The following is a 364672-nucleotide window of genomic DNA, read 5'->3' on the forward strand; positions in this document are numbered from 1 at the left end:
GGGCACGCGGCGCATCAAAGAGAACCTGCCCCACGCCCGCGTCTCGGGCGGCGTCTCCAACGTCTCGTTCTCCTTCCGCGGCAACGAGCCGGTCCGCCGGGCGATCCACTCGGTCTTCCTCTACCACGCCATTGCGGCAGGGATGGACATGGGCATCGTCAACGCCGGCGACCTGCCGGTCTATGACGACATCGACCCCGAGCTGCGCGAGGCCGTCGAGGACGTGATCCTCAACCGCCCGCAACGCACCAACGTCTCCAACACCGAGCGGCTGGTCGACCTGGCCCCGAAGTACAAGGGCCAGAAGGGCGAGGCCAAGGTCGTCGACCTGGCCTGGCGCCAGGCCTCCGTCGCCTCGCGCCTCTCCCACGCCCTGGTCCACGGCATCACCGAGTATATCGACGCCGACACCGAGGAAGCGCGCCAGGCCGCCGAGCGCCCGCTGCACGTCATCGAAGGCCCGCTGATGGACGGCATGAACGTCGTCGGCGACCTGTTCGGCTCGGGCAAGATGTTCCTGCCCCAGGTGGTCAAGTCGGCCCGGGTGATGAAGCAGGCCGTCGCCTACCTGATGCCGTTCATGGAGGCCGAGAAGGAAGGCCAGCCGCGCACCAGCGCCGGCAAGATCCTGATGGCCACGGTCAAGGGCGACGTCCACGACATCGGCAAGAACATCGTCGGCGTGGTCCTGCAGTGCAACAACTACGAGGTCATCGACCTCGGCGTCATGGTCCCGGCCGACCGCATCCTCGACGAGGCCAAGGCCCACAATGTCGACATCGTCGGCCTCTCGGGCCTGATCACCCCCAGCCTCGACGAGATGGTCTATGTCGCCGGCGAGATGGAGCGCCGCGGCTTCACCATCCCGCTGCTGATCGGCGGCGCCACCACCAGCAAAACCCACACCGCGGTCAAGATCGAACCGGCCTACAAGGCCGGCGGCACCACCTATGTGCTCGACGCCAGCCGCGCGGTCGGCGTGGTCTCGGGCCTGCTCTCGCCCACCGAGAAGGACCGTATCGGCGCCGAAACCCGGGCCGACTACGCCAAGGTCCGCGAGAGCTACGCGCGGGGGCAGGGGAACCGCGCCCGCGCCACCCTGGCTGAGGCCCGCGACAACGCCTTCCAGCCGGACTTCGAAACCTACGTCCCGCCCAAGCCGAGCTTCCTGGGAACCCGCAGCTTCGTCGCCTACGACCTGGCCGAGCTCGCCCGCCACATAGACTGGTCGCCGTTCTTCGCCTCCTGGGAGCTGGTCGGCCGCTTCCCGCAGATCCTCGACGACGACGTGGTCGGCGAGGCGGCCCGCGACCTCTACCGCGACGCCACGGCCATGCTCGAGAAGATCATCGCCGAGAAGTGGTTCGAGGCTAGAGGCGTGGTCGGCTTCTGGCCGGCCGCCGCCGACGGCGACGACATCGTGCTCTATACGGGCGAGGACCGCTCCGCCGAGCTGACCCGCCTGCACAGCCTTCGCCAGCAGATGCCCAAGGACAAGAGCCGCGAGGACGGCGGCCGCGCCAACGTCGCCCTGGCCGACTTCGTGGCCCCGGTCGGCGGCAGGCCCGACTATGTCGGCGGCTTTGCGGTCACCGCCGGCCACGGCGAGATCGAGGTCGCCAAGAAATTCAAGGACGCCGGCGACGACTATTCCGCCATCCTCGCCACCGCGCTCGCCGACCGCCTGGCCGAGGCCTTCGCCGAAGCCATGCACCGCAAGGTCCGCACCGAGCTTTGGGGCTATGCTCCGGACGAAGCCTTCGACATCGACGCCCTGGTCGCCGAACAGTACCGCGGCGTGCGCCCGGCCCCCGGCTACCCGGCCCAGCCCGACCACACCGAAAAGGCGACCCTGTTCAAGATCCTGGACGCGCAGGCGGCGACCGGCATGGAGCTGACCGAAAGCTTCGCCATGAACCCGCCGGCCAGCGTCTCAGGCGTCTACTTCGCCCACCCGGAGGCGCATTACTTCGGCGTCGGCCGGATCGAGAAGGACCAGGTCGAGGACTACGCGCGCCGCAAGGGCTGGGAGCTGAAGACGGCCGAGCGCTGGCTGGCGCCGATCCTGAATTACGAACCGGGGTAAACTTTGGCCAACGTGGATCTCGGGCCGACCTTCCATAGCTTTACTTATCGGTTGAGATGCAGCCACAGGTGACCGCATAGCTAGCTAAAGCGCGCACTATCTCGCGGCCGAACGCTCCTCTCGCGCCACGTCTTCGGGCAAGCCGAGTGCATTTAACCGGGCCGGATCGTCAAACTCGCTTTCGCGAGATGCCACGAGTTCGGAGATTATTTCGATGAGCACCGGACGTGCTTCGAGTCCTCTTTCGAGCGCGAGTTCGGCCGCCCGGCAGACGAGGATTTCCAGGGCGTCGTTCTCGCGCTGCCCTCGATAAATTTTGCGCAGCACCGACGAGAATATTGTCGCGTCCGGTGCCATGAGGGCTTCCGCGTCCGTATCGCACTGACTCTGATCCGCCTGACCTGCGATCGCGCGGATGGCAGCAAGGGCGCGGGCCAGTTCGGGCGACGCGTCTCGCGGCGTCATCAGGTAGCGAGGATCGATATCCTGCAACGCTGACAGAGACTTTCGAGCGGAAAGCGGCAAGCTCCCGTAGATCGTTAGGGCCGCCCATTCTGCGGTTTGGGGCGACTGGAGCAGAGCTACAACACCCTCAGGAATGAAGCGGCGGGTCAATAGTGCCGTCAGAGCTTTTGAACTCGCTAGTTTTGCGCGGACTGGTTCGACGAGAGGAATGTTTTCGGTATCCGCTAGCGCAAAGTGCACCAGACCCGCCAACCGTCGCCGCATGGCTAAATCCCAATTTGATTCAATTAGGTCGTCCCGCATCCATTGGGCAACCTTCACCGCGTCGGCGGGCTGGGAAACGAAGAGCGGGAGAAGCGAAAGTAAGTCCAGGCGGGCCGCAGTGGGCCAGGTCGCAGAGGTGGTCAGGAGTTCGTCGAGTTCTGTCTCCGAGCGCGCGATCGGGCGAACACGCCGTACGGGCGGCCCTCGGTCGGCCACACACTTGGGATCATAGGCCCCGGACACCGCGAGTGGCGCATTAAGCATGTCAAGCCCCCGAGCTTTCCAGAAGTTCTCGGCGGCGAGCATCGTTTCGACGTCGCCATACTCGCCGGCGAGCAGGCGCGTAGCCGTCACCTCAGAGCCGTCGCGTCGGCCGATGCGTACGAAGGTCGCCACGGGCCACGGCAGTTCCAGCAAAAGGCCCTCCACGTCGTCCGCGTCAGACAACTGCACGGCCTCGGCTAGGGTCGTGAGATTTGGAGAGGCTGAGAAGCGCGCGGCGGCGGCGACCAATCTCCAACCTGACTTGGGTCCAACTCGCTCTGGAATGTCCAAGCCAAGGCCCGCGAGCGCCGTGATAGGTTTGTAAATGAGTTGAGCGGCCAGGAATGGGGTTCCAGCCTGGTGTACGCGGATTGGCGCACCTTCCACAAACAGGTGCTCTAGAACACTGTTGAATGGCGCGAGCACGGCCTCGCCGCGGGCGGACCACCGGCGAACCGACAGTGGCCCTGCCTCCCACACTAGGTTTCGGAGATAATCCGCACTTCCCGCCGTTAGTGTTTGCGGCAATGGAAGGGCCGTTAATGTGACCGCATCTCGACGCTGAATCTCAACAACCTGGTTGAGGCGTTCCTGTGCCCACTGTGCCAAGGGATGTTCGTCGTGAGTGAGGATCTGGAGCAGCCCCAACGTATTGACGAAGAGCGGCCCGCCCGTGTTCCGCAGGTTCTCTTCCACGACTAGGTTCAGGGCTTGGCGGGTGACCGTGTCGCATACGGCGGCGAGACCAATCAGTACATCGGCGCCTTTAAGCTCAAGCTCAAGCACGCGCAGAGCGCGATTCATCAGCTTGGCGCGGTCCGTCTCTCGCGCCCCCGCCGTACTGTCGGTGAGCAAAGCAATAGCCGTGCGGGCACCGGCGCGAATGGATTTGTAATCGATCCCAACGTCACCACAATCCAATCGGCCCAATATGGTGAGAATTTCTTCTCGAAATTCCTCAAGACTTGCCTCAGCGTAGACTTTACTACAGGCAATGCGGAAGACATGGGCCCAATGGGATCGGTAGGCTATGGCGGTTAGGCGAGCCTTGATCAGGGGTTCAGGGCTGACCATGATCCGGGCTGCTGCCATGAATTCCTGTAAGGAGCGTACGTCGAACGCGATGCGGCCCTCATTGCGATCGCCGAGGAATACGAGGCGATTGGTGGCCACGTCCATGATGCGAGCGGTCACCCGCTCGCATTCCGCCTCGTCCAAGATCGCCAGCTTCACATTTCGGCTAATCAAGTCTCTGAACTCGCCGAGAGTAAAGTGAGCGCTCGCGTTGCCCTGCTTCTCGGCTCGAACTTGAAGAATGAAGCCAGCGTCGTAGTGAATGCGGTCGATTTGTGACTTGTATTTTCGAATTAGGTCGCCGTTGCCACCGCCTTTGGCGATCTCTCGATCCCGAAGGGTTTCATAGTGGCGCTCAAATAGAGTCCAACGATCTTTCGGTATGTTGTTGCTGGTCTGGACTAGGCTGAATAGCAACGATACCTGCAGGGGACTAATCATTAGTGGCGCGGTCGAAGGGTCCTCCGCAGCCTCTGCCAGGATTGCGATGACCTCAGCCCGCCGGTGAGGATCTGTGATCAGTACGTCGCCGAGCCGTTCGGCGAAGCGCACGGCGTGGTGCGGATCGAGGTCGGCGAGGCTCCAGTGCATCCAATGCTTACGATCAAGGTCGTTCAAGTAGCCCTGGGGGCGGCTCGTGACGATTACTAGTGTATCGGCACCGGATTCGTGGATGTCGCCGACCAAGCGTTCAATCTGGCGGATTACTTCGCCTCGGTTGCCCGTGCGCGGGACTTCGTCCAGACCGTCCAGAATGATTGCGCTTGGGTAGTAACCAAGCCACTCTCGAAGCCGCTTTGTCTCGATTTCTTCTTCTGAGATGCGTGCGAAGCCGTCGGCCACGAACCGGAGCAGGGAGGGGGCCTCCTCGCCGGCCTTGCTGATTGTGTCGGCGTAGCGCGGCAGTGGGACATGGATCGGGAACCTTAGCGGCCCCGTCAAAGGAACGCCTTCTTCGGCCGCCCGCCGGATCGTGCTTTCCGCCACGGCTTCAATCTCAGCCGCGGTGCCGGGACCGGCCTGCAAGAGACGCGCTCGTAGCAGTTGTGCCAAGTACTGGCCGATAGTCGATTTCCCCTGGCCAGGTCCGCCGAGTACGACGAGACGCTGATAGGCAGTCGCCCGTGGCGTGGCGTGTGATTTGTCGAGGTGGCTGAGCTTGTCGGAGAGTTTCTCCATGACCGCCCGGACAATGTTCCAGTTGTCGACGAGATCATCCCATTCAGGCGTTTCATCCTCACCGTCTTCATGCTCGTCGGGCTCTTCGGAGCCTTCTTCGTCGTCCTCGTCTTCCTCGTCTAGGGTGGCAGCGTCTTCATTGGCGTCGGCCCAGTCAACCCGCTCAAACAGCGTGTGAGGATTGAGGGGGAGGTCAACGAATACATCGTCGACGTAGATTTGTTGGCCCGTCGTCCTACCTGAATCCTGGTTTTTCACTCCGCGTTGATCTTTTAACTCGTTTCGGACGACGCGATGAATGACGCTAGCGAACTCAGGGGCCTTGAAGCTATCGAGCATCGCCGACAGGACGTCGCCAGCCAGGGTCCATGCGCCGAAGGTCGTTCTCACTCCTGGGTGAAGGTCAAGCAATGCGGTCAGCACGTCCGCGTGCCAGATCCAAACGTCCTCGACGCCGAGGTCGCGCTTCCAGCTCTCCATGTGGGCGATCATTTGGTCGAGGGTGCCGCCGCCCTTACCCTTGGCGTTCTTGGCTCCCGGCGTCAGGGTCACATTCGTTACTAGGATGTAGAAGCCGGGAGTGCGCAGGCCGCGCCGCGGAGACTTGAACTTCCGGAGTTCAATATCCGCTTGCCGTTTCAACCAAGCCAGATCTTGAGCTGCGCCCTTCGACTTTGTTAGGAATTTCGCTTGGGCGACCACATAGCCGTTGCGCGCTTGGTCGGATCCAAACGGGGTGAAGTCACCTTCGAAGGTCGCCTCTCTAGCGCCGTCTGCGCCCGCCCCGAATATTTGGGTCGACGGTCCGAGTTGCGCGACCGCTAAGCTCTGCGCAAAGCGCTCAAATGACTGAGTTGAAAAGCGGGAGAGATCGTAGGTCATGGAAACTCGCGATCGGCGACGCCGAGTCCCAGTGACTCAGTCATTTTCAGATCAACCGGAGCGCGAACATATAGTCAAGCTTCGACACCGTGGCCGCGACTTGCCCGCTATGCGGGAGCCATCGGCGTCGCGGTAAGGGGGTGTTCCCAATTTGTTCTTGCGTCTCGCCGTGGCTGTGAGACACTGAAGCCTTCTCATTTGCTGTCGTGGGGGCGGGATGCCTTCGTTGTCGCCGGGCCCGGGGCGGGCCAGGGTTCGGGCGTCTGTGCGGTTTACGCCGGAGTTGGGGCGGGAGATCTGCGCGCGGGTGGCGGCCGGCGAGAGCCAGCATGCGCTGGCGCGCGAGCCGGGGATGCCGTCGCGGCGGACGTTTCGCGACTGGGCGCTGCGCGAGCCTGAGTTCGGGGCGGCGTTCGAGGCCGCCAAGCTGGAGGGCCGGCGCCGGCAGATCTTGGCCGACCGCGAGGCGGACCTGCGGCCAGGCAGCGGCAAGCTCTGGCGGCGGATGATGGCCCAGGCCTCGCCCGCGCGGCGCGGGGGCAGCGTCTCGATCCTGACGCCGCAGCTGGCCGAGGAAATTTGTTTGAGGATCGCCGGCGGCGAAACGGTGCTGGCGCTGTCGGCCGATCCGGACATGCCGTGCGCCGGCTCGATTTTTGGCTGGGCGCGGCGCGAGGACTGGTTTCGCGAGATGTACGTGCGCGCCAAGGAGATCGCCGCCGACCTGCATCGACCTGGCCTACGAGGTGGCGATGGAGGCGACCGAGGACTCGGTGCGCGGCGACCGGCTGCGGGTGCAGGTGCTGCGCTGGCGGGTGGCGCTGATCGAGCCGAAGAAATACGGGCTGCGGCGGATGTTGGGGCCGGCGGGGGAGGCTGGAGAGGCCGAGGGGCGGCAGCCGTTTGGGATCGAGTTGGTGAACTTTGTGTCGGATCCGGATGGGGGCTGGCGGGAGGCGGGGTCTTAGGGCGGTTGTGGGCTGTGCGGCGGAGGGGCCCCCTCACCCTAACCCTCTCCCCCAAAGGGGGCGAGGGAATGTGTCGTGGGGGCGGCTCTGTCGTTCTCCGCTTCCCGAGATGGGCCTGATCCTCGCCGGGGGGCTGACCCCTTCTTCTCCTCTCCCCGCTTGAGGGGAGAGGTTGGGTGAGGGGTAGGCGGCGCGGAAGCGGCGCTCTGCGGGGCTAGCGTTATTGCGGCGGAGGGGCGGCTTGGGTCCCGGCTTTCGCCGGGATGAGCGGGGGAAGGGCGGCGCTTTTCTGACTGGCGGTTTTGCGGCGGAGGGGGCGAGCCCCCTCACCCTAACCCTCTCCCCCAAGGGGGCGAGGGGACCAAGTGTCGAACGCTCTCTCGCTCTGCGGTGGGGTTGGCCCTGTTCTTCTCCTCTCCCCGCATGAGGGGAGAGGTCGGGTGAGGGGAGGCGGCGCGGAGCGGCGCTCTGCTGGGGCGGCGGTTTGCGGCGGAGAGGGCGTGCCCCCTCACCCTAACCCTCTCCCCCAAGGGGGCGAGGGGACGTGTCGCTGCGCCGCTTGTCCCTGTTCCCCAAGCCGCGAAGGAAAATGGAGGGGCTGCGGCGTCCTTGGGGGTTGCCGTGTAATCGATTGTATGGACACTGGCGCGCGATGGCGGCGCCCGGGTTTTACGGGACGCGGCTGCGCGGGAGGAGGTGAGCGACATGGGCGTGCGGCAGAGTTTCGCTTGGTGGTCGTTTACGGCGGGGCGCGAGGTCGAGCCGGCGGGGTTCCTGCGCGCGGCGGCCCTGGCCGGGGCGCAGGGCGTCGAGATGCTGCCGGCCGAGCTGTGGCCGCTGGCCCGCGAGCTGGGGCTGTCGATCGTCACCGTCACTGGGCACAAGCTTGAGGAAGGCTTCAACGATCCGGCCCGGCATGCGGGGCTGCGGGACCATGTGCGGCGCACGATCGATGCGGCGGCGCAGGGCGGGGCCGAGGCGGTGATCGTGTTTGCGGGGAACCGGTTCGGCGACGGCGACGATGGCCGGGCGGTGGCCGCCTGCGTCGAGGGGCTGGGGCCGGTCGTGGACCATGCGCAAGGGTCCGGGGTGCGGCTGCTGATGGAGCTGCTGAACAGCAAGGTCGACCATCCGGGGCAGCAGTGCGACCGCACCGAGTTCGGCGCGCAGGTGGTGCGCGGGGTCGGCTCGCCGGGGCTGAAGCTGCTCTATGACGGCTATCATATGCAGTTGATGGAGGGCGACCTCAGCCGCACCATCAAGGCCAATTTCGAGCTGATCGGCCATGTCCATACGGCCGGGGCGCCGGGGCGGCGCGACCTGGACGACCGCCAGGAGATCAACTGGCGCGGCATCGCCGGGCTGCTGGACCATCTCGGCTACGACCAGTGGGTCGGCCACGAATTCATTCCGCGCGGCGAGCCGATCGCCGCGCTCAAGCAGGCGCTGGCGGTGTTCGACGCGCCGGGCGGTAAGGCGTAGGGTTTGACCATGCAGTTCGACGCGATCGTAGTGGGTTCGGGCATCAGCGGCGGCTGGGTCGCCAAGGAGCTGTGCGAGCGCGGCCTGAAGGTGCTGATGCTCGAGCGCGGGCCGAACATCGAGCATGGGGACGACTACAGCCACGAGGAGGCTGGACGGCTGCGCTGGCGCGACGACCAGATCCCGGAGGCCGAACGCAAGCTGCACTACCCGTACTATGAGGCGGTCAGCTATGCGATGTTCAACTCGAACAAGAAGTTCTGGGCCAGCGACCACGACTATCCGTACGAGCAGGCCGAGGGAAAGCCGTACCGCTGGATCCGCGGCTATCACCTGGGCGGGCGCTCGCTGACCTGGGCGCGGCAGTCCTATCGCTGGGCGCCGGACGACTTTGAATCCAACCTCAAGGACGGCCACGGGGTCGACTGGCCGATCCGCTATGAGGACCTGGAGCCCTGGTACGACCACGTCGAGGCGTTCGTCGGGGTCAGCGGCAATTATGACGAGGCACCGCAGCTGCCGGACGGCGACTTCCTGCCGCCGTTCCCGTTCAACTGCGTGGAGGAGGAGGCTCGCGACCGGATCGAGGCGGCGTTCCCGACCCGGCGGTTCCTGATGGGGCGCTGCGCCAACCTCAGCCGGGTGGCCAAGCCGCAGATGGACCTGGGGCGCAAGCGCTGCGAGGGCTATGTGCGCTGCCACCACGGCTGTCCGCTGGGGGCGGCGTTCTCGACCCAGGCCGCGACGCTGCCGGCGGCGCGGGCGACCGGCAACCTGACGGTGGTCACCGACGCCATCGTCGAGAGCGTGATCTATGACCCGGCCGCCAAGCGCGTCACCGGCGTGCGGGCGATCGACCGGCTGAGCAAGGCGGCGACCACCTACGAAGCCAAGATGGTGTTCCTCAACGCCTCGGCGATCAACTCGGCGGCGCTGCTGCTGAACTCGCGCTCCGAGGCGTTCCCGCGCGGGCTGGCCAACGGCAGCGACCAGGTCGGCCGCAACCTGATGGACCATGTCAGCTGCGGGCAGGTGATCGGGACCTATCACGGCTTCGAGGACCAGGCCTGGCAGGCCGACCGGCCGACCGGCGTCTATATCCCGCGCTATTCGGGGATCACCGAGACCGACAAGCCGTACCTGCGCGGCTTCGGCATGCAGGGCGGGGCGCGCAAGATCCGGCGCGGCGCGCCGGGGCCCGACGGCCAGGCGCCGCGGACCTGGGTGATGTCGCTGGGGCCGTTCGGCGAGGTGCTGCCCAATCCTGAGAACCGCGTCACCCTGTCGACCTCGCGGGTCGACAGCTGGGGCATCCCGCTGCCGCGCATCGAGGCCGCGCACGGGGCCAACGAGCAGGCGATGATGCGCGAGGCCGCGCGCGACGCCGCCGCCATGCTGGCCGCCGCCGGCTGCACCGACATCACCCCGTGGGAGGAGGCCGCCGCCTACATCTCGCCGCCGGGCGACCGCATCCACGAGATGGGCACGGCGCGCATGGGCCGCGACCCGGCGACCTCGGTGTTCAACGGCTGGGGCCAGGCGCACGAGGTGGCGAACCTGTTCTGCTCGGACGGGGCGGTGATGGCTTCCAGCGCCTCGATGAACCCGTCGCTGAGCTACATGGCGCTGTCGGCGCGGACCGCGAACCACGCCGCCGACCTGCTCGAGCAGGGAGCGATCTAGGCGCGGCGCATGGTCAGGATCGGCACCGGGGGCTTCAGCCACTGGCCGCGCTGGTCCTTGAACTTGGTCTCGCCGTTGGTCGGCAGCGAGAGGATCTTCTCGACGATCGGCATGCCCTGGACCACCTGGCCGAAGGCGGCGTAGCCGAGGTTGTCGCCCGACGCCTTGGGGTTGGCGTCGAGATAGGGCTGGTCGCCGACGCAGACGAAGAAGTTGCTGGTCGCCGTGCCGGTGGCGAAGCGGCCGAGCGAGATCGTGCCGTTGAGGTGCTTGAGGCCGGTCTTGGTGGTGCTCTCGTGGGCGATCGGCGGGAAGGGCCGGACCTTGGCGTCGGGGGCGCCGACGATGGTGCCGTCCTTGGCCACGCCGGGCGTGCGGGCGGCGCGGAAGAAGCTGCCGCCGTCATAGGACTTGGCGTCGACGTAGCGCAGGAAATTGGCGGTGGTCAGCGGCGCCTTGCGCGGCTCCAGCTCGACGATGATCGACCCGCGCGGGGTCTTGATGACCACCCGCGGCTTGCCCGCGGCGGCCAGCGCGGCGCGCGGGGCGGCGAGGACCAGGCCGCCGGCGGCGATCAGGCTGCGTCGAGGAAGGTCGCTCATCTGGGCTCTCCGGTAGGCCTGCGCCATAGCAGGGATTTCAGCCTTTCGGGCGCGTTTCTGCGCGGGCCTCGCGCATCGGGCCGCGGCCGTCCGAGCCGTGCCAGATCTGCAGGGTGATGCCCTGGGCGTCGGCCGCGTAGCGGAACTGGCCGCGGGTCAGGTCCGGGGTGCCGAGGATCTCCGCGCCCTCGCCGGCGAGCCCGTGACAGGAGGCGCAGTGCGCCTGGTAGAGCGGCACGGCGCGGATGATGGCGGCCTGGTCGCGCGGCGCGCCGGCCAGGGCCAGGACGTACTCGGTGAGGTCGGCGATCTCGGAGGGCCCCAGTTCGCCGTCGTCGCCGAAGCCCGGCATGTTCCCCGGCGCCGGCCAGGAGGTCAGGCGGGCGGTCTCGGGGCTGCGCGGGATCTGCTGAAGGCCGTAGGCGCCGAGCGCCAGGGCGCCGACCAGGCCGGCGCAGAGGAAAGCGGGAACGCGGGACATGGCGGCAGTTTAGGACGCGCGGGGCGGGCGCGCCTAGACCACCGTCAATTCGTCAGGCCGGGAAGGGGAGGGCGCCTAGCGCGGAGCCAGCGCCCCGGCGAAGTCGATCACGCACATGGCGCCATAGGCCGCGTGCGAGCCGCAGGCGACGCCGGCCAGGCTGTAGCCGGCGCCGAAGATGGTCTTGCGATGGCCGCGGCCCGGCACCCGACTGTCGACGATCAGCTGCGCCACCACTTCGCGCGCGCTGGCGTAACCGTAGGAGATGGCCTCGGCGCTGAGGCCGGCCCAAATATCCTGGTTCTTGAGCCGCGCGGCCAGGCCGCCGGCTCCGGCGCCATGACCCTCGGCCCCGCGGCGGGCCTGGGCGCGGACGTGGGCGCCGGCCGCGGCGGTCAGGCCCGGATGGGCCTGCAGCGGCGGCAGCGGCCGTTGGGCCAGCAGGAAGCCGATCGCCTCGTCGACCACGTACGGGTCCTCGTCGCGCAAGGCCCAGCCGCCACGGGCCAGCTCGTCGGCGTAGCGGGCAGGGTTGGCGCGGGCGTAGTTCAGTTCGGCCAGCACCTCGGCCTCAAGGCCGCGAGCCTGGGCGGGCAGGGGCAGGCAAAGCAGGGCGAGCAGCGCGACAAGGCGCGCGCGAAGGGACATCGTGACCACGCACGAACTCCAGTCATCAGATGTCCCCCGGCCAAGCTCTAGCGGGGTTCGCGGCGGCGACGCCCTGCGGCAAAGCGCGCAGGGTGTCGGAACGCGGGCGTCCCGTTCGTTCTTGAGGAAATAGGAGGAGACGACCGATGCCGCCGACCATCACCGCTTTCGAAGCCGCGCCCGACCGCGGCCGCGGCCTGGCGCGCGATATGCGCGTGCGTTGGGCGCTGGAGGAGGTCGGCCAGCCTTATGACGTGCGGCTGGTGTCGTTCGCGGCGATGAAGCAGCCGCCGCACCTGGCGCTGCATCCGTTCGGGCAGATCCCGACCTTCGAGGCCGGCGGGCTGGCGCTGTTCGAATCCGGCGCGATCATCCTGCACCTAGCCGAGGGCCGGCCCGGCCTGCTGCCGGCCGATCCGGACGCACGGGCCCGGGCGATCGGCTGGATGTTCGCGGCGCTGAACACGGTCGAGCCGCCGATCGTCGAGCGCGAGCAGACCATGCTCATCGAGCGCGACAAGCCCTGGTACGCCGAGCGCGCGCCGATGCTGGAGGCCCGCGTGCGTCGCCGGCTAGACGAGCTCTCGGCCCGGCTTGGCCCGGCCGAGTGGCTGGACGGGGCCTTTAGCGCCGGCGACCTGATGATGGTCAGCGTGCTGCGCCGGCCGGCCGGGGCCGAGCTGCTGCCCGACTACCCGAACCTTGCGGCCTATGTCGCGCGCGGCGAGGCGCGGCCGGCTTACCAGCGGGCGTTCGCCGATCAGCTGGCGGTGTTCCAGGCCGTCGCCGGCGAGGGCTAGAAGCCGACGAACACCGTGGCTTCGTCGACGGACTTGCGCTCGGACACCACGGCGTTGGCCGGGAAGCTCTCGTCGGGCCAGCCCAGGGCGACGGCCTTCATGATCACCTGGTCGTCGGCGATGCCGGCGTGCTCGCGGACCACCGGCGACTGCATGATGCCCTGGCTGTTGATCACGGCGCCCAGGCCGCGCGACCAGGCGGCGTTGACCAGGGCGGTGGTCACCGCCCCGCAGTCGAAGGGGGTGTCGTCGCTGGTGGCCAGCACGCGGTCATAGGTGATGATCACGCAGACCGGGGCGTCGAACTGGCGAAAGCCGCGCAGCACCCAGTCCTGGCGCATTTCCTTGTCCTCGCGGGCGATGCCCATGGCGGCGAACAGCTGCTTGGCGACGCCGACCTGGCGGTCGCGGTGCGCGCCGGCGAAGGCTTCGCCCGTGCGGAATTCGCGCGAGTGCGGCACGCCGGCCAGGTTGCGCTCGGTGTTGCCGGCGCGGATCTTGTCCAGCGGCTCGCCCGTGACGACGTAGAAGTTCCAGGGCTGGGTGTTCATCGACGAGGGCGCGCGCATCGCCAGGCCGATGATCTCCTCGATCAGTTTGCGCGGCACCGGATCGGGCTTGTAGCCGCGGATGCTCCGGCGGCCGAGGATGACGTCGTCAAACAGCATGATGGGGCTCAGGTTCGTTGGCGCAGAGCCAGAGAACTGCCAGCATTCCGCGGCGAAAGCCAATGGGGACCGAGACGTTGGCGACTATTGCGAAGCGGACGCGGCCAGCGCCGCCAGGCCTTCGCTGCGGGAGACGACCGGCGCGTAGCCGAGCTCGCGGCGGGCCTTGCCGATGTCGAGGCTGACTTCAACGGCTGAGCTGGCAAAGACCTGCAAGGTCAGGGGGGCGGGCTTGCGGCCGCCGCTCGCCTTGCCGATCAGATCGCCGACGGCAGCGATGGCGCGCACGACCGGGCGCGGGATGGTCGAGGTCGGGGCGGCTTGGCCCTGGGTCTCCAGCAGCGCCGAGATGAAGGTCCGGAAGGCCTCCGGCTCGCCGTCGGAGAGGAAGTAGATCTCGCCGCTGCGGCCGCGCCGCAGGGCCAGGTCCACGCCGTGGCAGAGATTATCGATGTGGGTGGTGGAGGTCAGGTAGCCGCCGCCGCCGATCCAGGCCAGCTGGCCGGCCTGCGCGGCCTGCAGGAGGGTCGGCAGGGCGGTGGTGTCGTCGCGGCCCCAGACGAAGCGCGGGCGGACCACCACGACCTCGAACTCCGGCGCGGCCATCGACAGCGCGACCTTCTCGGCGGCGATCTTGCTGCGGGTGTAGGAGCCGGCAGGGCGGGCGGGATAGGGGTGCGTCTCGTCGACGTTCTTGAGCGGGCGGCCGTCGCTGAGCACCGACTCCGTGCTCAGGTGCAGGGCGAGGCCGATCCCCGCTGCGCGGGCGGCGCGCAGGACGTTTTCGGTTCCGCCGGCGTTGGTTCGCATCTGCGCGCCGCCGCCGTGGCCGTGATCGGTGTCCGCCGCGGCGTGGACCACGGCGTCGCAGCCGGCCATCTGCATGGCGAGGTTCGGGTCGAGGATGTCGCCCACGACCGGGACCGCGCCGAGCGCGCGCAGGCGCTCGGCCGCCTCAGGCGTGCGGACCAGGGCGGTGACCGCCACGCCGTCGCCGACGAAGCTGCGGGCCAGGTTGCGCCCGACATAGCCGGCGGCGCCGGTCAGGAAGATTTGGCGCGTGCGCGCGCGGGCGCCCGCCGCCGCGGGGACGGCGGAGATGGGGTTCGTCATGAGCGTTGTCCTATGGGGGAGGGTCAGGTGCGCTGGGCGGCGTCGTCCGGCTGGGCGGTGGCGAGCCACTCGATCTCGCGGACGATCCTGTCGCGTTCGTCCGGGGGGAAGTGGTGGAAGTCGAGGAATTCGAGGAACTTCAGCCCCTCGACGGCGAGGTAGGCGAGCAGGGCGCCGCGCGGCGAGGCGGCGGTGCCGAGCACGCGGGCGATAACGTCGGCCTGGTTGGCCTGCATCTTCCGGCGCAGGGCGGGGTCGAGGGCGAGGGCGGCGCTGAGGTTCAGGGCGACGGCGCGGAAGTCTTCCGGAGGCGCGTGCGCGCCGCCGCGGATCCGGCCGCGGATGGCCAAGCTGTCCTGATCGCCTAGCTCGGCTTCGAGCGCCGTGTGACGGGCGTTGTCGGCCAGGAAGGAACGGTCCACGACCGCTTCGATCAGCGCCTGCTTGGTCTTGAAGTCGTAGATCACCGTCGCCTTGCCGACGCCGGCCTCCTTGGCGACGGCGTCGAGCGTGAGGCCGGCCGCGCCGTCGCGGGCGACGACGCGCTCGGCGGCGTCCAGGATGACCTGCTGATCGATGACGCGTTTGCGGCCCACGGGGTGTTCCTATTTATAACCGACCAGTCGGTTATAAATGAAAGCGACCGCATGTAAACACGCCAGGGCTCAGGCGCAGGGCCTAGTCGACGATGTCGACGACGGCCCCGACGGCGCCTCCGATGGCCGCGCCCTTGCCGGCGTTGCCTGACAGGCTGCCAATTCCCGCCCCGACGACGGCGCCGGTGGCGGTGGCGCAGGCGGCGAGCATCGCGCTCAGGGCGATCGCCGCGACGGTGAGACCGAGCTTCTTCATGTCGGCGGTCCTACTTGGCCGGAGGAAATTGCGGTTTGGCGATCTCGCGCCAGACCACGGAAAGGACGGGCTTGTTCAGCTGGGTCGGGTTGGCGCGGTACCAGCCGTCGACCACGCGGATGGCTTCCTCGAGATCGGTGTGCTTGAGGCCGCGTTGGGCGGTCCGCGAGAAGGTTTGCTCGGCGCCCGGCATGTTCTTGGCGTCCCATGCGGCGCCGACCGAGATCATGTTGGAGACGCCGGCGAGATAGGCGCGCTGCTGTTCGATCGAGGAGCGCTTCCAGTCGTTGCCGTCCGCGAGGTGGGTGAGGATCGGCTGGGCCGCGGCGGGCCAGGCCGCCAGCAGCGCGGCTGCGACGAAGAGGGGGATGCGGCGACGCATACGCAGTCCTTCCTTCAGGGCGACGGCTCTAGTCCCGCAGCTGTACGACGGCGTCGCTTGAAGGTGGATCGGGCGAAACCCGCAATGCGGGGCGCGGCGGGCCCGACGCCTTGGGCGGACGAGCGCGCTTAGGAGCGCAAGCCCGTGGCCCGGTAGGCGAACAGCCTGCCGAGGCGATCGCGCAGCAGACCGTCGGCGACCAGGAAGGCCCGATACGCGACCAATGCGACGGCGAAGCTCAGCCCCAAGGCCACGGCGATGTTGACTAGATCGTGGAGGTCGAGCGGGCGCAGGAAGTGGAGCACGAACGAGTGCAGCAGATAGACGTAGAGCGTCGCCATGCCGAGGGTGGCGGCCAAGCGTCCAAGCCAACGCGGCGCCGGGATCGACAGGCGCAGCGCCAGGATGGCCAGCGCCGCCGAGATGACGCAGAGGACCTGGGGCGTCAGGTCGATCTGGCCCAGCAAGGCCAGGGTCACGATCGCCATGACCACGGTGATGGCGGTCTGCCGCACGCCCTGCATGGTTTGCAGCAGCCAGCCGAGCACGAAGATGCTGAAGGCCTCCGGCAGGCCGCGTTGGCCGACATAGGGAAGGCCCGGCCCGTGCTCCACAAGCGCCAAGGCCGCCAGCGCCAGGGCCAGCAGCCCCGAGACCACCAGGCCTGATCGCCAGGGGTGCGTCGCCGCTTGCCGCCGCAGTGGTGGAACGGCCGTGACCAGCGCCATGGCCGCCACGATCTGGGCATAGAGGCTGACGAACCAGAACGGGCCGAGCAGGGAGCCGAACATCAGAGGCTCGTAGTTGCCGACCAGCAGGAGATAGCTGAGCGGCGGCGGTTCACGCAGCACTCCGTAGACCGCCAGCAGCAGGAAATAGATCGGCACGATCGGGTAGAGCAGGCGCTTGGCGAAGCCGACGGCGTCGCCCTCGGCGATCTGCCGCAGTTGGAAGCGGCCCATGGAAAAGCCCATGACGGCGATCAGCGCCAAGGTCCCGCCATACAGGGGATAGTCGCTGGCGTGCTGGGCGACGACGAGCGAGATCGCCACCAGCCGCAGCAGCAGGTCGGTGTCGATCCGGGCGCGCGGCGGCTTGGCGGTGTCGGCCGGGGCCAGGGCCTCGAGCTCTGCCAGGGGCATGTTCTCCCATCCGGCCGGGGCGCGGCCCAGCCGGTCCTCGAGCGCCATCTGCATGATCAGGTAGCTGAGCGAGTCGCCGCCCAGGCTGGTGAAGCTGTCCTGGGGGCCGACGCTCGCGCTGCGCGTGGCCTCGCGCAGGATCGCGGCCAGGCTGACGGAGGCCGCGGCCTGGCGGCGGGCGGCCAGCGCCGCGTCGGCCACGCCGGCGGCGATCTGCTCCAGCGCCTTGTGGTCGATCTTACCGGACGGCAGGAGCGGCGGTTCGGCCAGCGGCGCGGCGGCGATCTGCGCCGCCGGCAGGTCGTAGAGCCCGGCGATGAGCGTCCGCGCGGCTTCCACCTGGCCCTCGTCGCGCACCAGCAGCACCAGCCGGTCGCCGTCGGCGACGGCGTGGCCGCGAACACCGGCCTCGTTCAGGGCGAGTTCGATCTGATCCAGGCTGAGGCGCAGGCCGAAGAGCTTCACGAAGCGCTTCATCCGGCCGACGATACGGTAATAGCCCTCAGCCGTGCGCTCGGCGATGTCGCCGGTCCGCAGCTGCGGCGCGCCCGGCGGCGCGGCCAGCCCGGCGCGTTCGAGCGCGTAGCCCATCATCACGTTGGGGCCTTCATAGACCAGCTCGCCCGGCTGACCGGCGCCGGCGATCTCGCCGCCCGCTTCGTCCGCCAGCCAGATCCGCCCGCCCGGGATCGCCTGGCCGATGGTGTCGGCGGCGCCGGGCAGGGCCGAGGGCGGCACCCAGGAGATGCGCGGCGCAGCTTCGGTCTGGCCGTACATCAGCATGAGGTCCCAGCCGGCGCCGCGTCCGAGCGCCGAGAAGCGCCGGACTAGTTCTGGGGCGAGCCGGCCGCCGGCCTGGGTGACATAGCGCAGGCTCGGCAGTTCGGTCCCGGAGAAGGCCGCGGCGGCCAGCAGCTCGAATTGGTGCGGCACCAGGGCGAGGCTGGTCACGCCGGCCGCCCGCGCTTCGGAGAAGAAATCTGGATCCGACACCGAGCGGTCGGTCAGCACCAGGGCCGCCCCGACCGCGAGGTACGAGTTTAGGACCGACAGGCCGTAGGAGTAGAAGAGCGGCAGGGTGGCGGCCGCGCGGTCGTCGGCGGTCAGGTTCAGGTACTGCGCGATGGACGCGGCGTTGGCGGCGATGTTAGCGCCCGAAAGGCGGACGAGCTTCGGGTCGCCGGTGCTGCCCGAGGTCGACAGGAGTAGCGCCAGGTCGGGATGCGGCCGCGGCCAGGCTGCGTCCTGCCAGCCGGCGCGGACCTCGGCGACGAGCTTCCCGGCGGCGTCGGTCTTCAGGTGGATGTCGGGCTTCCACACCTCGTGGATGCGGCTGTCGGCCAAGCCGGGCTCTTGGAGCAGGATCGGAAAGCCGGCGCGCAGGGCGCCGAGATAGGCGGCGATCGCCTCGGCGGTGGTGGCGAAATCCAGCAGCACCAGCGGCACGGAGCACGCGGCTAGCGTCCGCAGGGCCTGCGCCCAGGTCTCGGCGCTCTGCGAGAGCGTCCGATAGCTTGTCTCGCCGTCCGTGGCTGAAATCAGCGCCGGCCGGTCTGGGTCGACGACATCCAAGGTCCAGAATGGCCGCATCGCTACCCCGAACTGCACCCCGCTGAAGCGCAACTCCACATTGGACCGATAATCCGTTCTTTGGCTAGGCGCCCCCTGGCGGCTGCGCCTCTCCGGGAATCGCAGCGCCCCCGAGATGCCTCGGGGGCGCTGTTCAGTTGGGCGCCGGCAGGACCTCAGGCGAGGTCGAAGCGGTCGGCGTTCATCACCTTGGTCCAGGCGGCGACGAAGTCCTTGACGAACTTCTCGCCGGCGTCGGCCGAGGCGTAGACTTCGGACAGCGCGCGCAACTGGGAGTTGGAGCCGAACACCAGGTCGGTGCGGGTGGCGGTCCACAGCTCCTTCTTGCTCAGCCGGTCGGTGCCGACGAACACCTCGTCGGCGTGGCCGTCGACCTCCTTCCAGGCCGTCTTCATGTCGAGCAGGTTGACGAAGAAGTCGTTGGTCAGCTTGCCGGGGCGGTCGGTGAGCACGCCATGCGCCTTGCCGCCGGTGTTGGCGCCCAGCACCCGCAGGCCGCCGACCAGGACGGTCATCTGCGGCGCCGAGAGGCCCAGCAGTTGGGCGCGGTCGACCAGCAGTTCCTCGGTCGGGACGTTGAAGGCCACCTGCAGGTAGTTGCGGAAGCCGTCGACCCGAGGTTCGAGCACCGCGAAGCCTTCGACGTCGGTCTGGTCTTGCGAGGCGTCGGTGCGGCCTGGCGTGAACGGGACCTCGATCTTGTAGCCAGCGTCGGCGGCGGCTTTCTCGACCCCGACCGAACCGCCGAGGACGATGAGGTCGGCGATCGACACGGCTTTGCCGAAGCCGGCCTTGATGTCCTCATAGGCCTTGAGGACCCGGGCGAGCTTGGCCGGATCGTTGACCTCCCAGTCCTTCTGCGGCGCCAGGCGAATGCGCCCGCCGTTGGCGCCGCCGCGGTGGTCGGAGCCGCGATAGGTCGAGGCCGAGGCCCAGGCGGTCGAGACCAGATCGGCGACCGAAAGACCCGAGCCGGCGATCTTGTCCTTCAGCGCCTTGATGTCGGCGGCGTCGATGACCGGGCCGCTCTGGGCCGGGATCGGGTCCTGCCAGATCAGGTCCTCGGCCGGCACTTCCGGACCGAGGTAGCGGGCCTTGGGCCCCATGTCGCGGTGGCAGAGCTTGAACCAGGCGCGGGCGAAGGCGTCGGCGAAGTGAGCCGGGTCGTCGCGGAACGCTTCGGAGATCTTCCGGAAGCCCGGATCGATCTTCAGCGCCATGTCGGCGGTGGTCATCATGGTCGGCACGCGGCGCTCGGGGCTGTGGGCGCCGGGGGCCATGTCCTCGGGCTTCTGGTCGATGGGCTGCCACTGCTTGGCCCCGGCCGGGCTGCGCACCAGCTCGTACTCGTAGTCGAGCAGCATGTGGAAGAAGGTGTTGTCCCACTTGATCGGCGTGGGGGTCCAGGCGCCTTCCAGGCCCGAGGTGATGGTGTGGTCGCCCATGCCGCTTTCGTGGCCGCTCTGCCAGCCGAGGCCCTGCTGGGCGATGTCGGCGCCCTCGGGGGCGGCGCCCACCTTGGCCGCGTCGCCGGCCCCGTGGGCCTTGCCGAAGGTGTGGCCGCCCGCGGTCAGGGCGACGGTTTCCTCGTCGGTCATGCCCATGCGGTGGAAGGTCTCGCGGATGTCGCGGGCCGAGGCCAGAGCGTCGGCGACGCCGCCGGGGCCTTCCGGATTGACGTAGATCAGGCCCATCTGGATCGCCGCCAGCGGGCTTTCCAGCACCATGTTCTTCTCAGGCTGGATACGGGTCTCGTTGCCTTCCTGGCCGACCCACAGCTCCTCGGTGCCCCAGTAGACGTCGCGCTCGGGCTCCCAGACGTCGGCGCGGCCGCCGCCAAAGCCGAACACCGGCCCGCCCATGGACTCGATGGCCACGTTGCCGGCCAGGATCATCAGGTCGGCCCAGGACAGGTTGGCGCCGTACTTCTGCTTGATCGGCCAGAGCAGGCGGCGGGCCTTGTCGAGGTTGCCATTGTCCGGCCACGAGTTCAGCGGCGCGAACCGCTGCTGGCCGGCGCCGGCGCCGCCGCGGCCGTCGCCGCTGCGATAGGTCCCGGCGCTGTGCCAGGCCATGCGGATGAAGAACGGGCCGTAGTGGCCGTAGTCGGCCGGCCACCAGGGCTGGCTGTCGGTCATCAGCGCGGTCAGGTCGCGCTTCACCGCCTGATAGTCGAGCGCCTTGAAGGCCTTAGCGTAGTTGAAATCCTCGCCCATCGGATCGCCGGTGCGGAGGATCTCGAGCGAGAGATGGTTGGGCCACCAGTCGCGATTGGTGCGTCCGAGCAGCGAACGCAGGGCGCCGCGTTCTTTGCGCGGGTCATTGAGCGGGGTTGCGTCATCCATGTCGAAGTCCTCCCGTAACGGCGATTTCCGGAAAGCGTAGGCCCTGGATTTCGCGCTGGCCAATGGGAAAACTTTGTCGTTTCCATCGAGACAATCAATGGAACCGAATAAATGCGCCGGGTTCGGTCAATATCCTTGCGGCCCGCCATGCGATCGCCGAAGGTCGGCGACCGAAGGTTGCGGATGCGCGTTGCTCGCGCGACGACGGGAGGTCAGGTCCATGGTGTGGCGACGCGTTCCGACGGCCATGGCGCTGGTGCTGGCGGCGGCATCACCGGCCGCCGCGCAGGAGGCTCCGACCATTCTCGGATGGACGCTCGACAGCGTCCGAGCCGGGGTGAGCTATGCGCCCGACTATCTCGGATCCGACGATTACAAGCCCTGGTTCACCGGCGCGGTGGTGCTGTCGCGGCGCGATGCGCCCCCGACCCCGAGCGGCGCGCCCGACGACGGGGTGAGCCTGGGCCTGTTCGACACCGGGCCGGTGACCTTCGGAGTGGTCGGACGCTGGCGTTCGGCGCGGGAGGACGAGGACGATCTGCGCGGGTTCGAGAAGATCGATCCGGCCGTGGAGGCCGGCGGCTTCGTCAATTGGTGGGCGACCGACTGGCTGCGGCTGCGGGCCGAGGTGCGCCGCGGGTTCGGCGGCCACGAGGCCTGGGTCGGCGACCTGGGGGCCGACGCCGTCATGCGCGGCGAGCGCTGGACGCTGACCGCCGGGCCGCGGATAGACTGGGGCGACGACGACTTCACCAGCACTTACTTCGCGGTCACGCCGCTGGACGCCTCGCGCAGCCCGCTTGGGCTCGCCGCCTATTCGCCAAGCGGTACGTCTTGGTCGCCCGGCCTGGTGGCCAGCGCCAAGTATCGGCTGACGCCGCGTTGGAGCGTCGAGAGCGTGGCCACCTACTACAAAATCACCGGCGACGCCGCCGACAGTCCGATCGTCGAGCAACTGGGTTCGGACGATCAATTCAGCATCAGTCTCAGCGGCCGCTACACGCTGGGCAACTGAAGCACCTTGCGCAGCGAGGCCTCGATCTGGCCGCCGCAATAGGCCTCGCCGTAGTCGCGGCGCGCACGGGCGGCGAGCTCGGCGAGCGGCGGTAGCGCTGAGACTCGCCGCGAGAGCGCCGCGGTCATCGGGGCGGCGTCCTCAAGCATCGCGCCGATGGCGGGAAAGCGGTCGGTCATAGTGGTCCAGAGGACGGCGGTGACGACGTCGGCGATCCCAGGGGCTTCGCCGCCCAGCAGATGGCCGGCCTCGGCGGTCAGGCCGTGACGGCGGCCGGTCTCCTCCCAGAACGACATCCACTTGCGCAGGCGCGGTTCGAACTCGCGCCAGCGGTCGGGCGTCCACATCAGCCGGCCCCCATCGAGGGTGAGGTCGTCGATCACGTCGTTGGCGTCGGCGACGACCTTCAAGGTGAGCGCGCGCAGGACGGGCGTGCGGGGCAGGAGGTCCAGGGTCTCGCCCAGATAGAGGACGATGGCCGGGGTCTGGGCGACGGCGACGCCGGCCGGGCGGTCGATCAGCAGCGGCGGGCCCATGAACGGGACCGGCAGGTCGCGGGCCGGCGAGTCCATCAGCCTGCCGATGGCGGCGTCGCCAGCCTCGGTCCAGTCCTGGCCAGCATGGGCGAGGATGGCGCGTATGAACTGGCCGCGGAACGGCACGGACCAGTAGTAGAGCTCATAGTCGGGCATGGCGGGGCTCCGAGGGCGTGACGGCTAGAACGCGGCCACGCCCGCTGCGGATGCGCTAGTCCGGCAGGGCGAAGGCCACGACCTGGTCGCCGCGCTTGGTGTCGCCCTTGGCGTGGCCGCCGGCGGCGATGACGACGTACTGGCGGCCCTTCCAAACGTAGGTCATCGGGGTGGCCTGGCCGCCGGCCGGCAGGCGGCCCTTCCAGAGTTCCTGGCCGGACTTGGCGTCGAAGGCGCGCAGGTAGTTGTCCATCGCCGCGCCGATGAACACCAGGCCCGAGGCGGTGGCGATCGGGCCGCCCATGTTGGGGGTGCCGACCCCGCGCATGACCAGCTGGGAGCCGGGCGCCAGGTCGCGGGTCGTACCGAGCGGGGTGCGCCACAGCACCTTGCCGGTGGTCATGTCGACGGCGGTGAGCAGGCCCCAAGGCGGCGGGTTGCAGGGCAGGCCCAGCGGCGAAACCAGCAGTTCGCGACGCATGCCGTAGGGCGCGCCGGCCTGAGGGCTGATCTCCAGATCGGGATGGGCCTGTTTCTCGCCGGCGACTTTTTCGGCCGGGATCAGGGTCACCTTGTGCAGGGCCGAGGAGGTGTTGAGGAACGCCACGCCGCGGCGCTGATCGAAGGCCAGCCCGCCCCAGTTCGAGCCGCCGCCGGTGAACGGGTAGAGGATCGTCCCCTTGGTGCTCGGCGGGGTGTAGAGCCCCTCGTTGCGGGCCCCGGCGATCAGCTTGCGGCAGGCGTCCTTGTCCCAGGGCGTCAGGCCGAAGGCGTCGTCAGGGGTGATGCGGTTGGGAGCCAGCGGCGCGGGCGCGACCGGGAAGGGCTGGGTCGGGGAGAGCACCTCGCCGACCTCGCCGCCTTGAGGGACCGGACGCTCCTCGACCGGGATGATCGGCTGGCCGGTCTCGCGGTCGAGAGTGAAGACCAGGCCCTGCTTGGTGGCCTGGATCACCGCCGGCCGAACCGGGCCGCCGCGGTAGCCGAGCATGGCCAGGGTCGGCTGGGCCGGGACGTCGTAGTCCCAGACGTCGTGGTGAGTGGTCTGGAAGGCCCAGGCGACCTGGCCGGTCGCGGCATGCACGGCGACGACGGAGTTGGCGTGGCCAGCGGCGCCCGGCCGCGCCGCGCCGTAGAAGTCCGGGCTGGGGCTGGAGGTCGGCAGGAAGACGAGGCCGCGGGCAGGGTCGGCGGACATCGGGGCCCAGACATTGGCGGCGCCGGCGACGACGCCGGGGCCGGCCGCCTGCAGCGGGTCATAGGTCCAGCGCAGGGCGCCGGTGACCGCGTCGAAGGCATGCACCGCTCCGGGCGTCTCGCGGACCCGCTGGTTGTCGTCGATCGACGAGCCGACGACGACGATCCCGTCGATGACCACCGGGGCCGAGGTGATCTGGGCGCCGCCCGGCCGCGCCAGCTGCGCGCCCGGCATGGCGTCGACCTGGCCGCCTTGGCCGAAGCTGGCGCAGGCCTGGCCGGTGGCGGCGTCGAGCGAGAACAGCCGCCGGTCATTGGTGGCCATGAAGATGCGCTCGGCGCAGGGGGCGTTCGCCGGCGCGGCCGGATCGCGCCAGTAGGCGACGCCGCGGCAGTTAAAGCTGTTGGGATAGCGGGCGGCTGCGTCGATCTTCGGGTCGAAGGTCCAGAGCGCCTTGCCTGTGCCGGGGTCGTGGGCGCTGGCGACATTGAACGGGCTGCAGAGGAAGAGCCGGCCGCCGGCCAGGATCGGGGTGGCCTCGAACGCGGCGCGCTGGACCGCGTCGGCGTGGCTCTGCATGTGGCCGGTGGAGTAGCTCCAGGCGACCTTCAGCCCCTTGACGTTGGCAGGGGTGATCTGGGCGGCGGGCGAGAACCGCTGGCCGCCGGCGTCGCCGCCGTAATAGGGCCAGTCGGCGTCCGGCGCCGGGGCGGTCGGGGCTGCCGGCGGGCTGCAGGCGACGAGGGCGAGGGCGGACAGGGCCGGGAGGGCGAAACGCTGGATCATGGGCCGAAGATCGGCTCGGCCCCGGCCTTGGGAAGCCCCCTGGGACGAGCGGCGAGCCGGGCGGGGCGAGCGGTTCGGCCAGGCGCCGGAGCGGTCGGGACAGGAACAGAGCTGGACGAGTTTTTCACGGACGGCGCGCCTAGGGTTTCTACCGATGGTGAGCGCTCGCCGATGGAGTGACAATCGTAGCCATCAGAACGGATCGGGCCGCCCGGCCCTTGCCGAACCGAGAGACCGACTATGCGGACCACTCCGGCCATCGTCAGTTCCATCGCGTTTCTACTTGCAGGGCCCGTCCTAGCGCAGCAGACGCCCGCGCCTTCAGCGGCCCCCGCCGCGGCGGCGCCGGCGGCCGGGGCGGAACTGCCGCCGCAGGAGGTCGAGGAGGACGCCCTGAAGGCGCTCAAGCGCATGGGGGCCTATCTGGACACCCTGAAGACGTTCGGGATCACGGCCAATACGACGATCGACGTCGTCACCAATGACGGCCAGCGCCTCCAGCTCGACGGGGTGACCAACTACAAGGTGCGGCGTCCCAACGGCTTCGTCATCGATATGAAGAGCGACATCAAGAAGCGGACGTTCTTCTATGACGGCAAGACGTTCACGGTCTCTGCGCCGGAGCTGAAGTACTACGCCACGGTCGATGCGCCGGCGACGAACGCCGCCACCCTGGACGCCATCTACGACAAGTACGGCATCGCGCTGCCGCTCGAGGATCTGTTCCATTGGAGCGGCGACAAGACGCGCGAGGACAAGCTGATCTCGGGCTTCGTCGTCGGGCCGGCGACCATCGACGGCGTCGAAACCCAGCACTACGCCTTCCGCGAAAAGGACATGGACTGGCAGATCTGGATCCAGCAGGGCGCCAAGCCGCTGCCGAAGAAGCTGGTCATCATCGACCGCACCGATCCGACCGGTCCGACCTATGTCGCGCGGCTGAACTGGGTCGAGAACCCCACCTACACCCAGCAGGATTTTGCCTTCACGCCCGCGAGCGACGCCAAGCCGATCAAGTTCATGGCGGCGCGTTGAGGAGGATGCGGCGATGACCAAAGCGCCTCTCTACCGAGCCACCCTCGCCACCGCGATCATCTCGATCGTCTGCATGGCGGCCTTCGACAGCTATGCCCGCGGCCGCGGCGGCGGCGGGGTCCGCGGCGGCGGCATGTCGAGCATGAGCCGCGGCTCGTCGATGAGCCGTGGCAGCATGGGCGGCGGCTCGCGCAGCAGCATGGGCTCGGCGCCGCGGCAGAGCAGCTCGATGAGCCGTGGCAGCGCTGGTGGCAGCCGTGGACAAGGCGCCTATTCCAGCGGCCGCACCGGAGGCGCGCAGGGCGCCTACGCCGGCAGCCGACCGGCAGGAGGTCAGCGCGGGGACGCCGGCAGCCGACCCGCGGTCGGCCAGGGCGGCAATGCAGGCTATCGTCCCGCCGGCGGCGAGGGGGCTTTTGCAGGCAATCGTCCAGCCGGCGGCCAGGGCGCCTATGCCGGGAACCGGCCCGGGGCAGGGCAAGGCGGCCGAGCGGACGCCGGCCAAGGGACGCGCGGCGACGGCATCCGCAACAGCGGCAACAACGTCAACCGGGGTAACGTCAACGTCGGCAACGACATCAATATCGACGGCGACAACGACTGGGGCTGGGGCGGCTGGGACGACCATCCGATCGGCGCCGGCATCGCTTTGGGCACCGCCGCGGCGGTGACCTCGGCGGCGATCTACGGGTCGATGTACTACTCGCTGCCCTACGGCTGCTCGCCCTACTACAATTCGTACTACTCCTGCGGCGGCATGTACTACGAGCCGCGCTACGAGGGCGATACGGTGGTCTATGTGACGGTGCCGGACCCGGCTCAGCCGCCGCCCCCGCCGCCCCCGCCGCAGTAGGTCGCCCATGGTCATCCATATGCTGCGGATCGCGCTGGCGGCCAGCGCCCTGGCCCTGGCGGCGCTGCCCGGCGTGGCCGCCGCGCAGGCGGCCCCGAAACCCGACCCGACCCCGCCGGTCCCGACGTTCAAGCGCAGCCTGGCGTCGTTTTCGAAGTCGAACGCCCAGCAGTGCTTCGACCGCAAGACCGAACCCTATACCGGCGTCACAGACGCCCACTTTCATCCGCGGCCATTCGGCGGCCCGGCGATCGAGCCGACGACGCTGTTCCAGTACTTCGACAAGGCCGGCGTACGGTTCGTGACCTATATGGGCATCGGTCAGTCGCTCGATATGAAGTCGGACTGCACCTACTACCTGAACTGTCCGGGGGTGGCGGCGCAGCCGAGCATCAAGAACGACTTCGTCAACGCCCAGGAGGTGAAGGTCTACCCGCACGACAACGTCCACATCACGCTGTCGATGACGTTCGTGGACCTGGCCCATCCCGAGGGCGCGGTGGAGACCATCAAGCTCTACGACCGGGAGTTCCCGGGCATGTTCGGCTGGATGGGCGAGGCCAACGTCATGAAGCAGGCCCTGGTCCAGAACGGCTTCGAGCCGCCGACGCTGGAGAGCATCGACCGCTGGGCCCCGTTCATGAAGGTGCTTCAGGAGCGCGGCATCCCGATCACGCTGCATGCCGACCTGGGCAACGACGCCAACCCGACGCAGTTCGTGCCGCTGATGCAGCACGTGCTGAAGACCTATCCGAACAACAAGATCGTCTGGGCGCACATGGGGCTCTCGAAAGAGCTGACCAAGATGGATCCCAAGCTGCATGTGGCGATCATGCGCAAGGCGCTGGATACCTATCCGAACCTCATGCTCGATATATCGTGGGACGTGATCTACAACGCCTACCACCAGTACGGGCAGGACTTCATCGACTTGTTCGACGCCTATCCGACCCGGATCCTGAACGGCACGGACTTCGTCGCCGCCGGCGACAAGACGTTCGAGCAATACTGGAAGGAACGGGAGATCACGAGCCGGGTGAACCGGCGCCTGAACGACGAGGCGTTCCGCAACATCGCGCTGGGTGAGAACTACTTCCGGCTGCTGAACCTGGATTACGTCGCGCCGCCGATCTGCCGCGCCAGCCGCTAGCCTCAGAACGCCAGCGAGAAGTCGGTGACGAAGGTGAAGCCGTTGCCGCCGACCGGGATGGGATAGGCCGTGTAGCCGACCGGCGAGTTCTTGACCCACAGGCCCATCATGTTCACGCGCAGATCGCGGCGCTGGAACGGGAAGTAGTTCAGGCCGAGGGCGAGGTCCCAGGGATCGCCGTACTGGCCGAAGATCTGCGACCCCGAGGCGTAGAGCATCAGCGTCTTGGGGATGACCATGGCCGAGGCTTGCAGCGAGTAGCCCTGGTCGAAGAAGTCGTCGCGGGGGAGGACGCCCTCGACCTTCAACGGATCCAGCCACCGGGCGTAATACTCGCCCTCGAGCGCGAAGCCCTTGTATTTGAAGGCCGCGTCCAGGGCCATCATCTGGTAGCGGACCTCGGTGATCCGCCCAGTCCCGAAGGCGGTGGCGTTGAAGATCAGGGTCCCGTCGGACAGCCGGATCTGGGTGTTCTCGATCGAGTCCGTGGCCGGCTGCGACTGCGGCGTCTCGGTGCTCTGCGTGAAGTGGGCGCTGAACAGGGTCGCGAGCTTCTGGTGATCCTCGAAGTCGCCCATGCCGTTCGCCGGGCCGAACTCCTTGGTCGTCGGCATCCAGGTCAGCGCGCCGGAGAAGGTGTCGATGTTGGCGTCGAGCTGGCGGGCCTGGACGCCGAGCGCGCTGAGGTTATTGGCGAGCATCACCCGGTATTCGAGACCGTCGATGATCTTGCCGTCGGCCCAGATGCCTTGCGTGTAGGACCCGCGGAAGAACTCGTCGGCGATGGGCCGATTGTCGTTGCGCAGCCAGTAGGGGAAGGTGCGGTTGGTCGAGCGGGTCGAGGGCACCGACTGGATCCCGAAATAGGCCCGGAAGTGCTCGTTGAAGGTCCAGTTGAGGTTGCCGGCGGCGACCACCTGGGCGCCGAGCCCTTGGCTGGCGTTGGACGTCCAGACATAGGCGTTGTAGCCGAACCGCGGATCGAACAGCCAACCGCGTAGGGTTATCTGCACCTTCGCCAACTGGAAGTCCTCGCGCGGGGTGACGTCGAAGGGCTGGCCGAAGCTGCTCGTATAGGTGTCGTCCATCCCGTCCTGGTTCAGGTAGCGCAGGTAGCTGACCAGGCCGAGGTTCACCTCGCCGATGTCGGAGCGCATCAGGATCAGGCCCTTGCCGGGCTCGAAGCCGCCCCACTTGGCGCCTTTCGGCGGCGCCTCGGCGCGCTGGCTGGGCTTGAGGTTCGGTTGCGTTTCCGGCGCCGCCAATTCCGCCGCGGGCGTCGCCGGCGACGGATCGCCGGCCACCAGGCTGAACTGGCGTGAGAGCGCGTCGATGCGCTGGGCCCGGACTTCTTCGGCGGCCTTGGCGGCGGCCGACTCCGCCTTCAGCGCCGCGATCTCGCGGCGGATGTCGGCCAGGGCCGCGTCCGAGGCGCCAGGCGGCGGCGGGGCGAGCGCCGTGGCCTGGGCTTCATCGGCCGCAGCTGCTGGGCTGCTGATCGCCAGGAGCAGGGACGCGCCGCAGCAACTGGCCGCCAGCGCCCTGCGCGTTCCTCCCCCGATACGCATGATTTTCTCCGACTAGACCGGGCGCACTGCGTACGGATTGCCGTCGAGGGCGTTGGAGATCGAGGTGATCGCGCGCTGGCCGCGGACGCTGTTGCCGGCCGCGTCGAGCGGCGGCGCAAAGGTGCCGATGCCGAACTTGCCGGGCGAGACCGCGATGATCCCGCCGCCGACGCCGCTCTTGGCCGGCAGGCCGGTGTGGAACAGCCACTTGCCGCTGTCGTCGTAGAGACCGGCTGTGGCCATCACCGCGAGAATGCCGGGCACGTGGCGCGGATCGATCACCTGCTTGCGGGTGACCGGGTTCTTGCCGCCGTTGGCCAGGGTGGCGGCCATCACCGCGAGGTCCTTGGCGTTCACCGCGATGGCGCACTGGCGGGTGTAGAGGTCGACCGCCTGGGCCGGGTCGCCAGGGAACCGCTCATAGGCCGACATCAGTTGGCCGATGGCGCGGTTGCGCTGGTTGGTGTCGGCCTCGGACTTGTAGACCACCTGGTCGACGTCGAGCTGGCGGCCGGCGAAGTCGCTGTGGATGCCGAGGATCTTGCGCCAGACCTCGTCGGCGCTCCCGCCCTTGACCATGCCGGTGGTGGCGATGGCCCCCGGATTGACGAAGGGATTCATCTCCTTGCCCTTGTACTGCTCGACGGCGGTGATCGAGTTGAACACCTGGCCGGTGGCGTCGACGCCGATGCTGTTCTCGATCAGCGCCTCGCCGGATTCCTGGAACACCAGGGCCAAGGTGAAGACCTTGGAGATCGACTGGATCGAGAACTTCGGCTCGATGTCGCCGACGAAGGACGACTTGTTGGTCGGGGTGACCAGGCCGATCCCGAAATAGTTCGAGGGCACCTGGGCGAGGGCCGGGATGTAGTCGGCGTTCTTGCCCTCGTTCAGGCCCTTGAACTCGGCGTGGGCGGCCTTGACGGCGGCGTCCACGTTGGCGGGGGCCGCGGGCGCCGACTGGGCGAGCGCCGGGCCGGCGGCGGAGGCGGCGGCCATGAAGGCGAAAGCCTTGGCCAGGTCCCGCCGGGAAGCGTTGGTTTGCATGATCGAGTGCTCCCAGATCAGCGGAAGTCGTTGCTGGAGAAGGCGTATTTGAACGAGATCTGGAGGCGGTAATCCTCGCCTTCCTCGCCGTCCTTGTCCTCGCGCGTGCCCCACAGGAACTCGCCGCCCATCATGATCTTGTCCGAGGGCGTGTAGAGCAGGTTCACCGAGGCGTACTGCGCGGTCTGGAAGGCGGTCCCTTCCTGGAAGTTGGTGTTGTCGACCTGGACGCGGCTGTAGCCGATCGACGAGCTGAACTGATCGTTCCAGTAGTGGTCGTAGTAGGCCATCATCCCGAACAGCGGGACGACGTCGCCACGCAGGCCGATCGGCGGAAGCTCGCCGGGCGCCGGCGGTGGCGCATTCAGGCGGTCGGCTTCCGGCGCCAGGTCGGTGCCGCCGTCGTTCATGTAGGTGGCGATGCCTTCGCCGTAGACGGCGCTGAGGTGGATGACGTCCTTCTCGAGCAGCTTGATGTTCGAGGAGAGGTTGACGCCCCAGCCGGTCTTGCTGTCGGAGGGCTCGTTGTTCGGCGTGCCGGCGGTCTCGAAGCCCACGCGGCGCAGGATGCCGGCGACCTGGACGTGGCCCCAGTCGGCCCCGTAGCGCCAGTGCGCGGTCAGGTCGGGAAGTTCCTCGTCGCCCTGCAGGCCGGAGGCGATATCGGAGTCGATCAGGCGGACGTTGCCAGGGTCGATGTCGTTGCTAGGCAGTTCCAGCGCCACGGCGATCTGATGGCCGCCGGTCTTGTAGGTGTAGCGGATCTGCGGGGTCCGCACGAACACCATGCCGTTGGGGCCCCAGTAGTCGATGGTGTTGGGGAAGGTGTCGCCGTCCATGAAGACCGAATTGGTCTGGCCGGCCAGGATCGGGCCCCATTCGCCATAGGCGTGGCGCAGGCGGAAGGTGGTCTGCCCGGCGTCGTCGCCGACCCCGTAGAGGTCGAACTCGAAGCGGACGAAGAGGTCGTTGCCGGCGATCGGCTGGTTGGCCCGGACCCCGAGACGGCTTTGGCGAGCGCTCAGGATGGCCTGGCCGTCGTCGCCGTAAATGCCGTCGACGGTGGGGATCTTCGATGGCCGCAGGGTCGCGTCCCAGTCGGGGTGAACCCGCTTGAAGTCCTGAACGTAGTCCAGTTGAGCGAAGCCATAGACTTCGAAATTCGGTGCGTCCTGCGCGTGTGCGGCGCCCGCGAAGCCAAGTCCGGCGGCAGCAGCCGCGAATGCACAGCGACTCAATGGTCGGTTCAAATACTGAACCATCACCAGCCCTCCAGTTGTCGCTCACCTGCCGAGCGCAGCCGGAACGTTGAAGCTCAGGTATCGCTGTGGCTATCAGGTGGATCACGGAGAAAGCTGTGCCTGGGCTGGGGAGAGGGCGCAGCTTCAGGCGTCTAGAACGAGTACCGAACGCGGATGGCCAGAATGTTGAAGGTCTGGCCGATCTGCACGCCGACCGGAGGCGTCGCCGGCGGCGGGCCGAAGGGCTCGGGATCGGCAAGGCCGGCGGGATTCAGTCGATCGACGTCGACGTGGAGATAGTTGGCCATCAGCCGGACCCGAGGCCGGGGGTACCAGAGCAGCGCCGCCCCGAGGATCTGCTGGCGGCCGCCGCGCACGCCGCCGGCGGGCGTGGGCTGGCCGGCCGCGCCCTCGTGGTCGTTGAGGTCCATGACGCTGTAGCGAAACGCCAGCTCCAAGGCGCCCCAGCCGCCGCTGCCGATTGGGGCGAGCGGCTTGGGAATGGCGAAGGCGGCGAGTGTTTGGTCGAAGCGCCGGGTCTCGCCGGTGAGGATCCAGCTGCCCTGCACGTAGTAGCCGCCGAAGCGGGGATCGCCTCCCGGGCCGTGGCGGTCGACGCCGAACAGGAAGCCCTCGGCCTGGAGGTAGAAGTTCCGGCGCTGGGCGGCGAACTCGAGTCCGACGACCTGGGCCCGGTCGGCGTTGATCTCGCCGGTGTCGATCAGCGGTGTGTCGTCGACGTCGATCTCCGGCGTGTTGAGAAAGCGGACCGGGAAGCGTTCGGGCCGGCCGGCGTCCTGCTCGCTGGCGGGCGCCAGGACGAACGTCCCGTTGACGCCGACGTGGAAGCGATAGTCGTTCTGCGCTTTGAACGCCCGGGTGTAGCGGCCAAGGATCGCCGCCCGCGGCGCGTAGTCCTCGTCGGCGTCGAGCTGGGGCCCGGTCAGGCTGAGCGCGATCATCGAGCCGGGCACGACGCGCCTCATCGTTACGCCGACGCGGCCGTCGCCGCCGCCGAGCGAGCGGGCGAGGTCCGCGGCGGTCGCCCGTTCGAGGAACAGGTTGCTGTCCGAGCTGGTCGCGCCCTCCATGTTGGTCGGTGGCGAGAAGGCCCCGACGCGGATCGAGTAGGGCTTGCGAAGGTAGCTGGCCCAGACCTCGGCGATGCGCGCTTCGCCGGCCTCGTCGGCGTCGCCGAACTCGAACATGGCGCGATAGGCGAAGTGTTCGCCGTGCGATCCCTCCCAGCCCAGGCGCGCGCGCCGCAGGTAGGAGCCGTCGTTGAGGTTGCGCGCGCCCAGCGGGTCGCCGAGATGCACGCCGCCGCGTCGGAAGTCGCTTTCCGGCGGGCCTTCGGCGGCCTGATCGTAGATCGCGCCGTCATACTGCAGATAGCCGTGGAAGGTCCAAGGCCCGAGCTGGAAATCGAGGTCGAGTAAGGAGCCCAGCGAGAAGCCGCCGCTGTCGGTGGTCTGCGCGTCGGCCGCCGGTTGGAGGGGCCCGGCCGCCGCCGCCGCGGGGGCCGCCGAAGCCTGTTCGCCCGCTACCACCGCTGCGAGCGCGGCGCTCGTCGTGGCAATGGCGTACACGATCGCCGCTCTCCGACTGGTGGAGGGCGAGCGTCGAGGAACCCGAGCGGGCGCGACATAGGGTGAATACCTGAAGGGGGTGCGCGAATAACCTCCAGCGTTCACGGCTGGCCGGCAGGGCGAACACCGGTCCCCCACCGTGCGGAGGCAGGCGAGCTGGGCCGGATTCGGGATGGCGATGAGTGGCGCCGATCCTGAACCAGCCGGTGGTGTGGAACGTTAACTGTCCCAGTCGCGAACGGTCCTGCCGGGGCGCACGTGGGCCACGCTCGCTCGGAGGGCTGTGGGATGAGCTATTGCAAGGCGGCGGTCGCCGCACTCGGTTTGGCGCTGTTGGCCAGTGGCGCGCAGGCCGCGCCGTTCGAAGCCGTCAGCTTCAAGAAGGGACAGAGCGCGCTGGTCTACGACGTCGGCAGCGTCCGGCGCGAAGGGGCGATCGCGCAGGCCTGGGTCTATCAGATCGTCGCCCACCCGATGGACGGGGCGAGCATGGTGGCGACCTACCGCGAGTTTTCGTGCGCCATGCGCCGCACCCGGGACCTGTCCCGTCGCTTCGTCTCGCCGGACGGCCAGACCCTGCGCGCGGTTGAGACGCCGGGCGAATGGCAGGACGTGGCGGCCGGAGACGAGCGCTACGACCTCATGCAGCAGGTCTGCATCGGCAGGCCGCAGCGCATCGCCGGCCAGCAGATGTCGGTGTTCGACTTCCAGACCGTCGTCCGCGACGCCCTGGGCGCCCGCTAGGCTTCACATTCCTGCACGCAGCGATGACCGATCCGCACGCGCGGTCATCGCGCGCTTGCGCGCCCGCGCCCGGCTGGCCACGGTGGCGCGATGACCACCTGGATCGACCAAGCCGAGCTGACGGCCATGGCCCAGCGCCAGTCGGGCCTGGAGATCCTGCGTCAACTCTATCCGCCCGAGCGCGTCGCCCACGTCGAGACGCTGGAGTTTCTGCCGGTCGAGGAGGGGCTGTTCTGCTCGCTCAACGCCTGGCGGACTGCGGCCCCGGCCACCGATCACACGGTGGTGCGCAATTCCATCGGGCTGCAGTTCGTACAGGCCGGATCGGTGCGCCAGACCCTGGCCGGGCACGGCCGCTACCTGCACGCCGGCGCGCGGGTCTGCCTGACCACCTTTCCCAAGGAGACGCGGCAGGTACGCCGCTACGGCGCGGGGTTGGACGTCAAGTACATCGGCGCCTGGGTGGCGCCCGATCTGCTGGTCGATAAGTTCGGATTGGAGATCGAGGCGCTGCCGGAGCCGCTGGCCGCGTTCTTCCGCGGCGAGACCAGTCAGCCGTTCTGCATGAGCCTGCCGCTGCCGCCGCGGCTGTGGCTGGCGCTCGACGAGGTGTTCGCCAGCGGCTTCTCCGGCAAGCTGCGCCAGACCTACCTGGCCACCAAGATGACCGAGCTGGTCTGCGAACTGACCGCCTCGCTGGGAGGGGCGCCTGCGCCGGCGGCGGGCGCGGCCGGACAGGCCGAGCTGTCGCCGCGCGAGCAGGTGCTGATCGAGACCGCGGCGATGATCTACATGCGCGAACTGGCCGCGCCGCCCTCGGTGGACGCGCTGGCCGCGCGCATCGGCCTGAACCGCAACCGGCTGTCGGCCGGGTTCCGGCAGGTGTTCGGCTGCACGCCGCACGACTATTCCAAGCGCCAACGCATGGACTGGGCCCGGCGGCTGATCCTGGATGGAACTATGCGGCTCGGCGAGGTCGCCCAGGCGGTCGGCTATGCGAGCCGATCGAGCTTCAGCCGCGCCTTCACCGACCACTTCGGATTTTCCCCCTCGGCGGCGCCGTCCGCCGGGCCTCTTGAGTAAAGGACCTGGCATGGCTGGCTTTGTGATCGTCAACGCGCGGCTGCTCGACCTCGAGGCCGGGGTGCTGCGGGGCGGCGCTTCGCTGCGCACCGAGGGCGACAAGATCGTCGAGGTGGCCGAGGGCGGGCGCGAGATCGCCGCCGGCGACGGCGTGACGGTGATCGACGCCGGCGGCCGCACCCTGATGCCGGGGCTGATTGACGCCCACGTGCACGCGGCCCTGACCACCATGGACTTCGCGGCCCTGGCCCGGCGGCAGACCTCGTGGCGGGCGATCGAGACCAAGTACATCCTGGAAGGCATGCTGGCGCGCGGCTTCACCACGGTGCGCGACGCCGGCGGGCTGGATCCGGGCATCGCCAATGCGCTGGATCGCGGGCTGGTGAAGGGGCCGCGGGTGTTCCGCTCGGGCCGGGTGCTGAGCCAGACCGGCGGGCACGGCGACAGCGACCTGCCGCAGGAGAGCCCGCAGCTCTGCGCCTGCTCGATCCGTTCGTCCTACTTCAGCCACGTGGCCGACGGCCCCGACGCCGTGCGCAAGGCTGCGCGCGAAGAGCTGAAGTCCGGAGCGCACCAGATCAAGGTGATGGCCGGCGGCGGGGTGGCGACGCCCTCCGATCCCATCGACATGGTGCAGTACACCGAGGAGGAAATCCGCGCGGCGGTCGAGGAGGCGCGGGCGCGTCGCACCTACGCCTTCGCTCACGCCTACATTCCCGAGGCGATCGAGCGGGCGGTGCGAGCCGGCGTGCGCTCGATCGAGCACGGCAACCTGATCGACGCGGCCTCAGCGCGGGCGATGGCCCAGGCCGGCTGCTACCTGGTGCCGACCCTGGTGACCTACGACCAGATCGCCGAAACCGGCAAGCAGCTGCGCTTCCCGAGCGAGAGCCTGCGCAAACTGGGCGAGGTGCTGCACGCCGGGGTCGGGGCGGTGGAGATCGCGCTGGAGGCCGGGGTGAAGGTCGGGTTCGGCACCGACCTGCTGGGCGAGACCCATCCGGCCCAGTCCAAGGAGCTGCTGCTGCGCGCCCAGGTGCAGAGCAACGCCGACGTGCTGCGCTCGGCGACCCTGGTCAACGCCGAGCTGCTGCAGCGCCAGGGCCAGCTGGGCGAGCTGGCGCCCGGAGCGTTCGCCGACCTGCTGCTGGTCGACGGCGACCCGTTGGCCGATCTCAACGTGCTGTGCGGGCAGGGCGAGCGCATCGACCTGATCATGCGCGGCGGCGTGCCGGCCAAGAACGCGCTGTGAACGGGGCGGTGCGCAGCGTGATCCGCTTCACCGTCAAGCCGGGGCGCGAGGCCGAGTTCGAGGCCGCTTTCGCCGCCTGCGGGATGCTGACCCGGCCGCGGGCGATCGAAGGGTTCGTCGAGGCCGAGCTGGCGCGCGGCCTGGAAAATCCGAGCGAATACCTGGTGATCGGCCGCTGGGCCGATGCGCTCGCCTACGCCGCCTGGCAGGCGCGTTCGCTGGAGGGCGTCACCGCGGCGCAGCGCCAGGCGCTGCTGGAGACCTTGGTCGATCCGAGGCCCGGCGCGGCCTATGCGGTGGTGGCGTAGAGGCGCTTGCCGGGTTAACTCCCCTGCATGGCGAAGACCAAACAAAGCGACGAATTCGAGATCGAGGTCGACGGGGAGCCCTATGTCTGGTGGCTCCACCGGCGGCCGCAATGGTCCAGCGACACTGCGAAGTGGCGCGGCATGGCGATCGCCGTGCGTCACCAGGAAGGCAAGCGCGAGGCGGTGCTGGAGTTTCCGCCGGGGCCGCAGCCCCGGTTCGGCGCACCGCAGCTGCAGGCCTCGCAGATCGCGCGGCCGCTCGTGGCGACGGCCATCGCCTCGGCCGTCGCCGCCGGCTGGGAGCCGCTGTCGCGCGGCAAGACTGTGACGATCGTCGTGGACGAGACCGGCGGCTGAACCACACGCCCCCGCCTAGGCGAGGGCGTGTCGTCAGAGATGTCGGGTCAGGCGACCACGCTGCGGCGGCGAGAGGTGCGGATCATCGCGCCCGCCGCCCCGAAGCCGACGATCATCATCGCCCAGGTCGCCGGTTCCGGCACCGGGGACAGCGGGGTCGAGACCGACACGTTGTCGACGAAGGTGTTGTACCTGTCGTTGTACGCGGTGAACACGAGCGCATCCGAGCCCGAGCCCATGACGACGGCGGAGATCTGCTGGAATCCGGTCGTGACCTGATCGGTCACGGAGAAGATGCTCACGCCGTTCCAGGTCACGTTGAACCCGTTGGCCGAATTGCCTTGGGCGTTGTACCAGAAGCTCAGGGCGTAGGACTGTCCGGACGCCGTCGCGAGGACCTGCGAGAGGGTGTTCGGGCCGAAGGAGTAGCCCTCCATCTGAGCGGAGTACGTTCCCTCCTGGACGGTATGGCTGACGATCGTCTGAGGGTAGGAGACGGCGTTCGTCGTCCAGCCGGAATAGTCGCCGGCCTCGAAGCCGCCATTGACCACCAAATTGGTGGCTGCGTCGGCGGCGCCTGGGGCCAGGGCGAGCGCCATGGCGAGGCCTGCGGCCGCATTTCTCAAAATCTCGAATCGCACGTGCAGCCCCTCCCGAGCATGGTGAACGCTGCCGCTACCATGCTAGGGCGAGAACTAAAACGGCGTTCGCCTAATGCGGGTGTGCGGAGGCGACGCCTCAGCTTTCCTGATGCAGGGTCTTGGCGGCCGGCTGGGCGGCGGCCAAGTCTTCGTGTTCGGCGTCGCGCACGGCGCGCGAGACGTTGAGGCGAGTGAACAGCTGGCCCTGAGCGTCCGCCAGGATCGCCTGGGCCAGTTGCTTGGCGCGCGACAGGTCGCTGCAGACGCCGAGCCCGACGATGGTCACCTCCGGACCTTCAAGCGCCAGCACGGCGAAGTTGCCCGCCGTCGGCGTGTGATGATCGCTCTCCGGCCAGGCCCGGAAGCGGTAGGCGGCGCCCGAAGCGCCCCGGAGTTCAACAAATTCACGCATCAACACTATCCAAGCGCCCAACAGGCGCCAATTTCCAGAACTATCGAACCGGTGAATCACCGATCCACGAACAGGAGCCGAACCGGCGCATGGCGGAGTCTATCGAGCGCTTTCTGCGCCGTCGCCCCACCATCTCCACACATGCGCCACTTGGCCGCGTGTTCAATGTGCTGCGCGAGACCTGGCGCCTGGACGACGACCCCAAACGCACGACCCCTGATAGCGGTTTCATCGCGACAGGGCGATCTGCTTCCGAGGCCGCCGATCTGGCCCGTGAGTGGACGGGGCGGTTCGCCCGGCACGGGTTCGACAAGGCCTCTGGCGCCTGGTGGGCGGTGGAAGGCCCGCACATACACCGCATCACCGTCGCGCCGCGCCGGCGCCGCTCGATCGGCCTGGCGCTGGGCCTGGGCGCCGCCGGCCTGGCGGCCGTGCTGGTCGCCCGCGGCGCTTCGGGGCGCCGCGGCGGCCGTTAGCAGGCGTAGCGCCGCTCAATGATCACCCGACGGCCGATGTACGGATCATAGACCCGCTCGCGGCTGACGCAGCTGCGCGGGGCGTAGCCGTAGCCATAGGCGTAGGGCTGGGCGTAGCCGCCGTTGTAGCCGTTGTCGTAGTAGCGCGAGCCGTACGAGCCGCCGCCATACGAGCCGCCAGCGTAGCCGTTGCTGTAATAGCCGTTGTTGTAGCCGTTGTTGTAATAGCCGCGGTTGTTGTTGGACCCGGCGATGGCGGCGCCGAGGGCCAGGCCTAGCACGCCGCCGACGATGGCCGCCGCCGCCGCGTCGTTGTTGTCGTGGCCGCGATGGTAGCGATAGGACTCGGCCTGGGCCGAACCGGCGCTCGAGACGACGGCGCCGGCCGCCATGACCGCCGCGATGGTCGCTGTCAGGAGCTTTTTCATGCTCGCCTCCTTCCGGCCTCGCTCCGAGATGGGGAGGCCAGGTTCAGGCGACAGAATCGCAAAATCACGCTGAACGCGGGCTGAATGGGCCAGCGCGGCCTTAAGACCGAGGCGCGGTCTCCGCTGGATGGGGCAGGGCGTGGGCGCTCCAGGGATCGCCGCGCGGCGTGACGACGGTGAAATCCGGGCCGGTGAGCAGCCACACCATCGCGCCGGCATGCGGCTCGGCCGAGGGGCTGCGGTTGGCGAACGTCGGCGTCTCGGCGGCCGGGGCCGAGGCGATCGCGACGATAAAGACGGTCGTTGCCAGAACCTTCATCTCAGAACCCTTGCTGTCCCGTCACCGGGTAATCATCAAGATTCCGTCCCTCACGCGGGGTTGTGCGAGATGCCGGCGCGGCAATCCAGTCAATTCAACTCTGTCATGAAAGTTTATCGCGACTGCGATGCTCAGAAGCGCGCAGTGACTGCTGATTGGGCGTCGCGCGTCCACGGTGACGGTTGCGGCGGCGATTGTGATTTCCCCGTCATCTGCTCGCCATGTTCGCACAGTTAAGCGTTCCGCCTTTGCGCTCGGCGTTTTCGGGCGCGTGTTGGACGGAGCAGACGGTGAAAGCATTTTCCATGGCGATCCTCGCGGCGGCGGCGCTGGGACTGGCGGCCTGCGGCGAGAAGACGGCGGGGGCGCAGGGCGGCGACCCGAACGCCGGCCTGGATGTCGCCATCCGCAGTTGGCACGCCGAGCTGAAGGCCAACGACCCGCAGTGCAAGGGCAAGCCTGACGGCGAGCAGTGCCGGGCGTTCGAGGTGGCTTGCAAGGGTCTGCGCGAGGTGAGCTCCGACGAGGCGGCCCACGGCATGACGGCGAAGATCGGCGCGGCCATCGGTTGGGAGGCCTGGGACGGCGCGCGGTCCGAATACCGCCCGACCTCGGCGACGGCGGAGTTCCAGAAGGTCGGCGGCGAGTGGAAGCGAGTGGCCACCGGGCCGGTCAACCTGTCGACCTGCGTGGCGTCCTAGAGTTCGCGCCGCGGGTAGTCGCGCAGGACCGGGTCCTGCGCGGCGCAGTCGAGGATCCACTCGCGGAAGGCCCTGATCTTGGGCGCGCGGGCGCGGTCGGCGCGATAGGCCAGCCAATAGGCGCCGCCATAGTGGGCGACGGTCTTGAACGGCATGACCAGGCGTCCGGCGTCCAGGTCGGCTTGGAAGAAGAAGGGGCAGGCGAGGGCGACGCCTTGGTCCCCGAGGGCTGAGGCGATCTCCACGGTCTGGCTGTCGCCGATGATGCGCGGCGTGCGGAGGTCGGCGGCGTCGCTGCCGCCGACGCCGACGGCCGCGAACCAGATCGCCCATTCCTGCGGCGAGCCGATCAGCGGCGCGTCGAGCAAGTCTTCCGGGCGCGTCAGGCCCCCCAACCGCTCGCGCATGGCCGGTGTGCAGAGCGGGGCGTGGATGTGGGGGAACAGGTAATGGCTTTCGATGCCGGGCCAGTCGCCTTCGCCTGAGCGCAGGGCGACGTCGAAGCTCTCGTGCGCGAGATCGACCAGGCGTGTCGAGGTGTCCAGGCGGACCGCGATCGACGGGTGCTTGAGCTGGAACGAGCCGATCCGCGGCGCCAGCCACTGGTTGGCGGCGGTGGCCAATGAGGTGATGGCGAGCACGCCTTCGCCGACCTCGGTGATGTCCTGCAGCGCCGTGCGCAGGACGCCGACCGCCTCGCTGGCGGCGCGCGACAGCCGCTCGCCGGCGGTGGTGAGCACGACCTCGCGCGGCAAGCGTTGGAACAGCGCCTGGTCGAGCCGCTTCTCCAGGGCCTTCACCTGCCAACTGACCGCCGCCTGGGTGATCCCCAGCTCCTGCGCGGCGCGCGTGAAGCTTCGAAGCCGGGCGGCGGCTTCGAATACGCGAATGGCGCTGAGCGGGATGGAGGCGAGGATGTCTGACATAAGGTGTGCTAATGCATAGAGCAGGAGGACGCGTTTGTCATCGATCATCGTTCCGCCGATCTTCCCCTTACGGAAAAGCGGTTGGAGCGGATCAGAACCATGGAAGAGCTGCACAGAATCCATAAGGACGTTCCCTTCGGCTGGGTCCTTTGGCTGCAGGAGATCTTTGGCCAGGCGGCGCGCAAGCGCGCCGTGCGTGATGGGCAGGTCGGAGCGCGGAAGGCGGCGGGGGGCGGCTATGTGCCGGGCGACCTGCACTGCCTGTCGGGGCCGCACTAGGCGGTTGACTGCTTGCGAACAAAGAGTGAACATGCTGGCGGTCCCGAAGGAGAACCGCCAGCATGAAAGCCAAGATCAGCCTGATCGGCTTGGGCGTGCGCGACTTCGCCGTGTCGCTGGCCTTCTACCGGGACGGCTTGGGGTTCCCGGTTCACAATCCCCAGGAGGGCGAAGACTTCGCCATGCTCGCTTTGGAGGGGACGTGGTTGTCGATCTATCCGCGTGACAAGCTGGCGGAGGACGCCATGGTTCCGGCGGGTGGAACCGGGTTCAGCGGCTTTTGCCTGGCGCACAACGTCGGCTCGAAGGCCGAGGTGGACGCGGTGTTCGCGCACGCAGTCGCAGTCGGCGCCAGGCCGGTGAAGACGCCGCGTGACGTCTTCTGGGGCGGGTATTCAGGCTATTTCGCCGATCCGGACGGCCACCTCTGGGAGGTGGCCCACAATCCGTTCACCGACCTGACGTGAGATCTTACTCGGCCAGGTCCTGGAAGTAGGGCTCGACCTCGCCTTGCAGCTTGACGGTCATGGCGTTGCCCTTGCGGTCGACGGTCTTGCCGACGCTGAGCCGCACCCAGCCCTCGCTGACGCAGTATTCGTCGACATTGGTCTTCTCGACGCCCTTGAAGCGGACGCCGACGCCGCGCTCCAGCGCCTCGGCGTCGTGATAGGGGCTGGCCGGGTTCACGGAGAGCCGGTCGGGCGGAGTGGTCGGGCGCGTGTCGCTCATCGCGCCCGATTAGCCTTCCTTGGCGAGATTGCCTAGTCCGGGAAAACCTTCGCCCAGTCGCGTTTGACGCTGACCAGCTGGATGCCGAACTCCTCTGCCCGGTCGAGGGTCTCGGTCAGCGGGCTGAGTTTGAAGTCGCGGTCGTAGGCGGTCTCGCGCTCGTTGTCGTCGTGATGGACGAGCAAGGCCATGCGTCGACCCGGCCCGTCCAGGGTGTAGCGCAGCATCGCCTGGTCGCCATCGGAGTTGCCGAACGCCAGGATCGGGCGGCGGCCGATGTGCAGGCCGATGTTGGCCGGCTTCACCGCGCGGTCGTCGAAGGTGTCGAGTTTCGCCAGCTTCATTAGGCTGAAATGGCCGCCGGACTCCTGCAGCTCGGTTTTCACGCTGGAGCCGATCACCTGCTCGGGCGGGATGCCGTACACCTGCTCGGCGAAGGCGCGCATGAAATCGACGCCGCCGCCGGAGACGATGAAGGTCTTGAAGCCGTGCTCGCGCAGATAGGCTAGCAGTTCGAGCTGCGGCTGGTAGACGACCTGGGGGTAGGGGCGATCGAGCTTGGGGTGGCGCGCGGCCGTCAGCCACTGGCGCACCTCGTCCTGAAACGCCTCGATGCTCATGCCGGCGTGCACGGCGAAGGCGAACTCGAAGATCCCCTCCTTGCCGAGCTCGTGAATGGCGGCCTGGTCGTGTTCAAGGAAGGCCTTGAACGGCTGGCGCTGGGCGAGCGAGGGGTCGGCCTTGGCCATCGCCGCGGCGCGGTCGAAGGCGAACAGCACCTGGACCTGCAGAGGCTGTTCGCACCAGAGGGTGCCGTCGTTGTCGAAGACCGCGATGCGCTCTGGGGTGGGCACGTAGTCGGGGCCGGCCGCGTCGGTCACGGCGGCGACGAAGTCGATGATGGCGCGGCGGGCCGCTCCGTCGGTCCAGGATGGCAGGGCTTGAGTCACGGCGTCCTCCGTTCGAACGCCAGCTTCGCGTGCCCGTCGCGGGCGGCCTATCGGGGTTTCCCCGCAACGCGGCGTCAGGGAGGCCCCGTCAACGCCCCCTTAAGCTGCGCGCCGACAGGATGGCCGGGCCCTCGCGCGACGGGGGTCTTGCGACCTGGGAGGTCGGCATGTCGGTGACCCGGACGTCCAGCGTGCGACGGTCCCACGACCATTTCGAGCCCGATGGCTCGCTCGACCCGCAGGCCCAGAAGCGCCTGCGCGGGCACATCGAGCAGATCGACTACACGGCCTACGCCTCCAATCGCGAGGTGATCGGCCAGATGCTCGGCCAGGCCGACGCCGCCAAGTTCCAGAAGCTGGCGGTGGCGGCGGCCGTCGCGCGCAGCCAGTGGGTGGCGCAGGCGCTGGCGCTGAGCGAGAATCCGCGCCCGCTGACCGTGCAGGAAACCGAGCGGCTCGGCGCGCTGCGCAGCGCCTACGAGGAACTGACCGAGGCCTATGAGGCCATGCGGCGCATGGTCGAGCGCGGCTACCTGACGTTTCCGGCGACCTAGGACCTACACCACCATCCGGCCTGTGGGTTCGCCGCCGAGGATGGCGGCGACGCCGCGCAGGGCCTGGGCCAGGACCGTCTGCTTGGCGGGGCCGCCCAGCGAGATGCGCAGGCCGGCGCGGGCGCCCGGCGCGGCGGCGAAGGCGTCGGCGGTGACCAGCGACAGGCCGCGGCTCTGGGCGGTATCGCGCAGTCGCTCGCCGGGCCAGTGCTCGGGGGTGTCCAGCCAGATGTGAATGGCTTCAGGCGAGCCCTTGGCGGCGGGCAGGATCTGGCGGGCCAGGGCCTGGCGCTCGACCGCTTCGGCGCGGACGGCGGCCAGCACCTTGTCGGCGGTACCCTCGCGGATCCATGCGGTGACGATGGCCGCGCCGAGCGGGGCGGGCATCAGGGTGGTGGCGCGCAGGGCCTCGGCCAGGCGCTGGGCAGCGCTGGCGTCGGGAGCGGCGACATAGGCGATGCGCAGGCCCGGCGACAGCGCCTTGGCGGTGGTGGCGAGATGCCAGACGTTCTCGGGCGCGAAGGCGGCGATGGCGGGCAGGGGGGCGGCCGGCAGCCGGCCATAGGCGTCGTCCTCGATGATCGGTACGGCGGCCGCGCGGGCGACCTGCGCCACCTCGCGACGGCGGGCCTCGCTCATGGTCACGGCGGTCGGGTTCTGCTGGGTCGGGATGCAGTAGATCGCCCGCGCCGCGGTCTCGGCGCAGAGTTGGGCGAGGGCGGCAGGGTCAAAACCCTGGTCGTCGACCGGGCAAGCGACGAGGCGCAGGCCCAGCAGGGCGGCGACTGATCGGACCCCTGGAAAGGTTAGCGGCTCGACTATGATCGCATCGCCGCGGCGGGCCAGCAGGGCGATGGCCGCCGCGAGCGCCGCCTGGGCGCCGGGGGCGACCACCACGCGGTCGGGGGCGACCTCGCCGAGGCAAGGCGCGAGCCAGGCCGCGCCGGCGGCGCGTTGGGCCAGCGAGCCGCCTGGCGGGTGATAGGCCATCAGCGCTTGCGGATCCGTGCGGTCGAGCACCGCGCCGGCGGTTTCCTTCAGGAGTTTTCCGAGGTTGAGGCCCTTGGGCGGCGGCGGCAGGTTCATCGACAGATCGACGAGGCCGGCCTCGTCCTCGGCCGCCCGGCCGGCGACGAAGGTGCCGCGTCCGACCGCGCCCTCGACCAGCCCGCGGGCGCGGGCGGCGGCATAGGCGCGGGTGACGGTGGTGAAGTCGACGCCGAGCGCGGCGGCCACGGCCCGCTGGGGCGGCAACTGCTCGCCAGCCTGCAGTTCGCCGTCGGCGATCGCCGCCTCGAGCGCGCGCAGGATGGCCAGATAGATCGGGCCGCCGCCGCGTTCGACGCGCCGCAGCCAAAGGGTCGCAGGGCCTGACATGCTTGCTATCTCACGCAGAAATCCATACATTGATATTCAATTGTAGGCATCAATGCAACGATTGTATGTAGGGACCTGGCCATGGCCGACGCCAACCAAACCTATGACCCGCCGCTGCCGATCATTTCGGGGCTGACCTGCCGCTGCCCGCGCTGCGGCAAGGGCAAGCTGTTCAGCGGTTTCCTGAAGATGGCGCCCAGTTGCGAAGCCTGTGGGCTCGACTTTTCGTTCGCCGACCCCGCCGACGGCCCGGCCTTCTTCGTGATGACCGCCATCGGCATGATCGTCATCGCCGTCTTCACCTGGGTGGAGGTGGTCTATCACCCGCCGATCTGGTTCCACATGGTGACGGTGTTCCCGGCCCTGATCATCGGCTGCCTGGGCACGCTGCGGCCTGTGAAGGCCTGGCTGGTGGCCTCGCAGTTCTTCCACAAGGCCGAGGAGGCGCGGTTCTCCAGCCTCGGCGGCCACGGCGAGGGCGGCTTCGGGCTGCGCGGCAAGGCGCGCGACCGCGCGGCGTAATTCGGCGCAGTTCTATCTGTGGTAGGGTGTTGTCGGCGCCACGCCCGCGCATTTTGTGGTGGCAGTACCGTCTGCAGAACAACTGCGACAAGAATGTTAATTGGATGGACTCATTCCGTCCGTCATAAAGGCGCCATCGTTTCGACGCGGCGCCGATGACGGCGACGAGGTCCGCCTGTGGGGACAGGCTAAAAGGGCGCTTCCAGCTTCGGTTGGGAGCGCCCTTTTCTTTGCCTGCTCTCAGAAGATGACGTGCTCGTGACCCCACCAGAGCGGCGAGCGCGCAAGATCGATGAAGCGCTTTTCGTCCTCCAGCAGCAGCGCGCCGGCCGCGCGGGCGGCCTGTGGCTCGGCGCTGGCCATGTCCTCGAAACTGTCCCACCAGAGCTGGGCGACGCCGTCGAAACCCTCGGGCCCGCCGCGGGTTTCGCGTAAGGGAGCTGAGGCCTCCGGCAGCAGACTGTGCAACTGCACGTAGCGCCTGATCCGCAGGGTCTCGCGGACGCTGGCGACCAGCGGGCCGTGGGTGTTCAGCCAGTAGTCCTGGAACTGCTCGCGGGTCAGTTCCGGGCGGCGGACGAGGGCGAAGGTGAGCTTGAGCATGTCAGGCCAGCACCTCGCCGAGGAAGCCGGCCATGGCGGTCCAGGCCCGATGCGCGGTGGCCTCATGATACTCGATGCCCATGTCGGGCATGTTCGCGCCGGGGTTCATGAAGGCGTGCTTGGCGCCGCCGAAGGCGTGGATCTGCCAGTCGGCCTGGGCGGCGGTCAGCTCCTGGCCCAGGGCGACGACGTCGGCTGGCGGGACCATCGGATCGTCCCAGCCGTGATAAGCGGCGATCTTTGTCTGGATCGGCGTAACGGTCGGCAGGCCCGGCGGGGTGAACAGGCCATGGAAGCTGGCCACGCCCTTCAGCGCGGCGCCGGCGCGGGCCAGGTCAAGCACGCAGAGGCCGCCGAAGCAGAAGCCGATCGCGGCCAGCCGGTCGGCGCGCAGCTCGGGCAGGGCGGCGACCACCTCAACGACGTGCAGCAGCCGCTGGCGCAGCTCGGCGCGGTCCTGAACCAGCGGGGTCATCAGCGCCTCGCACTCGGCCGGGGTCGAGCCGCGCTTTCCCTTGCCGTAGAGGTCGACGCAGAAGGCCCCGTAGCCGAGGCCGGCGAGGCGGTGGGCGAAGGCGTCCTGGCCCTCCGAGCGGCCTTCCCAGCCATGGAACACCAATACGCCCGGCAAGGGCCCCTTGGCGCCGTCGGGCAGAACCAGCGCGCCGTCGTGCAGCGCGTCGTCACGGTGGTACTCGATCGTGCGGATGTGACTTTCCATGCCTAGCTCCTCCCGTTTGGCGCGACGCTAGGCGCTGGGCGGCGGGTTTCGCAAGGCGGTCGCCACGTTACCTGGCGGGTAATCGCGCGGCCTTCGCGCCGCCGGCATGGTCGGGGCGTCAACAAGGAGCTGACCCATGACCACCGCCGCCGACATCGCCGAAATCTACATCGCCGCCTGGAACGAGACCGACGTCGCCGCCCGCCAGGCGATGATCGCCGACACCTGGACCGGCGACGCCGTCTACGTCGATCCGCTGGCCGCCGTCGAAGGCCATGCCGGGGTCGATGCGCTGATCGCCGGGGTGCAGGAGCGCTTCCCGGGCTTCCGCTTCGCCCTGATCGGCGAGCCGGACGGCCATGGCGAACACGTCCGCTTCTCCTGGGGCCTGGGACCGGACGGCGTCGCCGACGCGCCGATCAAGGGCACCGACTATGTGCGCGTCGAGGACGGGCGGCTGAAGAGCGTCACGGGCTTCCTCGACCAGGTCCCCGGCTGAGCCGAAGATCGGCGTTTCATCGTCCCAGGCGCGGCGGGCTGGAGCCTGTCGCGCCAGTCTGCATTGGGCCTGAGGCCCCCATCGGGCATCGACCCGATCTGTGCGGCGACTGGCCGCGGCGCCAAAATGTCCCGGCCGGAGCCTGTTCCGGCGACGCTTCCGAACGCTGATGCACAAGGATGCCCAGCTGGGCCCCGGCGCCCCTTCGCCGGTGGCGGTCCATCGACCGAGCGTGATTGCCATAACCCGAAAACGAGAGGGGATAAGATGACTCTCAAGCTTGTTTTGGCGGCCGCCGGCTGCGCCAGTCTGCTCGCGCCAGCCTCGGCGTTGGCCCAGTCGGACTATGATTGGACCGGCTTCTATGTCGGCGGAAACCTCGGCGCGAGCTGGGGCGACACTTCGATCAAGACCAAGATCGAGCGGGGCAACGGCGCTGCGCCGATCGACCCGCGCGACATCGCCGTGCTCAACGCGCCGATCTCCGACGACGACAACGACACGGGTTTCACCGGAGGCATTCAGGGCGGCCTGAACTACCAGACCGGCAGCTGGGTGTTCGGCCTGGAGACCGATGTCGGCTGGATGGACATCGGCCAGACACGCACCAACGCCTATACCCTCCCGTCGGTGCTCAATCCGCCGATCACCGCGGCGGTGAGCCAGGAGGTCAGCACCGACTGGGTCTGGACTCTGCGGCCGCGGATCGGCTGGGCGAGCGGGCCGTACATGATCTATGGCACCGCCGGCCTGGCGGTGTCCAAGGTCGAGGTGAAGGCCAGCTACGTCGACAATCGCGCGCTCGGCAACACCGGCAGCTTCAGCGACAAGGACACCAAGACCGGCTGGGCCGCAGGCCTGGGCGGCGCCTATGCGATCACCGACAACCTGTCGGCGCGCGGCGAGTGGATCTACACCGACTTCGGCGACGTGCGCGCCTCGTGGGTGACGCCGAACGGCTATGCGGCGTTCACCACCGAGGGCGATGCGCGGGCCAACCTGCTGAGGATCGGGCTGGACTACAAGTTCTGACCTCAGGCGGCCGGCTTACGGCCGGCCGCAACTTCCCCGCCGGCGCGGCCGTTCCTCCCTGTAACGACAAGGGAGGCCCGCCATGGCCGACGACAATGTCTATAAGATCCTCGAACTGGCCGGTTCGTCGGCCAAGAGCGTCGATGACGCCATCCAGACGGCGATCACCAAGGCCAGCGCCACAGTCCGCAATATCCGCTGGTTCGAGGTGATCCAGGTGCGCGGCCATGTGGAGAGCGGCAAGGTCGCCCATTACCAGGTGCTGCTGAAGGTCGGCTTTACGCTGGAGTAGCGGCGTCCGGCTCGGTGCCCAGCCATTGATGCAGGACCGAGAGCACCGCCGACCCCGGCTGGTAGCCGCGGTTGACGATGCCGTAGTGGCCTTCTTCGTTTGGGCCGCCGACCAGGGTCGGGAAGCCGGTGACGCCGGCGCGTTGGGCGGTGGCGTAGTCGTTCCAGGTTTCGTGCTTGAGGTCGTCGGTTTCGAAGTCGGCGAGGAACGCCTGGCGATCGACCCCATAGTCGGCGGCCAGATCGGCCAGGACCTCGGCCTGGGTGACGTCCTGCCCCTCGGCGTAGAAGGCGTGGTGCAGGCGGGCCAGGAAGAGCAGCGCCTTTTCGCCGTCCTCGCGCCGGACGCGGACGATGGCGCGGGCGGCCGGATCGGTGTCGTAGAGGAAGCCGGGCCGGTCGAGGATCGCGTCGTCGAACGGCAGGCCGGTGGCCTCGTGGACGTGCTCCCAGTGGATCTTCAGTTCGGTCTTGGCCTGCTCGGTGGTCGGCTTGTCGTTGCCGGGGCGCAGGCCGCCCATGACCAGCTGGATCGGCAGCGCCCGGCCGAAGGTGCGGCGGATCTGGCCGATCACCGGCGAGAAGCCGTAGCACCACGAGCACATCGGGTCGGCGAAGTAGATCAGGCGGGGCGTCTGCATGGCGGCTTCCTCTTGTTGGGCCTATGTAATGCGCAGCGGCCGCCTGGGCGAGCCGGATGGAGACCACGATCCTTGAAGGCCTGACGCCGCGTTCTCTGCGAACCCGCTGTCACCCGCGCCAGGTCGGCGCGGCGATCCCTCCTGCCCAGGCCTCCACATGACCCATATCCGCCCCGCCCGCGCCGACGAGATCGACCGCGTGCGCGAGATCGAACGTATCTCGGCGAGCCGCTTTCTCGGCACCGACCGGGCCGAGTTGGCCGATGACGAGCCGACCGACGCCGAAACGCTGGGCGCGCGGATCGGGGCGGGCGGCCTGCTGGTCGCCGCCGATGCGGAGGCGCCGGTCGCCTTCGTGATGTTCCGGGAGGTCGAGGGCTGCGCCTATGTCGAGCAGATCGACGTGCTGCCCAGCCATGCGCGGCGCGGGATCGGCGCCGACTTGCTGCAAGCGGTGGCGGAGCTGGCGCGGGCGCGCGGTTGGCCGGCGCTGACGCTCTCGACCTTCAAGGACGTGCCGTTCAACGCGCCGTACTACGCCCGGCTGGGCTTTGTGGAGGTCGGCGTGCTGACGCCGGGAATGCTGGAGATCCGCGCCGAGCACGAAGCGCGCGGCCTCGACGAGACCGCGCGCGTGTTCATGCGTCGGGAAGTGTGACCGAGGGGGACCGCCCATCTGGGCCGATGCGGGCGGCCCCCCTCTAGTCTCGGCGCGAGGCGCCGATCTCGTCAGGCCGGGATATTGGCCAGGGCGGCGCGGCTGTCGGCCACCGCCTGGTCGCGCGCCTCCGGGCCGTAACCGATCTTCTCGGCGCGGATGAAGGTCACGTCGGTCAGGCCGACGAAGCCGAGCAACTGGCGCAGGTAGGGCTCCTGGAAGTCCAGCGACTGGGCCGGGCCTTCGCTGTAGAGGCCGCCGCGGCTCTCGACGACGATCACCTTCTTGCCGGTCAGCAGGCCTTCCGGGCCGGCTTCGGAGTAGCGGAAGGTCTCGCCGGCCCGCAGCACGTGGTCGAACCACGAGCGCAGGGTGGTCGGGACACTGAAGTTGTACATCGGCGCGCCGATGACGATGACGTCGGCGGCGCGCAGCTCGCCGATCAGCTTGTCGGAGAGGGCGCGGGCCTCCAGCTCGGCCGGGGTGGTCGGCTGGGCGCGCACGCCGGCGACGGTCGAGGGCAGCAGGTGCGGGATCGGATCGGCGGCCAGGTCGCGGAACACGATCTGGGCCCCCGGGTCGCGGGCGGTCAGTTCGGTGACGGCGTCGGCGACCAGCAGGCGCGAGATCGAGGCCTCGCCGCTGACGCTGCTGTTGAGAACGAGAATATTGGTCAAGGCGCCCTCCAAGGCGTTGAGTGAATTCGACGCCGACAGAGGTGAGGCCTTGATCGGTGCAACAGTAGACCGATATTCCGCACTAGATTGTTGCATGATTGGGAACGCCAGTGATCGACCTCGAAGACATCCAGGCTTTCGCAGAGGTGGCGGAGGCGCAGAGCTTCGGCCGCGCGGGCCAGCGGCTGGGGCTGTCGAAGTCGATGGTCAGCCGGCGGGTGGCGCGGCTGGAGGCCGAGCTGGGCGCCCAACTGCTGAGCCGCACGACGCGCGGCGTCTCGATCACCGAGGCCGGGCTGGAGTTCAAGGAGCGGGCCGACCGGGTGCTGGCCGAACTGGAGGCGGCGCGAGACGACCTGGCGCAGCGCGGCGAGGACATGGTCGGCAGCTTGCGCCTTTCGGCGCCGCTGTCGTTCGGCATGACCCACCTGTCGGCGGTGCTGGCCGAGCTGGCCGTGCGCCATCCCAAGCTGTCGGTCGAGGTCTCCTACAGCGACCGCTATGTCGATCTGATCGGCGAGCGCTACGACGCGGCGGTGCGGATCGGGGTGCTGGAGGATTCCAGCCTGGTGGCGCGCAAGATCGCGCCGATCCGGGCGGCGGCGATCGCCAGTCCGGCGTTCCTGGAGGCGCACGGCGTCCCGACCCGGCCCGAGGATCTCGACAATCTGCCGGCGGTGATGAGCGGTTCGGAGGTGTGGCGCTTCCAGGACGGCAAGCGGACGATCACCGTGCGCCCGGAGGGACGGTTCAAGGCCGACAACGGCCCGGCGATCCTGGCGGCGGCGGCGGCGGGGCTGGGCGTGGCGATGCTGCCGACGTTCCTGGTCGGGCCGTCGATCGACAAGGGCGAGGTGGTCCCGCTGCTGCTCGAGTTCCCGGCCCCGCCGCTGGGGCTCTACGTCGTGCGCCCGCCGCCGGCCGCGCACATGTCGGCCAAGGTGCGGGCGCTGACCGAGCTGATGCTGGAGAAGTTCGGCGGCGAACCCTTCTGGGACGCCTGCTACGCGCGGCGGGTGGCCGCTGGCCTGCCGGCCTAGCCGCCAAAAAAAAATAGGGCGGCTCCCTTAGGAGCCGCCCCAGTCGTCGTTCTCGAGGGGGAAGACCTCTAGAACTTCTTGGTGACGCCGAGCTTGTAGTAACGGCCGAGCGGGTTGGCCGTGAACGGGTCGTAGCTGAGGTCAAGACGGGCGAACGACGGGTCTTGGTCGAACACGTTGATCACCGAGGCGGTCAGCGTCGTGTCCCAGGGCAGGAGCACGCGGTAGGCCAGGTCGTTGGTGATGAAGGCGTCGATCTTCATGCCGTTCTGGTTGGTGGCGAAGGTCGAGGAGCCAGCGCGGGTGTCGACCATGTCGTCGACGTAGCGGATGGTCCAACGGACGTTGTGGTCGCCGCGGGTGTATTCGGCGAACGCGCTGCCCTTCCACTGCGGCTGCGAGCCGTAGCCGAGGTAGTCCATCTTGCCGACGTAGTCGGTTTCCTTGGCGGTCGTGATGCCTTCGATCTTGGTCTCGGCGACCTTGAACTCGAGCACGTAGGTCAGTTCGGCGCCGAAGTTCATGTCGCCGCCGAAGACGTCACGGGCCGTGTAGTTGGCCGAGAAGTCGATGCCCGAGGTTTTGATGTCCGGGCCGTTCACATAGTACTGCTTCACGCGGTTGATGGTCGCCGCCGAGCAGGCGCCGGTGAACGAGATGCGGTTCTGCAGCGCGGCGTAGGCCGGGTTGCCGCAGTTGTTCGCGCCGGCAGCGCCGTTCGGGAAGATCGCGTTGACGATCTGGGCGCCGCTTTCGTTGTTGATCGGGCCTTCGAAGTCGAAGTTCCAGTAGTCGATCGAGGCGCGGAAGTCGCCGAAGTCGAACAGGGCGCCGAAGTTCAGCGTCTGCGCCTTTTCCGGCTCCAGGTCGGGGTTGCCCCACAGGTCATAGGCGCGATAGCCGCCGGCCGCCGTCGTGTAGGACAGGTTGGTGACCGAGGTGTTGGCGATCTGGGTCTGCGGCGGGGCGCGGAAGGTCGAGCCGGCCGAGGCGCGGAACGCCAGCCAGTCGGTCGCTTGCCACTTCAGAGCCACCTTCGGGTTGGTGGTGGCGCCGATGTTGCCGCCGTAGTCCTCGTAGCGGACCGCCAGGGTGCCGGTCAGGCTGTCGGTGAACGGCATCTGCGCTTCGATGAAGGCCGCGCCGACCGAGTAGTCGAGGTCGTAGTCGGCCGTGGCGCCGAAGAAGCTGAACGGACCGTTCTGAGCCACGCAGGTCGCGCCCGGGTTCACCGACGAGTCGGGGCAGGGGCTGACGTCGATGTTGGTGTCGTTGTTGTTCTGACGCTCAACGCCGCTCCAGCGGTATTGCGCACCGGCGGCCCAGGCCAGCGGGCCCGCGCCGAAGTCGACCGCACCCACTTCGCCGTTGAACACCAGGTCGGCGGTGAACATCTGCGAGCGCATCTTGTAGCCGTACTCGCCGAAGATGTAGTCGAGCACTTCGCGGCTGTTGGCCGTGGAGGCGACGTAGTTCGGGTTGGTGCGGCCGTCGATCACGTTGCCGGCGACGCCGGTCGAGAACGGGTTGAACCACAGGCAGCCATTGGCCCCCGCGGTCGTGCCCTGGCAGTTGTCACCGCCGAAGCCGCTCAGGGCGCGCTGCAGCTTGCCGACCAGGATGTCCGGGGTGGCGATCTCGGCGTTGGAGTCCATGTAGGTGACAGCGGCGTCCCAGCCGATGCCGCCGAACGCGTCGAACTCGCCCTTCAGGCCGGCCGACACGCGGTAGGTGTCGAAGTAGCGCTTGTCGTGCTTCGACTGGCCGCCGAACAGGGCGTTGCCGCCGACGCCGATCGGGCGCCAGGCGATCGAGGTGAAGACGCCTTGCGAGGCCGCCGCGGCCTGGGCCGGGGTCAGCTGGCCGAGCAGGGCCTGCAGGCCGGGGTTCGAGCCCGGGATGTAGAAGCCGTTGCTGCGCTCGTTGACGCCGGTGATCGCCGAGCTCGGATAGTTGTTCGGCGGATACGACGGCGAGGAGTGCTCTTGCTGCACGTCGTGGGCCGCGTACAGCACTTCAGCGTGGAACTTGGTCTTTTCGGTGAGGTCGAAGTTGATCTCGCCGTAGAGCTGCCAGTGATCTTCGTCTTCGATCAGGTTGTTGAAGCCGATGAACTGGAATTGGCAGCCGCTGGCGCTCAGCGGGCCGGAGATGGCGTTACAGCCCGGATCGACCAGGGTGCCCACGCCCGGGCCAAAGGTGCCGCCGGCGTTGCGGGTCTGATAGATGCCCGGGTTGCCGAAGGCCGACCAGCCGCCTTGCGGGTTGTCGGTCAGCGAGCGCATCGCGAAGTCGCGCTCGGTCACCGGCAGTTCGGTGCGCTTGCGGTAGCCGGCGGTCAGCAGGATGTCGGCGCGCTCGCCCTGCCAGCCATAGGCCGCGCTCAGGGTGTAGTCGCCGTCGGTGCCGTCGATGTACGAGTAGTTGCCCGAGACTTCGAGGCCGTTGAGGTTCTTACGGGTGATGAAGTTCACCACGCCGGCGACGGCGTCCGAGCCGTAGGTGGCGGCGGCGCCGTCCTTCAGCACTTCCACGCGGCCGATCGCGGCCGTCGGGAGCAGGTTGGTGTCGACATAGATCGCGCCGGGCGAGGTCGCCATGCGGCGGCCATTCATCAGCACCAGGGTGCGCTGGGCGCCGAGGCCGCGCAGGTTGACGTTGCCCGAGCCCGTCGATTGGGCGGCGGCGTATTGGTTGGCTTCACCGAGGACGCCCGAGACCGCCGGGATCGACTTCAGCAGGTCGACCGTGCTCGGCGAACCCTGCTTCTGCATTTCATCCTGGCCGATCACGTTGACCGGCAGGGCGGCGTTTTCGGGCGAACCGGCGATGAAGGAGCCGGTGACCACGATCTCTTCAACCGCCGTTTCGTCTTGGGCGTTGGCCGGAGCCGCAAGACCCAGCACCGCGAGGAGCGCCAGGGAGGAGGCTCCTGCAAGGTACTTAGAATGCAACATACGTTTCCCCTAATATAACTGCGTTACGCGTCAAATGTCGTCTGAACGTGGCGCAGGAAAGAGCGGCGGGGACCGCCCAAAGCAAGTCTCAAATCCGTCATGGTGAGAATAACGCCGGTATCCGCGGGGGTTTCGGGGCGAATAGATCAAAAAGCGCGCATCAATTTCTAATGTAAACGCAAAATCGTACCGAGGATTCGAATTTTGTGCCAATTTTCCTATAAAAATCAGACGTCAAATTTTCCCAGAACGTCGATTTGTGCGTGGCGCCCAGAAATGTCGCTTCGGCGCCACACAGGGGAGGGATTCTGATTCGAGCGATCGGTATGTCTGCAATCCGGCCAGGAAAACGACGTTCGTCCGCCTTTCGGACGGCCGGTCAGTCGGCGTTAGGCCGGAGAATTTGAGAGTTCGGTAGGTTTCTTCAGCAGGTCGAGAATCGACGACAGGTAGGCTTCGGCGTTGGCGCGCGCGGCGGGCACGCCGCTGACGCCGCTGGCCTCCAATTGGTCGAAGCCGCCGCCGATCGCGAACAGGATGCGGAACGCTTCCTTCTCGATCAGCGGGGTGGGCAGGATCTCGATGTCGCTGGTCCGCAGCTGGGCGACAACTTCCTTCAGCGAGCGCGGGCGCAGGGCGGCCGGCACGCGGGTCAGCAGGCAGCGGTGGGGCAGCGGACGTCCGGCGCGGCGGCCGAACTGGGTGACCATCTCGGCCGCCTTGATCGCCTGGATCGCTTCGAGCTGGGAGGCCGCGAGCGGCGTCACCACCAGGTCGAGGCGCATGGTCGTGAACGCCATCGCGCCGCGGATCGAGCCTTCGGTGTCGAGGATCAGCCAGTCGGGCTGCTTGCGCTGGGCCTCGCGCAGGGCGTCGCGCATGTCCTCCATGGTCGGGGCGGGGTGGATGCTCACCTTATCTGGGCGGCCGGGCAGCGAGGCCCAGTGCACCAGCGGTTTGTTGGGATCGGAGTCGATCATCGCCACGCGCTGCCCGCGTTCGACGAGACCAAGGGCGAGAAGAAGCGCCGCGGTGGTTTTCCCCGCGCCGCCCTTCGGGTTGACAAAGGCGACTGTCGGCAAGCCGGTCTCTCTTTGAGGGCGCCCCCCGGCGGGACCTAGGCGTAAACCATAGCGGTCCGGAGCCGGACTATCGAGCAGGTATACGGCGCTACTTTGTCCTAGGGGAGGAAATGCTCCCCCGGCGGGGAGCGGTCAGCCGCATGGCTGACCGAGGGGGACGTTGACGCTCTAGCTTGAGAGCGGTCCCCCTCCGTCTCGACGCGTCATGTCGATCCACCTTCCGCAAGAGGGGAGGTCTAGCGGTGTCCTAGCTGGTCGGGGCCTCCACCGGAGGCGGGGCTTCCGGCGTGGCGGCGGCTTCGAGGCCAGCGGTGGGATCGAAGGCGGCGCCCATCAGCTTGGCGTTCTTTTCCAGGCGCTCGGCCGTCGGGGCGCAGCGCACGGGCAGCGACCAGCTCATCCATTCCTGGGCGAGGCGGGCCTTGGTCAGGTTCGGCGCGCCGGCCCAGACCGCCTGGCCCTTCTTGATCGCCGCCGCGCCGATCGGCCCGAGCGGCCGGATGCTGGCCTTCTCGGCCGTCTCGATGGCGCGTTCAAACGACTTCAGATCCTTGCGGCTCTGCTTCTGCATGTCGGCGTAGACCTTGAGGTCCTCGGCCAGCGAGCGGCCCGGCGGGCGATAGGTGGTCTCGATGCGGGTGACCTCGGGCATCACCTGGTCGTGCAGCTCAAGGTATCCGCTCAGCGCCCCGTGGCACCAGGACACCAGCCCGTAGTCGTCGTGCGGCGCACCGACCGGCCAGGGAAGCTCTTCGGCGCCGGCCGGGGTCGCGGGCGTGGCGGCGGCCGGTTCGGCGGCCTGATCGACGGCCATAAGGGCGAGAGCGATGAGTAGCGCTGGCATGGAACCTCGTTGAAGACTGGATCAGGCGACGGCCCCGAAACCCCCGCCCCCGGGGGTTTCGATCTCGATGATATCGTTAGGCTCGACTGTAAGCGAAAAACAGCCCGGCAGTTCCTTTACCGCGCCGTCGGCGGCGATCAACCGCTGGGCGCCGGGCAGGGCGGCCCCGCCGCCGGCGATCCCCTGGGGCGCGTGTTGGCGGCGGGTGGAGAGCAGGGCGGCCTCCATGGGCGCCAGGAAGCGGATGCGGCGGAACGCGCCGTCGCCGCCTGGCCGGGCGCCCGGTCCGGCCGAGCCGTGGCGGATCGCGAAGCTCTCGACCCGGACCGGGAAGCGACGTTCGAGGATTTCCGGATCGGTCAGGCGCGAATTGGTCATGTGGGTGTGGACGGCGCTGGTCCCGGCCTGCTGGGCGGTGGCGCCGGCTCCGCCGCAGATGGTCTCGTAATACTGGCGGGCCTCGTCGCCGAAGGTGAAGTTGTTCATCGAGCCCTGGGCGTTGGCCATCACCCCCAGCGCCGCATAGAGCGCGTCGACCACGTGCTGGCTGGTTTCGACATTGCCGGCGACGACGGCGGCCGGGAAGCGCGGGGCCAGCATCGAACCCTCGCGGGTCAGGATCTTCAGCGGCTCCAGGCAACCGGCGTTGAGCGGAATGTCGTCGTCCACCAGGCTGCGGAACACATAGAGCGCGGCGGCGTCGACGATCGCCGAGGGGGCGTTGAAGTTCGAGCCCAGCTGGGCGGCGGACTCGCGGAAATCGAGCACCGCCTCGCCGGCGGCTGCATCGACCGTGGTGCGCACGACGATCTCGCCGCCGCCGTCCATCGGCGCCCGGGCCTGCCCGTCCTGCAGCTTGCCGATCGCCCGGCGGACCGAGGCGGCGGCGTTGGCCTGGACGAAGCCCATATAGGCCGCGACGGCCTCGCCGCCGAAGGTCGCGATCATGCCGCTGACCGCCGCGGCGCCCGCCTGGCAGGCGGCGATCTGGGCCTTGAGGTCGGCGATGTTGCGGTCCGGGGCCCGCGACGGGTAGCGCCCGGCGGTCAGGGCTTGCCGCACCGCATCCTCTAGAAACATGCCGCCGGTCATGATCGGCAGGGCGTCGAGCAGCACGCCTTCCTCCTCCAGCGTATGGGAGAAGGGCGGCATCGAGCCGGGCTGGATGCCGCCGACATCGGCGTGGTGGCCGCGCGCGGCGACGTAGAAGGCGGGGCGGCCTGCGTCACCCACGAACACCGGCATGACGACGGTGATGTCGGGCAGATGCGTGCCGCCGGCATAGGGGTTGTTGAGCGCGAAGGCGTCGCCTGACTTGAGGTCGGCGTGGCGGTCGCGCACGGCCCGCACGCTCGCGCCCATCGAGCCTAGGTGCACCGGCATGTGCGGGGCGTTGGCGACCAGGCCGCCGTCGACATCGAACAGCGCGCAGGAGAAGTCGAGCCGCTCCTTGATGTTCACCGAGTGGGCCGTGCGCTCCAGCGCCGCGCCCATCGCCTCGGCCACGCCCATGAAGCGCTTGTTGAAGAGTTCGAGGGTGACCGGATCGGGCTTGTCGAGCGCCAGGGCCGCGGCTTTGCGGCGGCCGGCCTGCTCCAGGCGGACCATGCCGTCGGGGCCGGGCGCGGCGGTCCAGCCGGGGGACAGCGCGATCTGGGTGTCGCGGCGGACGATGAGGGCCGGGCCCTCGGCGGCGGTCAGATCCTCGGCGGCGATGATCGGCGCGTCGTGCCAGGCGCGGTGGAAGAACATGCGGGTCAGGTTTCCTCTCCCCCCGTCTTGCGGGGGGAGAGGGTAGGGTGAGGGGGGACTCTCGGCCGCGCCGTCGATTGGGAGAGGTTGCGTGGCGTCGCCCGGCGACGCGCCCCTCACCCCACCCTTTCCCCATGAATGGGGCGAGGGAGTTTCGGCGCCGCTCACCGCTTCGGCCTCCACCGAGGCGATGACGATCGGCAGATTCGCCTCGACGAAGCCGAACATCCGCTTGTGGGCGGTCTCGAAGCCGGCGCGGACATCGGCCAGCGGCCCGAGAGGGACGGGCAACTCGGCGTCGGCGCCGTCGTAGCGCAGGCGCAGGATGCGGCGGACCTCGCTCGCCCGTGCGCCCTGATCGGCGAGCGCGGCGCGGGCGGCGGTCTCGGCTTCGCCCGCAGCGGCTTGGGCGCGTTGCAGCCCCGCAGCGTCGAGCCGCGCGCCGAGGCCGACCTGGCGCAGGCTGGCGAGCTGCGCCTGGCCGATGCCCCAGGCCGAGAGCACGCTGCCGTAGCGCGGGCAGATCACCTGCGAGGGGCCCAGCGCTTCGGCGACCTCGCAGGCCACTTGGCCGGCGGCGCCGCCGAAGGCGGTCAGGACGTGGTCGCGCGGATCGAAGCCGCGCTCGGTGGAGATCCGGTCGGTGGCCCGCGCCATCTGCTCGACGGCGATGGCGACGAAGCCTTCGGCGGCGGCCTCCACAGTGTCGGCGCCCATGGCGTCGGCGAGCGTCTGCAACGCGGCGCGGGCGGCGGCGACGTCCAGCGGAGCGTCGGCGTTCGGCCCGAAGATCGCCGGGAAGAAGCGCGGATCGAGCCGGCCGAGCACCAGATTGGCGTCGGTCACGGTGGCCGGGCCGCCACGGCCGTAGGCGGCGGGGCCAGGGTCGGCGCCGGCGCTCTGCGGTCCGACCCGGGCGCGCAGGCCGTCGAAGGCCAGGATCGAGCCGCCGCCGGCCGCGACGGTCTCGACGTCGAGCATCGGGCTGCGCAGCTTGACCCCGGCGACGCGAGCGCTGTCGCGGCGCTCCAGCAGGCCGGCGTAGCGGCAGACGTCGGTGGAGGTGCCGCCCATGTCGAAGCCCAGCGCCTGTTCGGCGCCGGCGATCTGGGCGGTGCGCGCGACCCCGACCACGCCGCCGGCCGGGCCTGAGACCACCGCGTCGCGGCCGCGGAACGCCTGGGCGTGCACCAGGCCGCCGGCCGAGGTCATGAAGTAGAGCGGCGCGCCCTCGACCGCGCTCGCCACTCTCTCGACATAGGCCTGCAGGATCGGGGTCAGGTAGGCGTCGGCGACGGTGGTATCGGCCCGCGGCACGAACCGGGGCAGGGGCGAGACCTCATGGCTGAGTGCGACGAAGGGGAAGCCGGCCTCGCGGGCGAGCTCTCCGGCGCGGCGCTCGTGCGCCGGGTTGAGGTCGGCGTGCAGAAAGGCGATCGCCGCCGAGGTGAAGTCCTCCGCGCGGGCTTGGCGCAGGGCGGCCATCAGCGCGGCCTCGTCGAGCGGACGCACCACCGTGCCGTCGGCGGCCAGCCGCTCGGCGGCCTCGATCACGCCGGAATAGATCGGCTCGGGCCGCTCGATGTTCAGGGCGAACAGATCGGGCCGGGCTTGGTCGCCGATCACCAGGGCGTCGGCGAAGCCCTCAGTGACGACCAGCAGCGTCTTGGCCCCGGCCCGCTCCAGCAGGGCGTTGGTGGCCACCGTAGTGCCCATCTTGATCGCCCGCACGCGCGCGGCGGGGAAGGGATCGCCGGGCGCGGCGCCCAGCACCCGGCGCATCGCCTCGACGGCGGCGTCGGCATAGGCCGGCGAGGCGGAGAGCAGCTTGAGGGAGACTTCCTGGCCGTCGTCGGCGCGGGCGATCACGTCGGTGAACGTGCCGCCGCGATCGATCCAGAAGCTCCAAAGCCTGTCCAAACTGTAACCTTTCGCGGGGGCGATCTGCATTGTCAGGACCGACTCCGGGCCTTACAGCTTGGATACTCCCATGAGCTTCTGGCGCAACATTGCTGGGCTCGCAGTCAAGAAGCCCGATGCGGGCGACTGCGCCGATTGTCCTGCCACCCGGCCGGGCGAGGATCCCGCCTTTTCCACCGCCGTCACCGCGCTCGGCGCGAAGCTGGCCAAGGCTGACGGCCGGGCCAGCATCGGCGAGTTCGACGCCTTTTCGCAGGTCTTCCAGACGGACGCCGCGTCCGAGCGCAACATCCACCGCCTGTACGATCTGGCTCGCCAGACGACGCGCGGCTTCGAGAGCTATGCGCGCCGCCTGGCCAAGCGCTACGCCGGCTGCCCGACCCTTCTGGAGGACGTGCTCGACGGGCTGTTCCACATCGCCGCCGCCGACGGCGTGGTGACGCAGGACGAGCTCGAATACCTGGAGCAGGTCTCGGACCTGTTCGGCTTCTCGCCGCTGGTGTTCCGCCGGCTGAAGGCGGTGCACCTGGGGATCGGCGCCGACGACCCCTATGGCGTGCTCGACGTGGCGCACGATGCGTCCGACGCCGAGGTTCGCGCCATCTGGAAAGCGGCCCTGTCGGAGGCCCACCCCGACCGGGCCCGCGCGCGGGGACTGCCCAGCGAGTTCATCGAGGTCGCCGAGGCCAAGTCGGCCGCCATCAACGCCGCGTTTGACGAAATCATGCGCGAACGGCGGGCGATGGCGCTCGAAGGGGCGGCATGATGCCGCCACTTTATTGTGTTCTGACCGGTTCTCGTTGACGTCGGGGATCGTCCGACCGAATTATCCGTTTAGCCGTAACAAGCGGCGCCCTTGAGGATGCTCATGGTTCGCGAATTCGCCAGGAAGCACGGGTCCACCCTTCGCGGTTTCGCCGCGGTCGGAGGGGCCTTGGCGACCGCCGCCGCCATCGCGGTTGGGGCGGTGCTCGCCGTCTTCTTTGCCGCTACGGTGGTGGTGATCGCGGTCATGGCTTCGGCGCTGCTGGCGCTCGCGGGGCTGGCCCTGCGCGCCAAGAAGGCCCGCGCGACGCATCGCGACGACGGCGTCATCGAAGCGCGCCACCTGGGCGGCCACCACTGGGTGGCCTATGGCTGGAACGAGCGCCAGGGCCGCTAGGCCAAACTCCATGTACATCCTGAGGCCCTTCCGCCCCGGCGACGACGCCGGGGTGATCGCCGTGCTGGACGACACCTTCGAGTCCACCTGGGGCCCGCAACTGCGTCCCGAGGTGCTGGCCCGGCGCCGGCGCGAGCAGCCGGCCAGGGCCTATGTCGCCGAGAAGGGCGCGGCCTTCGTCCTGGCGGTCGAGGGCGAGCAGGTCCTGGGCATGGTCCATTGGGCGGGCGACTTCGTGCACGCGCTGCACGTCGTCGGCGCGGCCCAGCGGCGCGGGGTCGGCAAGGCGCTGCTGGCCCATGCAGAGCAGGCTATGGCTGCGGCCGGCGAGACCTCGGCGCGGCTGGAAACCGACACCTTCAACACCCGCTCGCGGGCGTTCTACGCCGCGCTCGGCTATCGCGAAGTCGACAGCTATCCCGACCTGGAGTGGGAGAGCGGCCTGACGACCCTGCTGCTCGAGAAGCCGCTGAGTTGACCCTGCGTCGCGGCTTGCCCGACGGCCACGCCGCCTCTAGGCTCCCATTCAAACAATCGTTGGGAGAAACGGCATGATCGGCGTGGTGGCGACCCTCAAGGTCCAGGACGGCAAGCAATCCGAGTTCGAGGCGATCTTCACCGATCTCGCCAAGCAGGTCCGGGCCAATGAGCCGGGCAACATCGCCTACCAGCTGACCAAGAGCCGCACCGACCCGACGGTCTACAAGGTGCTGGAGCTCTACAAGGACGAGGACGCCTTGAAGGCTCACGGCGGCACCGACTACTTCAAGGCCGCCGGCGCCAAGATGGGCCCCTGCATGGGCGGCCGTCCCGAGATCGAATACCTCGACGCCGTGGAGTAGCGGCCATGGATCTCGAATTCTCGAAGGAAGACCTGGCGTTCCGTGACGAGGTTCGGGCCTTTATCGCCGAGGCCTTCGACGACGACATGCGCGCGCACTCTGCGCAGTCGAAGAACGCCCACATCGACAAGGCGGGCCAGGTCCGCTGGCTCAAGCGGCTGAACGACAAGGGCTGGATCGCCCCTGACTGGCCGAAGGAATACGGCGGCACCGGCTGGAGCCACGCCCAGAAGTACATCTTCGACATGGAGATGGCCCTGGCCGGCGCGCCCTCGACCTCGAACATGGGGCTGAAGATGTGCGCCCCGGTGGTGATGGCGTTCGGCACCCCCGAACAGAAGGCCCAGCACCTGCCGAGGATCCTCTCCACCGACGTCTGGTGGTGCCAGGGCTATAGCGAGCCGGGCTCGGGTTCGGACCTCGCCTCGCTGTCCATGAAAGCTGAGAGGGACGGTGACCATTACGTCCTAAACGGTTCAAAAATTTGGACAACTTACGCCCAGTGGGCCGACTGGATGTTCTGCCTGGTGCGGACCTCCAACGAGGCGATTCGCCAGCAGGGCATCTCGTTCCTGCTGCTGGAGATGAACACGCCGGGCATCACCATCGTGCCGCTGCCGACCCTGGACGGTCCGCCCGAGGGCGACCAGGAGATCAACCAGGTGTTCTTCGAGAACGTCCGGGTGCCGATCGCCAACCGCATCGGCGAAGAAGGCCAGGGCTGGACCTACGCGAAGTATCTGCTGCAGTTCGAGCGCGGCAATCCCTACGCCGCGGGTCTGACCAACCAGCTCAACAAGGTGCGCAAGATCGCCAGCCTGGAGCCGTCGGACGGCGGCGGGCGGATGATCGACGACCCTGACTTCCGCAAGAAGCTCAGCGAGATGCAGATCAAGGTGGACGTGCTCAACGCCACCGAACTGCGGATGTTCTCGGCGCGCACGTCCGGCGAGGCGATGGGGGCGGCGTCCTCCATGCTGAAGCTGGAGGGCAGCCAGGCGCAGCAGGCGGTGACCGAACTGGCGCTGGAAGCGGCGGGGGTCTACGCCCAGCCGTTCGTGCGCGACACCTGGGCCGAGATCCGCGGCGAGCGCAACGAACCGCGGGCCGGTCCGGACTACGCGGCGACCATCGCCCCGACCTACTTCAACTACCGCAAGACCTCGATCTATGCGGGGTCTAACGAAATCCAGCACAACATCATGGCCAAGATGGTGTTGGGTCTGTAGCAGACGGCTTCAAAAGGTTGCGGTTTCGGCCGCAACCTTTTGAATATGAACTAAAATTCTGTTGCGTACCGGTGGCGCCGTCGTGCACCGTCTACTGGCGATCCCCCTCCCGGCCTAGCTAGTTTCCCCGATATCGGCGCTCGGAGCCGGGACCTATCGTGCCGCTCGTAGGCGACCTGCGAGAAGGACGGGATCCGAATGCAACGGGTGTCTGGGGTAGTCCGCCTGATCTGGCTAGGCCGCCTTGCGGCCGCCGGCCTGAGTCTCAGTCTTGTCGGCGGCGCGCCGTCGCTGTCACAGCAGCCGGCGACGGCGCCGGCCGCGAGCCGGGTCGATCCGGCGGCGGTCAAGGCGCTCAGCCGGATGAGCAACTTCCTTCAGTCGCAGTCGACGTTTGCGCTCACCGCCAACACCAGCCTGGAAGTCGTCACCAACGACGACCAGAAGATTCAGCTGGTCGGTACGGCGACGTACAAGGTCCGCAAGCCCGACGCCTTCGTCATCGACGTGGTCAGTTCGAGCTGGAACCGCCGATACATCTATGCCGGCGGTCAGTTCACGGTCTACGCGCCGGAGCTGGGCTACTATGCCACCGTGCCGAGCCAGGCGACGATCCAGGCCACTCTCGCCGACGTGGCGACCCGGTTCGGAATTTCCATTCCGCTGGACGACCTGTTCCGATGGAGCAGTCCGGAAGCCGGCCGTGAGGAGGCGCTGGACTCCGCCTTTCGGGTCGGGACCGAGGCGTTCGACGGCGTCATCACCGACCACTACGCCTTCCGTGAAGGCCACATCGATTGGCAGGTCTGGATCCAACAGGGCGCGCAGCCGCTGCCGCGCCGGGTGGTGATCACCGATCGCCGCGACAAGACCAACCCCGCCTACGTCGCCGACCTGACCTGGACGCTCAATCCGCCGCTCACCGACGCGGACTTCGCGTTCCAGCCGGGCAAGGGCGCGACGCGGATCCGTATCGACCAGGCAGCGCAGGGAGGCGGACAATGAGCCATTTCAAGCGGCTGGGCCTAGCGACCGCTCTGATCGCGACCGGCGTCCTGATGGCTGATCAAGCGTTGGCCCGGGGCGGCCGAGGCGGCGGCGGTGGCTTTGGCGGCGGCGGCGGTCGCGGCGGCGGAGGCTTCAGCGCGGGCGGCGGCGGCGGCGTTCGCGGAGGCGGCGCGACCAGCATACGGGGCGGCGGTTACAATGGCGGCCGTGGCTCAAGCAGCTTCACCCGGCCCTCGGGCGGGATGGGCGCAGCCGGCCGACCCAGCGGCGGCGCGGGCATCGCCACGCGGCCCAGCGGCGGGCCGGGCGGACCCGGAGGCATTGGCGGTCCAGGAGGCGTCGGCGGTCCGGGCGGGGTTGGCGGCCCCGGGGGCGTCGGTGGTCCAGGCGGGGTCGGCGGTCCGGGCGGCATTGGCGGCGTCGGAGGCGTCGGAGGCGTTGGCGGTGTTGGAGGGGTTGGCGGTGTCGGCGGGCCCGGTCGACCGGGCGGGATCGGCGGCGCCGGCGGCATCGGCAACGGCGGCAATATCAACAGCGGCAACAACATCAATATCGACGTCGATGGCGGCTGGGGCGGCTGGGTGGACTATCCCTTCCTGGCCGGCGCGGCGTTCGCCTGGACGACCGCGGCCGTCGTCGGGTCGATGTACTACGCCCTGCCGGCCGGCTGCGGGCCCTATTCCTGGGGCGGCTATGGCTACTACTACTGCGGCGGCGCCTACTACGAGCCCCGCTACGAGGGCGACACCGTGGTCTACGTCACGGTTCCCGATCCGTCGGGCGGCAAGCAGCCGCCCCCCAGCGACGCGAGCGCTCCGGCCGCTTCGCCGCCGTCGCCGACCCCGACGCCCACTTCGCCGAAGGAGTAGGACGATCGTGCCATGGCCGCTGTCCCAATTCGCCGCGATGCTCCTGGCGCTGCCGGTCCTGGCGCAGGCTCCCGCCCAGCCGTTGCCCGATAGCGCCAGCGCTAGCCCGGCGGTGCAGGAGGCCCTGAAGAAGGTCGACGACGGCGACGTGGCGCCGCTGGTCAAGCTGGCCGACGGCGGCGACGCCGACGCCCAATACTATGCGGGGCTCGTCTATCTGTTCGGCCGCGGCGCGATTGCGAAGGATCCAGCGCGAGGCTGCGCCTACGAGGAGAAGGCTTCCGCCCGGCGCGGGGACGCCATGCACCTAGTCGGCATGTGCCACCAGAGCGGGGCGGCCGGGACGCCAGACAAGGCCAAGGCCGAAGCGGCCTATACGCGCGCGGCGGCGATGGGCTTCACCAAGTCCAAATGCGCGCTCGGCCAGATGCTGATGGCCGATCCGCAAAGCGCGGCGCGCGGCCTGCAGCTGTGCAAGGAGGCCGCGGACGCGGGGGACGCGGACGCCCAGGCGGCCGTGGGCAACGCCTACTTCAACGGAACCGCCGGCGAGCGCGACCTGAAGGCGGCGCGCAGCTGGTACGAGAAGGCGGCCAAGCAGAACAACCTCGATGCCTCGCGGCGGCTGGGCGAGATGTACGCCAAGGGCGACGGCGGGCCGAAGGACGAGAAGAAGGCCATGGAGCTGTGGACCGCCGGCGAGAAGGCCGGTGATCCGCTGGTGTCGATCCTGGTCGCCGACCAACTGTTCTCGGAGATCTCGGGCGGCCGCAAGCCGGGACCGGGGACCTACGCCTTCCGGGGCGGGGTTCCAACCAAGGACATCGAAGTGATCGAGGAGTGGTATCGCCAGGCCAAGACAAAGGATCCGCGCCCGGACGTGCAGGCGCGCGCCGACTATGCATTGTCGATCCTGGCGGGGCTCAAGTCGGCCTCTAACGTCAAGAAGCGCTAGCAAGCACTGCAGGCCAGCTTCGGCGCTTGGGCATCGCTCGCCGGGCGGATAACTGTGGTTCCATGAGCACGGTCCCGCGGCGCCCCCGCCGCACACAGCAACAGAGGTCGGCCGATACGCGCCAGGCGCTGCTGGAAGGGGCTGTCCGCGCCATCTACGAGCGGGGATACGCCGGCGCGACGACGGCGGTGATCGCGCAAGAGGCCGGGATCACTCGCGGCAGCATCATCTTCCATTTCAGCACCCGCGCCCAGTTCATGGCCGAGGTGCTGCGCGCGATCTTCGAGGAGGAGCGCGAGGAGTACGCGCGGCTCGAGCATGACCTCAACCTCGGCTTTCAGGCCGAGGACTGGATCGAGATGTGCTGGCGCGTGTTGAGCCGGCCGTCAGGCGTAGCCTTTCTGGAAATCCAGATGGCGGCGCGCAGCGACCCCGAACTCGCCGAACAAGTGGCGAGCGTCAGCTCCGGCCTTGAGCAGATCGGCGTTGAGTTCCTCAGTGAAAGGTTCAAGGGCGACGTCGAAGGCACGCTTGCGGCGATCCGATTGGTCGTGTGGGCGATCCGCGGCTTTTCGATCGGCAAGATGATCCTTCCCGACTGGGATGCCCAGGATCGGCCGGTGGAGATGTTCAAGGACATGTTCCGGGCCGGCGTAAAGGCTGGCGCCTTCGGCCCGCGGCCGGCCGCCAAGGCCTGACCGTCGCCTGGCGCTGCGCTAGGCTGAAATTCACCCGGGCAGGCCGTTCCGTGTTGAACGGACGCGCGACATATGACTAGAGTTGATTGCATCTGAAGAAAAATGCGCGCGGCCAATGTAGTCGGCGCGCCAGCGGAGAAAACGTCGATGGTCCTCGGGCTCATGCAGCCGACGCAGCTGCAGATCGCCAGCATCCTTCGGTATGCGCAGCAGGCGCATGGGGCCCGCGAGATCGTCTCGCGGCAGATCGAGGAGCCGGTCTGGCGCTATGACTATGCGCGCTTCGCCAAGCGGGTGGAGCGGGCGGCCAAGGCGTTGCAGCGCTTGGGCGTCAAGCCGGGCGACCGGGTGACGTCGCTGGCCTGGAACACCCATCGGCACCTGGAGCTGTTCTATGCGGTGACCGGCCTGGGCGCGGTGCTGCACACGGCCAACCCGCGGCTGTTCGACGAGCAGATCGCCTACACCGTCAATCACGCCGAGAGCGGGGTGCTGCTGTTCGAGCGCAATCTGGCGTCGGTGGTGGAGCGCCTGGCGTCGCAGCTGGCCACCGTGCGGACGCTCGTCAGCCTGACGGCCGAACCGATGGCCGGCGCGCTTTGCTACGAGGACCTGATCGCGGCCGAGGAAGACGGTTTCGACTGGCCGGTCTTCGATGAGAACTCCGGCGCGTTCCTCTGCTACACCTCAGGCACCACGGGCGACCCGAAGGGGGTGCTCTATTCCCACCGCGCAGTGGTGCTGCACGCGATGGGCGCGGGCCTGAACGCGGCCTTCGGGTTCACCGCGTTCGACGTCGTGCTGCCGTGCTCGTCGCTCTATCATGCCACCGCTTGGGGCCTGCCGTTCGTGGCCCCGATGTGCGGGGCCAAGCTGGTGCTGCCCGCCGACAAGATGGACGGGGTCAACCTGCAGGAGCTGATCGCCCAGGAGGGCGTCACCTTCACCGGCGGCGTGCCGACCATCTGGACCATGTACCTGGCGCACCTGGAGCAGACCGGCGAGACGCCCGGTGCGCTGAAGCGGGTGATGATCGGCGGATCGGCCGTGCCGCGCGCCATGGCCGAGGCGCTGAAGAGCCGCTACGGCGTCGACACCCTGCAGATCTGGGGCATGACCGAGACCGCGCCGATGGGCGTCATCTCTTCGCCGACGCCGGCCCTGGCCGAGTTGGGCGAGGAGGAGATGCTGGAGACCATCTGGTCGCGCCAGGGCCGCCTGCAGTACGGCGTCGAGCTGCGCATCGTCGACGAGGCGGGGCAGGTGCTGCCGTGGGACGGCGAGACGCCGGGAGCGTTGCAGGTCCGCGGCCCCTGGGTGGTGCAGCGCTACTTCCGTCAGGATCACGATGCGGCGGGCCCGGATGGCTGGTTCGACACCGGCGACGTGGCGACCATCGACGCCAACGGCTTCATGCGGATCACCGATCGGACCAAGGACGTCATCAAGTCGGGCGGCGAGTGGATCAGTTCGATCGACCTGGAGAACGTCGCCGTCGGCTGTCCGGGCGTGAAGATCGCCGCGGTGGTCGGCGTGCATCATCCCAAGTGGGAGGAGCGGCCGATCCTGGTCGTCGAGCCCCATGACGGCGCCGAGGTCACCGCCGATCAGATGCGCGAGTACCTGGCGCCGCGGATCGCCAAGTGGTGGACGCCAGACGACGTGGTCTTCGCCCGCGTACCGCTGACCGCCACCGGCAAGATCGACAAGAAGGTGCTGCGCGAAGCCTACCGCGAGCATCTGACCAACAAGAAATCCTGACCGCTTCTCGGGGGCACTCATGAAAAAGACCATCCGCCTGGGCGCCGGCGCGCTCGGGGCCGCCGCGGCGCTCTGGCCGCTCGCCAGCGCGCAGGCCGCGGGCTGTGAAGACCTGGTCGGCAAGAAGGTCGGCGGCGGCGTTGTGACGTCGGCCGAACGGCTGCCCGCCGGGGCCAAGCTCTCGCTTTCCGGCGCGTGGGCCGCGGCGCCGATCGCCCCCCTGCCGGCGGCGATCTGCCGGGTGAAAGCGCAGATCTCGCCGGTCGCCGGTTCGCTGATCAATGTCGAGGTCTGGCTGCCCGAGACCTGGAACGGCAAGTTCGTCGGCCTGGGCGGCGGCGGCTATAGCGGCGGCCTCGACACGGCGGCGATCATGTTCCCGCCGTTGACGACCCAGGGCTACGCCACCGCCGCCACCGACGTCGGCCACCCGAGCAGCGAAGACGCGAAGTGGTCGAACGGACAGCCCGAGAAGCTCATCGACTGGGCGCACCGCGGCAACCACGTCACCGCGGTGTTCGCCAAGGCGCTGATCGCCTCGCACTACGCCAAGGAGGCCCAGCGCTCCTATTTCCACGGCTGCTCCAACGGCGGACGCGACGCGCTGATGGAGGCCTGGCGCTATCCGCAGGACTATGACGGCATCGTCGCCGGGGCGCCGGCCGCGCCCTGGACCCGGGCGATGACCGGCTTCGCCTGGAACATGCAGGCCCTGGACGGTCCGCCGAAGGTGACGTTCACGCCGGCCAAGCTGAAGCTGGTGACCAAGGCGGTGATGGCGCGCTGCGACGCGCTGGACGGCGTCAAGGACGGGGTGCTGGAAGACCCGCGCCTCTGCCGCTTCGATCCGGCCGAGCTGCAGTGCAAGTCGGGCGACAGCGCCGACTGCCTGAGCGGCGACGAGGTGAAGGCGCTGCGGGCGATCTATCAGGGCCCGCGGACGCGCGACGGCAAGCAGATCTCGGCCGGCTTTGCGCCGGGCGGCGAGGCCAGCGACTGGCCCGCGTGGATCACCAACGCCAAGTCCAACCAGCGCAACTTCGCGACGGAAACCTTCCGCTGGTTCGTGCATCGCGATGAGGCCTGGACGCTGGATCGCTTCGACCTGGACCGCGACTTCGCGCTCGGCCTGAAGCGGATGGGGCCGGTGATCGACTCCGACAACCGCGACCTGCGCCCGTTCCTGAAGCAGGGCGGCAAGCTGATCCTCTATCACGGCTGGAACGACGCGGCGCTGCCGCCGGAGAACACCATCGCCTACTACGGACAGATGTCGAAGCTGGCCGGGCCGATGGCCGATCAGGCCCGCCTGTTCATGGCCCCGGGCATGGGCCACTGCTTCGGCGGCGAGGGGCCCAGCAAGTTCGACATGGTGGCCGAACTCGACCGCTGGTTCGAGAGCGGCGCGGCCCCTGAGCGGGTGATCGCCAGCAAGCCCGACAACATGCTGGCCATGCTCGCCGGCTGGCCGACGCAGACCGTGCAGTCGCGACCGCTCTGCGCCTTCCCCAAGCGCGCCCGCTGGAACGGAACCGGCTCCACCGACGAGGCGGCGAACTTCAGCTGTGTGGCGGCGGAATAGAATTTTGTATCTGAGAGGAAACGCCATGAAGGCCGTCTCGATGTCGCTCGCCGCGGGGCTCGCCGCGATCCTGTTGGCGGGATCGCCCGCCCTGGCGGCCACCCCGCGTCCCGGCGCCGAACTTAAGTCGGTCGAAACCATCCGGCTCTATCCGGGCGTCGCCCCGGGCTCGGAGAGCTGGAAGCAGGTCGAGCGTACGACCCCGCACATGGCCGGGCAGGGCAGCCGTCTGACCCGCAACGTCGTCTCCCCGACGCTGGAGGTGTTTCTGCCCGACCCGGCCAAGGCGACCGGGGCCGGGGTGATCATCGCCCCGGGCGGCGGCATGCGCTTCCTGTCCTATGACACCGAGGGGGTCTGGGTCGCTCAATGGCTGGCCGAGCGCGGCGTCGCGGCCTTCGTTCTCAAGTACCGGACGGTCGAGACCCCGGCCGGCGACCTGGAGTTCCTGCAGTCGCTGCAGGCGATGTTCGCCAAGCTGGGGGCGAGCCCGACCGGGGCCGGGCTGCTGGAGGGCGCGGACTTCGCCACCGCCGACGGCGTGCGGGCGCTGCAGGTGGCCAAGGAGCACGCCAAGAGCTGGAAGGTCGATCCGAACCGCATTGGGATCATGGGGTTCTCGGCCGGCGCGCGGGTGACGGTCGGGGTGGTTGGTGCGGGCGCGAAGCCCGCCTTCGCCGCGCCGATCTACGGCGGCGCGTTCGGCGAGGACCTGAAGCTGGACGACGCCCCGCCGATGTTCCTGGCCGTCTCGTCGGACGACAAGCTGGCGGCGCCCACTGTCATCGACCTGTTCACGAAGCTGCAGGCGGCCGGCAAGTCGCCGGAGCTGCACGTCTACCACACCGGCGGCCACGGCTACGGGCTTGAGGCCAAGGCCAACAGCTCGGTCCACTGGATCGACGAGTTCTACTGGTGGCTGGAGTCGGCCGGGTTTCTGAAGGCGCGCTGACGTCGAGCGGCCGCCTCCCCATCGGAGGCGGTCGTCTCACTCGGCGATGATCAACTGAACGCCGGCCTTCTCGACGACGCGGCGCTCGTCGTCGGTGACGCCGCTGTCGGTGATCACGATGTCGATTTCTTCGAGGCCGCAGACCACGTTGCCGGACGGGCCGCGGAACTTGGAGCTGTCGACCAGCAGGACGAGCTGCTCGGCGCGGTCGATCAGGCGGCGTTCGGCGGCGACCAGCACCACGTCGGCCTGCATGATGCCGTGCGGACCGACGGCGGCCGCGCCCATGAACAGTTTCGGCGCATGGAAGCGCGGCATGCTCTCCTCGCCGGCGGCCGAGAGGATGATGTTCTGTTCGCGGAAGACCGATCCGGCCGGGACCAGGACGCGGGTTCCTGGCTGCGGCAGCAGGGCGTCGACGATGTGCAGGGAATTGGTCAGCACCTGCAGGTTCAGGCCTTCCAGGTGCGGGCACATTTGCAGGGTCGTCGATCCGCCGTCGATCATCACCGCCTCGCCAGGCGCGCAGAGCGCGGCCGCGGCCTTGCCGATGGCGGCTTTTTCCTTGCGGTGATGGGCGATGTTCTCGTGGAAGGGCACGCCGCTGAGCATCGGCACGGCGCCGGCGCCGGCCTGGCTCGGCAGCTTCGCGCCGCCGCGCACGCGCACCAGCTGGCCTTCCTGGGCCATGCGCTCGAGGTCACGCCGAATGGTGGCCGGCGAGGCGTCGAGGTTGGCGATGAACTCCTGGTAGGACGCAAAGCCTCGCGGCCGCATCAGCTCCAGGATCAGCCGCTCGCGCTCCGTGGCGTGCATTCGGTCGAATCTCCCCCTTCAGATGGGCAAGGACACTTCTTTCCGCCGCTTCGTGAACAAGCAAGCAATATCAATCATCATGCGTCGTGATGGTCAGACGATGCCGGCGCCGAGGCCCACCGGGCGACGCTCCTGCGCTTTGCGCGCGCGCCAGCCGCTGTCGCGATAGGCGGCGAGCACGTCGACGGCGCCGCCGGCCCGGACGCGGGCCATGGCCAGGATCGGAGTGACGTCGGTCCGGTAGCCGCGGCGCAGGGCCTGGAAGGCCATCATCACGTCGTCGGCTTCCTGAGCCGCGCTCAGGGCGGCGCGGTCGACCAGCAGCGCCTTGGCGTAGGCGCCGAGGATCGCCTCGGCCGAGGACAGCATGCTCTCGATGGGATCGGTGACATTGTGCGACTGGTCGATCATGTAGGCCGGATCGAAGCCCTCGCGCGGGTTCAGCTCGGCCTGCACCAGCTCGTTGAACACCAGGAACAACTGGTGCGGATTGATCGACCCGGAGTCGAGGTCGTCGTCGCCGTACTTGCTGTCGTTGAAGTGGAAGCCGCCGAGCTTTCCGAACCGGTGCAGGCGCGCGACGATCTGCTCGATGTTCACGTTCGGGGCGTGGTGGCCAAGGTCGACCAGGCATTGGGCCTTGGGGCCGAGCTGCTGGGCGGCCAGGATGCTGGAGCCCCAGTCCTGGATCACGGTCGAATAGAAGGCCGGCTCGTACATCTTGTGCTCGAGCAGCATGCGCCAGTCGTCGGGCAGGGCGGCGTAGATGTCGGCGGCGCTGTCGAGGTAGCGGTCGAGCGAGGCGCCGAGGTCCTGCTGGCCCGGAAAGTTCGTGCCGTCGCCGAGCCAGACGGTGAGGGCGGTGGAGCCGAGCTTCCGGCCGATTTCGATGCACTCGACGTTGTGGGCGATGGCCTGGGCGCGGACGGCGGGATCGCGGGCGGTCAGGCTGCCGCTGCGATAGGAGTGCGGCTGGCCCGGCTGGTCCTGGAAGGTGTTGGAATTGACCGCGTCGAAGCCGAGGCCGAGCGCGGCGGCTTCCTGGCGCAGGCCGGCATAGTCGTCGACGAAGTCCCAGGGGAAGTGCGGCGAGACCCGTGGGGTGGCGCGGCTGAGCTGGTTGACGACTGCGCAGTCCTGCAGCTTCTCGTGGATGTTGGTCGGCTCGCCCGGGATCGGGAACTTGGCGAAGCGCGTGCCGCCGCGCCCCGAGCCCCACGTGGGCAGGGCGACGGCATAGGCCTGGACGCGGGCGGTGATCGCCTCGATGTCGACGCCGCGGCGGTCGAGCGCGCGGCCAAGGCTGTCGTACTCGTCGGCGAGGGCCTCGCGGCGCGCGTCGTTGTGGCTCTCGATCGCGTCCTGCGAGAGGGGAAGGCCGCTCATGTCGTTTCGTCCCGGTACTGTCGTCTTCTGATTAGATCACGGCCGGAGCCTCCAGGGCATCGGCGACCCCGGCCGTGACAGGCTGACGGAGGGCTCGACCTCCTCCTGGCCTAGCGGGTGAACGCCTGCGCGTTGCCGGCGTCGACGTTGAGGATGTTGCCGGTGGACTTGGCCGAGGCCTCGCCGGCGAAGAACCAGACCGCTTCGGCGATGTCCTCAGGAAGCACGCTGCGCTTGAGCATCGAGCGGTTCTTGTAGAACTCCTCCAGCTCCTCGCCTGGATCGACGCCATAGGCGCCGGCGCGCTCCTGGCGCCAGTCGCCGTCCCAGATCCGCGAGCCGCGGATCACCGCGTCGGGATTGACCACGTTGACCCGCAGCCCGTCCGGCGCGCCTTCCAGCGCCAGGCAGCGCGCCAAGTGTAGCGCGGCGGCCTTGGCCGAAGCGTAGGCCGAGGCGTTCGGGGTCGCGGCCAGGGCGTTCTTGGAGCCGATGAAGACGATGCTGCCGGCCTTCTGCAGCTTCATCAGCGGGAAGGCGGCGCGCGAGGTCAGGAAGTAGCCCTCGGCCAGCACGTCGTAGTTCTTGCGCCAGAGCGCGACGCTCGTCGCCTCGATCGGGGCCGAGGAGGCGATGCCGGCGTTGGCGACCAGGATGTCCAGGCCGCCGAACTCGCGGGCGCAGGCCTCGAAGGCGGCCGCTACCTGGGCCTCGTCGGTGACGTCGCAGACCGCGGTGCGGACGAGGTCGCGGCCGAAGGTCTGGGCCAGGGCGTCCTTGGCGCCCGCGAGCGTCTCGGCGTCGAGATCGAGCAGCATCACACAGGCGCCGTCGGCCAGCAGCCGGGCGGCGGTGGCGCGGCCGATGCCGCCGGCCCCGCCGGTGACAATCGCGACCTTGCCGACCAGCGCCTTTGGCTTGGGCATGCGCTGCAGCTTGGCTTCCTCCAGCGCCCAGTACTCGATGGCGAAGGCCTCCTGCTCGGGCAGGCCGACATAGTCGCCGATCGCCTCGGCGCCGCGCATCACGTTGATGGCGTTGCCATAGAACTCGCCGGCCAGGCGGGCGGTGGTCTTGTCCGCCGCGAAGGTGAGGCGGCCAAGGCCCGGGACCAGGATCACGACCGGGTTGGGATCGCGCATCTTGGGATCCGCGGGACCCGCGCAGCGCTCGTAGTAGGCGGCGTAGTCCTGGCGGTAGGCGGCGAACTGCTCGGACAAGTAGGCGTCTTCGTCGAGCCTGGCGGGGTCGAGCGTCAGCGGCGCGATCTTGGTGCGCAGGAAGTGGTCGGGGCAGGAGGTGCCGATGGCCGCGAGCCGCGCGAAGTCGTTCGAGCCGACGAACTCCAGGGCTTCAGCGTCGTCCGAGAAGTGGCCGACCTTGGAGCGTTCGCCCGGCATGTTGGCGCGCAGGCGCGGCATCAGGCGGGCGGCGGCGGCGGCGCGGTCCGCCGGCGGCTGCGGCGGCTGAGCTTGGCCGCCGAACGCCGGGCGCCCGGCCATGCGGGCGTTGAGGTGATTGGCGGCGTCGGCGATGAGGTCGATGGTGTTCTGGTAGCAGGCCTGCGAGCTGTCGCCCCAGCAGATGATCCCGTGACCCGCCAGCATCACCCCGCGCAGCCCCGGATGGGCCGCCACGTAGTCGCGGATCTGCACGCCGAGTTCGAAGCCCGGGCGTTTCCAGGGCAGCCAGCCGACCGCCCCGCCCCAGATCTCGCGGGTCGCCGCCTCGCCGCCGGACGAGGCGGCCAGGGCGATGAGCGCGTCCGGGTGGACGTGGTCGATGTGCGCAAAGGGCAGGAGGCCGTGCAGCGGCGTGTCGATGGAGGCGGCGCGCGGGTTCAGGTTGAAGGTGCAGTGGGGCAGGTAGCCCACCATCTCGTCTTCGAACGCCACGCCGCGGTAGAGCTTCTCGGTGGCGCGGAATTTGTCGAGGTAGAGCGTCGAGAAGCCATCGAGCTTCATCGAGCCGATGTCGCCGCCCGAGCCCTTCACCCACAGCACTTCGACCGGTTCGCCGTTAAGCGGATCGACGCCGGCGAGCTTGGCCGAGGTGTTGCCGCCGCCGAAGTTGGTGACGGTGAGGTCGGAGCCCAGCAGGTTCGACCGATAGAGCAGCAGCCCCTCCGGCGACATTGTCGCCGCCGCAGCGTTGTCCCACCGGCTTTCGGGGACCGCGAACGGGAGGGCCACGGCCTGGTCGGCCACGGGGCCGGCTTCACTCTTCATAAAAGGGGTCCTTCCGCGGACGCGGCGCTTTGGTGCAATTCGCTGGTCTTATATGATCAATTTCGCTAACTATCAATCAAACGAATTCAGGAGGGGGCGTTTGCAGTCTGGGCTGACCGTGGTGCTGGACGTCGGTAAGACGCTGACGAAGCTCAGTCTTTGGGGGCCGTCCGGCGTCGTTGTGGTGCGCGAGTCGCGGCCCAATCAGCGGGTCGACGCCGGCCGCTACGCCGCGCTCGACGTCGAAGGCGTCGAGGCGTGGGTCGCGAGCGTGCTGAAGGAGTTCGCGCGGCAGGGGCGAATCTCCCGGATCGTGCCGGTTGGGCACGGGGCGGCGTTCGCGGTGCTGCGCCGGGGCGCGCTGGCCTGCCCGCCGCCCGACTATGAGGAGCCGCCGCCCCAGGCGATCGGTCAGGCCTACGATCAGGCGCGCGACGCCTTCGCGCTGACCGGTTCGCCGCGACTGCCGAACGGCCTGAACTTCGGCGTCCAGCTGGCCTGGCTGCAAGCGCTGCACCCGGACCTGCTCGACGACGACGCGGTCATCGTCACCTGGCCGCAGTACTGGGCATGGGTCTTCAGCGGCGTGGCGGCGAGCGAGGTCACCAGCCTGGGCTGTCACAGCGATCTGTGGCGGCCGATCGAGGGGCGGGCGAGCGAGCTGGCGCAGGCGCGCGGCTGGGCGTCTCGTCTGGCGCCCTTGCGGCGGGCGGGCGAGGTGCTGGGCGTCGTGCGGCCGTCGTGGGCCGAGCGCACGGGCCTGCCGGCTGACACCGAGGTTCACGTCGGGCTGCACGATTCCAATGCCGCCCTCTTGGCCGCGCGCGGTTTCGTCGAGATCGCCGACCACGAGTCGACCGTGCTCTCGACCGGTACCTGGTTCGTCGGGATGCGGTCTGCGGCTGACCGCTCGACGGTCGACCTCGGCGCCCTGCCCGAGGCCCGCGACTGCCTGGTCAATGTCGACGCCTATGGCGCGCCGATTCCGTCGGCCCGATTCATGGGCGGGCGGGAGGTCGAGCTGCTGTCAGGGATCGATACCCGGCGGATCGACATCAAGCCTGACCAACCGCTGCTGCTGGCCGCCGCCGACGAGGTGGTGCGCGCCGGAGCGCGGGTGCTGCCGACCATGACGCGGGGCGTCGGTCCGTTCCCGAATGGCCACGGGCGCTGGATCGCGATGCCGACCGACCCGGTCGAGCGGCGCTCGGCGGTCTGCCTCTATCTGGCGATGACCGCCCACGCCTCGCTCGGTCTGATCGGCGCGCGCGAGCGGATCGTCGTCGAGGGGCGGTTCGCCGAGGCGCAGGTGTTCGTGCGGGCCTTGGCTTCGCTGCGGCCGGCCGATGCGATCTATGTGTCCAACGCCGAGCACGATGTCTCCTACGGGGCGCTGCGGTTGCTCGACCCCGAACGGCGGCCGTTGTCGTCGCTGACGCGGGTGAAGCCGCTGGAGGTCGACTTGCGCGACTATGCCCAGCAGTGGGAGCGCGAAGCCCAGCGGATTGAGGCGGCGGCGTGAAGGCGGCGTCGACGTCGGACTACCGCGAGCTCGCCCGCCGGCGCCTGCCGCGGTTCCTGTTCGAGTACATCGACGGCGGCGCCTATGACGAAGTGACGCTGGCCGCCAATCTCGACGACCTGCGAAGCTTGGCCCTGCGCCAGCGCGTGCTGCGCGACGTCTCAGCGGTCGACACCTCGACGACCCTCTTCGGACGCAGTCAGCGGCTGCCGGTGGCGCTGGGGCCGATCGGCCTAGCGGGCATGAACGCGCGGCGCGGCGAGGTGCAGGCCGCGCGTGCGGCCGAGGCGGCCAGCGTGCCGTTTACGCTCTCGACGGTGTCGGCCTGCAGCCTCGACGAGGTCGCCGCCGGCGTCAGCGCGCCGTTCTGGTTCCAGCTATACATGATCAAAGACCGCGGCCTTATGCGCGCGATGCTGGAGAAAGCTGCGTGGCTCGGCTGCAGCGCGCTGGTGTTCACGGTCGACATGCCAGTGCCGGGCACGCGCTACCGGGATTATCGCTCGGGACTGGCCGGAGCCGCGGGACTGGCCGGGGCCGCCCGGCGCGCGTGGCAGGGCGCTTGCCGGCCGGCCTGGGCGCTCGACGTCGGTCTGCTGGGCGGCCCGCACCAACTGGGCAATGTCGCTCCGGTGCTCGGGCGCGACACCGGGCTGGAGGATTTCTTCCGTTGGATGCGGGAGAACTTCGACCCGACCATCACATGGCGTGACCTGGAGGCGGTGCGCGAGGCCTGGAGCGGGCCGCTGATCCTCAAGGGCGTGCTCGACGCCGACGATGCGCGCAACGCCGCCAGCCTGGGCGCGGATGGGGTGGTCGTCTCCAATCATGGCGGACGCCAGCTCGACGGAGCGCTGTCGACGGCGCGGGCGCTGCCGGAGATCGCCGAGGCGGTCGGCGAGCGGCTGACGGTGCTGGCCGACGGCGGCGTGCGCTCGGGGCTCGACGTGGTGCGGCTGATGGCTCTGGGGGCTAAGGGCGTGCTGCTCGGGCGGGCCTGGGCCTATGCGCTGGCGGGCGGTGGCGGCAAGGGCGTCAGCCACGTTCTGCAGTTGATCGAGGCCGAGATGCGGGTGGCGATGGCGCTAACCGGCGTCACGCGCGTCGAGGATATCTGTGCGGAGATCCTGGCGGGCGCGCCTAGGGATCGCGCCGCGGCTTAGCCGCGCGGCTTGTTCGAGTTCTGGGGGTACATCAATGCGTAGCGGCGGCTTTCGAATGACGCGCAGGTCTCTGATCGCTTCCGGCGCCGCGCTGGCCCTGACGCCCGCCGCCGCCGGCGCTGCGCCGGGCGCGGGCGACCTGCTCGCCGGCTTTCGCGCCCCGCCGCAGGCCGCGCGGCCGCGGACCTGGTGGCATTGGCTGGCCGGTAACGTCACCGCCGAGGGGGCGCGGCTCGACCTCGAATGGATGCGGCGCGTGGGCCTGGGCGGCGTGCACACCTTTTCCGGCCAGCTGATCGGCGAGCCGGCCCTGGCTGATCCGCGCGCGCCGTTCATGAGCCCGGTGTGGCGCAAGGTGTTCCGCGACTCCGCTGAGTTCGCGCACGGCGCCGGCATGGAGGTCGGCATCGCCGGCTCGCCCGGCTGGAGCCAGACCGGCGGGATCTTCGTGGAGCCGCAGGACGGAATGAAGAAGTACGTCTGGAGCGTCACCGAGATCGAGGGCGGAACGACGATCTCAGGACCGCTGCGGGCGCCGCCGCGGGCGACAGGTCCGTTCCAGGGCATGGCCAAGGCCAGCCGGGCGCGGCAGCTGAAGGGTGATGTCTACAGCGAGGCTTTCGTAGTGGCGTTTCCGACGCCGGCCTCAGAGGAGGGCGCGAGCGTCCCGGAATATGTCGCCGACTCCGGGCCGTTCGACCTGACGCCGCTGGCGGCCGGCGACCTGTCGGCGTCGGTCAAGCTGCCGATCCGGGCGCCGGCCAAGTCGGCCTGGATCGAGGCGCGCTACGCCGCGCCGACCCGGGTGATGGCTTTGACCGTCGGCTTGAAGGACGGGGCGGCGGTCGAGGTTCTGGCCAGCGACGACGGGGTCACGTTCCGCAAGGTGGCCGAGGAGGTGGTCATTGCGACCTCTGGCGTCGATCATCCCGCCCCGCAGCAGACGCTGTCCTTCGAAGCTGTCACCGCCCGGGTGTTCCGGGTCGTGCTGACCGAGCTCGCGCCGCCGCCGCCGCTGCCCGGTCTGCCGCCCGGTTTTGGCCGGCCGCGGCCGCCGCTGAAGGCGTTCGACATCGCCGCCTTCGGCCTGGAGCGGTCGGGCCGCGTCCATCGGTTCGAGGCCAAGGCCGGCTTCGACACCACCATCGGCGCAGCCGGGTCGACGCCGGCGGTCGCTAAGGACGCGCTGGTGCGGCGCGCCGACGTCATCGACTTGACCGCCAAGCTTGGGGCCGACGGGACGCTCGATTGGACGCCGCCGCCGGGGCGCTGGACGGTGCTGCGCTTCGGTTGGTCTCTGACCGGCGCCAGCAACGGGCCGGCCGAGCCGGAGGCGACGGGCCTGGAGGTCGACAAGCTCGACGCCGCGGCGGTGCGCCGATACGCCGACGCCTATCTCGGGCTCTACGACGAGGCGACCGGATCCAAGGTCGGCGCGAACGCCGTCACCACCTTGCTCACCGATAGTTGGGAGGCCGGGTTCCAGAACTGGACGCCGGCCTTATTCGACGAGTTCCGTCGTCGCCGCGGTTATGAACCGACGCCCTATGCCCCGGTGCTCGCCGGCCGGGTGGTCGATAGCGCCGAGACCAGCGACCGGTTCCTCTGGGATCTGCGGCTGACCCTCAAGGAACTGCTGGCCGACGCCCACTATGGGACCTTGGCCAAGGCGCTGCACCAGCGCGGCATGACCTATTACACCGAGGCGTCTGGCGACAATCCGCGCATCCTCGGCGACGGCATGGCGATCAAGGGGCGGTCCGATATCCCGACGGCCGAGTACTGGTACCGCGACTTCGCCTCGGGGCCCGGGCAGCTGTCACTGAAGGCCGACCTGGAGGAGGCGGCGTCCGCCGCGCACGTCTATGGCAAACGCCTGGTCGCGGCGGAGTCGCTGACGGTGGCGGCCGGTCCCGATCCCTGGGCGTTCTCGCCGCGTATGCTGAAGCCGGTGGCCGACGAGATTTTCGCGCGCGGGATCAACCGGATCATCATCCATGACTCGCGCCAGCAGCCGCTGGTCGACGCCAAGCCGGGGATGACGCTGGCGATCTTCGGCCAGTACTTCAATCGCAACGAGACTTGGGCCGAGGACGCGGGCCCATGGGTCGACTATCTGGCGCGGACTTCACACTTGCTGCAGCAGGGCGATTACGTCGCCGACGTCGCCTACTACTACGGCGAGAATCGCAATCTCTCGGAGCTGTTCCGGCGCCGGCTGAACACCGACGTGCCGGTCGGTCACCGCTACGACTACGTCAACCGCGAGGCGCTGCTCGACCTGCTCTCGGTGCGGGGCGGACGCATCGTCACCCCCAGCGGCATGAGCTACCGGGTTCTCTACCTGCCCGACCATGTGACCCGGCACACTGAGCCGGCGCTGCGCAAGATCGGCGCGCTGATCCGGGCTGGTGCGGTCGTGGTCGGGCCGCGGCCGGTCGGCGGCCTTGGCCTGACCGCGGCGGACGAGGCGATCGAAGGCCTGGCGGGCGAGATCTGGGGCGCAGAGCCGCTGGCGGCGAGCGGCCGCAAGGTCGGGCGGGGCAGGCTCTTTGCGACGCTGGCCGATGCGTTCGCGGGGGAGGGCGTGGCGCCGGACTTCAGCTTTGCCGGTGCGGGCGACTCCGAGCTGCTGGCGCTGCATCGGCGCACGCCCGAGGCCGACATCTATTTCGTCACCAACCAGAAGGACCGCGCGGCGGAAGTCTCGGCGGCGTTCCGGGTGACCGGCCGTGCGCCCGAAATCTGGCGGGCTGCTGACGGTTCGACCGAGCCGCTCAGCTATTCGATGGAAGGCGGGCGGACCAAAGTTGCCCTAAAGCTCGAACCGCACGAGGCGCTGTTCGTCGTGTTCCGCAAAGCGACGCGTCAGGCTGGCTGGCAGGCGCCGGACCGGAAAGTCTCGGTCGCGGCGACCATTGAGGCGCCCTGGAGCGTGAGCTTCGGGCCGGGGCTGGCGGCGCCGGCCCCGACGACCTTCGGGGCGCTGACCTCGTGGGCGGAGTCGAGCGATCCGCGGATCCGTTACTATTCCGGCTCGGCGACCTATCGCTCGAGCGTAACAGTGGAAGGCTTGGCGCGCGGTGAGCGCTGGCTGCTCGACCTGGGGCGGGTGCATGAACTGGCCGTCGTCGAGGTCAACGGCCGGCCGGTGGGCACGGCCTGGCATGCGCCCTACCGGCTCGACGTCACCGACGCCTTGAAGGCCGGCCGCAACGAGATTGCGGTCCGCGTCGTGAACCTGTGGCCCAATCGGCTGATCGGCGACAAGCAGCCGGGGGCTAAGCCGGTGACCTTCGCGCCGATGTCGACCTACACCGCGCAATCACCGCTGCTGCCGTCCGGCCTGCTGGGGCCGGTGCGGCTGCTCGTCTCGCGCGATGCCTTGAAGTGATCACGAGCGAGCGAGCCGGCGCATCGCCCCGCGAGGCGTGAGGCGGCTTCCTTTTTGTGGGGCAACATATTGTAAATAAAGGGCTATTTTGGTCGTATGCCGGTGGTTCGCCCTTAGAAAACCGGCCGGCCGCGCGTGAAGCGGTATGATCGAAAATGATCGCAATAGTTATAACTTGCCCAAAGCTGCGCGCTGACGTAAAGATTCACGCAAGAACGTAAGAACAATTTCCTGGGGGGAATTCATGCGCCGTCGTTCCAATCGCGCTGTCCAATTGCTCGGCGGAGCCGCGCTGTCCGCAATCCTCGCCTCGCTCGCATCGCCGGTCCTGGCGCAGGGCGCCCAGGCCGAGACGGTCGAGGAAGTCGTCGTCACCGGGACCATGATCCGCGGCGTCGCGCCGGTCGGCACCAACGTCATCGGCGTCAACGAAGAGCAGATCCAGAAGCTGGGCGCGGTCAGCACCCAGCAGGTGCTGGCGCAGATCCCGACCATCACCAGCCAGTTCAACCGCACGCCGTCGACCGTGACCGGCATCGGCGCGACCACCCAGCGGCCGAACATCCGCAACCTGGGCGGAGCCGGCGGCAACACGACCCTGGTGCTGATCGACGGGCGCAACGTGGTCGGCGCCGGCATCCTGATGACCACGCCGGACTCCAGCATCCTGCCGCCTAGCGTGCTGCAGAGAGTCGAGGTGATGGCCGACGGCGGCTCGTCGCTCTACGGCGCCGACGCAGTGGGCGGGATCATCAACTACATCACCAAGCGCAAGGCCGACGGCTTCGAGGTGTCCGGCCACTATGGCGTGGCCGATCCTGGCTACTGGGCCGGCGACCTGAACCTGACGGCGGGGACCAGCTGGACCGGCGGCTCGGCGTACATCGCGGCGTCGTATCGCGAGAACAGCAACCTCACGGCTTCCAAGCGCAGCTATCCGCGCCAGGACCTGCGTCCGCAGGGCGGCGACGACTTCCGGGTCACCAACTGCGCCGCCCCGAACGTGACGGTCGGCGCCGTGACCTTCGCCGCGCCGGGCTTCGCCGCCGGCTCGCTGAATCGCTGTGACACGTCGCTGTTTGACGACATCGTGCCGGAAGAGCGCCAGTGGGGGCTGTTCGGCTCGTTCAGCCAGGAACTCTCCGATAGCTTGAGCTTCAACGGCACGGCCTATTGGAGCGAGCGCAAAACCACCCAGGCCAACGCCCAGCTGACGGCGTCCGGCGTGGTGGTGCCGCAGACCAACCCGTTCTTCGTGCGTCTGGCGCCGGGGACCAGCGAGACGCTGGCCTTCAGCTTCTCGCCGGTGCTGGGCGACTACGCCTATTCGAACGCGTCGCTGAAGCAGTGGGGCGTCACCCCCGAGCTCACCGCCAAGCTGGGCGGCGACTGGCAGCTGAAGGCGATGTTCAACTACGGCCGCAGCGAGACCGAGACCTTCTCGCCGTTGGTCAATCCGCTGGCGCTGGCGCTGGCGGCGGCGGGGACGACGACCACGACGGCGCTCAATCCGTTCAATCTCTCGCAGACCAATCCGGCGGTGATCAGCGCCATCACCAACTATGGCAAGGACGCCAGGGCGATCCAGTCGCTGACCGACCTGCGCGCCATCGCCGACGGCCCGCTGTTCTCGCTGCCGGGCGGCGACGTCCGCATGGCCGTGGGCGCCGAGCACCAGATCCAGACCTCGCGCGCGAGCAGCGTCGACGGCCCGCCCGGCGGGTTCGGCGACCTGACCATCAAAGACGCCGATCGCAACGTGACCTCGGTGTTCGCCCAGGTGGTCGTGCCGGTGATCGGTGCGGATAACGCCCTGCCGCTGGTCCGGTCCTTCATCCTCGACGCCTCGATCCGCTACGACGATTACAGCGACTTCGGCGACACCACGAACCCGAAGGTCGGCTTCACCTGGGAGGTGGGCGCGGGCTTCAGCGTGCGCGGCAACTACGGCACCGCCTTCAACGCGCCGAGCCTGGCCGACACGACCGGCGCAGTCGACAGCCGCGCCCAGGTGCTGCCGGTCAGCCCGATCCGCGCCCCGACCTCGCCGATCACCGATCTGTTCCGGCCGACCATCGTGCTGGCCGGCGGCAATCCCGACCTGAAGCCGCAGACGGCCGATACCTGGTCGGTCGGCGTCGACTGGAAGCCCGACTTCCTCCCCACGCTCGAGGCCGGCCTGACGTATTGGAACGTGGAGCTGGAGGACGCGATCACCGTGGTGCCGCCGGGCTTCCCAGCCTCGCTGTTCACGGTCCCGGCGTTCCAGAAGTTCATCACCATCAACCCGACCCTGGCGCAGGCGCAGGCGGCGACCGCCGGCCTGGTCATCGACGGCGCGCCGAGCGTCGCGGCCCTCTACTCGCCGTTCTCCAGCCCCTACGCGATCATCGACGCGCGGCGGAAGAACGTCGGCTCGCTCTACGTCTCGGGCCTGGATTTCTACGCCAACTACGCTCAGCCGGTGTCGTTCGGTACGGTGTTCGCCAGCGTCAGCGGGACCTACACCCTGAACCGCGAGAGCGAAGCGTATGACGGCGCGCCGAAGACCGACCTGCTGGACGCCAATGTCAGCCGCCTGCAGCTCGGCGCCACCCTGGGCGCGACCTGGGACAAGCTGACGGCGTCGGCGACGGTCAATCACAGCGAGGGCTATGACGTGACCGGGGCCGGGACCCAGACCCGCACCGACTCCTTCTCGCCGGTGAACCTGGCCTTCGTCTACGACTTCGGCGGCGAGACCTGGGACCGCGACCTGACCCTGACGCTGAACATCGACAACGTGTTCGACGAGGAGGTCCCGTTCCTCAACATCACCCCGGGCGTCGGCGCGCCGGTGAACGGTTCGACCCTGGGCCGGTTCGTGAACCTGGGCGTGCGCAAGCGCTTCTGAGCCGCCCGGCGGACGACGCCTGAGGAGAGACCGCGTGCGCCCTCCCTGCCGACCAGCGGGGAGGGCGCGACGTTCGAGGCAAGAGGGAAGAAACATGGGCTCCGAGCGAACGTCCGCCGCGACCGCCGATGTCGCCGTCGAGGCGTCCGAGACGCGCGAGGATTGGAAGAACACCATCCTTGCGGGGCTGGCGAACTACATCGACGCCGGTTCGATCGTCGCCGGCTCGGCGGCGCTTGCGCTGTGGGCGAGCGCCTATGGGCTCAGCACGACGTTTATCGGCCTGCTCGGCGCGTTCAGCGCCAACGCGATCTCGGCGGGCGTCGGAGCGCTGATCGGCGGTCGGCTCTGCGACCGCTTCGGCCGCAAGCGCATCTACCAGTACGACATGCTGTTCTACGCCTTCGGCATGCTGTGGCTGGTGTTCGCCACCGCGCCCTGGATGATCGTGGTCGGCTTCGTGCTGGTCGGACTGGCGGTCGGCGCGGACATTCCGGCCTCCTGGTCGCTGATCGCCGAGCAGGCCCCCAAGGGCAAACGCGGCAAGCACAGCGGCGTGGCCCAGGTGCTCTGGTACCTCGGCCCGGTCGTGGTGATGGTGATGTTCTTCGTGCTGGCGCCGCTGGGCCTGCTGGGCGCGCGGATCGTGTTCGCCCACCTGGCGATCCTGGCGCTGGTGCTGACCCTGCTGCGCTCGCGCATGAAGGAATCGGAGCGCTGGACGCAGGCCCAGGAGGAGGCCAAGCGCGCCAAGCTGGCGGGCGAGGCTTCTGCGACGGTGTCGCCCTGGCGCGAGCTGATGCAGCCCAAGAACCTGAAGGCCATGGCGTTCCTGATCGGCATGTACGGCATGTGGAACCTGTGGGCCGGGACCAACGGTTTCTTCTTCCCCTACATTCTGAGCACGGTCGGCAATCAGACCCAGGCGGTCAGCGTGGCGGTGCAGGCGCTGAACTTCGGCCTCGGGATCGTCTCGATCATCTTCATCTTCATGAAGTTCGCCGACCGGGTGAACCAGCGGCTGCTGTTTGCGATCTCGGCGTTGATGCAGGTCGTCGCCATGGCGCTGTTGGCGATCTTCCCGCTAACCCTGCCGGTCGCGCTGCTGCACGTGGTGCTGGGCGGCATCGCTGTCGGCTTTGGCGCGCAATCGTTCTTCCAGCTCTGGAGCTCGGAGCTGTTTCCGACCAGGATCCGCAGCACCGCGCAGGGCGTGACCTTCGCCGTCGTGCGGTTCGGACTGGGGATCTGGAGTTTCTTTGTACCGATGTTGACCGCGACCGGCTTCCACACCCTGGCCTGGATCCTGACCGGCTTCCTGATGGTCAGCGGCCTGATCGGGACCATCTGGGCTCCGCGCAACGAGGGCAAGTCGTTGGAAGAGATCGAGGCCGAACGCGACGGCGCGACCAGGACCGCCTGACCGATGTCGGCCGAAGCGCGCGACGACACGGTTCGCCCGGTCGGGCTGCTCGCGCAGGACAGCGCGGACGGAGCCATGGTCGGCATGGCGGCGCCCCGGCTCAGCTGGCGGCTGGAAGCTGATCGCCCGGCGGTGCGGCAACTGGGCTACGAGATCCAGCTGGCCGGCGATGCGGGGTTCTCAAGCGGCGTCGAGACGTCGGGTCATGTCGCTTCAACGTCCCCGGTCGCGGCCGGCTGGCCTGGCGTTCCGCTGAGCAGCCGCGAAGCGCGCTTCGCCAGGGTTCGGGTCTGGACCGAGCGCGGATCGACCGACTGGAGTCCGCCCCTGCGCCTCGAGGCGGCGCTGCTTGATCCGTCGGACTGGACGGCGCGGCCGGTCTCGCCGCGCTTCAACGTCGCGATGCGCGAGCCCGGCCCTGCGCCGTTGCTGCGGCGCGGGTTCGTCGTCGACCGGCCGGTGGAGCACGCGCGGCTCTACGTGACCTCGCTCGGGGTCCATGAGACCTGGCTGAACGGCGAGCGGGTGGGCGATGCGGTGCTCGATCCCGGCTGGACCGCCTATCAACAGCGCCTGCTGTATGCGGCCTATGACGTCACCGACCTGCTGCAGCAGGGCGAAAACGTCGTCTCGGCCGCGGTGGGCGACGGCTGGTGGCGTGGGCATCTGACCTGGTTCAAACGCCGCGCCGTCTATGGCGACACCACCGCGCTGCTGGCCCAGCTGGAAATCCGGTTCGCCGACGGCACGGAGCAGGTGATCGGCACCGACGGGGCATGGCGGGGCGCGAGCGGGGCGATCCTGGCCGCCGATCTCTACGATGGCGCCAGCATGGACCTGCGCAAGGAGCTGACCGATTGGCGCCGCGCCGGGTTTGACGATCAGGCCTGGGAAGCCGTCGAGACGCTGGCGCAGCCCAAGGGGCTGGAGCTGCGCGGGGCCCCGCCGGTGCGGGTGGTCGACAGCTGGCCGCTGGAGCTGCACGCCAGCAGTTGGGGAACCTGGATCGCCGACTGCGGGCAGAACCTAGCCGGCTATGTGAAGCTGCGTGTCCGCGGGCCCAGCGGATCGACGATCACGGTGCGCCACGCCGAATTGCTGGGGCCAGAGGGGCGGCTCTTTACCGAGGCGCTGCGGACCGCGGCGGCGACGGACCGCTACGTGTTGGCCGGAGAGGCGGTCGAGCTGACTCCACCGTTCACCTTCCACGGCTTTCGCTACGTCGAAATCGAGTGCGACCCGGGCGTCAAGATCGAGGCGGCCGAGGTCTGCGCGCTGTCGTCCGACTTGCGCCAGACCGGCGAGTTTGCGTGCAGCGACCCGCGGTTGGACAAGCTGTTCCAGAACGTCCGCTGGTCGCAGCTTGGCAACTTCCTGGCGCTTCCGACCGATTGTCCCCAGCGGGACGAGCGGATGGGATGGACCGGGGACATCCAGGTGTTTGCGCCGACCGCCTGCGCGAACGCTGACGCCAGGACCTTCCTGAACGGCTGGCTGAAGGACCTGGCGATCGAGCAGCGGCCTGACGGTTGCGTGGCGGTGACGGTTCCGCATGTGCTGGGCGATCATCCTATGGCCTGGGGCGCGGTCGGTTGGGGCGACGCGGCGACGCTGACGCCCTGGGTGCTCTACGAGGCCTACGGCGACATCGGCGTGCTGGAGCGCCAGTATCCGAGCATGTCCCGTTGGGTGAACTGGTGCGCCTCGCGCCGCGGCGCGGACGGGTTCTGGACCGGCGACTTCCAGTTCGGCGACTGGCTCGATCCGGGCGCTCCGCCCGACAGGCCGCAGAAGGCGACGACGCGCAGCGACTACGTCACCAACGCCTATCTCGCCCATAGCGCCAGGACGCTGTCGCGGGCCGCGCTCCTGCTCGGCAAGATCGGCGATGCCCAGGTTTATCGGAGGTTGGGTGACCAAGTCGCCGATGCGACCTGGCGGCGCTGGCGCGAACATGCGCTCACCACCCAGGCCGGCTGCGCCATCGCGGTGATGTTCGACATCTGTCCCGAGCCCGAGGTCGCGGCCGTCGCCGCGCAGCTCGCCGCGCTGGTCGAGGCCGGCGATGGGCGGATCGCCACCGGTTTCCTGGGCACGCCCCTGTTGTTGCCGGCGCTGACCCGCGGCGACCAGATCGACGCCGCCTATCGCTTGCTGCTGAACGAGGCCTGCCCAGGCTGGCTCTATCAGGTGAAGCTGGGCGCCACGACCATGTGGGAGCGCTGGGACGCGATCCGTCCCGACGGTTCGATCCATCCCGGCGCCATGGCGAGCGGCGAGGGCGCATCCATGCTGAGCTTCAACCACTACGCTTACGGCGCGGTGGCCGAGTGGCTGTACCGATCGGTGGCCGGCCTCGCGCCGGTAGCCTCCGATCCGGGGTACGGGCTGATCGCCTTTGCACCCCGGCCCGGAGGCGGGCTTTCGCACGCGCGGGCGAGCATCGAGACGCCTTACGGCCGGGCCGCAATCGCCTGGCGGGTGGACGAGGACGCTTCGCTGCGGGTCGAGCTGGACATCCCGCCCGGTGCGCGGGGCCGGTTCGATGTCCCGCGCGGCTGGGAGTTGGCCGCTGGCGCCGGGCCGCTGGCGCTGGCCTCCGGCAGGCATGAGCTGGTGCTACGCCGCACGCCTTAGGTGCTTGGCCGCGCGTCCCGCTTCCTCTAGGGCTTGGAGCCAAAGAACAGGCGAAACAGGGAGGAGCGCCATGATCAAGACCCGCATTACCGAGATGTTCGGTGTCGAGACGCCGCTTATCATGGGCGGCATGACCGGCGTGGGCTATGCGCCGCTGGTCGCCGCCGTGGCCAACGCTGGCGCGCTCGGCTTCATCACCGCGCACCACTCGCCGACCGCCGAGGCGCTTTGGGAGGAGATCAAGCGCTGTAAGGAGCTGACCGATAAGCCGTTCGGGATCAACCTGACCCTGCTGCCGTCGCTGAACCCCATCCCCTATGACGAATACCGCGAGGCGATCATTGAGAGCGGCATCAAGATCGTCGAGACCGCCGGCCGCAACCCGACCGACCACCTGCCGCGCTTCAAGGAGAACGGGGTGAAGGTGATCCACAAGTGCACCTCGGTCCGCCACGCGGTGACCGCCGCGCGCCACGGCATCGACGTGATCTCCATCGACGGCTTCGAATGCGCCGGCCACCCGGGCGAGGACGATGTGGGCCTGGTGGTGCTGCTGCCGGCCACGGTGGACGCCGTGGACGTGCCGGTGATCGCCTCGGGCGGCATGGCCGACGGCCGCGGCCTGGCCGCCGCCCTGGCCCTGGGCGCCGAGGGCGTCAACATGGGCACGCGCTTCATGGCCACTCAGGAGTGCGCCATCCATGAGAACGTGAAGAAGAAGATCGTCGAAAACACCGAGCGCGACACGCTGCTGACCAACCGCACGCTGCGCAACACCAGCCGCGTGGCGCGCAATGCGGTCTCCGAGGAAGTCGTGCGCATCCAGCAGGACCCGACCAAGACCATCGAGGACGTGCGCCACCTGGTCGCCGGCGTCCGCGGCCGGACCAACGTGATGGGCAAGGGCGACACCGACGACGGCATCTGGACCGTCGGCCAGAGCCAGGGCCTGATCCACGACATCCCGACTGTCGCCGAAATGGTGCGCAACATCATGGGCCAGGCCGAACAGGTGCTCGAGCGCAGCGCTCGCCGGTTGCAGACCGCCTAGGAGCGTGAAGGGCCCGCGCGATGTGCGGGCCCTCTACGCGCCGGCCAGCCTGAACGTCCGCGCCTGCTCGGCGATGTTGGCGACGGTGCGGTGGGCCGAGGCGACCGCGCCTTCCTGCCAGCTCGGCAGATGGCTGAGATGCGCGCCGGCCAAGTGGATGCGGCCCTGGGGGGCGAGCAGCTGGCGATAGGCGGCGAGGTTGTTGCCGTCGGCGTTCCAGTGCAGCCATGGCCCGAGGTTGAACGGGATCTTGTTCCAGTTGACGACGATGGGCGCCGTCAGCTTGTCGCTCTGGCCCGGATGCAGCCGCTCGACGGCGGCGCGGGCCAGGGCCACCTGTTCGTTCAGTGGGCGGGCCTGGAAGGCGGCGGCCGGCTTGGCGACCATATAGGCCGCGACCAGCAGGCCGCGCGGGGCGTTGAAGTCGTTGCTCGGATACCAGACCGCGCCGGTGCCGCCGCTGGGGAACGACAGTCCGCCATAGATCTGCTCTGCTTCCCAGAACCGCGGGGCGTCGAACGCCACCTTGGCCGCCTGGTCCTGCACGGCGCCGGAGATGGCCGCCTTGAAGGCCGGATCGAAGTCGGTCTCGACCTGGGCCAGGGTGCTCAGCGGCAGGGTGACGACCAGATAGTCTGACGCCAGGCGCCGCACGGCGCCGGTGCGCCGCTCGCGCCAGGCGACCTCCGCCGCGCCGGGCGTCTGGCGGATCGACAGCACCTCGGCGCCCAGTCGCACTGGGCCTTTCAGCGAGCCCGCCAGGGCGCGCGGCAGGCGGTCCATGCCGCCGGCCGGCTGGAACATCGTCGCCTGCATAAGGATGTTGTCCTCGAACAGGATGTTCGGGGTCGACTCGCCGCGCAGCAGGTCGCGCAGATCCAGCGGCGGGCGCCGCGTCCCGGCGTCCTCGCCGGCGCCGGGCGCGGTCACGTAGCCTGAGCGCTCGGAGCCGCGGTAGGCGAGGTCGGGCTGCAGGTCGCCGTAGAGCTTGAGGAACGACAGCAGCCGTTCGCGGTCGTCGGTGGTCAGATCGGCATTCAGCGCGCCGCGATCGGCGGCCTTGGCCAACAGTTCGGAGATCTGGCCGCGGACGTCGTTGACCACCTGACGCTGCTGCACGGGCCGGCCGGCTAGGGCGCCGTCCGACTGCAACAGGGCGCTGCGGCTGGTGTTGACCTCGACCTCCAGTGGCACGCCGAGCGCCTTGCAGTAGTCGAGCACGCCCTGGTGATGGCTGGGGATCCGGGCCGGGCCGGCGTTGAAGTAAAGCCCCTTGGAGAGCCGGGCGACCTGGTCGTTCTCGCCGCGCATCTCGACCCGGTCGCCGTCGCGGATCGTCCAGGTGCGTCCGCCGACCCGCTCGCGCGCCTCGAGCACGGTGACCGCAAAGCCGGCCTTCTCCAGCTGGTGGGCGGCGACGAGGCCGGCGATCCCGGCGCCCAGCACGGTGACCTTTCGCCCGCCGCCGAACGCTGCGGGCAGGGCGGGCGCGGCCTGGGCCGGCGCGGTCGAGAGCAGGCCGAGCGCCTGCATGCCCGCATAGGCGGCCCCGTAGCCGCCGCCGGCGGCCAGGCGGCTGATGAAACGACGACGGCTGAGCCCCACGCGCTGACCTCACAGTTGCGAGCCTCAGGCATCGACCGCCGGCCGGCGGGGGCGGAACCCAGATTTTCTAGTTCAGCGGCGCCTTTTTGCTAGGGCGGGGCCGCGATCCCTGGCGGTGTCCGGGTTCGGCCGCGCGGTGGGCGCATATGAATTCTTCTGATGGGTTCGATGAGCGCTGCAAAGGTCGCGAAGATGACTTCGGCTCATGAGTTATATTGTTGATTTAGATATAGAAAAATCTCTTCGGTTCGGCAGAAATTGTTGGTCGCTGGGCGTGGCCGCCTGTTGTTCCTGTGATGGGCGTCCATCACCAGGGAGAGCCCGATGAGCTCCGCCGTACTTGAAGCCAGCGACCTGCAGCTGACGATCGACCGCCTCAACCCGACCATCGGCGCCGAGGTCGGCGGCGTGGACCTGACCCGTCCCTTGAGCGCCCAGTTGCGCGAGCAGCTTCGCGAGCTGCTGCTGAAGCACAAGGTGCTGTTCTTCCGCGACCAGGACATCACCCGCGACCAGCAGGTCGCCTTCGCCCTGAACTTCGGCGAACTCTACGCCCACCCGACCGGCGGGGTGGAGACCCATCGCGTGGTCCAGCCGATCGCCGCGGAGAACATCAAGAAGTACACGGCCAGCAACGAGAGCCACTGGCACACCGACACCAGCTGGCGGATCGATCCGTCGTTCGGCGCGGTGCTGCGGGCGGTGACCATTCCCGAGGTCGGCGGCGACACGATCTGGGCCGACGGGGCGGCGATCTACCGGGGGCTGCCCGAGGACCTGAAGGCCAGGATCGACGACCTCTACGTGATCCACGACTACCAGGACGCCCTGCGCCGCTCGGGCGTGAAGTACCCGCTGGTCGCCCATCCGATCGTGCGCACGCACCCGGAGACCGGCGAAGACATCTTCTGGGTCAACTTCGGCCTGAAGCCGCGGATCGTCGACCTCGACAAGGCCGAGAGCGATGCGCTGCTGGCGCGGCTCTACGAAGAGGTGAAGCGGCCCGAGTATCACGCCCGTTTCCGCTGGCGGAAGAACTCGGTGGCCTTCTGGGACAACCGCGCGGGGCTGCATTTTGCGGTCCGCGACTATGGCGACTTCCCGCGGGTGATGGAGCGGGTGCTGATCGCCAGCGACGACATTCCCTACCGCGTCCGCCGCTAGCCGGCCCTGGGCGCCGGCGGAGAGACGGCGCCCGACCTTCTTTCAGATCAAACCAACAGGCGGCCGTCAGAGCCGCCGGAGTCCTCATGCGCATTGTTTCCCTTCGCGCGGCGCTGATCGCGTCCGCCGCGCTTGTTTCCACGCCCGCCCTGGCCCAGTCGGGCGCGCCCAATGCCAGCCAGTCCGGAGTGGACGCGGCCGACGACGCCGTCGCCGAACTGGTGGTCACCGGCCTGCGGGGGCAGGCCCGGAGCATCGTCGACAGTCCGGCCCCGATCGACGTGGTCTCGGCCGAGCAGCTCACCGACACCGGCAAGCAGGGCCTGAAGGAGGTGCTGAACACGCTGCTGCCCTCGTTCAACCTGCCGGGCGTCAACGGGGGCGGGACGTCCTGGACCGTCCGGTCGGTGACGCTTCGTGGCCTGAACGGCGACCAGGCCCTGTTCCTGGTCAACGGCAAGCGGCGGCACACGACATCGCTGATCAACAACCTGGCGCGGGTAGGACGCGGCGGGGTGCCGGTCGATCTCGACCTGATCCCGGCCGCCTCGATCGCGCGCATCGAGGTGCTGCGCGACGGCGCCGCCGCGCAGTACGGCTCGGACGCCATCGCCGGCGTCATCAACATCATCCTCAAGAGCGACGACGAGGGCGGCCAGTTCGGAGTGAACACCGGCCGCAATTATCTTGGCGACGGCGAGACCATCGGGGCCTCGGCCACCTACGCGCGGCCGCTCGGCGAGGACGGCTTCGTCGATTTCGGGATCAACTGGAAGAACAGCCGCGCGGCCTCGCGCGCCATCCAGTCGACCGCCAAGTACATCTATCCGGCCCTGCCGGGCGGGGCGGCCGACCCGCGTGATGCGACCATCCCGCGGGACTTCTGGGGCCAGAGTTATGGACCTGGCGAAGAGGACGTGATCGCCACCTCGGTCAACGCCGAGCTGCCGATCTCGGACAAGACCCAGCTCTATGCGTTCGGCACGTTGAGCCACCGCAGCTCGAAGAAGAACACCGGCAGCTATCTGCCCAACAACGTCACCCGGCCGAATACGACCACGGCGCTGCCCGAGGTCTATCCGGAGGGCTTCAACGCCCTGCGGCGGATCTTCCAGCTCGACACCCAGGTGGCGTTCGGGGCGCGGGGCGAGCGCGGCGACTGGCGCTGGGACCTGTCGACCACCGTCGCCCACGACAACGCCCAGCTGGACGGACAGAACACGCTGAACGCGACGCTGGGCCCGTCCAGTCCGACCTATTTCCACCTCTCGACCCACGTCTTCGATCAGGCGACGACCAACTTCGACATCGCCCGTGAGTACGAGGTGGGTCTGGCCGGGCCGCTGACCCTGGCGCTGGGCGCCGAGCACCGCTTCGAGCAGTTCGAGATCCATCCGGGCGACGAGGCGTCGTACGTGATCGGCGACTATGTCATCCCGGCCGGGCAGCCGTTCGCCGGTCGCCCGCCAGCCCCGGGCCTGTCCTCCTATGCCGGCACGACGCCGGACGATGCGGGCAAGATCAGCCGCAACAGCTATGCGGCCTATGTCGACGTCGGGGGCGACGTGCTGGAGAACTGGTACGTCGGGGCCGCGGCGCGGGCCGAGTACTATACCGGCGGCGTCGGCTCCACCGTCAGCGGCAAGCTCTCGACCCGCTGGGAGTTCGCGCCGGGCTATGCGGTCCGTGCGACGGTCTCCAACGGTTTCCGCGCGCCGTCGCTGGCGCAGACGATCTTCGGCTCGTCGACCTTCTCGAGCATCCAGTGCCCGCCGCCGGCCGGCGTGGTCGCCAACTGCCAGCCGGGCGTCCCGTACGTCTCGGCGCCGACCAAGGTGCTGCCGACTTTCAGCCCGGCGGCGATCTCGCTGGGGGCCGAGCCGCTCGAACCCGAGACCTCGGTCAACTACAGCTTCGGGATCACCGCCGAGCCGTTGCCGAAGCTGCGGGTGACCGTCGACGCCTACCAGATCGAGATCGACGATCGCATCGTCGACGCCAGCGTGATCCGGGGGCCGGTCGTCGGCGCCATCCTGGCGGCCAATGGGCTGCAGAGCGACCTGTCGGTCTCGTACTACACCAATGCGGTGAACACCCGGACCCGCGGGGTCGACGCCGTGGTCGAGTACGCTGTCGACCTGGCTGCTTACGGCGACCTGCGGCTGTCGGCGGCCTATGCCTGGAACAAGACTGAGATCACCCGGATCAAGCCGACGCCGGCGGTGCTGGCCAACCTCGGCTATGCGCTGTTCGACCGCCAGAAGCAGGCCGACCTGACCATCGGCACGCCGCGGGACAAGTTCTCGCTCTCGGAGATCTGGAGCCTGGACCGCTGGAAGGTCAGCCTGCGCCAGACCCGCTACGGCGAGTACACCGAGGCCGGGTCCCAGCCGGTCAACGACCGCACCTACAGCCCCCAGTGGGTCGTCGATCTCGACGTTTCCGTCGACCTGGACGCCAACACCACCCTGGGGATCGGCGCCAACAACCTCTTCGATCAGTACCCCGACGAGATCGGGCTGCTGAGCCCGGACACCGGCACGGGCCGGTTTGGGAGCTTCTCTCCGTTCGGCATCACCGGCGGCTACTACTACGCCCGGTTCGAGCGGCGTTTCTGATGGAGGGCCGCATGGATCGCAGGCGCATTCTGCAACTGGGCGCGGGGTTGATGCTGGGGGCGGCGCTGCCGGCCTGCTCGCCCGCCGGCGACAAGGGCGCCGTCCTCAAGGTCGGCAGCCAGAAGGGCGGCGCCAAGGCGCTGGTCCTGGCCTCCGGCGTGCTGGAGGGCGCGCCCTATCGGGTGGAGTGGAGCGAGTTTCCCGCCGCCCAGCACCTGCTGGAGGCGATCGGGGCGGGCGCGGTCGACCTGGGCGCGGTGGGCGACGCGCCGTTCCTGTTCGCCTACGCCGCCGGGGCGCCGATCAAGGCGGTGCAGGCCTCGCGCTCCTCGGGGGGCGGGGCCTCGACCGCCGTGCTCGTGCGGGGTGACTCGCCGCTCACCAGCGCCGCCCAGCTGAAGGGCCGGCGCGTCGCCACTGGCCGCGGCTCGATCGGCCACTTCCTGCTGCTCAAGGTGCTGGAGCGCGAGGGGCTGAAGCGCAGTGACGTGGATCTGGTCTTCCTCGCGCCCGGCGACGCCAAGGCCGCCTTCGCGACGGGGGCGGTGGACGCCTGGGTGACCTGGGGTTCGTACGTCGCGCTGGCCATCGAGCATGACGGCGCGCGGGTGCTGAGCGACGGGCGCGGCCTGTTGAGCGGCTATGGTTTCGAGGTCGCCGGCGACCGGGCCATCGCCGGCAAGTCGGCTGAGCTGACCGACTTCCTGCGTCGGCTGGCCCAGGCCAAGCGCTGGGTCGGCGGCCATCGCGACGAGTACGCCAAGGTGCTGGCCAAGGAGACCGGGCTGGAGCTGTCGATCGCCGCCTACACGGTGGCCAACACTCGTGGCGAACCGGTGCCGATCGACCAAGCGGTGATCGGCGAGCTTTCCGAGGTGCTGGCGGTGTTCCGTGCGGCCGGGGAGCTGAAGGCGGCCCCCGAGGTCGGCGCGGCGTTCGCGCCGGCGTTCAATGCGGCGCTGACGTCATGAACGACCCGCTGCGGTTGGAGGCGGACGTGCTGGTGATCGGCGGCGGGCTGGCCGGCTGCTGGACCGCCGCGGCCGCGGCGCAGGCAGGGGCCAGCGTGATCCTGGCCGAGAAGGGCTATTGCGGGACCAGCGGCGTGACCGCCACCGCTGGCCCTTCGCACTGGTGGGTCCCGCCCGAACCGCCCGCCGCCCGCGAACAGGCGATCGCCGAGCGTCACGCCCGCGGCTTTGGCCTTTCGGACCCGGCCTGGATGGCGCGGATCCTCGACATCACCTGGCGGACGCTGCCGACGCTGGCGCCGTTCTATCGGTTCTCAGTCGACGACCAGGGACAGGTTCAGCACCGCGGCCTGCGCGGCCCGGAATACATGCGGGCCATGCGCGCGCTGGTCGAGCACCTGGGCGTGACGATCCTGGACCAGAGCCCGGCTCTTGAACTGCTCACCCGCCACGACGGGACGGTCGCGGGAGCGGCCGGGCATCGTCGGCAGGAGGGCCGCGACTGGATCGTGCGAGCCGGGGCAGTGGTGATCGCCACCGGCGGCTGCGCCTTCGCCTCGCATCTGCTGGGGGCCGGCAACAACACCGGTGAGGGGCTGCTGATGGCGGTCGAGGCCGGCGCCGATCTCTCGGGCATGGAGTTCACCAACTACTACACCGTCGCCCCGGCCGGCACGACGATGACCCGGTCGATGGCCTACACCTTCGGCCGCTACTTCGACGCCGATGATCGCGAGTTGGGGATCCATCCCGGGCCGGACATGAACCGGGCGTTGGGCGAGGCGCTGCTGAAGGGGCCGGTGTTCTGCCGTCTGGACCGCGTGCCGCAGGACATCCGCGAGCGCATGCCGCAGGTGCAGCCGAACTTCGTGCTGACCTTCGCGCGGCAGGGGATCGATCCTTATCGCGACCGCTTCGCGGTGACGCTGCGCGCCGAGGGCACCGTGCGCGGGATCGGCGGCCTGCGGCTGCAGGACCAGGACTGCCGCACGCGCGTGAGGGGGCTCTATGCGGCCGGCGACGCGGCGACCCGCGAGCTGGTGGCGGGCGCCACCTCCGGCGGGGGCAATCAGAATTCGGCCTGGGCGCTGTCGTCCGGCCAGATCGCCGGGGCGGCGGCGGCCGGCCTCGCCCTGCGCGAAGGCCGCGGCGTGCAGCGCATCGCCTATGTCGCCGGCCGCGCCGGCCTGCGGCCGTCAGCCGGGGCGCGCAGCTTCGATGTTGGCGCGGCGGTGGAGCTGGCTCGCCGTGAGATGGGCGATCTCGACAAGAACATGTTCCGTCGCGGCGAGGACCTTGCGGCCTCGCTGGACCGCCTGAGTAGCGCATTCGCCGAGCTGGCGACGCATGGCTCGGCGCTTGGGGGCGAGCGCCAGCGGCTGCGTGAGGCGGCCGGGATGCTGGCCGCTGCTCGCTGGAGCAAGGCCTCGGCCCTGGCGCGGGCCGAGAGCCGCGGCATGCACCACCGCTCCGACGCGCCGGCTAGCCGCGCGCAGTTCGCCAGCCGCCAGCGCTCGGGCGGGCTGGAGAGCGTCTGGACCCGTTTCGAGCGCCAGCCGGCGGAGGCCGTCCCATGATCTCGTTCGTCGCCGAGGACCGCTGCGAGCCATGCGGCGCCTGTGTCGCCGTCTGCCCGGCGAATGTCTTCGAGGCGGGGCCGGGCGGGCGCCCGGTCATCGCGCGCCAGACGCAGTGCCAGACCTGCTTTCTTTGCGAGCTCTACTGTCCCGCGGACGCGCTCTACGTCGACCCGGACTGCGAGACCGTCCGGCCTGTCGACCCGGCGCAGGCTGCGCCGCTGCTCGGCCAGTACCGACGCGAGTCCGGCTGGGGCGAGTGGGCCGACGTTTACGCCAACGAGCACTGGCGGATGGGCGAGATCTTCGCCCGCGCCCGCGCCTTGGCGACGCCCCGCACCTGAACCCCCGCAAAACAAGGAGAAGCGGCATGGCTGTGCAAGATACATTGAGGAGCCGGCTGGCGGCGCTGCACGAGGAGCGCAAGCGGACCTGGGAGCCGGCGGCGCTGCAGGCCAACATCGACCAGCGCCGGCGGCTGGTGGAGGCGGCCGATCCGGGTTCGTGGGTGAGGGCCGGCAACGTGGTCGCCCCGTTCACGCTCAGCGAGGTCGACGGGCAGGAACTGACGCTCGATGGTCTGCTGGTCAAAGGGCCGCTAGTGCTGGTGTTCTTCCGGTTCGCCGGCTGCCCGGCCTGCAACATCGCCCTGCCGTACTATCAGGAGCGGCTGGCGCCCGGCCTGGCCAAGCTGGGCGCGACCCTGGTCGCGGTCAGCCCGCAGGTTCCGGAGAAGCTGGCCGAGATCAAGCGTCGTCACGACCTTACGTTCCTGGTCGCCTCCGACCGCAACGAACTCGGCCGGCGGTTCGGGATCCTCTACGAGCCGGACGAGGCGTCGAAGGCCGCATCGCGAGCCAAGGGCTCGTTCATCGGCGATACGACTGGCCTGGGGACCTGGGAGTTGCCGCAGCCGGCGGTGGTGGTGATCGGGCAAGACCGGGTCGTACGGTTCGCCGAGGTCAGCCCCGACTGGCTGGTCCGCGCTGAGGCCGAGACGGTGCTCGAGGCGCTGAGCGTTCCGGCGATCTGAGCCGAAAAAGAACCCCCTCTCCACGGCGTGGAGAGGGGGCGGAGGCTACGCCAATTGGTGGAAGCCGCGCTCGAAGTAGAGCAGGGGAGCGCCGCCCTGGGTCCTGGCGTCGCTGACGTCCAGAATGAAGACCGTGTGGCTCGCCGCGTCGATACGGCAGCAGACCGGGCCGGCCAGCGAAACCAGCGCTTGGCGATAGGCCGGCGGCGATTGCGGCTGCAGGGCCCAGCGATCGGCCGCGAAGCGCTCGCCGGCGCGGTCCGGGCGGGAGAAGCGCTCGGCCTCAGCCTGGTCGTCGTCGGCCAGGATCGACAGGCTGACAGCGTCGGCGTGCAGCAGCGCCTGGTGGGCGCTGGCCGCCTTGCGCACGCAAAACAGAATTCGCGGCGGATCGCTGGAGAGGCCGGTCAGCGAGCTGACCAGCAGCCCGCGCGGACCCTCTGGCGTCCAGCAGGCGACGACCGCCACGCCCGAGGCAAGCTTGGCCAGCCCGTCGCGGAACGCGGCCTCGTCCACCGGCGGCCAGAGCCGGACGACATCGCAGGTCCCCTCGGCGGCGCTCGCCGCCCGCACGCTACCGTCGGCCATGGCGCGACCCCTTAACTGGCGACCGCGGCGGCCCGCGCGTCGCGTTCGGCGACGAGCTGGCGGACGAGAGGCAGCAATTCGGCGCCATAGGCCTTGGCGTCGTCCAGCGGGTCGAAGCCGCGGATCAGGAAGGTGCTGACGCCGAGGTCGTAGTAGTCGAGCAGGCCTTCGGCCACCTGTTCGGGCGTGCCGACCAAGCCCGTGGAGTTGCCGGACGCGCCGGTGACGGCGGCGACGCCGGTCCACAGACGCTTGTCGATCCGGTGGCCCTGGGCGGCGGCCTGCAACAGGCGCTGGGCTCCGACGTTCGGCGGGGCGTGGCCCTCGGTCGCCAGGCCGGCGGCCTTCCGCAATTCGATGGTGCGCGCGACGATGTCGTCGGCGCGTTTCCAGGCCGCCTCTTCGGTGCCGGCGATGACGGGACGCAGCGACAACGAGAAGCGGACGTCGCGGCCGTGCTTGGCCGCAGCGGCGCGGACGCGGGCGATGGTCTCGCGCACCTGGGCCTGGCTCTCGCCCCACAGCGCGAAGATGTCGGCGTGCTTGCCGGCCACTGGAATGGCCTCGTCCGACGAGCCGCCGAAATAGATTGGAATGTGCGGCTTCTGCAGCGGCTTCACCGCGCCGTACGCCTGGACGACGTCGTAGTAGTCGCCCTTGTAGTCGAAGGGCTTTTCGCTGGTCCATTCCTGCCGGACGATGTCCAGGTACTCGCTGGTGCGCGCGTAGCGCTGGGCCTTGGTCAGGTGGTCGCCGTCCTTCTTCATCTCGTCATCGGCGCCGCCGGTGATGATGTGGACCGCAATCCGCCCCTTGCTGAAGTGGTCGAGGGTGGCGAGCTGGCGCGCGGCGATGGTCGGGGCGGTGAAGCCCGGACGGTGGGCGATCATGAAGCCCAGCTTCTCGGTTACGCTGGCCGCGTGCTGGACGATCCCGACGCTTTCGGGCGAGGTCGAACCGAAGGCCACCAGGGCCCGATCGAAGCCGCCGGCGTCGTGGGCCTTGGCGACCTCCTCGACATAGGCGACATCCAGTACCGGCCCTTTGGGCGGATGGATTTCCGATGAATGGTTGGCGCCGATGTAGCCGATGAATTCGACGGGCATGCCGGTCTCCGATCAGGGTGTTCTTCAATTCCGAGTGTAGTGCTGGGAATTGCCGGATCAGGAACGAATTGTTCTCATCGGCCCTATCAGCGACGCTGAAGTCAGGCGCGGACCAGCAGCCGGTCGGGCGAGGTTTCGCGGGCGATGGCCCGGCCTACGGACGGCCGCGCCAGGGTCCGCCGAGCATGGGTGTCGAAAGCTGGGAAATCTGAGGTCGTAATGTCGAGCCGCGGCGCCCAGCGATGGAAGACCAGGGCATAGGGATCGAGCAGGCTGAAGGTCTCGCCGAGCAGCCAGGGCCCGCCGTGCGACAGCCGTTCGTCCAGCTCGGCGAAGGCGGACAGCACGTTCTCGCGGCCGCCGGCGCGGAGCGCGGGCCAGGCGGCCTCGTCGCGGGTGAAACGCTCGGGCCGGAACACTTGGGCGAACGAGACATGCACCGAACTGGAGAACCAACCGATCAGCTCATAGGCGCGGCCGACGGCGATCAGGTCGCCGGCCGGGAGCAACCGAGCGGAAGGATAGGCCTGGGCGATCAGCGTGAGCACCGCGGCGTTCTCGCCGATCGCTTGGCCGTCGATCGCCAGGGCCGGGACGCGGCCGCGCGGGTGCAGGGCCAAGTACTCGGCCGAGCGCTGATCGCCCTCGGCGAGCACGAGGCGGACGGCGTCGAAGTTGGCGCGCGCCTCCTCCAGACCCACGAGAGCGGGCAGGGAGCAGGAACCGCCGGCGAAGTAGAGCGTGAGCGACATGGCGGACCTCAGATGACGTAAAAGCCGTGCGCGCCGTCGCGCGCCAGTTGGTCGACCAGGCCGAATTCCCAGTCGAGATAGGCCTGCATGGCCTCGGCGGCGTTGTCGGTGCCTTCGTAGGGACGGCGATAGACGTCTTCGGGGGCGCTAGCGGCTTGAGTGAATCCGTCTTCGAGCGGCAGGCGTCCGACGATCCACGCGGCCGTACCGCCTTCCAGCACCGCCGGCGTGCGGCCGGTGAGCGCGCCCAGATCGTCGGCCGCGAGGCGGGCCAGAGCTCCGTCCGGCGAGGTCAATACGAGTTCGCGGTCTTGCGGCAGCTGTGTCAGCGCCGCCTCCAGGCGGCTGCGGATCGCGAACCAGGCGCCGGGGATGTGGCCGCGGCGATAGGCCGGGCTGGGGGCCAGGTCGATGACGGTCACCTCGCCGAGGCGGGCATGGAGTTCGGCGGCGGTCAGGGTCGGGGTGTCGGGCAACGCTGGGGCGGCGGCGCGCCAGGGGCCCTTGGCCAGCTCCCCGTCGAAACCGCCGTCCAGCACGTAGACCCCCCAGCCCATCTGGGCGAGCCAGGAGGCGCTCATGTGGGCCCGCACGCCACGGTCGTCGGCCAGCACGATCCGCGCACCGCGGACTGGGGCGAAGACGTCGGTCTCCTGCACCAGCTGGCCGCCGGGGGCGCTGCGGAACCCCGGAATGTGGCCGCTTGCGTAGTCCTCGGGCGGGCGCACGTCGAAGCGGTAGAGGGTGCGGGCCGCATCGCGTCCCAGGATCTCCAGCCCGCGCACGTCGATCACCTTGACCCCGGCGCGGTAGGACACCGCCTGCGCGGCCTTCAGCGCCTCGCCGGCGCGGCCCTCGGAGACCTCCGGGAAGCGATCCTGGCGACCATGTTCCAGGGTCTGGCCGGCCAGCGTCCAGCCGATGGTGCCGTTGCGCAGGGCGAAGACCTTGTTGGGCAGGCCGGCGTTGATCAGCGACTGGGCGCCGATGATGCTGCGGGTGCGGCCGGCGCAGTTGACGATGATGGTGGTCGAGGGATCGGGCGCGATCTCGCGCGCTCGCAGCACCAGTTCTGCGCCCGGCACGCTGACGCCGCGCGGGATGCTCATGGTGTTGTATTCCTCGAACCGGCGCGCATCGAGGACGACCAGGTTTTGTTCCTGTTCGATCAACGCCTTGGCGTCGGGGGCGGGGACCGAGGGCGTGTGCCGCCGGCTCTCGACCAGCTCGCCGAAGGCCTTGCTGGCCGAATTGACGTCCTGGAAAAGCTCCAGGCCGGCCTGGCGCCAGCCGGCAAGGCCGCCGGCCAGAGCCGAGACCTGGGTGTAGCCGAGGGCGCGCAGCCGCTCGGCCGCCTTAGGAACCAGGCCTTCGTCGTTGTCGTAGAGCACGATCTTGGTGGCGCGCCGCGGAACCCGGTCGAGGATCTCCAGCTCCAGCCGGCTGAGCGGCAGTTGGGCGGCGAACAGCGGATGGTCCTTGGCGAAGGGGTCTTCCTCGCGCAGGTCGATCAGCGCCACCTCGCGGCGGGCGATCCAGTCCAGGCGAACGTCGGCGGGTGAGGTTTCCGAGATCATGCTTCAGAGGCTCTTGGAGGCGTCCCAGAGATTGGGCAGCACGCTGTTGGAGTAACCGGAGATGAAGGGCTTGGGCCGCCCTTCGGCGTCGTAGGTCGAGCGCCGCACCGCGCCGATGTTGGCGCCGTAGACGTGGATGCTGACGGAGTCGCGGTCGTCAAAGGCGTTGGACACCTGGTGGATGTCGCCGATGGTCGGGGACACGGTCTCAACCTCGCCGGGCTCCAGCCGGTGCGGCGGGCCGTGGGGCGCGAGCAGGCCGTCCGGTCCCCGCTCGAAAGCCTGGGAGATCTCGGCGCCGCGCAGGACGCCGACCAGACCCCAGACGGTGTGATCGTGGACCGGGGTCTGCTGTCCGGGACCCCACACAAAGCTGACGATCGAGAACCGCTGGCGGCTGTCGCAATGCAGCAGGTGTTGGCTGTAGCGCTCGGGATTGGACTGGGCGAAGGCGTCCGGCAACCAGTCGTCGTGGGCGACCAAGTCGGCCAGCAGGGTCTTCCCCGCCTCCAGCACCTGCGCCTCGGCCGCGTTTGCGTCCAGGAGTGCGGCGATGTCGGAGACGAAGGTGCGGAGGCGGGGAAGGTTCACAGGGCGTACCTCAGCGTCAGGAGGACGGTCCGCGGGTCGGGGAAGTTCTGGTAGTAGACCCCGGTGCTGGGCGTGTAGGTGGCGCTCACTGGCTTGTCAGAGTCCAGCAGGTTGCGGCCCGAAAGCACCAGCGACCAACGTGGATCGGGCGACGTCCAGGTCGCGACGGCGTTCAGGAAGCCCTGGGCCGGGATCGTGTGCTGGCCCCCGGGCGAGGGGATCGCGTTCGAGTAGGTCTTGGTCTGGTACTGGGCGTTGACGCCCAGCCGCAGCGCACCAGGGATATCGACCGGCACATCCCAGGTCAGGCCGCCAGACAGGCTCCAGCGCGGCGAGTTGGTCAGCCGATTGCCGTCGGCGTCGACCCCGGCCCCGCCGGCGCCCTTGTACTCGTCGTAGATCGCAAACAGGTAGCCGGCCGAGAACTGGGCTGAGAGCTGCTCGCTGAGCCGCGCGTCGGTCTCCAGTTCAACGCCATAGCTGTGCGCCTGGCCGGCGTTGCCGCGGCGGCTGCCGACATAGGCCGGGTCGTAGAAGGCCACCTGCAGGTTCTGGTAGTCGTTGTAGAACACCGCCAGGTTTGCCCGCAGGCGGTGGTCGAGCCACTCGCTCTTGAGGCCCGCCTCGTAGGTGATCACGTCCTCGGGCGCGAAGGGCAGGGTGGCGAGGTCGAGGCGCGTGGCGCGGTTGTCGAAGCCGCCCGACTTGAAGCCCTTGGAATAGGTCAGGTAGCCGAGCACGTCCGGCGTCCAGGCGTACTGCACCGACAGCTTCGGCGTGATCGCCGACCAGATCTTCTGAGCCTCGCCCTTGATCGAGGGGGCGACGACCTGGCCGGCCAGGTTCAGCACGGCGTTGTCGAAGGTGAAGGTCTTCTCTTCGTTGGTCCAGCGCAGGCCGCCGGTCAGCTTCAGCTTGTCGCTGACGCTCCAGGTCGCCTCGCCGAACACCGCATAGGCGTCCGTGTTGGTGACGTTGTGGGCGCGTAGGAAGTTGTAGTTGCCCGGCGTCGTGACCGGGTCGGTGTTCAGGGCGTTGCGGCGGCTGTAGCCGTCGCGCTCCACGAAGAAGCGCTCGTGCAGATAGAAGAGCCCGGTGGTGAAGGTGACCGCGCCGTAGTCGCCGTTCAGCTGGATTTCCTGGGTGTAGTACTGATCGTTGTAGTGGATCAGGTTCTTCTGGATGAGGGCTGCTTCCCCGTCGTTGTCGTAGTTCACGGGGTTGAGGTTGAAGCCGCCGTAGGCGCTGATCGACTTCAGTTGCAGGCGGTCTGAGAGGTCGTAGGTGATCCGCAACGAGCCGGAGATCTGGTCGAGGTCCTGGGTCGGCGGGACCTCGGAATAGGACTTGGTCTTGTCGAAGACGCCGCCCGGCTGGCGGACCGGGATGTAGGAACGTGTGTCGCTGCGGTCGCGCAGGGCGTTGATGGTCAGCAGCGCGTCCAGCCGATCATTAGGCGTCCAGCGCAGCTTGGCGCGGTAGGCGTCAAGGTTGATACGGTTGACGTCGTGGCCGAGGGTCGGGTCGTCGGTGACGCCGTCGCGCTTGTGGTGGATATAGGAGAAGCTGCCCGACAGCGTGTCAGTGAGCGGCCCCTCGACCAGGGCGCGGACATCGACCGCGCCGTAGTTGCCTAGCCCCACTTCGCCCTTCAGCCGCAGGTCGCGGCCGGGATCGCGGGTGATGATGCGCAGGGCGCCGGCGCTGGAGTTGCGGCCATAAAGCGTGCCCTGCGGACCGCGCAGCACCTCGATCCGCTCCAGGTCGTTGAACTCGACCATCGAGCCGATCTGGCGTGGGATGTAGACGTCGTCGACATAGACGGCGAGCACCGGCTCCTGGATCGGATCGCTCTCGCCGACGCCGCGCAGCGAATAGGTCTGGGTCGTGTGGCTGATCGTGACCCGGCTCACCGAAAGGTTCGGCACCGAGCCGGCCAGATCGCGGATGTTGTCGATCTTGCGGTCCGCCAGCGTCTGGGCGCTGAAGGCGGAGATCGCGATCGGGGTCTCCTGGAGGTTGGTCGCGCGCCGCTCGGCGGTGACGATCAGTTCCTCCACCGACGGCGCGTCTGCAGCGGCGTCCTCCGCGGCCGCGCTTCCGGACCAGGCGACCGCGCCGGCCAGCGCGACCGAGGCGAGCAGCGCCGGCCGCGGATTTCGATGTTCAGGTTTCCAAAGCATTCTGACGCCCCGTGTTGAGATGAGGGCGTTGAATAGCTTCGAGTGAAGCGCGGCAACGTACATTAGCTGTTTTTGCGTATAGGTGATCTATTATCGAGATGGCGAATACTATAGATCATGAATATTCAATACTTGGGGGCGAGGTCGGTATTCAGGTCTTGAGTCCAGAGTTTGCTGACGTCGACTTTGGCGGGGATCGCGCCGATCTGGGCGAAGACATCTGCGACTGTCTGCTGCGAGGCGATCGCTTCCTCGTTGACGGGGGCGAGCTCTGTCCGGGCGCTGCGCTCTCGGTGCTGTTGCTCGTAGACCGCGACGGGCACGCCGGTGGCCTTGGACTGGGCCGCGGCCCAGAGCGATGGGTTGGCGTCGGCCCAGTCGTAGGCGCGGCGCACGCGCTGCAGGTGGTCGACGATCGCGGCGCGGCGTGGCGGGTCGAGGAGGGCCTCGTCGAGGGCGGCGTGCAGGTAGTTGCCAGACAGCCGGCCAAGCCCGGTGGTCAGCACCCGTGCGCCGAGCTGAGAGCGGGCGAGGTTGCCCTGCACCCCATAGATGACCCAGGCGTCGAGCGATCCTTGGCTGAAGGCTGACAGCCCGTCCTGCGGCGAGAGCGCGATCGGCGAGACGTCGGCCAGGGTCAGGCCCTGCTCGGCCAGCAGCCGCACGAGGAAGTACTGCGCGGTCGTGGCGCGGACATAGCCGATGCGCTTGCCCTTGAGATCAGCCGGGGTGCGGATCGGCGAGTCCTTGGGGACCAGCGTCACCTGCGAATTGACGTCGCCCTTCTGCACCGCGACCAAGCGCAGATGAGTGGGCCGGCCAGCCACGAAGACGGGCGGGATCTCGCTCATTGAGCCGATGTCGATGGCGCGCGCATCGATGGCCTCGGTGATCAGGTTGCCGCCGGCGAACTCGGCCCACTGGACCTTGTAGGGCGTCTGATCGAGACCGGCCGCCTGCAGCAGGTGATGCACGCCGCCCTTGTAGGTGGCCACGCGCAGCACGTCGGCCGAGGCTGCGCCGCGCGGCGCGCAGGCGGCCAGCGCCGCGCCGGCCGCCAGCAGCCCGCGGCGCGAAAAGCTGGTCACGCTCATCAGTCGAACAGGTCCGGCTCTTCTTCGCTGACCACGTCCCAGTAGGGCTGGAAGGCGTAGATCCCGCCGACCTCGCTGCCGACCTGGCCGGCGGTGTGGCGGGCGACTTCGGGGGGCATAGGCCGGGTCTGACCGGCCGCCTCGGCCAGCAACTGCACCTGGCAGGCGTTTTCCATGGCCAAGTAGCGCCAGACCGCCGCCTCGACGCTTTGGCCGACGGTCAGGATGCCGTGGTTCTGCAGGATCACCGCCTTGCGGGGGCCGAGCGCCTCGGCGATCTTTTCGCCCTCGCTGGTGTCGAGCACGACGCCGGAGAACTCCTCGAAGAGCGAATGGTCGTCGTAGAAGGCCGCGGCGTCCTGGGTCAGCGGGTCGAGCAGGCGGCCGAGCGCCGACCAGGCCTTGCCATACAGGGAGTGCGAGTGGGCGGCGGCGATCACGTCGGGCCGAGCCTTGTGCAGCTCGGAGTGAATGGCGAAGGCCGCGCGGTTCAGGCGCGGCTTGGCGTGGGCCGGCGGCTGGACGATCTCGCCCTCATGGCTGACCAGCATCAGGTCCGAGACGGTGATCCGGCTGAAGTGGACACCCGCCGGATTGACCCAGAAATGGTCGGGATGCTCGGGATCGCGGGCGGTGATATGGCCGGCGCCGCCCATGTCGAAACCGTTGCGCGCAAACAGTCGGTAGCCAGCGGCCAGCCGCTGCTTGCGATAAAGGCGCTCGGCTTCCAGCGTCGGCTGCTGGGGCACGACGCCGGGCGCGCCGAACGCGCGCTCGGGCAGGGCCGTCTCGATCTTGTCCGGATGGGACGCCCGCAAGGGGCGCTGAAGGGGCAGGTTCATGCGGGCTCCTGGCTCAATAGCCGCGGACGGTGTCGACCAGGTCGGCCAGCGGCGCGCCCTCGCGGAACCGAGCGAGGTTGGCGGCGAACTGGGCGGCGAGGTTGCGCCGGGTGTCGGGGGTGTGGACCGAAGTGTGCGGCGAGAGCCGGACCTTCGGGTGATTGTAGTAGCGGTGATTGAAGGGCAGCGGCTCGGGGTGGGTGACGTCGAGACTGGCGCGCGCCACCCGGCCGTCGTCCAGCGCCTCCAGCAGCGCGGCGTCGTTGATCAGGGCGCCGCGGGCGATGTTGATCAGGTGCAGGCCGGGCTTGGCGCGGGCCAGCACCTCGGGGCCGATCAGGCCGACGGTTTCCGGCGTCGCCGGTGCGGCCAGCACGACATAGTCCGAGCGGGCGAACAGATCGCCAAGGTCCTGCAACTGCTCGACGCCGGGGACGCCGATTGGGGCGGTGGAACGGCGGACCGCGACCACGTCCAGCCCCAGCGCCTGGGCGCGCGGGGCGAGGGCCTCGCCGATCGAGCCAAAGCCGACCAGGCCAAGGGTCTTGCCGGCGACGAGGCTGAGCGGGGTCGGCGCCCATTGCTCGAACCTGTCGATCCAGATCTCCGGCAGGCGCTTGGCCTCGGCGAAGATCGCAGCCAGGGCGAACTCGGCCAGGGCCACCGCCGACGACCCGCGCGCTGAGGTCACCGCAGGACCGTCGAACAGCCACTCCGGATAGAAGTCGATGCCGACCGAGACGAGCTGCACCCACTTCACATTGAACGGCCATCCCGGCGGCGGGGCGACCGGCAGCGAGCCGCCGGCCTTGCGGAAGGGCGCGGCGATCAGCACCTGGGCCTCGCGCGGCAGGCCCGCCGGGGTTCCGACTGGAACCCCGACGATGTCCACGTCGGGAAGCTGTTCGGCGAAGGCGGTGTTGAACGCCTCGTTCAGCTGGCTGGCGACGACGAGCCGGCTCATGGCTATTCGGCCGCCAGGATTTTCGGCGCGCCGCGCTGGGCCACCGCCGCGCGCAGCTGCGGCAGCAGTTCGCGGCCGTACTCGATCGCGTCCTCCAGCGGGTCGAAGCCGCGGAACAGGAACTTGGTGATCCCGAGGTCGTAGTAGTCGAGCAGGGAGTCGACGACCTGCTCGGGCGTGCCGACCAGCGAGGTGGAATTGCCCTGCGCGCCGGTCAGGGCGGCGATCTCGGTCCAGAGCCGCTTGTCGCGCACCTTGCCGCCGGCCGCGGCCTCCAGCAGGCGCTGGCCGCCGCGCGCGGTGGCGTAGCGGGTCGGCGCCCCGCCGCCGGCGGCCTTCAGCGCCTTGGCGTCCTCCAGGATCCGCTCGGCGCGGGCCCAGGCGTCTTCCTCGGTGCGGCCCAGGATCGGGCGCAGCGACAGCGAGAACTTGATCTCGCGGCCGTTTTGCGCGGCCGCGGCCCGGACGCGTCCGACGATTTCGCGGACCTGCTCAACCGTCTCGCCGAACAGCGCGTAGACGTCGGCCTGGCGGCCGGCGATCTCGAGCGCCTCGTCCGAAGAGCCGCCGAAGAACACCGGCAGGTGCGGCTGCTGCAGGGTCTTCACAGCCGCCGGCGCGCCCTTCACCCGGTAATGCGGGCCGTCGTGGTCGAAGGGGCCGTTGCTGGTCCAGGCCTTCTTGAGGACGGTGATGTAGTCGTCGGTGCGGGCGTAGCGCTCCTCCTTGGTCAGGAAGTCGCCGTCGCGCTGCTGCTCCTCGTCCGAGCCGCCGGTGATGATGTGCACCGCCAAGCGCCCATCGCTGAGATGGTCCAGCGTCGCCAGCTGCCGGGCGGCCACGGTTGGGGACGTCACGCCCGGACGATGGGCGAGCAGGAACTTCAGCTTCTCGGTCTGTTGGGCGGCGTAGGCTGCGACCTGGAAGCCGTCGGGCGAGGCCGAGTTGTAGCCGATCAGCACGCGGTCGAAGCCGGCGTACTCATGGGCCTTGGCGTGGGCGGCGAGGTAGGCCTTGTCGATCAGGCCGCTCTTCGCCGGGTGGGTCTCGGACGCGTACTGGGTCGAGATCAGGCCCAGGATCTCAAGGTCGGGCGTATCGGTCATGGGGAGTGCTCCGGGGAGGGAGGGGAAGGGATCAGCGGGCGAGCGCGGCGAAGGCCGCCTTGCCGGCGCCGGCCAGGACGACGTCGGCCTGGGGCGTGTGGACGCGGCCGCAGAGGACGTCGCGGTAGTGGCGCTGCAGCGGGTTGTGACGCGAGAGGCCGGGATTGCCGCTGGCGGCGATGGCCTTCTCGACGGCGGCGATGGCGTTCTCGGTGACCAGGTGCTTGACCAGGCCGCCGTACGGCGCGCCCAGCCTGCCCTCGGCGGCGGAGTCGAGCAGCACGCGGTTCTGCAGCAGCAGGCCGTCGATCTCGCCGACTAGTTCCTGGAAGCGCGGCAGGGTGGCCAGCGACGCGCCCAGATTGGCCGGCTTGCGGTCGACGACGAAATGCACGAACCAGTCGCGGGCCGAGCGGGCGGCGGCGTCGTAGATCGCGGCGGTGAGCACCGGCGACCAGACGGCCATGGCGGGGTCCGGCGGCTGCGGCGAGCTTGGCGGCCGCGGCGACAACGCATGGTGCTCGGGGATCGGGGCAGCCTCGAAGATCACGTCGTGGCTGCCGCTGGCGCGCAGGCCGGTGTGGTCCCAGGTCTCTTCGATCCGTCGGCCGGGGGCGTCCTTGTGCACAAGGAAGCCTCCGACGCGGGGCTCGTCCTCGTCGGTGCGCGCCCAGACGATCATCCAGGTCAGGGCCGGCGAGCCAGTCGAGTAGATCTTGCGTCCAGACAGGCTCCAGCCATCGGCCGTGCGCCGCGCCACGGTCGCGGGGAGGCCGCCCCGCGCGGGGGTGCCGAGATCGGGCTCGACCCGCAGGGCGTTGATCAGCGCGCCATTCTCGACGGCGTCGCGGACCACCTTGGCCTTGAGGTCGTCGGTGAAGCCCGCGCGGCCGTCGAGCGACGCGTGGAACAGGTACTGCATCGTCAGCACCAGGGCGGTGGCGGGCTCTCCTCTCGCCACGGCCGCGACCACCTTCAACGTCGTCGGCAGGTCGGCCGCGCGGCCGCCGAAGCGGGCCGGGGCGGTCAGCGCCAGCAACTGCTCCTGATGCAGCCGCGCGAAGTTCTCGAACGGGAAGCTGGAGTCGCGATCATGCTGCTCGGCCCCGGCCGCGAAGGCCGCGGTGAGCTCGGGCAGCAGGGCGTCGAGATCCTGGTCCGGCGCGATCGCCGTGGCGGCAAGCGCGCTCACGCGACCACCTCGCCGCTCGGGAACGAGATCAGCGCGCCCTCTTGGGCGACCGGACGCAGGTTCTGCACGCCCAGATGCCCGAGCAGCCGCTGGCGGACGGCTTGGAAGGCGGCGTCGGCCTCGCGCGGGCGGGGCAGGGCGATCACCTCCTCGGCGGCGATCTGGCCGTGATCGAGCACCAGCACGCGGTCGGCGAGGGCGATGGCCTCGTCGACGTCGTGGGTGACCAGCAGCACCGCCGGGGCATGTTTGCGCCACAGCGACAGCACCAGCTCGTGCATCCGCAGCCGGGTCAGGGCGTCGAGGGCGGCGAACGGCTCGTCGAGCAGCAGCAGGCCGGGCTCGCGGATCAGGGCGCGGGCCAGAGACACGCGCTGGCTCTCGCCGCCGGACAGCGTCGCCGGCCAGACATCCAGCCGGTGATCGAGGCCGACCTCGCCGAGCGCGGCCTCGGCGCGGGCGCGGACGTCCTTGCCTTTGAGGCCCAGGGCCACGTTGCGCCACACCCGCTTCCAGGGCAGCAGCCGGGCGTCCTGGAACACGACGGCGCGGGCCGCCGGGGTGACGACGTCCTGGCCGGGCGCGGGGTCGAGCCCGGCGAGCGTGCGCAGCAGCGTGGTCTTGCCCGACCCGCTGCGGCCCAGCAGGGCGACGAACTCGCCCGGGGCGATGTCGAGGTCGAGGTCTTTCAGGACCACGGTGTCGCCGAACCGGCGGGTGAAGCCGCGAACCCGGACGACCGGTTCGCGGTCGTGCGTGGCGGCGGAGCGAAGAGGCGAGATGGACACGGGTCGCGGCCTTTCGTGCGGAGGTCGGAGCCGAGGCTCAGGATTTGATGAGGGCCGGCCGCCAGGCGAGCGCGCGTTGCTCGACGGTGCGGACGATGAGGTCGGCGGTCAGGCCCAGCAGGGCGTAGACCAGCAGGCAGACGACGATGATGTCGGTGCGCATGAAGTCCCGGGCGTTGTTGATCAGGTGGCCGAGCCCGGCGGAGGCGTTGATCTGCTCGGCGACGACGAGGACCAGCAGCGCGACGCCCATGGAGTAGCGCAGGCCGACCAGGAACGAGGGCAGGGCGCCGGGCAGGATCACCTGAGTGATCTGCTGGGCCGGGCTCAGGCCGAAGCTGCGCGCGGCCTCGACCAGTCGGACGTCGACGCCGCGGATGCCGGAGAACAGGTTGAGGTAGATCGGGAACACCGTCGCCACGGCGATCAGGGTGATCTTCGGCGCCTCGCCGATCCCGAACCAGACGATGAACAGCGGGGTGAGGGCCAGGCTGGGGATCGTGCGCTTGATCTGCATCAGCGGATCGACCGCCGTCTCGCCTGCGCGCGACAGTCCGGCGATCAGCGCCAGGGCGGTTCCGGCCACCACGCCGATCGCCAGGCCGACGCTGGCGCGCGCCAGCGAGACCAGCAGGTTCGACGGCAGTTCGCCGCTGATCGTCAGCTCCCAGAGCGCGCCGATGACTGTCGAGGGCGCAGCCAGGATGCGCGGCGGAATGACCCCGGTGCGCGAGCCCAACTCCCACAACAGCAGCAGCAGCACCGGCGACAACCAACGAGCATTGCTAATGCTCAGCCGTGGCAGGCGAAGCTCGATAGGTTTTCTGGCGGCGGTCGATAGAGACACTGAAAAGGCTCCGAACGTTTGCCGCACAAGGGAAAATTCCGCTTGGCGTTTCGTCAGAAAGCCCATTAATTCCTATCAACTCAATAGACTTATATTCAACTGAGCTATCAGAGAAACTCATAGGTAAGCCCTTGGCTGTGAACTTGCCGACCGAGCTGCTGCGAAGCTTCGCCGCCATCGTGGATTCCGGATCGATGCTGCGCGCGACCGAGCGGGTCTATGTCACCCAGTCGGCGCTGAGCCTGCAGATGAAGCGGCTGGAGGAGGCGGTCCAGGCGCCGTTGTTCCACCGCGACGGCCGCCGTCTGGTGCTGACGCCGGTCGGTCAGAGCCTGCTGGGCTTCGCGCGCGAAATGCTGGCCACCAACGACCGCGCGGTGGCCGCCCTGACCGGCGGAGCTTTGGCGGGGCCGGCCCGCGTGGGCTTGGTGCAGGACTTCGCCGAGACGCTGCTGTCGGGCGTGCTGGCGCAGTTCGCCCAGCTGAACCCCGACGTCCAGCTGCAGGTGCGGGTGGGCGGGTCGCAGGAACTGCTGGAGCTGCTGAAGTCCGACCGCCTGGACGTGGTGCTGTGCATGGGGGCCGGCGATGACCCGTCGGCCGTGCGCGTCGCGCCGACGATCTGGATGGGCGATGCGGCGCTGCTCGAGCAGGAGGTGCTGCCGTTGGCGATTCTAGAGGAGCCTTGCCGCTTCCGCGATGCGGCGCTGGCGGCGCTGAAGGCCGCCGGCCGGCCGTATCGGGTGGTGCTCGAGACCCCGAGCCTGTCGGTGCTGCGCGCGGCGGTGACCGCGGGACTGGGCGTCACCTGCCGCACCGAGATGTTCTCCGACCGGACGCTCGAGGGCGTCGGCCTGCCGGCGCTGCCGGCGGTCGGCTACGCGAGCCATACGCGGCATGAGCCGCACCAGACGATCTCTCGACTAGCCGATCTCATGCAAACCGCGGTCCTGAAACTATGAGCGAACACGACGCCCTTTCCGATCCCGCCCTCGATCAGCTGTTCCGCAGCGCCAGGTCGGCCAACGCCTGGACGTCGGAGGCGGTGCCCGAGAGCCTGCTGCGGCAACTCTATGATCTCGTTAAACTCGGCCCGACCTCGGCCAACGTCTCGCCAGCCCGGTTCGTGTTCCTGGTCACGCCGCAGGCCAAGGCCCGGCTCGCGCCGCACCTGTCCAGCGCCAACCGCGCCAAGTCGCTGGCCGCCCCGGTCACTGCGATCATCGGCTATGATCTGAACTTCGCCGAGAAGATCCCCGAGCTGTTCCCGCACAATCCCGGCGCCAAGGCGTGGTTCGCTGATCCCGAGCTGGCGGCGATCACGGCGCTGCGCAATGGCACGCTGCAGGGCGCATATCTGATGCTGGCCGCCCGCGCGCTGGGCCTGGACTGCGGGCCGATGTCCGGTTTCGACCATGCCGGCGTTGACGCCGAGTTCTTCGCCGGGACTTCGCTGGTCAGCAACTTCGTCTGCAACATCGGCTACGCGGACCACAGCGGCGCCTTCGCCCGACTGCCGAGGCTGTTGTTCGAAGACGCCTGCCGGATCGAGTAGGAGTCAGGCGGTCACGGTCACCTTGAGGAAGGTGGCGGGGATCTCGGTGCGTCCTGCGTCGCCGCGGTTCTGACTTTCGAACAGGGCTGAGAGTTCCGACTGCAGCTGCGCCTCGCGGCCGTCGTCCTTGGCGGCGGCGAAGGCGTTCATGGTCGGGCCGTAGTAGTCGCGGAACACTGCCAGGAAGCTGTCGGGCGAGCCCGGGTGGCGGAAGGTGTAGGTCGCCCGCTCGCAGCTGATCCGGTCGGCCGGCACGCCGGCCTGGCCGAAGCGGTCGCGGACATTGTCCTCCAGCCCCCAGGTGACGGGGCTGATGAAGCCCTCCGGCGGCGGCGGCGTATAAGCCGCGCTGGTCTGCAGGATCTTGGCGATCAGGGTCGGGTCGCCGGGAATCCAATTACCCATGACGATGCGGCCCCCCGGTCGGGTGACGCGGACCATCTCGCGCGCGACGTCGAACGGGCGCGGCGCGAACATCGCCCCGAACATGCTGACCACCAGGTCGAAGCTGTCGTCGGCGATCCCTTCGAGGTTGGAGGCGTCGCCCTCCTCGAAGCGCAGGTTTGACAGGCCGGCGGCCTTGGCGCGTTCGCGGCCGGCGGCCACGAGGTTGGATGCGATGTCGACGCCGAGCACGTTGGCGCCTCGCTGGGCTGAGGGCAGGGCGGTGGTGCCGTCGCCGCAGCCGAGGTCGAGGACGTCCATCCCCGCCTTGACGTCCAGGCCGGCGACCACTTCGTCGCCGCTTTCACGCATGGTGGAAGCCAGGCGCGTGAAGTCGCCTTTCTCCCACAGGGCCTTGTTAGGATTCATCTGGCGCTCTCCGAGATAACGTCGTTCTCGATACTATCTTCGGAGCGCGCGCGCCATCAGGCGTGCACCGCAGGGCCGGTCAGCGCAGGACGGTGCCGATGAAGTTGTCGATGTAGCGCGCGACGGCGGCGTCGACCTGCGGGCGCGGCGGCATCTCGGTCGTGGTGGTGAAGTGCTCGCGGCGGATCAGGGTCAGGCCGGCGGCGAACATCCGCGCAGTTTCGCGCGGGTCTGGGGCGATCAAGCCGTGCGCCTGCGCGAAGTGGGCGCAGTAGTCGGCGAGCAGCTGGATCTCCTCGCGGTAGAGGGCGTCGTTGAATCGCTGTTGGCCGGGGCCGCCGGGGCCTTCCTTGCTGATCATCGCCATGTAGCGGTGCTCGCGCGGGTCGATCCAGCGATCGACCAGATGCCGACCGCAGAGCCGGAAGAAGGCAGGCGGGTCGTCGGCCAGGGCGCGATATTCCGGGCTCTTCAGGCGCTGGACGAATTCAGCCGGGCCCCATTGGGCGATCAGGGCGTTGTAGAGGTCGTCCTTGCCCGCGAAGTGGTTGTAGAGGCTGCTCTCGCGCAGGCCCGCCGCCCGGGCCAGCATCCGCATCGAGGTTCCGGCGAAACCATGCTGGGCGAACAGCTCCAGCGCGGCGTCCATGATCCGCCGCCGCGTCGTGCCTTCCTCAGCTCTGTCCATCACCTGCATGGCCCGGTCGTACGCTGAAACCACCCGGCTCAACAATCGCCCTTGTGACACGAACGAACGTTCGTTACGAGTTGCGTCAACGCGGCGAACGATCGTTCGTGGACCGGCGCGTAAGCCGCCGGCGACAAGCTCCAGGGAGGAACCATGAGCCGGATTTTCGGGAAGGTCTGCCAGAACGGTTACGTCGTGCGCGACATCCAGGCGGCCATGAACCACTGGATCGACGTCATGGGCGTTGGCCCCTGGTTCTACATCGAGGACGTCAAGACCGACTGGTTCAAGCACCGCGGCGTCGACTCCGACGTGAAGATGTCGATCGCGCTGGCCAATTCCGGCGACCTGCAGATCGAGCTGATCCAGCAGCGCAACGACGCCCCCTCGATGTACAAGGAGTTTCTGGACGCAGGGCTCGAAGGCCTGCAGCACATGTCTTACTGGACCCACGACTATCAGGGGCTCTACGACAAGGCGCTGGGACTGGGCTACGTCGTCGGCCACGAGGGCGCGATCGGCGGCGAGAAAGGCCGCTTCGCCTATTTCGACACCCAGGCGCACCCGGGCACCATCGTCGAGATTTCCGACATCAGCGGCACGAAGGGCCGCACCTTCGAGCACATCCGCAAGGTCGCCGAGGGCTGGGACGGGACCGACCCGATCCGGATCATCAAGTGAGCGGCCCGACCATGCGCGCGCTGCTGCCGTCGGCCGAAGGTCCGAAGCTGGCGCAGGCGCCGCGGCCGGAGCCGGGACCTGGCCAGGTGCTGGTGCGAGTGCGCGCCGCGCCGCTGAACAGAGCCGATCTGGCGATGCTGCGCGGGGCCTCGCACGGCACGGTCGGCGGCAAGGGTGCGCCGCTGGGCCTGGAGTGGGCGGGCGAGATCGCAGCGCTCGGCGAGGGAGTCAGCGGCTGGAAGATCGGCGATCAGGTGATGTCTGCGGGCGGCGGCGGCTTCGCTGAGTATGCCCTGGGCCATTCGGCGCTGATCCACGCGATCCCCGAGGGGCTCGACTTCGCCCGAGCCGCGGCGATGCCGGTGGCGATCCAGACCATGCACGACGCCATCACCACGCATGGCGCGCTGGCGGCCGGGCAGAGCGTGCTGATCCTGGGGGCAAGCTCGGGCGTCGGGCTGATGGGCTTGCAGATCGCTCGCGAGCTGGGCGCTGGGCTGGTGATCGGCACCTCGAGCTCGCCCGACAAGGCCGCGCGTCTGCCGCAGTTCGGGGCCGACGTCGTGGTGTCGACGAGCGAGCCGGGCTGGGTCGAGGCGGTGCTGGCGGCGACCGACGGCAAGGGCGTCGACCTCGTCGTCGACATGCTGGCCGGGCCGCTGTTCAACGACACCCTGCGAGCTACGAAGATCGGCGGCCGGATCGTCAATGTCGGCCGCATGGCCGGCGAACGCGGCGAGGTCGACTTCGACCTGCATTCGATGCGGCGGATCACCTATGTCGGCGTCACCTTCCGCACCCGCAGCGGGCGTGAAGTGATCGAGCTGGTTGGCAAGGCGCGCGCTGCACTGGCCCCGGCCCTGGCCGCGGGACGGCTGACCATCCCCGTCGACGCCTGCTTTGACCTGGCCGACGCGCCGGCGGCCTTCGCGAAGATGTCGGCCAATCGGCACTTCGGAAAAATCGTCCTGACCATCGACTGAGCGGCCGGAGGCCCAAGATGCACTATCCCGACCTCGAAAATCTGTCGCCCGAGCTCAAGGAGATCCTGGCCGGCAAGCGTGACGCCAACGTCTACAAGATGCTGATGCACTCGCCGAACCTGGCCCCAGGCTTCACCGCCCTGGCCGACGCGGCGATGTGGAGCAAGAAGTGGCCCGCGACCTGGCGTGAGCTGGCGATCGTCCGGGTCGGCCGGCTCTACAACTCTCCCTACGAAGTCCATCAGCACGAACAGATCGGCCGGCTGATGGGTTTGAGCGACGAACAGCTGGCGGCCTGCGCTCTTGGCGCTGATCAGTCGGCGCTATCGGACGACGAGCGCACGATCCTGCGCCTGACCGACGCCCTGGTGGAACGCCACACGCTGAGCGCGGCCGAGCGGGACGAGGGGCTGAAGATCCTCGACGTCAACGGCTTTGCGGACTTCGTGATGACCGTCGGCTTCTACCAGCTGGTCAGCAACTTCCTGAATGTCTTCGAGGTCGAAATCGAGCCGCATGACCTGTTCCCCAAGCCGGACGGGCGCCGCGCCCAGGCGGTGAAGGCGTGAGCGGGCTGGCGGGCAAGGTCGCCGTCGTCACCGGCGGCGGCACCGGCATCGGACGGGCGATCAGCCTGCGGCTGGCGCGCGACGGCGCCGACGTGGTCGTGGTCTCCAATGTCGCGTCGCAGGCGCAGGCGGTGGCCGACGAGGTCAGCGCTCTCGGGCGAAAGGGCGGGGCGCGCGTGGTGGACGTCACCGACGCTGCTGCGGTGGTCGAGCTGGCCGCAGCAGTCGAGGCGGAATTCGGCCGGGCGGACATCCTGGTGACCAGCGCCGGCGTTATGGGCGCACGCGCCTTCCTGACCGACACGCCGGTCGAGGAATGGCGCAAGACGATCGAGGTCAACCTCAACGCCGGCTTCTACTGCATCAAGGCGTTCCTGCCGGGCATGCTGGCGCGCGACAGCGGCCGGATCATCACCGTCTCGTCGATTTCCGGGAAGCTGCCGGCGGCGATGAACAGCGACTATGCGGCCTCCAAGCACGGGGTGATCGGCCTGACCAAGGCGCTGGCGCTGGAACTGGGGATCCTGGGCAAGAACGGGATCACCGCCAACGCCTTGTGCCCTGGGACGACGGACACTCCGATGATGGACCAGATCACCGACCACATGCTGCCCAAGAGCCGGATGACGCGCGACGAGTTCATCAAGAAGGCGGTGGCGTCCAAGAGCATTCAGCGCCGGTTGCTCGACCCAGAGGAGATCGCCGACATGGCTGGGTTCCTCGCTTCGGACCAGGCGCGCGGCATCACCGGTCAGGCGCTCAACGTTTGCGGCGGGGCGGTGCTCTTCTAAGCGTCAGTCGGTCTGGCCGCCGCCAAGGGCGATGTAGAGCGATACCTGGTTGCGCAGGTTGGCTCCGCGCAGTTGGAGCAGCGATTGCTGGGCCGAGAACAGGTTCCGTTCGGCGTCGAGCACTTCGAGATAGATGGCGATCCCGTTCGCGTAGCGCAGGTGTGCGGTTTCGGCGAGCCGCTCCTGGGCGGCGACGGCGAGCTCCTGGGCGGTGATCTGGTCGGCGATGTAGCGCCGGCCGGCCAGTGCGTCGGCGACATCCTGGAAGGCGCCTTGCACGGTTCGTTGGTAGGTGGCGACGGCGATGTCGCGCTGAGCCCGAGCGGTGTCGAGCTGCCCGCGGCGGGCGCCCCAGTCGAGCAGCGGCAGGACGATCCCGACGCCGTAATTCCAGGCCTGGCGGTCGGCGCCGACGAGGCCGTCGAGCTCGCGGGAGGCGTACCCGGTGGCGCCGGTCAGCGAGATGCGCGGGAAATACGCGGCCCGCGCCGCGCCGATATCGGCGTTGGCGGCGCGCAGTTCGGCCTCGGCCTGCATGATGTCGGGGCGGTTGATCAGCAGCTCGGACGGCAGGCCGACGTCAAGCCGGTCGAACATCTGCTGCTGGGCCAGCGGCAGGGCCCGCGGGAGCGTCGAGGTGTCGATCGGCCCGCCGACCAGGACGGTGAGCAGGTTGATGGCGACGGCTTCTGTCCGGCGCAGTTCGGCCAGCTGGGTCTGGGCGTCGGTCAGCAGGGACACCGACTGATCGTAGTCGGCCGAGGAGGTGACCCCGGCCTCGAGGCGCAGGCGGGCGATCTCGAGCCCTTCGCGGCGCGAGGCGAGCGTGCGTTCGGCCAGGGCGATGCGCTCGCCGTTCTCGCGCAGGGTCATGTAGGCGATGGCGACCTGGCGGATCAGCGACAGGCGGAAGGCGCGCTGGCCCTCGACGCTGGCCAGATAGCGGTAGCGGGCGGCGTCCGAGAGGTTGCGGACCCGGCCCCAGAAGTCGAGCTCGAAGGCCGTTATGCCCAGGTCGAGGTCGTAGGATTCGGCGGTGATCGGCTGGCCGGTCGCGGTGATGTCGCCGGGCTGGCGGGTGCGGCCCCCCGAAGCCTCAAGGTCGACGTTCGGCAACTGGGCGGAGCGGGCGATGCGATACTGCGCGCGGGCCTGCTCGACCTGGGCGACCGAGACGGCGAGGTCGCGGTTGTTGGCCAGCGCGGTGGCGATGACGATCTCCAGGCGCGAGTCATTGAAGAAGTCGCGCCAGCCGAGCTGGGCCGCTTTCACGGTATTGTCCGGGGTGACGCCGTAGGTCGGGAAGGTCTGGGCGACCGGTAGGACCGGCTGCTCATAGCGCGGGGCCAGCGAACAGGCGCTCGCGGCGAGGGCGAACAGCAGCGGCCAGCTACGCATGGGGCGGCTCCTGCGGGGCCTGACCGGCGTGTATGCGCCCGCGGGTCAGCCAGCGGCGGGCCGAGAGGTAGAACAGGGGGGTGAGGAAGACCCCGAGCAGGGTCACCGCAATCATGCCGCCGATGACCCCGGTGCCGACCGCTTGACGGCTGGCCGCGCCGGCGCCGCTGGCCGTGAACAGCGGGACCATGCCGAGGATGAATGCCAGCGAGGTCATGACGATCGGGCGCAGGCGCAGCCGCGCCGCCTCCAGGATCGCCTCGCGCGTGCTCTTGCCGGCCTCTTCCTGCTCAATGGCGAATTCGACGATCAGGATGGCGTTCTTGGCCGACAGCCCGATGATCGTGATCAGCCCGACATTGAAGTAGATGTCGGCCGACAGGCCGCGCAGCAGGGTGAACAGCACCGCGCCCATCACCCCGATCGGCACCCCCAGCAGCACCGAGAGCGGGATCGGCCAGCTCTCGTAAAGGGCGGCGAGCACCAGGAAGACGATCAGCATCGACAGCGCCAGCAGCGAAGCGACCTGGGAACCGGCCTGCTTTTCCTCGAAGGCGATGCCGGTCCACTCGTAGCCGAAGCCGGCGGGCAGGACGCGGTCGGCGATCTTCTCCATCTCGTCCAGGGCCGCGCCGCTGGACTGGCCGGGGGCGGCGGCGCCGGAGATGGTGAGCGAGGGATAGCCGTTGTAGCGCTGGAGCTGAGGCGGTCCCGCGGTCCACTTGGTGCGGCTGAAGGCGGAGAACGGCACCATCTGGCCGCTGGAGTTGTGGACCTGGAGATTCAGCAGGTTCTCCGGGGTCATGCGCTGCTCAGCCGACGACTGGATCAGCACCCGGGCTATGGCCCCGTTATAGGTGAAGTCGTTGGCGTAAGATGAGGCCAGCGCGATCGAGAGGGTGTTGTTGATGTCGCCGATGGCGACGCCGAGCGCCCGGGCCCGGACCCGGTCGATGTCGAGATAGAGCTGCGGCGCGTCGGGCTGGCCCTCGGGGCGCACGCCGACCAGTAACGGACTTCGCGAGGCTTCAGCCAGCATCTGGTCGCGCGCGGCGGTGAGGTCTGCGGCGTCGGCTCCGCCACGGTTCTGGATCTTCATGCTGAAACCGCTGGAGGTGCCGAGTGCGGGGATCGGCGGCGGGTTCAGGGCGAAGATGTTCGCGCTTTTCACCCCAGATAGGGCGGCCATGGCGCGGGCGCTGAGGGCGTCGACGCCGTGCGCGGCGCCGGGGCGTTCCTCCCAGGGGTGCAGGGCGATGAACCCCATGGCGGCGTTTTGACCCTGACCGAAGAAGTTGAAGCCGTGGATCATCACGATGTTCCGCACTTCAGGCTGGGCCTTGAAGAAGGCGCTGGCCTGGTCGATGGCGGTTTGGGTGCGCTGGGCCGTGGCGCCGGGCGGGGCGTCGATGGTGACCAGCATCACCCCCTGGTCCTCGGACGGCAGGAAGCCGCCGGGCAGGCGCATGTAGAGCAGACCGGTGACCAGCACCGCGACCAGGAACACGACCAGCCAGCGCAGCGGCGCGCTGAGGATCCGGCCGACCCCCGCCTCGTAGCGGTGGGTGACGTTGTTGAAGCCGCGATTGAAGCCGCCCAGAAACCGGTCGATGAACGCGAAGTAGGGGAGCTTCGGTGCGGCGTGCGCCCGGTGCGGCTTGATCAGGGTCGCGCAGAGCGCCGGCGTCAGGGTGAGGGCCAGCAGGGCTGAGAAGCCGATCGACACCGCCAGGGTGATCGAGAACTGCCGATAGATGCCGCCGGACGTGCCCGGAAAGAACGCCATCGGCAGGAAAACGGTCATCAGCACCAGGGTGATGCCGATGATCGCCGAGGTTATCTGGCCCATCGCCTTCACCGTCGCCTCGCGCGGGGAAAGGCCCTCTTCGGCCATGATGCGCTCGACGTTTTCGACCACGACGATGGCGTCGTCGACCAGGATGCCGATGGCCACCACCATGCCGAACAGCGAGAGGATGTTGATCGAGTAGTTGAAGATCAGCAGGCCGAAACACGCCCCGGCCAGGGCCACAGGCACAACGATGGTCGGGATCAGAGTCGCCCGCCAGTTCTGCAGGAACAGGAACATCACGATGAAGACGAGGACCATCGCCTCGATCAGCGTCTTCACCACTTCGTCGACCGATGCGCGGATGAACGGCGTGGTGTCGTAGGGCGTCGACCAGGCGATGTCCGCGGGGAAGGTGCGGGACAGCTCGTCGAGCCGCGCGCGGACGCCCTCGGCGGTGGCCAGGGCGTTGGCCCCGGTCGCCAGTTGGATCCCGATGCCGGCCATGGTCGCCCCGTTCAGGGTTGACCCGGTCAGATAGTTGTCCGCGCCCAGTTCGACCCGGGCGACGTCGCCGAGATGGATGGCCGAGCCGTCAGGATTGGCGCGCAGGATGATCTGGCGGAACTGCTCGGGGTTGGTGAACCGGTTCTGGGTGATGACGGTGGCGTTGAGCTGGGTCTTGCCTGAGGTGGGCTGATCGCCGAGGCTGCCCCCGGCGGTCTGGCTGTTCTGCTCCTGCACGGCGGCGAGCACTTCGGAGGCCGAAAGTCCGTAGCCCGCCAGCTTCTGCGGATCGAGCCAGATGCGCATGGCGTACTGGGTGCCGAACAATCGCACGTCGCCGACGCCGGCCACCCGCCGCAGTTCGTCGACGACGCTGTTGGAGGCGAAGTTGCCCAGGCCGAGGCTATCGGTGCGGCCGCTCTTGGAGGTCAGCGCGACCAGCATGAGGAAGCCGGTGTTGGCGGCGTTGACCTGCACGCCTTGGCGGCGGACCTCTTCGGGCAAGCGCGGCTCGACCCGGCTGAGCCGGTTCTGGACCTCCATTTGGGCGACGTTGATGTCGGTCCCCGACTCGAAGGTCACGGTCAGCGAGGCGGTGCCGTTCGAGCGACTGGTGGCCTCCATGTAGAGGAAGCCGGGGACGCCGTTCATCTCCTTCTCGATCACCGAGGTGACGTTCTGGTCGAGGGTGGCGGCGTCGGCGCCGGGATAGGTGACCGATAGGGTGAGCGAGGGCGGTGCGACGGTTGGATACTGTTCGATCGGCAGCGAGCGCAGGGCGATCAGCCCGGCCAGCAGAATCCCCAGGGCGATGACCCAGGCGAAGACCGGGCGATGGGCGAAGAAGCTGCTGTTCATGGCCCGCCCTCCCTGGTTCTAAGGCTTGCCGGCCGGGGCCGTTGCGGCCTTCGGCTTGGCGATCGTCACCTTCTGGCCGGGCTTGATCTTTTGCAGGCCGTCGACGACCACCCGCTCGCCCGCCTTGAGGCCGGAGCCGACGACGAACTGGTCGCGGATCATCGCCCCCAGCTCCACCGGACGGGCCTCGATGGTCCCGTCGGGGCCGACGACCATGACGCTCGCCTTCTCGCCCGACATCTGCACGGCCTGCTGCGGCACGGTCAGGGTGTTGGGGTTGGGGGCGCCGGCCAAGCGGGCGCGGACGAACTGTCCGGGCAGCAGCAAGCGGTCGGGATTGGGAAATTCCGCCCGGAGCAGCAGGCCGCCGGTCGATGGATCGACCGCCTGGTCAAGGAAGTTGAGGTGCCCCACCGGGCCATAGGTGCTGCCGTCCTCAAGCACCAGCCGGACCTCGACCCGGCTTAGCTGCGGCAGGGTGAGTTTGGCGTTGGCGGCGCGGCGGCGCAGCTCGAGGATCTCGACGTTGGGCAGCGAAAAACGGACATAGATCGGGCTGAGCTGCTCGACCCGGGTCAGCAATGTCGCCTGGGAGGCCGAGACCAGCGCGCCTTCTGTCACCTCGGCGCGGCCGACGCGGCCCCCGATCGGAGCGGTGACGGTGGTGTAGCTGAGGTCGAGCTTGGCCTTTTCGACCACCGCCTCGGCGGAGGCGACGTCGGCCTCGCCCTGGCGAACCGCGGCCTGGGCGGCGTCGAACTCCTGAGCGCTGATGGCCTTGCGCTGAACGAGCGGGGTGTAGCGGGCAAGGTCCTTGCGGGCGTTGTTCAGCGTGGCTTGCGCTCGCTGGAGGGCGGCGCGGGCGCTGGCCTCGTTGGCGCGCATCTCACGCGGGTCGATGGCGAACAGCGGGGCGCCTGCGGGCACATCAGTGCCTTCGTCGTACAGTCGCCGTTCGACAATGCCGTCGACACGGGCGCGGACCTCAGCGGTGCGGACGGCCTCGACCCGACCGGGAAGCCCGACGCTCTCGTCGACCGTGCGCGGGGTGAGGGTGACGGCGTCGACCTCTGGCGGGGGCGGCGTCGCGGCTGTCTGGCCGCCGCGGCTGCAGCCGGCCAGCAACGCCAGGCCCATACTGACGCTTATGACTATAGCCCAAGCGCTGCAGCGTGGATGACTACCGACCATGGCCGCGCGCCCCCAATCGTCCGGTTCAGCTTGCTGTGAACGCGGGAGCGGGCGATCGGGTTTCGAAGATCGGCGTTCGCGGCGTCTGGCCTAGCCGCCAGAAGACGCCGGCGAGGCGCCCGTGCGCCAGTCGGCGCCGGTCGCGGCGAACAGGCGGACGGCGTCGGCGAGGCGCTGTCCTTCCGCGCGGGCCAGGGACGAGCGCCCCTCATTGACCCGCCGCTGGGCGTCGAGCACGTCGAGAAAGGCCCCGCCGCCGCGTTCGTAGGCGACCTTGGCCAGGCGCAGGTTTTCGTCCGCCTGAGACAGGCTGCGCTGGTGCGCGGCGCGCGATTCCTCGTCCGCGGATAGGGCCGAGAGGGCGTCGGCCACCTGGGCGAAGGCGGTCAGCACCGTCTGCTGATAGCGGGCCGAGGCGGCGCCGGCCGCCTCGCGGGCCTGCTGACGGCGAGCCTTCAAGGCGCCGCCGTTGAAGAGCGGGGCGGTCAGGCCGGCGCCGATGTCCCAGCCGGTGGCGCCGTAACCAAACAGGTTGGCGCCCTTCAGCGAGCCTTGGGCGATCGACGAGGTCAGCTGCAGTTTCGGATAGAGGTCGGCCGTCGCCACGCCGATGTCGGCGGTGGCCGCATGCAGGTCGGCTTCGGCGGCCAGGATGTCGGGACGGCGGCGCACCAGCTCGGAGGGCAAGGTGACGGGGATCGGCGCGGCGAGCGTCAGGTGCGTCAGCTGGAAGTCCGGCGCCGTCCAGTCGGCCGGCGCCTGTCCGACCAACACGGCCAGGGCGTGGCGGGCGGCGGCGAGCTGGGCGCGTAGCGGCGGCAGCAGGGTGCGGTCCTGTTCGAGCTGGCTCTGGGCGGCGACGCGCGCAGTGCTGGTCGATCCGCCAAGTTCGTTGGCCCTGCGGACCAGTTCGACATTGGCCTCGTCGGCGGCGAGCATCTGCTCGGTGGCCTCGATCTGGGCCTGGAGCGTGGCGATGGTCACCGCCTGCAGCGCGACATTGGCGGTGAGGGTGAGGTAGGCCGCTTCGGCGCGGCGGGCCTGAGCCTCGGCGCGGGCGCCTGCGCCCTCGACGCGCCGCCGCTCGCCGCCGAACAGGTCGAGATCGTAGCCGACGCCGCCGCCGACCGAGTAGAGCGTGAAGGTCGGGTTCTCCAGCTGCACGTCGCCGAAGCCGGTGAAGCCGAAGGCCTGGAGGTTGGCGCGCTCGCGGTGGAGGCCGGCGTTGAGGTCGGCCTGGGGGCCAGCCTCGCCGCGGGCCTGAGCCAGGGCGGAGCGGGCTTGGCGCAGGGTGGCGTCGGCCTCGGCCAGGGTCGGGCTGCCGGCGATCGCTTGGCGGACCACGGCATCGAGTTCGGGCGAGCCGAGCGCGATCCACCAGGGGCCGCTGGCCGCGGTGGCCGGATCGAGCCGGGCGGCCTGCGGCGCGGAGTCGCCGGCCATGGCGTAGCCGTTCGCGCTCGGCGCGTCGGGCGACTTGAAGTCGGGGCCGACCGTCGCGCAGGCGGCCAGCAGAATGGAGAGGCTCGCGCCGAGCAGCGCGCGCCGACGAGCGTTAATCGACAGCGACATGGTGGTCCGTCTCAGTCCTGGTCTTGGGGGAGCGCATCAGCAGGATCAGCGGCGCGCAGAGGATGGTGATGCCCAGCATCAGCCGGAAGTCATCGATGTAGGACAGCATCGCCGCCTGGCGGGTGATCATGCCGTTGAGGCCGGCGATGGCGCTTTGGGTATGGAAGACGAGCGGCGCATAGGCCTGGTAGAGCGGGTTGTCCGGACGCGCGTGCTCGACCAGGGTCGAGTGGTGGACCTCAATGCCGCTGACGAAGCGAGCCTGCATGATCGAGATGCCGGCGGCCGAGCCGATGTTGCGGATCAGGGTGAAGAGGCCGGCGCCCTCGGCCCGGTGCTCCGGGCGCACGGTGGCGAAGGCGATGGTCGACAGCGGCACGAAGATCAGGCCCGTGCCGACCCCTGAGAGGAAGCCCGACACGATGATCAGATGGGTGTCCATGCCCAGGCTGAAGTGGGTCATCTGCCAGAGCGAGATCGCGCTGATCGACAGCCCGACCATCAGGATGACCTTGATGTTCACCCGGCCGATCAACTGGCCAACCGCAAACATGGCGATGAACGAACCGATCCCGCGCGGCATGCTGACCAGGCCGGTGAACGCGACCGGGTAGCCGAGCAGGGTCTGCATCATCGGCGGCAGCAGGGCGAGCGTCGAGTAGAGCAGGATGCCGATGAAGAAGCCGAACACGCAGCAGGTGATGAAGTTGGCGTCGGCGAGCAGCGCCCGGGCCACAAAGGGCTTAGGCGCAGTGGCCATCTGGACGGCGAACATCCAGACCGCGATCACCGCCACGACCAGATAGGTCCAGATCTCGGCCGAGCCGAACCAGTCCTGGCCGGGGCCGCGGTCGAGCATCATCTGGAAGGCGCCGATCGCCAGGGCCAGGGTGGCGAAGCCGATGGCGTCGAAGGGCCGCTTCTCGGCGCTCTTCTTCTCGGAGAGGAACAGGAAGACCCCGGAGAAGGCGAGGATGCCGATGGGCAGGTTGATGAAAAACACCCAGCGCCAGTCGAGATTGTCGGTCAGCCAGCCGCCGAGCGCTGGGCCCAGGATCGGGCCGAGCACCGCGCCGGCGCCCCAGACGGCCATGGCCTGGCCGTGCTTCTCAGGCGGATTGATGTCGAGCAGCACTGCTTGCGACAGCGGGATCAGCGCGGCGCCGAACAGGCCCTGAAGCAGGCGGAAGAGCACGATCTCCACCAAGTTGCCGGCGATGCCGCAGAGCATCGAGGCGACTGTGAAGCCGGCGATCGAGACCAGGAACACGGTCTTGCGGCCGAGCCGATCGGACAGAAATCCGGTCAGCGGCGTCATGATCGTGGCCGCGACGATGTAGGAGGTCAGGACCCAGGTGATCTGGTCGGCCGAGGCCGAGACGCTGCCCTGGATGTGCGGCAGGGCGACGTTGGCGATCGTCGTGTCCAGCGAGTTCATCACCGTCGCCAGCATGACGGAGATGGTGATCGCCGCCACGTTGGCGCCATCGCCCTTGTTGGCGGCGGCGTTGGTCATTTCCCGAGCGCCGAGCGGACGTCGACCTTGGCGGTGGCGCTGAGGCCGCCGCTGAGATTGGGGGCGGCTTCGTCGAGCGCCAGGCGCACGGGCAGGCGCTGGACGACCTTGACCCAGTTGCCGGTGGCGTTTTCGGCCGGGAGCAGCGCGAAGCTGGAGCCGGTGCCGGGGCTGAAGCTGACCACGTGGGCCTTCAGCTCGTGATCATAGGCGTCGACCTTGACGCTCGCCGGCTGGCCGACCCGCATGTGGGCGAGCTGGTCTTCCTTGAAGTTGGCCTCGATCCACGGCGTGCCGGAGATCAGCCAGAACAGGGTCTGGGCGGTGGCGACGCGGTTCCCGGCCTGGAGCTGTTCGACCTTGGCGACCACGCCGTCGGCCGGGGCCACGACGGTGGTGTAGGAGAGGTTCAGGCGCGCGCGTTCCAGCTCGGCCTTGGCCTGCAACACCTTGGGGTGTTCGTCCGGCGAGGCGCCGGCGCGGCCGCCGATGTCGGCCAGAGCCGAGGCCATCTGCTGGCGCACGACCGCGACCTGGCGGCGGGCCTGCTCGGCCTCGTGCGCGGCCTGGTCGGCCTGGGCCTGGGTCGACACGCCAGCGGCGGCCAGACCCTTTTGGCGGACGGCCTCGCGCTCGGTGTAGCTGACCCGCTCCTGGGCGGCGGCGAGGTCGGCGCCGCGCTGGGCGTAGGTCCCTTGCGTGCTCTCGACATCGAAGCGGGCGGCGGCGAGGGCGGCCTCGGCTTGGGCGACGGCGACTTGATAGTCGGCCGGGTCGAGCTTGAAGAGCACCTCGCCCTTGCGGACTTTCTGGTTCTCCTTGACGTCGACCTCGATTACGCGCCCGTCGATGCTGGGGCTGATCGCCGTGCGGGCGGTCTGGACATAGGCGTTGTCGGTGGTCTCGAACCGTCCGCCCGTCAGCACGAAATAGCCGACCGCGGCCAGCACCACGACCGGGCCGCCGATCATCAGCGGCAGTCGCAGTTTTTGGCCAAGGGTGCGTTCCGGCGGCCGATGGCTCGCCGCTTCCTGTTCAGCCTCGGCGATCGCCTGATAGCCTTCCGCGTCGCTCACGCGCTGCTCCAACGTCTGTGCGCGGCCGGTGGTCGCCGTCCGCGCAGGGTTCTGACTTGTGATGAGGGGAGGGCGGGGAGGCCCAACCTGGAGCGCGGCAGATATGCCTCCACATGCCATGAGCCAAATGATAGTTTGGCACTACAGATATGAATGATGCGCATTTCAATACGCTCGACCTGAACCTGCTGCGGGTGTTCCAGGCGCTGCTCGAGGAGCAGAGCGCCACTCGCGCGGGCGAGCGGTTGGGCCTGACCCAGTCAGCGGTCAGCCATGCACTGGGACGACTGCGCGCCTCGCTGGGCGACGAGCTGTTCGAGCGCGGCGCGGCGGGCCTGCAGGCCACGCCGCGCGCGCTGGAAATGGCGCCGGCGATCAGCGCAGCCTTGAAAATGCTCGAAGATGCGGTGTCGCCGACCCGGTTCGACCCGGCGACGACCGAGCGGCTGTTCCATGTCGCGGCCAGCCCCTACGCCAGCTCGGTGGTCATGCCGGCGGTGGTTCGGCGGCTGCTGGCCGAGGCGCCCGGCGCCAAGCTGCACCTGGTGTCGCCGACCTCGAACGTGGTCGACGATCTCGACCGCGGGCGGCTGGACGTGGTGATCGGCGCCTTCGACCATGTCGACGACCGGTTTGAGCATGTCCCGCTGTTCGACGAGACCGGGGTGTGGGTGATCCGCGCCGGGCATCCCGCGCTGTCGTCCGGGATCTCCGACGAGGTGCTGGCCAAGCTGCCGCGACTGTTGATTTCCGGGGCCGAGCCGCGCGAGCCGGCGCGCGGCCGCGGACTTGGCCTGCAGCGGTTGTCCAACTGGCATGACTCCTATGCGCTGGGCGGGGTGGCGCTGCGCGAGGTCGACAGCCCGATCAGCGTGCCCGACGCCTATTCCGCCCTGGTCATGGTGGGGGAGACGGACGTCGCGGCGCTGATGCCGCGGCGGCTCGCGATGCTGGCCGAGCAGGCGGGCCGGGTGGTGGTGATCGAGTCCGACGGCGCTTCGCCGCCGTTCACCCTGGGGGCGGTCGTGCGGCGCGGCGAGCGCGGGGCGGTCGCCTGGCTGCTGGCCCTGATCAGCGAGGTCGGGCGGAAGATCTAGGCGCCGCGACGATTAGATCGCGCGGTCCGGTGCTGAGACCTTGATCTGCTGCGTCTTATGGACGAGCAGGTACGCCGGCTGCGGCGGGGCTCAGAGTCGAGCAGGCCGCTGGGGAGTGTCGTCATTTTCAAGTTTTCAGCAGCCGTGGCCTGCGCCGCTGGGCTTGCGGCCTGCGCCGCGCCCGCCGCGGCCTCGGACGTGGATTTCCATTGGGACGGCCGCCAGTTCGTCACCGCCGACGGCGGCTTCAGCCTGCGGCCGAAAGGCCGGCTGCTGGCCGACGCCTCGACCACGGGCGGTTCGGCCTTCAGCGAGCGTAACCTCGTCGGCGACGAGATCCGCGCCCTCCGCTTCGGCGTCGAGGGCATGGTCGGCGATCATCTGTTCTACACGGCTGAGGGCGACTTCGCCGGCGGCAAGGCGATCCTGCGCGGGACGTATCTGGCCTGGCGCGATCGCTGGGCCGGCAAGGACGTCGAGCTGGTGCTTGGCAATCGTCTGAGCGAGCGCGGACTGGACGGGTCGAGCAGCTCGGACGGCACGCCGTTCCTGGAGCGTAACGCCGTGGCCCAGGCGGTGATCCCGCTGAAGGGCTACTACGGGTGGGGCGGCATCGCCAAAGTCTACGGACCCGACTGGCACGTCACGACCCAGGTGGCGGGGGACGATCCCGGCAATCTGGGCGTGGCCAAGGACGTGACCACCTATCTGGCCCGCGCGCACTGGAACCCGGTGAAGTCGGCGGCGGGCGTCATGCACCTGGGAGCGTGGGGTTTTTACGAGGACTTCCCTCCCGAGCTCGACAGCCACTCGCGCAACACCGCCTGGGCCGGGCATCTCAACAAGGAGGTCCAGGTGCCGCTCGGCGCTCTGACCGATCCGGTCTACGGGGCCGGCTACGGGGTCGAACTGGGCGGCGCGCGCGGGCCGGTCTGGGGGTTCTTCGAGGCGGGCCGTCGGGTGATCGACACCCGCACCGACCATGTCACGGCCGACGCGACGGCCTGGACCGCCGGCTGGATGATCACCGGCGAGAACTCGGCCTACTCGAGCCGGGGCGGAACCTTCGTCAAGATCGGGCCGCGCTCGCCGGTGTCGGAGGGCGGGCCGGGGGCCTGGGAGGTGGCGGTGCGCTACCAGACCCTGGACAACACTGACGCGCCACTGGGCGGCAAGGGCCAGGAGGCTGAACTCGGCGTCAACTGGCGGCTGGAGGACTGGCTGCGGCTGATGGTCAATCTCAGTCACTGGGAGGTCACGCACCGGGCGGGCAAGTATGCCGGCGTCGACGACGGCGACAGCCTGGCCGGGCGGCTGCAGATTTCGTTCTAAGAAAAAGTTCAGGGGGCCGGGACCGGCCCCCTGAGCGACGATCAGTAGCGCGAGGGGATGACCACCTTCAGGGTCTCGTAGCCCTTCACGAAGGACGACAGGACGCGCTTGGGCTCCTCGACGACCTCGATCGCGGGGAAGCGCTGGAGGATCTCTTCCCAGAGGATCTTGAGCTGCAGTTCGGCCAGGCGGTTGCCCACGCAGCGGTGGATGCCGAAGCCGAACGACATGTGGTTGCGGGGGCGTTCGCGGTCGATGATGTAGTCGTTCGGACGCTCGATGACTTCGTCGTCGCGGTTGCCCGAGACGTACCACATGATGACCTTCTCGCCCTTCTTCATCTGCTTGCCCTGGAACTCGAAGTCCTGGGTCAGGGTGCGGCGCATGTGGGCCAGAGGCGTCTGCCAGCGGATGGTTTCCGACACCATCGACGGGATCAGCGCCGGGTTGTCGTAGAGCTTCTTCTTCTGGTCGGGGTTCTGGTGCAGGGCCAGGACCGAGCCGGTCATGGTGTTGCGGGTGGTGTCGTTGCCGCCGACGATCAGCAGGATCAGGTTCCCGAGGTATTCCATGCGGTCCATGTTCCGCGTGGCCTCGCCATGAGCGAGCATCGAGATCAGGTCGCCCTTCGGCGGTTCGTTGACCCGCTCGTTCCAGAGGCGCGTGAAGTAGTCCACGCACTCGAACAGCTCCATCTTGCGTTCCTGGTCAGCGACCTCGGGATCGTTGGAGCTGAAGAGGCCCGACTCCGGACCGGCGGTGGCGACGTCCGACCAACGGGTGAGCTTGCGGCGCTCTTCCCAGGGGAAGTCGAACAGAGTGGCCAGCATCTGGGTGGTCAGTTCGATCGAGACCTTGTCGACCCAGTCGAATTCCTCGCCGATCGGCAGACTGTCCAGCGTGCGCTGGATGCGCTCGCGGATCAGCGGCTCAAGCTCGTGAAGGCTGGTCGGCGAGACGATCGGGCTGACGGTCTTGCGCTGGATGTCATGCTTGGGCGGATCCATCGCAATGAACATCGGCAGCTGGAAGTCGTCTTCCGGGTCGAAGATCGTGATCGCCGGCTCGGACGAGAACACCTCGTGATTGGTGTCGACGGCCATGATGTCGTTGTACTTGGTCACCGACCAGTAGGCGCCGTGCTCGTGCAGCTCGGCCTTGTGGTAGTGGACCGGGTCCTCCTTCCGGAGGCGCTCGAAATAGGGCCACATGGTGTCGGAGCGGAACAGCTCCGGATCGGCCACATTGATTTCGTCCAGCGGCAAGGCGTAGGCCTTGGCGCGAGCTTCAGACTTAAGGTCGACGGCGCCGTCGCTCATCACATTTCCTCCGAGGTCCGGCCTTGGGTGACCGCTGTTCACCTGACAATGGCGCCGGAATGGCTTCAGGGGAAGTTGCTGGCGTGCAACAGAAAATCTGAACTGACAAAACGACCGGTCGTGCGTAAATCCGAAATCTGCGAACACCTGTTTGAAACCGGAGCGACCATGTCGGCCGACGTCCTCTTCAAGCCCTTTGAATTCAAGGGGCTGCGCCTTCCCAACCGCATCGTCATGGCGCCGATGACTCGTTCATTTTCGCCCGACGGCGTGGCGACCGACGAGGTCGCACAATACTACAAGCGCCGCGCGGCGGCCCAGGTCGGCCTGATCGTTTCGGAGGGGACGGGCGTCGATCGGCCAGCTTCCCTCAACGACAAGAACGTTCCGCGATTCCACGGCGAGAAAGAACTGGCCGCCTGGAAGCACGTGATCGACGAGGTTCACTCCGTCGGCGGCGTGATGGCGCCGCAGCTCTGGCACGTCGGAAACGTTCGGACCCGCGACCCGGAGTGGAACCCGCCGGGCCCCTATGACAGCCCGTCCGGCCTGTCGCGGCCGGGCAAGGAATTCGGCGCTCCGATGACCGACGAAGAGGTCGCCGACGCGATCCGCGCCTTCGCCGAGGCCGCCGCCGCCGCCAAGGCGCTGGGCTTCGACTCCATCGAGCTGCACGGCGCCCACGGCTATCTGATCGATCAGTTCTTCTGGGACGGCACCAACCTGCGTGAGGACGCTTACGGTTCGAAGGACCTGCCCGGCCGGGCACGGTTCGCCGCGGACATCCTGAAGGCGGTCCGCAAGGCGGTCGGGCCGGACTATCCGGTGATCATCCGCATCAGCCAGTGGAAGCAGCAGGACTACGACGTGAAGCTGGCCCAGGACCCGAAGGCGCTGGAAGCCTGGCTGGGCGCTCTGGTCGAGGCCGGCGCCGATATCCTGCACTGTTCGCAGCGTCGGTTCTGGGAGCCGGAGTTCGAGGGCTCGGATCTCAACTTCGCCGGCTGGGCCAAGAAGCTCACCGGCGTGCCGACGATCACGGTGGGTTCGGTCGGCCTGTCGGGCGAATTCATCGCCGCGTTCGCGGGCGAGGGCTCCAAGCCTGCGTCGCTGGAGGAGCTGGAGCGCCGCCTGGACCGCGGCGAATTCGACCTGGTCGGCGTCGGCCGCGCGCTGCTGCAGGATCCGGAGTGGGTCGTGAAGATCCGCGAAGGCCGCACCGGCGACCTGAAGAACTTCGAGCGCGACGCGCTGGCGAAGCTCTATTGATGACGGACGAGATCCTCCCCTCATTGGGGGAGGTGGATCGGCGCGCAGCGCCGAGACGGAGGGGGACTGCTCTCAAAGAAGAGCTCCAAGTCCCCCTCAGTCAGCCATTCGGCTGACAGCTCCCCCAGAGGGGGAGCATCTGATCCCTATGCGTTGAAGTTCAGCTTCAGACCTGACCGCGGCCAGGTGGTCTTATAGAGCTTGCCGGTCGACGAGGCGGTGATCCACGCCGTCTTCATGTCCGGTCCGCCGAAGCAGATGTTGGTCGTGATCAGATCAGGCACCGGATAGTGCTCGACCGTGCCGTTCGGGTCGAAGGCGGTGATGCCGCCGTTGAGGATGGTGGCGACGCAGACCTTGCCCGAGGCTTCGACCGCCAGGCTGTCGAGGAACTGCACGCCCGGCAGGTTGCAGACCGAGCGGCCCGCCGCGAAGCCGAGCGGCGGCGAGAGCACGCCGGGCTCAACGACGTCGAAGGCCCACAGGCGGCCCAGCTGGGTGTCGGCGAGGTAGACGGTCTTCTCGTCCGGCGAGAGGCCGACGCCGTTCGGCGAGATCAGGTGGTCGCGCTGGCGGCTGACATGGCTGCCGTCGATCTTGGCGTAGTAGAGCGCGCCGAACCGGCGGCCGTCGACCGTGCCCGAGCCGTGGTCGGAGAACCAGAAGCCGCCCTGCTTGTCGAACACCAGGTCGTTGGGGCCGACGAAGGGCCGGCCTTCGCAGCTGTCGTAGAGCGTCTTGAGTTCGCCGGTGGCGAGGTCGAAGCGCTGGATGTAGCCGCCCTTGTGGGTGTCGGGGGTCGGGCCGGGGATGGTCAGGCCGTCCTGCTGGGGCCAGGTGAACGAGCCGCCGTTGTTGGTGATGTAGATGGCGCCGTCCGGGCCGATGGCCGCGCCGTTGGGGCCGCCGCCGGTTTCGACCACCGTTTCCTTGCGCCCGTCAGGATAGACGCGGGTCAGGCGCTGGCCCTTGATCTCGGTGAGGATCACCGAGCCGTCGTTCATGGCGATCGGGCCTTCGGGGAATTCGAAGCCCTCGGCGACAAGTTGCATGTCCATGGTCGTTCCTCCTGGCTCGCCACTCGGAACGGTGGCGTTGAAGGCTCGACTATGACCCGATCAACGGCGTTCCAACACCCGAATATTAAACGCGTGTTCGTCGCCCTCGCCGGCGGGGTAGGAGACGCTGCTGACCTCAGTCCAGCGGGCCTCGTCGATGGGCGAGAGGGTGACGTCGCCGGGAACCTCGGCGTCGACCTCGGTCAGGTAGATGCGCTGGGCGCGGCTGAGCGCCAGCTCGAACAGCGAGGCGCCGCCGATGACGCAAAACTCGTCGACGCCGTCCTCCGCCGCCTGTTCGCGGGCGATGGAGACCGCCTCGCTGAAGTTGTCGCAGACCACCGCGCCCTTGGCCTCGAACGAACCGTCGCGGGTCAGCACGATGTTGGTGCGGCCGGGCAGCGGCTTCTTGGGCAGGCTCTCCCAGGTCTTGCGGCCCATGATCACCGGCTTGCCCATGGTCACGGCTCGGAAGTTGGCGAGATCGGTCTTCAGCCGCCAGGGCAGGGCGCCGTCCTTGCCGATGACGCCGTTGCGGTCGCGGGCGATGGGCCCGGCGGTGAGGATCGGGATGCTCATCCCCCGCTCATATCAGAGTCTGTCCTTGCACGGGCAGGTCGATCACGGCGCGCAGGCCTGGATGGGCGTCCTCCAGCTCCAGCGTCCCGCCGTGCAGCTTGGCGCAGGCGGCGGCGATGGCGAGGCCAAGGCCCCCGCCAGGCTTGGAGCGGGCCGCGTCCAGGCGCACGAAGCGCTCGCGGACGCGGCCGCGATGTTCGGGCGCGATGCCGGGACCGGTGTCGGCGACCACGATGCGCAGGCGGCCTGGAGCTTCCTCGATGGCCAGGCGGACGAGCGCGCCTTCGCCGGCGTGGTGGGCCGCATTATGCAGCAGGTTGCCGACCGCCTGCCGCAAGATCAGCTCGTGGCCGTTCATGACCAGGGGCGGGCGTGGGGCGGGCGCCACGAAGGTCTGGCCGGCGTCCTCGATCACCGGGGCGAACAGCTCGCCGACCTCGGCGACCAGGGCGGCGAGATCCAGCGGGGCCATCATGTCGCGTGACAGGCCCGCCTCGGCGCGGGCGATGTCCATCAGCGCCGAGAGGGTCGAGAGGGCGCGGTCAGCTTCGTCGTGGGCCTGTTCGATGGCGTCGAGCCGAGCGTCCTCGGCCAGGTCCGGCTGCATGGCGCGGGAGAGGTCGGCGCGCATGCGGGTCAGCGGCGAGCGCAGGTCGTGGGCGAGGCTGTCGGTGACGGTGCGCATACCGGTCATCAGCTCTTCGATGCGGTCGAGCATGCCGTTCATGGCCTCGCCCAGGCGGTCGAAGGCGTCGCCCTTGGGGTGGGTCTCGGTGCGGGCCGAGAGATCGCCGTCAGCGATGCGCCCCGCGGTGGCGGCCAGGGTGTCGATGCGCCGGAGCAGCAGGCTGTTGAACCACAGGGCGGCCAGCAGCACCGCGCCGACCGCCGCCAGCAGGGCGACGCCGGCGCTGGCCACGAGCGCGCGGCGGAAGGCGATGCGCTCGCCGATATCCTCATAGACCACCAGGGAGCCGCCCATGGAGAGCGGCTGAACCAGGACCCGCCAGGGCGAGCCGCGGCCATCCTCGAAGATCTTCAGTCGCGCGGCCCCAGAGGCAGGCAGCGGCTGCTTGGATTCCAGCCGCGCGCCGCCCAGCAGGCGCCCCTCGGCGTCGTAGAGCGCGTATCGGAAGCCGCCGCCGGGATCGGTCTTTTCGCGCAGATCGAGAGCTCGGGCGAGGGGGGCGACCCCCTCCTCGTGCGCGAAGGCGACGAAGTAGTCGCGGGCGGCCTCGGCGACTTCGCGTTGCCGCTTGCCGATGATCGCCTCGCCGATGCCGTCGACCATCAGCAGGCCGACGGCGAGGGCCGAGAGCGCCACCGCCAGCAGGACGAAGAACACCGCGCCAGGTCGCAGGCGCGAGCCGAGCGGCCTCATGGCTCCTGCGACAGGCGATAGCCCGTGCCGCGCAGGGTGTGGAGCAGCGGCTGGGCGAAGCCCTCGTCGATCTTCTTGCGCAGGCGGCTGATGTGGGTGTCGACGACGCTGGTGTGAGGATCGAAGCGGTAATCCCAGACCTGTTCGAGCAGCATGGTGCGGGTGACGACGCGGTCTTTGTGCCGCATCAGGTACTCCAGCAGCTTGAACTCGCGCGGCAGCAGGTCGAGCGTGCGGCCGTCCCGGCTGACCCGGCGCGAGAGCAGGTCGATGGAGAGGTCGCCGCAGGCCAGCCGAGTCTCGATCTCGGGGCCCGGTCGGCGGCGCATCAGGTTTTCCAGCCGCGCCGACAGCTCGGAGTAACCGAAGGGCTTGGTCAGATAGTCGTCGCCGCCGGCCCGCAGGCCCTTCACCCGTTCATCGAGATGGCTGAGGGCAGAGAGAATGATGATCGGGGTGGAGATGGAAGCCGCGCGCAGCGCCTTGATGACGCTGAGGCCGTCCATGCCAGGGACCATGCGGTCCATGATGATGGCGTCGAAACCTTCGCCGGATGCGGCGTAGAAGCCGTCGCGGCCATCGACGACGTGCTCGGCCGTGAAGCCTTCCTCGCGCAGGCCCTTGAGGATGTAGTCGGCCGTCTCGGCGTCATCCTCGACCAGCAGGATACGGCGGCTCATGGAGGCGCTCCGTCATGCTCGGCGGCGAGGATGGCCCGGTTTTCACAAGGCTCCAAGACGGTCGGGCGGCCGCGGGAGACCGGCCGCCCGACCAACGCGCCAGGGGAGGTGGGGATCACCCCTTGGCGACGCACGCCTTGACGAAGGCGGCCTTGTCGCCGGTGTGCGTCTTCTGGCTGGCCCAGGACTTTTCGCACTCGGCCTTCTTGGCGGCCGGGGAGGGCTTGGCGGCGGCCATGGTGGATTTCGCCGGGGCGCTGGGGGCGGGCGTCGCTGCGAAGGCGGCCGAGCCGGCCACCAGGCTGAGGGCGAGGACGGCAGGGGCGATGAGATTGCGCATGAGGCTCTCCTTGAAGTGTCGGCCGGATCGTTCCGGACAAGGAGAGAAAACCGCCCCGGCCCCTCAGGCGCCGGTCGGCGAACTCGCAAATCTGTAAGGTTGGCTAGACCGCGATCGGGGCGGCGATCTTGTCGTGGGCCTTGTAGCCGCGGAGCTTGAAGTCCTCGAACTCGAAGGCGAAGAGGTCGCGCTTGTCGGCGATTTCCATGACCGGCAGCGGCAGCGGTTCGCGGGCCAGCTGCTCACGGGCCTGGTCGAGGTGGTTCATGTAGAGGTGCGCGTCGCCCAGGGTGTGTACGAATTCGCCCGGCTGCAGCCCGGTCACCTTGGCGACCATCATGGTCAGCAGGGCGTAGGAGGCGATGTTGAACGGTACGCCCAGGAAGACGTCCGCCGAGCGCTGGTAGAGCTGGCATGACAGCTTTCCGTCCGCGACGAAGAACTGGAAGAGGCAGTGGCAGGGCGGCAGGGCCATGTCGTCCACGTCGGCCGGGTTCCAGGCCGAGACGATGTGGCGGCGCGAGTTGGGCATGGTTTTCAGCCCCTCGACCACGTTGGCGATCTGGTCGATCACGCGGCCGTCCGGCGCGGTCCAAGAGCGCCACTGTCTGCCGTAGACCGGGCCAAGCTCACCCTCGGCGTCGGCCCATTCGTCCCAGATGCTGACGCCGCGCTCCTGCAGCCACTTCACATTGGTGTCGCCGCGCAGGAACCACAGCAGCTCGAGAATGATCGACTTGCGGTGCAGCTTCTTGGTGGTGAGAAGCGGGAAGCCCTTGGCCAGGTCGAAGCGCATCTGGCGGCCGAAGACGCCCAGGGTGCCGGTGCCGGTGCGGTCGCCGCGCTGCGCGCCGTTGTCCAGGATGTCCTGGAGCAGATCGAGGTATTGCCGCTCGGGGTGATCGGCGGCGCCCGACGTTTCGGCGATGGCGACATGCGCGTTCATGCGGGGGACCCAGAGCTCATGACTGCGGCCGATTCGCGACTGAGTCGTGGCGCCTGTCGAATCACTCGAGCATGTTCTCCACATCTGGACGGCCAACCCCAAATAGCGCAGATATCCAGGACAACCCTCACAGTTGCGTCGACGTGCGGCGCAATCTTTCCGACGGACAAGTCGATGCTCGTTTCGATCGCCATCGCCGCCATGCTCGCGGCATCCAGCGCGCCGGCCGCTGAGGCCACGCCGGCTCCGGTTCCCCCCGCCGCAACGCCAGCGCCGGTCATACCGCCGGCGCCCGCCAAGGCCGCGCCCAAGGAAGAGAAGGTCGTCTGCAAGTACGAGGCGGAGACCGGCAGCCGGTTCTCCAAGAAGGTCTGCCTGACGCCGTCGCAAATGAAGATCCGCCGTGACGAGGCCCGCAAGGCGCTGTCCGACATCCAGACCAACGCCGGGATCGCGCCCTAGCCGGCGAAGCCTCCGTCGGCCAGGAAGGCCAGCTCTTCGGTGGTGCTGACGCGTCCCAGGCAGATGTTGCGATGGGGGAAGCGACCGAAGCGCACGATGATGTGGCGGTGCAGGTCGGCCCAGCGCAGCGATTCCGCGTCACCCGCCTCGTCCTTCAGCCGGGTGAACAGGCGCACGGCCTCGTCTTGGTCGGCGAGATCCTCGGAATGCTCGAACGGCAGGTAGAAGAACTGGCGCAGGCCAGCTTCCGTCGCCCGGTCGTGGCCTGAGGCGACGGCGTTGCGGGCGACGTGGCGCGCCTTGGCGTCGGTGGCGAAGGCGTGGCCGGAATTGCGGTAGAGGTTGCGCGGGAACTGATCGAGCAGGATCAGCAGCGCCAGCGACCCCTCGGCCGAGGCCATCCAGCCATCGTACTCGCCACGGGCGGCGGCGTGGTGCACCGGTTCGAACCGCAGCGCGATCGCCTCGTCGAACTTGGTGCTCTTGGCGAACCACTTTTCGGGCCCGGCGGCCGTCCAGAAACCGACCACGTCCTTGGGTGTCGCCGCCATTTATCGCCCTCCAGTCTGGATAGACTATGTCCGACGGCGACGGATTCGGCTCAAGGGCGACCGCGCACATTCAGTTTTTCCGGCGAAACGCCGCATCGCCGCGAGCTTCCCTTGACCTCCGCGCAAAATTCCCCTCCATAGCCCGGCCTTTGCTGCGGCGCCGTTGCGCGGAACCGTGGCTACCTTCGACTTCAGGAGAATGATCATGCGCGTCTACTATGACCGCGACGCCGACCTCGCCCGCATCCTGGACAAGAAGATTGCGATCGTAGGCTATGGTAGCCAAGGTCGCGCTCACGCGCTGAACCTTAAGGACTCCGGCGTCAAAGACGTAGTGGTAGCGCTTCGCCCCGGCTCGGCGACCGCCAAGAAGGTGGAAGCCGACGGCCTGAAGGTGATGACCGTGGCCGAAGCCTCGGCCTGGGCCGACGCGATCATGGTGCTGGCGCCCGACGAACTGCAGCGCGGCATCTACGCCAACGAAATCGCTCCCAACATCAAGGACGGCGCGGCGCTTCTGTTCGCGCACGGCCTGAACGTGCACTTCAACCTGATCGAGCCCAAGGACAGCATCGACGTCCTGATGATCGCGCCGAAGGGCCCGGGTCACACCGTGCGCGGCGAGTATCAAAAGGGCGGCGGCGTGCCGTGCCTCATCGCCATCCACCACAACTCGACGGGCAACGCGCTGGACTTCGGTCTGGCCTACGCCTCGGCGATCGGCGGCGGCCGTTCGGGCGTCATCGAGACGACCTTCCGTGAAGAGTGCGAGACCGACCTGTTCGGCGAACAGGCCGTGCTCTGCGGCGGCCTGGTGGAACTGATCCGCGCTGGCTTCGAAACCCTGGTCGAGGCGGGCTACGCGCCCGAAATGGCCTACTTCGAGTGCCTGCACGAGGTGAAGCTGATCGTGGACCTGATCTACGAAGGCGGCATCGCCAACATGAATTACTCGATCTCGAACACGGCCGAGTACGGCGAGTACGTCACCGGTCCGCGCGTCGTGACCGCCGACACCAAGGCGGAAATGAAGCGTGTGCTGGAAGACATCCAGTCGGGCCGCTTCGTGCGTGACTTCATGCTGGAGAACGAGGCCGGCCAGCCGAGCCTGAAGGCGACCCGTCGCCGCGCCAGCGAGCACCAGATCGAGGAAGTGGGCCAGCGTCTGCGCGCCATGATGCCCTGGATCACCAAGAACAAGCTGGTCGACCAAGCCCGCAACTAAGGGCGCTCAGCTTTCAGAGACGAGAAAGGTCCGGACTCGCGTCCGGGCCTTTTTCATGTGTCCGGCTTGGTCGCGGGTCCGGCGCCGTTCACCGCTGCGGCGGGCCGATGGTGCTGAGCGGCGTGCGCCTGCCGCCGCAAGGGCTAGGCGCCGAAACGGGTGACGTAGCGCTCGGACAGCACGGCGGTGGCGTCCATGCGCTTCTGGTTCGGGCCCATCAGTTCCAGGTGCACGTGGTCGGTCATGCCGTCCGGGTAGCGGGTCTGCAGGCCGTGGGCGGCGCCGATGTCCTGGCCCAGGCGCACGACGTCGCCCTCGGCGACACTGGGGTCGATGTAGAACACCCGTGCCACGTACTTGATGGCCGGGTTGGTGATCTCGACGAACTTCAGATGCTTGTCGTCGGCATAGGCCATGCCGACCTTGGTGACATAGCCGGAGATCGGCGCGGCTACCGGCTGGCCAGCCTGCGCCATGAAGTCGACGCCCTCGTGCTTGCGCGAGCCGCCGTCGCGCGAGGCCCCGAACGCGCCGAAGCCATAGGCGTCATGGGTGCGCGGCGACTGGCCGGTCGGATTGACGAAGTCGGCCGCGCCGTCGCCGTCGACGTCCTTGCCCTGCCAAACCAGAACCTTCTCGCCGGTCGCGGGCGGCGCGACGGGTTCGAGCGCCAGCGCCAGCGGCTTGGCGCCGTGCGCGCTGGTGAAGTTGGCGCGCGCGGCCGCATGGGCGCCGGCCTGGAGGAAGCCCGCAGCGAGAACGGCGGCGCCCAAGGTCAGCCAGGTCTGAGTCATCCAGATCTGGAACTTGTCGGGAGCAGGCGTCGTCGTGGCGCGGAACATGCGTCTGTCGTTTCCTCTGCGATGGCGGCTGATCGGCGTTCGGCGCCGGGCCCGGTCTCGCCCCTTGGGTGTCCATATGGAGACTCGCGCCGCGATGCAGCATGTGACCGGGTGTCGCTGGTCTAATTGCGCAAGGTCACGGTTGCGTGAGCCTGGGCGACGCGCGCTTGAGGTGTGTTACGATGTGATCGCGAGTTGTTTGCAGTATCGCCCCGATTTTGATGAGGGCGTGCGGTCGGGCCGCTGATTTCGATCTGACCTATTAGAGCCTTGCGTGTCAGTTATTCTGATCGTGGCTAAGGAAAGTCTCAAATTCTGTTCGTAATAGTCAAATCTATACCCGTGCCCGTCCGCCATGCGGCGAGGTGCGCACGATGAGTCGTCTGATCGTGGTGTCCAACCGCGTGCAGCCTCCGGGCGACGGCGGCGAGGGCGCGGTCGGCGGCCTGGCCATGGCGCTGGCGGCGGCGCTGCGCGAGCATAGCGGCGTGTGGTTCGGCTGGAGCGGCCAGACGGTCGACGAGTACTCGGGCCAGATCGCCATCCAGAAGGTCGGCGGCGTCACCGTGGCGACGGTGGATCTCGAAGAGCAGGACCGCCAGGAGTACTACAACGGCTATGCCAACCGCACGCTCTGGCCGCTGTTCCACTATCGCGTGGACCTCAGCTCCTACGAGCGCTCGTTCAGCGAGGGCTATGCGCGGGTCAATGCGCGCTTCGCCGATGCATTGACCCCGCTGGTGGGGCCGGACGACGTGATCTGGGTGCACGACTACCACCTGATCCCGCTGGCCCAGGAGCTGCGGCGGCGCGGTGTGCGCAACCGCATCGGCTTTTTCCTGCACATCCCCTGGCCGGCGCGGCGGCTGCTGCTGACCCTGCCCGAGCACGAGGCGCTGGTGGAGGCGCTGTTCGATTACGACCTGCTGGGCTTCCAGACCGAAGACTCGGCCAGCGCTTTTCGGGACTATGTCACCGCCGAGGTCGGCGGCAGCGTCGAGCCGGACGGTCTGGCTCATGCCTTCGGCCGCACCGCGCGGGTCGGCGCCTTTCCGATCGGGCTGGACGTCGAGAGCTTCGAAGCGGCCGCGAGCGGCGAGGTCGCCAAGGCCGAATTCGACCGGATGCAGGCCAGTCTCAATGGTCGGGCGATGATCGTCGGTGTGGACCGGCTGGACTACTCCAAGGGCCTGGAGGAACGCTTCCTGGCCTATGAGCAAGTGTTGACCGACCACGAGGAGCTGCGCGAACAGGTCTTCCTGCTGCAGATTGCGACGCCGAGCCGTGAAGAGGTGGACGCCTATCAGGAGATCCGCGCGCGGCTGGACGCGGTGACCGGGCGCATCAACGGGGCGTTCGCCACCGTCGACTGGGTGCCGATCCGTTACGTGAACCGCGGCTACCGGCGCGATGAGCTGGCCGGCGTCTACCGCGCCGCGCGGATCGGCTTGGTGACGCCGTTGCGCGACGGAATGAACCTGGTGGCCAAGGAGTATGTTGCAGCCCAGGACCCGCAGGACCCGGGCGTGCTGGTGCTGTCGCAGTTCGCCGGGGCCAGCGAGCAGATGCAGCAGGCGCTGATCGTCAATCCATTCAACCGCGAGGAGGTGGCTGAGGCCATCGTGCGCGGATTGGCCATGGACAAGGCCGAGCGGATCGAACGTTGGAGCGCCTTGATGGACGGCCTGCGTCGCACCGATGTGGCGGCTTGGCGCGACGACTTCGTTACGGCGCTGATGACCACCGCGCGTGGCTGATTAGACCGGCCAGATCCCCTGGTGGAGGACCACGCGATAGCCGTCTGGGTCCTCGTAGGTCACGCCCTCCCGGTCCCAGTAGGGATTGAACGACTCGACGGGCTCGTGGCCGCGTCGCCGCATGACGCCGATCATCCGACTCCAGGCGCGGGCGTCGGGCATGTAGACCACGAGCAGATTGTCTGGCGTCGGCGCGCGGCCGGCGGCGTGCCCACGCGCGCTGGTGAACTCCAGATGATAGGGCGCGCCCGGAAAGCCCAGGATCACCCCGTCGAAGCCGTCGTGATCTGAAAAGCGTGTCAGTTCCGGAAAGCCGAGACCGTCGCGATAGAAGGCGACGACCGCCTCCATCTGGTCGGTCGGCCGCGCCACCCGCAGGATGCAACCGGCCAGCGGCGGTCGTTCGAGGGTGATGGGCGACATCGCGGCCTCCTGATTTGGAAAGGAGTTCCTTTCCTAAAATAGCCGACCAATTTTGTAAAATAATGGCTTTGCAAAAGGCGATGACCTGCGAGGTCATCGACGCTGCGGGAAAGGCCGTCCATGCTGCTCCGATGACTGATGCCCTGAGCGCCTTGCACCCCCTCGATGAGGCCGTCCGCCTGGAGCCTGCCGGCCCTGGCGCCTACCGCGGCGCGACGTCGGCCCCTTACTGGAACATGGCCGGGCCGTTCGGCGGGACGACGGCGGCGATTCTGATGAAGGCGGTGCTCGACCATCCGCAGCGGCGCGGCCGGCCGGTGGCCCAGACCGTCAACTTCTGCGCGGCGGTCGCCGAGGGCGCGTTCGAGGTCGTGGTGCGACTGGTGCGCGACGGGCGATCAACTCAGCACTGGCAGGTGGAAATGCTGCAGGCCGGGGTGGTCGTGACCACCGCCAGCACCGTGACCGGTCCCGACCGCGAGACCTGGAGCCATGCCCCGGCCGCGCCGCCAAGCGTGCCGCCAGCGGCCCAGACCCCGGTGCTCGACACCTCCGGGCGCACCGGCTGGCGCGGTCGCTACGAGTTCCGCTTCGAGCGCGGCGAACCGATCCCTGGGGCCGCGAGCCCGCAGGCGCCGGGGGCGGCGCTGTCGCACAGCTGGGTGCGGGACGAGCCGCCGCGGCCGCTGGACTACGTCTCGCTGGCGGCGATCTGCGACACCTTCGTGGTCAAGATCCTGCAGGTGCGCGGCGACATTCCGCCGGTCGCCACGGTCTCGCTGTCGACCTATTTCATGGCCGACGAGGCGGCGCTCTCCCGGCAGGACGCGCGCCCGGTGCTGGGCGTGGCCGACGCCCGCGTCTTCCGCCACGGCTTCAACGACCAGAGCGCGGAGATCTGGTCGGACGACGGCGTCCTGCTGGCGGTCTCGCACCAGGTGGTGTGGTTCAAGAGCTAGAGCCAGCCGAGCGCCGCCTCTCCCCGTAGGATCGTTTCGGCCTCGTTGGTGTGCTTGGCGCCGTCGCGGGGGTGCAGGACCAGGGGCGGCAGTAGTTGCAGCGGGGCCTTGCCGGTCTTGAGCGCGCGGACCAGCACGCGCTTGGCCGGGGCGTCGGCGTGGGAGTGGATCGGGCGAATCTGGAACGATCCGGCCTTGGGCGCGAGCAGGGCGAGGATGTCGGCCAAGCGATCGGCCCGATGAATTACAGTGATCGAGCCGCCCTCGCGCACGGCCTTCAGCAGAAAGCCGATCCAGGCGGCGAGGCCGCCGTCGGCCATCCACGCGCCGAGCTTTTCGGGCGTGGGCGCGCGCAGGGCGCCGGGATCATCGAAGAACGGCGGGTTGGCCATCACCGCATCGAACGGCTGCAGGGCTAGGCGCTTGAAGGGGAGGGCGACGTCGGCCTCCACGATTTCGACGCGATCCTGCAGGCCGTTGGCCTGGACGTTCTGGTGGGCGAGGGCGGCGGCGGCGGCGTCGCGCTCCACGCCGACGAAGCTCGCCCCCGGACGGCGTGTCGCCGCGGCGAGCAGCGCGCCGCCCGCGCCGCAGCCGGCCTCCAGCACGCGCGCGCCGTCGGGGGCGTCGCAAGACGCTGCAAGCAGGGCCGCATCCATGCCTGCGCGGTAACCTCGCACACCCTGGCGTAGCAGGACTCGCCCGCCGAGCAGCCGGTCCTCAGAAAATGCGGGGTCTGTCAGGTCTGACACTGGTTCCATTTGCGCTCGGAGACGGCTAAGCCCGCCTTGACCCTGGTCTATCCCGTGACCATTGTCCCCCGCAAACGCCGGCCCCCTCGCGAGGGGCGTCGAACGCCTTGGAGTTTCGGTATTTTGGACGCCGCCAGCGCCGCGATCGCCCGCGAAAAACCCGTCTCGATCGACGGGCTCCTGGAGCTCGCGAAGCCCGACATGGCCAAGGTCGACGCCCTGATCCGTGATCGCATGCAAAGCCCCGTGTCGGTGATCCCGGCCCTGGCCGAGCACTTGATCGGCGGATCGGCCAAGCGGCTGCGGCCGTTGCTGACCATCGCCGCGGCCCGTGTGGCCGGGGCGCAGGACGACGCCTGCCTGAAGCTGGCGGCGGCGGTCGAGTTCATTCACACCGCCACCCTGCTGCACGACGACGTGGTCGACTCCTCGCAGCTGCGCCGCGGCAAGGTCGCCGCGCACCTGATCTGGGGCGCGCCGGCCAGCGTGCTGGTGGGCGACTTCCTGTTCGCCCGCGCCTTCGAGCTGATGGTTGAGGCCGGCTCGATGCAGGCGCTGGAGATCCTGGCCCGCGCCAGTCGCGTGATCGCCGAGGGCGAGGTGCTGCAGCTGACCCGCGCCCACGATCTGAACCTGTCGCAGGATCTCTATCTGGAAATCATCCGGGCCAAGACCGCCGAGCTGTTCGCCGCCGCGGCCGAGGCCGGCGCGGTGTCGGCCGGCGCCAGCCCCGAGCGCCGCGAGGCGTTGCGCAAATTCGGGCAGGACTTGGGCCTGGCCTTTCAGCTGGTCGACGACGCCCTCGATTACAGCGGTGACGCGGCCACCCTGGGCAAGAACGCCGGCGACGATTTCCGGGAAGGCAAGGCGACCCTGCCGCTGCTGCTGGCCATCGCCAAGACCGGCGCGGCCGAGAAGCCGTTCTGGGATCGGACGGTCGGCCGCCGCGAGCAGACCGACGAGGATTTCGAGCGCGCCCGCGGACTGGTCGCCTCGACCGGCGCCGACGGCGCGACCTTGGCGCTGGCCGGCGACTACGCCGCGACCGCCAAGGCGCAATTGGCGGACTTTGCGGCCAGCAACAGCTGGCGCCCGGCGCTGGAAGACCTCGCCGACTTCGCAGTCCAGCGGAAGGCGTAGCGGCCTCGAACCCCAAACACAAAAAAGGCCGCCCCGGGGGCGGCCTTTTTACGTTCAGGGCGTCGATGATCAGCCCGGGCTGATCATCTTTTCCGGGCGGACCAGGGCGTCGAACTCTTCGTTGGTGACATAGCCGCCGCCGACCGCTTCGTCGCGCAGGGTGGTGCCATTCTTGTGAGCGGTCTTGGCGATCTTGGCGGCGTTGTCGTAGCCGATCTTGCTGTTCAGGGCGGTGACTAGCATCAGCGAGCGCTCGAGCGCGGCCTTGATGTTGTCTTCGCGGGCCTCGATGCCGACCACGCAGTTGTCGGTGAACGAGATCGAGGCGTCGGCCAGCAGGCGGCAAGACTGCAGGAAGTTGTAGGCCATCACCGGGTTGAAGACGTTGAGCTCGAAGTGGCCCGACGCGCCGGCGAAGGTCAGCGTGGCGTTGTTGCCGAACACCTGGGTGCAGACCATGGTCAGGGCCTCGCACTGGGTCGGGTTGACCTTGCCCGGCATGATCGACGAGCCCGGCTCGTTCTCCGGCAGGGCCAGTTCGCCAAGGCCCGAACGCGGGCCGGAGCCCAGGAAGCGGATGTCGTTGGCGATCTTGAACAGGCTGCCGGCGATCGTGTTGATCGCGCCGTGGCTGAAGACCATGGCGTCGTGGGCGGCGAGAGCTTCAAACTTGTTGGGCGCAGTCACGAACGGCAGGTGAGTGATGTCGGCGATCTTCTTGGCGACCAGTTCGGCGAAGCCGACCGGCGCGTTGAGGCCGGTGCCGACCGCGGTGCCGCCTTGGGCTAGCTCATAAAGGCCGTAGAGGCTGTCCTTGATCCGGCGCACGCCGTTGGCGACCTGCTGCGAGTAGCCGGAGAACTCCTGGCCGAGGGTGAGGGGCGTGGCGTCCTGGGTGTGGGTGCGGCCGATCTTGATGATGTGGTCGAAGGCCTTGACCTTGACCTTCAGGGCCGCGTGCAAGTGCTCCAGCGCCGGCATCAGCTCCTTGGCCACCTGTTCGGCGCAGGCGATGTGCATCGCCGTCGGATAGGTGTCGTTGGACGACTGGCTCATGTTGACGTGGTCGTTCGGGTGCACCGGGCTCTTGGAACCCATGACGCCGCCCAGCATCTCGATGGCGCGGTTCGAGATCACCTCGTTGGCGTTCATGTTCGACTGGGTGCCGGAGCCGGTCTGCCAGACCACCAGCGGGAAGTGGTCGTCCAGCTTGCCGTCGATGACTTCCTGGGCGGCGGCGACGATGGCCGCGCCGATCTTCGGGTCGAGCTTGCCGAGCTCCATGTTGGCTTCGGCGGCGGCGCGCTTGACGATGCCCAGGGCGCGGATCACCGGCTTGGGCTGGCGTTCCCAGCCGATCTTGAAGTTGCCGATCGAGCGCTGCGACTGCGCGCCCCAATAGACGTTGGTCGCGACCTCGATGGGTCCGAAGGTGTCGGTCTCGGTGCGGGTCGCGGTCATGGTGTCTTCAGCTCCGGTGAGTTCGCAGCGCCGGTTTAGCGAACGCGCGCGAGACTGCAAGGCGCGCAGGCCCTAAGGAGGGTCATGGACGGCGATTGGATATCCCACGGGAAGGTGCGGGCGCGCGAGGCCGAAGGCGTCGTCGAGGTGGTGGTCGACGGCCTGACCACCCAGGCCAAGTACTACAAGCCGCTGGTCTACGAGTTCTTCCGCAAGGCTTGGCGCGGCTCGCGACCCAGTTGGGGCGAGTTCGGCGTCGACATCGTCATGGAGTATGTCGGCGACCCGCCCTGGATCGACCTCGACAACCTGGCCAAGGCGATCCTCGACGCGATCAAGGGCTACACTTTTCATGACGACGCCCAGGTGGCGCGGCTGTTGGTGGAGCGGCGGGCCGGCGAGCGCGAGCAGATCACGGTCACCGTGCGCAAGCTGTCGGACGTGAACCTGCTCGGGGCCGCCTACCAGCGCTGAAACGAAAGCGGCCGCGCCCTGGAGGGCGCGGCCGCGGTTCGCAATTCCCGGAGGGGTCTACGGGATCAGCGGTACTGCTGGATACGCGTGGTGCGCAGGCCGGCGAGGCCGTGGCGATCGATCGACTTCTGCCAGGCGAGGAATTCCTCGTTGGTCAATGAGTAGCGCTCGCAGGCGTCGTCGAGCGTCAGCAGCCCGCCGCGGACAGCGGCGACCACTTCGGCCTTGCGACGGATCACCCACCGACCGGTGTCGGCCGGCGGCAGATCCTTAAGCGTCAGGGGCGCACCCGTCGGACCGATGACGTACGCCTCGCCGCGGCTGTTCGTGCGCGTCTGCTGTTGTTGCAACATGGCTTTACGCCTTTCCGACCATCACTGTTCGGGAAGAATGTAACGGGTGGGGCATAACGGCCGGTGAATCACGATAGTAAACAAATCCTTGCTCATGATTCGTCGTTGTCCGTTTTTGGTACAGTCTAAGTTATCGAGTGATGTTGTGAGTTGTTAACGACCAATATTACCTCTTAATATTGATCAACTCCTCAAGCATCTGGTCTGCGGTGGTGATGATCTTCGAAGATGCTGAGTAAGCTTTCTGCGTAGTGATCAGGCCGGTGAACTCTGCCGACAGGTCGACGGTCGAGGCTTCCAGTGTACCGGCGGCGATTTCGCCGGCCCCGCCGATGCCCGGCTGCTTGATCACGAACTCACCCGAAGGGATGGTGGCGCGATAGGCGTTACCGCTCACCGCCGCCAGGCCGTCAGGATTGGCGAAACTGGCGAGGCCGATCTTCGCGATCTGGCGAACTTCAGAGTTGTCGAAGATCGCCGAAACAACGCCGTCCTCGCTGACTTCAACGCCGACCACGTTACCGACGTTGGCGCCGTCGGAATTTGCGGAGTTCAGGGTCGAGGGCGAGGCGTACTGGGTGACCTTGCTCCAGTCTAGGGCGATGTCCGAGGCCTGGACGCCGAGACTGTCGGCCCAGCGGGGCGTGCCGGCGGTGCCCGAGGCTCCGAGGTTCAGGGTTGCGGTCGGGCCAAACAGGGTGGTGTCGGCGTGAGTGAGGTCGAGCTGACCGTCGGCGGTGAACATGACGTCGCCCGAGGCGATCAGGCCGTTGGTGGTCCCGTCGTCGATGTCGGTCGCCGGAACAGCGTACATTTCCGCCTTCCACTTGTTCGGCGTCGCGTCGTCCTTGATGAAGGCCACCGCAACCTTGTGGGTGGCGCCGACCGAGTCGATGACGTTCATTTCAAAGGTGAAGTCGGGCTGCACTCCGGTGGCCGGATCCTGGTTGAGAGCCCAATCGGCCATCATGCCGGGCGTGGTGTAAGATGTGTTCTTGGCCGGGTCGGCCACCAGGCTCTTGTTGAGGTTGGCGTTGACCACGATGTTGCCGGTGGCGCGGACGGCCGCGCCCAGGTTCTTCACGTTGATCGACTGCATCATGTTCAGGTCGGACGGGTTCGTGTTGAACGTGCCGTCGTTCTGGACCGGCCAGCCCTGCAGGTAGAGCTTGGCGTCGTTGACGAGATAGCCGTCAGCGTCGACGCTGAACGAGCCCGAGCGGGTGAAGACGCGTTCGTCGTTCGCGGTCAGGGCGCCGCCCTTTGTCGCCACGACGAAGAAGCCGTCGCCCGAGATGCCGAGATCGGTCGGCGAGGTCGCCGACTGGATCAGGCCCTGTTGGCTGATGAACTGGCGGGTGACCGCCTGCACGCCGCCGGCCGAGTAGCGGCCCTTGACCGCCTGGGCGGTCACGACGTTGGCGAAGTTCACCTGGTTGCGCTTGTAGGCGGTGGTGTTGACGTTGGCGATGTTGTCCGAAATCGCCGCCAGGGCCGACGAGTTGGTGATCAGCCCGGAAACGCCGGAGAGCATGGCGCTGTTGATGCTCATGGGTGTCTACCTTTCTATACGAATGCTGGGATCAGGCGCCGTCAGACGGCCTGTTGGGACGACGTGTCGTCGTCCTGCTTGTCGGGATCAGGGGTGGTGTCGGTGGAGGCCGTCTTCGGCACGTCGGCGATGGAGGTGACTTTCTCCCAGCCGATCTGGACGCCGTTGACGGTGATGAAGGTCTTGCCGTCGCTTTGCTCGACGCCGGTGACGACGCCCTTCAGGAAGTTGGTGACGCCCACGGCGGCGCCGGCGGAGTCCTTGGCGGTGATCCGCAGGGTGTAGGTCTCGCCGTTCGGCAGCTGGGCGCCGGTGCGGTCCTTGCCGTTCCAGGAGTAGGTGTGGTCGCCGGCCTTCAGGTCGTCGCCACTGGTCTTCTCGACCTGAACGACCTTGCCGAGGCTGTTGACCACTTCGATGGTCACCTCGGTCGCTTCGCGGTCCAGCTTGTAGGACCAGTCGGCCTTGCCGGCCGTGAGCTTGGCCTCGTTGTGGACCGCGCGGACTTCGCGGCCGAGCAGACTGACTGAGGTCTGGATGCCCGAGCCGGTGTTGGTGACCAGTTTTTCCAGCAGGTCGTTGGTCAGCAGCTGCTGCTCCACGCCCGTCATCTGCACGAGCTGCTGGGTGAACTGGGTGGAGTCCATCGGCGACAGCGGATCCTGGTTTTTGATCTGTGCCGTCAGGAGGTTCATGAACGTCTCGTAGCTGTCGGCCAGGCGCGTGCGCCCGGTGCCCGAGGCGCCGGCGCTGCTTGCAGCTGCGGTAGGATCGATCGCCATGACGGCCCCCTAGATCCGGATGTCGACGCCGGTGTCGGACCGGCGGGCGTATTGAAGCGCGGCGATGGCGGCGGTCTCGGCCGCTTCCCCGGCGGTGCCGAGCACCGCTTGGAAGGCCCGGCCGCGCCAGGCGCCGTCGTTCTGCTGTTGCTGCTGGGCCAGGCCGCGGCCGTCGCCGCCGCGCTCGCCGTTGACGTCGAAGGAGAGGCCGCCCGTCAGGTCGAAGCCGGCCTGTTCCAGGGCGCGCTGCAACTCGTGCGAGCGGGCGCGCAGCTCGGCGGCGGCCTGGGGCGAGTCGAACGACATCGCCGCGGTCATCTTGCCGCTGGCGGCGATCTCGACCGAGACGCTGACATGGCCAAGGCCGGCGGGAGCCAGCTCAACCTCGAATTTCGTAGTCCGGCCTTCCAGCTTCTTGCTGATCTGGGCGGTCAGATTGGCGATGGTCTCGGACGTGGCGCGCACGGGCGCGGCCGCGGCGGGCGCATGAGCGTGCGCGGCCGGGGCGGCCGGCGCGGGGGCCGGAACGTCGGGCGTGTCGGCGGCGGCCGCCGGTTCGCTCTTGGCGTCTTTGGGTGCGAGCGGCGCGGCCTCGGTCTCGAGCGCGGCGGCGGTCTTGCCAGCATCGCCGGCGCTGGCCGCAGCGGTCACCGCGTTAGGCGCGACAACGCCGTCGTCGGCAGGGGCGGCCATGCCGGGCTGGGCGGCGGCGTCGCGGCGGCGTGCGGCGTCAGCGTGGCGCGCGGGCCGTGCGGCCGACTGGGGCTCCTGCGGCTTGACCTCGTCCGCGGCGGCCGGGACGGCGGCCTCGGCCTGAGCGAGCTGAGCCTGCGGGGCTTCGGTCGCGGCGGCGGCCGCGGCGGGCTGGGGCCTCGCAGCGGTCTGCGGTTGCGGCGTCGGGGCGGCTGGCGTGGCCGTCTTGGTCTGCGCCTTGGCGGGCGCGGGCGCGGGCTCGGCGGTGGTCGCCGGCTTGGCCAGCGGGGCGGCGGCGTGAGCGGTCTCGGCGAGCGGCGCCTGGACGTCTTCCGGCAGGTCCGACGGTGCGACCGCCTGCGCCACGGCCTTGGGCGGGGGGGCGGGCAGGGTCTCGCCGGCCGGCGGGGCCGGGGCGAAGGCGGCGGTCGGTGCGGTAGGCGTCTGAGCCGGCGCGTCGCCAGAAACCCCGCCGTCTTCCGCGGGCGCCGCCTGGATCGGTTGGGGGACAACCTGCGGCGCAACCAGCAGCGCGGCCATGGTCATGGCGTCAGCGGGCATGGCCGGCTGCGCCTGAACTGCGGGATCGGCTACCCCGACGTCGCCCGCCAGCTGCTGATCGCCCTCGGCGCCCTCAGGCGTCTCGCCGTCAGCGGCCGCGGCGAACAGGCCCGCACTGCCGGCGACGCCGGCGGCCGCGGACTGGTCAGTCGGTCCAAAGAACGCGGCCAGCAGCGCATCGAATCCGCCCAGCGCGCCCTGGCCGCCGTTCGTGGCGGCGGAGGACCCGACGATCGGGTTCGTAATCGGCAAATTGAACAGAGGCGCTGTCATGGCTTCCGATGAATCCGCCCGGCGCTCGGCTGGGCTTATCGATGGGAGCGCTTCTGCGCCGCGTACATTCGACGGGGCCTGAGCAACCTTCGCGCCAACTGATCAAGTATTTGAAATAAAATAGAAAAGACGATTTCCGTCGGGCGGCGAGTACGGCGTGCGTGGCGTTTTTTGCCGAGCCGAAGCTGCGCGATGGGTCGTCCCTGCCGCCCTGACCGCATCGATGCGCGAGGCGCCCGCCAGCGCGCGCTTCGGAACTGGCGCCGGTCTTGCGCCGTGTTTCCGCGGTTCGGCGAGCTCCAAAACGGATTTCGTTGAAAAGATTGGATTTTTGCATGGCCCTCGCGCGGGCGTTCACCAATATCTCGGCAGATTTCGCCGGGTCGCGCGTCAGGCTTTGCCGGGCGGAGGGTAAACCTTGTCACTGACGGCTATGCTGAAGACGGCTTCGTCCGGGCTGAATGCGGCCCAGATGAACCTGCGCGTCACGTCGGATAATATCGCCAACGTCAACACGTCCGGCTATGTCCGCAAACAGGTCGACCAGATGCCGCTGGTCGTCGGCGGCCAGGGCATGGGCGTCGACATCCAGGGCGTGCGGCGGATCACGGACCAGTATCTGCAACTCGCCTCGCTGACGTCGTCTTCGGACGCCTCGCGCTGGGACGTGTTCTCGCAGTACCTCGACAACGCCCAGAGCCTGTTCGGCAATCCCGGCAAAGAGACGTTCTACTTCTCGCGGCTGGATCAGATTTTCACGGCCTTCGCCGCTGCGGCGGACGATCCGTCGTCGAGCCTGCTGCGCAGCCAGGGGATCTCCAAGGTCGAGGACTTCCTGACCGAGACGGGCCGCATCAACACCCAGATCAACGAACTGGGCGAGACGGTCGACGCGCGCATCTCCTCGAACGTCAACCGCATCAACGACCTGCTGCGGCAGATCAACCAGATGAACGCCGACATCAGCCGCGCCAAGCTGACCAGCGGCGATGCGTCGGGCTCGGAAAACATCCAGAGTCAGCTGGTCGACGAACTGGCCACGCTGATGAACGTCCAGGTGGCGCAACGCACCAACGGCGGGGTGACCATCCGCTCGGCGGAAGGCCTGCTGCTGGCCGGCGACGGCAAGGCTGCGACGCTGAGCTACAACCGCACCGACGCCACCAAGGGCTACATCGCGGTCGAACCGGAAGGGGGCGTGGGCTTCCCGCAACCGATCCAGATTTCTGGCGGCGAAATCCGCGGTCTGATGGACCTGCGCGACACCACCTTGCCGGGGATGGCCGACCAGTTGGGCGAGTTCATCTCGCGCACGGTCGAGCAGATTAACGCGGCGCACAACAAGACCACGGCCTCGCCGCCGCCGAAGGTGCTGAACGGCCGTGACACGGGCCTGGATCTGCCGACCGCAGTGGGCGGGTTCACCGGCAAGACGACGGTGGCGATCCTCGACAAGGACGGCGTGGTCCAAAGCCGCGTCGACATTGACTTCGACGCCGGGACCATGGTTCCGGGCGGCGCCTTCACCCCGGCCAGCTTCCTGACCAGCCTGAACACCGCAATGGGCGGGGCGGCGACGGCCAGCTTCACCAATGGGGCGCTGAGCATCGCCGGGACGGGCGACAATCGCATCGCCATCGACGAAGGCACCTCGACCAAGGCGGGGCGCGGCTTCTCGCACTTCTTCGGGCTCAACGACCTGGTCCGCTCCGGCGACATGATGAGCTACGAGACCGGGCTGCGGGGGACAGACCCGCACGGCTTTACGCCCGGCCAGACCATCAGCTTCCGGCTGGCCCAGGCGGACGGCAAGCCGATCCGCGACATGACGTTTACGGTGCCGGGACCGCCGGTCACCTCGATGGACGATCTGGTGGCGGCGCTGAACGACCCGGCGTCCGGCGTCGGCGTCAACGGCGCCTTCAGCCTGGATTCCAAGGGCGCGCTGACATTCACCGGCTCGGCGCCGCAGAACGCCACGCTCTCGATCACCCAGGACCAGACCCAGCGCGGCGCGACCGGGCCGTCGATGAGCCAGCTGTTCGGCCTGGGCGTGATCGTGCGCAGCGGCCGTGCGAGCAGCTATCAGGTGGATCCGACGATCGCCCAGGACCCGATGAAGCTCGGCCTGGCGACGCTGGACCTGTCAGTGGCGGCCGGGAAGCCGGCGGTCACTGCCGGCGACGGCCGCGGCGCCCGGCTGCTGGCCGCGTCGGGCGACGCCACCACCACCTTCTCGCCGGCCGGCACGCTCGGCACGGTGACGATGACGCTCTCGCGCTATGCGGCCGAATTCGGCGGCTCCATCGGCCGCCAGGCCGAGGCGGCGGAGAACCGCAAGAGCGCCGCGGAGTCGGTGTCGAACGAAGCCCAGGCGCGCCGCGACGCCGTCGAGGGCGTGAACGTCGACGAAGAACTCGTGCGACTGACGACTTATCAACAGGCCTTCAACGCTTCTGCCCGCATGATCCAGGCGGCGAAGGAGCTGTTCGACGTCCTGACGAACATGGTTTAGCGGAGCCTGACGATGTATCGCGTCACGACCGGCGGCAATTACAGTCTGGTTCTTCGGAACATCATGCTCGCCCAGCAGAAGCAGATGAGCGCGGGCGACCGCGTGGCGACCCAAGAGAACGGGGCGAACCTCAAGGACTATTCCCGCAACGCCGAGATGCTCACGGCCATGCGTTCGGTGGAGACCCGCATCGGTGGCTATCTCGACCAGAACAAGCTGATCGCCGACAAGCTGACCACCCAGGACTTTGCGATGACCCAGCTGGGCGACGCGGCGGCCGGGACCAAGCAGGCGATCGAAGAGGCCATCGCCACGGGCCGCACCGACACCCTGATGCAGGAGATCGAGGCGCAGTTCCGCAACGCGGTGTCGTCGATGAACTCGCGCTACGGCGGCAAGTACCTGTTCGCCGGCGGCAAGATCGACACCATGCCGGTCACCGCCCAGGCTCTGTCGGACCTGACCAATCCGCTGACGCCGGCGATCGCCGACTTTTTCCAGAACGACGACTTCATCACCGAGCACAAGGTCGACGACGCCACTACGGTGAAGACTGGACTGCTGGCCGACGACCTGGGGACCCAGATGCTGCAGGCGTTCAAGACCCTGCAGGCGTTCCACGAGGCGACGCCGTTCGGCGGCACCATGACCGATGCGCAGCGGACCTTCCTGACCAACGAGCTCGCCAACTGGGACACCGTTTCCAGCGACGTCATCGACAAGACCGCCCGCAACGGGATGGTGCAGGCGCGGGTGGACGATGTGAAGGTCGACCTGACTGCGCGTCAGAACAGCCTGAAGGGCATGATCGGCGACATCGTCGACGCCAACATGCCGCTGGCTTCTGTCGAGCTGGAGAAAGCGACTCTGGCGCTGCAGGCCTCGACGCAGGTGTTCATCACTTTGCGGGATTCTTCGCTGCTGAACGCGCTGAAGTAGGGCGCTGACGCCGGTGGCCTCGCAAATCCGGGCGCCAACCGCTACATAGCGCGCCATGAACGCGCTTTTCACAGACGCCGCCGTGGAAGCCGCGCGCGCCGCCGTGGGCCTGAGGCCCGGCGCGCGGGTCGTCGCGGCCATGTCCGGCGGTGTGGATTCCACCGTCACCGCCGCCCTGCTGGCCAGGGCCGGCTACGATGTCGTGGGCGTGACCCTGCAGCTCTACGACCATGGGGCGGCGATCCAGAAGAAGGGCGCCTGCTGCGCGGGGCAGGACATCCATGACGCGCGCACCGCCGCCGACGTCATCGGCATCCCGCACTACGTCCTCGACTACGAAAGCAAGTTCAAGCAGCAGGTCATCGAGGACTTCGCCGACGCCTATCTGCGCGGCGAGACGCCAGTCCCTTGCATCCGCTGCAATCAGACCGTGAAGTTCCGCGATCTGCTGGACGTGGCGCGCGACCTGGGCGCCGAGGCGATGGCGACCGGGCACTATGTCCAGCGCGCCGAAGGCCGCGACGGGGCGCAGTTGCTGCGCGCGACCGATCCGGCCCGCGACCAAAGCTACTTCCTGTTTGCGACCACCCGCGAGCAGCTCGACTTCCTGCGCTTTCCGCTGGGCGGGCTGCCCAAGCCCGAGGTGCGCCGGGTGGCGGCCGAGCTCGGCCTGGCGGCGGCGGACAAGCCCGACAGCCAGGACATCTGCTTCGTGCCGGAAGGCCGCTACACCACGGTCATCGATCGCCTGCGCCCGCAAGGCGCGGAAGCGGGCGACGTCGTGCACATGGACGGCCGGGTGCTCGGCCGCCACGAAGGGGTGACTCGCTACACGATCGGCCAGCGCCGCGGCCTGAACATCGCGGTCGGCGATCCGCTGTTCGTGGTGAAGATCGACGCCGACAATCGCCAGGTGATCGTCGGGCCGCGCGAGGCGCTGTTGACCAGCGCTCTGACGCTGAAGGAAACCAACTGGCTGGGCGAAGGCGACGACATGGCCGGCGCGGTCGGGCGGCCGGTGCTGGCGCGCGTGCGCTCCACCCGCGAACCGGTCCCGGGACGCCTGGCCCTGCGCGACGGCGTGGCGGCGGTCGAGTTGGACACCCCGGAAGAGGGCGTCGCGCCGGGTCAGGCCTGCGTTCTCTATGCGCCTGAGCAGCCGGAGCGGGTGCTGGGCGGCGGTTTCATCGACACGACGGAACGCGCCGCCGGCTGACGCTGGGACAGCATTCCAATTCGCCAGGCGGCGAATTATATCGTTGGCATGACCCAAGCCGCCGATCCCGTCGTCATAGCCTCCTACGCCCGCACCCCGATGGGGAGCTTCCAGGGCTCGCTGAGCGCGCTCAAGGCCACTGAACTGGGCGCCGCCGCCGTGCGTGCCGCGGTCGAGCGGGCAGGGGTGTCGCCCGAGGCGGTCGAGCAGATATTCATGGGCTGTGTGCTGCCTGCCGGCCTTGGCCAGGCGCCGGCCCGCCAGGCGGCGCTGGGCGCTGGCCTGCCGACCTCGGTCGAGGCCACCACGCTCAACAAGATGTGCGGTTCAGGCATGCAGGCCGCAATCATGGCCCATGACGCCCTGGCGGCCGGCAGCGTCGACATCGTGATCGCCGGCGGCATGGAGAGCATGACCAACGCCCCGTACCTGCTGAACAAGCACCGCGGCGGCGCGCGCATCGGTCACGACACGGCCTTCGACCACATGTACCTCGACGGTCTGGAGGACGCCTATGAGCCCGGCCGGTTGATGGGCTCGTTTGCCGACGAGACGGCGCGGACCTACCAGTTCACCCGCGAGGCGATGGACGAGTTCGCGATCTCGTCGCTGGCCCGCGCGCGCGCGGCCACTGAGAGCGGCGCCTTCGCCCGCGAAATCGTTCCGGTCGAGGTGGTGAGCCGCAAGGGCAGCGAAACGGTGTCGACCGACGAGCAGCCGCTGAAGGCCGATCCGGCCAAGATCCCGAGCCTGAAGCCGGCGTTCGGCAAGGACGGCGCGATCACCGCGGCCAACGCCTCGTCGATTTCGGACGGCGCGGCGGCGCTGGTGATGACCCGCGCCTCGGTGGCCGAGAAACTGGGGTTGAAGGTGGTCGCCAAAGTCGTGAGCCACGCCGCTCATGCCCACGAGCCGGGCCTGTTCACGACGGCTCCGGTCCCGGCGATGCAGAAGGCGCTGAAGAAGGCCGGCTGGAGCGTCGACGACGTCGACCTGTTCGAGGTCAACGAGGCCTTCGCCGTGGTGGCGATGATCGCTGAGCGTGAACTGGGCATCGACCGCACCAAGCTGAACGTCAACGGCGGCGCCTGCGCGCTGGGCCACCCGATCGGCGCCAGCGGCGCCCGCATCTTGGCGACGCTGCTCTCGGCCCTGGAAGCTCGCGGCGGCAAGCGCGGCGTGGCCAGCCTGTGCATCGGCGGCGGCGAAGCCACCGCGATGGCGGTGGAACTGGTCTAGGCCCCCTAGCGGCCGGCGGCGGGAGCTGCCGCCCCGATGGCCGCGGCGTCGTAGCGGACGCCGCTGGGGATCGACATGTCGCCGGGATGCCATTCCTTGGGGCAGGCGCCCTTCCAGGCGGCGTCGACCTTCACTGCTCGCTCGCCGTTGGCGATCGGCAGCTGGGCCCCGGTCGTGACCTGGGTTCCCTCGGCCTCGTAGCGCAGCGAGATGTCGCCGCGGGCGACGCCGCGGGTGACGACCTGGCCGCGAGCGCCCATGTCGCAGACCGAGGCGAAGCGCAGCGAGTTGTCGTCCTGGCGGGTGACGGCGTTTTCGCTGCAGTTGCCCCGCGTGCCCTGGGCGCCCATCCAGTCGACCTTGCGATCGACCTTCTCGTCGAGGCAGACCATCGTGGTCGTGACGGTGTCGCCGATGGTGAGGCGGGTTTCCCAGAGGCCGGGCTGGCGCGGGGGCGGGCGCTGGAGGTTGGTGCGGGCGACGCCGTCAGGATCGACTACGGTCGCGGGCTGGCAGCCGGCGAGCGCGCCGATGGTTACTGCGGCGCCGAGAAAATTCCGGATTGCGTACATGCGTCCCCCTCGACACCGTACGGTTGACGGGCCGAACCCATACTTTCGTACAAACGTTAAATTGCGGGCCATGAGCAGCGAACTTCGCGACAACAAAGCCGAGCAGCGGTTCGAGATGACCGAGCAGGGCATGACCTCCTGGGCCGACTACCGCCTTTCCGGCGACCGGCTGTTCATCGACCACGTCGAAAGTCCGGTCCCGTTGCGGGGCACCGGCGCGTCAGGCCGATTGATGGCGGCGCTGGCCGCCGACGCTCGCGCCCGCGGCCTGAAGATCGTGCCGATCTGCGGGTTCGCGGCCGCTTGGTTGCGACGCAGCCACGAGTTCCGCGGCCTGTTGGCCTAGGTTCGGCCGGCGAGGGCCTTGATCGTATTGCCGCTGGCCTCGCACTCGGCCGCCAACCGTCGGGCGATCTCTCGCACCCCGACCGGGTAGGCCTCGCCGCCGTCGGCGATTTCGCCCGACAGGCGTTCCACCTCGGCCATGGCGGTCTCCAGCGCCGCGATATGCTCGCGGGCAAGGTTCCGCGCCTGAGCCTGCAGACGCCCGATCCTATCGGCGAGGCTGGGCGCCGCCGCGGTTTGATGTCCGGCCACTACGCTGAGGGCCGCTGACGCACGCATCCGACTCACCATTTGACGCTCCCAATGCTGCACAGTCTGGAAGCGCTGCTGCAGGATGCGCGCCAGTCGCCCATCAGACCCGCGAGGAAATCGCCTCTAGCGTCTGCACCTTCGCCTCGCAGTCCTCGGCCATACGCCGGGCGAGGTCGCGGACGCCGGCCGGATAGGCCTCGCCGCCGTCGGAAATCTCGGCCGACAGACGTTCGACCTCGATCAGGGCCACGCTCAGCGCGTGGATATGCTCGCGGGCCAGGGACTTGGCTTCGGCCTGAAGCCGCCGAATGCGTTCGGACAGCTCACGGCCAGAAAGCGGCTTGGACTTGTCGGCCGAGTTGTCGGCCACCACCGAAAGCGGAGGCGTCATGGGTTCTTTCCCAGGCAGAGCGTCTTGCCCGCGGCCCCCGTCGGACCGCCTCGACAGCGCTCCCCCAATCGACAGCATTACGCACGAAGCGGGGCCGTGGTTCCGGCGTCCCGCGACTTAACGATATCGGCCTGTCGCACTGTGGAGTTTGGGTGACAGGCGTAAGGCCAAGCTGGCGCCACGCTCGGTTGTTTTCCGAGCGTGAACAAGGGGTTGTCCCTATTGCGACGCTAGCGTTTGCCCTTTCGGAACCGTTCCTGGCTCTCGGCGCGGGCTTCGGCTCGGACCTTCTTGACCACCTCGCGGTCGGCGGTCTCGCCCTCGCCGGTGAGGGCGTCGTTGGCGAACTCCAGGTCGAGCAGCTTGAGGCGCTTGATCTCGTCGCGCAGGCGCGCGGCGGTCTCGAACTCCAGGTCCGCGGCGGCCTGGCGCATCTTGGCCTCGAGGTCGCGCAAGGTGGCCTTGAAGTTGTCGCCCAGGAACGGCTTGCCGGCGTCTTCGGCGACGCCGACCGGGACCAGCACGCGGTCCTTCTCGTACGGGCTGGCGAGGATCTCCTTGATCTGGCTCTTCACGCTCTCAGGCGTGATGCCGTGCTCGAGGTTGTAGGCCTCCTGCTTCTCGCGGCGGCGTTGGGTCTCGGCCATGGCCCGTTCCATCGAGCCGGTGATGTGGTCGGCGTAGAGGATGACCTTGCCGTCGACGTTCCGGGCCGCGCGGCCGATCGTCTGGATCAGCGAGGTTTCCGAGCGCAAGAAGCCTTCCTTGTCGGCGTCGAGGATGGCGACGAGGCCGACTTCGGGAATGTCGAGGCCCTCGCGCAGCAGGTTGATCCCGATCAGCACATCGAAGGCGCCGAGCCGCAGGTCGCGGATGATCTCGATGCGCTCCATGGTGTCGATGTCCGAGTGCATGTAGCGCACGCGCAGACCCTGCTCGTGCATGTACTCGCTGAGGTCCTCGGCCATCTTCTTGGTCAGGACGGTGATCAGGGTGCGGTAGCCCTTGGCGATGGTGTCGCGGGCCTCGGCGATGACGTCGTCGACCTGGCTGTGATTGTCCTTGGAGACCGGGCGCACCTCGACCGGCGGATCGATCAGGCCGGTGGGGCGAATGACCTGCTCGGCGAAGACCCCGCCGGACCGCTCCAACTCCCAGGCCGCGGGCGTCGCCGAGACATTGACCGTCTGCGGCCGCATGGCGTCCCACTCCTCGAACTTGAGCGGGCGGTTGTCGAGGCAGGAGGGCAGGCGGAAGCCGTATTCGGCCAGGGTGAACTTGCGGCGGTAGTCGCCCCGATACATCGCGCCGATCTGCGGCACCGCCTGGTGGCTCTCGTCGATGAAGAGGAGGGCGTTTTCGGGGATGTACTCGAAGAAGGTCGGCGGCGGCTCGCCGGTGCGGCGGCCGGACAGGAAGCGGCTGTAGTTCTCGATGCCAGCGCAGGAGCCGGTGGCCTGGATCATCTCCAGGTCGAAGGTGGTGCGCTGCTCCAGCCGCTGAGCCTCCAGCAGCTTGCCGTTGGCGACCAGCCAGTCGAGCCGTTCCTTCAGCTCGTCGCGGATCTGGATGACCGCTTGGTTGAGGGTCGGGCGCGGGGTGACGTGGTGGCTGTTGGCGTAGATCTTGATGCCTTCGAGGTCGGCGGTCTTTTTGCCGGTCAGAGGATCGAACTCGCTGATCGCCTCAACCTCGTCGCCGAACAGCGAGATGCGCCAGGCGCGGTCCTCGTAGTGGGCGGGGAAGACCTCGATGGTGTCGCCGCGGCGGCGGAACGAGCCACGTTCGAAGGCGGCGTCGTTGCGCTTGTATTGTAGGGCCACGAGGTCGGCCATCAGCTGCTTCTCGTCGAGCCGCTGGCCGGGCTCGATGGTGAAGGTCATGGCGGTGTAGGTCTCGACCGAGCCGATGCCGTAGATGCAGCTCACCGAGGCGACGACGATGACGTCGTCGCGCTCGAGGATCGCGCGGGTGGCCGAGTGGCGCATCCGGTCGATCTGCTCGTTAATCGACGAGTCCTTCTCGATGTAGGTGTCGGTCCGCGGCACGTAGGCCTCGGGCTGGTAGTAGTCGTAGTACGAGACGAAGAACTCGACGGCGTTCTCGGGGAAGAAGGCCTTGAATTCGGAATAGAGCTGGGCGGCCAGGGTCTTGTTGGGCGCGAGGATCAGCGCCGGGCGCTGGGTCTCCTCGATCACCTTGGCCATGGTGAAGGTCTTGCCCGAGCCGGTGACGCCCAGCAGCACCTGGTCCTGCTCGCGCCCTTCCAAGCCGGCGACGAGGTCGGCGATGGCGGTCGGCTGGTCGCCGGCCGGCTGGAAGTCGCTGACCAGCTTGAACCGCTTGCCGCCTTCCGACTTCGCCGGGCGGGCGGGCCGGTGGGGCTTCCACAGCATCGGCATGGCGGTTTCGTCGTAGTCGAAGCTCGCCGACATGTCGGCGACGCCAGGACCGGGATCGGCTGAGCGGGGCATGAGCGTCAAGGTAGGATCGATCATGCCCCGACGCTAGCGCGGGCGCGTGCCAGAACTTGTCAGCAGGGTGTCAGTCGCGCTTAGCAGCGGCAGGTTTGCCTTGAGCGCCTCCAGGAACTTGTCGGGCATCAGGAGGATGGCGTTGTGGCCGCCGCCCGGCAGCGTCGCCCAGCGTTTGGCTGGGGCCTTGATCTTCTCGAAGTAGGCTGCGGCCAGCGAGGTCGGGGTCTGGATGTCCTCGTCGCCCTGGATAATCAGGACCGGCACGGGAATCTCCGGCGCGGGGCCGTCGTCGCTGTAGGCCATCAGGGAGGCCAGCATCCGGGTGGTGGTGTGCTGCCCCGCGGCCACCCAGTCCGAGACCTGGCGCAGGCCGTAGCCCGGGGCCAGCAGTAGTCGGCCCAGCATGGTGCGCATTGTGCCGCGTTCACTAGCCGGCGGATGGGCCATGAGGATCTTGCGTTCGGCCAGCAGCGGCTTGACGCCGTCATAGGGCGGGGGGCCGATCTCGCGCAGGCGAACGAGGGCCTTGTGAGCGCCGCGCGCTTCGAGGCGCTCGGCCAGTTCCCGATAGCCGACGGCTTCGTTGGCGGCCATGTCCACGACCTGGCCGGCCCCGACATAGGCTTCGAAGAGGTCGGGTCGGCGGCGGGCCATTTCGATCCCGAGCACCGAGCCCCAGGAGACGCCCAGCAGGATCGCACGCTCTTGGCCCAGGCGGCGCAGGGCATGGGCGACCACCTCAAGCCCGTCACCCGCGATGCGATCGAGGCTGAGGTCGCCGCCGTCGCCGCCCCGGCTGCGGCCGAAGGTGCGGCCGGCCCCGGGCTGATCCCATTGAACGAGGGTGAAGTCGCGCTCCCAGGCGCGGAAGCCCTCATAGCCGAGCGGCAGGAACGACGTGCCAGGCCCGCCATGCAGCAAGACCAGGACGGGGTTGGCGACGTCCTCGCCGCGGATCGAGACCCATTGCTCGGCGCCGCCGACCGAGACGAAGCCGGTCTCGTCGATTCCCGCGGGCGAGCGGATGGCCTGCCGATGGCGGATGCCGGCGCGGCGCGCAGCCAGCCAGAGCGCGGCGGCGCCCAGCGCCAGCGCGAGCAGCAGGATGATCGTCAAAGCTCCCTCCCAGCCGTTATGGCCTAGCTTGTACGACGGGACGGATCGGGGAGCGAGGGCTAGCGCTCGGCGCGTTGGGCCCGGCGCTCGAGCGCCTCGCACTTGGCGGGCGTCACTTGCGGCCAGGGGCCGGGATCGGAACCGATGCGCCGGAGCGCCTCGTCCTGGCTGATCCGCTCGCGGGCCGCCAGCTGCTCGGCGGCGCGATCAGCGAAGGCGCGACCTGAGCGCATGGCGGTGTCGAACTGGGCGCGGGCGGCGGCGTCTTCGCGGCGGGCGAGGGCGACCCGAGCGCCTCCGGTCGAGACGTTGGTGGCCTCGCGACCCCAGGCGGGGCTCGGGAAGGCGGGGGTGGCGCGCAAATAGCGTTGCATCGCGCACGCCTGTTCCACCCGCCAGGACGGCGCGGCGACGGCGGGCGTGGCGAGCCCGGCCGCAACGGTCAGCAGGATGACGTGCTTCAGCATCAGCGTCAGTTTGAGATCAGAATTGGGGCGTGTCCGTGGCGAACCGCGCCTTTGCGCGGCGCAAGTTGGCATGCGTGATCGCCGTTAACCAGATCTCGTTCGTCGAACGCCGGTCAAAAGTGGTGCGCGCCGCGTCAGGCGGGAGGCCCCGCCCTCGCGGCGCGCTGGTGATCCTATCCGGGGGAGAGGATCCTGTCGGGGACTACTTGTCGGCGGCCTTGCTGACGGCGGTGCCGGCGGCCGCGCCGGCGACGGCGCCGACCGGGCCGCCGACCAAGGCGCCCGCCGCCGCGCCGGTGGCCGCACGCTGCTCGACACTGTGCCCGCAAGCCGCCAGCAGCAGGGCGATTCCGGCCGCGGCGAACAGGGCGAAGGACTTGCGCATCAGGTGACGTCTCCGCGTTTGAAAGCTGCGCAGCGGGAACGGCGGGGCGTCATGGTGGTTCCCTGCGCGAGTTCGCGTCGTTAACGAAACCTGAAAAAAATCCCGTGCTGCGACGCAATAGCCCATTGCGAATCCGCTCGGCGATCGTCATAAACCACATCAACTTCGCCGTAGCCTGTCACTCCACGTGTACTCGACAGGCTCTTAGTCGCGCCGCCGCCAGCATGAGCAGGGGCCTCCGCGACGACGATGTCGGGGGGCGATATCGCCCTCGCCACGCAGGACACGATCTTCTTGAATTTCAATGGTAAGGCTCGCGCCGACTGGCGCGCGCCCGCATGCGCCGCATTGATCGGTTCAGGCATTGGCCTGGCCTTGGGCGCGACATACATGGCTGGCGGTATGGCTCGTACGGCCGCCGATGACGCTCGGAGCGCGCGCATTGCCCGCGCCGCGGAGGGCGGCTTTTCGGAAGCCACGCTGCAGGCTGCGGTGACGGATCCGGGCGTGCTGCGCGTCGCCAGCCGGCACGATCCGCTCAACGCCAGCGGCGCAGACCAACGCGACCGCCAAAGCGCCATCTTCGCCGCAAGGCCGGAGACGGCGTCGAACGCGGCGGCTGACATTCCCCTGCGCGGCGCGATCAACGCGGCCCTGCCGGCGGCGGCCCCGTTCCGGATGGCTGGAGCGCTGGCGAGCTCGCGTGAACTCGAATGCCTGACCCAGGCGGTCTACTTCGAGGCTCGCGGCGAGACCCCGGCGGGTCAGGCCGCGGTCGCCCAGGTGGTGCTCAACCGCGTCCGCCACCCTTCGTTCCCCAAGAGCGTCTGCGGCGTCGTCTTCCAGGGCGCGGGCAAGCGCGTCGGTTGTCAGTTCAGCTTCGCCTGCGACGGCTCGATGCGGCGCGGCCGCGAAACCGCGGCGTGGAGCCGCGCCCAGAGGGTGGCCTCCAAGGCCCTGTCGGGCTCGGTGATGAGCGCGATCGGCGATGCGACCCACTTCCACACCACCAACGTCGCCCCAAACTGGGGCCCGCGCCTGGTGCAGACCGCCGAGGTCGGCATGCACGTCTTCTATCGCTTGGGGCGCGGCGGCGGCGCTGCGCCGAAGGCCCAGGATCGCGTCTACTACGCCAGCTATGCGGCCACGCCCCCGCCGGCGTCGATCGACGTGACGAGCGACATGCGCGCGGCGCTGATGAAGACCGAGCGCACGCCCGACGCCGTCGTCCAAGCTGATCAGAAGCCCGAACTGGTCAAGGAAGCCGACACCGCCGCGCCGAAGCTGCTGCCGATCGCGGCTCATCCGGCCAAGGCGCCCGCGCCGCGGCCGGTCGCCGAGGCCGACGCCATGGTCGGCGACGACTGATCGCTCGGGCCCTGCGGGGCCCGTTCTCCTCGGCTTCGCCTTGCGCCATGCTCCGGTCACCTGGGGCAAGGTCAAGGCGAGTCGAGCGAGGTGGCGTGATGAGCGATGCAGCGGCGCGAGACGAGTTGGCCCGGGGCCTGCTCAACTGCAGTTATGACGACCTAAATCCGATCCAGAAGAGCGTCATCGACCTCATCGTGACCGAAACCCCGAGCCGGGCGCCGGGGCTGACGCATGACGACCGGCGCTTCGGCGAGCGGCTCGCCGACCGGGTGGCGGCCTTCGGCGGCTCCTGGGCGTTCATCATCGGCTTTGGCGTGGCGCTGCTGCTGTGGATGGGATGGAACCTCGCCACCAGATCGCTGCATCTGGCCTTCGACCCTTATCCGTTCATCTTCCTGAACCTGATGCTCTCGACGCTGGCCGCGCTGCAGGCGCCGGTGATCATGATGAGCCAGAACCGGCAGAGCGTGACCGACCGCAAGGCGGCCGAGTACGACTATGTGGTCAACCTGCGCGCCGAACTGGAAATCCTGCGGCTGCACGACAAGCTCGACGCCCTGCGCGGCGAGGGACTGATGGCGCTGCTGGTCGAGCAGGGCGACCGGATCGAGCGGCTGACCCACGAGGTCGCCGCGCTCTCGCAACAGCGCCGCTAGGCGCGCGCGGCGCGCCGCAGCGCCTGAGGCGGCTGGCCGAAGGCGCGTAGGAACGCCCGGCGCATCCGCTCGGGATCGCCGAAACCCGTATCTGCGGCGACCCGGTCGATCGGTTCAGCCGAACTCTCCACCCGCTCGCGCGCCGTCTCCAGGCGTAGGCGCTCGACCGCCTTGGCCGGGGTCATGCCGGTCTCGGCCGCGAACGCCCTGGCGAAGTGACGAGGGCTCATCGCCGCCCGGTCGGCGAGACGCTCGACGCTGAGCGGCTCGGCCAGACGCTCGCGCATCCAGTCGAGCAGTGGCGCGAACCGGCCGCCCTGGCCGCCCATTTCCAGCAACGCCGAGAACTGCGACTGGCCGCCAGGCCGGCGATGGTAGACCACCAGCTGCTGAGCGACCGCACGGGCCAGGTCCTCGCCGTGGTCGTCGGCGACGAGCGCCAGCGAAAGATCGATGCCGGCGGTGATCCCCGCCGAGGACCAGACCTCGCCGTCGCGCACGAAGATCCGGTCCGGCTCCAGCCGCACCTTGGGATAGCGGCGCGCAAAATCGGGACATCGTTGCCAGTGGGTGGTGGCCCGCCGCCCGTCGAGCAGTCCCGCCTCGGCCAGGATGTAGGCGCCCGAGCAGACGCTGGCCGTGCGCCGGGTCCGGGCGGCGGTCTGGCGAACCCAGTCGAGGGTGCGGGGGCAGATCGCCGGGCCGCGCGTGCCCTCGCCGCCGGCGACCAGCAGGGTGTCGAGCGACCCGCCCTCCATCGGCGCCGCGACGACCTGGACGCTGGAACTGGACGCGACCGCCCCGGGATCGCGCGCCATCACCTGCAGTGAATAGGCGCCCGGCACGAAGCGGGCGGCGATTTCGAACACAGCGATCGGCCCGGTGGCGTCAAGGATCTGGAAGTCCGGAAAGATGAGCAGGCCGATGGCGCGGGTCATGACGTAAAACGAGGTATCTTTGTCATTTCTGCCAGAAGCTAGGTCGCGCACAGTCAGTCGTCAAATCCTTCGGAGGCCGCCGTGTCCAAGCTGCAGATCGTCATCGCGCTCTATCCGGGCGTCACCCACCTCGACTTCACAGGGCCGCATCAGGTCCTCTCGCGCCTGCCCAACGCCGAGGTCGTGGTCGCCTCGAGCGGTGGGCGGGATATCGAGGCCGAAGGACTGACCTTCACGCGGCTGGCGGACCTGGCGGCGGTCGGACGCTGCGACGTGCTGTGCGTGCCCGGCGGGCTGGGCACGACCGACGCCATGCTGGACGAGGCGTTCATGGCGCAGATCAGCCGGCTGGGCGCGCAGGCCAAGTACCTGACCAGCGTCTGTACCGGATCGCTGATCCTGGCCGCTGCGGGCTTTCTGAGGGGCAAGCGCGCGGCCTGCCACTGGGCATGGCGCGACCTGCTGGTCCCGTTCGGAGCGATCGTCGACGACAGCCGGGTGGCGCGCGACGGGAACATCATCACCGGGGGCGGGGTGACCGCCGGCCTCGACTTCGCCTTCGTGCTCATGGCCGAGTTGGCGGGCGAGACCCTGGCCAAGTCGGTGCAGTTGGGCCTCGAGTACGCGCCGTCGCCGCCGTTCGCCTCCGGGCGGCCGGAACTGGCCTCGCCCGAGATCCTGGCCGCGGTGAAGGCGCGGATGGAGCCGTTCGCCCAGTCGCGGCTGGACGCGGTCAAGCAGGTCGCGGCCCGTCTCGAGACGGCGCGGTAGGCCCGTCTAGGCGGCCAGCGCCCGGACCAGAGCCGAGGGTTCGATCGGCTTGCTCAGATAGCCATTGAAGCCGAGCGCCAGGAGGCGCTCGCGCTCGCCGGTCATGGCGTCGGCGGTCAGGGCGACTACCGGCAGCGTCTCGCGTCCGGCCGCGCGGATGGCGGCCAAGGTCTCGATGCCGCTCATCTCCGGCATGTGGATGTCCATCAGCACGACGTCGAAGTCCGCGCCCTCGAGCCGGGCCAAGCCTTCGGCGCCGCTGGATGCGGTGGCGACGCTGGCCCCGATCGCCTCGAGCAGGGCGCGGGCGACCTCCTGATTGGTGGGGTTGTCGTCGACGACGAGCACACGCAAGGCGGCCTCCAGGTCGCCCGGGCCGTCGGCGAACTCCTGCTCGGCTTCGACCTCGATCAGCGGCAGGTCGAGGGTGAAGCTGGCGCCTTCGCCGAGCCGGCTCTCGACGGTCAGGTCGCCGCCCATCAGTCGGGCGAGCTCGCGCGAGATGGCCAGGCCCAGGCCGGTGCCGCCGAAGCGGCGCGAGATGCTGCTGTCGGCCTGGGTGAAGCCCTGGAACAGGCGGGCCTGGGTCGCCTGGTCGAGGCCCGGGCCGGTGTCGGCGACGGTGAATGCGACGCCCGACGCCGAGCGGCTGATGGACAGGCGCACCTCGCCCGAAGCGGTGAACTTGACGGCGTTGGAGAGCAGGTTCTGCAGGATCTGGCGCAGGCGGGCCTCGTCGCCGCCGACCCAGCGCGGGATGTCCGCGGGAAGTTCACAGGTCAGCGCCAGACCCTTGTCCTCGGCCGTGTGCGTCCAGAGGTCGACGGTGCGCGCAACGGCCTGGTGGAGGTTGAACGATCGGCTGTCGATGTCGAACTTGCCGGCCTCGATCTTGGCCAGGTCGAGAACGTCGTTGAGAATGGTCATCAGCCCGCCGCCGGAGCGCAGCAGGGTCTTCACGTACTGCGACTGGCGCGCGTCGAGAGCTGTGCGGTCGAGCGCGTGGGCCATGCCGAGCACACCGTTCATCGGCGTGCGCAGTTCGTGGCTCATCATGGCCAGGAAGGTCGATTTCGCCTCGCTGGCGGCGCGGGCCGCACGGGTCTGGTCCTCCAGGTCGGTCAGGGCGGCGCTCAACTGGCGCGAGGCGGCGATGCCGCGGGCCGCCGAAATGATCGCATAGCCGACATAGACGATGACCCCCAGGGCGACGAACGCCTGCTGGGCGCCGTGGAAGCGGGGGAAGAGCAGCGGGGCGAGCAGGATGCAGATCCCACTCGGCAGGCCGAAGACGAGCGAGGCCAGCGGTGAACGGTAGGCGTGGCTCATGCCGTTGAACAGCAGGGCCGACCAGACCAGCAGTGCGAAGTACTCGGCGCCGGGGAAGTCGGCCAGCCAGTAGGCGACCCCGAGACCGACCCAGACGCTGTTGATGGTCAACGCCGAGCCCAGATACGAAATACGCTGGCGCCGGGTCGGCACGCCGCGGGCGTGCGGGGCGGTGGCGATCATCGTCCAGGCTTCGCCGAAGGCGAAGAAGGCGACCCATCCGATCGCAATGGCCGGCGACAGGGTCCAGCCGACGAGGATCGCGTAGACCGCCACGGTGATCCAACGCGACGGAGCCATCCTGCGCGCCGCGCGCGCGACGCCGTCGAAGCCCTCGTCAAACTCGAAAACCGGTAACTTCATCACGCCGCCCGACTGTTGCGGCGCAGGTTGTACGGAAATTACGCAAAGAGACTTAACGTCTCAGGGGTGGCCTTCGGCTAACGATGCTATCCCAGGGTGTGCTCAGCGATCCTGGGTGCGAGCATGCACGGTGTCGACATTCTGATGGATATTGCCCTGCCGGCCCTGGCTCTTGGTGTTGAAATCGTCGCCGTGGCCGGCCGAGTGGACGCCGGTCTTGGCGTCGCGGCGGTCGCGACCCTCGCCCTGGATGTCGGGGCGTTGGCCGCGGAAGGATCGTTGTTCCTTCGGGATCGGGGGCGCCTTGCTCATGGGGAGCTCCTTTCCGGTGGTCTGGAAGGAACCGCCCCAGGGGCGGCTTGTTCCCGGCTCAGACCGCGTCGAGGCCGATGTCGAGGACGCTGGCGGAGTGGGTGAGGGCGCCGACGCTGATCACCTGGACGCCGGTCTCGGCGATGCCGCGCACCGTCTGCAGGTTGACGCCGCCCGAGGCTTCGAGCGTGACGGCGCCGCCGGTCATGGCGACGGCCTTGCGCAGGTCATCAAGGCTGAAATTGTCGAGCATGATGACGTCGGGGCGGTGCGGCAGCGCCTCTTCGAGCTGGGCCAGGCTGTCGACCTCGACCTCGATCTTCATCAGATGGCCGGCCGCGGCGCGTGCGCGGCGGAGGGCTTCGCCGACCCCGCCGCTGGCGGCGACGTGGTTGTCCTTGATCAGGATCGCATCATCCAGCCCGAAGCGGTGGTTGAGCCCGCCGCCGCAGCGCACGGCGTACTTTTCCAGATGCCGCAGGCCCGGCGTGGTCTTGCGGGTGTCGGCGATGCGCGCGCCGGTCCCGGCGACCGCCTGGACGTAGTCGCGGGTCAGGGTGGCGACGCCGGAGAGACGGCCCAGCAGGTTGAGGGCGGTGCGTTCGGCCGAAAGCAGGGCGCGGGCGTTGGCCTCGACCTTGGCCAGCACCTCGCCGGGCTGAACCTCGTGGCCGTCGGCGACCATCGCCTCGAACTTGGCGTCCGGATCCAGCGCCAGCACCGCCAGCCGCGCGCAGGCCAGGCCGGCGACGACGCCGTTCTGGCGGGCGGCGAACACGGCGTCGAGACGCGCATGCGCCTCGATGCAGGCCTGGGCGGTCACGTCGCCGGCGCGGCCGAGGTCTTCGGCCAGGGCGGCGGACACCACCGGGGCGATGAGCAGGTCAGGAATCGGAGCGATCATTCGGCGGCCAGGCTGGCGGCCGGGGAGGCCAGGTGGACAAAGGTGCGGGCGGGGGCGGCGTCGGCGGGGCCGTCAGCGCGGAAGTGGGCGCCCAGGCTGGCCGGACGGTCGAGCGCGGCCCGGGCGACCAGGCGGGCGGCGACCAGAGGCAACGCCCGGCCATGGGCGGCCTCCATGGTGTCGAGCAGGGCGAGCAGCCGGGTCAGGCCTTCGGCGTCGCGCACCACGCCGGCGTCGCGGCTCATCGCGGCGCGCAGTTGCGCCAATGCTTCGGGCGGCAGGTCGGGGGCGGCGGCGGCGCGCAGCGGGCGGGTCTTGGGATCCTCGATCGCCGCGGCGGCGCGGCCGGCGCGGGCGCCGAACACGGCGGCCTCGAGCAGCGAGTTCGAGGCCAGGCGGTTGGCCCCATGGACGCCGGTCGAGGCGCATTCGCCGGCGGCGAACAGGCCCGGCAGGCTGGTCGCGCCGTCGGCGTCGGTGACGATGCCGCCCATGTGGTAGTGGCAGGCTGGCGCGACCGGGATCGGCTGCACCCGCGGATCGACGCCGCCGGACAGGCAGGCGGCGAACACCGCCGGGAACTCGTCCGGGAAGTGAGCGCCCACCGCGGCGCGGGCGTCGAGGAATGCGCCGCGCCCGGCCTCGCGCTCGGCATGGATAGCGCGGGCGACGACATCGCGCGGCGCCAATTCGGCGTCGGGATGATAGCGGGCCATGAACGCCTCGCCGGCCCCGTCGATCAGCTTGGCGCCTTCGCCGCGCAGCGCCTCGGTGGCGAGCGGCGCCGGATCGCGGCCGATGTCGATGGCGGTTGGGTGGAACTGCACGAACTCGGGATCAGCGATGGTAGCGCCGGCCAGGGCGGCCAGGGCCAGGCCCTCGCCCTTCAGTTCGGGGGGAGTGGTTGTCACGCCGTAGAGGCCCCCGACGCCGCCGGTGGCCAGGATGACAGCCGGGGCGACGAACTCGACCAGTTGGCCGTCCGCCTCGGCCAGCACCCCGCGCACCCGGCCGTCTGCGTCGCGCAGCAGGCCGCGCAGCCGACAGCCGGCGCGCACCTTCACATGCCGAGACGACAGGGTGGCGGCGATCACAGCGTCCATGATCGCGCGGCCGGCTTGGTCGCCCTTCACCCGGGCGACGCGCGAGCGCGAATGGGCGGCCTCCAAGCTAGTGGCGAACTCGCCGTCGGCGGTGCGGTCGAACGGCGCGCCGAGCGCGGCCAGGTCGCGGACCGCCTGCGGGCCTTCCTGCGCCAGGATGGCGGCCATGGCCGGATCGACCAGCCCTGCGCCGGCGGCGACCGTGTCGGCGGCGTGCAGTTCGGGGGCGTCCTCGCCGCCGAGCGCCGCGGCCATGCCGCCCTGCGCCCAAGCCGAGGAACAGCCCTGGCTCAGCGGGGCGCCGGTCAGGACCAGGGCCTTTCGCGGTCCGGCGGCCAGGGCTGCGGACAGCCCGGCCAAGCCGGCACCGACGATCAGCACGCCGTCGTGCTTGATCCGCTCCATGGTCAGATCAGCTCGACGTCCACGTGGTGACGGGCCTTCACGAGGTCGTAGCGGGCCGGAACCGCCGGCGGCGGCAGGTCGATCATCCGTTGCACGGCCAGGCGGGCGCGTTCGGCGATCGCCGGATCGACAGTGACCTCATAGCGGTTGTGAAGCAGTGCGTCGTAGATGTTCTGGAGGCTGATCTTCTTCATGTGCGGGCACAGGTTGCACGGGCGCACGAACTCGGTGAACGGCGCATCGGCGGCGACATTGTCGGCCATCGAGCACTCGGTGATCAGCACCACCTGCTTGGGCTTGCGCTGCAGGACGTAGTCGTTCATCGCCGCCGTCGAGCCGGCGAAGTCCGACACTTCCAGCACTTCGGCCGGGCATTCCGGGTGGGCCAGGATCTCGGCGTTCGGATAGGACGCCTTGAGCTCCAGGATGTCGTCGGCCGTGAAGCGCTCGTGCACCTCGCAACGGCCCTGCCAGGCGATGATCTTGATGTCGGTCTGACGCGCGACGTTGCGGGCCAGGAATTCGTCCGGGATCAGGATGACCTTGTCGACACCCCACTCCTTGGCGACATGCTCGACCACCTGCACCGCATTGGCGCTGGTGCAGCAGACGTCGGTTTCAGCTTTCACGTCGGCGGTGGTGTTCACGTAGGTGACCACCGGCAGGCCCGGATAGCGCTGCTTGATCAGGCGCACGTCGGCGCCGGTGATCGAGGAGGCGAGGCTGCAGCCGGCGCTCAGGTCCGGGATCAGGATGGTCTTTTCAGGCGACAGGATCTTCGAGGTCTCGGCCATGAAGTGCACGCCGGCCTGGACGATGATCGCCGCGTCCGACTTCGCCGCTTCCTTGGCCAGGCCCAGGCTGTCGCCGACATAGTCGCCGACCCCGTGGAAGATCTCGGGCGTCATGTAGTTGTGCGCCAGAATGACCGCGTTCTTCTCGCGCTTCAGGCGATTGATCTCGGCGATCAGCGGCGCGTGGAGGCGCCACTCCATCGGAGTGACGTGATGCTTCACCTTCTCCCACATGGGCGAGGTGGCGGCTTCGACAGCAGGCGTGAACGCGAGTTGCGAACCGTCAGCCATTGTATCCCTCCTTATGCTCAATTTGAGCATTTCGTCGGCCTCAAAAAACGCCGCGGGAGGTCTGCAGCGCCCCGTCGGCGTCTTGATTATGCTCAAAACGAGCAAAACCGATGGCTGTTGATATAGACCCCCGGCAGGGGCCGCACAAGCCCACATTATCTTGAAGCCTTGTGAGGGAAGCGCTCAGGCGGCCTGGCTGCGCGGATCGACGTTCTCGGCCAGGGCCCGGGCCAGGGCGTCAGCGGCGTAGGGCTTGCGCAACAGCGGCCAGGGCGTTTCGGCCGCGATCGGCTGCGCTTCGCCCGCATAGCCAGTCGACAGGATCACCGCCAGGCCGGGGCGCCGCTCGGTGACTGCGGCGGCAAGATCGAGGCCGGACCGCCCACCCGGCATGACCAGGTCAGTGAGCACCACATCCAGCTCCGCATGCCGGTCCAGGGCGGCCAGGGCCTGTTTGACGTCGACCGCGCGCACGACCGTGTGGCCGAGCTCAACGAGCATGGCGCTGACCATCTCCCCGACCTCGGCGTCGTCCTCTACGAGCAGCACGTTCAGCCGTCGGGCGGTCGGCGGCTGTTCGTGCTCGGCGGCCGCCGGGGCGGGCAGCGCCGGCGCCTCGCCGCAGCGGGGCAGGTAGAGGCTGACCGCCGCGCCCTGGCCGGCCGTGGTCTGGATGGCGACGCCGCCGCCGCTCTGGCGGGCGAAGCCATAGGCCTGGGAAAGGCCCAGCCCCGTGCCCTTGCCGATCTCCTTGGTGGTGAAGAACGGCTCGAAGGCGCGGGCAAGCACGTCCGGGGCCATGCCGACGCCGTTGTCGCGCACTTCGACATGGACGTAGTCGCCGGCCGCGACGTCCTGGATCTGGCCGTCGGCGAGAGCGCAGGCCTCGGTGCGGATCTCAATGATCCCGCCCAGGCTGACGGCGTCTCTGGCGTTGACCACCAGATTCATGATCGCCGCGTCGAACTGGCCCTGGTCGATCATGGCCACGGCCTGCGGCGCGCCGGCGGTGAGCGTGAACTGGACGGCCTCACCGACCGCGCGGCGCAGCAGGGGTTCGCTCTCGGCCAGCAGGTCGTCGATGCGCACCGCCTCGGGCTTGAGCGCCTGGCGGCGCGAGAAGGCCAGCAGTTGGTGGGTCAGGCGTTCGCCGCGCCGCGCTGCGCCCAGCGCCGCCTCGATCATCCGGTCGCGCCGCTCGACGTCGTCAGGCCGGCGCTGGATCAGGTCGAGCGCTCCGGTGATGACCGTCAGCAGATTGTTGAAGTCGTGCGCCACCCCGCCGGTGAGTTGGCCGACGGCTTCCAGTTTCTGGCCGTGGTGCAGGCGGGCCTGGGCCTCGTCGCGCTCGGCCAGGGCGGCGGCGACGCGCTCGGCCAGCAGTTCGTTGATGTCCTCCAGATCGTGCTCGTGCTCCTTGGCGTCGGTGATGTCGATGCCGATGCCGATGAAGCCGGAGAACGCGCCGTCCGGCCCATAGCGGGGTTGCGAGACAGAGCGGATCCAGCACCATTCGCCAGTCTTGCGCAAATAGCGCGCTTCGAGGCGAAAGGGCCTGCGGGAAGCTTCCCCCGCCACCTGCTCCTTGAGGATCCGCTGCAAATCGTCGGGGTGCAGCGCCTCGCGCCAGTCGAACTCGAGCGCCTGTTCGTAGGGCAGGCCCAGATAGTCGACGTAGGCCTGGTTGACGAAATCTCGGCGGCCGTCGGGCTTGGAGAGCCACAGCAGAGCTGGGGCGCTGTCGGCCAGGGCCCGGAAGCGTTCCTCGCTTTCTCTAAGTTTTTCAAAAGCATGTCGGCGGTCGGTGATGTCGATATTGACCCCGACCGCGCGGACGGCCCGCCCGGCGCCATTGACCAGCACCTCACCGCGCGAGAGCAGCCAGCGCACCTCGCCGTCCGGTCGGACGATGCGGTACTCGCAGGGCGCCATCTGGCCGTTGCGGATCGCGGCGATGTTATTCTGGCGCACCCGCTCGCGGTCGTCGGGATGCACCACGTCGAGCAGCTTGCGCACGCCCGCCCGGGTGCTGATCGGCAGGCCCAGATTGCGATAGAGGGCCGGCGACCAGAAACCTTCGCCGCTCTCGGCGTCCCAGTCCCAGAGCCCGACGTCGCCCGCGTTCTGGGCCATCTGCAGCCGCGCCTCGCTGCGGTCGAGGGCGGCCTGCGCCTCGTCCAACCGCAGGACGATCTCGCGCAGGGTGGCGGCGACGAACACGGTGACGGCTCCGGAGAGCGCGTAGAGGACCACCCCGGCACGGGCGGCCTGATCAGACGGGACGCCGCCGCGCAGCAACAGTGAGGTCGCCAAGGCCGTGGCCAGGGTGATCCAGCCCCAGCGCTGCCCAGCGAACAGGGTGGCGACGATGAAGGCGGGGAAGTGCGTGACCGACAGGGCGAAGGCGGTGTCCCAGCCGGCGAGCAGGCCGCGCACGACGACGGCGGCGGCCATCGCGCCCAGGCTGATCGCCAGCGCGACGAGCAGTGGCGGCGAGCGTCGCGGTATGAATCGCAGCGGTGATCTGGCGGGCGTCATGTCTTTGGACGCTCTGCTGATTCCGGCCCCAGGCGGGTCGTTCTGAGGACCATGCGAGCCTCAGCGCAGAGGTGCAACACTCGATCTTGGCGGGTTTGGCCCCTATCTTGCCAGTTTCTGGCTGCATGGAGCCGGTACTGAAACAGATTGGGACGTCGCCGCTGCCCCTGTCGCAGATCATCTCCCAGCGTGGCCTGATTACGGCCCTGGCGACGACTTGCGGGTTGGCGGTGATCCTGCTTGCCTGCGTCAATCCCCGTTACGCCGATGGGAGCGACGGGAAGACGCAAGGGTTGGCGCAGGTGGCGCGAACCTTCTCTCACCGCGGGCTGACGCGGCTGACCGCGGACATGGACCCGGCGATGCTGGCCCTGGCCAAGCGGCACGATCCGCTGGTGAGACAGGCCGATCCGTGGGGGCGGACGGTCGGCTGGACCAGCCTCGACATCTCCAAGATTCCCGACCTCGGCCTCGACACCAGCTCGGTGGAGGCGGCCGAGGAGATCAACGCCATGCGCGCGTTCTCGAAGTTGCCGATCCGGCCGATGCGGCCGTTCGTGCTGCACGCCGGCGGCCAGGACGCGAGCCGGGCGCAGAAGTGCCTGTCTGAAGCGGTCTATTACGAGAGCGCCCGCGAACCGCGGCTCGGTCAGGAGGCCGTAGCCCAGGTGGTGCTGAACCGCGTGCGCCATCCGGCCTATCCCAAGTCGGTCTGCGGGGTGGTTTATCAGGGCTCGGCCCGCACCACCGGCTGCCAGTTCAGCTTCACCTGCGACGGCTCGCTGCGCTACGCGCCGGAACCCGGCCTCTGGCGGCAGGCGCAGGAGGTGGCGCGTCGCGCCCTGGCCGGGCACGTCAACAAGTCGGTCGGCTCGGCCACCCATTATCACGCCGAGTACGTCGCCCCGTACTGGGCCCCGACCCTGGTCAAGATGAAGCAGGTCGGGCTGCACATCTTCTATCGCTGGACCGGTCCCTGGGGGGAGCCGCCGGCCTTCACCGGCCGCTACGCCGGCGGCGAAGCCTTTATCTCGCCGGCGATCCTCGGCGGCCTGGACGCGCGCACCAACGGGTTGCTGGATCCGGAGACCCAAGGGATCGGCGGCGGCCGCCAGGTCACCCTGGCCGTGGCCGGCGAGGTGCGCACCTACAACGTCGCCGACGCTTCGGCCGCGGGCGGTGAACGCACCCGGGTGCTGGGCACCCTCTACGCCCCGCGGCGCAAGCCGACCTCCCAGGAGATCCAGGAGATCAACCGCTCACTGGCGGCGATGGAGGCCAAGGACGACGCCGCCGCGCCGGCCGACGCCCCCGCGCACGCGCCGGACACTGGCGCAGGCGCGCTCCAGGAGTAAGCTCGGCGGTTATGACCGCCGTTCTCGCGATCCACGCGCACCCCGACGATATCGAAACCCTCTGCGCCGGGACGCTCGCCGTGCTGGCCGCGGCGGGGCATCAGATCCGCATCGCAACCGTGACCGGCGGGGATCTCGGATCGGCGGCGACCGCGCCGCAAGAAACGTCGCGCATCCGCCAGGCGGAGGCGGCGCGGGCGGCGGCGCTGATCGGTGCGGAGTACCGCTGCGGCGAGGTTCCCGATCTCGGGGTGTTCAACGACGACCCGACCCGCCGCCGGGTGACCGAGCTGATCCGCTGGGCGCAGGCCGAGGTGGTCATCACCGCCTCGCCCGCCGACTACCATCCCGACCACGAGGCGGTGAGCCAGCTGGTGCGCGACGCCTGCTTCGCCGCCTCGGTGCCGAACTACGCGACGGGCGAAGCCCCGCCGCTGGAAGCCATTCCGCATCTCTACTTCATGGACCCGATCGGCGGTCGCGACCGCGAGGGCGTCTGGACGGTTCCTGACTTCGGCGCCGACGTCTCGGCCGTGTTCGAGGCTAAGAAGGCGATGCTGGCCTGCCATGTCAGCCAGGACGCCTGGGTGGCGCGACAGCACGACATTCCCGACCATCTGGCCTCGATGGAGGCCTGGACCCGCAAGCGCGCCCGCGACTTCGAGGCGGAACTGGCCGAGGGGTTCCGCCAGTACCGGCATCATCCCTATCCGCGGACGCCGCTGCTGCAGGAGCTGCTGGGCGCGAGCCTGCTGGCCCCGCGCGCCTAGGCCCCGCGGGCGGCGTCGTAGCGGGCCCACATCGGGCCGCAGTCGAGCATGTCGCCGGTCTGCATCGCCTCGTCGATGGCCATGACCGTGAGGCCCGCCTCCATCGACTCGAACGGCGTCACCGGGAAGTCCTGCCGCCCCTCCAGGGTGGCCAGCAGGTCGCGGGCCATGGCCTGGTCGGCGCCGTTGTGGCTGTCCTCGGTGCGGTCGCCGTAGTCGATGCGCTCGGGCTTGCCGCGGTCCATGGCCCGGCGGACCATCAGCTTGTTGCGGACCAGGTCGGCGATCAGCGTGCCTTCGGTCCCGGCGACGTACCAGCGGCGCTCGGGCAGGGCGACGTGGCTATTGGCGTGGAACGATAGCCGCACGCCGTTCTCGTACTGCACCAGGGCGTTCTGGTGGTCGGTGACGTCCATGTCGGAATGAAAGGCGTCGTTGGCGCTGGCCCAGCCGGCGTCGCGCAGGGCGTAGGCCAGCTGGCCGTCGCTGTAGGCGTAGTGGCCGGCGCGGTCGGGCGTGAAGATGTCTCGGCCGCCGAAACTGGCGACCTTGGCCGGCCGCGAGCGGGTCAGGCGACCGAAGATATCGAAGTCGTGGCAAACCTTGTCGAGCAGGTAGGAGCCGCCGTAGGCCTGCTTGCGCCGCCAGTTGCGGGCCAGATAGCCGCCGTGCTCGGGCGGCAGGTGCTCGGTGGCGTCGATCGAGATCACCTGGCCAAGCTGGCCGCCGTCGACCCGGGCGATGGTCTCGCGCACGATCGACATCGAGCGCATCACCAGGCCGATATAGAGCGGCGGACCGCCGCCGGCGGCCAGGCGATGGGCCAAGGCGAGGGTTTCGGACTGCGTCCGCACGATCGGCTTCTCGGCGAAGATCGGATAGCCGGCGTCGAGAGCCTGGTTGATGTGCTCGAAGTGCAGGTGATTGGGCGAGCCGATCATCACCAGATCGTACGGCCCCTGGGCCAGCAACTCGGCGGCGTCGGCCATCGCCGGGCCGGGATCGATCCCAGCCTCGGCCAAAATCGGCGCGCCGACCGGGGCCGGATCGACGTGCGCGGCGACCTGCAGGCTCCAGCCGACCTCCTTCATCGCCGCCAGCACGTGGGCGATGCGTTGGCCCAGTCCGATGACGCCTATGCGGTAGGTTTTCATGGCCGCCTTCCAGAAAGCTGACGGCGTGAGCTTAGCGCGGGCGGGGCGCTTCGCTAGTGGCCTTCGCCGCCGCCGAACGCATCCGGATAGGCGACCAGGATCGGCGCATCGAGGGCGCCGTCCTCGAGCGCCAGGGCCATGAAGGCCGGGCTGGCGGAATAGGGCGACTTCACCTTGGCGGCGGCGTCGCGGCTGAAGCCGAACTTCGGGTAGTACTCCGGGTGACCGAGAACGATGACCGCGTGGGCGCCGAAGTCCTTGGCGGTTTCGATCGAGGCGGCGGTCAGGCGCTTGCCGACCCCGGCGCGTTGGCGGTCGGGCCGTACGGCCAGTGGGGCGAGGGCGGCGTAGAGGTTCACGCTGTCGGCCCAAAGCCGGCTGTAGAGGATGTGGCCGACGACCTCGCCGTTCTCCTCCTCGACCAGCTCGAACATCACGTCGCCGTCCGCGCGCAGCCTCTCGACGAGATCGGCCTCGTCGACTTGCCCGAAGGCGGCGGCGACGATCTCGCGGATGGCGGCGTGGTCGGCAGGGCGGGCGTGACGGATCATGCCGCGAGCATAGGCCGAGGCCTATTCCGCGGCCAGGGCCGCGGGCGCGACTTGCGGGCCGCGGATCAACTTGCCAGGCAACTCGCCGGTGGCCTCGCCGTGCTCGAAGGTGACGACGCCGCTGACGACGGTGGCGCGATAGCCGCTGGCCTTCTGGATCAGCCGTCGGCCGTCGGCCGGCAGGTCGAAGACCATCTCCGGCGCATGGATCGCCAGGGCGTCGAAGTCGATGACGTTGAGGTCGGCCTTCATGCCCGGCGCGATGATCCCGCGGTCGTTCAGCCCATAGAACTGAGCGGTCTCGCGGGTCTGCATGGACACGACCTTTTCCAGCGGCATCCGCTGGCCGCGGGCGCGGTCGCGGACCCAGTAGGTCAGCATGTAGGTCGGGAAGCTGGCGTCGCAGATCACGCCGCAATGGGCGCCGCCGTCCGACAGGCTGAGCACGGTGTTCGGATCGTGCATCATCTCGACGATGTGGTCGAAGCTGTGCTCGGCGTAGTTCAGCAGGGGCAGGTAGATATAGCCGGCGCCGTCGTTCTCCATGAGCATGTCGTAGACGACCGCCTCCGGCGTCGCGCCCTGGCGTGCAGCCTCGGCGGCGACGGAGTCTTCGGCGCGGGGCTCGTAGTCGAGCTGGCCGTCGCGCTCTAGGCGGAACATGTTGCCGAAGTCCTGCAGCAGGGCGCCCATGGCCGGCGCCTGGGGCGTCACCTCGGTGATGATCGCCTCGCGCACGGCCGGATCGCGCAGCCGCTCCAGCCGCTGCGCGAAGGGCAGGGCGGCGATGGCGCGGTAGGCGGTCTTGCGGATGAACGGGTGAACCGTGGACTGCCAGCCCAGCACCATGCCGGTCGGTCGGCAGGCGATGCCGGCCTTGATATTGGCGCCCTGCGCTTGGGCTTCGGCGGTCAGGGCCAGCATGTCGCGCCATTTGTTCGGCTGGAACGGCGACTGCAGCAGGCTGTAGTTGACGGGCAGCCCGGTCTCCTTGGCGAACGCGGCCATCCAGGCGAATTCGTCCTCCGGGATGGTCATGTCGGAGGCCAGTTCGAACACGCCATGGCCGGCTTCTCCCAACGCCCGGCCGATGCCGATCATCTCGTCGGCGCCGGCGAAGGTGCCGGGGATGACCTCGCCGTCCTTGGTCCGGTGCAGGGCGGTGCGGGAGGTCGAGAAGCCCAGCGCGCCGGCCTGCACCGCCTCGCGGGTGATGCGGGCCATCTCGGCGATGTCCTCGGGCGTCGCCACCTCGTTGCGCGCGCCGCGTTCGTCCATGACATAGGCGCGGATGGCGCTGTGCGGGGCCTGGGCGGCGACGTCGAGGACGCGCGGCTTGCGCTCCAGGCTGTCGAGATACTCGGGGAAGGTCTCCCAGTCCCACTTCATGCCCTCGGCCAGGGCGGAGCCGGGGATGTCCTCGACGGCTTCCATGATGCCGATCAGCCATTCGTGGCGGTCGGGGCGGGCCGGGGCGAAGCCGACGCCGCAGTTGCCCATCACCACGGTGGTGACCCCGTGCCAGCACGACGGGCTGAGATAGGCGTCCCAGGTGACCTGGCCATCGTAGTGGGTGTGGATGTCGACCCAGCCCGGGGTGACCAGCAGACCGCCGGCGTCGATCTCGCGGCGGCCCCTTTCGGGCACCGCGCCGACCTTGGCGATGACGCCGCCGGACACCGCCACATCGGCCTGGCGCGGCGCTGCGCCCGTGCCGTCGACCACCAGACCACGCCGAATGACCAGATCGTACATGGCTTCCTCCCAGGAAATTTTTGGAAGGCTAGGTACGGTGACGTTGCGTCACTCAAGAGGCTAGCCGTGGGCGTGACGGCTGAACCAAGCCCTGCTCGGCGCGTTCCCTTAGACCCGTGCAACTCGAGAGGGGTGACCATGTCCATCAACAACCGCCGCGAACTCAGCCTGCTCAATCACGAAGAGGGCGAGCTGATCCGCGCCTCGCACCATCCGGCCATCGCCCAGCTCGACGCCAAGGATTTGGCCGAGACCCGCAAGCGCCTGCGCGCCATGCGCGATAAAGAACGCACGCTCGCGCGCCAGAAGGTCCGTGAAGTGCGGGGCAAGGGCGAGCCGCGCGGCAGCGGCACGGCAGAGCACCTTCAGGAGCGTAAGCAGGTGTTCGCCAGCGCCCTGCGCCGGGTGAACAAGCAGTCCCACCGCATGCAGGTCGACGAGGCGCGGGCCGCGCACATCGAAGCCTCCAAGAAGGCCCTGGCCATGCGCCGGGCCGCCGGCGCCGCTTCACGCCCGGCGCCGGGCAAGACCGCCAGCGAGGGGATGAACCCGGTGCAGAACGCCAAGACGACCTCGAAAGTCGCGCCAGCCAAAGTCGGCAGCGTCTCCCAGGCGACCAAGAACGCTCAGGCCAAGCGGGACAATTAGCGATCCAATTGCTCCCCTTCTGGGGGAGCTGTCAGCCGAATGGCTGACTGAGGGGGCTTGCTGACTCAGCTGGCCCCCTCCGTCGCGCTTTGCGCGCCACCTCCCCCTAGTGGGGAGGAATTAGGTGGGGGTCAGTCCCCCGCGACCCAGCTGACGTCGGCGCCCAAGGCGTTGAGGTTCTCGACGAACTTCGGGTGGGCGCGCTGGATCGGCGAGGCGTTGAGGATGGTGCTCTCGCCCTCGATGCTGGCGGCCAGCATGAAGAGCGCGATGGCCACGCGGATGATGTAGGGGCTCTCGACCGTCGCCGGGGTCAGCGGCTTGCCGCCCCAGGTGATCAGTCGGTGCGGATCGCAGAGCAGGGCGTGGGCCCCGAACTTGCCCAGTTCGGAATGCCAGCCGAGCGCGCCGTCATAGACCTTGTTCCAGAACATCACCTGGCCTTCGGCGCGCACGCCCAGGGCCACGAAGATCGGCAGCAGGTCGGCCGGGACGTAGGGCCAGGGCGCAGCCTCGACCTTGGTCAGGATGTTCGAGGTGAACGGCTCGCGGACCTTCAGCTTGCCGTCGACGCGGGCGCGGCTGAAGCCGTTCTCGTGGGTCACCTCGACGCCGAACTTGGCGAAGGTGCGGTCCAGCAGCGGAAACTGTTCGACCGAGCCGTTCTGCACGGCGATCTCGCCGCCGGTGATCGCGCCCATGGCGAGGAAGGTCGCCACCTCATGGAAGTCGTCGGCGAAGGTGAATTCGACGCCGCCGAGGCTGTCGACGCCCGAGACGGTCAGGCGCGAGCCGCCGACGCCCTGGATGCGCGCGCCCATGCCGGCCAGGAATTCGCAGAACTCCTGGACGTGCGGCTCGCAGGCCGAGTTGGTCAGCCGCGACAGGCCCTTGGCGGTGGCCGCGCAGAGCACGAAGTTCTCGGTGGTGGTGACCGAGGCGTAGTCCAGCCAGTGCTGGGTGGCGGTGAAGCCCTTGTCGGCGGTGATCACGGTCGCGCCGGGTTCGCTGGTGACCTCGGCCCCGAAGGCGCGGAACACCTCGATGTGCGGATCGATCTCACGCGAGCCGAGGGTGCAGCCGGTGACGTCCTCTTCCAGGCTGGCGCGGCCGAAGCGATGCAACAGGGCCGGGATCAGCATGATCGAGGAGCGCATGCCCAGCGGCAGGTGCGCGGCCTTGGGGTCAAGGTCGCGGCCGTGGTGCAGCCGCAAGGTCCCGGTGGCGTAGTCCATCTCGACCGACGAGCCGAGCTTTCCGAAAAAATCCAGCAGTTTGCGGACGTCGGTGATGTCCGGCACCCGGTGCAGGACGATCGGCTCGTCGCTGAGCAGCGTGGCGCAGAGCACCGGCAGGACGGCGTTCTTGTTGGCGGACGGCGTGATGGTCCCACGCAAGGCGCGGCCGCCTCGCACGATCAGGTTCGTCATGGCGGCGCGTGGCCTCGTCTTTCGGGAAGGGGCGGCGATCAGCCGCCCGCTAAGTTGAACTCGTCGACGCTCTCAGAGGTCACCAGGCGCCGATGCGCTGGGCCTCGTGATGGCTGATGGGGTGCTTGGCCTGCTCGTGATCTTCTTCAGCCAGCAGTCTTACCGCTTCCAGCGCGGCCATGCAGCCCATGCCTGCGGCGGTGACGGCCTGGCGGTAGACGTCGTCGGTCACGTCGCCGGCGGCGTAGACGCCCTTGATCGCGGTCGCGGCGCTGCCGGGGATGACCTTCAAATAGCCCGAGCCGTCCATCTCCAGTTGGCCCTTGAAGAGCTCCGAAGCCGGGGCGTGGCCGATGGCGATGAAGACGCCGTCGGCGGCGATCTCGCGGACCTCGCCGGTGCCGACGTCCTTCAGCTTCACGCCGGTGACGCCGAGCGGATCGGCCGTGCCGACCACCTCGTCGATGGCGACGTTCCAGATCACCTCGATCTTCGGGTGGGCGAACAGGCGTTCCTGTAGGATCTTCTCGGCGCGGAACTCGTCGCGGCGGTGCACGACGGTGACCTTGGAGGCGAAGTTGGTCAGGAACAGCGCTTCTTCGACCGCGGTGTTGCCGCCGCCGACCACGACGACTTCCTTGCCGCGATAGAAGAACCCGTCGCAGGTGGCGCAGGCCGAGACGCCGAAGCCCTGGAACTTCTGTTCGGTCTCCAGGCCCAGCCACTTGGCCTGGGCTCCGGTGGCGATGATCAGAGTCTCGGCCAGCCAGACGTCGCCGCTGTCGCATTCCAGGCGGAACGGACGCTGGCTGAGGTCGGCCTTGATGACGATGTCGTTGATGATCTCAGTGCCCACATGCGCGGCCTGGGCCTGCATCTGTTCCATCAGCCAGGGGCCTTGGATGACGTCGGCGAAGCCCGGGTAGTTCTCGACGTCGGTGGTGATGGTCAGCTGGCCGCCCGGCTGGATGCCGGCGATCAGCACCGGTTTGAGCAAGGCGCGCGCGGCATAGATGGCGGCGGTGTAGCCGGCCGGGCCGGAACCCAGGACGAGGCAGCGGGTGGTGCGAGGAGCGTTCTGCGACATGGCGTCTATGTAGGGGAGATTCTGAGCCGTTGCGACAGGCGCCGGGCGCGGTCGGTCAGCGCATGGGCTCGCGTCGTCAGGCGCCGGGATCGCGAGCGGCCAATCGCGGGGCGGAGATGACTTCCAGCAAAGCGCTGGCGGCGCGTTCAGCGCCCAGGCCGTCGCAGAGCAAAAGGCTGGAGGCGGTCAGGCGGGTGCGGGTCGCGGTGTCGGTCAGCAGTCGCACCGCAGCCCGGTCTAGGGCGGCTGCGAAGTCCTCGCCGGCCGCGTCGACAACGAGCGCGGCGTCGCGATCGGCCAGGGCGCGGGCGGCCGGGCGCTGGTTCTCGGCCAACACCACCAGCACTGAGGGCAGGCCAAGGGTGCAGCGCTCCCAGGTGGTCGATCCGCCGGCTCCGAAGGCGACGTCGGCCTCCAGGGTCAGGCGGGCCATGTCCTGGGCGTCGACGTGCAGGGTCACGCGCGGGTCGTGAGCGGCCACCCGGGTCAGGCCGGGCAGGCTGGGGGCGTTGGCGCCCAGCACCACGTCGAAGGCCAGGTGGCCGTTGCGCTGGCGCAGGCGGTCGAGCACCCGCGAGGTGACGCCGCCGACGTCGGTCAGGCCAAGGGCGACCAGCACCCGCTCCACCGGTCCGCCGCGCCGGGCGATCGCCGCATCGCGCAGGGCGGCGAATTCCGGCCGCAGCGGCGCATAGCGCGGTCCAAGCAGCAGGCGGGCCTCGCCGGCCAGGGAGGCGTAGTCCGCCTCGGTCCGCGCGGGACCGGAATCGAGCACGATGTCGGCGGCCAGGGGGCGATCGGCCAGATCGTCAATGACCAGCGTCGGGCGCCCCTGCGCAATGAACTGGTGATCGACGCGCCCGAGATCGTAGTGATCGAAGACGACGGCATCGAAGGTCAGGCCGGCGACGGCGGTCGGCAAGTCGGCCGGGGCGATCGAGATGACGTGCTCGCGGCCCATCTCCGGCGCGAAGGCGTCGAGGATGCCGGCGACGGCGGGCGGGGCCAGGAACACGCACTCCGCGCCGTGTTCGCCCAGCGCCCGCGCCAGGCTGAGCGAGCGCATCACATGCCCACCGCCGACCGCCGGGCCGGCGTTGGCGACGAAGAGGATGCGAGGCCGCAGAATCATCTTGCAGCCATGGGACGCCGAAAGCCGCAGCTTGGAAAGGGCTGGCTCAGCGCGGCAGGCGCACGAAGAACAGCTCGGGGTCGCCGGGGTCGAGGTGGTCGACCTGGCCGGCTGGCAGGTAGCCGCGGGCCGGCAGCAGCTTGCGCATGATCGCGTTCGACACGTTGGTCGAGACGAACAGCTTCTGGGCCGCGTGCGCTTGCTCGATCTCGTCCAGCAGCGCGCTGGCCACGCCCCGGCGCAGCGCGCGCGGGTCGGTGACGATCAGATCGAGGAACGGATTGCTGAAAAACCAGCCGACGACGGCGAAGCCCGCCGGCTCGCCGTCCAGCAGGGCCAACCGCGCGACCCTGCCGTGCTCGCCGGCGAAGGCGCGGCGCAGCCAGGCGGCGCGATGCGGGCTGGTCGCCGCGGCCGGGTCCATCGCCAGGGCGATCTCGACATCGTCAGGGCCGGCCAGGCGGATCGCGATCGTCACGGCCTAGGTTCGTCGGGCGTCGAAGCGGCGCAGGACCTCGTCGGCGGCGCGTTCGGTCTCGGCCAGCGGCTCGTAGGTCCAGCCGTGGAAGGCGCCGCCGAATGGGCGCGCGGCGCCCAGGCGCTCCAGGTCTTCGTGGAACAGCCGGAACTTCAGGCTCTCGCCGTCCATCTTCATCACGAACACCGGCTTGCCGGTGGAGGCGGCGTCGGTGGCCAGATTGGTCGAGTCCTCGGTGACCAGGATGTAGTCGGCCGCCGCCAGATAGGCGAAGTAGGGGTTGTCGCCTTGGCCGTCCCAGATCACCCCAGGCAGGTGCTTCAGCCGCGCCTGCAGGATGTTCTGCGCCGGCTGCGGCGTGCGGCGGGTGAAGCTGACCATCACCGAGCCGCCCTCCTGGACGACCGGCAGCTCGATCTCGCGGGCCATGGCGGCGGCGCGTTCGGGCGAGATGTCGTGGGCCTTGGACTTGCCGCCGATGATCACCGCCACGCGCGGGCGGGGCAGGGCGTCGAGCTGGGCCTGGAACCGCCGCAGGTCGCCGGCCATGCGCTCGGCGTTCACCCGGCCAGGCGAGCCGGTGATCGGAAAGACGTTGTCGCCCTCCAGCCGGTCGTGCTTGGGCGGAATGACCAGGTCGAACAGCCGTGTCGGCATGCGCGGATCCTGGACCTGGACGACATAGGTCTTGCGGCCCGACCAGCGCCTCATGCGGATGGAGAGGGGCAGGGTGGCGCGGCCGGCCGCGATCCAGATGTCCGGCCAGGGCGGGGCGATGTCGCTCTGCGGGGTCAGCAGCTGGCGCGGAAACAGGGTCAGCCACCAGGGCAGGCGGCCGATCCAGCTTTTCCAGCCGATCTGCTTGACGACGATCTGGGCAGGACGCTTGCGCGCGATCGCGTTCGCCAGTCCGACGACCTGGGCCTCAATGCCCGCGCGCCCGTCCGACACCGCCCAGATGATGAGCGGCGCGGCGGACGGCGGGTTTTGAGCTGACAAGCCGGTGGTTCCGGAGCCTAGATCCACTCGACCTTGAGGATCTCGTAGGCCTTGCCGCCGCCGGGGGTGTTCACCTCGACGACGTCGCCGGTTTCCTTGCCGATCATGGCGCGGGCCAGGGGCGAGACGATGGAGATCTTGCCCTGTTTCACGTCGGCTTCGTGTTCGCCGACGATCTGGTAGCGGGCTTCTTCCTCGGTGTCCTCGTCGACCACCGAGACGGTGGCTCCGAACTTCACCTGGCTGCCGGAAAGCTTGGATACGTCGATAACCTGGGCGCGGGCCATCCGGTCCTCGATCTCGGCGATTTGGCCTTCGATCCAGCCTTGCCGCTCTTTGGCGGCATGGTACTCGGCGTTCTCCGAGAGGTCGCCGTGCGAGCGCGCTTCCGCGATCGCAGCGATCACAGCAGGACGCTCGGCGGTCTTCAAACGCTTCAGTTCATCGTCGAGAGCTTGCCAGCCCTCGGCGGTCATCGGGACTTTTTCCATCGTGGATGAGGACTCGGGTTCGCCCTTTTGGGAGTTCGTTGCCGGCCGCGGGCGCAGGCGTCCGGGGGGGTAGAGATTAGATGTCGCAGCAGAAAAACTCAAGGGCGCGCCGGCAGGCGGCCCCAGGAGCTGAGTTCGAAAGCTGTTGAGGGCCTGGAGACGTCGTGTCGTCAGGCGCTTTCGGAGACGATCGCGCCTTGCAGTTCGCTTGCGTCGGGCGCCTCGAAGACCCCCTCGATGAAGTCGAACATCTCCGGCGTCACGCCGATCGCGAAGGTTTCACCTCGGACTTCGTTGCGTTCGAGAACGCGCGCGCGGCGCACCTCGGCCGGGGCGGTCACAAAGTGGAACTGCAGCGGCAGGTCGACGGCCTGGGCGATCTCGGCCACGCGGCCGCGGTCGGAGCGGCGCAGCAGGCCGAGGTCGAGCACCACAGAGGTGCCGGCGGCGATTACGCCGGCGGCGGTGGACCAGATCTGCGCCTCGCAGCGCTCGACCCGCTCCATCATCCACTGGTACTCGATGGGCTCGGGCATGTCGGCGGCGAACAGGCGGGCCATCCAGTCGTCGATGGCGAAGTGGACCGCCGGCTCGCGCCGGGCCAGTTCCTTGGCGTAGGTGGACTTGCCGGCGCCCGAGGGGCCGAAGACGACGTGCAGCATGGCGGTCATGCCCCGCCCCCTAGAGCATTTCCGCGAGCGCGGAAACGCCCAAGAGGGCTGGCGGGCGCGGCTATTTCACCGACAGGCCGCCGTCGATGACGATCTCGGCCCCGGTCACGTAGCGGCTCTCGTCCGAGGCCAGCCACAGCACGCCGTTGGCGATGTCCTCCGGGTAGCCCTTCACGCCCAGCGGCACGCCTTCGGCGCTCATCGCGTCCAGCGCCGCGCCGCGCGGCGGACGGGCGTTGTCGCCGACCTCGCCGGTGCCGACGATGGTGTCCCAGATCGGGGTCTCGATGATGCCCGGGTGGACGGAGTTGACCCGCACGCCGTCCTTGGCGGCGGCGCATTCCATGGCCACGGCCTTGGTGAACAGCCGCACGCCGCCCTTGGTGGCGCAGTAGCCGGCCAGGATCGCCGAGCCCTTCAGCCCCGCCACCGACGACATGTTGATGATCGAGCCGCCGCCGTTTTCACGCATCAGCGGGATTGAATGCTTCACGCCCAGGAAGACGCCGTCGAGATTGACGGCGGTCTGCTTCTGGAAGTCGGCCAGGGTCATGGTCAGAACCGAGCCGCCGATGCCGATGCCGGCGTTGTTGACCAGGATGTCGAGGCGGCCGTGCTTGGCCTTTACAGCGGCGACGGCGTCGATCCAGGCCTGCTCGGAGGTGACGTCGTGGTGCAGGTAGCTGGCCTTGCCGCCCATCGCCTCGATCGCCGCGACCGTCTGGGCGCCCTTGTCGTCCTGCAGGTCGGTGACGACGATGGTCGCGCCTTCCTGCGCCAGGCGCTCGGCGCAGCCGCGACCAATGCCGCTGGCTCCGCCGGTGACCAGCGCAACCTTACCCTCGACCCTTCCGGCCATGCTTTCATCTCCCTAAGTGATCGTTGTTTAGTTTGTCCTACGCCTAGCTCAGCTTGGCGATTGAGGCCAGCCTTCAGCGTTTGCGGATTCGGAGTATCGGTATGTCGACCATCATTCGTCCCTGCGTCCCGGGCGACGAGGCGGCGCTCGCCCTGGTCGGGCAGGCGACGTTCCTGGAGACCTATGCCGGGGCGCTGCCGGCCGGCGACATAATCGTCCATTGCCGCACCCAGCACGGCGAGGCGCTTTACGCCGATTGGCTGAAGAAGCCCGGTTATCGGCTATGGCTGGCGGAGATGGAGGAGGGCGCGGCGCCGGTCGGCTATGCGGCGCTGACGCCGCCTGACCTGCCGGTCGCCACCGGCGACGGCGATGTCGAACTGAAGCGGATCTATCTGCTCAACCGCTTCCACGGCGGCGGTCTGGGCGCGCGGCTGATGGAGACGGCGCTGGAAAGCGCGGCAAAGGCCGGATTCACCCGCATGCTGCTGGGGGTGTTTGGAGGAAATGCGCGCGCAATCGCCTTCTATGCCCGCCAGGGCTATGTCGAGGCGGGCGTCCGGAGGTTTCGCGTAGGCGCCAACGAGTACGACGACCTGGTTCTGGCTAGATCCCTATAAGGCCGCCGTACCCGAGGCTGGCGTCCTACCAGGTGACTTTTCCGTTCGCGGTGAGCAGGCCAATCAGCATGGCCGCTCCAAGGGCGATGATCAGACCCACGACGATAAGGTCTGTGTACCCCTCGAAGCGCTCTAGCAGGTGCCTGTTCTTGTGATGGTGGACCTCACCCTCGTGGTGTCCGGTTTGCATGACTTTTCCTTCGCACACTGAATCAGAGGACACGTCCTCGCCAGACTGCGACAGGCGCCCATGCGGGCCGACCGGCTGGTCATCAGGGGCCGCCGGAACTCGCCCACTTTGCGCCTGCGTACAGCAAGGCGACGCTCTGAGGTTGCGCCCGCAAATAACGCCGGTCAATCAACAATTTGCAGCTAAGTCGTTCACAAACTTGAGGTTGCGAGGCGCTCGCATGGCAGCGCCTTCGCGTTCTGATAGAAGTACGTCTGGCGCGGCGGCCTCTGCTTTGATCTGGCCAAGGGCGGGATCGACACCGTCGTCGCTGCGCTTGCCGAGAAGGGGCGACGATCGTGACGCCGGTCAGCCATGCCCCCGGCGGATCGTCCGCAGAGATCTCAGACCCCGACGGGCACGTGCTCTCGATGTGCCAATCCGAAGAGGCGCCCAGGGCTTAGGGCGGCGGCGCGAGAGGCGTCATCCGCCTCTCGCGCGCCTTGTCAGGCGTAGCTTTGCAGCGGGCGCACATCGAGGGTGTCCTCGACGGTCGCCACGATGGCCTGGGCCGCGGCCAGGGCCCCGGCGGCGGTGGTGAAGTAGGGCGTTTTCATCATCAGCGCGGTGCGGCGGATCTCGAAGGAGTCGGCCAGCGACTGCTTGCCTTCGGTGGTGTTGAAGACCAGCTGCACTTCGCCGTTCTTCATCGCGTCGACGATGTGCGGACGGCCTTCCAGCACCTTCTTGACCTGCTCGACCTCCAGACCCTGTTCGGCCAGGTAGTCGCCGGTGCCGGAGGTGGCCAGGACCTTGAAGCCTTGGCTCAGCAGCAGCTTCACCGGCTCGACGATCCAGGGCTTGTCGCTGTCCTTGACCGAGACGAAGACGCTGCCGGTCTTGGGAAGCTTCACGCCGCCGCCGAGCTGGCTCTTGGCGAAAGCGCGGGCGAAGGCCGGGGCGTTGGTTTCGCCGGGCCGGATCCAGTCGAGGCCCATGACCTCGCCGGTCGAGCGCATTTCCGGGCCCAGCACCGTATCGACCCCGGCGAAGCGGGCGAACGGGAACACCGCCTCCTTCACCGCGATGTGGTCGTAGGGCTTTTCGGTCAGGTTGAAGCTGGCGAGCTTTTCGCCGGCCATCAGCTTGGCGGCGATCGAGGCCAGCGGCTGGCCGATGGTCTTGGCGACGAACGGCACCGTGCGGCTGGCGCGCGGGTTCACTTCCAGCACGTAGATGCGCGGATTGTCGGAGTGCGGCTCCTCGATCGCGAACTGCACGTTCATCAGGCCGCGGACTTCAAGCGCGCGGGCCATGGCCTCGGTCTGGCGCTTCAGCTCGGCGATGGTTTCCGGCTTCAGCGAGAACGGCGGCAGCGAGCAGGCGCTGTCGCCCGAGTGCACGCCGGCTTCCTCGATGTGCTCCATCACCCCAGCGACGAACACCTGGCCCGCATCGTCGCACAGGGCGTCGACGTCCACCTCGGTGGCGCGGCTCAGGTATTGGTCGATCAGCACCGGGCTGTCGCCGGACACCTGGACGGCGGTGTTGACGTAGCGCTCGAGCTGCTCGTCGTCGCGGATGATCTCCATCGCCCGGCCGCCCAGCACGTAGGAGGGGCGGATGACGATCGGGTAGCCGACCTTGTGCGCGCCGGCGAAGGCTTCGTCGCGCGAGCGGGCGATGGCGTTGACCGGCTGGGCGATCTTCAGCTTGTGCAGCAGCTGCTGGAAGCGCTCGCGGTCCTCGGCCAGGTCGATGGCGTCGGGCGAGGTGCCCAGGATCGGGATGCCGGCGTCTTCCAGCGGCTTGGCCAGCTTCAGCGGGGTCTGGCCGCCGAACTGGACGATGACGCCCAGCAACGTCCCGCGCGCCTGTTCGACGGCGATCAGCTCCAGAACGTCCTCGGCCGTCAGTGGCTCGAAGTACAGGCGGTCGGAGGTGTCGTAGTCGGTCGAGACGGTTTCCGGGTTGCAGTTGACCATGATCGACTCCACCCCGATGTCGTCGAGGGCGAAGGCCGCATGGCAGCAGCAGTAGTCGAACTCGATGCCCTGGCCGATCCTGTTCGGACCGCCGCCCAGGATGATCGCCTTCTTGCGGTCGCTCGGCTCGCTCTCGCACTCGGGGATCTGGCCCAGCGCGCCGGTCTCGTAGGTCGAGTACATGTACGGCGTGGCGGCGCGGAATTCGCCGGCGCAGCTGTCGATGCGCTTGAACACCGGGCGCACGCCGTGGGCGCGGCGCTGCTCGCGCACTTCGGCTTCGGTGGTGTGGGTCAGCTTGGCTAGGCGGGCGTCCGAGAAGCCCTGCGCCTTCACGGCGCGGAACTCGGCGGCCGTGGCGGGCAGGCCGCGGTCGCGGATCCCGGCCTCGACGGCGATCAGCGCCTGAATTTGGCGCAGGAACCACGGCTCGTACGAGCAGGCGGCGTTGACCTCTTCGACGCTCAGGCCGTGACGGAACGCCTGGGCGATCACCAGCAGGCGGTCCGGGGTCGGCTGGCCCAGCGCGCGGATTACCGCCGCGCGGCCGGTCTCGGCGTCGTGGGCGCCTTCGATCTCGACCTCGTCCAGGCCGGTCAGGCCGGTTTCCAGCCCGCGCAGGGCCTTCTGCAGGCTTTCGGCGAAGGTGCGGCCGATGGCCATGACTTCACCGACCGACTTCATGGCGGTGGTCAGGGTCGGCTCCGAGCCCGGGTACTTCTCGAAGGCGAAGCGCGGGATCTTGGTGACGACGTAGTCGATGCTGGGCTCGAACGAGGCCGGCGTCGCGCCGGTGATGTCGTTCATCAGTTCGTCGAGGGTGTAGCCGACGGCCAGGCGCGCGGCGACCTTGGCGATCGGGAAGCCGGTGGCCTTCGAGGCCAGGGCCGAGGAACGCGACACCCGCGGGTTCATCTCGATGACGACCATGCGGCCGTCGGCCGGGTTCACGGCGAACTGCACGTTGGAGCCGCCGGTTTCGACGCCGATCTCGCGCAGCACGGCGATCGAGGCCGCCCGCATGCGCTGATATTCCTTGTCGGTCAGCGTCAGGGCCGGGGCGACGGTGATGGAGTCGCCGGTGTGGACGCCCATCGGGTCGATGTTCTCGATCGAACAGACGATGATGCAGTTGTCCGCCTTGTCGCGGACGACCTCCATCTCGTACTCCTTCCAGCCCAGCACGCTCTCCTCGATGAGGACCTCGGTGGTGGGGGACAGGTCGAGACCGCGTTCGACGATCTCTTTGAATTCCTCGACATTGTAGGCGATGCCGCCGCCGGTGCCGGCCAGGGTGAAGGACGGACGGATGATCGCCGGCAGGCCGACGAACTCCAGGCCTTCCATGGCCTCGTCCATCGAGTGAGCGGCCTTGGACTTCGGGCTCTCGAGGCCCAGTTTGTCCATGGCGTCGCGGAACTTCTGACGGTCTTCGGCCTTGTCGATGACCTCGGCCTTGGCGCCGATCATCTCGACGCCGTACTTGGCCAGCGCGCCGGAGGCCTCGAGGGCGAGCGCAGTGTTCAGCGCCGTCTGGCCGCCCATGGTCGGCAGCAGGGCGTCGGGACGTTCCTTGGCGATGATCTTTTCGACCATCTCCGGCGTGATCGGCTCGATGTACGTGGCGTCGGCCACGTCCGGGTCGGTCATGATCGTGGCCGGGTTCGAATTGACCAGCACGATGCGGTAGCCCTCGGCGCGAAGCGCCTTGCAGGCCTGGACGCCGGAGTAGTCGAATTCGCAGGCCTGTCCGATGACGATCGGGCCAGCGCCGATGATCAGGATCGAGGAGATGTCTGTGCGTTTCGGCATGTCCACTCGCGCGCATGGGCGGTCGCACATTCAAGCGCGCCCGGTCCCGGTAAAACTGCAGGTTAAGGGGGCCGTTTAGAGACGGAGTCGCCCGCACGCAAGCGGCGATGGCGGCAATCTCGCCGCAGGGGCGGGCCGGGCGGCGGCTGAGGAGGCCGCCAACGAAAACGGGCCGGCGTTTCCGCCGGCCCGCAGCCGTTTCGATGCAAGGGCCAAAAGGCCTTTTGCCGAACTGCTTAGACTTGCAGGTTGCCGGCGGCCATCTTGCCGCTGCGACGGTCCTGCTCGAGTTCGTAGGTGATCTTTTGGCCTTCGTTCAGGCTGCGGAGTCCGGCGCGTTCAACGGCCGAGATGTGAACGAAGATGTCCGCGCCGCCATCGTCGGGTTGGATGAAGCCATAGCCCTTGGTTCCGTTGAACCATTTAACAGTGCCGGTAGCCATAGAAGTGTCGTCCTTGGGTAAGTCGTTCCGCAACCCAAGCCTTTTGAGTCACGCATCAAATTTCGGGAGGGTCGGGGAGCAGGTTCGGTGCGCCAGAAAATGTGGAGCGTCGAAAATCAGCCGAACCATACGAGTTTGACGAGCTAAACGTAGCGCGCTTCAAAGCCCCTCGCAAGGCGCTCCATGGAACGGCGCTCTGCGGCGTTAGGTGCAGCGCAGCAAGCGTTCCCGGCGGGGCGCGGGACGGCGCAAGCTGTCGCCTCGAAGCGCGCCATCGGCCCTTTCCTCGGGCGGCGAAGTGCGGCAGCTTCCCTGTCTGCACGGTATGGGACCGCCCTCGATCGCCACGCTCGACCCCTTGGCCGAATTGATGTCGCAGATCGCGGCGGGCGATCGCTCGGCGATGCGCCGGCTCTACGACGCCACCTCCGCGAAGCTTTTCGGCGTCTGCCTGCGTATCCTCTCGGACAAGGACGAGAGCGAAGACGTGCTGCAGGAGGTCTATCTCACCATCTGGCGACGGGCCGACCGCTACGAGGCGGAGCGGGCCAGCGTCATGGCGTGGATCTCGACCATCGCCCGTAACCGGGCCATCGATCGGCTGCGGGCGCGCGGACCGCTTGCCTACGCCGAGCCGGTGGACGAACTCCAGATCGAGGACGAGGCCCCGCGGGCCGAGGCGCTGCTGGAGGCGTCCCAGGACGGCCAGGCGCTGGCGCGCTGTCTCGACGAACTGGACGCCAGGACCCAGGGGGCGATCCGCACGGCCTTCTTCGAGGGGCTGACCTATGAAGCCCTCGCCCGGCGGCTGGATGCGCCGCTGGGGACGGTGAAGAGCTGGATCCGCCGCGGCCTGCTGAAGCTGAGGGGGTGTCTGGAGCGATGAGCGACATCGGCCCCGAATTGCCGGACGACGAAGCCCTGGCGGCCGAACACGCGCTCGGCGTGCTGACGGCTCAGGAGCGGGCCGCCGCCGAGCAGCGCATGGCGCGTGACCCGGTCTTCGCCGCCGAGGTGCTGGCCTGGCGCGCGCGTCTCGCGCCGCTGGCCGAGGAAATCGCGCCGGTGGCCGCGCCGGCCGGCCTGTGGCCGCGGATCGAGCGGATGCTGGCGGCCAACGACAACAGCCAGGGCGTGCGACGGCGGCTGCGGTTCTGGCGCGCGGCGACTCTCGGCTCGCTGGCGGTGACGGCCGCCAGCCTGGCGGCGGTGGTGTTCCTGGCCGCGCGCCCGCCGGAGGTGATCACCCAACCGCGCCCGCCGATGGGGCCGATGATGAACGCTCGGCTCATGAGCGACGGCGGCCAGCCGCTGTTCCTGGCCGCCTACGACCCCGAACGGAAGTCCATCCTGGTGGCTTCGCTGGTGCCGCCGGGCGCCGATCCGGACCATAGTCACGAACTGTGGCTGATCCCGGCCGACGGCAAGCCGCGCTCGCTGGGGCTCATCGACCCCGGCGCCTCCAAGGCCATGCCGATGTCCGAGCCGATGGCGGAAATGACCACCGAAGGCGTCTCGCTGGCGGTTTCGGTCGAGCCGCGCGGCGGTTCGCGCCAGGAAGGGCCTTCGGGCCCCCTGGCGGCGGTCGGCAAGCTGGCGCGCCTCTAGCCGCTCGGCTGGCGCGGGCGGCGCGAAGCGCCCTATGCTCCACGTCCAGTTGAGAGGTTTCTAGTCCATGAGAACGAGTCTGCTTGCGGTAAGCGCTGCGGTTCTGCTCCTGTCGGGCGGCGCGGCGTCGGCGGCCCCTGAGCCGCACAAGGACGGCATGACCCTGAAGGAGATCCAGTCCTGGCTGCTCGAGAGCGGCTACAAGGCCGAGCTCAAGAAGGACGACGGCGAGGGCTACATCACGAGCTCGGCCGAGGGAGTCAGCTTCGAGATCTATCCCAACGACTGTCGCCAGGACCGCTGCGCCTCGATGCAGTTGGTCGCCGCCTTCAACGTGAAGCAAAAGCTCAACGCCGAGAAGGCGAACGAGTGGAACTCAGGCAAGCGCTACGTCGATTGCTACATCGACGACGAGGGCGATCCCTGGTTCACCTACGACATCAATGTCAGCCCCGGCGGCACGCGCGCGGCGCTCGACGACAATTTCAGCGTCTGGCTGAGCTTCCTGCCCGACATCAAGCAACACATCGGGTGGTAGAACGAAAAAGGCCGGCGCTGGGCGCCGGCCTTTTGTCTATTTCTTGGCTGCGTCCATGTAACCCGCGAAGCGCTCGAACAGGTAGAGCGAGTCCGTCGGGCCGGGCGAAGCCTCCGGGTGGTGCTGGACGCTGAACACCGGCTTGTCCTTCAGGGCGATGCCGGCGTTGGTGCCGTCGAACAGCGAGACATGGGTCTCGACCACCGGTTCGGGCAGGCTGTCGCGGTCCACAGTGAAGCCGTGGTTCATCGAGACGATCTCCACCTTGCCGGTGGTGATGTCCTTGACCGGGTGGTTCGCGCCGTGGTGGCCCTGGTCCATCTTCACGGTGCTGGCGCCCAGGGCGCGGGCCATCATCTGGTGGCCCAGGCAGATGCCGAACACCGGCACGCCGCTGTCGACCAGTTTCTTGATTTCCGGCACGGCGTATTCGCCGGTCGCGGCCGGGTCGCCGGGGCCGTTGGACAGCAGAACGCCGTCCGGCTTGCGGGCCAGGACGTCCTCGGCGCTGGTCTTGGCCGGCACCACGGTGACGCGCGCGCCGATCGAGGTGAGGGCGCGCAGGATGTTGCGCTTCACGCCGTAGTCCAGGACCACGACCTCATACTTCGGTTGCTGCGCCGGTTTGGCGTAGCCCTCGGGCCAGTCCCACAGGCCCTCGTCATAGACGAACGGCTGCAGGCACGAGGCGTCCTTGGCCAGGTCCAGGCCCTCAAGGCCGGCCCAGGCCTTGGCCTTTTCCAGCAGGGCGGAAATGTCGAATTCGCCGGTGGGCGAGTGGGCGATGACGCCATGCGGCATGCCGTTCTCGCGGATCGAGCGGGTGAGGGCGCGGGTGTCGACCCCAGCCAGGCCGATGACGCCGCGGCGCTTCATCCAGGCGTCCAGGTCGCCGTCGGCGCGCCAGTTGGCCGGCGCGGTGGGCGCGTCGCGGAAGATCGCGCCGCGGGCCGCAGTCTCGGCCGAACCGGACATCTGTTCGATGTCTTCGACGTTCACCCCGACATTGCCCATGTGCGGGAAGGTGAAGGCCACGATCTGCGACATGTAGGAGGGGTCCGTGAGGATCTCCTGATAGCCGGTCATCGCGGTGTTGAAGCAGACCTCGCCGACCGCGTCGCCGGTCGCGCCGACGCCGATCCCTTGCAGGACGGTCCCGTTCGCCAGGACCAGAACGCCCGTCACACCTTGGAGAAGTTCTACAGTCATCTCGGCGTCTCCATCAGAGTGTGCATGCTCGCAAAAAGGCGGGCCAGGGTGAACCCCGCCCGTTCCTTGACTCGTCCGCTTGTTCGGCAAACGGCGGCTACCTAATGACTACCGGAGGCCGGGTCAATGCGGCGCTGAGGGAATCTGGCCGCGGGGCCGCCGGCGTTCAGTCGGCCAGAACGCCCGAGATCGCCTCGAACAGCGCGTCGGCCCTGACCGGCTTGCCGATATGGCGGTCGGCGCCCGCTTCGGTCGACGACTTCAGGTCGTCGGGCGAGGTGTTGGCGCTGATCACGATGATCGGCGCGCGCGGCAGGCCTGCGCCCTCGGCCTTGCGGATCGCCCGGATCGCGGTCAGCCCGTCCATCACCGGCATGCGCAGGTCCATCAGCACCAAGTCGAAGCCGCCCCGCCGCCAGGCCTCCACCGCTTCCTCGCCGTTCTCGACGCTGGTCACCTCGGCCCCCGCCGCGCCGAGCATCAGCTCCAGCACCTTGCGGTTGGTCGGGTTGTCGTCGGCGGCCAGGATCCGCAGGGGCGGGGCCTCGCCGTCCTGGATCGGCTGATGGGCGGCGTCGGCCTCGTGCGCGGCGTCGCCATAGTCGAGCAGGCCGGCGACCAGCCGGTCGAGCTGGCCGGCCGATCCCTGGATGTCGGCCACCAGGCCGCGCTGCTCAGCGGTCAGCGCGGTGCGCTCCAGCGCCGCGATCAGTCCGACCACGCCGTTGAGCGGGGTGCGCAGTTCGTGGCTCATGTCGGCGACGAACTCGGTCTTGGCGCGGCTGGCGACCTCGGCCCGGTGCAGGGCGTCCTCCAGAGCCGCGGCCTGGCGCTTCATCTCGGTGATGTCGACCCGCAGGCCGATGACGCCGCCGTCGCCGGTGCGGCGTTCCTCGATCATCAGCCACCGGCCGTCGGCCAGCCGCTGTTCGTGCCGCTCGCCGGTCGGGTTCTTCAGCTTGTCGAGCCGCGCAGCCAGCCACGTCTCCTCGCGCCCGACGGCGTCCGGATAGTCGCCGCGGGCCACGCCAGTGCGCAGGGTGTCGGCCAGGGTGACCTGCGACGAGAACAGGTCGGCCGAGCGGTGGTAGATCTCAGCGTAGCGCTTGTTCCAGAGCAGATAGCGGCCGTCGGGGTCCAGGAAGACGATGCCTTCGGGCAGCAGGTCGAGCGCCTCGCGCAGGCGCTGGCCGGCGACCTCGGCCTGGGCGTTGGCTGCAGCCAGCGCCCGCCCGCCCAGCAGGCGGGCGATCCGTTCCCGAAGCCTGACCTTCGGCATCTCGCTCCCCGACGATTCGCCCCAAGGTGCTCATGAGACGCTGATCGCGTTGCGGCCACGCCGACAGAGGCGCCGGGAGCGCGGGATCGCGCGTTAAGCTCAAGCTTTAGGCGCCGGGGTTCGCATTTTGCCCGCTTGCGTCTATTTCGACGGCCATGAGCATCACCACGGTCGGCCTCGATGCCGACGACACCCTCTGGCACAACGAGACGATCTTCCGGCTGACCCACGACCGGTTCAGCGAGCTGCTGTCCGACGTCGCCGACAAGCAGGCGCTTGAGCAGCGCCTAGCTGAGGTCGAGAAGCGCAACCTGCGGCTCTACGGCTATGGGGTGAAGGGCTTCACGCTGTCGATGATCGAGACGGCGATGGAGATGACCGGCGGCGAGCCGCCCGGCCATGTGATCCGTGAGATCCTGGCGGTCGGCCGCGAGATGCTGAGCGAGCCGGTCGAGCCGCTGCCCGGCGTCGACGACACCCTGGCCGAGCTTTCCAAGCGCTATCGGCTGGTGCTGATCACCAAGGGCGACCTGCTGCACCAGGAGCAGAAGCTGGCCGCGTCGGGCCTCGGCGACCTGTTCGCCGCGGTCGAGATCGTCAGCGAGAAGGACGCCTCGACCTACAGCCGCGTCTTCGCCCGTCACGGCACCGGCGCAGAGCAGGCGGTGATGTGCGGCAACTCCATGCGCTCGGACATCCTGCCGGCCATCGAGGCGGGGGCTTACGGCGCCTACGTGCCCTATCCGCTGATCTGGGCCCACGAGATGGCCGACGCCCCGGAGGGACATGCGCGGTTCGCTGAGCTGGCCAGCATCCGTGATCTGCCGGCCTGGATCGACGGGCTGAAGTGACGATTTCTCCGCCGGCGATGTCACAGCCGGCGCCGCCGAACCGTCCTTGGGGGCGATGGTTCGGAGAAATCAGATGTCGCGCGTCCTCGCCGCCGCCCTCGGCCTGCTGCTGGGGCTGAACGCCCTGGCCATGCTGTTGGCCTCGTTCTGGTGGTACAACGCCGTTCCGGGCGTGATCGCCACCGGCCCCTACAATCCGCACTTCGTCCGCGATATCGGCGCGACCTATCTGGTCGTCGCCGGCGGCCTGGTCTGGTTCGCCGCCCGCCCGGCTCAGGGCTGGCCCGCGCTTGTCGCCGGGGCGAGCTTCCTAGTGCTGCATGCCGCGATCCATGTGTTCGACGCCAGCTGCTCGGCCGATCCGGTCGCCAATCTGATCCGCGACCTGCCGGGCGTCTTCGTCCCGGCCCTGATCGCCGCCGCCATCGCCGTGTTCAACCGCCCCGCCAGGACAGGAGCCGCCTGATGCTGAAAGCCCTGCTCGCCCGCCAGATCGACAAGATGGAACGCCGCTGGGGCTACGACGCCAGCTATATGCGGCATGTGCTGGCGGCCAGCCCCGGCAGCTTGCTGCGCTTCGGGCTGGTCAGTTCGATGGTCGACGCCAGGGCCGCCCCGGCCGCGGCGATCGCCGCCGCCAAGCTGGTCGGGACCCTGGCCGAGGACTGCGGGCCCTGCACCCAGATCGTCAGCGACATGGCCGCCGCCGAGGGCGTCGCGCCGCAGATCCTGCGCGGGGTTCTTGCGGGCGACGAGGCGGCGATGGGGGAGGACGCCGCCCTGGCCTGGCGGTTCGCCCGCGCCAGCCTGGCCCGTGACATGGCCGCCGCCGATCCGCTGCGGGACGAGGTCGTCCGCCGCTGGGGCGACCGCGGCCTGGTGGCCCTCGGCCTGGCCCTGACCAGCGCGCGCATGTACCCGACGCTCAAGTACGCGCTCGGCTACGGCAAGGCCTGTTCGAAGGTGATCGTCGACGGCCAGGCCGCCCCGGTGGCCCGCGCCCCGCTGGCGGCGTAGGATCGCGCGCATGGCCGCCGACGTCGAAACATTCGAGAGCCAGCGACAGCGTCTGACCCGGCTCGCCTACCGCATGCTGGGGTCGGTCGCCGAGGCCGAAGACGTGGTCCAGGACGCCTGGCTGCGTTGGAACCGGACCGACGAGGAGGTCCGCGATCCGGCCGGCTGGCTGGTGCGGGTGACGAGCCGCCTCTGCATCGACCGCTTGCGCTCGGCCAAGGTCCAGCGGGAGGCCTATCGCGGCCCCTGGCTGCCGGAGCCGCTGATCGAGGAGCTGAGCGTCGATCCGGTCGAGCGCGCCGAGGACGTGTCGGTGGCCTTCCTGCTGGCGCTGGAGCGGCTCTCGCCGCTGGAGCGGGCCGTGTTCCTGCTGCACGACGTGTTCGACGAGGACTACGCCTCGGTCGCCGAGACCCTGGGCCGCAACGAGGCGGCGGTGCGCCAGCTGGCCGCCCGGGCGCGGACCCATGTGCGGGACTCCCGGCCGCGCTTCACGGTCAGCGAGGCCGAGGCCGCCAAGCTCGCGGCCGCGTTCATGGCCGCCGCCGCCCAGGGCGACATGAAGGCGCTGTCGGCCGTGCTCGCCGAGGACGCGGTGCTGATCTCCGACGGCGGCGGCAAGCGCTCGGCGGCTCTGCGGCCGATGAGCGGGCGCGAGGACATCATCCGGCTGCTGGAGGGGCTCGCCTGGCGCACGGGCGGGGCCGAACTGTGGCCGATCAGCTTCCGCGCCGTGCGGATCAACGGCTATCCGGGCGTGATCATGGAGCGCGAGGACGGGCCGATGACCGTGGCGTTCCAGCCGGGCGAGGACGGCAAGCTCGCCGCCATCTATCTGGTCCGTAATCCCGATAAGCTGGGACGTCTGCCGCTGGATCAGTGAGCCTTGCGGTGCGGCAGCAGGTGCAGCACCCCGGCGATGACGCCGCCGATCACCAAGCCGACGATCGCCGAGCCGACCGCGAAGGTCACCCAGCCGGTGACCGGCCCGATCGCGGGAACCTGCCCCGCCCAGTGCGAGGCGCCTTCGACCCAGACCGGGATCGGCGTCAGGTGGAAGTGCTCCAGGCCATGGACGATGATGCCGCCGCCGACCCACAGCATGGCGGCGGTGCCGATCACGGTCAGCCAGTTCATGACCACTGGCATGCCCTTGACCAGCATGCGGCCGATGGCCTGGGAGGCGCGCGCCGGGCGCTTGGCCATGTGCAGGCCGATGTCGTCCATCTTCACGATCAGGCCGACCACGCCATAGACGGCGGCGGTGATCGCGACGCCCACCAGCAGCAGCGCGCCAGCTTGGACGAAGAGCGGTTGGTCGGCTACGTCGGCCAGGGCGATGGCCATGATCTCGGCCGAGAGGATGAGGTCGGTGCGGATCGCGCCGCTGACCTTCTGGTCTTCGAGCTCCGTGGCGCTGAGCGCCAGCTCCTCGGGCTCATCGGCCTCGTCCTCGCCGCGGATCGCCTCGATGATTTTCTCGGTGGCCTCGAAGCAGAGATAGGCGCCGCCGGCCATCAGCAGCGGCGTCACGCCCCAAGGGGCGAAGGCGCTGAGCAGCAGGGCGCCAGGCAGCAGGAACAGCAGCTTGTTGCGCAGCGAACCGATGGCGATGCGCAGGACGATCGGCAGTTCACGCTCGGGCGAGAAGCCCATCGCGTAGCCAGGCGTCACCGCGGTGTCGTCGACGACCACCCCGACCGCCTTGGTTCCGGCCTTTCCGGCGGCGCCGGCCACGTCGTCCAGCGAGGCGGCCGCCATCTTGGCGATGCCCGCGACATCGTCGAGCAGCGCAACAAGTCCGGAAGCCATCGGGAACCTCTGCTGATTGAAAGACTTGAGCCAATACCACGGGTCGGCGAGAGCTAGCGACGCGAGCCTAGTGCCGCATTGCTCTTCCGTCCCAGACTGCCTGTGGATGGGAACGGGGTCAGATGCAACGGCCCAAGAAGGAAGCGGCCCCTGCGCCATTCGTGGACGGGGAGGGCCGAATGATCCGGCTGGTGCGCAGCTTCGACTGGGCCTCGACGCCACTGGGCCCGGCCGCCGACTGGCCGCCCGAACTGAAGACCATGGTCAACTTCATCCTGGAATCGCAGTTTCCGGCGGTGATCATCTGGGGCGAGCACCTGCTCACCATCTACAACGACGCCTTTCTGCCGATCCTCGGCGACAAGCCCGAGGCGCTGGGCCGGTCCTTCGCCGATGTCTGGTCCGAGGCCTGGGACAAGATTGAGCCGGTGGTGCGGCGGGCCTTCGAGGGCGAGGCGACCTTCATCAAGGACTATCCGTTGACGGTGGTGCGCTCGGAGCAGCCGGAACACGCTTGGTTCACCTTCTGCTTCAGCCCCCTGCGGCTGGCCAGCGGCGACATCTGCGGCGTGGTCGACACGGTGGTGGAGACGACCGCCACCGTCCGCGCGCACGCCGACTTGGATACTCTGGCCCAGGAGATGAGCCACCGGCTCAAGAACACCATGGCCACGGTCCAGGCGCTGGCCGCCCAGTCGCTCAAGGAGGTGGTCGAACGCAGTGTGGTCGAGGAGTTCCTCGACCGCATTGTCACGCTCGGCAACGCCCACGACGTGCTGTTCCGCCAGAACTGGCAGGCGGTGCCGCTGCGGCGGGTGGCCGAGGCGACGCTGTCGCCGCTCGACGGCCTCGGCCAGATCCACCTGAGGGGCCGCGAGGTGCAGATCGGCGTGCGCACCACCATGTCGCTGTCGCTGCTGCTGCACGAACTGGCCACCAACGCGGCCAAGTACGGGGCGCTGTCGACACCGAAAGGCCGGGTTGATCTGGAATGGAGCGTGCGGGCGGGGAACTTCCGCTTACGTTGGCGCGAGTGCGGCGGCCCGCCGGTCAGCCCTCCGCAACATACGGGATTTGGCAGCCGCCTCATCAACCTGGGACTGTCGCCCGAGGGGGCAGTGGTGCGGCGCTACGGGTCCGAGGGCGTCGAGGTCGACATCGAGACGCCGGTCTCGGGCCTGCTTGATCGTTGAGGGGGCTACGCCACGAGCGCGGACGCTGTATCATCTGCGTGGTGCGCGTCGACGAACACTTCCTTGATGAGATCAAATCCCGCCTCCGGCCCTCCGATGTGATCGGGCGGACGGTGAAGCTGCGCAAGCAGGGCCGGGAGTATGTCGGCCTGTCGCCGTTCAACAAGGAGAAGACCCCTTCGTTCTACGTGAACGACGAGAAGGGCCAGTTCTTCGATTTCTCGTCCGGCAAGAACGGCGATCTGATCACCTTCCTGCAAGAGACCGAGCGCCTCACCTTCATGGAGGCGGTCGAGCGGCTGGCCGCGGAAGCTGGCCTCACCATGCCGGAGGCCGATCCCCGTTCGGCCGAGCAGGAGCGCCAGCGCCAGGGCCTGTCGGACTGGATGGACGCCGCCGCCCAGTGGTTCGAAGGCGCCCTGCGCCGGCCGGAGGGCAAGGAGGCGCGCGCCTATCTGGAGCGCCGCGGTCTGCCTGAGTCGGAGTGGGCGCGGTTTCGGCTCGGCTTCTCGCCGCCGGGCCGCACGGCGCTGAAGGACTACCTGGTCACCAAGGGCGCCCGGCCAGGCGAGCTGGTCGAGGCCGGGCTGCTGATCGCGCCCGAGGAGGGCGGCGCGCCCTATGACCGGTTCCGCGACCGGATCATCTTCCCGATCGCCGACCATCGCGGGCGGATCCTGTCGTTCGGCGGTCGGGCGATGGATCCGCAGGCCCGCGCCAAATACCTGAACGGCCCGGAAAGTCCGCTCTTTCACAAGGGTCGAACGCTCTACGGAATTGGCGAGGCGCGGAAGATCCTGGGCGCGGCGCCCAGCAACGAAACCCCGCCGCTGGTGGTGGTCGAGGGCTATATGGACGCCATCGCCTGCCAGCGCGCCGGCGTCGCCGCTGTCGCGCCGCTCGGTACGGCTCTGACCGAAGAGCAGATGGAGATGCTCTGGCGGCTGCACGGCGAGCCGACCCTCTCGTTCGACGGCGACCGCGCCGGTCGCCAGGCGGCCTCGCGCTCCATCGACCGGGCCCTGCCGCTGCTCAAGCCCGGCAAGAGCTTCAAGTTCGCGATCGTCGAGGGCGGCAAGGATCCGGACGAGGTGCTGCGCGAGCAGGGGGCCGTGGCCCTCCGCGCCCAGTTGTCGCAGACCACGGCCTTCGTCGACGCGCTGTTCACCCGCGAACACGATTTGGAACCGCTGGATACGCCCGAGCGGCGGGCCGGTTTCAAGAACCGCCTGCGCAACGCGGCCGGCCAGATCGCCGACAAGGATTTGCAGCAGGCCTACCGCGAGGCGCTGATGGAGCGCTTCGACGCGACCGGCCCCAAGGCCCGCTCGCAACCCGAGCAGGGCGGCCGTCCGCAACGCGGAAGCGCAGGCGGATCAAGGGGTTGGCGCGGGGGCGGGCGCGAGTGGATCGATCCGGCGCCCACCGAGGCAGGGCGAGCCGCCGCCCAGCGGCTGGCCCAGTCTATCGACCCGGTGGCCGCGGCCCTCGCCAAGTATGCGATCGGTGATCCGAGCGTTCTGGACGAACATCTGGAGAACTCGTTCCTCGCCAAAGGCTTCGGTGTCGAAGCTCTAGCGAAGCTGACGGGGGAGATCATCGGTTTCAGATTGGATGCTGATCATCTTGACACCGCGACTCTCGCACGCCATCTGGCGTCTTGCGGGTTTAATGCGCTGCTGACAGACATCGACCGGGCCGCTGCGAAATCGGGCGCGCCCATTTTGAAACCGGATGTCTCCCTCGACGTCGCTAGATCCCAGTGGTCGCAAGCTTTCGCGGGCCTTTCACGGCTCGTGGCGCTCGACGAGGCTATTGCGTCCGCAAAGGGTAACCTTAGCGGTCGTTCCGATATGGAAGCTCTCGAGCGTCTGAAAGGCGAACGCGACACACTGAAACGCGCGATCAGAACGGGAACGATTTGGGCGGGAGAAGGGTCGTAAGGGAATACGACCGTCTGTTCGCTATTGGAGCATCTTCGGCCCGCGCCTTGCATGGCGCGGCCGAAATCCGGAGACCTAGATGAGCACGAACACGGCTGAAGCGGAAACCACGGAAACGACTGGCGGTGATGGTCCGCTGCTCGACCTCACCGACGCCGGCGTAAAGAAGTTCATCAAGCAGGCCAAGGCCCGCGGCTACGTCACTATGGACGAGCTGAACAAGGTCTTGCCCTCTGAGGAAGTCACCTCCGAGGCCATCGAAGACACCCTCGCCATGCTTTCGGAGATGGGCGTCAACGTCGTCGAGGCTGAGGAAGACGCCGAGGGCGGCGAAGTCGCCGTTCGCGAAGAAACCGCCGTCGTCGAGACGACCAAGGAACCGGCCTACGACCGGACCGACGACCCCGTGCGCATGTACCTGCGCGAAATGGGTTCGGTGGAGCTGCTCTCGCGCGAAGGCGAAATCGCCATCGCCAAGCGCATCGAGGCCGGCCGCGACACCATGATCCGCGGGCTGTGCGAAAGCGCCCTGACCTTCGAAGCCATCATGGTGTGGCGCGAGGAACTGGGCTCTGGCCGCATCCTGCTGCGCGAGGTCATCGACCTCGAACAGACCTACGGCGGCGCCAACGCCGCGGCGGCCGAGCTGGCCGGCGAGACGGCGGCCGAGAGCGAAGAAGAAGAGACCACCGAAGACGGCGAGGCCGTCGCCAAGGCCGAAGGCGCCGAGGACGACGACGACTTCGACGACGGCGCCGGTCCGACCATTAGCGCGATGGAAGGCGAACTGCGCGAAGGGGTCATGGCGACCCTGGACGCCATCGCCTCGGAGTTCGACTCGTTCCGCTCGCTGCAGGAGAAGCTGGTCGGCAAGCGCCTGAAGGGTGAAGACCTCTCGGACGCCGACCGCAAGGCCTACACCAGCGCCTCGCTGGCCATCGTCCAGCATCTGAAGACGCTGAAGCTGAACAACAACCGCATCGAGGCTCTGGTCGAGCAGCTCTATGCGATCAACAAGCGTCTGATGGGCCTGGAAGGCCGCCTGCTGCGTCTGGCCGACAGCTACGGCATTTCCCGTTCGGAGTTCCTCAAGGCCTACTTCGGCCAGGAGCTGTCGCCGAACTGGACCGACCAGGTGAAGCCGCTGGGCGTGCGCTGGACCAAGTTCGTCGAGAACGACGCTGGTCAGATCGGCGACATCCGCTCGGAAGTGGCGGCGCTCGCCACCGAGACCGGCGTGCCGATCGACGACTATCGCCGCATCGTCCAGACCGTCCAGAAGGGCGAGCGCGAAGCCCGTCAGGCCAAGAAGGAAATGGTCGAGGCCAACCTGCGCCTCGTGATCTCCATCGCCAAGAAGTACACCAACCGCGGCCTGCAGTTCCTGGACCTGATCCAGGAAGGCAACATCGGCCTGATGAAGGCGGTCGATAAGTTCGAGTACCGCCGCGGCTACAAGTTCTCGACCTATGCGACCTGGTGGATCCGTCAGGCGATCACCCGCTCGATCGCCGACCAGGCGCGGACCATCCGGATTCCGGTGCACATGATCGAGACGATCAACAAGATCGTCCGCACCAGCCGCCAGATGCTGCACGAGATCGGCCGCGAGCCGACCCCGGAAGAACTGGCCGAAAAGCTGGCCATGCCGCTGGAGAAGGTCCGCAAGGTCCTGAAGATCGCCAAGGAGCCGATCTCGCTCGAAACCCCGATCGGGGACGAGGAAGACAGCCACCTGGGCGACTTCATCGAGGACAAGAACGCGATCCTTCCGATCGACGCGGCGATCCAGTCGAACCTGCGCGAGACCACCACCCGCGTGCTGGCGTCGCTGACGCCGCGCGAGGAGCGCGTCCTGCGCATGCGCTTCGGGATCGGCATGAACACCGACCACACCCTCGAAGAGGTCGGCCAGCAGTTCAGCGTCACCCGCGAGCGGATCCGTCAGATCGAGGCCAAGGCGCTTCGCAAGCTGAAGCACCCGTCGCGGTCGCGGAAGCTGCGCAGCTTCCTCGACAGCTAAGACTCTTCGGCGCTGTCAGCGTCATGGCGCCCCCGACCGGAAGCGGTCGGGGGCGTTTTCATGTTCGGCTATCGGCAGCGGTGACAGAACGCCGATAGGCGAGCAAGCTGGGCCCATCAGGAAGAGGTGGGCGATATGCACCGGATGCTCCTCGGGCTGGCTTTGGGATTGGCGCTGGCCGTGGGCGCGCTGGCCCAGACGGTCGTCCCGCCGCCGAAAATGAGCCAGGCCGAAGGCGTCCAGCTGTTCGAGGCTGGGGGTTTCAAGGTCGCCGGCGGCAAGGCGATCAATGTCTGCGGGACGGCCTCGCAGCCGAAGTTCGCTTTCATGGACTTGAACGGCGATGGCGCGCTGGAGGCCGCCGCCGTCGACAAGAACCCCTCCTGCTACGGCGGCGACGGACTGTGGTTCACCCTGCTCGCCAAGGGCGGCGACGGCCGCTGGCGGGCTATCGCGAGGGATAGTGGAGCCCTGGGGTTCGAAACCTCACGATCGAACGGCTGGCTGGACGTCCGCGTCACCGGCGATTGCGTGCGTATCTGGAAGTATGCCGGCGACGGCTATCAGCGTCCGGCCGCCTGCGCGCCGGCCTCGTTCGCCAAGGCCCAGGCCGCCACCAGCGTCACCGCCGCCGACCGCGCGGCGGCCTTGCGGGCGGCAGGTTTTGTCGCCAAGGGCGGCCGATGGCTGAACGGCGAAGGCGAATGTGAAGCTGCCGTTGAGCCCAGCGACATCCGCGACCTCAATGGCGACGGTCGCCAGGAGATCGTCATCACCGAGACCGGGACCTTCTGCTACGGCAATACCGGTCAGGGTTTCTACATCATGGAGCGCGCCGGAAGCGGCTGGCGCACGCTGTTCCAATCCCAAGGAATACCGGAGTTCCTACCGACCAAGGGCGTTGGCGGCTGGCCCGACATCGTCCTGGGCGGTCCCGGCTTCTGCTTCCCGGTGGTGCGCTACAACGGCAAGGCCTACGCCAATCACCGCCAGAAGGAAGAACAGCCCGGCGCCTGCGCGCGCTGATAGCGTCTAGAACGGAGGGGATGCTATCAGGGGTTGATGAGCACCCCCTTCCAGGCCGCGCTTGAAGCTGGCGACCTAGCTGCCATCCGAGCTTGCCCAAAGGCTGATCTGCACATCCACGCCATCATGGGCGGGTGCAGGGAGTTCGTTCGCGAGCGCCTAGGGCTCGATGTCGCTCCGCTCGATGGCGTGCTGGGCTCGATGGACGAGATGCACGCCTGGGTCGACGCGCAATCTCAGGGCTGCTTCCGCGACGCGGCCGGCCGGGCGGTGGCTTTCGAGGCGACCTTTGTCCAGGCCCGCAACGACGGCGTCACGCGCCTGGAGGTCGGATCCGATGTCTGGGAGATCACTCTGCATGACCACTCGGCGCAATCTGTCTGGAGCATGTTGACCACCGCGCACGCCAACGGCGGTCCTCAGATCGATTGGATCCCCCAGATGTCGTTCTCGCGGCACTGTCCGGTCAGGGCGTTGGACTATTGGATGGCGCCGCTGCTGGAGTTGGGACGGTTCCTGACCCTCGACCTCTCTGGCGACGAACTTATCCAGCCAATCGAGGTGTTTGCGCCGTTATATCGCCGCGCCAAGCGGGCGGGCTTGCGGCTCAAGGCCCATGTCGGCGAATGGGGAACGGCCGACGACGTTTGGCGCGCTGTCGAGGTGCTGGAGTTGGACGAGGTCCAGCATGGAATCGCGGCGGCGGACTCGCCGCAGGTCATGCGAATGCTGGCCAACGCCGGCGTGCGGCTAAACCTCTGCCCGACCTCAAATCTGAAGCTCGGCAGGGTGGCGCGGCTGGAGGATCATCCTATCCGCCGGCTCTATGACGCCGGCGTGCGGGTCACGGTCAACACCGACGATCCGTTGATGTTCGGCGCCACCGTCTCGCAGGAGTTCCTCAATCTCTTCCAGGCGGGGGTGATGAGCGCCGCCGAGCTCGACGAGATCAGGCTTGAAGGGCTCCGCTAAGCGCTAGCGCCAGGCGTAGTTGAAGCTGACCGAGATCCGTTCCTTGCGCGCGGCGTTGGCTGGCACCTCGTGGCGCAGCCAGCTTTCCCACATCAGCACCGTGCCCGGCTCAGGCTGCAGGTAGACGAAGCTGCGAGCGTCCTCGGGGGCGTCGGCCTCGCGCGGCGGGGCGGCCATCATCAGCGGCAGCCGCGGGTCTTCCAGCTTCAGCGCGCTGGCCCCCTTGGGGATGGCCACATAGACCGTGCCTGACAGCACGCTGTGCGGGTGGATGTGGCCCGAGTGCGCCGCGCCGGGCTTGAGGATGTTGACCCACAGGCTGTCGAGCTTCAGCCGTCGGCGGCCGAGGTCGAGGTGCAGCGCCTTGGCGTAGGCGGTCGCATGCTTGTCGAGCTTGCGCTTTAGGTCCTCGAAGATGCTGGCCCGCATCGGCAGGTCGTCGAGCGAGGCGTAGGAGGTGTAGCCGCCGTAGCCGTGCTCGCGGCACCAGGCTTGGCCGGCCATGTCCTCGTCGGCCAGCATGCGGCAGGCGTCTTCAAGCTCGGCGTTGAAGTCGGCGAAGCCGCGCTCCCCGGCGAGGCTGGCTTCATAGACCTGGGTGACGAAGAGGGGGCGCAGGCTCATGGCCCGGCGCTAACGCCCCGAGGCCCCGATGTCAAAGCCGCTAGGCCAGGACGTCGAGCAGTTTGCCGGTCATGTCCTGGGCGCTGCGGATCACCGCGGCGTTGGCGGCGAAGGCGGTTTTGGCGGTGATCTGCTCGACGATCTCGGCCGGCAGATCGACGGCTTCGCCTTCGACGCCCATGCGGGCGACGCGGCTGGCCGAGGCGTCGAAGCGCCGGCTGGCGGCCAGCATGCCGTATTGTGCGGTGGCGATCGGATCCATGGCGGGCCCCTTCCACCGTGGATCATGCGCCGTGCGCGGTTAAGCCTTCGCGCAGCGACATGATGAAGACATCGCTCACCATGCGGCGCCTGAAACCGGCCACGCCCGGCGCGTGTTATGGTTAAGTCGAACTGGAGGTTAGTCCGATGATCCGTTCCGCCCTGATCGCTGTTGCGACGCTTGTCGCCTTCGCCGGCGCGGCCTCCGCCCAGGCGCCGCTGTCGCAGAATCCGCCGACCCAGACCATCATCTGCCTGGACGTGGGCGGCCAGACCCTGCCGGTGTCCTGCAAGGTCCCGGCCAGCCGTCTCGACAAGCGCGAGGACTTCTGCACCTGCCGCACGGGCACGCAGGTCGACATCGGGATCTGCCCCGATGGCGTGAAGCCGCCGGCCGAAAACCGCGCCTACGAGAAGGCCCGCAAGGCGGCCGTCAAGAACGGCAGCCTGCTCGGCGCCACCTATGAAGGGCGGCCGATGTGCGTCACCGGCCGCAACACCTACTAGAGCGGCTTGCCGAGCGCAGCATAGGTGAGCTTCTGGAAGACGGGCAGGGCGGCGCGTCCGCCCATCCGCTGCCCGGTGGCCAGCTGCGAGGCGGCTTCCGGCTCCAGCGGGATCGAGTTCTGGATCAGGTAGATCATCACCATGTCCTCGACGGGGTCGGCCTGCCACCAGGTGCCGAACGCTCCGGGCCAGCCGAACGAGCCCTCTGAGCCGGCGCCCATCCAGGCCTGCTTTTCCGGGTCGGTGATCACCGAGACGCCGAGGCCGAAGCCTTGGCCCAGCCAGAACGGAATGCCCATGAACGGCACCTGGCGCTGCTCGGGCGTCAGGCGGTTCTCGCGCATCGCCTCGAGCGTCTCGCGCTTGACGTAGCGCACCCCGTCCAGCTCGCCGCCGTTCAGCATCATGCGGGCGAAGCGCAGGTAGTCGTCGGCCGTCGAGATCAGGCCGCCGCCGCCGGCGCAGAACTCCGGCGGGCCCGGCAGGTGCGGGAAGGAGATGTCCTCCATCGCATCGGTTTTCGGGTTGATCCGGTAGAGCTTGGCCATCCGGTCGCGCTTCTCCGGCGGACACCAGAAGTCGGTGTCGTTCATGCCGAGCGGCGTCAGGATCCGCTCCATGATGAACTCGCGATAGCCCTGGCCCGACACCCGGCCGACCAGGAAGCCGAGCACGTCGGTGGCGTGGCTGTAGTGGAAGCGGTCGCCCGGCTGGTAGGAGAGCGGCAACTGGCCCAGCGCCTTCAGCCACTCGTCGGGGCTGAGATGGCCGCCCAGCGGCGAGCCCAGCGCGGCCTCGTGGGCCTGGGCGATCGGCCCCATCGAGGTAAAGGCGTAGGCCAGGCCCGAGCGATGGGTCATGAGGTCGTCGACGGTGATCTCGCGCGCGGCGGGAACCGTGTCGTCGACCGGACCGGTCGCCGATTTCAGGACCTGCATGTCCTTGAACTCGGGCATCCACTTGGTGATCGGGTCGTCGAGGCGGAGCTTGCCTTCCTCCATCAGCATCAGGATGGCGATCGACGTGATCGGCTTGGTCATCGAAGCGATGCGGAACAGGGTGTCGCGGGTCATCGAGGCTTTGGCCGCCACATCGCGGTAGCCGAGCGTGTTGACCTGGGCGATCTCGCCCTTGCGCCAGAGCAGAGTGACGAAGCCTGACAGGTCGCCGGCGTCGACAATCGGCTGGAGGGAGGCGGGGATCGCCGCCAGACCGTCGGAAGAGAAGCCGCCCAGAGCCAGATCGCCGTCCATGTCGCCTCGCCAGAATGTCCGCCGAGGTCCCATGCCAGGGCGTTTTCGCAGCTATGGCCTGGCTGACGTAGAGCCCGTCAACATACTTTTTGTTCGAACTATTGGCGGCGCGGCGCCTCGTAGGTGGCCATCATCTCGCCCTGGGCGATGGTGTGGCCCTTGAGGATGTTCAGCAGCTCATGCAGCGGCGTGTCGGGGCCGACCTCCAGGTTCTGGTCCAGCGCGAAGACCTGGAAATAGTAGCGGTGCACGCCGTGCCCGACCGGAGGACGTGGCCCGAACCAGCCGTAGTCGCCGGCGTCGTTGCGGCCCTGGATGATCGGATGCGGCGGATCGATGTACTGAGCCTGGGGCACGCCTTCAGGCAGGCCGCCGGCTTCGGCCGGGATGTTCCAGATCATCCAGTGGACGAACGGCTTCTCCATCGGCGCGTCGGGATCCTCGACGATCAGCGCGTAGCTCTCGGCGCCCTCGATCTCGGTCCAGGTCAGGGGCGGGGAGAGGTTCTCGTGGTAGGCCGAGTGGCGGTCGGCCAGGCGTCCGTCCGGGGCTTGGGAGGGCGACATGACGACTAGGCCGCTCTGGTCGCGCGGCTCGACCTTGAAGATGGTGATGGTTTCACCTGAATGGGCGGGCGTGGACATTGGGGTGCTCCTTGTCCCCCGGTGGGAAGCGCGTCGTCCACGGCTTGGTTGCGGCGATCCGGAAAAGGCCCTAGCCGGTGGTGCATGATCCCGCGTCGCGTGTCCGCTTCGGTTCGCCTTGTCGTTATCGCCGCCATGGCGGCGCTTTGCGCGGCCTGTACGCCGCTCGGCGTGTTCGCCACCTTCACGTCCCGCGATCCGGCGATCCTGACCGCGCATGACCAGCCCTATGGTCCGGGCGGTCGCCAGAGCCTGGATGTCTATGCGCCTAGGCGGATGGATGTGGCGCGGCCGGTGGCGGTGTTCCTGTACGGCGGCGGCTGGGAGCGTGGCCGCAAGTGGGACTATGGCTGGGTCGCCCAGGCCCTGGCCGCCCGCGGCTACGTGGTGGTGCTGCCCGACTACCGGCTCTACCCGCAGGTGCGGTTTCCGGCATTCCTCAACGATAGCGCCCAGGCTGTGCGATGGGCGGTCGATCACGCCGCCGCCTACGGAGGCGATCCCTCACGCATCGTGCTGCTGGGGCATTCGGCCGGCGCCTACAATGCGGTGATGCTGGGTCTGGAGCCGAGCTATCTGCGGCAGGCGGGTGTGGATCCTGCCCGCATCGCCGGCTTGGTCGGCATCGCCGGCCCATACGACTTCCTGCCCCTCAAGGGCCACATGGCCGACGTGTTCGGGGGCGGCGAGCCGGCCGCGACCCAGCCGGTGCGGTTGGCGCGGGCCGATGCGCCGCCGATGCTGCTGGTCACCGGCTCGGCCGACGCGATCGTCGATCCGCAGGAGACCGCCGCGCTGGACGCGGCGCTGCGCGCGGCCGGCGCCCGCGTCGAGAGTCGCAGCTATCCGGGGGTGGGCCACAACGAGATCATGGCGGCGATGTCGCGTCCGTTCCGCGATCGCGCGAGCGTGCTCAGCGACATCACCGGCTTCATGGAACAGGTCACTGACGCCCCGTCAGCTCACGCGTTTGTCACCCAGGGCGCACCATGATCCGGAGCCCGAGTTTTGGGGTGTAAGCGACTGAATTATCAGCCGTAATGTTCATTCAGAGAGCGCTGTTCGGCCGCGACATATTGCCCTTAGGTCAACCTTGCTGCGCCGCCGCAATTGTGGTGATCCCCATTCAACGCTATATCCGGCGGCCCTTCGTTTCCGAAGGATTGTGCGCCGCAGTTAGAAGGACCGCCCATGCTGGTGACCCTGATGAAGGCCAAGCTTCACCGCGCGACGGTGACTCAGGCCGATCTCGAGTACGAAGGCTCGATCGCGATCGACCGCGATCTGCTGGACGCCTCGGGCATCCTTCCCCATGAGCAAGTCGACGTTCTGAACATCACCACCGGCGCGCGGTTCACCACCTACGCCATCGAAGCGCCGCGCGGATCCAAGGTGATCGGCGTCAACGGCGCCGCCGCCCGCCTCGTCCAAAAGGGCGACAAGGTGATCGTGGTCACCTACGGCATGCTGCCGGCCGAAGAGGCTCGCAACTATTCGCCGAGCGTGGTGCTGCTCGACGACGGTAACGAGATCAAGCAGGCCGCCTGATGCGCGCCCTGGCCGCGCTCGGCATTTCCGCCGCAGTCCTGGCCGCCTGTGCGCCGGCCGCGCCCAAGGGCGTGGACAAGGCCGTCCTCGACGAGGCCGTCTCCAGCGCCATCGGCGATCCGGGCACCTGCGTGCTGATCGCCGAGGGCGGCAAGACCGTCTACCAGTACGGAACCCACGTGGTCTGCGGCCGCACGCTGCCGACCTGCGAAGGGCAGGGCGTTCAAACCCTAGAGCAATTGCTCAAGGCGACGCCGGCCACGGCTGAGCGCAAAACCGCCAGCTGCCGCAGCAATCCCGAAGGCACCCGCATCGTCGCCTGGGCCAGCGGCCCAGTCGCCGGCCGCGAGGGCATGACCTATGCGGCGGTCATGGAGGCCAGCGAGGCGCCGCCCGGCATCGTCATCGCCGACAAGCTGACCTCGGCCTTCGCGCGGGCCGGCCTCGGCACGAAGTAAGCCCTCCCCCGAAGGGGAGGGCCGATCGCTTACCGCGACAGTTCGTAGAGACCGGTGATGTCCACCCGGACGTTCAGTTCGCCGGCGGAGATCGGCGCGCCGCCGTCGGCCATTTCCTTGCGGGCGTAGGCCATCATCGGAACCGGGGGCGGCGAGGGCATGTAGCTGCCGCCTTCGCTGAGGTTGACCAGCCGGTTGACGCGGTGACCGGTCGCCCGGGCGTAGAGGTCGGCCTTGGCGGCCAGCGCCTTGACCGCTTCCTGGCGGGCGGCGTTTTCGGCCGCGCTCGGGTCCTTCAGGCCGAAGGAGATGCCGTTCACCTGGTTGGCGCCGGCCTTGACCGTGGCGTCGACCGCCCCGCCCAGCTTGGTCAGGTCATTGACGGTGATGGTCACCTGGTTCGAGGCCTGGTAGCCGCGCAGCTTCGGCGGCTCGTTCTGCACGTAGTCGTACTGGGCGTTGAGGTTCAGGCCCGAGGTCTGGATGTCCTTCTCGGCGATGCCGGCCTTGCGCAGCGCGACGATCACCGAGTTCATCTTCTCGTTGTTGGCGGCCAGGGCGCCGGCGGCGGTCGGGGCCTCGGTCACGACGCCGAGGTTGATAGTCGCCTTGTCGGGAGCGACGCGGGTCTCGCCGTACGCTGAGAGGTTGAGCGTGGTCGTCTGGAACATCGAACCTGCCGAGGGTTGCGCGGTTTGAGCGAAGGCGGCGGGCGCGGCGGCGGTGGCGAGCAGCAGGGCCATGGCGCCGGCGCGGACGAAGGTCTTCATCGAAATCTCCACAAACGCCCCGGGGGTAGGGCGGGATCGAGGTCTCCAAACGTCGGATGACGGTGGAGGTTGCAGTTCTGACAAAGCCAAGCTGAACGGCAGCTTTAAGGCGCGTGCAGGTCGTGGTAACCCGCAGCCCTGCGTCGCTGCAGGGGCCTGTAGCTCAATGGTTAGAGCCGACCGCTCATAACGGTCTGGTTGTAGGTTCGAGTCCTACCGGGCCCACCAGCGATGCGTACGAGGACGTCCAGGCGAGCTGCGCCTTTCCTGAAATCGGGTTCCGCGCTGCTGTGTCCATCCAACTGGACCTGCGCCCTCGAGTGCGCGCGGCAGGCTATTGCTCCATGGCCCACTTTGCGGTGGCGCGTTGGACCGCGGCGATCAGCAGCGCGGTCGTGATCCCGAACATCATCAGGCCCGTCGCGGCCTGCAGGGGCGCCAGCAGCCTGATGCGGCCGATCAGGGTCTCGTCGCCGTATCCTAGCGAGGTGAAGGTTACGCCCGAGAAGTACAGCGCGGTTTCAAGATCATCGAAGGCGCCGAACACCTGATAGAGCACCGCCCAGATCATGACCTGCGCGAACGAGCCCAGCATGAGCACCAGCATCAGGACGGAAAATTGAAGGATGATCTTGCGCCAGGGCCTTGGCCCCAGCGGGAGCCGTGACGTGCGGCCGAAATAGTTCGCGCCGATGACGGAGGCTGCGACCTGCAGCCCCAGGCAGGCCAGCATCGCCAGCAGGCCAAAGGCGGCGACGACGATCACTGTGGCGGGGCGCCGACTTGGGTGGCGCTGCCGTCGGCCGAGTGAACATCCAGCCATTCCATGAAAAGCACGTAGCCTACCGCCAGGACCACAGGCCCGACAAAGAGGCCTAGCAACCCGTCGGCGATCATTCCGCCGATCACCCCGATGAGGATCACTGGCATCGGCACCTCCAGGCCCCGTCCCAGCATCAGCGGCTTGAGGAAGTTGTCGCTGAGACCGGCGAAGAGAGACCAGATCATGAAGATGACGGCCGGCACGGTCGGCTCGGTCGCGAAGACATAGACAATGACCGGTAGGGTAATCAGCGTCGCGGGCACCTGAATGATGCCGAGCAGCAGCGTTGCGAGCATCAGGAGGCCGGCGGTTGGCAGGCCGATTGCGAAGAAGCCTGCTCCGACCAGCGCCGATTGGATCGCCGCTACGCCGACGACGCCGATGGCCACGCCACGCACGGTCGCTGCGGTCAATGCGGCTAGCGCAGGCCCGCGACCGCGATTTCCCGTCATGATTTCCAAGAGGCGCTGGGCGAACGTCGCCGCGCCCTTTCCGTAGGCGACCAGCACCGCTGCGATGGCGAATGACAGCACGAAGGCTAGCTCGCCGGCGACCAGACGACCGGAGAAGGTTGCGATCCAGACCGCCGTCGCGCTCAACTGCCCCTTGTACTTGACTAGCGCCGCGGGAACATCGGTCGCGGCGAGGGTCCAGGCCTCCGCTAGCTTTTCGCCGACGACTGGCAACTCGATCAGTCGGGGCGGGACCGGGGGAATGACGAGGGTTTGGTTCTGCAGTCCATCAATCAACCACCCCGCCGATGACGCGATGGAGGCCCCAACGGCGATGGTCGGGACGATGATCAATGCAACGCCAACGACGCCGATGAGCACTGCGGACCATCGATTTCCCACCTTACGAGCCAGGCGGACATGCAAGGGGTAGAGCATCACCGCGAGGATAACCGACCAAAGTAGGACGCCGGCGAAGGGAAGCACGACGCGCGCACAGGCAAAGAGCAGCAGCGCTAGGAGTCCGAGCTGCAGCGCTGCGTCCAACACCTTCGAGCGTGCAGGCGCGCCAGGCGCGATCGGTTTCATAGGTCATCCCAACGAGGCGTTCATGGCCAGAAGAGACGCGCGTACACAGTCCGCGGACAACCGCCCGCGCGAGCTACAGCTTCGTGAGGATTTCACCGAGCAGGCCTTCCTTCTATTGGGCAAAACCCGCACGAGCTCCGGCGGAAACGTTCATGTCGTCGGCGCTTGAGCCGCCAGTTCTTCACTTCCCCGTCGGGCGCGTCGCCGTTGACGGCGCCAGGCCCCAGACCAGGATCATCATGCCGACCGCGAACACGCAGGCGAGCGCGAACTGGAAGAGGCGTGTGAGCCAGATTCCCGAGTTGTCCGGTCCCGCCGCCAGTGCGGAACTCAGGATGATGAGGTGCGAATTGCTGGCGATCACGGCGACTGCGCCTCTAGGTCCGCCCCTGTCGATCTGGACGGCGAACATGACCGCGACCAGGAAGCTCAGCAAGGCCAGCACGATCAGCGAGGGGGCGATCCCGACCAGCAGGTAGACTGTCACCGCCGTCAGTCCGCCCACGAGATTTGCGAGCATCATCGCCAGGCCCTGCATCGCGCCCTGTCGCACGTCGAAGGTGAGGACCAGCAACGCCGTGGTGACGAGGACGGGTAGGGCGTCGGCCAGACCGAACATCAGGTAGATCAACATGAGGGGCATGACGACGCAGGTTCCCGCCAGCGCTGTCATCGCTGGCGAGGCGACCGCCCCCGCAGCCGGCGGCGTCCGCGGCGCGACGCGCGGCCACGCTGCGAAGGTCAGCCATAGGGTGCACACGGCGAGCGCCATCGACCGCACCATCGCCAGCGGCAGCAAGCCGGCCTGGTTCGGGGCCACCATGACCACCACCGGAATCGTCGACATGGAGATCAGCAGCAGCAGGGCCGGCAGCTTGGCGCGCTGCTGTGCGCTGGCGAGCAGAGCAAAGAAGACAAGCAGCCCCAGGACGCCGACCATTACGATCGGCGTGCCGCGCAGCAGCGAGGGGAGGACGAAGGCGACGCTCGCGGCCGCCGTCATCACCACGACCAGCATCAGGCCCGTCCTGAACGGCGGCGCGGCGGGCAGGGCGGTGATCAGGATGGTGAAGAATAAGGGCGCGAGAAAGGTGGGCTGCCATCCCATCAGCTCCGACAGCGTGAAGGCCAGCGTGACGCCGACGGCGAGCCGAAGCATCGTGTCGCGTCTGGCGAGCGCGGCCGGGTCGCTGGGCTTGGCGTGGGGCGCTGTCGACGTCGAGATCATCGCAGGTAGCTGAACCAGGAGACCAGGCGCATCCACAGCCGTCCTAACGGATTGAGGATCGACTTATCGCTGGTGAGCACGATGACGTTGGCCTGGGCGCCGCTTCGGCCAAGGGCCAGCGCTTCGCCGTCATCGGCGGGGATCATCCGGATGCGAACCGGAAAGCGCTGCGGCACGCGCAGCCATCCGGCCGCAGGTTGGACGTCCGGCAATTGGCCGGTCGGCGCCTCGCCGCCCTGGGTGACGCCCCAGCCGATGCTCTCGACGCGACCTTCGAAGATGCGCCCAGGGCTATGGTCCAGCACGATCAGCACCCGATCGCCAGGCGTTACATTGCCGAGCTGATTTTCGCGCATGTCCGCCGATATCCAGCGCGGGCCTCCGCGGATGAAGCTGAGCACCGGTTGGCCCTTACTGAGGAACTGGCCGGGCGCCAGCCGCAGATTGGTCACCACGCCATCGGCCGGCGCGACCACATCGGTGTTGCTAAGGTCGAGCCGCGCCTGCTCGACCGCCGCCAGGGCCTGCTGCACCGCTGGGTTCCGATAGCCAATTTCACCCAATTGGCGGCGCGCCTGCTCGACCTCCGCCGTGCCACGACTGACATCGGCTTCCGTCTTGGCGATATCGGCGCGGGCCCGGATGGCGTTGGTCTGCGCGAGCGCGCCCTGGTCGACAAGGTCGAAGACGATCCGGCCAAGCTCCCGGCTGGCGGCAAGATCGACGCGCTGGCGCCGGAGCCGAGCGAGCGCCACGTCGACCTCGACGGATGAAACCTGGTTGGCTTGCAGGGCCGAGGCAAGGTTGGCGTCGGCCGAGCGGAGGGCGATCTCGAAGGGGCGCCTGTCGATCCGGAACAGCAGTTGCCCTCGCTTCACCGGTAGATTGTCCGACACCCCGACGTATTGGACCTGGCCGGTGACCTCAGGCGCGATCTGGACCAGGAAGGTGTCGACGGTGGCCTGCGAGGTGTAGGGCGTGATGCGGTCGGCAACCACGTTGTAGGCATAGATCGCCAGGAGCAGGCCGAGAACGATCAGGACGATCTTGCGCACGGGGCTGGCGGGGGCGGGGCGCTTTTCGGCGGCGTCAGGCGACTCGGGCGTTGCTGTCATGGCGCTTGCTCCAGACCTCGCCCAGGCGCCGCGCTTGCTACGGCCACCGCCTCATCAGGTTCATCGATCCAGTCACCGCCAAGGGCGCTGTACAGATCGACCAATGCGCGGAACCGATCTCCGTGCGCCGCGGCCAGCGTCAGCTGCGCCGAAAACAGACTGCGCTCGATGTCGAGAACGTCGAGGGAGTCGGAATAGCCGTTGTCGTAGCGCGCCCTCGCAAGCGTCAGGGCCCGTTCCAGCGTCACCACGCGGCGTTCCAGCGGGGCTACGGTTTCGCCCGACGTCTGCAGAGCGATGAGCGCGTCATCCACATCCTGGAATGCATGTTGGATCGTGCGTTGGTAGGCCGCGAGCGCCTGAGCCTGCTGTGCTTGGGCCTGACCTGTGGCCGCCGTCAGGCCGCCGCCGGTATAGATCGGGCCGCTGACCCCGCCGGCGAACGACCAGGTGCGGGCCGAGCCGGCGAACAGATCGCCCAGCTCAGCGCTGGCGAAGCCCGCGGCCCCGGTCAATGAGATTCGAGGAAAGTACCGCGCGCGCGTCGCGCCGATCAGTGCGTTGCTCGCGATCAGCTGCTGCTCGGCCTCGAGAATATCGGGCCTGCGGGTGAGCAGTTCGGCCGGAAGTCCGGCCGGGACCTTGGGGGTGGTCAGGCCATACAGCGTCCGTCCGCGCTCGATCGGCCCGGGATTGCGCCCGAGCAGAACCGAAAGCGCGTCCTCCTGCTGAGCGACCAACGCGCGCAGCTCGGGCTCCGCCGCAACGGCGGCTTCGTAGTCGGCCAGGATCTGCGCCATCTCGAATTCGGAGATGAAGCCGCCATTGAGGCGCGCGCGATAGAGGCCCACGGATCGCTTGCGGCTGGTGATTGTGGCCTTCGCGATCTCCAGCTGGCTGTCGAGATCGAGCAGGGTGACATAGCTGCGGATGACGGAGGCGATCAGCGTCAGCTCAACGCCGCGCCGGGCCTGCTCGCTGGCCAGAAGGTTGGCGCGGGCCGCCTCGGTCTCCCGCCGTATCCGGCCCCAAAGATCGATCTCCCAGCTGGCCTGCAGGGCGGCGCCGAAGATCGAGCGCGTCTGTCCGCCGTCTGAAGGTAAGACGCCGCCCTGCGGCGCGGTCCGTTCGCGAGTGGCGCTGGCCCCGTAGCCGATCTGCGGGAGCCCCTGCGACCGGGTTCCCATGAGCACGGCGTCGGCTTCCTCAACACGCGCCGCGGCGATGCGAAGGTCGTGACTGCCCGAAAGGGCTTCGCGGACCATTTGGTCGAGGACATCGTCGCCAAAGCCTTGCCACCACGCGGACTCCGACAACGCCGGCGAGGGCGCCGCCGTCGCTGGGGGGCTAAAGCGGTAGGCGGCGGGCGTCGGCGAGATCGGCCTCTCATAGTCGGGCCCCAGAGTGCAGGCCGTGCAGAGGCCGAAGCAGGCGGCCGCCAGCGCGCCCTTGCGTGCCCTCATCCATAGCTGCGTGAGCTTGCTCACCCCGCTCGTTCCCGCGCGCCAACAGGCTTCCCTCAAGCGACAGGCTACAGCTTGGGGCGCGGACGCTCCTATCAGGGTGAACCCTCTGATACGCGGGGGCGACTGCGGAGGCGCCCGGCGCCCGCAGGGGGCTCGATTGCGCGCTGCCCAAGGAAAATCGGGCGCGGTGGTCGGGGCCGATTTAGATCATCAGCGGTCGCAGCCTGGGGAAAAGACCCGATGTGCCGCGACCTCCCGTTCGCCTAGTACCGTCATCTGACGAGCAGCGTCGGCGGAGCCGGCGAGCGCAGAGGATCAGTCGACCCAGTTCAGGAGGGAGGCGCTATGGCGGACAAGATCCATGGTTTCCTTCCCGCGGCGGCGGAAATGCCGACCGATCGTCAGCGGCTCTTCCTGCGCTACTTCACCGGCGTGCTGATCGATGTCGTGATCCTGAACCTGTTCGATGAGTACTCGGACAGCGTGTTCGTCGAATCCTTCACCCTGTCGCTGCTGGCCGGGCTGCTCATGCAAGCTCTCCTAAAGGCCACGATCGCGGTGGAGCACTACGTCGCCGAGTACTTCAAAGCCCGGCGAGGCACGCTCATGAAGGTCATGCGGTTTCTCGGCGCCTGGCTCGTACTGTTCGTCTCGAAGTTCGTGATCCTGGAGGCGCTTTCCTTCGTGTTCGGCGACAAGGTTCGCTTCGAAGGCATCCTGCACGGCTTGGTGCCGCTGATCATCGTCGTGGTCGTTATGGTCGTCGTCGAGGAGGCGATCGCGCGCATCTATCGCTGGTTCCGCTAAAGACGGTTGGCGGAGGAGGGGCGCCTCAGTCCCATTCGGGGTTCTTCTTCCTTCGCGGCGCGAACAGGCCCGGATAGGGACCCTTGCCGATGCGGTACTCACACCAGACGTCGTCCTTGGGACATTCGAAGACGCCGTCGAACTGCTTCTTCAGCTTGGGGCTGACCACGGCGTAGGCCGGGCCGTCCTCTGCTCCCGCCGCCAATTTCCGGTTACAGGCCTCTTGCTCGGCCTTGGTGAGGGCCAGGAAGTCCGCTGACTGGCAGCCGACGCCGGCGCGGAGAGATTGGCGCAGGCCGTCCCCCTCACGGGCTTGTCCAGGCCGTACGCGCCACGCGCCGTTGTCTGTCGCTAGCGGCGAGGCGGGCGGGCCGCTGGACGGCCGGTCGGCCGGCCGTACCTGGTGAGGACGAGATGAAGCCTCGGCGGGAGGAGGGCCCGGCGGTTTGGCCGCGTGCAGCGGCGGCGCTAGAAGGACGTCGATGACGGCGTCGTCCTCTGGGAGCGGATCTTGCGGCCTCAGCAGCAGACCCGCGACGATCAAGCCGTGCAAGCCGATCGCCAACAGGATCGCCGTGACGGGGCGCAGGCCGGACATCTTTCGCACAGCAGAACCTTACAAGGAGGTCCGGCGGACCCTCGGGCGTCAATCGAGGGGCCGGCTGCGGCGGCACTATGGCGTGTCCGTGTCGATCCGATGCGGTTTGCTGCGTCCTCGTCACAAAGCTGAGCTGTCAGGCGCGGCCGGCCTGAACGAAGCCGAGCGGCAAGCCCGCGTCGGGTGCGGGACGTGCGCTAGGGGGCCGATCTAAGTCTTGACCGCCGTTGCGTAACGGGCGGAGCGTGGCCCCCAAAATTTGGGAAGGACGCTCCGCCATGACTGATACGCCTGACTTCAAGCTCCTGATCGGTGGCCAGCTGGTGGCCGGCGACGCCACGATGGACGTCATCAACCCCGCGACCGAGCAGGCGGTCGCAAGCTGCTCGCGCGCCTCCAAGGCTCAACTGGATCAGGCGGTGGCCGCCGCCAAGGCCGCTTTCCCGGCCTGGGCCGCGACCTCGATCGACGAGCGCCGCAAGGCGCTGCTGGCCATGGCCGACGCGATCCAGGGGGCGTTGCCCGAGCTGTCGCGGCTGTTGACCCAAGAGCAGGGCAAGCCGTTGCAGGCGGCGATGGGCGAGGTGTTCGGCGCCGCCGCCTTCTTCCGTTACTTCGCCACTCTCGACCTGCCGGCCAAGACGGTCCAGGACGACGACAAGGGACGGGTCGAGATCCGCCGCAAGCCGCTGGGCGTGATCGGGGCGATCGTGCCCTGGAACTTCCCGCTGATCCTGATGGCCTTCAAGGTTCCGGCCGCGCTGCTGGCCGGCAACACCATCGTGCTGAAGCCGGCGGCGACGACGCCGCTATCGACCCTGAAGATCGCCGAGCTGGTCAAGGATCTGGTTCCGCCGGGCGTGCTCAACGTCATCGCCGACGCCAACGATCTGGGCGCGGCGATCACCGCCCATCCGGATATCCGCAAGATCAGCTTCACCGGCTCGACCGAGACCGGCAAGCGGGTGATGGCCGGCGCGGCCGATGCGCTGAAGCGCGTGACGCTGGAACTGGGCGGCAACGACGCGGCCATCGTTCTGGGCGATGTCGATCCCAAGGAGACCGCGCCGAAGATCTTCGCCGCCGCGTTCCAGAACTCGGGCCAGGTCTGCATCGCCGCCAAGCGCGTCTACATCCATGAGAGCATCTATGACGCCATGTGCGACGAGCTGGCCAAGCTGGCCGACGCCGCCGTGGTCGGCGACGGGCTCGAGCAGGGCACCGAGTTCGGGCCGCTGCAGAACAAGGCCCAGTTCGACAAGGTGCTGGGCTACATCGAGGCCGGCAAGCGCGACGGCAAGGTGATCGCCGGCGGCGAACGGGCGGGGGACACCGGCTATTTCATCCGCCCGACCATCGTGCGCGACATCAAGGACGGCTCGAAGCTGGTCGACGAAGAGCAGTTCGGTCCGGTGTTGCCGTTGATCAAGTTCTCGGACGCCGCCGACGCGGTGGCCCGCGCCAACGCCTCGGACTACGGCCTGGGCGGGTCGATCTGGGCCAAGGACTCCGAGCGCGCCTGGGACCTGGCGGCGGGCATGGAGTCCGGCACGGTCTGGATCAACAAGCACGCCGACCTGCAGCCGCACCTGCCGTTCGGCGGGGCGAAGCTCTCGGGCGTCGGCAGTGAGCTGGGCGAAGAGGGCCTGAAGGAGTTCACCCAGGTCCAGGTGCTGAACATGGCGCGCTGAGCGGGCCTCAAAGAAAGCGCCCATCCCGCGAGGGATGGGCGCTGAGGTCTTCCGGGGAGGACCGGCTTCACTGCCGCCGCCTCCCGTCGACTAGGAGTTGCGCCGGGGGTTGTCCCTCGATCGATATAGTGGCACGGTTCGTGTCAATATAAGATCGGGAGGCGACGATGAAGCGGCGCTGGAAGTGGTTGGGCGCGTCGGTGCTGGTGCTGGCGGCCGGGACCGGGCTGGCGGCGGCCAATCGCACGACCATCCTGTCGATGATCGCCCGCGCGCAGATGCCGCCGGTCGAGGACAACCGCGCGGTGACCTGGGCCCAGGGTCCGCAGGCGCCGGCCGAGGGCGAGCGGCCGCCGAACGTCGTGTTCATCCTGGCCGACGACCTTGGCTACAACGATATCACCATCAATGGCGGCGGGGTGGCGAACGGCGCGGTGTCGACGCCGAACATCGACGCCATCGGCCAGCAGGGGGTGGTGTTCGCTGCGGGCTACGCCGGCAACGCCACCTGCGCGCCCTCGCGGGCGGCGATCATGACCGGCCGCTATCCGACCCGCTTCGGGTTCGAGTTCACGCCCGCGCCGGTGGCGTTCGAGCGCATGGTCGGCACCGAGGCCGAGCCTGGCGCGATCGTGAAGCCGAAGTTTTTCGCCGACCGCATCAAGGACATGCCGCCTGGCAGCACCGCGCGCAATCCGGCCGCGGTCAACGAGCTCAGCATGCCGTCCAGCGAGATCACCATCGCCGAGGTGCTGAAGGCCAAGGGCTATCACACCGTCCATCTGGGCAAGTGGCACCTGGGCGGCAAGAAGGGCTCGCGCCCGGAGGACCAGGGCTTCGACGAGAGCCTGGGCTTCATCGCCGGCGGCTCGATGTTCCTGCCGGAGAAGGACCCCAACGTCGTCAACTCCAAGCAGGACTGGGACGCCATCGATCGCTTCCTCTGGCCGAACCTGCCGTATGGCGTGCAGTTCAACGGCTCGCCGATGTTCCGGCCGCGCGGCTACATGACCGACTATCTGGGCGATGAGGCGGTCAAGGCGATCAAGGCCAACCGCAACCGGCCGTTCTTCCTCTACTTCGCGCCGAACGCGATCCACACGCCGCTGCAGGCCACCAAGGCCGACTACGACGCGCTACCGCAGATCAAGGACCACCGCACGCGGGTCTACGGCGCCATGACCCGCAACCTCGACGCCAACATCGGCAAGATCCTCCAGGCCCTGAAGGACGAGGGGTTGGACGAGAACACGCTGGTGATCTTCTCCAGCGACAACGGTGGGGCTGGGTATGTCGGGCTGCCGGACGTCAACAAGCCCTATCGCGGCTTCAAGTCGACCTTCTTCGAGGGCGGGGTGCGCACGCCGTTCTTCATGCGCTGGCCCGGCGCGATCCAGCCGGGTTCGACCTACGGCTATCCGGTCGGGCACATCGACATCTTCGCCACCGCGGCGGCCGCGGGCGGAGCGGCGTTGCCGACCGACCGGCCGATCGACGGGGTCGACCTGCTGCCGCACGTCCAGGGCAAGAACCCGGCGCGGCCGCACCAGACGTTGTTCTGGCGCTCGGGCCAGTACAAGGCGGTGCTCGACGGCGACTGGAAGCTGCAGGTCAACGGTGCGCGCGACAAGGCCTGGCTCTACAACCTGGCCAGCGACCCGACCGAGCAGCGCGACATGGCCGCCGCCCAGCCCGAGAAGGTCAAGGCGCTGAAGGAGCTGATCGCCCGCCAGGACGCCCAGAGCGTCAAGCCGATCTGGCCCTCGCTGCTGCAAGGGCCGGTGCTGATCGACAAGCCAGGCGGCGTTCCTCAGAAGGCCAGTGACGAATACATCCTGTGGGACAACTAGCCGGCGTCTAGCCGCGGCGGGCGATCAGCCCGCCGATCACCTCGACGATGGCCTCGGGGCAGTCTTCCTGCAGGAAGTGACCGCCGGGCAGAGTGACGTGCGGCTGGCCCTGGGCGCCCGGCACGCGGGCCTGGAACGGGGCCTCGCCGCCCTTGGTGATCGGGTCGGCGTCGCTGAAGGCGGTGACCAGGGGGCGCTCGAAGCGCTCCAGCACCTTCCAGGCCTCGATGTTCTGTGCGACCGAAGCGTGTTCCGGCGTCACCGGCACCAGGGCCGGGAACTGGCGGGCGCCTTCCTTGTAGCTCTCGTCGGGATAGGGCGCGTCGTAGGCGGCGACCTCTTCGGGCGACAGGTCGCGGACCGTGCCGCCGTTGATCAACATGCCGATCGGCATCTGCGGGATCGACTGGCTGAAGTTGAGCCAGGCCTTGAAGCCGTCGGTCATGCCGCCGCCGGTCGGCAGGCCGGTATTGGCGACGACGACGCCGGCGAAGCGCTCGGGAATGGCCGCGACCAGCCGCAGGCCGATCAGCCCGCCCCAGTCCTGACAGAACAGGGTCAGGCCGGTCAGGTCGAGGTCGGTCAGCCAGGCGCTCATCCACGCGACGTGCCGCTCGTAGGTGTAGTCGGCGCGCTCGGCCGGCTTATCGGAGCGGCCAAAGCCGATCAGGTCCGGCGCGATCACCCGGCAGCCCTTGGCGACCAGGCCGGCGATGACCTTGCGATAGAGGTAGGCCCAGGACGGCTCGCCGTGCAGCAGCAGGACGGGGGCGCCGTCGCGCGGGCCCTCGTCGACATAGTGCAGGCGCAGGGACGTGCCGTCGGCGTCGGTCAGCTGGTGATAGCGCGGCGCGTAGGGCCAGTCGGGCAGGTCGGCGAAACGGTCGTCCGGAGTGCGCAGGATCTGCATCGGGGCCTCGGGGCTAGTCAGTCGTTGAAACTAATGACACTATGCGTGTCATTATAATCCGAGCCGGTCAAGGCAGGGGAGGGACGCGATGGCGCGTGGATGGAAGATCGGCCTGGCCGTGTCGGCGGCGGTCGTGGTCGCGACGCTCGCGGCGTGGGCCTTCCGCGGCCAGATCGCCGTGGCGGGGATGGAGCGCATCTTCGACAAGGCCATGGCTCCCGATCCCTATTCGGACCTGCCCGACGGCCTGCATGTCGGGCTTTGCGGCTCGGGCTCGCCGATGCCCGATCCGGGGCGGGCCGGGCCCTGTACGGTGGTGCTGGCCGGCCGCCAGCTGTTCGTCATCGACGCCGGGGCGGGGGGCACGAAGAACCTCGCCCTGATGAACCTGCCGCCCGGCATGGTCGACGCGGTGCTGCTGAGCCACCTGCATTCCGATCACATCGACGACCTGGGCGAACTGATGCTGCAGCGCTGGGCCGGCGGCGGGCGCGATGCGCCGGTTCCGATCTATGGCCCGCTGGGCGTCGACAAGGTCGTGGCCGGGTTCCAGGACGCCTATCTGATCGACCGCGGCTACCGCATCGCCCACCACGGCGAGAAGGTCACGCCGCCGAGCGGCTTCGGGGGGAGCGCCCGTCCGTTCGAGGCGACGCGCAACGGCCCGGACGTGGTGCTGATCGAGACGCCGGACCTGAAGGTCACGGCCTTCCCGGTCGAGCACGCGCCGGTCGAACCGGCGGTCGGCTACAAGTTCGTCTACAAGGGCCGCAGCGTGGTGATCAGCGGCGACACCGCCGTCTCGCCGCGGGTCGAGGCGGCCTCCAAAGGCGTCGACGTGCTGGTGCACGAGGCCCTGGCCCCGAACCTGGTCGCCATCCAGAATAAGGCCGCTGCCGAGCATGGGCGCGCCAACCTCGCGGCGATCACTCACGACATCCTGTCGTATCACGCGGCCCCGGAGGATGCGGCGCGGATCGCCGAGCGCTCAGGCGCACGCTACCTGCTGCTGACCCACATCATTCCGCCGCTGCCGGTGCGAGCGCTGGAGGGGCCGTTCCTGGGGGACTCGCGCAAGCTCTATTCGGGCCAGCTGCGGGTCGGCCACGACGGCGACCTGATCAGCCTGCCGGCCGGGACCGACGATATTCGCTACACTAACCGCCTGGCGATCTTCCGATAGGAGGCGTTCGAGATGAAGGACCCCATCGCGCTCTCGGGCGCGCCCGGTTCGCCCTACACCCGCAAGATGCTGGCGGTGCTGCGTTACCGCCGCATTCCCTACCGCTTCCTGCCGCCGTCGGGGCCGGCGCTGGCCGGGCTGCCGCAGCCGAAGGTCTCGCTGCTGCCGACCTTCTACCTGCCTGACGAGAACGGCGAGCTGGCGGCGGTCACCGACTCCAGTCCGATCATCCGCCGGCTGGAGCGCGAACACGGCGGGCGCAGCCTGATCCCAGGCGATCCGGCCCTGGCCTTCCTTGACGAGCTGATCGAGGACTTCGCCGACGAGTGGCTGACCAAGGCCATGTTCCACTACCGCTGGGCCTATGAGCCCGACATCGCCAAGTCGGCGGCGATCCTGCCCTGTTGGCGCGGCTTCTGCGTCACCGACGAGGAGCTCGCCGAGCGCGGCCGGCAGTTCGCCGAGCGCCAGATCGGTCGGCTGCGCTACGTCGGCTCCAACCTGGTGACCGGGCCGCTGATCGAGGCGAGCTACCAGCGGTTCCTCGACGCGTTCGAGGCGCATCTGCGCCACTGGCCCTATCTGCTCGGCCGTCGGCCCGGGGCGGGCGACTTCGCGGTGTTTGGACAGCTAACCCAGCTGGCGGCCTTTGATCCGACGCCGATGGCCCTGACCCTGCGGGCCGCGCCCCGGGTGGCGGCCTGGGTCGGGCTGATGGAGGACCTCTCGGGCCTGGAGCCGGGCGAGGGCGACTGGATCGCGCCCGCCGCGCCGCCGCCGACCCTGGCGCCGCTGCTGGCCGAGATCGGGCGCGGCTACGCGCCGGTGATGCTGGCTAACGCGCGGGCGGTGATGGCCGGCGCCGAGCAGGTCGAGGCGGTGGTCGAGGGACGGTCCTGGAGCCAGCAGCCGTTCCCATACCAGGCCAAGTGCCTGCGCTGGCTGCGCGAGTCGCACGGGCGGTTGGACCCTGGCGCGCGCGGCGCGGTCGACGCGTTGCTGGCCGGGACCGGCTGCGAAACGCTGTTCGCCCCTGGAGCTTGATCCCCGCAGGCCTTAGTCAGGGCGCAGAGAGACTGCGGGGGCGAGGCGCTTGAGTCAGGAACGGTCGGCGGACGGACGGCGACGGCGCGGGGAGGACAACCGCGCCCGCATCGTCGCGGCCATGCTCGAGATCATCCAGGAGGGCGAGGTCTCGCCCGGCGCCGAGCAGGTGGCCGAACGCGCCGACGTCGGCCTGCGCACCGTGTTCCGGCACTTCAGCGACATGGACAGCCTCTATTCGGAGATGTCCGAGGCGATCGAGCAGGAGATGCAGGCCGCGGTCGACCAGCCGTTCAAGTCGGCCGATCAGCGCGAGCGCGTCGTCGAGCTGGTCGCCCGGCGCGCGGCCGTGTTCGAGAAAATCGCGCCGTTCAAGCGCGCCTCAGACGTGCTGCGGCATCGCTCGCGGTTCCTGGAGGCCGGCAGCGAGCGGCTGGTGGCCGCGCTGCGTGCGATCCTGATGCGCGAGCTGCCGCCCGGCGTCGATCCGCTGACGGTGGAGAGCCTCGACCTGCTGCTGAGCTGGGAAAGCTGGGCGCGGTTGCGGCGCGAGCAGGGGCTTGACCCCGCCCGCGCGCGCCTGACGCTTGAGGCTGCGGTGCGCCGGCTGCTGGCCTAAGGCCGCGAACGCTCCGCGAGGAAGTTGCGGATGTCGGCGGCCAGCAGGCGGGCGCTGTCGTCGCCCAGATAGGGCATGTGCCCGGACGGATAGACCTTCATGGTCAGCCGATCGCGCGCTAGGCCCGAGTGGCGGGCGACAGCCTCGGCTGCGCCGAAGGTGGTGACGAGGTCGTAGTAGCCCGAGCCGACGAACACCCCGAGCGCCGGGTTGCGGCGCATCGCGGTCGCCAGATCCTCGGCGTAGTTGCGGGGCCCGGCCCCCCAGTTCCAGCGCGAATTGACGTCGGCGAACGCGATCGACTGATAGGTCGAGGGCGCCTTCACCTTCAGGTCCTGCTCGACGTACTGGTTGAGGCCGGCGACGAACGAGGGCGTGTACTGGCCCATGGCCGGATCGTCGGCGACAGGATCGCCGCCGCTGGCGGCCAGCGGCAGGGTGTAGCGGCCGTCATAGGCGCCGATCTGCAGGCCCTGGTCCTTGAGCAGCAGCTCCCCGAACTTGCTGAGCGAGATGCGCAGGTCGGCGTCCAGCCAGGCCTGGGCGGGCAGCCCGGTCAAAGCAGCGAGGCTTTCGGCGACCTTGGCCTTTTCGGCGGCCGGCAGGTCCTCGCCGACGTAGAGCGCGGGCAGGTAGACATCGCGGGCGAACTTGCGAGCGTCGTCGGCCGCGCTTTGCGGCGTGCGCCCGGCCTGCGGGGTCTTGCGGTGGACCCAGGCGGTGGCGGCCATGGTCGGCAGGCTGGTCAGCGCGCCGCGGTCGTCGCCGGCGCCGCCGCCGCGGTTCATGTCGAAGGAGGGGCCGAGGATGATGACGCCGTTCAGCGTCGTGGCGCCCAGCGCGCCGGCCGGCGACATCGGCCCGCCCATCAGGTTGGTCGCGACCACCGAGGCGCGAACGGTGCCATAGCTCTCGCCCATCAGGAACTTCGGCGAGTTCCAGCGGCCGTTGGCGGTCAGCCAGCCCTGGATGAACTCGCTGGTGGCGCGGGCGTCCTGGGTGACGCCGTAGAAGTCCTCGGCCTTGCCGCCGGGCAGCAGGCGGCTGTAGCCGGTGCCGATCGGGTCGATGAACACTAGGTCGGCGACGTCGAGCAGCGAGTAGGGATTGTCCTCCAGGGCGAAGGGCGGAACCGTCGGCGGCTTGACCGGATCGGCCATGGCGATGCGGCGCGGACCGAGCATGCCCATGTGCAGCCAGACCGACGACGAGCCGGGCCCGCCGTTGAACACGAAGACCACCGGGCGGTCGGGCTTCGCGCCCTTGGCGACATAGGAGAAGCTGAACAGGCTGGCGGCGGGCTGGCCATTCGCGCCCTTCAGGATCGTCTCCTGCAGGGTCGTGCGGTAGGCGACCTTCTTGCCCATGAAGACGCCCGCGTGATCGCTGGCGAAGACGCGCGGCGCAGCGGAGACCGGGGCCGGGTCCTGCGCGGCCTGGGCGGGCGCGGCGGCCGAGGCGAGGAGCAGGGCCGCGAGGCCGGCCGACATCAGATGGCGCATTGGCTGTCCGGAACTTGCGTGCGGGTCCAGCGGTAGCCGTCCTGGGCCTGGCCGCGGGGCAGGTAGGTGATCGTCAGATCCATGCCGCCGCGGCGGATCTTCAGGGTGATGGTCTGGTCGGCCTTGGCCTGCACGGCGTCGAGCACGACCGCCTCGGTCACTTCGTCGCCGTCGCGGACGCCGGCGATGGCGGCCTGCGATCCGGCGACGAGGCCCTTCACGATCCGGGGGCTGGAGGTCAGCGAGGCGCTGTCGAAGCCGAGCTCGAAGGCGCGGAAGCTGGCGGCTTCGCGCTTGAAGCAGGGGCCGTAGGCGTCCGACGGCGGGACCAGCAGCGCGCCGGCCATCATTGCGGCGTGCTCGTCACGCGCCTGCGGGCCGAGTTCGGCGGTGACCATTTCCAGCCAGGCATCGGTGTCGTGGGATTGGCCGGCCTCGCGCCGGGCGATCATCGCCTTGACCAGGTCGTCCAGCCGGCGCTTGCCGCCCGACTTGTCGCGAACCTGGGCGTCGACCATGGCCATGTAGAAGGCGCCGCGGTCGTAGGGCAGCTTGCGCACGCGGGTGTCGCTCCAGAACTTGGCGGCGATCTCGCTGGCCGGGGCGGTGCGCACCGGGTTGCCGTAGTAGCTCTGCGCCCGCTCGTTGATCTGGGCCAGGAAGTCGTCGGTCGAGATCAGGCCCGCGCGCCAGGGGATGGTCGCCGAGTAGAACTCTGCCAGCCCTTCGCCGTACCAGGAGACGACGCCGTTCGGGCCGTCCAGGCTGCCGGGCCAGTTGTGGACGATCTCGTGCGCCAGGTGGTGGCGCATGCCGTCGACCGTCGGGGGCGGATCGTCGCCGAAGCCGGACATGAACGAGTTGATCAGCCCGGCGCCGCCCGTGCCCGGATAGGGATTGTGGCGGAAGAACACCCGATAGGACTTGCCCGGCTCGCCGAAGAAGGTGGCGATGGCGGTTCGGGCCTTTTCCGTCCAGCTGGCCACGGCCGGCACGTCGAACGGCGGAGTTCCGAGCCAGTAGATCGCAAACGGCTGCCCGCTCGAGGCCTCCGGATAGCTCTTCATCGGGCCGGCCATATAGAAGGTGTGGGCCAGCAGATCGACCGGGCCGACCAGCTTCAGCTGGCCTTCGCCGAGGCTCTGGGCGCCGCGCGAACCGGCCGGCATGGCGGCGAGGTCCCAGTCGAGGCCGAGGTTGTAGGGGCGGCTGTTGTCGGGCAGGGCCAGGAAGGTCACGCCGGCGCCGTTGAGGCCGCCGGCCTCAGGCCGTAGGTCGAAGGGCGGGCCGGAGCCGAGCTTGGGTCGGAACGCGGCGGCGTTCGCCGTGTAGCGGACGGTGACGTCGCCCTGCGTCGGGCGCGCGACCTGCCAGCGGCGGAAGTACATGAAGTTCGATTGGTCGGCCGGATCGTCCTTCTGGACCAGCGGCACCGCGCCCTTGGCGTCGGTCACCTGGATCTGGGCGGCCTCGTAGCGCTGGGTCTCGACCGAGGCGAAGACCATCGGCAGGCGCAGGAAGGGCTCGCCCGGCTTGGCGTCCGGCGCCTGCAGCTTGAGGGTGACGGCGACCTTGTCGACCGCGCCGCTGCTCTGATGCGGGGCGAGGGTGAGGTTCAGGGCCGGGGGCGCGTTCTGGGCCCCGGCGCTTGAGGCGAGCGCCAGGGCGGCCGCGGCGGCGGCCAGCAGGGTCTTGGTCTTCATCAGGCGGGCGGGGTCCGTGGCAGCGCCGACAGCAGGCGGTCGACGTCGTTCATGTCGTTGAACACCGCCAGCGAGACCCGGAATCGGTTCTGCGAGACGGTCAGGCGAATATTGGCGGCCTTCATCAGGTCGCCCAGCTTGGCGCGTGCGTCCTTGAGCGCGAAGGCGACGAGGGCGGTGCGGGAGTCGAGCGGGGTCATCGGCTGGTAGCCGCGGCCGCGCAGTTCGGTCTGGACGGCCTTGATCAGCGGCTGGCGTGCGGCCTCGATGGCCGGCACGCCGAGGTCCTTGATCAGGCCCAGCGAGTAGTCGAGTTGCACGACGCCGGTCCAGGAGGTGGTGCCCATGGCGAACTTGCCGGCCGCGTCGGGCGACATGCCGTAGGTGGCCGCGCCGGGCCCGGGTTCGTCGTAGGGAAAGACGTGCGACTTGAAGGCGTTGACCTGGTGGTAGCCCCACCACGGCCGCTTGACCTTGTCCTGGATCTCCTTGCGCACATAGAGGAAGCCCAGGCCGAAATCGCCCATCAGCCACTTGTAGGAAGATGCGGCGGCGAAATCGACGCCGGCCGCGCGCAGGTCGATCGGCGAGATCCCAGCCGCGTGGACCATGTCGACATAGACGTAGGCGCCATGGGCGTGGGCCAGGTCGCAGACCGCCTTGAGGTCGTGCGCAAAGCCGTTGGTGGTCGAGACGGCGCTGATCGAGACCAGCTTGGTGCGGTCGTTCACCGCCGCCGCCATCTGCCCCATGTCGATGCGGCCATCCTTGGTCATCGGCAGGGTGACGACGTCCATGCCGGCCTTGCCGAGCTCGCCGTAGGTGTAGAACGAGCCGAAGAAGTGCAGGGCGTCGGTGACGATCCGCCCGCCGCTCTCGGGGATGCCGAGCGCACGGATCACCAGGTTCTCGCCCATGGTGGTCGACTGGATCAGTGACAGCTCGTCGTGCGCGGCGCCGACCAGTTTGCCGAACTTGGCGATCATCGCCGTTTCCTTGGCCCCGACGCTGTAGTTCGAGACCGTGCCATCCTGGGTCTTGTAGCGGAGGTACTCCTCCAGCGCCTTGCGTGCGCCCAGCGGCATCGGGTGGGTCGAGCCGGCGTCCAGATAGGTGAACGGCATCTTGGCGAAAGCGTCCTTGGCCGGCAGCCGGCCAGGAGCTGGGGAGGCCTGGGCCGCGGCGGCGGCCGACTGGGCCAGCGCCCCGCTCGTGGCGGCGGCGGCGACGAGGGCGCGGCGCGTCAGCTTCATGGTGATCTCGCACTCTTGCGGCCATGGCCGGCCGTGCTCGAAACGCTATGGCTCGGCCGGCGGATTTTCTTGTCGTTCTCCACGGCGAAGGTCGCCGCGGCGGCTTGGATTATGCGACGTCGAGCCTACCCGCTGCATTACTCATGCGCCGTTGGGGCGATCAGCGGAACTTGCGCGCCCGCATCGGGATAGCGGTGGTGCTCTTGGACTCGGTCAGGGTCACGATCGAACGGACGTCGATGACCCCGGGCAGCTTCAGCAGCGTCGAGAAGATGAAGTCCTGATACCAGATCACGTCCGGCGCCAGGATCTTGAGCATGGCGTCCATCTCCCCGAAAACCGTATAGCATTCAAGGATTTCGGGGATGTCGTTGATGGCCTTGTGGAACTTGGCGCGGTCCTCGTCGCTCAAGGTCGTCATCTTCACCTGGGCGAAGATCTGCATCTTGAAGCCGAGTTTCTCGCGATCGACGATCACCACCTGGGCCTTGATGTAGCCCTCCTCGCGCATGCGCTGGATGCGGCGCCAGCAGGGCGACTGCGACAGGCCCACCCGTTCGGCCAGTTCGGCGGTCGAGAGCGATGCGTCGCGTTGCATCAGCTCCAGGATCTTCATGTCGATGGCGTCGAGCTCGGCGGGCATAGCTTATGTCCTTGGTTCGATATGGGCGCATAGCGGATGCGGCTATCGACGATGTCAAGGCCGAGTAAGGCAAGATAATCCCATGTGGCGGAATAGGCTCACTCCATAGTCAGCAACTGTCGCCGCACGGCGCAGGCAGCGCCTTGGGGGCGACGAAGTGAACATGCCGAGTAAGTCGCCCAAGGCTGAGGGGACGCACGTGCCGCCGCCAGAGGACTATTCCAACTGGGTGCGGACGATGATGCGCAACATCGCCGCCGCGCCCGATGCGGCGGTGCTCTACGACTCCACCATCCGTGAGCCGACCGAGTTGCTGGCGCAGGTGGTGCGCGGGGCGTTCGGCGGCGAGATCACCGATCGTTACGAGAGCGTCTTCGCGAACGGCAACCGCTTCGTGGCCGCCGCCGTCGCCGGCCGCTACGGCGTGCAGCCGGCCAACGTGCTCTGCACCACGGGCGCGACGAGCGCCATGGGCCTGGCGATCCGCGCTTTCGTGCGGCCCGGCGACCACATCATCGTCGAGACGCCGTGCTTCGACCTTCTGCCGGGCCTGGCTGCGGCTGCGGGGGCGAGCATCAGCTATCTGTCCCGCCGCGCGCCGGACTTCGCCATCGACACCGCCGAACTGGAGAGCCTGATCCAGCCGGAGACGCGGCTGGTGCTGCTGACCGACCTGCACAACCCGTCCGGGGCGGCGCTGGGGCAGGGGACGCTGTTGGCTCTGGCCGCCCTGGCCGGCAAGAGCGGCGTGCGCATCGTGATCGACGAGGTCTACGGCGACTTCGCCGGGCCGCGTCCGGCCGCGGCCACCTATTCGCCGGAGATCATCAGCGTCGGCAGCCTGACCAAGGTCCAGGGCCTGTTCGCGCTCAAGTGCGGCTGGGCGATCGCGTCGCCCGACAAGATCAAGGCGATCCTGGCGGCCAGCGAGCAGGGCGACCTCGGGGTCTCCAAGCTATCGCATGCGGTCGCCGCGCGGGTGCTGGAGGATATGGCCCCGTTCGACGACTACTGGCGCGGCCTGCTGGCGCGGACGCGCCCGGTGCTGGAGCGGCACGCCGCCAGCATGATCGCCGAGGGCCTGCTGGCCGGCGACGTCCCGCCGCAAGGCTGCATGTACTTCCCACGGGTGGTTGGTGTGGCCGACACCTACGCCCTGGCCCAGTGGCTGTGGCGCGAGCATCGCGTGGCCGTCGCGCCCGGCGAGTTCTTCGGCCTGCCGGGGCATGTGCGGATCGGGTTCGGTGGCGACGCAGAGCAGCTTGACCGGGCGCTTGGCCGCTTCGCCGACGCCCTGCGCCGCTATCGGCCGTCCTGATGGCCGCCTTGTGCGCCTCGTCTGCCCGCGCCGCATCGGCCATGCAGGGGCATGTCGCCGGGCGCATAAACAATCTGCGACGCTTTGGCGTCGGTTTGAAGAACGAAAAGAAAAACCGCGTTGCGGCGCCTAGCTTTTCCACAAGCGCCACAACGCAAAAGCGGACTTTGCGGCCCGCCCCGAACGGGGAGCGGCGGGTCGCGTCGGAGCCGGAGGGGCTCCGCGACAAAAGGGGGATTTAAGATGGTTCAGTCAGTTCGCGGGCGCATGCTCGCCACCAGCATGATGGGCGGTCTGGCGATCGCAGCCTCGATGGCGGCTCAGCCCGCCTTCGCCCAGAACGACGTGGCGGTCGAAGAGATCATCGTCACCGGCTCGCGCATCCGCCGCGTCGAGACCGAAACCTCGGCGCCGGTTTCGGTGGTCACCGAGCAGACGCTGACCGATCGCGGCGTGGTTCAGGTCGGCGATATGCTGAACCAGATCAGCTCCAACGTGCCCTCGTTCGCGATCGCGGACGGCACCGGCAACGAAGCCGGTAGCGGCCAGACCTTCCCGAACCTGTTCGGCCTGGGCGCTGGGCGCACCCTGACCCTAGTCAACGGCCGCCGCATGGTCACCACCTCGCAATCGCGGGCGGTGAGCGGCGTCGATGGCCTGGGCGACCGCGTGGTCGACACCAACATCATCCCGACCGGCCTGATCCAGCGCATCGACGTGGTGCAAGCGGGCGGCGCGGCCGTCTACGGCTCCGACGCCATCGCCGGCGTGGTCAACTACGTCCTGAAGGACAGCTTCGAGGGCTTGGAGCTAGACGCCCAGTACGGCATCTCCTCGCGTGACGACTATCCGACCCAGGCGCTGCGCGCGACAGCGGGCAAGAACTTCCTGGACGGCCGCGCCAACATTGCGGCGAACCTGGAGTGGTCGAAGACCGACTCGCTTCTCGACTACGACCGGCCGCGCACGAACCTCGGCCGCGTGACCGTGTCGAACCCAGCCAACCGGACGCCGACCGACGGCATTCCGGCGCTGGTCGAGAACCTCAACACCCGCTTCGTGACCTTCAACGCCAACGGCGTGATCTCGCGCGCCGGGCCGCCCTTCGCCAGCCAGATCGGCGCGGTCGCCGGCCAGCCGATCCAGAGCAACGCCACGGGCGACGCCTTCATTTTCTATGACGTCGGCGCGTTGAAGAACCCGACGGTCCCGCCGTTCACCAGCGGCGGCGACGGCCTGCCGTACCAGGAACTAGCCGCCCTGCAGGTCGGCATCGAACGCTGGGTCGGCAACGTCATCGGCCACGTGGACCTGACTGACAATGTCCGCCTGTCGGGCGAGTTCATGTACGCCAAGGTCGAAGGCCGCGACCCCTACGGCCAGCAGGCCAGCAACACAGTGTTGAATAACGCCGCGTCCGGCGCCGGCGCCATCGCGCTGTCGCGCACCAACCCGTTCCTGACGCCGGCCATGTCGGCGGCGCTGGGCGCAGGCGGTCCGCCGCTGTTCGTGTCCAAGTTCTGGACCGACCTGCTGCCGACGCGCGAGAACGTCAGCACCACCAACACGGCCCGTGCGGTCGTCTCGCTCGACGGCGACTTCGACTTCGCCGATCGCAACTTCTACTGGAGCCTCTCGGCCAGCCGCGCCGAGACCGACGGCGAGAGCACCGGCTGGGGCGTGATCACTTCGCGCTTCAACAAGGCCGTCAACGCCGTCCGCAACAGCTCGGGCGCCATCGTCTGCGCGGTCAACGCCAACGCCAGCACGGCCGATGACGACGCGGCCTGCACCCCGCTGAACCCGTTCGGCGTCGGCAATGTCACCCAGGCCAACCGCCTGTACCTGACCGCGCCGATCGGCCAGGACTACCTGAACACCCAGGACGACTACCTGGCGACTATCGGCGGCGACATCTTCAACCTGCCGGCCGGCGCCGTGAAGTTCAGCGCGGCCTACGAGCACCGCCGTGAAGAGGCGAAGTACACGCCCTTCGTCGCCAACCAGCAGGGCATCGTCGGCTCGCAGGTGGCCACCTCGGCCACCAAGGCGGCCTACAACACCGACGAGTTCTCGGGCGAACTGCTCGTGCCGATCTTCGGCGGCGACTTCACTCTGCCGGGCGTCCGCTCGCTGGAGTTCGACGGCGCCTATCGCCGCGTGAAGCACTCGATCGCCGGTTCGGAGAACATCTGGGGCGCGGGCCTGCGCTGGGAAATCTTCGAGGGCCTGACCATCCGTGGCTCGCGCAGCCGCAACTTCCGGGCCCCGACCCTGGACCAACTGGCCGCGCCCTCGCGGACCGATCTGTCCAACGCCGGCAATGACCCCTGCGACGCCGACCGCATCAACTCGGGTCCGAACCCGGCGGTGCGTCTGGCCAACTGTCAGGCGCTGTTCGCCGCCAATCCGAGCTTCGGCCCGCTGGCGACGTTCCAGAACCCGTCCGAGAACTTCTCGAACACCCTGGTCACCTCGGGCGGCAACCCGAACCTGCGGAACGAACTGTCGGACACCAAGACCATCGGCTTCATCTATCAGCCGACCTTCGTGCCCGGCCTGACCATCGTGGTCGACCGCATCGACGTGGACCTGACGGATGGTCTGTCGCCGTTCATGCCGCAGGACTTCATGGCCGCCTGCTATGACTCGACCAGCCCGTCGGCCGAGATCTGCGGCACCTTCACCCGCGACTCGACCGGCGCCATTGCGACCGCGCTGTCGACGACCTTCAACGCCGGTACCGTGGCGTTCCGCGGCGAGACCTACAACGTCAACTACCGCTTCCCGGTGGGCCGCTTCTTCAACGACGCGGACTACGGCGAGCTGGAGCTGGCGGTCGACGCCACCCACACGACCCGCTTCGAGCAATCGGTCACCGGCTTCGACGTCAATCGCTACGACGGCACCACCCGTCAGCCGGATTGGGTGGTCGACTTCGACGCCACCTACTCCAACGGTCCGCTGCGTCTGTACTACTCGCTGCACTACCTGCCGGAGGCCAAGGTCAACAGCTTCGACACCATCGAGAGCACCCCGACCCCCGAGATCAAGGAAAACTACCGCCACAACATCTCGGCGCAGTACGCCTTCGACAAGTACACGGTGCGCGCGGGCGTCATCAATCTGACCGACGAGCAGCCCTCGTTCCCGACCCGGAACTACGGCGACATCCTCGGCCGGCGGTACTATGTCGGCCTGAACGCGCGGTTCTAAGCCGGGCCAAACCGTCGCGCGGAACACTCTCGTCCGCGCGCGGCAGGCGGCGCTGGTCTGACCCACGGGCCGGCGCCGTCACGCATTTCGGGGCGTAAGGACATGAGCTTGGCGAAGGATGATCTTGGCGACCTGGTCGTGCTCGACGCCGACGCCGTCCGCGCCCGGCTGACGTTCGCGGCGGCTATCCCGGTCGTCCGCGAGGCGATGATCGCGCTGTCCGATGGACGGGTTCGCCAGCAGCTGCGCAGCTTCCTGCCCTGGGGCGAGGGCAAGACCTTCGCCATCATGCCCGCGGCGATGTCGGACCGCGGCGTGTTCGGGGCCAAGCTCGTCAGCGTCTTCAAGCGCCCCGATGGGGCCAAAGCCCACGAAGGCGTGGTGCTGTTGTTCGACCCGCAGAGCGGCGCGCCGGTCTGCCTCGCCGACGCCGGCGAGGTGACCGCCATCCGCACCGCGGCGGCCAGCGCCGTGGCCACCGACGCCCTGGCCCGTCCCGACGCCGCCGTCCTGACCCTGCTGGGGGCCGGCAAGCAGGCCGCCGCCCACGCCCAGGCGATCGCCCAGGTTCGCGCCTTGCGCCAGATCCGCGTGTGGGCCCGTTCTGACCGGCAGGCCCAGGCGCTCGCCGCCCAACTCGCCGCGACGCTGGGCATCGAGGCCCACGCCGCGCCGATGGACGTCGCCCTGGCCGGGGCGGATATCGTCTGCACGGTCACCGCCGCCGTCGATCCGATCCTCTCGGCCGCGCAGGTCGACCCCGGAACCCACGTCAACGTCGTCGGCTCCAGCGGGCCGGCCCAGGCGGAGATCGCCGGCGACCTGGTCGCCGCCGGCCGCTTCATCGTCGACCATCGCGAGCACGTGTTGGCGCATGGCGGGGAGTTCCTGCGCGCCAAGGCCGCCGGCCTGGTCGGCGACGATAACATCGCCGCCGAGATCGGCGAAGTGCTCGCCGGTGCGCGGCCGGGCCGCACCCGCGCCGACGAGATCACCCTCTACAAGTCGCTCGGCCACGCCGCCCAGGATCTGGCCGCGGCGGCCTGGCTCTATCGAGACGCTACCGGGAAGACCCTATGACCGATCAGACCGCCCGCATGCACAAGGGCGTCGACCTCTGGGCCGTGGTCGCGCTTGGCCTCGGCACCGCCGTCGGCGTCGCGATCTTTTCGGTCATCGCCCCGGCCACAGCGCTGGCCGGTCCTGGCATGCTGCTGGCGGTCGTCGTGGCCGCCGTGCCGATGTTCGTCATCGCCATGACCTACGCGTTCATGGGTTCGGCCCTGCCGACCTCGGGCGCGTCGTTCGAGTGGTCGCGGCGGTTCGTGCACCCGTTCGTCGGCTACCTGATCGCCTGGATGCGCATCGTCTCCAACGTCGGGGCCATGCTGATCCTGGCGCTGGTCATGGTCCGCTATTTGTCGATGGTCATTCCGCTGCCGACCAAGCCGACCATGCTGGCGGCCTTTGTGATCTTCTTCTTCGCCAACTATTTCGGCGTCGGCCTGGCCGCGCGGCTGCAGGTGATCCTGATGGGCGCGCTGGTGGTGCTGTTCATCGTCTTCTCGGCCTGGGGCGCGCCGCACGTGCAGGCTGCCCAGTTCGAACCGTTCCTGCCGAACGGGACGGCCGGGATGCTGGCGGCGATCCCGCTGCTGATCGGGCTGTTCTTCGGCATCGAGGCGGCGACCGAGATCGGCGATGAGGTCAAGGACAGCAAGAAGACTATCCCGCTCGGCATCGGCCTTTCGATCCTGACGGCGGTGGTGCTTTACCTGATGGTCGGGGCGGTCGCGATGGGCGTCATCGGCCCCGAGGCGCTGGCCAAGAGCGAGACCCCGCTGCTCGACGCGGCCACGCCGTTCATGGGCCCGGTCGCCAAGCCGCTGATCGTCTGCGCGGCGGTGATCGCCATCGCCAAGTCGATCAACTCGCTCTACCTCGGCTTCTCGCGCAGCCTGTTCGCCATGGCCCGCGAAGGCATGCTGCCGGCGGCGCTGGCCAAGGTGCACGAGAAGCACGGCACGCCGCACATGGCGCTGCTGACGATCCTGGGCGCCACGTGCCTGGGCCTGTTGGCGCCGATGAACCTGACCAGCCTGTTCCTGGCTGTGAACATCCCGACGTTGCTGAAATACGCCGCCACCTGCATCGCCGCGACCGTGGTGGTGCGCAAGCATCCGGAGATCTACGAGGGCGCGCGCTTCAAGCTGTCCAAGCGCGCGACCGTCGGCTGGGCCTATGCCGGCTGCGCGGCCTCGCTGGTGGTCGCCGTGCTGGGCTTCTCGGCCGACTGGACGCCCTATGCGGCGCTGGCGGTCTGGGCGGCGATCGGCGTCGCCTACTATGCGATCTCGGGACGCCAGCGCGCGGCGGCGGCCTGATGCGGGTCATCGACCGCCAGGAGGTCGCCCAGCGGCTGACCTACGAGCTCTGCATTCCGATCGTCCGAGAGGCGATGATCGCGTTCTCGACCGGCCAGACGCGTCAGCTGCTGCGTTCGATCATCCCGCTCGCCGAGGGACGGATGTTCGGCCTAATGCCTGGGGCGATGGGCGCGGACGCCCCGTTCGGGGCCAAGGTCATCAGCGTCTATCCCGAGAACTTCGCCAAGGGCCGCCAGTCGCACCAGGGGCTGATCGTGCTGTTCGACCCGGCGACCGGCGCGCCGGCCTGCGTGGTCCACGCCGGCGAGGTGACCGCCATCCGCACCGCCGCGTCCAGCGCCGCGGCCACCGACGCCCTGGCCCGTCCGGATGCGCGCCGGCTGGCGCTGCTCGGCTATGGCGAACAGGCGGCGACCCATGCGCGGGCCATCGCCCAGGTGCGGCCGCTGGAGCAGATCACCGTCTGGGGCCGCTCGCTGGACCGCGCGCAGGCGTTCGCCGCGAGCATCGGCAAGGAACTCGGCGTGCCGGCGACGGCCTTCGCCGAGGCCAAGGACGCGGTCGCCCAGGCCGACGTCATCTGCACGGTCAGCGCCGCCAAGGAGCCGATCCTCAAGGGCGCCTGGGTCGCGCCGGGGACCCACGTCAATGTGGTCGGCTCGAGCTATGCCGGGCCGGTCGAGATCGACGACGAACTGGTCGTGCGCGCCCGCTTCATCGCCGACAGCCGCGAGGGCGTGCTGGCCCAGGGAGCGGAATATCTGAAGGCCAAGGAGGCCGGCCTGATCGACGAGCGCCACGTGGTCGGCGAAATCGGCCAGGTGTTCGCCGGCGACCTCGAAGGCCGCCAGAATCCGTTCCAGGTGACGATCTACAAGTCCCTCGGCCACGTGGTGCAGGACCTCGCCAGCGCCTGGGCGCTGTACCAGGCGGCGAACGGCGATGCGTAACCTGGCGCGCCTGATGGCCGGCGCGGCCATGGCCCTGGTGTTCGCGACCGCGGCGCAAGCCAAGGACTTGGTCGTGCATGCCGGCCGCCTGATCGACGGGGTGTCGGCTAGCCCGCGCAGCCAGGTGTCGATCCTCATCCGCGACGACCGCATCGTCGGAGTCGAGCCCGGCTTCGTGCGCCCGCAGGGGGCGCAGGTCGTCGACCTGTCGCAGGCTACGGTGCTGCCTGGCCTGATCGACGCCCACACCCATGTCGTCTATCGCCGCGGCGGGATGGCCGAGCGGCTGACCGGTTCGGACCTGGAGGACGCGCTGCGCGGCGTCGGCGCGGTGCGCAAGCTGCTGATGGGCGGCTTCACCAGCATCCGCAATGTCGGCGCGGACGGCGGGACCGACCTGGCGCTCAAGAAGGCGATCAATCGCGGCGACATCGAGGGGCCGCGCATGTGGGTGTCGCTCGAGTACCTGGGGCCGACCGGCGGTCCGACCGATCCGCGCAACGACATCGACGGAAGCTGGCACAACGACGGCTGGGGCGCGAGCGTCATCGACGGCGCCGATGAGGCGATCCGCGAGGTGCGCGACCACAAGCGGCGCGGCGCCGACCTGATCAAGATCCTGCCCAGCGGAGCGGTGGGCAATCCCGGCGACTCGACCAATCCGAACGCCAAGCTGATGACCGACGCCGAGATCAAGGCCGTGGTCGACACCGCTCACGCCCTGGGCATGAAGGTCGCGGCGCACGCGCACAGCAAGGCGGCGATCGACGCCTCGATCCGGCTGGGCGTGGATTCCATCGAGCACGGGACCTACGGCGACGCCGAGAGCTTCAAGCTCTACCGCAACCACGGGACCTACCTCGTGCCGACGGTGCTGGTGCCGCAGCTGGTCGCCGAAATGGTCGCCAAGCGCCCGGCTCTGGGCGGTCCGTCGCCGGCCGAGAAGGCTCAGGGCATGGTCTCGACCATCCGCCGGATGTTCCGCGGCGCCCATGGCGCCGGCGTGAAGATCGCCTTCGGCACCGACGTCAGCGGTCTCATTCCCTATGACGGCAGCGCCCGCGAATTCGCGGTGATGGTCGGGGAGGGGATGAGCCCCGGAGACGCCATCTTCACCGCCACCCGCAACGCCGCCGACCTGCTGGGGGCGAGCGGCGACGTCGGATCCATCCAGCCGGGCCGCTACGCCGACATCGTGGCGGTGGCCGGGGACCCCCTGCAAGACATCACGGAGCTCGAGCGCATGAAGTTCGTCATGAAGGGCGGGGTCGTCTATCGCGACGACCTGAAGGCGGCGGCGCAATGAAGCGGCTGTTCCTCGCGCTGGCCCTGACGAGCGTCGCGCCTGCGGCCCTGGCCGCGCCGCAGATGGAGGTGCTGCTGGCGCCCGGCCCGTTGGCCGCCGACGCCGAGCAGGGGCATCTGGACGTCACCCTGAAGCTCTCGGGCGTCGACGCCGCCGCCGGCCAGCCGCTGCTGGCCCTGCCGGTGGTGATCGCCAATACCGCCACCGTCGCCACGACCCTGCAGAACCTGCGCGCCGTCGACGCCGCGGGCGAGGTGCCGCTGACCTTCAAGGACGATCCGGTGGCTATCGCCTATGCGCGCCACTGGATCCCGGGACGGGCGGTGAAGGGCGACCTGACGGTCAGCTACCGCGCGCCGATCGACAACACCCCGCCCAAGCGCGGGTCGGGTCCGCCCTATCAGCTGCGCACCGAGGGCGGTGGGCTGTCGGGGGTGGGCAACACCTTCGTCCTGATCCCCGAAGGCCAGCAGGCCTACGACATCAGCCTGCGTTGGGACCTGTCGCAACTGCCGGGTTCGGCGGCGACCTCGAGTTTCGGCGACGGCGATGTCTCGCTGGGTGTCGGGCCGGCTGGGCGGCTGATGTCGACGGTGTTCATGGCCGGACCGATGCACCGCTATCCGCAAGTCCCCAAGGGCGGCTTCTCGGCCGTTTGGCTGGGCACGCCCCCGTTCGATCCGGCCCCGGTGATGGACTGGACCCACCAGCTCCACACCTGGATGATCAAGTTCTTCCGCGATCCCAGCGAGCCGCCGTACCGGGTGTTCCTGCGCTACAACCCGATCAACGCCGGCGGCGGGGCGGCGCTGACCAACTCGTTCCTGACCACCTATGGCAAGACCGGATCGGGCGAGGCGCTGAAGGGCACCCTGGCCCACGAGATGATCCACACCTGGACGTCGGTCGACGGCCCGGGGCAGTGGTTCGGCGAAGGGAATGCTGTTTTCTATCAAGCGCTTCTGCCGATGCGCGCCGGCCTGATCACGCCTGACGATTACCTGGCCGATCTCAACGAGACGGCGCGGCGCTATTATTCCAACCCGTTGAACGACACGCCGAACGACCAGATCGCCCCGCGCTTCTGGGAGGACACCCGTGTGCGCGTGCTGCCCTATGACCGCGGCGCGATGTACTTCGCGGTGCTGGACGGCCAGATCCGCAAGGCCTCGGGCGGCAAGCGCTCGGTGGACGACCTCGTGATCGAGATGGTCGAGCGCAACCGCCGCGGCCAGACGACCGGCGAGGCCGACTGGCTGGCGCTGCTGGACAAGGAGCTCGGCGCGGCCGGGGCCAAGACCCACGCGGCGATGCTGGCGGGCGGGCTGATGCTGCCGGAGGTCGACGGCTTCGGGCCGTGCTTCACGCGCACGATCGGCAAGGTCCGGCGCTTCGAGCTGGGCTTTGAGCCCAAGTCGCTGGTCGGCGACGTCAAGACGATCCGCGACCTGCAGCCGACCTCCGAGGCGGCCAAGGCCGGGCTGCGCAACGGCGACGTGGTGACCTACGGCCAGGCGCTGGACGCCCTGCAGGGCGATCCGCAGCTGCAGCTGACGCTGCAGGTCACGCGAGACGGAAAGACTTTCCCGATCAGCTACTTGCCGCGCGCCGAAGAGGTCGAGATCTATCAGTGGAAGCGCGTGCCGGGCGTGCCCGACACGGCGTGTGGACGGGGCGCTTAGCGCCCCGTCACGAACGCCCGCACGTCGTTGCTGAACGCCTTGAGGGCGTCCTCGTTGGTATAGGCCATGTGGCCGCCTTCGTAGTCGTGCAGCACCACGCGGTCGGCCGGCAGCGTCCCGTGGGCCTTCAGGTAACGAGCCGGCCCGATGGTGGTCGTGGTGTCGTAATAGCCGGTGCCGATCATCAGCCGGAACTTCGGGTTGGCCTTCAGGGCCAGGCCGAAATTGGCTTGATAATCAAAGTCGTTGAACGGTCCGCCGATGCCGCTGGTCGGCGACCAGCCCCAGCCCAGGGTTTCGGGCGCAAAGGAGCGGTACTCGGCCATCGGCCAGGTCACTTTCAGCTCGCCGGCGAGATAGGCGTCGAGGCTCGGCTTGACCATGTCGGAGACCTTGCCGAACGGATCGGCTGGGCGCGCGCCGGGGGCGGCGGCGGGCCCGGCGTAGCGGGCGTCGTACATCCCCAGCACCTGGCCCTTGTCCTTGAGCAGCTCGCTGACGAAGTCGACCTTGGAGATGATCAGGTCGTGGGTCAGGTAGTAGTCGGCGCTGATGCGGGTGAAGGCCTGGAGCTTGCGGGCGATGGCCTGGCGCTCTGCGGCCGGCAGGTCCTGGCCCTTCACAAGCGCCGGGAGATATTCATTCATTCCAAAGGCATAGGCCTCGTCGACGAAGGCCGCGATGGTCTTGCCGCCGGTGTCGGCGCGGCCGTGATAGGCGGCGACGGCGGCCAGGGCGGTGATGTTGGTCGCGAATGAGACGGGGTTGCCGGGACGCTGGCTGGTCTCGATCATATTCACCGCCTGGCCCATCAGGATCACCCCGTCGAGGGGCGTGGTCTTGGCCAGCTGCCCGGCCATCACCGCGGCGCGGATCGTGCCGTAGCTTTCGCCCAGGACGTACTTCGGCGAGGCCTCGCGGCCGTTGGCCTTGAGCCAGGTCTCGACGAAGCCGGAGACCGAGCGGGCGTCGCCGTCGACCTGGTAGAAGTCGGCGCGCTTGCCGGCCGGCTGGACGCGGGTGAAGCCGGTCTCGGCCGGGTCGACGAACACCAGGTCGGCGACGTCGAGCAGCGAGTAGGCGTTGTCCACGACCTTGTAAGGCGTGGGAACTTCGGCGGTCACGTCCTGCGGCGGGGCGATCCGGCGCGGCCCGAAGGCGCCCATGTGCAGCCAGGCCGAGGCCGAGCTGGGGCCGCCGTTGAACAGGAAGACCACCGGCCGCGAAGCCTTGTCCTTCAAGCCGTCGCGCACATAGGAGGTGGTCACGAAGCGGATCGTCGGCTCGCCGGCGGCGTTGCGCAGCACCGTCTCGCCGACGGTGGCGACGTACTTCACCTTCTGGCCGTTGAAGGTCCCCGTGTGACGGGTGACGAAGCTCTCGGCGGCCGCAGCGGCGGCCGGGGCAGGGGCGGCCTGAGCATAGGCCTGCGGGGCGCCGGCGCAGAGGAGGAGGAGGGCGAGGGCGACGGGCTTCAGCGGCACTTTGACGGGCTCCGATGGCGGTTCTAGCGGCAGGTTAGGCGGCGCAGGCCGCATTATCTTGCCGATGTTCGGATGAGCGCCCGGTCAAGGCGGGGTCTTTATGCAAAGGCCGAGGTTGGCCGTGCATGGTCCATGCGACGGCGAGGCGCTCGGCAATCAAGCTATCCAACGCCCCGTTTCGCCTTCGGCAGCTATCGGCGCGGCGGCATAAGCTATCGGCGCCCTTGCAGGAACCTGACTAGCCTATGTGCGGCCAAGGGTCCGCGTCCGACAGTTCGAAAAGATATTCTGCGCGGTACGGCTATCCTATGTCGAGATCATCGGGGGAACGGATATGCGCGCCAGCCTGCGGGCCATGCTCTTGGGAGCCTGCCTGACCGCGATCAGCGTCGGCGGAACCGCCGCCGCCAGCGCCGAGCCGACGGCCGCCAGCGCCGCCCGCGCGCCGGTCGTCGCTGTGACCAAGCACACCGGAACCTTCAATGGCCAGAAGGTCGCCTACAAGGCCATCGTCGCCGAGACCCTTCTGACCGACGCGGCCGGCGCGCAAACCGGATCGCTGGTCACCACCGCCTATGTCCGCGAGGGCGTCGCGGCGGCTGAGCGGCCGGTGCTGTTCCTGTTCAACGGCGGGCCGGGAGCCTCGACCACGCCGCTGCACTTCGGGGCGTTCGGGCCCAAGAAGCGCACCGAGGACGGCCCGAACCAGCTGATGGTCGACAACCCCGACAGCATCCTCGACGCGGTCGACCTGGTGTTCATTGATCCGATCGGCACCGGCTACAGCCGGCCGCTGCCCGGCGTCGACGGCAAGCGGTTCTGGAGCCGCGATGGGGACGCCGCCTCGGTCAAGACGGTGATGGCGCAGTGGCTGAAGGCTAACGGCCGCGAGGCCTCGCCGCGCTACATGCTCGGCCAGAGCTATGGCACCACCCGCGCGGCGCTGGTCGCCGACATCGGGGCGGACCTGAAGCTCGACGGCGTGCTGCTGTTCGCGCTGGTCGGCTATCCGCCCGGGCGCGAGATGCCGTTCGTGACGACCCTGCCGACTTTCGCGACCACGGCCTGGTATCACGGCAAGGTCGACCGGGCCGGGCGCAGCGTGCAGCAGGTGCATGACGAGGCGGTCGAATTCGCCCGCACGGCCTATGTCACCGCCCTGATCAAGGGCGCGAGCCTGCCGGCCGCCGAGAAGCGCGCGGTGGCCGAGAAGATGTCGGCGATGATCGGCCTGCCGGCCGAGTTCATCCTCGCCAAGGACCTGCGGCTGAGCCGCGAGGACTTCATGTTCAACCTGCTCAAGGACCAGGGCCTGCGCACCGGCCAGCTGGACGGGCGGGCCACGGCGCGGCTCGACGCTCCGGCCAAGCGGCCGCCCTATGACGATCCGGGCATGAACTACGCCGCGCCGCGGGAGCCGGGGCCGGCGCCGACCGGGGCGCTGAAGGTCGCCAAGGGGATGAGCGCGCTGGAGTCCTACTACAAGGACACCCTAAAGTTCCGCACAGCCGAGACCTATAACTCGCTGAACCTCGACGTGAATTCGGCCTGGGACCACCAGGGCATGGCCGACGTCAATGGCCTGCTCGGCAAGGCCATGCAGGCCAGCCCGAAGATGCGGCTGTTCTGGGCGGCCGGCTATTACGACGTCACCACGCCGCCCTATGGCGCGCGCTACGCCCTCGATCAGGCCGGCGTGCCGGGCGAGCGGCTGACCGCGGCCTATTTCGACGGCGGCCACTCGGTGTTCACCGATCCCGGCAACCACGCGGCGCTGAGCGCGGCGGTGCGCAAGTTCGTCCGGCCGTAGGCGTGGCCTGGGGCATGCATCAGCTTTCTTCTCCCCGTCGGGGAGAAGGTGGCCCGCGCAGCGGGTCGGATGAGGGGCAAGGGCCTCTCGTCAGCGCGGCGCTCGCCAGGCGCGCCGGAACCCCTCATCCGGCGGGCTTCGCCCGCCACCTTCTCCCCAGAGGGGCGAAGGAAATCGTTGCTCGTCAGAAGAAGTCTCCCCCGATGGTTTCCACTCGCGTTTCGTTTCTCGCCCTGGCGCTGGCCGCCGGTCTCGTCGGTCCGGCCGCGGCCGAGGTGCAGAACTTCGTGGTCATCGCCAACGGCGAGAAGGTCGGCCACCTGACCGCCGACGTGCAGGGCCGCAAGGTCGCCGTCGACTATGCAGTCAGCAACAACGGCCGCGGGCCCAAGGCCAAGGAGGCGATCGAGCTGGACGCCTCGGGCGTGCCGGTGAGCTGGTCGATCGACGGCTCGTCGCTGTTCGGCAGCCCGGTGCAGGAGCGCTTCGCCTGGAGCGCGGGCCAGGCGCAGTGGACCAGCCAGGCCGACAAGGGCCAGGTGGCGGCCGCCAAGCCGATCCTCTACGCCGCCAACGACGCCAGTCCGTGGATGCTGGGCGTCTATGTGAAGGCGCTGCTGAAGGCCCCGAACAACACCTTGCCGCTGGCGCCGTCGGGCGAGATGCGGCTGAAGGAGGTGCGCAAGCTGACCCTGGGCGAGGGCAAGGCCGCGGTCCCGGTCACGGTCTATGAGCTGTCGGGCATCGACCTGTCGCCGAGCTACGTGCTGATCGACAAGAAGGGCGAGCTGTTTGGCACGCTGGACGGCGGGCTGATCCGCGAGGGCGCGGAAGCCAACATCCCGCAGCTGCAGAAGGTGAGCCGCGAGGTCGATCTGCAGGAAGCGGTCGAGGCCCAGGCCAAGCTGGCCCACCGCTTCGAGACCCCGGTGCGCATCCGCAACGTCAAGGTCTTCGATCCCAAGACCATGACCGTCGGCGGGCTCTCGACCGTGACCGTGTTCAAGGACCAGATCACCAGCGTCGAGCCGGAGGACGCCAGCCGTCCGGTTCCGAAGGGCGAGACGGTGATCGACGGGCAGGGCGGCACGCTGGTGCCCGGCCTGCACGACATGCACTCGCACACCACGCTGCAGTCGAACCTGTTCAACCTGGCGGCCGGGGTCACCGCGGTCCGCGACCAGGGCAACTACAACGAGGAACTGCTGGGCTGGATCGACGGGCTGGAGACCGGCAAGCTGGCCGGGCCGCGCATCGTCCGCAACGGCTTCCTCGAAGGCCGCAGCCCCTATTCGGCCCGCCACGGCTTCATCGCCGACAGCCTGGAGGGCGCGCTGAAGGACGTGCGCTGGTACGCCGACCACGGCTACTGGCAGATCAAGATCTACAACTCGATGAACCCCGACTGGGTGGCCCCGATCGCGGCCGAGGCGCACCGCCTGGGCATGGGCGTGACCGGTCACGTGCCGGCGTTCTCGAGCCCTGACAGGGTGATCAAGGACGGCTACAACGACATCGCCCATATCAACCAGCTGATGCTGGGCTGGATCCTCGATCCGAAGGAAGACACCCGCACGCCGCTGCGGCTGACCGGCATGGCGCGGGCCAAGGACCTGGACCTGAACGCCCCGAACGTGCAGGCGACGATCGCCCTGATGAAGGAAAAGGGCGTGGCGTTGGACACCACGGCGATGATCCTCGAGCGGCTGATGCTGTCGCGGTCGGGCCAGGTGCAGGAGGGCGACGCGCCCTATATCGACCACGTGCCGGTCGGCTATCAGCGCTACCGCAAGCGCAACTTCGTCACCATCTCGGGCCCGGCCCAGGACGCCGAATACCAGGCCGGCTTCGCCAAGGTGCTGGAGACCCTGAAGCTGCTCGACGATCGCGGCATCCAGCTGCTGCCGGGCACCGACGACGGCACCGGCTTCTCACTGCTGCGCGAGCTGGAGGTCTATGTGAAGGCCGGCATTTCGCCGGGCAAGGCGCTGCGCTTGGCGACGCTGGACAGTGAGAAGTACTTCGGCCGCGACCACCAGCTGGGCTCGATCGAGCGCGGCAAGCTGGCCGACTTCTTCCTGGTCGAGGGCGATCCGACCGCCGACATCAGCAACGTGCGCAAGATCCGCATGACCATGCGCGGCGGCGTCGCCTACTACCCGGCCGAGATCTACCAGCACCTGAACGTCAAGCCGTTCAGCGCTCCGCCGCCTGTCAGCGTGGCGAAGTAGGGGGCAAAGCACTCCTCCGGGGGCCGAACTCTGGCGCGGCTGTCGCCTGCACGGCCCTTAGAGGAGCATGTTTGCCGGTCAGCCGAGTTCGGCGACGGCCTGCGGGACGGGGCGCCGCAGAAGCAGCGACTTCCAGCGTAGCGCGCGCTTTTCGAGGAGGTGCCAGGAGGCGTAGCCGAGCAGCGCCGCGACGAGCGTGCTGAGCGCGAAGAGGGCGTTCCAGGAGATCGCGCCGACGCCGCCGGCCAGCGCCACAAAGGTCTGCTGGACGGGCCAGCCGTAGAGATACATGCCGTAGGAAATGTCGCCGAACCCATTGAGGTCAGGCAGGCGCCAGCGCTGGGCAGTGGCGAACATCAGCAGCGGATAGGCGCCATAGAGCGGGAAGAGGCCGAATCCCTGGTTCGTCGCGATCGCGACGGCGAGGACAGCGGCGCAGGGCAGCAGCGGCCAGGCCGGCAGGTGCTGCTTTTGCGTCCAAACGAAGAAGACCAGCGAGCCGGCGAAGAACGAGGCCGCGACCAGCAAGAAATTGCCGATCGGTTCGGGCGCGGCGTCGATGTCCAAGAGGCCGAACGCCGGCAGGGTCAGCAGTAGCAGCAGCAGGACCATCACCGGCCAGCGCAGCAGGCGAAGCACGAGCAGCAGTCCGATGATGACGTAGCAGGCCAGCTCCTGGGGGATCGTCCATAGAGAGCCGTTGAACGTTCGACCCATGCCGAGGGCGTCTGGATAGAACCGCACGCTGACGAGGTCGTAGGGCGTGCCGGGATGCAGGATCGTCTTGATCGTGTGCTTCAGCGGAATGAGGTCGGCGAGGAAGCGGGCGGGCTCCATGCTGGTGAAGCTGACGCCAAGAACGAAGCTGGTCAGGGCCGCGCACGCCGCCAGCGCCGGATAGATCCGTAGCGCTCGCGCCGCGGCGAAGCTGCGCAGCGTCCTGCTGTTGAAGGCGCTGCGGGTGATCAGGAAGCCGCTGATGACGAAGAAGACGCCGACCCCGTAGATGCCGAGGATCGTCCCGGTCAGCTGACGCCAGGGCTCGTTTTCCTCAGTTCCCTGGGCCAGCAGGAACGCGTGCGAGAACAGGACCGCCGTGGCCGCGGCGATACGCAGCCAGTCGAAGTTTGGATACCGAAACGGACGCGCGGCTTCGCCACGCGACTCGGCTGCGCGATCGCTCGTCACCAGCTTGCTAGCCCCCATCACGCCCCCGCGCCTCCACAATCATCATCGGCAATCTGGCATGTCGCAACTTAAGGAGGCGTTGCTGTGCTGGCGCTCTAATTTGACCCGCTGCATGGCCACTCTCTCTCGCGAGGGGAGTAGGGCCCGAGCCGGTGTCGTGACGTGGATGCCGCGAGCGAGCGCCCTTTAGACGCTATGGCCTTCGAGGCCTGAGCGGACCGCGGCGAGGTAGGTTCTGCCGACCGGCACGGTCAGGCCGCTGGTCAGCTCGATGAGCGTCTGAGGTCCGTCGCGGCGCAACCTGGCGATCTCGTTGCGGGCCACCCACCAGCCCCGGTGCGCTTGAAAGCCAAGCTGGGGCGGCAGGATCTGTACGGCTTCGCTGAGCCGCATGTGAATGAGCGCCGAGCCGCGGCGTGTGTGGACCAGCAAGTAATGGTCCTGCGCCTCGAGCGCCAACAGGTCCCGTCCCAGGCGGTCGGGAACGCGGTCGAAAAACTGATCGGTGTTCACGTCGTCGGCAGGGGGCGTTGGTTTCTGCGGGGCCAGAAACCGCCATGTCGCAATGGCGGCGATGACCAGCTGAACCGACACGACCGAGAGATAGAGCGACACCAGCTGAGCCGGCGGTGTCGAGCGTCCGAAGACCACGTCGAGCGTCCAGGCCACGACGAACATCATCGGCAGGGTCGAGACCAATCCCACGACCGCGATCGCGGCGACCTTGGGCAGGCGAGCGAACGCCGCCAGGGGACGAAGGATCTGCACGGTGGCGATCGCCAGCACGTAGCCCATCGTCACAAGGCCGAACCAGTAGGCGTAGCGTTGCGGGGACGCCAGCGACTGAAAGGAGCCGAACGGCCCAGCGAACCCCAGAAACACCACCAGAGCGATCGCGCCGTAGACGCTGATGAAGAACGGAGAGGTCCAGGTTCGGCGGGGAATCGAGATCATCGTTCGGCATTGGCGAAAAGCGAACGCTATTCGCGGAAACCGGCGTTGTCGAGCCGGCCGGATGCGCGCTTCAGGGACCTATTCCGTCGCAGCATTCCCGGCCCCCGATGACCTTCGCCCTTCGCATAAACGGCCAGACCCGACGGGTCGACGCGCCGCCCGACCAACCGCTTCTGTGGGTGCTGCGAGAGCAGCTCGGCCTCAAGGGGCCGAAGTACGGCTGTGGCATCGGCGCCTGCGGGGCGTGCACGGTTCATATCGATGGCCAGGCCGTTCGCGCCTGCGTCACTCCGGTCAACGCCGTTGGCCAGAGCTTGGTCACCACCATCGAGGGGCTCGCGGCGAAGGGAACGCTCCATCCCGTGCAGCAGGCCTGGATCGAAGAGGACGTCGCCCAATGCGGGTACTGCCAGGCCGGCCAGATCATGGCGGTCGCCAGCCTGCTGGCTGAAACGCCGAGCCCGTCTGACGAGCAGATCGACGCCCAGATCACCAATCTTTGCCGGTGCGGCACCTACACGCGCATCCGGACCGCCATCCACCGTGCGGCCAAGCTCATGAAGCAGGGCGCCGCATGAGCGCGTCGCCGCTGACGACCTCCCGGCGCGACCTGCTGAAGGCGGCGGCCGGGGCCGGGGCCCTGCTGGTGTTCGCCCGCCCGCAGGCGGCCAGCGCGACCGCCCGTTTCGTCGGTGAGATCGGGCCCTTCGTTCGTATCGACGCCGACGGCGCGGTGACGATCGGCTGCCACGTCGGCGAGATGGGGCAGGGGGTGTCGACCGCCCTGCCGATGCTCATCGCAGAAGAGCTGGATGTGCCCTTTGAGCGGGTGTCGATCCAAGCCATGCCCCTGCATCTGGCGCGTAACGCGCGGGGACAAGCGCGCTCTCACCTGGGCGCGGGCCAGAGCACGGCCGGCGGCTCGAACAGCGTGAGGGTCGGCTTCATGCCGCTCAGGCAGGCCGGCGCGCGCGCCCGGCTGATGATCCTCGAGGCGGCGGCCGAGCGTTGGCGTCTTCCGGTGGGCGAACTCAAAACCGAGGACGGCGTCGTGCGGCATGCTGCGTCCGGCGCCGCCGCCACCTATGGCGAACTCGCCGGCGAGGCTGCGAAGCGCCCTGAACCGATCGGTGAGATCGTCCTCAAAACGCCGGACCGGTTCTCGGTCATCGGCAAGCCGCAGCGTCACCTGGATGCGGACCGGATCGTCCGCGGCGAGGCGCTGTTCGGGATCGACGCGGAGATGCCGGGCATGCTGCATGCGGTCGTCGCGCGCTGTCCCTATCTCGGCGGCAAGGTCGCCACCCTGGACGAGGCCCACGCCCTCAAACTTGCGGGGGTTGTCGCGATCGTGCCGATCCCCGTCGCCGATGCGCCGGCGCCGCCCCTGGCCCCGCAAAGCACGCCGTTGGCGGCGGGCGTCGCCGTTGTGGCCATGTCGTTCTGGGAGGCGTTGCAGGCCAGTGACGCGCTCAAGATCACCTGGAGCCGGGGGGCGGGAGCGGCGGCCGACGAAAGCTCGGCGCGCGCCTATGCCGACACCTGGGCGAAAATGGAGTCGACCCCCGGCGACGTGGTCCGCAAGGACGGCGACTTCGCCAACTTGCGCTCCCTGAAAACGGTCAGCGCCCGGTATGAGGCGGCCATGGTCGCCCACGCCTGCATGGAGCCGCCGAACGCCATCGTTTCGGTCGATCCGGACGGCAAGCGCGCCTGCGCGATCCTGGCGACCCAGGCGCCGGACGTGGCCGCGGCGACGATCGCAACGGTCACCGGCATCGACCCGTTGCAGATCGACGTCACGCTCGCCCGCATGGGGGGAGGGTTCGGCCGGAAATTCGACCAGGACATGGTCGCTGAAGCGGCCATCATCGCCAACGCGGTGAGGCGCCCGGTCAAGCTCGTCTGGACCCGTGACGACGACCTGCAGCACGATCTCTACCGACCTGGGGCCTGTCACATCCTCGATGCCGCGGTGGCCCCTGGCGGCCGCATTCTGGGTTGGCGGCACCGCCTGGCGACGCATTCACGGCTGGCGGGGGCGGCCGGCGACCTGGCGCCGCGGCTGACCGAGTACTATCCCGACGGCTTTCCGGCGGGCCACGTCCCGAACATGGAGGTCGAATACCACCTGTTGCCGTCGGCGGCCCCGCGCGGCGCCTGGCGCGGGCCAGGCCACGTCGTCAACGCTTTCGCGATCGAGTGCTTCCTTGATGAGATCGCGGTCGCGTCGAACCGAGATCCGGTCGAGCTGCGCCTTGACATGATCGGGACCGGCGGCGCCCACAGCTACATGTATCTGCCGCAGATGCCGCGCCGAACCTTCGACACTGCGCGCTACGCGGCGGTCATCCGCCGGGCGGCCGAGGCGTCCGGATGGGGCGAGCCGATGCCCAAGGGCCGCGGGCGCGGATTTGCGGCGCACTTCACGTTCGAAAGCTATGTCGCTGAGGTCGTCGAGGTGAGCGTCGAAGGGGGCCGCTTGCGCATCGACCGGGTCACCGCGGCGGTCGACGCCGGCCTGATCATCAATCCAAACGGAGCGCGCGCGCAGATCGAAGGCAGCATCAACGACGGCCTGTCGGCGGCGCTGGGCCAAGCGATCACCGTGCGCGACGGCCAGGTCGAGCAGCGGAACTTCAGCGACTACGAGATGCTGCGCATGGACGGCGCCGCCCGGCGCATCGACGTGAGCTTCATCGAGTCGCCTGAGCCTCCCAATGGCCTGGGCGAGCCGGGCGTGCCGCCGCTCGCGCCGGCCCTGGCCAACGCGATTTTCGCCGCGACAGGCGTGCGCCTACGCCGGACGCCGATGCTGCCTGACCTGCAAGCCGCGCTCGCGGCGGTCTAGCCCCCGGCCGCCTCCACCAGCCGCCGCACGCCCGGCGTGACCATGATCAGCAGGTCGGCGGGCGGGCGCTTGCCGAAGAACGAGAAGATCGGCCGGGCGGAGGCGGCCTCGAAGGCGTCGGCGCGGTCGAGGACGGCTTTCGCACGGGCCGCGACGTCGGGCGAGAGCGGCTTGCCGGCCTCCAGGGCGTCGAGGGCCGCGGTTCCGACGGCGGCCATTTCGGCGATGTCGGCCGAGATCGGCAGGGCTTCGCGCACGGCGGGGTGATCCTGCGCGACCGCGACGATGCGCTGATGGTTGGCGCTCCAGACTGCGAAGTCGGCGCGGACGGCGGCGCGGTCGGCGGCCTCGCCGGCGGCGGCGCGCTCGGCCCCGGCGACGAAGGCGCGGGCGACGAGGCTGTCGACCGGGGCGGCGTCGGCCAAGGCGGTCAGGTGCTGCACGATCTTCTTGCCGGCGATGGCGGCGGGCACGCGCTTGTCGTGGGCCATGTGGCGGACCGGGCCGACCAGGTCGAGGAAGACCATCAGCGGCTCGGAGGCGCCCGGGGCCAGGCGCGAGGCCATGCGGGCGCGGGCGGCCTGGTCCTGCAAGCCGAGCCGGCGCAGGCGGTCCTGCTGAACGGCGAGGCGAAGGTACATGTCGGGGACGTCGCGCACGTCCTTGGGCGACCAGAAGCGCTCGGCCAGGGCCGCGGCGCGAGGCCAGAGGCGATTGTCGAGCATCTCGTCGCTGATCAGCTCGGCCCAGATCGGGGCCTCGCCGCCGATCACCAGGGCTTCCTGCTGCGGGGTGAGCGGGGCCATCGGCTGGACGATGACGCCGTCGGTGACGAAGCGGCCGACCAGCGGGTGCAGCTTGCGGGCGGCCTCGGCGTCCGCCGGGCTCATGCCGGCGGTCGAGGTGTCGAGCGGGTCGAAGCCGTAGTGGAACGCCGCGGTGTTCAGGAGGTCGAGATAGGAGCCGGCCGAGACGATGGTCCTGTGGCCGAGCGCGGTGGCGCGGCTGGTGGCGTTGGAGGTGCGCCAGGCCTGGACGACGATGTCGCGCGGCAGGGTCCCGGTGTCGATGACCTCTTCCCAGCCGACGACGATCTTGCCGCGGCGGGTCAGGGCCTGGTGGATGCGGCGGTGGGAGTGCGCCTCGACCTCGGCTTTGGTCTTCAGGCCCTGGGCGGTCTTCAGCGCCTCGACCTCGAGATCGCCGGCCCAGGCGTCGTCGGGGACCTCGTCGCCGCCGATGTGGAAGTAGGCGTCGGGGAACAGGCCGGCCATCTCGTCGAACAGCCGGGTGACGAAGCGGTAGGTGTCTTCCTTGGCGGGGCTCAGCACCTGGGCGCCCGCGGCGGCGGCGGTCGGGTTGGAGGCGAGCTCCGGATAGGCCAGGGTCATGGCCCGGGCGTGGCCGGGAACGTCGAACTCCGGCACCACGCGCACGCCGCGATCGGCGGCATAGGTGATCAGCTCGCGGATTTCAGCCTGGGTATAGAACTGGCCGTGGCCGGCGACCTCGTGCAGGCGCGGATAGCGGCGACTCTCGACGCGGAAGGCCTCGTTGTCGCTGAGGTGCAGGTGCAGGACGTTGAGCTTAACCTGCTCCATGGCGTCGATCTGGCGCTTGATGGTCGCCACGCTCATGAAGTGGCGGGCGGTGTCGATCATCACCCCGCGCCAGGCGAAGCGCGGCTTGTCGTCGATGGAGACCAGGGGGAGGGAGGCGGCGCCGTCGGCGTCGGTCTCCAGCAACTGGCGCAGGGTGGCCAGGCCGCGCAGCACGCCGACCGGGCCGTCGGCCTGCAGCGCCACGCCGCGCGGCGCGACCTGAAGGCGATAGCCCTCGCGCGCCTGCAGGGTGAGGGCGCCGGGATCGGCGGCGGCGCAGGATATCTCGAGCGTGGGACCGCCGGCGGCGAAGGTCTCGATGCCGGTGAGGCGGCCGAGGTCGCGCTGGAAGCGCTCGGCGGCGCGCTCGAGCATCGGGTCGCGGCAGCCGGTCCAGGTGATGGCGAAGCGGCTGGCGACCGGCAGGGCGCCCTCGTGCTCGGTCACCGACTGCGGCAGCGGAGTCAGCGAGACGGCGCCGGCGGGCCCGGCGCCCAGCAGGGCGAGCACGCAGGCGGCGGCGAGGGCGGCAGGGCGGATCGGCATGGACGGCCTCTGGTGAAAATAACCCTGGCGGCGGTGCAGGGGAGCAACCGCCGCCAGGCGGTCCGGGGGCATGGCCGGACCAAGGGCAGCGCGTCGGGGGAAGACCCGCCGCGCCGCTGTCAGGGACGGGCGGGAGCTAGTAGTTGGCGGTGAATCGGACCCCGAAGTAGCGGGTGTTGTCGCGGCTGATGCCGGTGCGGGTGCGGATCACCGTGCCGGCCGGCGGCAGGAAGATCCCCAGCGTGGTGCCGTAGGTCTCGGCGCTCTCCTCGAAGAGATTGTTGGCCAGCAGGTCGAGCTTGTAGGTCCCGTTGGTGAAGCTGACGCCGGCGTCGACGAAGGTGGTGGCGGCGAGGTTCTTGGCCGGGTCGCCGAGCAGGTCGGTGTTGGACTTGCTCTGGGCGCGGACCGTGCCGTTCAGCACGATGTCGTAGTCGCCCAGCACCTGGCGGAACGTGTACGAGCCGCTGACCGTGCCGCGCCACTCGGGAGCGCTGGCCAGCTGGTGGCCGGCCAGGTCGCGCTGCACCGGACGCGCCACCGTCTCGCCCGGCACCACGATGGTTTCGCAACCCTGGGCCGCAGTCTGGCCGGTGTAGCAGGGGGCGTAGGGGAAGGATTCGATCTTGGCGTCGGTGTAGGAGACCGCCGCGTTGAGGCGGAAGTCGTCGGTGACGACGGCGGCGGCCGAGACTTCGACCCCATGGGTGCGGACCTCGCCGACCGACGCCAGCTTGAGCACCGGGATCGTGTTGGCCTGGGTGGCGTCGTAGAGGATCGTCTGCAGCTGGTAGTTCTCGTAGCGGCTGTCGAAGTAGTTGACGTTCAGCGTCATGCGCCGATCGAACCACTCGGTCTTCAGGCCCGCCTCGACGGCTTTCACCTTTTCCGGATCCAGGGTCTTGAGCGTGCCGACCATGGCCACGGTGTTGTCCTCGGCGTCGTAGACCGGCCCCTGCGAGGCCTTGCCGTAGGTGACATAGGCCATGACGTTGTCGGTCAGGTGGTACTGGACCGAGGCGTCGTAGTTCACGTAGTCGCCGCTGTCGTCGCCCTTGGAGACGATCAGGTCGTTGATCTTCGGGAACGGGATGGTGATGCCGTTCTCCAGCCGGCGGCTGGTGGCCAGGATCGGGTTGAAGACCCAGGTGTAGTCGACCTTGTCCTTCTCGTAGCGCAGGCCGCCCATGACGGTGAGCTTGTCGGTGACGTTGTAGGAGGCGTGGCCGAAGAGCGCGAAGGCCTCCTGGCCGAACACCCGATGCCAGTCCACCGGCAGCAGGAAGCGGGTGTAGTCGTAGGTGTTCTCGGTGTTCGAGTAGAACGCGCCGGCCACGTACTGCAGCGGACCGTCGCCGCTGGAGGTCAGGCGGACCTCCTGGGTCACGTACTTGGTCTTGTTATAGATGTGCGCGAAGCCGTCGAAGTCGGGCCGCATGGCCATGTTGACCAGGGTCGAGGCGGTCAGGTCGGTGGTGGCCGGGTTGGTCTCGCGCAGGAACGAGGTGATCGAGGTCAGGGTGGCGGGGCCAAGGTCGTAGTCGAAGCGCAGCACGCCGCCGTCGTCCATGGTGCGGCTCTTGGAGTCGCGCGGCGAGACGAAGCCGTCGAGGTCGAACGACAGCGGGGCGGGGCGCAGCTCCGAATAGGGCCGCTTGGGGAAGTTGAAATCGTAGGGCGTGAAGATCTGCGAGGTCGGCACCGACGAGTAGCCCAGGATCAACGCGCCCAGGCCCTGTTCGACGGCGTTCCGCTGCTGGTGGAAGCCGGTGATCGTGATGGTCAGTTCCTCGGTCGGGGTCAGCTCCAGCTTGCCGCGGATCCCGTTGACCTCGGAATAGGTGTCGGTCCCGGTGGTCAGGTTGGTCAGCACGCCCTTGGTGTGGCGCGAATAGGCCGAGAGGCTGAACGCGGCCCAGTCGTTGATCGGGCCGGAGACGAAGGCGCCGAATTGCCGCTCGCCGTCGTCGGTGATCATCGCCGTGCCGAAGCCGGTCCAGGTGCTGGACGGCGAGCGGGTGACCAGGTTGATCAGGCCGCCGGTGGCGTTGCGGCCCGACAGCGTACCCTGCGGACCGGGCAGCACCTCGACCCGCTCGATGTCGATGAGGTTGTTGGCCAGGGTGGCGCGCGAGGGCTGCGGCACGTCGTCGAGGGTGACGCCGACCTTGTTCTCGGCCCCGATGCTGGAGGCCGAGGTGGCGACGCCGCGGATCGAGAGGCCCGTGCCGGAGATCGAGGGCACCAGCTTCTTGAGGTCGGCGATCTCGGTGACGTTGTTCTGGGCCAGCTCGCCGGCGCCGACGACCTGGACCGGCTTGGGGATGTCCTGGACGTTCTCGGCCCGCTTCTGGGCGGTGACGACGAGTTCGGCCAGCAGGCCGCTGTCGTTCGACTGGGCGGCGGCCGGCGAGGCGGCCAGCAGGACGAGCGCAGAGGACGCCATGAGGGCGCGGCGTGCAGAGATCAGCATGTTTTCTCCCCAAATTTTCTTCGTGGCGGCCAACCCGGTCGCCGTGTGGTGTTCTTGTGTAATCGTTATCATCACTGGCCGAGCGCGGGCGCGCAGGGGGTGACGACGACGTCGCTGTACTGGGACGTGCGGCCGCGCAGCGGCGGCGCTGTCTTGGAAGCCCGACCCGATGCCCCGGAGTCGCCCTGAACCTAAGCTGGCGACTTACATCCGGTCAATACTGCATGTAAGTGACGGCCGAGCCTTGCCGAACGCCGGGCGGCGCCCGGATAGTGCGCCGCTGATCCGTCCAGAATCACGAGACCCGATGACCGACCGTCCGCGCCGCATGACCCAAGCCGAGCGCACCGCCAGGACGCGGGCCAAGGTGCTGGCGACGGCGATCGACTGCCTGCACACCGAGGGTTATTCGGCGACCACCACATCGCTGGTGGCCCAGCGGTCGGGCAGCCGCGGGGCGATGCTGCACCAGTTCCCGACCCGCGCCGATCTGATGGTGGCGGTGGTGGAGGCGGCGTTCGAGGAGGAGATGGATCTCTATGACGCCCGGTTCGGCGCCATCGCCGACCCGAAGGCGCGGGTGTTCGCGATCCCCGAGGCGATCTGGGAGACGCTGAGCCGTCCGGCCGGGGTGGCGGTGCTGGAGATCCTGCAAGGTTCGCGCAGCGACCCGGCGATGACCGAGCGCCTGGCCCCGGTGCTGGCGCGGATCTCCAAGGAGTCGCGGCGGCGGCTGATCAAGTGGTTCGACCGGAGTTACGCCGCCGCGCCGGCGGAGATGCGCCTGATCGTCTGGGCGGTGCGCGGGCTGTCGATCTCGCAGGTGTTGGAGCCCGATGTCGGCGACGTGCGCGAGTCGATCCTGCTGCTGCGCAAGCTGATGGAAACGCTGCACGGGGGAGAGACGGCATGAGGCTGCTGCTGGCCGGGGCGATAGCCCTGGCGCTGGGAGGCGGCGCGGCCGCCGCGCCGATCGGCATGGTCGCCGATCCATGTCCGCCGCCCGCCGCGCCGGACCCGCTGGGCAAGGATCTCTCCGAGGCGATGGTCGCCGACGCGCCGTTTCCGCCAGCGCTGCTGGCCAAGGTGATGGACCCGGCGCGTGGGGCCGCGAACGAGAAGGCCAAGGCCGAGCAGGCGGCCCGCGATTGGGCCGACCTCTGCCGCTACCGCGCCGAGAACGCGGCGGCGCGCAACGTCGAGGCGGTGTTCATGGGCGACTCGATCACCGAGCTCTGGATGGTGGCCGATCCGGGCTTCTTCAGCGCCGCGCGGCTCGACCGCGGGATCAGCGGCCAGACCAGCGGCCAGATGCTGTTGCGGTTCTCGGCCGACGTCGTCGCGTTGAAGCCGAAGGTCGTGCACATCCTGGCTGGCACGAACGACGTGGCGGGCAATCTGGGGCCCAATCGACCCGAGGATTTCAAGAACAATATCAGGGCGATGGCGGACATTTCTGATGCGAACGGCATCGCCGTGGCGATCGGCGCGATCCCGCCCGCCGACCGCTTCCTGTGGCGCGCGCAACTGAAGCCGGCGGCGCAGATCGGCGAGCTGAACGCCTGGCTGAAGGCGTTCGCGGCCGAGCGCGGCTACGCCTTCGCCGACTATCACAGTGCGATGGCGACGGAGGCGGGGGCGATGCGCCCGGCCTTCAGCAAGGACTTCGTGCACCCCAACCGCGCCGGCTACGCGGTGATGGCGCCGATCGCGCAGGCGGCGCTGGACGAGGCGCGGCGGCGCGGTCCAAGAAAGACCGGGCTGGGAGGACGCTAGCCATGAAGATAAGGTTCGCGGCGCTGACTGCGCTGGCCGCGCTGTCGGTGGGGACCGCCTGCGGAGCGCAACTGTTGCCCAAGGACACTGAAGTCTGGACGCCTGTACCGCCCGTCGTGGCGCCGGGCGCGCAAGCCGGGGCGGCGCCGGCCGATGCGCTGGTGCTGTTCGACGGCACGGACCTGTCGCAATGGGTGGCGACCAAGGACAAGTCGCCGGCCGGGTGGACGGTGGCCGATGGCGTGCTGACCGTGAACAAGGCGGCTGGCAACATCGAGACCAAGCAGAGCTTCGGCGACTACCAGCTGCACATCGAGTGGCGGGTTCCGGCGAACATCACCGGCGAGGGCCAGGCGCGCGGCAACGGCGGCCTGTTCCTCGCGTCCACGGGCAGCGGCGACGCCGGCTACGAGATCCAGATCCTCGATTCCTACCAGAACCCGACCTACGTCAACGGCCAGGCCGCCAGCATCTACAAGCAGCGTCCGCCGCTGGCCAACGCCATGCGCAAGCCGGGTGAATGGCAGACCTATGACGTGATCTGGCGCGCGCCGGTGTTCGGCGCGGACGGGGCGCTGGTTAAGCCCGCGCGGGTCACGCTGCTGCACAACGGGGTGCTGGTGCAGGACCATGTCGAGCTGACCGGCGAGACGGTGTTCATCGGCAAGCCCAAGTACAAGGCGCACGGCAAGTCGCCGATCAAGCTGCAGGCCCACCGCGACCCGAGCGAGCCGATCAGCTTCCGCAATATCTGGGTGCGGGAACTGGCCCCGGCGGGGTAGCCGCGATGGTGCGCGTCGCCGCGGCGCAGACGCCGGAGTTCGTGGACGATCTCGACGCGGCTTTCGCCTACCTGCTGGAGGTGACCGAGCAGGCGCGGGGCGCGTCGCTGCTGTGTTTTCCCGAAGGCTTTCTTCAGGGCTATCTGACAGACGCCGAGCGCGCCCGGGGGGCGGCGCTGGATCTGGCTGGATCGCGGTTCGCGCGGCTGTTGGCGGCGCTGCCCGAAGACGGCCCGATGCTCGTGGTCGGTCTGATCGAGGCCGAGGGCGAGGACCTCTACAACACCGCCGCGGTGCTCCATCGCCGGGCGTTGGTGGGGCGCTATCGCAAGCGCCATCTGCTGGGGCGCGAGCGCTGCTTCCGGCCGGGCGAGGGCGCCGCGACCTTCGAGGTCGATGGGCTGCGCTTCGGGATCAACATCTGCTTCGACACCAACTTCGCCGAGGCGGCGGCGGAGGTGGCGCAGCAGGGCGCTTCGCTGTTGCTGTGCCCGGCCAACAACATGCTGCCGCGTCCGGCGGCGATCGAGTGGCGCGACAAGCACAATGCGGTGCGCGGCGAGCGCTGCCGCGAGACCGGCCTATGGCTGCTGTCGGCCGACGTCACCGGCGAGCGCGACGGGCTGGTCGGCTGGGGGCCGACGGCGGTGCTGGGCCCGGACGGCGTGGTGGTGGCGCAGCTGCCGCTGGACGCGCCGGGGCTGCTGGTGTTCGACGTGCCGTTAGCTTGAGTTGTGGTTGGCCATTTGTTACCCGCATAGGTAACGTTCCCCGAGTTTGGGGAGAATATGATGAAGCGCTTGCTGTTGGGATTGGCCGTCGCGTCGTGGGGCATGGCGTGCGCGAGCGTCGCAAGCGCGGCGACCTTGGTCTTCGATGTATCGGTCGACGAGCGGCGCGGTGTGGGGGGTGTTGATCCGTCGTGCTCGCCGTTTCACTTCCAGCAAAACTGGGAAGTCGCCCCAAACCCTGGCTTCTTCCAGGCCAGCAATGGTCCGGGTCATACGGCCTATATGCACTATGACTTCGGGACGGGCGCGCCCGGGTACTCGCCGCTGACCGCTCCCATCATGGACCTTGTGGGACTAACCGGACCCCACAGTTCGTCGTATGGTGTGACAAAGACCTTTGAATACGATGGCGTATCTGCGCCCGTCGGATCGTTCACCTTTTCGATTGGAGATGAGGTCAGGACGTCCGTTGATCTGGGCGGCGGGAAGTTCCTTGAAAAGTACTACATCCGGGCGATGAGCGGGCATGGCGCCTACCCGATCGACGACACGGGTTTGCTGGACGAAGCAGGGGTCGCGCGGCTGCTCATGCATGCCGGGCCTCTCTACTGGGTCGAGTGGGGGAGCGCCTCGATCCACGACACGGTGACGGGGACCTACAACCCGGTCGCACAGGTCAACTACTTCGGGACGGCCCAGTTCGTGGGTCTGGCGAGCCCGGTTCCCGAGCCGACGACCTGGGCGTTGCTGATCTGCGGGTTTGGCGCAATGGGCGCGTGCTTGCGCCAGCGCAGGTCCAGCGCGGCTTGAGTCAGGTTCGGCGGCGGGGCGAAACGCTCTGATGGCCTTCCAACCGTTCGGATACGCCGTCGACATCCGATCTCAGATGACGCCGCGCGCCGTGCGAAGCGCGATCCGTCGTCGCTGGAGGGGATGGTTCGATCCGATCGACGGCTCGCGCGGCTGGATGATTGGTCCATTCATTTGCCTCTGGCGTTCGGCGCTCGACAGTCGAGGGCCGATCCTGTTGGCCGTGATCTCCAGCGACGGTTTCGGGAGCAGGATTTCGGGGCGGGCCGGCTCTGACCTGAACGGGATCGCACTGATGGTCCTGCTCGGCCCAGCGATCTTGATCAGCATGATCGGCGCGGTGCAGGCCGGGCAAGGTACGACCACCTGGGCGGTGGGCTGGGGCATCGTCCTGATGCTGGGCTTGGGCTTGACGCTCTGGTGGGGGCACGCCGATCGCCGCGAGGCCGAGCCGCTTGTTCGATTTCTGACTGATGTGGTCACCGTGTCCGGCCAGTCCGCGCGGATGAGCCGGCTTCTGGAGGACGCCGCCATCGACATCACGCTCGATGTCGATGGACACAGACGAAAAGGGCCGGTGACGGCGGCGACTCTCTACGACCATTTGCTCGAGATGGCGGATGGCGGCGTCCTGATCCTCGAGCGGCGCTCGGAGGTCTGCATGCAGGCGACCGCGCGCGATGGCGGCTTCGCCCTGGAGAAGCGCGAGGGCGGTCGACGGGAGCATTTCCGTGCGGTGAGGTCGGGCATGCCGCCGGGCGGCGGCGACAGGCTCCTTTTCTCCTTTGAGGAGGCGGTCGACGCGTGCCTCGACTACGCGGAGGGCGGTGCGGTTCCGAGCACCGTTGGTTGGGAGCCGATGAAGCCATGACGCCGACCGGCGTCGTCCTGTCGGCGCAGGACGTCACCGGGCCGCCGCCTAGCAGCCCGCGCTAGGCCGTCGCGGCGACGCCCCGCGCGCGGCGCAGGCCGACGCCGGCGCCAAGGAAGCCGACGATCATCAGCGCCCAGGTCGCGGGCTCCGGGACTGGGGAGGCGAGGCCCGTGACCTGCTCCAACCGTACGTCGTCGAGCAGCACGTCCCAGGCGTTGCCGTTTCCGGTTCCGTTGAGCCGCAGGGTGTAGGCGCCTGGGGCGAGCGCGGCGCTCCAGGTCTTCTGCGACCAGGTGCGGGCGCCGTCCTCGTGGGTGAACAGGCCCGACTGGGCGACCACGTTCTGGCCGGCGTCGAGGACCTGGACCTGCAGGGTCGAACCGTTGAAGCCGGACTCCACGCCCATGGCGACCGCGAAATCGAAACCGGTGGCGCCGGCGCCCAGCACGAAGTCCTGCGAGATCGAGTTGAAGAGGGTGACGCCGCCCAGCGGCGACCAGTTCAGCGACAGGAACTGCGAGCCCTCGGCGGCGGCAGCCGGGACCAGCGAGTAGACGACCGGGGCCCGGTAGAGGTCCGACACGGTCGGATCGCCGAGCACCCAGCCGGGCACGTACTGAGCGGCGACGGCTGGGGCGGGGTAGTGCTGGATGTGTCCGCCGGGGGCGTAGCTGTCGTAGTAGAACGGCTGGGTCGGGGTCGCTTCGAAGCCGCCGTTGACGAGAAGATTGGCGGCGAGAGCAGGTCCCGCCGGAACCAGAGCCGCGGCGATGGCGGCCAGATACTTGAAGGACAAGGTCATTTGCTCCTGAACGGTTCGTCCGGTTGAGCTTGTTCTAGGAGCGAGCGTCGCGAGCACTTTGTAGAAATTCGCCAATCGGCGCAGGCGACGTTGAACGGGGCCGGATCGGCGCCTAAGCTTGCCCATGATCAGTCGGGCGGATCTGATGGAAGACCCCCAGCCACCTGCGCCGCAGGTCCGGTTCTATCCGCCGAGGCCAAGCCTGCGCGGCCTGATCACCGCCTATTACTTTGTCGAGGTGCCGGCCGGAGCGCACCTTGATCACCTGCATCCGGAGTGGGCCAATGTTCGGTTCGTCATCGACGGCGACTGGAGCTGGCGGTTGAGCGAGGACGCGCCGTGGTTCGCCGCCCCGGCCGGGCTGTGGGGGCCGACCGACCGCACCGGGACCATCCGCACCGACGGCGGCCTGGTGATCGGCTTTGGGCTGACGCCGCTGGGCTGGAGCCGGCTGATCGGCGAGAGCGCCGAGCCCTACGCGAATGCGGCGGTCGATTTTGGGGAGCTCTGGGGATCGGCGGCGGGCGAGATGCTCGTCGACCTGCTCGAGCGATCCGACGATGCGGCGCGGGTGGCGGTGCTGGAGGCGCGGCTGGAGGCCCGCGCGGCGGCCGCGCCGATCGTCGATCCGGCGGTGCAGCGGGCGGCCAATGCGCTGTTCACCGGTGATCTTCGCAACATCGCCGTGTTCGCAGGGCAGGCCGGGGTCTCGACCCGGACGCTCGACCGGCTGTGCCGCCGGGTGTTCGGCTTTGCGCCCAAGCGGCTGCTGCGCCGCCAGCGGTTCCTGCGCACCCTGGAGCAGATCGGCGGTCAATTGGACCGGCCGCTGAACACCCTGCTCGACGAAGGCTATGTCGACCAGGCGCACTTCACCCGCGAGTTCCGCGCCTTCATGGGGATGACGCCGAGCGCCTACTACAACCTGCCGCGGGAGGTGCTGCGCCGCGCCGCCGAGAGCCGGCGCGCAGTCATCGGCCAGCCGTTGCAGGGGTTGCACGGGCATGCGTGAAGCGGACTCAGGCGCGGCCGAACTCGGCGGCGCGCTGCTGGCGCTCTTCGATGTAGGCCGGGTTGGGCCAGGGCTGGGCTTCGCCCCATGGGACGGTCATGGCGCATTTCGGGCAGCGGTAGTCCAGGTCGAGCTCGGTGCTGCAGGCGCGGTGGAACATGCGCACGGCCAGGCCCTCGTCCGGGGTCTTGCACCATTTCTCGCCCCAGGCGCGCAGGGCCAGGATCACCGGCATCAGATCGCGGCCCATCTGGGTCAGGCGGTACTCGTAGCGCAGCGGCCGTTGGGAATAGGCTTGGCGCTCGACCAGGCCGTCGGCCTGCAGGCGCTTGAGGCGGGCGGTCAGCAGCTGCGGCGTGGCGCCGGTCTGGGCCTGGAGGTCGTGGAAGCGCGAGAGACCCATGAACAGCTCGCGGATGACCAGCAGCGACCAGCGGTCGCCCATCAGGTCGGTGGAGCGGGCGATCGGGCAGAGGGTGGGGTGTTCCAGCGCGCGCACTCCTGTCTCGGCTCCACACTAGTCGGGTCGCTATGAAGTTCATAGGCGATTGACACTATGATTATCATACTAACAGATGGCGCCCGAAGAAACCGAGGCGCCGAAGCGCGCCCGGGGGCAAGCAGGGAGCGGAGCCATGGGCCAGTCGTCGGGAATCCTGATCGAGGCGGAGGACTTCGCCGACCATGGCGGCTGGGTGCTGGACTCCCAGTTCGAGGCGCAGATGGGCTCGCCCTATCTGCTGGCGCACGGGCTGGGCAAGCCGGTGGCCGATGCGACGACGCGCGTCGAGATCGCGCAGGCCGGGGAGTACGAGGTGTTCGTGCGGACCCGCGACTGGGCCGCACCGCACAATCCGGGGCGGTTTTCGCTGTCGATCGACGGCGTGGTGCTGGAGGCTGCGTTCGACGCCCCCGAGTGGAGCTGGCAGTCGGCGGGCAAGGTGACGCTGGCCAAGGGCGAGACGGCGCTGGCGCTGCATGACCTGACCGGCTTCGACGGGCGCTGCGACGCGATATTTCTCAGCCGCGACGGCACGGTCCCGCCCAACGAGGCAGGCCCAGCCGGCCGGGCGTGGCGCAAGACGATGCGCGGCCTGCCGGCCGATCCGGTCGACGGCGGCGCGTACGACGTGGTGGTGGTCGGCGGCGGGGTCGCCGGCTGCGCGGCGGCGCTGACCGCGGCGCGGCTGGGCCAGAAGGTGGCGCTGATCCACGACCGGCCGGTGCTGGGCGGCAACGCCAGCAAGGAGATCGGGCTGATGCCGCGCGGCACGCAGGGCAAGCTGCTGTTGGAATTGGCGGCGCGGACCCCGGACGGCGACCTGGCGGCGCTGTCGCTGCTGCAAGCCGAACCGACGGCCAACGTGTTCCTCGAGCACCGGATCATCGCCGCCGAGCGGGTGGGCGACAGGATCGTCAGCGTCGACGCGGTGCAGGCCAAGGGCGAGGCGGAGACGCGCTTCAGGGGCAAGATGTTCATCGACACCAGCGGCGTGGCGATGCTGGGCGTGCTGGCGGGGGCGGAGACGCTGTTCGGTCGCGAGGCGCGCGCGGAATACGACGAACCCTATGCGCCGGAAGTCGCCGACGACATGCACCACGGCAACACGCTGTTCTTCCGCACCAAGATGGCCGACCAGCCGGTTCCGTTCCCGGACGTGCCGTGGGCGACCGAGATCTCGAAGGACTACGCCAATCTCAGCGGCCAGCTGACCCAGCCGGGCCAGGAGAACGGCGCCGGGCCGAACGCCAATCCCGACAACGCGACCTTCCAGTTCAGCGCCGATCCGAGCCAGGCCTGGATGATGCAGTTCCCGGCCACCCACTATTGGGAGTACGGCCAGTGGCTGGACCCCTACACCTCGGGCGAGCTGGTCCGCGACTACCTGATGCGGGCGCTCTACGGGACCTTCTCGAACGTCAAGAACGCGGACCGCGAGCAGTACGCCAACCTGGAGTTCGACTGGATGGCGTTCGTCGCCGCGCAGGGCGAGTTCCGGCGGTACAAGGGCGACCACGTCCTGACCGAGAACGATATCCGCGATCACACCCGCTACAACGACATGCTGGTCGCCAACGACGGGTTCTTCTGCATCCACTGCGCGTGGGGGCCGGGCGAGGGGAAGTACGACTTCCGCCTCAAAGACTGGATCATGGATGTCCGCGACCAACAGCCGTACGGCATCCCGTTCCGCTGCCTCTACTCGGCCAACATCGACAACCTGCTGATGGCGGGAAAGCACATCAGCGTCACCCACGTGGCCGGCTCGTCGGTGAAGCTGATGGGCAACGGGGCGCAGCACGGGGTGGCGACGGCGGCGGCGGCGTTCCTGTGCAACGAGCACGGCACGACGCCGCGCGGGCTCTACGACGCGCACCTGGACGAGCTGATCGGACTGGTCGACCGGCTGAACGGCCACGAGCATGCGCCCGGCGGTCGGTTCGTGGCCGTGCCGGGCTAAAATGCTCTAGCGCGCCTCGACGGTGAGGTGCGCCAACTCGTGGACCGGGGCCAGGCGGCGGCGGACTTCGGCCGCGTCCAGGCCGCCGACCACGCTGACGATGGCGGCGTGCGCCTGCGGTCCGACGCGCCAGACGTGCAGGTCGCAGATGCGGACGTCGCCGGGTCCTTCGAGCAGCTCGCGGACCTCGGCGGCGACGTGCGCGTCGGTGGCGTCGAGCAGTACGCCGGCGGTGTCGCGCATCAGGGTCCAGGACCAGCGGCCGATCACCAGGGCGCCGACGATGCCCATGACCGGATCGAGCCAGACCCAGCCGAGCAGCCGCCCGGCCAGCAGCGCCACGATCGCCAGGACCGAGGTCAGGGCGTCGGCCAGCACGTGCATGTAGGCCGAGCGCAGGTTGTTGTCGCCGCTCTGGTGGACGCCGTGATGGCTGTGGTCGTGGTGGCTGTGGTCGTGGTGATGATCGTGGCCGTGGTGATCGTGGGCATGATGGTCGTGGCCATGGCCGTGGTGATGGTGGCCGTGGCCGAGCAGCAGGGCGCTGACCAGGTTCACCGCCAGGCCGACGACGGCGACGATGGTCGCCTCGCCGAAGGCGACGGTGGTCGGCTCGAGCAGGCGCTTGACCGACTCCACCCCGATGCCGAGGGCGACCATGCCGAGCACCAGCGCCGAGGCGAAGCCGGCCAGGTCGCCGACCTTGCCGGTGCCGAAGCTGAACCGTTCGCTGCGGGCGTGCTTGCGAGCGTAGGCATAGGCCGCGGCGGCCACGCCGAGCGCGCCGGCGTGGGTGGCCATGTGGAAGCCGTCGGCCAGCAGCGCCATCGAGCCGGTCCAGTAGCCAGCGATGATCTCGGCGACCATCATCAGGGCGGTCAGGCCCACCACCCACAGCGTGCGCCGTGCATGGTCGTCATGAGCCGCGCCGAGGAACACGTGGTCGTGGGCGAGGTCTTCGAGGTCGGCGGCGGTGGTCATGGGCGAGTTCACTTCGAATAGCGGCGGATGGCGGCGATGACTTCGTCGGCGGCCTGGGCGCGGGCGGCGTCGTCAAGGCCGGGCGCGGCCACGTGCTCGCGCAGGTGGGCTTCGACCACCTCGTCCAACAGGCCGTTGATGGCGCCGCGGGTGGCGGCGACCAGGTGCAGGGTGTCGGCGCAGGCGGCGTGGCCGGCGATCGAGCGTTCGATCGCCTCGACCTGGCCCGCGATGCGGCGGACGCGCTTGAGCAGCGCCTCGTTGTGGGAGGAGAGGTGAGCCATAGGATACCCCCCTAGGGTATATGAAGTGTGTCGGCAAGCGGGGCTGTTGTAAGCGTCACCTTAACCTTACCACCCGACGTTGCGGTTGGCTGGCTCGCCGCCAGCCGTTTTCGTTGTCGCAGCAGTGGGTGGGTGTGCGCGTGCAGAGTGGTGAAGCGGCCGAAGTTCGGTCGGAAGTTGTGTTCGTCGACACCCGCATCGAGGATTACGAGACCATCGTCGCCGGGGTCGCCCCAGGCGCCGAGGTGGTGCTGATCGACGCCAGCGGCGACGGCTTTGCGCAGATGGCGCAGGCGCTGGCCGGTCGCACCGACCTCGCGGCGATCCACATCGTCGGGCACGGCCAGGCCGGCGTCCTGATGCTGGGCTCGGCGACGCTGGGGGCCGGCGACATAGAGGCCTATGCCGGCGAGCTCGGCGCCATCGGCGGCGCGCTGGCGCCGGATGGGGACATCCAGCTGTGGGGGTGCGAAGTCGGCGCGGGCCCCGAGGGCGCGGCCTTCATCCAGGCCCTGGCCGACGCCACCGGCGCCGACATCGCCGCCTCGGACGATCTGACCGGCGCCGGCGGCGACTGGGTGCTGGAGGTACAGACCGGAACGATCGAGACCTCGGCCGCGATCACCCCGGCGGGGCAACAGGCCTTCGCCGGCACGCTGGCCATCGGCAGCGAGAACTTCGACTCGCTGGGACTGATCACGGACTTGGGCACGACGCTGACCGCAGGCAATTGGCAGTTCACCAGCGGCAGCGCCGCGGATCACGCCGTAGCGTCCTCACCTGAATTCGCTGTCTGGCTCAACAGTGACGAGGGTGCGAGCGACCGCGCCGTCGTCCTCAACTACAACGGCGTTCACATCACGAACTACACGATGAAGTCGGCCGACGGGACCAACTTCGAATTGGAGTCGTTCAAGATTGGGCAGAGTTTCGGTGCGACCCAGACTCTGACGATCGCCGCCTATTCCAATGGCGTTCAGGTCGTCGCACCGGAAGCGGTCAACCTAACCGCGTCCGACTCCACGGGGGGCATCAACTACGCGCTTGGGGGGAACGATGGGAGCGGGGCCTACGGCACGCTGACGTTCAGCAGCGCCTATGCGAACATCGATGAAATCCGCTTCGTCTTCGGCGGCACTTCGGACCTGCATATCGATCAAATCGTCGTCGCGCAGGTCGACGTCACGGCGCCCGTCTTCGTTTCCGCGGCGGTCAACGGCGCTACGCTGGTGATGACCTACAACGAGGCGAGCCCGCTCGACGCCGTCAATGCGCCCGCTGTCGGCCGCTTCGCGGTTATGGCCGACGGCGCTTCAGTCACCGTCAACTCCGTCGCCGTGAACGCCGCGGCCAAGACGGTCACACTGACGCTGCAGAGCGCGGTGACCGCGGGCCAGGCGGTGACGGTGGCCTACAGCGACCCGACCGGCGGCGACGACGTCAGCGCCATTCAGGACCTCAGCGGCAACGACGCCGCCTCGCTCCCCGCCACGAGCGTGACCAACAACACTGTGGACCCGGCGCCCTCGATCAGCGGCAACATCGCGGTTCCGGCCAATGGCAGCTATGCGGCGGGCCAGACGCTGAGCTTCACCGTCACCTTCGACGAGAACGTGACCGTGACCGGGACCGACAGCGTCCTGGGCCTGACCGTCGGCAGCACCGCGCGTGACGCGGCGTTCGTCTCCAAGACGGCCAACTCGATCACCTACGCCTACACGGTGCAGGCGGGCGAGACCGACGCCGACGGCATCGCGGTCGGCGGGATCACGCTGGGCGCGACCACCATCCGCGACGGCGCGGGCAACAACGCCAACCTGACCCTCAGCGGCCACGTGCCGTCGACCGTGGGGGTCCTGGTCGACACGACCGCGCCCGAAGTCGCCAGCGTCGGCGTGCCGTCGGGCGGCACCTATGCCGCCGGCCAGGCGCTGAGCTTCACCGTCAACTTCGACGAGAACGTCACCGTCGCCGGGACCGACAGCACGCTCGCCCTGACGATCGGCGCCACGGCGCGCACCGCCACCTATGCGTCGAAGACGGCCAACTCGATCACCTACAGCTACACGGTCCAGGCGGGGGATGCGGACGCCGACGGCATCACCGTGGGCGCGCTCTCGAAGGGCGCTTCGACCATCCGCGACGCGGCCGGCAACGACGCCGTCGTGACCTTGAACAGCGTGGGCTCGACTTCCGGCGTGCTGGTCGACGCCACCGTGCCGAGCGTCAGCGGCAATATCTCCGTTCCGACCGGCGGCATGTACATGGCGGGTCAGACGCTGAGCTTCACCGTCACGTTCGACGAGAACGTGACCTTGAGCGGCTCTCCCAGCACGCTCGGCCTGACCATCGGCGGCGCTGCGCGTAGCGCCGACATCACGGGCACGACGGGCAATTCGATCACCTACAGCTACACGGTGCAGGCAAGCGACAACGACGCCGACGGCATCTCCGTCACGGGCATCTCGCTGAACGGCGGGACGATCCGCGACAGCGCCGGCAACAACGCCAACCTGAGCCTCAGCGGCCACGTGCCGTCCACCGTGGGTGTCCTGGTCGACGGCGGCCCGCCCGCGGTCAGCGGCAATATCGCCGTCCCGGCCAATGGCAGCTACGGCGAAGGCGAGACCCTGACCTTCACCGTCACCTTCGACGAAAACGTCACGGTCACCGGCAGCGACAGCGTGCTGGGCCTGACCATCGGCAGCACCCCGCGCGAGGCGACCTTCGCCTCCAGCAGCGGCGCTTCGGTCACCTATACCTATACGGTGCAGCCGGGCGAGACCGACGCCAACGGCATCTCGGTCGGCGCCATCAATCTCAACACGAGCACGATCAAGGACGCCGCCGGCAACGACGCCAACCTGGCCCTCGGCGGCCACCTGCCGGCGACCAGCGGGATCCTGGTCGACACCTCGGCTCCGGGCGTCGCCAGCGTCAGCGTGCCGTCGAGCGCCACCTATGTGGCCGGGCAGAACCTCGACTTCACCGTCAACTTCGACGAGAACGTGACTGTCACCGGGACTGACAGCTCGATCGCCCTGACGGTCGGCAGCACGACGCGCAGCGCCGACTTCCATTCCAGCACCGGCTCCACCGTCACCTACCGCTATGTGGTCCAGGCCGGCGAGACGGACGCGAACGGCGTCACGATCGGCGCCCTGACGCTCGGCGGCAGCACGATCCGCGACGCCGCCGGCAACAACGCCGACACGACGCTGAACAGCGTCGGTTCGACTGTCGGCGTGCTGGTCGACGCCACCGTTCCGACGGTGAGCGGAAACATCTCCGTTCCGGCCAACGACTCCTACGTCGTGGGCGAGACGCTGAACTTCACCGTCACGTTCGACGAGGACGTGATCCTGAACGGCGCCCCCAGCACGCTCGGCCTGACCGTCGGCGGCGCGGCTCGTAGCGCATCGATCACCGGCACGACGACCAATTCGATCACCTACAGCTACACGGTGCAGGCCGGCGACAACGATGGCGACGGCATTGCGGTCAACGGCATCTCGCTGAACGGTGGGACGATCCGCGACGGCGCCGGCAACAACGCCAACCTCGCCCTTACCGGCCACGTCCCCGCCACGACCGGCGTGCTGGTGGACACCGCCGCGCCGTCCTTCACGAGCGCGACCGTCAACGGCGCCACGCTCGTCATGACCTATTCCGACGCCGGTCTGCTGGACGCGGGTCATGCGCCTGCGGCAGGCGCCTTCACCGTCATGGTGGGCGGCGCTCCGGTTTCGGTGAGCGCGGTCGCGGTCAATGGCGCGGCGCACACCGTCACCCTGACGCTGGCCTCGCCCGTCGCCGCTGGAGCGGCGGTCACGGTCGGGTATGTCGATCCGACCGCCGGCGACGACGTCAACGCCATCCAGGACGCCGGCGGCAACGATGCGGCGAGCCTCGCCGCCACAAGCGTCACCAATACGACAGCCGCGCCGCCGACGACGACGCCCACGACGCCGCCGGTCACGACGACGGTGGACGGCGTGCCGGTGCAGACGCAGACCAGCACGGCGTCGGACGGTTCCGTGAGCCAGATCGTGACCGTCCCGGTCGTCCAGCCCGGGCGCGTGGAGCAAGTCGGGAACAACACGGTCGCCGACATCCCGCTGGTGAAGGACAGCGCCGGCCAGGCGCTGCTCGCGCTGCAGGTCCCCGTCGGCTACGGCTTGCAGGCGAGCGGCTCGCCTCAGCCGAAGTCGGCCGGCGATGCGCTGACCGACCTGATCCGCGAGATCAGGGCGCACACCAACAGCGGCTCGCAGGATCAGGGACAACTGGGCGGCGCCGGGACGGACTTTGTGAACGGCCTCGGCGCCGGCACGCCCCTGCTGGTGCAGACCATCGTCACGACGGGCGCTGACACGACCCCGGGGGCTCAGCCGCTGACGATCAGCGGCCAGCCGCAGGCGGCGGGCCAGCCGCAGACCGCGCTGGTCATCGACGGCCGCTCCAACCCGGGCATCCACATCGAACTGCAGAACGTCGAGTTCGCCGCCATCATCGGCAGCGCGACCGTGACCGGCGGAGCGGGCTCCCAGCACGTCTGGGGCGACGGCGCGGCGCAGACCATCTTCCTGGGGGCGGACGACGACGTCCTGCACGGCGGCGGCGGCAACGACACGGTGGGCTCGGCCGGCGGCGACGACGAAGTCTACGGCGACGACGGCGACGACGTCGTGTTCGGCGGCGAGGGCGCGGACTTCGTGCACGGCAACGCCGGGAACGACACCGCCCGGGGCGATGCGGGCGACGACCTTGTCTATGGCGGCAAGGGCGACGACCAGGTTTTCGGCGGGGCAGACAACGACCTGCTGTTCGGCGACCTGGGCCAAGACACCTTGCAGGGCAACACCGGCCACGACACGCTTGATGGCGGCGCCGACAACGACCTGATGTTTGGCGGTCAGAACAACGACCTTCTGCTCGGCGGCGAGGGCGATGATCGTCTCAACGGCGATCTTGGGGACGACACCCTGCAGGGCAATGCCGGCCGCGATACGCTCGAAGGCGGCGCTGGAGCCGATTTCCTTTACGGTGGGCAGGATAATGACGTTCTGTCCGGTGGGGAGGGCGCTGACACCCTGTTCGGCGACCGCGGCGACGATACGCTGATCGGCGGCGCCGGCGCCGACCTCTTCGTGACCGCCGGCGGCAGGGGCGAGGACCAGGTCCTCGACTTCGCCGCGGGCGATCGTGTCGGCCTGCTGGCCGGGACCACCTACAGCGCAGCACAGGTGGGGGCGGACACCGTGATCACGCTGTCCGGCGGCGGGCACATGACCCTGGTCAATGTCCAGCTGTCGGGCTTGGGCGAGGGGTGGATCACGACGATCTGAGGCTAGCCGTCCGGAGCGGGCTCGAGGGCGCTGACATTGCCAAGCTTGGCCGGCGCGCCCATGGTCAGGGCATGGGAGACGGGCCTGAGCTGGACGCGGAGACCACGCAGCCTGCGCTGCGCGCCGAGTTGTTCGTTGGCGATGTCGGGCGATCGGTCGCCTTCTATCGGGACGTGCTCGGCTTCGACGTTCTGCGCGAGGCGCCTGGCGGCTATGTCTCCATCGGCCGGCGAGGAGCCGTCCTGGGCCTGAGTGCGGCGTCTCAGCTTCCAGCCGACCATCCGGTTCGCCCGGAGCCTGGCCACAGGGTCGGGCTCGGCGTTGAACTGGTCATTGAGGTCGAAGACGTCGCGGCCAGCCACGCCCGCGCCGTCGCCAGCCGGCAGCCGGGGATCTCGGGACTGGTCGAGCAGCCTTGGGGGCTGACCGACTTCCGCGTCCTGGATCCCGATGGGTTCTATGTGCGGGTCACGGGGCGATCAGCCTAGCGATCGCGCCAGCATCCGACTTTTGGCGTTTTCTTGAAGGCTGGAACGTCGGCTCTGCGCACGGAAGGCCCGCAATCGACCCATGGCGGACGTTCAGTGTCGCCAATGGATGGGCGCTGATAGACGAGCTTGCGCAGCCGCCTTGGCCTCACCGATGGTCAGGTAGCCGGCGGAGTCGATAGAAGTGAAGCTCGCATAGTAGAGAACCCCTAGCGGCCCCAGTGGACTGGGCTCCTCGCCCGGCGCCAGTTGGTCGTCTGCTTTCCCAAGCTCGTACCAATAGTCGAACGGGAGCGAGATGATCGCCACCGGCTTCTCGGCCGCGCCATCGTACAGCCAAGTGCCTTCGGCCACTTTCACCGCGTGATCTTCCCAACTCATCTGAGCAAGTTCGAAGTCCATGCCTGTGATGGCAAGGGTCCACCCTTCGCTGACATTCACGCGGACCGCATTCGGTCGATCCTGTACTGTCGACCCGACCCGTTAAGCACCGTCGCGGAAGCGTTGCCGGTCGCGGCGCCGCTCAGCAGAAAGGCCCTCGGCCATGGCCCGCACACCGCCCACCACAAAGCCCACCACGGATGAGCCTGCCCGGGTCGAGGGCATTTTCCGCTCGGGCTCGATGACCGCGATCGGGGTGGTGCTCGGCTTCTCGCTGGCCTTTCTGGTTCGCTGGAGCGGACTGCCTGGGCGTTGGGAGACTTCCGATCTGTTCGCCGTGACGGCCATCACCCTTGGCGTCGCCCTGCAGATCAAGGCGCTGGTCGATCTGCTGGCGGTGAAGTCGGTGTTCGTCGTCAACTACGAAAGGGCGGTGCGCATCTTCGTGGTCGGCCTGGTGTCGGTCGCCGTCGGTGTCATAGCGGCCATCTTCGGCCATATCGCCGGCTACGGCGGACTCGTTCTGCACGGCTGACGCCGGCTACGTCCGATTTCGACCCTAAGCGGACGTTCGCTTTGGTCCGCTCTCAGGTGGATCGCCGCCCGTGCTCAGGTATCGGCGCGCATGACTTTGCAATTGCCGAAGGGTGTAACGCGGGCAGGGAACAACATCCGCTGAGGACCTCCATGCGTGCTTTTCTGCTTGCGCTCGCCACCATCGGCAGCTTGGCCGCTGCAGCGCCGTCTCTCGCCCAGACCTTGAAGGTGAACCAAGATATCAGCATCGACGTCACCGGATTTAGCGGCGATCCGAAGATCCTGTCCGACATGGTGACCAAGATCGAGTCCCTGAACGGAGGTCGAGTGGCTGCGGTAACTTTTGACAACGTCGGCGGCGCGCCGGGCTACTCGGCCATCGTGTTGAATGGAGCGGACGTCAGGTTTTGGCGGCTCGACAGTCCGACCAGTGACGCAGTTGAGATTATCGGTGCGTCCGTTCCGTCGTGGATGTTGAACTGGAAGGCCCAACGGCGCGCGACCGCCGTCAAGGACGCCAAGGTTTCGCTAGCCGACGCGATCCGCACGGCACAAGCGGCACGGAAGGGCGCACCGGCGGTCGTGGCCGGCATTGCGAGAAGCGCCTCCAACCCGACCTCGGAGGTCCACGCCTACATGGTCGGAATCCTCAAAGACGGCCGGCTGGAGCGCGTCGCCGTGGACTCGCAATCGGGAAGGCCGATCGAGAATCCCGAGGCCCTGGAATGGTGACGGCTTCCTTCCACCCGTTGCGGACGTGCTGGCGGCAGAGCCGCCTATAGCTCCAGGAGGTAGGTCCGCGACCGCGATCGATCCGGACCTGCAGCCGGGGATCACGGGCGCGGCGCCAGGACCTTGGACCACCAGTAGGACCGGTCGAGCGGATGGAACGTGCTGGAATAGGCCGAGATCGCCGCGGTGTTGAAGTGAGCCGTGGAGATCCGCGCCCGGCGGAGGCCCAGACCGCGCATGCGCCGCAAGCCTTCCGCCAACAGGGCCCGAGCCAGCCTGCGCCCGCGAAAGTCGGGATGTGTTCCCATCGGCTCAAATATCCCGACACCCGAGCGTTCATCCGCCCAACAGATGCAGTTCGCGGCCAGAGCGCCGTCGGGCGCCAACGCTATGAGGTCGAGATCGGGCCGATAGATGGGCGATGTGCGCAGGCTCTCATAGGCGGTGGCCGAGAAGGTGGAGCGAGCGTTCGCGATGCCGATGTGGTCGAGCGCGCTCCAAGCGTCCCGATGAGAGGCGGCCCGCTGCTCGGGATCGACGCCTGAGCTGTCGCGCACCATGAAGCCGGGAGGGAGCTCGACGTCTGGGCCGGCCTGGGCGAGGTCGAGTTCAAAGTGGACGCTCTCCGGCCCGCCGCGCTCAAAGCCCAACCGCGACAAGCCGGCGATCCGCACCGGGTCGCCCTGGAACGCCCGGACCGAAAGCGTCGTGGTCTGGCCTGCGCCTCGGCTTCGCAGGAGCGAGTCCTCCGCCCACGCGATAATGTCCGGCAGCCAGAGTTCGCCGGTGGGCGTGGCCTCAAGCCAAAGCTGCCCGGGGCCGACGAACCAGGCGATCGCTTCAACAGCGCCTTGCCGATCCCAAAGCCTGATCGGACGCCGCGCGTCATACTGGTCGCGAAGCGCCCAGGCGACGTCGCCGGGATGCCAGGTGGAAGCTAGAGAAGATCGCTCGGCTAGCGACCGGCTGGCGAACTGCAGCAGGGCTTCCAGATCGCTTGCGCCGAGGTATGGCCGGCTGGTGGGCGCGACTGAGCGCAGAGGCCGCCCGACGCCGTTCGCTTCGAGATGAGCGCGCAAGACGGTCGCCGTCTCGACGATCTGACGCCAGCCATCGTCACCCAGGGCCGCCGCGCCGAATTTCTGAAGTTGCTCTCCTAGCCGATCGAGCAGCGGCTCTTCATTCGGGAACAGCCAGCTCCCCGCGCCTTGGCGCGGGTCATCGTGGATTTCCATATCGACGAGCAGGACATGGCGGGCCACCGCGAGGCGGCCTTCGGTGAGCCGATGATGGGTGAGCACCAGCAAGGCGAGATAGAGCCAGCGACGGTCGGGTTCGAGCCAAGCAAGCGGATTTACGGGTAGCTTCGCCATCGGGCCAAGCTGCCCTGCGAACGGCGTGGAATCCACCCGTGGCTGACGGGGCGCGGCTCGGTCGGCGTAGCTACGCTCAACTCCATCGGCGTCCGCTTCCCCGGCCGTGGGCTCACCTTGCCTAACCCGCGAGTGCTTCGGCCACGAGGTCAGGATGGGTCATCGCCAGGAAGCGGCCTCCCTCGCTTACGATCTCGAAATCGGCCCCAGGCAGCAGCTGACGCCAGTAGGTCAGGACCACCTCGGGCTCGTAGAGCACATCCGAAGCGCCAAGCAGGATGCGCCAGCCACGAGCGCCCTCGAAGGGCGGCGGCTTGCCAGCTCGAGAGATGGCGGCTTGCTCCCGCAGGAAACCCTCCCAGCGGCCGGTGGCGAACATGCGCACCGAGCGGAAGAAGTCCGCAACGATCTCAGGATCGCTGCTGGCCTTCTGGTCCGGCGGACTGCCGCGGGTCCACTGGATCATCATCTTGGAGAGCCGTTGGTGAGTGAGCTGGCCGGCCAGGAATGGCGCCAATACGCGGCCCACGGCTGGATTGCGGACCAGGGCGGTCTTGATGACGCCGAGCGGGCCGACACCGCGGCCGCTCAGGCGGTACGGCGGGCCGGGGTTGACCAGGACCACCCGTCCGATGGCGTCCGGCAGGGCGTGAGCCAGAGCGACCAGGAACTGGGCGGCGCCGCGAGAAACGATGTCGACCCGCCGGATCTTCAGGTGTGCAAGCACCTGGGGCACGTCGCCCACGGCCGCGCCGAAGGGGTCAGCGGCGGCCTCATGGTACGGCAGGGAATCAGACAGGCCGAAACCGGGCCGGTCGATCGAGATTGGTCGGTAGCCGGCCTGGTGGAGGGCGCGCAGCAGTTTCCGCGACACGATCCGGCTGGTCATCGAGGAATGGAGCACCAGCACCGGCTTGCCGGATGAGGGCCCGTAGTCGGAGAACGCAATCCGGCTGCCGTCCGGACGAAGCACGAAGCGCAGCGGTTCGGACTGATCCTCTACGTAGCCGACGCCACCGGCGGTGGCGTGGGTGAGCCATGACAAGGCGCGGGCTTCCACCAGCTTGCGCGCCAACTCAGCGCCCGAAGTGACCTGGAGGAGGGAGAAGGCGGCGTCGAGCTCCTTTTTCACCAGGGCCAGGCTGACGCCCATCAGCTCGGCGGCCTCTTCTCGCGTCGCGCCCTCGGCCAGCATGCCGGCGATCGCAATCTGACGTTCGCTGAGCCCCCAGACATCGGCCAGCACGCCGCTGGCTGCGCCCTGGCCAGGGAAGACCCCAAAGGCAAGCGTGGTCAGGCGGGTGACCAAGCCCGGCAGTCGCTGGGCGCCGACGCGCCTCATGGCCTCGGCCAGGGCCTCACGGGCGGTCTGGTAGGAAAGACCCAGATTCTCGGCCGCCGCCTTGATCGCCCCGGCCCGGATCGTCTCGAGAGCGACGCGGGTTTGCAGGCCATTCAAGCCATAGGCGACACAGGCGTCACGGAGGGGCGGAGCGTCGCTGTCGAGCGCGGTGGTCAGAACCACTACCGCGCGTGGGTGCGCCGCGGCGGCCTCGTGTATCTGGCGCGGCACTCGCCAGGTGGTGACGCGGTCGGCCGGCGCATAGGCGACAAGGCAGGTGGCGGGTTCGTCGTCGCGTTCGATGCAGACCCAAGCCGGGTCCGCGCCCGCAGCGAAATCGGCCAAACGGAGCTTGTCCACCAGGTGTTCAAAGCCGCCGTCCTCGAAGGCGGGGGTGGCCGCGCAACGGTGTCCCCGGGAATCATACACCGCCGCCGCGACGGTGCGCGCATCGATGATCGGAAGGCCCACGACGTCCAGATGACCGAAGACTGGGGCGGCGACCTCGCGGGCCCAGGAAGGCGATGTCTCGTCCGCCAGCGCCTGTTCGAGCTCGTCGACCCAAACGCCCAGAGTGCGGCCGAGGGCATGCGCCTCCAGCGGCAAAATCCTGCCTGACTCCAAAGCCAACTGTCGCCCCCCACGCGAACCCTGCAAGGCCGTTCGCCGGAGGCGCGAAGCGCCCCCAAAGAGGACCCTACAAACGGATATTGCGGCTCAGGCCGCGATTTTGACAACTTGGCCCGAAGGCCTGCCACCGCGGATCGCGACAGCACGAGGGGGTTTCAGGCTACACGGGGGGAGTTAATGACGAATTTCAAAAATCGATTCATCGGCCTGCTGGCCACCACGGCGGTGGTCACTGGCGTGACCGCGACTGGCGCGGCTGCAGCGGAAGAAGACACTCTGGCCTGGAGTTCGGCGTACGCGGGGGTGGGCGTCTGCCAGGTCGGCGTGACCTGCGGACAGCCGAACGGCGTCAATTGGGTCGCGCGGCGACAGGTTTCCGACAGCGACGTGCTCACTTACTCGACCACCGTCGGGCCGCAGGACTACCTCGGCGTCACGAACGGCGGCTACTTCGGCAATGCGTGGGCCTCCGCCGAAGCCGGCCAAGGGCTGCTGGCGCTGCCGGAGTTGCACGCCTACGCCGAGAGCCGGTCAATCGGACTTGGGTACATGAGCAATCCCTTCATCGGGGTCGACGTGGCCCTGGTGCAAGCGGTGCAGGCCTACACCAACACCTCTGGACGCGATCTCATCATCCCGCTGAGCGCCTTTCAGGGCGTGGTGGATTTCGGCATGAGCGGCGCCCCCGGCACTGTGTCGGCGGGGATTGCGGTCCTGACTGATGTGATCGCGCGCGACCCTGCCGTCGCGAGTCTGTGGTCGGCGGCGGGCGGAATTGGCCACTTCGGCGAGTTCTCCGCTGGTTGCGGCACGGCCGGCGCACTGGCCTTCGGCCAGTCGGGCGCGATGAACTTCAATCCTGGCCCTCAGACCCAGTATCTGAACGTCGCGGCCAGCTCCTGCGGCGGCGACTCCTTCACCCTGGCGGCTGACGAGACATTCTATGTCTGGGCCCGCCTCGGGGTATCGCACAGCGCTCAGGGCGCGACCGACGCGTCCCATACTTTCAACGTGTCCATCGCTCCCGTCTACCAGGACGAAGTCGAGCAGAACCTCGCTCCGGCCCTCAGACTCGCCAGCGGCGCTAACCTGGACATCCCGATCTCACCCGTTCCTGAGCCAAGTACGTGGGCGCTGATGATCACCGGCTTCGGTGCAGCCGGCGCGGCCCTGCGCCGTCGAAAGAGCTTCGCGGTCTGAGCAAAGCGGACGCCTCCGCAAGGTCCGGTCAACGGATCGCGGAGGCTACCAAGCCTAGCTCAGTGGTTCGCCACGCTGGAAGGCGGCGACGCGGGGGGCGTGGTAGGCGCTGACCACGTCGTTGCGCGGGGTGGCCTGGACGTAGACGTCGATCTCGGCGAGCAGGGCGTCCCAGGCCTGGGCCAACGGCGGGGTGAAGGCTGGGCCGAGCACCTCGCGGACGGCGTCGCGGACCACGGTGAAGAAGGTGGCGAACACGTCGCGCGGGACGTCGTAGCCCTCGTGGGTGATGATCTCGGTCTCGATCATGTGGTCGGCGTAGCGGCGCTCGCCGATGAAATCGAGGATCGCGGCGAAGGTGCGCGACAGCATCTCGCCCTTGATGGCGCCCGTGGTGTCGCGCCAGAAGTAGGGCTCCATGTGCGGCTGGAGCTCGAACAGCCGCTTGTAGACGATGGGCGTCGGGTCTTCGCAGAGCTCGGCCAGCTGTTCCAGGCTGGCCTCGATTTCCGCGGCGCGCGCAAAGGCAGGGGCTTTCGACATCTGTTTCTCCCGTGGGTCTCTGAGGACCTTGGCGAGGAGCCTAGACCGGTCGCGGGCGGCTCGAAACGGATGATCTTGGAATTCACGACATAACCAGGTGTTATGTCCGTGATGGCCGAACATGCGAAAACGAAGGGTGCCGGCGCGGCGCGGCGGCAGGTCGCCCAGACCCTGCGGCAGACCAACCTCGACCTGCTGCCGATCCTGCTGTCGCTGCTGCGGACCCGCAGCGTGACGGCCAGCGCCCGCGAGCTGGGCATCAGCCAGCCGGCGGTCAGCAAGGCGTTGCGCCAGTTGCGCGAGGCGTTCGCCGACGACCTGATCGTCTCCCGCGGGCGGGAGGCCAAGCTCACCGAGCGCGGGCAGGCGATCCTGGGACCGCTGGGGGCGATCCTCTGGGACCTGGAGCTGCTGTATGAGCCGCCGCGGGCGTTCGAGCCGAAGAGCGAGGCGCTGCGCATCGTCATCCGCACCGCCGACTATGTGACCGTGCTGCTGGCCCCGCAGCTGGCGAGGCTGTGCGCCCAGGAGGCGCCGCGGGTCGACCTGCGGTTCCTGGAACAGACTCCGGGCGAGACCGAGGACCGCGACCAGATCGACTTCTTCATCGTGCCGCGCCCAGTCGGGCGGACCTTCGGCAAGCGGATGGAGCGGATGGCGCTGTGGCGTGACGAGATGGTCTGCATCGCTGCGCGCCGCGACGCGCGGTGGGGCGAGGTGATCACCCCTGCCGAGTTTCGCGCCGCGCGACAGGTGGTCTACCAGGTCGGCGAGCGTAGCGCCCTGGCGCGGGCCGGGCTGATCCAGCCGACCTCGGTGCTGGAGGTCGCGCCGGTCTGCGAGGTGCCGAACTTCCTGGTGATGGGAGCGATCGTCGAAGAGGCTGAAGGTCTGGCGCTCGTGCCCCGCAAGCTGGCCCAGGAGCTGGCCCGCTCACGCGACATCCGGCTGCTGGAGATCGAGTTTCCTGACCGGCGGCTGGACATCGACGCCTTCTGGAGCCAGGCGGCGGGGGCGCGGCGCGGTCACGCTTGGTTCCAGGGGCTGCTGGCCCGCGCCGCCGCGCAGCTGCCGGCCTAGGGGCGGGAGGCGACCAAGGCGGAGGCCCTGGTCGCCGGTTCGCGCCCTACTTGGAGGGGCTGGTGTCCGGAGTGTTGGCCGTCGTCGCGCCGCCGTCGGCGTTGCCGGCCTGTTGTTCGATAGCATCGGCCTGGGCGTTGAGTTGCTTTTCGGCCGCTTCGTTGTGGGTGGCGGCGGCCTGCGCTTCGAGGGCGTCGGCCTGCTTCTCAGCCACCTTGTCCTGGGGGCTGTTGCAGGCGGTAAGCATCAGCGCCGCGGCGCCGGCCGTAATGAGCATCAGGTTTCGCACGGGGTTACCTCTCGATTTCGTTACCTGAGTGATAGCGCCGGGCTGGCGCAAAGGTTCACTCGAACGTGAGCGGCGCCCCCCGTGGGCCTAGAGCTTTCGGCCGAGGTGCTTCTCAACTTGGCGGCGTTCCCACGCCCCGTCGAGGAACGGCACGAAGGAGAATACGCTGGCGCCGTGGGCCAGGAGGCCTAGGCCCCAACCGAGCGCCGGCCAGACGAACCACAGGTACTGCGGGTAGCCCATCAGGTTGATGACGGCGAGGATCGGGATGACGATCAGGTACTGGGTCAGGTGGACGTAGAACGCCTTGACCTTGCGCACGTGGGCGAGGGCCAGGGCTTCATCGGGCCGGACGTCTTGCATGATATCGGGGCGGGTCGTGTCCATGGACGGCTCCTTCAAGCGGTCGAGGTCTGTTTCAAAGACCGCCGCGAGGGCGTTCATGGTCTCGAGGCTGCCGGGCTGGCCGCGCTCGAGCCGCTGAACGGTGCGGACGCTGAGGCCCGATACTTCTGCGAGCTGTTCCTGGGACCAGCCTTTTTGCAGTCGCAGCTTCTGGATCAGCATGTCCAAAGTCCTCGTCGGAGATCGCCCCGACCGTGAAGGATGAAGGCCTGTCGGCTCCACGTCAGCAACCCGCCAGCCGCCCGCCAGCAACGCGACGGCAGGGCGACAGGACCCCGACAGACTAGGCCGAGCAAGCCGCCGCGCCAACTTGTCGCGACCCTGGACAAGGCCGCGGCGGCGGGTCAGACGTTGACCGGGGCGCAGAGCGTTTCGCACGAGGTGAGTTTGAAGACGTTGGCGGTCATCGCCCTGAAGGGGGGCTCGGGGAAGACCACGGTGGCGACCCACCTGGCGCTGGCCGCGCACCTGCGGGGGACGCAGGCGCTGCTGGTCGACACTGATCCGCAGAACTCGGCGCGCGACATCCTGGAGACGCGCGAAGGCGGCGGCCCGGAGGTGGTGAGCGCCACCGCGCGCAACGTGCTGGCCGCGCAGTTCGGGGCGCTGTCACAGGGCAAGGAGCTGCTGATCATCGACACCGCGGCCGGCGCCGTGGAATCGGTCGGCGAGGCGGTGGTGCTGGCCGACTTCGCGCTGATGGTGGTGCGCCCGACCCTGATCGACCTGTCGGGGCTGGCGCGGACGCTGAGCCTGGTGCGCAAGATCGGCAAGCCGTCGGCGGTGGTGATGAACCAGGCCCCGGTGGCGCGCGGCAACATCGAGGCGCCGCTGGTCAAGCGGGCGATGAAGGGACTGGACTACATGCGCGCCGACGTCGCCCCGGCGATCCTGCGCTCGCGCTCGATCTATCAGACGGCGCTGGAGCGGGGCCGTTCGGCCGAGGAGTCGCCCGACCGCGCCGCGGCGGGTGAGATCGCCGCGCTGTGGGACTTCGTCGACGGCCGGCTGCGCGCCCTGCCGGCGGCGCAGGTCAGGGACGGGCTCAGCGCCTGACCGCGCGCAGCAGGAATCGCGAATAGGTGAAGCGCAGCGGGCCGCCCTGGCGATGCAGCCCGAGCAGCGTTTGCGCGTGGGTCTCGACATCGAAGCCTTCGATCACCCAGGGGATGGCGGTCAGGAAGTAGGCCAGGGCCCCGACGTCGGCGAAGGTCACCGGGCCGCGCCAGGCCTGCGCCAGTTCGACCTCGCAGCCGAGCTCGGTGAAAGCCTTGGCGGCGGCCTCGAGCGTGTTGCCTGGATAGGCGAGCTGCGCGCCGAACGCGGCGGCCAGGTCGCCCAGATTGTCGCCGCCGACCTGCTGGGTCAGGAACACGCCGCCGGGTTTCAGGACCCGGCGCATCTCGGCCGGGCGAAAGCCCCCGTGGCGGTTGAGGATCAGGTCGAAAGCGGCGCCTTCGAACGGCATGCCCGAGGCGGTGTTGGCCCGGTGGACCTGGACGCCCAACGGCTCCAGCCGTGCGCGGGCGACCGGCAGGTTGGGCGCATAGCCCTCGACCGCCGTGGCGCGGCCGGGGAACGGGGCGAAGGACGAAAACACCTCGCCGCCGCCGGTGGCGATGTCGAGGATGTCGTGGGACCGGGCGACCGCGGCGCGGGCGAGGTCCGGATAGGACCACGGCGGATCGGCTTCGATCATGCGGCCGTCGAGATAAGAGAAGTCCCAGCCGGCGAACGGCGCGGCGGCGTCGCGCTTCCACTGTTCGATGAGGGCGTCGGAGGTCATGGCGAGCACTGTGCTGGGGGTGGCGCTGCGGCGCAACGGCCCCGCTCGGGCTTTGTTTTTCCAAGCTTCAGCATGTATGCCGGTCGCGCCCGGGGAGGGGCGCGTGCACGATGTCGCGGATGCTGCGGGCATTCCTGGAGAACGAGAGCGGCATCCGGCGCTTCCTGTCGCGGCTGGTGCGCCGGCCGCAGGACGTGGACGACCTGACCCAGGAAACCTTCCTGCGGGCCTATGCGGCCGAGGGCGATCAAGACGTCGCCGCGCCGCGCGCCTACCTCTATCGCGTGGCCAAGAACCTGGCGCTCAACGAGAAGGTACGGCACGCCAACACCCGCACCTCGTCGCTGGAGGACGAGGCGCAGCCGCCGCAGGACGTGCAGGCGCCGTCGGGCGAGGCCCACGTTTATGGCCGCCAGAAGCTGGAGCTGTTCGCTGAGGCGGTCGACACGCTGCCGCCGCAGTGCCGCGAGGTGTTCCTGCTGCGCAAGGTGCATGGGCTGTCGCAGAAGGAGGTGGCGCGCCGGCTCGGGGTCTCGGAGGGGACGGTGGAGAAGCACGTCGCCGCGGGGCTCGTGAAGTGCGCGCAGTACCTGCGCCAGCGGGGCTATGATGCGGGACGGGTCAAGGCCCCCGAAGCGGCGCGGGCCCAGGCAAGGAGCGGCCGCGATGTCTGACAAGATCGTCCGCTTGGTCCATTCCAACGTCGTGCAGGAGGAAGCTGCGGCCTGGATCGCGCGCCTCGACCGCGAGGGCCCGCGTCCTGAACTGGTGGCGGAGTTCGAGGTCTGGCAGGCGCAGAGCCCGCGCCATGCGCAGGCCGCCCAGGACCTGGCCGCGCTGTGGACCGATCTCGACGCCCTGGCCGAGACTGCGCCAGCCCCTGCCGTGAAGGCGAGCGGGCGGCGGCGGGTTCTGGCGGCGGGGGCGGCGATGGCCGCGAGCGTGGCGCTGGCCGCTGGTCTGTGGATGGCGCAACGGCCTGCCGCGGCGCCGACCCTCTATGACGCGCCGGTCGGGACCCACCGGCTGATCGCGCTGGCGGATGGATCGAAGATCGACCTCAACACCGGCGGTCAGGTGGAGGTGCGCTACACCGGCAAGTCCCGTGACATCCGGCTGCTGAAGGGCGAGGCCTATTTCGAGGTGGTGCCCGACGCGGCGCGGCCGTTCTCGGTCTACGCCCAGAGCGGAGTGGTGCGGGCGCTGGGCACCGCCTTCGCGGTGCGGCTCGACGGCGGCGAGGTCGAGGTGACCCTGACCAAGGGCGTGGTCGAACTGGCCAAGCTGGACGCGCCCGCGAGTCTGGAGCAGGCCGCCGCCGCCCCGCGTCGGCGGCTAGCGACGCTGTCGGCGGCGATGGGAGCCGAGAGCGCGACGATCGCCCCGGACGGCGCGCTCAGCCGCGAGGCCGGAACCGAAGAGGCCGACCGCAAGCTGGCCTGGCGGCGAGGAATGCTCGTGTTCGCCGGAGAGACCCTGCCCGAGGTGGTGGCCGACGTCTCGCGCTACACCGACGTCGATATCGAGATCGCCGATCCGGCCCTGAACGATCTGCGGGTGGCGGGCAATTTCAAGGCCGGCGAGGTCGAGGCCATGCTCGAGGCGCTGCAGACCGGGTTCGGGGTGCGCGTCGAGCGGGCCGGCGACAAGCGCGTGAGGCTGTCCGCAGGTTCGTGACCGCTTCGCCAGTCCCCGCGTTCGGCCCGTCGCGCCCGCGCCGCAAAAAAGTTTCGTCGGCCGCTGGGGGATTTTCGGCGCTGATCTGTCCTTCCCGCCATGGCCGGTGGCCAGGCGCAGCTGTGAGCCGAACACCAGGCCAGGACATGGGGGCCGTGCGGCGCCTGGCCTGCGGCGTCCTGCTGGCGGGCCTGGCGCTGGCTGCGGTGTCGTCGGGGACAGCGGCTGCACAGACGCGGACCTCGGGCTCGGCGGCGCGGTGCGACGTGAAGATCGCCGAGCCGACGTTGGGCCAGGCGCTCGCGGCGCTGTCGCGCCAATGCGGCGCGCCGCTGCTCTACCCCTATGACCTGGCGATGACGCGGGGCGTGAGCCCCGTCCGTGGACGCTACACAGTCGACGAAGCCCTGCGGGTGATGCTGCAGGGACTGCCTCTCACCGGTGAACAAACGGCCAGCGGGACCATCACGGTCTCTCGGTCGGACAGCATCGGGGAGAGAAACATGTATCGAGCAGGATCCTGGATGGCGGGCGTCTCGGCGCTGGCCATGGCGTTCGGCGCGGCCCAGGCGCAGGCGGCGGAAGAGGCACCGACCACGGTCGATGAGCTCATCGTGACGGCGACCAAGCGGGCCGAGCCGCTGCAGAAGGTGCCGCTGAGCATCTCGGCGATCAGCGGCGAGCAGTTGTCGGACCGCGGGGTGGAGAGTTTCGCCGACCTGGCACGGACCGTCCCGGGCGTGGTGCAGACCGGCAACGCCAGCTTCGCCAAGTTCGCGGTGCGCGGCATCTCGACCTCGAACACGACGTCCAGCCCCGGCGAGCAGAAGGCGGTGGCGGTCTATATGGACGACCTGCCGCTGACGTCGTTCTCGATCCTGACGCCGGAGATCCGGCCCTACGACATCAGTCGGGTCGAGGTGCTGCGCGGGCCGCAGGGAACGCTGTTCGGCTCCGGCACCCTGACCGGGGCGGTCCGCTTCATCACCAATAAGCCGGACGCCGGCGGTTTCGACGCCAGCGTCGACGTCGATCTGGGCGACACCCAGGGCGGCGGCGGTCGCGGCCGCTACAACGGCATGATCAATTTGCCGATCGTCGAGGACGAGCTGGCGGTGCGCCTGGTCGGCTACTACCGCGACGAGGGGGGCTACATCTCCAACGACGTTCGCGGTGAGAAGAACGTCGACAACGCGCGCGGCTGGGGCGCGCGCGGCGGCCTGCGCTGGACGCCGAACGACCTGTTCAGCGCCACCCTGACGGCGACCTACGACAAGAACGAAATCGGCGACGCTTCGGCCTTCGACCCGGCGGCGGGCTTCCGCAAGGCGACCTCGCGCATTCCGTTCGAGGCCGACATCGAGCTGACCAGCGTCAACGCGGTGCTGGCCTATGACCTGGGCTGGGCGGACCTGAGTTCGTCGACGACCTTTGCACGGGCCGACACCGCCTGGCAGCTGGACGTCGACACGGTGCTGGCCCCGCTGGTGCAGTTCTATTTCGGCGAACAGATCGTCACCGACAGCTTCGTCGAGGACCTGCGGCTGGTCTCGAAGGGCGGCGAGCGTTTCGACTGGGTGGTCGGGGCCTTTTATCTCGACCAGAAGTCCGACTTCCTGGATGTGACCTTCGCCTCGCAATCGTATCTGAGCGCCATGGGCATCAGCGGCCTGCCGGCGACGCTGAACCGCTTCAGCCCGGGCGGCGACTACGCCCGCGATGTGCGCAAGCGGAAGAACTACGAGGCGGCGCTCTACGGCGAGGGCACCTACAATTTCACCGACACCCTGTCGCTGACCGGCGGCCTGCGGATCACCAACTACGAGTACAGCGACCGTGCGCTGGACGGCTACAACGCCACCACCAACTTCCTGACCGCGGTGTTCACCGGCGGGAACCAGGCGATCGAGCTGACCCCGACGCCGGCGGCGTACCTGACCACCGGCCGCAAGACCAAGACCACCGGCAAGGTCAGCCTGAACTGGCGGCCGACCTCGGAGGCGACGCTCTACGCCCTGGCTTCGCAGGGCTTCCGGCGCGGACATCCCAACGGTGGCTCGTCGCTGAACGGCGGCAAGAGCGCCGTGGACCCGAGCGACCCGACCATCGTGCCGGCGGCGGCCGAGGCGGACTCGCTGTGGAACTACGAGCTGGGGGCCAAGACCTCGTGGCTGAACGGCCGGCTGATCGCCAACGTCGCGGCCTACTACATTCCCTGGGGCCCGATGCAGGTCAGCCTGGTGCGCCAGTCCGACAGCGCCCCGTTCGTCGGCAACATCGGGAAGGCGGTATCGCAGGGCGTTGAGGTCGAGCTGCGCGCGCGGCCGACCTATGGGCTGGACCTGGGGCTGAACCTGACCCTGCAGGACGCCAAGGTGACGTCGGTCAATCCGACCGAGGCGCTGATCTCCGGCGCCGTCGACGGCGCGCGGCTGGCCTCGCCGAACTTCCAGGCCCAGGGCTTCGCACGCTACACCTGGGAGCTGGCCGGCGGCGACGAAGTCTATGTGCAGGCGGCCGCCCAGCACGTCGGCTCGTATCCGAACTCGTTCCCGAACACGCCCGGCGTCGGGACCCCAAGCCCGAACTTCTTCAAGGTCCCGTCCTACGAGAACCTCGACCTGGCGGCGGGCTGGAGCCGCGGCGACCTGAAGCTCGTCGTCTATGGCGAGAACGTGCTGAACAACGACACCTACGTCGGGATCAACGCGTCGGGCTCGGCGACCAGCCGCTACTCGATCCTGCGGCCGCGCACGCTCGGCGTGCGGGTCGGCTGGAAATACTGACCGGCAAGGCCCGTCCCGGCCGCCGAGCCGGGACGGGCGCTTCCCAAAAATTCCAAGGAACACCCGATGGCTGACACTTGCCTGCGCGCCAAGCGCGCCTGGAGCGCCGCCGTGGCCGGCGCGAGCCTCGCCCTGGCGGCGACCCCGACCCATGGCGCCGACCTCCTGCGCCAGACACCGCTGGGCGCTCTGCGTGGGCAGAGCGACGGGGCGGTCGAGAGCTACAAGGGCGTGCCCTACGCTACGCCGCCGGTCGGCGAACTGCGCTGGAAGCCTCCGGTGGCTCAGACGCCTTGGGCCGGGGTGCGGACGGCCAGCGGGTTCGCGCCGGCCTGCCTGCAGCCGTCCTCGCCGATCGCATTCTACAAGGACGATCCGCCGAGCCAGAGCGAGGATTGCCTCTACCTGAACGTCTGGGCGCCGGTGGGCGCGCGCAAGGCGCCGGTGATCGTCTGGATCCATGGCGGCTCGCTGATGATGGGCACGGCGAGCACGCCGCACCACGACGGCCGGGCGCTGGCCGCCAAGGGCGCGGTGGTGGTGACGATCAACTACCGACTCGGCGTGTTCGGCTATCTGGCTCACCCCGAGCTGACGGCGGAGTCGGCGCAGGGCGCGTCGGGCAACTACGGCACGCTGGACCAGATCGAGGCGCTGCGATGGGTGCGGCGGAACGTCGAGGCGTTCGGCGGCGATCCCGAGGCGGTGACGGTGATGGGCGAGTCGGCCGGGGCGCTCAGCGCCGCGCAACTGATGGCCAGCCCGCTGGCGCGAGGGCTGTTCCAACGAGCCATCGCACAGAGTGTCTATCTGCCGGCCATGCCGGAGCTGAAGGCGGCGCGGTTCGGGATCCCGGCTGCCGAGGAGGCGGGTCAGGCGTTCGGGGAAAAGGCTGGCGACGGGCGGTTGGCCGCCCTGCGGGCGATGCCGGCGCCGGCGCTGCTGGCCGCGGCGGCGAGCCAGTTCTTCATGCCGCAGGGAACAATCGACGGCTGGGTGCATAAGGGCCAACTGGTCGATGTGTTCGAGCGTGGCGAGCAGGCGCCGGTCCCGCTGCTGGTGGGCTTCAACAGCGGCGAGGTGCGAGCGTTCGACGGGCCGTTCGGACCGCCGGTCCCGGCCGACGCGGACGCCTATCGGGCCGCGGTACGTGCCCGTTACTGCGAGCAGTCGGAGGAGTATCTGAGGCTCTATCCGGCCGAGCGGCCGCGGGACGGGGCGTTCGATGCGGCCCGCGACGCCTTCTACGCTTGGGCGGCGATGCGGCTGGCGAGCGACCAGGCCGGCAAGGGCGGCGCTTACCTCTACTACTTCGATCACGTCTATCCGTCGGCCGCCGAGCGGGGGCTGGGCGCGTTTCACGCCAGCGAAGTGCCGTTCGTGTTCGGCGAGGTCGGACCGGGGGCCACGGTTCCGGAGAACTGGCCGGCGCCGCCGAGCAGTGCGCGGGACGTCGCCGTCTCGCAGGCGATGATGGACTACTGGGTGGGCTTTGCGCGCACGGGCCGGCCGCAGGCGGCGGGGCGGGCCGACTGGCCGGCGTTCAGCGCCAAGGCGCGCGGCTACATGCGGTTCGGCGACGACGGGGCGAAGGCCGAGGGCGACCTGCTGCCGGGCGTCTTCGAGTTCCTCGACGACGTCGTGCAGAGCCGGCGGCGCAGCGGCGATGCGAGCTGGGAGATGTGGAACACCGGCCTGGCCGCGCCGGTCGCCAAGGACTGCGCCGGGGCCTAGGCCGCCGGCGGGGCGGCGGTGCTGGCGCGGACGACCAGGCGGTGGGGCAGGGTGACCTGCTGCAGGGTGGTGGCGCGGCCCTTAAGGATGTCGAGCAGCAGGCGCACGACTTCGTGGCCGATGGCGTCCATCGGCTGGCTGACCGTGGTCAGTTGCGGGGCCAGGTACTCGGCGAAGCGGATGTCGTCGAAGCCGACCAACGAGACGTCGCGCGGGCAGACGAGGCCGGCGCGGCGGATCGCCTCCAGCGCGCCCATGGCCATTTCGTCGCTGAAGCAGAAGATCGCGGTCGGGCGCAGCGGCCGGGCCAGCAGCTCGGTGGCCTGCAGCAGGCCGGACTCGATGGTGAAGTCGCCAGTGATGACTTGCAGCGCGTCGGCCTGGCCGTGACGTTCGGCGGCGGCGCGCACGCCGGCCAGGCGGTCGGCGCTGAGCGGGCTGGCCAGCGGGCCGGTGATCACCCCGACGCGGACGTGGCCGAGGCCGTAGAGGTGGTCCATCACCTCCTGGGCGGCGGCGGTGTTGTCGATGTGGGCGCTGGCGACGCCGAGGTCGGGCGCGAACTCGCAGCCGTTGACGATCGGGGTGCGCGGGCCCATCGCCGCGACCATGTCGGCCAGGGTGTCGGGCAGCCGGTGGCCGAGGAAGATCAGGCCGTCGGCCTCCTTGCGGCGGAGCATGGTGGCGTACTGCTCCTCGCGCTCCTCCTGGTGGCGGGTGTCGCCGAGCAGCACCGAGTAGCCGGCCGCATGGGCGGCTTCTTCGACCCCGCGGATGACCCGCGAAAAGAATGGGTTGGAGATGTCCGGCACGGTGACCAGGATCTTCTCGGTGCGCAGGGTGCGCAGGCTCTTGGCCGCGAAGTTCGGCTCGTAGCCAAGGCGGGCGACCGCCTCCATGACCTTCTGCCGGGTGCCTTCCAATACGAGGTCGGGGGCGCTGAACACCCGTGAAACCGTCGCGGTGGAGACCCCCGCGTCGCGCGCGACATCTTGAATGGTAGGCATCGGCGCGACACTGGCGAGAAGCGCCCGTCATTACAAGGCGGAGGTTGGCCAGGGGCCGCTGCACAATGCAGTTGCCGCGCGAAAGGGCGGCTGTTACGGATGATTTCGATTACATCAGCGCGAGCGCGGGCCGATTCAGGGCCGTAGACGCCGCCGCGAAAGCCGGTCGGGGAGGGCCAGGAAGATGACGACGAACGTTCGGCTATTCCTGATGATGGTGCTGCAGCTGGCCATCTGGGGCGCCTGGGCGCCGAAGCTGTTCCCCTACATGTCGATGCTGGGCTTCGAGGCCTGGCAGCAGTCGCTGGTCGGCAGCTCGTGGGGCGTGGCCGCGCTGGTCGGCATCTTCTTCTCCAACCAGTTCGCCGACCGCAACTTCTCGGCCGAGCGGTTCCTGGCCGCCAGCCACCTGATCGGCGGCCTGGCGCTGGTGGGCGTGGCGTTCTCGACCAGCTTCTGGCCGTTCTTCGCCTGCTACCTGATCTACAGCCTGCTCTATGTGCCGACCCTGTCGGTGTCGAACTCGATCGCCTTCGCCAACCTGCGCGACCCGGCGGCCGACTTCGGGACGGTGCGGATGGGCGGCACGGTCGGCTGGGTGATGGTCAGCTGGCCGTTCGTGTTCCTGCTGGGCGCGCACGCCACGGCCGAGCAGGTGCGCTGGATCTTCCTGGTCGCGGCGCTGATCTCGTTCGCCGCCGCCGGCTATTCGCTGACCCTGCCGCACACCCCGCCGCGCAAGGAAGCGGCCGGGATCGACAAGCTGGCCTGGCGTCGGGCGTTGACCCTGCTGGGCACGCCGTTCGTGCTGGTGCTGTTCATCGTCACCTTCATCGATTCCGTGATCCACAACGGCTACTTCGTGGTTTCGGACGCCTTCCTGACCGACCGCGTCGGCATCGCCGGCAACCTTTCCATGGTGGTGCTGAGCCTGGGCCAGGTGGCCGAGATCCTGACCATGTTCCTGCTGGGCCGGGTGCTGATCCGGCTGGGCTGGAAGGTGACGATGATCGTCGGCATCCTGGGCCACGCGGCGCGGTTCGCGGTGTTCGCCTTCTTCGCCGACAGCATCCCGGTGATCGTGGCCGTGCAGCTGCTGCACGGGATCTGCTACGCCTTCTTCTTCGCCACCGTGTACATCTTCGTCGATGCGGTGTTCCCCAAGGACGTGCGCTCGAGCGCCCAGGGGCTGTTCAACCTGCTGATTCTCGGGGTCGGCAATGTGGTGGCGAGCTTCCTGTTCCCGGCGCTGATGGGCCGCCTGACGACCAGCGTCACCGGCGCGGACGGCGTGGCGCGCAACGTCGTCGACTATCCGGCCCTGTTCATGGTCCCGACCGGCCTGGCGCTGGCGGCGGTCGTGCTGCTGGCCCTGTTCTTCCGGCCGCCGACCCGCGGACCCGTCGCCGCCGACAAACAGGCGAGCGACCAGCCCCTGACCACTAGCGTCGCCGCGCCGCGCTGACGGCTGCGCGAGAAGGAGACCCGAGATGACACAAGGATTTCAGCGGCGCAGTGTGCTGGCGGGATTGGCAGGAATGGGAGCGGCCATGACGGGAATTGCGAACGCCAATGCGGCGGGCGGTAAGTTGTTCTTCCAGCGGCACGGCCTGCCGATCGGGCTGCAGCTCTACACGCTGGGTTCGGATGCGGCGAAGGACCTAGACGGCACGCTCGCCCAGGTCGCCAAGATCGGTTACCGCAACATCGAGCTGGCCGGCCTGCTGGGCAAGACGGCGGCGGAGATGAAGGCGGCGATGGACCGCGCCGGGCTCACCTGCACCAGCGCCCACGTTCAGGGCCGGGCGATGGGGCCGCAGACGTTCAGCGGCGACCTTGGCAAGCTGGCCGACGATCTGAACGTGCTGGGCGTGAAGTCGGCGGTGATGCCGCTGTTCTACCTTCCCGACCGCTTCGAGCTGAAGCCGCTGGCGGGCGAGGACGGTCCGACCTTCCTGAGCCGGCTGGCCGGGCAGATGACGCTCGACGACTGGAAGTGGAACGCCGACTTCCTGAACCAGAAGGCTCAGGCGCTGAAGAGCGCCGGCATCGCGGTCGGCTATCACAACCACAACAACGAGTTCGCGCCGATCGACGGCACGACGGGCATGGACGTCCTGCTGAAGGAGACCGATCCGTCGCTGGTGACCTTCGAGATGGACGCTGGTTGGGTGACCGCGGCGGGATACGACCCCTTCGCGCTGCTCAAGGAGCACAAGGGCCGCTTCACCCTGATGCACGTGAAGGACATCAAGGCGACCACCAAGTCGAACTTCGTGCTCAAGCAGGACCCGACCGAGGTCGGCAGCGGCATGATCGACTGGAAGAAGCTGCTGCCAGCGGCCTACGAGTCCGGCGTGCGCCAGTTCTTCGTCGAGCAGGAGCCGCCGTTCGCCCATCCGCGCATCGAGTCCACGAAGATCAGCCACGACTATCTGGCGAGCGTGGCGGCCTGATGACGCGTGGAGTTCCCCTGCGGCTGGCTATGGTCGGCGGCGGACCCGGCTCGTTCATCGGGCCGGTGCATCGGATGGCGGCCGAGTTGGACGGCGCCATCGAGCTGGTCGCGGGCGCGTTCAGCCGCGATCAGCAGAAGAACGCCCAGGCCGCTCAGGCCTGGGGCGTGGCGGGCGACCGGGCCTATGGCGACTATCGCCAGATGCTGGCGGCCGAGGCCGCGCGCGCCGACGGCGCGCAGCTGGTCGCGGTGGTGACGCCGAACCACCTGCACTTCGAGGTCGCGGCCGCGGCGCTGCAGGCCGGCATGCACGTGATCAGCGACAAGCCGGCGACCCTGAACCTGGCCCAGGCGCAGGACCTGGCCGGCGTGGTCGCGGGGGCGGGCAAGCTCTATGGCCTGACCTTCGTCTACACCGGCTATCCGATGGTCCGCGAGGCGCGTGAGATCATCGCCCGCGGCGACCTGGGCGCGGTGCGCAAGGTCATCGTCGAATACTCGCAGGGCTGGCTGTCGCGGCCGATCGAGCGTGACGGCGACAAGCAGGCAGGCTGGCGGGCCGATCCGGCCCAGGCAGGGATCGGCGGGGCGATCGGCGACATCGGCGTGCACGCCTTCAATCTGGCCGAGTTCGTGAGCGGCGTGCGGGTCGAGCGGCTGTGCGCCGACTTGGCCGCCGTAGTGCCGGGCCGGACGCTGGACGACGACTGCAACGTGCTGCTGCGCTTTGGCGGCGGCGCGCGCGGCGTGCTGATCGCCTCGCAGATCTCGGCCGGGGCTCGCAACGGCCTGACCATCAAGGTCTATGGCGAGAAGGGCGGCCTGACCTGGTCGCACGAGCGCCATACCGAGCTCACCGTCGACTGGCTGGACGGGCCGACCCAGATCCTGCACGCGGCCTCGGGCTATCTGAGCCCGGTCGCGCAGGCCGGGTCGCGCATTCCGACCGGACATCCCGAAGGCTTCATCGAGGCCTTCGCCAACATCTACCGAGACTTCGCCGAGGCGGCGGCCGCGGGCCGAGCCGATGCGGGCCTGGTGCCCGACATCGCCGAGGGCGTGCGCAGCATGGCCTTCGTCGAACGCGCGGTGAGCGCCAGCGCCGCGGGCGAGGGCTGGGTCGCGCTGTCAGGAGACGCCGCATGAAGACGCTCAAAGGCCCCGGGATCTTCCTGGCCCAGTTCATCGGCGCCGAGCCGCCGTTCGACAAACTGGAGACGATGGCAAAGTGGGTCGCCTCGATGGGCTATGTCGGCGTGCAGATGCCGACCGGCGGGGCGGACTCGTTCTTCGACCTGGCGCGGGCCGCCGAGAGCCAGACCTATTGCGACGAGGTCGCCGGGGTGCTGGCCGAGCACGGCCTGGTGATCACCGAGCTGTCGACCCACCTGCAGGGGCAGCTGGTCGCGGTGCATCCGGCCTATGACGAGCTGTTCGACGGCTTTGCGCCGCCGGAGCTGCGCGGCAAGCCGGCCGAGCGCCAGGCTTGGGCGGTCGAGCAGGTGAAGGCCGGCGCGATCGCCAGCCGCCGGCTGGGGCTGAAGGCGCATGCGACGTTCTCCGGCGCGCTGGCCTGGCCGTACTTCTATCCGTGGCCGCAGCGGCCGGCGGGCCTGGTGGAGGAAGCCTTCGCCGAGCTGGGCCGGCGCTGGCGGCCGATCCTCGACGCCTACGAGGAGCAGGGCGTCGACGTCTGCTACGAGATCCATCCGGGCGAGGACCTGCACGACGGGGCCACCTTCGAGCGGTTCCTGGACGAGGTCGGCGGCCACAAGCGGGCCAATATCCTCTACGACCCGAGCCACCTGATCCTGCAGCAGCTGGATTATCTGGGCTATATCGACCGCTATCATGAGCGCATCCGCGCCTTCCACGTGAAGGACGCCGAGTTCCGGCCGGACGCGCGATCGGGCGTCTATGGCGGCTATCAGGGCTGGGTCGAGCGGCCGGGCCGGTTCCGCTCGCTGGGCGACGGCCAGGTCGACTTCAAGGCGATCTTCTCGAAGATGGCGCAGTATGACTACGACGGCTGGGCGGTGCTGGAGTGGGAGTGCGCGCTGAAGCATCCCGAGGACGGCGCGCGTGAAGGCGCCCAGTTCATCCGCGACCACATCATCCGCGTCACCGAGCACGCCTTCGACGACTTCGTCGGCAGCGCGCCGGACGCCGGCCGCAACCGGCGGCTGCTCGGCCTGTAAGCCTGGAGTAACTCAGTATGAAGTTCGCGATCATCCTGGCCGCGAGCCTGGCGGCGGCCGGCTCGGCGTCGGCCGCGCCCTCGGGCGAGGCGGTGTTCAAGCAGCGCTGCGCGGTCTGCCACTCGATCGCGCCGGCCCCGGGCAAGATGGGGCCGCCGCTGGCGGGCGTCGCCGGACGTAAGGCCGGGACGCTGCCGGGCTATGCCTACAGCAGCGCGATGAAGGGCTCCAAGCTGACCTGGGACGCCGCCACCCTCGACACCTATCTGAAGGCGCCGGGCAAGAGCGTGCCGGGCACCAAGATGCTGGTCGGCGCGCCTGACGCCGAGCAGCGCGCGGCCCTGGTCCAGTACCTGGGGACGCTGAAGAACTAGACGGCGAGGCCTCGTGGCTGGACCGCCCCCGGATCCGCTCATCCCGGCGAAAGCCGGGACCCAAGCTGAATCGCAGATAGACCGGCGGTGCTCGACCATGGACCAAGCCCCGCTTGGGTCCCGGCTTTCGCCGGGACGAGCGGTGGTTGAGGTCACCGCAGCTCCTGCACCTCGATGTCCTTGAACTCGATCGGGTGGCCTTCGCTCTGCAGGGCGATGTAGCCCTCGGTCGTGGTGTGGGTCTCGAAGTAGGGCTTGGCGACGGCGGCGAAGTTGTCGGTCGGGTCGAGGGCGACGTCGGCGTAGCGGTGGACGACCTGGCCGTTGATCTTCTGGGTCACCTGGCCGCTGGGCAGGACTTCCAACTCCAGGCTGGTCCAGGTTCCGTTGGCGATGGTGGGGGCGGTCGTCGAGGGGATGCAGTGCTCCTTGGCCTTCACCCCGCCGAAGGTGATGCTCGTCCCCGGCGTGCAGACTGCGCCGGTGGGGCGGGGGGCCTCGCCGTCGCGGCCGAGGATCTGGAACTCGACCGACATCGGGAACGACTGGCCCAGGCTCATGCTCTGCGGGCTTTGGCTGTCGAACATCAGCCCGCTGTTGCTGCGCGCCCAGGCCGGGGTGTCGGGCAGGGCCGGATCGAGCACGCGGTAGTTCAGCCGCAGGCGATAGGCCTTGAACGGGGTCTTGTAGAATAGGTGGCCGAACTTGCCGCCGAACTTGCCGTCGTAGCCGGCGTAGGAGACGGCGATCGCGCCGTCGCGAACCACGAAGGTGTCGGCGTAGTTTTCGCCCGCCGGGAAGCCGGCGATCTTGGGCGTCCAGCCGTCGAGCGTGCGGCCATCGAAGATCGGACGCCACTTGCCGGCCTCGGCGTGGGCGGGGGCGGCGAGCAGCGCGAAAACGGCCAGCGTCGCGAGCGCGGCGGCCGGGCGGCATGAGGGCGTGGGGATGTCAGTCTCCTCCCGGAAGGTGTGGACGCGCGTTTCGGCGTTCCCTTGTCTGCTTGCAATGTAACCCATTTCATGAAACCTGGGAGCCGCAAAGCGCAGGTCGGCGCAGATGCGGATTCGCGTCCGCAGCCGACCCGCGACAGAACCAGGCGGATCGCGCCGCCGAACCGAGACCGGGGGAAATGATGGCCAATCTGAACGGCCGTTCGCGCCAGGAAAACACCTATGACGCCATCGTCGTCGGCAGCGGCATCAGCGGCGGCTGGGCCGCCAAGGAACTGACGCAGAAGGGTCTGAAGACCCTGGTGCTGGAGCGCGGGCCGATGGTCCGTCACCTGGAAGACTATCCGACGGCGATGACCGATCCGTGGGACACCAAGTACCCGCAGGGCAAGCTGCCGGCCGCCGAGCTGAAGGCGCAATATCCGGTGCAGTCGCGCACCGGCTACACGGTCACGGAATACACCAAGCACTTCTTCGTCCGGGACGACGAGAACCCGTACACCGAGGAAGAGCGGTTCGACTGGATCCGCAGCTATCAGGTGGGCGGGCGCTCGCTGACCTGGGGCCGCCAGAGCTATCGCCACAGCCCGATGGACTTCGAGGCCAACGCCCGCGAGGGGATCGCGATCGACTGGCCGATCCGCTACGCGGACCTCGCGCCGTGGTACGACTATGTGGAGCGCTTCATCGGCGTCTCCGGCCAGAACGAAGGGCTGGCGCATCTGCCGGACGGCCAGTTCCAGCCGCCGATGGAGATGAACTGCGTCGAGAAGGCCTTCAAGTCGCGGGTCGAGGGCCGGTTCGGCGAGCGCCGGATCACGATGGGCCGCGCCGCGCACCTGACCGAGCCGACCGAGGAGCAGCTGAGCCTGGGCCGCAGCAAGTGCCAGCACCGCAACATGTGCATGCGCGGCTGCCCGTTCGGCGGCTACTTCAGCTCCAACTCGGCGACGCTGGTGGCGGCCGAGCGGACCGGCAACCTGAACCTGCGGCCGAACTCGATCGTCACCTCGCTGATCTATGACGCCAAGGCCGGCAAGGCGAGCGGCGTGCGGATCCTCGATTCCGAGACGATGAAGGAAGAGGAATACTACGCCGAGGTGATCTTCCTCTGCGCCTCGGCCCTCAACTCGACCTGGATTCTGATGAACTCGACCAGCTCGCGGTTCGAGAACGGCTTCGGCAACGGCAGCGACCAACTGGGCCGCAACGTGATGGACCATCACTTCCGCGTCGGGGCCAAGGCGGACGTCACCGAGTTCGCCGATAAGTACTATTCCGGCCGCCGGCCGAACGGCATCTACATCCCGCGCTTCCGTAACCTGGGCGACGCGGCGACCAAGAAGGACTTCCTGCGCGGCTACGGCTACCAGGGCGGGGCCTCGCGTCCGGGCTGGGACCGCGACCTGGCGGGAGAGGGCTTCGGCGCCGATCGCAAGGCGGCGATGAGCCAGCCTGGCCCGTGGACGATGTCGCTGGGCGCGTTCGGCGAGATCCTGCCCTACGAAGACAACCGCGTGACCCTGAACCACGCGGCCAAGGACAAGTTCGGCCTGCCGACCCTGTCGGCCAAGGTGACGATCCGCGAGAACGAAAAGGCCATGCGCAAGGACATGCAGGCGGCCGCGGTGGAGATGCTGGAAGCCGCGGGGTTCAAGAACGTGCAGGCCGCCGACCTTGGCTATGCGCCGGGCCTGGGCATCCACGAGATGGGCACGGCGCGGATGGGCCGGGACCCGAAGACCTCGGTGCTGAACGCGCACAACCAAGTGCACGAGTGCACGAACGTCTACGTCACCGACGGCGCGGCCATGACCTCGGCCTCCTGCGTGAACCCGTCGCTGACCTACATGGCGCTGACCGCCCGGGCCGTCGACCACGCGGTCCAGGCCAAGCGCAAGGGGGACCTGTGATGCTGAACCGTCGCGACGCATTCCGGGGCCTGGCCCTGACCATGGGCATGGTGTCGGTCGGTTTCGCCGGTCCGGTCGCCGCCGCCCTGCCGCCGCTCGCCTGGACGCCCGCCGCGCTCAACGCCGAGCAGGCCCGCGCGCTCGACGCCGCGGCCGAGCTGATCGTGCCGAAGACCGACACCCCTGGCGCCCGCGAGGCCAAGGTCCCGCAGTTCGTCGACCGGACGATCGCCACCTATCTCGACAAGACGCAGGGCGAGCTGCTGAAGAGCGGCCTGACGCAGATGGACGTCGATGCGCGCGCCGCGCACGGCAAGGCGTTCGCCGAGCTGACGAGCGCCCAGCAGACGGCCCTGCTGAGCCGCTACGATCAGGAGGCCGCCGCCGCCCGCAAGGCGTGGAAGCCGCGCCACTTCTTCTCGCTGCTGAAGGAGTACGTGACGATCGGCTACTTCACCTCCGAGCCCGGCGCGACGCTGGCGCTGCGGTACGAGCCGGTGCCCGGCGAGTACCACGGCTGCATCCCGCTGGCCGACGTCGGCAAGGCCTGGGCGCTTTAGCGCGGGGCCACCGGATTGTCGGGGATCGGCGACATGGCCTTCAGCTCGGCCATGGCCTCGATGCTGATCTTCGCCCAGCGCTCGAACAGCATGGTGAAGTCCGAGCGATTGGTGACGCTGTTGCGCATATATGGCCCGGTGTCGCCGGCGGTCCGGGAGTCGACGGCGCGTCCGAGCAGGGCGCCGGTCTCGGAGTCTCGCACTTCGATCACGACGGTGGCTGAGCCAGCGTCTTCGCTGAAGGTCCGCGAGCGGCCGGCGGTCGGGCGGTCCGGGGCGGTGACGTAGAGGTTGGCGACGCCGGTGCGTACGCGCAGGACGTCGGGCCCAGGAGCCGTGACCACCTGGTATCCGGCCTTGGTGTAAGCTTTCTCGAAGACCTCTTCGAACCCGGTGCGGGCGGAGTCGAGCATCTTCTGGGCGTCTTCCTTGGAGATGCGCTGCGACAGATCCATCGTATCGTTGTTGTAGTCGCGCACCCAGTTCTTGCGGAACGCCACCTCGGTCGGATCCATCATCACCTTGGTGTAGGTGCGGAAGTCGGAGCCCGGCAGGACATAGGCCGCATCGAAGCGTTTGGACTTCACGTTGGTGAGCCCGTCCCAGGTGGCGGGCGGCGAGGCTGCGAGGGCCTGCGGAGCCGCGCTCCCGAGCAGGCAGATGGCGGCGAGCGCGGTGACGACGACACGGCGGGTCATGGTGGGGCTCCCTGACGATTGATCAGCGTGACAATGCGCCCGGCCGCAGGGCCCTGATATCGGGGGGAACCCGGAGAGCCGGGTCAGGCGCTCTGGCGAGGCTCAGCTGACGCGCGGCGCCGGATGGGTGCGCGTGAACCACTGCTTGTAGAACACGCCGACGACGAGGCTGACCAGCAGGTAGAGCAACACCGCGGCGGTGACGCGCTTGTCCTCGAAGGCGGTGTTGGCGATCAGCATGGCGATGCCGGGGTGGCGCACGGAGGCGGCCACGGCGAGGGTCGCCCGGTCGAGGTCGGCCGGGCCGCCCAGCAGGTGCCCGCCGGCCAGGGTGATGACGGTGAGCACGGCCATGGCGATCACCGTGCCGTTGCCGATCAGATCCCGGATCGCCGGCCAGACGGACACCAGGATCGGGAGGAAGACGATCACGACCAGCGCCATGCTCAGTCTGTAGACCCACGTCGCGGCGCGGTAGGCGAAGTCTGGGGCCAGCATGCGGATGATGGCGCCGAGGGCCAGCGGGATCAGCACGCCGGTGAAGACAGTGGAGGCGATCAGGTGAAACGGCAGCGTCCTGCCGTGGCCGAACAGCTGCGCGGCAAGATCAAAGACCAGTGGCACCGCGATGATGGTCAGCAGCGCCATGGCGAAATAGATTCCGTAGGCGTATTCTTTGCGCGCGCCGATCCCGAGTTCCTTGCCGGGCACCAGCGGCGGCACCGGCGAGATCGCCATCAGCATGATGCCAGCCTTGACCACCGGTTCGAGCGGCAGCATCCAGACCAGCGCCGCGGCGGCCAGCGGGGGAATGATCTCCACCGCCAGGATCGCCTTGAACAGCAGACCGGGCCGCCGCAGCACGTAGACCAGAGCGCCCGAGCCCGAACGCAGGCCGACCGTGAGCACGAGGCCGGCCAAACTTAGGCCGAGCAGAAGCGGCAGGATCTGCTTGAGAGCTTCCATGGTCCGGCCGCCTCCGCGGTTCGATGATGATGGGCCTCAGGGCAGGGACTTGACCATGTCCGCGAAGATGGCGTTGACCCCGGCCTGGTCGGCATCGCTCTGGTCGAGCCGCTTCTGCGAGGTGGCGCGCCAGGCGAGCTTGCCGCTGGCCCGGTCGATGAGGTCCAGCATCACCGTGCCCTCGACATAGTTGATGTTTCGAACGTCGACATCCATGGGCGGGCCGTACATGCCCCAGCCGAAGCCGCCGATGCAGCCGCGGATGCCGCAGGCGGCGGGGCCGCCGACCGGGCCCCCGAACGTGTCGACCCGGGTCTCTGTGCGGTTCTGCAGGCCGATGTGGTACTGCACCAACAGGTTGGCGGACGACGGATCGGAGACCTGGCGGTAGCCCTTGCCGGCCAGGGCGCCTTCGACGGCGGACTTGACCCGGGCCTGAATGATGTCGTTGTCGATGCGCTTGTCGCCCGATCCGGGCTGCGCGCCCGGGGCCCAGGCCCAAGTCGAGCCTGGCGCGACCGAGACGGCGCTGCTCTTGAGCACCGAGACGTTGCCGCCGGGGCTCTCGCAGGCGGCGAGGGTCAAGGAGGCCGCGGTCACGCCCGCCGCCAGGGCCAGGGATTTCAAGACGCCGCTACGCATGTGACTTTCCCATCTTTGGTTGCAGGGCCGCGATCTGCGGCGGTGCCTGGGAATGTCCGGCCCCTTCCGGAGACCAGCAATCGGGTCAAACCCTCGCCCTGGGCTAAGGGGCGGCTGACGAGCGGTCTCCGCAGGCGCCGATCTTGGAGAAGACGGTGATCACTTCTCGGGTTCGGGGGCGCCGAGCGGGCGGCTGAAGGCTTCCAGGTCCCGTTCGAGGAAGTAGTTGAGCGCTGTGCGGATGACCGCGATGGCCGCCAGTTGGCCGATGTCGTCCCAGGTGGGGGCGATCGCGGTACGGGCGATGTCGGCGGCAAGCGCGAATTCCAGGGCCAGGATGATCCAGCGCGCGAAGCGGGTCCAAACCTGCCGGCGGGTGAGCGCCGCCGGCCCGGCCGGCATCACCATGTAGCGCCCAGCCAGATAGACGCCCTCGATGACGCCGATGGCGATGCACAGCACGCAGATCATCTCTGCGATCAGCGCGACGTAGGTGGCCAGTTCTTGGAGAGCGGATTCCATGGGGGCAGCCAAGTGGACGCCGTCATGCGCGGCTATCGGGGAAACCCTGAGGCGGCCGCCGGATCTGCCCGGCGCCGCTTGCAGGCCTAGTTGATCTTTTTAGCCGCCGCCTTCTCGAGCTGGGCGGCCTCGCCCCGGGTGATGACGCCGTCGCCGTTGGGGTCTTTGGCTTTGAAGCGCGCGGCGGTGTAGGCGTCGATCTCGGCCGGGGTGACGAGATTGTCCTTGTTGGCGTCCATGGCCTGGAACCAGCCGCCCTTGCCGACCAGCCCGGCGCGGTCGACGCCGCGCTCTTCGAGGTCCATGCGGGTGCTGGCGGCGGCGCGGTCCCACTCCTGCGGCGTGATCTTACCGTCCTTGTTGGTGTCGGCGCGCATGAGGAACTTGCGCCGGGAGTCCTGGTACTCCTGGGGCGTGATCTTGCCGTCCTTGTTGGCGTCGGCGAGCAACTCCTGGGCCGCGGCCGCGGTGGCCAGCAAAGACCCGGAGGCCAGCAGAGCGAAGGCGGCGGCGAGGATGAGACGGTTCATGGCATGGCCTTTCGTCGCGACGATTGTCGCAGGGATGCTCACGCGTCCGGCCCGGACGAACCATTGGGCGTCCACCTGAGGCGGCGAGGGCAATGGGCCTGATGCGGCCATTCCTGGCGGGAACGTCCGGGTTGCACCCGATAGGCGCGTGCGGGCGCCGATGAAACCGTGGCGCGTCCATGGCGGAGGAACGGGCGATGCCGCATGCAAATCATCCAAGGGCGAGGTGGGCGGCGGCCGGCGTAGTGCTGGCGTTCTGCCTCGCCTCGGCGGCGACAGCGCAGGACGCGCGCGATCCAGCCGCCCTGCAGGCCGCCGAGAAAATGGGCGCCTATCTGCAGTCGCTGAAGACTTTCGAGGTGACGTCGGACGTCACCATGGGGGCGCTGGACAACGGCCAGCCGCGGCAGTTGAAGGCATCGGTCGACTACAAGGTGCGGCGGCCGAACGGCTTCGTCATCGAGAGCGCCGGCGAGAAGAAGGCCCGCAAGTTCATCTATGACGGCAAGGCCTTCACGGTCTTCGCGCCGAAGGTTGGTTACTACGCCTCGGTCTCGGCGCCGCCGACGATCAAGCAGACGCTGGACGTGGTCTACGACACCTACGGCATCGCGCTGCCGCTCGCGGATCTGTTCTACTGGGGCGAGGGCGCCTCGCCGACCGAGGCGGTGATCTCGGCGAGCAAGGTCGGTCAGGAGACGATCGGCGGGGCGGCGACCGACCACTACCGCTATCGCAGCACCGACCTGGAGTGGGACATCTGGATCCAGCGCGGCGCCCAGCCGCTGCCGCGCAAGATCACGATTACGACTCTCGATGACCCGGCCAAGCCGACCTATTCGTCGGTTCTGACTTGGAACGTCGCCCCGAATTTCCCGGCCGGGACCTTCGCCTTCAACCCCGCCAAGGACGCCAAGCCGATCGCGCTGGCGAAGGTGAACCCATGAGCGGCCTGGTGAAGACGCCGATCCTGGTCGGCCGCGGGCTGGCTGCGGCGGCGGTCCTGGCGCTGCTCGCCGGGCCGGTCGAGGCCCGCCCGCGACTTGGCGGACCTGGTCTGGGCGGCGGTTTCAGTCACATGGGCGCGGCCAGCAGCATCCACGCGCCGGGCGGCGGCGCCTTCGCCGGCGGCGGGCGGCTGGGCGGCGGCGGCGCGGGCGAGCAATGGCACGCCGGCGGCGGGGGTGCGATCAGCCGGCCCGGGCAGGGCGGCGGCGGCGAACAGTGGCATCCGGGACCCGGCCCTGGACCTGGACCTGGACCACATCCGCCTCCGCGACCGCCGCCGCCTCCGCCGCCTGCGTGGGGGCCGTGGTGGGGTTGGGACGACGACCCGTACTGGAACTATCCGGTGGCCACGGCCGCCGCGGTCGGGGTCGTGGCCGGGACGGCCGCAGCGGTGACGTCGGCGGCTCTGGGCAGCACGGCCTACAGCCTCCCGGGCAACTGCGTGACCGTGTTCCGGGGAGACCTGACCTACTTCCAATGCGGATCGGTCTGGTACCAGCCGCAGTACCTGGGCAGCGGCGTGACCTACGTCGTGGTGGCCCCGCCGCCTTAGGCTGGAAATTAGAAGAGGGTTCTAAGGCATGAAATTTGTTGCAGTAATCGGTGCGGCGATGCTGGCGGCCGCGCCGGGCTTGGCCAGCGCCCAGGAGTCCGACGTCGAGCTGGCCAAGAAGCTTGCGAACCCGGTCTCGGACCTGGTCAGCCTGCCGTTCCAGTTCAACTACGACTGCTGTTACGGCCCCTCCGACGGCGAACGGGTGACGCTGAACGTCCAGCCGGTGGTGCCGCTGCACCTGACCGATGACTGGAACCTGATCATTCGCACCATCGTGCCGGTGATCTCGCAGAGCGAGACCGCGCCCGGCCTCGGCGATCAGATGGGGTTCGGCGACACCCTGCAGACCTTCTTCTTTTCCCCGAAGACCGAGGGGTTCGTGCTTGGCGTCGGGCCGGCCATCTCGTACCCGACCGGCACCGACGGCTTCAGCGCGCACCAGTGGGCGGCGGGGCCGGCCGGGCTGGTGCTGAAGCAGCAGGGTCATATGACCTACGGCTTGCTGGCGACGCAGCTCTGGGCGGTGGACACCAGCTTGCCGCAGGAAGTGAACACCACTCTGCTGCAGCCGTTCTTCAACTACACCTTCCCGAACACGACCGGCATCATCGTGAACCTGGAGAGCACCTACGACTGGACGCGCGAACAGTGGACCGTGCCGATGAACGTCGGGGTCACCCACATCTACAAGTGGGGCGACCAGAAGGTGCAGGCCGGGATCATGGGCCGCTACTACTTCGACAGCCCTGACGGCGGACCCGATTGGGGCCTGCGCTTGGTGCTGACCTACATGATCCCGTCCTAGGGGCGGACGACCACGCGGAAGCCGACGTGGCTGGTCGAGGTGTCGACCGGCTGGGCGTGGCGCGCGGCTGGCCGGTAGCGGCGGCAGTAGGACGGGGCGCAGAGATGCGAGCCGCCCTTCAGCACCTTGCGTGGAATGCGGATCTCCGGCTGGTTCGGGTCGTAGCTGGCTTCCATGGCCGCCTGGGCGCGGCTGGTCGCGCAGCAGCCCTTGACCGGCTCGGCCGAGGCGGTGGACCACCAGTCCGTCGTCCACTCCCAGGTGTTGCCGATCATGTCGACCAGGCCATAGCCGTTCGGAGGATAGGAGCCGATCGGGGCGGTGCGCGGCCAGCCGGTCTTGTCGAGGTTCTCGAACGGGAAGCGACCGTGCCAGGTCTTGGCCATCGGCTTGCCGCCGGGTTCGAAGGCGTCGCCCCAGGCGTAGATCCTGGCGTCCAGCCCGCCGCGGGCGGCGTATTCCCATTCGGCCTCGGTCGGCAGCTCGGCCCCGGCCCAGGCGGCGTAGGCCTCGACGTCGGCCCAGGAGACGTGGACCACCGGGTGGTCGGCGAGCCCCTCCAGCGAGCTGTCGGGTCCATAGGGGTGGCGCCAGTCGGCGCCGGCGAGGTAGTGCCACCAGGCGCGCACGTCGTTCAGCGGCACCGGCCCGGCGGTGGGAAGGAAGACCAGCGAGGACGGCGCCAGCATGGCGGGGTCGGCGCCCGGATAGTCGGCCGGATCGGCCGGCTTCTCGGCGGTGGTGACCCAGCCGGTCGCCTCGACGAAGACGGCGAAGTCGCGGTTGCTGACGGGACGGGCGTCGATCCAGAAGCCCTCGACCTCGACCGGGCGCATCGGCGCCTCTTCCGGGTAGTGGATGTCCGAGCCCATGCGAAAGCCGCCGCCCGGAATCCAGACCATGTCGGGCCGTTGGTCAGGCGCGCGAAGCTGACGCTGCATTTGGGGCATCCGATGTGTCCTCGATCGCGGAAGGTTGTAGGCGATCTCAGCATCGCCGGAAACGCTTGGCGATCCGGCGAAACCCTGATCACGAGCGGCGCGCACGGTTAGGCCCCGCGCCCTCGAGAGTGACGCGGGGCCTGTCCAGGAGGCCGGGCCCGATGCCCGACTGACGGAGCGGTCCCCGGGGGGAGGGGAAGGAGCGTTCCGACGTGGTCATCACACCATTGGCCGTTAATCACTGTGATCAGGTCGGCGCCTCATGCGCGGCATGAATTACCCCGAGGTTAGAAGGCCTCGCCGATGTAGAAGTAGAAGGCCTGGGAGTCCTCGCCGAACGCGAAGTCAAAGCTGGCGTTGACGTTGTGCGCCTTGGAGGCCTTGAGGCGCAGCCCGACGCCGACCGCGGGCAGGAGGGTGGAGCCGAGCTTGTCGAACGAGGGCGCGACCCCGCCGACCCCGGCGAAGGCCACCGCGCCGATCCGCCAGAATAGATCGCGTCGGTATTCGACTTGCGCCGAGACCAGGGTGTGGTCGCGGTAGCGGCCCGGATCGTAACCGCGCAGGTCGTTGTTCTGGCCGAACAGGCAAAGGTCGAAGAACGGGGCTCCGTCGCCGCTGTCGCAAACCGCCAGCCGCGCGGCGACCACCGCCTTGGCGGAGAGGGCGTGATAGGCGTTGGCGGCCAGCTCGAAGCGGCTGTAGTCGAAGTCGCTGCTTAACGCCTGGTCGGCGAGCAGCCACTGCGAGGTGACGTAGGCGCCTCGGCGCGGGGCGAACTGATTGTCGCGGGTGTCATACTCGGCCGCGAGGCCGAGCGCCGAGCTGGCGCTGTCGAGTTCGACCTTGGGCAGCGCGAGGTCCGGAAATGGGATCTGGCTGAAGTCGAGGTTGGTCTTCAGGGCGATGCCTCGATAGCGCAGCCCGAGATAGGTGTGGGGTCGCACGCGGAACAGCGCCTCGGCCACGGCGCCGCCGCCTTGCTGATCGATCGGAATAGCCCGGTTTCTGGCCCCGGCGCCGGCGCCCACGCCGTAGAAGTCGAGGTGGAAGTCGCCGCCGCCGGCGCCGATGGTCAGGCGGATCGCATCCTGCCGGAAATTGGCCTGCTGGCCGGCGAAGGCGGCCCAGCTCGTGGTGTCGGTGTAGAGGCCGCCCACCCCAGTGACCCAGGGCGGCGCGGACTTGTCGTGGGTGTAGATGCCCAGGGCGGCGACGGCCAAGCCGTTGCCGATCGCCGGATTGGAGACCGGGATCGGCATGGCCACGAAGCTGAATGGTTTGGCGGGCGGGACGCCCTCGTCAGGCGAGGGCGCGGCTTCATCGGCGAGCGCGGGCGAGGCCAGCGCAAGGCAAAACGCTACGACTGCTACGCGCATGCACCCTAGCCTGGACGATCCACGACTACGTAGACGACGGTATCGCCTTCATACTGGGGCGCGTAGTAGGCGCCGCCGCACGAGTAATAGGTCATTCCAGAGTATGGGTAGGGCGAGCAGGCCGGCGGCAGCGAGTAGTAGCGCGCGCCGAGCGCGGCCGAGGTGACGGCCGCCGCCGTGCCGAGGGCGACGCCCGCGGCGACCGGATGATAGTCGTGGTCGCCCCAGCCCCAGCCGTTGTCGTGGTCGACATCGATGTTGACGTTGTTGCCGACGTTGACGTTGCCGGTGTTGACCCTGTTGCCGCTGCGATTGACGTTCGCGCCGCGATTGACGTTAGCCGTCCGATTGGAGACAGCGGTGCGGTCGACGTTGGCCGCCCGATTGGAGGCGGCGGCGCGGTCGACGTTGGCAGAACGGTTCGCTGCCGCGGGACGAGAGCCGCCCCGGTTCACGTTCGCATGGGCCGCCGGCGCGCGCGAGGCGGCTGGCCGGGCGCCCTGGACGCTGGAACGAGCGCCGCCGCGGACCTGGTGACCGCCGCCGCCGCCGCCGCCGGGGCGGGCCTCAGCGATGACGGGAAACAACGCTGCCGAGAGCGCCGCGGCGGTGAGGGACAGACTATGGAACTTCCACATGCGGTGACTCCTACTTGCCAAGCGCGGTCAGGCGGATGGGCATGGCCCCGGCCGGGGCCGTAAAGGCGAAGGTCTGGGCGTCGAAGGCCGGCCGGAAATTCCACGCCAGGGTGGCGGTGTACTGCGGCGAGCTGGGATCGGTGCGGTCGGTGATGACGATCTTGCGTGGGACCGGCGCGTCGCCCTGGGCGATCCAGATCTGCCAGTCGACGTCGGCCTCGCGGAAGGCGTAGTGGTCGGTGCGGGTCCCGTCGACGAGCGCCGGGCCGACATAGAGGGCTTCCTTGATGTCGTCGGCCCGACCGCCGCCCGGCTCGCTCCAGCGGAAGAGGTCGGTCAGCGGCAGCTCGATGCCGTAACGGTCGCTGGCGAGGGCGAGGGTTTCGCGGATGGTCGGCGGGGCGTCGACCTGCGCGTAGTAGGATGTGCGCGGCGAGGAGACGGTCAGCTTCTTGCCGTCATAGGTGAAGCGGCGGTCCTTGTAGTCGCCGACCCGCTCGATGACGAAGCCGTTGGGACGGCGCACCTTGAAGGTGGCGTTGTCGCCGAACTGGAGGCGCTGGCCGTCGTCCAGCACCAGGTCGAAGGCGCCGTTGGTCTTCAGCTCGAAGCTGGTCTGCGTGCCGAGATAGGCGCTCATCCGCTTCATGGCTTCCATGGCCGCCGGATCGATATCGCTGTCGGCGTCGGTGGCCGTGGCCGGCGGGCTGGTCTGCGCTGGCTGAGCGACGACGGGAGAGGCGATCAGCGCGCAGGCGGACATCACGGAGAGCCAACGAAGCGTTCTCATAAACGGGTTTCCCGGTTTTCTGTTTGGGCGGTTGAGGAGCGACGCGCGCCGCCGACGCGCTCGGGCTCGGGGGGGCGCCAGCCCCCGTCGAGGGCCGAGGCCTTGGGCCAGTAGAGCTTGAGCCGCAGCCGCAGCCGTCCCGGCGGTGCGGCGAGCCAGTTGGCGGTGGGCTCGGCCGGCTGATGATCGATGCGCAGGGTGAGCGCGCCGTCGGGGTCGAGCTCCAGGGCGGTGCGGCTGTCGATAAGCTGGCGGCCGGCCCGCAGCGCCCCGCTGGGCGAGCGGCTGGCCAGGCTAAGCGTCCAGAAGCCATCGACCGGCGGAGCCGCGCCGGGCGCGAACCTGACGACATACGGTTCCGACCCGATGAGCGGGCGCCCGTCGCGGTCGCAGTCGCACACCCATTGCTGGATGTCCTCGGCCGCCGCAGCGCCGAGGTTCGCCAAGGTTGCGGCAGCCGATCCGTCCGGGGCCCCGGACAGTACGTTCCGCCAGATCGTAGCCTCCGCCGGGCCCTGGTCGTGGATCACCCTGGCGAAGCCGTCGGCGGCGCCGAGCGTCAGAGCGTCGCGGATGACGCTGTCTTCGGGGAGGTGGAAGGCCTTGCCGGGCGTGAGGCCAATTTCCGCCAGGGCGGCGGTGTCGAGGCGCTCGGTGTCCGGATAGCGCGCCAGCAGGCGAGCCAGGTGGTGGAACAGGCGGTGGGGGGAGAGCGTGGTCAGCGCGTCCAGCGCAGGCTGCAGCGGGGCGTCAACCTGGCCGGAGAGGGCGCGCAGCGGCGCGCCGGGCGGTTCAGCCGGGCCGAGCGCGAGCTTTTCCAACAGACCTTGGGCGAAGTCCCGGTCGCCCGGCGAACGGGCGGCGATCCGCACGACGGCCCAGACGAGATCGGAGGGCGCACGTCGGGCGACCGCGTCCTTGGGCGCCTCGCCGCGCCAGCCGGGGCCGGCGAGCACGAGGTCGACCCCTCGTTGGTGGGTACGGGGATCGACGCGCCCGATGCGCCGCCCCCAGGCGTCGAACAGCGAGATCGCCCAATAGCGGCCGCCGAGATTGGGCAGGGCCAACAGCATCGGCCCATCGCTGAGGTCGATCCAGGCGCTGGCGCGCACGACCAGATCGTCATCGTCGGCCAGGCCAGGCGTGATGACGCTGCACTCGCCCGGCAGAGCCAGAATCTGATTCATGCCTACTGGATGCGTGCGGCGAACCGCATCGACCAGCAGCAGGGGAAACCCGAGAACGACACCGTCAGCGGCCGTGCGCCGGGCGTCGAACGGGTTCGTTTGTAGTTGCGACGCCATGGGCGTGGACGCCTCCGTGTTACCCGGAAGCGTTCCAGCGCGCGCCTATCGCCGCCATCGGGTCAAACCCGATGTCCGGGGTCGCCGGTAAGGGACTTAGGGCTGGATAAGATTATGTTTTATTCCAAAACGAACGAACTCGGCCGCGGTTCGCACGCCTGCCTTGCGCATCGCCGCGGCGCGGTGGCTTTCCACGGTCTTGACGCTGATCTGGAGCTGCCGGGCGATCTGCTTGTTGGAGTTGCCCTCGGCAATGAGCTGGGCCACCTCAAGCTCGCGCATGGTGAAGCTCTCCAGCCGTGAGCGCTTGCGTTCGCTCACCGCCGCTTCGAGAAGCAGCTCCGACACCGAGGACGAGAAGTAGGGGCGATTGGCGCCCAAGGCGGAGATCGCCGCCTCGAGATGCTGCTCGCTCTCGCTCTTCAGCAGGTAGCCGCGAGCCCCGGCCGCGAGACCGCCGCTGACGGTTTCGTCGTCGTCATGCATCGTAAAGAGCAGGACGTTGGTCTGCGGCGAGTCCTGCCTCAGGCGGCGGGTCACGGCCAGACCGTTCATTAGCGGCAGCGACACGTCGATCACGGCGACGTCCGGCTGTTCAACCACCGCGAGCTCCACCGCGGACTGGCCGTCCGAAGCTTCGCCGCACACCTCCCACCCCGGGTGGCTTTCAACGATGTCCCTTATCCCCCGCCGAACGATCTCGTGATCATCGGCGATCAGAATCCTCAGCATCCAACACCCCAGGTATGAATGCCTAGGTAATACACCCCTTGGATTAGTTAGTGCATCAGTAAGATCACCCATATACGTTTAGTGTGGGGCATGTATGCTGGGAGGGTGTTCCTTTTAGTCGGGGGAACGGGCACCGCTGTTTGGGACTTCCTTAGGTCGAGAGGCCAGGGAAGCGGGAGACGGACGATGGCGTTAGCCCACACCGACGCAAGCGCGTCGGCCCCCTCGTGCGCGGCAGCGCGGCCAGTGGCGGGGGGGTATCCTGGCGCTGCCCTAGCGCTCGCTGAGCTCAGCGGCGGACGAATTACATTCATATCAGCGAGCCCAGCCTTCGCGGCGCGGCTTGGCGCGTCGCAGGATGTCGGCGGCCGGCGGCTGGAGGAGGTCTGCGGTCACGACGACCTGCGCCGCATCCAGGGGCTGGTCGAGCGTTGCGCGCAGGGGCGGCGGCCAGGCCGGATCGACCGGGCGCTCCGCACCGGCGAGACGCCCGACGGCGTCCGCGTCTGGGCCTATCCCATGGACTGGGGCCCGGCCGGCGCCGTGCAGGTGATCTTGTCGATCCCGCCCACCGGCCGCTCGCACCACCTGACGACCCACAGCGAGACGCTGTTCGACCACCTGGGTCCGATCAGTTCGGGCATGCTGTACGTCTACGACATTCAGCAGCGGCGGACGCGTTACATTCACCCCCAGCTGGCCGAGAGCCTGGGACTGTCGCCGACCGGCGCGGGGCTGGCCGAGGTGCAGGATCGGCTGCATCCGAGCGACGTTCTCGTGCTGCAGCGCCATCTCGAGAGCATGGCCGGCCTGGGCGACCACGAGGTCTGCGAGACGCAGCTGCGGCTCCGCGGCGCCGATGGCGAGTGGCGGATCGTGCAGTCGCGAGCCCGGGTGTTCTCCCGCACGCCGGACGGGCTGGTCCGCAGGGTGATCGGCGTCGCCTCCGACGTCACCGCGGCGGTCGCCCAGACGAACGCGCTGGCCCAGGCCAAGGCCGATGTCGCCCGCGCCGAACTGGACGAGCGGCGGCGGATCGGGCGTGAGCTGCACGACTCCACCACTCAGCACCTAGTGGCCATCGGCCTGTCGCTGGCGGCGCTGGAGCGGCGGACGGTGTTCGACGAAAGCCATCAGGCGATCTTGCGCGACATCCGCAATTCGATCGCGGCCGCGCATCGCGAGATCCGCACCTTCTCGTTCATGCTGCATCCGCCGCAGGCGAGCGGCGGCGACCTGGCCGAGCGGCTGCGCGTCTTCGCCGACGGCTTCGGTCGCCGGGCTTCGCTGCGCATCTCGGTGGACGTAGTGGGCCAGCCGCGCGACGCCTCCAGCGCCATGGAGGGGGCCCTGTTCCGCATCTTCCAGGAGGCGCTGATGAACGTGCACCGGCATACGGCCGCGCGCAGCGTGCGCGTGGTGCTGAACTATGTCGGCGCCGAGGTCTCGCTGATGGTCGAGGACGACGGCGGCAAGTTGGCCAGCGATCGCATCCCCGTGGTCGATCACGAGACCGGGGTCGGCATCGGCAGCATGCGCGGGCGCTTGATCGAGCTCGGCGGGCGACTGGACCTGGAGTCCGGGGATGGCGGCTTGCGGCTGAAGGCCCAGCTGCCGCTAGCGCGGGTTGCGGAGATCAAGCCTGCGCGTCGCGCGAAGCGCGTGGCCGGGGAGGAGCGCTCGTTTGCGCCCCGCGATCGGGAGATCAGGCCCGAACGGGCGCCGCCGCGGCTGGCCTGAGGGCTCTAGCGCGCGGTCAGCACCACCCCGAGCAGCACCGCGGCCCAGTGAACGCCGGCTCCGGCCACGACGTGGCCGTGCCAGATGGCTCGTGCATAGCGCAGTTGCTTGTTCAGATAGAACGCCACGCCGCTGGAATAGAGCAGCCCGCCGATCGCCAGCAGTAGCACGGTGAGGCTGGTGGCGTTGGCTAGCAGCGGCTTGAACGCCACGAGCACGATCCAGCCGAGCAGCAGATAGGCCGCAACCCAGACCCGGCGTCCGACGCCGGGCAGCAGCACCTTGCCCAGGGCGCCGAAAGCGGCGACCGACCACACCGCCGCGGTCATGCCCCAGGCCCAGGCGCCGGTCAGGGTCTGGGTCGTGAACGGCGTGTAGGAGCCGGCGATCATCAGGAAGATCCCGGCGTGATCGAGCCGGCGCAGGGTGGGCCGAAAGCGCGGCTTGGCGAAGTTGTAGGCGGTCGAAAACCCGAGCATGGCCAGTAAGCCAAGCGCGTAGATGCCGACCGCGAACGCCATGCTGAGCGACTGGGCCCTGACCGCCAGGGTGAGCAGCACGATCCCGCCGACCAGAGCGAGCGTCAGGCCGACGACGTGCACGACCAGGTCGGCGCACTTGGCGCTGGCGGTCGGGTAATGGCGTGGCGGAATCGCGGGCGGATTCATGGGGGAGGCTCCTGATCCTGGCGTCGGCGAACGATAGCAGGTTCCGGACGCGAGGCGAGGGCGGCGAGACCGCCCAATAGGCGAAAGGGCTTATTCAATCTGGATTTATGTGCTTACGATCATTGAAGTAATCGAAGGGTGATGCTTCCGGCCGCAATAGTGCAGGGATGTGTTGATGTCCGTCGAGCGTCAGGATGCCGGGCAGCAGCGCCTCTCAGGTGGGCGCCTGATCGCCCATGAGGGGGCTGCATACCTGGCGGCCTTTCTGCTGGTCCTGGCTGTCGCTGCGGCGGTCGAGCTGGCCCTGATCAACGACCTCCGACTTGAACGATTCAGCGCCGTGCTGCTGGCCGGGGTGCTGGTCATCGCCGCGGCCCTCGGGCTTGGCTATGGCTTGGCGGCGGGCGCCGCGGCGCTGGCGGCGCTGCAGTTGGCGGCCCGAACGGTTTTGCCGCAGGGATGGTTGTCGCAAGACGGGCTGCTGTTTGCGCTGCTTGGCGCGGCGGTGGTCGCGGCCGGGCTCTATGCCGATGTCGCGCGCCGCAGGGAGAGCGCGGCGCGGGCGCTGATGGCGGTCGGCGGGCGGCTGTCGGCGCATGTGTCGGACACCGCGCTTGGTCAGTTCATGCGCAGCGTCCGCGGCGAGCGGCTGTCGGGCGCCGAGATCCTCGAGAACACCGCGCGCACCGGGGTCTGTGTGCTGATCGTCGGCGCCGGATGGGCGCTGGCGCGGGTGGCGGGCGACGCCTTGGGGCCGGGCGCCACCCAGCTGATTTTGACCGGCGCGGTGCTGCTGATCGGCGCGGCGCTAGGGAGCAGCCTGGGACTGGCCGGCGGCGTGCTGACCATGTTGGCGGCGCTGGCGTTCCCGCCTACGCCTGGACAGCTCGCAGGTTCGCCGTCGGTGATCGCCTTTGAGCTGCTGATGTACGCCGTGTTCGGCTGGGGCGCCGGCTATCTGGCCGACCGGTTGCAGCAAGAGCGGCGGGCCATGGACGGCCTGACCGCCGCCAGCCGTGAGTTCGCAGCCGGGGCCGACGAGGCGAGCGTGCGCCAGATCCTGCTGGAGAGCCTGGTGAAGGTCACCGGCGGCGGCGCAGTCGAGCTGGTCGACGAGACCGGCGGCGCGGGACTGAGCACGCCTTCGGCGGCGGGCGGGCGCTGGCGCGAGCGGGCGCTGTCCTCGGACGGCCGGGTGGTGGGCGTGGCGCGCTGGTCGCCCGGCGCAGGGCGCGGCCGCAAGGAGGCGGACGACGAGGTCGCCGCCGCGGTGATCGATCTCGGGGCCTCGGCGATCGTCCGGGCGCGGCTCGGCGTCGAGAAGGCTGACATGGAGTTTCGGGCCCGGACCGAGCAACTGCGGACCATCCTGCTCGACGCGGTCTCGCACCACTTCCGCTCGCCGCTGGCCGGGATCCTCGGGTCGGCCACCAGCATTCTGAGCCTGCCCGAGCAGCACGACCGCGAGGCGCGGCGCGAGTTGCTGCTGATCATCAAGGAGCAGGCCAATCGGCTGAACCGCTATGTCGAGAACTTCCTCAGCGTGGCGCGGCTGGAGTCCGGGGCCATCGACGTCAACCCGACCGAGGTTGCGCTGGAGCCGCTGCTCTACGACGTCTGGGAGACGTTCGGAGAGGCCGGCGGCGCGCGGCGGTTCCTGCATGTCGAGGTGGGCGAGACGAGCGTAGTGGCCGATCACGGCCTGCTGACCCAGGTGGCCGGCAACATTCTCGAGAACGCCATCAAGTTCAGCGGCGAGGGTTCGATGGTCGCGGTCCGCGCACGGCGCGAGGGCGAGACGATCGTCATGACCGTCACCGACCAGGGCGGCGGTGTCGCCCCCGGCGTGGTCGACCGGATCTTCGACCGGTTCTTTCGTGGGCAATCGACCCCGGCCCCGGGACTGGGGTTGGGGCTCTACATCACGCGCAGTCTCGTCGAGATACTGGGCGGTTCGGTCCGGGCGCAGAACCGGTCGGACGGGGAGAGCGGGCTGGTGATCAGCGTCAGCCTGCCGGCGGGGAGGGGAACATGAGTGCGGCGAGCATCCTGATTGTCGAGGACGAAGAACAGCTGCAGCGGATGCTCCGCTCAGCGCTGACCCAGGCCGGCTACATGGTGGTGACGGCCAAGTCGGGGTTGGAGGCCCTGGAGCAGCTGGTTCGCAACGAGTTCGGGGTGGTGTTGCTGGACCTCGGCCTGCCCGACATGGACGGCAAGGAAGTCATCGCCCAGGCGCGTTCAATCTCGCGCGCGCCGTTCCTGGTGGTGTCGGCCCGCGGCTCGGAGCGCGAGAAGATCGCGGCCCTGGACCTGGGCGCCAACGACTATGTGGCCAAGCCGTTCGACATGGGCGAGCTGATGGCGCGGATCCGCGTGGCGCTGCGCATCCCGCAGCCGGCGTCCGCCAGCAAGGCGGCGGCCGGCGGCCTGCACGTGGATGTGGCCGTGCGGCGGGCGACGGTGGACGGCGCCTCGGTGCGGCTGTCGCGCAAGGAGACCGAGCTGCTGGCGCTGTTGATGGACGCGCGCGGCGAGGTGGTGACCCACGACGCCATCATCGAGGCGATCTGGGGACGCGGAACCGAGGCCGACTTCATGAACGTGCGGGTGCTGGCCTGGCAGGTGCGGCGCAAGATCGAGCCGGACGCGGCGGCGCCGCGGTTCCTGATCGCCGAGGCCGGGCTGGGCTATCGGCTGAGCCTCGATTGAGGATTTAATTACGCAATTTGCAGTAAATCTCCATGTTAAGATTTCTGTTAAGAAACTCTCGCTCGCTCATTGTTTGAGTAGATGCGGTAGATTCCCGTATTGGGTGTTCGACTATTGAATTGATCGGAGAGTTGGACTTCTATTGAGCTCCAGCGCCGCGCTTGGAGCGGCGCCCCAGCAGGTGGGCTGTCTGTCATGGGCGGAGTCTGCAAGCCATTACAGGGCGCCTCGCGGAGGCTGCTGGCGCGGCTGTCCGGCTTTGGTTCGGAGCGGCGCGGCAGTGTCAGTCCGATGCTGACCCTGATGATCATTCCGCTGGTCGGGATGCTGGGCATGGCCACCGAGGCCTCCAGCTGGTTTTTCGCCCAGCGCTCGATGCAGGCCGCGGCTGACGCCGCCGTCCTGGCCGCGGCGACCAACGGCTGCGACGCCACGCAGGCCACCTGCGTCGACGCCAAGACCCCCTATTACAACGTCGAGGCCGGGTCGGTGGCGAGCCGGTTCGGCTTCGTCAACGGCTCGGCCAACACCACGGTGACGGCGATCAACACCGCGCAATGCCCCGCGCCGCTGACCGAGGCGAACTGCTATCGGGTGACGATCTCCCGGCTGATGCCGGTCAACCTGACCCGCATCGTCGGCTTCCAGGGCAATTACACCACCGACGCGGGGCCGGCGCAGAGGGTTGTGGCTTCTGCGGTAGCCTCGCCGAGGCAGCGGGGGTCCTATTGCCTTCTGGCTTTGGCTGCGGGCGGTGCCGGCGTCGAGGGCATCCGGTGCAACGGCTGCAACGCAGCTAACATGGCGGGGTGCCGCGTCGGCACCAACGGGACGGCGCGCTGCAACGGCGGCAATCTGAACGCGGCCGGTTCCGACGCCGGCGGCAACCGGAGCGACTGTGCTGCGGGCGGCGCCGGGACGACTGGCGTGGCGCCGATTCCTGACCCTTACAAAATTCTCGCGGCGAAGATCCCGCCCGACACCTGCGAGGGTAAGTACGCAGGCGTTACGGTGACCGCCACCACGCTGACTGTCAGCGCGACGCCGACGACCTACTGCGGCGGCGTGACGTTCAGCAATGGCGTCACGATTTCGGGCAACGGTGTGATCGTGGTCAGAAGGGGCAGTCTCACCGTGCCGGGTGGGCGGACCCTAAAGACCGCCGCCGGCTCTCACCTGACGATCATCTTCTCCGGCCCCCACGCCAACAATGTCACCCACAATCTGAACGTGGACACGGCTGATTTCGCGGCGCCGACTTCAGGCGATTGGTCGGGCGTTGCAGTCTACCAGGACCCAGCCTTGACCAGCGGCGTCGACTACACGGTGTCGGGCAATCGTCCGACCTGGAACATTACCGGGTTGGTCTACATGCCAAATGCGTCGCTAAACATTGGCGGCATCGTCAACAAGGCGAGCAATGGCCACAACTGCTTCGCCTTGGTGGTCGACACATTCCGGTCCAACGGCACGACGACGTTCCTTGAGCAACAGACGGAGTGCCCGCAGGCCGGTCTGAAGCCGCCGACCGCGGCCGACTACGTCACTCGAACGGCGCTGGTCCAATGAATGCGCGCAGGCCCAAGCGGGCAGGTTTCTGGCGGGACGACGCCGGCGCGGCTGCGGTCGAGTTCGTGCTGTGGCTGTCGCTGCTGGTCTTGCCGCTGATCAACGCCGTCGACCTCGGCGTCTATGTCTTCAAGAAAATGCAGGTGGAGATGGCCGCCCAGGCGGGCACGCATGCGGCTTGGCGTTTGTGCGACCAGAGCGCCGAGCTGCCGGCGGTGGCCAACTGCACGGGGCTGGCCACGACCATTCAGACCGCGGTGCAGTCGACGACCCTGGGCGCGACGGTCACCGTCGCCGCGGCCAGTCCGGCTGAGGGCTATTACTGCGTCAACAGCTCCGGGGCGCTGACCCTGGTTGGCGCGGCCGGGAGGATCGGGTTGGCGCCGACCAAGCCAAACCCGTTCACCTGCGAAGCGCAGTTCAGCGGCTCAAAGACGGTTCCCGGCGACTATGTGCAGGTCACGGTGACCTATCCCTATCAGCCGATCTTCAGCCAGGCCTCGATCGCGAGCCTGCTGACCACGCCGATCACCAAGACCGCCTGGATGCGGCTGAACTGAAATGGGCGCGATGCGGAGCTTGATGGGCAGGCTGGGGCGAGACGAGACCGGTTCCTCGGCAGTCGAATTCGTGCTGATCCTCGTGCCGATGGTCCTGCTGACCATTGGGGCGATCAATCTGAGCCTGATGGTCTATACGGTCGCGAACCTGAACTATGCGGCCGAGGACGCGGCGCGTTGCAACGCCGTGAAGAAGACGACCTGCACCAACGCGGCGACGACCAACACCTATGGCCGGGGGCGCTACAAAGGACCGGGCGTTCCGACCTTTACGGCCACCAACCCCGCCTGCGGCAGTCGAGTGGTGGGGACGGTGCCCTACGTGTTCACGACGGGGCTGACCTCGACGACGTTCACGCTGTCGTCGCAGGCCTGCTATCCGGCGACCTGAAGGCGGCGTTCCCGGTCAGATCAGGTTGAGACCGAGCTTGGCGGTGATGCCTGGCAGCAGGAAGGTGTAGAGGGCCAGGGCGATCGCGTAGAGCGATCCCAAGACGGGCCGACCCTCGCGGAAATTGATCACGACGCCGGCCAGCATCGGGCCGCTGATCGGGCCGATGATGAAGTAGGGCGCCAGTCGCTTGAAGCGGGACACCTTCGACCCTCCAAGGACACTGCGGTTGTTCAAACGAGCATGGCGTAATCAGCAGCGTTAGCAAAAGATTAATCGCGACAGTGGGAGCCTGCCGCCATGCAGACTGGGGCCGCCCCTGACGCCTTGCGCGTCGACGCGCTCGCCAAGCGTTTCGCCGGCGGGGGAGGGGTCGTCGACGTCTCCATGCGGCTGGCGGCCGGCAGCATCACCGGCTTCATCGGCGTCAACGGCGCCGGCAAGAGCACGACGCTGCGCTGTATCCTTGGTTTGCTGACCCCCGACGCCGGGAAGGTTGAGATGTTCGGCGCGGCCGCCGACCGCGATGCGCGGCGACGGGTCGGGTTCCTGCCCGAAGAGCGCGGCCTGTTCCCGCGCGAGCGGGCGCGCGACGTCATCGCCTTTCATGCGCGGCTGAAGGGATTGGAGAAGGCGGCCGCCTTTCACGCCGCCGACCGATTGCTGGAGCGCATCGGCCTGGCCGAGCGTCGACGCGCGCGGGTGGGGGAGCTGTCGAAGGGCAACGCCCAGCGGGTGCAGTTGCTCTGCGCGCTGGCCCACGGCCCGGACCTGCTGCTCCTAGACGAACCGTTCTCCGGCCTCGATCCGATCGCCCAGGGCGAGGTGCATTCGTTGTTCTCGGAATTCCGCGCCGGCGGCGGGGCGATCCTGTTTTCGACCCATGCGATGTCCGCGGCCGAGAGCCTATGCGACCGGGTGGTGATCCTGGCCGGCGGGCGCACGGTGTTCGAAGGCGCGGTCGCCGAGGCGGCTGCGGCCTCTCCGCATGGGGCGGTGGTGGTGACGCCTGACGACGGCGGACTGGCGCGGGCCGTCGCCGCGGTCGGCGGGAGCCTCGTGCCGATGGCCACGCGGATCGGCGAGGCCGCGCGCTGGCGCGTGACCTTGCCGGCGGAGGTGACGCACCCGGCGCTGATGCGCGCCCTGGCCGACCAGTCCGTTCCGATCTTTGCGTTCGAGCCGATCAAGTCGGACCTGGAGGGCGCGTTCTGGCGGCTGGCGTCGGACGCACCGCCGGCGCGCGCGGAGCGGAAGGTCGCATGAACCATCCGATCTGGCTCATCGCGGGCCGCGAATTCCGCGCCTATGTGACCACCGCCAGCTTCTGGGTGGCGCTGGCGATCGGGCCGCTGTTCACGGTGGGCGGGATGCTGGCGGCGGGCGCTCAGCGGCCAGCGCAGGAGCAGCTGGTGATCACCGCCGAGGCCGGCGCGGCCTGGGAGGCGCGCTTCAGCGAGGCCTTCCCGCTGTCGCCCGCCGGCCGAGCCCGGATGCTCGAAGTTCTTCGCGGCGAGGGCCTGGCGGTGCAGGCCGCCCCGCCGCCGCAGCCGCGCGACCCGGAGAGCTTCTCACGGTTCCTGCTGGTGACGCTGCTTTGGGTGACGCTGGTCGGTTCGCTGGGGATGCTGCTGCAGGCGGTGGTGCGTGAGCGCGCCAATCGGGCGCTGGAGACCCTGCTGTCGGCGGCCCGGCCGCTGGATGTGGTGTTGGGCAAGGTCTTGGGCGTCGGGTCAGTCTCGGTGCTGGTGGTCGGAACCTGGCTGGCGGCGCCGGCCTCCGCGGCGCTGCTGGCGCCGGGGCCGGCCCTGGGCGCGCTGGCGGGGTTCGCCGATCCGTTGGCGCTGGCGCGCGCGGCGGTGATCTATCTGCTGGCGTTCGGCTTCTACGGCTTCCTCACTGTCGCCGCGGGCGTGATGGCGCGTGACAGTGCTGACGCTCAGAATCTGGCCCGGCCGATGTTCGCGGTGCTGCTGGTGGCGTTCTTCACGACCATGGCCGCGGCGACCGGCGCGGCCGACAAGATGTCGTGGCTGACGTTCCTGCCGCCGTTCACGCCCTTCATGCTGCTGGTGCGACCCGCGCCGCTGGCGGTCGAGGTCGTGGCGATCGCCGAGCTGGCGGTCGCGACCGTGCTGGCCGGGTGGTGCGCCAGTGAAATGCTGCGTAGAGGCGTCTCGCCGCCGCGTTTTCGTTGGCCGCGTCTGGGGCGGCCGAAGACCTCCGTGCGCGATTACTGAATTTACGTACCTCTCTCCAGGTTGTGAGGGAGGCGATCCTTAAAGACATCGCAAAGTTGAGGTCTTCGCGTGGCGGGTGGGGCGCCCGGGGCGCGGGTGCACCTGCGCGGGGAAAAGGCCGGGGCGAGTTCGCCTGGTCGGTGCGCCGGTCCGAAAATTCTAACATTTAATAACATTAGATTGCGGACTAGAAGTTGTGCGATGCGAGCAATTATTAAGTAATGAATTCTTAAAAAACGCGCGCGTTAACCATGTATTTAGGTTTACAGCTCGTTAAGCCTGTGGATTAATTTGCCTCAGGTGGAAGCGACGGGGGTCCCCAAACTTCAACCAATTCCCGCCGTAGCCATGGTGGCGCGGCCTGTCGTCCTATGAGTGGGAGGCTAAACATGTCCAAGTTTTTCGCGTTCCTCAAAGACGAGTCCGGCGCCTCGGCTGCCGAGTATGTTCTGATCCTGGCCATCGTCGGCACCGGAATCGCCGGCGCCGCGCTTGGCCTCGGCAGCGCGATCACGACCGCGCTCGGCAATGCGACCACGCAGATCACGAATCCGACCCCCTAAGGCGCGGACTCGAGTAGCGCGCCGTTTCTGTGACAGGCGGCGCGCTACAGGAGCCGTTCTCCAAGAGATATGCGCGGCGCTCGCTGAGCCCGCACCACGGATAGAGCAGCTATCTACGGAAGGCCGCCGATGTCTTTGCGTACGCTTGCCTCATTCGCGCTCGCAATCCTGCTTGGATTGATCGCCGTGCTTGTGGTCCGGGGGGTGATGACCTCCCAGAGGCCGGCGGCCGCCCAGATGGCGGCGATGACGCCGGTCGTGGTGGCGATGATGCCGATCGAACGCGGCGTCGAGCTGAAGCCCGCCATGCTCAAGACCGTCAACTATCCGAGCGATGCTGTGCCCGCCGGGTCGTTCCGGTCAGCCGATCTGCTGGTCGGCAAGGATACGCCGGCGCGGATCACCGTCCGCTCGATGATCGCCAACGAGCCGGTGCTGGCAGCCAAGCTGAGCGGCGGCGACGGCAAGACCAACCTGTCAGGCACGCTGACGCCGGGAATGCGCGCGGTGAGCGTGCGCTCCACCGACGTGACCGGGGTCGGCGGCTTTGTGCTGCCCGGCGATCACGTCGACATCCTGCTGACCCGCACGGTCAGCAGGGGCGAGAGCGAAACCACGATCACCCAGGTGCTGGCGGAGAACAGCCTGGTGCTGGGGGTCGACCAGATGAGCGACCAGGACGCCGACAAGCCGCAGGTGGCCAAGGCCGTGACCATCGAGGTTACGCCCGACCAGGCCCAAGCGGTCTCGCTCGGCCTATCGGTCGGCGAGGTGAGCCTGTCGCTGCGCCAGTCGGCGGACGTGGCGGCCTTGACCAAGAAGGTGACGAGCGTCGCCGACCTGGCCGGGCCCGGCGCGCGCAAGCCCGCGCCGGTGAAACGCGCGCCGGTCCGGCGGAGCGATGCAGGCATGACCGAGGTGCGCGTGACGCGCGGGGTCGAGACCGCCGGATACTCGGTCAGAGCCTTCTGACGGGCCGGTTCGGAATTCCCAGCCGCAGAGCGGCGCGAGGGGGGACGAAGATGAGAACCAACGCAAGACGACTGGCCGCTGGGCTGATGGCGGCGAGCATGGCCCTGGCTATCGCACCGAGCGCCTGGGCCCAGGGCACGGGCGCCTTCGACCCGGCGAGCGCCGTCGAGGTCGAGGTGCCGGCCGGCAAGTCGCAGGTGATCGAACTGCCGGGAACCTATGTCGACGTCATGGTCGCCAATCCGGAAATCGCCGACGTGCTGCCGCTGAGCAACCGGTCGATCTATGTGGTCGGCAAGAAGGCCGGGGCCACCGGCCTGACCGTCTACGGTCCCGGCAAGCGGCTGATCTCGGCGGCCAATATCGTGGTGTCGGCCGATATCGATGGCCTGAAGCGGCGGCTGCACGAGCTGTTGCCCAACGAGCGCGACATCGGCGTGCGCCCGGCCAACCAGTCGGTGGTGCTGTCGGGCACGGTCAGCAGCCCGGCGGCGCTCGGCCAAGCGGTCGCCCTGGCCGAGACCTACGCCCCGACCAAGGTGGTCAACATGCTGGGTGTCGAGGGCACCCAGCAGATTATGCTGTCGGTCCGCTTCGTCGAGATGAACCGCGCCACCGCCAAGGGGCTGAAGGTCAACGTCAACCGGAGCGACTGGGACCCGGCCAAGGGCCCGCCCAGCGGCGCGAGCCGCTCGGGCGATGATCCGTTCATGGCGGTGTTCACCGGCGATACGATCGTCAAGAACGGCGGTCTGCTGATCGACAGCTTCGGGGCGGTGGCCGCGCTCTACAACGGCAATCTCGAGATCCTGCTCGACGCCCTGGAGACCCGCGGCCTGACCAAGACCCTGGCCGAGCCGAATTTGGTGGCGATGTCGGGCGACACCGCCAGCTTCCTGGCCGGCGGCGAGTTCCCCATTCCGGTGGCGCAATCGAGCGCCGCTGGCGATCTTGCCCCGACCATCACCGTCGAGTTCAAGCAGTTCGGGGTGTCGCTGGCCTTCACGCCGACCCTGCTGCAGGACGGGTTGATCAACCTGATCGTCAACCCTGAGGTGTCGAGCATCGACCCGACGGTGTCGGTCGAGATGGGGCTGATCAAGATCCCCGGCATCAAGGTGCGCCGCGCCAAGACCACGGTCGAGCTGCGCGACGGCGAGTCCTTCATGGTCGCCGGGCTGCTGAAGGAAGACTACGAGAACCAGCTGCGCCAGTTTCCGTTCGTCGGCGACATGCCGGTGCTGGGGGCGTTGTTCCGGTCGAACGGCTACAAGCGCGAAGAGACCGAGCTGGTCATCGTCGTGACGCCGCATCTGGTCACGCCGCGCAAAGGCAGGATCGCCGGCCCCGGCGACAACTTTGTCCCGCCCTCTGACTTCGAGCTGTTCCTGTTCGGCGCCTCGCAGGCGGCGGGGCCGTGGATGCGCCCCGAGGACCGCGCCCTGATGAGCGCAGATCCGGCCCGCGGCGGCATCGAAGGACCGCACGGCCATGTCCTCTATTAGGAGCGCCCCGATGCGCGCACGTCAGATCTTCGTTCTCGCGATCCTGGCCGCCGGCCTGGCGGGCTGCGTCCAGACCCAGCCGCACCTGGGCGGCGACTTCGGTTACGCGATCCGCGCCGCCGCGGTCGCGCAGATCGCCAACCCGAACGCCGTCTACACCGGTGATCCTGCGCCTGGTTCGGACGGCTCTCGTGTCGCCCTGGCGCAGGAGCGCTATCGCACCGGCAAGGTCATCGAGCCGGTCGCCGCCGCCTCTTCGATCAGCTCCGCCTCGTCGATCGGCATGGAGGCCAAGTAGGGGACGTTTCGGGGGGACCGCGGACGGATCTGAAGCAGATGGTGGACATGCCAAAGATGTTTCGAGGTTTCGGTGCGTCGGGAGGCGACCGCGTAGAGCCCGCCGTCCGCGGCCGCCGCGTGGGCGTGGCCGACGGCGCCATCGGCGGCGCCGAGCGCTTCGCCTCGATCGCTGCGCAGTTCCCGCACGTCGCCTTCGAACCGTTGCCTGGCGATTGGCCGCAGCCGCCGGCCGGGCTCGACGTGCTGGTGGTCAGCTTGGAAGGCGGTTCGATGGAAGCGGTCGAGGCCGGCATGCGCCGGTTGTCGGCGACGGCGCCGCAGACCAGCGTGGTCGTGGCGCTGCACGACGCCGACGTCACCACCACGCGGCGGCTGGTGCGGGCTGGCGCGGCCGACGTCCTGACCTATCCGCTCAGCGAGCCGGCGCTGGCGCTCAGCCTGGAACGGCTGCTGGCGCCGCGTGCGCCCGCGGCGGCGCAAGACCGGCCCAAGGGCGAGGTCGTGGCCTTTCTGAAAGCCGGCGGCGGAGTTGGAGCGACATCGCTGGCGGTGCAGGTCGCCGCCGCCGTGGCGGCGCGCGGGTCGGTCGAGGTCTGCCTGGCGGACCTGGATCTGCAGTTCGGGGCCGCGGCGCTCTATTTCGACCTGCCCGAGGCGATCACCCTGGCGGACTGCATGAGCTCGGGCGCGAACCTTTCCGAGACGCCATTCGCCACCGCCCTGGCTGGGCACAGCTCCGGCGCGCGGGTGCTGGCCGCGCCGCGCGAGATGGTCGCCCTCGAGATGCTGACCCCCGAGCACGTCGAAGCGCTGTTGGACGGGCTGCGTCGCGACTTCGGACTGGTGCTGGTGGACCTTCCCGCGGCGTGGACGGCGTGGACCAATCAGGTGCTGCACCAGGCCGACCGCATCGTGCTGGTCACCGAGATGAGCGTGCCGCACGTCCAGCTGGTCAAGCGCCAGCTGCGGGTGCTCACCGCCCAGGGGCTGGAAGGCCGGCCGCTGACCCTGGTCTGCAACGGCCTGACCAGCGACCAGACCGGGCTGGTCTCGGTCAAGGCCGCCGAGCGCGCCATCGGGCGTGAGTTCGACGTCATCATCCCCGAGGACAGCAAGACGATGACGGCGGCCATCAACGAGGGCGTCGAGCTGTCGGCGGTGCGCAAGGGCACCAAGCTGGAAAAGGCCGTCGGCGAGCTGGCCGGCAAACTGGCTGCGCTGGCGCCGCCGGCCGCCAGCAATTGGCTGAGAGGGTGATCGGATGCTTTGGAAGCCCGCCGCATCTAATGAGACCGCCGCGCCGATCGGTGCTCCGCAGCCGACGCCGATCGAGGGCGCGACGGCGCTCAAGGTCCGGATCCACCAGCGGCTGCTCGAGCTGCTGAACCTCAGCCTGCTGGATAAGACGCCGCGCGAAAGCCTGCGCCTGGAGATCCGCGGGGCGGTCAGCTCGCTGCTGGCCGACGAGAAGCGGATCTTGAATCTCAGCCAGACCGACCAACTGATCGAGGACGTGCTGGACGAGCTGCTGGGCCTGGGCCCGCTGGAGCCGCTGCTCAAGGACGAGAGCGTCAGCGACATCCTGATCAACACCCACAACACCGTCTATGTGGAGCGCTTCGGGCGGCTGGAGCCGACCGACGTCCGGTTCCAGGACACTCGCCACTTGGTGCGGATCATCAACAAGATCGTCGCGGCGGTCGGGCGGCGGGTCGATGAATCCCAGCCGATGGTCGACGCGCGGCTGGCCGACGGCAGCCGGGTCAACGCGATCATCCCGCCGCTGGCGGTGGACGGCCCGCTGGTGTCGATCCGCAAGTTCGCCAAGACGCCGATCCATGTCGACCGGCTGATCGAGCTAGGCAGCATCTCCGCCGATATGGCCGGGCTGCTGCGGGCCGTCGTGCAGTCGCATCGCAACGTGCTGATCTCGGGCGGCACCGGCTCTGGCAAGACCACGCTGCTGAACGCGTTGTCGGCGTTCATCGCCCACGAGGAGCGGATCGTCACCATTGAGGACTCGGCCGAACTGCAGCTGCAGCAGCCGCATGTCGGGCGCCTGGAGACGCGGCCGGCCAACATCGAGGGCCGGGGCGAGATCACCCAGCGCGACCTGGTGCGCAACGCGCTGCGGATGCGGCCTGACCGGATCATCGTTGGCGAAGTGCGGGCTGGCGAGGCCTTCGACATGTTGCAGGCGATGAACACCGGCCACGACGGGTCGATGACTACGGTCCACGCCAACACCCCGCGCGATGCGCTTTCGCGCATCGAGCAGATGATCGGCATGGCTGGACTGGAGCTGTCGCCGCGCTCGGTCCGCCAACAGATCGCCTCGGCCATCAACGTGGTGATTCAGGCCGAGCGCATGGACGACGGCCGTCGGCGGGTGGTCTCGATCAGCGAAGTCGTCGGCATGGAAGAGGACGTGATCTCGCTGCAGGAGATCTTCCGCTTCCGCCGCCAAGGCCGTGCCGCTGCGGGCGGCGTCGCCGGGGAGTTCGAAACCACCGGCGTGCGGCCTCGCTTCGTCGACGTGCTGACTGCGCGCGGGGTCGAGCTCCCGCCCATCCAGTTCGCGGCAGGGAGGCGGTCGGTCTAGGCGATGATGAACCCGATCATCTACGTTCTGGCGTTCGTCGCCGTGGTGGTGCTGGTCCAGGCGCTGGCGCGCGTGATCTTCCTGGCCGGCGACCGCAATAAGCGGGTCAATCGCCGGCTGACGATGCTGGAATCCGGCATGAGCCGGGACGAGATCTTCAGTACGCTGGTGCGCAAGCCGGCTGGCGCCCGCAGCTTCGGCTGGATCTCGCAGGCCTACGATGGGATCGAGCGCTATCTGCGCCAGGCCGGGCTTTTGATGTCGCCGGCGCGGCTGGTGGCGATCACCGCCGGGATCGCGGCGGCGCTATGGTTGGTGGGACTGAGCGCGGCGACCTCCGGCAAGGGGTCGAGCCTGCTGGTCAGCGGCGCGATCTCGATGGCCGGCGCCTGCGTCCTGGCTGTGCTGGGGGTGGCCCTGTGGGTCCGCCGCCTACGCGCGCAGCGGATCAAGAAGATCGAGGAGCAGTTGCCGGCGGCGCTCGACGTCGTCAACCGCGCGGTGCGGGCCGGACATCCAGTGATCTCGGCCGTGCAGCTGGCCGCCGACGAGATGGGCGATCCGGTCGGCTCGGAGTTCGGGCTGATCGTGGACGAGACGACTTACGGCGTCGACTTTAAGGAGGCGCTGGCCAATTTCGCCCGGCGCACCGGGGCGCCGGCAGGCCACTTCTTTGCGGTCAGCGTCGCCATCCAGTCGGAGACCGGCGGCAATCTCGCCGAGATCCTGGAGGGGCTGGCGAGCGTCATTCGCGGCCGCCACTCGCTGGGCAAGCGGGTGCGGTCGCTGGCGAGCGAGGGCCGCGCCTCTGCGGTGCTGCTGAGCGTACTGCCGGTGCTGCTGATCGGCGTGCAGCTCGTCATGCGGCCAACCGTCTACTCCGACAAGTTCTCCGACCCGATCTTCTGGCCCGTCGTGCTGCTGACGGCGGTCATGTACCTGATCGGCTGGGCGATGGTGCATCGCATCATCAACTTCAAATACTGAGGCGATGACGATGGCCCAGTGGTTCGATCTGGCGATCCAAGCCTTCACCTTCCTAGCGGTGTTCGCGGTGGTGAATCTGGCCCAGCGGGCCATCGGCTCGCAGCTGGCCGTACGTCGGCGGTTGGGCGGCGGCGACGTCAGCACGCCTCAGTTCGCCGAAGGCTCGGTGCTGCGGGACGAGAAGGTCCGCAACCCGATCCTGCTTTGGGTGCAGTCGGTGACCGCCAGCGGGGAGACCAAGGACACCCAGAAGCTGCGCACGGACCTGTCGCTGGCCGGGTTCGACCAGCCATCAGCGCCGATCTGGTACGTGATCGTACGGTTCTCTTTGGCGATCGGCGGGCCGGTCCTGCTGATCGGCGGCCTGGCGCTGGCGGGGCGCCCGCTGACCGGCCTGGGCGCCTTCATCTTTCCGCTGGCGATCTGCGGACTGGGGCTGGTCGCGCCCAAGGCGGTGCTCGACAACCGCATCAACGCCCGCCGTGAACAGCTTGAGCACGAGTTTCCGGACGCCCTCGACCTGATGGTGGTCTGCGTTGAGGCCGGTCTGGGGTTGGAAGCAGCCTTCGTGCGCGTCGCCGCCGAGGTCACGGAGTCGCATCCGCGCATCGCCGACGAGTTCGGCCGCCTGGCCGACGAACTGGCCGCTGGGCGCGGGCGCGCCGAGGCCCTGCGCGCCCTGGCCGAGCGGCTGAATGTCGACAGCATCCGCTCGTTCGTGGCGCTGCTGATCCAGACGGACCTGCTGGGGGTCAGCATCGGTCAGAGCCTGCGGACGTACTCGGCCGAGATGCGCGAGACCCGGTTCATGAAGGCCGAGGAGAAGGCCATGCGGATTCCCGTCTTGATGACCGTGCCGATCGTCGCCTGCTTCATGCCGGTGATCATGGTCGCGCTGCTGCTGCCGCCGATGATCGATGTGGTCCGCACGCTGCTGCCGGCCATGGCCGGGCGATAGCTGAGATGGGGACGCCGATGATCACGCTTCGAGCCTTCGCGGTCCTGGCCCTGGTTCCTGGGCTGGCCGGCTGCGCCCTGTTCCCCCGCGCGGCGGCCTGGGTGGACTTTAAGGCGGTGCAGACCAGCGAGGTCCAGCGCTTCTCGCGGCAGGACGGCTACTACAACAGCGCCGCTGCGGCGATCGAACGCCGCGACTACGCCACCGCTCTGGACCTGTTGCAGGGCGCGCGGGCGGCCAAGCCCGACGACGTGCGGGTGCTGAACGCCTTCGCCGTCGTCTATGACAAGCTCGGACGCTTCGATCTCAGCGCCCGCTACTACGGACAGGCCGAGCGACTGGATCCCGGGTCGCCAGTCCTGGCACGGAACATCGCCTATTCCGCCAACCTGCAGGCCCGCTTGGCCGCGCCGCCGAGCTACGCCCTGGCGCGCGCCGAGCCGGCGCCGAGCCCAGTTGCTCGCATCGAACCCAGCCTGGCTCAGCGGCCGGCGGTGGTGCGGCTGGCGATGGTCGCGCCGGCGCCGGTCGCGCTGCTGGCGCCGGGACAGACCGGTCGGCCGTTGGAACTGGCCGATGCTTCTGGACGCGCCGGGGGCGCGGCGAGCGCGCGGGCGGCGCTGCGCCGGCTCGGCTGGTCGGTCGATGAGATCGCCGCCGGCGGGGGTCAGCAGGCGAACACCACCATTACTTATGGCGACCGCAACGCCCTGGTTGCCCAGGCTCTGCAGCGCACGTTGCCGGGCCCTGCGAGCCTGGTTCGATGCCGCGACAACTGTCCGGGCATCCGGCTGGCGATCGGCGCCGACGCGGCCAAGTGGACTTGGCCGGCGCGCGGCGACCAAGCCCTGAAAGGAGACTGAGGTGCGGACATTCGTGACCCTCCTGATCTTCGCCGCCATTGCGGCCACGCCAGCCCAGGCCGGGATCTTCGGGCGTGATGACAAGGCGTCGCCCCAGGTCAGCGCCGCGGCCGTTGCCGAGATCCAGCGCGCCATGGACGAACAGCGGCTGATCGACGCCGGCCGGATGCTCGACAGCGCCCAGGTCGCCGGCGTGCGCGATCCGCGTCTGGAGGTTTTGGGCGGGGACCTCAATCTGCGCCGCGGCCGGCTCAACGCGGCCTATGCCAGCTATCGCGCCGCTGAGGCCGATCCAGAAATCCTGGCGCGGGCGCTGCAGGGGCAGGGGATCACCCTGTCGCTGCAAGGCCGTTCGGACGAGGCGATAGCCACGCTGCAGCGCGCGGTGGAGGCCGATCCTGGCGCCTGGCGCGCCTGGAACGCGCTGGGACGCGAATACGACAACCGCACCCAGTGGACCCAGGCCGAGGCCGCCTACGCCCAGGCGATGAGCGCGTCGGGCGGAGACGCCTTGGTGCTCAACAACCGCGGCTATTCACGGCTGTTGCAGCATCGCCGCGACGAGGCGGTCGCCGACTTCGTGGCTGCGCTGGGCAAGCGCCCGTCGCTGACCGAAGCGCGCACCAATCTGCGGCTGGCGCTGGCGATGCGCGGCGATTACGACCGCGCCCTGGCCGGCGGCGCGCCGGGCGACCAGGCCGCGCTGCTCAACAATGCGGGCTTTGCGGCCGGCATGCGCGGCGACTACGCCAAGGCTGAGGCGCTGCTGGGTCAGGCGCTGGAGCTGAAGAGCGAGTACTACGGCCGTGCGTCCGAGAACCTGAAGGTGGTGCGCGCCCTGGCGGCGCAAAGCGAGCCGGCCCCCAATGTGGTCCGCTGAAAACCTGCATACCGTCCTGGCCGCCATCCTGTCGGGCATCCTGATCTGCGTGGCGGTCAGCGACGTCATGGATCGGCGCATTCCCAACGCGGCGGTGGCCGCGGTCGTGGCGCTGTTCGCCCTCTGGGCGCTGGCCGACAGGGGCGCGAGCCTGGGGACCGGGCTGGCGGCGGCGGCGATCGGGTTCGCGGTCGGCTTCGTGCTCTATCTGCTGCGGGTCATGGGCGCGGGCGACGTGAAGCTGTTCGCGGCCGTGGCGCTGTTCACCGGGCTTGGCTACCTGCACCTGTTCGCGCTGGCGACGGTCCTGGCCGGCGGGGCGATGGCGGTGGTCACCATGGCTGCCCGGCCGCGGCGGGCCATGGTGATGTTCACGCTAAAGGGGCGAGGCGATTACGGCCGCGGCATCCCTTACGGCGTGGCGATCGCAGCTGGCGGGCTGGTTGCGGTTTGGGGCGCGCTGACCGGCGCGCTGCCGGTCGACGTGCTGAGCCGCCTCTAGCGCGGCCGAGAACTATTCATCGATTGGGGAATTATATCCACGCGGGCGGCCTCGACGTCGGCACGCAGGAGTGGAAGCGCCTCGGGTCAACCACGAGGTTCTGACGTGATCTGGCGATCGATGGAAAGCGCGCCGCGAGACGGGCGCGAGATACTGGCCCTGGTCGAGGGCCGCGTGCCGATGGTGGTGTTCTGGTCAGACTGGCTGGAGGAGCACTGGCAGCCGTTGGGGCAGTCCTGGCGAGAGACGACACCGTTGCTCTGGGCTCCGTTGCCGCCTCCGCCGTAAGGTCTGAGGTCAGTCCCGCAGACTGGCCGGCACGACGCCGCCGTTCTTGGCCAGGGCGTCCCAGACCGCCTTCTGCAAGGCTATGTTCTGCTCGGCGCTGCCGTGCGGACCGGCGGCGACGCCCAATTCGCCGGCCAGCTCTTTGCGGGCGTCCAGGCTGGAGTCGAGGTCGAGCAGCTTCAGCAGGTCGACGATCGAGGTGCGCCAGTTGCCGCCGCCGCCCTTGAGTTCGGCGATCTGGACGAGCACGGCCTCGACATTGACCGGCTCAGGCGGAGGAGGCGGGGCCGCAGCGACGGGCGCTGCGGCCGGAGCCGGGGCAGGGGCGGCCGGAGCGGCCTCGGGTTTCTTGCGGTGAAAAACCTTGTCCATGATCGAGCTGAAGATGCCCATGCGCCGTCTCCCTGTTGGATCGCCTCCTATTAAAGCTCGGCCATGACAGGAGTTCCCGTCAGAACCCCTTGGTGATCGAGATGCCGTAGAGCCGCGGATCGAGCAGGAACACGCTGCGCGTGGCGCCCAGGTTTTCGTCGTTGATGTCGAAGCCGACGATGGTGTCGTCGTCGAGCAGGTTCTTCACGAACAGCTGGACGCTGAGGTCGATGTCGGGATTGGCGACGATCAGGCTGGCGTTGACGTTCTCCCACGCCTCGATGTTGTCGAAGAACGCGTTGTTGTAGCGCATGTAGCTCTCGGACTGGCGGTAGTAGTCGCCGCGCAGGGTGGCGTTCCAGCCGTTCGGCAGCTCCCAGCGGTATTGGGCGCCCAGCGAGACGGTCCATTCCGGGGCGTTGGGCAGGTCGTTGCCCGACAGGTCTTGGATGACGCCTTCGCCTGCGCCGTTGGCGAACAGCGAGACGCCCGGGCCGTAGTTGTAGACGCCGTTGGTCAGCGCGTTGGCGGTGGCGGCCGGCACGCCGGCGGCCAGCAGCCTGCCGCGGATCGTCGAGGTTCCCGAGCCAGTGCCGCCGCAGGCGAAGTTGGCCAGCAGGGTTGCGCCGCCGGGAACCTGCAGCAGGTTGGCCACGCCCTGGGCGTTGAGGATGCAGCCGCCATTGGTCGAGTTGGCGTAGATGTAGGCGGAATTGCCCTGGGTCCGGTTGAAGGTGTCGACGACCTTGCCCTGATCGATTTCGGTGTTCAGGTAACCGATGTTGGCGTTGAGCCGCAGGTTGTCGATCGGCTCCCAGATCGACTCCATCTCCACGCCCCAGATCTTGGCGTCGATGTTCTCGTTGTAGACCGAACGGTTCACGCTGCGGCCGATCTGGTAGCCCTGATAGTCGTAGTAGAAGCCGGTCAGGTTCAGCAGCAGCCGGCCATCGGCCAGGGTGTTCTTGGCCCCGACTTCGAAGGCGTTGACGAACTCCGGCTCGTAGCTGGGGTTGAGGCCGAGGGTGACGACGCCGGGCGGGTTGAAGCCGCCGCCCTTGTAGCCCTTGGAATAGGACGCATAGAGCAGGGTGTCGTCGGTGAACGACAGGTCGGGCGACCAGTCGACGTTGAGGCGGCCGGTGGTTTCCTTGAACTGCACGCTCTGGTCGGGCGTGAAGCTGGGGCCGCGGCCTGGGGTGAACAGGGTCGAGCCGCTGCCGCGCGTCCACTTCTTGTCGTCGGTGTAGCGCAGGCCCAGCGTGAACTTCAGGTCGTCCATCGCCTGCCAGTAGACTTCGCCGAAGGCGGCCTTGGACTTCAGCTCATACTCGCTGAGGCTGATGTAGTAGTTGTGGCCCGTGAAGTCGGGATTGCGCAGGGGGTCGACATAGGCCAGCGGCTGGACCACGCGCACCGCGGCGGTCGCCGCGTTGGTGGCGACATAGGTGATGCTGGTCGCCTTGTAGTTCAGATAGATGCCGCCGGCGTTGAAGTTGATCGGCCCGTCGAAGTTGGACTGCAGGCGCAGTTCCTGGGTCCACTGTTCGTTGTGGCTGGTGCCGCCTGACTCGCTCATCAGCCGGTCGGTGATCCCGAACTGCGGGTCGTTCAGCACGCCGGTCGGGGTGAAGGGCGTGATCCCGAACGGCACCGAGGAGAAGCCGCCCGTGGAGTCGCCCCGAGTGTAGTTTTCGTTCTCGTTGTAGCTGGTCAGCGAGGTGGCGGTGAGCTCGGGCGTGACGTCCCACTCAAGGTTCAGCTCGTAGAGGTCGGTGCGCGGCCGATAGGTCGGGCGGCCATAGACTTCGATCTCACGCAGGTCGCGCGAGATGGTCTTGCCGGCGAAGGCGTCGGTGGACTGCAGGCCGATCTGGCGGGCGATGATGCCGGTGAAGGTCGAGAGCTGGTTGGTCGTGCCGTAGACGTTGTCACCGTAGACCGAGGCCGGCAGACAGCCCTGGGTGAAGGCCGCCTGGGCTGCGCCCGTGGGCACGCCGAGCACGTTGGTCAGGCCGACGTCCTTCTGGCAGAGCTGCTTGCGGGCCCCGCGAGTGTCATCTTCCGAGAAATTGTCCCACAGGATATAGCCGCGGAAATTGTCGGTCGGGGTGAAGCCCAGGGTGACCCGCGCGGCCCAGATTTCGCGGTCGTCGATATCCTGGCCGTTCAGGGTGTTGTCGGTATAGCCGTCGCGCTGGAGGGCGAAGCCGGCGGCGCGCAGCTGGAACATGTCGCCCAGCGGCACATTCACGAAGCCCTGCAGCTTGATGCTGTTGTAGTTGCCGATCTCGGCGGTGACCGAGGCGTCGAAGACGTCGGTCGGCTTGTTGGTGATGACGTTGACCACGCCGCCGGTGGCGTTGCGACCGTAGAGGGTGCCCTGCGGCCCGCGCAGCACTTCGACCCGCTCGACGTCGTAGAACTCGGCGTCGGCCAGCCGGTTGGCGGTCAACGGCACGTTGTTGTGGTGGACACCGACGCCGTCGTCGCCGCCGGTCGAAACCAGCTGGGCGCCGACCCCGCGGATCTGGAAGTTGGTGCGCAGCGCGCGGCGGGTGAAGGTGAGGTTCGGAACCGACTGGACCAGGTTGCCGGCGCCGTCGATGCCCTGCGACCTCAGCGCCTGTTCGCTGAAGGCGGAAACGGCGATGGGAACGTCCTGTACCGACTCTTCCCGTTTCTGGGCGGTGACGATCAATTCTTCGATGACGGTGCCGCCCGAGGACTGCGCCCAGACGGGCGTCGACCAGACAAGCGCGAGCGCAGACGCAGAAGCCAGCAAGGCTTTGCTCATTCTTCCCTCCCTAGCCCCCAGTTCATGGCGGGGGTCTTCTTGTCGACGGCCATCGTCGAGCGTGGCCGTTCAGAACTGAGAGCTAAGGCTGTAAATTACGCAGCGTCAAACGACTTGTGATTACAGATCGCCCGGAGGGGTTGTGGTGCGAATGCTCAAGCTTCGCCGAACGGCTTCTCTAGGCTGGGTTGCGGCGGGGTGAACCAGGCCGCGCCTTCGGCCGTGACGTGGAAGTGATCCTCCAACCGAACGCCGAACGAATCCGGGATCACGATCATCGGCTCGTTGGAAAAGCACATGCCGGGCGCGAGCGGGGTCTTGTCGCCGCGCACCAGGTAGGGCGCTTCGTGGATCGAGAGGCCGATGCCATGGCCGGTGCGGTGAGGCAGGCCGGGCAGTTCGTAGTCGGGGCTCAGACCGGCGGCGGCCAGCACCCGGCGGGCGACGGCGTCGATCTCCTCGCAGGGGACGCCCGGCTTCACGGCGGCGAAGGCGGCGTCCTGGGCTTGCTTCTCCAGGTCCCAGATCCGGCGCTGCTCGGGCGAGGCCTCGCCGAACACATAGGTGCGGGTGATGTCGGAGTGATAGCCCTGGACCTGGCAGCCGGTGTCGATCAGCACGATCTGGCCGTCCTCCAGCGCCTGCTCGCCCGGCAGCCCGTGTGGATAGGCGCTGGCCTGGCCGAACTGCACCGCGCAGAAGTAGGAGCCGTTGTCAGCACCCAGGGCGCGGTGGGCCTGGTCGATGAAACGGCGGACCTCGCCGGTGGTGATCCCGGAGCGCAGGATGCGCGCGGCCCGCCGGTGCACCTCAAGGGTCATGGCCTTGGCCTGGGACATCAGGGCCAGCTCGGCCGGCGACTTGATCATCCGGCAGCCGTCGACGACCGGCGCGCCGTCGAGCAGGGCGACCTGGGGCGTGGCCTTGGCGATCCCGTTGAACACGAAGAAGGGCAGGGCCGGGTCGATGGCCAGGGTCTTGGCGCCGGCCAGGGCGCGGGCGGTCAGTTCGTAGGGGCTCTCGTGCTCCTCCCAGAGCAGTAGTTCGGCGTCGACGCCGAGGGCGGCCTCCAGCGAGCCGAGCTCGAAGCGCGGGCAGATCATTCGCACGTCGCCGTCCAACGGCAGCACCATCGCCACCAGACGCTCGGTGGCGCCCCAGGCGACGCCGGTGAAGTAGCGCAGGCTGGGCCCGGCGCCGATGATCAGCGCTTCGGCGCCGATCTGCCCCATGAGCTCTCGGGCGCGGGCGATGCGGGCCAGCCGCTCCTGTTGCGTGATGGCGGGCGCCGGAGTGGGCCAGGGCGCGAGGTCCGCAAGTTCGGTCTGGGCCGTCGAGCCGCCGATGCCATTGGTCATGTCACGCTCCGGTACTGAAGGGGGCGCCGCACGCTGGCGGCGAAGCAGGCGCGCCCGTATATACGCGCCCATGGCCGAAGCCTTCAACGAACTGACCCTGCCGGCCGCCAAGGCCGAGCGTTACGCCGCACTGGCCGCGGAAATCGCCGCGGTGCTCGACGGCGAGCCTAACCGCACCGCCCGCATGGCCACGGTCGCCTCGATGCTGGCGGCGACCTTCGACGCCTTCTTCTGGACCGGTTTCTACGTCGTCGATCCCGACAAGGAGCGTGAGCTGGTGGTCGGTCCATATCAAGGCACGCTCGGCTGTCTGCGCATCGCCTTCGGGCGCGGCGTCTGCGGCGCGGCGGCGGCCAGCGGCCAGACCCAGCTGGTGCCGGACGTCCACGCCTTTCCCGGGCACATCGCCTGCGACGGCCGTTCGCAGAGCGAGGTGGTGGTGCCGGTGTTCGACTCCGCCGGCGCGCTGATCGCGGTGCTGGACGTCGACTCCGACCAACTCGGCGCGTTCGACGAGGTCGACGCCCGCTGGCTGGAAGAGATCGTGCGGAACACCTTCGCCGTCTGAACGCTTCACGTAATCTCGAAGGTTACGATATAGACTCCGCGGAAATTCCGAGGAGCGCCATGTCCTTTTTCCGATCCCGACGCCGTCGCACGCTATGCCGAGGGGCCCCTGCGGCTCGTGCCCGGCTTTCGCGATCTGCAGCGCATGGCCGGGCTTTTGCTGGCCGAGCGCGCGCCCGCCGACGCCCGCATCCTCGTGCTTGGGGCCGGCGGCGGGCTGGAGTTGAAGCACCTCTCCGAGCTCTACTCCGGCTGGACCTTCGATGGCGTCGATCCATCCGCCGAGATGTTGAAGCTGGCGGAACGGACGCTGGGGCCGCTGGGGGCGCGTACGCGGCTGCGCCAAGGCTACATCGACGATGCGCCGCCCGGGCCATTCGACGGCGCGGCCTGCCTGTTGACCCTGCATTTCATCCCCGAAGACGAGCGGCGACGGACGCTGTCGCAGATGCATCGCCGCCTGCGGCCGGGCGCTCCGTGCGTGGTGGCGCATCACAGCTTTCCGCAAGGGACTGGCAAGGCGACCTGGCTGAAGCGCTACGCCGCCTTCGCCGTCTCGTCCGGAGTACCGGCGGCCGACGCCGAGCGGGCGATCGCGGCGATCGACGAGCGCTTGCCCGTGCTGTCGCCCGAGCGCGACGCGGCGCTGCTGGAAGAGGCGGGGTTCGGGAACGTCGAACTGTTCTATGCCGCCTTCAGCTTCCGCGGCTGGGTCGCAACGGCCTGATTGGCGGCTGACGGGACGTCAGTCTGGACACGGAGCGCCTGGCGGGCGCGTACTCGCGTGCAAGAACGTGGGTACGGGAGCGCCCGAGCGTGCAGACTTACGATCTGATCGTCGTCGGCGGCGGCATTGGCGGTTCGGCCCTGGCCACGGTGATGGCTCAGGCCGGACGCTCGGTGCTGTTGCTCGAGCAGAGCGAGGTCTACGAGGATAAGGTCCGCGGCGAGTGGATCGCGCCGTGGGGCGTGGCTGAGGTCCACCGCGTCGGCCTCTACGATCTGCTGGTCGCGGCTGGCGGACACCACATCACCCGTCACGTCACCTTCGATGAGTCGATCGATCCCGGCGCCGCCGAGGCGACGGCCCTGCCGCTGAGCATTTTCCGGGAGGGTGTGCCCGGACCGCTGTGCCTGCGTCACCCGCAGCACTGCCAGACCCTGTTCGATGCAGCCAAGGCGGCCGGCGCGGTCGCCCTGCGCGGGGTGATCGTGGGCTCGGTGGAGGCGGGCTCCAAGCCCCGCGTCGTCTACGAGCACGACGGCCAGACCCATGAGGCCACTGCCCGGCTGCTGGTCGGCGCCGACGGCCGCGCCTCGCAGGTGCGCGAGGCGGCGGGGATTCCGCTGCACCAGGATAAGCCGCACCACTGGTTCGGCGGGCTGCTGGTCAAGGACGTGGTCGGCTGGGACCCGCAGTTGCAGGCGATCGGCACCGAGGGCGATTTCGCCTTCCTGGCCTTCCCGCAGGGCGAGGGGATGGTGCGGGTCTACGGCGGCTACGCGCTGGACCAGGCGCAGCGGTTCAAGGGCCCGGACGGGGCGCGGCGGTTCTTGGACGCCTTCGACCTGGGCTGCAGTCCGGCCAATCGCTGCCTGACCGCCGGCGCGCCGGCCGGCCCGCTCTATTCCTATGTCAACGCGGACAGCTGGACCGATCAGCCGTATCGCCAGGGCGTGGTGCTGGTCGGCGACGCGGCCGGCTGGAACGACCCGATCATCGGCCTGGGCCTGTCCATCACCTATCGCGACGTGCGCATCGTTTCCGAGCTGCTGAAGTCGACCGACGACTGGGAGCATCTCGACTTCGAGCCCTACGGGACCGAGCGGGCCGAGCGGATGCGCCGGCTGCGCTTCGCGGCGAAACTACAGGCGGCCATCGACATGGAGTTCGGCGAGGCCGCCCGCGAGCGCCGCCGCCGCCACTTCGAGCGCGCCGCCGCCGACCCCAGCCTGAAGATGCACAGCCTGGCGGTGATGGCCGGACCCGAGGCCGCGCCGGCCGAGATTTTCACCGAGGCGCACCGCGCCCGCGTGCTGGAGGACTGAGTGGACATCGCCGACTACAACGCCCGTTGGCTGGCGGCCTGGACCGCCAAGGACGTCGACGCCCTGTGCGGCTTCTATGCCGAGAACGTCGTCTACAAGGATCCGCAGACCGCCGGGGGCCTGACCGGACAGGCGGCGCTACGGTCCTATCTGACCGGACTGTTCGCGGCGACCCCGGCCATGACCTACACGCCCGATGAGACCTGGCCCATTCCGGGCGGGTTCTGCGGCCGTTGGTACTGCGACATCGCCGGCGGCGGGCGGATGCGCGGCTTCGACCTGGTGATCCTCGACGGCGACAAGATCGCCCTGAACGAGGTCTATGTGCACCAGCTTCCAGCATGAGCCGCCGTCCCGACATCCGCGCCCCGGGCGAGATCGATGCAGCCTGGCTGTCGGCTGTGTTGGCGGCCGGCGGCATCGACGCGGCGGTGCGCAGCTTTGAGGCCAAACCCGTCGGCACCGGCCAGATCGGCGACAGCGTCCGCTTCCGGCTGACCTATGATCGCGGCGGCGACGACGCACCGGCCGCGATTGTCGGCAAGTTCCCCGCCGCGGGGGCCGAGAGCCGGGCGACCGGGATTATGCTCGGCAACTATCTGCGCGAGGTGCGCTTCTATCAGCAGCTCGCGCCCACCGCCCTGGTGCAGACCCCGCGCTGCTACTTCACCGACGTCGACGAGGCGACCAGCGACTTCGTGCTGATGATGGAGGACCTCGCCCCGGCCGAGCAGGGCGACCAGCTGGCCGGCGTCAGCCTGGAGCAGGCCAAGCTGGTGGTCGAGCAGGCGGCGCGGCTGCACGCCTCGCACTGGGGCGACGAGCGGCTGGACGAGCTGCCGTGGGTTTCCGGCTCCAAGGCCGCGCCGGCCAGCGCCGCCAACGAGGAGATGGTCGCCGCGCTCTGGGCCGGCTTCAAGATGCGCTACGGCGCGAGGATGAAGCCTGAATGGATCGCGACCGGCGACTGGCTGGCCCCACGCTTCGGCGAGTTCGCGCGGACCGAGGACGGGCCCCGCTGCCTGACCCACAACGATTTTCGGCCCGACAACATGATGTTCGGCACGCCGGCCGGCGGCTATCCGGTGGCGGTGCTGGACTGGCAGTCCTACGCCTATGGCTGCGGCCCGACCGACCTCGCCTATTTCCTGGCTGGGGCGCTGGCTCCCGACGTCCGCCGCGCCCACGAGCCGGCGATGCTGCAACTCTATCTCGACACCCTGGCGGCCAACGGCGTCCGCGGCTTCGGCATGGACGAGCTGAAGCCGCTCTATGGCCGCGGCGCCTACCTGCTGTTCGCCACCGCTTTCTTCGCGGCGATGATCGTCACCCAGACCGACCGGGGCGACGAGATGTTCCTGCAGATGATCGGCAGCGCCAGCGACCACCTGTGCGATCATGGAGTGGTGAGCTGAGGCGCTAGCGTGCGCCCAACCTGCGCAAGGTGACGGCAAGTTCGGACTCGCGGCCGGCCTGAGCCTCCACGAGGGCAAGCATGCGCTTGCCGTTCCACTCGGCGTTCAGGTCGGCCCCGTTCTGGACCACCAGCTCGAGCAGTCGTGGCGTGTCGTAGCTCGGGGCCAGTTTCGTCGGCGCATAGGCGAGCGGGAAGAGCAGTTGCCAAGCGCCAGGGCGGCCCTGCCAGTCGGGTAGATTGAGATCGGCGCCGGCTTTCACCAGTTGCTGGAAGATCGCCAGCGCGCGCTCGTCATGCTCATCCCGGTCGCGATCCAGCGTCATCGCCCGGACAGCGATCCAGACGGGCCGATCGCGATGGGCCATCAGGTTCGGATCGGCGCCGGCCTCCAGAAGGAGCCTCACCGCCTCGGGCGTACCTGGGTAGATTCCGTTGGAGGCGGTAGTCAGCGGGCTTTCGTAGTTGCGGACCGCGTTCGGGTCGACGCCGTGTTTCAGGGCCAGCTTCACGAGGTCCGGGCGCACCGCGGGCCGGCCGAGGGAAGCGTCGAGCAGCCTGTTTGCGAGACGAAGGCTGTTGTCCTGCAGCGCTAGCTCCAGCACTTCGGCGTTGGGCAGGGGCGGCCACAGCTCTCGTACAGGGTAGTGAGGCCGAGTGCGGATGGCGCGGACAATGGCGACGTTGCCGGAGCCGACGGCGGCTTCGAGATACTCGGCTGGCCAGACCCGGTCCTTCCCCCAATGTCGCGCCTCCATCTCGGGGCTTATCCACCGCAGAAGCTGAGTAAACTTGGCCTGGCGCCCCAGGGCTGCAGCCCAGCGGAGTGCGCTCACGCTCTGCGACCCTGTCAGCGGATCAGCCCCCGCGTCGAGCAGCGTCGAGATCGCGGAGTCATTGCCCCGCGCGACCGCCCAGGCCAGCGGCGACATGCCAAGGCGGTCAAGCCTGTCCACCGGGGTCGTGGCCAGGAACCGCCGCACCTGCTCGGCGTCGCCCCGGCGCGCGGCCTCGTGCAGGTTGCGGGGAGGGGAGGTTACAGGGCGCGCCGGCCGAGTGACCCAGGTGACGTCATAGCTTCGGAAGGTGTCGGCGGGACTGCTCACCCGGCACAGGTCGGCGTCGCCGTAGGCGGGTTGGCTGACCAGGGTGCGATTGTAGGTCTGGGTGTACGCTATCAGCGCGGCCTCCTCGCGGCCGATCGCATGGCTGACGGCGAGCGAGAAGCGGACGGCGGGGGCGCCGCCGTTGGGCGTGTGGCAGATCACGCCTCGGATTTGCGTGCTGATGTCGTGGTTCTCGATCAGGCCGAAGTCGCCCGCTTGCGCCGCCGCGATCGCCTCAGCTGCCGGATCAAGCTTGCCGCTGAGGATTTCGGCTCGCGCCGCTTCGGACCGAGCCATGAGCTGGCGAACGTCGCTGCTTTCAGCCTGCTCATCGGACGGAGGCGTAGCTCGGGCGCAGCCGCACGCGAGGAAGGCGACTGCGAGACACAGACCGGATATGGCGGCGCGCATAGGGTGCTCCAGGCGAAGGTGTTCAACCTATGCGAGATGTGATTGCCAACCATTGAAGGGCTTGCGGCGCGGTCGAGCATCTGCGCGGGGTGAGGGGCTTGGCCAAGGAGACGCGAGTGCTGACCGGGACCTGTCACTGCGGCGGGGCGCATTGGACGCTGGAGGGCGACCCGGGCCGGGTGACGGCGTGCAACTGCACGCTCTGCCGCCGCTATGGGACCCTGTGGGCCTACGATTTCGAGAACGAGCGGATCACGGTCTCCGGGTCGACCTCGTCCTACACCCGCGCCGGCAAGGACGATCCTTCGCTGGAGATCCTGTTCTGCCCGACCTGCGCGGGCGTCTTGGCCTGGCGCGGGATGCGGGTGAAGTCAGATGGGCGGCGGCGCATGGCGGTGAACCTGCGGCTGGCTGAGCCGGAGGCGGTGGCGCACCTGCCGATCGACCACTTCGACGGGTTGGACAGCTTCGACGACCTGCCGAGCGACGGCCGCTGCGTGCGCGATCTCTGGTCCTAGGCTTCAGCAGCGTCGTGGCGGAACTACGTCGCTGAAGATCGAAAAGCTCTTCCAGGCCGGTTCGACCGGGGCGGCGTCCGGCTGCGGGACGTAGGGCGAGGGAGCCTTCAGTTCCAGTTCGGGAATGTAGCGCGGGCAGTTGGGGAAGATGTCGCTCGGCGTGACCTCGACCAGCAGCTGGGCGCCCGGCCACTCGGTCATCTGCGGATCGTCGCGCAGCACGCGGGCCGCGCCGTTGACCCGCAGCCGCGCCGGCTTCGGGCCGATGCCAAGGAAGAGCAGGCCGACGTGCGGATTGACCTCGACGTTGCCGAGGCTGCGGAACATGCCGTTGCCGTCATAGTCGGGAAACACCAGCCGGTCGGGCGCGAGGATGCGGACGAAGCCTGGATCGCCGCCCTTGTAGGAGCAGTCGGGCCGGCCTTCCGCGTCGGCCGTGGCCAGGAAGAAGAACGGCAGGCCCTCGATGAAGGCCTTGTCGGCGTCGGTGAAGCGGTCGTGGCGCAGTCGCTCGTCGAGGCGGTCGGCCAGAGCCGTGCTGTCGAACTCGGCCTGCAGTCCGCGTTGGCCCGAATGGTACATGCGGCCTCCCTTTTCGGACTAAGCTAGCACGAAAACGCCGCCGGCCTCGCGACCGGCGGCGTGCGTTTCGTTCGGATCAGAGCGTCGCTCAGGCGGCTGCGAAGGCGACCTTGCGGCCGTGGCTGCGCAGGGCCGCGCCGGCGAGGCCGAAGCCCATAATCATCATCGCCCAGGTGGCCGGTTCCGGCACCGCCGAGGGCACGTCGAGGACGACGCGGCCGCCGGTGACGGCGCGCGGGCCGCCGGTGTTTTGGTACTCGTACGAGGTGTTCAGGATGTTGGCGCCGCCGGCGGTCAGCGGGAAGAAGTCCAGGCGCAGTTGCTTGGCGTAGCCGCTCGTGGAGATCCGGAAGCCCTGGGTCGGCAGCGAGACCCAGTCGGCCAGGGCGGCGTTGTCGTAGGTGAACGTCGAGAACACGCCCGGCCCGAACGTGCCCGACGAAGCGGTGATGTTCACCGACAGCAGCGAGGTCAGCGCGTCGTCAGTGGTGAAGCTGCCGGTCAGCGTGCCGCCGCCTTGCAGGGTCACGTTGTCCAAGGTGAACACCTTGGCGGCCCAGGCCGGCGCAGCGGTGGCGATGGCGGCGATGGCGGTGGCGATGGCGATCAGGCGCTTCATGTCGGTTCCAAATCGGGAAAACTGAGCTGTGTTGCACACGTCTAAGCAACATCGGCGCCAGGGATACAAGTTTGGAGTGTGACGCGCGCCGGACGGCGGGCGCGGGGGCGCGGCGGCCCGCTTCACGTGCGCGTAAACCCCATTGGCTTACGTGACGTCGCGCTCCTAAATGACTCGCCGAAGCGCGACGGACGCGCATTTATCGGGAGCGGAACAATGGGCGAAGCCTACATCGTCGCAGCGACGCGGACGGCCGGCGGGCGCAAGGGCGGCAAGCTGAAGGATTGGCATCCGGTCGACCTCGGCGCTGTGGTCCTCAACGACATCATCGAGCGCACCGGCGCCGATCCGGCTCTGGTCGAAGACGTGGTCATGGGCTGCGTCGGCCAGGTCGGCGAACAGGCGATCAACGTCGCGCGCAACGCGGTACTGGCCTCGAAGCTGCCGGAAAGCGTGCCGGCGACCAGCGTCGACCGCCAGTGCGGCTCCTCGCAGCAAGCCCTGCAGTTCGCCGCCCAGGCGGTGATGAGCGGCACCATGGACGTGGTGATCGCCGCGGGCGTGGAAAGCATGACCCGCGTGCCGATGGGCCTGTCGGCGGCGCTGCCGGCCCAGAACGGCTTCGGCAACTACATGAGCCCGCGGATGAAGGAGCGCTATCCGAACATCCAGTTCAGCCAGTTCATGGGCGCCGAGATGGTCGCCAAGAAGTACGGGCTGACCAAGGACGAGATCGACCAGTACAGCTACGAGTCGCACCAGCGCGCGATCGCCGCCACCCAGGCCGGCAGCTTCAAGAACGAGATCGTCGCCATCGAGGTGGTCGACGCCGAGGGCAACAAGACCCTGCATACCGTCGATGAAGGCATCCGCTTCGACGCCAGCCTGGACGGCATCCGCGGCGTGAAGCTGCTGGCCGAAGGCGGCGCGCTGACCGCCGCTTCGTCCAGCCAGATCTGCGACGGCGCCTCGGCGGTGATGGTCGTCTCGGAAAAGGGCCTGAAGGAACTGGGCGTGAAGCCGCTGGCCCGCATCCATCACCTGTCGCTGCTGGGCCACGACCCGGTGATCATGCTGGAAGCCCCGCTGCCGGCCTCGGAACGCGCCCTGAAGCGCGCGGGCATGAGCGTCGACGACATCGACCTGTTCGAAGTCAACGAAGCCTTCGGCTCGGTGCCCGTCGCTTACATGAAGCAGCTGGGCGTTGCGCGCGACAAGATCAACGTCAACGGCGGCGCCATCGCGCTGGGCCACCCGCTCGGCGCCTCGGGCACCAAGCTGATGGCGACCCTGCTCAACGCTCTTGAACAGCGCGGCGGCCGTTACGGGCTGCAGACGATGTGCGAGGGCGGTGGTATGGCGAACGTCACCATCGTCGAGCGACTCTAAGGCCCGTCCCCGGTTCCGGACGGAGCCGGGTCGCAGCTAGAGGAGCTGCCCCATGACCGGACGCGTCTATGCAATCACGGGCGCGTTCGGCGTGCTGGGCTCGGCCGTCGCGCGCGCTGCGGCGGCCAAAGGCGCGCGCGTCGCCCTGATCGACTATGCGAAGATTCCGCCCGAGGGTCTGGGAGAGGACTGCGGTCCTGAGGGCCTGATCCTCGGCGGGGTCGACCTGACCGACGCGGTGGCCGCCGGCGCGGCGATCGACGCGGTGGATCGTCACTTCGGCCGGCTGGACGCGCTGATCAACGTCGCCGGCGGGTTCCGTTGGGAGACGCTGGAAGAGGGCTCCTGGGAGACCTGGCACCAGCTGTTCCGGATGAACGTGCTGACCGCGACCAACGCCAGCCGCGCGGCGATCCCGCACCTGAAGCGCAGCGGCAGCGGCCGGATCGTCAATGTCGGCGCCAATGGAGCGCTGAAGGCCGCGATGGGCATGGGCGCCTACGCCGCCTCCAAGGCCGGGGTGCACAAGCTGACCGAGGCGCTGGCCGAGGAGCTGAAGGCTGACGGGGTGACCGTCAACGCCGTGCTGCCCTCGATCATCGACACCCCGACCAACCGCGCGGACATGCCGAACGCCGATTTCAGCGCCTGGGTCACGCCGCAGGACCTGGCCGCGGCGATCCTGTTCCTGGCCTCGGAGGAGGCGAGGGCGGTGACCGGCGCGCTGCTGCCGGTGACCGGGCGGGTTTGACGGCGGGTCGGGCGAGGATGCTGGTAACCGGTCCTATCTGGACGTTCCGGTAGCGAGCGTTCCGGCGGGAGCCACACGCCAGATCGTCTTGCCGACGTCGTCGGCGACCAGCAGCGCCCCGGTCTTGTCGACGGCGACGCCGACGGGGCGGCCCTGCGCCTCGTCCTTTTTGTTGAGGAAGCCGGTCAGGAACGCTTCGGGCGGGCCGCTGGGCTTGCCGTTCGTGAACGGCACGAAGACCACGCGATAGCCGCTGGGCGGTTTGCGGTTCCACGAGCCGTGCTGGCCGATGAAGACGCCGCCCTGGTAGTGGGCGGGGAAGGCGTCGGCGCGATAGAAGGTCAGCCCCAGCGAGGCGGTGTGCGAGCCCAGCGCGTAGTCGGGGACGATGGCCTTGGCGACCAGGTCCGGGCGCTGGGGTTTCACCCGTGCGTCGACGTGCTGGCCGAAGTAGCTGTAGGGCCAGCCGTAAAAGCCGCCGTCCTGCAGGCTGGTCATGTAGTCGGGAACGAGGTCGTCGCCGAGCATGTCGCGCTCGTTCACCGCGGTCCACGGGACGCCGGTGGTCGGCTCGAAGTCCAGGCCGTTGGGATTGCGCAGGCCCGAAGCGAACACCCGCGCCGGGCCGGCGGGCAGGGGATAGACGATGACCGCGGCGCGGTTGGTCTCGTTCTCGATGCCGTTCTCGCCGATGTTCGAGTTCGAGCCGACGGTGGCGTAGAGCTTGGTTCCGTCCGGGCTGGCGACGACGTTCTTGGTCCAGTGGTGATTGATCGGCCCGCCCGGCAAGTCGAAGACCTTCTCGCCGACGCCGATGATCTGGGTCTGGCCGTCCGCATAGGGGAAGGCGACGACCGCGTCGTCATTGGCGACATAGAGTTTGCCGCCGGTCAGGGTCATGCCGAACGGGCGCTTGAGCCCGTCGGCGAAGGTGGAGCGCACCTCGGCCACCCCGTCGCCGTCGCCGTCGCGCAGCAGGGTGATGCGGTTGGGGCTTTCCATGGTCGCGCCGGCCTTGTCCTGCAGGCGATTGGCGATCATGGCGGTGATCCCCTTGGCCTTTGTTGGCTCGGACGAGGCCTCCGAGACCAGCACGTCGCCGTTGGGCAGGACGAGCAGCCAGCGCGGGTGAGCGAGGTCGCTGGCGAAGCGGGTGACCGTGAACCCGGCCGGGGCGACCGGCGCGGCGCCGGCGGGCCAGCCGACCGCTTGGCGGGCGTTCAGCGTCGGGATCAGGCTCGATTTCGGCGGCGGCAGCTGCGGCTTGGCGCCGAAGCCGGCGAACGGGTCCGCCGAGCCCTGGCCGCAGGCGACGAGGGCCAGGGCGGCCAGCGGCGGGCCCACGCGGGTCAGGGCGGACTTGAGCGGAATCATGACGCAGGCCTTTGAATGAACGGAGATATTTGAGCACCTGTCGGCAGCCCGCGCCAGCGTCGCCGTGTGAGTGATTGACAACGTTATCAGTGAAGCTGACCATACAGCCAACAAGGACGCTGCGATGAGGCGGCGAGGGGAGGATGAGATGATCGGCAAGGCGGGCGCGCTGGGCGCGGCCATGGCGCTGGGGCTGGCGGCCCAGGCGCAAGGGGCCGAGGTGGTGAAGGTCGAGAGCGGCCAGTTGCAGGGCGTCGTGCAGGACGGGGTGATCGCCTTCAAGGGCGTGCCGTTCGCAGCCCCGCCGGTCGGCGATCTGCGCTGGCGTCCGCCGCAGCCGGCGGCGAAGTGGAGCGGCATCCGCAGCGCCGCCGCCTATGGCCACGACTGCGCCCAGAAGCCGTTCCCCAGCGACGCTGCGCCGCTCGGAACCGAGCCGGCCGAGGATTGCCTGGTGCTGAACGTCTGGCGGCCGGCCGGCGCGCCGGCGAACGCCAAGCTGCCGGTGATGGTCTGGATCTACGGCGGCGGCTTCGTGAACGGCGGCTCCTCGCCCGATGTCTATTCCGGCCATCAGTTCGCCAAGCAGGGCGTGGTGCTGGTCAGCTTCAACTATCGCGTCGGGCGCTTCGGGTTCTTCGCCCATCCGGCCCTGACCAAGGAAAGCCCCGGCGGCCCGCTCGGCAACTACGGCTTCATGGACCAGATCGCCGCCCTGAAGTGGGTGCAGCGGAACATCGGCGCGTTCGGCGGCGATCCCGGCAACGTAACCATCGTCGGGGAGTCTGCGGGCGGCTTCTCGATCCATACCCTGATGACCACCCCGGCGGCCAAGGGGCTGTTCCACAAGGCGATTGTCGAGTCCGGGGGCGGGCGCGGCAACATCAATCCGGGGCGCAAGGTCAGCGGCCAGGCGCCCGGCGGCCCGCCGTCCGGCGAGCAGGTCGGCCTGGCGTTCGCCAAGAGCGTCGGGATCGAGGGCGAGGACGCCGCCGCCCTGGCGGCGTTGCGCGGGCTGCCGGCCGACAAGGTCGTCGCCGGCCTGAACATGATGACCATGTTCACTCCGACCTATGCCGGGCCGATGGTCGACGGCCAGATCGTGACGGACGAGCCGGGCAAGATCTATGCGGCCGGCGGCGGGGCGGATGTGCCGCTGATCGTCGGGGCCAATAGCATGGACATCGGCTTCTCGATGGCCAAGTCGCTGGACGAAGTGTTCGCGCCTTTCGGCGCCGAGCGTCGGGCGGCGGCGGAGGCGGCGTTTGATCCGGGCAAGACCGGCGATGTCCGCAAGGTCGGGACTCTGGTCGCCAGCGACACCATGATGGTCGAGCCGGCGCGGTTCGTGGCCAAGGCCTGGGCTAAGGCCGGGCGGCCGGTCTACGCCTACCGCTTCAGCTATGTGGCCGACTCCATGCGCAAGGAGTGGCCGGGCGCGCCGCACGCGACCGAGATCCCCTATGTCTTCGACACCGTGAAAGCCAAGTACGGCGAGGCGCTGACCCCGGCCGACGCGGCGATGGCGCAGCTGACCAGCGCCTATTGGGTGGCGTTCGCCAAGAGCGGCGATCCAAACGGGCAGGGGCGTCCCACCTGGCCGCGCTATGAGCCGGTCGGCGACCAGATCCTCGATTTGACCAACGACGGCGCCCGCGCCGGGGGCGATCCCTGGAAAGCGCGCTTGGACCTGGTGGAGCAGGCGGCTGACGCGAAGAAGCCCTGAGGCGCGAGAATCCGCGTTATATCTGCGCGGATGAAGGACGCCCGAGCGTGACGACGACGATCAAGGACGTGGCGGCGCGCGCTGGACTGTCGGTGATGACGGTCTCGCGCGTGCTCAACGGCGAGCGTCATGTCAGCGACCAGGCTCGCGACAAGGTCCAGGAGGCGATCGAGGCGCTGGGCTATCGGCGTAACGTATTCGCCCGCGGCCTGCCCGGTTCGCGCTCGTTCCTGATCGCCATGCTGATCCCGGAGATCATTCCGGACTATGTCGCCGAGTTCCAGCAGGGGGCGGTCGAGCAATGCCGCTCGGCCGGCTACCACCTGGTGGTCCAGCCGTTCGACAGCCGGACCGGCATGGCCGCGCAGGCGGTGGCGGCCGCCGTCGCCTCGTTGCGGCCCGACGGCTTCCTGCTGATTCCGCCGGTCAGCGACGACCTGGCGGTGCTCGATACGCTCGACGAGGCCGGCGTGCCGTATGCGCGGCTGGCGCCCAGCGTTCAGCCGCAGCGCGGCGCGTCGGTGGCGGTGGACGAGGTCGAGGCCGCGCGGGCCATGACCTCGGCGCTGTTCGAGCTGGGGCACCGCCGGATCGGCTTCATCGGCGGGCCGCCGGACCACGGCGCCTCGGCCTGGCGGCTCGAAGGCTACCGCAGGGCCTTGGCGGAATGCGGACTTGCCGCTGATCCACAGTTGATCGCGCCGGGCGACTTCCTGTTCGCGACCGGCGAGGCCGGGGCCGAGGCGCTGCTGGGCCTGGCCGAGCCCCCGACGGCGATCTTCGCGGGCAATGACGACATGGCGCTCGGGGTGATGGCGACGGCGCAGCGCCTGGGGCTCTCGGTTCCGGGCGATGTCTCGGTGGCCGGGTTCGACGGCGGCGAGATTTCGACGCTCACCTGGCCGCAACTGACCACGGTCCGGCAGCCGGTGCAGGCCATGGCGGCTGCGGCGGCCGACGCGGTCATCGGCATGGTCGACGCCGGTACGATGCAGGGGCCGGCGCGCCGCCTCGACTTCACGCTGCTGTTGCGGGCTTCGACGGCCCAGGCGGCCTAGCCCGGGGGCGCGGCCGTCGAGCGACGGGCGCGGATCTCGAAGTCCAGCTGCAACGCAGGATCAGCCAGGTCCTCGTTCGCCGACATGCTGATCAGCATGTCGGCCGCCGCTTGGCACATGGCGTCGACCGGTTGACGGACGGTGGTCAGCGACGGCGAGCAGATCTGCGCGGCGCGCGTGTCGTCGAAGCCGGCGATCGACACCTGGTCCGGCACCGCCAGGCCCAGTTCGCGCGCCGCGGCCATGACCCCCAGGGCCATCTTGTCGTTGGCCGCAAAGATCGCCGTGGGGCGGTCGGCGCCCGACAGCATCCGATGGCCGGCGGACATGCCGCTCTCGAAGGTGAAGTAGCCTTGGACCATGTGGTCGGCGCCCGCCTGCAGTCCGGCGGAGGCCATCGCCCGTTCGAAGCCGGCCAGGCGCAGGGCCGAGGCGCCGTGGTCGGGGTGGCCCAGCACGAAACCGATGGCCTGGTGGCCGAGGTCGAGCAGGTGACGGGTGAGGGCGAAGGCCGCCGCTTCGTCGTCGATGAAGACGCACGGGCCGCTCTCGCGGGCGGCGTTGGGCGCGATCCGCACGTGGGCGACGCCCAGCCGGTCCAGCACCGCCATCGCTGACGCATCGTCCGAGATCGGCGGCGTCATGATCACGCCGTCGAGCCGCAGGCTGGAGATGATCTGTTCGATCTGGCGCGCCACGTCGTTCTGCGAATCCACCGGCTCGACCGCCAGGTGGTAGCCGGCCTCGCGACAGACCTGCAGGGCTCCGAGCTCGGCCTCGGTCACGTAGCTGTAGTTGGGGTTGTCATAGAGGAAGCCGATCAGCCGCGAGCGGCCGCCGATCAGCCCGCGGGCGGCGATGTTGGGCCGGTAGTCGAGCGCTGCGGCCGCGGCCAGCACGCGCTCGCGCACCTCCTTGCGGACGTGGGGCTCGCCGTTGAGCACCCGCGAGACGGTCTTGAAGGACACCTCGGCCTTGGAGGCGACGTCTTTGATCGTCGGTTGCCGGGACAAGCCAATCTCCAGCCGCGCGGAGAAGAAGCTCTCGCGCGCTTTGCGTGCGACGGCAAGTGCCGGCCGCATGAACGTCAGTCGGTGCAACGCCCGATCGGCAATGGTCGCTCAATGGTTGTCGTCATTTTGTCAGATAACGTTGTCAGATTCGATTTGACAACGTTATCTGATCACGTCCACCTTCACCGTGCCGGGCCCAGAACGATGGCCCGGGGACGAGGGGATGGCCGGGCACAGATACCGGCCACGCAGGGGGAAACGACGGATGACCAGATCAATTCTGGCCGTGAGCGCGGCTGCCCAAGTGCTGCTGCTGGCGAGCGCCGCGCAGGCTCAATCGAATGTCGAGATCGAGGAGGTGGTGGTCACCGCCGAGCGCCGCGAGGAGACCGCGCAGCGGACGCCGCTGGCGATCACCGCGCTGTCGGCCGACCAGCTGACCAAGCAGGGCGTGCGCACGGTCACCGACCTGACCAACATCGTGCCCGGAGTGCAGATCGGGGCCACCGGCGGCTCGGTCGAGATCGCGGTCCGCGGCATCGGCAGCACCAACAACACCGAGGTCGGCGACCCGGCCGTGGCCTTCAACGTCGACGGCGTCTACATGGCGCGGCCGCGCTCGGCGGCGGGGCTATTCTTCGATCTCGAGCGCACCGAGGTGCTGCGTGGTCCGCAGGGAACCCTGTACGGCCGCAACGCCACCGCCGGCAGCATCAACGTCATCACCCGCAAGCCGACCGAGGCGTACGAGGCGGAAGCTCAGCTCGAGCTTGGCAACTTCTCGCTGGTGCGCGCCAGCGGGGCGGTGAACCTGCCGTTCTCGGAGCAGATCGCGGTGCGCGCGGCGTTTCAGTCGTCGAAGCGCGACGGCTATACCTCGAACGCGCCCGGCGGCGAGTACAACGACGAGGACGCCACCGCCGTGCGCCTGCACGTGCTGCTGCAGCCGACCGAGGACATTTCGCTGCTGATCAGCGGCGACTACTTCCGCAACGCCTACGCCGGCACGGCCAACGCGCCCTTGGGCCAGTACGCGGGTCCTGGCGATCCCTACACCTATCCGATCTCGATCCCGGGCAGCAGCAATCAGCAGAACTATGGCGTGACGCTGCAGGCCGACTGGAACCTGCCGTTCGCGACGCTGACCTATCTTGGCGCGATCCGGAACGACATCGTCCACACCCTGGCCGGCTCGGGACGCAACTATCCGTACGGGACGCCGCGTCCGGCCAGCCGCTGCGAGCCGAGCCTCAATCTGGGCTGCGTCACCGTCTACTTCGACTCCAAGGAAAGCCAGGAAACGCACGAGCTTCGCCTCGGCAGTTCGGAGGGCGCCTTCAAGTGGGTGGCCGGGCTCTACTATTTCGAGGAGACGAACAACGTCTTCGCCAACGCCTTCCCGTTGGTGGCGTTCGTCCAGCCCAACACCTACGCCAACTCCAAGGCTGCGTTATTCCAGGGGACCTACAGCTTCACCGAGCGGCTGCGGGGGACCGCCGGCCTGCGCTACACCCGCGACCACAAGGGCCGCACGGGCGGGACCTACGTCGGGCTCAACAACAGCGGCGGCTGCATGCTGCCCGGCGGCATGAACCGCCCGTTCTTCGGCGCGCCGCCGCCCGGATGCCTGCTCTACGGCAACATCGCCGATTTCACCTGGGAGTCGACCGACTACAAGCTGGGCGTCGAGTACGACCTGACCCCGACCTCGCTGCTCTTCGCCTCGACCTCGACCGGCTACAAGGCCGGCGGCTATGGCGACGGCCTGCCGCCGCTGAACAACAAGTACGAGCCCGAGCAGCTGACCGCCTACGAGGTTGGGGCCAAGAACCGGTTCCTCGACAACCGCGCCCAGCTCAACGTCTCGGCCTTCTACTACGACTACCAGGACTTCCAGGTGACGGGCACCGGGGTCGTCGCCGGCCAGCCGTCGGCGGTCACGGTCAACGCCCCGAAAGCGACGCTCTACGGGGCCGAGCTGGAAGGCACGTTCCTGCTGACCGCGAACGATCGGATCGACGGTTCGCTCGCCTATCTGCACGCCGAGTACGAGGATTTCACCCTGCCGAACGGGGATGCGTTCTCGCCCGGCTTTGCGGACTATTCGGGCCTGACCTTGGCCAAGTCGCCGGAGTGGACCTTCAATCTCGGCTACCAGCACAGCTGGGATTTCGCCAATGACGGCCAGCTGACCGTGCGGGTCCAGACCCACTACGAGAGCAGCAAGAACCTCGACTACCACAACTTCGCGGTCACCGATCAGGACGCTTACACCAAGACCGACCTGATGGTGACCTACGACGCGCCGGGCGGAGTCTGGAGTGTGATGGCCTACGGCCGCAACCTCGAGGATGAAGCCGTCCTCGTGCAGGCCGCGCCCGACGCGCAGAACGCCAACCGCCTCGGCGGCTCGGGCGCCTACGCCCCGCCGCGGCTCTACGGCGTGCAACTGACGGCCAGGTTCTAGGGCCGGCCACCTCAAGAAAACAGACGGTCGGGGCCATGAAGCCCTGGCCGCACATCAGGGAAAACGAAGATGACCAAGCTCATGTGGCTGGCCGGGGCCGCCGCCCTGGCCATGGCTGGGACCGCGCAGGCGCAGTCGGAAGTCCAGGTCGAGGAGGTGGTCGTCACCGCCCAGAAGCGCGAAGGCACTGTTCAGGCGACGCCGCTCGCCGTCAGCGCGATCAGCGGCGACGTCCTTCAGCAGCAGAACGTCGTCGACGCCGGCGACCTGACCGGCAAGGTGCCGAACCTCAATATCGGTCAGGCCGGCAACGAGGTGATCATCAGCATCCGCGGGGTCAGCTCGGCCGGCGTGGTGCCGCAGCGCGACCCATCTGTGGCGTTCCACCTGGACGGCGTTTACCTGCCGCGGCCTTCGGGCGCCAACTCGGTGTTCTACGACCTGGAGCGGGTGGAAGTGCTGCGCGGTCCGCAGGGTACGCTCTGGGGCCGCAACGCCACCGCCGGCAGTCTGAACATCATCACCCGCAAGCCGGTGATGAACACCGGCCAGGCGGCGGGCGAGATCCTGGTCGGCGACTACGGCCGCTTCACGGCCCAGGGCATGTACAACTTCCCGATCATTGACGACACGCTGGCCGCGCGCGCCGCCTTCATCGTCAACCGCCGCGACGGCTATCAGGAGAACGTCACCCCTAACATGCCCGACCTGGCCGACGCGCAGGAGGAGGCGGGCCGCGTCCACCTGCTGTTCACGCCGGGCGAGCGCCTGCGGCTGCTGCTGTCGGCCGACTACTACCATGCGGGCGGGGCGGGGACCGGAAATGTGCTGCTCGGCAACGGCCCGGTCAGCTACATCGCCTCGGGCCGCAGCGCGCCCTACCGTGCCGAGACCAACACGGCAGGGCACATCAACAACAAGATCTGGGGCGTGGCCGCTGAGGCGACCTACTCGCTGGACGCGCTCGACATCGTTTCGGTCACCGCCTACCGCGCCGACGACCAGAACGTCACCAGCGACACCGACGGCACCGCGACTGGCACTCAGACGACGTTCTATTACAACAAAAACAAGACGTTCTCGCAGGAACTTCGCCTCGCCTCGTCGGGCGACGGGGCGCTGAAGTACATCCTCGGCGCCTTCTACATCAAGGAAACCAACGACGATAACCTGTTCCAGTACACCAACCTGGCGCGCACCGCGGGCGTCATCCTGCAGCGGCCGGAGCGGTTCGCAGAATCCTGGGCGGTGTTCGGCCAGGCCGACTACGACATCACCGACACCCTGACCGTCTTCGCCGGCGTCCGCTATTCCGAGGACCGCAAGGGCAATCCGGTCGGGCTGACGCGGCCGATCGGGACCAACCTCAACACCTTCCGGCCCGACGCCGGCTCCTGGGCCAAGACCACCTGGCGGGTGGGCGCCGACTGGGAGATCACGCCCGACAACATGGTCTATGGCAGCGTCTCGACCGGCTACAAGGCCGGCGGTTTCACCAGCAACCGCAACTTCGGTCCCGAGACTCTGACCGCCTACGAGATCGGCTCGAAGAACTACTTCCTGGATCGCCGTTTGCTCGCGAACCTCTCGGCCTTCTACTACGACTACAAGGACCTGCAGGTCGTCTCGGTGCAGCCTGACGAGAACGGCGTGGTGCGAGCTCTGACCACCAACGCGGGGGTTTCGACCGTCTGGGGCATCGAGTTCGAAGGCCGGGCGCGGATCACCGAGGCGCTCAGCGTCGATGCGTCGTTGGGTTATCTCGACGCCAAGTTCGACCGCTATGTCGGGGCCGTCGATCCGCTCTACGGGACGGTCCATGACCTGTCGGGCAACACTCTGCCGCGGGCCCCGCGCTGGAACGGCAACATCGGCGTGGCCTACGCCATCCCGTTGGCGTCCGGCCAACTGACCGCGCGGATCAGCACCCGCTATCAGTCGAAGGTCTACTTCACCGAGTTCAACAACATCCCGATCGTCACCGGCGGGACGACCATCTTCCCGTACCGGATCGCGTCGCAGGACGACTACACCGCCACCGACGTCAGCCTGCGCTACGACGATGACCGCGGTTGGTACGCCGAGGCCTTCGCCGACAACCTCGAGGACGAGGCGGTGCTGCTGTCGGTCAGCACGGACTCGGCGCGGAACTTCTTCGGCAGCTACGGCGCGCCGCGGACCGTCGGCGTGAAGGCCGGCTTCAAGTTCAACTGATCCTCCTCCAGTCGCTTTGAGAGAACCAACATGATGAAGAAGCGCAGGCCGCTGCGCGCCGGGCTGGTCGCCGCCGGGATTTCGATCCTGGCCGGCGCCGCTCTCGCGGGCTCCGAGCCGGTCAAGTTCCCAACCCTGCCGAAGGGCTACCTGGCGCCGGGTTCACTGAACGCGGCGAACATCGTGCCGCCGGCCCCGACCGATGGCGACGCGCGCGACCAGGTGGACCGCAAGGTCTTTCAGTCGACGCGCGCGTTGAAGGACAGCGACCGCTGGAAGCTGGCGACCCGCGACGTCGACATGATGCCGAGCGGGATGATGGAGGCGTACTCGTGCGCGGTGGGTGTGAAGCTCACCCCCGCCAACGCCCCCAAGCTGAACGGCGTGATGATGCGGGTGCTGGGCGACTCCATGGTCGCCAACGAGAGCGCCAAGCATCACTTCAAGCGGTTGCGGCCGTTCCAGGTCGCGCAAGGCGAGATCTGCCAGCCGACCGCCCAGGTGGCGAACAGCTTCGACTATCCGTCCGGCCATACGGTGTGGGGCTGGTCGTGGGCGCTGGTGCTGGCCGAATTGGCCCCGGACCGGGCGAGCGAGATCCTGGCCCGGGGCCGCGCCTACGGTCAGAGCCGGGCGGTCTGCGGCGCGCATAACGCCAGCGCCGTCGAGGCCGGCGGCATGGTGGCGGCGGCCACCTACGCGACGCTGCACGGCTCGCCTGAGTTCCGTGCGGACATGGACGCCGCTCGCGCCGAACTGGCCAAGCTGCGCGCGGAGGGCGAGAAGCCGGCCGCCTGCGAGGCCGAGGCCGCGCTCGTCGCCCAGTCCCCCTACTGACGGGCGGCCATGCGGAGAGACGCGAGTTTCGCCCTGGTGGGCGATGTCGGCGGCACCAATGCGCGGTTTGCGATCGCGGACCTGCAGGGCGTGCGTCCGTCGATCGTGATGACCGGCAACGTGCTGTGCCGGGACCACCCCAGCCTGGCGGCGGCCGCCGACGCGTTCTTGGCCTCGGCCGATCTGGCGGCCGCGCCGGCGACGGCGACCATTGCGGTCGCCGGGCCGGTGGCCGATGGCGCGGCGCGGCTGACCAATGCGCCGTGGGACGCCTCGGAGGCCGAGCTGATGTCGCTCGGCTTCTCGCGGGCCAGGCTGGTCAACGACTTCGAGGCGCTGGCGACCGGCGTCGCCGACCTAGTTCCCGAAGACAGCGTGGCCATCGGGCCGCCGCTGGAGGGCCTGACCCGGGAGCCTGTGGTGATCGCCGGGGCCGGCACCGGCTTTGGCCTGGCGGCCCTGGTCTGGCGCGCGGAAGGGCCGGCCCAGGTGCTGGCCAGCGAGGGCGGCCACGCCGCCTTCGCCCCCGTCGACGAGCTGGAGATCGAGGTCCTGCGGGCGCTGACGCGACGCCATGGCCGGGTCTCGATCGAGCGGCTGCTGTCGGGACCGGGACTGCAGGCGCTGCACGCCGTGCTGGCCGAGATCGAGGGCGCGGCCCCGCCGCCGGCGCTGTCGTCTGAAGAGGTGGTGGCGCGCGCCTGCACCGGGGCCGACCGCCAGTGCGTGGCCGCGGTGGAGCTGTTCTGCGCGGTGTTCGGTTCGGTGTGCGGCGATGTCGCCCTGACCTTCGGCGCGAGGGGAGGGGTCTACCTCGCCGGCGGCCTGATGCAGGGCGTCGAGCGGTTCCTGACCGACGGCGTCTTCCGCCAGCGGTTCGAAGCCAAGGGGCGGCTGTCGGCCTTCGTCGAATCGATCCCCACGCGGTTGGTCGTGCAGCCGCACGTGGCGCTGCTGGGCGCAGCGAGGACCGCGCGACGGCTTGCGCCGCAAGCGTTTCAAATGAGCGATTGACAACGTTATCAGTTGCGTGTGGTTTGGCCTCGCGCCAACCCGCGCAGAACTGGCGGGTCCCGGATGCCCCCGGGGCCCGCCGCACTTTGCGGTTGGAAGAAGAACAAGAATTGGGAGGGGACGATGGCCGGCTGGCGTTACGCCTGGATGGCGCTTGGAGTTTTGGCCTCAGGGCCGGCCTTGGCTGCGCAGCAGCCCGAACTTGGCGCCCGCACCGCGCCGCGCCTCACGATCGACGGCCTGGCCTTCAAGGACCTCAATAAGAACGGCAAGCTTGAGCCCTATGAGGACTGGCGGCTGTCGGCCGACGTGCGGGCCGCCGACCTGACCCGGCGCATGACGCTGGAGGAAAAGGCCGGGACCATGATGCACGGCACGCTGCCGGCGCCCGGCAATACGTTCGGATCGGGCGCAGCCTACGACCTGACCGGCGCCGCCAAGCTGATCGAGGACAAGCGCGTCTCCAGCTTCATCACCCGGCTAAGCGGGCCCGGCGCGGCGCTGGCCGAGGAGAACAACAAGGTCCAGGCCCTGGCCGAGAAGACCCGGCTGGGCGTGCCGGCGACCATCAGCACCGATCCGCGCAACCACTTCCAGCACACGGCGGGGGCCGGCGTGGATTCGGCGGGCTTCTCCCAGTGGCCCGAGAGCCTGGGCTTCGCCGCGATCGGCGATGCGGCCTTGATGCAGCGGTTCGGCGAGGTGGCGCGGGCCGAGTACCGCGCCGTCGGCATCCACGTGGCGCTCTCGCCGCAGGCGGACCTGGCGACCGAGCCGCGCTGGTCGCGGATCACCGGCACCTTCGGCGAGGACGCCGATCTCGCCTCGCGCATGGTCCGGGCATATGTCGCCGGCTTCCAGGCCGGCGAGGCCGGGCTGAACAAGGACAGCGTCGTCGCGGTGGTCAAGCACTGGGTCGGCTATGGCGCGGCCAAGGAAGGCTGGGACAGCCACAGCCCCTACGGCCGCTACGCGACCTTCCCGGGGGGGAACTTCGCTTATCACGTCAAGCCGTTCGAGGGCGCTTTCGCGGCCAAGGCGGCCGGCGTCATGCCGACCTATTCGATCCTCGAAAACCTCAGCATCGACGGCAAGCCGGTCGAGCAGGTGGGCGCGGGGTTCAACAAGTTCCTGCTGACCGATCTGCTGCGCGGCACGTACGGCTTCAAGGGCGTGATCGTCTCGGACTGGGCGATCACCAACGATTGCCCGGCCGCCTGCCAGGGCGGCTGGAAGCCGGGCGAGCCGCCGGTCATCGGCATGCCCTGGGGCGTTGACAACCTCACCGAGACCCAGCGTTTCGCCAAGGCGCTCGACGCCGGCGTCGACCAGTTCGGCGGCACCGAGAACAGCGATCTGGTGGTCAACATCGTCAAGGCCGGCCAGGCCAGCGAGGCGCGGCTGGACCAGTCGGTGCAGCGCATCCTCGAGCAGAAGTTCGAGCAGGGGCTGTTCGAGAACCCCTATGTCGATCCCGCCGCCGCCGGCCGGCTGGTCGGGGCGGCCGCGTTCCAGGCCGAAGGGCGCGCGGCGCAGAGCCGATCGTTGGTGTTCCTGGAACGTCGGGCGCAGAACCTGCCGCTGAAGGCCGGTTCGAAGGTCTATCTGAAGGGCGTCGACGCCGCCGCGGCGCAGGCCGCTGGGCTGGTGGTGGTCGACGCGCCGGAAAAGGCCGATGTCGCTATCGTGCGCACCGGAACTCCGCATCAGGTGCTGCATCCGAACTACCTGTTCGGCCTGATGCAGCACGAGGGCGACCTCGACTTCAAGGACGGCGACGCCGACTACGAGGCGATCAAGGCGATCAGCGCCAAGGTTCCGACGATCGTCAGCGTGTTCCTTGACCGGCCGGCCGTGCTGACCGGGCTGAAGGGGCGCGCGGCGGTGCTGATCGGCGACTTCGGGGTCAGCGATGGCGCGCTGCTGGACGTGCTGACCGGCAAGGCCAAGGCCGAAGGGCGACTGCCCTTCGAACTCCCGTCCTCCATGATGGCGGTCAACGCCCAGGCGAGCGACAAACCCTATGACAGCGCCGATCCGCTTTACCGGTTCGGCTATCGGCTGGAGCCCTGATGATGGTTGGCGGACAGAGCAGCGTGGGGGCGGCGTCGCCGGCTGCGACGGGGGTGGGCGCCGCTGGGCGGGTAGTCGCGCTGGTGGTGTCGCTGTTCTTCGCCTGGGGGTTCGCGACCGTCCTGATCGACACCCTGATCCCCAAGCTCAAGGGGCTGTTCCAGCTGAACTACGCCGAGGCGATGCTGACCCAGTTCGCCTTCTTCCTCGGCTATCTGGTGTTCTCGATCCCGGCCTCCATGATCCTGGCGAGGATCGGCTACTTCCGCCAGATCGTGCTGGGCCTGGGTGTGATGGCGACCGGTTGCCTGATGTTCGCCCCGGCCGCGCAGCTGGGCATCTATCCTGCCTTCCTGCTGGCGCTGTTCGTGATGGCGGCGGGTATCACCACCCTGCAGGTGGCGGCCAATCCGCTGATCGCGCTGTTGGGCAAGCCGGAGCTGGCGCATTCGCGGCTCAATCTGGCCCAGGCGTTCAACTCGCTCGGCACCACGGTCGGCCCGCTGGTCGGCGCGGCCCTGATCCTGAAGGGCGGGGTCGAGCATCCGGACGCCGCCAGCCTGACGCCCGAGGCCCTGGAGGTGTATCGCAAGGCCGAGGCCCATGCGGTCCAGGCGCCGTTCCTCGGCATCGCCGCGGTGCTCGTGGTGTTGGCGCTGGTGTTCTGGTTCCTGCGCCGCTCGCCGGCCGCGCCGTCGGCTGCGGGCGAGGCGGGCGGCGGCTTTAGGCCGGCGCTGCTGAAGCGGCCGCGGCTGGCGCTCGGGGCGCTGTCGATCTTTCTCTATGTCGGGGCGGAGGTGTCGATCGGCTCGCTGCTGATCAGCTACCTGATGGAAGACAAGACCCTCGGGGCGGTCGCCGCCACGGCGGGCCAATTGGTGGCGCTCTACTGGGGCGGCGCGATGGTCGGGCGGTTCATCGGCTCAGCGGTGATGCGCAAGGTCCCGGCAGGCCTTGTGCTGATGGCCTGTGCGATCGGGGCGGCGCTGCTGGCCTGCCTGTCGGCGGGGACCGTGGGCCTGGTCTCGGCGGTCGCGGTGCTGGCCATCGGGCTCTGCAACTCGGTGATGTTCCCGACCATCTTCACCCTCGGCATCGAGGGCCTAGGCGAGGACACCCCGCAGGGTTCGGGCCTGCTCTGCCTGGCGATCGTCGGCGGGGCGGTGGTGCCGGTGCTGACCGGCATGGTCGCTGACCATGCCGGCCTGAGCGCGGCGCTGCTGGCGCCGGCCCTCTGCTACGTGTGGATCGCGGTCTACGGCTTCATCTGCCGGCGGCCGCCCGCCCAGGCCTAGGCCATGCCCATGATGTCGGCCTCGGCGAGGTCGACCCGCTGGCGCGGCTGGCCCATGGTCATGGGCCGCAGGCCAAGGTCGGCCATGAGCGCGGCGTCGGTGTCCTT

Annotated in this window: 336 protein-coding genes, 1 tRNA gene and 1 pseudogene; 177 read left to right on the forward strand and 161 right to left on the reverse strand. The window is 68.7% G+C overall.

Annotated features, from left to right (window positions below):
* Positions 1-2086 (forward strand): vitamin B12 dependent-methionine synthase activation domain-containing protein (locus C0481_RS00005; protein WP_293399127.1); only part of this gene is annotated, 2086 nt, incomplete at its 5' end.
* Between the two features lie 96 nt (positions 2087-2182).
* Here the strand turns inward: C0481_RS00005 and C0481_RS00010 are convergent.
* Entirely contained in the window at positions 2183-6214 is a 4032-nt protein-coding gene (locus C0481_RS00010; protein WP_293399130.1) for a hypothetical protein, read from the reverse strand.
* A 217-nt stretch (positions 6215-6431) separates the two neighbouring features.
* Between C0481_RS00010 and C0481_RS21835 the strand changes: the two are divergent.
* The 4 genes and pseudogenes from C0481_RS21835 to C0481_RS00025 all read left to right on the forward strand — a co-directional run.
* Positions 6432-6929 (forward strand): annotated as a pseudogene (locus tag C0481_RS21835) (hypothetical protein); the annotation flags it as partial.
* Positions 6930-6966: 37 nt separating this feature from the next.
* Entirely contained in the window at positions 6967-7182 is a 216-nt protein-coding gene (locus tag C0481_RS00015) for a hypothetical protein (protein ID WP_293399133.1), read from the forward strand.
* 705 nt (positions 7183-7887) lie between these two features.
* Positions 7888-8664, forward strand: coding sequence for a TIM barrel protein (locus tag C0481_RS00020; RefSeq protein WP_293399136.1), 777 nt, complete (start codon positions 7888-7890; stop codon positions 8662-8664).
* A 9-nt stretch (positions 8665-8673) separates the two neighbouring features.
* Entirely contained in the window at positions 8674-10347 is a 1674-nt protein-coding gene (locus C0481_RS00025) for a GMC family oxidoreductase (RefSeq protein ID WP_293399138.1), read from the forward strand.
* Here the strand turns inward: C0481_RS00025 and C0481_RS00030 are convergent.
* The 3 genes from C0481_RS00030 to C0481_RS00040 all read right to left on the reverse strand — a co-directional run bounded on the left by C0481_RS00030 (position 10344) and on the right by C0481_RS00040 (position 12078).
* Positions 10344-10949, reverse strand: a complete 606-nt coding sequence (locus C0481_RS00030) for a peptidylprolyl isomerase (RefSeq protein WP_293399140.1) — start codon at positions 10947-10949, stop codon at positions 10344-10346. The two genes, C0481_RS00025 and C0481_RS00030, sit on opposite strands and share 4 nt — an antisense overlap.
* A 37-nt stretch (positions 10950-10986) precedes the next feature.
* Positions 10987-11430 carry a c-type cytochrome gene (locus C0481_RS00035; RefSeq protein WP_293399142.1) on the reverse strand — a complete coding sequence of 148 codons (444 nt, stop codon included), beginning with the start codon at positions 11428-11430 and terminating at the stop codon, positions 10987-10989.
* Between the two features lie 75 nt (positions 11431-11505).
* On the reverse strand, positions 11506-12078 hold the full coding sequence (locus tag C0481_RS00040; protein WP_363223030.1) for a CAP domain-containing protein: 573 nt from the start codon (positions 12076-12078) through the stop codon (positions 11506-11508).
* A 146-nt stretch (positions 12079-12224) separates the two neighbouring features.
* Between C0481_RS00040 and C0481_RS00045 the strand changes: the two genes are divergently transcribed.
* Positions 12225-12878: a glutathione S-transferase family protein gene (locus tag C0481_RS00045; RefSeq protein WP_293399146.1), complete on the forward strand. Its 654-nt coding sequence runs from the start codon at positions 12225-12227 to the stop codon at positions 12876-12878.
* Here the strand turns inward: C0481_RS00045 and C0481_RS00050 are convergent.
* From C0481_RS00050 to katG, 7 genes are all read right to left on the reverse strand, one after another.
* Positions 12875-13546, reverse strand: coding sequence for a nitroreductase (locus C0481_RS00050; RefSeq protein ID WP_293399148.1), 672 nt, complete (start codon positions 13544-13546; stop codon positions 12875-12877). The genes C0481_RS00045 and C0481_RS00050 overlap by 4 nt on opposite strands.
* A gap of 84 nt (positions 13547-13630) precedes the next feature.
* The gene (locus C0481_RS00055) at positions 13631-14659 is read right to left on the reverse strand and encodes an NAD-dependent epimerase/dehydratase family protein (protein WP_293399151.1); all 1029 of its coding nucleotides are present in this window, start codon (positions 14657-14659) and stop codon (positions 13631-13633) included.
* Between the two features lie 23 nt (positions 14660-14682).
* Positions 14683-15255 (reverse strand): TetR/AcrR family transcriptional regulator, encoded by a 573-nt coding sequence (locus tag C0481_RS00060; protein ID WP_293399154.1) that lies wholly within the window; start codon positions 15253-15255, stop codon positions 14683-14685.
* Positions 15256-15337: 82 nt separating this feature from the next.
* The gene (locus tag C0481_RS00065; RefSeq protein ID WP_293399156.1) at positions 15338-15511 is read right to left on the reverse strand and encodes a hypothetical protein; all 174 of its coding nucleotides are present in this window, start codon (positions 15509-15511) and stop codon (positions 15338-15340) included.
* 10 nt (positions 15512-15521) lie between these two features.
* Positions 15522-15893 (reverse strand): hypothetical protein, encoded by a 372-nt coding sequence (locus tag C0481_RS00070; RefSeq protein WP_293399159.1) that lies wholly within the window; start codon positions 15891-15893, stop codon positions 15522-15524.
* A 128-nt stretch (positions 15894-16021) separates the two neighbouring features.
* On the reverse strand, positions 16022-18664 hold the full coding sequence (locus C0481_RS00075) for an AMP-binding protein (RefSeq protein WP_293399162.1): 2643 nt from the start codon (positions 18662-18664) through the stop codon (positions 16022-16024).
* Positions 18665-18780: 116 nt separating this feature from the next.
* Positions 18781-20970 (reverse strand): catalase/peroxidase HPI, encoded by a 2190-nt coding sequence (katG, locus tag C0481_RS00080; RefSeq protein ID WP_293399165.1) that lies wholly within the window; start codon positions 20968-20970, stop codon positions 18781-18783.
* A gap of 220 nt (positions 20971-21190) precedes the next feature.
* Between katG and C0481_RS00085 the strand changes: the two genes are divergently transcribed.
* On the forward strand, positions 21191-21985 hold the full coding sequence (locus C0481_RS00085) for a MipA/OmpV family protein (protein ID WP_293399167.1): 795 nt from the start codon (positions 21191-21193) through the stop codon (positions 21983-21985).
* On the opposite strand, the gene C0481_RS00090 is transcribed toward C0481_RS00085, so the two are convergent.
* Both C0481_RS00090 and C0481_RS00095 read right to left on the reverse strand, forming a co-directional pair.
* The gene (locus C0481_RS00090; RefSeq protein WP_293399170.1) at positions 21967-22677 is read right to left on the reverse strand and encodes a glutathione S-transferase; all 711 of its coding nucleotides are present in this window, start codon (positions 22675-22677) and stop codon (positions 21967-21969) included. The two genes, C0481_RS00085 and C0481_RS00090, sit on opposite strands and share 19 nt — an antisense overlap.
* 55 nt (positions 22678-22732) lie before the next feature.
* Positions 22733-24661, reverse strand: a complete 1929-nt coding sequence (locus C0481_RS00095; protein WP_293399173.1) for a pyrroloquinoline quinone-dependent dehydrogenase — start codon at positions 24659-24661, stop codon at positions 22733-22735.
* A gap of 240 nt (positions 24662-24901) precedes the next feature.
* Here C0481_RS00095 and C0481_RS00100 point away from each other — a divergent pair, with 240 nt between their 5' ends.
* The 3 genes from C0481_RS00100 to C0481_RS00110 are packed head-to-tail and all read left to right on the forward strand — an operon-like array spanning position 24902 to position 27699.
* A complete protein-coding gene (locus C0481_RS00100; protein ID WP_293399176.1) occupies positions 24902-25696 on the forward strand; it encodes a DUF2092 domain-containing protein in 795 nt (264 codons plus the stop codon).
* A 13-nt stretch (positions 25697-25709) separates the two neighbouring features.
* Positions 25710-26549, forward strand: coding sequence for a hypothetical protein (locus C0481_RS00105; RefSeq protein ID WP_293399179.1), 840 nt, complete (start codon positions 25710-25712; stop codon positions 26547-26549).
* A gap of 7 nt (positions 26550-26556) precedes the next feature.
* Positions 26557-27699, forward strand: a complete 1143-nt coding sequence (locus C0481_RS00110) for an amidohydrolase family protein (protein WP_293399181.1) — start codon at positions 26557-26559, stop codon at positions 27697-27699.
* Positions 27700-27701: 2 nt separating this feature from the next.
* On the opposite strand, the gene C0481_RS00115 is transcribed toward C0481_RS00110, so the two are convergent.
* The 4 genes from C0481_RS00115 to C0481_RS00130 form a co-directional block, all read right to left on the reverse strand.
* Complete coding sequence (locus C0481_RS00115) at positions 27702-29267, reverse strand: hypothetical protein (protein WP_293399184.1); 1566 nt, start codon at positions 29265-29267, stop codon at positions 27702-27704.
* A gap of 12 nt (positions 29268-29279) precedes the next feature.
* Positions 29280-30314, reverse strand: coding sequence for a glutaminase A (gene glsA, locus C0481_RS00120; protein ID WP_293399186.1), 1035 nt, complete (start codon positions 30312-30314; stop codon positions 29280-29282).
* Positions 30315-30331: 17 nt separating this feature from the next.
* Entirely contained in the window at positions 30332-31552 is a 1221-nt protein-coding gene (locus tag C0481_RS00125) for a DcaP family trimeric outer membrane transporter (protein ID WP_293399189.1), read from the reverse strand.
* 155 nt (positions 31553-31707) lie between these two features.
* The gene (locus C0481_RS00130) at positions 31708-33144 is read right to left on the reverse strand and encodes a porin (RefSeq protein ID WP_293399191.1); all 1437 of its coding nucleotides are present in this window, start codon (positions 33142-33144) and stop codon (positions 31708-31710) included.
* Between the two features lie 288 nt (positions 33145-33432).
* On the opposite strand from C0481_RS00130, the gene C0481_RS00135 reads away from it, so the two are divergent.
* From C0481_RS00135 to C0481_RS00155, 5 genes are all read left to right on the forward strand, one after another.
* The gene (locus C0481_RS00135; protein WP_293399194.1) at positions 33433-33888 is read left to right on the forward strand and encodes a surface-adhesin E family protein; all 456 of its coding nucleotides are present in this window, start codon (positions 33433-33435) and stop codon (positions 33886-33888) included.
* 90 nt (positions 33889-33978) lie between these two features.
* The gene (locus C0481_RS00140; protein WP_293399196.1) at positions 33979-34971 is read left to right on the forward strand and encodes an AraC family transcriptional regulator; all 993 of its coding nucleotides are present in this window, start codon (positions 33979-33981) and stop codon (positions 34969-34971) included.
* A gap of 10 nt (positions 34972-34981) precedes the next feature.
* Entirely contained in the window at positions 34982-36223 is a 1242-nt protein-coding gene (locus C0481_RS00145) for an amidohydrolase family protein (RefSeq protein WP_293399198.1), read from the forward strand.
* A complete protein-coding gene (locus C0481_RS00150) occupies positions 36220-36531 on the forward strand; it encodes an antibiotic biosynthesis monooxygenase family protein (protein WP_293399200.1) in 312 nt (103 codons plus the stop codon). The genes C0481_RS00145 and C0481_RS00150 overlap by 4 nt, the downstream gene beginning before the upstream one ends.
* Before the next feature lie 27 nt (positions 36532-36558).
* A complete protein-coding gene (locus C0481_RS00155) occupies positions 36559-36888 on the forward strand; it encodes a hypothetical protein (RefSeq protein ID WP_293399202.1) in 330 nt (109 codons plus the stop codon).
* A 47-nt stretch (positions 36889-36935) separates the two neighbouring features.
* Here the strand turns inward: C0481_RS00155 and C0481_RS00160 are convergent, their stop codons facing one another.
* Together C0481_RS00160 and C0481_RS00165 are read right to left on the reverse strand one after the other, a co-directional pair.
* On the reverse strand, positions 36936-37529 hold the full coding sequence (locus C0481_RS00160; protein ID WP_293399204.1) for a PEPxxWA-CTERM sorting domain-containing protein: 594 nt from the start codon (positions 37527-37529) through the stop codon (positions 36936-36938).
* Between the two features lie 97 nt (positions 37530-37626).
* The gene (locus tag C0481_RS00165; RefSeq protein ID WP_293399207.1) at positions 37627-37941 is read right to left on the reverse strand and encodes a hypothetical protein; all 315 of its coding nucleotides are present in this window, start codon (positions 37939-37941) and stop codon (positions 37627-37629) included.
* Between the two features lie 89 nt (positions 37942-38030).
* Here C0481_RS00165 and C0481_RS00170 point away from each other — a divergent pair, with 89 nt between their 5' ends.
* Complete coding sequence (locus C0481_RS00170) at positions 38031-38417, forward strand: hypothetical protein (protein WP_293399209.1); 387 nt, start codon at positions 38031-38033, stop codon at positions 38415-38417.
* Here the strand turns inward: C0481_RS00170 and C0481_RS00175 are convergent.
* Both C0481_RS00175 and C0481_RS00180 read right to left on the reverse strand, forming a co-directional pair.
* Entirely contained in the window at positions 38414-38845 is a 432-nt protein-coding gene (locus tag C0481_RS00175) for a hypothetical protein (RefSeq protein ID WP_293399211.1), read from the reverse strand. The genes C0481_RS00170 and C0481_RS00175 overlap by 4 nt on opposite strands.
* A 100-nt stretch (positions 38846-38945) precedes the next feature.
* On the reverse strand, positions 38946-39164 hold the full coding sequence (locus tag C0481_RS00180; protein ID WP_293399213.1) for a hypothetical protein: 219 nt from the start codon (positions 39162-39164) through the stop codon (positions 38946-38948).
* Between the two features lie 290 nt (positions 39165-39454).
* On the opposite strand from C0481_RS00180, the gene C0481_RS00185 reads away from it, so the two are divergent.
* Positions 39455-39865, forward strand: a complete 411-nt coding sequence (locus C0481_RS00185; RefSeq protein WP_293399215.1) for a hypothetical protein — start codon at positions 39455-39457, stop codon at positions 39863-39865.
* On the opposite strand, the gene C0481_RS00190 is transcribed toward C0481_RS00185, so the two are convergent.
* Positions 39862-40791, reverse strand: coding sequence for a LysR substrate-binding domain-containing protein (locus C0481_RS00190; protein ID WP_293399218.1), 930 nt, complete (start codon positions 40789-40791; stop codon positions 39862-39864). The genes C0481_RS00185 and C0481_RS00190 overlap by 4 nt on opposite strands.
* Positions 40792-40890: 99 nt before the next feature.
* Here C0481_RS00190 and C0481_RS00195 point away from each other — a divergent pair, with 99 nt between their 5' ends.
* Positions 40891-41070 (forward strand): hypothetical protein, encoded by a 180-nt coding sequence (locus C0481_RS00195; RefSeq protein WP_293399220.1) that lies wholly within the window; start codon positions 40891-40893, stop codon positions 41068-41070.
* Positions 41071-41132: 62 nt separating this feature from the next.
* Positions 41133-41537: a VOC family protein gene (locus C0481_RS00200; protein WP_293399223.1), complete on the forward strand. Its 405-nt coding sequence runs from the start codon at positions 41133-41135 to the stop codon at positions 41535-41537.
* A gap of 4 nt (positions 41538-41541) precedes the next feature.
* Here C0481_RS00200 and C0481_RS00205 read toward each other — a convergent pair whose 3' ends face one another.
* Positions 41542-41799, reverse strand: a complete 258-nt coding sequence (locus C0481_RS00205) for a DUF3297 family protein (protein ID WP_267233637.1) — start codon at positions 41797-41799, stop codon at positions 41542-41544.
* 32 nt (positions 41800-41831) lie between these two features.
* Positions 41832-42749, reverse strand: a complete 918-nt coding sequence (locus C0481_RS00210; RefSeq protein ID WP_293399230.1) for an HAD family hydrolase — start codon at positions 42747-42749, stop codon at positions 41832-41834.
* Positions 42750-42916: 167 nt separating this feature from the next.
* Here C0481_RS00210 and C0481_RS00215 point away from each other — a divergent pair, with 167 nt between their 5' ends.
* Positions 42917-43303, forward strand: a complete 387-nt coding sequence (locus C0481_RS00215) for a hypothetical protein (RefSeq protein WP_293399232.1) — start codon at positions 42917-42919, stop codon at positions 43301-43303.
* 3 nt (positions 43304-43306) lie between these two features.
* Here C0481_RS00215 and C0481_RS00220 read toward each other — a convergent pair whose 3' ends face one another.
* The gene (locus C0481_RS00220; RefSeq protein ID WP_293399234.1) at positions 43307-44680 is read right to left on the reverse strand and encodes a PLP-dependent aminotransferase family protein; all 1374 of its coding nucleotides are present in this window, start codon (positions 44678-44680) and stop codon (positions 43307-43309) included.
* Between the two features lie 81 nt (positions 44681-44761).
* Here C0481_RS00220 and C0481_RS00225 point away from each other — a divergent pair, with 81 nt between their 5' ends.
* Positions 44762-45202, forward strand: a complete 441-nt coding sequence (locus C0481_RS00225; RefSeq protein WP_293399236.1) for a DUF983 domain-containing protein — start codon at positions 44762-44764, stop codon at positions 45200-45202.
* A gap of 240 nt (positions 45203-45442) precedes the next feature.
* Here the strand turns inward: C0481_RS00225 and C0481_RS00230 are convergent, their stop codons facing one another.
* Entirely contained in the window at positions 45443-45805 is a 363-nt protein-coding gene (locus tag C0481_RS00230) for an EthD domain-containing protein (protein WP_293399240.1), read from the reverse strand.
* A gap of 1 nt (position 45806) precedes the next feature.
* A complete protein-coding gene (locus tag C0481_RS00235) occupies positions 45807-46526 on the reverse strand; it encodes a dienelactone hydrolase family protein (protein WP_293399243.1) in 720 nt (239 codons plus the stop codon).
* A gap of 136 nt (positions 46527-46662) precedes the next feature.
* Here C0481_RS00235 and C0481_RS00240 point away from each other — a divergent pair, with 136 nt between their 5' ends.
* The 3 genes from C0481_RS00240 (at position 46663) to C0481_RS00250 (ending at position 48349) form a co-directional block, all read left to right on the forward strand.
* The gene (locus C0481_RS00240; protein WP_293399246.1) at positions 46663-47025 is read left to right on the forward strand and encodes a nuclear transport factor 2 family protein; all 363 of its coding nucleotides are present in this window, start codon (positions 46663-46665) and stop codon (positions 47023-47025) included.
* A gap of 267 nt (positions 47026-47292) precedes the next feature.
* Positions 47293-48057 (forward strand): outer membrane protein, encoded by a 765-nt coding sequence (locus C0481_RS00245; RefSeq protein WP_293399249.1) that lies wholly within the window; start codon positions 47293-47295, stop codon positions 48055-48057.
* Between the two features lie 82 nt (positions 48058-48139).
* On the forward strand, positions 48140-48349 hold the full coding sequence (locus C0481_RS00250) for a dodecin (protein ID WP_293399251.1): 210 nt from the start codon (positions 48140-48142) through the stop codon (positions 48347-48349).
* Here the strand turns inward: C0481_RS00250 and C0481_RS00255 are convergent.
* Positions 48336-48989, reverse strand: a complete 654-nt coding sequence (locus C0481_RS00255) for a DsbA family protein (RefSeq protein WP_293399254.1) — start codon at positions 48987-48989, stop codon at positions 48336-48338. The genes C0481_RS00250 and C0481_RS00255 overlap by 14 nt on opposite strands.
* Before the next feature lie 157 nt (positions 48990-49146).
* On the opposite strand from C0481_RS00255, the gene C0481_RS00260 reads away from it, so the two are divergent.
* On the forward strand, positions 49147-49647 hold the full coding sequence (locus C0481_RS00260) for a GNAT family N-acetyltransferase (RefSeq protein ID WP_293399257.1): 501 nt from the start codon (positions 49147-49149) through the stop codon (positions 49645-49647).
* Positions 49648-49718: 71 nt separating this feature from the next.
* Here C0481_RS00260 and C0481_RS00265 read toward each other — a convergent pair whose 3' ends face one another.
* Positions 49719-50324, reverse strand: a complete 606-nt coding sequence (locus C0481_RS00265; protein ID WP_293399259.1) for an FMN-dependent NADH-azoreductase — start codon at positions 50322-50324, stop codon at positions 49719-49721.
* 110 nt (positions 50325-50434) lie between these two features.
* Between C0481_RS00265 and C0481_RS00270 the strand changes: the two genes are divergently transcribed.
* A complete protein-coding gene (locus C0481_RS00270; protein WP_293399262.1) occupies positions 50435-51364 on the forward strand; it encodes a LysR family transcriptional regulator in 930 nt (309 codons plus the stop codon).
* A 68-nt stretch (positions 51365-51432) separates the two neighbouring features.
* Here C0481_RS00270 and C0481_RS00275 read toward each other — a convergent pair whose 3' ends face one another.
* The 4 genes from C0481_RS00275 to C0481_RS00290 all read right to left on the reverse strand — a co-directional run bounded on the left by C0481_RS00275 (position 51433) and on the right by C0481_RS00290 (position 59919).
* Entirely contained in the window at positions 51433-54321 is a 2889-nt protein-coding gene (locus C0481_RS00275; protein ID WP_293399265.1) for a TonB-dependent receptor, read from the reverse strand.
* Between the two features lie 389 nt (positions 54322-54710).
* Positions 54711-55403 carry a ParA family protein gene (locus C0481_RS00280; RefSeq protein ID WP_293399268.1) on the reverse strand — a complete coding sequence of 231 codons (693 nt, stop codon included), beginning with the start codon at positions 55401-55403 and terminating at the stop codon, positions 54711-54713.
* A gap of 247 nt (positions 55404-55650) precedes the next feature.
* The gene (locus C0481_RS00285) at positions 55651-56247 is read right to left on the reverse strand and encodes a hypothetical protein (protein WP_293399271.1); all 597 of its coding nucleotides are present in this window, start codon (positions 56245-56247) and stop codon (positions 55651-55653) included.
* Between the two features lie 21 nt (positions 56248-56268).
* Complete coding sequence (locus tag C0481_RS00290; protein WP_363222977.1) at positions 56269-59919, reverse strand: hydantoinase B/oxoprolinase family protein; 3651 nt, start codon at positions 59917-59919, stop codon at positions 56269-56271.
* Between the two features lie 70 nt (positions 59920-59989).
* On the opposite strand from C0481_RS00290, the gene C0481_RS00295 reads away from it, so the two are divergent.
* The 12 genes from C0481_RS00295 (at position 59990) to C0481_RS00350 (ending at position 70977) form a co-directional block, all read left to right on the forward strand.
* Positions 59990-60685 (forward strand): DnaJ family molecular chaperone, encoded by a 696-nt coding sequence (locus C0481_RS00295; RefSeq protein WP_293399276.1) that lies wholly within the window; start codon positions 59990-59992, stop codon positions 60683-60685.
* 102 nt (positions 60686-60787) lie between these two features.
* A complete protein-coding gene (locus tag C0481_RS00300) occupies positions 60788-61081 on the forward strand; it encodes a hypothetical protein (protein WP_293399279.1) in 294 nt (97 codons plus the stop codon).
* 10 nt (positions 61082-61091) lie between these two features.
* Positions 61092-61559, forward strand: a complete 468-nt coding sequence (locus C0481_RS00305) for a GNAT family N-acetyltransferase (protein WP_293399281.1) — start codon at positions 61092-61094, stop codon at positions 61557-61559.
* Between the two features lie 73 nt (positions 61560-61632).
* A complete protein-coding gene (locus C0481_RS00310; protein WP_293399283.1) occupies positions 61633-61923 on the forward strand; it encodes a putative quinol monooxygenase in 291 nt (96 codons plus the stop codon).
* A 5-nt stretch (positions 61924-61928) separates the two neighbouring features.
* Positions 61929-63152, forward strand: a complete 1224-nt coding sequence (locus C0481_RS00315; protein WP_293399285.1) for an acyl-CoA dehydrogenase family protein — start codon at positions 61929-61931, stop codon at positions 63150-63152.
* 198 nt (positions 63153-63350) lie between these two features.
* A complete protein-coding gene (locus tag C0481_RS00320; protein WP_293399287.1) occupies positions 63351-64157 on the forward strand; it encodes a DUF2092 domain-containing protein in 807 nt (268 codons plus the stop codon).
* On the forward strand, positions 64154-65029 hold the full coding sequence (locus C0481_RS00325; RefSeq protein ID WP_293399290.1) for a hypothetical protein: 876 nt from the start codon (positions 64154-64156) through the stop codon (positions 65027-65029). Before C0481_RS00320 ends, C0481_RS00325 begins: the two co-directional genes overlap by 4 nt.
* 7 nt (positions 65030-65036) lie before the next feature.
* Positions 65037-65984, forward strand: coding sequence for a hypothetical protein (locus C0481_RS00330; protein WP_293399293.1), 948 nt, complete (start codon positions 65037-65039; stop codon positions 65982-65984).
* 26 nt (positions 65985-66010) lie between these two features.
* On the forward strand, positions 66011-66682 hold the full coding sequence (locus C0481_RS00335) for a TetR/AcrR family transcriptional regulator (RefSeq protein WP_293399296.1): 672 nt from the start codon (positions 66011-66013) through the stop codon (positions 66680-66682).
* A 147-nt stretch (positions 66683-66829) separates the two neighbouring features.
* Positions 66830-68443 (forward strand): long-chain fatty acid--CoA ligase, encoded by a 1614-nt coding sequence (locus C0481_RS00340; protein WP_293399299.1) that lies wholly within the window; start codon positions 66830-66832, stop codon positions 68441-68443.
* 19 nt (positions 68444-68462) lie between these two features.
* Positions 68463-70025, forward strand: coding sequence for a tannase/feruloyl esterase family alpha/beta hydrolase (locus C0481_RS00345; protein ID WP_293399302.1), 1563 nt, complete (start codon positions 68463-68465; stop codon positions 70023-70025).
* Between the two features lie 25 nt (positions 70026-70050).
* On the forward strand, positions 70051-70977 hold the full coding sequence (locus C0481_RS00350) for an alpha/beta hydrolase (RefSeq protein WP_293399305.1): 927 nt from the start codon (positions 70051-70053) through the stop codon (positions 70975-70977).
* Positions 70978-71013: 36 nt separating this feature from the next.
* Here C0481_RS00350 and C0481_RS00355 read toward each other — a convergent pair whose 3' ends face one another.
* The 3 genes from C0481_RS00355 to C0481_RS00365 all read right to left on the reverse strand — a co-directional run bounded on the left by C0481_RS00355 (position 71014) and on the right by C0481_RS00365 (position 75407).
* Positions 71014-71793, reverse strand: coding sequence for a DeoR/GlpR family DNA-binding transcription regulator (locus tag C0481_RS00355; RefSeq protein ID WP_293399308.1), 780 nt, complete (start codon positions 71791-71793; stop codon positions 71014-71016).
* A 93-nt stretch (positions 71794-71886) separates the two neighbouring features.
* A complete protein-coding gene (rhaI, locus tag C0481_RS00360) occupies positions 71887-73179 on the reverse strand; it encodes an L-rhamnose catabolism isomerase (protein WP_293399310.1) in 1293 nt (430 codons plus the stop codon).
* 110 nt (positions 73180-73289) lie between these two features.
* Positions 73290-75407: a bifunctional rhamnulose-1-phosphate aldolase/short-chain dehydrogenase gene (locus C0481_RS00365; RefSeq protein ID WP_293399313.1), complete on the reverse strand. Its 2118-nt coding sequence runs from the start codon at positions 75405-75407 to the stop codon at positions 73290-73292.
* Positions 75408-75507: 100 nt separating this feature from the next.
* Here C0481_RS00365 and C0481_RS00370 point away from each other — a divergent pair, with 100 nt between their 5' ends.
* From C0481_RS00370 to C0481_RS00400, 7 genes are all read left to right on the forward strand, one after another.
* Positions 75508-76929 (forward strand): carbohydrate kinase, encoded by a 1422-nt coding sequence (locus C0481_RS00370; protein WP_293399315.1) that lies wholly within the window; start codon positions 75508-75510, stop codon positions 76927-76929.
* A complete protein-coding gene (locus tag C0481_RS00375; protein ID WP_293399318.1) occupies positions 76926-78092 on the forward strand; it encodes an L-lactate dehydrogenase in 1167 nt (388 codons plus the stop codon). The genes C0481_RS00370 and C0481_RS00375 overlap by 4 nt, the downstream gene beginning before the upstream one ends.
* Positions 78093-78147: 55 nt before the next feature.
* Positions 78148-81486 (forward strand): glycosyl hydrolase, encoded by a 3339-nt coding sequence (locus tag C0481_RS00380; protein WP_293399321.1) that lies wholly within the window; start codon positions 78148-78150, stop codon positions 81484-81486.
* A 244-nt stretch (positions 81487-81730) separates the two neighbouring features.
* On the forward strand, positions 81731-84379 hold the full coding sequence (locus C0481_RS00385; protein ID WP_293399323.1) for a TonB-dependent receptor: 2649 nt from the start codon (positions 81731-81733) through the stop codon (positions 84377-84379).
* A 94-nt stretch (positions 84380-84473) separates the two neighbouring features.
* Positions 84474-85802 (forward strand): MFS transporter, encoded by a 1329-nt coding sequence (locus C0481_RS00390; protein WP_293399326.1) that lies wholly within the window; start codon positions 84474-84476, stop codon positions 85800-85802.
* Positions 85803-85805: 3 nt separating this feature from the next.
* Entirely contained in the window at positions 85806-88439 is a 2634-nt protein-coding gene (locus C0481_RS00395) for an alpha-L-rhamnosidase (protein WP_293399329.1), read from the forward strand.
* 70 nt (positions 88440-88509) lie between these two features.
* Positions 88510-89490, forward strand: a complete 981-nt coding sequence (locus C0481_RS00400) for a nitronate monooxygenase family protein (RefSeq protein ID WP_293399331.1) — start codon at positions 88510-88512, stop codon at positions 89488-89490.
* 33 nt (positions 89491-89523) lie between these two features.
* On the opposite strand, the gene C0481_RS00405 is transcribed toward C0481_RS00400, so the two are convergent.
* Complete coding sequence (locus C0481_RS00405) at positions 89524-91095, reverse strand: FAD-dependent oxidoreductase (RefSeq protein WP_293399334.1); 1572 nt, start codon at positions 91093-91095, stop codon at positions 89524-89526.
* Between the two features lie 324 nt (positions 91096-91419).
* Between C0481_RS00405 and C0481_RS00410 the strand changes: the two genes are divergently transcribed.
* The 6 genes from C0481_RS00410 to C0481_RS00435 all read left to right on the forward strand — a co-directional run bounded on the left by C0481_RS00410 (position 91420) and on the right by C0481_RS00435 (position 98458).
* Positions 91420-92259, forward strand: coding sequence for a TauD/TfdA family dioxygenase (locus tag C0481_RS00410; RefSeq protein ID WP_293399336.1), 840 nt, complete (start codon positions 91420-91422; stop codon positions 92257-92259).
* Positions 92260-92345: 86 nt separating this feature from the next.
* Entirely contained in the window at positions 92346-94877 is a 2532-nt protein-coding gene (locus C0481_RS00415) for a TonB-dependent receptor (protein WP_293399339.1), read from the forward strand.
* Positions 94878-94888: 11 nt separating this feature from the next.
* Positions 94889-95848, forward strand: coding sequence for an ABC transporter substrate-binding protein (locus C0481_RS00420; RefSeq protein ID WP_293399342.1), 960 nt, complete (start codon positions 94889-94891; stop codon positions 95846-95848).
* Complete coding sequence (locus tag C0481_RS00425; protein ID WP_293399345.1) at positions 95845-97425, forward strand: FAD-binding protein; 1581 nt, start codon at positions 95845-95847, stop codon at positions 97423-97425. Before C0481_RS00420 ends, C0481_RS00425 begins: the two co-directional genes overlap by 4 nt.
* On the forward strand, positions 97422-97769 hold the full coding sequence (locus tag C0481_RS00430; protein ID WP_293399347.1) for a ferredoxin family protein: 348 nt from the start codon (positions 97422-97424) through the stop codon (positions 97767-97769). Before C0481_RS00425 ends, C0481_RS00430 begins: the two co-directional genes overlap by 4 nt.
* A 26-nt stretch (positions 97770-97795) precedes the next feature.
* Positions 97796-98458, forward strand: a complete 663-nt coding sequence (locus tag C0481_RS00435; protein ID WP_293399349.1) for a peroxiredoxin-like family protein — start codon at positions 97796-97798, stop codon at positions 98456-98458.
* A gap of 45 nt (positions 98459-98503) precedes the next feature.
* Here the strand turns inward: C0481_RS00435 and C0481_RS00440 are convergent, their stop codons facing one another.
* From C0481_RS00440 to C0481_RS00500, 13 genes are all read right to left on the reverse strand, one after another.
* Positions 98504-99046 carry a flavin reductase family protein gene (locus tag C0481_RS00440; protein WP_293399351.1) on the reverse strand — a complete coding sequence of 181 codons (543 nt, stop codon included), beginning with the start codon at positions 99044-99046 and terminating at the stop codon, positions 98504-98506.
* 11 nt (positions 99047-99057) lie between these two features.
* Positions 99058-100152, reverse strand: a complete 1095-nt coding sequence (locus C0481_RS00445; RefSeq protein WP_293399354.1) for an LLM class flavin-dependent oxidoreductase — start codon at positions 100150-100152, stop codon at positions 99058-99060.
* 101 nt (positions 100153-100253) lie between these two features.
* A complete protein-coding gene (locus C0481_RS00450) occupies positions 100254-100904 on the reverse strand; it encodes a glutathione S-transferase (protein ID WP_293399357.1) in 651 nt (216 codons plus the stop codon).
* Between the two features lie 8 nt (positions 100905-100912).
* On the reverse strand, positions 100913-102481 hold the full coding sequence (locus C0481_RS00455) for a rhodanese-like domain-containing protein (RefSeq protein WP_293399359.1): 1569 nt from the start codon (positions 102479-102481) through the stop codon (positions 100913-100915).
* A gap of 3 nt (positions 102482-102484) precedes the next feature.
* On the reverse strand, positions 102485-103072 hold the full coding sequence (locus C0481_RS00460; RefSeq protein WP_293399362.1) for a cysteine dioxygenase: 588 nt from the start codon (positions 103070-103072) through the stop codon (positions 102485-102487).
* A complete protein-coding gene (locus tag C0481_RS00465; RefSeq protein WP_293399364.1) occupies positions 103069-105255 on the reverse strand; it encodes a TonB-dependent receptor in 2187 nt (728 codons plus the stop codon). The genes C0481_RS00460 and C0481_RS00465 overlap by 4 nt, the downstream gene beginning before the upstream one ends.
* Positions 105256-105380: 125 nt before the next feature.
* The gene (locus C0481_RS00470) at positions 105381-106349 is read right to left on the reverse strand and encodes an ABC transporter substrate-binding protein (protein WP_293399367.1); all 969 of its coding nucleotides are present in this window, start codon (positions 106347-106349) and stop codon (positions 105381-105383) included.
* Positions 106349-107191, reverse strand: coding sequence for a class II aldolase/adducin family protein (locus tag C0481_RS00475; RefSeq protein WP_293399369.1), 843 nt, complete (start codon positions 107189-107191; stop codon positions 106349-106351). Before C0481_RS00475 ends, C0481_RS00470 begins: the two co-directional genes overlap by 1 nt.
* Positions 107192-107204: 13 nt before the next feature.
* Positions 107205-108155, reverse strand: a complete 951-nt coding sequence (locus C0481_RS00480) for a D-isomer specific 2-hydroxyacid dehydrogenase family protein (protein WP_293399372.1) — start codon at positions 108153-108155, stop codon at positions 107205-107207.
* A gap of 2 nt (positions 108156-108157) precedes the next feature.
* Positions 108158-109261 (reverse strand): LLM class flavin-dependent oxidoreductase, encoded by a 1104-nt coding sequence (locus C0481_RS00485; RefSeq protein ID WP_293399375.1) that lies wholly within the window; start codon positions 109259-109261, stop codon positions 108158-108160.
* Positions 109262-109292: 31 nt separating this feature from the next.
* Positions 109293-110453, reverse strand: coding sequence for an acyl-CoA dehydrogenase family protein (locus C0481_RS00490; protein ID WP_293399377.1), 1161 nt, complete (start codon positions 110451-110453; stop codon positions 109293-109295).
* Positions 110450-111241 carry an ABC transporter ATP-binding protein gene (locus C0481_RS00495; RefSeq protein ID WP_293399379.1) on the reverse strand — a complete coding sequence of 264 codons (792 nt, stop codon included), beginning with the start codon at positions 111239-111241 and terminating at the stop codon, positions 110450-110452. The genes C0481_RS00490 and C0481_RS00495 overlap by 4 nt, the downstream gene beginning before the upstream one ends.
* Before the next feature lie 37 nt (positions 111242-111278).
* Positions 111279-112004 (reverse strand): ABC transporter permease subunit, encoded by a 726-nt coding sequence (locus tag C0481_RS00500; RefSeq protein ID WP_293400016.1) that lies wholly within the window; start codon positions 112002-112004, stop codon positions 111279-111281.
* A gap of 221 nt (positions 112005-112225) precedes the next feature.
* Between C0481_RS00500 and C0481_RS00505 the strand changes: the two genes are divergently transcribed.
* Positions 112226-113050: a LysR substrate-binding domain-containing protein gene (locus tag C0481_RS00505; RefSeq protein WP_293400019.1), complete on the forward strand. Its 825-nt coding sequence runs from the start codon at positions 112226-112228 to the stop codon at positions 113048-113050.
* A complete protein-coding gene (locus C0481_RS00510; RefSeq protein ID WP_293399381.1) occupies positions 113047-113643 on the forward strand; it encodes a malonic semialdehyde reductase in 597 nt (198 codons plus the stop codon). Before C0481_RS00505 ends, C0481_RS00510 begins: the two co-directional genes overlap by 4 nt.
* Positions 113644-113646: 3 nt before the next feature.
* Here C0481_RS00510 and C0481_RS00515 read toward each other — a convergent pair whose 3' ends face one another.
* Positions 113647-114456: a class I SAM-dependent methyltransferase gene (locus tag C0481_RS00515; protein WP_293399383.1), complete on the reverse strand. Its 810-nt coding sequence runs from the start codon at positions 114454-114456 to the stop codon at positions 113647-113649.
* A 79-nt stretch (positions 114457-114535) separates the two neighbouring features.
* Positions 114536-115177 carry a TetR/AcrR family transcriptional regulator gene (locus C0481_RS00520; protein ID WP_293400022.1) on the reverse strand — a complete coding sequence of 214 codons (642 nt, stop codon included), beginning with the start codon at positions 115175-115177 and terminating at the stop codon, positions 114536-114538.
* A 120-nt stretch (positions 115178-115297) separates the two neighbouring features.
* On the opposite strand from C0481_RS00520, the gene C0481_RS00525 reads away from it, so the two are divergent.
* From C0481_RS00525 to C0481_RS00540, 4 genes are read left to right on the forward strand one after another with little or no spacing between them, the layout of a single operon-like run.
* Positions 115298-115825 carry a VOC family protein gene (locus C0481_RS00525; protein WP_293399386.1) on the forward strand — a complete coding sequence of 176 codons (528 nt, stop codon included), beginning with the start codon at positions 115298-115300 and terminating at the stop codon, positions 115823-115825.
* The gene (locus tag C0481_RS00530; RefSeq protein ID WP_293399389.1) at positions 115822-116808 is read left to right on the forward strand and encodes a zinc-binding dehydrogenase; all 987 of its coding nucleotides are present in this window, start codon (positions 115822-115824) and stop codon (positions 116806-116808) included. Before C0481_RS00525 ends, C0481_RS00530 begins: the two co-directional genes overlap by 4 nt.
* 17 nt (positions 116809-116825) lie before the next feature.
* The gene (locus tag C0481_RS00535) at positions 116826-117377 is read left to right on the forward strand and encodes a carboxymuconolactone decarboxylase family protein (RefSeq protein WP_293399392.1); all 552 of its coding nucleotides are present in this window, start codon (positions 116826-116828) and stop codon (positions 117375-117377) included.
* Positions 117374-118168 (forward strand): SDR family NAD(P)-dependent oxidoreductase, encoded by a 795-nt coding sequence (locus tag C0481_RS00540; protein WP_293399395.1) that lies wholly within the window; start codon positions 117374-117376, stop codon positions 118166-118168. Before C0481_RS00535 ends, C0481_RS00540 begins: the two co-directional genes overlap by 4 nt.
* Positions 118169-118171: 3 nt before the next feature.
* On the opposite strand, the gene C0481_RS00545 is transcribed toward C0481_RS00540, so the two are convergent.
* From C0481_RS00545 to C0481_RS00570, 6 genes are all read right to left on the reverse strand, one after another.
* Positions 118172-119566, reverse strand: a complete 1395-nt coding sequence (locus C0481_RS00545) for an efflux transporter outer membrane subunit (RefSeq protein WP_293399398.1) — start codon at positions 119564-119566, stop codon at positions 118172-118174.
* Positions 119559-122720, reverse strand: coding sequence for an efflux RND transporter permease subunit (locus C0481_RS00550; RefSeq protein ID WP_293399401.1), 3162 nt, complete (start codon positions 122718-122720; stop codon positions 119559-119561). Before C0481_RS00550 ends, C0481_RS00545 begins: the two co-directional genes overlap by 8 nt.
* An 18-nt stretch (positions 122721-122738) precedes the next feature.
* A complete protein-coding gene (locus tag C0481_RS00555) occupies positions 122739-123857 on the reverse strand; it encodes an efflux RND transporter periplasmic adaptor subunit (protein ID WP_293399404.1) in 1119 nt (372 codons plus the stop codon).
* Between the two features lie 144 nt (positions 123858-124001).
* Positions 124002-125483 (reverse strand): efflux transporter outer membrane subunit, encoded by a 1482-nt coding sequence (locus C0481_RS00560; protein WP_293399406.1) that lies wholly within the window; start codon positions 125481-125483, stop codon positions 124002-124004.
* Positions 125467-126999 carry a DHA2 family efflux MFS transporter permease subunit gene (locus C0481_RS00565; protein ID WP_293399408.1) on the reverse strand — a complete coding sequence of 511 codons (1533 nt, stop codon included), beginning with the start codon at positions 126997-126999 and terminating at the stop codon, positions 125467-125469. Before C0481_RS00565 ends, C0481_RS00560 begins: the two co-directional genes overlap by 17 nt.
* Complete coding sequence (locus tag C0481_RS00570; protein ID WP_293399410.1) at positions 126996-128075, reverse strand: HlyD family secretion protein; 1080 nt, start codon at positions 128073-128075, stop codon at positions 126996-126998. Before C0481_RS00570 ends, C0481_RS00565 begins: the two co-directional genes overlap by 4 nt.
* Before the next feature lie 149 nt (positions 128076-128224).
* On the opposite strand from C0481_RS00570, the gene C0481_RS00575 reads away from it, so the two are divergent.
* Together C0481_RS00575 and C0481_RS00580 are read left to right on the forward strand one after the other, a co-directional pair.
* Positions 128225-129172: a LysR family transcriptional regulator gene (locus C0481_RS00575; RefSeq protein WP_293399413.1), complete on the forward strand. Its 948-nt coding sequence runs from the start codon at positions 128225-128227 to the stop codon at positions 129170-129172.
* A 144-nt stretch (positions 129173-129316) separates the two neighbouring features.
* Positions 129317-130504, forward strand: a complete 1188-nt coding sequence (locus C0481_RS00580) for a porin (RefSeq protein WP_293399416.1) — start codon at positions 129317-129319, stop codon at positions 130502-130504.
* A gap of 41 nt (positions 130505-130545) precedes the next feature.
* Here the strand turns inward: C0481_RS00580 and C0481_RS00585 are convergent, their stop codons facing one another.
* Positions 130546-131823 (reverse strand): cytochrome P450, encoded by a 1278-nt coding sequence (locus tag C0481_RS00585; protein WP_293399419.1) that lies wholly within the window; start codon positions 131821-131823, stop codon positions 130546-130548.
* Positions 131824-131991: 168 nt separating this feature from the next.
* Here C0481_RS00585 and C0481_RS00590 point away from each other — a divergent pair, with 168 nt between their 5' ends.
* A complete protein-coding gene (locus C0481_RS00590; protein ID WP_293400025.1) occupies positions 131992-133092 on the forward strand; it encodes an NADH:flavin oxidoreductase in 1101 nt (366 codons plus the stop codon).
* Between the two features lie 146 nt (positions 133093-133238).
* Here the strand turns inward: C0481_RS00590 and C0481_RS00595 are convergent, their stop codons facing one another.
* The 6 genes from C0481_RS00595 to C0481_RS00620 form a co-directional block, all read right to left on the reverse strand.
* Positions 133239-134150 carry an SMP-30/gluconolactonase/LRE family protein gene (locus tag C0481_RS00595; RefSeq protein ID WP_293399422.1) on the reverse strand — a complete coding sequence of 304 codons (912 nt, stop codon included), beginning with the start codon at positions 134148-134150 and terminating at the stop codon, positions 133239-133241.
* A gap of 60 nt (positions 134151-134210) precedes the next feature.
* On the reverse strand, positions 134211-134729 hold the full coding sequence (locus C0481_RS00600; protein WP_293399425.1) for a dihydrofolate reductase: 519 nt from the start codon (positions 134727-134729) through the stop codon (positions 134211-134213).
* A gap of 7 nt (positions 134730-134736) precedes the next feature.
* Positions 134737-136110, reverse strand: coding sequence for a HAMP domain-containing sensor histidine kinase (locus tag C0481_RS00605; RefSeq protein WP_293399428.1), 1374 nt, complete (start codon positions 136108-136110; stop codon positions 134737-134739).
* Positions 136107-136790, reverse strand: coding sequence for a response regulator transcription factor (locus C0481_RS00610; protein ID WP_293399431.1), 684 nt, complete (start codon positions 136788-136790; stop codon positions 136107-136109). Before C0481_RS00610 ends, C0481_RS00605 begins: the two co-directional genes overlap by 4 nt.
* Before the next feature lie 115 nt (positions 136791-136905).
* On the reverse strand, positions 136906-137130 hold the full coding sequence (locus C0481_RS00615) for a hypothetical protein (RefSeq protein ID WP_293399434.1): 225 nt from the start codon (positions 137128-137130) through the stop codon (positions 136906-136908).
* A gap of 103 nt (positions 137131-137233) precedes the next feature.
* Positions 137234-138076 (reverse strand): thymidylate synthase, encoded by an 843-nt coding sequence (locus C0481_RS00620; RefSeq protein WP_293399437.1) that lies wholly within the window; start codon positions 138074-138076, stop codon positions 137234-137236.
* A gap of 174 nt (positions 138077-138250) precedes the next feature.
* On the opposite strand from C0481_RS00620, the gene C0481_RS00625 reads away from it, so the two are divergent.
* Complete coding sequence (locus C0481_RS00625) at positions 138251-138538, forward strand: hypothetical protein (RefSeq protein ID WP_293399440.1); 288 nt, start codon at positions 138251-138253, stop codon at positions 138536-138538.
* Here the strand turns inward: C0481_RS00625 and C0481_RS00630 are convergent.
* Positions 138535-139089, reverse strand: a complete 555-nt coding sequence (locus C0481_RS00630; RefSeq protein WP_293399442.1) for a DUF924 family protein — start codon at positions 139087-139089, stop codon at positions 138535-138537. The two genes, C0481_RS00625 and C0481_RS00630, sit on opposite strands and share 4 nt — an antisense overlap.
* Before the next feature lie 205 nt (positions 139090-139294).
* Between C0481_RS00630 and ilvC the strand changes: the two genes are divergently transcribed.
* Positions 139295-140314 (forward strand): ketol-acid reductoisomerase, encoded by a 1020-nt coding sequence (ilvC, locus tag C0481_RS00635; RefSeq protein WP_056025800.1) that lies wholly within the window; start codon positions 139295-139297, stop codon positions 140312-140314.
* Positions 140315-140457: 143 nt separating this feature from the next.
* Here the strand turns inward: ilvC and C0481_RS00640 are convergent, their stop codons facing one another.
* Positions 140458-141156, reverse strand: a complete 699-nt coding sequence (locus C0481_RS00640; RefSeq protein ID WP_293399452.1) for a M23 family metallopeptidase — start codon at positions 141154-141156, stop codon at positions 140458-140460.
* Between the two features lie 374 nt (positions 141157-141530).
* On the opposite strand from C0481_RS00640, the gene otsA reads away from it, so the two are divergent.
* Positions 141531-142913: an alpha,alpha-trehalose-phosphate synthase (UDP-forming) gene (gene otsA, locus C0481_RS00645; protein ID WP_293399455.1), complete on the forward strand. Its 1383-nt coding sequence runs from the start codon at positions 141531-141533 to the stop codon at positions 142911-142913.
* On the opposite strand, the gene C0481_RS00650 is transcribed toward otsA, so the two are convergent.
* Positions 142914-143336: a VOC family protein gene (locus C0481_RS00650; RefSeq protein ID WP_293399458.1), complete on the reverse strand. Its 423-nt coding sequence runs from the start codon at positions 143334-143336 to the stop codon at positions 142914-142916. It abuts the gene before it with no gap.
* Between the two features lie 131 nt (positions 143337-143467).
* Between C0481_RS00650 and C0481_RS00655 the strand changes: the two genes are divergently transcribed.
* Positions 143468-144295 (forward strand): thioesterase family protein, encoded by an 828-nt coding sequence (locus C0481_RS00655; RefSeq protein ID WP_293399460.1) that lies wholly within the window; start codon positions 143468-143470, stop codon positions 144293-144295.
* Here C0481_RS00655 and C0481_RS00660 read toward each other — a convergent pair.
* A complete protein-coding gene (locus C0481_RS00660; RefSeq protein ID WP_293399462.1) occupies positions 144292-145056 on the reverse strand; it encodes a methyltransferase in 765 nt (254 codons plus the stop codon). The two genes, C0481_RS00655 and C0481_RS00660, sit on opposite strands and share 4 nt — an antisense overlap.
* Before the next feature lie 114 nt (positions 145057-145170).
* Here C0481_RS00660 and C0481_RS00665 point away from each other — a divergent pair, with 114 nt between their 5' ends.
* Entirely contained in the window at positions 145171-146187 is a 1017-nt protein-coding gene (locus C0481_RS00665) for a polyprenyl synthetase family protein (protein ID WP_293399464.1), read from the forward strand.
* 69 nt (positions 146188-146256) lie between these two features.
* Here C0481_RS00665 and fumC read toward each other — a convergent pair whose 3' ends face one another.
* On the reverse strand, positions 146257-147648 hold the full coding sequence (gene fumC / locus C0481_RS00670) for a class II fumarate hydratase (protein ID WP_293399467.1): 1392 nt from the start codon (positions 147646-147648) through the stop codon (positions 146257-146259).
* Positions 147649-147732: 84 nt separating this feature from the next.
* Between fumC and C0481_RS00675 the strand changes: the two genes are divergently transcribed.
* Entirely contained in the window at positions 147733-148122 is a 390-nt protein-coding gene (locus C0481_RS00675) for a RusA family crossover junction endodeoxyribonuclease (RefSeq protein WP_293399470.1), read from the forward strand.
* Between the two features lie 65 nt (positions 148123-148187).
* Here the strand turns inward: C0481_RS00675 and C0481_RS00680 are convergent, their stop codons facing one another.
* From C0481_RS00680 to C0481_RS00695, 4 genes are all read right to left on the reverse strand, one after another.
* Positions 148188-148475 carry a DUF1153 domain-containing protein gene (locus C0481_RS00680; protein ID WP_293399472.1) on the reverse strand — a complete coding sequence of 96 codons (288 nt, stop codon included), beginning with the start codon at positions 148473-148475 and terminating at the stop codon, positions 148188-148190.
* A gap of 166 nt (positions 148476-148641) precedes the next feature.
* Positions 148642-150027: a flagellar hook protein FlgE gene (locus C0481_RS00685; protein ID WP_293399475.1), complete on the reverse strand. Its 1386-nt coding sequence runs from the start codon at positions 150025-150027 to the stop codon at positions 148642-148644.
* A 41-nt stretch (positions 150028-150068) separates the two neighbouring features.
* On the reverse strand, positions 150069-150809 hold the full coding sequence (locus tag C0481_RS00690; protein WP_293399478.1) for a flagellar hook assembly protein FlgD: 741 nt from the start codon (positions 150807-150809) through the stop codon (positions 150069-150071).
* 9 nt (positions 150810-150818) lie between these two features.
* Entirely contained in the window at positions 150819-152336 is a 1518-nt protein-coding gene (locus tag C0481_RS00695) for a flagellar hook-length control protein FliK (protein WP_293399481.1), read from the reverse strand.
* 418 nt (positions 152337-152754) lie between these two features.
* Here C0481_RS00695 and flgK point away from each other — a divergent pair, with 418 nt between their 5' ends.
* The 4 genes from flgK to C0481_RS00715 are packed head-to-tail and all read left to right on the forward strand — an operon-like array spanning position 152755 to position 158245.
* Positions 152755-154851: a flagellar hook-associated protein FlgK gene (flgK, locus tag C0481_RS00700; RefSeq protein ID WP_293399484.1), complete on the forward strand. Its 2097-nt coding sequence runs from the start codon at positions 152755-152757 to the stop codon at positions 154849-154851.
* Positions 154852-154863: 12 nt separating this feature from the next.
* The gene (locus C0481_RS00705; protein ID WP_293399487.1) at positions 154864-155790 is read left to right on the forward strand and encodes a flagellin; all 927 of its coding nucleotides are present in this window, start codon (positions 154864-154866) and stop codon (positions 155788-155790) included.
* Positions 155791-155845: 55 nt separating this feature from the next.
* Positions 155846-157006 (forward strand): tRNA 2-thiouridine(34) synthase MnmA, encoded by a 1161-nt coding sequence (gene mnmA / locus C0481_RS00710; protein WP_293399490.1) that lies wholly within the window; start codon positions 155846-155848, stop codon positions 157004-157006.
* Positions 157007-157054: 48 nt separating this feature from the next.
* Positions 157055-158245, forward strand: coding sequence for an acetyl-CoA C-acyltransferase (locus C0481_RS00715; RefSeq protein ID WP_293399492.1), 1191 nt, complete (start codon positions 157055-157057; stop codon positions 158243-158245).
* A 5-nt stretch (positions 158246-158250) separates the two neighbouring features.
* Here C0481_RS00715 and C0481_RS00720 read toward each other — a convergent pair whose 3' ends face one another.
* Positions 158251-158817, reverse strand: a complete 567-nt coding sequence (locus tag C0481_RS00720; RefSeq protein ID WP_293399494.1) for a DUF3617 family protein — start codon at positions 158815-158817, stop codon at positions 158251-158253.
* 70 nt (positions 158818-158887) lie between these two features.
* On the opposite strand from C0481_RS00720, the gene C0481_RS00725 reads away from it, so the two are divergent.
* The gene (locus tag C0481_RS00725) at positions 158888-159163 is read left to right on the forward strand and encodes a GNAT family N-acetyltransferase (RefSeq protein ID WP_293399496.1); all 276 of its coding nucleotides are present in this window, start codon (positions 158888-158890) and stop codon (positions 159161-159163) included.
* On the opposite strand, the gene C0481_RS00730 is transcribed toward C0481_RS00725, so the two are convergent.
* From C0481_RS00730 to C0481_RS00760, 7 genes are all read right to left on the reverse strand, one after another.
* The gene (locus tag C0481_RS00730; RefSeq protein WP_293399499.1) at positions 159160-159441 is read right to left on the reverse strand and encodes a hypothetical protein; all 282 of its coding nucleotides are present in this window, start codon (positions 159439-159441) and stop codon (positions 159160-159162) included. The genes C0481_RS00725 and C0481_RS00730 overlap by 4 nt on opposite strands.
* Positions 159442-159514: 73 nt before the next feature.
* The gene (locus C0481_RS00735) at positions 159515-159805 is read right to left on the reverse strand and encodes a hypothetical protein (RefSeq protein WP_293399501.1); all 291 of its coding nucleotides are present in this window, start codon (positions 159803-159805) and stop codon (positions 159515-159517) included.
* A 230-nt stretch (positions 159806-160035) separates the two neighbouring features.
* Positions 160036-162279, reverse strand: a complete 2244-nt coding sequence (uvrB, locus tag C0481_RS00740; RefSeq protein ID WP_293400028.1) for an excinuclease ABC subunit UvrB — start codon at positions 162277-162279, stop codon at positions 160036-160038.
* Positions 162280-162312: 33 nt separating this feature from the next.
* On the reverse strand, positions 162313-163398 hold the full coding sequence (locus C0481_RS00745; protein WP_293399504.1) for an alpha/beta hydrolase: 1086 nt from the start codon (positions 163396-163398) through the stop codon (positions 162313-162315).
* 59 nt (positions 163399-163457) lie between these two features.
* Positions 163458-163865, reverse strand: coding sequence for a hypothetical protein (locus tag C0481_RS00750; RefSeq protein WP_293399507.1), 408 nt, complete (start codon positions 163863-163865; stop codon positions 163458-163460).
* Between the two features lie 202 nt (positions 163866-164067).
* Positions 164068-164250 (reverse strand): hypothetical protein, encoded by a 183-nt coding sequence (locus C0481_RS00755; protein WP_293399509.1) that lies wholly within the window; start codon positions 164248-164250, stop codon positions 164068-164070.
* A gap of 80 nt (positions 164251-164330) precedes the next feature.
* Positions 164331-164615: a hypothetical protein gene (locus C0481_RS00760; protein ID WP_293399512.1), complete on the reverse strand. Its 285-nt coding sequence runs from the start codon at positions 164613-164615 to the stop codon at positions 164331-164333.
* Positions 164616-164652: 37 nt separating this feature from the next.
* Between C0481_RS00760 and C0481_RS00765 the strand changes: the two genes are divergently transcribed.
* Together C0481_RS00765 and C0481_RS00770 are read left to right on the forward strand one after the other, a co-directional pair.
* Positions 164653-165618, forward strand: coding sequence for a cell wall hydrolase (locus C0481_RS00765; RefSeq protein WP_293399515.1), 966 nt, complete (start codon positions 164653-164655; stop codon positions 165616-165618).
* Positions 165619-165716: 98 nt separating this feature from the next.
* Positions 165717-166277: a DUF1003 domain-containing protein gene (locus C0481_RS00770; protein WP_293399517.1), complete on the forward strand. Its 561-nt coding sequence runs from the start codon at positions 165717-165719 to the stop codon at positions 166275-166277.
* On the opposite strand, the gene C0481_RS00775 is transcribed toward C0481_RS00770, so the two are convergent.
* On the reverse strand, positions 166274-167215 hold the full coding sequence (locus C0481_RS00775; RefSeq protein ID WP_293399519.1) for a GlxA family transcriptional regulator: 942 nt from the start codon (positions 167213-167215) through the stop codon (positions 166274-166276). The two genes, C0481_RS00770 and C0481_RS00775, sit on opposite strands and share 4 nt — an antisense overlap.
* An 81-nt stretch (positions 167216-167296) precedes the next feature.
* Between C0481_RS00775 and C0481_RS00780 the strand changes: the two genes are divergently transcribed.
* A complete protein-coding gene (locus C0481_RS00780) occupies positions 167297-167986 on the forward strand; it encodes a DJ-1/PfpI family protein (RefSeq protein ID WP_293399521.1) in 690 nt (229 codons plus the stop codon).
* 6 nt (positions 167987-167992) lie between these two features.
* On the opposite strand, the gene C0481_RS00785 is transcribed toward C0481_RS00780, so the two are convergent.
* The 6 genes from C0481_RS00785 to C0481_RS00810 form a co-directional block, all read right to left on the reverse strand.
* Positions 167993-169678, reverse strand: a complete 1686-nt coding sequence (locus C0481_RS00785; protein ID WP_293399524.1) for an ATP-binding protein — start codon at positions 169676-169678, stop codon at positions 167993-167995.
* 102 nt (positions 169679-169780) lie between these two features.
* Positions 169781-169990: a hypothetical protein gene (locus C0481_RS00790; RefSeq protein ID WP_293399526.1), complete on the reverse strand. Its 210-nt coding sequence runs from the start codon at positions 169988-169990 to the stop codon at positions 169781-169783.
* A 58-nt stretch (positions 169991-170048) separates the two neighbouring features.
* Positions 170049-170894, reverse strand: a complete 846-nt coding sequence (nadC, locus tag C0481_RS00795; RefSeq protein WP_293399529.1) for a carboxylating nicotinate-nucleotide diphosphorylase — start codon at positions 170892-170894, stop codon at positions 170049-170051.
* The gene (locus tag C0481_RS00800) at positions 170891-172408 is read right to left on the reverse strand and encodes an L-aspartate oxidase (RefSeq protein ID WP_293400030.1); all 1518 of its coding nucleotides are present in this window, start codon (positions 172406-172408) and stop codon (positions 170891-170893) included. Before C0481_RS00800 ends, nadC begins: the two co-directional genes overlap by 4 nt.
* A complete protein-coding gene (gene nadA, locus C0481_RS00805) occupies positions 172405-173517 on the reverse strand; it encodes a quinolinate synthase NadA (protein ID WP_293399531.1) in 1113 nt (370 codons plus the stop codon). Before nadA ends, C0481_RS00800 begins: the two co-directional genes overlap by 4 nt.
* Positions 173518-173670: 153 nt before the next feature.
* Positions 173671-176025, reverse strand: coding sequence for a PAS domain-containing protein (locus C0481_RS00810; RefSeq protein ID WP_293399534.1), 2355 nt, complete (start codon positions 176023-176025; stop codon positions 173671-173673).
* Between the two features lie 125 nt (positions 176026-176150).
* Between C0481_RS00810 and C0481_RS00815 the strand changes: the two genes are divergently transcribed.
* Complete coding sequence (locus tag C0481_RS00815) at positions 176151-177380, forward strand: cell wall hydrolase (RefSeq protein WP_293399537.1); 1230 nt, start codon at positions 176151-176153, stop codon at positions 177378-177380.
* 11 nt (positions 177381-177391) lie between these two features.
* Positions 177392-178150, forward strand: coding sequence for a PIG-L family deacetylase (locus C0481_RS00820; RefSeq protein ID WP_293399539.1), 759 nt, complete (start codon positions 177392-177394; stop codon positions 178148-178150).
* Here the strand turns inward: C0481_RS00820 and C0481_RS00825 are convergent.
* From C0481_RS00825 to C0481_RS00835, 3 genes are read right to left on the reverse strand one after another with little or no spacing between them, the layout of a single operon-like run.
* Positions 178147-179304 (reverse strand): Gfo/Idh/MocA family oxidoreductase, encoded by a 1158-nt coding sequence (locus C0481_RS00825; protein ID WP_293399541.1) that lies wholly within the window; start codon positions 179302-179304, stop codon positions 178147-178149. The two genes, C0481_RS00820 and C0481_RS00825, sit on opposite strands and share 4 nt — an antisense overlap.
* 53 nt (positions 179305-179357) lie before the next feature.
* Positions 179358-179855, reverse strand: coding sequence for an N-acetyltransferase (locus C0481_RS00830; RefSeq protein ID WP_293399544.1), 498 nt, complete (start codon positions 179853-179855; stop codon positions 179358-179360).
* 21 nt (positions 179856-179876) lie between these two features.
* On the reverse strand, positions 179877-181610 hold the full coding sequence (locus C0481_RS00835; RefSeq protein ID WP_293399547.1) for an amidohydrolase family protein: 1734 nt from the start codon (positions 181608-181610) through the stop codon (positions 179877-179879).
* Between the two features lie 138 nt (positions 181611-181748).
* Between C0481_RS00835 and C0481_RS00840 the strand changes: the two genes are divergently transcribed.
* Complete coding sequence (locus C0481_RS00840; protein WP_293399550.1) at positions 181749-182258, forward strand: hypothetical protein; 510 nt, start codon at positions 181749-181751, stop codon at positions 182256-182258.
* A gap of 131 nt (positions 182259-182389) precedes the next feature.
* On the opposite strand, the gene C0481_RS00845 is transcribed toward C0481_RS00840, so the two are convergent.
* The 8 genes from C0481_RS00845 to C0481_RS00880 form a co-directional block, all read right to left on the reverse strand.
* A complete protein-coding gene (locus tag C0481_RS00845; RefSeq protein ID WP_293399552.1) occupies positions 182390-183688 on the reverse strand; it encodes a UDP-N-acetylglucosamine 1-carboxyvinyltransferase in 1299 nt (432 codons plus the stop codon).
* 79 nt (positions 183689-183767) lie between these two features.
* Complete coding sequence (gene trxB / locus C0481_RS00850) at positions 183768-184775, reverse strand: thioredoxin-disulfide reductase (RefSeq protein WP_293399554.1); 1008 nt, start codon at positions 184773-184775, stop codon at positions 183768-183770.
* A gap of 76 nt (positions 184776-184851) precedes the next feature.
* The gene (pseG, locus tag C0481_RS00855; RefSeq protein WP_293399557.1) at positions 184852-185907 is read right to left on the reverse strand and encodes a UDP-2,4-diacetamido-2,4,6-trideoxy-beta-L-altropyranose hydrolase; all 1056 of its coding nucleotides are present in this window, start codon (positions 185905-185907) and stop codon (positions 184852-184854) included.
* 46 nt (positions 185908-185953) lie between these two features.
* Positions 185954-186385 carry a GNAT family N-acetyltransferase gene (locus C0481_RS00860; RefSeq protein ID WP_293399560.1) on the reverse strand — a complete coding sequence of 144 codons (432 nt, stop codon included), beginning with the start codon at positions 186383-186385 and terminating at the stop codon, positions 185954-185956.
* 3 nt (positions 186386-186388) lie between these two features.
* The gene (locus C0481_RS00865; RefSeq protein ID WP_293399563.1) at positions 186389-187384 is read right to left on the reverse strand and encodes a mitochondrial fission ELM1 family protein; all 996 of its coding nucleotides are present in this window, start codon (positions 187382-187384) and stop codon (positions 186389-186391) included.
* Between the two features lie 17 nt (positions 187385-187401).
* Positions 187402-187875: a transcription elongation factor GreA gene (greA, locus tag C0481_RS00870; RefSeq protein ID WP_293399565.1), complete on the reverse strand. Its 474-nt coding sequence runs from the start codon at positions 187873-187875 to the stop codon at positions 187402-187404.
* Between the two features lie 170 nt (positions 187876-188045).
* Complete coding sequence (locus tag C0481_RS00875; RefSeq protein ID WP_293399567.1) at positions 188046-188546, reverse strand: ATP-binding protein; 501 nt, start codon at positions 188544-188546, stop codon at positions 188046-188048.
* Between the two features lie 61 nt (positions 188547-188607).
* Positions 188608-189405 carry a glucose 1-dehydrogenase gene (locus C0481_RS00880; RefSeq protein WP_293399570.1) on the reverse strand — a complete coding sequence of 266 codons (798 nt, stop codon included), beginning with the start codon at positions 189403-189405 and terminating at the stop codon, positions 188608-188610.
* A gap of 101 nt (positions 189406-189506) precedes the next feature.
* On the opposite strand from C0481_RS00880, the gene C0481_RS00885 reads away from it, so the two are divergent.
* Positions 189507-190025 carry a GNAT family N-acetyltransferase gene (locus tag C0481_RS00885; protein WP_293399573.1) on the forward strand — a complete coding sequence of 173 codons (519 nt, stop codon included), beginning with the start codon at positions 189507-189509 and terminating at the stop codon, positions 190023-190025.
* 25 nt (positions 190026-190050) lie between these two features.
* On the opposite strand, the gene C0481_RS00890 is transcribed toward C0481_RS00885, so the two are convergent.
* The 3 genes from C0481_RS00890 to C0481_RS00900 all read right to left on the reverse strand — a co-directional run bounded on the left by C0481_RS00890 (position 190051) and on the right by C0481_RS00900 (position 194434).
* Positions 190051-190215: a hypothetical protein gene (locus C0481_RS00890; RefSeq protein WP_293399576.1), complete on the reverse strand. Its 165-nt coding sequence runs from the start codon at positions 190213-190215 to the stop codon at positions 190051-190053.
* A 485-nt stretch (positions 190216-190700) separates the two neighbouring features.
* The gene (gene carB / locus C0481_RS00895) at positions 190701-193991 is read right to left on the reverse strand and encodes a carbamoyl-phosphate synthase large subunit (protein WP_293399579.1); all 3291 of its coding nucleotides are present in this window, start codon (positions 193989-193991) and stop codon (positions 190701-190703) included.
* Between the two features lie 236 nt (positions 193992-194227).
* Positions 194228-194434: a cold-shock protein gene (locus tag C0481_RS00900; RefSeq protein WP_183774102.1), complete on the reverse strand. Its 207-nt coding sequence runs from the start codon at positions 194432-194434 to the stop codon at positions 194228-194230.
* 298 nt (positions 194435-194732) lie between these two features.
* On the opposite strand from C0481_RS00900, the gene C0481_RS00905 reads away from it, so the two are divergent.
* The 3 genes from C0481_RS00905 (at position 194733) to C0481_RS00915 (ending at position 196580) form a co-directional block, all read left to right on the forward strand.
* Positions 194733-195320: a sigma-70 family RNA polymerase sigma factor gene (locus C0481_RS00905; protein ID WP_293399591.1), complete on the forward strand. Its 588-nt coding sequence runs from the start codon at positions 194733-194735 to the stop codon at positions 195318-195320.
* A complete protein-coding gene (locus C0481_RS00910) occupies positions 195317-196042 on the forward strand; it encodes an anti-sigma factor (RefSeq protein WP_293399594.1) in 726 nt (241 codons plus the stop codon). Before C0481_RS00905 ends, C0481_RS00910 begins: the two co-directional genes overlap by 4 nt.
* Positions 196043-196109: 67 nt before the next feature.
* The gene (locus tag C0481_RS00915; RefSeq protein ID WP_293399597.1) at positions 196110-196580 is read left to right on the forward strand and encodes a YbjN domain-containing protein; all 471 of its coding nucleotides are present in this window, start codon (positions 196110-196112) and stop codon (positions 196578-196580) included.
* Positions 196581-196616: 36 nt separating this feature from the next.
* Here C0481_RS00915 and carA read toward each other — a convergent pair whose 3' ends face one another.
* Both carA and C0481_RS00925 read right to left on the reverse strand, forming a co-directional pair.
* Positions 196617-197789, reverse strand: a complete 1173-nt coding sequence (gene carA / locus C0481_RS00920; protein WP_293399600.1) for a glutamine-hydrolyzing carbamoyl-phosphate synthase small subunit — start codon at positions 197787-197789, stop codon at positions 196617-196619.
* Between the two features lie 166 nt (positions 197790-197955).
* On the reverse strand, positions 197956-199068 hold the full coding sequence (locus tag C0481_RS00925) for a response regulator (RefSeq protein ID WP_293399603.1): 1113 nt from the start codon (positions 199066-199068) through the stop codon (positions 197956-197958).
* A 155-nt stretch (positions 199069-199223) separates the two neighbouring features.
* Here C0481_RS00925 and C0481_RS00930 point away from each other — a divergent pair, with 155 nt between their 5' ends.
* The 4 genes from C0481_RS00930 to C0481_RS00945 all read left to right on the forward strand — a co-directional run bounded on the left by C0481_RS00930 (position 199224) and on the right by C0481_RS00945 (position 201819).
* Entirely contained in the window at positions 199224-199919 is a 696-nt protein-coding gene (locus C0481_RS00930; RefSeq protein WP_293399606.1) for an HAD family hydrolase, read from the forward strand.
* A gap of 73 nt (positions 199920-199992) precedes the next feature.
* The gene (locus tag C0481_RS00935; protein WP_293399609.1) at positions 199993-200385 is read left to right on the forward strand and encodes a hypothetical protein; all 393 of its coding nucleotides are present in this window, start codon (positions 199993-199995) and stop codon (positions 200383-200385) included.
* Positions 200385-200936 (forward strand): hypothetical protein, encoded by a 552-nt coding sequence (locus C0481_RS00940; protein ID WP_293399612.1) that lies wholly within the window; start codon positions 200385-200387, stop codon positions 200934-200936. The genes C0481_RS00935 and C0481_RS00940 overlap by 1 nt, the downstream gene beginning before the upstream one ends.
* A gap of 10 nt (positions 200937-200946) precedes the next feature.
* Positions 200947-201819 (forward strand): sigma-70 family RNA polymerase sigma factor, encoded by an 873-nt coding sequence (locus tag C0481_RS00945; RefSeq protein ID WP_293399615.1) that lies wholly within the window; start codon positions 200947-200949, stop codon positions 201817-201819.
* On the opposite strand, the gene C0481_RS00950 is transcribed toward C0481_RS00945, so the two are convergent.
* A complete protein-coding gene (locus tag C0481_RS00950) occupies positions 201813-202748 on the reverse strand; it encodes a DUF808 domain-containing protein (RefSeq protein WP_293399617.1) in 936 nt (311 codons plus the stop codon). The genes C0481_RS00945 and C0481_RS00950 overlap by 7 nt on opposite strands.
* A 179-nt stretch (positions 202749-202927) precedes the next feature.
* Here C0481_RS00950 and C0481_RS00955 point away from each other — a divergent pair, with 179 nt between their 5' ends.
* The 5 genes from C0481_RS00955 to C0481_RS00975 all read left to right on the forward strand — a co-directional run bounded on the left by C0481_RS00955 (position 202928) and on the right by C0481_RS00975 (position 209905).
* Positions 202928-203941 (forward strand): PAS domain-containing sensor histidine kinase, encoded by a 1014-nt coding sequence (locus tag C0481_RS00955; RefSeq protein ID WP_293399620.1) that lies wholly within the window; start codon positions 202928-202930, stop codon positions 203939-203941.
* A gap of 41 nt (positions 203942-203982) precedes the next feature.
* Positions 203983-205884 (forward strand): DNA primase, encoded by a 1902-nt coding sequence (gene dnaG, locus C0481_RS00960; protein ID WP_293400033.1) that lies wholly within the window; start codon positions 203983-203985, stop codon positions 205882-205884.
* Between the two features lie 79 nt (positions 205885-205963).
* Positions 205964-207907, forward strand: a complete 1944-nt coding sequence (gene rpoD / locus C0481_RS00965) for an RNA polymerase sigma factor RpoD (protein ID WP_293399623.1) — start codon at positions 205964-205966, stop codon at positions 207905-207907.
* Positions 207908-208042: 135 nt separating this feature from the next.
* Positions 208043-208933 carry a hypothetical protein gene (locus C0481_RS00970; RefSeq protein WP_293399625.1) on the forward strand — a complete coding sequence of 297 codons (891 nt, stop codon included), beginning with the start codon at positions 208043-208045 and terminating at the stop codon, positions 208931-208933.
* Between the two features lie 36 nt (positions 208934-208969).
* A complete protein-coding gene (locus C0481_RS00975; protein ID WP_293399627.1) occupies positions 208970-209905 on the forward strand; it encodes a hypothetical protein in 936 nt (311 codons plus the stop codon).
* Between the two features lie 3 nt (positions 209906-209908).
* Here C0481_RS00975 and C0481_RS00980 read toward each other — a convergent pair whose 3' ends face one another.
* Together C0481_RS00980 and C0481_RS00985 are read right to left on the reverse strand one after the other, a co-directional pair.
* Complete coding sequence (locus tag C0481_RS00980; RefSeq protein WP_293399630.1) at positions 209909-210529, reverse strand: TIGR02466 family protein; 621 nt, start codon at positions 210527-210529, stop codon at positions 209909-209911.
* Positions 210530-210569: 40 nt separating this feature from the next.
* A complete protein-coding gene (locus C0481_RS00985) occupies positions 210570-210791 on the reverse strand; it encodes a flagellar basal body rod C-terminal domain-containing protein (protein WP_293399633.1) in 222 nt (73 codons plus the stop codon).
* A 146-nt stretch (positions 210792-210937) separates the two neighbouring features.
* Here C0481_RS00985 and C0481_RS00990 point away from each other — a divergent pair, with 146 nt between their 5' ends.
* Positions 210938-211297 carry a hypothetical protein gene (locus C0481_RS00990; protein WP_293399635.1) on the forward strand — a complete coding sequence of 120 codons (360 nt, stop codon included), beginning with the start codon at positions 210938-210940 and terminating at the stop codon, positions 211295-211297.
* Here the strand turns inward: C0481_RS00990 and C0481_RS00995 are convergent.
* Together C0481_RS00995 and C0481_RS01000 are read right to left on the reverse strand one after the other, a co-directional pair.
* Positions 211294-212550, reverse strand: coding sequence for a serine hydrolase domain-containing protein (locus tag C0481_RS00995; protein ID WP_293399637.1), 1257 nt, complete (start codon positions 212548-212550; stop codon positions 211294-211296). The genes C0481_RS00990 and C0481_RS00995 overlap by 4 nt on opposite strands.
* Before the next feature lie 98 nt (positions 212551-212648).
* A complete protein-coding gene (locus C0481_RS01000) occupies positions 212649-213194 on the reverse strand; it encodes a YbhB/YbcL family Raf kinase inhibitor-like protein (RefSeq protein WP_293399640.1) in 546 nt (181 codons plus the stop codon).
* A 99-nt stretch (positions 213195-213293) separates the two neighbouring features.
* Here C0481_RS01000 and C0481_RS01005 point away from each other — a divergent pair, with 99 nt between their 5' ends.
* The 3 genes from C0481_RS01005 (at position 213294) to C0481_RS01015 (ending at position 215200) form a co-directional block, all read left to right on the forward strand.
* Positions 213294-214187: an alpha/beta hydrolase gene (locus C0481_RS01005; RefSeq protein ID WP_293399643.1), complete on the forward strand. Its 894-nt coding sequence runs from the start codon at positions 213294-213296 to the stop codon at positions 214185-214187.
* A gap of 198 nt (positions 214188-214385) precedes the next feature.
* Positions 214386-214742 (forward strand): aspartate 1-decarboxylase, encoded by a 357-nt coding sequence (gene panD / locus C0481_RS01010; protein ID WP_056025476.1) that lies wholly within the window; start codon positions 214386-214388, stop codon positions 214740-214742.
* The gene (locus C0481_RS01015; RefSeq protein ID WP_293399653.1) at positions 214742-215200 is read left to right on the forward strand and encodes a hypothetical protein; all 459 of its coding nucleotides are present in this window, start codon (positions 214742-214744) and stop codon (positions 215198-215200) included. Before panD ends, C0481_RS01015 begins: the two co-directional genes overlap by 1 nt.
* Positions 215201-215229: 29 nt before the next feature.
* Here the strand turns inward: C0481_RS01015 and C0481_RS01020 are convergent, their stop codons facing one another.
* Positions 215230-215970: an SIMPL domain-containing protein gene (locus tag C0481_RS01020; protein ID WP_293399656.1), complete on the reverse strand. Its 741-nt coding sequence runs from the start codon at positions 215968-215970 to the stop codon at positions 215230-215232.
* Positions 215971-216122: 152 nt separating this feature from the next.
* On the opposite strand from C0481_RS01020, the gene C0481_RS01025 reads away from it, so the two are divergent.
* A tRNA-Ile gene (locus tag C0481_RS01025) sits at positions 216123-216198 on the forward strand.
* A gap of 106 nt (positions 216199-216304) precedes the next feature.
* On the opposite strand, the gene C0481_RS01030 is transcribed toward C0481_RS01025, so the two are convergent.
* The 5 genes from C0481_RS01030 to C0481_RS01050 form a co-directional block, all read right to left on the reverse strand.
* Entirely contained in the window at positions 216305-216736 is a 432-nt protein-coding gene (locus C0481_RS01030; protein WP_293399659.1) for an ion channel, read from the reverse strand.
* Positions 216733-217833: an AI-2E family transporter gene (locus C0481_RS01035; protein WP_293399662.1), complete on the reverse strand. Its 1101-nt coding sequence runs from the start codon at positions 217831-217833 to the stop codon at positions 216733-216735. The genes C0481_RS01030 and C0481_RS01035 overlap by 4 nt, the downstream gene beginning before the upstream one ends.
* 181 nt (positions 217834-218014) lie before the next feature.
* A complete protein-coding gene (locus tag C0481_RS01040; RefSeq protein ID WP_293399665.1) occupies positions 218015-219061 on the reverse strand; it encodes a DUF2955 domain-containing protein in 1047 nt (348 codons plus the stop codon).
* Entirely contained in the window at positions 219058-220176 is a 1119-nt protein-coding gene (locus tag C0481_RS01045; protein ID WP_293399668.1) for an HlyD family secretion protein, read from the reverse strand. The genes C0481_RS01040 and C0481_RS01045 overlap by 4 nt, the downstream gene beginning before the upstream one ends.
* The gene (locus tag C0481_RS01050; RefSeq protein WP_293399671.1) at positions 220173-221663 is read right to left on the reverse strand and encodes an efflux transporter outer membrane subunit; all 1491 of its coding nucleotides are present in this window, start codon (positions 221661-221663) and stop codon (positions 220173-220175) included. The genes C0481_RS01045 and C0481_RS01050 overlap by 4 nt, the downstream gene beginning before the upstream one ends.
* A gap of 324 nt (positions 221664-221987) precedes the next feature.
* Here C0481_RS01050 and C0481_RS01055 point away from each other — a divergent pair, with 324 nt between their 5' ends.
* Positions 221988-222449 (forward strand): hypothetical protein, encoded by a 462-nt coding sequence (locus tag C0481_RS01055; RefSeq protein WP_293399674.1) that lies wholly within the window; start codon positions 221988-221990, stop codon positions 222447-222449.
* A 25-nt stretch (positions 222450-222474) separates the two neighbouring features.
* On the opposite strand, the gene C0481_RS01060 is transcribed toward C0481_RS01055, so the two are convergent.
* On the reverse strand, positions 222475-223047 hold the full coding sequence (locus C0481_RS01060) for a hypothetical protein (RefSeq protein WP_293399677.1): 573 nt from the start codon (positions 223045-223047) through the stop codon (positions 222475-222477).
* Positions 223048-223325: 278 nt separating this feature from the next.
* Between C0481_RS01060 and C0481_RS01065 the strand changes: the two genes are divergently transcribed.
* Both C0481_RS01065 and C0481_RS01070 read left to right on the forward strand, forming a co-directional pair.
* Positions 223326-224738, forward strand: a complete 1413-nt coding sequence (locus C0481_RS01065; protein WP_293399680.1) for an aldehyde dehydrogenase family protein — start codon at positions 223326-223328, stop codon at positions 224736-224738.
* A 167-nt stretch (positions 224739-224905) separates the two neighbouring features.
* On the forward strand, positions 224906-226588 hold the full coding sequence (locus C0481_RS01070; RefSeq protein ID WP_293399683.1) for a sulfatase-like hydrolase/transferase: 1683 nt from the start codon (positions 224906-224908) through the stop codon (positions 226586-226588).
* 7 nt (positions 226589-226595) lie between these two features.
* Here C0481_RS01070 and C0481_RS01075 read toward each other — a convergent pair whose 3' ends face one another.
* Positions 226596-227498, reverse strand: coding sequence for a haloalkane dehalogenase (locus C0481_RS01075; RefSeq protein WP_293399686.1), 903 nt, complete (start codon positions 227496-227498; stop codon positions 226596-226598).
* An 88-nt stretch (positions 227499-227586) separates the two neighbouring features.
* On the opposite strand from C0481_RS01075, the gene C0481_RS01080 reads away from it, so the two are divergent.
* The 3 genes from C0481_RS01080 to C0481_RS01090 are packed head-to-tail and all read left to right on the forward strand — an operon-like array spanning position 227587 to position 230344.
* Entirely contained in the window at positions 227587-228681 is a 1095-nt protein-coding gene (locus C0481_RS01080; RefSeq protein WP_293399689.1) for an MBL fold metallo-hydrolase, read from the forward strand.
* Between the two features lie 12 nt (positions 228682-228693).
* Positions 228694-229725, forward strand: a complete 1032-nt coding sequence (locus C0481_RS01085; protein WP_293399692.1) for a glutathione S-transferase family protein — start codon at positions 228694-228696, stop codon at positions 229723-229725.
* A gap of 49 nt (positions 229726-229774) precedes the next feature.
* The gene (locus tag C0481_RS01090; RefSeq protein WP_293399695.1) at positions 229775-230344 is read left to right on the forward strand and encodes a TetR/AcrR family transcriptional regulator; all 570 of its coding nucleotides are present in this window, start codon (positions 229775-229777) and stop codon (positions 230342-230344) included.
* Here the strand turns inward: C0481_RS01090 and C0481_RS01095 are convergent.
* From C0481_RS01095 to C0481_RS01110, 4 genes are all read right to left on the reverse strand, one after another.
* A complete protein-coding gene (locus C0481_RS01095) occupies positions 230341-231846 on the reverse strand; it encodes a hypothetical protein (RefSeq protein ID WP_293399697.1) in 1506 nt (501 codons plus the stop codon). The two genes, C0481_RS01090 and C0481_RS01095, sit on opposite strands and share 4 nt — an antisense overlap.
* Positions 231834-233549, reverse strand: coding sequence for a hypothetical protein (locus C0481_RS01100; RefSeq protein WP_293399699.1), 1716 nt, complete (start codon positions 233547-233549; stop codon positions 231834-231836). The genes C0481_RS01095 and C0481_RS01100 overlap by 13 nt, the downstream gene beginning before the upstream one ends.
* Positions 233549-234802 (reverse strand): aminotransferase class V-fold PLP-dependent enzyme, encoded by a 1254-nt coding sequence (locus C0481_RS01105; protein WP_293399702.1) that lies wholly within the window; start codon positions 234800-234802, stop codon positions 233549-233551. The genes C0481_RS01100 and C0481_RS01105 overlap by 1 nt, the downstream gene beginning before the upstream one ends.
* A gap of 160 nt (positions 234803-234962) precedes the next feature.
* Positions 234963-235445: an Lrp/AsnC family transcriptional regulator gene (locus C0481_RS01110; RefSeq protein ID WP_267233244.1), complete on the reverse strand. Its 483-nt coding sequence runs from the start codon at positions 235443-235445 to the stop codon at positions 234963-234965.
* Positions 235446-235608: 163 nt separating this feature from the next.
* Between C0481_RS01110 and C0481_RS01115 the strand changes: the two genes are divergently transcribed.
* From C0481_RS01115 to C0481_RS01145, 7 genes are all read left to right on the forward strand, one after another.
* The gene (locus tag C0481_RS01115; RefSeq protein ID WP_293399708.1) at positions 235609-236763 is read left to right on the forward strand and encodes a pyridoxal phosphate-dependent aminotransferase; all 1155 of its coding nucleotides are present in this window, start codon (positions 235609-235611) and stop codon (positions 236761-236763) included.
* 243 nt (positions 236764-237006) lie between these two features.
* Positions 237007-239979: a TonB-dependent receptor gene (locus C0481_RS01120; protein WP_293399710.1), complete on the forward strand. Its 2973-nt coding sequence runs from the start codon at positions 237007-237009 to the stop codon at positions 239977-239979.
* Between the two features lie 102 nt (positions 239980-240081).
* Positions 240082-241059, forward strand: coding sequence for a hypothetical protein (locus C0481_RS01125; protein WP_293399713.1), 978 nt, complete (start codon positions 240082-240084; stop codon positions 241057-241059).
* Positions 241056-242363 (forward strand): amino acid permease, encoded by a 1308-nt coding sequence (locus C0481_RS01130; protein WP_293399715.1) that lies wholly within the window; start codon positions 241056-241058, stop codon positions 242361-242363. The genes C0481_RS01125 and C0481_RS01130 overlap by 4 nt, the downstream gene beginning before the upstream one ends.
* The gene (locus tag C0481_RS01135; RefSeq protein ID WP_293399717.1) at positions 242363-243316 is read left to right on the forward strand and encodes an ornithine cyclodeaminase family protein; all 954 of its coding nucleotides are present in this window, start codon (positions 242363-242365) and stop codon (positions 243314-243316) included. Before C0481_RS01130 ends, C0481_RS01135 begins: the two co-directional genes overlap by 1 nt.
* Positions 243309-244622: an amidohydrolase family protein gene (locus C0481_RS01140; RefSeq protein ID WP_293399720.1), complete on the forward strand. Its 1314-nt coding sequence runs from the start codon at positions 243309-243311 to the stop codon at positions 244620-244622. Before C0481_RS01135 ends, C0481_RS01140 begins: the two co-directional genes overlap by 8 nt.
* Positions 244619-246304, forward strand: a complete 1686-nt coding sequence (locus C0481_RS01145) for a hypothetical protein (RefSeq protein WP_293399723.1) — start codon at positions 244619-244621, stop codon at positions 246302-246304. The genes C0481_RS01140 and C0481_RS01145 overlap by 4 nt, the downstream gene beginning before the upstream one ends.
* Here the strand turns inward: C0481_RS01145 and C0481_RS01150 are convergent.
* On the reverse strand, positions 246301-247788 hold the full coding sequence (locus C0481_RS01150) for a hypothetical protein (RefSeq protein ID WP_293399726.1): 1488 nt from the start codon (positions 247786-247788) through the stop codon (positions 246301-246303). The two genes, C0481_RS01145 and C0481_RS01150, sit on opposite strands and share 4 nt — an antisense overlap.
* 334 nt (positions 247789-248122) lie before the next feature.
* Between C0481_RS01150 and C0481_RS01155 the strand changes: the two genes are divergently transcribed.
* Both C0481_RS01155 and C0481_RS01160 read left to right on the forward strand, forming a co-directional pair.
* A complete protein-coding gene (locus C0481_RS01155; RefSeq protein WP_293399728.1) occupies positions 248123-249598 on the forward strand; it encodes a peptidase S10 in 1476 nt (491 codons plus the stop codon).
* 203 nt (positions 249599-249801) lie between these two features.
* Positions 249802-251829: an amidohydrolase family protein gene (locus C0481_RS01160; protein WP_293399730.1), complete on the forward strand. Its 2028-nt coding sequence runs from the start codon at positions 249802-249804 to the stop codon at positions 251827-251829.
* Positions 251830-251907: 78 nt separating this feature from the next.
* On the opposite strand, the gene C0481_RS01165 is transcribed toward C0481_RS01160, so the two are convergent.
* Both C0481_RS01165 and C0481_RS01170 read right to left on the reverse strand, forming a co-directional pair.
* Complete coding sequence (locus tag C0481_RS01165; RefSeq protein ID WP_293399733.1) at positions 251908-253035, reverse strand: acyltransferase; 1128 nt, start codon at positions 253033-253035, stop codon at positions 251908-251910.
* 168 nt (positions 253036-253203) lie between these two features.
* Complete coding sequence (locus tag C0481_RS01170; protein ID WP_293399736.1) at positions 253204-253971, reverse strand: LytTR family DNA-binding domain-containing protein; 768 nt, start codon at positions 253969-253971, stop codon at positions 253204-253206.
* 107 nt (positions 253972-254078) lie between these two features.
* On the opposite strand from C0481_RS01170, the gene C0481_RS01175 reads away from it, so the two are divergent.
* Together C0481_RS01175 and C0481_RS01180 are read left to right on the forward strand one after the other, a co-directional pair.
* Positions 254079-254549: a (2Fe-2S)-binding protein gene (locus C0481_RS01175; RefSeq protein WP_293399738.1), complete on the forward strand. Its 471-nt coding sequence runs from the start codon at positions 254079-254081 to the stop codon at positions 254547-254549.
* Entirely contained in the window at positions 254546-256822 is a 2277-nt protein-coding gene (locus C0481_RS01180; protein WP_293399740.1) for a molybdopterin cofactor-binding domain-containing protein, read from the forward strand. The genes C0481_RS01175 and C0481_RS01180 overlap by 4 nt, the downstream gene beginning before the upstream one ends.
* Here the strand turns inward: C0481_RS01180 and C0481_RS01185 are convergent.
* Together C0481_RS01185 and C0481_RS01190 are read right to left on the reverse strand one after the other, a co-directional pair.
* Complete coding sequence (locus C0481_RS01185; RefSeq protein ID WP_293399742.1) at positions 256819-258969, reverse strand: family 20 glycosylhydrolase; 2151 nt, start codon at positions 258967-258969, stop codon at positions 256819-256821. The genes C0481_RS01180 and C0481_RS01185 overlap by 4 nt on opposite strands.
* A 136-nt stretch (positions 258970-259105) precedes the next feature.
* Positions 259106-261442: a TonB-dependent receptor gene (locus tag C0481_RS01190; RefSeq protein ID WP_293399745.1), complete on the reverse strand. Its 2337-nt coding sequence runs from the start codon at positions 261440-261442 to the stop codon at positions 259106-259108.
* Positions 261443-261749: 307 nt separating this feature from the next.
* Here C0481_RS01190 and C0481_RS01195 point away from each other — a divergent pair, with 307 nt between their 5' ends.
* From C0481_RS01195 to C0481_RS01220, 6 genes are read left to right on the forward strand one after another with little or no spacing between them, the layout of a single operon-like run.
* Positions 261750-262355, forward strand: coding sequence for a TetR/AcrR family transcriptional regulator (locus C0481_RS01195; protein WP_293399748.1), 606 nt, complete (start codon positions 261750-261752; stop codon positions 262353-262355).
* A complete protein-coding gene (locus C0481_RS01200; RefSeq protein WP_293399751.1) occupies positions 262352-263218 on the forward strand; it encodes a GDSL-type esterase/lipase family protein in 867 nt (288 codons plus the stop codon). The genes C0481_RS01195 and C0481_RS01200 overlap by 4 nt, the downstream gene beginning before the upstream one ends.
* 2 nt (positions 263219-263220) lie before the next feature.
* Positions 263221-264000, forward strand: a complete 780-nt coding sequence (locus tag C0481_RS01205; RefSeq protein ID WP_293399754.1) for a DUF1080 domain-containing protein — start codon at positions 263221-263223, stop codon at positions 263998-264000.
* 5 nt (positions 264001-264005) lie between these two features.
* Positions 264006-264731, forward strand: a complete 726-nt coding sequence (locus C0481_RS01210) for a carbon-nitrogen hydrolase family protein (protein WP_293399757.1) — start codon at positions 264006-264008, stop codon at positions 264729-264731.
* 60 nt (positions 264732-264791) lie between these two features.
* Positions 264792-265541: a PEPxxWA-CTERM sorting domain-containing protein gene (locus tag C0481_RS01215; RefSeq protein WP_293399759.1), complete on the forward strand. Its 750-nt coding sequence runs from the start codon at positions 264792-264794 to the stop codon at positions 265539-265541.
* Between the two features lie 31 nt (positions 265542-265572).
* Positions 265573-266412, forward strand: a complete 840-nt coding sequence (locus tag C0481_RS01220; RefSeq protein ID WP_293399762.1) for a hypothetical protein — start codon at positions 265573-265575, stop codon at positions 266410-266412.
* A 61-nt stretch (positions 266413-266473) separates the two neighbouring features.
* Here C0481_RS01220 and C0481_RS01225 read toward each other — a convergent pair whose 3' ends face one another.
* Positions 266474-267217, reverse strand: coding sequence for a PEPxxWA-CTERM sorting domain-containing protein (locus C0481_RS01225; RefSeq protein ID WP_293399764.1), 744 nt, complete (start codon positions 267215-267217; stop codon positions 266474-266476).
* Between the two features lie 145 nt (positions 267218-267362).
* Between C0481_RS01225 and C0481_RS01230 the strand changes: the two genes are divergently transcribed.
* Complete coding sequence (locus C0481_RS01230; protein ID WP_293399767.1) at positions 267363-268229, forward strand: helix-turn-helix domain-containing protein; 867 nt, start codon at positions 267363-267365, stop codon at positions 268227-268229.
* A gap of 7 nt (positions 268230-268236) precedes the next feature.
* Here C0481_RS01230 and C0481_RS01235 read toward each other — a convergent pair whose 3' ends face one another.
* Entirely contained in the window at positions 268237-268728 is a 492-nt protein-coding gene (locus tag C0481_RS01235) for a helix-turn-helix domain-containing protein (protein ID WP_293399770.1), read from the reverse strand.
* 136 nt (positions 268729-268864) lie between these two features.
* Here C0481_RS01235 and C0481_RS01240 point away from each other — a divergent pair, with 136 nt between their 5' ends.
* Positions 268865-270691, forward strand: coding sequence for an FAD-dependent oxidoreductase (locus tag C0481_RS01240; protein ID WP_293399772.1), 1827 nt, complete (start codon positions 268865-268867; stop codon positions 270689-270691).
* 6 nt (positions 270692-270697) lie between these two features.
* On the opposite strand, the gene dmeF is transcribed toward C0481_RS01240, so the two are convergent.
* Together dmeF and C0481_RS01250 are read right to left on the reverse strand one after the other, a co-directional pair.
* Entirely contained in the window at positions 270698-271672 is a 975-nt protein-coding gene (gene dmeF / locus C0481_RS01245; RefSeq protein WP_293399775.1) for a CDF family Co(II)/Ni(II) efflux transporter DmeF, read from the reverse strand.
* 8 nt (positions 271673-271680) lie between these two features.
* Positions 271681-271956, reverse strand: coding sequence for a metal/formaldehyde-sensitive transcriptional repressor (locus tag C0481_RS01250; protein WP_293399777.1), 276 nt, complete (start codon positions 271954-271956; stop codon positions 271681-271683).
* 140 nt (positions 271957-272096) lie between these two features.
* Between C0481_RS01250 and C0481_RS01255 the strand changes: the two genes are divergently transcribed.
* Together C0481_RS01255 and C0481_RS01260 are read left to right on the forward strand one after the other, a co-directional pair.
* A complete protein-coding gene (locus C0481_RS01255; protein ID WP_293399780.1) occupies positions 272097-277304 on the forward strand; it encodes a DUF4347 domain-containing protein in 5208 nt (1735 codons plus the stop codon).
* Between the two features lie 71 nt (positions 277305-277375).
* Positions 277376-277792: a VOC family protein gene (locus tag C0481_RS01260; protein WP_293399783.1), complete on the forward strand. Its 417-nt coding sequence runs from the start codon at positions 277376-277378 to the stop codon at positions 277790-277792.
* A gap of 93 nt (positions 277793-277885) precedes the next feature.
* On the opposite strand, the gene C0481_RS01265 is transcribed toward C0481_RS01260, so the two are convergent.
* Positions 277886-278233, reverse strand: coding sequence for a hypothetical protein (locus C0481_RS01265; protein WP_293399786.1), 348 nt, complete (start codon positions 278231-278233; stop codon positions 277886-277888).
* Positions 278234-278336: 103 nt separating this feature from the next.
* On the opposite strand from C0481_RS01265, the gene C0481_RS01270 reads away from it, so the two are divergent.
* Positions 278337-278708: a hypothetical protein gene (locus C0481_RS01270; protein WP_293399789.1), complete on the forward strand. Its 372-nt coding sequence runs from the start codon at positions 278337-278339 to the stop codon at positions 278706-278708.
* Between the two features lie 152 nt (positions 278709-278860).
* A complete protein-coding gene (locus C0481_RS01275; protein ID WP_293399791.1) occupies positions 278861-279442 on the forward strand; it encodes a hypothetical protein in 582 nt (193 codons plus the stop codon).
* A gap of 101 nt (positions 279443-279543) precedes the next feature.
* Here C0481_RS01275 and C0481_RS01280 read toward each other — a convergent pair whose 3' ends face one another.
* Positions 279544-280815, reverse strand: a complete 1272-nt coding sequence (locus C0481_RS01280; RefSeq protein ID WP_293399794.1) for a GNAT family N-acetyltransferase — start codon at positions 280813-280815, stop codon at positions 279544-279546.
* A gap of 121 nt (positions 280816-280936) precedes the next feature.
* Positions 280937-282763 (reverse strand): alpha/beta fold hydrolase, encoded by a 1827-nt coding sequence (locus C0481_RS01285; RefSeq protein ID WP_293399797.1) that lies wholly within the window; start codon positions 282761-282763, stop codon positions 280937-280939.
* Between the two features lie 201 nt (positions 282764-282964).
* On the opposite strand from C0481_RS01285, the gene C0481_RS01290 reads away from it, so the two are divergent.
* A complete protein-coding gene (locus C0481_RS01290) occupies positions 282965-283987 on the forward strand; it encodes a PEPxxWA-CTERM sorting domain-containing protein (protein WP_293399800.1) in 1023 nt (340 codons plus the stop codon).
* 54 nt (positions 283988-284041) lie between these two features.
* On the opposite strand, the gene C0481_RS01295 is transcribed toward C0481_RS01290, so the two are convergent.
* The gene (locus C0481_RS01295; protein WP_293399803.1) at positions 284042-284530 is read right to left on the reverse strand and encodes a globin; all 489 of its coding nucleotides are present in this window, start codon (positions 284528-284530) and stop codon (positions 284042-284044) included.
* A 111-nt stretch (positions 284531-284641) separates the two neighbouring features.
* On the opposite strand from C0481_RS01295, the gene C0481_RS01300 reads away from it, so the two are divergent.
* Entirely contained in the window at positions 284642-285610 is a 969-nt protein-coding gene (locus C0481_RS01300) for a LysR family transcriptional regulator (protein WP_293399806.1), read from the forward strand.
* Between the two features lie 46 nt (positions 285611-285656).
* Here C0481_RS01300 and C0481_RS01305 read toward each other — a convergent pair whose 3' ends face one another.
* The gene (locus C0481_RS01305; RefSeq protein ID WP_293399808.1) at positions 285657-285887 is read right to left on the reverse strand and encodes a hypothetical protein; all 231 of its coding nucleotides are present in this window, start codon (positions 285885-285887) and stop codon (positions 285657-285659) included.
* A gap of 99 nt (positions 285888-285986) precedes the next feature.
* Entirely contained in the window at positions 285987-286466 is a 480-nt protein-coding gene (locus C0481_RS01310; protein WP_293400036.1) for a 2TM domain-containing protein, read from the reverse strand.
* Between the two features lie 225 nt (positions 286467-286691).
* On the opposite strand from C0481_RS01310, the gene C0481_RS01315 reads away from it, so the two are divergent.
* Positions 286692-287360 carry an AAA family ATPase gene (locus tag C0481_RS01315; protein WP_293399811.1) on the forward strand — a complete coding sequence of 223 codons (669 nt, stop codon included), beginning with the start codon at positions 286692-286694 and terminating at the stop codon, positions 287358-287360.
* On the opposite strand, the gene C0481_RS01320 is transcribed toward C0481_RS01315, so the two are convergent.
* Positions 287350-288090 (reverse strand): class I SAM-dependent methyltransferase, encoded by a 741-nt coding sequence (locus C0481_RS01320; protein ID WP_293399814.1) that lies wholly within the window; start codon positions 288088-288090, stop codon positions 287350-287352. The genes C0481_RS01315 and C0481_RS01320 overlap by 11 nt on opposite strands.
* Positions 288091-288209: 119 nt before the next feature.
* Here C0481_RS01320 and C0481_RS01325 point away from each other — a divergent pair, with 119 nt between their 5' ends.
* From C0481_RS01325 to C0481_RS01340, 4 genes are all read left to right on the forward strand, one after another.
* The gene (locus C0481_RS01325; RefSeq protein WP_293399817.1) at positions 288210-288764 is read left to right on the forward strand and encodes an RNA polymerase sigma factor; all 555 of its coding nucleotides are present in this window, start codon (positions 288210-288212) and stop codon (positions 288762-288764) included.
* The gene (locus C0481_RS01330) at positions 288757-289767 is read left to right on the forward strand and encodes a FecR domain-containing protein (RefSeq protein ID WP_293399820.1); all 1011 of its coding nucleotides are present in this window, start codon (positions 288757-288759) and stop codon (positions 289765-289767) included. Before C0481_RS01325 ends, C0481_RS01330 begins: the two co-directional genes overlap by 8 nt.
* 122 nt (positions 289768-289889) lie before the next feature.
* The gene (locus C0481_RS01335; protein WP_293399823.1) at positions 289890-292553 is read left to right on the forward strand and encodes a TonB-dependent receptor; all 2664 of its coding nucleotides are present in this window, start codon (positions 289890-289892) and stop codon (positions 292551-292553) included.
* A 66-nt stretch (positions 292554-292619) separates the two neighbouring features.
* Positions 292620-294287: a carboxylesterase family protein gene (locus C0481_RS01340; RefSeq protein WP_293399826.1), complete on the forward strand. Its 1668-nt coding sequence runs from the start codon at positions 292620-292622 to the stop codon at positions 294285-294287.
* Here C0481_RS01340 and C0481_RS01345 read toward each other — a convergent pair.
* A complete protein-coding gene (locus C0481_RS01345; protein WP_293399829.1) occupies positions 294284-295294 on the reverse strand; it encodes a LacI family DNA-binding transcriptional regulator in 1011 nt (336 codons plus the stop codon). The two genes, C0481_RS01340 and C0481_RS01345, sit on opposite strands and share 4 nt — an antisense overlap.
* Positions 295295-295478: 184 nt before the next feature.
* Between C0481_RS01345 and C0481_RS01350 the strand changes: the two genes are divergently transcribed.
* The 5 genes from C0481_RS01350 (at position 295479) to C0481_RS01370 (ending at position 300324) form a co-directional block, all read left to right on the forward strand.
* Positions 295479-296759, forward strand: a complete 1281-nt coding sequence (locus C0481_RS01350) for an MFS transporter (protein ID WP_293399832.1) — start codon at positions 295479-295481, stop codon at positions 296757-296759.
* A gap of 85 nt (positions 296760-296844) precedes the next feature.
* On the forward strand, positions 296845-297750 hold the full coding sequence (locus C0481_RS01355; RefSeq protein ID WP_293399835.1) for a sugar phosphate isomerase/epimerase: 906 nt from the start codon (positions 296845-296847) through the stop codon (positions 297748-297750).
* Positions 297750-298898 carry a Gfo/Idh/MocA family oxidoreductase gene (locus tag C0481_RS01360; protein ID WP_293399838.1) on the forward strand — a complete coding sequence of 383 codons (1149 nt, stop codon included), beginning with the start codon at positions 297750-297752 and terminating at the stop codon, positions 298896-298898. The genes C0481_RS01355 and C0481_RS01360 overlap by 1 nt, the downstream gene beginning before the upstream one ends.
* A complete protein-coding gene (locus C0481_RS01365; protein ID WP_293399841.1) occupies positions 298895-299950 on the forward strand; it encodes a sugar phosphate isomerase/epimerase in 1056 nt (351 codons plus the stop codon). The genes C0481_RS01360 and C0481_RS01365 overlap by 4 nt, the downstream gene beginning before the upstream one ends.
* 17 nt (positions 299951-299967) lie before the next feature.
* On the forward strand, positions 299968-300324 hold the full coding sequence (locus tag C0481_RS01370; RefSeq protein ID WP_293399844.1) for a c-type cytochrome: 357 nt from the start codon (positions 299968-299970) through the stop codon (positions 300322-300324).
* A gap of 152 nt (positions 300325-300476) precedes the next feature.
* Here the strand turns inward: C0481_RS01370 and C0481_RS01375 are convergent, their stop codons facing one another.
* Positions 300477-301343: a DUF1080 domain-containing protein gene (locus C0481_RS01375; protein WP_293399847.1), complete on the reverse strand. Its 867-nt coding sequence runs from the start codon at positions 301341-301343 to the stop codon at positions 300477-300479.
* A 116-nt stretch (positions 301344-301459) separates the two neighbouring features.
* On the opposite strand from C0481_RS01375, the gene C0481_RS01380 reads away from it, so the two are divergent.
* Both C0481_RS01380 and C0481_RS01385 read left to right on the forward strand, forming a co-directional pair.
* On the forward strand, positions 301460-303190 hold the full coding sequence (locus C0481_RS01380) for a GMC family oxidoreductase (RefSeq protein WP_293399850.1): 1731 nt from the start codon (positions 301460-301462) through the stop codon (positions 303188-303190).
* Positions 303190-303750, forward strand: coding sequence for a gluconate 2-dehydrogenase subunit 3 family protein (locus tag C0481_RS01385; RefSeq protein WP_293399853.1), 561 nt, complete (start codon positions 303190-303192; stop codon positions 303748-303750). The genes C0481_RS01380 and C0481_RS01385 overlap by 1 nt, the downstream gene beginning before the upstream one ends.
* On the opposite strand, the gene C0481_RS01390 is transcribed toward C0481_RS01385, so the two are convergent.
* From C0481_RS01390 to C0481_RS01410, 5 genes are all read right to left on the reverse strand, one after another.
* On the reverse strand, positions 303747-304448 hold the full coding sequence (locus tag C0481_RS01390; protein WP_293399856.1) for a DUF3313 family protein: 702 nt from the start codon (positions 304446-304448) through the stop codon (positions 303747-303749). The genes C0481_RS01385 and C0481_RS01390 overlap by 4 nt on opposite strands.
* A gap of 102 nt (positions 304449-304550) precedes the next feature.
* Complete coding sequence (locus tag C0481_RS01395) at positions 304551-305414, reverse strand: hypothetical protein (protein ID WP_293399859.1); 864 nt, start codon at positions 305412-305414, stop codon at positions 304551-304553.
* Positions 305415-305450: 36 nt separating this feature from the next.
* Positions 305451-306056: a DUF4136 domain-containing protein gene (locus C0481_RS01400; RefSeq protein WP_293399862.1), complete on the reverse strand. Its 606-nt coding sequence runs from the start codon at positions 306054-306056 to the stop codon at positions 305451-305453.
* A gap of 159 nt (positions 306057-306215) precedes the next feature.
* A complete protein-coding gene (locus C0481_RS01405) occupies positions 306216-306578 on the reverse strand; it encodes a DUF1622 domain-containing protein (RefSeq protein ID WP_293399865.1) in 363 nt (120 codons plus the stop codon).
* 86 nt (positions 306579-306664) lie between these two features.
* Entirely contained in the window at positions 306665-307108 is a 444-nt protein-coding gene (locus C0481_RS01410) for a hypothetical protein (protein ID WP_293399868.1), read from the reverse strand.
* Positions 307109-307305: 197 nt separating this feature from the next.
* On the opposite strand from C0481_RS01410, the gene C0481_RS01415 reads away from it, so the two are divergent.
* The 3 genes from C0481_RS01415 to C0481_RS01425 are packed head-to-tail and all read left to right on the forward strand — an operon-like array spanning position 307306 to position 309477.
* Positions 307306-308055: a DUF2092 domain-containing protein gene (locus C0481_RS01415; protein WP_293399871.1), complete on the forward strand. Its 750-nt coding sequence runs from the start codon at positions 307306-307308 to the stop codon at positions 308053-308055.
* Positions 308052-308669, forward strand: coding sequence for a hypothetical protein (locus C0481_RS01420; RefSeq protein ID WP_293399874.1), 618 nt, complete (start codon positions 308052-308054; stop codon positions 308667-308669). The genes C0481_RS01415 and C0481_RS01420 overlap by 4 nt, the downstream gene beginning before the upstream one ends.
* A 28-nt stretch (positions 308670-308697) precedes the next feature.
* Positions 308698-309477, forward strand: coding sequence for a hypothetical protein (locus C0481_RS01425; protein WP_293399877.1), 780 nt, complete (start codon positions 308698-308700; stop codon positions 309475-309477).
* Here C0481_RS01425 and C0481_RS01430 read toward each other — a convergent pair.
* From C0481_RS01430 to C0481_RS01455, 6 genes are all read right to left on the reverse strand, one after another.
* Positions 309474-310418: a formylglycine-generating enzyme family protein gene (locus tag C0481_RS01430; RefSeq protein WP_293399880.1), complete on the reverse strand. Its 945-nt coding sequence runs from the start codon at positions 310416-310418 to the stop codon at positions 309474-309476. The two genes, C0481_RS01425 and C0481_RS01430, sit on opposite strands and share 4 nt — an antisense overlap.
* Positions 310419-310705: 287 nt before the next feature.
* Entirely contained in the window at positions 310706-311797 is a 1092-nt protein-coding gene (locus C0481_RS01435) for a BamA/TamA family outer membrane protein (RefSeq protein WP_293399883.1), read from the reverse strand.
* A gap of 5 nt (positions 311798-311802) precedes the next feature.
* Positions 311803-312435, reverse strand: coding sequence for a hypothetical protein (locus C0481_RS01440; protein WP_293399886.1), 633 nt, complete (start codon positions 312433-312435; stop codon positions 311803-311805).
* Positions 312436-312445: 10 nt separating this feature from the next.
* Positions 312446-313225, reverse strand: coding sequence for a DUF2092 domain-containing protein (locus tag C0481_RS01445; protein WP_293399889.1), 780 nt, complete (start codon positions 313223-313225; stop codon positions 312446-312448).
* Entirely contained in the window at positions 313222-314412 is a 1191-nt protein-coding gene (locus C0481_RS01450) for a DUF1254 domain-containing protein (protein WP_293399892.1), read from the reverse strand. Before C0481_RS01450 ends, C0481_RS01445 begins: the two co-directional genes overlap by 4 nt.
* 213 nt (positions 314413-314625) lie before the next feature.
* Complete coding sequence (locus tag C0481_RS01455; RefSeq protein ID WP_293399895.1) at positions 314626-315261, reverse strand: response regulator transcription factor; 636 nt, start codon at positions 315259-315261, stop codon at positions 314626-314628.
* A 246-nt stretch (positions 315262-315507) separates the two neighbouring features.
* Between C0481_RS01455 and C0481_RS01460 the strand changes: the two genes are divergently transcribed.
* Positions 315508-317001 (forward strand): histidine kinase, encoded by a 1494-nt coding sequence (locus C0481_RS01460; protein WP_293399898.1) that lies wholly within the window; start codon positions 315508-315510, stop codon positions 316999-317001.
* Positions 317002-317006: 5 nt separating this feature from the next.
* Here the strand turns inward: C0481_RS01460 and C0481_RS01465 are convergent, their stop codons facing one another.
* The gene (locus C0481_RS01465) at positions 317007-317669 is read right to left on the reverse strand and encodes a hemolysin III family protein (RefSeq protein ID WP_293399901.1); all 663 of its coding nucleotides are present in this window, start codon (positions 317667-317669) and stop codon (positions 317007-317009) included.
* 175 nt (positions 317670-317844) lie between these two features.
* On the opposite strand from C0481_RS01465, the gene C0481_RS01470 reads away from it, so the two are divergent.
* From C0481_RS01470 to C0481_RS01490, 5 genes are all read left to right on the forward strand, one after another.
* On the forward strand, positions 317845-319704 hold the full coding sequence (locus C0481_RS01470; RefSeq protein WP_293399904.1) for an ATP-binding protein: 1860 nt from the start codon (positions 317845-317847) through the stop codon (positions 319702-319704).
* Entirely contained in the window at positions 319701-320381 is a 681-nt protein-coding gene (locus tag C0481_RS01475) for a response regulator transcription factor (protein ID WP_293399907.1), read from the forward strand. Before C0481_RS01470 ends, C0481_RS01475 begins: the two co-directional genes overlap by 4 nt.
* 195 nt (positions 320382-320576) lie before the next feature.
* Positions 320577-321950: a pilus assembly protein TadG-related protein gene (locus C0481_RS01480; protein ID WP_293399910.1), complete on the forward strand. Its 1374-nt coding sequence runs from the start codon at positions 320577-320579 to the stop codon at positions 321948-321950.
* Positions 321947-322510: a TadE/TadG family type IV pilus assembly protein gene (locus tag C0481_RS01485; protein ID WP_293399913.1), complete on the forward strand. Its 564-nt coding sequence runs from the start codon at positions 321947-321949 to the stop codon at positions 322508-322510. Before C0481_RS01480 ends, C0481_RS01485 begins: the two co-directional genes overlap by 4 nt.
* Before the next feature lie 10 nt (positions 322511-322520).
* The gene (locus C0481_RS01490; RefSeq protein WP_293399916.1) at positions 322521-322901 is read left to right on the forward strand and encodes a TadE family protein; all 381 of its coding nucleotides are present in this window, start codon (positions 322521-322523) and stop codon (positions 322899-322901) included.
* A 15-nt stretch (positions 322902-322916) separates the two neighbouring features.
* On the opposite strand, the gene C0481_RS01495 is transcribed toward C0481_RS01490, so the two are convergent.
* Positions 322917-323105, reverse strand: coding sequence for a hypothetical protein (locus tag C0481_RS01495; RefSeq protein ID WP_293399919.1), 189 nt, complete (start codon positions 323103-323105; stop codon positions 322917-322919).
* A gap of 96 nt (positions 323106-323201) precedes the next feature.
* On the opposite strand from C0481_RS01495, the gene C0481_RS01500 reads away from it, so the two are divergent.
* The 14 genes from C0481_RS01500 to C0481_RS01565 all read left to right on the forward strand — a co-directional run bounded on the left by C0481_RS01500 (position 323202) and on the right by C0481_RS01565 (position 335561).
* A complete protein-coding gene (locus C0481_RS01500; protein WP_293399922.1) occupies positions 323202-324167 on the forward strand; it encodes an ATP-binding cassette domain-containing protein in 966 nt (321 codons plus the stop codon).
* On the forward strand, positions 324164-325141 hold the full coding sequence (locus C0481_RS01505; protein WP_293399925.1) for an ABC transporter permease: 978 nt from the start codon (positions 324164-324166) through the stop codon (positions 325139-325141). Before C0481_RS01500 ends, C0481_RS01505 begins: the two co-directional genes overlap by 4 nt.
* Before the next feature lie 389 nt (positions 325142-325530).
* Positions 325531-325704 (forward strand): Flp family type IVb pilin, encoded by a 174-nt coding sequence (locus C0481_RS01510; RefSeq protein WP_293399927.1) that lies wholly within the window; start codon positions 325531-325533, stop codon positions 325702-325704.
* A gap of 129 nt (positions 325705-325833) precedes the next feature.
* Positions 325834-326676 carry a Flp pilus assembly protein CpaB gene (gene cpaB, locus C0481_RS01515; RefSeq protein WP_293399929.1) on the forward strand — a complete coding sequence of 281 codons (843 nt, stop codon included), beginning with the start codon at positions 325834-325836 and terminating at the stop codon, positions 326674-326676.
* A 50-nt stretch (positions 326677-326726) separates the two neighbouring features.
* Positions 326727-328181 carry a type II and III secretion system protein family protein gene (locus tag C0481_RS01520; RefSeq protein WP_293399931.1) on the forward strand — a complete coding sequence of 485 codons (1455 nt, stop codon included), beginning with the start codon at positions 326727-326729 and terminating at the stop codon, positions 328179-328181.
* A gap of 10 nt (positions 328182-328191) precedes the next feature.
* Complete coding sequence (locus C0481_RS01525) at positions 328192-328479, forward strand: hypothetical protein (protein ID WP_293399933.1); 288 nt, start codon at positions 328192-328194, stop codon at positions 328477-328479.
* Between the two features lie 56 nt (positions 328480-328535).
* Positions 328536-329738, forward strand: coding sequence for an AAA family ATPase (locus C0481_RS01530; RefSeq protein WP_293399936.1), 1203 nt, complete (start codon positions 328536-328538; stop codon positions 329736-329738).
* A gap of 4 nt (positions 329739-329742) precedes the next feature.
* Complete coding sequence (locus tag C0481_RS01535; RefSeq protein WP_293399938.1) at positions 329743-331083, forward strand: CpaF family protein; 1341 nt, start codon at positions 329743-329745, stop codon at positions 331081-331083.
* Positions 331084-331089: 6 nt separating this feature from the next.
* Positions 331090-332070, forward strand: coding sequence for a type II secretion system F family protein (locus C0481_RS01540; protein ID WP_293399940.1), 981 nt, complete (start codon positions 331090-331092; stop codon positions 332068-332070).
* Positions 332071-332080: 10 nt separating this feature from the next.
* A complete protein-coding gene (locus tag C0481_RS01545; RefSeq protein WP_293399943.1) occupies positions 332081-333028 on the forward strand; it encodes a type II secretion system F family protein in 948 nt (315 codons plus the stop codon).
* 17 nt (positions 333029-333045) lie between these two features.
* A complete protein-coding gene (locus C0481_RS01550; protein WP_293399946.1) occupies positions 333046-333891 on the forward strand; it encodes a LytR C-terminal domain-containing protein in 846 nt (281 codons plus the stop codon).
* 1 nt (position 333892) lies between these two features.
* Positions 333893-334771: a tetratricopeptide repeat protein gene (locus C0481_RS01555; protein WP_293399949.1), complete on the forward strand. Its 879-nt coding sequence runs from the start codon at positions 333893-333895 to the stop codon at positions 334769-334771.
* Positions 334758-335273 (forward strand): prepilin peptidase, encoded by a 516-nt coding sequence (locus C0481_RS01560; RefSeq protein WP_293399951.1) that lies wholly within the window; start codon positions 334758-334760, stop codon positions 335271-335273. Before C0481_RS01555 ends, C0481_RS01560 begins: the two co-directional genes overlap by 14 nt.
* Positions 335274-335378: 105 nt before the next feature.
* Complete coding sequence (locus C0481_RS01565) at positions 335379-335561, forward strand: hypothetical protein (protein ID WP_293399953.1); 183 nt, start codon at positions 335379-335381, stop codon at positions 335559-335561.
* Between the two features lie 9 nt (positions 335562-335570).
* On the opposite strand, the gene C0481_RS01570 is transcribed toward C0481_RS01565, so the two are convergent.
* The 3 genes from C0481_RS01570 to C0481_RS01580 form a co-directional block, all read right to left on the reverse strand.
* The gene (locus C0481_RS01570) at positions 335571-335954 is read right to left on the reverse strand and encodes a DUF3597 family protein (protein ID WP_293399956.1); all 384 of its coding nucleotides are present in this window, start codon (positions 335952-335954) and stop codon (positions 335571-335573) included.
* 58 nt (positions 335955-336012) lie between these two features.
* Complete coding sequence (locus C0481_RS01575) at positions 336013-338730, reverse strand: TonB-dependent receptor (protein ID WP_293399959.1); 2718 nt, start codon at positions 338728-338730, stop codon at positions 336013-336015.
* A gap of 155 nt (positions 338731-338885) precedes the next feature.
* On the reverse strand, positions 338886-340088 hold the full coding sequence (locus C0481_RS01580; RefSeq protein ID WP_293399962.1) for a Xaa-Pro peptidase family protein: 1203 nt from the start codon (positions 340086-340088) through the stop codon (positions 338886-338888).
* Positions 340089-340158: 70 nt separating this feature from the next.
* On the opposite strand from C0481_RS01580, the gene C0481_RS01585 reads away from it, so the two are divergent.
* The 5 genes from C0481_RS01585 (at position 340159) to C0481_RS01605 (ending at position 344119) form a co-directional block, all read left to right on the forward strand.
* Entirely contained in the window at positions 340159-340656 is a 498-nt protein-coding gene (locus tag C0481_RS01585) for a GAF domain-containing protein (RefSeq protein ID WP_293399965.1), read from the forward strand.
* A 117-nt stretch (positions 340657-340773) separates the two neighbouring features.
* Positions 340774-341382, forward strand: coding sequence for a class I SAM-dependent methyltransferase (locus C0481_RS01590; RefSeq protein WP_293399968.1), 609 nt, complete (start codon positions 340774-340776; stop codon positions 341380-341382).
* An 89-nt stretch (positions 341383-341471) separates the two neighbouring features.
* The gene (locus tag C0481_RS01595; RefSeq protein ID WP_293399971.1) at positions 341472-342704 is read left to right on the forward strand and encodes an FAD-dependent monooxygenase; all 1233 of its coding nucleotides are present in this window, start codon (positions 341472-341474) and stop codon (positions 342702-342704) included.
* Positions 342705-343049: a nuclear transport factor 2 family protein gene (locus C0481_RS01600; RefSeq protein ID WP_293399973.1), complete on the forward strand. Its 345-nt coding sequence runs from the start codon at positions 342705-342707 to the stop codon at positions 343047-343049. It begins immediately after the preceding gene.
* Positions 343046-344119 (forward strand): phosphotransferase, encoded by a 1074-nt coding sequence (locus tag C0481_RS01605; RefSeq protein WP_293399975.1) that lies wholly within the window; start codon positions 343046-343048, stop codon positions 344117-344119. The genes C0481_RS01600 and C0481_RS01605 overlap by 4 nt, the downstream gene beginning before the upstream one ends.
* A 4-nt stretch (positions 344120-344123) precedes the next feature.
* On the opposite strand, the gene C0481_RS01610 is transcribed toward C0481_RS01605, so the two are convergent.
* Entirely contained in the window at positions 344124-345635 is a 1512-nt protein-coding gene (locus C0481_RS01610) for an ankyrin repeat domain-containing protein (protein ID WP_293399978.1), read from the reverse strand.
* Positions 345636-345733: 98 nt separating this feature from the next.
* Between C0481_RS01610 and C0481_RS01615 the strand changes: the two genes are divergently transcribed.
* Positions 345734-346153 (forward strand): GFA family protein, encoded by a 420-nt coding sequence (locus C0481_RS01615; protein WP_293399980.1) that lies wholly within the window; start codon positions 345734-345736, stop codon positions 346151-346153.
* Between the two features lie 3 nt (positions 346154-346156).
* Here the strand turns inward: C0481_RS01615 and C0481_RS01620 are convergent, their stop codons facing one another.
* Both C0481_RS01620 and C0481_RS01625 read right to left on the reverse strand, forming a co-directional pair.
* Complete coding sequence (locus tag C0481_RS01620; RefSeq protein WP_293399983.1) at positions 346157-346735, reverse strand: pyridoxamine 5'-phosphate oxidase family protein; 579 nt, start codon at positions 346733-346735, stop codon at positions 346157-346159.
* Between the two features lie 88 nt (positions 346736-346823).
* Positions 346824-347354, reverse strand: a complete 531-nt coding sequence (locus C0481_RS01625; protein WP_293399986.1) for a PEPxxWA-CTERM sorting domain-containing protein — start codon at positions 347352-347354, stop codon at positions 346824-346826.
* Positions 347355-347570: 216 nt separating this feature from the next.
* Between C0481_RS01625 and C0481_RS01630 the strand changes: the two genes are divergently transcribed.
* Together C0481_RS01630 and C0481_RS01635 are read left to right on the forward strand one after the other, a co-directional pair.
* A complete protein-coding gene (locus C0481_RS01630) occupies positions 347571-348743 on the forward strand; it encodes an acetyl-CoA C-acetyltransferase (protein WP_293399988.1) in 1173 nt (390 codons plus the stop codon).
* Between the two features lie 52 nt (positions 348744-348795).
* Entirely contained in the window at positions 348796-349494 is a 699-nt protein-coding gene (locus C0481_RS01635; RefSeq protein WP_293399990.1) for an SDR family NAD(P)-dependent oxidoreductase, read from the forward strand.
* 33 nt (positions 349495-349527) lie between these two features.
* Here C0481_RS01635 and C0481_RS01640 read toward each other — a convergent pair whose 3' ends face one another.
* Positions 349528-350868: a sorbosone dehydrogenase family protein gene (locus C0481_RS01640; RefSeq protein WP_293399992.1), complete on the reverse strand. Its 1341-nt coding sequence runs from the start codon at positions 350866-350868 to the stop codon at positions 349528-349530.
* Between the two features lie 148 nt (positions 350869-351016).
* Here C0481_RS01640 and C0481_RS01645 point away from each other — a divergent pair, with 148 nt between their 5' ends.
* Together C0481_RS01645 and C0481_RS01650 are read left to right on the forward strand one after the other, a co-directional pair.
* Positions 351017-352594 carry a carboxylesterase family protein gene (locus C0481_RS01645; RefSeq protein ID WP_293399994.1) on the forward strand — a complete coding sequence of 526 codons (1578 nt, stop codon included), beginning with the start codon at positions 351017-351019 and terminating at the stop codon, positions 352592-352594.
* 47 nt (positions 352595-352641) lie between these two features.
* Positions 352642-353652 (forward strand): LacI family DNA-binding transcriptional regulator, encoded by a 1011-nt coding sequence (locus C0481_RS01650; protein ID WP_293399997.1) that lies wholly within the window; start codon positions 352642-352644, stop codon positions 353650-353652.
* Here C0481_RS01650 and C0481_RS01655 read toward each other — a convergent pair.
* Positions 353649-354665, reverse strand: coding sequence for a LacI family DNA-binding transcriptional regulator (locus tag C0481_RS01655; protein ID WP_293399999.1), 1017 nt, complete (start codon positions 354663-354665; stop codon positions 353649-353651). The two genes, C0481_RS01650 and C0481_RS01655, sit on opposite strands and share 4 nt — an antisense overlap.
* Before the next feature lie 265 nt (positions 354666-354930).
* Between C0481_RS01655 and C0481_RS01660 the strand changes: the two genes are divergently transcribed.
* From C0481_RS01660 to C0481_RS01685, 6 genes are all read left to right on the forward strand, one after another.
* Complete coding sequence (locus tag C0481_RS01660; protein ID WP_293400001.1) at positions 354931-357132, forward strand: TonB-dependent receptor; 2202 nt, start codon at positions 354931-354933, stop codon at positions 357130-357132.
* A 69-nt stretch (positions 357133-357201) separates the two neighbouring features.
* Positions 357202-359346 (forward strand): TonB-dependent receptor, encoded by a 2145-nt coding sequence (locus C0481_RS01665; protein ID WP_293400004.1) that lies wholly within the window; start codon positions 357202-357204, stop codon positions 359344-359346.
* Positions 359347-359376: 30 nt separating this feature from the next.
* Entirely contained in the window at positions 359377-360183 is an 807-nt protein-coding gene (locus C0481_RS01670; RefSeq protein WP_293400007.1) for a phosphatase PAP2 family protein, read from the forward strand.
* Positions 360184-360192: 9 nt separating this feature from the next.
* Complete coding sequence (gene glk, locus C0481_RS01675) at positions 360193-361197, forward strand: glucokinase (protein ID WP_293400009.1); 1005 nt, start codon at positions 360193-360195, stop codon at positions 361195-361197.
* A gap of 123 nt (positions 361198-361320) precedes the next feature.
* Positions 361321-363270 (forward strand): glycoside hydrolase family 3 N-terminal domain-containing protein, encoded by a 1950-nt coding sequence (locus C0481_RS01680; RefSeq protein WP_293400011.1) that lies wholly within the window; start codon positions 361321-361323, stop codon positions 363268-363270.
* Positions 363270-364565 (forward strand): sugar MFS transporter, encoded by a 1296-nt coding sequence (locus tag C0481_RS01685; protein WP_293400014.1) that lies wholly within the window; start codon positions 363270-363272, stop codon positions 364563-364565. The genes C0481_RS01680 and C0481_RS01685 overlap by 1 nt, the downstream gene beginning before the upstream one ends.
* The last annotated feature ends 107 nt before the right edge of the window (positions 364566-364672 follow it).

It is taken from the genome of Phenylobacterium sp. (genome assembly GCF_013822795.1).
In the GTDB taxonomy this organism is placed as follows: Bacteria; Pseudomonadota; Alphaproteobacteria; order Caulobacterales; family Caulobacteraceae; genus Phenylobacterium.

Excerpts from the sequence above, each read along its gene's own strand:
- C0481_RS00010 (WP_293399130.1), bottom strand. The coding sequence starts at position 6,214 with ATGACCTACGATCTCTCCCGCTTTTCAACTCAGTCATTTGAGCGCTTT.
- C0481_RS00015 (WP_293399133.1), top strand. The coding sequence starts at position 6,967 with ATGGAGGCGACCGAGGACTCGGTGCGCGGCGACCGGCTGCGGGTGCAG.
- C0481_RS00020 (WP_293399136.1), top strand. The coding sequence starts at position 7,888 with ATGGGCGTGCGGCAGAGTTTCGCTTGGTGGTCGTTTACGGCGGGGCGC.
- C0481_RS00025 (WP_293399138.1), top strand. The coding sequence starts at position 8,674 with ATGCAGTTCGACGCGATCGTAGTGGGTTCGGGCATCAGCGGCGGCTGG.
- C0481_RS00030 (WP_293399140.1), bottom strand. The coding sequence starts at position 10,949 with ATGAGCGACCTTCCTCGACGCAGCCTGATCGCCGCCGGCGGCCTGGTC.
- C0481_RS00035 (WP_293399142.1), bottom strand. The coding sequence starts at position 11,430 with ATGTCCCGCGTTCCCGCTTTCCTCTGCGCCGGCCTGGTCGGCGCCCTG.
- C0481_RS00040 (WP_363223030.1), bottom strand. The coding sequence starts at position 12,078 with ATGTCCCTTCGCGCGCGCCTTGTCGCGCTGCTCGCCCTGCTTTGCCTG.
- C0481_RS00045 (WP_293399146.1), top strand. The coding sequence starts at position 12,225 with ATGCCGCCGACCATCACCGCTTTCGAAGCCGCGCCCGACCGCGGCCGC.
- C0481_RS00050 (WP_293399148.1), bottom strand. The coding sequence starts at position 13,546 with ATGCTGTTTGACGACGTCATCCTCGGCCGCCGGAGCATCCGCGGCTAC.
- C0481_RS00055 (WP_293399151.1), bottom strand. The coding sequence starts at position 14,659 with ATGACGAACCCCATCTCCGCCGTCCCCGCGGCGGCGGGCGCCCGCGCG.
- C0481_RS00065 (WP_293399156.1), bottom strand. The coding sequence starts at position 15,511 with ATGAAGAAGCTCGGTCTCACCGTCGCGGCGATCGCCCTGAGCGCGATG.
- C0481_RS00070 (WP_293399159.1), bottom strand. The coding sequence starts at position 15,893 with ATGCGTCGCCGCATCCCCCTCTTCGTCGCAGCCGCGCTGCTGGCGGCC.
- katG (WP_293399165.1), bottom strand. The coding sequence starts at position 20,970 with ATGGATGACGCAACCCCGCTCAATGACCCGCGCAAAGAACGCGGCGCC.
- C0481_RS00085 (WP_293399167.1), top strand. The coding sequence starts at position 21,191 with ATGGTGTGGCGACGCGTTCCGACGGCCATGGCGCTGGTGCTGGCGGCG.
- C0481_RS00090 (WP_293399170.1), bottom strand. The coding sequence starts at position 22,677 with ATGCCCGACTATGAGCTCTACTACTGGTCCGTGCCGTTCCGCGGCCAG.
- C0481_RS00095 (WP_293399173.1), bottom strand. The coding sequence starts at position 24,661 with ATGATCCAGCGTTTCGCCCTCCCGGCCCTGTCCGCCCTCGCCCTCGTC.
- C0481_RS00100 (WP_293399176.1), top strand. The coding sequence starts at position 24,902 with ATGCGGACCACTCCGGCCATCGTCAGTTCCATCGCGTTTCTACTTGCA.
- C0481_RS00105 (WP_293399179.1), top strand. The coding sequence starts at position 25,710 with ATGACCAAAGCGCCTCTCTACCGAGCCACCCTCGCCACCGCGATCATC.
- C0481_RS00110 (WP_293399181.1), top strand. The coding sequence starts at position 26,557 with ATGGTCATCCATATGCTGCGGATCGCGCTGGCGGCCAGCGCCCTGGCC.
- C0481_RS00115 (WP_293399184.1), bottom strand. The coding sequence starts at position 29,267 with ATGCGTATCGGGGGAGGAACGCGCAGGGCGCTGGCGGCCAGTTGCTGC.
- glsA (WP_293399186.1), bottom strand. The coding sequence starts at position 30,314 with ATGCAAACCAACGCTTCCCGGCGGGACCTGGCCAAGGCTTTCGCCTTC.
- C0481_RS00135 (WP_293399194.1), top strand. The coding sequence starts at position 33,433 with ATGAGCTATTGCAAGGCGGCGGTCGCCGCACTCGGTTTGGCGCTGTTG.
- C0481_RS00140 (WP_293399196.1), top strand. The coding sequence starts at position 33,979 with ATGACCACCTGGATCGACCAAGCCGAGCTGACGGCCATGGCCCAGCGC.
- C0481_RS00145 (WP_293399198.1), top strand. The coding sequence starts at position 34,982 with ATGGCTGGCTTTGTGATCGTCAACGCGCGGCTGCTCGACCTCGAGGCC.
- C0481_RS00155 (WP_293399202.1), top strand. The coding sequence starts at position 36,559 with ATGGCGAAGACCAAACAAAGCGACGAATTCGAGATCGAGGTCGACGGG.
- C0481_RS00165 (WP_293399207.1), bottom strand. The coding sequence starts at position 37,941 with ATGCGTGAATTTGTTGAACTCCGGGGCGCTTCGGGCGCCGCCTACCGC.
- C0481_RS00170 (WP_293399209.1), top strand. The coding sequence starts at position 38,031 with ATGGCGGAGTCTATCGAGCGCTTTCTGCGCCGTCGCCCCACCATCTCC.
- C0481_RS00175 (WP_293399211.1), bottom strand. The coding sequence starts at position 38,845 with ATGAAAAAGCTCCTGACAGCGACCATCGCGGCGGTCATGGCGGCCGGC.
- C0481_RS00180 (WP_293399213.1), bottom strand. The coding sequence starts at position 39,164 with ATGAAGGTTCTGGCAACGACCGTCTTTATCGTCGCGATCGCCTCGGCC.
- C0481_RS00190 (WP_293399218.1), bottom strand. The coding sequence starts at position 40,791 with ATGTCAGACATCCTCGCCTCCATCCCGCTCAGCGCCATTCGCGTATTC.
- C0481_RS00195 (WP_293399220.1), top strand. The coding sequence starts at position 40,891 with ATGGAAGAGCTGCACAGAATCCATAAGGACGTTCCCTTCGGCTGGGTC.
- C0481_RS00200 (WP_293399223.1), top strand. The coding sequence starts at position 41,133 with ATGAAAGCCAAGATCAGCCTGATCGGCTTGGGCGTGCGCGACTTCGCC.
- C0481_RS00205 (WP_267233637.1), bottom strand. The coding sequence starts at position 41,799 with ATGAGCGACACGCGCCCGACCACTCCGCCCGACCGGCTCTCCGTGAAC.
- C0481_RS00215 (WP_293399232.1), top strand. The coding sequence starts at position 42,917 with ATGTCGGTGACCCGGACGTCCAGCGTGCGACGGTCCCACGACCATTTC.
- C0481_RS00220 (WP_293399234.1), bottom strand. The coding sequence starts at position 44,680 with ATGTCAGGCCCTGCGACCCTTTGGCTGCGGCGCGTCGAACGCGGCGGC.
- C0481_RS00225 (WP_293399236.1), top strand. The coding sequence starts at position 44,762 with ATGGCCGACGCCAACCAAACCTATGACCCGCCGCTGCCGATCATTTCG.
- C0481_RS00230 (WP_293399240.1), bottom strand. The coding sequence starts at position 45,805 with ATGCTCAAGCTCACCTTCGCCCTCGTCCGCCGCCCGGAACTGACCCGC.
- C0481_RS00235 (WP_293399243.1), bottom strand. The coding sequence starts at position 46,526 with ATGGAAAGTCACATCCGCACGATCGAGTACCACCGTGACGACGCGCTG.
- C0481_RS00240 (WP_293399246.1), top strand. The coding sequence starts at position 46,663 with ATGACCACCGCCGCCGACATCGCCGAAATCTACATCGCCGCCTGGAAC.
- C0481_RS00245 (WP_293399249.1), top strand. The coding sequence starts at position 47,293 with ATGACTCTCAAGCTTGTTTTGGCGGCCGCCGGCTGCGCCAGTCTGCTC.
- C0481_RS00250 (WP_293399251.1), top strand. The coding sequence starts at position 48,140 with ATGGCCGACGACAATGTCTATAAGATCCTCGAACTGGCCGGTTCGTCG.
- C0481_RS00255 (WP_293399254.1), bottom strand. The coding sequence starts at position 48,989 with ATGCAGACGCCCCGCCTGATCTACTTCGCCGACCCGATGTGCTCGTGG.
- C0481_RS00260 (WP_293399257.1), top strand. The coding sequence starts at position 49,147 with ATGACCCATATCCGCCCCGCCCGCGCCGACGAGATCGACCGCGTGCGC.
- C0481_RS00275 (WP_293399265.1), bottom strand. The coding sequence starts at position 54,321 with ATGTTGCATTCTAAGTACCTTGCAGGAGCCTCCTCCCTGGCGCTCCTC.
- C0481_RS00285 (WP_293399271.1), bottom strand. The coding sequence starts at position 56,247 with ATGCCAGCGCTACTCATCGCTCTCGCCCTTATGGCCGTCGATCAGGCC.
- C0481_RS00295 (WP_293399276.1), top strand. The coding sequence starts at position 59,990 with ATGAGCTTCTGGCGCAACATTGCTGGGCTCGCAGTCAAGAAGCCCGAT.
- C0481_RS00300 (WP_293399279.1), top strand. The coding sequence starts at position 60,788 with ATGGTTCGCGAATTCGCCAGGAAGCACGGGTCCACCCTTCGCGGTTTC.
- C0481_RS00305 (WP_293399281.1), top strand. The coding sequence starts at position 61,092 with ATGTACATCCTGAGGCCCTTCCGCCCCGGCGACGACGCCGGGGTGATC.
- C0481_RS00310 (WP_293399283.1), top strand. The coding sequence starts at position 61,633 with ATGATCGGCGTGGTGGCGACCCTCAAGGTCCAGGACGGCAAGCAATCC.
- C0481_RS00315 (WP_293399285.1), top strand. The coding sequence starts at position 61,929 with ATGGATCTCGAATTCTCGAAGGAAGACCTGGCGTTCCGTGACGAGGTT.
- C0481_RS00320 (WP_293399287.1), top strand. The coding sequence starts at position 63,351 with ATGCAACGGGTGTCTGGGGTAGTCCGCCTGATCTGGCTAGGCCGCCTT.
- C0481_RS00325 (WP_293399290.1), top strand. The coding sequence starts at position 64,154 with ATGAGCCATTTCAAGCGGCTGGGCCTAGCGACCGCTCTGATCGCGACC.
- C0481_RS00340 (WP_293399299.1), top strand. The coding sequence starts at position 66,830 with ATGGTCCTCGGGCTCATGCAGCCGACGCAGCTGCAGATCGCCAGCATC.
- C0481_RS00345 (WP_293399302.1), top strand. The coding sequence starts at position 68,463 with ATGAAAAAGACCATCCGCCTGGGCGCCGGCGCGCTCGGGGCCGCCGCG.
- C0481_RS00350 (WP_293399305.1), top strand. The coding sequence starts at position 70,051 with ATGAAGGCCGTCTCGATGTCGCTCGCCGCGGGGCTCGCCGCGATCCTG.
- C0481_RS00355 (WP_293399308.1), bottom strand. The coding sequence starts at position 71,793 with ATGCACGCCACGGAGCGCGAGCGGCTGATCCTGGAGCTGATGCGGCCG.
- rhaI (WP_293399310.1), bottom strand. The coding sequence starts at position 73,179 with ATGAGCGGCCTTCCCCTCTCGCAGGACGCGATCGAGAGCCACAACGAC.
- C0481_RS00365 (WP_293399313.1), bottom strand. The coding sequence starts at position 75,407 with ATGAAGAGTGAAGCCGGCCCCGTGGCCGACCAGGCCGTGGCCCTCCCG.
- C0481_RS00380 (WP_293399321.1), top strand. The coding sequence starts at position 78,148 with ATGACGCGCAGGTCTCTGATCGCTTCCGGCGCCGCGCTGGCCCTGACG.
- C0481_RS00385 (WP_293399323.1), top strand. The coding sequence starts at position 81,731 with ATGCGCCGTCGTTCCAATCGCGCTGTCCAATTGCTCGGCGGAGCCGCG.
- C0481_RS00390 (WP_293399326.1), top strand. The coding sequence starts at position 84,474 with ATGGGCTCCGAGCGAACGTCCGCCGCGACCGCCGATGTCGCCGTCGAG.
- C0481_RS00395 (WP_293399329.1), top strand. The coding sequence starts at position 85,806 with ATGTCGGCCGAAGCGCGCGACGACACGGTTCGCCCGGTCGGGCTGCTC.
- C0481_RS00400 (WP_293399331.1), top strand. The coding sequence starts at position 88,510 with ATGATCAAGACCCGCATTACCGAGATGTTCGGTGTCGAGACGCCGCTT.
- C0481_RS00410 (WP_293399336.1), top strand. The coding sequence starts at position 91,420 with ATGAGCTCCGCCGTACTTGAAGCCAGCGACCTGCAGCTGACGATCGAC.
- C0481_RS00415 (WP_293399339.1), top strand. The coding sequence starts at position 92,346 with ATGCGCATTGTTTCCCTTCGCGCGGCGCTGATCGCGTCCGCCGCGCTT.
- C0481_RS00420 (WP_293399342.1), top strand. The coding sequence starts at position 94,889 with ATGGATCGCAGGCGCATTCTGCAACTGGGCGCGGGGTTGATGCTGGGG.
- C0481_RS00425 (WP_293399345.1), top strand. The coding sequence starts at position 95,845 with ATGAACGACCCGCTGCGGTTGGAGGCGGACGTGCTGGTGATCGGCGGC.
- C0481_RS00430 (WP_293399347.1), top strand. The coding sequence starts at position 97,422 with ATGATCTCGTTCGTCGCCGAGGACCGCTGCGAGCCATGCGGCGCCTGT.
- C0481_RS00435 (WP_293399349.1), top strand. The coding sequence starts at position 97,796 with ATGGCTGTGCAAGATACATTGAGGAGCCGGCTGGCGGCGCTGCACGAG.
- C0481_RS00440 (WP_293399351.1), bottom strand. The coding sequence starts at position 99,046 with ATGGCCGACGGTAGCGTGCGGGCGGCGAGCGCCGCCGAGGGGACCTGC.
- C0481_RS00445 (WP_293399354.1), bottom strand. The coding sequence starts at position 100,152 with ATGCCCGTCGAATTCATCGGCTACATCGGCGCCAACCATTCATCGGAA.
- C0481_RS00450 (WP_293399357.1), bottom strand. The coding sequence starts at position 100,904 with ATGTCGCTCACGCTCTACTTCGCCGGCGGTTCCTGCTCCCTGCCCGCT.
- C0481_RS00455 (WP_293399359.1), bottom strand. The coding sequence starts at position 102,481 with ATGATCTCGGAAACCTCACCCGCCGACGTTCGCCTGGACTGGATCGCC.
- C0481_RS00465 (WP_293399364.1), bottom strand. The coding sequence starts at position 105,255 with ATGCTTTGGAAACCTGAACATCGAAATCCGCGGCCGGCGCTGCTCGCC.
- C0481_RS00470 (WP_293399367.1), bottom strand. The coding sequence starts at position 106,349 with ATGAGCGTGACCAGCTTTTCGCGCCGCGGGCTGCTGGCGGCCGGCGCG.
- C0481_RS00475 (WP_293399369.1), bottom strand. The coding sequence starts at position 107,191 with ATGAACCTGCCCCTTCAGCGCCCCTTGCGGGCGTCCCATCCGGACAAG.
- C0481_RS00480 (WP_293399372.1), bottom strand. The coding sequence starts at position 108,155 with ATGAGCCGGCTCGTCGTCGCCAGCCAGCTGAACGAGGCGTTCAACACC.
- C0481_RS00485 (WP_293399375.1), bottom strand. The coding sequence starts at position 109,261 with ATGACCGATACGCCCGACCTTGAGATCCTGGGCCTGATCTCGACCCAG.
- C0481_RS00510 (WP_293399381.1), top strand. The coding sequence starts at position 113,047 with ATGAGCGAACACGACGCCCTTTCCGATCCCGCCCTCGATCAGCTGTTC.
- C0481_RS00515 (WP_293399383.1), bottom strand. The coding sequence starts at position 114,456 with ATGAATCCTAACAAGGCCCTGTGGGAGAAAGGCGACTTCACGCGCCTG.
- C0481_RS00525 (WP_293399386.1), top strand. The coding sequence starts at position 115,298 with ATGAGCCGGATTTTCGGGAAGGTCTGCCAGAACGGTTACGTCGTGCGC.
- C0481_RS00535 (WP_293399392.1), top strand. The coding sequence starts at position 116,826 with ATGCACTATCCCGACCTCGAAAATCTGTCGCCCGAGCTCAAGGAGATC.
- C0481_RS00545 (WP_293399398.1), bottom strand. The coding sequence starts at position 119,566 with ATGCGTAGCTGGCCGCTGCTGTTCGCCCTCGCCGCGAGCGCCTGTTCG.
- C0481_RS00550 (WP_293399401.1), bottom strand. The coding sequence starts at position 122,720 with ATGAACAGCAGCTTCTTCGCCCATCGCCCGGTCTTCGCCTGGGTCATC.
- C0481_RS00555 (WP_293399404.1), bottom strand. The coding sequence starts at position 123,857 with ATGGGCCTGGCGTTGCTGGCCGGCTGCAGCCGCGGCGGCCAGACAGCC.
- C0481_RS00560 (WP_293399406.1), bottom strand. The coding sequence starts at position 125,483 with ATGTCGCTGTCGATTAACGCTCGTCGGCGCGCGCTGCTCGGCGCGAGC.
- C0481_RS00565 (WP_293399408.1), bottom strand. The coding sequence starts at position 126,999 with ATGACCAACGCCGCCGCCAACAAGGGCGATGGCGCCAACGTGGCGGCG.
- C0481_RS00575 (WP_293399413.1), top strand. The coding sequence starts at position 128,225 with ATGAATGATGCGCATTTCAATACGCTCGACCTGAACCTGCTGCGGGTG.
- C0481_RS00585 (WP_293399419.1), bottom strand. The coding sequence starts at position 131,823 with ATGAGCGACGGCGCCGTCGACCTTAAGTCTGAAGCTCGCGCCAAGGCC.
- C0481_RS00590 (WP_293400025.1), top strand. The coding sequence starts at position 131,992 with ATGTCGGCCGACGTCCTCTTCAAGCCCTTTGAATTCAAGGGGCTGCGC.
- C0481_RS00595 (WP_293399422.1), bottom strand. The coding sequence starts at position 134,150 with ATGGACATGCAACTTGTCGCCGAGGGCTTCGAATTCCCCGAAGGCCCG.
- C0481_RS00600 (WP_293399425.1), bottom strand. The coding sequence starts at position 134,729 with ATGAGCATCCCGATCCTCACCGCCGGGCCCATCGCCCGCGACCGCAAC.
- C0481_RS00605 (WP_293399428.1), bottom strand. The coding sequence starts at position 136,110 with ATGAGGCCGCTCGGCTCGCGCCTGCGACCTGGCGCGGTGTTCTTCGTC.
- C0481_RS00610 (WP_293399431.1), bottom strand. The coding sequence starts at position 136,790 with ATGAGCCGCCGTATCCTGCTGGTCGAGGATGACGCCGAGACGGCCGAC.
- C0481_RS00615 (WP_293399434.1), bottom strand. The coding sequence starts at position 137,130 with ATGCGCAATCTCATCGCCCCTGCCGTCCTCGCCCTCAGCCTGGTGGCC.
- C0481_RS00620 (WP_293399437.1), bottom strand. The coding sequence starts at position 138,076 with ATGAACGCGCATGTCGCCATCGCCGAAACGTCGGGCGCCGCCGATCAC.
- C0481_RS00625 (WP_293399440.1), top strand. The coding sequence starts at position 138,251 with ATGCTCGTTTCGATCGCCATCGCCGCCATGCTCGCGGCATCCAGCGCG.
- C0481_RS00630 (WP_293399442.1), bottom strand. The coding sequence starts at position 139,089 with ATGGCGGCGACACCCAAGGACGTGGTCGGTTTCTGGACGGCCGCCGGG.
- ilvC (WP_056025800.1), top strand. The coding sequence starts at position 139,295 with ATGCGCGTCTACTATGACCGCGACGCCGACCTCGCCCGCATCCTGGAC.
- C0481_RS00640 (WP_293399452.1), bottom strand. The coding sequence starts at position 141,156 with ATGTTCCGCGCCACGACGACGCCTGCTCCCGACAAGTTCCAGATCTGG.
- otsA (WP_293399455.1), top strand. The coding sequence starts at position 141,531 with ATGAGTCGTCTGATCGTGGTGTCCAACCGCGTGCAGCCTCCGGGCGAC.
- C0481_RS00650 (WP_293399458.1), bottom strand. The coding sequence starts at position 143,336 with ATGTCGCCCATCACCCTCGAACGACCGCCGCTGGCCGGTTGCATCCTG.
- C0481_RS00655 (WP_293399460.1), top strand. The coding sequence starts at position 143,468 with ATGACTGATGCCCTGAGCGCCTTGCACCCCCTCGATGAGGCCGTCCGC.
- C0481_RS00660 (WP_293399462.1), bottom strand. The coding sequence starts at position 145,056 with ATGGAACCAGTGTCAGACCTGACAGACCCCGCATTTTCTGAGGACCGG.
- fumC (WP_293399467.1), bottom strand. The coding sequence starts at position 147,648 with ATGACCGCGACCCGCACCGAGACCGACACCTTCGGACCCATCGAGGTC.
- C0481_RS00675 (WP_293399470.1), top strand. The coding sequence starts at position 147,733 with ATGGACGGCGATTGGATATCCCACGGGAAGGTGCGGGCGCGCGAGGCC.
- C0481_RS00680 (WP_293399472.1), bottom strand. The coding sequence starts at position 148,475 with ATGTTGCAACAACAGCAGACGCGCACGAACAGCCGCGGCGAGGCGTAC.
- C0481_RS00685 (WP_293399475.1), bottom strand. The coding sequence starts at position 150,027 with ATGAGCATCAACAGCGCCATGCTCTCCGGCGTTTCCGGGCTGATCACC.
- C0481_RS00690 (WP_293399478.1), bottom strand. The coding sequence starts at position 150,809 with ATGGCGATCGATCCTACCGCAGCTGCAAGCAGCGCCGGCGCCTCGGGC.
- C0481_RS00695 (WP_293399481.1), bottom strand. The coding sequence starts at position 152,336 with ATGACAGCGCCTCTGTTCAATTTGCCGATTACGAACCCGATCGTCGGG.
- C0481_RS00705 (WP_293399487.1), top strand. The coding sequence starts at position 154,864 with ATGTATCGCGTCACGACCGGCGGCAATTACAGTCTGGTTCTTCGGAAC.
- mnmA (WP_293399490.1), top strand. The coding sequence starts at position 155,846 with ATGAACGCGCTTTTCACAGACGCCGCCGTGGAAGCCGCGCGCGCCGCC.
- C0481_RS00715 (WP_293399492.1), top strand. The coding sequence starts at position 157,055 with ATGACCCAAGCCGCCGATCCCGTCGTCATAGCCTCCTACGCCCGCACC.
- C0481_RS00720 (WP_293399494.1), bottom strand. The coding sequence starts at position 158,817 with ATGTACGCAATCCGGAATTTTCTCGGCGCCGCAGTAACCATCGGCGCG.
- C0481_RS00725 (WP_293399496.1), top strand. The coding sequence starts at position 158,888 with ATGAGCAGCGAACTTCGCGACAACAAAGCCGAGCAGCGGTTCGAGATG.
- C0481_RS00730 (WP_293399499.1), bottom strand. The coding sequence starts at position 159,441 with ATGCGTGCGTCAGCGGCCCTCAGCGTAGTGGCCGGACATCAAACCGCG.
- C0481_RS00735 (WP_293399501.1), bottom strand. The coding sequence starts at position 159,805 with ATGACGCCTCCGCTTTCGGTGGTGGCCGACAACTCGGCCGACAAGTCC.
- uvrB (WP_293400028.1), bottom strand. The coding sequence starts at position 162,279 with ATGCCCCGCTCAGCCGATCCCGGTCCTGGCGTCGCCGACATGTCGGCG.
- C0481_RS00750 (WP_293399507.1), bottom strand. The coding sequence starts at position 163,865 with ATGCTGAAGCACGTCATCCTGCTGACCGTTGCGGCCGGGCTCGCCACG.
- C0481_RS00755 (WP_293399509.1), bottom strand. The coding sequence starts at position 164,250 with ATGCGCAAGTCCTTCGCCCTGTTCGCCGCGGCCGGAATCGCCCTGCTG.
- C0481_RS00760 (WP_293399512.1), bottom strand. The coding sequence starts at position 164,615 with ATGCCTGAACCGATCAATGCGGCGCATGCGGGCGCGCGCCAGTCGGCG.
- C0481_RS00765 (WP_293399515.1), top strand. The coding sequence starts at position 164,653 with ATGGCTCGTACGGCCGCCGATGACGCTCGGAGCGCGCGCATTGCCCGC.
- C0481_RS00770 (WP_293399517.1), top strand. The coding sequence starts at position 165,717 with ATGAGCGATGCAGCGGCGCGAGACGAGTTGGCCCGGGGCCTGCTCAAC.
- C0481_RS00775 (WP_293399519.1), bottom strand. The coding sequence starts at position 167,215 with ATGACCCGCGCCATCGGCCTGCTCATCTTTCCGGACTTCCAGATCCTT.
- C0481_RS00785 (WP_293399524.1), bottom strand. The coding sequence starts at position 169,678 with ATGAAGTTACCGGTTTTCGAGTTTGACGAGGGCTTCGACGGCGTCGCG.
- C0481_RS00790 (WP_293399526.1), bottom strand. The coding sequence starts at position 169,990 with ATGAGCAAGGCGCCCCCGATCCCGAAGGAACAACGATCCTTCCGCGGC.
- nadC (WP_293399529.1), bottom strand. The coding sequence starts at position 170,894 with ATGATCGCTCCGATTCCTGACCTGCTCATCGCCCCGGTGGTGTCCGCC.
- nadA (WP_293399531.1), bottom strand. The coding sequence starts at position 173,517 with ATGCTCAAATTGAGCATAAGGAGGGATACAATGGCTGACGGTTCGCAA.
- C0481_RS00810 (WP_293399534.1), bottom strand. The coding sequence starts at position 176,025 with ATGACGCCCGCCAGATCACCGCTGCGATTCATACCGCGACGCTCGCCG.
- C0481_RS00815 (WP_293399537.1), top strand. The coding sequence starts at position 176,151 with ATGGAGCCGGTACTGAAACAGATTGGGACGTCGCCGCTGCCCCTGTCG.
- C0481_RS00820 (WP_293399539.1), top strand. The coding sequence starts at position 177,392 with ATGACCGCCGTTCTCGCGATCCACGCGCACCCCGACGATATCGAAACC.
- C0481_RS00825 (WP_293399541.1), bottom strand. The coding sequence starts at position 179,304 with ATGAAAACCTACCGCATAGGCGTCATCGGACTGGGCCAACGCATCGCC.
- C0481_RS00830 (WP_293399544.1), bottom strand. The coding sequence starts at position 179,855 with ATGATCCGTCACGCCCGCCCTGCCGACCACGCCGCCATCCGCGAGATC.
- C0481_RS00835 (WP_293399547.1), bottom strand. The coding sequence starts at position 181,610 with ATGTACGATCTGGTCATTCGGCGTGGTCTGGTGGTCGACGGCACGGGC.
- C0481_RS00840 (WP_293399550.1), top strand. The coding sequence starts at position 181,749 with ATGTCCATCAACAACCGCCGCGAACTCAGCCTGCTCAATCACGAAGAG.
- C0481_RS00845 (WP_293399552.1), bottom strand. The coding sequence starts at position 183,688 with ATGACGAACCTGATCGTGCGAGGCGGCCGCGCCTTGCGTGGGACCATC.
- trxB (WP_293399554.1), bottom strand. The coding sequence starts at position 184,775 with ATGTCGCAGAACGCTCCTCGCACCACCCGCTGCCTCGTCCTGGGTTCC.
- pseG (WP_293399557.1), bottom strand. The coding sequence starts at position 185,907 with ATGATTCTGCGGCCTCGCATCCTCTTCGTCGCCAACGCCGGCCCGGCG.
- greA (WP_293399565.1), bottom strand. The coding sequence starts at position 187,875 with ATGGAAAAAGTCCCGATGACCGCCGAGGGCTGGCAAGCTCTCGACGAT.
- C0481_RS00875 (WP_293399567.1), bottom strand. The coding sequence starts at position 188,546 with ATGACCGCCATGCTGCACGTCGTCTTCGGCCCCTCGGGCGCCGGCAAG.
- C0481_RS00880 (WP_293399570.1), bottom strand. The coding sequence starts at position 189,405 with ATGGCCGGAAGGGTCGAGGGTAAGGTTGCGCTGGTCACCGGCGGAGCC.
- C0481_RS00885 (WP_293399573.1), top strand. The coding sequence starts at position 189,507 with ATGTCGACCATCATTCGTCCCTGCGTCCCGGGCGACGAGGCGGCGCTC.
- C0481_RS00890 (WP_293399576.1), bottom strand. The coding sequence starts at position 190,215 with ATGCAAACCGGACACCACGAGGGTGAGGTCCACCATCACAAGAACAGG.
- carB (WP_293399579.1), bottom strand. The coding sequence starts at position 193,991 with ATGCCGAAACGCACAGACATCTCCTCGATCCTGATCATCGGCGCTGGC.
- C0481_RS00900 (WP_183774102.1), bottom strand. The coding sequence starts at position 194,434 with ATGGCTACCGGCACTGTTAAATGGTTCAACGGAACCAAGGGCTATGGC.
- C0481_RS00910 (WP_293399594.1), top strand. The coding sequence starts at position 195,317 with ATGAGCGACATCGGCCCCGAATTGCCGGACGACGAAGCCCTGGCGGCC.
- C0481_RS00915 (WP_293399597.1), top strand. The coding sequence starts at position 196,110 with ATGAGAACGAGTCTGCTTGCGGTAAGCGCTGCGGTTCTGCTCCTGTCG.
- carA (WP_293399600.1), bottom strand. The coding sequence starts at position 197,789 with ATGACTGTAGAACTTCTCCAAGGTGTGACGGGCGTTCTGGTCCTGGCG.
- C0481_RS00925 (WP_293399603.1), bottom strand. The coding sequence starts at position 199,068 with ATGCCGAAGGTCAGGCTTCGGGAACGGATCGCCCGCCTGCTGGGCGGG.
- C0481_RS00930 (WP_293399606.1), top strand. The coding sequence starts at position 199,224 with ATGAGCATCACCACGGTCGGCCTCGATGCCGACGACACCCTCTGGCAC.
- C0481_RS00935 (WP_293399609.1), top strand. The coding sequence starts at position 199,993 with ATGTCGCGCGTCCTCGCCGCCGCCCTCGGCCTGCTGCTGGGGCTGAAC.
- C0481_RS00940 (WP_293399612.1), top strand. The coding sequence starts at position 200,385 with ATGCTGAAAGCCCTGCTCGCCCGCCAGATCGACAAGATGGAACGCCGC.
- C0481_RS00945 (WP_293399615.1), top strand. The coding sequence starts at position 200,947 with ATGGCCGCCGACGTCGAAACATTCGAGAGCCAGCGACAGCGTCTGACC.
- C0481_RS00950 (WP_293399617.1), bottom strand. The coding sequence starts at position 202,748 with ATGGCTTCCGGACTTGTTGCGCTGCTCGACGATGTCGCGGGCATCGCC.
- C0481_RS00955 (WP_293399620.1), top strand. The coding sequence starts at position 202,928 with ATGATCCGGCTGGTGCGCAGCTTCGACTGGGCCTCGACGCCACTGGGC.
- rpoD (WP_293399623.1), top strand. The coding sequence starts at position 205,964 with ATGAGCACGAACACGGCTGAAGCGGAAACCACGGAAACGACTGGCGGT.
- C0481_RS00970 (WP_293399625.1), top strand. The coding sequence starts at position 208,043 with ATGCACCGGATGCTCCTCGGGCTGGCTTTGGGATTGGCGCTGGCCGTG.
- C0481_RS00975 (WP_293399627.1), top strand. The coding sequence starts at position 208,970 with ATGAGCACCCCCTTCCAGGCCGCGCTTGAAGCTGGCGACCTAGCTGCC.
- C0481_RS00980 (WP_293399630.1), bottom strand. The coding sequence starts at position 210,529 with ATGAGCCTGCGCCCCCTCTTCGTCACCCAGGTCTATGAAGCCAGCCTC.
- C0481_RS00985 (WP_293399633.1), bottom strand. The coding sequence starts at position 210,791 with ATGGATCCGATCGCCACCGCACAATACGGCATGCTGGCCGCCAGCCGG.
- C0481_RS00990 (WP_293399635.1), top strand. The coding sequence starts at position 210,938 with ATGATCCGTTCCGCCCTGATCGCTGTTGCGACGCTTGTCGCCTTCGCC.
- C0481_RS00995 (WP_293399637.1), bottom strand. The coding sequence starts at position 212,550 with ATGGACGGCGATCTGGCTCTGGGCGGCTTCTCTTCCGACGGTCTGGCG.
- C0481_RS01000 (WP_293399640.1), bottom strand. The coding sequence starts at position 213,194 with ATGTCCACGCCCGCCCATTCAGGTGAAACCATCACCATCTTCAAGGTC.
- panD (WP_056025476.1), top strand. The coding sequence starts at position 214,386 with ATGCTGGTGACCCTGATGAAGGCCAAGCTTCACCGCGCGACGGTGACT.
- C0481_RS01015 (WP_293399653.1), top strand. The coding sequence starts at position 214,742 with ATGCGCGCCCTGGCCGCGCTCGGCATTTCCGCCGCAGTCCTGGCCGCC.
- C0481_RS01020 (WP_293399656.1), bottom strand. The coding sequence starts at position 215,970 with ATGAAGACCTTCGTCCGCGCCGGCGCCATGGCCCTGCTGCTCGCCACC.
- C0481_RS01035 (WP_293399662.1), bottom strand. The coding sequence starts at position 217,833 with ATGAAACCGATCGCGCCTGGCGCGCCTGCACGCTCGAAGGTGTTGGAC.
- C0481_RS01040 (WP_293399665.1), bottom strand. The coding sequence starts at position 219,061 with ATGATCTCGACGTCGACAGCGCCCCACGCCAAGCCCAGCGACCCGGCC.
- C0481_RS01045 (WP_293399668.1), bottom strand. The coding sequence starts at position 220,176 with ATGACAGCAACGCCCGAGTCGCCTGACGCCGCCGAAAAGCGCCCCGCC.
- C0481_RS01055 (WP_293399674.1), top strand. The coding sequence starts at position 221,988 with ATGGCGGACAAGATCCATGGTTTCCTTCCCGCGGCGGCGGAAATGCCG.
- C0481_RS01060 (WP_293399677.1), bottom strand. The coding sequence starts at position 223,047 with ATGTCCGGCCTGCGCCCCGTCACGGCGATCCTGTTGGCGATCGGCTTG.
- C0481_RS01065 (WP_293399680.1), top strand. The coding sequence starts at position 223,326 with ATGACTGATACGCCTGACTTCAAGCTCCTGATCGGTGGCCAGCTGGTG.
- C0481_RS01070 (WP_293399683.1), top strand. The coding sequence starts at position 224,906 with ATGAAGCGGCGCTGGAAGTGGTTGGGCGCGTCGGTGCTGGTGCTGGCG.
- C0481_RS01075 (WP_293399686.1), bottom strand. The coding sequence starts at position 227,498 with ATGCAGATCCTGCGCACTCCGGACGACCGTTTCGCCGACCTGCCCGAC.
- C0481_RS01080 (WP_293399689.1), top strand. The coding sequence starts at position 227,587 with ATGGCGCGTGGATGGAAGATCGGCCTGGCCGTGTCGGCGGCGGTCGTG.
- C0481_RS01085 (WP_293399692.1), top strand. The coding sequence starts at position 228,694 with ATGAAGGACCCCATCGCGCTCTCGGGCGCGCCCGGTTCGCCCTACACC.
- C0481_RS01095 (WP_293399697.1), bottom strand. The coding sequence starts at position 231,846 with ATGCGCCATCTGATGTCGGCCGGCCTCGCGGCCCTGCTCCTCGCCTCG.
- C0481_RS01100 (WP_293399699.1), bottom strand. The coding sequence starts at position 233,549 with ATGAAGACCAAGACCCTGCTGGCCGCCGCCGCGGCCGCCCTGGCGCTC.
- C0481_RS01105 (WP_293399702.1), bottom strand. The coding sequence starts at position 234,802 with ATGAAGCTGACGCGCCGCGCCCTCGTCGCCGCCGCCGCCACGAGCGGG.
- C0481_RS01110 (WP_267233244.1), bottom strand. The coding sequence starts at position 235,445 with ATGCCCGCCGAGCTCGACGCCATCGACATGAAGATCCTGGAGCTGATG.
- C0481_RS01115 (WP_293399708.1), top strand. The coding sequence starts at position 235,609 with ATGCCGAGTAAGTCGCCCAAGGCTGAGGGGACGCACGTGCCGCCGCCA.
- C0481_RS01120 (WP_293399710.1), top strand. The coding sequence starts at position 237,007 with ATGGTTCAGTCAGTTCGCGGGCGCATGCTCGCCACCAGCATGATGGGC.
- C0481_RS01125 (WP_293399713.1), top strand. The coding sequence starts at position 240,082 with ATGAGCTTGGCGAAGGATGATCTTGGCGACCTGGTCGTGCTCGACGCC.
- C0481_RS01130 (WP_293399715.1), top strand. The coding sequence starts at position 241,056 with ATGACCGATCAGACCGCCCGCATGCACAAGGGCGTCGACCTCTGGGCC.
- C0481_RS01135 (WP_293399717.1), top strand. The coding sequence starts at position 242,363 with ATGCGGGTCATCGACCGCCAGGAGGTCGCCCAGCGGCTGACCTACGAG.
- C0481_RS01140 (WP_293399720.1), top strand. The coding sequence starts at position 243,309 with ATGCGTAACCTGGCGCGCCTGATGGCCGGCGCGGCCATGGCCCTGGTG.
- C0481_RS01145 (WP_293399723.1), top strand. The coding sequence starts at position 244,619 with ATGAAGCGGCTGTTCCTCGCGCTGGCCCTGACGAGCGTCGCGCCTGCG.
- C0481_RS01155 (WP_293399728.1), top strand. The coding sequence starts at position 248,123 with ATGCGCGCCAGCCTGCGGGCCATGCTCTTGGGAGCCTGCCTGACCGCG.
- C0481_RS01160 (WP_293399730.1), top strand. The coding sequence starts at position 249,802 with ATGGTTTCCACTCGCGTTTCGTTTCTCGCCCTGGCGCTGGCCGCCGGT.
- C0481_RS01165 (WP_293399733.1), bottom strand. The coding sequence starts at position 253,035 with ATGGGGGCTAGCAAGCTGGTGACGAGCGATCGCGCAGCCGAGTCGCGT.
- C0481_RS01170 (WP_293399736.1), bottom strand. The coding sequence starts at position 253,971 with ATGATCTCGATTCCCCGCCGAACCTGGACCTCTCCGTTCTTCATCAGC.
- C0481_RS01175 (WP_293399738.1), top strand. The coding sequence starts at position 254,079 with ATGACCTTCGCCCTTCGCATAAACGGCCAGACCCGACGGGTCGACGCG.
- C0481_RS01180 (WP_293399740.1), top strand. The coding sequence starts at position 254,546 with ATGAGCGCGTCGCCGCTGACGACCTCCCGGCGCGACCTGCTGAAGGCG.
- C0481_RS01185 (WP_293399742.1), bottom strand. The coding sequence starts at position 258,969 with ATGCCGATCCGCCCTGCCGCCCTCGCCGCCGCCTGCGTGCTCGCCCTG.
- C0481_RS01190 (WP_293399745.1), bottom strand. The coding sequence starts at position 261,442 with ATGCTGATCTCTGCACGCCGCGCCCTCATGGCGTCCTCTGCGCTCGTC.
- C0481_RS01195 (WP_293399748.1), top strand. The coding sequence starts at position 261,750 with ATGACCGACCGTCCGCGCCGCATGACCCAAGCCGAGCGCACCGCCAGG.
- C0481_RS01200 (WP_293399751.1), top strand. The coding sequence starts at position 262,352 with ATGAGGCTGCTGCTGGCCGGGGCGATAGCCCTGGCGCTGGGAGGCGGC.
- C0481_RS01205 (WP_293399754.1), top strand. The coding sequence starts at position 263,221 with ATGAAGATAAGGTTCGCGGCGCTGACTGCGCTGGCCGCGCTGTCGGTG.
- C0481_RS01210 (WP_293399757.1), top strand. The coding sequence starts at position 264,006 with ATGGTGCGCGTCGCCGCGGCGCAGACGCCGGAGTTCGTGGACGATCTC.
- C0481_RS01215 (WP_293399759.1), top strand. The coding sequence starts at position 264,792 with ATGAAGCGCTTGCTGTTGGGATTGGCCGTCGCGTCGTGGGGCATGGCG.
- C0481_RS01220 (WP_293399762.1), top strand. The coding sequence starts at position 265,573 with ATGGCCTTCCAACCGTTCGGATACGCCGTCGACATCCGATCTCAGATG.
- C0481_RS01225 (WP_293399764.1), bottom strand. The coding sequence starts at position 267,217 with ATGACCTTGTCCTTCAAGTATCTGGCCGCCATCGCCGCGGCTCTGGTT.
- C0481_RS01230 (WP_293399767.1), top strand. The coding sequence starts at position 267,363 with ATGGAAGACCCCCAGCCACCTGCGCCGCAGGTCCGGTTCTATCCGCCG.
- C0481_RS01240 (WP_293399772.1), top strand. The coding sequence starts at position 268,865 with ATGGGCCAGTCGTCGGGAATCCTGATCGAGGCGGAGGACTTCGCCGAC.
- dmeF (WP_293399775.1), bottom strand. The coding sequence starts at position 271,672 with ATGACCACCGCCGCCGACCTCGAAGACCTCGCCCACGACCACGTGTTC.
- C0481_RS01250 (WP_293399777.1), bottom strand. The coding sequence starts at position 271,956 with ATGGCTCACCTCTCCTCCCACAACGAGGCGCTGCTCAAGCGCGTCCGC.
- C0481_RS01260 (WP_293399783.1), top strand. The coding sequence starts at position 277,376 with ATGGGAGACGGGCCTGAGCTGGACGCGGAGACCACGCAGCCTGCGCTG.
- C0481_RS01270 (WP_293399789.1), top strand. The coding sequence starts at position 278,337 with ATGGCCCGCACACCGCCCACCACAAAGCCCACCACGGATGAGCCTGCC.
- C0481_RS01275 (WP_293399791.1), top strand. The coding sequence starts at position 278,861 with ATGCGTGCTTTTCTGCTTGCGCTCGCCACCATCGGCAGCTTGGCCGCT.
- C0481_RS01280 (WP_293399794.1), bottom strand. The coding sequence starts at position 280,815 with ATGGCGAAGCTACCCGTAAATCCGCTTGCTTGGCTCGAACCCGACCGT.
- C0481_RS01290 (WP_293399800.1), top strand. The coding sequence starts at position 282,965 with ATGACGAATTTCAAAAATCGATTCATCGGCCTGCTGGCCACCACGGCG.
- C0481_RS01295 (WP_293399803.1), bottom strand. The coding sequence starts at position 284,530 with ATGTCGAAAGCCCCTGCCTTTGCGCGCGCCGCGGAAATCGAGGCCAGC.
- C0481_RS01300 (WP_293399806.1), top strand. The coding sequence starts at position 284,642 with ATGGCCGAACATGCGAAAACGAAGGGTGCCGGCGCGGCGCGGCGGCAG.
- C0481_RS01305 (WP_293399808.1), bottom strand. The coding sequence starts at position 285,887 with ATGCTCATTACGGCCGGCGCCGCGGCGCTGATGCTTACCGCCTGCAAC.
- C0481_RS01310 (WP_293400036.1), bottom strand. The coding sequence starts at position 286,466 with ATGCTGATCCAGAAGCTGCGACTGCAAAAAGGCTGGTCCCAGGAACAG.
- C0481_RS01320 (WP_293399814.1), bottom strand. The coding sequence starts at position 288,090 with ATGACCTCCGACGCCCTCATCGAACAGTGGAAGCGCGACGCCGCCGCG.
- C0481_RS01325 (WP_293399817.1), top strand. The coding sequence starts at position 288,210 with ATGCTGCGGGCATTCCTGGAGAACGAGAGCGGCATCCGGCGCTTCCTG.
- C0481_RS01330 (WP_293399820.1), top strand. The coding sequence starts at position 288,757 with ATGTCTGACAAGATCGTCCGCTTGGTCCATTCCAACGTCGTGCAGGAG.
- C0481_RS01340 (WP_293399826.1), top strand. The coding sequence starts at position 292,620 with ATGGCTGACACTTGCCTGCGCGCCAAGCGCGCCTGGAGCGCCGCCGTG.
- C0481_RS01345 (WP_293399829.1), bottom strand. The coding sequence starts at position 295,294 with ATGCCTACCATTCAAGATGTCGCGCGCGACGCGGGGGTCTCCACCGCG.
- C0481_RS01350 (WP_293399832.1), top strand. The coding sequence starts at position 295,479 with ATGACGACGAACGTTCGGCTATTCCTGATGATGGTGCTGCAGCTGGCC.
- C0481_RS01355 (WP_293399835.1), top strand. The coding sequence starts at position 296,845 with ATGACGGGAATTGCGAACGCCAATGCGGCGGGCGGTAAGTTGTTCTTC.
- C0481_RS01360 (WP_293399838.1), top strand. The coding sequence starts at position 297,750 with ATGACGCGTGGAGTTCCCCTGCGGCTGGCTATGGTCGGCGGCGGACCC.
- C0481_RS01365 (WP_293399841.1), top strand. The coding sequence starts at position 298,895 with ATGAAGACGCTCAAAGGCCCCGGGATCTTCCTGGCCCAGTTCATCGGC.
- C0481_RS01370 (WP_293399844.1), top strand. The coding sequence starts at position 299,968 with ATGAAGTTCGCGATCATCCTGGCCGCGAGCCTGGCGGCGGCCGGCTCG.
- C0481_RS01375 (WP_293399847.1), bottom strand. The coding sequence starts at position 301,343 with ATGGGTTACATTGCAAGCAGACAAGGGAACGCCGAAACGCGCGTCCAC.
- C0481_RS01380 (WP_293399850.1), top strand. The coding sequence starts at position 301,460 with ATGGCCAATCTGAACGGCCGTTCGCGCCAGGAAAACACCTATGACGCC.
- C0481_RS01385 (WP_293399853.1), top strand. The coding sequence starts at position 303,190 with ATGCTGAACCGTCGCGACGCATTCCGGGGCCTGGCCCTGACCATGGGC.
- C0481_RS01390 (WP_293399856.1), bottom strand. The coding sequence starts at position 304,448 with ATGACCCGCCGTGTCGTCGTCACCGCGCTCGCCGCCATCTGCCTGCTC.
- C0481_RS01395 (WP_293399859.1), bottom strand. The coding sequence starts at position 305,414 with ATGGAAGCTCTCAAGCAGATCCTGCCGCTTCTGCTCGGCCTAAGTTTG.
- C0481_RS01400 (WP_293399862.1), bottom strand. The coding sequence starts at position 306,056 with ATGCGTAGCGGCGTCTTGAAATCCCTGGCCCTGGCGGCGGGCGTGACC.
- C0481_RS01405 (WP_293399865.1), bottom strand. The coding sequence starts at position 306,578 with ATGGAATCCGCTCTCCAAGAACTGGCCACCTACGTCGCGCTGATCGCA.
- C0481_RS01410 (WP_293399868.1), bottom strand. The coding sequence starts at position 307,108 with ATGAACCGTCTCATCCTCGCCGCCGCCTTCGCTCTGCTGGCCTCCGGG.
- C0481_RS01415 (WP_293399871.1), top strand. The coding sequence starts at position 307,306 with ATGCCGCATGCAAATCATCCAAGGGCGAGGTGGGCGGCGGCCGGCGTA.
- C0481_RS01420 (WP_293399874.1), top strand. The coding sequence starts at position 308,052 with ATGAGCGGCCTGGTGAAGACGCCGATCCTGGTCGGCCGCGGGCTGGCT.
- C0481_RS01425 (WP_293399877.1), top strand. The coding sequence starts at position 308,698 with ATGAAATTTGTTGCAGTAATCGGTGCGGCGATGCTGGCGGCCGCGCCG.
- C0481_RS01430 (WP_293399880.1), bottom strand. The coding sequence starts at position 310,418 with ATGCAGCGTCAGCTTCGCGCGCCTGACCAACGGCCCGACATGGTCTGG.
- C0481_RS01435 (WP_293399883.1), bottom strand. The coding sequence starts at position 311,797 with ATGCGCGTAGCAGTCGTAGCGTTTTGCCTTGCGCTGGCCTCGCCCGCG.
- C0481_RS01440 (WP_293399886.1), bottom strand. The coding sequence starts at position 312,435 with ATGTGGAAGTTCCATAGTCTGTCCCTCACCGCCGCGGCGCTCTCGGCA.
- C0481_RS01445 (WP_293399889.1), bottom strand. The coding sequence starts at position 313,225 with ATGAGAACGCTTCGTTGGCTCTCCGTGATGTCCGCCTGCGCGCTGATC.
- C0481_RS01450 (WP_293399892.1), bottom strand. The coding sequence starts at position 314,412 with ATGAATCAGATTCTGGCTCTGCCGGGCGAGTGCAGCGTCATCACGCCT.
- C0481_RS01455 (WP_293399895.1), bottom strand. The coding sequence starts at position 315,261 with ATGCTGAGGATTCTGATCGCCGATGATCACGAGATCGTTCGGCGGGGG.
- C0481_RS01465 (WP_293399901.1), bottom strand. The coding sequence starts at position 317,669 with ATGAATCCGCCCGCGATTCCGCCACGCCATTACCCGACCGCCAGCGCC.
- C0481_RS01470 (WP_293399904.1), top strand. The coding sequence starts at position 317,845 with ATGTCCGTCGAGCGTCAGGATGCCGGGCAGCAGCGCCTCTCAGGTGGG.
- C0481_RS01475 (WP_293399907.1), top strand. The coding sequence starts at position 319,701 with ATGAGTGCGGCGAGCATCCTGATTGTCGAGGACGAAGAACAGCTGCAG.
- C0481_RS01480 (WP_293399910.1), top strand. The coding sequence starts at position 320,577 with ATGGGCGGAGTCTGCAAGCCATTACAGGGCGCCTCGCGGAGGCTGCTG.
- C0481_RS01485 (WP_293399913.1), top strand. The coding sequence starts at position 321,947 with ATGAATGCGCGCAGGCCCAAGCGGGCAGGTTTCTGGCGGGACGACGCC.
- C0481_RS01490 (WP_293399916.1), top strand. The coding sequence starts at position 322,521 with ATGCGGAGCTTGATGGGCAGGCTGGGGCGAGACGAGACCGGTTCCTCG.
- C0481_RS01500 (WP_293399922.1), top strand. The coding sequence starts at position 323,202 with ATGCAGACTGGGGCCGCCCCTGACGCCTTGCGCGTCGACGCGCTCGCC.
- C0481_RS01505 (WP_293399925.1), top strand. The coding sequence starts at position 324,164 with ATGAACCATCCGATCTGGCTCATCGCGGGCCGCGAATTCCGCGCCTAT.
- C0481_RS01510 (WP_293399927.1), top strand. The coding sequence starts at position 325,531 with ATGTCCAAGTTTTTCGCGTTCCTCAAAGACGAGTCCGGCGCCTCGGCT.
- cpaB (WP_293399929.1), top strand. The coding sequence starts at position 325,834 with ATGTCTTTGCGTACGCTTGCCTCATTCGCGCTCGCAATCCTGCTTGGA.
- C0481_RS01520 (WP_293399931.1), top strand. The coding sequence starts at position 326,727 with ATGAGAACCAACGCAAGACGACTGGCCGCTGGGCTGATGGCGGCGAGC.
- C0481_RS01525 (WP_293399933.1), top strand. The coding sequence starts at position 328,192 with ATGCGCGCACGTCAGATCTTCGTTCTCGCGATCCTGGCCGCCGGCCTG.
- C0481_RS01530 (WP_293399936.1), top strand. The coding sequence starts at position 328,536 with ATGTTTCGAGGTTTCGGTGCGTCGGGAGGCGACCGCGTAGAGCCCGCC.
- C0481_RS01535 (WP_293399938.1), top strand. The coding sequence starts at position 329,743 with ATGCTTTGGAAGCCCGCCGCATCTAATGAGACCGCCGCGCCGATCGGT.
- C0481_RS01540 (WP_293399940.1), top strand. The coding sequence starts at position 331,090 with ATGAACCCGATCATCTACGTTCTGGCGTTCGTCGCCGTGGTGGTGCTG.
- C0481_RS01545 (WP_293399943.1), top strand. The coding sequence starts at position 332,081 with ATGGCCCAGTGGTTCGATCTGGCGATCCAAGCCTTCACCTTCCTAGCG.
- C0481_RS01550 (WP_293399946.1), top strand. The coding sequence starts at position 333,046 with ATGATCACGCTTCGAGCCTTCGCGGTCCTGGCCCTGGTTCCTGGGCTG.
- C0481_RS01560 (WP_293399951.1), top strand. The coding sequence starts at position 334,758 with ATGTGGTCCGCTGAAAACCTGCATACCGTCCTGGCCGCCATCCTGTCG.
- C0481_RS01570 (WP_293399956.1), bottom strand. The coding sequence starts at position 335,954 with ATGGGCATCTTCAGCTCGATCATGGACAAGGTTTTTCACCGCAAGAAA.
- C0481_RS01575 (WP_293399959.1), bottom strand. The coding sequence starts at position 338,730 with ATGAGCAAAGCCTTGCTGGCTTCTGCGTCTGCGCTCGCGCTTGTCTGG.
- C0481_RS01580 (WP_293399962.1), bottom strand. The coding sequence starts at position 340,088 with ATGACCAATGGCATCGGCGGCTCGACGGCCCAGACCGAACTTGCGGAC.
- C0481_RS01585 (WP_293399965.1), top strand. The coding sequence starts at position 340,159 with ATGGCCGAAGCCTTCAACGAACTGACCCTGCCGGCCGCCAAGGCCGAG.
- C0481_RS01605 (WP_293399975.1), top strand. The coding sequence starts at position 343,046 with ATGAGCCGCCGTCCCGACATCCGCGCCCCGGGCGAGATCGATGCAGCC.
- C0481_RS01610 (WP_293399978.1), bottom strand. The coding sequence starts at position 345,635 with ATGCGCGCCGCCATATCCGGTCTGTGTCTCGCAGTCGCCTTCCTCGCG.
- C0481_RS01620 (WP_293399983.1), bottom strand. The coding sequence starts at position 346,735 with ATGTACCATTCGGGCCAACGCGGACTGCAGGCCGAGTTCGACAGCACG.
- C0481_RS01625 (WP_293399986.1), bottom strand. The coding sequence starts at position 347,354 with ATGAAGCGCCTGATCGCCATCGCCACCGCCATCGCCGCCATCGCCACC.
- C0481_RS01630 (WP_293399988.1), top strand. The coding sequence starts at position 347,571 with ATGGGCGAAGCCTACATCGTCGCAGCGACGCGGACGGCCGGCGGGCGC.
- C0481_RS01635 (WP_293399990.1), top strand. The coding sequence starts at position 348,796 with ATGACCGGACGCGTCTATGCAATCACGGGCGCGTTCGGCGTGCTGGGC.
- C0481_RS01640 (WP_293399992.1), bottom strand. The coding sequence starts at position 350,868 with ATGATTCCGCTCAAGTCCGCCCTGACCCGCGTGGGCCCGCCGCTGGCC.
- C0481_RS01645 (WP_293399994.1), top strand. The coding sequence starts at position 351,017 with ATGATCGGCAAGGCGGGCGCGCTGGGCGCGGCCATGGCGCTGGGGCTG.
- C0481_RS01660 (WP_293400001.1), top strand. The coding sequence starts at position 354,931 with ATGACCAGATCAATTCTGGCCGTGAGCGCGGCTGCCCAAGTGCTGCTG.
- C0481_RS01665 (WP_293400004.1), top strand. The coding sequence starts at position 357,202 with ATGACCAAGCTCATGTGGCTGGCCGGGGCCGCCGCCCTGGCCATGGCT.
- C0481_RS01670 (WP_293400007.1), top strand. The coding sequence starts at position 359,377 with ATGATGAAGAAGCGCAGGCCGCTGCGCGCCGGGCTGGTCGCCGCCGGG.
- glk (WP_293400009.1), top strand. The coding sequence starts at position 360,193 with ATGCGGAGAGACGCGAGTTTCGCCCTGGTGGGCGATGTCGGCGGCACC.
- C0481_RS01680 (WP_293400011.1), top strand. The coding sequence starts at position 361,321 with ATGGCCGGCTGGCGTTACGCCTGGATGGCGCTTGGAGTTTTGGCCTCA.
- C0481_RS01685 (WP_293400014.1), top strand. The coding sequence starts at position 363,270 with ATGATGGTTGGCGGACAGAGCAGCGTGGGGGCGGCGTCGCCGGCTGCG.